At 64.1% G+C, this 442725-nt stretch carries 463 protein-coding genes, 8 tRNA genes and 4 pseudogenes (2 of these 475 cut by a window edge); 237 read left to right on the forward strand and 238 right to left on the reverse strand.

The genetic code is table 11. The features are described 5' to 3' along the window. Together HTIA_RS01985 and HTIA_RS16170 are read left to right on the forward strand one after the other, a co-directional pair. Nucleotides 1-184, forward strand: partial view of an IS4-like element ISHti4 family transposase gene (locus HTIA_RS01985; protein ID WP_020935938.1) — the end only. The gene continues 1241 nt to the left of window position 1, outside the view; only the last 184 of its 1425 coding nucleotides appear in the window; its start codon lies beyond the left edge, outside the window; the stop codon is at nucleotides 182-184. Nucleotides 185-487: 303 nt separating this feature from the next. Then, the gene (locus HTIA_RS16170) at nucleotides 488-1744 is read left to right on the forward strand and encodes an RNA-guided endonuclease InsQ/TnpB family protein (protein WP_020935962.1); all 1257 of its coding nucleotides are present in this window, start codon (nucleotides 488-490) and stop codon (nucleotides 1742-1744) included. Here the strand turns inward: HTIA_RS16170 and fba are convergent. From fba to purB, 4 genes are all read right to left on the reverse strand, one after another. Next, nucleotides 1727-2734 carry a class II fructose-bisphosphate aldolase gene (fba, locus tag HTIA_RS01995; protein WP_008527476.1) on the reverse strand — a complete coding sequence of 336 codons (1008 nt, stop codon included), beginning with the start codon at nucleotides 2732-2734 and terminating at the stop codon, nucleotides 1727-1729. The genes HTIA_RS16170 and fba overlap by 18 nt on opposite strands. A 102-nt stretch (nucleotides 2735-2836) precedes the next feature. Then, nucleotides 2837-3748 (reverse strand): 1-phosphofructokinase, encoded by a 912-nt coding sequence (gene pfkB, locus HTIA_RS02000; protein ID WP_008527475.1) that lies wholly within the window; start codon nucleotides 3746-3748, stop codon nucleotides 2837-2839. A gap of 143 nt (nucleotides 3749-3891) precedes the next feature. Further along, nucleotides 3892-4872, reverse strand: a complete 981-nt coding sequence (locus HTIA_RS02005; RefSeq protein ID WP_008527474.1) for an isocitrate/isopropylmalate dehydrogenase family protein — start codon at nucleotides 4870-4872, stop codon at nucleotides 3892-3894. Nucleotides 4873-4973: 101 nt separating this feature from the next. Further along, on the reverse strand, nucleotides 4974-6356 hold the full coding sequence (gene purB, locus HTIA_RS02010; protein WP_008527473.1) for an adenylosuccinate lyase: 1383 nt from the start codon (nucleotides 6354-6356) through the stop codon (nucleotides 4974-4976). 93 nt (nucleotides 6357-6449) lie between these two features. On the opposite strand from purB, the gene HTIA_RS02015 reads away from it, so the two are divergent. Continuing rightward, a tRNA-Ser gene (locus HTIA_RS02015) sits at nucleotides 6450-6531 on the forward strand. Between the two features lie 311 nt (nucleotides 6532-6842). Beyond that, nucleotides 6843-7877: an FAD-binding oxidoreductase gene (locus HTIA_RS02020; RefSeq protein ID WP_008527467.1), complete on the forward strand. Its 1035-nt coding sequence runs from the start codon at nucleotides 6843-6845 to the stop codon at nucleotides 7875-7877. Between the two features lie 4 nt (nucleotides 7878-7881). Here HTIA_RS02020 and HTIA_RS02025 read toward each other — a convergent pair whose 3' ends face one another. Then, the gene (locus HTIA_RS02025; protein WP_008527465.1) at nucleotides 7882-8112 is read right to left on the reverse strand and encodes a hypothetical protein; all 231 of its coding nucleotides are present in this window, start codon (nucleotides 8110-8112) and stop codon (nucleotides 7882-7884) included. A 177-nt stretch (nucleotides 8113-8289) separates the two neighbouring features. Between HTIA_RS02025 and HTIA_RS02030 the strand changes: the two genes are divergently transcribed. Continuing rightward, nucleotides 8290-8499, forward strand: coding sequence for a ribbon-helix-helix domain-containing protein (locus HTIA_RS02030; protein ID WP_008527463.1), 210 nt, complete (start codon nucleotides 8290-8292; stop codon nucleotides 8497-8499). On the opposite strand, the gene HTIA_RS02035 is transcribed toward HTIA_RS02030, so the two are convergent. The 4 genes from HTIA_RS02035 to HTIA_RS02050 form a co-directional block, all read right to left on the reverse strand. Then, nucleotides 8500-8928, reverse strand: coding sequence for a hypothetical protein (locus HTIA_RS02035; protein WP_008527461.1), 429 nt, complete (start codon nucleotides 8926-8928; stop codon nucleotides 8500-8502). After that, nucleotides 8925-9599: a hypothetical protein gene (locus tag HTIA_RS02040; RefSeq protein ID WP_008527459.1), complete on the reverse strand. Its 675-nt coding sequence runs from the start codon at nucleotides 9597-9599 to the stop codon at nucleotides 8925-8927. The genes HTIA_RS02035 and HTIA_RS02040 overlap by 4 nt, the downstream gene beginning before the upstream one ends. Nucleotides 9600-9689: 90 nt before the next feature. Continuing rightward, a complete protein-coding gene (locus tag HTIA_RS02045) occupies nucleotides 9690-9989 on the reverse strand; it encodes a DUF5779 family protein (RefSeq protein WP_008527457.1) in 300 nt (99 codons plus the stop codon). 99 nt (nucleotides 9990-10088) lie between these two features. Beyond that, a complete protein-coding gene (locus HTIA_RS02050) occupies nucleotides 10089-10883 on the reverse strand; it encodes an aldo/keto reductase (RefSeq protein WP_008527455.1) in 795 nt (264 codons plus the stop codon). Between the two features lie 101 nt (nucleotides 10884-10984). Between HTIA_RS02050 and HTIA_RS02055 the strand changes: the two genes are divergently transcribed. Then, entirely contained in the window at nucleotides 10985-11599 is a 615-nt protein-coding gene (locus tag HTIA_RS02055; protein ID WP_008527454.1) for a class I SAM-dependent methyltransferase, read from the forward strand. Nucleotides 11600-11601: 2 nt separating this feature from the next. Here the strand turns inward: HTIA_RS02055 and HTIA_RS02060 are convergent, their stop codons facing one another. The 3 genes from HTIA_RS02060 to serB form a co-directional block, all read right to left on the reverse strand. Beyond that, entirely contained in the window at nucleotides 11602-12315 is a 714-nt protein-coding gene (locus HTIA_RS02060) for a mechanosensitive ion channel family protein (RefSeq protein WP_008527453.1), read from the reverse strand. 74 nt (nucleotides 12316-12389) lie between these two features. Next, on the reverse strand, nucleotides 12390-13415 hold the full coding sequence (locus HTIA_RS02065) for an alpha/beta hydrolase (RefSeq protein ID WP_008527452.1): 1026 nt from the start codon (nucleotides 13413-13415) through the stop codon (nucleotides 12390-12392). 65 nt (nucleotides 13416-13480) lie between these two features. Beyond that, nucleotides 13481-14113, reverse strand: a complete 633-nt coding sequence (serB, locus tag HTIA_RS02070; RefSeq protein WP_008527451.1) for a phosphoserine phosphatase SerB — start codon at nucleotides 14111-14113, stop codon at nucleotides 13481-13483. A 168-nt stretch (nucleotides 14114-14281) separates the two neighbouring features. Between serB and HTIA_RS16175 the strand changes: the two genes are divergently transcribed. Next, the gene (locus tag HTIA_RS16175) at nucleotides 14282-14425 is read left to right on the forward strand and encodes a hypothetical protein (RefSeq protein WP_008527450.1); all 144 of its coding nucleotides are present in this window, start codon (nucleotides 14282-14284) and stop codon (nucleotides 14423-14425) included. A gap of 27 nt (nucleotides 14426-14452) precedes the next feature. On the opposite strand, the gene HTIA_RS02075 is transcribed toward HTIA_RS16175, so the two are convergent. Beyond that, nucleotides 14453-15151: a type 1 glutamine amidotransferase gene (locus HTIA_RS02075; protein ID WP_008527449.1), complete on the reverse strand. Its 699-nt coding sequence runs from the start codon at nucleotides 15149-15151 to the stop codon at nucleotides 14453-14455. A 119-nt stretch (nucleotides 15152-15270) separates the two neighbouring features. Here HTIA_RS02075 and HTIA_RS02080 point away from each other — a divergent pair, with 119 nt between their 5' ends. Further along, entirely contained in the window at nucleotides 15271-15768 is a 498-nt protein-coding gene (locus HTIA_RS02080) for a LabA-like NYN domain-containing protein (protein ID WP_008527448.1), read from the forward strand. On the opposite strand, the gene HTIA_RS02085 is transcribed toward HTIA_RS02080, so the two are convergent. After that, a complete protein-coding gene (locus HTIA_RS02085; protein ID WP_008527445.1) occupies nucleotides 15765-15944 on the reverse strand; it encodes a hypothetical protein in 180 nt (59 codons plus the stop codon). The two genes, HTIA_RS02080 and HTIA_RS02085, sit on opposite strands and share 4 nt — an antisense overlap. 152 nt (nucleotides 15945-16096) lie before the next feature. Here HTIA_RS02085 and HTIA_RS02090 point away from each other — a divergent pair, with 152 nt between their 5' ends. The 3 genes from HTIA_RS02090 (at nucleotide 16097) to HTIA_RS02100 (ending at nucleotide 17744) form a co-directional block, all read left to right on the forward strand. Continuing rightward, complete coding sequence (locus tag HTIA_RS02090) at nucleotides 16097-16558, forward strand: PUA domain-containing protein (protein WP_008527443.1); 462 nt, start codon at nucleotides 16097-16099, stop codon at nucleotides 16556-16558. Nucleotides 16559-16632: 74 nt separating this feature from the next. Beyond that, complete coding sequence (locus HTIA_RS02095) at nucleotides 16633-17016, forward strand: nascent polypeptide-associated complex protein (RefSeq protein WP_008527442.1); 384 nt, start codon at nucleotides 16633-16635, stop codon at nucleotides 17014-17016. Then, the gene (locus tag HTIA_RS02100) at nucleotides 17013-17744 is read left to right on the forward strand and encodes a methyltransferase domain-containing protein (protein WP_008527440.1); all 732 of its coding nucleotides are present in this window, start codon (nucleotides 17013-17015) and stop codon (nucleotides 17742-17744) included. Before HTIA_RS02095 ends, HTIA_RS02100 begins: the two co-directional genes overlap by 4 nt. Nucleotides 17745-17747: 3 nt before the next feature. Here the strand turns inward: HTIA_RS02100 and HTIA_RS02105 are convergent, their stop codons facing one another. From HTIA_RS02105 to HTIA_RS02120, 4 genes are all read right to left on the reverse strand, one after another. Continuing rightward, nucleotides 17748-18134, reverse strand: a complete 387-nt coding sequence (locus HTIA_RS02105) for a type IV pilin N-terminal domain-containing protein (protein ID WP_008524394.1) — start codon at nucleotides 18132-18134, stop codon at nucleotides 17748-17750. A gap of 66 nt (nucleotides 18135-18200) precedes the next feature. Continuing rightward, nucleotides 18201-18872, reverse strand: coding sequence for a hypothetical protein (locus tag HTIA_RS02110; protein WP_008524393.1), 672 nt, complete (start codon nucleotides 18870-18872; stop codon nucleotides 18201-18203). Between the two features lie 3 nt (nucleotides 18873-18875). Then, nucleotides 18876-19196, reverse strand: coding sequence for a transcription factor S (locus tag HTIA_RS02115; RefSeq protein ID WP_008524390.1), 321 nt, complete (start codon nucleotides 19194-19196; stop codon nucleotides 18876-18878). A 50-nt stretch (nucleotides 19197-19246) separates the two neighbouring features. After that, complete coding sequence (locus HTIA_RS02120) at nucleotides 19247-20110, reverse strand: DUF7139 domain-containing protein (RefSeq protein ID WP_008524389.1); 864 nt, start codon at nucleotides 20108-20110, stop codon at nucleotides 19247-19249. Between the two features lie 175 nt (nucleotides 20111-20285). On the opposite strand from HTIA_RS02120, the gene HTIA_RS02125 reads away from it, so the two are divergent. Further along, complete coding sequence (locus HTIA_RS02125) at nucleotides 20286-20573, forward strand: DUF5789 family protein (protein ID WP_008524387.1); 288 nt, start codon at nucleotides 20286-20288, stop codon at nucleotides 20571-20573. A gap of 423 nt (nucleotides 20574-20996) precedes the next feature. On the opposite strand, the gene HTIA_RS02130 is transcribed toward HTIA_RS02125, so the two are convergent. Both HTIA_RS02130 and HTIA_RS02135 read right to left on the reverse strand, forming a co-directional pair. After that, nucleotides 20997-21071, reverse strand: a tRNA-Thr gene (locus tag HTIA_RS02130). Between the two features lie 99 nt (nucleotides 21072-21170). Continuing rightward, nucleotides 21171-22151: a class I SAM-dependent methyltransferase gene (locus HTIA_RS02135; protein ID WP_008524385.1), complete on the reverse strand. Its 981-nt coding sequence runs from the start codon at nucleotides 22149-22151 to the stop codon at nucleotides 21171-21173. Nucleotides 22152-22259: 108 nt separating this feature from the next. Here HTIA_RS02135 and dph5 point away from each other — a divergent pair, with 108 nt between their 5' ends. Further along, entirely contained in the window at nucleotides 22260-23051 is a 792-nt protein-coding gene (gene dph5 / locus HTIA_RS02140) for a diphthine synthase (RefSeq protein ID WP_008524382.1), read from the forward strand. Between the two features lie 18 nt (nucleotides 23052-23069). On the opposite strand, the gene artA is transcribed toward dph5, so the two are convergent. From artA to HTIA_RS02165, 5 genes are all read right to left on the reverse strand, one after another. Beyond that, nucleotides 23070-24065 carry an archaeosortase A gene (gene artA / locus HTIA_RS02145; protein WP_008524379.1) on the reverse strand — a complete coding sequence of 332 codons (996 nt, stop codon included), beginning with the start codon at nucleotides 24063-24065 and terminating at the stop codon, nucleotides 23070-23072. 70 nt (nucleotides 24066-24135) lie between these two features. Further along, on the reverse strand, nucleotides 24136-24375 hold the full coding sequence (locus tag HTIA_RS02150) for a hypothetical protein (RefSeq protein WP_008524377.1): 240 nt from the start codon (nucleotides 24373-24375) through the stop codon (nucleotides 24136-24138). A 303-nt stretch (nucleotides 24376-24678) separates the two neighbouring features. Next, on the reverse strand, nucleotides 24679-25437 hold the full coding sequence (locus HTIA_RS02155; RefSeq protein WP_008524376.1) for a VOC family protein: 759 nt from the start codon (nucleotides 25435-25437) through the stop codon (nucleotides 24679-24681). A 67-nt stretch (nucleotides 25438-25504) separates the two neighbouring features. Then, nucleotides 25505-25954: a TIGR04206 family protein gene (locus HTIA_RS02160; RefSeq protein ID WP_008524375.1), complete on the reverse strand. Its 450-nt coding sequence runs from the start codon at nucleotides 25952-25954 to the stop codon at nucleotides 25505-25507. Between the two features lie 9 nt (nucleotides 25955-25963). Beyond that, nucleotides 25964-27076 carry an OBG GTPase family GTP-binding protein gene (locus HTIA_RS02165; RefSeq protein WP_008524374.1) on the reverse strand — a complete coding sequence of 371 codons (1113 nt, stop codon included), beginning with the start codon at nucleotides 27074-27076 and terminating at the stop codon, nucleotides 25964-25966. A 121-nt stretch (nucleotides 27077-27197) separates the two neighbouring features. On the opposite strand from HTIA_RS02165, the gene HTIA_RS02170 reads away from it, so the two are divergent. Beyond that, on the forward strand, nucleotides 27198-27398 hold the full coding sequence (locus HTIA_RS02170; protein ID WP_008524373.1) for a VNG_1110C family protein: 201 nt from the start codon (nucleotides 27198-27200) through the stop codon (nucleotides 27396-27398). A gap of 105 nt (nucleotides 27399-27503) precedes the next feature. Further along, nucleotides 27504-27992, forward strand: coding sequence for a 50S ribosomal protein L11 (locus HTIA_RS02175; protein WP_008524371.1), 489 nt, complete (start codon nucleotides 27504-27506; stop codon nucleotides 27990-27992). A 163-nt stretch (nucleotides 27993-28155) separates the two neighbouring features. Here the strand turns inward: HTIA_RS02175 and HTIA_RS02180 are convergent, their stop codons facing one another. Further along, nucleotides 28156-29769 (reverse strand): sensor histidine kinase, encoded by a 1614-nt coding sequence (locus HTIA_RS02180; protein ID WP_020935970.1) that lies wholly within the window; start codon nucleotides 29767-29769, stop codon nucleotides 28156-28158. Nucleotides 29770-30046: 277 nt separating this feature from the next. Here HTIA_RS02180 and HTIA_RS02185 point away from each other — a divergent pair, with 277 nt between their 5' ends. Genes HTIA_RS02185 through rpl12p form a run of 3 tightly spaced genes read left to right on the forward strand, consistent with a single transcriptional unit; the run spans nucleotide 30047 to nucleotide 32100 of the window. Beyond that, on the forward strand, nucleotides 30047-30685 hold the full coding sequence (locus tag HTIA_RS02185; protein WP_008524369.1) for a 50S ribosomal protein L1: 639 nt from the start codon (nucleotides 30047-30049) through the stop codon (nucleotides 30683-30685). Further along, entirely contained in the window at nucleotides 30685-31740 is a 1056-nt protein-coding gene (locus HTIA_RS02190; RefSeq protein ID WP_008524368.1) for a 50S ribosomal protein L10, read from the forward strand. Before HTIA_RS02185 ends, HTIA_RS02190 begins: the two co-directional genes overlap by 1 nt. An 18-nt stretch (nucleotides 31741-31758) precedes the next feature. Continuing rightward, nucleotides 31759-32100, forward strand: a complete 342-nt coding sequence (rpl12p, locus tag HTIA_RS02195) for a 50S ribosomal protein P1 (RefSeq protein WP_008524367.1) — start codon at nucleotides 31759-31761, stop codon at nucleotides 32098-32100. Nucleotides 32101-32158: 58 nt separating this feature from the next. Here the strand turns inward: rpl12p and HTIA_RS02200 are convergent, their stop codons facing one another. Together HTIA_RS02200 and HTIA_RS02205 are read right to left on the reverse strand one after the other, a co-directional pair. After that, complete coding sequence (locus HTIA_RS02200) at nucleotides 32159-33124, reverse strand: nucleoside hydrolase (protein WP_008524366.1); 966 nt, start codon at nucleotides 33122-33124, stop codon at nucleotides 32159-32161. A 55-nt stretch (nucleotides 33125-33179) separates the two neighbouring features. Continuing rightward, a complete protein-coding gene (locus tag HTIA_RS02205; protein WP_008524365.1) occupies nucleotides 33180-34103 on the reverse strand; it encodes a ribokinase in 924 nt (307 codons plus the stop codon). A gap of 389 nt (nucleotides 34104-34492) precedes the next feature. Between HTIA_RS02205 and HTIA_RS02210 the strand changes: the two genes are divergently transcribed. From HTIA_RS02210 to HTIA_RS02225, 4 genes are read left to right on the forward strand one after another with little or no spacing between them, the layout of a single operon-like run. Next, on the forward strand, nucleotides 34493-35686 hold the full coding sequence (locus HTIA_RS02210) for an MBL fold metallo-hydrolase (RefSeq protein WP_008524364.1): 1194 nt from the start codon (nucleotides 34493-34495) through the stop codon (nucleotides 35684-35686). Nucleotides 35687-35695: 9 nt separating this feature from the next. Further along, nucleotides 35696-36187: a YeeE/YedE family protein gene (locus HTIA_RS02215; RefSeq protein WP_008524363.1), complete on the forward strand. Its 492-nt coding sequence runs from the start codon at nucleotides 35696-35698 to the stop codon at nucleotides 36185-36187. Then, entirely contained in the window at nucleotides 36187-36636 is a 450-nt protein-coding gene (locus tag HTIA_RS02220) for a YeeE/YedE family protein (RefSeq protein ID WP_008524360.1), read from the forward strand. The genes HTIA_RS02215 and HTIA_RS02220 overlap by 1 nt, the downstream gene beginning before the upstream one ends. Before the next feature lie 25 nt (nucleotides 36637-36661). Then, on the forward strand, nucleotides 36662-37819 hold the full coding sequence (locus tag HTIA_RS02225; protein ID WP_008527438.1) for an inorganic phosphate transporter: 1158 nt from the start codon (nucleotides 36662-36664) through the stop codon (nucleotides 37817-37819). A gap of 6 nt (nucleotides 37820-37825) precedes the next feature. Here the strand turns inward: HTIA_RS02225 and HTIA_RS02230 are convergent, their stop codons facing one another. Continuing rightward, the gene (locus HTIA_RS02230) at nucleotides 37826-38665 is read right to left on the reverse strand and encodes a universal stress protein (RefSeq protein WP_008527436.1); all 840 of its coding nucleotides are present in this window, start codon (nucleotides 38663-38665) and stop codon (nucleotides 37826-37828) included. A 379-nt stretch (nucleotides 38666-39044) separates the two neighbouring features. Here HTIA_RS02230 and HTIA_RS16775 point away from each other — a divergent pair, with 379 nt between their 5' ends. Further along, nucleotides 39045-39194 (forward strand): DUF7512 family protein, encoded by a 150-nt coding sequence (locus tag HTIA_RS16775; RefSeq protein WP_021029283.1) that lies wholly within the window; start codon nucleotides 39045-39047, stop codon nucleotides 39192-39194. 3 nt (nucleotides 39195-39197) lie between these two features. After that, nucleotides 39198-40235 carry a sulfite exporter TauE/SafE family protein gene (locus HTIA_RS02235; RefSeq protein ID WP_008527432.1) on the forward strand — a complete coding sequence of 346 codons (1038 nt, stop codon included), beginning with the start codon at nucleotides 39198-39200 and terminating at the stop codon, nucleotides 40233-40235. A gap of 63 nt (nucleotides 40236-40298) precedes the next feature. On the opposite strand, the gene HTIA_RS02240 is transcribed toward HTIA_RS02235, so the two are convergent. From HTIA_RS02240 to HTIA_RS02250, 3 genes are all read right to left on the reverse strand, one after another. Next, nucleotides 40299-41831 carry a cryptochrome/photolyase family protein gene (locus HTIA_RS02240; protein WP_008527430.1) on the reverse strand — a complete coding sequence of 511 codons (1533 nt, stop codon included), beginning with the start codon at nucleotides 41829-41831 and terminating at the stop codon, nucleotides 40299-40301. A 290-nt stretch (nucleotides 41832-42121) separates the two neighbouring features. Further along, nucleotides 42122-42194: transfer RNA gene (locus tag HTIA_RS02245), tRNA-Arg, on the reverse strand. Nucleotides 42195-42268: 74 nt separating this feature from the next. Next, on the reverse strand, nucleotides 42269-42547 hold the full coding sequence (locus HTIA_RS02250) for a twin-arginine translocase TatA/TatE family subunit (protein ID WP_008527429.1): 279 nt from the start codon (nucleotides 42545-42547) through the stop codon (nucleotides 42269-42271). 141 nt (nucleotides 42548-42688) lie between these two features. On the opposite strand from HTIA_RS02250, the gene HTIA_RS02255 reads away from it, so the two are divergent. The 3 genes from HTIA_RS02255 (at nucleotide 42689) to HTIA_RS02265 (ending at nucleotide 44286) form a co-directional block, all read left to right on the forward strand. Next, on the forward strand, nucleotides 42689-43165 hold the full coding sequence (locus tag HTIA_RS02255; protein ID WP_008527428.1) for a redoxin domain-containing protein: 477 nt from the start codon (nucleotides 42689-42691) through the stop codon (nucleotides 43163-43165). 45 nt (nucleotides 43166-43210) lie between these two features. Continuing rightward, the gene (locus tag HTIA_RS02260; protein ID WP_008527427.1) at nucleotides 43211-44047 is read left to right on the forward strand and encodes an HD domain-containing protein; all 837 of its coding nucleotides are present in this window, start codon (nucleotides 43211-43213) and stop codon (nucleotides 44045-44047) included. A 65-nt stretch (nucleotides 44048-44112) separates the two neighbouring features. Next, nucleotides 44113-44286 carry a DUF5786 family protein gene (locus tag HTIA_RS02265; RefSeq protein WP_008527426.1) on the forward strand — a complete coding sequence of 58 codons (174 nt, stop codon included), beginning with the start codon at nucleotides 44113-44115 and terminating at the stop codon, nucleotides 44284-44286. 24 nt (nucleotides 44287-44310) lie between these two features. Here the strand turns inward: HTIA_RS02265 and surE are convergent, their stop codons facing one another. The 3 genes from surE to HTIA_RS02280 all read right to left on the reverse strand — a co-directional run bounded on the left by surE (nucleotide 44311) and on the right by HTIA_RS02280 (nucleotide 47348). Then, on the reverse strand, nucleotides 44311-45111 hold the full coding sequence (surE, locus tag HTIA_RS02270; RefSeq protein WP_008527425.1) for a 5'/3'-nucleotidase SurE: 801 nt from the start codon (nucleotides 45109-45111) through the stop codon (nucleotides 44311-44313). Between the two features lie 67 nt (nucleotides 45112-45178). After that, nucleotides 45179-46594 carry a methyltransferase domain-containing protein gene (locus tag HTIA_RS02275; RefSeq protein WP_008527424.1) on the reverse strand — a complete coding sequence of 472 codons (1416 nt, stop codon included), beginning with the start codon at nucleotides 46592-46594 and terminating at the stop codon, nucleotides 45179-45181. Next, nucleotides 46587-47348 (reverse strand): prephenate dehydrogenase/arogenate dehydrogenase family protein, encoded by a 762-nt coding sequence (locus HTIA_RS02280; protein ID WP_008527423.1) that lies wholly within the window; start codon nucleotides 47346-47348, stop codon nucleotides 46587-46589. The genes HTIA_RS02275 and HTIA_RS02280 overlap by 8 nt, the downstream gene beginning before the upstream one ends. 122 nt (nucleotides 47349-47470) lie before the next feature. Between HTIA_RS02280 and HTIA_RS02285 the strand changes: the two genes are divergently transcribed. The 3 genes from HTIA_RS02285 (at nucleotide 47471) to hmgA (ending at nucleotide 50339) form a co-directional block, all read left to right on the forward strand. After that, entirely contained in the window at nucleotides 47471-48247 is a 777-nt protein-coding gene (locus HTIA_RS02285) for a fumarylacetoacetate hydrolase family protein (protein ID WP_008527422.1), read from the forward strand. Between the two features lie 34 nt (nucleotides 48248-48281). Further along, nucleotides 48282-48524, forward strand: coding sequence for a DUF7385 family protein (locus tag HTIA_RS02290; protein ID WP_008527421.1), 243 nt, complete (start codon nucleotides 48282-48284; stop codon nucleotides 48522-48524). A gap of 603 nt (nucleotides 48525-49127) precedes the next feature. Continuing rightward, nucleotides 49128-50339, forward strand: a complete 1212-nt coding sequence (hmgA, locus tag HTIA_RS02295; protein WP_008527419.1) for a hydroxymethylglutaryl-CoA reductase (NADPH) — start codon at nucleotides 49128-49130, stop codon at nucleotides 50337-50339. A gap of 52 nt (nucleotides 50340-50391) precedes the next feature. Here the strand turns inward: hmgA and HTIA_RS02300 are convergent, their stop codons facing one another. The 4 genes from HTIA_RS02300 to icd form a co-directional block, all read right to left on the reverse strand. Then, nucleotides 50392-50799: a hypothetical protein gene (locus tag HTIA_RS02300; protein WP_148290920.1), complete on the reverse strand. Its 408-nt coding sequence runs from the start codon at nucleotides 50797-50799 to the stop codon at nucleotides 50392-50394. 302 nt (nucleotides 50800-51101) lie between these two features. After that, nucleotides 51102-51626 (reverse strand): DUF5817 domain-containing protein, encoded by a 525-nt coding sequence (locus tag HTIA_RS02305; RefSeq protein ID WP_008527416.1) that lies wholly within the window; start codon nucleotides 51624-51626, stop codon nucleotides 51102-51104. A gap of 5 nt (nucleotides 51627-51631) precedes the next feature. After that, nucleotides 51632-52099, reverse strand: a complete 468-nt coding sequence (locus HTIA_RS02310; RefSeq protein ID WP_008527415.1) for a GNAT family N-acetyltransferase — start codon at nucleotides 52097-52099, stop codon at nucleotides 51632-51634. A gap of 140 nt (nucleotides 52100-52239) precedes the next feature. After that, nucleotides 52240-53517 (reverse strand): NADP-dependent isocitrate dehydrogenase, encoded by a 1278-nt coding sequence (icd, locus tag HTIA_RS02315; RefSeq protein WP_008527414.1) that lies wholly within the window; start codon nucleotides 53515-53517, stop codon nucleotides 52240-52242. A gap of 196 nt (nucleotides 53518-53713) precedes the next feature. Between icd and HTIA_RS02320 the strand changes: the two genes are divergently transcribed. The 7 genes from HTIA_RS02320 to dnaJ all read left to right on the forward strand — a co-directional run bounded on the left by HTIA_RS02320 (nucleotide 53714) and on the right by dnaJ (nucleotide 59301). Further along, on the forward strand, nucleotides 53714-54370 hold the full coding sequence (locus HTIA_RS02320) for a DsbA family protein (protein ID WP_008527413.1): 657 nt from the start codon (nucleotides 53714-53716) through the stop codon (nucleotides 54368-54370). A 43-nt stretch (nucleotides 54371-54413) separates the two neighbouring features. Next, nucleotides 54414-54950 (forward strand): tRNA (cytidine(56)-2'-O)-methyltransferase, encoded by a 537-nt coding sequence (locus HTIA_RS02325; protein WP_008527412.1) that lies wholly within the window; start codon nucleotides 54414-54416, stop codon nucleotides 54948-54950. A gap of 150 nt (nucleotides 54951-55100) precedes the next feature. Beyond that, a complete protein-coding gene (gene tfe, locus HTIA_RS02330) occupies nucleotides 55101-55625 on the forward strand; it encodes a transcription factor E (protein ID WP_008527411.1) in 525 nt (174 codons plus the stop codon). After that, nucleotides 55625-56314 (forward strand): DUF2110 family protein, encoded by a 690-nt coding sequence (locus HTIA_RS02335; RefSeq protein WP_008527410.1) that lies wholly within the window; start codon nucleotides 55625-55627, stop codon nucleotides 56312-56314. The genes tfe and HTIA_RS02335 overlap by 1 nt, the downstream gene beginning before the upstream one ends. Then, the gene (locus tag HTIA_RS02340; RefSeq protein ID WP_008527409.1) at nucleotides 56311-57069 is read left to right on the forward strand and encodes a DUF5803 family protein; all 759 of its coding nucleotides are present in this window, start codon (nucleotides 56311-56313) and stop codon (nucleotides 57067-57069) included. The genes HTIA_RS02335 and HTIA_RS02340 overlap by 4 nt, the downstream gene beginning before the upstream one ends. A gap of 98 nt (nucleotides 57070-57167) precedes the next feature. Then, nucleotides 57168-57863, forward strand: a complete 696-nt coding sequence (locus HTIA_RS02345; protein WP_008527408.1) for a competence/damage-inducible protein A — start codon at nucleotides 57168-57170, stop codon at nucleotides 57861-57863. A 274-nt stretch (nucleotides 57864-58137) separates the two neighbouring features. Next, nucleotides 58138-59301: a molecular chaperone DnaJ gene (dnaJ, locus tag HTIA_RS02350; protein WP_008527406.1), complete on the forward strand. Its 1164-nt coding sequence runs from the start codon at nucleotides 58138-58140 to the stop codon at nucleotides 59299-59301. Between the two features lie 28 nt (nucleotides 59302-59329). Here the strand turns inward: dnaJ and HTIA_RS02355 are convergent, their stop codons facing one another. Beyond that, on the reverse strand, nucleotides 59330-59902 hold the full coding sequence (locus HTIA_RS02355; protein ID WP_008527405.1) for a DNA-3-methyladenine glycosylase family protein: 573 nt from the start codon (nucleotides 59900-59902) through the stop codon (nucleotides 59330-59332). A gap of 51 nt (nucleotides 59903-59953) precedes the next feature. After that, nucleotides 59954-60505, reverse strand: coding sequence for a serine O-acetyltransferase (gene cysE, locus HTIA_RS02360; RefSeq protein WP_008527404.1), 552 nt, complete (start codon nucleotides 60503-60505; stop codon nucleotides 59954-59956). A 271-nt stretch (nucleotides 60506-60776) separates the two neighbouring features. Between cysE and HTIA_RS02365 the strand changes: the two are divergent. Both HTIA_RS02365 and nikR read left to right on the forward strand, forming a co-directional pair. Next, a pseudogene (locus tag HTIA_RS02365) lies at nucleotides 60777-62722 on the forward strand (enoyl-CoA hydratase-related protein). A 114-nt stretch (nucleotides 62723-62836) separates the two neighbouring features. After that, nucleotides 62837-63265 carry a nickel-responsive transcriptional regulator NikR gene (nikR, locus tag HTIA_RS02370; protein WP_008527401.1) on the forward strand — a complete coding sequence of 143 codons (429 nt, stop codon included), beginning with the start codon at nucleotides 62837-62839 and terminating at the stop codon, nucleotides 63263-63265. Nucleotides 63266-63296: 31 nt separating this feature from the next. On the opposite strand, the gene HTIA_RS02375 is transcribed toward nikR, so the two are convergent. Next, on the reverse strand, nucleotides 63297-63977 hold the full coding sequence (locus HTIA_RS02375) for a carbonic anhydrase (RefSeq protein WP_008527400.1): 681 nt from the start codon (nucleotides 63975-63977) through the stop codon (nucleotides 63297-63299). A gap of 186 nt (nucleotides 63978-64163) precedes the next feature. Here HTIA_RS02375 and HTIA_RS02380 point away from each other — a divergent pair, with 186 nt between their 5' ends. From HTIA_RS02380 to HTIA_RS02395, 4 genes are all read left to right on the forward strand, one after another. Then, on the forward strand, nucleotides 64164-64649 hold the full coding sequence (locus tag HTIA_RS02380) for an Lrp/AsnC family transcriptional regulator (protein WP_008527399.1): 486 nt from the start codon (nucleotides 64164-64166) through the stop codon (nucleotides 64647-64649). A gap of 323 nt (nucleotides 64650-64972) precedes the next feature. Continuing rightward, nucleotides 64973-66454, forward strand: a complete 1482-nt coding sequence (locus HTIA_RS02385) for a proton-conducting transporter transmembrane domain-containing protein (RefSeq protein ID WP_008527398.1) — start codon at nucleotides 64973-64975, stop codon at nucleotides 66452-66454. Further along, nucleotides 66444-68846, forward strand: a complete 2403-nt coding sequence (locus HTIA_RS02390) for a DUF2309 domain-containing protein (RefSeq protein WP_008527397.1) — start codon at nucleotides 66444-66446, stop codon at nucleotides 68844-68846. Before HTIA_RS02385 ends, HTIA_RS02390 begins: the two co-directional genes overlap by 11 nt. A gap of 67 nt (nucleotides 68847-68913) precedes the next feature. After that, nucleotides 68914-69471 carry an acyltransferase gene (locus tag HTIA_RS02395; protein WP_008527396.1) on the forward strand — a complete coding sequence of 186 codons (558 nt, stop codon included), beginning with the start codon at nucleotides 68914-68916 and terminating at the stop codon, nucleotides 69469-69471. Here the strand turns inward: HTIA_RS02395 and HTIA_RS02400 are convergent. Continuing rightward, nucleotides 69448-70251, reverse strand: coding sequence for a mechanosensitive ion channel domain-containing protein (locus HTIA_RS02400; protein WP_008527395.1), 804 nt, complete (start codon nucleotides 70249-70251; stop codon nucleotides 69448-69450). The genes HTIA_RS02395 and HTIA_RS02400 overlap by 24 nt on opposite strands. Continuing rightward, a complete protein-coding gene (gene dacZ, locus HTIA_RS02405; protein ID WP_008527393.1) occupies nucleotides 70251-71060 on the reverse strand; it encodes a diadenylate cyclase DacZ in 810 nt (269 codons plus the stop codon). Before dacZ ends, HTIA_RS02400 begins: the two co-directional genes overlap by 1 nt. A gap of 291 nt (nucleotides 71061-71351) precedes the next feature. Here dacZ and HTIA_RS02410 point away from each other — a divergent pair, with 291 nt between their 5' ends. Further along, the gene (locus HTIA_RS02410; RefSeq protein WP_008527391.1) at nucleotides 71352-72851 is read left to right on the forward strand and encodes a cellulase family glycosylhydrolase; all 1500 of its coding nucleotides are present in this window, start codon (nucleotides 71352-71354) and stop codon (nucleotides 72849-72851) included. Nucleotides 72852-72958: 107 nt separating this feature from the next. On the opposite strand, the gene HTIA_RS02415 is transcribed toward HTIA_RS02410, so the two are convergent. Beyond that, nucleotides 72959-73810: a cytochrome c oxidase subunit 3 gene (locus HTIA_RS02415; protein WP_008527389.1), complete on the reverse strand. Its 852-nt coding sequence runs from the start codon at nucleotides 73808-73810 to the stop codon at nucleotides 72959-72961. Nucleotides 73811-74008: 198 nt separating this feature from the next. On the opposite strand from HTIA_RS02415, the gene HTIA_RS02420 reads away from it, so the two are divergent. Then, on the forward strand, nucleotides 74009-75391 hold the full coding sequence (locus HTIA_RS02420; RefSeq protein ID WP_148290921.1) for a hypothetical protein: 1383 nt from the start codon (nucleotides 74009-74011) through the stop codon (nucleotides 75389-75391). Nucleotides 75392-75393: 2 nt separating this feature from the next. Continuing rightward, complete coding sequence (locus tag HTIA_RS02425; protein WP_008527385.1) at nucleotides 75394-75672, forward strand: DUF7410 domain-containing protein; 279 nt, start codon at nucleotides 75394-75396, stop codon at nucleotides 75670-75672. A gap of 12 nt (nucleotides 75673-75684) precedes the next feature. On the opposite strand, the gene HTIA_RS02430 is transcribed toward HTIA_RS02425, so the two are convergent. After that, nucleotides 75685-76581 carry an NAD(P)-dependent oxidoreductase gene (locus HTIA_RS02430; RefSeq protein ID WP_008527384.1) on the reverse strand — a complete coding sequence of 299 codons (897 nt, stop codon included), beginning with the start codon at nucleotides 76579-76581 and terminating at the stop codon, nucleotides 75685-75687. 86 nt (nucleotides 76582-76667) lie between these two features. Between HTIA_RS02430 and HTIA_RS02435 the strand changes: the two genes are divergently transcribed. Then, complete coding sequence (locus HTIA_RS02435; protein WP_008527383.1) at nucleotides 76668-77096, forward strand: DUF5799 family protein; 429 nt, start codon at nucleotides 76668-76670, stop codon at nucleotides 77094-77096. 52 nt (nucleotides 77097-77148) lie between these two features. Here the strand turns inward: HTIA_RS02435 and HTIA_RS17500 are convergent. After that, a pseudogene (locus HTIA_RS17500) lies at nucleotides 77149-77235 on the reverse strand (DUF7557 family protein); the annotation flags it as partial. A gap of 64 nt (nucleotides 77236-77299) precedes the next feature. Between HTIA_RS17500 and HTIA_RS02440 the strand changes: the two are divergent. Further along, nucleotides 77300-77950 (forward strand): alpha/beta hydrolase, encoded by a 651-nt coding sequence (locus HTIA_RS02440; RefSeq protein WP_008527381.1) that lies wholly within the window; start codon nucleotides 77300-77302, stop codon nucleotides 77948-77950. Nucleotides 77951-77982: 32 nt separating this feature from the next. Here HTIA_RS02440 and HTIA_RS02445 read toward each other — a convergent pair whose 3' ends face one another. After that, on the reverse strand, nucleotides 77983-78252 hold the full coding sequence (locus tag HTIA_RS02445) for a hypothetical protein (RefSeq protein WP_008527380.1): 270 nt from the start codon (nucleotides 78250-78252) through the stop codon (nucleotides 77983-77985). 129 nt (nucleotides 78253-78381) lie between these two features. Between HTIA_RS02445 and HTIA_RS02450 the strand changes: the two genes are divergently transcribed. The 4 genes from HTIA_RS02450 to HTIA_RS02465 all read left to right on the forward strand — a co-directional run bounded on the left by HTIA_RS02450 (nucleotide 78382) and on the right by HTIA_RS02465 (nucleotide 83214). Then, on the forward strand, nucleotides 78382-78675 hold the full coding sequence (locus HTIA_RS02450) for an EMC6-like membrane protein (RefSeq protein ID WP_008527379.1): 294 nt from the start codon (nucleotides 78382-78384) through the stop codon (nucleotides 78673-78675). A 24-nt stretch (nucleotides 78676-78699) separates the two neighbouring features. Then, nucleotides 78700-80532 (forward strand): ribosome biogenesis/translation initiation ATPase RLI, encoded by a 1833-nt coding sequence (locus tag HTIA_RS02455; RefSeq protein ID WP_008527377.1) that lies wholly within the window; start codon nucleotides 78700-78702, stop codon nucleotides 80530-80532. A 90-nt stretch (nucleotides 80533-80622) separates the two neighbouring features. After that, nucleotides 80623-81387 carry a PHP domain-containing protein gene (locus tag HTIA_RS02460; protein ID WP_008527375.1) on the forward strand — a complete coding sequence of 255 codons (765 nt, stop codon included), beginning with the start codon at nucleotides 80623-80625 and terminating at the stop codon, nucleotides 81385-81387. Between the two features lie 135 nt (nucleotides 81388-81522). Beyond that, nucleotides 81523-83214 carry an L-lactate permease gene (locus tag HTIA_RS02465; protein ID WP_008527373.1) on the forward strand — a complete coding sequence of 564 codons (1692 nt, stop codon included), beginning with the start codon at nucleotides 81523-81525 and terminating at the stop codon, nucleotides 83212-83214. 31 nt (nucleotides 83215-83245) lie between these two features. On the opposite strand, the gene HTIA_RS02470 is transcribed toward HTIA_RS02465, so the two are convergent. Next, nucleotides 83246-83767, reverse strand: a complete 522-nt coding sequence (locus tag HTIA_RS02470; protein WP_008527371.1) for an archaemetzincin family Zn-dependent metalloprotease — start codon at nucleotides 83765-83767, stop codon at nucleotides 83246-83248. Nucleotides 83768-83871: 104 nt separating this feature from the next. On the opposite strand from HTIA_RS02470, the gene HTIA_RS02475 reads away from it, so the two are divergent. Together HTIA_RS02475 and npdG are read left to right on the forward strand one after the other, a co-directional pair. Beyond that, on the forward strand, nucleotides 83872-84738 hold the full coding sequence (locus tag HTIA_RS02475; RefSeq protein WP_008527370.1) for a TIGR01548 family HAD-type hydrolase: 867 nt from the start codon (nucleotides 83872-83874) through the stop codon (nucleotides 84736-84738). 57 nt (nucleotides 84739-84795) lie between these two features. After that, nucleotides 84796-85464 carry an NADPH-dependent F420 reductase gene (npdG, locus tag HTIA_RS02480; protein WP_008527369.1) on the forward strand — a complete coding sequence of 223 codons (669 nt, stop codon included), beginning with the start codon at nucleotides 84796-84798 and terminating at the stop codon, nucleotides 85462-85464. A 33-nt stretch (nucleotides 85465-85497) separates the two neighbouring features. Here the strand turns inward: npdG and HTIA_RS02485 are convergent, their stop codons facing one another. Beyond that, nucleotides 85498-85764 carry a thioredoxin family protein gene (locus HTIA_RS02485; protein WP_008527368.1) on the reverse strand — a complete coding sequence of 89 codons (267 nt, stop codon included), beginning with the start codon at nucleotides 85762-85764 and terminating at the stop codon, nucleotides 85498-85500. Nucleotides 85765-85879: 115 nt separating this feature from the next. Between HTIA_RS02485 and HTIA_RS02490 the strand changes: the two genes are divergently transcribed. Then, nucleotides 85880-86038: a preprotein translocase subunit Sec61beta gene (locus HTIA_RS02490; RefSeq protein WP_008527367.1), complete on the forward strand. Its 159-nt coding sequence runs from the start codon at nucleotides 85880-85882 to the stop codon at nucleotides 86036-86038. Nucleotides 86039-86218: 180 nt separating this feature from the next. Continuing rightward, nucleotides 86219-87613: a DUF402 domain-containing protein gene (locus tag HTIA_RS02495; RefSeq protein ID WP_008527366.1), complete on the forward strand. Its 1395-nt coding sequence runs from the start codon at nucleotides 86219-86221 to the stop codon at nucleotides 87611-87613. 17 nt (nucleotides 87614-87630) lie between these two features. Here the strand turns inward: HTIA_RS02495 and HTIA_RS02500 are convergent, their stop codons facing one another. Beyond that, entirely contained in the window at nucleotides 87631-88338 is a 708-nt protein-coding gene (locus tag HTIA_RS02500; protein ID WP_008527365.1) for a TIGR00266 family protein, read from the reverse strand. A 79-nt stretch (nucleotides 88339-88417) separates the two neighbouring features. Here HTIA_RS02500 and HTIA_RS02505 point away from each other — a divergent pair, with 79 nt between their 5' ends. Further along, nucleotides 88418-89155: an SDR family NAD(P)-dependent oxidoreductase gene (locus HTIA_RS02505; RefSeq protein ID WP_008527364.1), complete on the forward strand. Its 738-nt coding sequence runs from the start codon at nucleotides 88418-88420 to the stop codon at nucleotides 89153-89155. 22 nt (nucleotides 89156-89177) lie between these two features. On the opposite strand, the gene brz is transcribed toward HTIA_RS02505, so the two are convergent. Further along, nucleotides 89178-89360, reverse strand: coding sequence for a transcriptional regulator Brz (gene brz / locus HTIA_RS02510; RefSeq protein ID WP_008527363.1), 183 nt, complete (start codon nucleotides 89358-89360; stop codon nucleotides 89178-89180). 137 nt (nucleotides 89361-89497) lie between these two features. On the opposite strand from brz, the gene HTIA_RS02515 reads away from it, so the two are divergent. The 4 genes from HTIA_RS02515 (at nucleotide 89498) to HTIA_RS02530 (ending at nucleotide 95184) form a co-directional block, all read left to right on the forward strand. Continuing rightward, nucleotides 89498-90574, forward strand: coding sequence for a Brp/Blh family beta-carotene 15,15'-dioxygenase (locus HTIA_RS02515; protein ID WP_008527360.1), 1077 nt, complete (start codon nucleotides 89498-89500; stop codon nucleotides 90572-90574). Continuing rightward, a complete protein-coding gene (locus HTIA_RS02520) occupies nucleotides 90571-92151 on the forward strand; it encodes a phytoene desaturase family protein (protein WP_008527358.1) in 1581 nt (526 codons plus the stop codon). The genes HTIA_RS02515 and HTIA_RS02520 overlap by 4 nt, the downstream gene beginning before the upstream one ends. A 73-nt stretch (nucleotides 92152-92224) precedes the next feature. Next, nucleotides 92225-94258, forward strand: a complete 2034-nt coding sequence (locus HTIA_RS02525) for a bacterio-opsin activator domain-containing protein (RefSeq protein WP_008527357.1) — start codon at nucleotides 92225-92227, stop codon at nucleotides 94256-94258. A 167-nt stretch (nucleotides 94259-94425) separates the two neighbouring features. Further along, complete coding sequence (locus HTIA_RS02530; RefSeq protein ID WP_008527355.1) at nucleotides 94426-95184, forward strand: lycopene cyclase domain-containing protein; 759 nt, start codon at nucleotides 94426-94428, stop codon at nucleotides 95182-95184. Nucleotides 95185-95261: 77 nt separating this feature from the next. On the opposite strand, the gene HTIA_RS02535 is transcribed toward HTIA_RS02530, so the two are convergent. Then, a complete protein-coding gene (locus HTIA_RS02535) occupies nucleotides 95262-96017 on the reverse strand; it encodes a bacteriorhodopsin (RefSeq protein WP_021029282.1) in 756 nt (251 codons plus the stop codon). Nucleotides 96018-96147: 130 nt separating this feature from the next. Here HTIA_RS02535 and uvrA point away from each other — a divergent pair, with 130 nt between their 5' ends. Then, the gene (uvrA, locus tag HTIA_RS02540) at nucleotides 96148-99129 is read left to right on the forward strand and encodes an excinuclease ABC subunit UvrA (RefSeq protein WP_008527351.1); all 2982 of its coding nucleotides are present in this window, start codon (nucleotides 96148-96150) and stop codon (nucleotides 99127-99129) included. Between the two features lie 86 nt (nucleotides 99130-99215). Here uvrA and HTIA_RS02545 read toward each other — a convergent pair whose 3' ends face one another. From HTIA_RS02545 to grpE, 4 genes are all read right to left on the reverse strand, one after another. Next, on the reverse strand, nucleotides 99216-100250 hold the full coding sequence (locus HTIA_RS02545; RefSeq protein WP_008527349.1) for a phosphate uptake regulator PhoU: 1035 nt from the start codon (nucleotides 100248-100250) through the stop codon (nucleotides 99216-99218). 56 nt (nucleotides 100251-100306) lie between these two features. Further along, nucleotides 100307-101110 (reverse strand): aldo/keto reductase, encoded by an 804-nt coding sequence (locus HTIA_RS02550; RefSeq protein WP_008527348.1) that lies wholly within the window; start codon nucleotides 101108-101110, stop codon nucleotides 100307-100309. 291 nt (nucleotides 101111-101401) lie between these two features. Beyond that, nucleotides 101402-103333 (reverse strand): molecular chaperone DnaK, encoded by a 1932-nt coding sequence (gene dnaK, locus HTIA_RS02555; RefSeq protein ID WP_008527347.1) that lies wholly within the window; start codon nucleotides 103331-103333, stop codon nucleotides 101402-101404. A gap of 159 nt (nucleotides 103334-103492) precedes the next feature. Continuing rightward, nucleotides 103493-104200 carry a nucleotide exchange factor GrpE gene (gene grpE / locus HTIA_RS02560; protein ID WP_008527346.1) on the reverse strand — a complete coding sequence of 236 codons (708 nt, stop codon included), beginning with the start codon at nucleotides 104198-104200 and terminating at the stop codon, nucleotides 103493-103495. Nucleotides 104201-104310: 110 nt separating this feature from the next. Here grpE and HTIA_RS02565 point away from each other — a divergent pair, with 110 nt between their 5' ends. From HTIA_RS02565 to HTIA_RS02580, 4 genes are all read left to right on the forward strand, one after another. Further along, complete coding sequence (locus HTIA_RS02565) at nucleotides 104311-105660, forward strand: DEAD/DEAH box helicase (protein WP_008527345.1); 1350 nt, start codon at nucleotides 104311-104313, stop codon at nucleotides 105658-105660. A 77-nt stretch (nucleotides 105661-105737) separates the two neighbouring features. Then, nucleotides 105738-106304 carry a DUF7342 family protein gene (locus HTIA_RS02570; RefSeq protein WP_008527344.1) on the forward strand — a complete coding sequence of 189 codons (567 nt, stop codon included), beginning with the start codon at nucleotides 105738-105740 and terminating at the stop codon, nucleotides 106302-106304. Further along, a complete protein-coding gene (locus HTIA_RS15645) occupies nucleotides 106301-106771 on the forward strand; it encodes a hypothetical protein (protein ID WP_008527343.1) in 471 nt (156 codons plus the stop codon). The genes HTIA_RS02570 and HTIA_RS15645 overlap by 4 nt, the downstream gene beginning before the upstream one ends. 75 nt (nucleotides 106772-106846) lie before the next feature. Continuing rightward, nucleotides 106847-108358: a DUF790 family protein gene (locus tag HTIA_RS02580; RefSeq protein WP_008527342.1), complete on the forward strand. Its 1512-nt coding sequence runs from the start codon at nucleotides 106847-106849 to the stop codon at nucleotides 108356-108358. Nucleotides 108359-108361: 3 nt separating this feature from the next. Here the strand turns inward: HTIA_RS02580 and HTIA_RS02585 are convergent, their stop codons facing one another. Both HTIA_RS02585 and HTIA_RS02590 read right to left on the reverse strand, forming a co-directional pair. Continuing rightward, a complete protein-coding gene (locus HTIA_RS02585; RefSeq protein ID WP_008527340.1) occupies nucleotides 108362-108895 on the reverse strand; it encodes a DUF7122 family protein in 534 nt (177 codons plus the stop codon). Further along, nucleotides 108892-109800 (reverse strand): RsmB/NOP family class I SAM-dependent RNA methyltransferase, encoded by a 909-nt coding sequence (locus HTIA_RS02590; RefSeq protein ID WP_008527339.1) that lies wholly within the window; start codon nucleotides 109798-109800, stop codon nucleotides 108892-108894. Before HTIA_RS02590 ends, HTIA_RS02585 begins: the two co-directional genes overlap by 4 nt. A 205-nt stretch (nucleotides 109801-110005) precedes the next feature. On the opposite strand from HTIA_RS02590, the gene HTIA_RS02595 reads away from it, so the two are divergent. Together HTIA_RS02595 and HTIA_RS02600 are read left to right on the forward strand one after the other, a co-directional pair. Continuing rightward, nucleotides 110006-110743 (forward strand): proteasome assembly chaperone family protein, encoded by a 738-nt coding sequence (locus HTIA_RS02595; RefSeq protein WP_020935983.1) that lies wholly within the window; start codon nucleotides 110006-110008, stop codon nucleotides 110741-110743. 114 nt (nucleotides 110744-110857) lie between these two features. Next, nucleotides 110858-111538, forward strand: a complete 681-nt coding sequence (locus HTIA_RS02600; protein WP_044950882.1) for a LysE family translocator — start codon at nucleotides 110858-110860, stop codon at nucleotides 111536-111538. A 42-nt stretch (nucleotides 111539-111580) separates the two neighbouring features. Here HTIA_RS02600 and HTIA_RS02605 read toward each other — a convergent pair whose 3' ends face one another. Then, nucleotides 111581-112267, reverse strand: a complete 687-nt coding sequence (locus tag HTIA_RS02605) for an HD domain-containing protein (protein ID WP_008527332.1) — start codon at nucleotides 112265-112267, stop codon at nucleotides 111581-111583. A 227-nt stretch (nucleotides 112268-112494) separates the two neighbouring features. Here HTIA_RS02605 and HTIA_RS02610 point away from each other — a divergent pair, with 227 nt between their 5' ends. The 3 genes from HTIA_RS02610 to HTIA_RS16940 all read left to right on the forward strand — a co-directional run bounded on the left by HTIA_RS02610 (nucleotide 112495) and on the right by HTIA_RS16940 (nucleotide 114831). Next, complete coding sequence (locus HTIA_RS02610; RefSeq protein WP_008527329.1) at nucleotides 112495-113250, forward strand: GNAT family N-acetyltransferase; 756 nt, start codon at nucleotides 112495-112497, stop codon at nucleotides 113248-113250. Nucleotides 113251-113343: 93 nt separating this feature from the next. Beyond that, nucleotides 113344-114321, forward strand: coding sequence for a Gfo/Idh/MocA family protein (locus HTIA_RS02615; RefSeq protein ID WP_021029278.1), 978 nt, complete (start codon nucleotides 113344-113346; stop codon nucleotides 114319-114321). Between the two features lie 144 nt (nucleotides 114322-114465). Further along, nucleotides 114466-114831: a hypothetical protein gene (locus HTIA_RS16940; RefSeq protein WP_021029277.1), complete on the forward strand. Its 366-nt coding sequence runs from the start codon at nucleotides 114466-114468 to the stop codon at nucleotides 114829-114831. A 91-nt stretch (nucleotides 114832-114922) separates the two neighbouring features. Here HTIA_RS16940 and HTIA_RS02625 read toward each other — a convergent pair whose 3' ends face one another. From HTIA_RS02625 to HTIA_RS02635, 3 genes are all read right to left on the reverse strand, one after another. After that, entirely contained in the window at nucleotides 114923-115483 is a 561-nt protein-coding gene (locus tag HTIA_RS02625) for a DJ-1/PfpI family protein (RefSeq protein ID WP_008527324.1), read from the reverse strand. An 87-nt stretch (nucleotides 115484-115570) separates the two neighbouring features. Then, the gene (locus HTIA_RS02630) at nucleotides 115571-116944 is read right to left on the reverse strand and encodes a hypothetical protein (RefSeq protein ID WP_008527321.1); all 1374 of its coding nucleotides are present in this window, start codon (nucleotides 116942-116944) and stop codon (nucleotides 115571-115573) included. Further along, the gene (locus HTIA_RS02635) at nucleotides 116941-117735 is read right to left on the reverse strand and encodes an ABC transporter ATP-binding protein (RefSeq protein WP_008527320.1); all 795 of its coding nucleotides are present in this window, start codon (nucleotides 117733-117735) and stop codon (nucleotides 116941-116943) included. The genes HTIA_RS02630 and HTIA_RS02635 overlap by 4 nt, the downstream gene beginning before the upstream one ends. Before the next feature lie 159 nt (nucleotides 117736-117894). Here HTIA_RS02635 and HTIA_RS02640 point away from each other — a divergent pair, with 159 nt between their 5' ends. Further along, the gene (locus HTIA_RS02640) at nucleotides 117895-119523 is read left to right on the forward strand and encodes a potassium channel family protein (RefSeq protein WP_008527319.1); all 1629 of its coding nucleotides are present in this window, start codon (nucleotides 117895-117897) and stop codon (nucleotides 119521-119523) included. Nucleotides 119524-119551: 28 nt separating this feature from the next. On the opposite strand, the gene HTIA_RS02645 is transcribed toward HTIA_RS02640, so the two are convergent. Together HTIA_RS02645 and HTIA_RS02650 are read right to left on the reverse strand one after the other, a co-directional pair. Next, entirely contained in the window at nucleotides 119552-121012 is a 1461-nt protein-coding gene (locus HTIA_RS02645; RefSeq protein ID WP_008527318.1) for a PH domain-containing protein, read from the reverse strand. 2 nt (nucleotides 121013-121014) lie between these two features. Further along, entirely contained in the window at nucleotides 121015-121503 is a 489-nt protein-coding gene (locus HTIA_RS02650; RefSeq protein WP_148290973.1) for a PH domain-containing protein, read from the reverse strand. Between the two features lie 434 nt (nucleotides 121504-121937). On the opposite strand from HTIA_RS02650, the gene HTIA_RS02655 reads away from it, so the two are divergent. Continuing rightward, entirely contained in the window at nucleotides 121938-122495 is a 558-nt protein-coding gene (locus HTIA_RS02655) for an NAD(P)/FAD-dependent oxidoreductase (protein WP_008527315.1), read from the forward strand. Nucleotides 122496-122664: 169 nt separating this feature from the next. On the opposite strand, the gene tpiA is transcribed toward HTIA_RS02655, so the two are convergent. Next, nucleotides 122665-123312 carry a triose-phosphate isomerase gene (tpiA, locus tag HTIA_RS02660; protein ID WP_008527314.1) on the reverse strand — a complete coding sequence of 216 codons (648 nt, stop codon included), beginning with the start codon at nucleotides 123310-123312 and terminating at the stop codon, nucleotides 122665-122667. A gap of 120 nt (nucleotides 123313-123432) precedes the next feature. Here tpiA and HTIA_RS02665 point away from each other — a divergent pair, with 120 nt between their 5' ends. Beyond that, a complete protein-coding gene (locus HTIA_RS02665) occupies nucleotides 123433-123984 on the forward strand; it encodes a response regulator (protein WP_008527312.1) in 552 nt (183 codons plus the stop codon). Between the two features lie 24 nt (nucleotides 123985-124008). Here the strand turns inward: HTIA_RS02665 and HTIA_RS02670 are convergent, their stop codons facing one another. The 5 genes from HTIA_RS02670 to pan1 all read right to left on the reverse strand — a co-directional run bounded on the left by HTIA_RS02670 (nucleotide 124009) and on the right by pan1 (nucleotide 128094). Further along, entirely contained in the window at nucleotides 124009-124548 is a 540-nt protein-coding gene (locus tag HTIA_RS02670) for a multiprotein bridging factor aMBF1 (RefSeq protein WP_008527309.1), read from the reverse strand. Between the two features lie 77 nt (nucleotides 124549-124625). Further along, nucleotides 124626-125234 carry a CDP-alcohol phosphatidyltransferase family protein gene (locus HTIA_RS02675; RefSeq protein WP_008527308.1) on the reverse strand — a complete coding sequence of 203 codons (609 nt, stop codon included), beginning with the start codon at nucleotides 125232-125234 and terminating at the stop codon, nucleotides 124626-124628. Then, complete coding sequence (locus tag HTIA_RS02680) at nucleotides 125231-125737, reverse strand: adenylate kinase family protein (protein ID WP_008527306.1); 507 nt, start codon at nucleotides 125735-125737, stop codon at nucleotides 125231-125233. The genes HTIA_RS02675 and HTIA_RS02680 overlap by 4 nt, the downstream gene beginning before the upstream one ends. Nucleotide 125738: 1 nt before the next feature. Beyond that, nucleotides 125739-126806, reverse strand: coding sequence for a histidinol-phosphate transaminase (hisC, locus tag HTIA_RS02685; protein WP_008527304.1), 1068 nt, complete (start codon nucleotides 126804-126806; stop codon nucleotides 125739-125741). Between the two features lie 76 nt (nucleotides 126807-126882). Continuing rightward, nucleotides 126883-128094, reverse strand: coding sequence for a proteasome-activating nucleotidase Pan1 (gene pan1, locus HTIA_RS02690; protein ID WP_008527302.1), 1212 nt, complete (start codon nucleotides 128092-128094; stop codon nucleotides 126883-126885). 227 nt (nucleotides 128095-128321) lie between these two features. Here pan1 and HTIA_RS02695 point away from each other — a divergent pair, with 227 nt between their 5' ends. The 3 genes from HTIA_RS02695 to rad50 all read left to right on the forward strand — a co-directional run bounded on the left by HTIA_RS02695 (nucleotide 128322) and on the right by rad50 (nucleotide 132737). Further along, a complete protein-coding gene (locus HTIA_RS02695; RefSeq protein WP_008527300.1) occupies nucleotides 128322-128588 on the forward strand; it encodes a winged helix-turn-helix domain-containing protein in 267 nt (88 codons plus the stop codon). An 82-nt stretch (nucleotides 128589-128670) separates the two neighbouring features. Continuing rightward, nucleotides 128671-130068 (forward strand): DNA double-strand break repair protein Mre11, encoded by a 1398-nt coding sequence (gene mre11 / locus HTIA_RS02700; RefSeq protein ID WP_008527299.1) that lies wholly within the window; start codon nucleotides 128671-128673, stop codon nucleotides 130066-130068. Further along, nucleotides 130065-132737, forward strand: coding sequence for a DNA double-strand break repair ATPase Rad50 (gene rad50 / locus HTIA_RS02705; protein ID WP_020935990.1), 2673 nt, complete (start codon nucleotides 130065-130067; stop codon nucleotides 132735-132737). The genes mre11 and rad50 overlap by 4 nt, the downstream gene beginning before the upstream one ends. On the opposite strand, the gene HTIA_RS02710 is transcribed toward rad50, so the two are convergent. Genes HTIA_RS02710 through HTIA_RS02720 form a run of 3 tightly spaced genes read right to left on the reverse strand, consistent with a single transcriptional unit; the run spans nucleotide 132734 to nucleotide 133779 of the window. Beyond that, nucleotides 132734-133159 carry a DUF7346 family protein gene (locus HTIA_RS02710; protein ID WP_008527297.1) on the reverse strand — a complete coding sequence of 142 codons (426 nt, stop codon included), beginning with the start codon at nucleotides 133157-133159 and terminating at the stop codon, nucleotides 132734-132736. The genes rad50 and HTIA_RS02710 overlap by 4 nt on opposite strands. Before the next feature lie 53 nt (nucleotides 133160-133212). Then, nucleotides 133213-133530 (reverse strand): DUF7322 domain-containing protein, encoded by a 318-nt coding sequence (locus HTIA_RS02715; protein ID WP_008527296.1) that lies wholly within the window; start codon nucleotides 133528-133530, stop codon nucleotides 133213-133215. A 39-nt stretch (nucleotides 133531-133569) separates the two neighbouring features. Beyond that, nucleotides 133570-133779 carry a DUF7331 family protein gene (locus tag HTIA_RS02720; protein ID WP_021029274.1) on the reverse strand — a complete coding sequence of 70 codons (210 nt, stop codon included), beginning with the start codon at nucleotides 133777-133779 and terminating at the stop codon, nucleotides 133570-133572. A gap of 70 nt (nucleotides 133780-133849) precedes the next feature. On the opposite strand from HTIA_RS02720, the gene HTIA_RS02725 reads away from it, so the two are divergent. The 12 genes from HTIA_RS02725 (at nucleotide 133850) to HTIA_RS02785 (ending at nucleotide 150389) form a co-directional block, all read left to right on the forward strand. Then, nucleotides 133850-137815: a DNA polymerase domain-containing protein gene (locus tag HTIA_RS02725; protein WP_008527294.1), complete on the forward strand. Its 3966-nt coding sequence runs from the start codon at nucleotides 133850-133852 to the stop codon at nucleotides 137813-137815. Between the two features lie 223 nt (nucleotides 137816-138038). After that, complete coding sequence (locus tag HTIA_RS02730) at nucleotides 138039-138950, forward strand: ABC transporter ATP-binding protein (RefSeq protein WP_008527293.1); 912 nt, start codon at nucleotides 138039-138041, stop codon at nucleotides 138948-138950. Nucleotides 138951-138962: 12 nt separating this feature from the next. Next, complete coding sequence (sufB, locus tag HTIA_RS02735) at nucleotides 138963-140390, forward strand: Fe-S cluster assembly protein SufB (protein ID WP_008527291.1); 1428 nt, start codon at nucleotides 138963-138965, stop codon at nucleotides 140388-140390. Further along, nucleotides 140387-141598 (forward strand): Fe-S cluster assembly protein SufD, encoded by a 1212-nt coding sequence (sufD, locus tag HTIA_RS02740; protein ID WP_008527289.1) that lies wholly within the window; start codon nucleotides 140387-140389, stop codon nucleotides 141596-141598. Before sufB ends, sufD begins: the two co-directional genes overlap by 4 nt. Nucleotides 141599-141698: 100 nt before the next feature. Continuing rightward, nucleotides 141699-142178 carry a hypothetical protein gene (locus tag HTIA_RS02745; protein WP_008527286.1) on the forward strand — a complete coding sequence of 160 codons (480 nt, stop codon included), beginning with the start codon at nucleotides 141699-141701 and terminating at the stop codon, nucleotides 142176-142178. After that, on the forward strand, nucleotides 142175-142606 hold the full coding sequence (locus tag HTIA_RS02750) for a metal-dependent transcriptional regulator (RefSeq protein ID WP_008527285.1): 432 nt from the start codon (nucleotides 142175-142177) through the stop codon (nucleotides 142604-142606). Before HTIA_RS02745 ends, HTIA_RS02750 begins: the two co-directional genes overlap by 4 nt. 56 nt (nucleotides 142607-142662) lie before the next feature. Then, nucleotides 142663-142735, forward strand: a tRNA-Gln gene (locus HTIA_RS02755). A 615-nt stretch (nucleotides 142736-143350) separates the two neighbouring features. After that, complete coding sequence (locus tag HTIA_RS02760) at nucleotides 143351-144913, forward strand: type I restriction-modification system subunit M (protein ID WP_008527284.1); 1563 nt, start codon at nucleotides 143351-143353, stop codon at nucleotides 144911-144913. Next, nucleotides 144910-146175: a restriction endonuclease subunit S gene (locus HTIA_RS15650; RefSeq protein WP_020935991.1), complete on the forward strand. Its 1266-nt coding sequence runs from the start codon at nucleotides 144910-144912 to the stop codon at nucleotides 146173-146175. The genes HTIA_RS02760 and HTIA_RS15650 overlap by 4 nt, the downstream gene beginning before the upstream one ends. A 199-nt stretch (nucleotides 146176-146374) precedes the next feature. Then, complete coding sequence (locus HTIA_RS02775; protein WP_021029273.1) at nucleotides 146375-146629, forward strand: hypothetical protein; 255 nt, start codon at nucleotides 146375-146377, stop codon at nucleotides 146627-146629. Nucleotides 146630-146679: 50 nt separating this feature from the next. Continuing rightward, nucleotides 146680-149649: a type I restriction endonuclease subunit R gene (locus HTIA_RS02780; RefSeq protein WP_008527281.1), complete on the forward strand. Its 2970-nt coding sequence runs from the start codon at nucleotides 146680-146682 to the stop codon at nucleotides 149647-149649. 80 nt (nucleotides 149650-149729) lie between these two features. Then, nucleotides 149730-150389, forward strand: a complete 660-nt coding sequence (locus HTIA_RS02785) for a M48 family metallopeptidase (RefSeq protein WP_020935992.1) — start codon at nucleotides 149730-149732, stop codon at nucleotides 150387-150389. A gap of 61 nt (nucleotides 150390-150450) precedes the next feature. On the opposite strand, the gene HTIA_RS02790 is transcribed toward HTIA_RS02785, so the two are convergent. Beyond that, the gene (locus HTIA_RS02790) at nucleotides 150451-150657 is read right to left on the reverse strand and encodes a cold-shock protein (RefSeq protein ID WP_008527278.1); all 207 of its coding nucleotides are present in this window, start codon (nucleotides 150655-150657) and stop codon (nucleotides 150451-150453) included. A 35-nt stretch (nucleotides 150658-150692) separates the two neighbouring features. Next, nucleotides 150693-152033: an ISH6 family transposase gene (locus HTIA_RS02795; protein ID WP_008524214.1), complete on the reverse strand. Its 1341-nt coding sequence runs from the start codon at nucleotides 152031-152033 to the stop codon at nucleotides 150693-150695. A gap of 402 nt (nucleotides 152034-152435) precedes the next feature. Here HTIA_RS02795 and HTIA_RS02800 point away from each other — a divergent pair, with 402 nt between their 5' ends. The 3 genes from HTIA_RS02800 (at nucleotide 152436) to HTIA_RS02810 (ending at nucleotide 155058) form a co-directional block, all read left to right on the forward strand. After that, the gene (locus HTIA_RS02800; RefSeq protein WP_008528004.1) at nucleotides 152436-153059 is read left to right on the forward strand and encodes an NfeD family protein; all 624 of its coding nucleotides are present in this window, start codon (nucleotides 152436-152438) and stop codon (nucleotides 153057-153059) included. Between the two features lie 124 nt (nucleotides 153060-153183). After that, nucleotides 153184-154311 carry an SPFH domain-containing protein gene (locus HTIA_RS02805; protein ID WP_021029380.1) on the forward strand — a complete coding sequence of 376 codons (1128 nt, stop codon included), beginning with the start codon at nucleotides 153184-153186 and terminating at the stop codon, nucleotides 154309-154311. A gap of 132 nt (nucleotides 154312-154443) precedes the next feature. After that, nucleotides 154444-155058 (forward strand): winged helix-turn-helix transcriptional regulator, encoded by a 615-nt coding sequence (locus HTIA_RS02810; protein ID WP_008528002.1) that lies wholly within the window; start codon nucleotides 154444-154446, stop codon nucleotides 155056-155058. Nucleotides 155059-155066: 8 nt separating this feature from the next. Here the strand turns inward: HTIA_RS02810 and HTIA_RS02815 are convergent, their stop codons facing one another. From HTIA_RS02815 to HTIA_RS02830, 4 genes are all read right to left on the reverse strand, one after another. After that, on the reverse strand, nucleotides 155067-155315 hold the full coding sequence (locus HTIA_RS02815) for a DUF7123 family protein (protein ID WP_008528001.1): 249 nt from the start codon (nucleotides 155313-155315) through the stop codon (nucleotides 155067-155069). 151 nt (nucleotides 155316-155466) lie between these two features. Further along, nucleotides 155467-155865 (reverse strand): TRAM domain-containing protein, encoded by a 399-nt coding sequence (locus HTIA_RS02820; protein WP_008527999.1) that lies wholly within the window; start codon nucleotides 155863-155865, stop codon nucleotides 155467-155469. Nucleotides 155866-155925: 60 nt separating this feature from the next. Continuing rightward, nucleotides 155926-156588, reverse strand: a complete 663-nt coding sequence (locus tag HTIA_RS02825) for a YkgJ family cysteine cluster protein (protein WP_008527997.1) — start codon at nucleotides 156586-156588, stop codon at nucleotides 155926-155928. A 90-nt stretch (nucleotides 156589-156678) separates the two neighbouring features. Then, a complete protein-coding gene (locus HTIA_RS02830) occupies nucleotides 156679-156957 on the reverse strand; it encodes a MarR family transcriptional regulator (protein WP_008527996.1) in 279 nt (92 codons plus the stop codon). 142 nt (nucleotides 156958-157099) lie between these two features. Here HTIA_RS02830 and HTIA_RS02835 point away from each other — a divergent pair, with 142 nt between their 5' ends. Together HTIA_RS02835 and HTIA_RS02840 are read left to right on the forward strand one after the other, a co-directional pair. Beyond that, the gene (locus tag HTIA_RS02835; RefSeq protein ID WP_008527995.1) at nucleotides 157100-157804 is read left to right on the forward strand and encodes a class I SAM-dependent methyltransferase; all 705 of its coding nucleotides are present in this window, start codon (nucleotides 157100-157102) and stop codon (nucleotides 157802-157804) included. Between the two features lie 70 nt (nucleotides 157805-157874). After that, the gene (locus tag HTIA_RS02840) at nucleotides 157875-158777 is read left to right on the forward strand and encodes a glycosyltransferase family 2 protein (RefSeq protein WP_008527994.1); all 903 of its coding nucleotides are present in this window, start codon (nucleotides 157875-157877) and stop codon (nucleotides 158775-158777) included. Here the strand turns inward: HTIA_RS02840 and HTIA_RS02845 are convergent, their stop codons facing one another. Continuing rightward, nucleotides 158778-159587, reverse strand: coding sequence for an amidohydrolase family protein (locus HTIA_RS02845; RefSeq protein ID WP_008527993.1), 810 nt, complete (start codon nucleotides 159585-159587; stop codon nucleotides 158778-158780). Nucleotides 159588-159734: 147 nt separating this feature from the next. On the opposite strand from HTIA_RS02845, the gene thsA reads away from it, so the two are divergent. The 3 genes from thsA (at nucleotide 159735) to HTIA_RS02860 (ending at nucleotide 162408) form a co-directional block, all read left to right on the forward strand. Then, nucleotides 159735-161285, forward strand: coding sequence for a thermosome subunit alpha (gene thsA, locus HTIA_RS02850; RefSeq protein ID WP_008527992.1), 1551 nt, complete (start codon nucleotides 159735-159737; stop codon nucleotides 161283-161285). A gap of 150 nt (nucleotides 161286-161435) precedes the next feature. Next, on the forward strand, nucleotides 161436-161876 hold the full coding sequence (locus HTIA_RS02855) for a hypothetical protein (protein ID WP_020935995.1): 441 nt from the start codon (nucleotides 161436-161438) through the stop codon (nucleotides 161874-161876). A 61-nt stretch (nucleotides 161877-161937) separates the two neighbouring features. After that, entirely contained in the window at nucleotides 161938-162408 is a 471-nt protein-coding gene (locus HTIA_RS02860; RefSeq protein ID WP_008527987.1) for a carotenoid biosynthesis protein, read from the forward strand. A 183-nt stretch (nucleotides 162409-162591) separates the two neighbouring features. On the opposite strand, the gene HTIA_RS15655 is transcribed toward HTIA_RS02860, so the two are convergent. The 3 genes from HTIA_RS15655 to HTIA_RS02880 form a co-directional block, all read right to left on the reverse strand. Next, a complete protein-coding gene (locus HTIA_RS15655; RefSeq protein ID WP_020935996.1) occupies nucleotides 162592-163887 on the reverse strand; it encodes an outer membrane protein assembly factor BamB family protein in 1296 nt (431 codons plus the stop codon). Nucleotides 163888-164056: 169 nt separating this feature from the next. After that, on the reverse strand, nucleotides 164057-164842 hold the full coding sequence (locus HTIA_RS02875; protein WP_008527985.1) for an SAM hydrolase/SAM-dependent halogenase family protein: 786 nt from the start codon (nucleotides 164840-164842) through the stop codon (nucleotides 164057-164059). A 52-nt stretch (nucleotides 164843-164894) separates the two neighbouring features. Further along, nucleotides 164895-165446, reverse strand: coding sequence for a nicotinamide-nucleotide adenylyltransferase (locus HTIA_RS02880; RefSeq protein ID WP_008527984.1), 552 nt, complete (start codon nucleotides 165444-165446; stop codon nucleotides 164895-164897). 170 nt (nucleotides 165447-165616) lie between these two features. Here HTIA_RS02880 and lonB point away from each other — a divergent pair, with 170 nt between their 5' ends. Together lonB and HTIA_RS02890 are read left to right on the forward strand one after the other, a co-directional pair. After that, complete coding sequence (lonB, locus tag HTIA_RS02885; RefSeq protein WP_008527983.1) at nucleotides 165617-167743, forward strand: ATP-dependent protease LonB; 2127 nt, start codon at nucleotides 165617-165619, stop codon at nucleotides 167741-167743. A 2-nt stretch (nucleotides 167744-167745) separates the two neighbouring features. After that, entirely contained in the window at nucleotides 167746-168582 is an 837-nt protein-coding gene (locus HTIA_RS02890) for a CPBP family intramembrane glutamic endopeptidase (RefSeq protein WP_008527982.1), read from the forward strand. 44 nt (nucleotides 168583-168626) lie between these two features. On the opposite strand, the gene HTIA_RS17385 is transcribed toward HTIA_RS02890, so the two are convergent. The 9 genes from HTIA_RS17385 to HTIA_RS02935 form a co-directional block, all read right to left on the reverse strand. Further along, the gene (locus tag HTIA_RS17385; RefSeq protein WP_079980302.1) at nucleotides 168627-169106 is read right to left on the reverse strand and encodes an acyl-CoA thioester hydrolase/BAAT C-terminal domain-containing protein; all 480 of its coding nucleotides are present in this window, start codon (nucleotides 169104-169106) and stop codon (nucleotides 168627-168629) included. 329 nt (nucleotides 169107-169435) lie between these two features. Then, nucleotides 169436-169990, reverse strand: coding sequence for a CBS domain-containing protein (locus tag HTIA_RS02900; protein WP_008527979.1), 555 nt, complete (start codon nucleotides 169988-169990; stop codon nucleotides 169436-169438). 235 nt (nucleotides 169991-170225) lie between these two features. After that, on the reverse strand, nucleotides 170226-170522 hold the full coding sequence (locus HTIA_RS02905; RefSeq protein ID WP_008527978.1) for a DUF5785 family protein: 297 nt from the start codon (nucleotides 170520-170522) through the stop codon (nucleotides 170226-170228). Between the two features lie 490 nt (nucleotides 170523-171012). Next, nucleotides 171013-172440, reverse strand: a complete 1428-nt coding sequence (purF, locus tag HTIA_RS02910) for an amidophosphoribosyltransferase (protein WP_008527973.1) — start codon at nucleotides 172438-172440, stop codon at nucleotides 171013-171015. Nucleotides 172441-172448: 8 nt separating this feature from the next. Further along, entirely contained in the window at nucleotides 172449-172622 is a 174-nt protein-coding gene (locus HTIA_RS02915; RefSeq protein ID WP_008527972.1) for a 50S ribosomal protein L37e, read from the reverse strand. Then, nucleotides 172619-172804, reverse strand: coding sequence for an LSM domain-containing protein (locus tag HTIA_RS02920; protein ID WP_008527969.1), 186 nt, complete (start codon nucleotides 172802-172804; stop codon nucleotides 172619-172621). The genes HTIA_RS02915 and HTIA_RS02920 overlap by 4 nt, the downstream gene beginning before the upstream one ends. Before the next feature lie 84 nt (nucleotides 172805-172888). Beyond that, the gene (locus tag HTIA_RS02925) at nucleotides 172889-173968 is read right to left on the reverse strand and encodes a M20/M25/M40 family metallo-hydrolase (RefSeq protein WP_008527966.1); all 1080 of its coding nucleotides are present in this window, start codon (nucleotides 173966-173968) and stop codon (nucleotides 172889-172891) included. Between the two features lie 72 nt (nucleotides 173969-174040). Continuing rightward, nucleotides 174041-175183 (reverse strand): YeeE/YedE thiosulfate transporter family protein, encoded by a 1143-nt coding sequence (locus HTIA_RS02930; protein WP_008527965.1) that lies wholly within the window; start codon nucleotides 175181-175183, stop codon nucleotides 174041-174043. Continuing rightward, nucleotides 175176-175589: a cupredoxin domain-containing protein gene (locus HTIA_RS02935; RefSeq protein WP_008527963.1), complete on the reverse strand. Its 414-nt coding sequence runs from the start codon at nucleotides 175587-175589 to the stop codon at nucleotides 175176-175178. Before HTIA_RS02935 ends, HTIA_RS02930 begins: the two co-directional genes overlap by 8 nt. Nucleotides 175590-175728: 139 nt before the next feature. On the opposite strand from HTIA_RS02935, the gene HTIA_RS02940 reads away from it, so the two are divergent. Beyond that, nucleotides 175729-176676, forward strand: a complete 948-nt coding sequence (locus HTIA_RS02940) for a zinc-dependent metalloprotease (RefSeq protein ID WP_008527960.1) — start codon at nucleotides 175729-175731, stop codon at nucleotides 176674-176676. Nucleotides 176677-176916: 240 nt separating this feature from the next. On the opposite strand, the gene HTIA_RS02945 is transcribed toward HTIA_RS02940, so the two are convergent. Both HTIA_RS02945 and HTIA_RS02950 read right to left on the reverse strand, forming a co-directional pair. Continuing rightward, entirely contained in the window at nucleotides 176917-177228 is a 312-nt protein-coding gene (locus HTIA_RS02945) for a metal-sulfur cluster assembly factor (RefSeq protein WP_008527958.1), read from the reverse strand. A 143-nt stretch (nucleotides 177229-177371) separates the two neighbouring features. Further along, a complete protein-coding gene (locus HTIA_RS02950) occupies nucleotides 177372-177869 on the reverse strand; it encodes a FlaD/FlaE family flagellar protein (RefSeq protein ID WP_008527956.1) in 498 nt (165 codons plus the stop codon). 202 nt (nucleotides 177870-178071) lie between these two features. On the opposite strand from HTIA_RS02950, the gene HTIA_RS02955 reads away from it, so the two are divergent. Together HTIA_RS02955 and HTIA_RS02960 are read left to right on the forward strand one after the other, a co-directional pair. Beyond that, entirely contained in the window at nucleotides 178072-178983 is a 912-nt protein-coding gene (locus HTIA_RS02955) for a ParA family protein (protein ID WP_008527955.1), read from the forward strand. Continuing rightward, nucleotides 178980-179963, forward strand: coding sequence for a chemotaxis protein CheW (locus HTIA_RS02960; RefSeq protein WP_008527953.1), 984 nt, complete (start codon nucleotides 178980-178982; stop codon nucleotides 179961-179963). Before HTIA_RS02955 ends, HTIA_RS02960 begins: the two co-directional genes overlap by 4 nt. On the opposite strand, the gene HTIA_RS02965 is transcribed toward HTIA_RS02960, so the two are convergent. From HTIA_RS02965 to HTIA_RS03010, 10 genes are all read right to left on the reverse strand, one after another. Then, nucleotides 179947-181110: an NAD(P)/FAD-dependent oxidoreductase gene (locus HTIA_RS02965; protein WP_008527952.1), complete on the reverse strand. Its 1164-nt coding sequence runs from the start codon at nucleotides 181108-181110 to the stop codon at nucleotides 179947-179949. The two genes, HTIA_RS02960 and HTIA_RS02965, sit on opposite strands and share 17 nt — an antisense overlap. Before the next feature lie 51 nt (nucleotides 181111-181161). Next, the gene (gene mvaD / locus HTIA_RS02970) at nucleotides 181162-182133 is read right to left on the reverse strand and encodes a phosphomevalonate decarboxylase MvaD (protein WP_008527951.1); all 972 of its coding nucleotides are present in this window, start codon (nucleotides 182131-182133) and stop codon (nucleotides 181162-181164) included. Between the two features lie 95 nt (nucleotides 182134-182228). Continuing rightward, a complete protein-coding gene (locus HTIA_RS02975) occupies nucleotides 182229-182717 on the reverse strand; it encodes a hypothetical protein (protein ID WP_008527950.1) in 489 nt (162 codons plus the stop codon). Further along, nucleotides 182717-183010, reverse strand: coding sequence for a UPF0175 family protein (locus tag HTIA_RS02980; RefSeq protein WP_008527949.1), 294 nt, complete (start codon nucleotides 183008-183010; stop codon nucleotides 182717-182719). Before HTIA_RS02980 ends, HTIA_RS02975 begins: the two co-directional genes overlap by 1 nt. Nucleotides 183011-183154: 144 nt before the next feature. Then, nucleotides 183155-184645: an NADH-quinone oxidoreductase subunit N gene (locus HTIA_RS02985; protein WP_008527948.1), complete on the reverse strand. Its 1491-nt coding sequence runs from the start codon at nucleotides 184643-184645 to the stop codon at nucleotides 183155-183157. Beyond that, on the reverse strand, nucleotides 184645-186177 hold the full coding sequence (locus HTIA_RS02990; protein WP_008527947.1) for a complex I subunit 4 family protein: 1533 nt from the start codon (nucleotides 186175-186177) through the stop codon (nucleotides 184645-184647). Before HTIA_RS02990 ends, HTIA_RS02985 begins: the two co-directional genes overlap by 1 nt. Next, on the reverse strand, nucleotides 186177-188195 hold the full coding sequence (gene nuoL, locus HTIA_RS02995; RefSeq protein WP_008527945.1) for an NADH-quinone oxidoreductase subunit L: 2019 nt from the start codon (nucleotides 188193-188195) through the stop codon (nucleotides 186177-186179). The genes HTIA_RS02990 and nuoL overlap by 1 nt, the downstream gene beginning before the upstream one ends. Before the next feature lies 1 nt (nucleotide 188196). Continuing rightward, the gene (gene nuoK / locus HTIA_RS03000; RefSeq protein ID WP_008527942.1) at nucleotides 188197-188499 is read right to left on the reverse strand and encodes an NADH-quinone oxidoreductase subunit NuoK; all 303 of its coding nucleotides are present in this window, start codon (nucleotides 188497-188499) and stop codon (nucleotides 188197-188199) included. Next, the gene (locus HTIA_RS03005; RefSeq protein ID WP_008527940.1) at nucleotides 188499-188819 is read right to left on the reverse strand and encodes a hypothetical protein; all 321 of its coding nucleotides are present in this window, start codon (nucleotides 188817-188819) and stop codon (nucleotides 188499-188501) included. Before HTIA_RS03005 ends, nuoK begins: the two co-directional genes overlap by 1 nt. Then, complete coding sequence (locus HTIA_RS03010; protein ID WP_008527938.1) at nucleotides 188816-189088, reverse strand: NADH-quinone oxidoreductase subunit J; 273 nt, start codon at nucleotides 189086-189088, stop codon at nucleotides 188816-188818. Before HTIA_RS03010 ends, HTIA_RS03005 begins: the two co-directional genes overlap by 4 nt. 239 nt (nucleotides 189089-189327) lie before the next feature. Between HTIA_RS03010 and HTIA_RS03015 the strand changes: the two genes are divergently transcribed. From HTIA_RS03015 to HTIA_RS03025, 3 genes are all read left to right on the forward strand, one after another. After that, nucleotides 189328-189813, forward strand: coding sequence for a DUF456 domain-containing protein (locus HTIA_RS03015; protein ID WP_008527937.1), 486 nt, complete (start codon nucleotides 189328-189330; stop codon nucleotides 189811-189813). A 63-nt stretch (nucleotides 189814-189876) separates the two neighbouring features. Next, entirely contained in the window at nucleotides 189877-190146 is a 270-nt protein-coding gene (locus HTIA_RS03020) for an AbrB/MazE/SpoVT family DNA-binding domain-containing protein (protein ID WP_021029382.1), read from the forward strand. Next, the gene (locus HTIA_RS03025) at nucleotides 190146-190574 is read left to right on the forward strand and encodes a type II toxin-antitoxin system VapC family toxin (protein WP_008527935.1); all 429 of its coding nucleotides are present in this window, start codon (nucleotides 190146-190148) and stop codon (nucleotides 190572-190574) included. The genes HTIA_RS03020 and HTIA_RS03025 overlap by 1 nt, the downstream gene beginning before the upstream one ends. A gap of 339 nt (nucleotides 190575-190913) precedes the next feature. Here the strand turns inward: HTIA_RS03025 and HTIA_RS03030 are convergent, their stop codons facing one another. From HTIA_RS03030 to HTIA_RS03065, 8 genes are all read right to left on the reverse strand, one after another. Next, nucleotides 190914-191375, reverse strand: coding sequence for a NuoI/complex I 23 kDa subunit family protein (locus HTIA_RS03030; RefSeq protein ID WP_008527934.1), 462 nt, complete (start codon nucleotides 191373-191375; stop codon nucleotides 190914-190916). A 64-nt stretch (nucleotides 191376-191439) separates the two neighbouring features. Beyond that, nucleotides 191440-192507: a complex I subunit 1/NuoH family protein gene (locus HTIA_RS03035; protein WP_008527933.1), complete on the reverse strand. Its 1068-nt coding sequence runs from the start codon at nucleotides 192505-192507 to the stop codon at nucleotides 191440-191442. Next, on the reverse strand, nucleotides 192507-194174 hold the full coding sequence (locus tag HTIA_RS03040) for an NADH-quinone oxidoreductase subunit D (protein WP_008527932.1): 1668 nt from the start codon (nucleotides 194172-194174) through the stop codon (nucleotides 192507-192509). Before HTIA_RS03040 ends, HTIA_RS03035 begins: the two co-directional genes overlap by 1 nt. Continuing rightward, a complete protein-coding gene (locus HTIA_RS03045; protein WP_008527931.1) occupies nucleotides 194171-194866 on the reverse strand; it encodes an NADH-quinone oxidoreductase subunit B in 696 nt (231 codons plus the stop codon). Before HTIA_RS03045 ends, HTIA_RS03040 begins: the two co-directional genes overlap by 4 nt. Nucleotide 194867: 1 nt before the next feature. Continuing rightward, nucleotides 194868-195275: an NADH-quinone oxidoreductase subunit A gene (locus tag HTIA_RS03050; RefSeq protein ID WP_008527930.1), complete on the reverse strand. Its 408-nt coding sequence runs from the start codon at nucleotides 195273-195275 to the stop codon at nucleotides 194868-194870. Nucleotides 195276-195471: 196 nt separating this feature from the next. After that, entirely contained in the window at nucleotides 195472-196107 is a 636-nt protein-coding gene (purE, locus tag HTIA_RS03055; protein ID WP_008527928.1) for a 5-(carboxyamino)imidazole ribonucleotide mutase, read from the reverse strand. Between the two features lie 66 nt (nucleotides 196108-196173). Then, complete coding sequence (locus tag HTIA_RS03060; protein ID WP_079980303.1) at nucleotides 196174-197391, reverse strand: 5-(carboxyamino)imidazole ribonucleotide synthase; 1218 nt, start codon at nucleotides 197389-197391, stop codon at nucleotides 196174-196176. Nucleotides 197392-197444: 53 nt separating this feature from the next. After that, entirely contained in the window at nucleotides 197445-199316 is a 1872-nt protein-coding gene (locus tag HTIA_RS03065; RefSeq protein WP_008527924.1) for a flippase activity-associated protein Agl23, read from the reverse strand. Between the two features lie 172 nt (nucleotides 199317-199488). Here HTIA_RS03065 and HTIA_RS03070 point away from each other — a divergent pair, with 172 nt between their 5' ends. Beyond that, entirely contained in the window at nucleotides 199489-200637 is a 1149-nt protein-coding gene (locus HTIA_RS03070) for a pyridoxal phosphate-dependent aminotransferase (protein ID WP_008527923.1), read from the forward strand. 27 nt (nucleotides 200638-200664) lie between these two features. Here HTIA_RS03070 and HTIA_RS03075 read toward each other — a convergent pair whose 3' ends face one another. Next, nucleotides 200665-201093 carry an adenylyltransferase/cytidyltransferase family protein gene (locus tag HTIA_RS03075; RefSeq protein ID WP_008527922.1) on the reverse strand — a complete coding sequence of 143 codons (429 nt, stop codon included), beginning with the start codon at nucleotides 201091-201093 and terminating at the stop codon, nucleotides 200665-200667. Next, nucleotides 201094-201603, reverse strand: a complete 510-nt coding sequence (locus HTIA_RS03080) for a Mov34/MPN/PAD-1 family protein (protein WP_008527921.1) — start codon at nucleotides 201601-201603, stop codon at nucleotides 201094-201096. Nucleotides 201604-201742: 139 nt separating this feature from the next. Here HTIA_RS03080 and HTIA_RS03085 point away from each other — a divergent pair, with 139 nt between their 5' ends. Continuing rightward, a complete protein-coding gene (locus tag HTIA_RS03085) occupies nucleotides 201743-203668 on the forward strand; it encodes a DHH family phosphoesterase (RefSeq protein ID WP_008527920.1) in 1926 nt (641 codons plus the stop codon). 42 nt (nucleotides 203669-203710) lie between these two features. Here the strand turns inward: HTIA_RS03085 and HTIA_RS03090 are convergent, their stop codons facing one another. From HTIA_RS03090 to HTIA_RS03100, 3 genes are all read right to left on the reverse strand, one after another. Beyond that, a complete protein-coding gene (locus HTIA_RS03090) occupies nucleotides 203711-205402 on the reverse strand; it encodes a phospholipase D-like domain-containing protein (protein WP_008527918.1) in 1692 nt (563 codons plus the stop codon). Between the two features lie 71 nt (nucleotides 205403-205473). Beyond that, nucleotides 205474-206754 (reverse strand): HEAT repeat domain-containing protein, encoded by a 1281-nt coding sequence (locus HTIA_RS03095; RefSeq protein WP_008527916.1) that lies wholly within the window; start codon nucleotides 206752-206754, stop codon nucleotides 205474-205476. Between the two features lie 107 nt (nucleotides 206755-206861). Continuing rightward, on the reverse strand, nucleotides 206862-207569 hold the full coding sequence (locus HTIA_RS03100) for a protein sorting system archaetidylserine synthase (protein WP_008527915.1): 708 nt from the start codon (nucleotides 207567-207569) through the stop codon (nucleotides 206862-206864). Between the two features lie 129 nt (nucleotides 207570-207698). Here HTIA_RS03100 and HTIA_RS03105 point away from each other — a divergent pair, with 129 nt between their 5' ends. Beyond that, on the forward strand, nucleotides 207699-208145 hold the full coding sequence (locus HTIA_RS03105; RefSeq protein WP_008527914.1) for a plastocyanin/azurin family copper-binding protein: 447 nt from the start codon (nucleotides 207699-207701) through the stop codon (nucleotides 208143-208145). A 40-nt stretch (nucleotides 208146-208185) separates the two neighbouring features. On the opposite strand, the gene HTIA_RS03110 is transcribed toward HTIA_RS03105, so the two are convergent. From HTIA_RS03110 to HTIA_RS03125, 4 genes are read right to left on the reverse strand one after another with little or no spacing between them, the layout of a single operon-like run. Beyond that, on the reverse strand, nucleotides 208186-208806 hold the full coding sequence (locus HTIA_RS03110) for a 30S ribosomal protein S3ae (protein ID WP_008527913.1): 621 nt from the start codon (nucleotides 208804-208806) through the stop codon (nucleotides 208186-208188). Further along, the gene (locus HTIA_RS03115) at nucleotides 208799-209041 is read right to left on the reverse strand and encodes a KEOPS complex subunit Pcc1 (protein ID WP_008527912.1); all 243 of its coding nucleotides are present in this window, start codon (nucleotides 209039-209041) and stop codon (nucleotides 208799-208801) included. The genes HTIA_RS03110 and HTIA_RS03115 overlap by 8 nt, the downstream gene beginning before the upstream one ends. Next, entirely contained in the window at nucleotides 209034-210176 is a 1143-nt protein-coding gene (locus tag HTIA_RS03120) for a hypothetical protein (protein ID WP_008527911.1), read from the reverse strand. Before HTIA_RS03120 ends, HTIA_RS03115 begins: the two co-directional genes overlap by 8 nt. After that, on the reverse strand, nucleotides 210177-210641 hold the full coding sequence (locus HTIA_RS03125; RefSeq protein WP_008527910.1) for a 30S ribosomal protein S15: 465 nt from the start codon (nucleotides 210639-210641) through the stop codon (nucleotides 210177-210179). Between the two features lie 287 nt (nucleotides 210642-210928). Between HTIA_RS03125 and HTIA_RS03130 the strand changes: the two genes are divergently transcribed. Next, a tRNA-Ala gene (locus HTIA_RS03130) sits at nucleotides 210929-211000 on the forward strand. 423 nt (nucleotides 211001-211423) lie between these two features. Here the strand turns inward: HTIA_RS03130 and HTIA_RS03135 are convergent. The 4 genes from HTIA_RS03135 to HTIA_RS03150 all read right to left on the reverse strand — a co-directional run bounded on the left by HTIA_RS03135 (nucleotide 211424) and on the right by HTIA_RS03150 (nucleotide 214718). Beyond that, entirely contained in the window at nucleotides 211424-212530 is a 1107-nt protein-coding gene (locus HTIA_RS03135) for an asparagine synthase C-terminal domain-containing protein (RefSeq protein ID WP_020936008.1), read from the reverse strand. Between the two features lie 2 nt (nucleotides 212531-212532). Further along, the gene (locus tag HTIA_RS03140) at nucleotides 212533-213219 is read right to left on the reverse strand and encodes a PHP domain-containing protein (protein ID WP_008527907.1); all 687 of its coding nucleotides are present in this window, start codon (nucleotides 213217-213219) and stop codon (nucleotides 212533-212535) included. A 75-nt stretch (nucleotides 213220-213294) separates the two neighbouring features. After that, nucleotides 213295-214464: a TIGR04347 family pseudo-SAM/SPASM protein gene (locus HTIA_RS03145; protein ID WP_008527905.1), complete on the reverse strand. Its 1170-nt coding sequence runs from the start codon at nucleotides 214462-214464 to the stop codon at nucleotides 213295-213297. Further along, nucleotides 214461-214718: an Htur_1727 family rSAM-partnered candidate RiPP gene (locus tag HTIA_RS03150; RefSeq protein WP_008527904.1), complete on the reverse strand. Its 258-nt coding sequence runs from the start codon at nucleotides 214716-214718 to the stop codon at nucleotides 214461-214463. Before HTIA_RS03150 ends, HTIA_RS03145 begins: the two co-directional genes overlap by 4 nt. A gap of 412 nt (nucleotides 214719-215130) precedes the next feature. Here HTIA_RS03150 and HTIA_RS03155 point away from each other — a divergent pair, with 412 nt between their 5' ends. The 4 genes from HTIA_RS03155 to HTIA_RS03170 all read left to right on the forward strand — a co-directional run bounded on the left by HTIA_RS03155 (nucleotide 215131) and on the right by HTIA_RS03170 (nucleotide 216717). Beyond that, nucleotides 215131-215508 (forward strand): winged helix-turn-helix domain-containing protein, encoded by a 378-nt coding sequence (locus HTIA_RS03155; RefSeq protein ID WP_008527903.1) that lies wholly within the window; start codon nucleotides 215131-215133, stop codon nucleotides 215506-215508. Next, nucleotides 215505-215786 (forward strand): DUF7521 family protein, encoded by a 282-nt coding sequence (locus HTIA_RS03160; protein WP_008527902.1) that lies wholly within the window; start codon nucleotides 215505-215507, stop codon nucleotides 215784-215786. Before HTIA_RS03155 ends, HTIA_RS03160 begins: the two co-directional genes overlap by 4 nt. Nucleotides 215787-215859: 73 nt before the next feature. Next, nucleotides 215860-216159, forward strand: coding sequence for a DUF7521 family protein (locus HTIA_RS03165; protein WP_021029385.1), 300 nt, complete (start codon nucleotides 215860-215862; stop codon nucleotides 216157-216159). A 78-nt stretch (nucleotides 216160-216237) separates the two neighbouring features. After that, nucleotides 216238-216717: a halocyanin domain-containing protein gene (locus tag HTIA_RS03170; RefSeq protein WP_021029386.1), complete on the forward strand. Its 480-nt coding sequence runs from the start codon at nucleotides 216238-216240 to the stop codon at nucleotides 216715-216717. A gap of 41 nt (nucleotides 216718-216758) precedes the next feature. Here the strand turns inward: HTIA_RS03170 and HTIA_RS03175 are convergent, their stop codons facing one another. After that, nucleotides 216759-217253, reverse strand: a complete 495-nt coding sequence (locus HTIA_RS03175) for a hypothetical protein (protein WP_008527898.1) — start codon at nucleotides 217251-217253, stop codon at nucleotides 216759-216761. 110 nt (nucleotides 217254-217363) lie between these two features. Between HTIA_RS03175 and HTIA_RS03180 the strand changes: the two genes are divergently transcribed. Beyond that, complete coding sequence (locus tag HTIA_RS03180) at nucleotides 217364-218455, forward strand: aminopeptidase (protein WP_008527897.1); 1092 nt, start codon at nucleotides 217364-217366, stop codon at nucleotides 218453-218455. Here the strand turns inward: HTIA_RS03180 and HTIA_RS03185 are convergent. The 4 genes from HTIA_RS03185 to tmcA all read right to left on the reverse strand — a co-directional run bounded on the left by HTIA_RS03185 (nucleotide 218452) and on the right by tmcA (nucleotide 223194). After that, nucleotides 218452-218748 carry a type II toxin-antitoxin system RelE family toxin gene (locus HTIA_RS03185; RefSeq protein WP_008527896.1) on the reverse strand — a complete coding sequence of 99 codons (297 nt, stop codon included), beginning with the start codon at nucleotides 218746-218748 and terminating at the stop codon, nucleotides 218452-218454. The genes HTIA_RS03180 and HTIA_RS03185 overlap by 4 nt on opposite strands. Nucleotides 218749-218755: 7 nt before the next feature. Continuing rightward, nucleotides 218756-219034 (reverse strand): ribbon-helix-helix domain-containing protein, encoded by a 279-nt coding sequence (locus HTIA_RS03190; protein WP_008527895.1) that lies wholly within the window; start codon nucleotides 219032-219034, stop codon nucleotides 218756-218758. A gap of 115 nt (nucleotides 219035-219149) precedes the next feature. Continuing rightward, on the reverse strand, nucleotides 219150-220892 hold the full coding sequence (ilvD, locus tag HTIA_RS03195; protein ID WP_008527894.1) for a dihydroxy-acid dehydratase: 1743 nt from the start codon (nucleotides 220890-220892) through the stop codon (nucleotides 219150-219152). 61 nt (nucleotides 220893-220953) lie between these two features. Beyond that, nucleotides 220954-223194, reverse strand: a complete 2241-nt coding sequence (gene tmcA / locus HTIA_RS03200) for a tRNA(Met) cytidine acetyltransferase TmcA (protein ID WP_020936010.1) — start codon at nucleotides 223192-223194, stop codon at nucleotides 220954-220956. A 278-nt stretch (nucleotides 223195-223472) separates the two neighbouring features. Between tmcA and rpl7ae the strand changes: the two genes are divergently transcribed. From rpl7ae to ndk, 4 genes are read left to right on the forward strand one after another with little or no spacing between them, the layout of a single operon-like run. Beyond that, nucleotides 223473-223835, forward strand: coding sequence for a 50S ribosomal protein L7Ae (gene rpl7ae / locus HTIA_RS03205; RefSeq protein ID WP_008527891.1), 363 nt, complete (start codon nucleotides 223473-223475; stop codon nucleotides 223833-223835). 11 nt (nucleotides 223836-223846) lie between these two features. Continuing rightward, nucleotides 223847-224074, forward strand: coding sequence for a 30S ribosomal protein S28e (locus HTIA_RS03210; protein ID WP_008527889.1), 228 nt, complete (start codon nucleotides 223847-223849; stop codon nucleotides 224072-224074). Beyond that, nucleotides 224074-224523 carry a 50S ribosomal protein L24e gene (locus tag HTIA_RS03215; RefSeq protein WP_008527888.1) on the forward strand — a complete coding sequence of 150 codons (450 nt, stop codon included), beginning with the start codon at nucleotides 224074-224076 and terminating at the stop codon, nucleotides 224521-224523. The genes HTIA_RS03210 and HTIA_RS03215 overlap by 1 nt, the downstream gene beginning before the upstream one ends. Then, nucleotides 224524-225006, forward strand: coding sequence for a nucleoside-diphosphate kinase (gene ndk / locus HTIA_RS03220; RefSeq protein WP_008527887.1), 483 nt, complete (start codon nucleotides 224524-224526; stop codon nucleotides 225004-225006). 106 nt (nucleotides 225007-225112) lie between these two features. Here ndk and HTIA_RS03225 read toward each other — a convergent pair whose 3' ends face one another. The 4 genes from HTIA_RS03225 to HTIA_RS03240 all read right to left on the reverse strand — a co-directional run bounded on the left by HTIA_RS03225 (nucleotide 225113) and on the right by HTIA_RS03240 (nucleotide 228559). Continuing rightward, the gene (locus tag HTIA_RS03225) at nucleotides 225113-225571 is read right to left on the reverse strand and encodes a universal stress protein (RefSeq protein WP_008527886.1); all 459 of its coding nucleotides are present in this window, start codon (nucleotides 225569-225571) and stop codon (nucleotides 225113-225115) included. An 86-nt stretch (nucleotides 225572-225657) separates the two neighbouring features. Further along, entirely contained in the window at nucleotides 225658-226677 is a 1020-nt protein-coding gene (locus HTIA_RS03230; protein ID WP_008527885.1) for an amidohydrolase family protein, read from the reverse strand. A 72-nt stretch (nucleotides 226678-226749) separates the two neighbouring features. After that, nucleotides 226750-227973, reverse strand: coding sequence for an HD domain-containing protein (locus HTIA_RS03235; protein WP_008527884.1), 1224 nt, complete (start codon nucleotides 227971-227973; stop codon nucleotides 226750-226752). Between the two features lie 58 nt (nucleotides 227974-228031). Continuing rightward, nucleotides 228032-228559, reverse strand: coding sequence for a protein-tyrosine phosphatase family protein (locus tag HTIA_RS03240; protein WP_008527883.1), 528 nt, complete (start codon nucleotides 228557-228559; stop codon nucleotides 228032-228034). A gap of 125 nt (nucleotides 228560-228684) precedes the next feature. Here HTIA_RS03240 and cofD point away from each other — a divergent pair, with 125 nt between their 5' ends. The 5 genes from cofD to HTIA_RS03265 are packed head-to-tail and all read left to right on the forward strand — an operon-like array spanning nucleotide 228685 to nucleotide 232110. Continuing rightward, a complete protein-coding gene (gene cofD / locus HTIA_RS03245; RefSeq protein ID WP_008527881.1) occupies nucleotides 228685-229677 on the forward strand; it encodes a 2-phospho-L-lactate transferase in 993 nt (330 codons plus the stop codon). Further along, nucleotides 229674-230462 (forward strand): tRNA-dihydrouridine synthase, encoded by a 789-nt coding sequence (locus HTIA_RS03250; RefSeq protein WP_008527880.1) that lies wholly within the window; start codon nucleotides 229674-229676, stop codon nucleotides 230460-230462. Before cofD ends, HTIA_RS03250 begins: the two co-directional genes overlap by 4 nt. Continuing rightward, nucleotides 230459-231301 (forward strand): triphosphoribosyl-dephospho-CoA synthase, encoded by an 843-nt coding sequence (locus tag HTIA_RS03255; protein WP_020936011.1) that lies wholly within the window; start codon nucleotides 230459-230461, stop codon nucleotides 231299-231301. Before HTIA_RS03250 ends, HTIA_RS03255 begins: the two co-directional genes overlap by 4 nt. Beyond that, nucleotides 231298-231894 carry a DUF447 domain-containing protein gene (locus HTIA_RS03260; protein WP_008527876.1) on the forward strand — a complete coding sequence of 199 codons (597 nt, stop codon included), beginning with the start codon at nucleotides 231298-231300 and terminating at the stop codon, nucleotides 231892-231894. The genes HTIA_RS03255 and HTIA_RS03260 overlap by 4 nt, the downstream gene beginning before the upstream one ends. 24 nt (nucleotides 231895-231918) lie before the next feature. Further along, entirely contained in the window at nucleotides 231919-232110 is a 192-nt protein-coding gene (locus tag HTIA_RS03265; RefSeq protein WP_008527874.1) for a 30S ribosomal protein S17e, read from the forward strand. A gap of 88 nt (nucleotides 232111-232198) precedes the next feature. On the opposite strand, the gene HTIA_RS03270 is transcribed toward HTIA_RS03265, so the two are convergent. Continuing rightward, complete coding sequence (locus tag HTIA_RS03270) at nucleotides 232199-233386, reverse strand: hypothetical protein (protein ID WP_008527873.1); 1188 nt, start codon at nucleotides 233384-233386, stop codon at nucleotides 232199-232201. Nucleotides 233387-233510: 124 nt separating this feature from the next. Between HTIA_RS03270 and asd the strand changes: the two genes are divergently transcribed. Further along, a complete protein-coding gene (gene asd, locus HTIA_RS03275) occupies nucleotides 233511-234548 on the forward strand; it encodes an aspartate-semialdehyde dehydrogenase (RefSeq protein WP_008527871.1) in 1038 nt (345 codons plus the stop codon). A gap of 62 nt (nucleotides 234549-234610) precedes the next feature. Further along, nucleotides 234611-235012 (forward strand): hypothetical protein, encoded by a 402-nt coding sequence (locus HTIA_RS03280; protein WP_008527869.1) that lies wholly within the window; start codon nucleotides 234611-234613, stop codon nucleotides 235010-235012. A gap of 18 nt (nucleotides 235013-235030) precedes the next feature. Here the strand turns inward: HTIA_RS03280 and HTIA_RS03285 are convergent, their stop codons facing one another. Next, nucleotides 235031-236011, reverse strand: coding sequence for a D-2-hydroxyacid dehydrogenase (locus HTIA_RS03285; RefSeq protein WP_008527868.1), 981 nt, complete (start codon nucleotides 236009-236011; stop codon nucleotides 235031-235033). A gap of 193 nt (nucleotides 236012-236204) precedes the next feature. Between HTIA_RS03285 and HTIA_RS03290 the strand changes: the two genes are divergently transcribed. From HTIA_RS03290 to HTIA_RS03305, 4 genes are all read left to right on the forward strand, one after another. Further along, the gene (locus tag HTIA_RS03290; protein ID WP_008527867.1) at nucleotides 236205-236828 is read left to right on the forward strand and encodes a response regulator; all 624 of its coding nucleotides are present in this window, start codon (nucleotides 236205-236207) and stop codon (nucleotides 236826-236828) included. A gap of 62 nt (nucleotides 236829-236890) precedes the next feature. Next, nucleotides 236891-238255 (forward strand): NAD(P)/FAD-dependent oxidoreductase, encoded by a 1365-nt coding sequence (locus HTIA_RS03295; RefSeq protein ID WP_008527866.1) that lies wholly within the window; start codon nucleotides 236891-236893, stop codon nucleotides 238253-238255. 122 nt (nucleotides 238256-238377) lie between these two features. Continuing rightward, nucleotides 238378-238839 carry a GNAT family N-acetyltransferase gene (locus HTIA_RS03300; protein ID WP_008527865.1) on the forward strand — a complete coding sequence of 154 codons (462 nt, stop codon included), beginning with the start codon at nucleotides 238378-238380 and terminating at the stop codon, nucleotides 238837-238839. Nucleotides 238840-238850: 11 nt separating this feature from the next. Then, nucleotides 238851-238924: transfer RNA gene (locus tag HTIA_RS03305), tRNA-Thr, on the forward strand. A 67-nt stretch (nucleotides 238925-238991) separates the two neighbouring features. Here HTIA_RS03305 and HTIA_RS03310 read toward each other — a convergent pair. Continuing rightward, complete coding sequence (locus tag HTIA_RS03310) at nucleotides 238992-239276, reverse strand: translation initiation factor eIF-1A (RefSeq protein WP_008527864.1); 285 nt, start codon at nucleotides 239274-239276, stop codon at nucleotides 238992-238994. A 131-nt stretch (nucleotides 239277-239407) separates the two neighbouring features. Here HTIA_RS03310 and HTIA_RS03315 point away from each other — a divergent pair, with 131 nt between their 5' ends. Beyond that, nucleotides 239408-240421, forward strand: coding sequence for a glycosyltransferase family 4 protein (locus HTIA_RS03315; RefSeq protein WP_008527863.1), 1014 nt, complete (start codon nucleotides 239408-239410; stop codon nucleotides 240419-240421). 90 nt (nucleotides 240422-240511) lie between these two features. Then, nucleotides 240512-241126 (forward strand): translation initiation factor IF-2 subunit beta, encoded by a 615-nt coding sequence (locus tag HTIA_RS03320; RefSeq protein ID WP_008527862.1) that lies wholly within the window; start codon nucleotides 240512-240514, stop codon nucleotides 241124-241126. Between the two features lie 11 nt (nucleotides 241127-241137). Here HTIA_RS03320 and HTIA_RS03325 read toward each other — a convergent pair whose 3' ends face one another. The 7 genes from HTIA_RS03325 to HTIA_RS03355 all read right to left on the reverse strand — a co-directional run bounded on the left by HTIA_RS03325 (nucleotide 241138) and on the right by HTIA_RS03355 (nucleotide 252404). After that, the gene (locus HTIA_RS03325) at nucleotides 241138-242478 is read right to left on the reverse strand and encodes a serpin family protein (protein ID WP_008527861.1); all 1341 of its coding nucleotides are present in this window, start codon (nucleotides 242476-242478) and stop codon (nucleotides 241138-241140) included. 103 nt (nucleotides 242479-242581) lie between these two features. Next, on the reverse strand, nucleotides 242582-243010 hold the full coding sequence (locus tag HTIA_RS03330) for a NusA-like transcription termination signal-binding factor (RefSeq protein WP_008527860.1): 429 nt from the start codon (nucleotides 243008-243010) through the stop codon (nucleotides 242582-242584). Between the two features lie 3 nt (nucleotides 243011-243013). After that, nucleotides 243014-245728, reverse strand: a complete 2715-nt coding sequence (locus HTIA_RS03335; RefSeq protein WP_008527858.1) for a DNA-directed RNA polymerase subunit A'' — start codon at nucleotides 245726-245728, stop codon at nucleotides 243014-243016. Between the two features lie 10 nt (nucleotides 245729-245738). Further along, entirely contained in the window at nucleotides 245739-248780 is a 3042-nt protein-coding gene (locus HTIA_RS03340; protein WP_020936013.1) for a DNA-directed RNA polymerase subunit A', read from the reverse strand. A 1-nt stretch (nucleotide 248781) separates the two neighbouring features. Then, the gene (gene rpoB / locus HTIA_RS03345; RefSeq protein ID WP_008527855.1) at nucleotides 248782-250608 is read right to left on the reverse strand and encodes a DNA-directed RNA polymerase subunit B; all 1827 of its coding nucleotides are present in this window, start codon (nucleotides 250606-250608) and stop codon (nucleotides 248782-248784) included. 1 nt (nucleotide 250609) lies between these two features. Then, on the reverse strand, nucleotides 250610-252175 hold the full coding sequence (locus tag HTIA_RS03350) for a DNA-directed RNA polymerase subunit B'' (RefSeq protein WP_008527854.1): 1566 nt from the start codon (nucleotides 252173-252175) through the stop codon (nucleotides 250610-250612). Between the two features lies 1 nt (nucleotide 252176). Continuing rightward, nucleotides 252177-252404: a DNA-directed RNA polymerase subunit H gene (locus HTIA_RS03355; RefSeq protein ID WP_008527853.1), complete on the reverse strand. Its 228-nt coding sequence runs from the start codon at nucleotides 252402-252404 to the stop codon at nucleotides 252177-252179. 280 nt (nucleotides 252405-252684) lie between these two features. On the opposite strand from HTIA_RS03355, the gene HTIA_RS03360 reads away from it, so the two are divergent. Next, nucleotides 252685-252757: transfer RNA gene (locus tag HTIA_RS03360), tRNA-Asp, on the forward strand. Nucleotides 252758-253103: 346 nt separating this feature from the next. Here the strand turns inward: HTIA_RS03360 and HTIA_RS03365 are convergent. Then, nucleotides 253104-253550, reverse strand: a complete 447-nt coding sequence (locus tag HTIA_RS03365) for a zinc ribbon domain-containing protein (RefSeq protein ID WP_008527852.1) — start codon at nucleotides 253548-253550, stop codon at nucleotides 253104-253106. Between the two features lie 557 nt (nucleotides 253551-254107). Between HTIA_RS03365 and HTIA_RS03370 the strand changes: the two genes are divergently transcribed. Beyond that, complete coding sequence (locus tag HTIA_RS03370) at nucleotides 254108-254767, forward strand: hypothetical protein (RefSeq protein ID WP_008527851.1); 660 nt, start codon at nucleotides 254108-254110, stop codon at nucleotides 254765-254767. A gap of 43 nt (nucleotides 254768-254810) precedes the next feature. On the opposite strand, the gene HTIA_RS03375 is transcribed toward HTIA_RS03370, so the two are convergent. Then, the gene (locus tag HTIA_RS03375; RefSeq protein WP_008527850.1) at nucleotides 254811-255521 is read right to left on the reverse strand and encodes an ABC transporter permease; all 711 of its coding nucleotides are present in this window, start codon (nucleotides 255519-255521) and stop codon (nucleotides 254811-254813) included. Then, complete coding sequence (locus HTIA_RS03380; RefSeq protein WP_008527849.1) at nucleotides 255518-256249, reverse strand: ABC transporter ATP-binding protein; 732 nt, start codon at nucleotides 256247-256249, stop codon at nucleotides 255518-255520. The genes HTIA_RS03375 and HTIA_RS03380 overlap by 4 nt, the downstream gene beginning before the upstream one ends. An 85-nt stretch (nucleotides 256250-256334) precedes the next feature. On the opposite strand from HTIA_RS03380, the gene HTIA_RS03385 reads away from it, so the two are divergent. Further along, a complete protein-coding gene (locus HTIA_RS03385) occupies nucleotides 256335-256982 on the forward strand; it encodes a helix-turn-helix domain-containing protein (RefSeq protein WP_008527846.1) in 648 nt (215 codons plus the stop codon). Nucleotides 256983-257023: 41 nt separating this feature from the next. Here HTIA_RS03385 and HTIA_RS03390 read toward each other — a convergent pair whose 3' ends face one another. The 4 genes from HTIA_RS03390 to tuf all read right to left on the reverse strand — a co-directional run bounded on the left by HTIA_RS03390 (nucleotide 257024) and on the right by tuf (nucleotide 260251). After that, entirely contained in the window at nucleotides 257024-258127 is a 1104-nt protein-coding gene (locus tag HTIA_RS03390; RefSeq protein ID WP_008527844.1) for an aminotransferase class V-fold PLP-dependent enzyme, read from the reverse strand. 348 nt (nucleotides 258128-258475) lie between these two features. Continuing rightward, nucleotides 258476-258547, reverse strand: a tRNA-Ala gene (locus tag HTIA_RS03395). Nucleotides 258548-258671: 124 nt separating this feature from the next. Beyond that, on the reverse strand, nucleotides 258672-258983 hold the full coding sequence (rpsJ, locus tag HTIA_RS03400; RefSeq protein ID WP_198408540.1) for a 30S ribosomal protein S10: 312 nt from the start codon (nucleotides 258981-258983) through the stop codon (nucleotides 258672-258674). Further along, nucleotides 258980-260251 carry a translation elongation factor EF-1 subunit alpha gene (gene tuf, locus HTIA_RS03405; RefSeq protein WP_008527842.1) on the reverse strand — a complete coding sequence of 424 codons (1272 nt, stop codon included), beginning with the start codon at nucleotides 260249-260251 and terminating at the stop codon, nucleotides 258980-258982. Before tuf ends, rpsJ begins: the two co-directional genes overlap by 4 nt. Nucleotides 260252-260528: 277 nt before the next feature. On the opposite strand from tuf, the gene HTIA_RS03410 reads away from it, so the two are divergent. Then, complete coding sequence (locus HTIA_RS03410; RefSeq protein WP_008527841.1) at nucleotides 260529-261017, forward strand: SHOCT domain-containing protein; 489 nt, start codon at nucleotides 260529-260531, stop codon at nucleotides 261015-261017. Between the two features lie 43 nt (nucleotides 261018-261060). Here the strand turns inward: HTIA_RS03410 and HTIA_RS03415 are convergent, their stop codons facing one another. Together HTIA_RS03415 and HTIA_RS03420 are read right to left on the reverse strand one after the other, a co-directional pair. Beyond that, nucleotides 261061-262020, reverse strand: a complete 960-nt coding sequence (locus HTIA_RS03415; protein WP_008527840.1) for a homoserine dehydrogenase — start codon at nucleotides 262018-262020, stop codon at nucleotides 261061-261063. Further along, the gene (locus tag HTIA_RS03420; protein WP_008527839.1) at nucleotides 262020-262550 is read right to left on the reverse strand and encodes an amino acid-binding protein; all 531 of its coding nucleotides are present in this window, start codon (nucleotides 262548-262550) and stop codon (nucleotides 262020-262022) included. The genes HTIA_RS03415 and HTIA_RS03420 overlap by 1 nt, the downstream gene beginning before the upstream one ends. Nucleotides 262551-262735: 185 nt before the next feature. On the opposite strand from HTIA_RS03420, the gene HTIA_RS03425 reads away from it, so the two are divergent. Next, on the forward strand, nucleotides 262736-264091 hold the full coding sequence (locus HTIA_RS03425) for an isochorismate synthase (protein ID WP_008527838.1): 1356 nt from the start codon (nucleotides 262736-262738) through the stop codon (nucleotides 264089-264091). After that, entirely contained in the window at nucleotides 264088-265845 is a 1758-nt protein-coding gene (gene menD / locus HTIA_RS03430; protein ID WP_008527837.1) for a 2-succinyl-5-enolpyruvyl-6-hydroxy-3-cyclohexene-1-carboxylic-acid synthase, read from the forward strand. Before HTIA_RS03425 ends, menD begins: the two co-directional genes overlap by 4 nt. Nucleotides 265846-265872: 27 nt before the next feature. Here the strand turns inward: menD and HTIA_RS03435 are convergent, their stop codons facing one another. After that, nucleotides 265873-266724, reverse strand: a complete 852-nt coding sequence (locus tag HTIA_RS03435) for a J domain-containing protein (RefSeq protein WP_008527836.1) — start codon at nucleotides 266722-266724, stop codon at nucleotides 265873-265875. Between the two features lie 112 nt (nucleotides 266725-266836). Then, entirely contained in the window at nucleotides 266837-267241 is a 405-nt protein-coding gene (locus tag HTIA_RS03440) for a helix-turn-helix domain-containing protein (RefSeq protein ID WP_008527835.1), read from the reverse strand. 245 nt (nucleotides 267242-267486) lie between these two features. Here HTIA_RS03440 and trxA point away from each other — a divergent pair, with 245 nt between their 5' ends. Further along, nucleotides 267487-267897 (forward strand): thioredoxin, encoded by a 411-nt coding sequence (gene trxA, locus HTIA_RS03445; RefSeq protein ID WP_008527834.1) that lies wholly within the window; start codon nucleotides 267487-267489, stop codon nucleotides 267895-267897. An 84-nt stretch (nucleotides 267898-267981) separates the two neighbouring features. Beyond that, nucleotides 267982-268161, forward strand: coding sequence for a DUF7836 family putative zinc-binding protein (locus HTIA_RS03450; RefSeq protein ID WP_008527833.1), 180 nt, complete (start codon nucleotides 267982-267984; stop codon nucleotides 268159-268161). Between the two features lie 32 nt (nucleotides 268162-268193). On the opposite strand, the gene HTIA_RS03455 is transcribed toward HTIA_RS03450, so the two are convergent. After that, entirely contained in the window at nucleotides 268194-268598 is a 405-nt protein-coding gene (locus HTIA_RS03455) for a translation initiation factor IF-2 subunit beta (RefSeq protein ID WP_008527832.1), read from the reverse strand. A 275-nt stretch (nucleotides 268599-268873) separates the two neighbouring features. Between HTIA_RS03455 and HTIA_RS03460 the strand changes: the two genes are divergently transcribed. Then, complete coding sequence (locus HTIA_RS03460; RefSeq protein WP_008527831.1) at nucleotides 268874-269113, forward strand: UPF0058 family protein; 240 nt, start codon at nucleotides 268874-268876, stop codon at nucleotides 269111-269113. A gap of 165 nt (nucleotides 269114-269278) precedes the next feature. Here the strand turns inward: HTIA_RS03460 and HTIA_RS03465 are convergent, their stop codons facing one another. Then, entirely contained in the window at nucleotides 269279-269752 is a 474-nt protein-coding gene (locus HTIA_RS03465) for a DUF555 domain-containing protein (RefSeq protein WP_008527830.1), read from the reverse strand. 84 nt (nucleotides 269753-269836) lie between these two features. Here HTIA_RS03465 and HTIA_RS03470 point away from each other — a divergent pair, with 84 nt between their 5' ends. Next, nucleotides 269837-270763, forward strand: a complete 927-nt coding sequence (locus HTIA_RS03470; protein WP_008527829.1) for a DNA-3-methyladenine glycosylase family protein — start codon at nucleotides 269837-269839, stop codon at nucleotides 270761-270763. 57 nt (nucleotides 270764-270820) lie between these two features. Continuing rightward, a complete protein-coding gene (locus tag HTIA_RS03475; protein WP_008527828.1) occupies nucleotides 270821-271099 on the forward strand; it encodes an acylphosphatase in 279 nt (92 codons plus the stop codon). 26 nt (nucleotides 271100-271125) lie between these two features. Here the strand turns inward: HTIA_RS03475 and HTIA_RS16730 are convergent, their stop codons facing one another. After that, nucleotides 271126-271278 carry a hypothetical protein gene (locus tag HTIA_RS16730; RefSeq protein WP_020936015.1) on the reverse strand — a complete coding sequence of 51 codons (153 nt, stop codon included), beginning with the start codon at nucleotides 271276-271278 and terminating at the stop codon, nucleotides 271126-271128. Between the two features lie 109 nt (nucleotides 271279-271387). Here HTIA_RS16730 and HTIA_RS03480 point away from each other — a divergent pair, with 109 nt between their 5' ends. Next, on the forward strand, nucleotides 271388-272839 hold the full coding sequence (locus HTIA_RS03480; RefSeq protein WP_008527826.1) for a bifunctional ADP-dependent NAD(P)H-hydrate dehydratase/NAD(P)H-hydrate epimerase: 1452 nt from the start codon (nucleotides 271388-271390) through the stop codon (nucleotides 272837-272839). A gap of 6 nt (nucleotides 272840-272845) precedes the next feature. Here the strand turns inward: HTIA_RS03480 and hflX are convergent, their stop codons facing one another. The 3 genes from hflX to HTIA_RS03495 are packed head-to-tail and all read right to left on the reverse strand — an operon-like array spanning nucleotide 272846 to nucleotide 275032. Next, on the reverse strand, nucleotides 272846-274165 hold the full coding sequence (gene hflX, locus HTIA_RS03485) for a GTPase HflX (protein ID WP_008527825.1): 1320 nt from the start codon (nucleotides 274163-274165) through the stop codon (nucleotides 272846-272848). 57 nt (nucleotides 274166-274222) lie between these two features. Then, nucleotides 274223-274684 carry a type II toxin-antitoxin system VapC family toxin gene (locus HTIA_RS03490; protein WP_008527824.1) on the reverse strand — a complete coding sequence of 154 codons (462 nt, stop codon included), beginning with the start codon at nucleotides 274682-274684 and terminating at the stop codon, nucleotides 274223-274225. A gap of 3 nt (nucleotides 274685-274687) precedes the next feature. Then, a complete protein-coding gene (locus tag HTIA_RS03495) occupies nucleotides 274688-275032 on the reverse strand; it encodes a helix-turn-helix domain-containing protein (protein ID WP_008527823.1) in 345 nt (114 codons plus the stop codon). A 227-nt stretch (nucleotides 275033-275259) separates the two neighbouring features. Here HTIA_RS03495 and HTIA_RS03500 point away from each other — a divergent pair, with 227 nt between their 5' ends. Beyond that, entirely contained in the window at nucleotides 275260-275931 is a 672-nt protein-coding gene (locus tag HTIA_RS03500) for a ThuA domain-containing protein (RefSeq protein WP_008527822.1), read from the forward strand. Nucleotides 275932-276567: 636 nt separating this feature from the next. Here the strand turns inward: HTIA_RS03500 and HTIA_RS03505 are convergent. From HTIA_RS03505 to HTIA_RS03520, 4 genes are all read right to left on the reverse strand, one after another. Beyond that, nucleotides 276568-276858 carry a hypothetical protein gene (locus tag HTIA_RS03505; RefSeq protein WP_008527821.1) on the reverse strand — a complete coding sequence of 97 codons (291 nt, stop codon included), beginning with the start codon at nucleotides 276856-276858 and terminating at the stop codon, nucleotides 276568-276570. 484 nt (nucleotides 276859-277342) lie between these two features. Continuing rightward, nucleotides 277343-278503, reverse strand: a complete 1161-nt coding sequence (locus tag HTIA_RS03510) for a hypothetical protein (RefSeq protein WP_008527820.1) — start codon at nucleotides 278501-278503, stop codon at nucleotides 277343-277345. A gap of 139 nt (nucleotides 278504-278642) precedes the next feature. Beyond that, nucleotides 278643-279098, reverse strand: coding sequence for a hypothetical protein (locus HTIA_RS03515; RefSeq protein WP_148290922.1), 456 nt, complete (start codon nucleotides 279096-279098; stop codon nucleotides 278643-278645). A 1-nt stretch (nucleotide 279099) separates the two neighbouring features. Next, complete coding sequence (locus HTIA_RS03520; RefSeq protein ID WP_079980304.1) at nucleotides 279100-283680, reverse strand: VWA domain-containing protein; 4581 nt, start codon at nucleotides 283678-283680, stop codon at nucleotides 279100-279102. 177 nt (nucleotides 283681-283857) lie between these two features. On the opposite strand from HTIA_RS03520, the pseudogene HTIA_RS16945 reads away from it, so the two are divergent. Beyond that, a pseudogene (locus HTIA_RS16945) lies at nucleotides 283858-283974 on the forward strand (dihydropteroate synthase); the annotation flags it as partial. Between the two features lie 66 nt (nucleotides 283975-284040). Then, complete coding sequence (locus HTIA_RS17085) at nucleotides 284041-284250, forward strand: ThuA domain-containing protein (RefSeq protein ID WP_275040310.1); 210 nt, start codon at nucleotides 284041-284043, stop codon at nucleotides 284248-284250. A 10-nt stretch (nucleotides 284251-284260) separates the two neighbouring features. Here the strand turns inward: HTIA_RS17085 and rpiA are convergent, their stop codons facing one another. Next, nucleotides 284261-284947, reverse strand: a complete 687-nt coding sequence (rpiA, locus tag HTIA_RS03530; RefSeq protein WP_008523528.1) for a ribose-5-phosphate isomerase RpiA — start codon at nucleotides 284945-284947, stop codon at nucleotides 284261-284263. 87 nt (nucleotides 284948-285034) lie between these two features. Here rpiA and rpe point away from each other — a divergent pair, with 87 nt between their 5' ends. Then, the gene (gene rpe, locus HTIA_RS03535; protein ID WP_044950904.1) at nucleotides 285035-285679 is read left to right on the forward strand and encodes a ribulose-phosphate 3-epimerase; all 645 of its coding nucleotides are present in this window, start codon (nucleotides 285035-285037) and stop codon (nucleotides 285677-285679) included. A gap of 21 nt (nucleotides 285680-285700) precedes the next feature. Here rpe and prs read toward each other — a convergent pair whose 3' ends face one another. Next, nucleotides 285701-286543, reverse strand: coding sequence for a ribose-phosphate diphosphokinase (gene prs / locus HTIA_RS03540; protein WP_008523525.1), 843 nt, complete (start codon nucleotides 286541-286543; stop codon nucleotides 285701-285703). 260 nt (nucleotides 286544-286803) lie between these two features. On the opposite strand from prs, the gene HTIA_RS03545 reads away from it, so the two are divergent. The 3 genes from HTIA_RS03545 to HTIA_RS03555 all read left to right on the forward strand — a co-directional run bounded on the left by HTIA_RS03545 (nucleotide 286804) and on the right by HTIA_RS03555 (nucleotide 289547). Further along, nucleotides 286804-287556 (forward strand): HFX_2341 family transcriptional regulator domain-containing protein, encoded by a 753-nt coding sequence (locus tag HTIA_RS03545; RefSeq protein WP_044950906.1) that lies wholly within the window; start codon nucleotides 286804-286806, stop codon nucleotides 287554-287556. Nucleotides 287557-287952: 396 nt separating this feature from the next. Then, nucleotides 287953-288639 (forward strand): triose-phosphate isomerase, encoded by a 687-nt coding sequence (locus tag HTIA_RS03550; RefSeq protein ID WP_008523523.1) that lies wholly within the window; start codon nucleotides 287953-287955, stop codon nucleotides 288637-288639. Between the two features lie 68 nt (nucleotides 288640-288707). After that, nucleotides 288708-289547: an aldo/keto reductase gene (locus HTIA_RS03555; RefSeq protein WP_008523522.1), complete on the forward strand. Its 840-nt coding sequence runs from the start codon at nucleotides 288708-288710 to the stop codon at nucleotides 289545-289547. 16 nt (nucleotides 289548-289563) lie between these two features. On the opposite strand, the gene HTIA_RS03560 is transcribed toward HTIA_RS03555, so the two are convergent. From HTIA_RS03560 to HTIA_RS03580, 5 genes are all read right to left on the reverse strand, one after another. Further along, entirely contained in the window at nucleotides 289564-292257 is a 2694-nt protein-coding gene (locus HTIA_RS03560; protein ID WP_008523521.1) for a PAS domain S-box protein, read from the reverse strand. Between the two features lie 118 nt (nucleotides 292258-292375). After that, nucleotides 292376-293032 carry a fructose-6-phosphate aldolase gene (gene fsa / locus HTIA_RS03565; protein ID WP_008523520.1) on the reverse strand — a complete coding sequence of 219 codons (657 nt, stop codon included), beginning with the start codon at nucleotides 293030-293032 and terminating at the stop codon, nucleotides 292376-292378. Between the two features lie 20 nt (nucleotides 293033-293052). After that, nucleotides 293053-293985 (reverse strand): transketolase family protein, encoded by a 933-nt coding sequence (locus HTIA_RS03570; RefSeq protein ID WP_008523519.1) that lies wholly within the window; start codon nucleotides 293983-293985, stop codon nucleotides 293053-293055. Beyond that, a complete protein-coding gene (locus tag HTIA_RS03575) occupies nucleotides 293982-294863 on the reverse strand; it encodes a transketolase (RefSeq protein WP_008523516.1) in 882 nt (293 codons plus the stop codon). Before HTIA_RS03575 ends, HTIA_RS03570 begins: the two co-directional genes overlap by 4 nt. 152 nt (nucleotides 294864-295015) lie before the next feature. Continuing rightward, complete coding sequence (locus HTIA_RS03580; protein ID WP_008523515.1) at nucleotides 295016-296191, reverse strand: ABC transporter substrate-binding protein; 1176 nt, start codon at nucleotides 296189-296191, stop codon at nucleotides 295016-295018. Nucleotides 296192-296400: 209 nt separating this feature from the next. On the opposite strand from HTIA_RS03580, the gene HTIA_RS03585 reads away from it, so the two are divergent. The 3 genes from HTIA_RS03585 (at nucleotide 296401) to HTIA_RS03595 (ending at nucleotide 299134) form a co-directional block, all read left to right on the forward strand. Beyond that, nucleotides 296401-297858: a family 4 glycosyl hydrolase gene (locus HTIA_RS03585; protein ID WP_008523513.1), complete on the forward strand. Its 1458-nt coding sequence runs from the start codon at nucleotides 296401-296403 to the stop codon at nucleotides 297856-297858. 199 nt (nucleotides 297859-298057) lie between these two features. Next, the gene (locus HTIA_RS03590) at nucleotides 298058-298648 is read left to right on the forward strand and encodes a DUF7342 family protein (RefSeq protein WP_008523511.1); all 591 of its coding nucleotides are present in this window, start codon (nucleotides 298058-298060) and stop codon (nucleotides 298646-298648) included. A 3-nt stretch (nucleotides 298649-298651) separates the two neighbouring features. Next, a complete protein-coding gene (locus HTIA_RS03595; RefSeq protein WP_008523510.1) occupies nucleotides 298652-299134 on the forward strand; it encodes a hypothetical protein in 483 nt (160 codons plus the stop codon). 79 nt (nucleotides 299135-299213) lie between these two features. On the opposite strand, the gene HTIA_RS03600 is transcribed toward HTIA_RS03595, so the two are convergent. Together HTIA_RS03600 and HTIA_RS03605 are read right to left on the reverse strand one after the other, a co-directional pair. After that, nucleotides 299214-301565, reverse strand: a complete 2352-nt coding sequence (locus HTIA_RS03600; RefSeq protein ID WP_008523508.1) for a glycoside hydrolase family 3 N-terminal domain-containing protein — start codon at nucleotides 301563-301565, stop codon at nucleotides 299214-299216. A 138-nt stretch (nucleotides 301566-301703) separates the two neighbouring features. Beyond that, nucleotides 301704-302498, reverse strand: coding sequence for an SDR family NAD(P)-dependent oxidoreductase (locus HTIA_RS03605; protein ID WP_008523507.1), 795 nt, complete (start codon nucleotides 302496-302498; stop codon nucleotides 301704-301706). A 154-nt stretch (nucleotides 302499-302652) separates the two neighbouring features. Between HTIA_RS03605 and HTIA_RS03610 the strand changes: the two genes are divergently transcribed. Beyond that, nucleotides 302653-303612: a mannonate dehydratase gene (locus HTIA_RS03610; protein ID WP_008523506.1), complete on the forward strand. Its 960-nt coding sequence runs from the start codon at nucleotides 302653-302655 to the stop codon at nucleotides 303610-303612. Between the two features lie 80 nt (nucleotides 303613-303692). Here the strand turns inward: HTIA_RS03610 and HTIA_RS03615 are convergent, their stop codons facing one another. Beyond that, nucleotides 303693-304280 carry a hypothetical protein gene (locus HTIA_RS03615; protein WP_008523505.1) on the reverse strand — a complete coding sequence of 196 codons (588 nt, stop codon included), beginning with the start codon at nucleotides 304278-304280 and terminating at the stop codon, nucleotides 303693-303695. Nucleotides 304281-304289: 9 nt separating this feature from the next. Beyond that, on the reverse strand, nucleotides 304290-304613 hold the full coding sequence (locus HTIA_RS03620) for a hypothetical protein (protein ID WP_008523504.1): 324 nt from the start codon (nucleotides 304611-304613) through the stop codon (nucleotides 304290-304292). Nucleotides 304614-304951: 338 nt separating this feature from the next. Between HTIA_RS03620 and uxaC the strand changes: the two genes are divergently transcribed. Continuing rightward, nucleotides 304952-306319, forward strand: coding sequence for a glucuronate isomerase (gene uxaC / locus HTIA_RS03625; RefSeq protein ID WP_008523503.1), 1368 nt, complete (start codon nucleotides 304952-304954; stop codon nucleotides 306317-306319). A gap of 594 nt (nucleotides 306320-306913) precedes the next feature. On the opposite strand, the gene HTIA_RS03630 is transcribed toward uxaC, so the two are convergent. Further along, nucleotides 306914-308254, reverse strand: a complete 1341-nt coding sequence (locus HTIA_RS03630) for an ISH6 family transposase (protein WP_008524214.1) — start codon at nucleotides 308252-308254, stop codon at nucleotides 306914-306916. Nucleotides 308255-308486: 232 nt separating this feature from the next. Between HTIA_RS03630 and HTIA_RS03635 the strand changes: the two genes are divergently transcribed. Then, nucleotides 308487-308945: a hypothetical protein gene (locus HTIA_RS03635; protein ID WP_021029621.1), complete on the forward strand. Its 459-nt coding sequence runs from the start codon at nucleotides 308487-308489 to the stop codon at nucleotides 308943-308945. A 168-nt stretch (nucleotides 308946-309113) separates the two neighbouring features. On the opposite strand, the gene HTIA_RS03640 is transcribed toward HTIA_RS03635, so the two are convergent. After that, on the reverse strand, nucleotides 309114-311180 hold the full coding sequence (locus tag HTIA_RS03640; RefSeq protein ID WP_008527207.1) for an alpha-glucuronidase family glycosyl hydrolase: 2067 nt from the start codon (nucleotides 311178-311180) through the stop codon (nucleotides 309114-309116). 134 nt (nucleotides 311181-311314) lie between these two features. Between HTIA_RS03640 and HTIA_RS03645 the strand changes: the two genes are divergently transcribed. Both HTIA_RS03645 and HTIA_RS03650 read left to right on the forward strand, forming a co-directional pair. After that, nucleotides 311315-311764, forward strand: coding sequence for a Mut7-C RNAse domain-containing protein (locus HTIA_RS03645; RefSeq protein WP_008527208.1), 450 nt, complete (start codon nucleotides 311315-311317; stop codon nucleotides 311762-311764). A gap of 76 nt (nucleotides 311765-311840) precedes the next feature. Continuing rightward, nucleotides 311841-312329: a DUF5797 family protein gene (locus HTIA_RS03650; RefSeq protein ID WP_008527209.1), complete on the forward strand. Its 489-nt coding sequence runs from the start codon at nucleotides 311841-311843 to the stop codon at nucleotides 312327-312329. Nucleotides 312330-312350: 21 nt separating this feature from the next. On the opposite strand, the gene HTIA_RS03655 is transcribed toward HTIA_RS03650, so the two are convergent. Next, nucleotides 312351-313397 (reverse strand): DUF5787 family protein, encoded by a 1047-nt coding sequence (locus tag HTIA_RS03655; RefSeq protein WP_020936022.1) that lies wholly within the window; start codon nucleotides 313395-313397, stop codon nucleotides 312351-312353. 65 nt (nucleotides 313398-313462) lie between these two features. Further along, complete coding sequence (locus HTIA_RS03660) at nucleotides 313463-314152, reverse strand: hypothetical protein (protein WP_008527212.1); 690 nt, start codon at nucleotides 314150-314152, stop codon at nucleotides 313463-313465. A 184-nt stretch (nucleotides 314153-314336) separates the two neighbouring features. Between HTIA_RS03660 and HTIA_RS03665 the strand changes: the two genes are divergently transcribed. The 3 genes from HTIA_RS03665 to HTIA_RS03675 all read left to right on the forward strand — a co-directional run bounded on the left by HTIA_RS03665 (nucleotide 314337) and on the right by HTIA_RS03675 (nucleotide 315526). Beyond that, nucleotides 314337-314627 (forward strand): hypothetical protein, encoded by a 291-nt coding sequence (locus HTIA_RS03665; protein ID WP_008527213.1) that lies wholly within the window; start codon nucleotides 314337-314339, stop codon nucleotides 314625-314627. Nucleotides 314628-314810: 183 nt separating this feature from the next. Continuing rightward, nucleotides 314811-315050, forward strand: coding sequence for a hypothetical protein (locus HTIA_RS03670; protein WP_008527215.1), 240 nt, complete (start codon nucleotides 314811-314813; stop codon nucleotides 315048-315050). A gap of 146 nt (nucleotides 315051-315196) precedes the next feature. Further along, entirely contained in the window at nucleotides 315197-315526 is a 330-nt protein-coding gene (locus HTIA_RS03675) for a hypothetical protein (RefSeq protein WP_008527218.1), read from the forward strand. 11 nt (nucleotides 315527-315537) lie between these two features. Here the strand turns inward: HTIA_RS03675 and HTIA_RS03680 are convergent, their stop codons facing one another. Further along, nucleotides 315538-315960 carry a bis(5'-nucleosyl)-tetraphosphatase gene (locus HTIA_RS03680; RefSeq protein ID WP_008527220.1) on the reverse strand — a complete coding sequence of 141 codons (423 nt, stop codon included), beginning with the start codon at nucleotides 315958-315960 and terminating at the stop codon, nucleotides 315538-315540. 161 nt (nucleotides 315961-316121) lie between these two features. On the opposite strand from HTIA_RS03680, the gene HTIA_RS03685 reads away from it, so the two are divergent. Next, entirely contained in the window at nucleotides 316122-316448 is a 327-nt protein-coding gene (locus HTIA_RS03685) for an uS10/mL48 family ribosomal protein (RefSeq protein ID WP_008527223.1), read from the forward strand. Between the two features lie 61 nt (nucleotides 316449-316509). Next, nucleotides 316510-317787, forward strand: a complete 1278-nt coding sequence (locus tag HTIA_RS03690) for an amidohydrolase (protein ID WP_008527224.1) — start codon at nucleotides 316510-316512, stop codon at nucleotides 317785-317787. Nucleotides 317788-317831: 44 nt separating this feature from the next. Here the strand turns inward: HTIA_RS03690 and HTIA_RS03695 are convergent, their stop codons facing one another. Then, nucleotides 317832-319199 carry a geranylgeranyl reductase family protein gene (locus HTIA_RS03695; protein WP_008527226.1) on the reverse strand — a complete coding sequence of 456 codons (1368 nt, stop codon included), beginning with the start codon at nucleotides 319197-319199 and terminating at the stop codon, nucleotides 317832-317834. A gap of 128 nt (nucleotides 319200-319327) precedes the next feature. On the opposite strand from HTIA_RS03695, the gene HTIA_RS03700 reads away from it, so the two are divergent. Further along, nucleotides 319328-319666 carry a 2Fe-2S iron-sulfur cluster-binding protein gene (locus HTIA_RS03700; protein WP_008527228.1) on the forward strand — a complete coding sequence of 113 codons (339 nt, stop codon included), beginning with the start codon at nucleotides 319328-319330 and terminating at the stop codon, nucleotides 319664-319666. A 27-nt stretch (nucleotides 319667-319693) separates the two neighbouring features. Here the strand turns inward: HTIA_RS03700 and HTIA_RS03705 are convergent, their stop codons facing one another. Then, nucleotides 319694-321094: an FAD-dependent oxidoreductase gene (locus HTIA_RS03705; RefSeq protein WP_008527229.1), complete on the reverse strand. Its 1401-nt coding sequence runs from the start codon at nucleotides 321092-321094 to the stop codon at nucleotides 319694-319696. Nucleotides 321095-321327: 233 nt separating this feature from the next. Here HTIA_RS03705 and HTIA_RS03710 point away from each other — a divergent pair, with 233 nt between their 5' ends. After that, on the forward strand, nucleotides 321328-321906 hold the full coding sequence (locus HTIA_RS03710; protein WP_008527230.1) for a DUF7110 family protein: 579 nt from the start codon (nucleotides 321328-321330) through the stop codon (nucleotides 321904-321906). An 84-nt stretch (nucleotides 321907-321990) separates the two neighbouring features. Continuing rightward, complete coding sequence (locus HTIA_RS03715) at nucleotides 321991-322968, forward strand: phosphoadenosine phosphosulfate reductase family protein (RefSeq protein WP_008527231.1); 978 nt, start codon at nucleotides 321991-321993, stop codon at nucleotides 322966-322968. 244 nt (nucleotides 322969-323212) lie between these two features. Here HTIA_RS03715 and HTIA_RS03720 read toward each other — a convergent pair whose 3' ends face one another. From HTIA_RS03720 to HTIA_RS16210, 10 genes are all read right to left on the reverse strand, one after another. Beyond that, the gene (locus tag HTIA_RS03720) at nucleotides 323213-323500 is read right to left on the reverse strand and encodes a winged helix-turn-helix domain-containing protein (protein ID WP_008527232.1); all 288 of its coding nucleotides are present in this window, start codon (nucleotides 323498-323500) and stop codon (nucleotides 323213-323215) included. Nucleotides 323501-323621: 121 nt separating this feature from the next. After that, nucleotides 323622-324458 carry an ABC transporter permease gene (locus HTIA_RS03725; protein ID WP_008527234.1) on the reverse strand — a complete coding sequence of 279 codons (837 nt, stop codon included), beginning with the start codon at nucleotides 324456-324458 and terminating at the stop codon, nucleotides 323622-323624. Further along, nucleotides 324455-325411 carry an ABC transporter ATP-binding protein gene (locus HTIA_RS03730; protein WP_008527235.1) on the reverse strand — a complete coding sequence of 319 codons (957 nt, stop codon included), beginning with the start codon at nucleotides 325409-325411 and terminating at the stop codon, nucleotides 324455-324457. Before HTIA_RS03730 ends, HTIA_RS03725 begins: the two co-directional genes overlap by 4 nt. Before the next feature lie 543 nt (nucleotides 325412-325954). Next, nucleotides 325955-326392: a transcription elongation factor Spt5 gene (locus tag HTIA_RS03735; RefSeq protein ID WP_008527236.1), complete on the reverse strand. Its 438-nt coding sequence runs from the start codon at nucleotides 326390-326392 to the stop codon at nucleotides 325955-325957. Then, nucleotides 326392-326565 (reverse strand): protein translocase SEC61 complex subunit gamma, encoded by a 174-nt coding sequence (locus HTIA_RS03740; protein ID WP_008527237.1) that lies wholly within the window; start codon nucleotides 326563-326565, stop codon nucleotides 326392-326394. Before HTIA_RS03740 ends, HTIA_RS03735 begins: the two co-directional genes overlap by 1 nt. A gap of 106 nt (nucleotides 326566-326671) precedes the next feature. After that, nucleotides 326672-327832, reverse strand: coding sequence for a cell division protein FtsZ (gene ftsZ, locus HTIA_RS03745; RefSeq protein ID WP_008527238.1), 1161 nt, complete (start codon nucleotides 327830-327832; stop codon nucleotides 326672-326674). A gap of 173 nt (nucleotides 327833-328005) precedes the next feature. Further along, entirely contained in the window at nucleotides 328006-328644 is a 639-nt protein-coding gene (locus tag HTIA_RS03750; protein WP_008527240.1) for an FAD-dependent oxidoreductase, read from the reverse strand. 75 nt (nucleotides 328645-328719) lie between these two features. Next, nucleotides 328720-329190 carry a hypothetical protein gene (locus HTIA_RS16200; protein WP_008527241.1) on the reverse strand — a complete coding sequence of 157 codons (471 nt, stop codon included), beginning with the start codon at nucleotides 329188-329190 and terminating at the stop codon, nucleotides 328720-328722. A gap of 22 nt (nucleotides 329191-329212) precedes the next feature. After that, nucleotides 329213-329773 carry a hypothetical protein gene (locus HTIA_RS16205; protein WP_021029620.1) on the reverse strand — a complete coding sequence of 187 codons (561 nt, stop codon included), beginning with the start codon at nucleotides 329771-329773 and terminating at the stop codon, nucleotides 329213-329215. Beyond that, complete coding sequence (locus HTIA_RS16210; protein WP_021029619.1) at nucleotides 329773-330189, reverse strand: hypothetical protein; 417 nt, start codon at nucleotides 330187-330189, stop codon at nucleotides 329773-329775. The genes HTIA_RS16205 and HTIA_RS16210 overlap by 1 nt, the downstream gene beginning before the upstream one ends. A 91-nt stretch (nucleotides 330190-330280) precedes the next feature. Here HTIA_RS16210 and HTIA_RS03760 point away from each other — a divergent pair, with 91 nt between their 5' ends. From HTIA_RS03760 to HTIA_RS03780, 5 genes are all read left to right on the forward strand, one after another. Beyond that, nucleotides 330281-332053: a 2-oxoacid:acceptor oxidoreductase subunit alpha gene (locus tag HTIA_RS03760; protein WP_008527244.1), complete on the forward strand. Its 1773-nt coding sequence runs from the start codon at nucleotides 330281-330283 to the stop codon at nucleotides 332051-332053. Beyond that, complete coding sequence (locus HTIA_RS03765; protein WP_008527245.1) at nucleotides 332050-332913, forward strand: 2-oxoacid:ferredoxin oxidoreductase subunit beta; 864 nt, start codon at nucleotides 332050-332052, stop codon at nucleotides 332911-332913. The genes HTIA_RS03760 and HTIA_RS03765 overlap by 4 nt, the downstream gene beginning before the upstream one ends. A 65-nt stretch (nucleotides 332914-332978) precedes the next feature. Further along, nucleotides 332979-333260, forward strand: coding sequence for a hypothetical protein (locus HTIA_RS03770; protein WP_008527246.1), 282 nt, complete (start codon nucleotides 332979-332981; stop codon nucleotides 333258-333260). Between the two features lie 91 nt (nucleotides 333261-333351). Beyond that, nucleotides 333352-333672 carry a DUF5783 family protein gene (locus HTIA_RS03775; RefSeq protein ID WP_008527247.1) on the forward strand — a complete coding sequence of 107 codons (321 nt, stop codon included), beginning with the start codon at nucleotides 333352-333354 and terminating at the stop codon, nucleotides 333670-333672. Nucleotides 333673-333722: 50 nt separating this feature from the next. Continuing rightward, nucleotides 333723-334085, forward strand: a complete 363-nt coding sequence (locus HTIA_RS03780) for a NifU family protein (protein ID WP_008527248.1) — start codon at nucleotides 333723-333725, stop codon at nucleotides 334083-334085. On the opposite strand, the gene HTIA_RS03785 is transcribed toward HTIA_RS03780, so the two are convergent. Next, entirely contained in the window at nucleotides 334082-334966 is an 885-nt protein-coding gene (locus HTIA_RS03785) for a ketopantoate reductase family protein (protein WP_008527250.1), read from the reverse strand. The two genes, HTIA_RS03780 and HTIA_RS03785, sit on opposite strands and share 4 nt — an antisense overlap. A 100-nt stretch (nucleotides 334967-335066) precedes the next feature. Here HTIA_RS03785 and larC point away from each other — a divergent pair, with 100 nt between their 5' ends. Further along, the gene (gene larC / locus HTIA_RS03790; RefSeq protein ID WP_008527251.1) at nucleotides 335067-336350 is read left to right on the forward strand and encodes a nickel pincer cofactor biosynthesis protein LarC; all 1284 of its coding nucleotides are present in this window, start codon (nucleotides 335067-335069) and stop codon (nucleotides 336348-336350) included. A gap of 12 nt (nucleotides 336351-336362) precedes the next feature. Here the strand turns inward: larC and HTIA_RS03795 are convergent, their stop codons facing one another. Beyond that, nucleotides 336363-337100 carry a hypothetical protein gene (locus tag HTIA_RS03795; protein ID WP_008527253.1) on the reverse strand — a complete coding sequence of 246 codons (738 nt, stop codon included), beginning with the start codon at nucleotides 337098-337100 and terminating at the stop codon, nucleotides 336363-336365. A gap of 264 nt (nucleotides 337101-337364) precedes the next feature. Here HTIA_RS03795 and HTIA_RS03800 point away from each other — a divergent pair, with 264 nt between their 5' ends. Next, nucleotides 337365-338912 carry a dockerin type I domain-containing protein gene (locus tag HTIA_RS03800; protein ID WP_021029618.1) on the forward strand — a complete coding sequence of 516 codons (1548 nt, stop codon included), beginning with the start codon at nucleotides 337365-337367 and terminating at the stop codon, nucleotides 338910-338912. Between the two features lie 125 nt (nucleotides 338913-339037). Further along, nucleotides 339038-339721, forward strand: coding sequence for a DNA repair and recombination protein RadB (radB, locus tag HTIA_RS03805; protein WP_008527258.1), 684 nt, complete (start codon nucleotides 339038-339040; stop codon nucleotides 339719-339721). A gap of 172 nt (nucleotides 339722-339893) precedes the next feature. On the opposite strand, the gene phoU is transcribed toward radB, so the two are convergent. The 5 genes from phoU to HTIA_RS03830 form a co-directional block, all read right to left on the reverse strand. Further along, a complete protein-coding gene (gene phoU / locus HTIA_RS03810; protein ID WP_008527260.1) occupies nucleotides 339894-340574 on the reverse strand; it encodes a phosphate signaling complex protein PhoU in 681 nt (226 codons plus the stop codon). 73 nt (nucleotides 340575-340647) lie between these two features. Then, entirely contained in the window at nucleotides 340648-341571 is a 924-nt protein-coding gene (gene pstB / locus HTIA_RS03815; protein WP_008527261.1) for a phosphate ABC transporter ATP-binding protein PstB, read from the reverse strand. 4 nt (nucleotides 341572-341575) lie between these two features. Further along, the gene (gene pstA, locus HTIA_RS03820; RefSeq protein ID WP_008526377.1) at nucleotides 341576-343237 is read right to left on the reverse strand and encodes a phosphate ABC transporter permease PstA; all 1662 of its coding nucleotides are present in this window, start codon (nucleotides 343235-343237) and stop codon (nucleotides 341576-341578) included. A gap of 37 nt (nucleotides 343238-343274) precedes the next feature. After that, the gene (gene pstC / locus HTIA_RS03825) at nucleotides 343275-344228 is read right to left on the reverse strand and encodes a phosphate ABC transporter permease subunit PstC (RefSeq protein ID WP_008526376.1); all 954 of its coding nucleotides are present in this window, start codon (nucleotides 344226-344228) and stop codon (nucleotides 343275-343277) included. Nucleotides 344229-344265: 37 nt separating this feature from the next. Continuing rightward, complete coding sequence (locus tag HTIA_RS03830; protein WP_008526375.1) at nucleotides 344266-345276, reverse strand: phosphate ABC transporter substrate-binding protein PstS family protein; 1011 nt, start codon at nucleotides 345274-345276, stop codon at nucleotides 344266-344268. A 377-nt stretch (nucleotides 345277-345653) separates the two neighbouring features. Here HTIA_RS03830 and HTIA_RS03835 point away from each other — a divergent pair, with 377 nt between their 5' ends. Then, on the forward strand, nucleotides 345654-346658 hold the full coding sequence (locus HTIA_RS03835; protein ID WP_008526369.1) for a phosphate signaling complex PhoU family protein: 1005 nt from the start codon (nucleotides 345654-345656) through the stop codon (nucleotides 346656-346658). A gap of 12 nt (nucleotides 346659-346670) precedes the next feature. Here HTIA_RS03835 and HTIA_RS03840 read toward each other — a convergent pair whose 3' ends face one another. Next, the gene (locus HTIA_RS03840) at nucleotides 346671-347042 is read right to left on the reverse strand and encodes a 30S ribosomal protein S8e (RefSeq protein ID WP_021029617.1); all 372 of its coding nucleotides are present in this window, start codon (nucleotides 347040-347042) and stop codon (nucleotides 346671-346673) included. Between the two features lie 141 nt (nucleotides 347043-347183). Beyond that, entirely contained in the window at nucleotides 347184-347387 is a 204-nt protein-coding gene (locus HTIA_RS03845) for a ferredoxin (protein WP_008526364.1), read from the reverse strand. A 171-nt stretch (nucleotides 347388-347558) separates the two neighbouring features. Here HTIA_RS03845 and HTIA_RS03850 point away from each other — a divergent pair, with 171 nt between their 5' ends. Together HTIA_RS03850 and HTIA_RS03855 are read left to right on the forward strand one after the other, a co-directional pair. Then, entirely contained in the window at nucleotides 347559-347999 is a 441-nt protein-coding gene (locus HTIA_RS03850; RefSeq protein ID WP_008526363.1) for a DUF2240 family protein, read from the forward strand. Beyond that, nucleotides 347999-348361, forward strand: a complete 363-nt coding sequence (locus HTIA_RS03855; protein WP_008526362.1) for a hypothetical protein — start codon at nucleotides 347999-348001, stop codon at nucleotides 348359-348361. Before HTIA_RS03850 ends, HTIA_RS03855 begins: the two co-directional genes overlap by 1 nt. Before the next feature lie 17 nt (nucleotides 348362-348378). On the opposite strand, the gene HTIA_RS03860 is transcribed toward HTIA_RS03855, so the two are convergent. Then, entirely contained in the window at nucleotides 348379-349038 is a 660-nt protein-coding gene (locus HTIA_RS03860) for an HAD family hydrolase (protein WP_008526361.1), read from the reverse strand. A gap of 150 nt (nucleotides 349039-349188) precedes the next feature. Here HTIA_RS03860 and pyrF point away from each other — a divergent pair, with 150 nt between their 5' ends. Continuing rightward, nucleotides 349189-350037, forward strand: a complete 849-nt coding sequence (gene pyrF / locus HTIA_RS03865; protein WP_008526360.1) for an orotidine-5'-phosphate decarboxylase — start codon at nucleotides 349189-349191, stop codon at nucleotides 350035-350037. Here pyrF and HTIA_RS03870 read toward each other — a convergent pair. Then, nucleotides 350025-350225: a hypothetical protein gene (locus HTIA_RS03870; RefSeq protein WP_008526359.1), complete on the reverse strand. Its 201-nt coding sequence runs from the start codon at nucleotides 350223-350225 to the stop codon at nucleotides 350025-350027. The genes pyrF and HTIA_RS03870 overlap by 13 nt on opposite strands. 120 nt (nucleotides 350226-350345) lie before the next feature. Between HTIA_RS03870 and HTIA_RS03875 the strand changes: the two genes are divergently transcribed. The 3 genes from HTIA_RS03875 (at nucleotide 350346) to HTIA_RS03885 (ending at nucleotide 352849) form a co-directional block, all read left to right on the forward strand. Further along, nucleotides 350346-350891 carry a CDP-2,3-bis-(O-geranylgeranyl)-sn-glycerol synthase gene (locus HTIA_RS03875; protein WP_008526358.1) on the forward strand — a complete coding sequence of 182 codons (546 nt, stop codon included), beginning with the start codon at nucleotides 350346-350348 and terminating at the stop codon, nucleotides 350889-350891. Between the two features lie 74 nt (nucleotides 350892-350965). Continuing rightward, nucleotides 350966-352084: a hydroxymethylbilane synthase gene (gene hemC / locus HTIA_RS03880; protein WP_008526357.1), complete on the forward strand. Its 1119-nt coding sequence runs from the start codon at nucleotides 350966-350968 to the stop codon at nucleotides 352082-352084. Nucleotides 352085-352114: 30 nt separating this feature from the next. Next, complete coding sequence (locus HTIA_RS03885; protein ID WP_008526356.1) at nucleotides 352115-352849, forward strand: uroporphyrinogen-III synthase; 735 nt, start codon at nucleotides 352115-352117, stop codon at nucleotides 352847-352849. Nucleotides 352850-352911: 62 nt separating this feature from the next. Here HTIA_RS03885 and HTIA_RS16590 read toward each other — a convergent pair whose 3' ends face one another. Continuing rightward, complete coding sequence (locus HTIA_RS16590; RefSeq protein ID WP_044950681.1) at nucleotides 352912-353133, reverse strand: hypothetical protein; 222 nt, start codon at nucleotides 353131-353133, stop codon at nucleotides 352912-352914. Nucleotides 353134-353305: 172 nt separating this feature from the next. Here HTIA_RS16590 and HTIA_RS03895 point away from each other — a divergent pair, with 172 nt between their 5' ends. The 5 genes from HTIA_RS03895 (at nucleotide 353306) to HTIA_RS03915 (ending at nucleotide 358583) form a co-directional block, all read left to right on the forward strand. Next, the gene (locus HTIA_RS03895; protein WP_044950684.1) at nucleotides 353306-354298 is read left to right on the forward strand and encodes an IS5-like element ISHti8 family transposase; all 993 of its coding nucleotides are present in this window, start codon (nucleotides 353306-353308) and stop codon (nucleotides 354296-354298) included. 33 nt (nucleotides 354299-354331) lie between these two features. After that, nucleotides 354332-354511, forward strand: coding sequence for a hypothetical protein (locus HTIA_RS03900; protein ID WP_020936034.1), 180 nt, complete (start codon nucleotides 354332-354334; stop codon nucleotides 354509-354511). Nucleotides 354512-354606: 95 nt separating this feature from the next. Further along, entirely contained in the window at nucleotides 354607-356016 is a 1410-nt protein-coding gene (locus tag HTIA_RS03905; RefSeq protein WP_008525617.1) for a DHHA1 domain-containing protein, read from the forward strand. A gap of 402 nt (nucleotides 356017-356418) precedes the next feature. Then, nucleotides 356419-357402 carry a PLP-dependent cysteine synthase family protein gene (locus HTIA_RS03910; RefSeq protein ID WP_008525618.1) on the forward strand — a complete coding sequence of 328 codons (984 nt, stop codon included), beginning with the start codon at nucleotides 356419-356421 and terminating at the stop codon, nucleotides 357400-357402. Next, the gene (locus HTIA_RS03915) at nucleotides 357399-358583 is read left to right on the forward strand and encodes a cystathionine gamma-synthase (protein WP_008525620.1); all 1185 of its coding nucleotides are present in this window, start codon (nucleotides 357399-357401) and stop codon (nucleotides 358581-358583) included. Before HTIA_RS03910 ends, HTIA_RS03915 begins: the two co-directional genes overlap by 4 nt. Before the next feature lie 42 nt (nucleotides 358584-358625). Here HTIA_RS03915 and HTIA_RS03920 read toward each other — a convergent pair whose 3' ends face one another. Beyond that, complete coding sequence (locus HTIA_RS03920; protein ID WP_008525621.1) at nucleotides 358626-359672, reverse strand: phytoene/squalene synthase family protein; 1047 nt, start codon at nucleotides 359670-359672, stop codon at nucleotides 358626-358628. Nucleotides 359673-359771: 99 nt separating this feature from the next. Between HTIA_RS03920 and HTIA_RS03925 the strand changes: the two genes are divergently transcribed. The 4 genes from HTIA_RS03925 (at nucleotide 359772) to HTIA_RS03940 (ending at nucleotide 362396) form a co-directional block, all read left to right on the forward strand. After that, nucleotides 359772-360410, forward strand: a complete 639-nt coding sequence (locus HTIA_RS03925) for a chemotaxis protein CheC (RefSeq protein WP_008525622.1) — start codon at nucleotides 359772-359774, stop codon at nucleotides 360408-360410. Nucleotides 360411-360473: 63 nt separating this feature from the next. Further along, the gene (locus HTIA_RS03930) at nucleotides 360474-360923 is read left to right on the forward strand and encodes a CopD family protein (protein WP_008525623.1); all 450 of its coding nucleotides are present in this window, start codon (nucleotides 360474-360476) and stop codon (nucleotides 360921-360923) included. A gap of 88 nt (nucleotides 360924-361011) precedes the next feature. Next, a complete protein-coding gene (locus tag HTIA_RS03935; protein WP_008525624.1) occupies nucleotides 361012-361404 on the forward strand; it encodes a 30S ribosomal protein S6e in 393 nt (130 codons plus the stop codon). A gap of 116 nt (nucleotides 361405-361520) precedes the next feature. Then, the gene (locus HTIA_RS03940; RefSeq protein ID WP_008525625.1) at nucleotides 361521-362396 is read left to right on the forward strand and encodes a CheF family chemotaxis protein; all 876 of its coding nucleotides are present in this window, start codon (nucleotides 361521-361523) and stop codon (nucleotides 362394-362396) included. A gap of 21 nt (nucleotides 362397-362417) precedes the next feature. On the opposite strand, the gene HTIA_RS03945 is transcribed toward HTIA_RS03940, so the two are convergent. The 5 genes from HTIA_RS03945 to HTIA_RS03965 all read right to left on the reverse strand — a co-directional run bounded on the left by HTIA_RS03945 (nucleotide 362418) and on the right by HTIA_RS03965 (nucleotide 368602). After that, nucleotides 362418-363281 carry a CheF family chemotaxis protein gene (locus HTIA_RS03945; protein WP_008525626.1) on the reverse strand — a complete coding sequence of 288 codons (864 nt, stop codon included), beginning with the start codon at nucleotides 363279-363281 and terminating at the stop codon, nucleotides 362418-362420. A gap of 169 nt (nucleotides 363282-363450) precedes the next feature. Beyond that, a complete protein-coding gene (locus HTIA_RS03950; RefSeq protein ID WP_008525627.1) occupies nucleotides 363451-364677 on the reverse strand; it encodes a HEAT repeat domain-containing protein in 1227 nt (408 codons plus the stop codon). Nucleotide 364678: 1 nt separating this feature from the next. Beyond that, a complete protein-coding gene (locus tag HTIA_RS03955) occupies nucleotides 364679-365494 on the reverse strand; it encodes a CheR family methyltransferase (RefSeq protein WP_008525628.1) in 816 nt (271 codons plus the stop codon). Between the two features lie 37 nt (nucleotides 365495-365531). Next, nucleotides 365532-367535, reverse strand: a complete 2004-nt coding sequence (cheA, locus tag HTIA_RS03960; protein ID WP_008525629.1) for a chemotaxis protein CheA — start codon at nucleotides 367533-367535, stop codon at nucleotides 365532-365534. 5 nt (nucleotides 367536-367540) lie between these two features. Further along, nucleotides 367541-368602, reverse strand: coding sequence for a protein-glutamate methylesterase/protein-glutamine glutaminase (locus HTIA_RS03965; RefSeq protein ID WP_008525630.1), 1062 nt, complete (start codon nucleotides 368600-368602; stop codon nucleotides 367541-367543). 257 nt (nucleotides 368603-368859) lie between these two features. Between HTIA_RS03965 and HTIA_RS03970 the strand changes: the two genes are divergently transcribed. The 18 genes from HTIA_RS03970 (at nucleotide 368860) to HTIA_RS04055 (ending at nucleotide 385063) form a co-directional block, all read left to right on the forward strand. Then, nucleotides 368860-369285, forward strand: a complete 426-nt coding sequence (locus tag HTIA_RS03970) for a chemotaxis protein CheW (protein WP_008525631.1) — start codon at nucleotides 368860-368862, stop codon at nucleotides 369283-369285. Between the two features lie 137 nt (nucleotides 369286-369422). Continuing rightward, the gene (locus HTIA_RS03975; RefSeq protein ID WP_008525634.1) at nucleotides 369423-370148 is read left to right on the forward strand and encodes an RAD55 family ATPase; all 726 of its coding nucleotides are present in this window, start codon (nucleotides 369423-369425) and stop codon (nucleotides 370146-370148) included. Nucleotides 370149-370353: 205 nt separating this feature from the next. After that, nucleotides 370354-370689, forward strand: a complete 336-nt coding sequence (locus HTIA_RS03980) for a winged helix-turn-helix domain-containing protein (RefSeq protein ID WP_008525635.1) — start codon at nucleotides 370354-370356, stop codon at nucleotides 370687-370689. A gap of 128 nt (nucleotides 370690-370817) precedes the next feature. Further along, entirely contained in the window at nucleotides 370818-371102 is a 285-nt protein-coding gene (locus HTIA_RS03985) for a DUF7521 family protein (protein WP_020936037.1), read from the forward strand. A 222-nt stretch (nucleotides 371103-371324) separates the two neighbouring features. Next, the gene (locus tag HTIA_RS03990; RefSeq protein ID WP_008525640.1) at nucleotides 371325-371933 is read left to right on the forward strand and encodes an archaellin/type IV pilin N-terminal domain-containing protein; all 609 of its coding nucleotides are present in this window, start codon (nucleotides 371325-371327) and stop codon (nucleotides 371931-371933) included. A 96-nt stretch (nucleotides 371934-372029) separates the two neighbouring features. After that, nucleotides 372030-372686, forward strand: coding sequence for a DUF7500 family protein (locus HTIA_RS03995; protein WP_008525644.1), 657 nt, complete (start codon nucleotides 372030-372032; stop codon nucleotides 372684-372686). 1 nt (nucleotide 372687) lies between these two features. Continuing rightward, nucleotides 372688-373200 (forward strand): hypothetical protein, encoded by a 513-nt coding sequence (locus HTIA_RS04000; RefSeq protein WP_008525645.1) that lies wholly within the window; start codon nucleotides 372688-372690, stop codon nucleotides 373198-373200. Beyond that, entirely contained in the window at nucleotides 373197-375311 is a 2115-nt protein-coding gene (locus HTIA_RS04005) for a hypothetical protein (RefSeq protein WP_008525646.1), read from the forward strand. Before HTIA_RS04000 ends, HTIA_RS04005 begins: the two co-directional genes overlap by 4 nt. Nucleotides 375312-375417: 106 nt before the next feature. Then, nucleotides 375418-375777: a chemotaxis protein CheY gene (gene cheY / locus HTIA_RS04010; RefSeq protein ID WP_008525647.1), complete on the forward strand. Its 360-nt coding sequence runs from the start codon at nucleotides 375418-375420 to the stop codon at nucleotides 375775-375777. Then, a complete protein-coding gene (locus tag HTIA_RS04015) occupies nucleotides 375778-376992 on the forward strand; it encodes a chemotaxis protein CheC (protein WP_008525648.1) in 1215 nt (404 codons plus the stop codon). Beyond that, nucleotides 376992-377504 (forward strand): chemotaxis protein CheD, encoded by a 513-nt coding sequence (locus HTIA_RS04020; RefSeq protein WP_008525649.1) that lies wholly within the window; start codon nucleotides 376992-376994, stop codon nucleotides 377502-377504. The genes HTIA_RS04015 and HTIA_RS04020 overlap by 1 nt, the downstream gene beginning before the upstream one ends. A gap of 214 nt (nucleotides 377505-377718) precedes the next feature. Beyond that, nucleotides 377719-379461: a FlaD/FlaE family flagellar protein gene (locus tag HTIA_RS04025; RefSeq protein ID WP_008525650.1), complete on the forward strand. Its 1743-nt coding sequence runs from the start codon at nucleotides 377719-377721 to the stop codon at nucleotides 379459-379461. Further along, nucleotides 379445-379900 (forward strand): flagellin, encoded by a 456-nt coding sequence (locus tag HTIA_RS04030; RefSeq protein WP_008525651.1) that lies wholly within the window; start codon nucleotides 379445-379447, stop codon nucleotides 379898-379900. Before HTIA_RS04025 ends, HTIA_RS04030 begins: the two co-directional genes overlap by 17 nt. Further along, nucleotides 379893-380342 carry a flagellin gene (locus tag HTIA_RS04035; protein ID WP_008525652.1) on the forward strand — a complete coding sequence of 150 codons (450 nt, stop codon included), beginning with the start codon at nucleotides 379893-379895 and terminating at the stop codon, nucleotides 380340-380342. The genes HTIA_RS04030 and HTIA_RS04035 overlap by 8 nt, the downstream gene beginning before the upstream one ends. Next, nucleotides 380339-381103 carry an ATPase domain-containing protein gene (locus HTIA_RS04040; protein ID WP_008525653.1) on the forward strand — a complete coding sequence of 255 codons (765 nt, stop codon included), beginning with the start codon at nucleotides 380339-380341 and terminating at the stop codon, nucleotides 381101-381103. Before HTIA_RS04035 ends, HTIA_RS04040 begins: the two co-directional genes overlap by 4 nt. Before the next feature lie 12 nt (nucleotides 381104-381115). Beyond that, nucleotides 381116-382789 carry a type II/IV secretion system ATPase subunit gene (locus HTIA_RS04045; protein ID WP_008525654.1) on the forward strand — a complete coding sequence of 558 codons (1674 nt, stop codon included), beginning with the start codon at nucleotides 381116-381118 and terminating at the stop codon, nucleotides 382787-382789. Beyond that, entirely contained in the window at nucleotides 382789-384534 is a 1746-nt protein-coding gene (flaJ, locus tag HTIA_RS04050; RefSeq protein ID WP_020936038.1) for an archaellar assembly protein FlaJ, read from the forward strand. Before HTIA_RS04045 ends, flaJ begins: the two co-directional genes overlap by 1 nt. 97 nt (nucleotides 384535-384631) lie before the next feature. Beyond that, complete coding sequence (locus HTIA_RS04055) at nucleotides 384632-385063, forward strand: DUF5807 family protein (RefSeq protein WP_008525656.1); 432 nt, start codon at nucleotides 384632-384634, stop codon at nucleotides 385061-385063. Between the two features lie 28 nt (nucleotides 385064-385091). On the opposite strand, the gene HTIA_RS04060 is transcribed toward HTIA_RS04055, so the two are convergent. Next, nucleotides 385092-385340, reverse strand: coding sequence for a hypothetical protein (locus tag HTIA_RS04060; protein ID WP_008525657.1), 249 nt, complete (start codon nucleotides 385338-385340; stop codon nucleotides 385092-385094). 122 nt (nucleotides 385341-385462) lie between these two features. Then, the gene (locus tag HTIA_RS04065; protein WP_008525659.1) at nucleotides 385463-386947 is read right to left on the reverse strand and encodes an MATE family efflux transporter; all 1485 of its coding nucleotides are present in this window, start codon (nucleotides 386945-386947) and stop codon (nucleotides 385463-385465) included. A gap of 403 nt (nucleotides 386948-387350) precedes the next feature. On the opposite strand from HTIA_RS04065, the gene HTIA_RS04070 reads away from it, so the two are divergent. Continuing rightward, complete coding sequence (locus HTIA_RS04070) at nucleotides 387351-387944, forward strand: TetR/AcrR family transcriptional regulator (protein WP_008525661.1); 594 nt, start codon at nucleotides 387351-387353, stop codon at nucleotides 387942-387944. Nucleotides 387945-387951: 7 nt separating this feature from the next. On the opposite strand, the gene HTIA_RS04075 is transcribed toward HTIA_RS04070, so the two are convergent. Then, nucleotides 387952-388374 carry a zinc ribbon domain-containing protein gene (locus HTIA_RS04075; protein WP_008525662.1) on the reverse strand — a complete coding sequence of 141 codons (423 nt, stop codon included), beginning with the start codon at nucleotides 388372-388374 and terminating at the stop codon, nucleotides 387952-387954. A gap of 358 nt (nucleotides 388375-388732) precedes the next feature. Between HTIA_RS04075 and HTIA_RS04080 the strand changes: the two genes are divergently transcribed. From HTIA_RS04080 to HTIA_RS04095, 4 genes are all read left to right on the forward strand, one after another. Then, nucleotides 388733-390181, forward strand: a complete 1449-nt coding sequence (locus HTIA_RS04080) for a sulfatase (protein WP_008525663.1) — start codon at nucleotides 388733-388735, stop codon at nucleotides 390179-390181. Beyond that, nucleotides 390181-390603 carry a GtrA family protein gene (locus HTIA_RS04085; RefSeq protein WP_008525664.1) on the forward strand — a complete coding sequence of 141 codons (423 nt, stop codon included), beginning with the start codon at nucleotides 390181-390183 and terminating at the stop codon, nucleotides 390601-390603. Before HTIA_RS04080 ends, HTIA_RS04085 begins: the two co-directional genes overlap by 1 nt. Nucleotides 390604-390707: 104 nt before the next feature. Beyond that, nucleotides 390708-391223, forward strand: a complete 516-nt coding sequence (locus HTIA_RS04090; RefSeq protein ID WP_008525665.1) for a DUF7437 domain-containing protein — start codon at nucleotides 390708-390710, stop codon at nucleotides 391221-391223. Nucleotides 391224-391391: 168 nt separating this feature from the next. Continuing rightward, nucleotides 391392-391772, forward strand: coding sequence for a hypothetical protein (locus HTIA_RS04095; protein WP_021029566.1), 381 nt, complete (start codon nucleotides 391392-391394; stop codon nucleotides 391770-391772). 42 nt (nucleotides 391773-391814) lie between these two features. Here HTIA_RS04095 and HTIA_RS04100 read toward each other — a convergent pair whose 3' ends face one another. Continuing rightward, nucleotides 391815-392882: a DHH family phosphoesterase gene (locus tag HTIA_RS04100; RefSeq protein WP_008525667.1), complete on the reverse strand. Its 1068-nt coding sequence runs from the start codon at nucleotides 392880-392882 to the stop codon at nucleotides 391815-391817. Between the two features lie 2 nt (nucleotides 392883-392884). Beyond that, entirely contained in the window at nucleotides 392885-393343 is a 459-nt protein-coding gene (locus tag HTIA_RS04105; RefSeq protein ID WP_008525669.1) for a universal stress protein, read from the reverse strand. A gap of 140 nt (nucleotides 393344-393483) precedes the next feature. Between HTIA_RS04105 and HTIA_RS04110 the strand changes: the two genes are divergently transcribed. Then, the gene (locus HTIA_RS04110; protein ID WP_008525671.1) at nucleotides 393484-393936 is read left to right on the forward strand and encodes a universal stress protein; all 453 of its coding nucleotides are present in this window, start codon (nucleotides 393484-393486) and stop codon (nucleotides 393934-393936) included. On the opposite strand, the gene HTIA_RS04115 is transcribed toward HTIA_RS04110, so the two are convergent. Beyond that, on the reverse strand, nucleotides 393933-394520 hold the full coding sequence (locus HTIA_RS04115; RefSeq protein WP_008525673.1) for a GNAT family N-acetyltransferase: 588 nt from the start codon (nucleotides 394518-394520) through the stop codon (nucleotides 393933-393935). The genes HTIA_RS04110 and HTIA_RS04115 overlap by 4 nt on opposite strands. Next, nucleotides 394517-394885, reverse strand: a complete 369-nt coding sequence (locus HTIA_RS04120; RefSeq protein WP_008525675.1) for a universal stress protein — start codon at nucleotides 394883-394885, stop codon at nucleotides 394517-394519. Before HTIA_RS04120 ends, HTIA_RS04115 begins: the two co-directional genes overlap by 4 nt. Before the next feature lie 111 nt (nucleotides 394886-394996). Here HTIA_RS04120 and HTIA_RS04125 point away from each other — a divergent pair, with 111 nt between their 5' ends. Next, nucleotides 394997-395815: a DUF5806 family protein gene (locus tag HTIA_RS04125; RefSeq protein WP_008525678.1), complete on the forward strand. Its 819-nt coding sequence runs from the start codon at nucleotides 394997-394999 to the stop codon at nucleotides 395813-395815. Between the two features lie 7 nt (nucleotides 395816-395822). Here HTIA_RS04125 and HTIA_RS04130 read toward each other — a convergent pair whose 3' ends face one another. Then, nucleotides 395823-397211, reverse strand: coding sequence for a dihydroorotase (locus HTIA_RS04130; protein WP_008525680.1), 1389 nt, complete (start codon nucleotides 397209-397211; stop codon nucleotides 395823-395825). Between the two features lie 111 nt (nucleotides 397212-397322). Here HTIA_RS04130 and HTIA_RS04135 point away from each other — a divergent pair, with 111 nt between their 5' ends. After that, complete coding sequence (locus HTIA_RS04135) at nucleotides 397323-398393, forward strand: DUF4432 family protein (protein ID WP_008525682.1); 1071 nt, start codon at nucleotides 397323-397325, stop codon at nucleotides 398391-398393. 51 nt (nucleotides 398394-398444) lie between these two features. On the opposite strand, the gene HTIA_RS04140 is transcribed toward HTIA_RS04135, so the two are convergent. Beyond that, nucleotides 398445-398927 carry a GNAT family N-acetyltransferase gene (locus HTIA_RS04140; protein WP_008525683.1) on the reverse strand — a complete coding sequence of 161 codons (483 nt, stop codon included), beginning with the start codon at nucleotides 398925-398927 and terminating at the stop codon, nucleotides 398445-398447. Continuing rightward, nucleotides 398927-399499, reverse strand: coding sequence for a cysteine hydrolase family protein (locus HTIA_RS04145; protein WP_008525684.1), 573 nt, complete (start codon nucleotides 399497-399499; stop codon nucleotides 398927-398929). Before HTIA_RS04145 ends, HTIA_RS04140 begins: the two co-directional genes overlap by 1 nt. 104 nt (nucleotides 399500-399603) lie before the next feature. Here HTIA_RS04145 and HTIA_RS04150 point away from each other — a divergent pair, with 104 nt between their 5' ends. After that, the gene (locus HTIA_RS04150; RefSeq protein WP_008525685.1) at nucleotides 399604-401343 is read left to right on the forward strand and encodes an Hvo_1808 family surface protein; all 1740 of its coding nucleotides are present in this window, start codon (nucleotides 399604-399606) and stop codon (nucleotides 401341-401343) included. Nucleotides 401344-401384: 41 nt separating this feature from the next. Here the strand turns inward: HTIA_RS04150 and HTIA_RS04155 are convergent, their stop codons facing one another. Both HTIA_RS04155 and HTIA_RS04160 read right to left on the reverse strand, forming a co-directional pair. After that, nucleotides 401385-401786 (reverse strand): hypothetical protein, encoded by a 402-nt coding sequence (locus tag HTIA_RS04155; protein ID WP_020936040.1) that lies wholly within the window; start codon nucleotides 401784-401786, stop codon nucleotides 401385-401387. Then, the gene (locus tag HTIA_RS04160) at nucleotides 401783-402061 is read right to left on the reverse strand and encodes an AbrB/MazE/SpoVT family DNA-binding domain-containing protein (protein ID WP_008525687.1); all 279 of its coding nucleotides are present in this window, start codon (nucleotides 402059-402061) and stop codon (nucleotides 401783-401785) included. Before HTIA_RS04160 ends, HTIA_RS04155 begins: the two co-directional genes overlap by 4 nt. Before the next feature lie 112 nt (nucleotides 402062-402173). Between HTIA_RS04160 and HTIA_RS04165 the strand changes: the two genes are divergently transcribed. From HTIA_RS04165 to HTIA_RS04185, 4 genes are all read left to right on the forward strand, one after another. Continuing rightward, a complete protein-coding gene (locus HTIA_RS04165) occupies nucleotides 402174-403334 on the forward strand; it encodes a nicotinate phosphoribosyltransferase (RefSeq protein ID WP_008525688.1) in 1161 nt (386 codons plus the stop codon). Between the two features lie 306 nt (nucleotides 403335-403640). Further along, nucleotides 403641-404564: a 4-hydroxy-tetrahydrodipicolinate synthase gene (gene dapA / locus HTIA_RS04175; RefSeq protein ID WP_008525690.1), complete on the forward strand. Its 924-nt coding sequence runs from the start codon at nucleotides 403641-403643 to the stop codon at nucleotides 404562-404564. 31 nt (nucleotides 404565-404595) lie between these two features. Continuing rightward, nucleotides 404596-405360, forward strand: a complete 765-nt coding sequence (dapB, locus tag HTIA_RS04180; protein WP_020936042.1) for a 4-hydroxy-tetrahydrodipicolinate reductase — start codon at nucleotides 404596-404598, stop codon at nucleotides 405358-405360. Nucleotide 405361: 1 nt separating this feature from the next. Further along, complete coding sequence (locus tag HTIA_RS04185; protein ID WP_008525694.1) at nucleotides 405362-406189, forward strand: 2,3,4,5-tetrahydropyridine-2,6-dicarboxylate N-succinyltransferase; 828 nt, start codon at nucleotides 405362-405364, stop codon at nucleotides 406187-406189. A gap of 325 nt (nucleotides 406190-406514) precedes the next feature. On the opposite strand, the gene HTIA_RS04190 is transcribed toward HTIA_RS04185, so the two are convergent. From HTIA_RS04190 to HTIA_RS04205, 4 genes are all read right to left on the reverse strand, one after another. Continuing rightward, nucleotides 406515-406892, reverse strand: a complete 378-nt coding sequence (locus HTIA_RS04190; protein ID WP_008525696.1) for a type II toxin-antitoxin system VapC family toxin — start codon at nucleotides 406890-406892, stop codon at nucleotides 406515-406517. Further along, nucleotides 406889-407149 (reverse strand): AbrB/MazE/SpoVT family DNA-binding domain-containing protein, encoded by a 261-nt coding sequence (locus HTIA_RS04195; protein WP_008525698.1) that lies wholly within the window; start codon nucleotides 407147-407149, stop codon nucleotides 406889-406891. The genes HTIA_RS04190 and HTIA_RS04195 overlap by 4 nt, the downstream gene beginning before the upstream one ends. Nucleotides 407150-407300: 151 nt before the next feature. Then, on the reverse strand, nucleotides 407301-408071 hold the full coding sequence (rnhB, locus tag HTIA_RS04200) for a ribonuclease HII (protein ID WP_008525699.1): 771 nt from the start codon (nucleotides 408069-408071) through the stop codon (nucleotides 407301-407303). Then, nucleotides 408068-409411: a tRNA pseudouridine(54/55) synthase Pus10 gene (locus HTIA_RS04205; RefSeq protein ID WP_008525700.1), complete on the reverse strand. Its 1344-nt coding sequence runs from the start codon at nucleotides 409409-409411 to the stop codon at nucleotides 408068-408070. The genes rnhB and HTIA_RS04205 overlap by 4 nt, the downstream gene beginning before the upstream one ends. Nucleotides 409412-409544: 133 nt before the next feature. Here HTIA_RS04205 and HTIA_RS04210 point away from each other — a divergent pair, with 133 nt between their 5' ends. From HTIA_RS04210 to HTIA_RS04275, 14 genes and pseudogenes are all read left to right on the forward strand, one after another. Beyond that, the gene (locus tag HTIA_RS04210) at nucleotides 409545-410357 is read left to right on the forward strand and encodes an undecaprenyl-diphosphate phosphatase (protein ID WP_008525701.1); all 813 of its coding nucleotides are present in this window, start codon (nucleotides 409545-409547) and stop codon (nucleotides 410355-410357) included. Between the two features lie 44 nt (nucleotides 410358-410401). Beyond that, a pseudogene (locus HTIA_RS17390) lies at nucleotides 410402-410758 on the forward strand (polysaccharide biosynthesis protein); the annotation flags it as partial. A 371-nt stretch (nucleotides 410759-411129) separates the two neighbouring features. Beyond that, the gene (locus HTIA_RS04220) at nucleotides 411130-411984 is read left to right on the forward strand and encodes a CheF family chemotaxis protein (RefSeq protein ID WP_008525703.1); all 855 of its coding nucleotides are present in this window, start codon (nucleotides 411130-411132) and stop codon (nucleotides 411982-411984) included. A 163-nt stretch (nucleotides 411985-412147) separates the two neighbouring features. Beyond that, nucleotides 412148-414421: an endo-1,4-beta-xylanase gene (locus tag HTIA_RS17090; protein ID WP_008528548.1), complete on the forward strand. Its 2274-nt coding sequence runs from the start codon at nucleotides 412148-412150 to the stop codon at nucleotides 414419-414421. 386 nt (nucleotides 414422-414807) lie between these two features. Beyond that, nucleotides 414808-417678, forward strand: a complete 2871-nt coding sequence (locus tag HTIA_RS04230; RefSeq protein WP_008528547.1) for an endo-1,4-beta-xylanase — start codon at nucleotides 414808-414810, stop codon at nucleotides 417676-417678. A 195-nt stretch (nucleotides 417679-417873) separates the two neighbouring features. Beyond that, nucleotides 417874-420597, forward strand: coding sequence for a S8 family serine peptidase (locus HTIA_RS15410; protein WP_008525714.1), 2724 nt, complete (start codon nucleotides 417874-417876; stop codon nucleotides 420595-420597). Nucleotides 420598-420942: 345 nt separating this feature from the next. Continuing rightward, entirely contained in the window at nucleotides 420943-423540 is a 2598-nt protein-coding gene (locus HTIA_RS04240; protein ID WP_021029432.1) for a carboxypeptidase-like regulatory domain-containing protein, read from the forward strand. A 21-nt stretch (nucleotides 423541-423561) separates the two neighbouring features. Then, the gene (locus HTIA_RS04245) at nucleotides 423562-426303 is read left to right on the forward strand and encodes a BGTF surface domain-containing protein (protein ID WP_008525717.1); all 2742 of its coding nucleotides are present in this window, start codon (nucleotides 423562-423564) and stop codon (nucleotides 426301-426303) included. Nucleotides 426304-426475: 172 nt separating this feature from the next. Then, a complete protein-coding gene (locus tag HTIA_RS04250; RefSeq protein WP_008525718.1) occupies nucleotides 426476-427339 on the forward strand; it encodes a CheF family chemotaxis protein in 864 nt (287 codons plus the stop codon). Between the two features lie 97 nt (nucleotides 427340-427436). After that, complete coding sequence (locus tag HTIA_RS04255; RefSeq protein WP_008525719.1) at nucleotides 427437-428630, forward strand: sugar phosphate nucleotidyltransferase; 1194 nt, start codon at nucleotides 427437-427439, stop codon at nucleotides 428628-428630. Next, nucleotides 428630-430435 carry a glutamine--fructose-6-phosphate transaminase (isomerizing) gene (gene glmS / locus HTIA_RS04260; protein WP_008525720.1) on the forward strand — a complete coding sequence of 602 codons (1806 nt, stop codon included), beginning with the start codon at nucleotides 428630-428632 and terminating at the stop codon, nucleotides 430433-430435. The genes HTIA_RS04255 and glmS overlap by 1 nt, the downstream gene beginning before the upstream one ends. Before the next feature lie 60 nt (nucleotides 430436-430495). Then, nucleotides 430496-432826 (forward strand): DUF4330 family protein, encoded by a 2331-nt coding sequence (locus tag HTIA_RS04265; protein ID WP_020936046.1) that lies wholly within the window; start codon nucleotides 430496-430498, stop codon nucleotides 432824-432826. Nucleotides 432827-432867: 41 nt separating this feature from the next. Beyond that, a complete protein-coding gene (locus HTIA_RS04270) occupies nucleotides 432868-433497 on the forward strand; it encodes a hypothetical protein (protein WP_021029429.1) in 630 nt (209 codons plus the stop codon). A gap of 108 nt (nucleotides 433498-433605) precedes the next feature. Then, nucleotides 433606-435060: a sugar transferase gene (locus tag HTIA_RS04275; RefSeq protein WP_008525726.1), complete on the forward strand. Its 1455-nt coding sequence runs from the start codon at nucleotides 433606-433608 to the stop codon at nucleotides 435058-435060. Between the two features lie 3 nt (nucleotides 435061-435063). On the opposite strand, the gene HTIA_RS04280 is transcribed toward HTIA_RS04275, so the two are convergent. The 7 genes from HTIA_RS04280 to mntA form a co-directional block, all read right to left on the reverse strand. After that, nucleotides 435064-435984, reverse strand: coding sequence for an NAD-dependent epimerase/dehydratase family protein (locus tag HTIA_RS04280; RefSeq protein WP_008525728.1), 921 nt, complete (start codon nucleotides 435982-435984; stop codon nucleotides 435064-435066). Nucleotides 435985-436044: 60 nt separating this feature from the next. After that, complete coding sequence (locus tag HTIA_RS04285; RefSeq protein WP_008525730.1) at nucleotides 436045-436710, reverse strand: translation initiation factor IF-6; 666 nt, start codon at nucleotides 436708-436710, stop codon at nucleotides 436045-436047. A gap of 3 nt (nucleotides 436711-436713) precedes the next feature. Then, entirely contained in the window at nucleotides 436714-436992 is a 279-nt protein-coding gene (locus tag HTIA_RS04290; protein ID WP_008525733.1) for a 50S ribosomal protein L31e, read from the reverse strand. After that, nucleotides 436989-437141, reverse strand: coding sequence for a 50S ribosomal protein L39e (locus HTIA_RS04295; RefSeq protein ID WP_008525736.1), 153 nt, complete (start codon nucleotides 437139-437141; stop codon nucleotides 436989-436991). Before HTIA_RS04295 ends, HTIA_RS04290 begins: the two co-directional genes overlap by 4 nt. Before the next feature lie 47 nt (nucleotides 437142-437188). Continuing rightward, nucleotides 437189-437992, reverse strand: coding sequence for a ZIP family metal transporter (locus HTIA_RS04300; protein WP_008525738.1), 804 nt, complete (start codon nucleotides 437990-437992; stop codon nucleotides 437189-437191). 176 nt (nucleotides 437993-438168) lie between these two features. Further along, the gene (gene thpR / locus HTIA_RS04305; protein ID WP_008525740.1) at nucleotides 438169-438726 is read right to left on the reverse strand and encodes an RNA 2',3'-cyclic phosphodiesterase; all 558 of its coding nucleotides are present in this window, start codon (nucleotides 438724-438726) and stop codon (nucleotides 438169-438171) included. Between the two features lie 59 nt (nucleotides 438727-438785). Then, on the reverse strand, nucleotides 438786-439226 hold the full coding sequence (gene mntA, locus HTIA_RS04310; protein ID WP_008525742.1) for a type VII toxin-antitoxin system MntA family adenylyltransferase antitoxin: 441 nt from the start codon (nucleotides 439224-439226) through the stop codon (nucleotides 438786-438788). Nucleotides 439227-439484: 258 nt separating this feature from the next. Here mntA and HTIA_RS04315 point away from each other — a divergent pair, with 258 nt between their 5' ends. Next, nucleotides 439485-440240: a tetratricopeptide repeat protein gene (locus HTIA_RS04315; RefSeq protein WP_008525744.1), complete on the forward strand. Its 756-nt coding sequence runs from the start codon at nucleotides 439485-439487 to the stop codon at nucleotides 440238-440240. 1 nt (nucleotide 440241) lies between these two features. Beyond that, on the forward strand, nucleotides 440242-440574 hold the full coding sequence (locus HTIA_RS04320) for a DUF424 domain-containing protein (protein WP_008525745.1): 333 nt from the start codon (nucleotides 440242-440244) through the stop codon (nucleotides 440572-440574). Nucleotides 440575-440619: 45 nt separating this feature from the next. On the opposite strand, the gene HTIA_RS04325 is transcribed toward HTIA_RS04320, so the two are convergent. From HTIA_RS04325 to HTIA_RS04335, 3 genes are all read right to left on the reverse strand, one after another. Continuing rightward, entirely contained in the window at nucleotides 440620-441636 is a 1017-nt protein-coding gene (locus HTIA_RS04325) for an SGNH/GDSL hydrolase family protein (protein WP_008525746.1), read from the reverse strand. A gap of 68 nt (nucleotides 441637-441704) precedes the next feature. Continuing rightward, a complete protein-coding gene (locus tag HTIA_RS04330) occupies nucleotides 441705-442232 on the reverse strand; it encodes a hypothetical protein (protein ID WP_008525747.1) in 528 nt (175 codons plus the stop codon). Then, on the reverse strand, nucleotides 442229-442725 hold the 3' portion of the coding sequence (locus HTIA_RS04335; RefSeq protein WP_021029428.1) for a DUF7437 domain-containing protein. The gene runs 40 nt beyond the window's last position; the window shows 497 of its 537 coding nt (coding positions 41-537); its start codon lies off the right edge, out of view; its stop codon occupies nucleotides 442229-442231. Before HTIA_RS04335 ends, HTIA_RS04330 begins: the two co-directional genes overlap by 4 nt.

The raw sequence follows: 442725 nt of genomic DNA on the forward strand, positions 1-442725 counted from the left end.
AATTCTGGAAACGAAATTTCCAGAATTGAGCGACCAAGATGGAAAATCATACGCAGTGAGCGTCGCTAAACTCGGCGGTTATCTTGATCGTGGTTCAGATCCGCCACCAGGGTGGGAGACGATGTGGAAAGGACTCCAGAAGCTACGCATGTGGGCTGAAGGATACGAACTCGGTGCTGAATGAGCGCGCTTCGCGGCTCATTCAGCGGAACCCGTCGAAATAACGAGTTCAACTGAGCTTTTCACGCGGCTTCATCGAGACCTCTCTAATCTTGGGCAGATACTGATAGAGATTTGATTGATTTCTTCTTCTCATGCCTGATCTGGTTGAACTTACGCTATAGTATCGAGTTATGGGTAAGAGACAGCCGTTCACGGGTGGGAGGAAGCGCGTAAGCTCCGTGGGGCAAACCACCGACGATGGCAGGGCGGACTCCCCAACGCTGACACAGAATATATAAACAAGGCGTCCGTATGTGAGAGTGTGATGGAAGTCAAACGCACCGTTCCCGTCAAACTCGATGTGCCCGAGGAGCGGCGCGACGACCTCCAGCAGACCATCCAGCAGTTCAACACCGCCGCCAACTACACTATCGACCACGGTAAAGGCGACGACGGCGACCTGATTCTCAACAAGTCCACCATCCACGACGAAGTGTACCACGACCTCCGGGACGAAACCGACCTCCCCGCAAACCTCGTGGTGCGGGCCTACTCGAAGGCCGTCGAAGCGATGAAAAGCACCGTCACGGAGTGGGAGAAGGGCAACAGCCGCCCACTCCCCTCGTTCGATGAACCATCCGCAGTCTACGACAAGCGCACGCTAACCATCAAAGACGAGTACGCCACGCTCTCGACGGTCAACGGGCGCGTCGAAGCCGCCTTCGTGCTTGGCGAGTACCAGCGGTCGTACCTCGAAGACGACGACTACGAGAAGCGGATGGGGACGCTCCACTACCGTCCCGACGAGGATACGTTCTACCTCCACATCGTCATTCAGAAGGAGGTAGACCAGCGTGATGGCGACCGTGTGCTTGGTGTGGACTTGAACCTGAAGAACGTCGCCGTGACCAGCACGGGACAGTTCTTCGACGGTGGCGAACTGCTGTGGGGACAGAACCACTATTTCCGCGTGAGACGGAGCCTTCAGGACAAAGGCACCCGTTCCGCTCGGCAGGCGTTACGGCGACTGTCGGGACGGGAAAACCGCTTCGTCCTGAACCGCCTGCACAATATCTCGCGTGGAATCGTGGAGGAAGCCCTGCGCCACGACTGTTCGTACATCACCGTCGAAGACTTGACCCACATCCGCGAGCGAATGGACGCCCACAACGAGCGCCTGAAGCGGCAGATGCACAACTGGGCGTTCCGCGAACTTCAAGAGCAAATTGCGTACAAGGCCGCCGAGTACGGTATCCGCGTTGAGTCGGTCAACCCTGCCTTTTCTTCGCAGACCTGCTCGAAGTGCGGCCACCAGTCCAGTACGAACCGCGACGGCGCAACGGGCTGGTTCGCGTGCAACGAGTGTGGGTACGAAGTAGACGGCGACTACAACGCGGCGAAAAACGTCGGCCTCCGTCTGTTAGCTTTACCATCGGGCAAACGTCCCGGTGGGTTGGGCAACGGTCAGCTTGCCCTGAAGTCGGGGACATTGAACGTGAGCGACGTGTCCAACGTCCACTCCAGCTTGGAGTTTGAACGGGAGTCCACCGACAAGCCCACCGCTTCAGCGGTGGGTAGCTGACTTGTACAGGCTCTGGCCAGCGCTGCCCGAGACTTCCGCGAGGCCGGCGTAGACCTCGGCGATACGCTCGCGCACGTTTCGGCCACCGACGCGCGGGTCGAAGCGGTCCTTGTTGGGCGACCACTCGACGTCGTTGAAGAAGGCGTCGCGCTCGTCTTCGACGCCTTCCGGCGGGACGATGTCGTTCGGCTCCTCCCGATAGAGGTCAAAGAGCGTCCGCGAATACTCGTACTGGTAGCGGGTGTCCTTGTTAACTTTGCAGATCCCTCGGTTCATGAAGTCCGACAGCTGGTCGGGCTGTAGCCCGGAGGACCCATGCAGGACCAGCGGCGTGTCCAGCCCATGATCCGAGAGCGCCTCGTGGATCTCGGTCGCGAGGTCGGGCTTGAGGTCGAGGTCTTTCCCCTTGGCGACGCCGTGCTGGGTGCCCACCGAGATCGCCAGCAGGTCGGCACCCGTCCGCTCGACGAATTCGACGGCCTGTTCGGGGTCCGTATAGAAGGCCTCCTCGGCGACGATCTCGTCTTCGACGCCCTTGATCTGGCCGAGTTCGGCCTCGACGAGGATCTCCTCGTCGGCCTGTTCGGTCTTCTCGACGACCTTCTTCGAGCGAGCGACGTTCTCCTCGAAGTCCTCGTGTGAGGCGTCGATCATGATCGAGGAGGGGATACCGGACTCGACCTGCATGTCGATGAAGTCCATGTCCGTCTGGTGGTCCATGTTGAGGAACACGCCGATGTCGTACTGGTCGGCGATCTCCTCGATGTAGGTCCCCATCGCGCGCAGGCCGGCTTCGGGGTCGCCGTTCCCGGCGAAGCTCGCGGCTCCGCCGCTCATCTGGATGAGGAGGTCCGAATCGGCCTGGTCAGCCCCTTCGATGAGACCCATCATCACGTTGGGCTCGGCGACGTTGCTTGCCACGAGGCCGAACCCCTCGTCGAGCGCCTTGTCGTACACCGTTGCGAGTTCGTCTCCGCCGTAGAACGGCATCAGTAAGTCACCGACTGGACGTTTCGGTGCCGTCGTAATAACGTATGCGGAATATACTGCCGACGGTTTCTCACGCCGCTTGCCCGCGTCCGTCGGTGCCTGTCACTCCCGCATCGACCAGACCCGAACCTGGTCCATGGTCGCCTCGGGATCGAGGTCGTGGACACTCGGTCCCTTGACGCTAACAAGATGGGCCGAGGTCGCGACGCCGGCCCGCAGCGCCGTCTCGTCGTCCCAGCCCTGCTCGTAAGCCCACAGCACGGCGGCGAACATCGAGTCACCGGCACCGATCGTGTCGACCACGTCGACGTCGAGCGGCGGTGCGTACAGCGTCTCATCGGGTGTGACTAAGACCGCTCCGTCCCCGCCCATCGATGCGATCACGCGCTCGTATCCCATCTCCTGGAGTTGGCGGGCCGCCTCGGCGCAATCGTCGATCGTTTCGACCTCGATGCCGGTCGCTGCTGTGAGTTCCTCGCGGTTGGGTTTGCAGTATTCGTATTGCCCGTCGAGTTCGACCATCAGTTCGCCGTGGACGTCGAGGGCCGTGTCCCACTCGCCGGCCGACGCGATCCGGTCGACGTCGGCTGCGTCCATACCCGGCGGCAGGCTTCCGCCGATGTTGATCACCGACGGTTCGTGATCCTGCAGCGTCTCGATCAGTTCGTCGACGGCGTCTCGGTCAGCCGACGGGCCGGACTGATTGATGTGGTATTCGCTCTCGGGCGTCAGTAGCGTCGTGTTGATCCGGGTTTCGCCCTCGACCTCGATGAAGTCGGTCGGGACATCGTAGTCGACGAGATCCTGTTCGATGAAGTAGCCGGTGAACCCGCCGATGAACCCCGTCGCGACGGTCTCCTCGCCGAGTGCGCGGACGAACTGCGAGACGTTGATGCCGTTGCCGCCGGAGTTGAACTGTGCGTCCGTACTCCGCTGGACGGCGTCGGCCTCGATCTCTTCGTCCATCTCGATCGTCTGATCGACTGCCGGATTCGGTGTGACTGTCAGTATCATGTTCGAGCTCCTCCGGGCCGTCGGCGTGCCGACAGTCCCGTTTTCCCTCTGAGGGTGGCACTACACCGTCTTAAGAAGGTCGGTCTCGACGTATCGATAGCAATTGCTGGCCCTCAAGCCGCCAGGAAGGCAGGATCAACCGTTCAGAGCTCTTCGAGAACGGCGTCCGTGAATTCTTCGGTCGAGGCGTCCCCGCCGAGGTCGGGCGTGCGCGGCCCGTCTTCGAGCACAGTCTCGACGGCGTTCCGGACGCGCTGGCCGTCCTCGTCGTCGCCGAAGTATTCCAGCATCATCGCAGCCGAGAGGATCATCGCCGACGGGTTGGCGATCCCCTCGCCGGCGATGTCGGGAGCCGAGCCGTGGACGGGTTCGAACAGCGCGTTGTCGTCGCCGACGTTGGCGCTGGGCAACATGCCGAGTCCGCCGACGAGACCCGCCGCCAGGTCCGAGAGGACGTCGCCGGCGAGGTTCGGCGTGACGATCACGTCGTAGTCTTCGGGGTGCATCACGAGGTGCATCGCGAGCGCGTCGATGAGTGCCTCGTCGTACTCGACGTCCATCTCCTCGGCCACCTCGGCGGCGGTGTCGACGAACAACCCGTCGGTCGTTCGCATCACGTTGGCCTTGTGGGCGACAGTGATCCGGTCGGCGTCGTGTTCGTCGGCGTACTCGAAGCCGTATTCGGCGATCTTTCGGGAGGCCTCGCCGGTGATGAGTCGCGTCAGCGTCGCGACGTCGTCGGTGAGGTCGGACTCGATGCCGGCGTAGACGCCCTGGGTGTTCTCCCGGACGAACACCAGATCGGTCTCGGGCTTGACGCCGTCGACGCCGGGGTAGGCCCGGGCCGGCCTGACGTTGGCGAAGGCCTCGACGTCCTGGCGCAGCGGGAGGATGATGTCGGCCGCGAGCTCCCCCGCGGCACCGAACAGCGTCGCGTCCGCCTCGCGTGCGAGTTCGCGGGTCTCCTCGGGAAGGGGTGTCCCTTCGCGCTCGTAGACGGCGTTGCCCGCGCGTCCCTCGACGAACTCGAAGTCCCGATCGAGCGCTTCGAGGACGTCGATGGCTGCAGGGAGCACTTCCTGACCGATGCCGTCGCCCGGAATGGCGGCGATCTCTTTCGTCATGTCGATAGCTCCCACAGGCGGGGAAAAGAGGGTATCGATATGCCTGAGCGATAGGTCGAAGGCGGTCGCCGGATCGAGAGCTGTCGCTCGTCGGCTCTCGGCTACTGAACGTCGGCCAACTCCTCGGCGATACCAGTATAGGACGCCGGAGTAAGTGCTTCGAGTTCGTCCCTGACAGCCGGATCGACGTCGAGATCCGCAAACAGCGCCTCGAAGTCGGCCATCGTGACCGTTTCACCGCGCGTGTGTTTCTTGACGCGCTCGTAGGCGTCGGTGTAGCCCTCCCGACGCAGGATGGTCTGGACGGCCTCGCCGATGACGGCGGGGGTGTCCTCCAGATCCTCACGCATGACTGTCTCGTTGGGAACGACCTTTCCAAGGCCCGTCTGGAGCTTTTCGTAGCCGATCAGACAGTGGGCCAGGGCCGCGCCGATGTTGCGCTTGACCGTCGAATCCGAGAGGTCACGCTGGAGTCGGGAGTTGGTGACGTATCCCGCCAGAAAGTCCAGGTCGCTGTTGGCCTTCGAGAGGTTGCCCTCGCTGTTCTCGAAGTCGATCGGGTTGACCTTGTGTGGCATCGTCGAGGAACCGGTCTCGCCGTCGACGGTGCGCTGGCCGAGGTAGCGATCGGAGACGTACAGCCAGGCGTCGAGATCGAGGTCCAGCAGGATCCGATTGGCTCCCTGGAGCGCGCCGAACAGCGTCGCGAGGTCGTCACACGGGTTGACCTGCGTGGTGAGTGGTTCGTGGTCGAGGCCGAGCGAGTCGACGAACCCCAGCGCGAAGGTCGGCCAGTCGACGTCGGGGTAGGCCGCGTGATGGGCGGCGTAGGTTCCCGACGCCCCGGCGAGTTTCCCGGAGAGCCCGTCTGTCGCCCACTGAATTCGGCCGAGCGCGCGGCCGAGTCGCGAGGCGTAGACGGCCATCTCCTTGCCGAAGGTCGTCGGTGTGGCCGGCTGGCCGTGGGTCCGGGCGAGCATCGGGGTATCGCGATACGTGTGGGCGAGTTCGACCAGGGCGTCCCGGACGTCCCGGAGGGCGGGGAGGAGGACATCCTCGACGGCGGGTTTGACCAGCAGCCGCTGGGCGAGGTTGTTGACGTCTTCGCTGGTGAGCGCGAAGTGGAGCCACTGTTCGGCCTCGAGACCGGCAGGGAGTCGCTCTCGGAGGAAGTACTCGACGGCCTTGACGTCGTGGTTGGTCGCGTCGTACGTCTCGGTGCCCTCAGTCTCGATCTGCTTGACCAGGGCGGCGTCCTCGTCGTCGAAGTCCTCGTAGACAGCGCGGAGTTTCTCGCGCTTGTCGTCGTCGATCTCGAGGGGCGTCGCGTCGAGGTCGGCGAGCGCGAGCAGGTATTCGACTTCGACGCGGACGCGGGCGCGAATCAACGCCGATTCGCTGGCGTACGGAACGAGTGGCTCCGTATAGCGGGCATACCGGCCGTCGAGCGGCGAGACAGCCGACAGCGGATCGCGATCAGTCATGGTGGTGGCTCAGACCAGACGGCGAAAAAACTTGCCGATCGGTCGGGGGCGACCGACAGGATTTAGAACGCCGGCCGGAAATTACCGGGTGCTGGTGGGGTGGCAGAGCGGCCTATTGCGCCGGTCTTGAAAACCGGTGGCGCAAGCCTCCTGGGTTCAAATCCCAGCCCCACCGCCTTCTGCGCGAACGAACGTGAGCGCTGAGCGGTGCAACTGGGATTTGAATCACGGCAGACGCGCGCAGCGAAGCGAGCACGTCTGGCATCGGGTTCAAACACCGCGGGACAAAGTCCCGCGAGGCTCGCAAACGCTTCGCGTTTGCTCACTCCCGATCGACTCGCTTCGCTCGCCGATCGACGTTTGCCTCGCGATGCTCGGCAAACTCCCAGCCCCACCGTCGGACTCTGTTCGTCATCCGATGAGCCCTCTGCACACTCCGATTGACGTGGTCGGTACGCATTTCCATCGGTGTCACGTGGGTCCGGTATGGATGCACAGGTCAGGGACCACGCATCCCAGCACGACGCCATCGCCGACCTGCCGTTGATCACGGAATCCGCTCGCGTGCGACGGGTCACCAAGATGGATCAGGACCGGCGGCCGGAAGTCACCCGGGCGATCAATCGCTGGGTCGCCGAGGTTACCCCGGCGTACACCCCGATCGAGGGGCCGGCCGACTGGGACGGCTTGCGGGAACGGCTTCTCGCCGACGGGCACCCGGACGTGGCCCGACGCGTCGCGACGCTGGCTCAACGATACGACCGGCCCAAGCCAATGCTCGCCCGCGTCGAGTTGAACACCGAGTCCGCGGTCGATTTCGTCGCCGGCCAGTACATCGGGTTGCGTTACGATGGGACGTCACGGGCGTATTCGCTCGCGAGTTCACCGACTCGTGACACCCTCGAAATCTGCGTGCGGCGGGTGCCGGGCGGGCGACTGTCGCCCCGGATCTGTGACGACCTCGCCGTCGGCGACGAGGTGACTGTCCGCGGACCCTACGGGGAACTCGTCCTGCAAGATTCCTCGCCACGGGACGTCGTCTTTCTCGCGACGGGGACCGGCGTCGCGCCACTGAAGAGCATGATCGACTACCTGTTCGAGACCGGTCGCGACGAGTACCAGGGCGAGAAACGCGACGTCTGGTTGTTCCTCGGCGCGGCGTGGGCTGATGACCTGCCGTACCGGACGGCGTTCCGACGGCTGGCCCGCGAGCGCGACAATTTCCACTTCGTGCCCTGTCTCAGCCGGGAGCCGTACCTGAGCGACTGGGACGGCGAGACGGCGTACGTCCAGCACGCCTTGCTGAAGCATATCGACGAAACAGCGGTATCGACGCCGATGGGGACACTGATCGACGACCGGCTCGAAGACGAGCCAGCATCGGACGAGTCCCCGTCGATCGACCCCGGCAACGTGGACGTCTACGCCTGTGGGATCAACGCGATGGTGTACAGTCTGGTCGCAGCAGTCGAACGACTCGGCGTCCCGGCGAACCGGATCGAATCCGAAGGGTTCGGGTGAATTGTCACTCGCCGGCGAGACCCGTCATCGGCGACGCGCCGGCGACGATCGCCCCTGCCGAGAGGATCGCAGCAGAGAGCGTCACGAAGTCTGCACTCGGATTATCAACTGCCAGATTCGCCCCGACGTCCACGATGAACACCGTGACGAAGAAACTCAGGATCGCGAACACCAGCATTACCAGTGCCGCGATCAGGCCCGCTACCAGTCCACCGAACGAATCGAGTATTGCCATTGTTGGTATCTCAGTCAATTGTTCACAAGGGAAACATAAATAGAACGGGGGTATTTCGGACTGACCGTCGAAAAGGTGACTGCCAGTTCGTCCCCGCGTGTTGGTGGCTTCACTCAGCGAGGACATCGACGCGGACACGACACAACGCCTAACCCGGACCCATCCCTCTCCGTGGACATGACCGAGTACACCACCGTCTCGATCCCGAAGGAACTCGCCGAGCGCGTCGAGACCACGATCGAGGGGACGAGTTTCTCCTCGACGAGCGACCTCGTCCGGTTTCTGCTCCGGAGCATCGTGATCCAGCACCAGCGGTCGGGCGAACTCACCGAGGCCGAATTCGAGGAGATCACCACCCAGCTACAGGACCTGGGGTACCTCGAGTAGTCACTCCAGGCGCTCTTCGGGCGGTTCGACGTCGAGGAGGTGGAGATCCCGTGGCGTGCTATCGCGGTCAAACACGGCGATCGAATCCCGGTCCCACGGCGGCACCGCCACGAACAGTACTGCGTGGAAGTCGTCGGACTGGGCCGGTTCGAGTCGCCCGTCGGGATGCGAGACGAACCGCCCCTGGGTCTGGCCCGCGGGCGTCCCCAGATCGACGCCGAAAACGAAGTTCAGGGAACTGCCGGCGTCCGGGAGATACAGGTGGGTGAACACCGGCGTCTCGTCGGGCAGATCGAGCGCCGAGAAATCGCCGGCTGGCGTCACCGAGATCGAGACCGTGGCTGGGTCCGGAGCGCGTTCCGCTGCCTGCTCTAAGAGGACGTCGACCAGTCCCTCGGTCGCGTAGATGGGCTCCGGATCGGTCGTCATCCAAAGAGGAAGTCCTTCGCCGCGTCGAAATAGAGTGCTGGCGTCCGACGTCGCGCCCCGTCTAACGCGTCGGCCAGGGCGTCACTCGCCTCTGTCACGACGGGTTCGCCGTGCCCGACGAGAATCCGTTCGGGATCGAACTCAGAGACGCGACGCGGTGGCCTGAGACGGAGCATCGGATGGACACCGAGGCGTTCGCTGCCCGTCCGGAAGTACGACGCCGTCCCGACTGCTTCGGGAATCACGAGCGTCCCCTCGTCTTCGTCGTACAGGGCGGCTTCTTGCCAGAACCGGGAGTTCTTGATCGGATAGACGGTGTAGGTGTCCGCGAGCGTCGTCCCGAAGCGCTCGACCGGTGCGGTCATCTCCTCGGCGACGCCGTCCATCCACTCGGGAATGTACACAGGGACGTCGTGTCGGAGTGCGATAGCGTCGGCGTCGCGCTTGTGGCGATCGAGGAGCACGACGACGCCGGCGACGTCTCCGACGTCTGCGAGATGTTCGTCGAGTCCGTCGGCGTCGACGGGGTCGATCAGCCAGACGTCGCCGTCGGCGACCAGCGCGTGGCTCGCTCGCTGCATCGACTCCTCGGGATGGGCGATCCAGGTCGTCCCGCCCGCCCAGCGGTCGTCTGGATCGAAAGCCGCTTCGCCCGTAGTTTTGAGTGGCATACTCGCCAGTAGGGGCTCTGCAGGTATAAACCGTCAGTCCGCGGACAAACGTGCCGCGCGGGGTTCGGCATGCTGGCCAGTATCGGTCGGTCACTCGAGTCGATCTGTGTCGATCTCGACATAGGGTGGCGTCACAACGAGGAAGCCACGGAAGTGCATCAGGCTCCCGCCTGCATCGCGAACGTCCCGGGCGAAGCCAGCGGCCTGTTCGTTGACGTCGCCGTCGACGTGCAATACCAAGACTGCACCGCTCTCGACGAGTTCGACCCACTCCCCGTCGGGCGTCGTCCCGTCGAGGATGTCGAGCACGACGCGCCCCGCGGGAGACTCACCGTCCTCGTCCGGCAACTCCGATTCGACCGCACCCAGATCTAGATCGAACTCACTCATGTGTCTCAGTGGGTGAGGAGACGGTAAAAATCCACGCGCTCACGACGACTCACTGATTCGGGGTGGCGTCGTCCGCCGAGCAACGCATCTCCCAATCTGTCAGCCGTCGTTCCAGACAGCAAAGTCGGGGTCGACAGTCCGATACCGGTCCTCGACAGCGTCGAGTCGGTCGACGACGGGTGGCGGCAACTCGACGTCGAGTGCTCTGCGGTTGCTCTCGATGTGTGCCGGTGTTGCGCTCCGGGGGGTCGGGACAATGTCCTTTTCGTGTAACCAGGCGAGAACGGTCGTGGCGACGGTCTCGTCGATTTCAGCCGCAATTGCGGTCAATTCTGTGTGATCGAGCAACGCCCCACGACCGAGCGGAGAGTACGCGACGAGTTGCGTGTCGTGATTGGCCGCATCTGCTCGGAGCGCTGCTTGGGGGCAGAGCGGATGACACTCGACCTGGTGGGCCCGGATCGGGTCGTCGAGGATCGTGCGTGCCTCGTCGAGCAACGCCGGCGAGAAGTTCGACACGCCAATGGCGTCGATCAACCCGTCGTCCCGGAGGGTCTCCAGCGCCGGCAGGGTTTGTTCGGGATCGTAGGTGTCCCGAGGCCAGTGGACGTACAACAGGTCCACCCGATCGAGACCCAGGCGATCCAGACTCTCCTCGGTCGTGGTTCGGACGGCGTCCGGGGTGAGGTTCCCAGGAGCGAGTTTCGTCGCGACGACGACGTCCTCGCGTGGGACGTCGCTCTCCGCTAACCCGGCACCGACAGCGCGCTCGTTATCGTACATCTGTGCGGTGTCGAGGAACCGATAGCCGGCGTCGAGTGCCGTCCTGACCGCCCGACGACACGCGTCGGCGTCAGTCGGTGTCCCGAGTCCGATTGCCGGGAGATTTTCCATGGCGTCACTCGGTGGGGCGACGGCATAAGGCGTTCCCCGTGGCGACAGCGCATCTGGACGGCGTTCCCCAGGTCTTTACGTTCCGGTCCCGACCGAGAAGTGTGGACCCTGACACAGTTCGCCACGAGTGGGCCGATCGCTCCGGCGAGTACTCCCCCGAATATTACGCACACTACGGGCCGAACGACACGAGCGAGGCGATCCGGGCGACCGTCGACCGGTATCTGTCCGACGAGGCGGCCGTCCTCGAAATCGGCTGCTCTTCGGGTCGTCACCTCGCACACCTCCTCGAAGGAGGCTACACTAACCTGACTGGGGTCGAGGTCAACGACGACGCCTTCGACGTGATGGCGGAGTCCTACCCTGAACTCGCGAGTCAGGGCACGTTCTATCACGACACCATCGAAGCGGTGGTCGAGGACTTCGCGGACGGACAGTTCGACGCTGTCTTCGCCGTCGAGACGCTCCAGCACATCCACCCGGACTCGACGTGGGTGTTTGACGAACTGGTCCGGATCACCGACGACCTCCTCGTCACTGTCGAAAACGAAGGTGACAGCGACGGGACCGCCGAACCGGACGTGACGTACGTCTCCGAGGACATCCCGCTCTATCACCGCGACTGGCATCGCGTCTTCACCGATCGCGGGCTGGTCGAGGTCGACGCCGTCGTCGGCGAGCGGGATACCCGGCGGACGTTCAGAACTGAAGGGTGATTTTACTCCTCGGCAGTGGCGCGACCGTCCTCGGCGTACTCCTTGGCAGCGTAGCCGACGGCGACGCCGACAGCGAGTGCAATGGCGGCCGTGATGCCGAGGCCGACCGCCGAGGTCACGCCGTCGACGATGAGGTAGACGATCTCGAGATTGATGCCGAGCATGTCGAGTCCGATGACGGCGACGAAGAAGTACAGGATCGCCCTGACGCCGGCCGTGACCCACGCGCCGTAGTCACTGGTCTGGACTGCCTCGGACGCAGCGGTCTGGTCGGCTGCGTACTCCGCGACGACGATGCCGACCAGTATGACGCCCAAGCCGGCGAGTGCCCGCGGGAGATACTCGATCAGCGCGCGCAGCCACTCCTCGAGGATCGCAAAGCCGACGTACCGGACCGCGATGAACGCGGCGAAGACGACGACGTAGTATTTGACGACGACGCCGAGTGCACTCGCCAGCGACCCGTCCTCTCCGAGGAACGATTCGATCGGCGAGTCGACGAAGACGTCGGCCAACCCGACCTGGCGACCGAGTTTTTCGGCCACGCTGCCGAGCACTCCGCCCAGGAACACGCCGACAGCCAGAATGATCACCGCGCCGACGATCCCCGGAAGCTCGGCGATGAGTGCGTTGATCGCCGACTCCCAGGAGGCAACGAAGCGATCGACGAAAAGCGGTACCGTCTCGATACTCTCGAACGCAACACTGGATAGCATACGGACGAGTTGTGCAGAGGGAGAGATATTAAAGTTTTACAATTCAGTGTGTCAGAAGTAAGTCACACCACGAGTCAGGTTCGCTCGTTTCCGATCACCCGGTGCAAAAACTGTCCAATCGCATCGGGCCCGGCCGGTGGAACGCCGTCGAGTCCGCCCGCTCGCTTTCCCGTGCTCTCAGCGACGTGAGCCGTCGATGTGATCGACTGCGAAGGCCGGGGCGTTCCCGTCAGCCGTTCCATCGCCGAGCGCTCGCTGTCCGCGCCGAAGACGTGGCCCATGTCGTGGAGTTCGTAGACGGTCGCGTCGACGTGGGCGTCGGCGAGAGCGTCGGCGAGCAGTTCGGTCTGGTCGACCGGGACGACATCGTCGGCCTGTCCGTGCATCACGAGGAACGGTGGTGTCGTCTCCGAGACGTACGAAATCGGGCTCGCCAGCCGCGCTTTCTCGAGGTTCTCCGAGACGATGCCACCGATCAGGAGCGATTCGAGGCCGTCACCGTCGAGTTCGCGGAGATCACTGACACCGTACCAGTCGACGACGGCCTGGACGCGCCCGGACTGCTCGGGTGCGACGCGCTTTTCGACCGCCTCGGCCGGATAGACGTCACCTGCGAGGTCGGTGACGTCTTCTAGCGCTCCCGCGAGGGCCGCCAGGTGACCGCCGGCGGAGGCTCCCCAGATCGCCACCTCGTCGGCATCGAACCCGTACGTCTCGGCATTGGCGCGCAACCACCTGATGGCGGCCTTCACGTCGAGAATCTGGGCCGGGAAGACGCCTCGCGGCGTCGGGTTGTCGGGGGCGGGATCGAACGGCGAGTCCTCGGGAATCGGGGCCAGCCGGTAGCTCACACTCGCGAATGCGACGCCCCACTCGGCGGCATACCGCTCCAGATCGGGGGTGTTCGCGCGCGTCGCGTAGGCCCACCCGCCGCCGTGGACGTAGACGACCAGCGGCGGGTCGTCGATTTCGGGAACGAACAGATCGAGTTTCATCGCCCCCGCGTCGCGTTCCGCGTAGGTGACGCCCTGGTGTGTTTCGACAGGGTTACTTCCGTTTGTCGGCTCCTCCTCGGTCGGCTCACTGTCGGATCGCGGCATTCGTGACTGACCACGAACACACGAACCTTGTAGTTCGGGGTTCGACTCGGCGGTTCGCTTGTCCGCTACAGCACACCCTCGCTTTCCAGGATATCCCGGAGTTCGGCCATCGACTCGACGACGACGTCACAGGCAGGCTCGACGGCAGGTTTCGGATCGAATCCCACGGCGAGGCCGGCGACTTCGAGCATCGGCAGGTCGTTCGCGCCGTCGCCGACGGCGACCGTTCGGTCCATCGACACGCCGCGCTCGGCCGCGAAGTCCGCGAGGGCGTCGTCTTTCGTCCCTTCGATCAGCGGCCCCTCGACCTCGCCGGTGAGTTTCCCGTCCTCGACCGGCAGGCGATTCGAGACGATCGTGTCGACGGTAACGCCCTCGTGCTCCAGGGCGGCAGCGACGCCCCGCTCGAATCCGCCGGTGAAGATCGCAACCGTGACGCCAGCCGCCCGGAGGGCCTCGATCACGTCGGCCGCCCCGGGGCGGAGATGGACCTGCTCGAAGGCCTCTCGTGCCCGCTCGTCCTCGAGCCCTTCGAGCAGCGCACACCGCTCCCGGAGGCTCTCGGCGTACTCGATCTCGCCGCGCATGGCCCGTTGGGTGATCTCGTCCATGCGCTCGGTGACGCCACACTGCTCGGCGAGGAAGGTCGTCATTTCGTCTGACGACAGCGTCCCGTCGAAGTCGAAGGCAACGATCATGCCCGTCGTTTGGCGAGCCCCGTTTTCAAAGGTCCCGGTTCGGGCTGGCCGACCCGATCGGGGCGAAAACAGCCGCCGCCGCTCTGTGCCACCACGAATCTGCGACGGTCGGAGCATCACGGACAGCTTAGGCACTTCTAGTATTGTATGTCTCAAACACGACTCTGTATGCCAGAACCCGACGAAACCCAGGGCATTCCGTTGATCGGTGACCAGTTCCCGGACCTCGAGGTCGAGACGACTGAGGGGACGATTTCGCTCCCTGACGACTACGAGATGTACGACTGGTGGTTCACGCTGAAAGACGAATAACGACCCCACCGAAGCAGTAACGCGCGCCTATTCGGATTCGGTGACGATCGCCTCGAAGTTCCCGAAGACCTGTCGTGCGTCGGCCGTTCGTGCGTGATTCTCCGGTGTGATCGAAGCCAGCACCGACTCGAGTCGGTCGGCGTCGATCTCGCCCTCCTTGTTCTGTACCACCCAGCGTGCGGTCTCGACGTCGTACTCCGGGTGGAACTGGACACCGTAGGCGTCGCCGACGGCAAACGCCTGGACGCCACGGCCGTTTTCGGCCAGCCGGGTCGCTCCCGCCGGCAGTTCGCTAACAGCGTCGGAGTGACTCTCGAAGGCGACGAAGGATTCCCCGACGCCCTCGAAAAGCGCGCTCACCCGTACGCGTTCGACGGTCGAATACCCGAGTTCGTACGCCCCAGTCGCCTCGACGCGCCCGCCGAGTGCGCTCGCGAGCAACTGGTGGCCCCAGCAGACGCCGAGGACGGGAACGTCCGCCTCGACGGCCTGGTCGATCCACGCCTCGACCGCCTCGATCCAGCGCCGGTCCTCGTAGACGGCGACCTGCGAACCCGAGATCACGACGCCGTCGTGGCCCCTCCCGTCGTCAGCGGGCTCCGGGGGTAACTCGCCCTCGCTGACCTTGTACGTCGAGACCGGGACGTCGAGGACTCGCCGGAAGTTGTCCGCGGCCGGCGTCGACCCGATCGAAGCATCCAGCAGCGCGAGTGACGGCTCGTCCATACTATTGAATGAGTCGTACAATTCCATAGGCGTTGTGCTCGCGGCGACCGCTATCGTGCGCGTGATCGTCCGCTCGCCGGGTCGCAAGGACTTTGCCCGCGCCGGGTGGAGCCTTCGCCATGACCGACGTCCATCCGGACCAGCGCGTCGCGGTCCTGGCCGACTCACAGAACCTCTATCACACTGCTCAGAGCCTCTATCAACAGAATATCGACTACGAGGAACTCCTCGACGCAGCCGTTCGGGACCGAAGGCTCACGCGAGCGATCGCCTACGTCATCCGGGCGGACGCCGACGACGAGGAGCGGTTTTTCGACGCCTTGGAGGACATCGGCTTCGAGACGAAGGAAAAAGACATCAAGACGTTCGCCGACGGCTCGAAGAAGGCCGACTGGGACGTGGGGATGAGCCTCGACGCCGTGACGCTGGCTCCCCACGTCGACACGATCGCGCTGTGTACCGGCGACGGCGACTTCGCCCGACTGGTCACCCACGTCAGACACGAGGGCGTCCGCGTCGAGGTGCTGAGCTTCGGGGAGTCGACGTCGGAGGAGCTCCTCGACGTTGCCGAGGACTACACCGATCTGAGTGAGGATACCGAACGCTTCTTGCTTTAAACAGGACGTTCTTCGCCGGCCGTGCCGACCAATAGTGTCCCGGCCGCCAGCCCGATCGCGGCGATTCCGGCGACGACGGTCGGAATCACGTCCGTGACACCGATTCCGAGGATGATCGCCGCCGAGAGCACGACCAGCACGAATCCACCACGTTCCCTGAGCGCGTTTGCAGTCATTGGCCGGCTATTTCGTCGGGGACGGCTTAAATCGAGCCGTACCCGTGGTCGCTTGCCGTCTCGTTCACCGTTCACAGCGAACGCCTTCGTCCACTGCTATGCTCGCCACCGGATAGGAGGGATTATGGGTGCCTGTGCCCGAGACGGGGCTAATGGACGAGTGGACCCGCTTGCGACAGATCGCGGACTATCAGTTCGGTGCCGGCGCGGGCGAAGCGCTGTTCGGTGAGCCCGCGGCGTTGACGGTCACCAGATCGAAGTCGGGCCGGCCGCGGCAGGTCCAGGCGGCCGATGGGCGTCTGGTCTCGCTGGGACTCGACGGCCGGTTCACACTGGGGCTCGCCGGCGGCCGACGACTCCGAGAAATCCTTGACGCGCCCAGTGGTCGGGTCGTCGTCGGCGAGGAGAGCGACCCGTTCGTTCGCGAGGGTCGAAACGCCTTCGCGAAGTTCGTACTCGATGTCGGTGAATCGATCCGATCCGCCGACGAAGTCCTCGTGGTCCGCGAGGACGACACCCTCCTCGGCGTCGGTCGGGCCGAACTCCCGGCGGCGGCGATGGCCGACCTCGCGAGTGGCGTCGCCGTTTCGGTTCGGGACGGGGCCGGCAAATAGGTCGGTGGACGCGTGAAACAGACTCACGAGGGGACGTCGCCAGGCTTTTGATCGCCCGTCCCGGATCGGGGAGTATGTTTGGCGGAGGCGGCGGGGGTCTCAACCCGCGCAAGATGAAGCAGATGATGGAACAGATGGGGATCGACCTCGAGGACATCGACGCCGAAGAGGTCGTCATCAGGACGCCCGACGAGGAACTCGTCTTTTCGGACGCCGAGGTCCAGCGCATGGACGCTCAGGGTCAACAGACCTACCAGGTCGTCGGCGAACCCGAGTCCCGCGAGCGCGGCGCTGGCGGTGACGCCGCAAGCGCGAGCGAAGACGACGGCGGGGACGCCATCCCCCAGGAGGACGTCGACATCGTCGTCCAGCGGGCAGACGTCGGCGAGGACGCGGCCCGCGAGGCACTCGAGGAGGCCGAGGGCGATCTCGCGGCCGCGATCGCCAGCCTCGAGTGAGCGTTCTACTCGTCGGGGAGGGCCGAGAGTACCTCCGCGAACGCGGCGAGACCTTAGAAACCGACCTCGGCGTCCTTGACGTTCCCGAAGACGCCGAGCCGGGAGACACCCTCGAGACGCATCTCGGGACCGCTTTCGAAGTGCGCGCGCTGCGAGGCCCGGACCTCTTCGAGCACTTCGAGCGGACCGGCGCGCCGATGATGCCCCGGGACGTCGGCCTCATCGTCGGCCACACCGGCGTCGCGGGCGGTGACCGCGTACTCGACGTCGGCACGGGGACGGGCGTCCTCTCCGCATACGTGGGCCGAATGGGGGCGTCAGTGGTGACCTACGAGCAGGACGCCGACTTCGCCGACGTCGCCCGCGAAAACATGGCGCTGGCGGGAGTCGAAGACGCCGTCGACGTCCGGACCGGCGACGCGACCGAACACGTCGACGAACTCCGGGAAGACGCGCCCTTCGACGTTCTCACGCTCGATACGGCCGACGCTCCAGCACTCGTCGAGCACGCGCCCGACCTGCTCGCCGACGGTGGGTTCGTCGCCGTCTACTCGCCGTTCGTCGAAGCCTCCCGGGACGTGGTCGAGACTGCTCGCGAGGTCGGCCTCTCGGAGATCGAGACTCTGGAGACGATCCAGCGGGAGATGGACTTCGACGACCGTGGATCGCGCCCCTCGACGGCCGGCGTTGGGCACACCGGGTATCTGACCTTCGGGCGGCTGGTGTAGACACTACTCGACGTCGTACACTGCGATCACCGCAGCGCCATCGCCATCGGGAGAGTGCCAGACGACCGTGATCTCATCACCACTTTCGAGTCCGGTCACGGTGATCTCCTCGCCAGCATACAGTTCCGGACCGGGCCATTCGCCGACGGTCCCCGGCGTTCGAATCTCGATTTCGGCCCGTTCGAGTGCTTCCCCGCCATCGTGAGTAATTGTCACAGTTCCATCCTCGTCGGCCTCGAACTCCAGGTTCACCGCTGGAGCCTGGGTGGCCGGCTCCTGGGATCCCATACCGATCACGAACGATCCGAGGACTGCACCGAACAACATGAGGAGGGCGAGTATCGAAACGATACCACGGTTTTCCCGCGGAGACGATGTGCTCGAGACCATCTGTCGGTCGCTATTGACAGCAGAACTATTAGTAGTGTCGACTCTTCGTGGCGACGTTGTGGCTCGTCACACGCTGACGTGCTGGAGCAACGTCCGGAGTTCCTCGCGGCTCGTCGCCGGATCGAACTCGACGTCGATCTCCTCGAGCACGTCAGTCAGCCGTGTGGGATGCAACCCGCCGGCGAGCAGTATCGCTTCGTCGTGCCAGATGGCGATCCACCCTTCCATAGGAATCTCGATCTCACCTGCCGGCGTCTCGACGGGGAGTGCCGCCTCGAAGTGCGTGCGTTTCGCCCGCGTGCCGGTGGCGACTTCGATACGGTCGTCGTCACCCGCTTCGACGTCGACGAGGCCCTCGTCGCGGAGTTGATCGGCGAACTCCTCGCGGGCGGCACTCCGGACCTTCGGGAGGGCCATCGCCGGACCGATGCCGGGTGGCAGCGACGGGGAAAACGTCAATCGGGTGGCGTAGAACAGCCGCCAGAGGTGGTCCGGGCCGCCGGCCGATCGAATCTGCTCCCGTAGCTGATCGTCCTCGAAGCGCAACTCGTGAGCGCGGGCGACCACGCCCGCGAGGCGTGCCCGAACCTCGATGCGGGTGTCCCGGAGCGACCAGCCGCCGGATTCGAGCGACTCGAGAGGGACTCTCGGGTACGATCCCTCGTCGGAGTCCCACGGGCGATCCTCGAGCGAGTCGGGATTCGGTCCGCCGTCAGTCGGGTCCGTGTCCCCAGTCACCGTTCAGTGATCGTCCTCGCGCCACTTGTGTCCACACTCGGTACAGGTGAAAAACCGGGTTTCGGACTCGTCGGCGGAGCGGATCTGTTTCATCTCCCAGAACGCGCGGTCGTTGCCACACTCCGGACAGTGGGCTTCGGTCGTCGGGCGGGCGTCTTCCTCGCTCTCGCTCAGGTCGACGATCTCTCCCTCCTGTTGGCCCTCCGTCGTGACCATCCCGCTTTCGCCGTCCGCCTCGCGGGGTTTCTCTGCACCACAGCTCCCACAGACCCACATCTCGCCTTCTGTTTTCATCATCGAACCACACTCGTCGCAGAATTCCATACCCGCGATATACAAGTAGACGAACTTAAGCCCCCGGTTTGCCGTCGCGTTCAAACCAGCCGATCGTCGCTGTTGGACGCCCACTCCTCGCAGGCGTCCATGTCTTCGAGATACCGACCGTGATGGGAACAGTACGGTTCGAGTCCGTCGTCAGTTCGGACGTAGTTGAACTGCTCGCAGTTGCCACAATAGCGGTCCGGTTGCCCGCGTGTCGGGGCCGACTCGACGGACGAGCCGTCAGCAGACGACTCAACTGTCGTCGAACCGCCATCACTGGCGGCCTGGCGCGTGGCACTGAAACTGTCCGAGCGATTGCCCGTCTGCGTCGGCACCTCGCCGTCAGGATCGGTCCCGAACAGGCCGATCCCGCCGACGCCGGAAACGCCCGTCTCGGCGGCCTCGACGAGTTTGACCGTCCCCTCCTCGGTGATCCGCATCTCGGCGGCCCCGCCAGGCGACTTTCTGGTCTTGAACGTCGCGATCGCGACGAACAGACACCACCCAGTCGTGATCGCCCCGACGAAGTACACTGCGAGCGTCATCAGCGAGAGCGCCGGATCGGCGGCCGGCGCACCCGGCCACTGCGTCGGGTAGGCGTAGGTAAACAGCGCGACTGCGAAGACTGTCAGACTCGCGCCGATCGCGATGGTCGCCCGCGTGAGCCGACTCGTCGGCAAAATTGCGAATAGTCCGACGAACGTTGCGGGCAGACCCACTCCAGCGAGAATGCCGGCCCACTCGCGTGCGCCGTAGACGCCGAGTCCGAGTGCCGACCCGATTCCCGTTGTCGCCAGGAGAACACCGACGGCAACCAGGCTCAACCCGACTGCGAACAGCGCCAGACCCGCGAGCACCCGGCGACGGCTCGCGACCGCACCGATCCGCCGCTGGTAGACGTCCGTCAAACTGGCCATGCTGGACGATACCACGTTCTCGTACTAAACAGTGCGTCAGACACCTGTCTTGCGATCGGTGTCAGTTCGGTTCCCGAACGCAGCAGACCGAAACCGTAGCGGGTGTCAGTTCCGAAGCAACTGGCCGGGTGTCGGTTCCGAAAACACTAATCGCCGCCGCGGCCAAGCGCCCGCTATGGCAGACGACACCGACGAAGAGACAGCGGGACCACCGATCGAACTCGGTGACGGCCCGGAGGTCGCCGGCGTGCCCCTCGCCCGCATCTCCTCGCGACTCACGTACGGGATCGAGAAGAGTGCGATCCGCCGCCGCGAGGGCGACACCGAAATCCGAACCCCGGACGGCCCGCAGGCCCTCGGAGACGTACTCGACTCGGTCGACGTCCCGTATTTCGAGCGTCGCCAGGAGTTCGAGACGGCGGTTCGTGAGGAGATCGGGGCGGGGCCGGTTCCGACGGAGTGACGATCGCGACCGGCGCGGGTTTTTGCGGCTACAGTTCAATCGATACGGCATATCTCTACTCGTTCCAGCAGGATCGGCCAATGAGACGCTCCTGATAGAGTTCGCAAGTCGACAGTGGGAGTTCAAAATCCGGAACGTCAATCGAACGTGAACCACCTCGGGATCAAGTCGTTCGAGAATCTCCGATTCTCGTGATCACGGAAATCTCCGATTTCCGGACGACCCCGAGGCACTCGGCCTGTTCCGCCTGTCGAACCAAACAAACGAACTCAACGTTCGAATGGTAAGAGACCAGGCGGTCTATCACTTGCGTGCTTATTCTAAACCGGTGGGGGATTTGAACCACGTTCGTTTCGCACCGCTCACTCTCTGATTCAAACCCACGTCGCTCACACTGGGCTCACGTTCGTTCGCCCGTAGAAGAGCCGGTGGGGGGATTTGAACCCCCGGCCTAATCCTTACGAAGGATTCGCTCTAGCCAGTCTGAGCTACACCGGCATTCACGTCCTGGCGCTACCATCACATGGTCCGCAACGACCAGGTGCGTACTCACACGTAGTGGCGATGACCGCAATAAGGATTGCGAATCGAAGCCCCTTAGCGAGTGATCCGCACGTCGAGGACGACGTTCAACTCGTGGGGAGCGTACGACCGAACCGTGTGGCGGGTCTCTACTGTCACGTCGTATTCCTCGCCTGCAGCCTCGCGGATCGCCCGCTCACCGGGACCGAACGGATCGTCCTCGTGGGCGATGTCGTAGTAGTGAATTACGGCCTCGTCGCTCGCGAGGGCCACGGCCGTCTCTAAGAACTCGTCGGCACTGTGAGGGAGGTTCATCACGATCCGGTCGGCCCAGTCGGTGTATTCCGGGACAGTGTCTCGGACGTCACCTTCGATCGCCGTAATCCGTTCGGCGACATCGTTGTGTCGGGCGTTCTCTCTGAGATACTCGATCGCGTCGGGGTTGACGTCGCACCCGACGCAGGTCGCCCCTCGTTTCGCCATCGGGACGACGAAGGGGCCGACGCCGGCGAACATGTCGAACGCCCGCTCGTCGGGCTCAACCTGCTCGACGACGCGATGGCGCTCGGTCGCCAGCCGGGGCGAGAAGTACACCTCGGCGAGGTCCAAGGCGAATTCACACCCGTACTCGCGGTGGACGGCCTCGGTGCCGTCGCCGGCGAGGACGTCCCACTCGCGGACGCGCTGCTCGCCTTTGACCTTCGAGGCGCGGTTGGCGACCGTCTCGACTGGGAGATCCGAAGCCATGATTGCGTCGGCAATCTCGCGTGCGCGGTCGAGATCGTCCTCGTCGACGATTACGACTTCGCCGAGACGCTCGTAACTCGGCTCGAACCCCAGGACGTCGGCGGGCATCGTCTGGCCCTCGCGGACTGGCGCGTCGTGCTCGACGACAGCGTACTCTTCGGGCACGGCCGCCGGATCGACCACCGGAATGAAGATTGCATCCTCGACGACGTCGATCTCGTGACCGTCGTCGATCAGATCGCGCTCGGCGAGGCGGGCACGCGTCGCCTCGCCGTCCTTGCGGGGAACGCGGACGCAGGGCACAGCCATGTCAAGAACTGAGACCGGTCGAGCGGTAAGCCTGACGTTTCACCGTCGCGATCCCGGCGAGCACACCTGGAACGCTTCGCTTATGCCCACGCCACGCCCAGCAGACCTATGCTCACGTTCGTTGGCCTCGGCCTCTACGACGAGCGCTCGGTCACGCTCGCCGGCCGGGACGCGATCCGCGCGGCCGACCGCGTCTTCGCCGAATTCTACACCAGCCGTCTCGTCGGCGCGTCCGTCGACGACCTCGAAGCCTTCCACGACACCGACATCGAGGTCCGCGACCGGGCAGGCGTCGAACAGGACCCAGAGCCGATCCTCGACGCCGCTCGCGAGGGCGACGTCGTTTTCCTGACCGCAGGGGACACCATGATCTCGACGACCCACGTCGACCTCAGATTGCGCGCCGAGGAGCGGGGGATCGAAACGCGGGTGATCCACGGCACGACCGCCCAGGCCGCCGCGAGTTCGCTCACCGGCCTCCAGAACTACCGCTTCGGCAAGGCCACGACACTCCCGTTCGAGCGCTCACACGGTGGGACGGGAGTCCCAAACAGCGTGATCGAGACGATCGAGGCCAACCGCGAGCGAGGCCTTCACACGCTCGTGTTTCTGGACATCACTGTCGAGAGTGACCACGAGACATATATGCGGGGCGAGCAGGCGGCCTCGCTCCTCGCCGAACACTGGCGAGCGGACGCCCTGGGTGTCGTCGTCGCTCGTGCTGGAAGTCCGGATCCAGTCGTCCGGGCGGGTCGTCTGTCGGCGCTCGCGGAGACGGACTTCGGCGAGCCACTGCATCTGCTGGTCGTTCCCGGTTCGCTCCATTACATCGAGCGGGACGCGCTGGAAGCTATCGGCGAGGCTCCGGCAGAGGTCCTCGAAGAAAACGTGGCGGAGTAGCGCGTTACTTGCGAGCGGTCAGTCGTCCGCCTCGACGGCGAGGGCGTCCTTGAGGTCGTATTCGGTGCCAGTGATGACGTATAGCCCTTCCTCGACGACGGTGAGGACGTCCGGTACCCACCGGAGGACGAGCCAGGTGATGGCGATCAGTGCGAACACCGCGCCGAACTGCGCGAGAATCCGGTCGCCGATGTAATACGAGACCATGTACGGATCACTCGCCGAAAACAGCGACATGATCAGATCGGGGAAGATATGCAGGCGCTGGTTGCCGAGCGTGTGAGCGATGAAGACGTTCCGGACGATGTTGAGCACGTAAATCACGCCGATCGCGACGCCTATCGCCTTGGCCTTCTGGCGGAGCGATCCCCGGACGGCCCCGATCAGCCCGACGAAGATCGACATGCTCCCGATCCCGGTACACGCCAGCCGAATCGTGTAGGTAATCGGGTGTCCGTCCGGCGCATAGAGGAACGTGTTCCGGTACGGGAAGTGTTTCTCGGGCAGTTCACCACGACCCGTCAGCGTAGAGCCGTCCGAGAGTTCGGTCCCGTCGGGGAGATACGGGTACCAGTCGCCGAGGCGGTACTGATCGCCGAGCAGCCCCAGCACGAAGTCCGTATGGTTGGTGACGGTCTCGATGAGTGGCCGGCGGACGAACGGCAGTGCGGACAGCGGGAGAAAGAACAGCAGGGCGAACCCGACCGCTCGCGAGACGACGAACAGCCGCCGGCGGCCGTTAGCGATGAGATAGGCGACGTACAGCGACAGCGGAATCGCGAGGACGACACCGACGCCTTCGGTGATCGACTTCTCGGCGAAGACGAAGTAGTGGACGTAGGAGAGCCAGTAGCCGGCGAGGATAATCCACGCGCCGGCGTAGACGTACTCGGCCCACGCCTCGTCGTAGCGTTCGAGGATCACGCCCGCGAGAAAGGCGAACAGGACGACCCACGCGAGCGTGCCCGCGTACCCGTTCAGCGCCGCCAGCCAGTCGACGACCGTCCCGATCATTCGTTGGTCGTCGTTGGACGATTCCGATTATATGTCTTGCCGTTGGGACGTGCCCGTGTCCGTGCGGTTCTCACCCGGCGTTCGGGCCTGTTTCTTCGACCGTCGACTGGACCACCACGACGATTCCTTCGAGAGCAATGACGACACCGGCGAAGACGAACGCGATCCACGTTGCGAACCCGACAAGCGTCGCATCGAGACCGTGACTTCCCGCTCCGAGGGCCCCAAGTGTCGACCCGATCCAGGCGAGAAGTATCCCCGCCGTGACGTACGCTGCCGCATAGATCCGGATGCCGAGCGTGTCTTCCATAGTTGAATTTCAGACAATGAGAAGATAATGCTTGGGGTGACTCGTCGCGTCACTCTATCTCGCGGCTCACGGCACCTTGCAGTCGCCGTTCGCTCTGTCCGAGGCGCTCACTCCGCTTCCCCGCTCGCTATTACCGAGACTTCGTTCGCTTCGCTCACTCTGTCTCGCGGCTCGCGGGTCGTGCCTCCCCGCTCGCTATTACCGAGACTTCGTTCGCTTCGCTCACTCTGTCTCGCGGCTCGCGGGTCGTGCCTCCCCGCTCGCTATTACCGAGACTTCGTTCGCTTCGCTCACTCTGTCTCGCTACCGCTCGACGATCTCGATCTCGTGGCCGTCCGGGTCCTTCGTGAACGCGTAGTTGTAGTCACAGGACTCCGGATCGCGGTAGTCCTCGGCGTCTCGCTGCATGAGCGTCTCCCAGGCCTCCTCCAGCGTGCCCTCTTCGACGCGGGCCGCCAGGTGGCCCCACGCGTCGCCCAGCTCGTAGGACCGGCCGTCGTAGTTGTAGGTCAACTCGACGGACATCGCCTCTTCGGCGGCGTCTTCGGGTTTGAGGAAGTACAGCCCAAAGGAGTCGTGCTCGCTCCGGCGGAACGTCTCGTACTCGAGGGCGCGCGTGTACCACCCGATCGATCGCTCGATGTCCTCGACGCGGATCATCGTGTGATCGATGCTCCAGCGCGCGCCGTGGTCGCGCTCGACGATCTCGATCTCGTGGCCGTCGGGGTCCTTCACGAAGGCGTAGCCCGGGTTCTCCTCGGGCGGGCGGTAGTCCTCGACGCCCTCGTCCATCAGCTCGTAATAGGCTTCCTCGACGTCCTCGACGCGGACGGCGATGTGGCCCCAGGCGTCACCCATCGTGTACGACCGGCCGTCGTGGTTGTAGGTAAGCTCCAGCGTCGCGCCCTCGTCGTGGACGTCCGCGGGGCCGAGGTGGACGTTGGTGAACGTCTCGGCCTCCCAGCGGCTCTGCTCCTCGTAGTCGAAGTGGGTGGTGTACCACGAAAGCGATTCCTCCAGATCCTCGACGCGCATCATGACGTGATCGAGCGTGCCGTCCATGTTCGAGTGGTCGGGCGGACAGCCGAAAAACGTGCCGGACGCGGTCGGTTCCTCGTGGATCGAAACGCTATCTCGCCGGCGCGACGACTCCGCGCAGGTCGGGCCAGTAGAACCACCACACGAGTGTCCAGGCGACGAGGGTGCCCAGCGGGACGACGACGTAGCTACCGCGGCGGAAGAATCCCCAGGCGACCGTGAGTTGCGTCACGCCGACGAGAACGAGCAGGCCGGCCGTCACCCGCGGATCGCCGCGGTCGAACACTTCCAGGGTGACACTCCCGACCGCGAGGACGTAAATCGCACCACCGAGCGGCCAGGCGGAGAGAAACGGCGGCGGGCCACTGCCGGTGGCCGAGAGGTACTCCGGGAGGAGCGTGACGTAGAACGCGACCGGATCGACCAGTCCCCACGGCATGATCAGCGTCACGTGCCCGCCGCTGAGCAGGACTGTCCAGGGGACGACCAGCAGTCCGAGAACAGCGAGCAGACGCGTCCGGGCCGCATTGTTCGTTGGCATCGCCCGGGATCACCGATCAATGACGAGCCGGAGGACGTCCTCGTCGGCGAGTTCGTGATCGCGACCGACCTGCTGGTCGTCGTGGGCCGCGCTCTCCCCGGAGACACGCGCAAAGCGGAAGCGATCGTCGAAGCGCCCACCGATCTTCTCGCAGGCGTCGCCGACCGTGTCCCCCTCGGTGAGAATGAGCGGTTCGTCGTAATCGACGCCGCGGCCGGGCTTGTCCATGTAGATCCGGATCAGGCCGAGTTCGTCCCAGATACGCTCGGTCAGGCTCTCTAAGCCCTTCTCCTTCTCGGCGCTGATGAAGATGGCGTCGTCGGGATCGACGTCGATGTCACGCAGGTCGCTCTTGACGGTGTCGACGTAGCTTGGATCGATGAGGTCGACCTTGTTGACGGCGACGATCGAGGGCAGGTACTCGCGGTTGTCCATGATCCCGTCGATCAGGCGGTCGATGTCGACCTGTTCGCCGATCGTCACGTCGGCATTGACGAACTCGTGCTCCCGGAGGACGCTCTTGACCGTCTGTTCGTCCAGATCGAGGTCGACGGAGGCGTTGACGGCGATGCCGTCCTTGTGTTTCTTGCGGACGTTGACTCGCGGGGGCTCGACGTCCAGTCGGACTTTGTTCTTATATAGTTCCTCGCGGAGGCGCTCGTACTGCTGGATCTCGAAGGCCGAGAGCACGAAGAGAACGAGATCGGCCGTCCGGACCACCGAGAGGACCGCCTTGCCGTCGCCCCGCCCCCCAGCCGCGCCTTCGATGAGTCCCGGGACGTCGAGCAACTGGATGTTCGCGCCGTTGTACTGGAGCATCCCGGGGTTGACGTCGAGGGTGGTGAAGTCGTAGGAACCGACCTCGCTGTCGGCGTTGGTCAGCGCGTTGATGAGCGTCGATTTACCGACGCTCGGGAACCCGACGAGGGCGACGGTCGCGTCACCGGTCTTCTCGACGGCGTAGCCGTCGCCGCCGCCCGAACTCGACTGGCGCTTCTCGAACTCTTCCTTTTTCTCGGCGAGTTTGGCCTTCAGCCGGCCGATATGCTCCTCGGTGGCCTTGTTGTAGGGCGTGGACGCGATCTCTTCTTCGAGCTCCTCGATCTCCGCTTGCAGCCCCATTACCCGACTCTCGGCCGTCCCGACTCAAAAGCGCTTCCGTCCGCGTCGCGGGGTGTGGTGACGCTCGTGGGCGCGCCGGACTTCGATACACTCATCCGACGGCGGACCGACACAACATGTGATGTCAACCGCGTCTCGCCTCCGGGACAGCACGCAGATCCTGCTCCCGGCCGACGCTATCGACGGCCTCTCAGAGGACCTCACGGATCGGTTCACCGTCACGATCCGTCGCGAACAGTCACGGGTCCGTATCATCGGCAGTCCCGTCGAGATCAAGCAGGCGAGCGCGTTTTTAACCCGGAACGGCGTCGCTGTCGAGTGACCGGTGCCACTGTGGTCTGACCGGCGCGCTGCGGCGAGGTGCGGTCGCCGATCGCGCGCCGGCTCGAAAAACAATTCTTAAATCCACGCCGACGGACATCCGTGTATGGCTGGAACGATTGAAGTACTCGTTGCTGGCGGACAGGTCGACCCTGGTCCACCGCTCGGGCCCGAACTCGGGCCGACTCCTGTCGACGTGCAGGCCGTCGTCGGAGAGATCAACGATCAGACCGAGGCGTTCGATGGCACAGAAGTACCTGTAACTGTCGAGTACGAGGACGACGGCTCGTTCTCTATCGACGTGGGTGTCCCGCCGACCGCGGCGCTCATCAAGGACGAGGCCGGCTTCGAGACCGGCAGTGGCGAGCCCCAGGCGGACTTCGTCGCCGACCTCTCGATGGAGCAGGTCAAGACCATCGCCGAGCAGAAGCATCCCGACCTGCTTTCCTACGAACTCAAGCAGGCCGCAAAGGAGATCATCGGCACCTGCGTCACGCTGGGCGTCACGATCGAGGGCGACGACCCCCGCGAGGTCGCGGCGAAGATCGACGACGGCGAGTACGACGGGATCCTGGCGGACGAAGCGACAGCGTAGTCCGCCAGGGCTCGAGACGCGAGCAGAGCGAGCGTCTCGGTGTTCTCGTCGACGCGGCCGAAGCGTAGCGAGGCCGTCCGCACCGGACGATTTCCACTGGTTTTCGGGGGAGTTCCCGCCCCGTGGTCGATACCGGCGAGGCGAACCTGTACAGCGCGCGAGACTATGGTTCGACGTCGTCCGCACCGTCTGGTATGTCCCCGTCGTCACCAGCGGCCGCCGGTGAATCGGGAGCCGGGACGTGAATCGAGACCGTCGTCCCGCGATCGACGCCGGTCGAGACCGTGACGGTGCCGCCGATCTGGGCGAGCAACCAGTTGACCAGCCAGACGCCGAGGCCGCTGCCGTGGTCGATCGAGGTCTCCTCGAGCTGGTTGGTCAACAGTGCTTCTTCGACCATCGGAATGCCGGGGCCGTTGTCTTCGACGTCGATGCGGACTTCTCCAGTGGTTTCGACCTCTTCGGGCGCAACCTCCTGGCGGGAGACCGACACCGCGACTCGCCGATCCGACTCCGGCAGGTCGTTGTGGAGGAGTGCGTTCCGGACGATTTCCTCGACGACGATCGGCAGCGTCGCCGAGTCAAGCGCCCAGGCCGTCTCTGGCAGGTCAGTTTCGATCGTGGCCGCCGAGAACTGCGAGGTCAGGACGTCGAGGCGACTCTCGACGATCGAGACGACCTCGACTGGTTCGAGCGCCTGTTTCGGCTTCGTGAGTAGATCGTCGTAGAGCGTCCGGGCGTGCTCGCTCGTGTTGATGAGCCGGAGGGCCGTCGAGCGGATCTTCTCGAGGTCGGATTCGACGGCCGGCGAGACGTCCTCCTCGGCCAGCGCCCGCTCGGCGTGGGAGGTGACGACGTTCATGTCGTTGCGGAGGTTGTGCCGGAGGACGCGATTCAGGACCCGAAGCTGGGAATCGCGTTGCTTGAGCATCGTCGAGACCGCGTTGAACCGGTCGCTCATCCGTTGCCACTCGTCGATGATACCCAGATCGAGATCCGTCCGATATTCGCCGGATTCGAGCGCCTTGAGCGCGTCGCTCAGTTCTTGAATCTGTGCGAACGTCGTTCGTGACACCCAGAGGCCGACCACCGCGATCGAGAGCAGCGCGACGATGATGCCGCCGGCCTGCATCATCGTCGCGACCCGCAACTGTCGGGCGATCGACGCGGTCGACCGGGCGACGCTGACGGTCCAATCGGTCCGTGGGACCGTTTCGTTCGCCGTGATCGGATCGCGAACGGTGCCGTGGTCGCTGAACAGCGTCTGGCCGTCGGCTGTAACCGTGACGAACTCGTTCGCGCGACTGACCTCGGTGACGTTACCGAACAACGTTGTCGGGCCGATCTCGAGGTTGCCGGTGAAAACGCCCATGGGAAATCCGTCTGGGCCCAAAATCGGAACCGCGATCCGAATGACGTAGTCGCCATCCAGCGTCTGATCGACGTCACTCACGTACGTCTCCCCGGCGAGCGGTCGCTGCATGAATGTCCGCGAAGAGTAATCGTTATTGACGATGGCGGCCCGTTCCGCCGAGGTGAGGTCCGAGCCAGCGATCGAAACGAGCGCACCCTCGGCGCTGTAGACGCTGGCGCTGTCGAAGGCAGTCCGGTCGAGAAACGTCTCGAGCGATCCCGTCTGCTGGAATGTCCCAGCCGAGACGTCGATCGTCGTCGCCCAGAGTTCGACGGACGTCGTCGTTGTCTCGAGCCAGGTGTCGATTCGATCTGCGACGACAGTGGCGGTCTGTTCGACCGCCTGTTGCTCCTGGGCACGCACGTCGTTTTTGTGTAAGGTAAAACCGACGAATATCGTTCCGGACAGAACCAGCGCAATAACGATCAGGACGCTAGCCAGGGTTGTCCGGAGGCGCATGTAAGGGTATACGCTACGGTGGGCGTGTGACGATGTAAATGTAGCGAGACGTGGATCGACGGGGCCGTTAGATTCGGTTCGACGGGTTTAAGTGTCGCTTCGGCGTCGTATCAGAGGAGACAGGCAAGTGCCTGTTTCACTGACCCGTAGCAGCCCAACGGGCGTACTACGGAGGTGGACAATGGCAGATCAGGACATAGAGAACGCAGTAACTCGTGCACTCAGCGATGCACCCGAGCGGAACTTCCGCGAAACGGTGGATCTCGCTGTCAACTTGCGCGACATCGATCTTGACGACCCGTCGAACCGTATCGACGAGAGTATCGTACTCCCATCCGGGACTGGCCAGGAGACCGCGATCGTGGTCTTCGCAGAGGGCGAGACCGCGATCCGGGCCGAGGAGGTCGCCGACGACGTCCTCGACGGTGACGAACTCGAGGACCTGGGCGACGACGAAGACCAGGCGAAGGATCTCGCCGAGGAGACCGACTTCTTCGTGGCGGAAGCCGCGATGATGCAGGACATCGGTCGCTACCTCGGGACGATCCTCGGGCCGCGCGGGAAGATGCCCGAACCGCTTCAGCCCGACGACGACGTCGTCGAGGTCGTCGAACGGATGAAAAACACCGTCCAGGTGCGGAGTGGCGACCGGCGAACCTTCCACACGCGAGTCGGAGCCCAAGACATGGACGCCGAGGAGATCGCCGACAACGTCGACGTGATCCTCCGTCGACTCCACGCCGACCTGGAGAAGGGGCCGCTGAACCTGGATTCGGTGTACGTGAAAACGACCATGGGGCCGGCCGTGGAGGTGGCCTGATGAGCGCCGAATCCGAACGCAAGACCGAACACATCCCCGAGTGGAAGCGCGAGGAGATCGACGATGTCGTCGAGATGATCGAATCCTACGACAGCGTCGGTGTCGTCGACCTGACGGGCATCCCGAGCCAACAGCTCCAGGACATGCGCCGGAATCTCTACGGCACTGCGGAGCTGCGCGTCAGCCGGAACACGCTCGTCGAGCGTGCCCTGGATGAGGTCGACGAGGGCCTCGAAACGCTCGTCGAGTTCGTCTCGGGCCACGTGGGTCTCATCGGGACCAACGACAACCCCTTCAGCCTCTATCAGCAACTCGAAGCCTCGAAGACGTCGGCCCCGATCAACGCCGGCGAGGTCGCGCCGAACGACATCGTGATCCCCGAGGGCGACACCGGGATCGATCCCGGGCCGTTCGTCGGTGAGCTTCAGAGTGTCGGCGCGAACGCCCGCATCCAGGAAGGCTCGATCCAGGTGCTCGAGGACTCGACAGTGCTCGAGGCTGGCGGGGAAGTCTCGGCCGATCTCTCGAACGTGCTGGCCGAACTCGGCATCGAGCCCAAGGAAGTCGGGCTCGATCTCCGGGCCGTCTACGCCGAGGGCGTCCTCTTCGAACCCGAGGATCTCGAACTCGACATCGAGGCGTACCGCAGCGACGTCCAGGCCGCAGCCGGTCGCGCCCGGAACCTCTCGATCAACGCCGTCTACCCGACGGCCGAGACCGGGCCGGCACTGCTCCAGAAGGCCCGCGGCGAGGCAAAGAGCCTCGGCGTGCAGGCCTCCATCGAGAGCCCGGACCTGGCCGACGACCTCGTGAGCAAGGCCGACGCACAGGTACGCGCACTCGTCGGTCAGATCGACGACGAGGCGGCCCTGCCCGAAGAACTACAGGGCGTCGAGACCGATACTGCGTCCGAGGAAGCCACAGCGGAACAGGCAGACGATCAAGCGGAAGACGACGTCGAGGACACCACTGACGACGCCGACGATGCCGAAGACGGCGACGACGATGAAGACGGCGGCGACGGTGGCGACGCACTCGGCGCGATGTTCGACTAACTAACGGAGGAGACAACTATGGAATACGTTTACGCAGCACTCATCCTGAACGAGACTGGCGAAGAGCTCAACGAAGACAACCTGACGGACGTACTCGAGGCAGCCGGCGTCGACGTCGAGGAGTCCCGCGTGAAGGCCCTCGTGGCCGCACTCGAGGACGTCGACATCGACGAGGCCGTCGAAGAGGCTGCCGCCGTCCCCGCAGCGACGGGCGGCGCGGCCGGCGGCGAAGCCGAAGCCGCTGACGACGAGGATGACGAGGAAGCCGACGAGGAAGAAGCAGCCGACGACGACGAGGACGACGGCGACGACGAGGACGAGGAGGCCAGCGGCGAGGGCCTCGGCGAACTCTTCGGGTAACGACGAGTCCGTCTTTTTCGACGTGTAGGACGCTCCAGCCAGCGGCAGCACGATGTCGTCACTCGAACGACCGGTCCGGATCGCCGGCGACGACTGTGTCGAGCAGTAGTTCCTGGAAGCCGTCCGCGTCGACGGACGTGATTACGTCAGTCCGGGGTTCCCGATCCGTGATCCCGTGTGTGTCGACGATCGTCGAGCCCCGCGTCAATCCCTCGCGTTCGTCCACGTCGACGACAGCGGCCTCGCGCTGCTCGATCAGTTCCGGGAAGACAGCGACGGCACTCGCGAGCGCGTCCGGTTGGGCTGTCCCCGCCCAGTAGGCGTCGTCTCCGGCCCCTTCGGCGTCCGGCCGGAAGACCGTCTCGTAGAACGCGGCAAACTCGGAGTCCCCAGCAGCGTCGGTGATACGCGCCTCCGCACTCCCATCGAGTGTGCCGTCCCGCAGGGTAAGCCCCCAGTCGACCAGCGTGACCGCGAGTTCGTCGAGCACGATCTTCGCGGCGTCGGGGTCGGCCCAGACGTTGAACTCAGCGGCCGGCGTGACGTTGCCCGCGGAGTGGACGTTCCCGCCCATCACGACGACGTCCGCGAGAAGTTCGCCCAACTTCGGCTCGCGTTCTAGCGCGAGCGCGACGTTGGTGAGCGGGGCCAGACAGACGAGCGTGATCTCGCCCGGGTGTTCGCGGGCCGCCTCGACGATGTACTCCGGGCCGAACCCCGCGGCCGATGGGACGTCCGTCTCGGGGACGAGATCCGGGCCGAGCCCGCCCTCGCCGTGGACGTCGGTCGCGTGATCGTGGTCCTTGACCAGCGGCGATCGTGCGCCCTCGTAGACGGGAATCTCTCCGGCGACGTCGGCGAGATCCAGCGTGTACTTCGCGTTCTCGACCTGGCGATCGAAGGCGACGTTGCCGGCGGCGATCGTGAGTGCCTCGACGTCGACGCGGTCCGAGAGCACGGCGAGCAGGATGGCGAGCGTGTCGTCGGTTGCGGTGTCGGTGTCGATGATGACGCGATCTGCCATGGTCGAGATTTCGAGGCGCGACGTAGGTGTCTTTCGTCACGGGGCCGGACGGCTGTCACTCGTCCGCTCGGAGATCTTCGATCGCCGCCCGCGTGGGTAGCGACGGTGCTGCGCCGGTCTGTGTCGTCGCGAGCGCCCCGGCAGCGGCCCCGACGTCCAGCGCGTCTCGAAGCCGGAGGCCGTCACCGAGTGCCGTGGCGAACGCGCCGACGAACGCGTCCCCGGCCCCGGTCGTGTCGACAGGATCGACCGCGTAGGCGTCGAGTTCGATCGTCTCCGATGGCGTACTCGCGAAGACACCCGCCTCGCCGAGCGTGACGACGACCACCTGCTCGTCGTGTGTGCGCAGGGCCGCGGCCGTCTCGACGAGTTCGTCCTGCGAGAGTTGTCCCTTCGAATCCCCGTCGGCATAGAACAGCGCCTCCGTTTCGTTCACGACGAGAAAGTCGACGCGTTCGAGCAGGTCCTCCCGGACGGTCTCAGCGGGTGCCGGGTTCAGGACCGTCCTCGCGCCCTGCGCGTGTGCCTGCTCGAAGAACGTCCGGATCGTCGGCTGGGGAATCTCGAATTGCGAGAGCACGACCGCGTCGTCTTCCATCCCGACGTCACCGACGTCTGCGGGGGCGAGCGCCGCGTTAGCCCCGGGCACGGCGACGATGGCGTTCTCCGAATCGGCGTCGACAGTGATGAGGGCGACCCCGGTCGAGGTGTTCGAGGCACGGTGGACGCCAGCTGTCGAGAGCCCGTCTTCGGTGTCGAGATCAGCCAGCAGCTCCTCGCCGAAACGGTCGTCGCCGACGGCCCCGATCAACTCGACGGCCGCGCCCGATCGCGCGGCTGCGATCGCCTGATTGGCACCTTTCCCGCCCAGGCCAAACGAGGCGGACTCGCCGGGTACTGTCTCGCCAGGCTGTGGCCGCCGTTCGAGTCGGACCGCGATGTCCTGATTGATGCTTCCAGCGACGTAGACGTTGCCCATACCCCGACTTTGCCCGGAGTGCCGAAGAATGCTTGCCTCTCGATTACAGGACTATCGACGGACGGCGTACCCGTCGCAGTCCCGTCGCTGCCGCGGCCTGCGTGAGTGATCGCATCGCGTTCGACTGGCTGGTGCGTCGGCACAGTACCGATCCCTTCGACTGCGATAATATTGTCTATACTATACAATACGACCCTATTCATGAATCGTACATATGAGTACGTACTACTTAAAAGACCCTGATTACCGGGGTCGGTTATATCAAAGTAATTCAATGCCCCGTCAATATACACAATGTACAACACTACGGTCCCGGAGGATATTGTGAGTTCTTTCCAATACTATGGGAACACTTATGTGCGAGCGAGCGATACGAACGGGCGACACCAATGGCTGACGTTGACTTCCCCGAACCCGAGCAGTCGGCACCGACGATCGAGCCGAAGGCGCTCAAGCAGCGAATCGACGACGGCGAGTCGGTCACCCTCCTCGACGTGCGTACCGGGAGCGACTACGAGGAGTGGCACATCGATGGCGAGACCGTTGAGACGATCAACGTGCCCTACTACGAGTTCCTCGACGACGACATCGGCGACGGCGTCTTCGAGTCGATTCCGGACGGTGGAACGGTTACCGTTATCTGTGCGAAGGGAGAGGCGAGCGAGTACATCGCCGGCGTGCTGAAGGACCGGGGCTACGACGCCGAAAGCGTCGCGCTCGGCATGAACGGCTGGGCGGAGATCTACGAGGCCGTCGAAGTCTCGGGCTACGACGGCCCGGGCACCGTCGTTCAGTATCAGCGGCCCTCGAGCGGTTGTCTGGGCTACCTCGTCGTCGACGACGGCGAGGCCGCGGTGATCGACCCGCTTCGGGCCTTTACCGACCGCTACCTGGACGACGCCAAAGAGCACGGGGCCGACCTCCGCTACGCACTCGATACACACGTTCACGCCGACCACGTCTCGGGGATTCGCGCACTCGCCGAGGCGAGCGTCGAGGCCGTCCTGCCCGCCGCGGCGATCGACCGCGGCGTCGAAGACGCAGACGACCTGACTGGCGCCGAAGACGGCGACGTCTTCACCGTCGGCGACGTCGAAATCGAGGCGATCCACACCCCCGGCCACACGACCGGCATGACCTCCTATCTCGTCGGCGACGCCCTGCTCGCGACCGGCGACGGGCTGTTCGTCGAGAGCGTCGCCCGGCCGGACCTGGAGGCCGGCGACGCGGGCGCTGAAGACGCGGCCCAGCAGCTCTATGAGACGCTGCAGGAACGCATCCTCACGCTGTCCGACGACGTCCTGATCGCCGGTGGCCACACGAGCGACGCGGCCGAACCCGCCGCCGACGGCACCTACACCGCGACGCTCGGGGATCTCCGGGCGGAGATGGACGCCCTCTCGATGGACGAGGCGGACTTCGTGGAACTGATCCTGGCGGACATGCCACCCCGGCCGGCCAACTACGAGGACATCATCGCGACCAACCTCGGCCAGCACCGGATCGACGACGAGGAGGCCTTCAGCCTCGAACTCGGGCCGAACAACTGCGCGGCCAGCCAGGATTCACTGGCCGGAGACTGATCGGAGAGCATGTTCCCGGACCCTATCGTCCTGTCGCTGTTCGAGACGCTGTTCCCGGAAGGGATCACTCGCTACGCCGTCGGCGGGCTGTTCGTCGGCCTCGGAACCGCCATCATCTACGCGGCCACCGCCATCGCTCCCGGCGCGAGTTCCTTCCTCGAGTCGACGCTGACGTACGTCTCGGATCGCTCGCGCTTTCAGCAGTACCGCGCCTCGCGTGACTGGCGGATCGTCTTCACCGTCGGGATCGTCCTCGGGGCGGCCGTCTACGCCCTCATATGGCAGGGCGAAGCCTGGACGACCGACGTCCAGCCCTGGCGACTCCTGGCCGGCGGGATCCTCGTCGGGATCGGCACCAGACTCGGCAAAGGCTGTACGTCCGGGCACGGCGTCTGCGGGATCGGGTCGCGCTCGAAGACGTCGCTGGTCGGCGTGATCACCTTCCTGGGCGTCGCCATCGCGACGGCCCAGGTCGTCATGGCACTGGGGGTGAGTCCCTGATGGCGGGCGCGAACGACCCCGACAGCGGGCGGCACCCGCTGTTCATGCCGGTGATCCTCCTCGGCGGACTCGTCTTCGGCTTTGGCCTCGCCGCGAGTCACATGGCACGCCCGGAAGTCGTGCTGGACTTCCTCCAGCTCACCGATCTCGGCCTGCTGTTCGTGATGTTCGGCGCGGCAGTCGTTTCGGGGCTGGCCTTCGTGGTGATGCCACGCCTTCGCGAGCGTGCGCCGCTGACCGGCGACACCTACGGCCGCCGGCTGAAGTCCTTCGATCGGAACGTCCTGATCGGCGGGGCGATCTTCGGCCTCGGCTGGGGGATCTCCGGTGTCTGTCCGGGGTCGGGCTACGCGAGCCTGGGGATCGGCAACTGGCCGATCCTGCTCGCCATCGCCGGGATGTTCATCGGCGCGTACCTCCAGGGCGTCTGGCGCGAACGAACGAACTAAGCGCGTTCTCTATTTGCTGCATTCTATGGATCCAGCCACGATTGCACTGTTCGTCGTCGCAAGCCTCGCGAGCCTGTTCATGGCGTGGGTCATCGGGGCGGGATCGAGCGGCGCGACACCGTTTGCCCCTGCCGTCGGGGCCAACGCTATCTCGACGCTCCGGGCGGCCTTCGTCGTCGGTGTCCTGGGCTTTCTCGGCGCGGTAACCCAGGGTGGGAACGTCTCGGAAGCTGTCGGGAACGGCCTCGTCGAGGGAGTGACACTCCCGGCGACGGGCGTCATCGCCGTCCTGTTGATCGGCGCGGGGCTGATGGCGATCGGGATCAAGACCGGCTACCCGATCGCGACGGCCTTCACGGTGACCGGCGCAGTGATCGGCGTCGGCCTCGCGATGGGCGGCGATCCGGCGTGGGCGAAGTATCAGGAAGTCGGCGCGCTGTGGGTCCTGACGCCGATCGGCGGCGGCGCGGTCGCGTTCGCGATCGCTCGAACGCTCCCCCGCCCGGACGTGCCCGAGGACGTGAGCGTGCCCATCCTGGCCGCGATCGTCGGCGCAGTGGTCGTCAACCTGGAGTTCGCGTTCCTCGGGAGCGTCGGCGGGACGATCGCGACTGCGGGCGGGCGCGTGGTGCCAGCGGGTGGCCGTTTTTCGGTGCCGCTGGTTACCGGCCTCGCCGCCGTCGCGAGTGCACTCGTCGTCCGGTGGGACGTGGGCCGCGATCTGACTGGTGGACTTCGGCGTTTCCTGCTCGCGCTCGGCTCGCTCGTGGCGTTCTCGGCCGGCGCGAGTCAGGTCGGGCTCGCCGTCGGTCCGTTGCTCCCGCTCTTCGAGGGGCAGTCGATGGTCCCCACGTTCGCGATCCTGCTCGGCGGCGGGCTTGGCATCCTGGTGGGCTCCTGGACCGGTGCACCGCGGATGATCACGGCCCTCTCCCAGGAGTATGCTTCGCTGGGCCCGCGGCGCTCGATCGCGACGCTCGTCCCGTCGTTTCTGATTGCCCAACTCGCGGTCTTGCTCGGCGTCCCGGTCTCGTTCAACGAGATCATCGTCAGCGGGATGGCGGTGGGCGGAGCCGACGTCAGCGGACGAAAGCTGACGATAACTGTTCTCGCGTGGGTCGGCTCGCTCGCGCTGTCGCTGGGGCTCGGCTATGGCGCTGTCACTGTCCTGCGAATCGGTTAAGAAGATTCAGGCGACGCGCTTCGGTGGGACGAGCATCACGTTGCCGTCGGCCTTCGCGACGACGTCCTCGGAGACACTGCCCAGCAGGAGTCGACGGAGTCGACTGTGGCCTCGCGAACCGACCAGCGTCGTCGTCGGATCGTGGTCGTCCTCGGCAGCGAGGATCTCCTCGACGGGATCGCCCTGGCGGACATCCAGGCGCGTCTCGATGTCCCAGTCCTCGAGTCTCCCGGCCAGTTCGTCGAGCCGATCGCGAGGGTCGTCATCCGGCTCCGGGTCGGCGGGCGTCTGGACGTGAACCAGCGTCGCTTCCTCGGCCGCGTGCCGGAGATAGGAGAACGCCTCGAAGGCCTCCTGGGCGTTCTCCGAGAAGTCAGTCGCGTACAGCATCCGCTGGAAGAGGTGTTCTTCCAGGACGGCAGGATCGTCCGTCGCCCGCTGGATCCGATTGACGAGCAGCGGCGTCACCGACGTCCGCGCGAGGTTCCGGGCTGTCGAACCGATGAAGCGATTCTCCAGTGGACTCGATCCGCGCGAGCCGACGATCGTGAGACTCGCACCGACCGACTCCGCGAGCCCGTTGATCCGGCGATGGGGTGTCCCGCGTACGACGTGGGTTTCGACGTCGAACCCGGCATCTTCGAACGTTTCCCGGTAGCGATCGAGTGCTGTCTGGCGTCGTTTCTCGAAGTTCATCCCGGGCATCCCGGCGTGGACGTTCGACGGGACGACTGTCACGAGGTGGAACGCCTCGACGCCGATCCGCCCGAGACACTCCAGACACGTCTCGTTGGCGATCGCTGCTTCACTTGCCTCTGAGAGGTCCGTTGCGTATACGGCCTTCATACAGACCGCTTGGAGACGCGACTATAATATTGCTTTGATTGTTCAAGACTATTCGGTCGAGGATGGCGGCCACCCTTCATGACCCTGGTGGCCGACGACGCCAACGACGCGGCGACCAGCCACGAACCACAGCATCCGGAAACCGGACTAAATCGCCGGTAATTCCAGTTTCAGCCGAGCTAACGCGAAGCCAGAAACGCGCACTGTGCGTCGATGTACTATATCTGAATAAGTTATGAAAATATTCTAGTCGGTTACGTAGCAGATACGTGTTTGTAATATTGTGCAGACTGTTCAAAAGCGTTTTACCCACCCGTAGAATATGGGGTATTGAAGGGATGATCCAAATACATACACGATCGACTGCGAGGGGAGAGCGATGCTAGGGTTGGGATCGGGAGCCCAAATACTGCAGGCAGGGACGCTCGTGGGGGCAGTGTTGCTCGAGGCAGCCGTCCTCTATCTGGGGTACGGCGCGCTCTCGAGTGTCCTCGCCGAACCGCTCGTCGAACGCATTCGTACACTCTAACCCATGGAACTGTTCGGACTCGCCGCGAGCATGCTACTGCTGTTCGTCGGCTTTGGCTTCATGGTCGGCGTACTGTTCGGCTTCTTCGGAATGGGCGGATCCTTCCTCGTGACGCCGGCGCTGATGATCATGGGCTTCGAGACGACCACGGCCGTCGGGAGCGGGATGGCCTTCGTCTTCGGGACGGCCGTCATCGCGACGCTCAAACACCGTGATCTCGGCCAGGTCGACTACAAGCTCGGCGGCCTCATGATCGTCGGGACGACGGCCGGCATCGAGGTCGGGCGGATCGGACTGTACTTCCTGCAAGATCGGGGACTTGCGGGCCTGATCGTCGGCGTCACGTACGTCGTCCTGCTTGGCGGCGTCGGCCTGTTCGTCACGCGGAACGCGCTCCGCAACGATGGCGACGAATCGATCGAGGAGCAACACGACGCCGACGCTGAGATCGAGCCGGACGACATTCCGGACATCGCCAAGAAGATCCAGTCTTACACCGTCCCGCCGATGATGACGATCGGTGGCGGGATCAAGGTCTCGCTGTGGATGGTGCTCGGCGTCGCCTTCGCGACCGGGCTCCTCTCCGGATTCCTGGGCGTCGGCGGCGGCTTCATCCGGATGCCCGCGATGTTCTACCTGATCGGGGTACCCGTCCCGATCGCCGTCGGAACCGACCTCTTCGAGATCGTCTTCTCGGGCGGCCTCGGGTCGTTCCTCTACGGACTCGAAGGCGGCGTCGATCTCTCGATCGTCGCGCCGCTTTTGGCGGGGAGCGCACTCGGCGCTCGAATCGGGTCGACAGCCACCAGCCTGGTCGACGAAAGCGAGATCAAGATCTACTTCGGGCTGATGCTCGTCGGCGGCTCGATCGCCGTCGCGCTCCGTCAACTCGGCAACGCCTTCGGGAGCGACGCCCTACAGGTCGTGAGTTTCGGCCTGATCATGCTCTCGGCCCTCGCAGTGGGAAGTGCCGTCATCTACAGTGCAGTCAGTGCGATCAGAGCGGACACGCAGACGGCAGACGTCACTCCGGCTGACTGATCACCAACCCGAGTTCGTACGCGCCAGTCGAGTCGACGCGCCCGCCGTCGGATCGTCGACTCGTTACAATTCGTTCTTACGCGCCGCTCGCCGGATCGCCGTCGCGCGGTCGCGGATCGCGTCGCGTTCGCGCTCGTCCTTGTCGTCCCAGTGGCTGTAAACCAGTCCCATCCGGTGGTTCGACCGGAGGCGGTCCTCGTTGCGCCCCAGAAAGTCCCAGTACAGCGCGTTGAACGGACACGCGTTCTCGCCAGTCGTTTTCGTCTTGTAATACGGACAGGTACCGCAGTAATCGCTCATCCGATCGACGTAGTTGCTTGTAGCCGTATACGGTTTCGTCGAGAGGACGTCGCTGGCGAACGTGCCCATCCCGACGACGTTGGGCGTCGTCACCCAGTGAAAGGCATCGACGTAGGCGGCGTGAAACCAGCGATTGAGTACCTGTGGATCGACGCCGAACGTGGTCGCGACGTTCGAAAGCACCATCAGTCGTTCGATGTGATGGGAGTACCCGCGACGGCGAACCCCGTCGATCACGTCCGCGAGACAGGCCATGTCGGTCTCGCCAGTCCAGAAGAAGTCGGGTAGTGGCTCGGTCGCGTCGAGTTGATTGGCCCCGGCGAGCCGGTCCTGCTCTCGGCGGTAGACGTGCCGCATAAATTCCCGCCACCCGAGCACCTGACGAACGAACCCTTCGACGCTGTTGAGCGGTGCACTCTCACGCTCGTATGCCTCGATCGCCCGCTCGATCACCTCACTGGGATGGAGCAATCCGAGGTTGAGACTCGTCGAGAGCAGGGAGTGACTCATCGCCCAGGCGTCCCGGCGCATGGCGTCCTGATACGGGCCGAAATCTGTCAGTCGATTCTGACAGAAGTCCTCGAGCACGTCGAGGGCTTGCTCCCGCGTCACTGGCCACCGAAACGGCTCTGGGTCGGCCCAGGATCCGCCGTATGGGGCCTCGTCGTATCCACCGTCGAAGCGGTCGGTCACCCACTCGCCCACCTCGCGCGTGGTCTCGTCAGGTTCGAACGCGGGTGGCTCCGGTGGGGACCACTCGGCGGGCGGGGTCTCGCGGTTGTCCTCGTCGTAGTTCCACTCGCCACCGACCGGTTCGCCGTCGTCCATCAGATAGCCGGTCTCCCGGCGCATGTACCGGTAGAAGTCCTCGTGGCGGTAACCGTCGGCGTCCCTGTCGGCATCCCACTCATCGAACTGCGCCTGCGAGCACCGAAAGCGGTCGTTCTCGACGACGTTCAGGTGGCCGCCGGCGTCGGCGACGAGTTTTTGCAGTCGTTCGGATCCACCGCCAGCCGGACGCATGAGTGTGAGGTCGTCGTGCGGGTACTCCTCGAAATAGGCTGTCAGTCCGTCCTCGAATGTCTCCACCTGATAGTACCGTACTTCCCGCCCGCCCTCACGAAGTTCGTCCCGGAAGTGTCGCATCGCGCTGAAAACCAGCACGAGCTTGTGCGGATGATAGGGCAGGCGCTCGGCGAACGATCGCGCTTCGATCAGCAGCACTGGTTCGTCGGATCGCTCGGCAACGGGGCCGCGCTCGCCCGAGAGCTGATCACCAAGGACCCAGACGGTCATCGAAGACCTCTCCCGCGGTGCATACGCGTCTGTTCGGAATCGAGATGGGTAAAGGCACGCCCGCAGTGGTTGTGGTTACTGGTTCGATGGGAGATCGACTCCCCGGGTTCGAATCCCTTGGTCCTCCGCTCCTCCCTTCGGTCGTCGCTACGGACGCGGCGGGAGTTCGCCGAGTGAAACGAGGCGAACGTCGATAGACTCGCTTCGCTCGTCTATCGGGACTGAGCGAACGCGGCGCGTTCGCGAAGGTCGCCGCGGCCGCTGAGTGACGAACGAAGTGAGGAACGAAGCGGACGCGGCGGGATTCGAACCCGCGATCGAGAGGTTAGGAACCTCTCGCCCTATCCCCTAGGCCACGCGTCCTGGCTGGGAATGGGGAGAGGTCGAAGAAAAACTGTTGGGTTTGATGGCGCTCGACCCACCGGACGCCAACTCGCTCAGTTATCTTCCGTGTTGGTCTCGGTCATCGTTTCCCGCTCGGTATCCGCCGCGCCGAACTCGTCTTCGGTGCCCTCGTCCGAACCGCCGCCCTGAATCTCTTCGAGTTCCTGTTCGACCTGTTCGCGCCCCTTCTGGAACTCGCCGATGGCCTGACCGCTCGAGCGAGCGAGTTTCGGAATCTTGTTCGCCCCGAACAGGAGGACGGCAAGCAACAGGAGGAGGAGTACCTCCGGCCCGCCGGGGATACCCAGTTGCAGGATGGTTGTTTCGATCATCGCTATCTGATTCTTACCTACTGTCTATTATAGTCTTTTTGCTAGTCGCCGCGTTGTCGGGGTGGTCGCTCGTCCACGACTGCGGACACAGTTGTCGAGAGCGGTACACCTTTCGGTGGCTCATCCGTATGCTGACACGCAATGGTATCCGAAGGCGACACTGCCCCTGACTTCACCGCACCACTCGCGAACGGCGACATCGGCTCCGTTACCCTCTCGGAGCATCTCGACGACGCGCCGCTCGTGCTGGCGTTCTTCCCGGGCGCGTTCACGAGCGTCTGCAGCCACGAGATGGCCGCGTTCCGCGATCGCATCGCGGAGGTCGAGGACGCCGGCGCGACGCTGTACGGCATCAGCGTCGACTCGCCGTTCGCGCTCAACGAGTTCCGCGAGAAGCTCGAACTCCCGTTCGACCTCATCAGCGACGCCGAAAAGGAGATCGTCGACGCCTACGACCTCACGATGGACTTCGACGACCTGGGCGTCTACGACGTCGCCAAACGCTCGGTGTTCGTCATCGACAAGGACGGCGAGGTCACCTACGCGTGGGTCAGCGACGATCCCGGTGTCGAGCCGGACTACGACGAAGTGATCGAAGCCGCAGCCGACGCAGCCTGATCGCGTAGCCGACCGATTTTTCTCGACCGCGCCGTTTGGGTCCGTATGAGCGACGCGACAGACCCCACAGGAGACAACGACGATACCGAGGGCCGGATTTACGATTCAGCGAGCGACCACGCGTTTCCGGACGAGCGGCTCAACGAGGTCTTGACGTACATCAACGGTGACGCCGAAATCCAGGCGTATCTCTCCGCACAGAACGTCAATCCCGTCGCGCGCAAACAGTACAACGACCACGGCGAGAAACACATCGAGATCGTCCGCAACCGCGCGCTGTGTCTGTACGACCTGCTCAAAGAGGGTGGCGTGACGTTCAACGGCGCACGGCAGCAGGGACTCGACGAGGCTGACGAACCGGTCATCGTCGCTCTGGCGGCGACGCTACACGATATCGGTCACGTCGTCCATCGGGACGATCATCCCTACTACTCGATCCCACTCGCGGCGGACTTGCTGGATCGGGTCCTCCCGGAGTTGCCCTTCTACGACGTGGCCGAGGCGGTTCGGCTCAAGGGCGAAGTCCTCCACGCAATCCTGGGTCACGACACGGCAGAGGAACCACTGACGCTCGAGGCCGGCGTCGTCCGCGTGGCCGACGCGCTCGATATGGAGAGCGGGCGCTCGCGATTCCCCTACGAACAGGGTGGACGTGGGATCAACACGGTCTCCAGCCAGGCCATCGAGGCAGTCAACCTCCGGCCCGGCGATAGCGTGCCGGTCCTCGTCGAGATCGAGATGACCAACGCCGCAGGCGTCTACCAGGTCGACAACCTCCTGAAGGCGAAACTCCGGGACTCGGGACTCGAGGAGTTCCTCCGGATCGTCGCCGTCAACACCCGCCAGGACACCGAGCGGATCGTCGAGCGGATCGAACTGTGACCGACTCTCACAACGAATCCAACACCGGACGGTTTTAGAGTGGCGCGCCCCTATTTCCTATTGTTATGGGCTTCGGAAGCTACGATGAAACCGAGCAGGAGAATCAGGCCAGTGGATCGGACATCGACGACAGCGAGAGCGTCGACGTCGATGCGACCGACCACGACGGGGACGTGAGCTTCGAAGCGGACGCCTCACAGGACGAACTCCTGGACAAACTCCAGGACATGAAAGACTGAATCGGCTGTCGGCGGATGCTTTCTCTACTCGCTTCTCTCGTACTCCTCGGCCAGTTCGTCGAGTGCCTCGTGGCGCTCCGTCGTGTGGGGGGCAGTCAGCGGCGAGACGCTGATCCGGTCCTCGACGACGGCTCGGCGATCGGTCCCGTCGGGATCGGGAATGGTCCCCTCTGCCATCCACTCCCAGATACGATCGTGGAGTTCGATCTCATCGCCGTTTTTGAGGGCCCCCATCTCGTAGACCCGTGACGGCGTCGTAATCTCCATCGGTGCAGTCGCCGCTCCGTCGACGGCCAGCGGTGCGTTGACGTTGAGGTAGTCAGCGTGCTCGAAGACGCCCGACTCCAGCGCCTGTTCGACGAGATACCGCGTGGCGCGTGTCGCGTTCGCGTAGGACTCGGGGGCTTCCGTGAGTGGCTCCCACTTGTCGTCGTCCCGGACGGGGACGTACATCGAGACGGCGATCGCCGGCACGTCGAAGAACGTCGCTTCGACGGCTGCACTCACCGTCCCGGATCGGCCCAGGACGTACGCCCCCAGGTTCGCGCCGTCGTTACAGCCAGCGACGACGAGGTCGACGTCGTCGAGGAGAACCTCCATCCCGGCGACGACACAATCCGTCGGCGTCCCGTCGATGGCGTACCCGAGTTCGTGTTCGGTCACGCCGACGTTTGTCGATATCGACCGACCGACGGCGCTCCGGTCGTCAGCCGGCGCGACAGCTGTGACCTCACCGACAGGAGAGAGCGCGTCGTAAAGCGCCCGAATCCCGACGCTGTCGATGCCGTCGTCGTTCGTCAGCAAGATCGTGGGCTCGTCGGTCATGGACTCGTTCTGGCCGGCGGGCGCAAAAGTCTTCCTCGCCGGGTACCCGGCGTTGACCCTCTCCCGCTCAGGGGACTGCCACGCTGTCGACAACCGTCTCGGCGTCGACGACCAGGTTGTACGCCTCCTCGTCGTCGTTCCACAGCGCCAGGACGTTCTCGAAGGAGAGCAAGTCGCCGTACTGACTCGCGACCAGATCACGATTGAGTGTCGATTCCCGCGTCAACACGGCGAAGTGGTCTGTCCGCTCGCTACCGTCACTCACCAGAAAGAGCGGGTTCGCGTCGGGGCCCGACCGCAGGTCCGGACTGAGTTTGATCCCGACGACGTCGATCCGGTCGGTGACGTAGCCGTCTGCGTCAGCCATCTTCGAGACACGTGAGCCGTCCGGCGTGTACTCGATCGCCGTCGCGCCGTCCGACCGGAGGATCGAATAGGCGTACTGGACGTCGGCGTTCTCGAACTCGCCGTCGTCGTGGTCCGCATCGTCACAAGCGTCGTCGAGTCGTTCCTGGAACGGTGGCATTGCCAGATCGGGTCGGCGGTCGAACGACCAGCACGCTCCGGCAGGGGTCTCGCCGGGCCAGAGACGCACGGTCGGCGCGTAGATCGTGTAGGTGTCCTCGACGGCGCGTTCGGTCGTCCTGAGGCCGGTCGCCGTTCGCTTGTCGGCTGGCGAAAGTGCCAGAATTGACCCATCAGGTTCGAGCGCGTCAGCGTACTTGCGGAGGACGGTCGCGGGCGAATCGAGTTCGTCGAGGACGTTCGAGAAGACGATGAGGTCGAAGGTGTCGTCCGGCTCGAAGTCTTGGGCTCGCTCGCGATGGACGGTCGTGTGTGCGTTTCGCCCCGTTTCGTCCAGGACCTCCGAGAGAACGTCGGCGGCGTCGCTGGGCTCGACGGCGTGGTAGTCGACGATGCCGCCGGCTTCACACACGAGATCGAGCAGTCCCAGTGCCGGGCCGCCGACGCCGGCCCCGACATCGAGTACCCGGAGCTGTGCCGGCAGTCGATCGTCGGCCAGGAGTGGCTCCAGCGCGTATTGCCCGACGGCGTAGTAGTCCGGGAGGTGATAGACGGCGTAGGCGAGCGCAGTCTCCCGGTCGTAGGTGACGTCGGCCCCTTCGAGGTAGGATTCCTTGACTGATCGGATGCGCGAGCGGAGTCGCTTACCTGACTCTCCCTCGGGCCAGCCAGCCCCGAACTCCCCGACGAGCAGATCCTCCAGAATACGGGCGTAGCGTTCCGGGAACGCCGCGACCTGTTCGACAATTGCGTCGAGCGGTCCCTCGGGGGCCGGCACGAACCGGCCGTCCTCGCGCTCCTTGAGTCCGAGTTCGACGGCCGACTCCCGGATCGTCTGGGTGACGACGCCCGGATGGGGCCGATCCGGCACGTACTCCCTGATCTCGTCTGGATCGATCGGTCTGACATTCCGGAGGTACCGAACGCTGTCGAGGATTGCGTCGCGCTCGTCACTCATCGGTCGGTTCCCCCGGGCGGGCGCTCCGGTAGAGCTCCTCGAACGTTTCGTCGTCGGCCTCGGCGAGTCGCTCGGCAGCCGTCGCCACGTCCTCGGCCCCGTCGAAGGCGGCCTGGATGTCGGCGTAGACGCGCGGTTCGCCGGCGGTGACGGTTTCGAGCAGGTCCAACAGCCCGGCAGAGATCGGCGTCTGGAACCGTTCGGGAACGGACTCGGCGGCCAGGCCGAACGCCAGGATCGCGGCGTGTGTCCGGGCCTGGACGGTCTCCATCGCCGCGTCGTGCTCGGCTGGCGTCGTCTCGAAGAGGTCGTTGCCGGCGGCTGTCAGCGCCGCACGAACCTGATTCGTGACGGGTCCCGGTTCTTCAGCCACCAGCGGCACGTTACCGGGCGCGTTCGATGGTGCAAAGAGCGGGTGAAAGCTGACTCGTTCACAGTCGGGCGCGTGCTCGGCCATCGCTGCGACGGGGTCGGCCATGATCCCCGCGAGGTCACAGATTGCCCGGTCGGCGTTCGCGGCGTACGTTTCGATCGCGTCGACAGTCACTGGCATCGGAACGGCGACGCAGACGAGATCGAAGTGCTCGGTCGTCTCAGGCGAGACGGTTCGGCCGCCGACGGTGTCGCCAGCGGTCCGAGCTACTGTCGAATCGGTGTCGAGAAACGCGAGATCCGGTGGGTCAGCGGCGTGTGCGTCGAGGGCTCGGGCGAACCACTGGCCCATGTCCCCCGCCCCGACGACGAGTACGTCCATGCTGATTCGGTACTCCGGGGCGATTCAAAAGGAGTTCGCCTCGCCACTCCGCGATAGCAGCGAACGGTACCGGTAAATTATGGGTCGAAAGCGCTAACACCCCCGAATGGATAACCCGGTCCATGAAGCGCGTCCGCTTTCGTGACCCGGCAGGAACGATTCGGGGGGGCCGATGGATCACCGAGGACGAGACAGCGTACGTCACGACTGCGCTCGGTGAGCCCGACTCCGTGGCGGCGGACGAACACACCTATCCGGCCGACGACGTCGACGTCCTCTCGCCCGCCCAACCGACGAAGACCGTCTGTATCGGGCGCAACTACGTCGATCACGCCGACGAGCAGGACGCCGACGTGCCCGATCGCCCGCTACTCTTCTTGAAGCCGCCGAACACCGTCGCGAGCCACGGCTCGACGGTCTCGCTTTTGGCCGGCAAGGAACGCATCGACCACGAGGCCGAACTCGCCGTCGTCATCGGCGAGACCTGCCACGACGTGAGCGAGAGCGACGCCGAAGACGTCATCGCGGGCTACACCTGCTTCAACGACCTCTCGAATCGCGACGACCAACGCCGCGAGACCAACTGGGTCCGGGGGAAGGCCTTCGACAACGCCGCACCGATGGGGCCAGTGCTGGCTACTCCCGAAGAAGTTCCGGCGGACGCGAGCATCGAACTCCGGGTCAACGGCGAACAGCGGCAGTCGGGAAGCCGCGAGGACATGGTGTTCTCCGTGCCCGAGTTGATCGCCGAGATCACCGACTACATGACCCTCGAGCCCGGCGACGTGATCGCGACGGGAACTCCCGCCGGGGTCGGGCCGCTCGAAGACGGCGACACCGTCGAGATCGAGATCGAGGGGATCGGGACGCTTCGCCACGGCGTTCACATCCCCGAGTAAACCACCCGCCAACCGACGCTACCGCCACTGAGCTATGGAACAACTCGACGTCGAGGACGGGTTCGATTTTCACGAGTACCGCCACGGACTCAAGTTACTCACAGACGATCGGGAGACGACCCACCTCGAAAACCGCGAGGGGTTCGCCTGTCCGGCCTGCGGTCGCCCGTTCGAGCGTCTGCTGGTGTCCGAAAAGCGGCTGCACACGTTCAACTCGCCACCGGGCCCGTTCTGTCTGGTTCGGACGGACGAGCAGTTGCTGGTGCTGACGCATTGACTTGCCGGTGGCGACCGATCGAAGGTGAGCCCCAGAAGCCGGACGTCACGGATTGAGCCTGGACGGGAGACGTTGTCCCCGGCCGGTCGGCCGGCGACGGCGTTACCCGGATTTCGACCGGGTCTTGCCAGCCAAGGGCGTTGCCCGGATTCCCACCGGGTGTTCCCTTCGCGAAGCGAAGGGGTGTAGCCGGAACGGCCGGCTGTGCCCGCATCAGCTGACGTGAGCCGGATTTTCGCCGGCGTTGCCGTCCGTGTTCCCGAAGCCCGTTTGCACGTGCTCCGGTAGTTGGCCTTCGTTTTCGACCGCCATGGCGGTCGACGGTCAGGCCGGTTCGGTCCTCCTTCGAGACCTGTGTCCTTGCCGCCTTTTTACGGGCGTTTCGGTTGTGGCCCCTACCTCGCTCCGTCTCGTCGCTTCGATCCGGAGCGTCGGCGTCCAGTGTGCCCCCGCGACTTCCGTGGGGGACGTTACAATACGACGTGGTACTTATTAACACTTTCTGATGGCGGCTGACGTATCACCATATTGATTTGATCGGCAGACCGTGTCAGTCTGCCCGGAAGGCAAACTGTTAGGGGCCGGGCTGTCGAGTGTACGGGCATGGCAGCGGTAACTGACCTGGTCGAGCGCCTCCGCAGCGGGGAGCTTCGGCTATACGAACTCGAGGACATCGCCGATCCGGACGACGCGACGGCTGCACGTCGTGCGTACGTCGAAGAAGAGACCGACGCCGACCTGGAGAAAGTTGGCTCGTATACGATCGACGCCGCCGACGCCGAGCCGAACATCGAGAACATGATCGGGGCGGTCCAGATCCCGATGGGTGTCACGGGGCCTCTGCCCGTCGACGGCGAGGCGGCCGACGGCGAGTACCACGTCCCGCTGGCGACGACTGAAGGTGCCCTGGTCGCGAGCGTCAACCGTGGCGTCACGGCGATCCGGGACGCCGGCGGGTCGACCGCCCGCATCATGAAGTCGGGAATCACCCGCGCGCCGGTGTTCAGCGTCGAGGACGTCGGCGAGGCCAAGGCCGTCGCCGACTGGGTTCGCGAGAACGAGGCCGAACTCGCCGCCGTCGCCGAGGACACCGACCCGCACATCGCCTTCGAGGACGTCACGCCGTACGTCGTCGGCGATTCGGTGTTCCTCCGGTTCCGCTATGACACCGGCGACGCCATGGGGATGAACATGGTCACCATCGCCAGCGAGGCGGCCGCCGAGTTCGTCGAAGAAGAGACGCCTGCCGAACTCGTCGCGCTCTCGGGGAACCTCTGTTCCGACAAGAAGCCGGCCGCGATCAACGCCGTCGAGGGACGGGGGTATACAGTCGCTGCCGACGTCTTCATCCCCGACGAACTCGTCGAGGACACCTTCCACGCGACCAGTGAAGACATCGCCGCCGTCAACACCCGCAAGAACCTCGTCGGGAGTGCGAAGGCGGGGAGTCTCGGGTTCAACGCCCACGTCGCCAACATCGTCGGCGCGGCCTTCCTCGCACTGGGCCAGGACGAGGCCCAGGTCGTCGAGGGGTCCAACGCGATCACGAGTCTCGAAGCCCGCGAAGACGGCCTCTACGCCAGCGTGACGCTCGCATCACTCGAAGTGGGAACCGTCGGCGGCGGGACCGCATTGCCGACGCAGTCCGAAGCACTGTCGGTCCTCGGCCTCGCCGGCGGCGGCGATCCGGTCGGCTCGAACGCCGAAGCACTCGCGGAAATCATCGCGACAGCCGCACTCGCCGGCGAGCTCTCGCTGCTGGGCGCGCTGGCGTCGCGCCACCTTTCCAGCGCCCACGAACAGCTCGGTCGGTGATCGGCTGCCGAGCGGCTCGGTCGACACCCCCACCGCTTTTCCGGGCTGTCGATCACTCGTCGTCGGCCGGCGCTTGTGCCGTGTCGTCGACGACGACGGCGTAGCCGAACCCGGTCGCGATCAGGAACAGACCACTGAGGACCAGAAAGAGGCCGCCGACGGCGGCGAACAGGACGGCAGACCGCGCGAGTGGGGCGAGAAAGACGAGCGTGAAGCCGGCCGCCCCCGAGAGTGAGCCGACGCCAGTCCGGTATCGGCCCTCAGTCGCCGCGTATAGCCCCCACGTCCCCAGGCCGATCGCGGCGGCGGCAGCCACGACGCTGAGTAACTCGTAGCCACCGATTCGAATGGTCGCGCCCACGGCGTGGACGCTTGCGGCGACGATGCCAGCGAAGACGAGGGCGATCCCGCCGATCACCGGTTCGGCGGCCATCCAATCGTCTGACTCACGAGTAGTCACGTCTCCGTGTACACGGCCGCCCCTCTTGAAACTGTGCGATCCCGGAGTGGGTCGCTGGGACTCCGAACACCTTCACTTTCACCGGGCGCGGACGGCTGAGCGGTTTATGTCCCGTCCGCGAAGGAACACTCGGCGGCCGTCGGCGAGCACCGACGGGCGTCTCCAGGAGTGAAAGACATGGCCACAGACGACGATTCGATCCCCGGACGCGTCCAGCCCTGGCTCGGCATGATCAAGCGGGCGTTGACGATCCTGCTGCTCGCTTGCGGCGTGCTCCGAGCACTCGGAATCGCATAGCGCAGTCAAACGAGTCGATACGTTCCGCGACTTTCGCTGACGTCACCGGCCTGGACCAGCGACTGGAGCGCTCGCTGGGTGTAGCCCTCGGGAACCCCACGCTCGGCGGCGTATTCGACAATCGAGTCCTCGTCCGGATCGTCGAGTTCAGCGAGTGCTTCACGGACGATCTCCTCGCGACTGGTCGATCCGCCGGTCCCTTCCGTGGCGCGTCGTCCAGCCTCGAACGCGGCGTCGCTGTCGACGCCCTTCGATTCGAGATATTCGTCGTCGCCGATCACCGCCTCGGACACCTCCGCCTCCATCTCGGCGTAGGAATCTAACCCATCGAACGCCTCGCCCAGATCCTGGCGTTCGGCAAGCATCGCGGCGCGGGCTTGCCGTGCGGCGTCGGCAGTTTCGGTCTGTGCGAACTTCCGCAGGAGGTCGAACTGCCGACGTTTGCCACATCGTGGACACTGCGAGGTTTCGGGTCGCCCTTCGATCACCCACAGCGCGCTGCACTCCGTACAGCCGACCACCGAGTACATGCTCGTCACGTCCGACCGGGGGCGCTTGAATCCTCCGCTCGGTCGATCGATTTGGCCATTTTCACATGTGTGATACCAGCTTCCTCGAACTCGTCGCTTTCCTGTTCGTAGCCCAGGTGTTCGTAGAACTCGACGACGCGAACCTGGCCGTGGAGGGTGAGTCGCTCCAGGCCCTCCCGCCTGGCCTCGGCCTCGACGGCGTCCATGAGTTGTCGGCCGAGTCCCTGGCCGCGGTGAAACCCGAGAACAGCCAGGCGTTCGACCTTGCCGATGCCGTCTTCTGGTTCACGCAATCGTGTGGCACCGACCGGTTCGTCGTCGGCGTAGGCGACGAAGTGCGTAGCTGTATCCTCGTGCTCGTCGATCTCGATAGCAGGATCGACGCCCTGTTCCTCGACGAAAACGGCAAAGCGGACGTCGTAGGCGTCCTCACGGTCGCCGTCGACTTCGATCCGATAATCGGTATTGTCCATCGTTGTGAGTGACGGAGGTACTCCACCGAAGCCAAAGGGCGTTGCGTTCGAACGAGTGCGAGAAGGGTCGCTGGAACGGCCGTCTTACGCCATCTCTTCGATGTTCTGGCGGCTACGCCGCCAGAGCCCGAGAGACTGGTTTACGCCAGTCTCTCGATGTTCGCGACGATCTCCTCGGCGTACTCCTCGGTACCGAGCTTCTCGGCGTCGTCGAGCTGGCGTTCGAGGTCGTAGGTGACCTTCCCCGACGAGATGGTCTCCTCGACGGCGTCACGCACGAGGTCGGCGGCCTCGTCCCAGCCCATGTAATCGAACATGAGCCGCCCGGAGAGGATCATCGCGGTCGGGTTGGCCATGTTCTGGCCGGCGCGTTTCGGCGCACTGCCGTGGACCGGCTCGGCCAGGACGCGGGCGTCGCCGAAGTTCGCTCCGGGTGCGATCCCGAGGCCGCCGATCTGCGCACCGGCAGCGTCGCTCAAGTAGTCGCCGTTGAGGTTCGGCATCGCCAAAACGTCGAACTCGTCGGTCCGGAGCTGCATCCACTGGAGCATGGCGTCGGCGAGGCGCTCCTCGACCATGACGGCATCCTCGGGGATGTCGACCTCGTCCTGGGTCTCCCACAGGGAGTCGGGCGCGGCGAAGACCTCCTCGTCGGGGTACTCCTCCTCGGCGACCTCCATCCCCCAGTCGCCGAACTGCCCCTCGGTGAACTTCATGATGTTGCCCTTGTGGACGAGCGTGACCGTGTCCCGGTCGTGCTCGATAGCGTAGTCGATGGCCTTTCGGACGAGCCGTTTCGAGCCGAACTCGGTGATCGGCTTGATGCCGATCCCGATCGGGCCGTCGTGCATCGTCTCGTCGAAGCCCATCTCGTCCTCGACGAACTCCCGGACCTGCTCGACCTCGTCGGTGCCGGCCTCCCACTCGATGCCGGCGTAGACGTCCTCGGTGTTCTCTCGGAAAGTCACCATGTCCATCTCCTCGGGGGCTTTCATCGGCGAGGGGACGCCGTCGAGATAGTACGTCGGCCGGACGTTCGCATAGAAGTCAAGCGTCTGGCGGAGCGCGACGTTCAGCGATCGGAAGCCAGCGCCGACGGGCGTCGTCAGCGGCCCTTTGATCGCGACGCGGAACTCGTCGATCGCGTTGACGGTGTCGTCGGGCAGGTTCTCGTCGTAGCGCTCGCGGCCGGACTCGCCGGCGTAGACGCGCATCCAGGCGATCTCGCGGCCGGTCGCCTCGGCGGCGGCGTTGAGCACTTTCTGGGCGGCCGGGCCGACGTCCGTGCCAATCCCGTCGCCGTGGATGATCGGCACGATCGGGTTCTCGGGGATGTCGAGAATGTCTTCGTCCTCGTCGATGACCTCGATGGGCTGTCCCTCGCTGGGCACAGAGACCTGGTCGTATTCGTTTACCATATCCCGATCCTCGCCCGTGGTCCACAAAGGCCTGCCGCTTTCCGCGAGAATCACGCTTCCGGCACGCCTTTCCGCGATTCCGTCTTCGGCTGTGACTTCCCGGACGACGGCGACGGACTCCTCAGCCGACAGATTTTCGATCAGAAGGGGCCGCGAACGACAGACATTTCATCCGTGGCTGTCCGAACAGTGACACATGCCTGACGACAACGCTGCTCGGTCGACACGCCGGGCGTTTATCGGGGGGCTTGCGATCGCGGGGACGGCTGGCCTCGCCGGCTGTTCGGCCCTGTCCGGCGACGACGACGGTATACCGACGATCACCGTCGACCCGGAGACCGAGACCCTCCCGACGCCCGTTCGCGGTGATCCGGACGCCGACGTGACGGTCGCTGCCTTCGAGGACTACGCCTGTGGCCACTGTGCGACCTACGTCCTCGAGCACCTCCCCTCCATCGTGAACGACTACGTCGAACCGGGCGTGATCCGCTACGAGCATTACGACTTCCCGCTGCCGCTCTCTCAGGAGTCCCTGCGGGCCCCCAGCGCTGCTCGGGCCGTTCAGGATACGGTCGGACTCGACGCCTACTGGGAGTTCTCTCATGCCCTGTTCGAGAACCAGGGCCGACTCGGTCTCTCGCTGTACGAGGAACTGGCGAGTGAGGTCGGCGCGGATCCAGCGGTCGTTCGGGCGGCGGCCGAAGAACGGCGCTACGACCCGACGGTCGCCGAGAGCAGACAGTACGGACTGCAGCGGGGGGTCGAGGCGACGCCGACGGTGATCGTCAACGGTACCGTACTCGACAGTTACGCCGCCGACGTGATTGCCCAGGCGATCGAGGCCGAGCGCTGAGCGTTCCGAAACCGGCTAACCGCTCGGTCGCATTTCTCCGGACATGCAAGACGAACCCGCGGTCGTCGTGCTCCGACTGGGCCACCGACCCGGCCGAGACGAGCGAATGACGACCCACGTCGGACTCACGGCGCGCGCCCTCGGTGCTGACCGCCTGCTTCTCGAGTCTGTGGCCGAAGGCCGCCGGGAGACGATCGACGATATCACCGACCGCTTTGGCGGCCCCTTCGAGGTCGAGATCACCGACTCGCCGCTCGGTCGGCTCCGATCCTGGAAGGGGCCGATCGTCCATCTCACGATGTATGGCCAACCGGTCCAGCGCGTCGAAGACGAAATTCGGGCGAGCCATCGCGAGGAGCCGCTGTTAGTCGTCGTTGGCGCGGAGAAAGTCCCCTTCGAGGTGTACGATCGCGCCGACTGGAACCTCGGCGTGACCAACCAGCCCCACTCCGAGATCGCCGCCCTCGCCGTCTTTCTCGATCACCTGTTCGACGGGCGCGAACTCGATAGAGAGTGGACGGACGCAGAGAAGCGCGTCATTCCGAAGGAGACCGGCAAACGCGTCGAGGACGTCGAATAGTGGACGACGTGGCGAGCGCTGGGCCCCCTCAACTGGCGTGACACGCTCGCGCCCTCAACTGGCGTGACACGCTCGCGCCCTCAACTGGCGTGACACGCTCGCGCCCATCGTTCGGTGAATTTAAACGAGTCACCGCCCCATGGATACGTAATGGCTTTTGAGGAATACCTCGAGGACCCCGTCATACAGAAGTACCTCCACGAACTCGTGGGACCGACGGGCATGCCGGTCGCGGCCGCACCGCCCGACGGCGAAGTCACCGACGAGGAACTCGCCGAGGAACTCGGGCTGGAACTCAACGATGTCCGCCGGGCGCTGTTCATTCTCTACGAGAACGACCTGGCGAGTTACCGCCGGCTCAGAGACGAGGACTCGGGGTGGTTGACGTATCTCTGGACTTTCGAGTACGACAACATCCCCGAACAACTCGAATCGGAGATGTACGACCTCCACGCGGCCTTAGACGAGCGTCGGGAGTACGAACTCGACCACGAGTTCTACCTGTGTGAGAACTGTGGCATCCGCTTCGAGTTCGGCGACGCGATGGACTACGGCTTCGAGTGTCCGGACTGTGGCTCGTCGCTCGAAGCGATGGAGAACACCGCGCTCATCGACTCGATGGACGAACGCATCGACGAACTCGAGAGCGAACTCAACCTGGACATCGAAACCTGATGGTCGTCCTCGCAACCAAGTGCTACGTCGACGGCGACGCACGCGACCGAGCACTCGACTCGCTGGGCTCGCTACTTGCGAACGACCTCGGCGAACTCGACGTCGAATACGAGCTCGGGCTCCGTGAGGACGACTTCCCGTCGGTGACCGTCACCGGACCTGACGCCGCGGTGGCCCGAAACCTCCTGCGGGAGGCGTACGGCGAGATCACCCCGCATCTCACCCCCGAAGAGACGTACGTCGGGACGCTCGAATCCTGGGACGACGACGGGTTCGTCCTCGACGCCGGCCGGCCCGTCCGGATCCCGGCCGACGAGATCGGGCTGGGACCGGGAACGCCAGAACAAATCCGGACGCGTTTCGGTCTCGTCCAGCACCTGCCGCTCCGGTTCGTCTGTCTCGCCGACGGCGACGGTGAGACGCCGCCGACGGGCCGACTGGCCGACGACGAGCGCGACCGCCTCTACGAGTGGACCCGGCGAGAAGGACGACTCAACGTCAACAGCGCAACCCGCGCGGAGGTGCGGGCGACGCTCAACCGCGCCGGCCACGCACAGGATATCGTCACCGTCGAGCGCCTCGGGTTGCTCGAACAGAGCGTCGTCTGCCGGGAGGGAACCGATCCGCCCGGCCTACTCGCCAGCGTGGGTGAGTACCTCCCCGCCGAACTGCTCGCTGTCGTGCCATGAACGCTCGAACGCGTCTCTTGCTGGGAATCGTCGGTCTCGTCGGCTTGCTCGCGTTAGCGGGCTGTCTCTCGCCGGTCAGCGACGCCGACCTCGCCGAGAACGCCACCTACGACTGGGAGGCAGACGCGAACGCGTCCTACCGGCTCTACGCCGGCAACTACACGGCTGTCGTCGATATCCAGGACCGCGAGTCTCTCGAACTGTTCCTGCCGGACGGACTCGGCTCGCGACAGGCGATCCCGATTTCGGGACTCAAGTTCCGGTATCCCAACGGGACGGTGGCGAACGACTCGGTGTACGAGGTGTCGACGGGGCGCTCGGAAGTCGTGCTCGAACCGCCCGTCTCGAACGGGACGGTCGCGTTCACGGCCCGGCGGTCCGGTTCTGACTTCCGGACGCGAGTCCTCGTCGAGGGGACCCACGAGGTGGCGTTGCCGCCGAACAAGCGCGTCGGCCTGCCGGTCTTCTCGCGAGTCGTGCCCGGCGACTACGAGACCGGACGGGTCGGGGATCGCACGATAATCTCCTGGAACTCGATCGACCGAGACCTGATCACGATTCAGACGTACCTCGAGCGCGACCTCCTGCTGTTCGGCGGGATCGTCGTGATCGCGCTGGTCGTCGGCGCGTTCGGACTGGTGTATTACCGCCGGGAGATCGCCAAACTCCGTACGGAACGCGAGGAACTTGGTTTGGACGTCGACCAGGACGAAGACGACCCGCGGGACCGCGGTCCACCGCCAGGGATGCGGTAGGCCAGCGCGCTACTGAAATCGAGACGATGGCGCGGCCGTCTCCCTGAAACGAACCGAACAGGCGTCACCTCTTTGGTCGCCGGGTGCCCAATCGCAGTATGCGCGTGGCGTTGCTCACTGTCGGTGACGAAATTCTCGCGGGGGACACCGTCAATACAAACGCGGCCTGGCTCGCCGAACAGGTGACCGACCGCGGTGTCGACGTCGAGCGGATCACGGTCGTACCCGACCGAACAGCCGACATCGCCGAGGCGATCGAGGCGTTCCGGACGCGATACGACGCGGTGATCGTGACGGGTGGGATCGGTCCGACGCACGACGACGTGACGATGGACGCCGTCGCCGCCGCCTTCGACGTCGCCCTCGTCGAAGACCAGGCCGCGCTCGACTGGCTCGCCGAACACCGGGAGTACGCTCGCGAGGATCTCGCCGATGGGACGGCCGCGATTCCAGCCGGTGCCCGGATGATTCCCAATCGCGAAGGGGTCGCACCGGGATGCGTGCTCGCGAACGTCTACGTCTTCCCGGGCGTCCCTGCTGAGATGAAAGCGATGTTCGAGGCGGTCGCCGACGATTTCTCGGGTGCGGATCGACACGTCGAGGTCGTCCACGTCGACGAACCCGAGAGCGCCCTGCTTGATCGGATCGAGACGCTCGACGAGCGCTTCGAGGTGACGGTCGGCAGCTATCCCGGCGAGACAGTGCGGATCAAACTCTCGGGCCGGGATCAGGACGCAGTCGAACGCGCGACAGCGTGGCTCCGCGAGCGGGTCGAGCTGGCGGACTCGGTGTGAGTGTCACCGGGCGAGATACCGCCACCACGAAAGCGCGAGGACGATACTGCCGAGTCCGACGACTGCGCCGGCGACGTTGATCAGCGTCGTATCGACTGCCCCGGAAAGCGGCGTGAGCATGACGCGATCTACCACCCCGCGGCACTTAAAAGGAAGCGCTGCTACAGCACGTGCCGGAACTCACTGTCCGGCACAGTCGGCTTCGCGACCGGTTCCCGCGATATCCCCAACCCGGTCTTTTGAAGTGTCTCAATCGCCTATCCACGGCTAACGAATGAGCGAGGACTTCTACGACGTACTCGGTGTCTCCCGGGATGCGAGTGAGGAGGAGATCCAGGAGGCCTACCGTGAGAAGGCACGCCAGTACCACCCGGACGTCAGCGACGACCCCGACGCAGAAGAGAAGTTCAAGCAGGCCAAGAAGGCAAAGGAAGTCCTGACCGACGACGAGAAACGGCAGGCCTACGACCGGATGGGCCACGAGCGCTTCGAACAGGCAGAAAAGCGCGGTGGCTTCGACGACCGCGGCGGGAGAGGCGGTGCCGGCGGTCGACGCGCCGGTGGCGATCCCTTCGGCGGCGGGGGCTTCGGGAGCGTCGAGGACATCTTCGACCAGTTCTTCGGCGGTGGTGGCGGTGGCCGACGCCGGGATCGACCGCGGCAGGGCCAGGATCTCAAGACGCGCCTCTCGATCGACCTCGAAGAGGCCTACGACGGTGTCGAGAAGCAGTTCACCGTCACCCGGCCCGAGTCCTGTCCCGACTGCGACGGCGAGGGACATCCGCCAGACGCCGACTCGCGGACCTGCCCCGAGTGTGAGGGTCGCGGCCAGGTCACGCGCGTCCAGCGGACGCCGATGGGCCGCGTCCAGCAGACGACGACCTGCTCGCGGTGTGAGGGAGAGGGAACCCTCTACGAGGAGACGTGTTCGACCTGCGGCGGCGACGGCGTGGTGCGAAACGAGGCGACCCTCAGCGTCGACGTCCCGGCGGGCATCCGTGACGGCCAGACTCTCCGGATGGAACGCGAGGGCGCGCCCGGCGAGAACGGCGGGCCGAACGGCGACCTCCTCATCGAGGTCGAGATCGAGGATCACGACGACTTTGCGCGCGACGGCGACGACCTCCGCTACACCGCGCCGATCACGTTCCCGCAGGCTGCGCTCGGCGATACGATCGAGATCCCGACCTTCGACGGTGCTGTGGAGTTCGACGTCCCGGCCGGTACCCAGAGCGGCGAGACCTTCCGCCTCGAAAGCAAGGGGATGCCTCGCCTGCGCCGGCGCGGGCAGGGCGACTTGCTGGTGACGGTCCAGGTCTATACGCCCGAATCCCTCAACGAGGACCAGCGCGAGGCGCTCGAGGACTTCGCGGAGGCCAGCGGCGAGGAGATCGACGTCGAACAGGGCTTTTTCGACCGGCTGAAGCGTTCGTTGTGACGGTGACGCGGTGGCGCGGCGGTCCGCGTCAATCGACGACGCGCCAGAGATACAGCGACGCGATCGACCGGTAGGGTCGCCACCGTTCGGCCCGTTCGACCATCGCGGCCCGGTCCATCTCGTCGTCGAAAACGGCCCACATCCCCTTTCGGATCCCCAGATCCTCGACCGGGAAGACGTCTTCGCGTCCCAGCCCGTAGACCAGAAACATCTTCGCCGTCCAGGGCCCGATTCCGGTGATCTCGGTCAGTTCGGCGACGACCTCGCCGTCTGTGTGCTCGGCGAAATAATCCCGAGAGTAGCCGCGTTTCTCGAAGGCGACGGCGACGTTGCGGATCGTCTCGGCCTTCCGTTCTGAGAGCCCGACGTCGGCCAGTGCGTCGATCGAGGGAGCCCGTAGCGAGGATGGCTCGACGGTGAAGCGCTCGAACAATCGCTCCCGGATGGCGTCGGCTGACGCGATCGAGAGCTGCTGGCGAACGATCGAGACGACGAGTCGCTCGAAGGGGTCCCGAGCGGGCTCGAGCGTGAGTTCGCCGTGCTCGGCGACCAGTGGCTTTATGCCAGGGTCGTCCCGGAGGATATCGTGGGGGTCGCTCACGGTCGAGGGAAGCCAGGGCGCAGAGAAATTGGTTGCGAAACGTGACGCCGATCAGTCCTGGGGCGGCGAGACACACCGTTCGACGGCGACTTCGTCGTCGATCGGTTCGGCGGGGACGCCGGCGACAGTCACGCCTGGGGGGACGTCCTCTAAGACGGTCGCGCCGGCCCCGACGGTCGCCTCCTCGCCGATCGTGATGTCGCCGATGAGCGAGGCCCGGACGCCGATGGTCGCGCCGTCCTCGACGGTCGGGTGGCGCTTCTTCCGGCGCATGGAGTTCCCGCCGAGCGTGACGCCGTGGTACATGAGCACGTCGTCGCCGATCTCGGCGGTCTCGCCGATCACGACGCCCATGCCGTGATCGATGAACAGCCGATCGCCGATGTCGGCCGCCGGATGGATCTCGACGCCCGTCAGAAACCGAGCGAACTGCGAGACGACGCGTGCTATCAGGTGGAGATCCCGCTCCCAGAGCACGTGCGCGAGTCGGTACAGCCAGACAGCGTGCAGTCCGGAGTAGGTCAACAGGACTTCGGCGGTGCTTTCGGCCGCCGGGTCCTTCGCTTTGGCCGTGCGAACGTCGTCGAGTATTGCCTGGAGCATACCTATCAGAGAGTGACCGGCATACGGGTTTCAGCCCGCCCGGGCCGCGGACGAGTCAGCTGTCCCTTTTGGTCCAGTCACAGTTGAGACAGCTAGTGCGCCAACCGGCTTAAATCTATCAGAACAGGTGAGTATCTACCGGACCTCTTCGACCGCTCTACAGCCAGACACAGCCACTGGATCGGCACTGAACGGCACGACAATCAATCGAACGTGAATAATCATCTATAATTAAATTTATCCCTCCCTCAGTCCTACTATTGATCGACAAATGACCGCAGATATTGACACGATCGCCGTACTCGGTGCGGGAACGATGGGACACGGGATCGCCGAAGTGGCGGCACTCGCAGAATACGAAGTCAGGCTCCGGGACATCAACGAGGAACTGGTCCAGAATGGATACGACCAGATCGACTGGAGCCTCGAGAAGATGGCCGACCGGGAGTACATCACCGAGGCGGAGGCCGACGCCGCCCGCGAGCGAGTCACACCGGTCGTCCCGGTCGAGGACGCCGTCGCGGACGCCGACGTCGTGATCGAAGCCGTCCCGGAAGACATGGACATCAAGGCCGAGGTTTACGCCGAAGTCGACGCGTACGCCCCCGACCACGCGATCTACGGGAGTAACACTTCCAGCCTCTCGATCACGGACCTCTCAGAGCTTACCGACCGTCCGAACCGGTTCTGTGGGATGCACTTTTTCAACCCGCCGGTCCGGATGGACCTGGTCGAGGTCATCCGGGGGGCACACACCGACGACGAGATCCTGGAGACGATCGAGACACTCGCCGAAGACCTCGGGAAGACGCCGGTCCGCGTCCGCAAGGACAGACCAGGGTTCATCGTCAACCGGATTCTCATCCCGATGCTCAACGAAGCCGCCTGGCTCGTCGAGGACAACCTCGCGACCGTCGAGGAAGTCGACGCGACCGCGACCGAGTCGCTGGGACTGCCGATGGGTGCCTTCGAGTTGAGCGATCAGATCGGCAACGACGTCACGTTGCACATCCTCGAGCACTTCCAGGATGTCGTGGGCGACGCCTACGATCCCGCACCGCTACTCGAGCGAGCTGTCGCGGAGGAGCGCCTCGGCCGCAAGACCGACGAAGGGTTCTACGACTACGACGACGGCGGTGTGGACTACGAGGCTGTCGACCCACGTACGGACGTCGAACACCGACTGCTCGCGGCCATGGCGAACGAAGTAGCCACGCTCCTGGCGGAGGACGTGGCGACGAATGAGGCCATCGACCAGGCGATGGGGCTCGGCGCTGGCTTCTCCGAGGGGCCCGTCGCCCTCTTCGAGGCAGCCGGACTGGAGACGCTGGTCGAGACGCTGGACGCAGCCCACGAGGACACGGGTGCAGAGCGATACGTCGCCGCCGAATCTCTCCGCACGGCGGCCGAAACGGGAGGGTTCGGCGCATGAGCGACGCCGACTACGAGACGCTGCTGGTCGATGTCGAGGACAGCGTCGGCCGCGTCACGATCGACCGGCCCGAACGGATGAACGCGATCAGCCCTACGCTGCTCGAGGAACTGGCCGACGCGATCGAAGGGCTCGAAGCGAACGACGACGTGCGAGCGGTCGTCCTCGCCGGCGCGGGCGACCGGGCGTTCTCGGCAGGTGCTGACCTCTCGGCGATCACCGAGGGCGATGCCGTCGACGTCGCCGAACTCTCCCAGCGGGGTCAGGAGACCTTCGCGGCCGTCAAGGAGTGTTCGATGCCGGTCCTGGCCGCGATCGACGGGTTCTGTCTCGGTGGCGGGATGGAGTTGGCGACCCATGCAGACCTCCGGATCGCGACCGAGGACGCCGTCTTCGGCCAGACTGAGCACAACCTCGGCCTGATGCCCGGCTGGGGCGGCACCCAGCGCCTCCAGCGGATCGTCGGCGAAGGGCGCGCGAAGGAGGTCATCTTCACCGCCGATCACTTCGACGCGGCCACGATGGCCGAGTACGGCTTCCTCAACGAGGTGCTCCCGGAGAGCGAGTTCGAGGATCGCGTCGACGAACTCGCTGCCGATCTCGCTGCTGGCCCGCCGATCGCCCAGAACCTGACCAAGCGCGCGATGCACAGGGGCCAGGACGACATCGAGGCCGGTCTGGAGATCGAATCACGGGCCTTCGGGTTGTTACGAGACACTGCTGACCTGCTGGAGGGGATCGACGCCTTCCAGGAGGACCGCGATCCGGAATTCAGCGGCGAGTGACCGTCTCGTCCCCGAGCTATCCCCAGCATTGGGCACTGTCTGTCGCCGTAGCTGACCGCCAGCCACGTCGACTGGGTTGCCAATCCTTATTATTCGACCGGCCGCAGTTAACATATGGCCGTCGTCAGCGTCTCGATGCCCGACGAGTTGCTCGATCGCATCGACGAGTTCGCGTCCGAACACGGGTACACTGGCCGCAGCGAGGTCGTCCGCGAGGCTGCCCGGAACCTGATGGGCGAGTTCGAAGACCAGCGTCTCGAGGGGCGCGACCTGATCGCACTCGTGACCGTGGTGTTCAACTACGAGACGACCAGCGTCGAGCAGCGCCTGATGGCGTTGCGTCACAGCCACGACTCGCTGGTGACCGCGAACCTCCACAGTCACGTCAGCGACGCCTACTGTATGGAAGTGTTCGTTCTGGAAGGCGAACTCACAGACATCTCCGAGTTCGTCGGCCAGATCCGGGCGATCCAGGACACGCTCACGGTCGACTACTCGGTCACGCCCGTTGACAGTATCGAGCACATGATCGAGTCGGCCTGACGCGGCGACGACGTATCGAAGAGCACAGCACTCAGTACACCCAAAGACGCTCGATCCGATCGCTGATAGCAGGGTACTCCGCCTTCAGCACCTCGGGATCGGTCTCGCCGTCGACGTTGACGACGTGGACTTCCCCACGTCGGCCGTCGTAGCGGTCCTGGAAGTCGTAGACGACACCGACGACGTCGACGGACTCGGGGATGTCCGGACTATTCTGGAGGAACTCGACCTGTCGGTCGACGTTGTACTCGACGAGGTGGTCGATTGCCCGTTCGCGCTCCAGCTCCTCGGGGAGCGCCTCGACGCCCGCCCGGAGGTGAGGCACGAGCAGCCCGACGGAGTATTCGATGCCCGGCGGTTCGGAGAGGCCGTCAGTCAGGGCGTCGTAGGTCGCGGTGACCGCGCCACAGCCGGTGTGGCCCACGATGACGGCCGTTTCGGTGCCAGTATGTTCGATCGGATAGAGGACGTCACCCGAGACGACGGCCTCGCCGTCGACGTGCTGGATGACGCGGTTACCGATGTTGCTGACAGTAAAGAGGTGGCCCGGCCGAGCGTTCCCCCAGGCGTGATCGGCGAGGACGCGCGAGTCCGAACAGGTCACGGTGACGGCGTCCGGCCGCTGGCCGTCCTGGACGGCGTCGAACTGATCGTCGAATGCGCGCGCGTGGTCGTCGTTGCCGGCGAGCATGGACACGAAGACGTCCCGCATACGCAGCCAGAACCCTGCCGATGATTTAGGCGTTGAGATTTTCCGATCGGTTCGACCGGGCCGATTCAGAATCGCTGTCCTGGGATCGAATTGGCGTGCCCGTGGGCAATCTCAGGTCGACGAGTGCCTGCGTTCGAGCAGCGATCAACGCACAAAGGTAAGTAGCTTCCTCGTGGAAACGTCCGTATGGTCGAACGGGAAATCGACGACGTGGACACGGCGATTCTGTACGCGCTCCAGGAGGACGCCCGGAACCTGTCTTCGGGGGACATCGCGGAGCGAACCGGGACTTCCGACAGCACCGTTCGCAAGCGAATCCAGCGCCTCGAATCCGAGGACGTGATCAAGGATTACAGCGCACGCGTCGATTACCAGAAGTCGGGCTACCCCCTCCGGATGTTGCTCTACTGTACCGCCTCGATCCCCGAACGCGGCGAACTCATTTCGGACATCCTGGCCATCGACGGTGTCGTCTCCGTCCAGGAACTCGTCACCGGCGAACAGAACTTACTCGTTACCGTGGTCGGCGAGTCCGACAGCGACATCACGCCCGTCGCCCAGGAATTGCTCGACATGGGGCTCACCGTCGCCGACGAGGTACTCGTTCGAACCCACGAAACCACCCCTTTTGGCCGGTTCGACCCTGAAACGTCGACCGGGGACGACGCCTGAACGACGTCTTCGACGTCCGACTCTCGACCCCAGTCGCCCCAAAGCCCTGCTCTTGATACTGCCGGCTGTACGTTCGTACAGATATGCATCACACCGGGTGGCGAATTCCGTCAGTCTGTTACAGCCGGCAGTATGAGTCGCCTGTCATCAGTTCCCGCTCGTGCGTTCACACTATAATCATAATGTTCTATAGTTTTAAACCCGGAGAACAGATTGTGACTATAACAAGATTTAATATTCAATCTGTTCTCGTAGGGTTGTAGATGCGACCGTATCCGGACGGTGGCTGCGTTCAGTCGCCCGGGCGGTCGTGAGGGACAACGATGGCAGGACGCACTTCGAAACCGACGGTCGGAGCGCTCCCGGACGCGACGGTGAAGTCTCCCGTCGTCTCCGTCGTACTGACGTGGCTCGCGTGGGCGTTGTTCGCCGCCAGCGTCGCTGCGCTGGTCACACGAGTGCGATTCGGGATAACGGGGGAGATTCCGGGCGTGGTCGCGGTCGACGGGTTGACCGTTCTACTCTGGGTAGTCGTGTCGTTCTTCAGCGGGATCGTCCACAGTTACTCGCGTCGCTACATGGCGGGTAGCGCTCACGAAGAGCGGTTTTTCGCCGGCGTGTTCGGATTCACGGTGATCGTGATGGCGCTGGTCGCCGCCGACCACCTCGCGCTGTTCTGGGTGCTCTGGCTCGCGATGGGGCTGGTCATGGCAGCCCTCGTCGGTATCGTCGAGGGGTGGCACCAGGCACGGGCGGCCGCCAGCGTCGCCCGCCGGTACTTCCTCGCAAGCAGCGCGTTCCTCGGAATCGGGTTCGTGACGCTGTGGTGGGCGACCGGTGCCCAGACAGTCTCGGGCGTCGCCGCGGCTGCCGACGGGCTGGCCGGTCCAGTCTGGCTTGTGAGTGCTGGAGCCGTCGTCCTCGCGGCGATGATCCAGTCCGCCCTGCTCCCGTTTCACACCTGGCTGCTGGCCTCGATGACTGCGCCCACGCCGGCATCGGCGCTGATGCACGCCGGGTTCGTCAACGCCGGCGGCATCCTCCTGACTCGATTCGCGCCGGTCGTCACTGGTGATCCGACGCTCATGCTCGTGATCGTCGTTCTGGGGGCGATCAGCGCGCTCGGCGGGAAGTTCCTCAAAGCCGTCCAGCCGGACGTCAAGAGCAGGCTGGCCTGTTCGACGGTCGGGCAGATGGGCTTCATGATCATGCAGGCCGGCCTCGGTTTCTTCGGGGCCGCGATCACCCACCTCGTCCTCCACGGGTTCTACAAGGCCCATCACTTCCTGAGTGCGGGCGAAGAAGTCGAACACACCGCTCCGGGCGGCGAGTCTCGTGACCTGGGCGTCGTCGGATTCGGCATCACGCTCCTAACCGGACTCGCCGGCGGCGCGGTGTTCGCGGTTCTGACGGGCAAAGGGCTCCATTTCGACAGCGGGCTCGTGCTCGCGCTGATCGTGACCCTCACGACACTCCAGGCGGCCCGCAGCGTCGTCGCGCGGATGTCGCTGCCGGCAGTCCTCCGGTACGGGGCGATTCCGGTCGTCTTTCTGCCGGCGATCGCTGGCTACGCCCTCGTCTACTCGGTCGTCTCGACGCTCCTCGGCGACCTTCCTGTCCTCGCGGCACCGACTGAATTGACCGTCGTCCACGGCGTCGTCGTCGCCGGATTCCTCCTCGCGTACGCTGGCGTGGAGACTGGCGTTTACAAGCGCAGCGCGCGCCTCTACGTCGCGCTCGTGAACGCGAGTCAGCCGCCGACCGACACCCTCCTGACCGACAGAGGTGACTACAATGAGCAGTGATACCACGATCGAAGACAGCATCGACAAGGCCGCGAGTACCGTGGCTGGCGCGTGGCCGATCCACTCGTTCGTGACGGCCAACCCCCTCTCGGGATTCGAGGACGCGCCCTTCGAGGAGGCCGTCCGACAGGCAAGCGACCTGCTGGGTGGGCGCGGGTACCCGTCCCCGGAGACGTTCCGGTCGGCGCTTGCAGACGGGCGGATCGACCGCGAGGTCCTCGCCGCGGAACTCGCGGCGCGTGGTTACGACGCCGAGCCCGAAACGCTGCTTGCACAGATGGACGACGATAGCGACCAGGACGGGACCGGCGCTGCCACAGCGCGTGTCGATCACGTCCTGACGAAGTGGCTGTCGGCGTTTCTCGATACGGGGCAGGCGACGTGGCCGATGCCCAACCGCGAGGACGGATTCTACGCCGCCTTCCGTCAGATGGCCGACCACGACGGACAGATCCCCGAACGCGGCATTCTCACCGATCTTCCATCGGATCCGGTTGCAACTATCGAGACCGTTCTGGAGTCGTCGCCGGAGAGCCAGTGGGTGCCGATCCTCGAGGAACAACTGGCTGCCCTGCCCGGCTGGACCGCCCTTCTCAAGCAACGTGCCAGCGACGGGAGCGCCTGGCAGTCGAAAGCCCCGATCACGCTGACCGGCTATCTGGCGGCCCGTTTCGCACTGCTCGAGGCGTTCGACGTCGACATCCGCCCCCAGAACTCGGCCACTACGAGGACCGAGACGGCTACGGATATCGCCCCGGCGTTCCTGACCGCGTGGGAGCGCAGTTACCGGAACGAGCTCCTCGACAGTGTCGCCGCCGAAAGCGAGTCCCTCGCGGAATCCGAGCCCGCGGGTCGCCCGGACGCCCAACTGGTGTTCTGTATCGACACGCGGTCGGAGGTGATCCGCCGCCACGTCGAGGCGACCGGGGACTACGAGACCCACGGCTACGCCGGTTTCTTCGGCGTCCCGATGGAGTATCAGGCCTACGACGCCGACGTGTCGGTCGACGCCGCTCCGCCAATCGTCGATCCGGCACACCGGATCACCGAGATGCCGACCGAGGACGACGCCAGAACGAGTCACGACCGCTGGTCGGCGATCCGTGAAGCTGCCGGTGAGGCGATCGAAACGTTGACAGCGAACCCGACGACGGCCTTCGGGTTCGTCGAGCAATCGGGCAGCGGGTACGGACTGTCGCTTGCGGCCCGGACGCTGCTCCCTCGTCGTGTTCGGGAGCTGTTGGACGCCGCAGGTGACGTGGCCCCCGAGACTCACGAGTTCAGCGAGCCACTCCTCGACCACCAGCACACCTACGCCGGCGACCTCCCGGTCGGGTTGACCCACGAGGAGAAAGTCGAGTACGCCGAGACCGCCTTCGAACTGATGGGTATCGAGGCGTTCGGCCGCCTCGTCGTCTTCGTCGGGCACGCGAGCGAGACGACGAACAACCCCTTCGATTCGAGCCTGGATTGTGGGGCCTGTGCCGGCAATCCCGGTGGCCCGAACGCGCGCGTCCTCGCGGCCATCTGCAACGACCCAGCAGTCCAGACGGCGCTGGCCGACCGCGGTATCGACGTCCCCGGCGACACCGTCTTCCTCGCCGGCGAACACAACACGACGACTGACGAGGTCGAACTCTTCGACGACGAGGTTCCCGAGAGTCACGCCGAGGACCTCGAGAAGCTCCGTGCGGACCTCTCGGTGGCTCGGGAGAACGCCGCTGGCGAACGTGCCGCGGCGATGAAGACAGACGACTCGGCAGGCGTCCGGGAGATCGAACGTCGCGCTGGCGACTGGGCCGAGACGCGCCCGGAGTGGGGGCTGGCCGGTAACGCCGGGTTCGTGATCGGGCCTCGTGAGTTGACGAGCGATCTCGATCTCGATGGACGCGCGTTCCTCCACTCCTACGACCACACGACCGACCCCGACGGCGACGCGCTGGCGGCGATCTTCACGGGCCCGCTGGTCGTCACACAGTGGATCAACGCCCAGTACTACTTCTCGACGGTCGACACCGCTGTCTACGGCAGTGGGTCGAAGATCACACAGAATCCGGTCGGCAACGTCGGCGTCTACCAGGGCAACGGTGGCGACCTGATGACCGGGCTCCCGTTGCAGTCGCTGAAAGCGAGCGTCGACCGGCCCCACCACCAGCCGCTGCGGCTCTCGGTCGCCGTTCACGCGCCCGTCGAGCGTGTCACCGACGTGCTGGCCGAGAACCCGGCGGTGACCGAACTGCTCGACAACGATTGGCTCTCGCTGTCGGTCGTCGACCCCACGCAGGACCATCGCCGCTTCCACTACGAGGAGCACCGCGAGTGGAGCGCGGTCCCGGAGCGTGCCGAAGCGACTGCCGGCGCTCCCAACGCGCCCGCCGTCGCGGACGACTGAGAGCCGGCCCCCTGCTGCTCGCGGTCGGGGCGCGCCTTTCAATACCAGTGGCCACCAAGCCGACGACGTGAGCGACGACGCCACCTCGCGACACGACCGCCTCGACCGCCACGACACTCCCGGGTCGCGCAACTCGCTGCGTCACTGGATTTGGACCCGGAACCCGGTGTGGATGCTCGTCGTGCCGGCGATCATCTGGGCGCTCCAGTTGGTCCCGAGTGTCCGGCTGAAGAACGTCGTGTTGCGGTTGCTCGGGGCCGAAGTCGACGAAGGTGTCGCGCTGGCGTTCGGGGCGACGCCCGACATGCTCTGGCCGGACCTGCTGGAACTCCGTGCGGACGCCATCGTCGGGTACGACGCGACGCTGCTGTGTCACGAGTACCTCCAGGACGAGTACCGCACGGGGACGGTCGTCGTCGGCGAGCGCGCCATGATCGGGGCTGGCGCAGTCGTCCTGCCGGGCGTCCACATCGGGGCGGACGCCCAGGTGGCGGCCAACTCGCTGGTCACCGAGGACGTCCCGCCGGGTGCGACGGTGGTTGGCGTCCCGGCTGAGGTTGTCCGCCGACCGGAGCGGTCGGTGCCCGACGACGGCGTACAGTCACCGGAATCGGGTGATGCCTGACTGGAAGACCCGCTGATTGGGGACGATAAATTCAGCCTCGTCGTTCTCGATGTGGGTGACGAAGACGTCGATCTCCTGGACGACGCCGCGTCGGTCGCCGATCTCGACTTCGTCGCCGATACAGTACGGTTCCGAGAGCAGAAGATAGAAGCCTGCCGCACCCGCTGCGAGTAAGTGTTTGAAGGCCAGTCCACCCAAGAACAGCACGCCGAAGACGTAGACGCCAAGGAGGACGAGCAACGCCGTCGTCGCCACGCCGAGTTGTCCCAGTGCGACGAGGGCAGCCACGTAGAAAATGCTATATTTCACGAGCGGGGCCAGCACCGACACCTGGGGGAGCTTGATCCCTCGAAGTCGCTCGCTGACGGCCAGCGCCGCCTTGTCGCCGACGATCAACCCGACGATGATGGCGAGAGCGGCGACGAATAGCTGGGAGAGATACGTACTGAATCCCGTCCAGAATTGGGTCGGATCGATGACCTGTGCCGTCTGGAGTGCGATGAAGATCGCCAGCGCGTAGACGAATATCGCCGCGAGTAAAGCGACCAGTCCGACTGTCGAGAAGCCGATATTTTGCAGTGAACGCTCGAAGACCGTCCCCTCGACGGCCGCTGGGACGCCCGCCTGCTCGAGCATCGAGCGTGTCATTCGCCAGACGAGATAGCCGAGCACAGTCCCGACGAACAGAACGAGAATCGCCACAGCGACCGCGGTCTCTTCGGAAAACAGTGTCCGCACGAGCTCGGGGACGTTAAGCAGCGGTCGAAGCGCCAGCGCCATCAGTATTCCTCCGGATCGAGTTCGAGGATCAACTCACCGCCTTTGAACGCCCGTACCAGCCCGTCGCTCTCGGAGAGCACGATCGCCGTCGCGTTCGTGTCGCGGGTGACTGCACCCGCTGCCATGTGTCGGGCACCGAGTCCCTTCGGGATGTCGACGCCCTCGGCCGAGGGTTCGAGGTAGCGGTAGGCGGAGACGATCTTCCCCGAATCGGAGATGACGAACGCGCCGTCGAGCCGCGAGAACTCCTTGAGCATGACGTTCACGATCGGATCGCCGACGTGGACGTGTGACTTCTCGAAGGGGTTGTAACTCAGCGGGCGGGACTTGTTCATCACCTTGCCGGCGTCGCCGACGACGAACAGCGCGCCGACCGGTTTGCCCTTCTGGCCTTTCTTCCCGAGCTCGACGGCGACCTCCAGCACGTTCCGGATGACGCCGGGCTCGGCCCGGGAGTTGACGAACAGATCGTAGACGCCAGATTCGGTGAACTCACCGGCGCGGACACGGACGGCGGTGTCGAGGTCGTCGGCGTACGTTTTTCCCAGACAGAGCACGTCGTCGGTCTCTGTGACGAACTCGTTTTCGAGTGCGCCTTCGATGCCGAATCGAATACGGTCGTCGATCGCCGTGAAGTCGAGCGGCAACTCCACGAACCGCTCCGCGCCAGGGCCGTTCTCGGCCCCGACCACGACGACCGCCTCAACCTCTTCGGAAAGTTGTTCATAGAGGGCATCGCTCGGCGCGAACAGAAATACGGCGTCGATATCGGCCGACAGCGTCCCCAGCACGTCGTCGATCTGACTCATTGTGCTAATTTCACTCGGACACGAAAAAAGGGTTGCGGGCGTCCGACCCGACGTGGATAGTGATGGATCGCTTGCGATCGCGACGACGGGGCAAGGCTGTGTCTGGTCCAGTCGTGAGACTTGCCCGGTGGGGCCTCCGTATCGAGGTACATCGCCTGTGCCAAGCGTGGAGCGCTGGACGGGACGTCTTCCACATCGATGGTCGCCCACCCACCAATTATTAAGTATAATCGAATGAAACAATCAGATCGGACAGGGCAGCAATCGTCGAAACACAAACATGGACTTCCAATGAACGAACAACCCCAATCGATCCACGAGCGCGACAGCGAAACCGAACGTACCCGACCGACGACGTCACGGCGTCGGTTCTTGCAGGCAGCGGCCGGAGCCGGTATCGTCGTCGCGAGCGGAGGCGTCGTCGGGCACGCAGCGGCCGATTCTCACACGAACACGCTCCCGTCGCTTCGACGGAACGGTAATCTGATTGAGACGCCTGACGGCGAGACTGTCGAACTCCACGGCGTCAACATCGCCGATCCGAAGCGAGTCGACGTGACTGCCTCGGTACGCGGGAAAGACGCCGTCCAGACCATCGACCTTGCGACGGACGGCAGCCGGGGCTGGCACGCTGACGTCGTCCGACTGCCGGTCCAGCCGGTCGACATCGGCGAACACGAGGCGGGCACGGGACCGGAGCCACCGGCCTTCGACGAATCGCAGTTACAGAGCTACCTCGAGGACCACCTCGATCCGGCCGTCGAGCGCTGTGGCGAAAACGGTGCCTACGCTATCATCGACTATCATCGCCACCGGGACATCCCCTGGACGAATGCGGCACTTGGGGAGGAAGTCCAGCTGTTCTGGGATATCGTCGCGGCGCGGTACGGCGAGATGAACCACGTTATCTTCGAAGTGTACAACGAACCACAGGGCAACCCAAACTACGGTGTCTCGGGCCAAGAGTTGGTGGACTTCTGGAGTGAGTGGAAGTCGACGGCCCAGCCGTGGGTCGACACCATTCGGGAGTACTCAAAGAATCTGGTGCTCGTCGGGTCGCCGCGATGGTCACAGATGACCTTCGGTGCGGTGATCGAGGAGTTCGACGGGGACAATCTCGGCTATACACTCCACCTCTATCCGGCACACGGACCGACGACACCGGCGGACTACGACGACTTCGTCACGCCGCCCAACGACGGCGGTGGGGCGGTTCCCTACGACGACGAGACGCCTGCCTGGGAGGTCACACCGGTCTTCATGACCGAGTGGGGGTTCGATTACGACGCGGGACCGGCCGCGGGCGGCGGCGTCAACGAGGAAACGGCAGCGGGCGCGGATTGGGCGGAATACGATCCAGATTACGGCCATCACGTGACAGAGTGGCTCTCGACGCGCCCGGTACACTCGACCGCATGGGAGTTCGACGTGCTCTGGGACCCCAGTATGTTCACGCGTGGGTTCGACGTCCCCGACGACGAAAGCTGGTCGCCGTACACAGACGGCTCGATCCCGGAGTACGTCACCGATCGACCCGCCGAGTGGGAGCTCCAGACCGGTGGCGGCTACATGGGCGACACGGTGAAGCAGTTCCTGCGGCGAGACCCCGACAACGACGGCCGGATCGAGGATGTGACTGGCGACGGTGAAACCACCATCGGGGACGTGCGGAGACTCCTGAACAACCGCGACAGCGAGGGGGTCCAGACGCACGCACACGCCTACGATTTCAACGGCGACGGGACCGTCAACGCCGGCGACGTTCTCGCGCTATTCAGAGAGATATATTGAGCGTGGCGCTGTCGGTGGTTCTCCGCCGCTCCCGTTTGTCCGGTTCGAAATGAGCTCGTTCGAGAAACGACGTGAACGACGGACGACGACGTGAACGCGTCAGAGAGTCAGGCTGCCGCCCCGACGTACAGCACGGCGACGAGGAACACCCAGACCGCGTCGACGAAGTGCCAGTACATCGAGACGGTGCTGACCGAGGTGTGGCGATGCTCCGAGTACTGGCCGGCGAGCCCGCGCACGAAGACGATGCCGAGCAAGATTGCTCCAAGTGAGACGTGCGCCCCGTGGAGGCCAGTCAGGCCGTAGAAGGCGCTCCCGAAGGTGCCGGTCGACAGCGAGAAGCCGTCGACGACGATGAACTGGTAGTACTCGTAGGCCTGGCCGGCGATGAAGACGACGCCAAGCGCGAGGGTGACACCGAGCCACTGGAGGAACCGACGACGGTTCCCGCGCCGGAGCGCGAGGTGAGCGACGTGCAGCGTCACGCTCGAAGCGATCAGGATGGCGGTGTTGACGACGACGAGGCTCCCCAGCAGGTGGGGAAGGTGATCGGGCGGCCACGCGCCGGCCCGGATGAAGAAGTAGTAGACGAACCCGGCACCGAAGGTCGCGATCTCGGAGCCGAGGAAAAGCAACATCCCCAGCCGGAGGCCGCTGCCCCCACCTGCATCGACTCCGCGATGCCAGAAGTCCACGACGAAGGCGTGATACAGCCACCCGTACAACCCAACCAGAAACAGGAAGACGCTGGCGACGATGGCTGCCGGACCGGCCGTGGGGCCGATCAGCGGATCTTCGCCGCTTCCGAGCAGCCAGAGTGCGGCCCCGGCATAGATCCCCGCCGCGCCGATGGCCGTGATGAACGGCCACCAGCTCGCCTCCCCGAACCCGCGCGGCCAGTCCTCCTCGGCGGGCAGGTGATGTCCCTCGCCCGCATCCGAGTCTTCGACGATGCTCATAGCGCTGGGTTCCCAGCCAGCGGGCAAAAAGGCACCTTCGGGGGAGTCTTTTGCCGCCGTTGGTCGGCCCCAGGGGCGGCTGGCCCGCCAGATCACGAACTCGTTGCCCGAGTCGGAACCTACACGGACCGGACCCGCGAAGGGGGCACGATGACGTCGCCAGCGAACCGACGACTCGTGCGTCGAGTGGTCGCGATTGTGGCTCTCGGAGCAGCCGGCCTCGCGGCTCCGACAGTCGCCGCCCACGGCGGGAGCCTCGGGGCGAGTGCCCGCGAGAGCGTCACCGTCCCGACCTGGCTGTTCTTGCTGACCGGCGGAGCCGTCGTGGGCGCGTCGTTCCTGCTTGCGAGTTTCGTCACCGATCGCCGGCTCGTCGAGGAGATCCACGGCTGGCGGGCGTCGCTACCGTTTCCCGGACGGCGGACGCTGGCGTCGATCGCGCGCGTCGGGGGTGTCCTCGGGGTGGCTTGCGTCGTCGCGATCGGGTACGTCGGCCCGCAGAACGGGTTGAGCAACCTCGCGATCCTGGTCGTCTGGGTCGGGTGGTGGGCCGGTTACACCATGAGCGCGTACCTGCTCGGCGAGACGTGGTCGACGGTCAACCCCTGGCGGACGCTCGCCGAAGTGCTCCCCTCACTGGATCGCTCGCTCCCGTCGGTCGGTGCCTGGCCGGCCGTCGTCGGGTTGCTCACGCTCATCTGGATCGAGGTCGTCAGCCCGCTCGCCGACGATCCCGCCCTGCTGTCGACGGTCGTGGTCGGCTACTCCGTGGTGACACTCGCGGGCGCAATCGTCTACGGTCCCGATCACTGGTTCGATCGTGTCGACCCGATCGCGGCCGTTTTCAGCTACTACGGCCACGTCGCACCAGTCGTCACCGCCAAGAGTGGCGATGCCCGGCGCGACAGCGAGCACCCAGAAGACGCGAACTCCGTGGCCCTTCGACTGCCGGGTGTCGGACTGACTCGCGCCGATCTCGTGACGGATTCGAGTGAGGTCGCGTTCGTCGTCGCGCTGCTGTGGTCGACGACCTACGACGGGTTCGTGGCGACGCCTGCCTGGGAGTCACTGATTGCCCCGCTCGTCGAGATGGGGGTGCCGGCCCACCTCATCTATCCGTCCGCACTCGCCGCCGGGTTCGTCGTCTTTCTCGGCGTCTACCGACTCGCCGCCCGAGTCGCTCGCTCGACCGGCGAGACCTACCTCGCAGCCGACGCACTCGCCCGGCGATTCGCGCCGCCGCTGATTGCGATCGCCGCGGGGTATCACCTGGCCCACTATCTGGCGTACTTCCTCTCACTCGCGCCCGTGCTGGCGACGGTCCTGCCGTCGCCGTTGTCGCCGCCCGCGGTCGTGCCCGTGTACTCGCTGCCGGGGTGGTTCGGGGCGATCCCGGTCGCGAGCGTGCTGGCCGGCCACCTGCTGGCGATCTGGATCGCCCACGCGGCCGCCTTCGATCTGTTTCCCGGCCGCCTCCAGGCCATCCGGAGCCAGTATCCCGTTACCCTGGTGATGGTCGCCTACACGATGACGAGCCTCTGGATCGTGACCCAACCGACGGTTCAGCCACCCTTCCTCTGAACATGACTGAAACACAATCGTCCGACCCAACGACGTACGACGTTCCCGACGACGCCGAATCCGAGCGCTGTCCCGAGTGTGGCCGGCCGTTCGTCCGCGAGGAACTCCTGGCGCTCCATCGCGGAGGGGTCCACGCCGAAACGCTCGGTGCGGACGAGATCGAAACGTTCGAGGAGGCCTACGAGGACGAATCCGAACGACTCCGACTGTTCCGACTCAAGGCGCTGATCGCGCTGGTGGTGCTTTACTTCGGCCTCCTGATGACCTACGCGTTGGTTTGAGCCTCGACCCGCTCAGGACTCCCGCTCGCCGACCGACAGCCCGGCGACGTTCTCGAAGAACTTCACGACTGCAGCCATGTCTTCCTCGCCGTGGCCCAGCCCACTCGTGGCGCTGAACGTCTCGCGTGCGGCGGCGGTCTGGGGGAGCGGGACGCCCGCGTCGTTGGCCTCATCGACGGCGTACCGGAGGTCCTTGAACTGCAGGTCGACGGGGAAGCGTGGCTCGAAGTCCCCGTCGGCGATGTTCTCGCCCTTGATCGAGTACAGCGGCGAGTCCACCGCGCCGGCCTCGACGACGGCCAGCATGTCGTCGTAGGAAAGGCCCTGGGACGTGCCGAAAGCGAGCGCCTCGGCGAACGCGCCCATCATGTCCCCGAGTAGCAGGTTGACGAACAGTTTCATGCGCGCGCCGTCACCGACCGCGCCGCAGTCGACGATCGGCTCGCCGATAGCCGCGAGGATCCCCTCGACGGAGTCGAGCAACGCCTCTGGACCCGCCGCGAGCACCGTGAGCGTTCCCTCCTCGGCGGGGCCGACCGTTCCCGAGACCGGGGCGTCGACGTAGCGCCCACCGGCGTCCCGGACTGCTTCGGCCGCGGCTTCGGTGGCCGCGGGCGTGACGGTGCTCATCTGGATGACCGTCGTGTCCGACGTGAGGCCAGCGAGCAGGCCGTCATCGCCGTCGAGCACCCCCTCGAGTGCCTCGTCGTCAGTGACCATCACGACCACGCTATCGGCGCGTTCGGCAACTTCGGCGGGAGAATCCGCGACTGTCTCGCCCCGTTCGGCGAACGGTTCGGTTCGGGATCGCGTCCGGTTGTAGACGACGAGTGGGTAGCCGGCGTCGGCGACGTTTTCGGCCATCGGCGCGCCCATCGCGCCGAGTCCGATGAATCCGACTGTTTGCATGGTACCGAATCGTTCGGTCGCCAGGGAAAGAAACGTTGCGAACGCGGGCGAAAACGCTCATGGGTCCGGGGGGCCAACGCGGAGATATGACCGACGGATCGTGGACCGAACGGATCGCCGCAGAACGCATGCAGACCGACCAGGAGTTCACCGACCGCGTCGCGGCCTCGCCGCTATCCAGCCAGCAGTGGGGCCTGGTCATGACTGCTGTCGAGTTCGACATCGACGGCCCCGAAGACCCCGAGACCGCAGAACTGGTCGTCGACGCGAGCAAACTCACCAGCGTCATGGACGAGATCCGGCGCATCGGCGACCGCCAACCCGGTGCCGCAGCGTCGTCCGACAGCGGCGGCGGGATCCTCGACAGCGTGAAGGGCGCACTCGGCGTCGGCGAGAACGACGACGAACTCCGTGAGACGGCCGAGGAACTCGCCGAGGAGTACGCCACGGAGCTACAGGCACGCCTCGAAGAGCGCCGCCGCTGGGCGGAGGTCTGTGAACTCGCCCGATCGTGACTCGGCTCTCGTCGCTTCTGCAGTCGTGATCAGCGTTCGTCGCCACTAACTCGGTCACGATCCCGTCGGAGGATTCGTCGTCGACTCGAAGACAGTCGAGTCGCTCGATCGTTTCGGCTTCGAGTTCGACTGTCGGCAGACGCCAAAACTTCCGTTGGCAACGCCCTTAAGCGCCGTGGCGGCGTGCTCGGACGTGAGTAGCAGTGACCGGACCACATCAGGACCAACCACTCGTCACCGCTGGTGCACCGCTGGAAGACGCCGACGCGGCTGCCGTCCTCGTCCACGGCCGCGGCGCAACCGCCCAAAGCATCATCCAGATGGCCGAGGGGTTCCCCGGCGAGGGAGTGGCGTCTCTCGCGCCCCAGGCCGCCCGGAACACGTGGTATCCCAACCCGTTTACCGCCCCCGTCGAGTCGAACGAACCGGGACGGTCGTCGGGGCTGGCGGCGATCGACGACGCCGTCGAGGCGGCCGTCGACGCCGGCATTCCGACCGATCGCGTGCTGGTCCTGGGGTTCTCCCAGGGGGCGTGTCTCGCCAGCGAGTACGTCGCGCGAAATCCCCAGCGCTACGGCGGCCTCGCGGTGCTGAGCGGTGGACTCATCGGCGAAGCGATCGACGTCGAGGAGTACGACGGCGACCTCGAAGACACGCCGGTCTTTCTGGGCTGTAGCGACGTCGACCCACACATCGCGGCCGAGCGCGTCGAGGAGACCGCAGATGTCTTCGAGCAGTTGAACGCCGACGTGACGAAGCGGCTCTACGAGGGGATGGGCCACGGCGTCAACGACGACGAACGCGCGTTCGTCCGGGAGATGATCGAAGACCTGCTCGCTGACGCGATGTCGTGACGGTAGAGGAAAAACAGCCGGAGAACGTCGACTCAGTCCGAGACAGCCTGATCCTGCTGGTCGGGCGCGTCGTCGGTCGTGAGTTCGTAGAGATTCTGGCGGGCGTCGGCGAAGTAAACGTCCTCGGAGACGACATCGACTTCCTCGAGTCGTTCGAGGGCGTACCTGACTGTTCGCGCCGAGAGCATCGATTCCTCGACGATTCCCTTCTGTGTCAGCGGCCCCTTGTATTCGAGAACCTTGTAGACGAGTTTGGCACTCGGCGGGAGGTCCGTGATGTCTTCCTCGTCGGATTCAGCCATTGCCCGGACCAACGGTCGCCGCCCGTATAAATATTGAGGAGTTGGACTCAGCGTTTCCACGCCGGGGACCCGCCGAACGCTGTTCGATCGAACGAACGGCTTTTTAGCCCCCGTGGCCGACCATGCGGTATGGCTACCGAAACGTCACGCACACTGACCGGCCACGCGAGAAGCGTCACGGTCACTGCCCTCTCGACGATCGGCGGGGTGATCGCCGGTGTCGCCTCCGACGCGCTGTTTACGGTCGGGGATTCCCAGTCGGCGCTCGGTCTCGTCATCGCCGCGGCAGTCCTCCAGTTCCCGGTCTTCTATGCCGTCGGTGTCGACGTCGGTGACTTCTCCGCGAAGGACTACCTCTACGTCGGCTTCATGACGTTCTCACTCTGGTTTGTCACCTGGAGTATCCTGCTGACCACGGCATAACGAGGACCGAGGAGGATTCAATACATGGCAGACGATTCTATCGCCGTCGTCGACCTCGACCGATGCCAGCCCGACCGCTGTAACTACGAGTGTTCGAACTTCTGTCCGCCCAACCGGACGGGCAAGGAGTGTATCGTCACTCGCGAAGACCACTACGACGACGGGGAACCCTTCGAAGGTGCTCCGGACCAGGTCTGGATCAGCGAGGAGATCTGTCTGGGCGAAACCTGTGGGATCTGCGTCGAGAAGTGTCCCTTCGATGCGATCCAGATCATCAATCTTCCCCAGGAACTCGAGGACAACCCGGTCCACCGCTACGGCGACAACGCCTTCTCGCTGTACGGTCTGCCGGCCCCCGGAGAGGGGCGCGTAACGGGTATTCTCGGGCCGAACGGGATCGGGAAGACCACGGCCGTCCACATCCTCGCGGACGAACTCACGCCGAACCTTGGAGACAGCGCCACGGGCGGAGACTGGGAGTCCGTCCTCGAGGAGTATCGCGGTACCGCACTCCAGGACTACCTCGAATCGCTGCTGGACGGTGACGTGACCGTCGCCCGCAAGCCCCAGTACGTCGACGAGATCCCCGATCAGTTCGACGGCACGACCCGCGCACTGCTGGAAGGCACCGACGAGCGCGGCGTCCTCGACGAGTTGATCGAGCGCGTCGGCATCGAACCGGTCGTCGACCAGGACATCGATACGCTCTCGGGCGGGGAACTCCAGCGGGTTGCGCTCGTGGCCGCCCTCGCGCGGGACGCGGACTTCTACTTCCTCGACGAGGTCTCGCCGTATCTGGACATCGGCCAGCGGATGACCGCAGCACGGCTCATCCAGGAGATGGCCGAAGAGGAGGATCGTTCGATGCTGGTCGTCGAACACGACCTGGCTATTCTGGATCTCCTCGCCGACGTGATCCACGTCGGGTACGGTGAGCCCGGCGCGTTCGGGGTCATCACGGACCCCAAGTCCGTCAAGAACGGGATCAACGAGTACCTCTCGGGGTATCTCGAGAACGAGAACATGCGGATCCGCCAGAACGCCATCGAGTTCGAGGAGCACGCTCCCCGATCGGTCTCGACGGGCGACGTCGTGATCGAGTATCCCGGTCTGGAGAAGAGTTACGGCGAAGGTGAGTTCTCGCTGTCAGTCGAGTCGGGGACGATCCGCGAGAGCGAAGTTCTGGGCGTCGTCGGGCCCAACGGGATCGGGAAGTCGACGTTCGCGAAGTTGCTGGCCGACCGGCTCGAACCCGATACGGGCGAACTCGACGCGAGCGTCGACATCTCCTATAAGCCCCAGTACGTCGAGGTCGACCAGCCGATGCGCGTCGACGCCTTCCTCGGGTCGATCGCCGAGGACTTCGGCACCTCCTACTGGAACACGGAGATCGCCCAGCCGCTCCAGCTCGACCGGATCATGGACCAACAGCTCACGGACCTCTCGGGTGGCGAACGCCAGCGCGTCGCGATCGCGGCGTGTCTCTCCCGGGACGCCGATCTCTACCTGCTCGACGAGCCCAGCGCCCACCTCGACGTCGAACAGCGCGTCCTGGCGACGTCAGCCATCCGCCGGTACGCCGAGAACCACGACGCGACGGCGATGGTCATCGACCACGACATCTACATGATCGACCTGCTCGCCGACCGACTGCTGGTCTTCGACGGCGAACCCGCCGTCGCCGGTCACGCCAGCACCCCCCAGTCGATGCGCTCGGGCATGAACGACTTCCTGAGTAACCTCGATATCACCTTCCGGCGTGACGAACGCACGGGTCGCCCGCGGATCAACAAGCCCGAGAGTCGCCTCGACCGCGAGCAGAAACAGGCCGGCGAGTACTACTACGCGCCCGAGTGAGCGCGGCCAATCTTCCGCCGTCCTGGGGTGACGGCTCGTTCGCCGTCACGAGCGAAACCCGTATTCCCCTCCGAGCGGAAACCGGGACAGATGTACGATTATCACGTCCACACGACCTACTCCGACGGTTCGTTTCTGCCACAGATGATCGACGCCGCCGAGGAGGCCGGCCTCGAGGGCGTCGGCTTCGCCGACCATTCCAACGTCTTCGACGCCGATCGGTCCTACCGAGAGACGATGGGCTTCAACCTCGACCTCACCTACGAGCGCCGACGACGGGCGATCGATCGTGCGCGCGAGCGGACAGATCTCCGGCTGTTCGACGCCGTCGAGATGGACTACCACGCCGACCGCGAGGGAGCGATCGAATCGTTCCTCGAAGACGCCGACTTCGAGTACGCAATCGGCAGCGTCCACGCCGTCGACGGGGTGAACGTCCACAACGAGCCGTATTTCGCCGACCTGTCTCAGGCAGACCGGGAGGCCGCCGTCGAGACGTACGTCGAGCACCTGGTTTCGCTGGTCGACTCGGAACTGTTCGAGATCGCCGCCCACATTGATCTCGTCGAACGGAACGAGGCCCTCCGCGGCTTGCTGACCGACGACCACTACCGACAGATCGCCGACGCGTTCGCCGACTCCCGGACCGTCCCGGAGATCAATGCCGGCCGCGTGCTCGATTCCTACGGAAAGTTTCATCCACGGGAGCCCCTCGCGGAGACGCTTCTCGACGCCGGCGTGTCGTTTACGATCGGCTCTGACGCCCATGCCCCGGACTCGCTGGTCGAGTGCAGCGAGGAACTTCAGGCGGTTCGCGCGGAGTGGGATGTGCCAATCGTTGAATTGGACGTCTAGCGGACGTCCAGCCGGAGGGGGACGGCTGGCCGGTGAACAGTCCCGACCGCCGTCGATGACGAACCCGATCGATCGTGGCAAATAGCGGAGAGAACCGTGTGACTATTTACAGGGGACCGTGACAGTGAAGTCACCATGGCGAACGTTGTGCTGCTGGCGCTCGCAGCGAGCCTGCCGATCGCGGTCTCGTTCGTGTTGCTGGCCGGGTTGCGCTGGTCGGCTGCCCGATCGATGGCCGTCGGCTGGGTGATCGCGGCGGCGCTCGGAGTGGGCGTGTGGGGAATGGAGAGTACGTGGTTCGCGGCGGCCGCCCTGAAGGGCGTCTTGGGGGCCGTCGACATCATCCTGATCGTCTTTGGCGCGATCTTGCTGATGAACTACCTCGAAGTCGGTGGCGCGATCAGTACGATCCGGTGGTTCTTCCGGCAGATCGAGAGTGATCGTCGCGTCCAGTTGCTGTTGATCGGGCTGGGCTTCGAGACGATCATCGAAGGCGTGGCTGGGTTCGGGACGCCCGGCGCGCTCGCCGCACCGCTTTTCATCGGCCTGGGCTTCCCGCCGCTGGCCGCCGCAGTCTTCGGACTCTTCTTCAACGCCCCCAACCCGCAGTTCGGGGCCGCCGGGACGCCGATCATCGGCGGCGTCGATCAGGGGATGAGTCCCGAACTGATCGGGATTGGCACGGAAGAATTCAAGATGCTGGTCGGGCAGTGGACCGGCGTGATGACCGGGCTTACGTTCGTCTTCTGGGGGGTTCTGGGCGTCTTCCTGCTCATCTACTGGTTCGGCGACGACGACGACGAGCGAACGCTTCGCGGGGCGGCCCGCTCGACGGCACCCATCGTCCCGTTCGCGCTAGTTCTGGGTGTGATCACTGGCCTGGTCCAGTGGGGCGTCGCGTGGTTCGTCGGCTACTCGCTGCCCGACATCGCGGCCGGGTTCGTCGTGATCGGCGTCGGCATCGTGATGGCCAACGCCGGCGTACTCGTCCCCGACCGGACGTGGTCGTTCCCGGATCGCGAGGGATGGTCGGACCTGTGGCTCGGCGGCCTCGACCTGGCCTCGATCAGCGACGACGAACCGACCAAGGAGATGCCAGTCTTGCTGGCCTGGACGCCGTATCTGCTGGTCGCGGGCTTCCTGCTGGTGACGCGCTGGCCCGGCCTCGGCATCGAGAGCCAGCTCCAGGAGTTCACGGTCGGCTTCGCCAGTCTGCTCGGGACCGAGCTGGGCTGGGAACTGCAGTACCTCTACCTGCCGGGGACGATGCCCTTCATCCCGATCGCGCTGGGAACAGGGCTGCTCTACCGCCTCGACGTCGAGGGCACTGTCGAAGCCTGGCGCGAATCGGTCCGGCAGGTCGCGCCGGCCGCGATGACGCTGGTGATCGTCGTCTCGCTCACCCAGATCATGCGCCGGTCGGCCGAGAATCCCGAAAACATCGCAGGCATGATGCAGGTGCTCTCTGAGGTGCTCGCGAATGCAGCCGGCGGTGCGCTGCCGATGGTCGTCCCGTGGATCGGCGCGCTGGGGACGTTCGTGACTGGGTCGAACACCGTCTCTGACATCCTGTTCAACGCCTTGCAGTACAACGCGGCCGAGAACGTCGGCCTCTCGCGGGGCATGATCGTCGCGATCCAGAACGTCGGCGGCGGCGTCGGCAACATGATCTCGGTCCAGAACATCGCGGCGATCTGTGGCGTCGTCGGGATCGCCGGCCGAGAGGGCGATATCCTCCGGAAAGTCGCCGTCCCGACGGTCATCTTCGCGCTGTTCGCCGGCGGGGTCGGGACGCTACTAGTGTACGTCGTCCCCGGTGTGTTCTGAGGGGAAGAAACGAATCTCAGAAGTTCCTGCTTCAGAGGACGCGACGTTGACAGCTGCCACACAGCGTCTGCTCTTTGACGTCGACTTCCCGGACGGTCGGTGAAAAGTTCATGACACAGCGCTTGTTGTCACAGTGTTCGAGTCCGAGCGTGTGACCGATCTCGTGGACGATCTCCTTGCGGACGCGCTCGGCGAAGACCTCGGAGGCGGATTTGTTCGAAATGCCGCCGTCGGACGTCATCTGGAGGCGATGGGTCGAGATGACGCTGCCGTTGCCATCGAGATACGCAAGCCCGAAGACGTAGTTGCGACGGCGATAGAACAGGTCCCGGTCGGTGATGGCGATGTTCTTCTCGCCAGTCCCCTCTCGCTTGGCGAGATCGATGAACTCCTCGGCGCGGTACTGGTCGCGGTCGGGATCGTAGGACCCAGCGGGGATCGACTGGGTGTCGTGAACGCTGACGTCACAGTCATAGACGGACCGGAGACCGGCAGAGGCTTCGCGTTTGACCATCGCAGGGAGGTCACCGACCGGCACGATGTCGACGTGCATGTACCTCTGTATGAACGGGGGGCGCTTAAAAACCTCGCCAATATGAGTGGCGTACTCGACAGCCGGAAACTGCTTTAACCCGGAGCCTCTGTGCGGACATACCTATGCAGTCAGACGCGGTCGTACTCGACGTGGACGGCGTGCTGGTTGACGTCGCCGACTCCTATCGGCGAGCCGTGGTCGACACCGTGGCGCGCGTCCACGGCGAAACGATCTCGCGATCGACGCTGCAGGCGTTCAAAGACGCGGGCGGGTTCAACAACGACTGGGAGCTCACCGACGCGCTCGCACTGTACGTCCTCGCCCGCAGCGAGGGATTCGACCTGTGTGTCGAAGAGTTCACGGGTCAGATTGCGGCCTCTGGCGGCGGGTTCTCCGGGGCGCGCTCGGTCGTCGACGACGAGATGGACGCCGCGGCTCGCGAACGCATCTACGCGGCCCTCGACCGGGACCAGCTCCGGGAGGTGTTCCAGCAACTCTACCTCGGGAGCGACAAATATCGGGAGATCGAGGGCGCTGAGCCGACCCTAGACGAGAACGGATACATCCACGACGAGACGGTTCTGGTAGAGCGGTCCACGCTCGACACGCTGCAATCGCGCTTCGAAGTCGGCGTCTTGACGGGACGGCCAGCGGCGGAGGCCGATATCGCGCTCGAACGCGTCGGCCTGGACATCCCCGCGGACCATCGGTTCACCATGGACGACTGGGCGGCTGGCAAGCCGGACCCGAACGCGCTCGTGACGCTGGCCGAGCGGTTCGACGCCGACGCCGTCGCTTTCGCCGGCGACACCCTCGACGACGTTCGCACCGTCGTCAACGCGGCGGAGCACGATCTCGGCCGGATCTACTACGGGATCGGTGTCCTCACTGGCGGGCTGACCGGGCAATCGGGCCGCGAGAAGTTCGAGGACGCAGGAGCCGATGCCGTCGTCGAGTCGGTCAACAATCTACCGGAACTGCTCGAATGAGGCGAATACCGTGCCGGATCGCAGGGGGCTTAACGGACCCGGTTGCTACCACTAGCCATGCGAGTAGCGATCCTCGGCGGCACGGGCGACATCGGCGAAGGACTGGCGCTGCGGTGGGCGTATCACACGTCACACGACGTCGTGATCGGGTCGCGTGACGCTCAGCGCGCACGCTCGAAAGCCGACGAGTACGAGACCGAACTGGCGAGTCGCGGTGACGAGACAGCGATCGAGGGCGCGGAAAACCCCGAGGCGGCCGCCGAAGCCGACGTCGTCGTGGCCGCCGTCCCGGCCTATCACCTCGTGGATACGATCGAGGCGGTCGCGAAGGGTCTCGACGCCGAGACGGTTCTGGTGAGCCCGGCCGTCGGGATGCAACGCGACGAGAGCGGGATGCACTACAATCGGCCGGGTGCCGGGAGCGTCACCGCGCTGGCCGCCGAGGCGGCACCCGACGAGGTTCCGGTCGTCGGCGCGTTCCACAACCTCGCGGCCGACGAACTCGCGAACTTAGACGTCGAACTGTCGCTCGACGCACTACTCGTCGGTGACGACGAGGACGCCGTCGAACGAGTCGAAGTCCTCGCGGAGGGGATCGATGGCGTCCGGGCGCTCCGGGCAGGCTCTATCGATAACGCTGCGGAGGCCGAATCACTGACGCCGCTTTTGATCAACCTGGCGATGCACAACGACGACCTCCAGGACGTCGGCGTCCGGTTCGTCTGAGAAATCCGTCTGAGTACCTCGGCCGAAAAGAGTCTACGCGGAGGCTTCTTCGAGGGCGGTCTCGATGTCGTCACCCTGCGTGACGCCGATGAAACGCTCGACGACGCCGTCGTCGTTCTCGATGATTAGCGTCGGCAGCGAACGCACCTGATACTCGTTGGCGATATCCTGTTTCTCCTCGACGTCGATGCGCTCGAAGTCGACCTCGGGCCAGTCGTCTTCGAGTTCCTCGAGAATGGGCTCTTGAGTCTTACACGGGCCACACCAGTCGGCCTGAAAATCCATCAGCGTAACCGTCATGCTATCTACAGCACATTGCCGAGGCGTGGAAATAAGCGTTTCCACTGCGTCGATTTCGGCAGCGAACTCGGACGAGGCCGAAAGGCTTAGGCGCACAGCCCTCAGACCGTTCCCTATGAGCAGCAACGACGGCAGCGGACTGATGTCGAGTGCCGGTCTCGTCCGGTACTTCGACGCCGAGGACCGCAACGCGATCCGGATCGACCCGAAGACGATCGTCGCCTTCGGCGCGCTCTTTGGCGTGTTGATTCTGGTCTTGAACCTGGTCGCGTGATCGGCGGTCGGCGGCGTACCGCGACGCTTTCAAACGAGACAGTCATTTTGCCGCGTATGGATTCGAATCGATCCCGACGAGCGTCCCGGGTCGGGACACCGACAGGTGGCGTCACACCCCCGGAATCGACGCCACACAGTGTGACCGATCACGACCCGTCGGCCGGAGCGTCTCGATAGCATGACCGACCGAGAGCTACTCACCGTACGAATACGGGGCATCTACGCGACGGCACTGACCGAACGCCTGCGTGAGGCGGAAGGCGTCACCGTCGTCCAGGCATCGCCGCCGATCCGGCGACGCTTCGAGACGACCTTCGGCGACGGGCCGGCCGACGTCACGATCGAAACCGACGACCGGCGACTGGGTGTCGGTCTCGTCGGATCCCGGGATGGTGTCGATCGCGTCCGCGACGCGCTCGACGTCGGGATCGACACGCTCGGGTGGGACGATCCGACGCCACAGGGTGCGATCTTCGACGGCGTCGTCACCGAAACGCTTGGCAGTGGGGCCGTCGTCGATCTGGGCGAGAGTGAGGGGTTTCTGCCCTTCCACGCGACCAGCGCCCACGTCGAGACCGACGACCGACTCCGCGTGCAGGTCACAGAGCCGCCAGCCCCCTGGAACGACGACCGTCCGGCACTCGATACGACGCTGTCGGTGCGTGGTGACATGGCGACGCTCGTCCGCGAGGAGTCGACGAGTGCGGCTGGCCCGGATCTGCTCGACGTGCTCTCGGTCGACGTGCCCGACGGCTGGCGTGTCTTATGGGACCGGGACGCCGACGATGCCGACTTCGACGTCCTCGAGGCGAGTCTCGACGGACTGCTCGACCGGGCCGCCCGGATCGACGACGCGCTTTCGACCCACGACGAGGATACGACGACCGACCGGATCGTCGACAGTCGCGCCACGCAGTGGGTACTCTTTGGCCGCGAATCTCGCTTCGCACTCGACGAGGACCGCCGGGCGGTGACGCCGACGATGCCGGGTCACCACCGGATCAAGGCGGGCGACGAGGCCGCGAGCGCCGCCGTCGATTTCGTCGAGGATCTCGCGCCGGACCTCGATGGGGAGTTCCCGTTCGACGTCGTGACGCGGCAGTTCGGCCCGCAGGAGGGGGATCGCGTCGCCATTGCTCACGGCAAACCCGACGGCCGGACGATCAGCCTCGGCCGCGGCGACGTCACCGAGCGGAACCCGGCAGGGACCATCCGGGTCGAGCGCGAGATGTCGCCCGGCGGGACCTACGACGCGCTGGGCACGAAGCGCCGGGCGGGCGACGTCGCGGTCACGAAGTTCACCGAGGGCAAGTGGTGGTATCCGACCGTCTACCGCGGCGAGGACGGCGACAGGCGCGGGACCTACGTCAACGTCTGCACGCCCGTGGAGGTGTTCCCGGACGAGGTCCGGTACGTCGATCTACACGTCGACGTGGTCAAACACGCTGACGGGACAGTCGAGCGGGTCGACGACGACGAACTCGACGCGGCTGTCGAGGCAGGGAACGTCCCCGAGGAACTCGCCGAGAAAGCCCGCGATGTAGCGAGTGCGGTCGAGAACGCGCTGTCGTGATTCGGTGAAGGCGTCGACTAGAAGTCGATGCTGAACCCGCCGCTGTCGTCACCGCCGTTGCCAGTCGGCAGGTTCGGGATCAGCCACGACAGGAAGGCGTCGGTACTTCTGGTCTGAAGCCAGACCGATCCCTCGCCGGAGAATTCACAGACGAGTCCTTCGCCGCTGAACAGCGTCGACTTGAGCCCGCCGACTTTCTTGACGTCGAAATTCGTCGACCCCTCGAAGGCGACGATGTGGCCGGTGTCGACCGTGTAGGTCTCGCCGGGGTCGAGGTCGACCCGTTCGATCGCGCCGTAACTCGAGAGGAACGTGCGACCGGTGCCGGACAGTTCCAGCAGGAACAGCCCCTCGCCGCCGAAGAAGGTCCGCCCGCCGCCGAACTTCGTGTCGATGTCGATCCCGGCGTCGGCGGCCAGGAACGACCCCGACTGGACCAGCAGGCGCTCGTCTCTGAGTTCCTTGCTGATCACGTCGCCGGGCAGGGGTGGGGCGAGCGTGACGTGGCCCGGCCGATCGGCGCTGAAGGTGTTCATGAAGAAGGACTCCCCGCCGAAGGCCGTCCGTTTCAGCGAGTCGACGATGCCGCCCTGAGCTTTCGTGTCGATGGTGATCCCGTCGGTGTGGCTCACCATCGCGCCGGCTTCCGCCTGTAACTCCTCGCTCTGATCGAGGTCGACCGAGAGCAACGCGTAGGAGGGTCTGTGTTCGATGTCGTAGTCCATGCCCGGGGCGTCTCTCGCGCGTTCTATAAATCTACCCCGCCGTCCGGGCGGTTTTGTGCCCTGCCCGCCAACTGGGCATATGCTTTCGCCGACACTCGATGGACGGACCGCACTCGTGACCGGGAGTGCTCGCGGCGTCGGGCGCGAACTCCTGGTGGCGCTAGCCGATTGTGGGGCCGACGTGGCGGTACAGTACCGAACCAGCGCCGAGGAAGCCGAAACGGTGGCTGAGGTCGCCAGAGAAGCGGGCGTCGAGGCGGTGACCGTACAGGCCGACGTAACCGACCCGGACAGCGTCGACGCGCTGTTCGAGGCCGTCGAGGCAGAACTCGGAAGCGTCGACGTCCTCGTAAACAACGTCGGCGCGTTCGCCCCGGAGCGCTGGGACGAACTCGACTACGACACCTGGCAGACCGTCATGCAGACGAACCTCGACGCGACGTACCTGTGCTCGAAACGCGCGCTCCCGGCGATGCGGGAAGCGGGCGACGGGCGGATCGTCAACGTTGGCTACGCCTCGAGCGAGAAGGGGCTGGTCAGCCCGAAGAACTTCCCGTATTTCGTGGCGAAGGCGGGCGTGTTGATGTTCACGCGGATGCTCGCGGCCGACACCAGCGACGACGGAATCACCGTCAACGCGGTCTCGCCGTACGTCGTCGAGAACTCCGCGGAGTTCCCGGCTGAACTCCCGCGTGGCCGCCCCGCAGCCTTCGAGGATCTGATCCAGGCCGTGCTGTTCTTCCTCGACCCCGACAGCGACTACATCTCCGGGGCGAACGTCGAGGTCTCTGGCGGGTGGCTGCCGGAGACGGTCTGAGCGGCGCGGCGATCGAGACAGCCTAGAACCGGAACATGACGTAGCACTCGTGACCGTTCGGGCACGCGTTGGGCCGAACCTTCACCCGGTCGTCGTCGGGTTCCTCGCGGGCCTCCGTGGTGACGGACTGGACAGTCGCACTCCGTGGCAGTCCCATCTCGAAGGTCGCCCCGCAGGTCGGACACGACAACTGTTCGATCCCCATCGGTGGGACCGTCGTTCCCAGCCGGGATAAACGTACGCCACTTGCCCGCGAGAATCGCGACAATCGGCCACCGGACCGCACGGCTACCGAACAGATTGGGGTGATATTTGACCCTTCCCGACCTGCTTCGTTCGAGCATGTCTCTGGGGAACTACCAGTGGTCGGTTCTCGACGTCCGATCGGGCTGGCCGGGGAATCGACCGATCGAAGCGTCACGGACGGCGCTCGTGGCGATTGCGATCGGTTTCCTCGCGCTCCGGGCGTTCGGGGTCGAACTCGGCCTGACGCTACAGGCAGCGATCTACCTGTTCGGCATGGTCGCTCTGAACCTCCCACACGGCGGGTACGAACACTTCAACAACATCCGCCAGCGCGGGCTGACCTTCCAGTGGCGCTACGTCGTCGGGTACCTCGCACTCGTCGCGGGATTCGTCGGTCTGTTCGCGCTCGCGCCGGTGGCCGGTCTCGCGCTCGCGATTCTCGTGGCCGTTCTCAAAGGCGGCTACGGGGGCGTCCACGTCATGGACGCCGAGACCGGGAGCGGGCACCTGCGAACACCCATTCAGCGCCACCTCGCGGCGTTCGTCCGCGGCGGTGTCGTCATGGCCGTCCCGATCGTCGCCTGGCCGGGGACCTTCGAAACGTTCAGCGCTTATATGGTGAACATCTTCCAGCCTGGTGGCCTCGAAGCGGTTGGCCGGTACTTCGCGATCACTCGCCCGCTGATCGGGCTCGGGTTCGCGACACTCGCCATCGCACACGTCGGGCTCGGATACGTCCGCCGGGACGGCACCAGATCGTGGCTCGTCGATGCGGGGGAAACGGCACTCCTGATCGTCTTCTTCGCCGTCGTCCCCGTGGTCGTCGCCGTCGGGCTGTACTTCCCGCTGTGGTACTCCATGCGCCAGGTCGGGCGACACGTCGCGATCGAGGACGACGTCCCCGAGCAAGGTGGCGTCCTCACGCCGTTCCTCGAGAGTGACGACCCGCGTGTGATCGCCCTGACGGCCTGGGGCGTGCTCATCGCCGGGTCGATCGCGACGGTCGGCGTCGTCGGCACGATCTTCCTCGTGGCGAACGATCCCCTGGGCGGCGCACCCCTGCTCCCGGGCGCGGTGGCCTTCTGGAGTATCTCGATCAGCATCATCGCCCTCCCGCACGTGGTCGTCGGTTCATTTATGGACCGCGAGCGCGGCATCTGGTACGTGCCATGACAGGAACTCCAGTCGGGTCACTCGCCGGTCGGACCGTCGACGTCATCGGTGGCGGGATCGGCGGTCTCTCCACCGCTGCGTTTCTCGCCGACGCCGGCGCGGACGTGACCGTCCTCGAACAGCAGTCCCGCCTCGGCGGGGCCGCGAACGTCATCGAAACCGATGGCTTTCGCTTCGACACCGGCCCGTCGTGGTACCTGATGCCCGACGTCTTCGAGCGCTTCTTCGACCAGTTCGACCGCGACCCCGAGGAGTACTACGAACTAACGAAGCTCGATCCCCAGTATCGGGTGTTCTTCCGTGACAGCGACCCTGTCCCAGGAGTGGGGACGCCATACGACGAGGACGTCGACGCGCCCTGTGACTGGGTGACGATCACGCCCGACCGCGACCAGACCAAGCGGGTCTTCGCGGCCTACGAGGCAGGCGGCGGCGAGGCATTCGAAGAGTACCTCGCCGAAGCCGAACACACCTACGACGTGGGGATGGAACACTTCGTCTACGAGGACCGATCCCGGTTTCGCGACCTGCTGGACCCCGACGTCCTCCGGGCCGGCCCCGGCCTCACGATGCTCGGGTCGATGCAGGACCACGTCGAGGAGTACTTCGAGAATCCGAAACTCCAGCAGTTGCTGCAGTACACGCTTGTCTTTCTCGGCGGGTCCCCCCACAACACCCCGGCGCTGTACAACCTCATGTCTCACGTCGATTACAACATGGGCGTGTTCTACCCCGAAGGCGGGATGTACGGCCTCGTCGAGGGACTGGTCGACCTCGGCGAGGAACTGGGCGTCGCCTACCGGACCGGCGTCGAGGTGACGGACCTCCAGGAGACGACGACGGGCATCGCGATGCAGACGACCGAGGGCCGCCGGCGCGCCGACCGGGTCGTCGCCAACGCCCCGCCGGCCCACGTCGAGCGCGAGTTGCTCTCGCCGGGCAAGCGCGATCACGACCTGGATCACTGGGACGACCAGACCTACGCGCCCTCGGCGCTGCTGTGGTACTTCGGCGTCGAGGGCGACGTCGGCCCGCTCGAACATCACTCGCTGGTGTTTCCCGACGACTGGGATCCACACTTCGCGTCGATCTTCGAGGACCCGGCCTGGCCGGACGATCCGGCGTACTACCTGGCGGTCCCATCGCTCACCGACGACACGGTTGCGCCCGAGAACCACCACACAGTGGTCGTCCTGATCCCGATCGCCACAGCACTGGAAGACACCGACGCGCGACGCGAGGAGTACCGGGACTGGGTGCTCGAGGATCTCGCCACGAACGTCGGTGTCGACCTCCGGGATCGCGTCGTCACCGAGGAGTCGATGTGTGTCGAGGACTTCGCCGAGCGCCTCAACTACCCCGAAGGGACCGCCCTCGGCCTCGCCCACACGCTGTTTCAGACCGGGCCGATGCGTCCCTCACATCGCGCCAGGCGCGTCGACGGGCTCTATTACGTCGGCGGGTTCACCTCGCCAGGAATCGGCGTCCCGATGACGATCATCAGCGGCGAACACGCCGCCCAGGCGGTCATCGAGGACGAACACGACCGCGGTGTCCTCGGTCGGCTTCGCGGGTGAGCCCACCCGATCGATTGCCGTTCGGTCGATTCGGGCCCACCATTTACGGTGATCGTCTGCCAATCGGGGTGGCATGAGCAACGCAGGGGACGCCCGGCGGATCCTCCGGGTCGGGGATCGACCGGAACGAGGACTAATCTCGGCGGACGCGCTCGGCGAATCGCTCGACGCAGTCGTCGTCGAGTCGGCCACGGACTTCCTCGCGGCTGTCGAGCGCGTCGAGACCGACGAGATCGACTGTGTCGTGACGGACCACGCGCCCGCAGGATTCGACGGGCTGGCACTCTTAGAGTCGATCCGCCGGAGCCGACCCCAGCTCCCGGTCGTCGTCGTCCCGGACGTCTCGGACGGAGCGATCGCCCGCCGGGCGGTGGCGGCGGACGCGACGGCCTACGTCCCGGCGGCGAGCGAAGATACGCTCGAACTCGTCGTGGACGCCATCGAGGACGCGGTCCCCGAACCGGTCGAGGCCGACGGGCAGGTCCGGATGCCGATCAACGACCGGACTGCGACCGAGGAACAGCGCCTGAAGGAGCGCGCACTCGACGAGGCCCCTGTCGGGATCACGATCGGCGATGCGACGGTCCCCGATAAACCCCTGATCTACGTCAACGACTCGTTCGTCGAGATGACGGGCTACGACAAGGAGGAGGCGATCGGCGTCAACTGCCGGTTTCTCCAGGGCGAGGAGACCGACGCGGAGACGACGCTGCAACTCCGGGAAGCCGTCCGAGACCAGGAGTCGGCCGCCCTCGAGTTGTTGAACTACCGGGCCGACGGGTCGACCTTCTGGAACAACCTCGAGATCTCGCCGATCCGCGACGAGGACGGCAACGTGACCAACTTCGTGGGTTTCCAGCAGGACATCACCGAGCGCAAGGAAGCCGAAGCAGCGATCAGACGCGAACGCGAGACCTTGCGCCGACTCCTGGACCGCGTCGAGGGACTCGTCAGCGACGTGACCGAGATCCTCGTCAGAGCCGACTCGCGGGCCGATATCGACCGGATGACCGTCGAGCGGATCGGCGACGGCGCGGAGTTCGACCGGGCGTGGATCGGGCGATACGATTCGCCCGCAGGAACGATAACGATTACCAGGGACAGTGCCGGCGGGATCGACCCGGAGACGGTCGATCTCACGGACGCCGACGCCCCGGCAGGGAGTGACGCCGTCGCGGAGGCACTGGATCGCGGCGAGGTACGACGATTCGAGGACAGTACGGCGATTGCCCCGCTCGCCGACGCCAGCGGCACGTCCGGGGCCGACGGACCGCTTGCGGGCGTCGTGATCCCGCTGGTGTACCGCGGGACGACCTACGGCGCACTCGCCGTCTACGACCGCGATTCGGAGGCCTTCGACGAGACCGAACGCACGATACTGGCCGCCCTCGGCCGGGCGATCGGCGCAGCGGTCAACGCCGTCGTGAGCAAGCGAACGGTGACGACCGATACCGCCTTCGAGATCGAAGTCGCCCTGGAAGGGCCGACGCTGGTGCTGTCGGCACTCGCCGAGCGCCTCTCCGGGACGCTGGCCTATCGGAGTGCTCGTGCGACCGACGATGGCAGCGTCCGATTCCTGTTTCGCATCGACGCGGCCGACGAGGACGCGGTCCAGGCGGCGGCCGATCGCTTCGACGCCGTCACCGACGTCCGGATCCTCTCTCGAACCGACGAGGACTGTGCCGTCGAAATCGTCATGGAGGATTCGCCCTTCGTCACGATCCTGTCTGGCTACGGCGGGGACCTTCAGGACGTCTCGATTGACGCCGACGGCGTCGATCTCTCGTTCCGTGTCGCGACCGAGCAGAACGGCCGGGCCATCGTCGACGATCTCGAGGACGCCTACGCCACAGTCACACTGATCTCATATCGCGAGGGAGAGCGCACAGACGAGAGTCCCCACGCCTTCCGGCGCGCCGTCGAAGACGACCTCACCGACCGCCAGCTCACGGCGCTCCAGAAGGCCTACGTCAGCGGCTTCTTCGAGTGGCCACGCGAGAGCGACGGCGACGAACTCGCCGATTCGATGGACGTCGTCCCGTCGACGTACTACCAGCACCTCCGAACAGCCGAGAAGAAACTCGCGAGAGCGTTCTTCGATGCCTGACTGCGTCGACGGGCGTGGCAGTCCCCAACAGAATAGGTACGGATTTGAGTCGGCTCGCCTCCGTAGTGATACGGAATGACAGTCGGAACTGGCGAGAGCAGGCTACAGTCGAGTGACCGTCCAGAGCGGACGGACGGGCGCGAGCGTGGACGGTCCGGAGGGACGAGATGGCCCCGATAACCTACCTGTCGTTCGTGGTCGTCGTCGTTGTCCTCCCAGTCACGGTCCTCTCGGTGGCACTCGCAGTTACTCGTCGATTTCACCCGGCTCAGTTGTCCGGAACTGCGTTGCTCGCGGGCGTCGCGCTGGTCTATACGATTCCGTGGGACGGCCAGTTGATCCGGGTCGGCGTCTGGACCTACGGATCGACGCTGGTCGGCCGCCTCGGCGTCGTCCCCTACGAGGAGTTGCTGTTTATCGTCACCCAGTCGATCCTCACAGGGCTGTGGACCGCACTCGTCGACCGGCCCGATGGAAGCGGGGCAGTCACCCGACGACAGCGGGCTCTCGGCGTCCTGGCTGGAGGAGTGGTCGGCATCGCCGGCCTCACAGCTCTCTCGTTCCCGTCCGGAACGTACCTGGGCGCGATTCTGGTGTGGGCGGCCCCCGTCTTCGGGCTCCAGTGGGCGTTCGGCTGGCCGATCCTCGTCCACCGGCGTCGGACCGTTGGGCTGGCGCTTGCCGTCCCGACGGCGTCCCTCTGGGCCGTCGACCGACTGGCGATCGGGCTGGGACTCTGGACGTTCTCTCCGACGCACACGACCGGAATCGCGCTCCTCGGATTACCGCTCGAAGAGGCACTGTTCTTCCTCGTGACGAACGCCTTTCTCGTCCAGGGACTGGTTCTCCTCGGGTGGGTCGTCGAACGTGAGGCGATTCCCACCGTGGCGGAGGTCGTCGATCGGACCGTCGATCGGGCGAAGTGAGTAATTTCGAACGCAGACGCTGTGCGACGCGTTCGTCACTCTCGAAAAAGTCGGTGAGTGGTCTGTGGCTATCCGGTTCAACTCGCCGAGGGTGCGGCCTCGTCGAGGACGTCGTGACTCCGCAGCAGGATGATCCCGAAGATCACCTTCGCAGTCACGTCGAGTACCGCGAAGCCGGCCGTCTCCGGACCGATGCCGATGACGCCCAGCCCTTCGGTGCCGGCGATCCACCAGACCGGGTAGACCAGCCACAGCACCGCGATCATGTTCCGGAGGAGTTTGAACGTACTCTGGGTGCCCGAGGACAACTCCGCTGCTCTCGCCGTCAGCGACGAGAACAGGAAGTAAAGCAACACCAGCAGGAAGCCCGTAGAGACGCCCCACCAGAGGATGCGGACGCCTTCGACTTCCAACCCGGCTCCGCCGGTGAACGAAAGCGTCGCCACGACGCCCGTGAGGATCATCAAGACGTCCAGACCGACGAGCGTCCCGATCGTGTTGCGATCAGCACCCGCGAGCAACGCGATGTCGTACAGCAACAGCGGCGTCGTCAGGATCCAGTCGGTGTATCGCGGCCAGTAGATCTCCTCGGGGACGCCGCTGCCCAAGTCCGTGCCGAGGATGTTCTCGATGACCTCGATCGGCAGCCGACCGAAGCCTGTCGCCATCGCCAGGTAATTGACGAAGGCGATCGCCGCGATGAACGTCGTCACGACGTAGAACTTCTTTCGCCGGGAATCCCGTACGTTCCATCCGGTCGCGATGAAGTACAGCATTCCCAGGAACATTCCTGCCGTGCCTGCCCACAGGGATATCGTGGTTAGGTCTGCCATGCTACACCAATTCGCTTGGTCTGGGGCGTGGGTAACAATCGTACCAAACTGATTCGGTAAGAACTGCCGGGACCGCCGTACTCGGGCGTACCGACAGGGTTTCACGGATCCAACCCCTGGAGTCTACCGAATGAGCAAGGACGTCATCGAGGTCCGCGGGGCCGAACAACACAACCTCACGGACGTCGACGTCGAGATTCCGCGCGAGGAGCTGACGGTCGTCACCGGCCTCTCGGGGTCGGGGAAATCCTCACTGGCCTTCGATACGATCTACGCCGAAGGCCAACGCCGCTACATCGAGTCGCTGTCGGCCTACGCGCGGAACTTCCTCGGACAGATGGACAAGCCACAGGTCGAATCGGTCGAGGGACTCTCCCCGGCGATCTCGATCGACCAGAAGAACGCCGCCAACAACCCCCGATCGACCGTGGGGACGGTCACGGAACTTCACGACTATCTCCGGCTTCTCTATGCCCGGGTCGGAACACCACATTGTCCCGAGTGTGGCCGCGAGGTGGGCGAGCAGAGCGCCGAAAACATGGTTTCCCGGATCCTCGAACTCCCAGAAGGGACAAAGCTCAAGATCGCCGCACCGATCGTCCGCGACCAGAAGGGGGCCTTCGAGGATCGCTTCGACGAACTCGTCGGCGAGGGCTACAGCCGCGTCGAGGTCGACGGCGAGGAATACGATCTGACCCTGGATCGCCCGGATCTCGACGAGAACTACGACCACACGATCGACGTGATCGTCGATCGCGTCCAGGTCGGCCCCGACGCTCGCTCCCGGATCACCGATTCCGTCGAGACAGCCCTCGAAGAAGCTCACGGGATCCTGAAAGTTATCGTCCCCGATCCACCCGAGGGTGTCGAACTGGGCGGCGCGAGCGCTCGTTCGACGGGTGATCTGGCCGACGAGACAGACTCCGACGAGGACGACGAAATCACTGGCGAGGATCGGCTCGTCGTCGAGTTCTCCGAGGACCTCGCCTGTACGCACTGCGGCATCGACATCAGCGAGATCGAGACCCGAAGTTTCTCGTTCAACTCGCCCCACGGAGCCTGTCCGGAGTGTGAAGGGCTCGGCGAGACAAAGGAAGTCAGCGAGGATCTGGTGATCACCGATCCCGAAAAGCCCCTCAAGCACGTCTTCGAACCCTGGAGCTACAATCGGACGTACTACTCCCGACAGCTCGACAACGTCGCCGAACACTTCGGGGTCGACCTGGAGACGCCCTTCGAGGAGCTCGATTCGGAGATCCAGCGCCAGTTCCTCTACGGGACCGACGACGTCGTCCACTTCCAGTGGCAGACCAAGAACGGCACCCGCGAGAAGACCGAGCGCTTCGAGGGCGTCATCCCGAACCTCAAGCGTCGACACGTCGAGACCGACTCCGACCGCGCTCGCGAGCACATCGAGGAGTTCATGGCGACGACGACGTGTCCGAACTGCGAGGGTACGCGCCTGAAGGCTGAATCGCGGGCCGTTCTGGTCGACGGCACGTCGATCACCGAGGTCAACGAGCTGTCGATCGGCGACGCCCTCGAGCACTTCGAGGGGATGGAAGAAGGGATGAGCGAACGGGACGCGAAGATAGCTACGGAGATTTTAAAGGAAATCCGGGCCAGGCTCGGGTTCATGCAGGAAGTCGGCCTGACGTATCTCACTCTCGATCGGGAAGCCTCGACGCTCTCGGGTGGTGAGAGTCAACGCATCCGATTGGCAACCCAGATCGGCAGCGGCCTCGTCGGCGTGCTGTACGTACTGGACGAACCCTCGATCGGCCTCCACCAGCGGGACAACGATCGACTCTTGAACACCCTAGAGGAACTGCGCGACCTCGGGAATACACTGCTCGTCGTCGAGCACGACACCGCGACGATGCGCCGGGCGGACAACATCGTCGATATGGGGCCTGGTCCGGGCAAGCAGGGCGGCGAGATCGTCGTCAACGGGCCACTCGCGGACGTCCTCGAGACCGACGAGTCCGTCACCGGCGAGTACCTGTCTGGTGACCGGGCGATTCCCGTTCCGGACGAGCGCCGCGATCCCGATGGGTCGCTGACTATCCGCGGTGCCCGCCAGCACAACCTCGACGACCTGGACGTCGAGATTCCGCTGGGCACGTTCACCGCGATTACGGGCGTCTCGGGATCTGGCAAGTCGACGCTGATGCACGACGTCCTTTATAAGGGACTCGCCCGCGAGATGAACGACAACACGAGCGTCAACCCGGGCGAGCACGACGCGATCGACGGGATCGACGGGATCGAGACGGTTCGACTCATCGACCAGTCGCCGATCGGTCGCACTCCCCGATCGAACCCGGCCACCTACACCGACGTCTTCGATCACATCCGGGAACTGTTCGCCGAGACGAAACTCGCTAAACAGCGTGGGTACGAGAAGGGGCGCTTCTCGTTCAACGTCAAAGGTGGGCGATGTGAAGCCTGTGGCGGCCAGGGGACCGTCACCATCGACATGAACTTCCTCAGCAACGTCGAAGTGCCCTGCGAGGAGTGTGGTGGTGACCGGTACAACGCCGAGACGCTGGATGTTACCTACAAGGGAAAAAATATTGCTGACGTCCTCGAGATGACCATCGCCGAGGCACACGACTTCTTCGAGGGCCACCCCGGGATCCGCCGCCGCCTCGAACTGCTCGAAGACGTCGGCCTGGGTTACATGAAACTCGGCCAGCCGTCGACGACGCTCTCGGGCGGCGAAGCCCAGCGCGTGAAACTCGCCGAGGAACTCGGCAAGAAGGACTCGGGTGAGACGCTGTATCTCCTCGACGAACCGACCACCGGGCTCCACCCCGAAGACGAGCGCAAGCTGATCGACGTCCTCCATCGCCTCACCGAGGACGGCAACACGGTCGTGGTCATCGAGCACGAACTCGACCTCGTGAAGAACGCCGACCGACTCGTCGACCTGGGTCCGGAGGGCGGCGAGAACGGTGGCGAGATTGTCGCGACTGGCACACCGGAGGAAGTGGCACAGACGGACGGCTCCTACACCGGCCAGTACCTGCGTGATCTACTTCCGGCAATCGACCTCGACGGGCCCCGTTCCGATCGCGAACAGGCCGCCCCGCCCGCTGCTGACGACTGATCGTCCGTCGCGTATACGAAAACAGACATCGTATCACACGGGACAGATTCCTCAGAATCCGTATCGATCCTCCCCCGCAGATCGCCTCACCGAAGCGTGATGTGTTCGGATTCCTCGTTGAGCGCGAGGTTCGTCGCGATCTCGGCGTTGCGGACCGAATACTGGGCTGTATCCTGCAGGCCGACCAGCACCTCCCGGACCGCCAGCACCTTTTCGTTGGGCATCTCCTCGAGGCCATCGAGGATAGCGGCCCCCTGCTCGTCGATCTCCCGGAATTGTGAGCGCGCCTCGTTGGCAGCAGTGTAATCCCGTTCGACCGCCGCGCGGACGGCCTGGGCTGACATCTCGTCGACCTTCTCGACCATGTCGCGGATCCGTTCCATCGTCCCCGTGTCGACGTCGAGGCGGTGACCCTCGGCTTCGAGCGCGATTTCGGCGATATCCTCGGCGTTGTCGGCCGCCAGCTCGAGGTTCTTCGCGACAGACCGGTAGCCGATCAGCGGGAACGCATCTTCGAGTCCGATCCCGCGGGCGACGTTGGGGTTCTGGTGAGCAGTAAAGATGAGCCGCAACAGCAACACGAAGATCTTGTTGGCCTGGCGCTCCCGGTTCAGGGCTCGCTGGGCGAGGTCCGGGTTGCCGTGATCGAGTGCACGGATCGCCTCGTTTCGCATCGTCGATCCGGTACTCTCCAGTCGCTCGAGCAGATTGTGCAACGAGAAGTCGCCGGGATCGACCGAACACCGGACGGTGATGCGCTCGGGTGTCTCCTCGATCACGCCAAGCCCCATCAACTGCGTCTCGGCGTTGTAGACGGCGTTGATGTGCGCACTCTCGAGGGTCTCCCCTTCGTCGGCCTCGACGTGGATGACCTGCCGGCCCAGAACGTACTGGGCGACGATCGCCCGCTCGACCGCGTCGGCGTCGAGCCCGGAAGCGTGGATCGTCGCCTCGGTGTCTCCCGACTGGACGGACTCGGGGAGGACCGTCAACGTCCCGTTCTCGCCGACCCGGATCGAGACCTCGTCGCCCTTCTCGACGTCGGTCTCGGTCGTCCACTCCGCGGGCAGCGTCATCGCGAGCGTCGAGGGTCCGAGTTGCTGGACCTTTCTCGTATCCATATGTGTCCTAGGATCGCTCGCTCCCTTAAGATTGTGAGTATGAGAACGACGACCGTCTACTGATGCCAGGGGGCGGCCTGGTAGTCGATGTGGCGGGTCTCGCGGTCGATCGCGTCGATCGTTGCGACGTCTTCGTCCTCGAGTTCGAGATCGAGACTCTCGAAGTTGTCCCGAATGTGTGCCTCGCTGGTGGCCTTCGGGATCGGATAGGCCCCCTTCTCGCGCACCCAGGCTAAGCTGACCTGGGCCTCGCTGACGCCGTACTTCTCGGCGATCTCCGTGATCTCGGGGATGTCGAAGACGTCGCCTCGGGAGAGTGGCGAGTACGCGACGAGGTGATAGTCGTGTTCTTCGGCGTGCGCGAGGAGTTCCTCCTGCTGGAGAAGGGGATGCATCTCGACCTGATTGGCGAACAACGGCGCATCGAGGACTTCAAGCGCGCGTTCGACGGTCGAGGGCTCGAAGTTCGAGACGCCGATGCGCTCGGTGACGCCCTCCGCGCGGAGTTCCTCGAAGGCCGACAGCGTCTCCTCGGGGTCGTAATCGCCGGTCGGCCAGTGGACGTACAGCAGATCGACGGATTCGACACCGAGCCGGTCGAGGCTGTTGTGGGCCGTCTCGATCACGCCGTCGTAGCTGAGGCTGGTCGACTCGCCGTGGACCTTCGTCGCGAGGAAGATGTCGTCTCGAGGAACGTCGGCCTTCGCCAGCCCGTCGCCGACGCTCTCCTCGTTACCGTATATCTCTGCCGTGTCGATATGCCGATACCCCATTTCCAGGGCCGTAGCGACACTGTCGGCACACTGCTCGGGGTCCTCGTTTTGCCAGGTGCCGAGTCCGATGTCGGGTAGATCCGTCATGGAAATTCCTTCGAGACCGGGACGTATGGGGATTACTGTTCTGGCTGAGAAATCACGTCATCCCTCGGAGAATACAACCCGTTCCGTCGGAGAAAAACTGCCGCGCCCGCTACTCGTCGTCGCCGTCCTCGTCGCTTTCGTCTATCGAAGTCCTCACGACGCTCGGACTTCGAGACACCGATAGACTCGCTTCGCTCACGGGTCACTTCGTTCCCCGTTCGCATCGAAGTCTTCCTCCGGTCGACCTCGCCTCGCTCGTCTCTCGAGCCGACGAAAGCGCCTCGACTCGTGTTACTCGTCCTCGTCGCTTTCGTCGACTTCCTCGAAGTCGGCGTCGACATACTCCTCGCCGGCGTCGTCGCCAGCGCCGCCCGGACCACCGGCGGGGCCGCCAGCACCTGCAGGTCCAGCGCCGCCCATGCCACCCATGCCGCCAGCACCCGCGCCGGCCGCGCCAGCGCCGGCAGCACCCTCAGCGGCCCCCTGGTCGTACATCTGCTTGCCGATCTCCTGGAGGGCCTCGGTCAGGCTCTCGGTCGCTTCTTCGTAGTCCTCCGTGGTCGCATCGTCGTCGTCGAGGACTTCCTCGACGGCCTCGATCTCGGATTCGATGTCCTCCCGGAGGTCGTCGTCGACGGCGTCCTCGTTCTCCTCCAGCAGCGTCTCGGCGCGCTGAATGGTGCTCTCGGCCTCGTTTCGGGCCTCGATACGCTCGCGGCGCTGCTGGTCCTCCTCGGCGTGTTCCTCGGCTTCCTCTTGCATCTGCTCGATCTCTTCGTCGCTCAGGCCGACGCCACCCTCGATGGTGATCTCCTCGGAGTTGCCCGAGCCCTGGTCCTCGGCGCTGACGTTGACGATGCCGTTCTCGTCGATCGAGAAGGTGACCTCGATCTGGGGCGTCCCGGCCGGTGCCGGCGGGATGCCCTGCAGCATGAAGGCCCCCAGAAGTTCGTTCTCCTCGGCGATCTCGCGTTCGCCTTGGAAAACACGGATCTGGACCGAGGTCTGATTGGCCGCCGCCGTGGTGAAGATCTTCGACTCCTCGGTCGGGATCGTGGTGTTCTTCTCGATGAGTCGCTCGAAGAGGCCACCTTTGACCTCGACGCCGAGACTGAGCGGCGTCACGTCGAGCAGCACGATGTCGTCGACGTCGCCCGAGAGGACGCCACCCTGGATCGCCGCGCCGAGCGCGACGGCCTCGTCGGGGTTGACGTTCTTCTTCGGTTCCTGGCCGGTGAGGTCCTCGACTTTCTCCTGGACCTGGGGCATCCGGGTCGACCCACCGACGAGCAACACCTCGTCGATGTCCGACTTCGAGTAGTCGGCGTCCTCGAGCGCCTGCTCGGTCGGTTCGACGGTACGTTCGATCAGGTCACTCGTCAGGCTCTCGAACTTCGCGCGGGTGATGTCCGTCTCCAGGTGGACCGGGCCGTCGTCAGTAGAGGTGATAAATGGCAGGTTGATCTCGGTCTCCTTACGGGAGGAGAGTTCGACCTTGGCTTCCTCGGCCGCGTCCTTGAGCCGCTGGAGGGCCTGGCGATCCTCCCGGAGATCGATGCCGTGCTCTTCTTCGAAGTCCTCGGCCAGCCAGTCGATGATCGCGCGGTCCCAGTCGTCGCCACCGAGGTCGTTGTCGCCGTTGGTCGCGACGACCTCGTAGACGCCGCCACCGAGGTCGAGAATCGAGACGTCGAACGTCCCGCCACCGAGGTCATAGACGAGGACCGTCTGGTCGGACTCGTCGTCGAGGCCGTAGGCCATCGAGGCCGCCGTCGGCTCGTTGACGATGCGCTCGACCTCGAAGCCGGCGATCTCGCCGGCGTCCTTCGTGGCCTGGCGCTGGCGGTCGTTGAAGTACGCCGGGACGGTGATCACGGCCTTCTCGATCTCGTCGCCGAGGTACTCCTCGGCGTCGCGTTTGATCTTCTGGAGGATCATCGCCGAGACCTGCTCGGGCGTGTACTCCTCGCCGTCTAGCTCGACGGTGTAGTCCTCCTCGCCCATGTGGCGCTTGATCGACTGGATCGTGTGATCCGGGTTCTTGACGGCCTGATTCTTCGCCGGCTTGCCGACGAGTTGCTCGCCGTCGTCGAACGCCACGACCGAGGGCGTCGTCCGTTCGCCCTCGCTGTTGACGATGATCTCCGGGTCGCCACCTTCCATGACCGCGAACGCCGAGTTGGTCGTTCCGAGGTCGATACCGAGAATCTTGTTACTCGCCATGTTGTGCTCACGTACCGGCTTGTCCCGGTTAAACATTACTAGATAGCGCGAACGAGCGGTTCAGACGATACGGCTCACGTATTGCGGTTTTTCGATCAACAGCCGGACGTAGTCGGGGGCTTTATAATGAAGTAGCGATCCACAGGTCGTGATCGGCAGTCACTCCTCGGTCGATTCAGTCTCGTCCGCTTCGTCCGCCCCGGTTCGCTCGTCCTCGTCCGCTGGCGAGCCGTCACTGACCGCGACCTGTGCCGTCCGGATCACCTTGCCGGCCATCTCGTAGCCTGCGCGGTGAACTTCGGCGATCGTGCCCTCGGGCTGGGCGCTGTCCATCCGCACCAGCACCTCGTGGCGCTCGGGGTCGACCTCGTCGCCGGGTTCGGGTTCGATCGGCGTGACGTTCTCGCGGTCGAGTTCGGTCTCGAACTGCCGAAGGGTAGACTCGACGCCGTCCCGGAGGTCGGCGACGTCGTCCTGGTCGAGTGCGCGCTTGAGGTTGTCCCGGACGTCGAGCAGGCGTTCGACCAGATCCTCGGTCGCGCGTTGTTTCTCGTCCTCGCGCTTTTCCTTCATTCGCTTCTTGTAGTTCTGGAAGTCAGCCTGCTTGCGCTTGAGACGGCTCGTCAGGTCGTCGATCTCCGCGTCTTTCTCGTCGAGTTTCTCTTCGAGATCGGCGAGTGCTGCCTCGAGTTGTTCGATTTCGAGTCGCTGAGCTGCGAGTTCGTCGGCGAGTTCCTCGGCGTCGGTCTCCCGGACAGTTTCGAGCTGGGCTTCGCGGAGGGCTGCGATCTGCTCGTCGGTCCGCTCGCCGTCCGCGTCAGCTCCGGCCGCGCCGGATCCATCCTCGTCCTGCGTGGTCTCGGTCATATCCGATAGATGCTCGTTCGTGGATAAAAGGGTTGAGAAAGCCGGGAGACGAGGCCGGAACTCCCACATTGGGAAGTAAGCTTTAGACCGTCGCGGGCTGATCTCGGATCGTGGAACGCGTCACGCTGCGCTACGAGGACGGGACCATCCGGATCGACGGGCTGGACGCGGAGACGGCCGAGTCTCTCTCGAACGCCGAGCGCGACGAGCGTTCGAAGACCTGGCGAGCTCCAGGATTTCGATACTCGGCGGTCCGTGACGCCATCGAGGCGACGGGCGCGGCCATCGACGACGAGATACTCGACCTCTCCACGCTCGACCTCGATTCGGCCTACGAACTCAGATCATACCAGCAGGAGGCACTCGACGCCTGGCGAGAGGCAGGCGATCGTGGCGTCCTCGAACTCCCGACCGGGAGCGGCAAGACCGTCATCGGCATCGCGGCGATCGAAGCGCTCGGCACGCCGACGCTCGTGGTCGTCCCGACGATCGACTTACTGGAACAGTGGCGTGGGGAGTTACAGCGGGAGTTCGACGTGCCGATCGGCCAACTCGGCGGCGGAACCCAGCGGCTCGAAGCCGTGACCGTCGCCACGTATAAATCGGCGTATCTCCGCGCTGGGGAGATCGGCGATCGTTTCGGCCTCGTCATTTTCGACGAGGTGCATCATCTCGGTGGCGAGGGATACCGCGACATTGCCAGACTGCTCGTCGCACCCGCTCGTCTGGGACTAACCGCGACCTTCGAGCGACCGGACGGCGCGCACGAAATCGTGGCGGACCTGATCGGCGAGGTCGTCTATCGCCTCGACCCCGAGGAACTGGCCGGCGAGCACCTCGCGCCGTACGACGTCAAACGCCTCGAAGTCCCGCTCACCGACGACGAGCGGGCCGCTTACGAACGCGATCAGGAAACCTTCACCGACTACCTCGCCCGATCTGACATCGACATGCAAAGCGGCGCGGACTACCGCCAACTCGTCATCCGCTCGGGGACGGACCCGGCGGCCCGGGAGGCACTCCTCGCCAAGCAACGCGCCCGATCGATCGTCCGGACAGCCGAGCGCAAGGTCGACGTCCTCGCAGAATTGCTCGATCGTCACGCCGACGATCGGGTGCTCGTGTTCACCGCCTCGACCGACTTCGTCTATCGCCTCTCCGAGCGGTTCCTCCGGCCGGCGATCACTCACGAGACGGCGACCGACGAACGCACGGAGATCCTGCGTGGCTTTCGGACCGGGGCCTACTCGACGGTCATCACGGCGAACGTCCTCGACGAGGGGATCGACGTGCCCGACGCGAACGTGGCGATTCTGCTCGCAGGCAGCGGCAGCCAGCGGGAGTTCACCCAGCGGCTGGGCCGGATTCTCCGACCCACTGAGGACGGCGGCCGCGCGCTGCTGTACGAGGTCGTCTGTGCCGATACCGCCGAGGAGCGCGTCGCGAGCCGTCGGCGTTGATCGTCGCTGTGGCCACGTAGAGATCAATAATTTAAGTTAGGAATACAATTATATAGCTATCGGCCCAATGGACTCACATGGTGCCGATCGACCGGGACAACACGAAAGACGACGCTGACGAGAACAGTGAGTCCCCCGGTGACGCCGCCTGGAAAGCACACACGAGTGCGTTCGACCGTGTTCGCTCCGTTGCCCTCTCGATATCCGAACCGCGGCCTGCGGCCTGGATCGCTGAGGACGCACTCGTCGCCGAGAATACCGCCCGTCGACACCTGGAACGCCTCGCAGATCTCCATATCCTCAGTACGGACACGACTGGCGATGCAGTCACGTATTTTCCGGACCCGGTGTACGTCCGCACGCGTGATCTGCGCGAGCTCGTCACCGAATACGATAGAGACGAGCTTGCGGGACTTGCTGGTGATCTCAAAGCAGACGTCGAATCCTGGCGGGACGAATACGACGTGGCTTCCCCGGATGAACTCCGTAGCACGGCGGCTACGGGCGGAACGAGTGCTGCGGAAGCACACGAACGCCGGCGTATCGCGAGTGACTGGGAACTTACGGCGTACCGTCTCTCACTGATCGAAGACGCCCTTTCACGGTACGACGAGTACAGTGAGACGCGGACAGCGACAGTATGAGTTCGCCGCGACGACCGGTTCAGGTTCGCGAATCACTCATCGTCACCGACGGTGGTAACTCAGACGATCTCGGTCAGCAGCGCCACCGCATTCTTCGGGAGCTCCGACGCGAACTCGAACGCCATCCGGCAGTACAGCGAGTCAATGGTAGTCCAGCGGATAGCGTCAGCGAACTCCGTGCAACCCTTGATCCGGGAATCCTCGGTGCCGATGCCGAAGAAGCCACACTCCGGGTCACGTGGTGGCCAATGCCGGACGATCCGGGATACGTGTTCCATTACAGCGACGACACCGGATTCGATTGTGGCTGGCATCGTGAGCCGAATCCACACGTCGACGGGAAGCTACACTATCAGGAACGCTCGTCTGCGGAATCATATCAATACGAATCGGTGTCGTTCTCGGCGGAGACACCCCCTCGAATTCTCTGGACCGTCCTGGATAGGCTTACGGACCGTCTCAGCTGAACATTGCTCCCGTAGCTGAAACGGATCGTCGTCACCACCGGTGGCTTTTCGTCTCCCACCGACGAAGTTTCCTCCGTGCTGAGCAAGGACCTGCTGCGCGTCTCCCGGGCTGGCGGCGGCTACCAGCCTCAGTTCGTCGGCGATGACCAGCGGGACCTCGCAGCGCGGGTAATCGGCGTCTTTCAGGGTCACGTCGGCGAGCGGCGCGAGGACCTCACCGCAGCGTTGACCGACGTAGAACGGGCGGCCGACGACTTCAAACTCGTCCGCGGCTTCGCCAAACTCCTCGAACGCGACGCCACCTTCGAGACGCGAGCCCCACTCCCGCCAGCGCGGACACGCCGGGCGGCCTTCGAGGCCGCCGAATCTGTGGGCGTCGTCACCGAAGACGAACGCAAGCAGGCACTCGGGCAGGCCGCCGATCGCCTGGGGAGCGACCGCGCCGCCGTCGAGTCGTCGCTGTACGCCGATCTCGAGGCGCGACAGATTCTCGCGGAAATCGACCGGGGGTGGACGCCGACAACACTCCTCGAACAGTACAACCTGTCGCTGGCGGGGACGGCGCTGTTCGACGCGACGGCCGTCCGGATCCGCTCGTCTGACCCGAAGGCGCTCGTCAGCGCCGTCAAGCGGTTCGGCTTGTTGTATGAGGTCGACCGGACGGACGACGGGACGCGAGAGCTCCACGTGACCGGGCCAGACGCGCTGTTCGAATCGACGCGCCGATACGGAACTCAGTTCGCCCGACTCCTTCGTAGCGTGGCGAAAACTGCGGAGTGGCGGCTCGAAGCGACCATCGACGACGACGGACGAGAGCGGACGATGACGCTCACTGACGCCGACGTCTCGGTCCCCGACATCGACCCGGTCGTCGAGCCGACCTACGACAGTGACGTCGAGGCCGACTTCGCCACCCGGTTTGGGTCGCTCGATCTGCCCTGGGAACTGCTCCGCGAACCCGAGGCGCTCGAAGCCGGCGCGAGCGTCGCCATCCCCGACTTCGCGTTCGAGTACCGCCACGGTGACTTTCGCGTGTTCTTCGAGATCATGGGCTTTTGGACGCCGGAATACGTCGAGAAGAAACTCGCCCAGTTCGACGCGATCGAAGACGTCGAATTGCTCGTCGCCTACGACGAGAGCCTCGGCGTCGGCGAGGCGATCGAAGCCCGAGACCACCGCGCGATCCCCTACACTGGTTCAGTCCGGGTGAAGGATGTCCGGGACGCGCTCCGGCGCTACGAGACCGATCTCGTTGCCGCGAACGTCGCCGACCTGCCGGCGGAACTCGAACCCGAGGCCGACGTACGCACGCTCGCGGAACTGGCCGAGACTCACGGCGTGAGTCAGGACGCCGTCGAGACGGTCAACTTTCCCGCCCACGAGCGGGTCGGCCGGACGCTGGTTCGACCGTCTGTTCTCGAGGATCTGGCGGGCGAGATTGAAGCGGGGATGACACTTGACGGGGCCGAGACAGTTCTCGACGCGTACGGAATCGACGACGCCAGTGCGGTGCTCTCGTGGCTGGGCTATCGCGTCGAGTGGGAGGGCCTCGGCGGCGGCGTGATCCGCGAGCAGAACTCCGATTGATTGTTACAGCTCGCGTCGCCGGCCTTTCGGCACCTGCGACCGCAACTCGCCGTGGACGTACAGCCCGACGCCGAGGGGTTCGACTTCGCCGGCGAGGTCGTGGGTGACGATCAGGTAGCCCCAGTCGCCGTCCCATTCGAGATCCTGATCCTCACCGGCGACGAACGTCCGGGCCTGCTCGCGGGAGAGGTGGAGCACGTTCGACTCGGCGTGGTCACCGAAGCGCTGGACCGCCTCAAGCGTCGGCTTCCAGTGTTCCTGGCGGGTCCGGAGGAACGTCATCCCCAGTGCTTCGACGTGGACCGGTGACGGAAGGTCACCGTAGAACACCCAGATCTTGCCCGATCCGCGCTCCCAGAACGAATGACTTTCGAAGGTCTCCGGCGAAACGCCAAAGCGCTCCTGCCAGTAGTCGAGGACGTCCTGTCGAGTGGGACGGCCGGCGACTTCTCGTTCGTCGGCCGTCGCCGGCAAGCGGTCGAAGCGGTCGCCGTCGTTCTCACCGAGTTCGGGGCCACCCTCGCTCCCGTCGGTCATGCTGTCACCTCCAACTTCGCGACGAAGAACCCGCCCGTGTCGTTGAGGTGGGGATAGACCCGGTGAGCCTTCTCGACGCTCGAATCGAAGGTCTCGCCGTCCCACGCCGTGACGCCGGGCCGACTTTCGAGCGGGAGATCGACCGAGACGAGCCGGGCTGATGTCTCTTCGAGGGCGAAATCGAGGACGGCCTCGTTCTCCTCGGGGGCGAACGTACACGTCGAGTAGACGACGGTCCCGCCGGGCTCGGTGACCTCGATCGCCCGCCGGAGGATCCCCTTCTGTGCGCTGGCGATGCCGGCGACGTGATCCAGCGACCACTCATCGAGGGTGTCGGGGTTCTTCCGGATCGTCCCCTCACACGAACAGGGAACGTCGACGAGGGCGTGATCGTATTGTGCGCCGTCGAAGGGTTTCAACGAGTGATTCCGGGCGTCCTCGTTGGTGACCGCGAGGTTCGTGACGCCGAGGCGCTCGGCGTTCGACCGGAGCGCCGAGAGCCGGCCGAGGTTGTTGTCCGTCGCCACGATCGTCCCCTCGTCGTGCATCAGCGCGGCGAGCTGGGTCGTCTTGCTTCCCGGGGCAGCCGTAGCGTCCCAGACGCGGTCGCCCGGGCTGGGGTCCAACACGACTGGCGGCAACGCCGAGACTTCCTCCTGGCCGTGGAGCCAGCCCTGGACGTACGGCCAGTTCGATCCGGGGCTATCGTCGGGCAAACGCAGCAGTCCGTCGTGCCACTCGACTGCCTCGTAGGCGATCCCCTCGGTCTCCAGGGCTGCTTTCGCCCGTTCGACGGTCGTCTTGAGCGTGTTGACTCGGACGACCGACGGCAGCGGCCGACGGCAGGCTGACCGGAACGCGGCGGGGTCCTCGAGGAGCGACTCGTAACGCGCCAGTACGTCCATGGGCGGCGTTGGTCGTGGGCTCGTTAGTCGGTTTCGACCGTGGTTTCGACGGCGGCCCTTCGGCGGCGATCCGTCGGCGGCTGGAGGGCGACCTGTCGGCGACCGGGGACCGACCCGTCGGAGACCGGGGACCGACCCGTCGGAGACCGGGACCGACCCGTCGGCTGGCCACTACGTTTTTGCCCCGAAAGAGTGAATAGGTACCATGGCACAGATATCGGTCCACGAACCGGACGTCGCACTCTCCGACCCGACGCTCGTCGAGGGGCTCCCGGGCGTCGGCCTGGTCGGGAAGATCACTGCCGATCACCTCGTCGAAACCTTCGAGATGACCCACTACGCGACCTGTCACTGCGAGGGGCTCCCCGACATCGCAATCTACCACGAGAACGACCCAGATATCACCGGGGCAGTCCGGCTGTACGCCGACTCGGACCGCGATCTCCTCGTCCTCCAGAGCGATGTCCCGGTCTCGCCGAACGCCGCCGAGGAGTTCGCGGGGTGTCTCACCGGCTGGATCCGCGAGCACGATGCCCTACCGCTCTATCTCAGCGGCCGACCCACCGACCCTGACGACGACCGGGCGACCTACGGCGTCGCGACGGGTGAGGCCGGTGATATCCTGGCTGCCCACGACATCGCTCCGCCGGACGAACGAGGCGCGATCAGCGGCCCGACCGGCGCGTTGCTCTACGAGGCGAGCCGACAGGACGTCGACGCGCTCGGCGTGATCGTCGAGGCGTCGGGGCGGTTCCCCGACCCCGCCGCCGCAAAGACGCTCATCGAGACGGCGATCGAGCCGATCACCGGCCTCACGGTCGAGACCGACACGTTGCTCGAACAGGCCGAGGAGATCCGGGCGACCCGCCAGCAACTCGCCCGCCGGATGCAACAGGCCCAGGAAGAGAGTTCGAAGGCCGAACCCGTCGGGATGTATCAGTAGCGCGTTCCCAGCGACTGGGGCCGACGCCAGCGGTCTCGAAGCGTTTTTCGGCGACTGGTCCGAACCTGGTCGAACACTGTGATCGACGCACTACTGACGGGACTGGTGGGGTCGCTGTTCGGGCTGGCGCTGGCCGCGCCACCCGGACCGATGAACGCCGTCATCGCAGAAGAGAGCGTCGTGGGCGGGTTCCGGGCCGGCGTCACCGCCGGTCTGGGAGCGATGATCGCCGACGCGACCTTCTTCGTCCTCTCGGTGCTCGGTGTCGTCGCTATCGTCCAGGAAGCGACGCTCCTCCAGGGGACGATGGTGGGGATCGGTGGTGTCTTGATGCTGTATTTCGCCGCCGATGCCGTCCGGGAGATCGATCAGACGTTCATCGCGTTCGACGAGGGGACGCCGAGTGCCGACGACAGCGGCGATCGACCGCGCACACGCGGCTTCCGGCGGGCGTTCGTGCTCGCGCTCACGAACCCCTATCAGATCATCTTCTGGCTGACTGTCGGCGTCGGCCTGCTCACGCCGGGGACGGTCGACGTCCTCGCCCAGACGCCCTACGTCGGCGACCAGCTCGCGGGCCTGGTCGTCGTCCGAACGGGCGAGCCGATCCTGCTGGTCGGCCTCTTTGCGGGCATCGCTGTCTGGATCGTCGGGTTCCCGGCGACACTCGTGGGTGCGGGTCGACGGATCGATCGCTTCGCGCCGGTCGTGGCCGGACTCAGTGCGCTCTTCCTGGCTGGGTTCGGCGTGTTTTTCCTCTACGACGCACTGTCGACGCTCGGCCTGGTCGGCTAACTCACCGCCAGACGCTCCCAGATTGTGACAGCGAACTGCTGTTCAGGTTTCGCTTTCGGCGTCGACCACTGCGAGTTCCTCTTCGAGCCACTCCCTGAACCACCGGGCACGCTTGAGCCGGCGGTGGAGGTACGCCTCGGCGGTGTCACTTTCGATGCGCTCGCGGGCGTCCTGACCCCGCTCGGTGACGCGCTCGACCATCTCGGGGGCGTCGACGTGCGACCGCGACTCGTAGCCCATGCGCAGGAGGAGGAGTGCCGTCCCGTTGGCCCCGACTTTGTCGAGGACGTCGGCCTCGATGAGACACCGGGTCTCTAAAGGCAGGTCGGTGAGGTCGCCCTGATATGAGTGGTCCTCGATCGCGGCGACGACCTGTTCGACGAACGACGGCGGGTAGTCGCTGTGCGTGTCGAGGAACTCCTTGGCGATGCGTGCCCCGGCCGCGGCGTGTTCGTCCTGCTCGGCTTCGAGTTTCGCCACGTCGTGAAAGAGTGCAGCGACGCGCGTGACTTCGACGTCAGCCCCCTCCTCACGAGCGATGTCCGTCGCGAGGTCGACCACGTTGAGGATGTGGTTGAACCGGTACTCCGCCGAGTGCCAGGGGTACCACCGCATCCGGCCGCCGGCCTGTTCGTTCTCGACGCTGGCCTCGAGATAGTCGTGGACGAACCGCTTCATCTCCTCGAACTCCGCCGTAGACACTGGCGACTCCCGGATTTCAACACCCACAGAACCACCCCCAAATGTCGCGTGTTTCGGTCATCTTGCATAAAAAGAAGCGGCTGTGACTCTTTAGCGTTACGACACCGACAGGACTGCGTCGCCGCGCCATCACGGCCGTCCACCACCAGTCTTGTCAACAGGAGAGACAGACGTGTTCTGAAGGTGTGTCGGTCCGGCGAGTAACTGTTGCAGACGCCGGTTGGCTTAAGTTGACACGCGAGAGATTGCGTAGCATGAACGTTCGGACTGCGACTCCAGCCGATACACCGTCGATCCGCGACGTCGCCAGACGGTCGCTCCAGGCGTCTTACACGCTCAGCCCCCAGACGATCACGACCGGGATCGAGGAATGGTACGGCGAGGCACAACTCGAGAAGAGCCTCGACTCGGACGATCGACTCTTGCTGGTCGTGGAGGTCGACGACCAGGTCGTGGCGTTCTCGGAGAGCACGCTGACGGCCGGTCGCCCGTGGGTCGTCGACGAGAGCGACCGCGGGCGGGACGCGATGTTGCTGTGGCTCCACGTCGATCCGGACTACCGTGGAGAGGGGGTCGCGGGCACGTTGTTCGAGGAGACCATGGATCGACTCCGGGAGGCGGGTGCGTCGGCGATTCAAGGGCGCGTACTGGCGAACAATCAGGACGGCACCGGTTTCTTCGAGTCGAAGGGCTTCGAGCGAGTCGGTCGCACCGAGATCGAGATCGGCGGGCGCAACCAGATCGAATACCGCTACATCGCCGAACAGACCGGCCTCGAACCCCTAGAATCCAGTGGGGAGACGGTCTACGTCGACCACGACGAGTCCGAACGTGGGTCGACAGCGCCGTTTCACATCGTCTATACCGACGACGGACGGGAGAACCGCTACGGCTACTACTGTGACAACTGCGGGGAACTCGCCAACGCCATGGACGCGATGGGCCGCATCGAGTGTGACTCCTGTGGCAACCGACGCAAGCCGACCCGGTGGGACGCTGCCTACATGTGAGCAGGACGGCGTAGTCCGATCGTTCGTCGGTGTGGGACGGCGGCGGCCATGCCGACCCCCAGGTTAATGACCGTTCCAGACGGAGGATCGGACATGCGATTTGGTATCCTGAGTACGGCCGGCATTGCACGTAACGCCGTGATCCCGGCGATCGAACGAAGCGAACACGAGGTGACGGCTATCGCCTCGCGAGATGCAGACCGTGCAGAGACCGTGGCCTCGGAGCTGGGGATTCCCAACGCCTACGGGAGCTACGACGAGATGCTCGCGGACGCGCCGATCGACGCCGTCTACAACCCGCTCCCGAACGCCTTGCACGCCGAGTGGACGATACGCGCGGCCGACGCCGGCCACGACGTCCTGTGTGAGAAGCCGATCGGCGTCGACGCCGAGCAAGCCCGGGAGATGTACGACTACTGCGACCGCCACGACGTGACGCTGATGGAGGCGTTCATGTATCGGTTCCATCCCCGGACCGAGCGGGCCGCCGAAGTCGTCGCCGAGAACCTGGAGAACGTCCGTGCCGGGTCGGCGACGTTCACGTTCTCCCTCCGGGGGAACCCCGACGACATCAGACTCGATCCGGACCTCGCCGGCGGGTCGCTGATGGATCTGGGGTGTTATGCGGTGAGTGCGATGCGGCTGTTCCTGGGCGAGCCCGAGCGTGTGTACGCAAAGAGTGTGGATACCCGCGACGCCGGCGTCGACAGTCAGTTGACCGGTATCCTGGAGTTCGAGTCGGGTGCGACCGCCCGGATTCAGTCCGGTTTCGATACGCCCTTCGCCGAGTCCTACCGCGTCGAAGCCGAGAACGGGTGGTTGGAAGCCGAGAACGTCTTCGGGGCCGACCCGGACCAGCCCGTCGAAATCGAGTACGAGGTCGGCGGGCGACACGTGACCGAGGCGTTCGATCCCGTCGACCCCTACCAGCGCGAGGTCGAACACTTCGCCGACGCCGTCGAATCGGGGTCGACGCCCCGGATCGACGGGACGGAGTCGGCCCACAACATGGCCGTCATCGACGCGCTATATGAGAGTGCCAAGCGGGGAGAGCCGGTATCACTCTCCTAGCGGTCGAGTTGTCGGTACCGGTGTCGGCCTGTCGCTGTCGAGGGACGCTCCATTGCCGAGTCAGCCCCTTCTACGGTTATACATCATGACCATAATAATTATATACGAATGTTTTTATCCAACAGTCACCAACGGAGAATTACGATGAGTCGAGACACCGGGCCGGCCAGGGAGAACGTCACGGGTCGGAAGTCAGTGCTTCACTGTGGAAACTGTGAGCACGACAGCCACGTGAATGGCGACTGGGTCCTCCACGAGCGCCGCGGATCAGGGTCAGTATGGTACCAGTGCCCCGATTGCGGGCACGCTGTCTCGGTCCGGCCGATGGACACCCTCGAGAAATCGCGCTTTCCCGCGCCGCTGTCGACGACGACGTCACGAAGGGCGTTGACCGACGCGGCCAAGACGAATCAATCGGCCCTCTGGGGGGACGTCTGGCAGAATTATCGGGACGTCGCGACCACGTGGCTGTCACCGTGGAGCGACGACTACGAAGCCAAAGCTGACTGACAGCGACCGGTGGAGACCACGGTTGTCAGGGTGACACGACGACCGGGATCGCCACGCGGTTACTGCTTTCGACACCTGCGAGGCGGGCCAGTCATCGTTCCTCGAGGAGCGCGAGGAACTCGGCGATCCACTCGGGATGATCGGGCCAGGCCTGTGCAGTTACCAGATTGTCGTCCCGGACAACCCCGTCGACCCACGAACATCCCGCGGCTTCGACCTCGGCGCGGACGGCTGGATAGGCCGTCATCTCGTAGCCCTCGAGGACGCCGGCTGCCGCGAGGATCTGGGGGCCGTGACAGATCGAGGCCACCGGCTTCCCGGCCTCGAAGAAGTGCCGGACTGCCTCGATCACTTCGTCGTAGCCACGGAGGTACTCGGGAGCCCGGCCACCGGGAACCACCAGTCCGTCGTACTCGGTCGGGTCGACGTCGGCCATCGTCGCTGTCAACTCGAAGTCGTGACCGCGCTCCTCCAGATAAGTCTGGTCGCCGCGGAAATCGTGGATCGCGGTCTTGATCGTTTCACCGGTCTCTTTCTCCGGGCAGACGGCGTCGACCTCGTGGCCCATGGCCTGCAAGGTCTGAAACGGGACCATGATCTCGTAGTCCTCTCCGAAGTCACCGACGATCATCAGGAGTCGCTTGCCTGTCATTGTATATCAGTCTCGGTTGCGCAGTATTGATGACGATTGTTGGTTAAATAAAACTTCGGCGTGCGATCGGGAAGACGCGACTGCAGGTCACCGGCGACGTCGGTCCCAACGCGATCCGGCGATCTCGGTGAGCAGGATGCCCACAACGCCGGCGACTGCGGCGATACCCACCGCGAGAGCGGGCGCGAGCGTCGGATACCGGCTGGCGACCAGTGCGAGAACCACGAGCGGGACCGCGACCAGCGCGATCGCCGCGCCGAAGACGGCGAATCGAGCCACGTCGAACAGCAGTGCCGTCGCCGACAGGCCAGCCACCGTCGCCGAAACACCGAAGACGTAGACCGCGACCGCCGGCAAGAGGAAGACCCCGATAGCTAACTCGCCCACGGGGAACCAGACGGCCGCAACGGCGAGGACGACGAGTCCGCCGGGGATCCCAAGCGCGAGGAAGGCCAGCAACTTCCCCCGGAAGAGTCGACGGGGCGCGAGCGGATAGCGGTCGAACTCCGCGGCGTCGTCGAACTGGGTGACCCAGGCGTACGTCGTGAACGTCCCCAGGCCGAGCAACGACCCGAACGCGATCCCGGGCGCGAGTTCGAGCCTCCCTGCGTCGGCGACCGCCACCAGAAGCCAGCCGGTGATTGTGCCGAACAGCGACAGCGAGAACAGCACCTTCCAGACCGACCCACTCGAGCGAGCTACCTCCCGGAGCGTTCGTCCGGCGACGCCAAATCCGACTGGCAACGGCGGAATTCGGGACGCCGTCTCGCTCGTCTCGATCGGCTCGAAGACGGCCAGCGCGATCACCCCGGCGAGGACGATCACCACGAGCACACCCAGGAGGCTCGTGACGGTCGGATCGCCGTAGAGGCCCGCCGGCGTGAACGTGATCGGATCGACGTTCGCGAAAACGACGACGGCGGCGAGGCCAGCCACACCGCCGAGCAGGGCGATCACTGATCTCGTAGCCACGGCGATCACCGCCAGACTGACCGTCACGCCCATCGCGAACGCGAGAACGAGCGTCACCCAGAGCAGTCCGACGTCGAGAAGGCTTCCGCCCCGAAAGAGGGCTCGCGCGGCGTCAGCGAGCGCGATTGGGGCGAGGATCAGGCCGGCGTAGTACAGCAGGTCTTTCAGGAGGAACGTCGCGAGGACGCGTCGCCAGGAGACCGGTAGCGACCGGGCGCTCCCGACGAGCAGCGAGACGTCCCCGAGGACGTTGCGCATCGCGTCCCGGCCGACCAGCCCGATCGTCCCGACCTGCAGGCCCAGGAAGGCGACCACCGCATGTAATCCGCCGACGACGGTCCCGCGGGCGACGCCGAGTTCGGCGAGCAGCGTCAGGCCAGCGGCTCCGAGGACGAACATGACAGCCGGGAACGCCGCGAAGCGCCGGCCGCCGAACAGCCGGGCGTGTAGCCGCCACTCCTCTCTGAGCATCGCGGCGAGCAGGTTCACGGGTCGGGCTCCCCCTCCGGGGCCGCTTCCGGCCCGATCGCCGCCGTTGGGCCGTCCGCACCGTCGCCCACGCCCGTGGCCACGTCGCCCCCATCGACGGTGTCTAAGAAGTACGACAGGAGGTCCTCGTCGTCGAACGCGCCCGTCGCCTGCGTCCCGCGAAGGTGACCGTCGTCCAGGATGGCGACCCGGTCACAGAGGTCCGCGGCGACGTCGACGAAGTGCGTCGACAGAAAGAGGGTGTTGCCCTCCTCGCAGTACGCCCTGAGTTCGCGTTTGACCCGCTCCTGGAGGATCGGATCGAGATTCACGAGCGGTTCGTCGATGAACACCAGGTCGGGATCGTGGACGAACGTCGCCCCGAGCATCACGCGCTGGCGCTGGCCCTCAGAGAGGTCCGCCGAGACGGTGTCGAGCGTCTCGGTAAACTCGAGACGGTCGGCCCACCGCTCGATCCGTTCCGTGACGTCCTCGAGGTCGCGCACCTCGCCGACAAACTGGAGATACTCCCGCGGCGTGAGAAAGCTCGGCGGGTCTTCCCGTTCGGGGAGAATTCCGACGGCAGCCCGAACTTCGCGCGGGTTTGCGACGGGATCGATCCCGAGGACGCGCGCGGACCCGGAGTCGGGTGTTCGCTGGCCGGTCAACAGTTCGATCGTCGTGGTCTTGCCCGACCCGTTCGGCCCGAGCAACCCGAAGAGCGACCCCGACTCGACCGTGAGCGAGAGGTCGTCGAGTGCGGTGAGCTCGCCGTACCGTTTGGTAAGCCCGGCTGTCTCGATCGCCGTCACGGCAGGCGCGCCCCCTCGGTGGTGATGTCCGTCCAGCCGGCGAACCGATCCGTCTCCGAGCCGCCACTGTCGTGCATAGTGCCCGTGGGAGGGCCAAATCCCTTAGCTGTTTGGCTACGGGACCGAACTGTTTTCCCCCACCCGGGACGAGAGACGGTTATGAGTCGGTTACGGCGTGTCCATTATTATCTCGGTGCCTTCGCCGCCGTGACGGTCCTCTATACGATCGCCTACGGGGCCGGGATGGCGGTATTCGAGGGTGCCTCCCGGACACTCACCGAGTCCCTGCTGGTCGTCGTCCAGTCGTTCACGACCACGGGCTACGGCGAGGACGCCACCGCCTGGACCACGCCCCAGATGCGGCTCCTCGCGATCGCGATGCAGGTGACGGGTGTCTTCTTCGTGTTCATGGCCCTGCCGCTGTTTATCGCGCCCTGGATCGAACAGCGACTGACGACGACTGTTCCGTCCTCGGTCGACGAGATCGACGATCACGTCGTCATCTGTGGGTACACGCCGCGGACGGAGATGCTGATCGACGAGTTGCGGATGCTCGAGGCGGCCTACGTCGTGATCGAACCGGATCGAGATGCGGCGACCGATTACTACGAAGAAGGCATTACCGTCGTCCACGGCGATCCCGAGTCGACGGACTCGCTGGCCGCGGCCGGCATCGAGAGCGCGCGTGCACTCGTCGCCGACGTCGACGACGAGATCAACGCGTCGATCGCGCTCGCGGTCGGCCAACTCGCCCCAGAGACGCGGACGATCACGTTCGTCGAAGACGCGACGCTGGCCGATTATCACCGGTACGCCGGGGCCGATCAGGTCTTCACCCCACGCCACCTGATCGGCGAGAGTCTCGCCCAGAAGGCCACGACGACCGTCACCGACGACGTCACCGACGCCGTCGAGATCGGTGACGACCTCGAGATCGTCGAGATCCCGATCGAAGCGGGTAGCGACCTCGTCGGGACCACTATCCGGGAGAGCCACATTCGCGAGCGAACCGGGGCCAACGTCATCGGCGCGTGGTTCCGCGGCCAGTTCGTGAGTTCGCCCTCACCCGACGATCGCATCGACGCCAGGACAGTCCTGCTGGTCGCCGGCCGTGAGGCACAACTCCACCGCTTTCAGGAACTCGCCCGCGCGGAGGCACGCCGACAGCGGCGTGGCCCCGTCCTCATCTGCGGGTACGGCGAAGTGGGATCGACAGTCAAACAGCAGGTCGTCAAAGCGGGGTTGCCGGTGACGGTCATCGACCTCGTCGAGAAGCCAGGGGTCGACGTCGTCGGCGATGCGACCGACCCCGAGACGTTAAAAGAGGCCAACATCGACGAGGCGAGTTCGGTCGTCCTGGCGCTGCCCGAGGACACCACGGCGGTGTTCGCGTCGCTGGTCGTCCGCCAGCTCCAGCCCGACGTCGAAGTGATCGTCCGGGCCAACGAGACGGGCAACGTCCAGAAGCTCTATCGCGCCGGGGCCGATTACGTCCTCGCGCTGGCGACCGTCAGCGGCCGGATGCTCGCCGCGACGATCTTCGGCGAGGACGTCATCACCTTCGATCAGGGCGTCGAAGTCGTCCGACTCCCTGTCGGGGCCCTCGCCGGCCGGACGATCGCCTCGGCGGACGTCAGAGCCAAAACCGGGTGTACGGTCATCGCGATCCAGCGAGACGGCGAACTGATCGTCGACTTCGATCCGACATTTTCCTTCCAGTCGGGCGACGAAGTGATCGTGACCGGACCGGACGACCGCGTCAACGCGTTCGCGGCGTTACTCGAGTGAGACTCGTCTGCAAACGTCTTCGCGACGGTCACTCCGGGGTTTCCCGGTGCCCGATCGCCAACTGCAGGCGCTTGGCGACAGCATCCCTGAGTCGATCGGCCCGGTCGGCGTCGATGTCGGCCGCTACGGCGTCCTCGCCCACGAGACTGCTCGATCCCGCCGTATCGATCACGACTGACGCCAGTTTCCGGCGTCGCTGGAAGACCGTCCGTGAAGAGAGAACAGTCTGGACGCGGTAGGTCGGGACGACCGTGATCCGGCGCGACCAGAACCCGTTCCGGGTCAGGACGTACTCCTCGCCCAGATAATAGCCGCGATGACGCCACTTGAGGTGGGCTGCGACGGGCGCAAACGGGAGGATAGCCGCTGTCAGGTACCACGGCCCCGAGACGTCGGGGTGGAACGTGACTGCGAACGTGCCCGCGATCACGACGAGGGCGACCAGGAGATACCTGACGGCGTAGCGCTCACGCGCCCGTTTCGGCGGTCGCTCGAAGGTCACGTCGCCGAACGGTTCGATCGACTGGGCGAGTTCGAACACGCGGTCGCGCTCGGCGATCGGAACGGCCGACTGGGAGCGAGCGCCAGAGCCCTGGCCCGGCGCGTAGCCCGCCGTCTCGATCGTCAGACTCGCGTACCCGAGCAGCCGAGCCAGCACGTTCTCGCGGATCGAAACCGTCTGGACCTTCTCGATCGGGATCGACCCGCTGTATCGCTGGAGCAGGCCACGTTCGTAGCGGTACTCGTCGCCGTAGGCACCCAACTGGAAATCGTAGTACTGCAACATCGAGACGACGCCGCTGACGATCGCCAGGGCGACGATCGTTCCGAGTCCGACGAGCGGCCCGATCAGAAAGAACGACCCGACGTCAGGGAGCGTGCTGGCGATCGCCGTCGGCCCGAAGACTGACAACCCAACCAGGACGAGCGGGACGAGTCGGAAGTCCATCGACACGATCCCGAGGATCCCGAGTTCGCGGGGAGAGATCGCAAACAGGGATTCGGACTCCCGCTCGGTGGTGGTCGCCTCCTCGCCCGCGTCCGTGCGCTTTCGCCGTCCGACTTCCGCCTGTAGTCGCTCGGCTTCCGTCCGGTTTACGTACTTCAGTTGGGCCTCCGTCTGGCCGCCGCCGGCGGTCTCGAGGCGGACCTCGGCGATACCGAGCAGTCGCTGGATCACGTTCTGTCTCACGTCGACGTTCTGGATCCGTCGATAGGGGATCTCCCGATCGCGACGCGAGAAGACCCCTGACTCGATGTCGAAGGTATCCTCGGTGAGTTCGTAGGTGAATCGTCGAAAGTAGGCGACGTTCCAGCCGGCGACCAGCGCGATCCCGAGGACCGCGATGGCGAGGAAGATCCCGGCTCCTTGCAGCAAATTCCCGCCGGAACCGCCGGAGCCGGCGACACCAGCGACGACGATAGCACCCCCGATCTGGGTGCTGTTCTCGGCGATCCGATAGGGGATCGAGAGTGGGTCGAGTCGCATGGTCAGACGGCGTCGTCCCCGGTCGATTCCTTCGCGAGCAGTTTCAGACGATCCTGGAGGTCCTCGGCGTCGTCGGGTGTCAACCCGGCGATCGTGACGTCTGCCCCCCGGGACCCGGCGGTGTAGACCACCAGCGACGAGAGGCCGAGCAGTCGGTCGATCGGCCCGCGATTCGTGTCGATATGCTGCACCCGGACGAACGGGACGACGGTCTTGACGTGGGTGATCACGCCACGCTCGAGGGAGAGGGCGTCCTCGCGTACTTCGTAGCGCCAGGAACGATACAGCAACAGGACGTGCCCGATCCCCAGTATCGCGACGAGGAGGCCGACGCCGACGCCGGGGAGCGGCCCCCACTCGAGGACGAACACGCTGATCGCGCCCACGACGGCACCGACGACAGCCGCTACCGCCAGCACTCGGAATGCCCATTTCCACCGGATCGTCGCCTCGATCGTTCGGGGCTCGGTCAGGAGCGCTTCGCTGTCCATCTCGCGGTGTGTCGGGGATCCACTCTCGTCGCCGGAATGGCTCGCCTGTCGGTCGCCGCCGGTCACCGCCTCGCCCGGATCGCCCTCCGGTTCGGACGGTGCCAGCGAGTCTCGGGATGGCGAATCGTCGTCGGTCATGACACCACCGTCCGACGGGGAGCGGCTTAACGGTACTGTTGGACTCCGGGTGTGTCGTCCCAGGTCACTGTGTCGAGGCGGCCGTAGTGACAGTCACCGATGAAGACAGGACAGTTAGGGCGACATCGCCGATCAATCCACCGACGTGCTGGTCAACGCCGCCGGCACCGGTCTGTGGAGTGGGTCGGACGTGGCTGGCGCGCTCCGTCGGGCCGCCGAAGACATCAACGCGAACGGATGAGGTGGTCGTCACCGGCGAACCAACCCTTATTGGGGCGGCGACCGACGTATTGAACATGGCAGATGTCATCGTCGCCGGCGGCGGTCCCGCCGGCCTGAGTGCCGCACTGTTCACCGCGAAAAACGACCTCGAGACGCTCGTCTTCGACACCGACGAGACCTGGATGCACAAGGCCCACCTGTTCAACTACCTGGGCATCGACTCGATGGACGGCAGCGAGTTCATGGACGTCTCCCGCGAGCAAGTCGAGGCGTTCGGCGTCGATCTCAGTCAGGGAGAGGAGGTCACCGCCGTCGAAGAGACCGGCGATGGATTCACCGTCGAGACCGACGACGGCGAGTACGCCGCCGACTACGTCGTCCTGGCGACCGGGGCCGACCGCTCGCTCGCGACGGAACTCGGGTGTGCGACCACCGAGGAGGGTATCGTCGACGTCGGCGTCGACATGGAGACCAGCGTCGAAGACGCCTACGCGACCGGGGCGATGGTCCGGGCCGAGGAGTGGCAGGCAGTCATCGCCGCCGGCGACGGCGCGGCGGCCGCACTCAACATCCTCTCGAAGGAGAAAGGCGAGCACTACCACGACTTCGACGTGCCCGCTGACGCGGAGTAATCGAGTCCTCGAATTGACTGACGACACCGACTACTCGATCTGATCGACCACATCGACTGCTCCATCTGATCGACCGCGGAGGTCGATCGGATTTTTCGTCTTCGACCGCTACAGCCACGGCTGTCCCGACGAACGGTCAGGAAAACGGCCAGACAGTGCGGCGAGTGGCTCAGGCGAGCGGCTCGACGAGGTCTTCGAGGGCGGCACGCGGATCGTCGGCCTTGGCGACGCCGCTCGCGAGGAGGACGCCCGTCGCGCCGAGTTCGCCCGCGGACTCGACGTCGTCGCCGGTCGAGATGCCGGCTCCACAGTATACTTCGACGTCTTCGTCGACGGCCTCGGCGGCCTCGACGGCGTCGGTCACGATGTCGGGGTCGCCCGTCGCGACGGAGACGTCGCCGCCGATGAGTTCCGGCGGTTCGACGGCGACCGAGTCAGGGCCCAGCGCCGTCACGGCCCCGATCTGTGCGGGGTTGTTCGCACACACGCAGGTTTCGAGGTCGGCGCGTTCGGCGGCCTGGACCGAGCCGTCGATGTCTGCGAGTTTGAGCCGGTTCTCGGAGTGGTTGATCAGCGTTCCCTCCGCCCCGGCCTCGGCGACCGTCTCGGCGAGCGTGTGGCCGGTGTTCGACCCGTACTCGATGGGGTCGACGTGCTGGGCCCACGTCTCGACGCCGGTCTCGGCGACGCGAGCGAGGTCTGCGTCCTGGGCGGCGACACCGATGCGGACGCCGGACTCCTCGCTGACTTCCTTTGCGGCCTGGGCGACCTCGACAGGGTCACACGGGTACGTCTTGAGATTGACGAGAACGAACATTGCATCTATGAGTTCTCAGACCGGATGAAAATAGGTTTCGAAGCCACTCGCCTGTGGCCGCGTCCGGTCTCGAACCAGTGGGGATTAAGACACTCCTGAGTGAAGTTGACCGCAACTACCGTGACTGACGAATCTGAACGGACGACGGTACTCGTCGTCGAGGACGAACAGCACCTCGCCGACCTCTACGGCGAATACCTTCCCGACCGCTACGACGTCCGGACGGCCTACAACGGGGCTGACGCGCTCGAGGTACTCGACCAGTCGGTCGACGTCGTGTTACTGGACCGGCGGATGCCCGTCATGTCCGGCAACGAAGTCCTCGCCGCCATCGAGAATCGCGACGTCGAGGTTCGGGTCGCGATGGTGACGGCCGTCGACCCCGACTTCGACATCATCGACCTCGGCGTCGACGACTACGTCGTCAAACCGGTCAGCAAGGACACCCTCGTCGGCGTCGTCGAACGCCTCGAGACAGTCGCCGAATACAACGACCAACAGAAACGACTCACGGCGAAGAAACTCAAACGAAACGTCCTCGAAGTCGAGAAACCCCAGCCGGAACTCGAGGCCAGCAAACGCTTCAGCGAACTCCAGGCGGAGATCGACTCGCTCGAATCCGAAGTACAGGCCCTCGAAACGGAGATCACGGAATCGCGGATCGAACGGTGATCGGCGGTCGCGACGACGGCCCGCTCAGGAGTCTTTCCGTTCGACGACGTCTCCGAGCGTGTACTCGCCGACTGCCGAACCGCCCTCCCAGTCGGCGTCCTCGTCCGCGCCGCTGCTCTCGGTGAGGGTAATGTCGAGCGCCCGTTCGAGTTTCGTCTGGACGTCGTCACTCGGGAGGTGGTCGCCGTGTTCGAGTTTTCTGATGAGACTGGCCTTCTCGTTGAGTTGATCGGCGAGGTCTTCCTGACTCATGTCGGCCGCCTCACGCGCCGAACGAATCCGCTGATCGAAGTCCGGAACGAGTTCGTCCATCTCGTCGAACATGTCTCGGCGACTGCCACCCGAAGAACCCCCCGCGCCACCGGAGCTGGTCGACCCGGAACTGCTCGAACCGCTCGAACCGCCCGAATCCGTCGAGTACTTCGTGGACGTGCTCGACTGCTCTTGGGTCCGAACCTTCGTGCCGAACTCGGCACACTCATCACAGACCTGCAACTCTGCACCCTCCACTTTGACGGTGTTGGGTGCGCTCGTCTCGGCCCCGCACATCTCACATTGAACCATGTGAGTCCCTTACCCGCCCCACGGCATAAATCGCACGCCAGTCGCTCGTCGTCCTCTCTGAAAAACGCCAGAGCCCCTCAGGACAGATCGCCCATCGCGTAGTAAAACCGCTGGAGAGCGGTGAAGTGTCCGACGACGGCGAAGACGACGAGCACCCAGCCAACGACGGAGAGTCCGTAGATCGAGTCTGGATAGAACGCGGCGATGCCACCGACGACGCCCATGAGTGCCAGTCGGTCGGCCCGGCCCAGCAGGCCGCCGTAGACGCGATCGAGCCCGACGGCCTGGGCCTGGGTTCCGAGGTAGGACGTCATCAACACGCCAGTGACGGCTGCGATGCCGAGATCCCAGCGGCCGATCCCCGCAGCCAGCCCGATCACCAGCAGGAGATCGGCGTAGCGGTCGAAGACGTGATCCAGCAGGTCGCCGGCGGCCGAATCGGTCGCGAGTTCCCGGGCGAGCGCGCCGTCGAGGAGGTCGAGCCAGCCGTTGACGAACACGAGGAGCGCGCCGACGAGGTACCAGCGGGAGTTCGAATCGCCGACCGCAAACGCGCCCGCTGCGCCGCCGGCCACGACCAGCGCGACGACGCTGACGGCGTTGGGCGTCAGTCCCAGCCGTCGCGCGCCCGTCACGAACGGCGTGATGAGCCGATCGGTCACCGGACGAAGTTGATCCAGTGTCATAGGTACTCGACGTAGGAAACCGTTCCCGCGCTCGGGTCACGGTCGCCGGCGATCACTGCCTCGATCTCCTCGGCGACCGCCCCGGGCGACCGGTCGGTCGTCTCGATCTCGTAGACGCTGTCGATCCCCTGTCGATCGACGGCCTCGGTGAGGATCACGTCCAGCACCTCGCTTTCGGCGTTCTCTCGGGCGCTCTCGGGAGATTCGCCGCGCTCCGTGAGTCGCTGCTCGATCGTCTCGGGGTGACACCGCAGGACGATCACCCGATCTACGGGGACGTGGTGGGCAAGGTGACTCTCGACGAGGACGTCCTCGCGACCGTCGAGCCATCGTTCGACGGCGTCGAGGTCCGCGATCGTCGAGCCGCGCTCGTCGTCGACGCCCTGGGTGAACCCCTCGCGTTCGATCACTTCGTTGAGGTGGATGACGCCGAGGTCAGTCTCGACGTGCTCGCTCGCAGTCGTCTTGCCCGTCCCTGGCGTCCCGGTCACGGCGACGCGCACGTTAGCACACCTCGTTGATCGTCTCGACGGCCCGTTTCGTCTCCTCGCGGGTGCCACAGGTAACTCTGATGTGTTCGGGCAGGCCGAAACTCGAGCAGTCCCGGACGATCACGCCGCGTTCCTTGCTCTCCTGGGCGACCCGGCTGGCGTCGCCGACCGCCACGAGGACGAAGTTCCCGCCACTCTCGTAGGTCTTCGCGTCGAGTTCGTCGTGATAGTACTCGCGACTCCACTCGACGAGGTCGGTGATCGCCTCGACGTGCTCGTCGTCCTCCAGGGCGGCGAGGCCGGCCCGGCAAGCGATCTCACTCGCCGCGAAGGGCGTGTTGATCCGGTCGTAGGCGTCGGCCCACGCACGCGGCGTGATGGCGTATCCAAGCCGGAGGCCGGCCAGCCCATAGGCCTTCGAAAACGTCCGGACGACGGCGACGTCGTCACGGTTCTCGAGGAGTTCGACGGCGCTCGGCGCGTCGTTGAACTCGCCGTAGGCCTCGTCGACGACCACCAGCGTCTCCTCGCCGGTTCGCTCGGCGATCGCCTCGATTTCGTCGAGCGAGACCGTCGATCCAGTCGGATTGTGTGGGCTGGTAAGATAGACCATGCGCTCGCCGTCGTAGGCTGCCAGAACGCGATCCGGGGACTGGGCGAACCCGTCGTCCTCGGCGAGCGGGTAGGTGTGGACTTCGCCGTGGTGATATCGGACGCTCATGGCGTGATACGTGAAGTCCGGATCGGGAACCAGGACCGCGTCACCGGGTTCGAGCATGGCGCGGGCGAGGTAATCCATCGCGCCGTCGCCGCCGTTGGCGAGCCAGATCTGGGCGGGATCGACGTCCCACCGCTCGGCGAGCGCGTCGCCGAGGTCTGCGTGGGAGGCTTTGGGATAGGAGTGAAGCGTTTCGGCGTGCTCGCGGATCGCGTCGACGGCCTTCGGACTCGGGCCGAGGGCGTTCTCGTTCGAGGAGAGTTTGATCAACTCGGCTGGGTCGACGCCGAGTTCGCGGGCCGTCTCTTCGATCCCCCGACCCGCTCGATAGATCGTCTGTCCCGACAGGTCCCGTGTGTCCATACCGGTGGCAAGCAGGCGGGCGGTCTTAAGCCTGCATACATCGGGGAGGGTCAGCAGTCTGCGAGAGACGGATTCCTCAGGCGAACGTCTTCGAGACTTCGTCGTCGCTCTCCTCGGCCTGGATCTTCTCCCAGGCGTCCCGGAAGTCGGCCTCGGTGACTTCCGTCCGATCGTCCCGAATCGCGAACATCCCGGCCTCCGTACAGATGGCCTTGATTTCGGCTCCGCTGGCGTCAGTCGCCTCGGCGGCGAGCGATTTGAAGTCGACCGTCTCGGCGAGGTTCATGCCGCGGGTGTGGATCTTGAAGATCTGCTCGCGACCCGTCTCGTCGGGCTTGGGGACTTCGATGAGACGATCGAAGCGGCCGGGCCGGAGGATGGCGCGGTCGAGCATGTCGAAGCGGTTGGTGGCGGCGATGATCCGGATCTCGCCGCGCTCGTCGAAGCCGTCCATCTCGCTCAACAGTTGCATCATCGTCCGCTGGACCTCGGCGTCGCCGGAGGTCTTGCTGTCGGTCCGCTTGGCCGCGATCGCGTCGATCTCGTCGATGAAAAGCACCGAGGGCTCGTGCTGGCGAGCGAGTTCGAAGAGATCCCGAACCAGCTTCGCGCCCTCGCCGATGAACTTGTGGACGAGTTCCGAGCCGGCCATCTTAATGAACGTGGCGTCGGTCTGGTTGGCGACCGCCTTAGCCAGCATCGTCTTGCCCGTCCCCGGCGGGCCATGCAGGAGAACACCGCTCGGCGGGTCGATCCCGACCTCGTCGAACATCTCGGGGCTCTTCAGGGGCATCTCGACAGTCTCGCGGACTTCCGAGACCTGGTCGTCGAGGCCGCCGATGTCCTGATAGCTGACGTCGGGGCTCTGGTCGACCTGCATCACGCGGGCGCGGACGTCCGTCTCGTCTTCCAGCGTCTTGACGATCGAGAGGGAGTTGTTGACGGCGACCCGGTCGTCGGGTTCGATCTCCTCGCGCATCTCCTCGGTGACCTCGGTCAGGGCCTCCTGGTTGTTGCCGTGCTGTTTGATCACGACGCCGTCCTCGGTGAGTTCCTGGACCGTTGCCACGAACAGCGGCGACTGCTTGAGTTTCTTGTTCTCGTGGGTCAGGCGTTCGAGTTTCTGCTTGTACTTGTTGTTCTCGGCGTTGGCGTCGAGTAGCTCGTCGCGCATCTCCTCGTTCTGGGACTCTAGCACTTCGAGCTGTTCCTCTAACGTCTCGATCTTCTCCTGCTTGGAGACGTCGTCGTCGTACGGCTGGTCGACGTCGTCCACCGTGTCTGTCATTGGCCCTTCTAGCGCTTCGGCCGGTAAGAGACTTCGGGTCGGCACAACCACTGGTGGTAGAGAGTGTCTTATACGGCCCGAGACGACGGCTCCCCGGCCACGACAGGAGTTCGAACCGCGCGCAAGAACTGTGTCGCGAAAGAGTGATCGGCCACCCACGGTATTACTTCAGAGCATATTTAGGAATAACAAATATTATTACCCTGTATGTAGAATCGCTGGGTACGATGAGCATCACGGAACCCACACAGGTCGAGACGGCAGACGAACCAGGCTGGGATGCGGTCGCGGATCTCCCGCCCAGCGCGAAACTCGTCGCGAAGTCCCTCGAATATCAGGGGAGTCAGACTCAGAGTCAACTCGCCGAGGAGACGTTGCTGCCGGCCAGAACCGTGCGGTACGCGCTGAGTCGCCTCGAGGACGTCGGCGTCGTCGACTCGCGTTTTTCGTTCGCTGACGCCCGCAAGCGCGTGTACACGCTCGTCATCGAGTGACGGTCGACGGTCACTGACCACCTCGTCCACTTTCACCCCGCTCGCGCAATCCCTTTAGGACCCCGTGGAGTACGTAGGTCCAATGACGCAGGTGCTCCATACGGGCGACACACATCTGGGCTACCGGCAGTATCACTCGCCGGAGCGCCAGCAGGACTTTCTGTCGGCGTTCGAGCGGGTGATCGAAGATGCGATCGACGCGGACGTCGACGCCGTGGTCCACGCTGGCGACCTCTTTCACGACCGACGCCCTCGGCTGCAAGACATTCTGGGCGCGCTGGGGACACTTCGAGAACTCGACGCAGCGGCCATTCCGTTTCTGGCGATCGTCGGCAACCACGAGGGCAAACGCGACGCCCAGTGGCTCGATCTCTTCGAATCGCTCGACCTGGCGATCCGACTCGACGAGGAGCCGACCGTGATCGGCAACACCGCCTTCTACGGGCTGGACTTCGTTGCCCGCGCCGCCCGTGACGATCTGGAATACGAGTTCGCGCCCCACGACGCTCCCCACGCCGCGCTGGTGTCTCACGGCCTCTTTCAGCCGTTCTCTCACGGCGACTGGGACGCCGAGGAGATCCTCGCCGAGTCCACCGTCGACTTCGACGCGATGTTGCTCGGCGACGATCACACGCCCGCCAGGCGGGAGGTCGACGGTACCTGGTTGACGTACTGTGGCTCGACCGAGCGGGCGAGCGCCAGCGAGCGCGAGGCACGCGGGTACAACCTCGTGACCTTCGACGACGGCGTCGACATCCGCCGGCGCTCCGTCGAGACCCGCGAGTTCGTCTTCGTCGACCTGGAACTCGCCGAGGGTGAAGGGACCGAGCGCGTCCACAATAGAGTCGGCCAGCACGACCTCGCGGACGCCGTCGTGATCGTCACTATCGAGGGCGAGGGCGAGCGCGTCCCGCCGGCCACGATCGAGGAGTTCGCCCGCGAGAAGGGTGCACTCGTCGCCCGCGTCAACGACCGCCGCGAGATCGAGGAGGAAGCGGCCTACGAGGTAAACTTCGCCGACCCCGACGACGCCGTCCGCGAGCGGATCGACCAGCTCGGGCTCAGCCCCGCCGCGTCGGAACTCGACGAGGTCGTCCGGGCCAGCAAGGTCGCCGACTCGAACGTCGACGACGCGGTCGAATCCCGTGCCCGGGAACTCATCGAGGAGGGAGACGCCGAACAGTTCGAGCCGGCCCCGGTCGAAAACGACGACCGCGCCGAAACCGAATCGGAACCGGCCAGTGAGGGTGAACAGCCCGACGACGAGAGCCGGTCCGACGGCGGCGGCGGACAGACCGATTACGACGAGGGCCGGTCCGACGACGGCGGCGAACAGACCGACGGCGGCGGACAGACCGATAACGACGAGAGCCGGTCCGACGACGGCGGCGAACAGACCGACGGCGGCGGCGAACAGACCGACGGCGGCGGCGGACAGACCGACGACGACGGCCAGGCAACCATGGGTGAGTACCTGTGAGATTCGAGCGCGTCCGCGTGGAGAACTTCAAGTGCTACGCCGACGCGGACCTGCGTCTGGAGCGTGGCGTCACCGTCATCCACGGCGTCAACGGCAGCGGGAAGTCCTCGTTGCTCGAAGCCTGCTTTTTCGCTCTCTATGGCGCTCGCGCGCTCGATCGAACCCTCGACGAACTCGTCACGATCGGTGCCGAGGAGGCGACCGTCGAACTCTGGTTCGCCCACGGCGGCGAGTCCTATCACATCAAGCGCCGCGTTCGGGTCCGGGACGACCGGGCGACGACCGTCGAGTGCGTCCTCGACGAATCCGACGGCGTGGTCGAGGGGGCCAGAGACGTCCGCGAGCGCGTCGCGTCGCTGCTCCGGATGGACCACGAGGCCTTCGTCAACTGCGCGTACGTCCGCCAGGGCGAGGTCAACAAGCTCATCAACGCCTCGCCGGGCGAACGCCAGGACATGATCGACGACCTCCTCCAGCTCGGCCGCCTCGAGGAGTATCGAAAGCGCGCCAGCGACGCCCGCGTCGGCGTCGGTCGCGTCCTCGAAGGCAAGCGCGAGTCCCTCTCTCAACTCGAAGAACAGATCGAATCCAAAGAAGAGAGGGACCTCCACGACCAGCTCAACGCCGCCGAGAGCGAACTCGCCAGCGTTCGTGCGGAACTCGACAATTACGACGAACAACGTGAGGCCGCCCGCGAGACGCTCGAGGACGCGAAATCGACCCTCGAGGAGTACGAGCAGCGCCGTGAAGAACTCGAGGAAGTCGAAAGCGAAGTCGAGGAGTTGACCGAGACGATCGAGGCGACCGAACGCGAACGTGAGGCACTCGGAGACGAGATTGGCGAGCGCCGTGAGCGCCGCGAGGAAGTCCGCGACCGGATCGACTCCGAACTCGGGGAGACCGAGCTATCGACGGACGCCGACCGGGAGGCTGTCGCGGCGCTGATCGAGGACCTCGAAGGTCGCGACGAGGAGATTCGCGACGAGATCGAGCAACACCGTCTGGACCTCCAGCGCCACCGCGAGGACGCCGAGGGCCTGCGTGAGGACGCCAGCGACGCCGAGGAGCGCGCCGCCGAGAAACGCGAGCAGGCCGACGAACTCGAAGCAGACCTCGAGAAGACCCGCGAAGACCTCGAGGAGCGCCGAGACAGGCTCGCCGAGTTGGACGAGGAAATCGAAGCCATCGAAGAAACGTTCGCGGACGCGCCCGTCGAACTCGGCGAGGCGGAACCCCGCCGAGAGGCAGTCGCCGACGAACTCGAAACAGTTACAAGCGATCTGGCCAGTCTCGAAGCCACGATCGAGTCCCTCGAAGCCGACATCGAGGAAGCCGAGGAGCTGCTCGAGGCGGGGAAGTGTCCTGAGTGTGGCCAGGCCGTCGAGGCGGCTCCGCGAGTCGAGTCACTCGACGACGATCGCGAGCGATTGGCCGACCTGCGGGACGAGCACGAGGAACTGCGAGAACAGCGCGAGGATGTCCGGGAGCGCCTCGACCGTGCCGAGACGTTGGTCGATCGCGAGGACGAACACGAACGAATCCAGGAGAAACGCGAGACGCTCGCCGAATTGATCGGCGAACGAGCGTCCACGGTCGAAGAGACCGAACGGCGAATCGACTCGTTGCGCGAGGACGCAGCCGAACTCGAAGCGGAGGCCGAAAAGCACCGCGAATCAGCCGAGGAAGCCGGGGAAGCCGCCGAAGAGTGCCGAGAGGCCATCGCCGAGTGCAACGAACGCCGCGGGACTCTCGCCGACCGGATCGACCGACTCGACTCCGTCGTCGAGGACTTCGACCGGCTCTCGGACCTCGAAGACGCGATCGAGAACCGAAAGGAGCGCCGCGAGCGACTCGCAGAGATGAACGACGAGCGCCGGGATCGCCTCGGGACGCTTCGAGAGCGGCGTTCGGAACTCGCCGAGGCCATCGACGAGGACCGACTGGCCGAGGCCCGCGACGACAAAGACCGCGCCGAGACGTATCTCGACGAAGTGGTCGCAGAGATCGAGACTCGCGAGAAGCAACGGGACGAACTCCAGGCCCGGATCGGTGCTATCGAAAACGAGATCGAGGAGCTCGAATCCCTGCGCGAGCGCCGCGATGATCTCGAAGCGACGGTCGAACGGCTCGATTCGCTCTATGCGGAGGCCGAACAGCTCCAGGAGATGTACGGTCAGCTCCGGGCAGAGCTGCGCCAGCGCAACGTCGAGACCTTAGAGCGGATGCTCAACGACACGTTCGATCTCGTCTACCGCAACGACTCCTACGACCGGATCGAACTCGAGACGGACTACCACCTCACGATCTACCAGAAGGACGGCGAGCCCCTCGACCCCGATCAGCTCTCGGGCGGCGAACGCGCACTGTTCAACCTCAGCCTCCGGGCGGCGATCTATCGGCTACTCGCCGAAGGAATCGAGGGGACCGCACCCACGCCGCCGCTGATCCTCGACGAGCCGACGGTCTTTCTCGATTCGGGCCACGTCTCCCAGTTGCTCGAGTTGATCGAGTACATGCGAAGTGAGATCGGCGTCGAGCAGATCGTGGTCGTCAGTCACGACGACGAGCTGGTCGATGCGGCCGACGACCTGGTCCACGTCGCGAAGGACGCGACGACCAACCGCTCGCGCGTCGAGCGCCGCGACGCCCCGGAGCTGCCGGCGGATTAATCGTCGGTCAGGGTCGCGACCGCCTCGCTGGCGACCTCAGTCGCCGCGTATCCTCGCTCCCCGGCGACCCGTCGCTCTTCGATGAGACCGGCCGCGCGGAACTCCGCGAGGTGGCCGTGGAGGTCACTCTCGCAGAACTCGAAGCGGTCGAGCAGCGCACGGACGGAGAGTGGTCCGTGCCGGTCGAGTGCAACGAGCAGGCCCAACGACTGCTCAGTCCGGACGGCAGTCAGTACGGCTCGGACCGATTCCGGGACGGCGGTAGCGGTTACCGCAAGCGGTGAACGCTCCTCGAGGAGTTCGAAGTCGGTCGCCGGTCGATACGTCTCCTGTCCGGTGTCCGGATCCCGGACGAGCCACTCCTCGCCCGAGCGCTTGACGAGCAGATAGGGCGTCCCGGACCCGTCTTTGACTGTGCGCATGGACGGACTATCGACGCTGGACAGATAGCGATAGTGGTCGCCACAATGACGGCTTACTCACCAGTCTCCTCGCGATCACGGGCGAACTGCCAGTAGCGGAGCAGTCCATAGCTCCCAGCGAGCACCCCGACGACGAGGAGAGCCCCGCCAGTCCAGACATCACCTTCGAAGTACAGGAACATCGGGCCGACGGCAACGCCGAAGAGGGCCACGTTGAACACGACGACGAGGCGCACGAAGAGTTTGACGGCGTCCGAATCCAGATTCCCCTCGGACGGATCGGGTTCGGGGATGTCGACCGCCGGGATCAGGTCGTCGTTCTCGCCGGCGTCTTCCTCGAAAATCCCGTCGAACGGATCGCTGGCGGACACGGTAGTCGGTCACAGCGTCGTGGGGAAATCAGCTTCGGCTTACCGCTGTCCGGGAAGGTCGACGGCGTCGTCGCTGTAGATCCACGCCATCGGATTCGCCGCGTCGTAGATGACTGTCCCGTCCTCGGTCTGGTATCGCTCGATCGTGTCTGCCGTCGCCGGTTGCTCCGGCGACCGGTCGGTCGTCGCACGCTCGCTCCGACTGCCGTTGGCGGGATTCGACATTGCTACCGTGAATTGGTATGTCATGGCGTGTCATAAACTTTCTGACCCCGGGCAACCGGGGGGTTTTAGGGTGCCGACGGCTACCACCAGACCAATGACTGACTCCGGGGAGCAACGCGGACTCGGCGAGTTCGCCGACGGCGATCGGCCGGCGGCAGAGGCGCGGGCGGTTGCAGGCAACGGCGGACACGAGGCGAGCGTCGTCGACGCGGAGGAGTGGCGCTATCCCGAAGCCGAGGGGACCGTCGAATTCGAAGTGACGCAGGTCGACTACACGATCGAGGGTGGCGGGAGCGACGAATATCCCGTCCTGCACGTCTTCGGACGGACTGACGACCGAGCACTCGTCCACGTACAGGTCTACGAGTTTCGGCCGTACTTCTATGCGCCAGCCGGGAACGTCGACCAAGAGCGACTCGCAAGCTACGACAGCGTCACCGGCTGGGAACGAACCGGGAAAGACGGTGAGCCATACGAATCCATTCGGGGAGAACATCTCGTCAGGATCTTCGGCCGGACGCCGCGAGACGTCGGGCAGATCCGCGACGACTTCGACCACTACGAGGCGGACATCCTCTTCCCGAATCGGCTGCTCATCGACAAGGACATCACCAGCGGCGTCAGGGTTCCTGAACGGCGTACCGAAAACGGAACCATCCGGATTCCCCACGACGAGATCGAAGCCATCGACTACGACGCCGAGGCGCGAGTCAACACCTTCGACATCGAGGTCGAGGACCGCTCGGGTTTCCCCGAGGACGGCGAAGAGCCCATCATCTGTCTCACCAGCCACGACTCCTACCGCGACGAGTACGTCGTCTGGCTGTACGACTCACCCGTCGGGATCGACCCGCCGGAGGCCCTCGATCGCTACGAACCGCTGGAGGACGACTTCGAGGCCGACGTGCGCGTCTTCGACGAGGAGGAGGCGATGCTCGAAGCGTTTCTGGACTACATCGAAGAGACGGACGTAGACATCATGACGGGGTGGAATTTCTCGGATTTCGACGCCCCGTACTTCATCGACCGATTACAGGAACTCGACCCGGGAACCGATCGGAACCTCGACATGAACCGGCTCTCCCGGGTCAACGAGGTCTGGGAGAGCGACTGGCAGGGACCGGACATCAAGGGTCGCGTCGTCTTCGACCTCCTGCGGGCGTACAAGCGGACGCAGTTCACCGAACTCGACTCCTACCGCCTGGAAGACGTCGGCCAGGCGGAACTGGGGGCGGGCAAGGAGACGTATACGGGTGACATCGGGACGCTGTGGGAAGACGATCCCGAGCGCCTCCTGGAGTACAATCTCCGTGACGTCGAGTTGTGCGTCGAACTCGACCGCAAACAGGACATCATCGCCTTCTTCGAGGAGGTCGCCTCCTTCGTCGGGAGCAAACTCGAGGATGCGCCGACGCCCGGCGACGCCGTCGACATGTACGTCCTCCACAAGGCCTTCGGGAACTTCGTCCTGCCCTCGAAGGGCACCGTCGAGTCCGGCGAGGAGTTCGAGGGCGGGGCGGTCTTCGAGCCGATCAGCGGGATCAAGGAGATGGTCAGCGTCCACGACTTGAAATCTCTATATCCGATGTGCATGGTAACGATCAACGCATCCCCGGAGACGAAAGTCGATCCCGAGACGTACGACGGGGAGACGTTCCGTGCACCCGATCCCAGCGGCCAGCACTTCCGGACGGAACCCGATGGGATCGTCCGGGAAATGGTCGAGGAATTACTGTCAGAACGAGAAGAAAAGAAGGCCCTCCGAAACGATCACGACCCCGGAACCGAGGCGTACGAGCTCTATGACCGGCAGCAAGGAGCTGTCAAGGTTATCATGAACTGTTTCACGCCGGATACTGAAGTGCTGACTCCGGCAGGTGTTCAGAACATCCGAGACCTCAATGTCGGCGATGACGTCTACTCGATCGATCCGGACACGCTGGAAGTGCAAGTCAAGCCGGTCACTGAAACGTGGGAGTACCCCGAGTACGATGGGGAACTTGTTGACATCGGAACAAGCAAGATCGACTTCAGCGTGACGCCGAACCACCGGATGCTCGTTCGAAAGAACGAGACCAACGGCATCTCGTGGGACGAGGATGACTACCGGTTCGTCGAGGCGGGCGACCTCGACGACGCGACGAACTACCAACTGCCACACGACTGGTCGATGAACCATGGCGACCCGATCGACGACGTTGACCTCACCGAGTGGATCGACGGCGACTACGAGGTCTGGGTGCGGCCGAGCGTGCACGGTCATACATTCACCGCAGAGCTCGGATGGACGCCACGTCGCGTGCCGAAAGCAGACGCTGGCGAAGTTGGGTACGTTTTCACTGCGGAAGAATTCGAAGAGCACCGCGAATATATCGAATCAGTCTGTGAGTACAACTTCATCCACCGCGAGTCCGGTCGGAAATGGATTCCGCGAATGTACGACGGCGACGATTTCCTCGAATTGCTCGCCTGGTATATTACGGAAGGAAACGTCTACACGTCAGAGGAGAAGGATTTCGGTGCAAATCATCGGGGAAGTGCAACGACCGTCAAGATCGCCCAGCAGACAGAGACGGTTACAGACGGCGGGAGTCCGGACGACACTGACCACGCGGAGATCGGTCAACTACTCGACCGGATGGATTTCGACTACTATGTCGACGACCGCGCCTACCAATTCACGTCGGCGTTGCTCGGGGACCTTTTGAGAGATGTCGCTGGCGAAGGGAGTGCCGAGAAGCACATCCCCGAGTTCGTCTTTGATCTCGACGAGAGCCAAAAGAGACGATTCCTGAAGACGCTGATCAGCGGCGACGGCGACCGCCAGACAGGTTCGTGGCGATATACGACGTCGAGCGAGCGATTGCGGGACGATATCCTCCGTCTGTGTACCCATCTCGGCTACACCGCCAACTACAACCGCGACAGCGGTTCCTGGCGAATCTATGTCACTGAGGATTCGAAAAACACGCTCCGGATGCATCGGAGCGCCGAGCGTTCGCGGGCCGACAACGGCGTCTACTCCATCACCGTGGCGGACAACCATACCGTCCTTGCGGGCCGGAACGGCAAGTTCCAGTGGGTCGGCCAGTCGCTGTACGGCGTTTCGGGATGGGATCGGTTCCGGCTCTACGACAAGGACAACGCGGCGGCCGTGACCGCAACAGGGCGCTCGGTCATCGAGTACACTGAATCGGCCGTCAACGACCTCGGATACGACGTGACATACGGGGATACTGACAGTGTTATGATAAGTATGGGGACGGACATGTCCGTCGAGGATGCCATCGACCGTTCCTTCGAGATCGAGGAGGCGATCAACGCCTCCTACGACGAGTTCGCCAGAGAGACGCTGCAGGCCGAGGAACATCGCTTCCAGATCGAGTTCGAGAAACTCTACCGGCGCTTTTTCCAGGCGGGCAAGAAGAAGCGCTACGCGGGCCACATCGTCTGGAAGGAGGGCAAAGACGTCGACGACATCGATATCACCGGGTTCGAGTACCAGCGCTCTGACATCGCGCCGATCACCAAGCGCGTCCAGAAGGAAGTCCTGGACCTGATCGTGACCGAGGGCGACGTCGAGGCCGTCACGGAGTACCTCCACGACGTGATCGAGGACTTCCAGGCCGGCAACGTCGACGTCGAGGACGTCGGTATCCCCGGCGGGATCGGCAAGCGCCTGAACAATTACGACACGGACACCGCCCACGTCCGGGGCGCGAAGTACGCCAACCTCCTGTTGGGGACCAACTTCCAGCGCGGCAGCAAGCCAAAGCGTTTGTATCTGAAGAAGGTCCATCCCGATTACTACGAGCGGATCGAAGCCGAACGGGATCTCGATCCGTCACGGGACGCCCTCTACGGCGAGTTCAAGCGCGACCCGGACGTGATCTGCTTCGAGGTCGCCGAGCAACTCCCCGCGGAGTTCGAGGTCGACTGGGAGAAGATGTTAGAGAAGACCTTGCGCGGCCCGATCGCCCGCGTCATCGAGGCGCTTGGCGTCTCCTGGCAGGAAGTCAAGAGCGGCCAGGAACAGACCGGGCTCGGCCAGTACATGTGAGCGGCCATCGCGACTGTCCCGTCTCGATTCCGAGCGGTCGCGACTCGAATCCAGCCCGCCACGCTCGGCGGCCCCATCAATCCGCTTCCGGCCCGCACATGTGCGGGCAACCGCCCACTGTCTTCGTCTTTCGTTAAAAATACTTCCAAGCGAGCCAAAGCAAATATGTTGTGATACGAAAGCATTATGGGTCCGTCTCCCCCACTTTCGGTTGACCTAGAACATGGCAACTCTCGAAATCAACAATCTCCACGCGAAAGTCGCCGAGGACGGTGGCGAACAGATCCTCGAAGGGGTGGATCTGACCGTCGAGTCCGGCGAGATCCACGCGCTCATGGGACCGAACGGCAGCGGGAAGTCGACGACGGCGAAGGTCATCGCCGGTCATCCCGCCTACGAGGTGACCGAGGGCGAGGTTCTCATCCACCTCGACGGTGACGAGTTCGACCAGGAGATCCCCGACGACAAGCGGACCTGGAACCTGCTCGAACTCGAGCCGAACGAACGCGCCGCGCTCGGCATCTTCCTCGGGTTCCAGTATCCCGCGGAGATCGAGGGCGTGACGATGGTGAACTTCCTCCGGACGGCCTTGAACGCCAAGCTTGAGGAGCGCGAAGAGCTCTTCGAGGACGAGGAGGAAGCCGAGGCTGACGACGGAGACGAGGACGACGGCTACGACACCTCGCCGATGGAAGGCCCCGCCGACGAGGGCGAGGTCAGCGTCGCGGAGTTCCAGACGCTTCTCAAGGAGAAGATGGAACAACTCGACATGGACGAGTCCTTCGCCGAGCGGTATCTCAACGCCGGGTTCTCTGGCGGCGAGAAGAAACAGAACGAGGTCCTCCAGGCAGCGATTCTCGAACCCGACATCGCGGTGCTCGACGAGATCGACTCGGGACTGGACATCGACCGGCTCCAGGACGTCGCCAACGGGATCAACTCTCTCCGTGACGACCAGGGGACCGGTGTCCTCCAGATCACCCACTACCAGCGCATCCTCGATTACGTCGAACCCGATCACGTCCACGTGATGCTCGATGGGGAAATCGTCGAGAGCGGCGGGCCGGAACTCGCCGAGCAACTCGAGGACGAGGGCTACGACTGGGTTCGCGAGCAGGTCTACGAGGCGGCCTGAGGTGACCATCACATGAGTTCAGATAACGACCTCGAATCGACCGACACGGAGGCTCGATTCGAATTCAAGAAAGAGCAGAAGTCGGCCTACGAAGCTGAGGTGGGCCTCACAGAGGAAACGGTCCGGAAGATCAGCGAGGACAAAGACGAGCCCGAGTGGATGCTCGACCGCCGGCTCCGTGCCTTAGAGCACTACAAGCAGATGCCGATGCCGACCGACTGGCCCGGCCAGCCGGATCTCTCGGAAGTCAACGTCGAGGATATCATTCCGTACATCCGCCCGGACATCGAGACCCGCGGCGGCGAGGACTCCTGGGACGACCTCCCCGACGAGATCCAGGACACCTTCGACAAACTGGGCATCCCGGAAGCCGAACAGCAGGCGCTCTCGGGGGTCGGTGCGCAGTACGAGTCCGAGATCGTCTACCAGAACATGCAGGAGCAGTGGGAGGAGAAGGGCGTCGTGTTCATGGACATGGACAAGGCCGTCCAGGAACACCCCGAGCTCGTCCGGGAGTACTTTATGACGAAGTCCGTCCCGCCGAGCGACAACAAGTTCGCCGCGCTCCACGGCGCAGTCTGGTCGGGCGGCAGCTTCGTCTACATCCCCGAGGGCGTCACCGTCCAGATGCCAATCCAGGCGTACTTCCGAATGAACTCGGAGGGCATGGGCCAGTTCGAGCACACGCTCATCATCGCCGAGGAAGACTCGGAAGTCCACTACATCGAGGGCTGTTCGGCCCCCCAGTACGCCCGCCATAACCTCCACAGTGGTGGCGTCGAAGTCTTCGTCAAGGAGGGTGCCCACGTCCAGTACTCGACGGTCCAGAACTGGTCGAAGAACACCTACAACCTCAACACGAAACGCGCCATCGTCGAGGCTGACGGGACGATGGAGTGGATCTCCGGGTCGATGGGGTCGAAGGCGACGATGCTGTATCCCGCCACGATCCTCAAGGGCCCGGGGGCGACTGACAACCACATCACGATCGCCTTCGCCGGCGAGGGTCAGAACATCGACACCGGGGCGAAGGTCTATCACAACGCGCCGGACACCAAATCGACGATCGAATCGAAGTCGATCTCGAAGGACGGCGGTCGCACCAACTACCGCGGCCTCGTCCACATCTCCGACGGCGCGGAAAACTCCTCGACGAACGTCGAGTGTGACGCGCTGATGTTCGACAACGAGAGCACGTCGGACACGATGCCGTACATGGAGATTCAGGAGAGCAAGGTCGACGTCGCCCACGAGGCGACGGTCGGCAAGATCGGCGACGAGGACGTCTTCTACCTCCAGAGCCGTGGCCTGGACGACGACGACGCAAAGCAGATGATCGTCGCCGGGTTCATCGAGCCGATCACCGAGGAACTGCCCATCGAGTACGCCGTCGAACTCAACCGTCTCATCGAACTCGAGATGGAGGGGAGTCTGGGATGAGCACGCAGGTACGCGCGACCGTCACCGCCGACCAGGTCGAACAGATCTCTGCCGAGCTGGGCGAACCCGAGTGGCTGACCGAGACGCGACTCGAGGCCTTCGAAGCGCTCGAGGACCTCGACATGCCGTCGGTCATCCGGACGCCCGGACGGGACTGGACGAACCTCGACGCGCTCGATTACGAGACGCTCGTCGATCCGCTCGCCTTCGAGGAAGAGAAAGACCGCATCGACGCCGAGGGCGTCGACGTCCTCCCGTGGGCCGAGGCTCTCGAGGCGCACGGCGACCTGATCGAGGACCACTTCGGCAGCGTCGTCGATCCCCAGCGGGACTATCTGACGGCGCTCTCGACCGCGCTGTTCAGTGCCGGGACGGTCGTCTACGTCCCCGAGGGCGTCGCCGCCGAGGACGTCAAGATCCGGACGCGGATGCACTCCCGGTCGCTGTTCAACTACACGCTCGTCGTCACCGAGGAATCGGCCTCGGTGACGATTCTGGAGCGCCAGGAGACGGGCGAGGAGCTTCCCGGTGAGCAGTACTACTCCGGCGTCGTCGAGGTCGCCGCCGGCGCGAATAGCCACGTCCAGTACGGCTCGCTCCAGAACCTGAGCGAGGAGACGTACAACTATTCGGTCAAGCGCGGTCACGCCGCGCGTGACGCCACGGTCGACTGGATCGAGGGCAACATCGGGTCGCGACTGACCAAGACCAACGTCGAGACCCGCCTGCGCGGCGACGGTTCGGAGTCCCAGATCGTCGGGGCCTTCTTCGGTCACGAAGACCAGCACCTCGACCTCGCCTCGCGGGTCTGGCACGAGGCCGAACACACGACGGCCGATCTCGTGACTCGCGGCGTGCTGGACGACGAGGCGCGCTCGGTCTACGAAGGCGTCCAGGACGTCGGCACGGACGCGTGGGACACCAACTCCTACCAGCGCGAGAATACGCTGATGTTGAGCGACGACAGCGAGGCCGACGCCTCCCCGAAGCTCATCATCAACAACCACGACACCGAGGCCAGCCACTCCGCGACGGTCGGCCAGGTCGACCAGGAGGACCTCTTCTACATGGTCTCCCGTGGCGTCGACGCGGAGCGGGCGACGAACATGCTCGTCGAGGGCTTCTTCGTGCCCGTCCTCGAGGAAGTCGCGGTCGACGAGTTGCGAGAGGACTTAGACGAACTGGTCCTCGACCGGCTCGCGGCCTGAGTCACCGCCCAGGCTTCGCCGACAGGAACGAGTTTAAGAACCCACCACACCGATGGTTTCGCATGCCTCTCTCTGTCCGTCCCGAACCGGTGGTGGTGACATGACGCTCCAGCGTCCGGTGACGTCGGACCATCAACTCGGTCGCCTTCTCCAGATCGGCGTCGTCTTAGAGGAAGTCGTCGAAGCGCGAGCGAGAAAACACCTCGAAACGAGTGACGATCTCGATGCGGAATTAGAGACGCTCCTCGAAGACGCCGCCGCTCAGGCGAACCAGCATCGAGGACGCTTGGAGACGCTGATCGCCGATCTCGAGGCCGAGAGCGTCGACTACGAGGACATCGAGCCGCTCGTCGAGGCCCAGTACCAGGCCGATCAGGACTTCGACGACATCATCTACGATCAACTCTGCAACGCAGAGACGGCCTACAAGTTCCTCGACGACCTGCTCGGGGCGCTGGAGGCGAGTGACACCGAGTTTAGCGTCGATCGCGAGGAGTTGGTCTCCATGCTGGAAGTCTTGCGGGAGGCCGAAGCACGTGGTGTCGAGACGGTCACCGATCTCATGGAGGGCGACCGATGAACACCGCCGAACAGTATCTCAAGGCGATCTACCTGGTCCAACAACAGGAGGACGGCCCGGCCGCGACGGGTCGGATCGCCGACCGCCTCGGTGTGAGTCCCGCCAGCGCCAACGAGATGATCGGCAAACTCGAAGATCGCGATCTCGTCGATCACGAGAAGTACACAGGTGTGACGCTGACTGACGACGGAATCGCCCGGGCGCGAGACGCCCTGCAGACGTACTGTATCATCGAGCGCTTCCTCGTCGAAGTGCTCGACGTCGAGGACTTTCGTGCTGAGGCCAAGCAACTCGAGAGCGTCATCGACGAGACGGTCGCCGATCGACTCGATACGATCATCGACCGGCCGGGTGAGTGTCCGGATTGCTTCGACGCCGATGGAGACGTGTGTGGTCGACTCGACGTCGAGGCCGAGGCGTCGGATTGACGAGCGTCGGTCGCAAGGATAACGCTATTAACGATTCATCGAGTACAGTCGAGTGCAGTCCCGTGGTGTAGTGGCCAATCATAGAGGCCTTTGGAGCCTCTGACGGCGGTTCGAATCCGCCCGGGACTATTTTGCCGCGAGCAAGTTCGCGAGCGGCAAATACGTCCAGCGGATTCGAAGCTGGGAACGAAACGAGCGATAGCGAGTGGAGTGACGGCGGTTCGAATCCGCCCGGGACTATCGTTACCACCTTTTTACTGCAGAGGGGTGCCAGTCGGCACCCCTCCTTGCAAAAAGCTGGACCAAAAATGACCTCAACCTCGCTGCTCACGGCTCCCGTTGGTCGCCGTTCGCAATTCCGAGGCCCTCACTTCGTTCGAGCCTCGCTCCGCTCGGTCGAGTAAAACGGCCCGCTTCGCTCGCCGTATGCCAGCCGTATCTCAAATCGGTCCGGCAGTTCTGAACCAGGAAACGACGCAAGCGAAGCGAGCAAAGTGACCGCGGTTCGAATCCGCTGAGAGAAAACCGCTCTCTCAAGCCGTGCTTCACGTTGTTCAGCACGACGCCGGAAGACTCGCTTTGCTCGTCTTCCGAGCCTTCGTTCACTTCGTTCACGAGGACGCCCGGGGCCGTGACTTGAGGGGTCAATCCTTGCGTCCAAATGTTTCCGTGGCGTCGCTGTCGGCTCAGATCTCACGTCCGTTTGACGTTGGTGTTATTACGTCGGCGTGTCTCTGCTGGCGTATGTCTGATAGCGACCAGGCGACGCTGCCTGGAACGGAATCGGATCTACTCACACTCGATACACTCGAGAACCATCTGTGGGCTGCTGCGGACAAGCTTCGCGGGAGCATCGACTCCGCGGACTACAAGAACTACATCTTCGGGCTCCTCTTCCTCAAGCGCGCGAACGACCGCTTCGAAGAGGAAACTGAAGAGGTCGCCGAGGAACTCGGAATCGAACAAGAGACTGCCCGAGAGGATCGCGACCTCCACGAGGAGTTCTGGATTCCCGAACGTGCCCGCTGGGATCACATCAAAGCCAAGGAGACCGATGTCGGTGCGGCGCTGAACAAAGCGCTCGCGGCCATCGAAGACGAGAACGACCCGATCGCGGACCGCGTGCTCACGACGGTCGATTTCAACGACACGGAGCGACTGCCCGACGCGCTCCTCGCCGATCTCGTCTCGCACTTCACGAAGCATCGCTACCGGAACGTCGATCTCAAGGACCCCGACATCTTTGGGCGGGCTTACGAGTACCTCATCCGCGAGTTTGCCGACGACGCCGGGAAGAAAGGCGGCGAGTTCTACACGCCCCGCGAAGTCGTCCGCCTCATCGTCAAGTGTGTCAACCCCGAACCGGGCCATCGTGTCTATGACCCCTGTTGTGGCTCCGGCGGCATGTTGATCTACTCCGCCGAGCACATCCGCGAGTCCGGCGGCGACATGGCGGACATCTCGCTGTACGGCCAGGAGAAGAACCTGAACACGTGGGCGATCGGCCAGATGAACGTCCTGTTGCACGAACTCTACGACGCCAACATCGAGAAAGGCGACACCATCACCGATCCCCAGCGCGTCACCCCACACGACGAACTCGAAGTGTTCGACCGGGTCATCGCGAACCCGATGTGGAACCAGAAGGAGTGGAACAAGGACTGGGTCGAGGAGAACGAGCCGTACAACCGCTTCCCCTACGGCCTGCCGCCGTCGAATCGCGGGGACTGGGCGTGGATACAGTTGATGATCGCGTCGCTCAACGAAACGGGGAAGGCGGGCGTCGTCATGGACAACGGCGTCCTCTTCCGGTCGCGCTCGGAGAAGAAGATCCGCAAGCCCGTCCTGGAGGACGACCTCGTCGAGGCCGTGATCGCCCTGCCGGAGAACCTGTTTTACAACACCTCCTCGCCGGGGTGTATCCTCATCCTGAACAAGGACAAGCCCGAAGAGCGCGAGGGCAAGGTCCAGTTCATCTACGCCGAGGACCAGACGCTTCGGGAATCGGACGTGCAGGTGTTCGAAGAGCTATCGAACCAGAACCAGTTGACTGACGAGGGCGTCGAGTACCTCGCCGAGACGTTCCAGACGGGCCGCGAGGAGGACCACCACAGCCGGCTGGTCGATCTGGACGAGATCGAGGAAAACGACTGGAACCTGAACGTGCCCCGCTACGTCGATACCACGGAGCCGGAGGAACCCATCGACGTGAGCGAGAAACTTGAGGAGTTGGACCGACTGGCCGAACAGCGCCGGAAGACCGACGAGGAACTGCAGCAGTACATGGAGGAGTTGGACTATCGATGAGTGAGGCAGTTGCCGAAGACGAAAAGAGGGATGGGTACATGCGGGTACAGTTAGGGCCGACAGAATGGATAATTCCAGAAGAATGGGAAATTACATCAATTGAAGATTGTGCGGACTACATCGCGGGTACTACTTTTCCAAAAGAATATCAAGGTAACTCAAGTGGAGAGTTGCCGTTCTACAAAGTTAGCGACATGAGTGAGTGTAGGTGGAAGATGGATAGAGCGAATAATTACATCTCTAAAGACAAGGCAGAGGAACTGAATGCGACTATTGCCTCGTCGGAGACGACCATATTCCCGAAGCTTGGACAGGCTTTGTTGACTAACAAACGCCGAATCCTTACACAACCTTCTGTATTTGATAATAATGTCGCTGGGTTGGTTGGAAAAGATATCTTAGATCGTTACCTGTTCTACTTTCTCAACTTCACAGATTTTAGCCCGTATGCTAATTCTGGAACAGTCCCCTCTCTGAGTAAGGGAGATATACAATCTATAAAACTCCCTCTCCCCCCACAACACGAACAGCGCCGCATCGCCGACATCCTCTCGACGGTCGACAAGCAGATTCAGCAGACAGACGAGATTATTGGAAATATCGAAGATCTCCGATTCGGACTTATGAGTGAGTTCTTTCATACTGGCTATTTCGAGCATTCGCTAACCGAGAAACCAACGTTCGGCCAGGTCCCCGAAGACTGGGAGATTCATGAGTTATCCCAGGTCGCTGATGTCGAGATGGGATCCTCACCCAAATCTGAGTATTACAACGAGACGGGTGAGGGACTCCCATTCTACCAGGCTAATAACGAATTTGGATATCGAAACCCCACTCATGATCGCTGGTGTTCAAATCCAAATAAAACTGCAGATGAAGGAGATACACTCGTCACAATCCGTGGAACTTACGTTGGGCAGGTCAATGTAGCTAAAGAACGGTGCAGCATAGGCAGAGGGCTTGCTGCAGTGAGTGCAAAGGATGTTGATCAAGAGTATATTTATCATCACTTAGCACACCGTGAGCGGTATGTGAAATCTATCGCTTCAGGAAGTACATTCGATTCAATTAACAGTAATGAGTTAGAAAGTCTATCGGTATTGGTGCCTCCTCCTGATGAGCAACAGAAAATCGCTTCTTGTCTTAAAAGCCTGCAAAAGAAGTATCTTGCTGAACGGAAGTACAAACAGAAACTCCAAGAACTCAAACGCGGTCTCATGCAGGACCTGCTCACTGGCACGGTCCGCGTCGATCCAGACTGATTCGATTGCCCGCTGGCCGGTATTCTTCGCTTCGCCAGTCAAACTACCACCGCGAATGACGACAACGGCGTCGCTTGAACCGATCTAATTTTATTTCGGTCCTCTTCTCTACAATCGGACAACCTATTCGGCCCTGCAATTCAAATTCTCGCCAAATTTTGAAATTGCCCGCCCCCGAATCGAGCGCGAGTCCACTAGGATGGTGCTTATGCAGGACTGCCACGAACAACTGCTCGAACACGGGCGCACCACTGAAGGCGTCTATCAGACCGCGAACAACGCCGTCGAGCGCCTCGAAGCGGATGGCGTCGTCACTGAAATGACAAGGAACAAACAGAATCGGGTGTTCCGCGCGGAAGAGATCATGGAGATCGTCGAGCGACCGGTCAGAGAGCTTCCTGACCCAGGTGCACTCGTCGATGTCGAGCAGGCGTGGAACCTTCCGGAGCGTTGACGAGAACAGTGAATAGTTTGATACAGCCTCGCGGAAAATTGGCGTGATAGATGCCCGACGAGTACGCCGAATCCGAACGCCCGGCTCTGGAAGCCCTCCAGCGGCTTGGCTGGGATGTCCGCGACCAGCAACAGGCCAACTGGGCCGACCCACGCGAGACCCAATCCTCGGCCGTCCTCGAACCGCGACTACGCGACGCCGTGAAGCGGCTGAACCCCTGGCTCAACGAGAACAACCTGAACAAGGCTGTGCGGGAGATTCAGCAGGTCGCCGGGACGAACACGATGGACGAGAACGAGCAGATCCACGAAAAGCTCGTCCGTCACACGACCGTCGAGCAGGACCGCGGCAATGGCAAACAACACTACACGGTCCAGTACATCGACTACGAGAACCCCGAAACCAACGACTTCTTCGCACTCAATCAGTTCCGCGTCGCGGGGCCTGTCGAGGTCATCAAACCCGACGTCGTGCTGTTCGTCAACGGCATCCCGCTCGGCGTCGTCGAGTGCAAGAGCCCACAGATCCCCGAACCGAAGTCCGAAGCGCTCGACCAACTCACCCGCTACCAGAACGAACGCGAGGGTGAGGCCGAGGGTGCGGAAGAACTCTTCCGGTACAACCAGTTCTCCGTCGCCACCTGGATGGAAGGCGCGGTGATGGGCACCTACCGGACGCCGAAAGACCAGTACAAGCCCTGGCGCGACGCCTATCCCTTGGAGGACGACGAACTCATCGACCGGTTCGACCTCGAGGGCTACCTGCCCGACCAGTACCGGATGCTCTACGCGCTGTTCGAACCCGAGCGCTTACTCGACCAACTCCGACACTACACGGTGTTCGAAGAGAGTCAGAGCAGGACGATCAAGATGGTCGCTCGCTATCAGCAGTACCGGGCCGTCCGGAAGGCCCTCGAACGGATCGACAAGCGCGGCCAGCGCGAGGCCAACGGCGGCGTCGTCTGGCACACCCAGGGCTCGGGCAAGTCGCTCACGATGCTTTTCCTCGCCTTGAAGCTCCGCCGCCTCGAGGACGACCCGACGCTCGTACTCGTCACCGATCGGCGGGCACTCAACGACCAGATTCACGCGACGTTCGAGCGCTGTGGCTTCCCCAATCCGAAGAAATCCCAGAGCATCGAGGACCTTCGCGAGCGCCTCCAGTACGATGCCGGCGAGACGATCACGACGCTCATCCACAAGTTCCAGACGACCGACAACGAGGACGATGACGACGAGTTTCCAGTGCTCTCTCGGAACGAGAATATTTATGTGATGGCCGACGAGGCCCACCGAACCCAGGACAAGAACCTCGCGAACAACATGCGAACGGCGCTTCCGAACGCCTTCTACGTCGGCTTCACCGGGACGCCCATCGAGAAGGACGAGGTCAACACCCGCCGAACCTTCGGCAACTACATCGACACGTACACGATCGACCAGTCGCTGGAGGACGGCGCGACGGTCGAGATCCTGTATCAGGGCCGGCTCGCCGACATCCATCTCGAAGGCGAAACGCTGGATCGACTGTTCGATCGTATCTTCTCGGACAAGACGGAGGAGGAGAAAGCAGCGATTCAGAAACGCTACGCCCGCACGCAGGACCTCGCCGAGGCACAGCCTCGCATTGATCGGGTCGCACTGGACATCGTCGAACACTTCGAGGAAGACGTCCCCCAGCCGTTCAAGGGGATGGTCGTCACCACGAGCAAGGAAGCGGCGGTCCGCTACAAGGAGACCCTCGACGATCTGAACGGGCCGGAATCGCGCGTCGTCATCTCTGAAGGGCATAACGACCCCGAGCACATCAAGCAGTGGACGCCCAGCAAGTCTGAGAAAAGCCGGTACAAGGAGTCGTTCGTCGATCCGAACGGCGAGGTCGAGTTACTCATCGTCTGCGATATGCTCCTGACGGGCTTCGACGCGCCGGTAGCCCAGGTGATGTACCTCGACAAGCCACTCCGGGAGCACAGCCTCTTGCAGGCGATCGCTCGTGTAAACCGGCCCTTCGAAGAGAAGACTCATGGGCTCATCATCGACTACTACGGCGTCTCGGACGAACTGAAGGAGGCGCTTGCGATGTTCAGTTCGAGGGACGTCGAGCGGGCGATGGTGCCGGTCAAAGACAAACAAGAAGATCTCGAAGCGGCCCACAATAGGGCAGTGTCGTTCTTTGACGATCTCGATGCAGTGGAGAAGTGTGTGCAGTCGCTCGAACCGGACGACCGCCGCATCGAGTTCAAGAACGCGTTCAAACGCTTCTCGAAACTGATGGACATTGTCCTCCCGGACCCGATGGCCAACCCCTATCGGGACGACTTAGAGCAGCTCAGCACGATCTACGGGAAAGCGAAGGAGCGCTATCGTGACGAGACGATGAACCTCGAAGGCGCGGGGGCCAAGGTCCGAGAGCTCATTCAGGACCACATCACTTCCCAGGGGATCGAGATCTTGAACGATGAACCGGTATCCATCATGGACGAGGTCGAATTTGATGCGAGACTTGATGACCTAGAGAGCGACGAAGCCCGTGCGAGTGAGATGCAGAATGCGATCAAACACGAGATCAACGTTCGCTTCGACGAGGACCCAGTGCAATACGGGTCTCTCAAAGAGCGGCTTGAGGAACTCATCGAAAAGTACCGGGAAGGACGGCGTAGCGAACAGGGGACTATCGAAGAGCTGCGGACTCTGATGGATGAGATCCGGTCACGCGACAAGGCTGCCCGTAGCAAAGGACTCCGGGGCGAAACAGACCTATCATTCTACCACGCGGTCGAAGACGTGCTGGATGAGCGCGATTTCGGAGAGGAGGAGTTCGTCGAACTCACGGCCGACTTGGTCGGGACTGTCGAGAAGTTCGTCACAAAGGTAGAGTGGAAGGAGCGAACTCACCTGCAGAATACGATGCGAAAAGAAGTGACGGGTCAACTGTATCGGTCTGAAATCGATCTCTCGGCAGAGGAACGGCGTGAACTTACCAACCGCGTCATCGAATTGGCGCGGGCTCACTACCAATGAGCGAGCGTTTGCAACGTCACTACCACATTGGCCAGACCGTCGTTCCATATTCAATCGACTGGTCAGAAAAGCGGGAGACGATGAGCCTCTCGATCGACGAATCACTGGAGCTGACCGTTACAGCGCCGATGAGCGCAACAACGGCCGACGTTGAGTCGGTACTCGACTCCCGACAAGAGTGGATTCTGGAGAAACTATACGGCCTGAAAGCTCAAGAGGGGCCACCCTATCCGAAGGAATACCTCAGCGGCGAGAAGCTTCAATATCGAGGACGCCACTATCCGCTCGAAGTCGTTGAAGCGGATGTCCCCCAGCCCGAATTGTCGTTTGACGACCAGACGTTTTGGCTGCGTGTCCACCGTTTTGATGCAGATGGCGACAAGATCAGCGTTCGCCGGAAGCGCCAGACAATTGTTGACTGGTTCGTCAAACGCGCTGAAGCGGAACTTCCAGAACGCGCGTCCCGCTTCGAAGCGAGGCTGGGACTCGAAGAAACCGACATCGAAGTTGGGGAGCTCGATGGCCGGTGGGGCGAGTACAGTAGTGGAACAGTTCGACTCCATTGGCGGTTGGTCCTCGCACCCGTCCGCATTCAGGACTACGTCGCGGTCCACGAGTTGTCGCATGGGGTCCATGCAGACCATACCGACGCGTTCTGGAATACTGTCGGAAGTCTCATTCCGGACTATGAGAGCCGCCGTGAGTGGCTCAGATTGAACGGGAAGACGCTACAGATCTAAGACGCAACTCTCAAAAATCGAAGTAGTTGGGTCGTCGCTGTGAGCGACGAGTAGTACAGAATTACTGACGAACGAGATTCGCCGCGCGAGGTCCTTTCGGTGAGGACTCGATATCGAACTCAACCTCAGTTCCTTCGGTCAGATCCTCACCGCCGACATCCTCCATGTGGAAGAAGACATCTTCGTCTTCGTCGAGGTCGCCGTCATCAGTCGAAATGAAACCGTAGCCGCCTGTGTCGTTGAAGAAATCAACTTTGCCGTTTGCCATTGCAAACAAATGTAATGGTCGTGTCGCAAAGCGGTCTAGAGTTTGCCTCTGGTACTCTCAATTGAGAGGTCACAGCTCATTGCTGTTTTGGTCGATCGCTGGAGCAGTTCATCAAGGAACGCCTGGTAGTGCTCTGGATCAGCGTACTTCACCAGCCGAAGCTGGAGTATCGCCTCTAATCCCTCCGTTGTCCAGCGCATCCACTGGTTCTTGCATCGCTTGCTGACTTCGCCCATCAGCCGTTCGACGGGGTTCGAGGTCCACGGCACCTCGAACCCCTCGACAGCCTGCTCGGCAAACGTCACGATCGACGGCACCCACCGCCGAAGATACCCCGCAGCCTTCTCTGACCCGTACTGATCCAACTGCCACGCTGTCTTCTCGATACGCTCGGTCGTTCGCGCGATCCGCTCGCGGATCGCCGCGAACTCCTCTTCCGGCCGGTGCTTGGCGACCGAATTCTTCAGATGGAACACCTCGTCGATCACCTCCGAGACGATCTCGTTTCGTCGATCCAAGGAGAACACGCCGTCGTCCCAGAGGTTGTAGTCCAGTGTTCGGCCGACGTGGACGAGATCAAGTTGGTGATTGCGATTTTCGTCGGTAAAGGCCGTGACCATACCCTCCTCAGCGTCACTGACGACCGTCGCGTCGTCAGTGACTGCGTCGATGTCGTCGAGGTCGGCGGCTGTCTCGTCCCAGTCAGCGTTGACCGAGAGATCCAGCAGGGAGCGGGACTCCTCGGCAGTATCTTTGCCGAGCGTGGCTTGGACGGAGTGGTACGAGCGGTCGTCGTCTTGACTGTGACACTTCGTGGCGTCAGGAATAACCGCATCAGCGTCTGTGTCAGCGACACAGTCTGGAAGGAACTGTTTGAGCTTGCTGCCGTATTCTCTGGCGCGGCGGTTGATCGTGGTCGGCGACGGCATCTCCGAGAGGATGCCGTCGCCGTGGTCAGCGGCGTCACGATAGCTGAGCGAGGTAGCGAGATCGACGCTCTTGGCCGCAATGTCCTGCTGATAACGGTTTTCTCCGTCGAAGCTAAGAACATCTTCGACGGGGCGGAAGTAGCTGGGTTCGTCGTGGTCAGCGGCGGTATCTTCGACGTAGTGAAGGTCGAATTCGTGCTCACCGGCGGTTGTGACGGCCGTGCGGGTATCGGTACCGGCGCGTTGGTAGCGCTGGTCACCGTTGCCGTGGGCGTGTTTTTCACCACAGAGCGCCTCGACGCGAGCCGCGTCGAGGCTCTCGACGAGTCCTTCGAGAAGAACTGATTCGATGTTCTGATCGGTGATGAACTCGGCAAGCGTGGCCAGCGGTATCGTTTTGTCGTCGTCGATGCTAACGGTCAACCGCACGTCGATTGTGGCGTGCATGGGGCACCTCTCGGAGTGGACACCAGAGGCGTCCCCTTCCTCAGGGGAGTCAGTTACTGAACTCTAGAGGACTTTGCGACACGACCAATGTAATGCCGTTTGCCGGATAACCCTTCCGAGAGTCACGGTACCATGACCCGGCGACACCAGGGAGACTTGAGTACCAGAGGCCGATACCGACTGTCTTCACTCTCAAGAGACACCACATTGGCAGATACAACAACAGATACGCGAACGACAGGCCCAGACGACGCTGTCCAGTTGGCGACAACCAGAGGGCGAAAACGAAGAGGTCCAGAACAGCACGGAGAGTGGCTAAAGCCCCATATCTAGTCAAACCAGTCCACGTCTCGACTGGTCGGTGACCGAACTGTTAACCGGGTTCAGGTACAACCCACGTCCATGGTATCCGTCCTGGGTGCTGACCTCTCGCTGTTGTTGCTGTTAGTGGGGGCGTTGTTAGTCATCGGCGAAGCGTTCGTCCCGGGTGCACACTTCATCGTCCTCGGGATCGCGCTGTTGGTCGCTGGACTCGTCGGGTTGGCCCTTCCCCAGTCGCTGGGCATCTTTGCGGTCGTGATCATGGCCGGGCTCGTACTCGGCGTCGGGAGCGTCGCACTGTACGCCTACCGTCAGTTCGACTTCTACGGCGGAAAGGGGGCCGGGCAGACGAGCGACTCGGACTCGTTGAAGGGCAAGACCGGCCGCGTCACCGAACGTGTGACCGGAACGGACGGCGAAGTCAAACTCGACGGCGGCGGGTTCAATCCCTACTATCAGGCCCGAGCGTTCGACAGGGAGATCCCCGAGGGCGAGGAGATCATCGTGGTCGATCCGGGCGGCGGGAACGTCATCACCGTCGAGTCGATGGCGACGCTGAGTGCTGACGACATCGACGCGGAGCTACAACGTGGCGTGGAGGACGAGCAGTCACAAGTCGAGGAGAACGGGTCCTCGACACGAGAGACGGCAGACGAGACACTGAGCGACCCGGGGGAACCCGACCGCGAGACTGAATCCGCCTAGGACTGCCCGGGCTGGCACTGCCCGTCTGGCACTGACCGATCTGGGACTGCCCGGGCTGGCTGTTCTGGAGTGGTTCCACACCGAGCCCAACACTTTTGTTGCCATCCTGCCAATTCAGGGTTGTATGCTATCGAGTATCCCGCTGCAACTGGGGGGTGCGGAGCTATTCCCCATTGTCGCCCTCGTATTGCTGGCGATTGCCGTGGTGACCGTCTGGCAGATGGTGGTCATCACCGACGCCACGGAAAAGAAAGCCCTCACGGTCCTCGGAGAGTACCGGAAGCTACTGGAACCGGGGATCGCGTTCGTCCCGCCGTTCGTCTCCGCGACGCACACGTTCGACATGCGGACACAGACGTTAGACGTGCCACGTCAGGAGGCGATCACCCGTGACAACTCGCCGGTGACTGCCGACGCCGTCGTCTACATCAAGGTGATGGACGCAAAGAAGGCGTTCCTCGAGGTCGACAACTACAAACGAGCGGTCTCGAACCTCGCCCAGACGACGCTACGGGCCGTCCTGGGCGACATGGAACTCGACGACACACTCAACAAACGCCAGGAGATCAACGCCAAGATCCGCAAGGAACTCGACGAGCCGACCGACGAGTGGGGCATTCGCGTCGAGAGTGTCGAGGTTCGAGAGGTCAACCCGAGCAAGGACGTCCAGCAGGCAATGGAGCAACAGACCTCCGCGGAGCGTCGCCGCCGTGCGATGATCCTCGAAGCGCAGGGTGAACGCCGCTCCGCCGTCGAGGAGGCCCAGGGTGAGAAGCAATCGAACATCATCCGCGCTCAGGGTGAAAAGCAGAGCCAGATCCTCGAGGCCCAGGGTGACGCCATCTCGACTGTCCTCCGTGCGAAGTCTGCCGAAGCGATGGGCGAACGCGCGGTCATCGAGCGTGGCATGGAAACCCTCGAGTCGATCGGCGAGGGCGAGTCGACGAAGTTCGTCCTCCCCCAGGAACTCACGTCACTCGTCGGCCGGTACGGCAAGCACCTCACAGGGTCGGACACCCGGACCGAGGGCGAGATCCTGGAGGGGCTGGACTTCGACGACGAGACCCGCGAGATGCTCGGCCTGGACGACATCGAGGAGATCCTCGGCCAGATAGACCAGGAGGCCGAGGTCGACGTCGAAGAGATGGAAGAGCAAGCGCAGGCGGTCAAATCCGGCAAGGAGACGGCCGACATCAAAGACCCCGACGAGGTCATCGAGGAGATGGACAACGAATTCAACACCGACGAGTAGTCAGCAGACGACACGACAGCCAGCCGATCGTTCCACTATCCTCCGAGGCTGGCCAAGTAACGCGATTCAGTGGTTGGGGTGGTGTCGAATCGAGCGAAGGCGTTTTGTGACTCGAACCCGTCAACTGACCTAATGGAAGGGGACGGTGTCGACGAGAGCAAGCGCGCGACGCTCCGTCGGTTCGCCGCACTGGGGGCTGCGAGTCCACTCGTTCGACTCGCAGATTCGGGCAGCGACAGCACTGCACCGGGGGCGATCGTCGGGTATCTCTCGACGACGCCCGGGGCACACTTCTCGAAACTACGGGACGACCTTCAGTTGGGAACTGGCGAGACCCAGCATCACCTTCGAACGCTGTTACAGGACGACGCGATCGAAAGCCAGCGCGACGGCGAGTATCGGCGCTTTTTCCCGGCCGACCGGTTCAGCGACTTTGAGCGGACTGCGCTGGGATACCTCCGGCGGGAGACGCCACGTGGGATGATCGTCGAACTCCTCGGGGATCCGAGTGTCACCGCGAACGGGCTGGCCGAACGCCTCGACGTCTCGAGTCCAACCGTCAGCAAGTACGCGGCACAGCTAGAGGAGGCCGGCCTGCTCACCCGAGAAGACGGATACGCACTCAGACAGCCAGAGACACTGTTAATGTTGGTCGTGAGATACGCCGAATCCTTCGGCGAGGACGCGATCGCCTTCGCCGCCGAGGCCGACGACCACGTCGCCTACGACGGCGAAACTGACGAATAGCGGACCGCTCAGGCGTCGACCATCCACGTGGTCGACGAGGAGTAGCCCCACTTCTCGACGGTCAGTTCGTACTCGCCCTCCTGAAGGGCCGCCATGTTCGTCCCGACTTCCTTCGCCGAGAGACCGAGTTCCTCGCCGATGAGCCGGGATTTGAAGTACGTCTGGTCGTCGGCGTTGGCTCGCAGGTACTCGAGGATCCGACGCTGTTTGTCCGAGAGCGGACCGTCGTCGTGGGTCGTTGCCGCACTCGTGCTCATGTATCGAGGTAGCGAAGAGACAGGTATAGGTCGTTTGGTATAGTCGGCTAATCGACTCACGTCTTGCGATTAGTCGGGTAGAAAGTCCGCTGTGGCCGCCGGGAGCCTCCCGAGCGGCCGGGACGTGGTACGACCAGGAAACGGGGTCGTGTTAGATGTCCTCTTCGATGATCTCGCCGACAGCGAAGTTCGACTTCACCTCGGAGATTTCGACTTTGACGCGGTCGTTGATCTCCGCGCCGGGGACGATGATGACGTAACCCCGCTCGACGCGGGCGATGCCATCGCCTTGCTTGCCGATGTCTTCAATCTCGACGTAGCGGATCTCGCCGGTTTCGACTGGCGGTTGCGGCTCGCTCGGTGCCGTGTCGGTACTCGGCTGTTCGTCAGTCGATTCCTCCTCGCCGGAGATGACTGCAATTCGATAGGTTTCGCCGGCTTCGATCGAGCCAGTGTCGACCTCCCGGCGTGGTACCTCGACGACGTATCGGTCGTCTTCGGCAGTGACCTCAGCACTGAACAGACAGAGGAGTTGCTCTGAGATTTCCAAGGTTGAACCTCCGTTCCCGGCGTCGGAGCCATCCCTAAAGAACTTGTCGACCGCTGACGGTCACGAGTGCTCACTGCCGATCGGACTGCCGTCCGGTCGCTTGGCCCCCTCGGAGTCGTGAACTACAACGCCGTCGACGTCCGTGGGTTGGTAGTTGTCCCGCACGCCGATGGCTTCCTCACGCTCCCGAATGGCGCGTTCTTTGAGCGTCCCAGCCAGCTCCTCGGCGTCCGCTCGCGAGACGTCACGCCCGAGTCCCTCACATTCGTGGGCGCGAACCGGCCCCTCGCGATCGACGACGCTGTCCATCGAGCCAGCTTCGGCCTCCCCGTCTCCGATCGAGAGACTGAACGGGTAGGTCCGACAGAGCAGTGGGCGGCGATCGTAAATCGAGCACTTCTCTCCGTCGGCGTCGTAGAACGTACAGTCCCCACACGCCCCGGTCTGGAGTGCCCACTCGAAGGTCTCACCGGTCGTGGTCCCGTCGTCGGCTTCCGTGAGGCCAAAGGGCATCGGTCGTGCAATCGCGGACCATTCGGGGTCGCCGTCACGCTGGATCTCCCGTATCTCCTCAGGGAAGATCGTGGCCGTGTGGTCCTCGCCATCGAGCCCGCGACAGCACTTCCCACAGCGGGTACATTCGAAGCCGATCGACTCGATCGCGTCCGCGATGACGTCGACGTCGAGTCCGCGAGCGACTGCGAGGTCGGCTTCGAGGTCCATGTGCAGGATATCGTAGCGAGACGAAAAAGGGCGTCGAGACAACGGACAATCGACGTAACTGACCGAACTGCACAGACGACGAGTGCCGAGTCACTCGGTCGTGCGGTAGTAGACCTGCTTGCGGGCGTCGCGGTAGCTGTACCGTGAGGAGACGAGATCGGCGTCTTCGAGCCGGTTGAGCGCGTATCGGACGGTCCGATCCGGGAGCAGCGATTCCGTGGCGAGTTCGCCCTGCGAGAGGGGCTGGTCGGTCTCGAGTACCTTCGCGATCAACTTTGCGCTCGGGGGCAACTCGCGGAGCCGTTCACGGAACTCCCCCTCCGTGAGGACGATCTCCGTCCGCGAACCGTCTTTCACAGTCGTGCTCATACGCGAAGCCAGTCGGAACCGACACATAAGTATTGCCTATATGGAGAACATAAGACCTTATATGGAAGGGGATGCCCTTGTATTTTGGCGGACAGACGGATCCAATACCGTTTTAATCACCCCGTGGTGAACATTCCATAGCGTGAAAGGACAGGAGTGGTACCAGGCCGACGAAATCGCCGAGGCCTACGAGGAAAAGCGGTTCTCGGGTGGGGGTCGTCTCATCGACCGGCGGGAGAAGCAGGCCGTCCTCGATGCTATCGGGCCGGTCGAGGACAAGCGCGTCCTCGAGATCGCTTGCGGGACCGGCCGGTTTACCGTAATGTTAGCCGAACGTGGGGCAGACATCGTCGGCCTGGATATCTCCGCGGCGATGTTACAGCAAGGCCGGGAGAAGGCGCGGGCGGCAGCAGTCGAATCACATCTCGACTTTATGCGGGGCGATGCCGGACGACTCCCGTTCCCCGACGATCACTTCGACGCGGTCATCGCGATGCGGTTTTTCCACCTCGCGGACACGCCGGCGTCGTATCTCAGCGAGATGCGGCGAGTCTCGAAGGAGGTGGTCTTCTTCGATACCTTCAAGCGCTTCAGCACCCGGTCGATCTACAACTGGGCGCTACCGATGGGATCGCGGCTGTACTCACAGTGGGAGATCGACCGACTCCTCGGAGAAGCCGACCTCGAATTGATCAGGTCGACCCACGACTTCATCTTCCCGTACGGACTGTACCGTGCGATCCCTGACAGTCTCGCGTCGCCCATCCGAACGGTCGATCGGGCAATCGGGGGACTTCCGGGCGGAAAACGACTCTCGTCGGTCTCCTACTGGCACTGTCAGGTCTAACCTGACGTCGTATTGTCACAGGCAGTCGATCTCGCGACGTTTTTAGTCATCCGGACTCCTATGGTGACGTATGGACCTCTCGGTAGTCGTCCCGACGCTCAACGGACGGGAGCAACTCGCGCGGACGCTCGACTCCGTGAGCGAACACGTTTCCGGGGCGGCGGTGATCGTCGTAAACGGCCCTTCGGCGGACGGGACGACCGGGATGGTCCGCGATCGCGAGGACGTCGACGTCCTCGTCGAGATCGCCGACCGATCGACCAACGCCGCACGCAACGCGGGCATCGATCACGCGACCGGGGACGCGATCGCGTTCGTCAATCAGGGAGTTTCCGTGACCGACGAATGGGAAAGGGCGATCCGTGAAGGACTCAGAGAGGCTCCCGTCGTCACTGGACCGACACACCAGCGCGTGCGAGCCGGGAAGACGACCGAACGAGCCGAGACTGGTTCTGTGGCCGGCCGATCAGTGACGTTCGTCAACGCCGACAACGTCGCCTTGACGCGGAACGTCCTGGCCGATCTCGACGGCTTCGACGAACACGTGCCCGTCGCGGACGCACGGGACCTCTCACACCGGGCGGCCGGTCTGAGCCGGGACGTCGCCTGGCAAGCGGGGATGGCCGTCGAGCGGCCGGTCGGAGCCGACGGCGGCACCAGCGAGACGGACTGGGATCGCGAGTACCGGTCGTTCGCGTATCGGCTGGCGAAAAACTACGGGGTGCGCCCGGCTGTCCTTGCACGGATCGGACGCCGTGCGTTCTCGGACGCGGGCAGTCAACTCCGCCGTGTCCTCGCCGGCGAACGATCGGCCTCAGGCTGGTTGCGCGCCGGCAGGGACGTCCTGACAGCGACTCCTGGTGGGTTCAAAGACGGACTCACCGCCAGGGCGCGGGATCGAAGCGACCGCCGGAATCCGCGTGGCCGCTCGACCGGCGAGGACCGGGCGGTAGCCGTCTACGACTCACGCTAATCAGGGAGCGAGTGCGTCGATCACGCGGCCCGGGTTGTTCGAGAACACTTTTCGCATCGCGTCTTCCGGGACGTCGAGTGTGAGGATCTCCATGATCGCCACGTTGGGGTGAACGCTTGGCGCCCCGCTACCGAAGAGGACGCGATCGGGATGTTCACGGAGTGCGCGTTCGATCGGCTCTCGAAATCTGACGAAACTCGTATCGAGATACAGGTCGTCGTGGTCGCCGAGCAACGCGATCGTCCGATCCATCAGGTCTCGGTCGAGCGGGTAGCCGCCGAAGTGGGCGACGATTGTCGGAACGTCGACGGGGAGGATCGTCCGCTCAAGTTCGTCCGGGCCGAACGCCGTTCCGCCACGCACGAGTACCGGCAGACCGGCCGCTTCGAGTGCCTCGAGGACCGCTTCGTCGGGCAACCCGTCGGCGGCGGGATCGAGCATGAACCCCACGAAGCGGTCGTCGTAGGCGAACTGCTCGACATCCGCGGGGGTTGTATGTTCCTCCCCACGTCTGGCAGTCAGGTTCCGAAGCTTCGCGCCCGTTCCGGCGTCGGGATCCCGGGGACCGTTGATCCGGGCCAGCGCGACGAAGGGGCGACCGACGCTCATCCTGGCGATCGCGTTGTTCGCCTTCAGATACGCCCCCTCACGCTCGCCTGGATAGACGAGCGACCGGACGATCCCGGCCTGGTGCATCTCGCGTTCGAGTCGCTCGGGGGTCCCCGGGGCGTCGCCCGACCGCTGGTCGGCGTCGGGTTCGAGCCGGACGTGTGTGTCGACGACCCTGAACCCGTGCTCCAACTCCAGCATCGAGATGGACGTAGAGCGGTCCGGTCATTAAATCATCGTTATCGTGAGGGGATCGGGCCGACGCCCCCGTCTTAGTAACACTTATATAGAACCGCAAACGACGGATAAAGTGAGGCTACACATATGTCACAATCCGGTCAGCAGCGCATGGGTGGCGCACCCATGTTCATTCTCAGCGAAGACTCCCAGCGGACACAGGGAGAGGACGCACAGAGTTCGAACATTTCAGCGGGCAAGGCAATCAGCGAGGCCGTACGAACCACGCTGGGCCCCCGCGGCATGGACAAGATGCTCGTCGCGGACGGCGACGTCGTGATTACTAACGACGGCGCGACCATCCTCGAGGAGATGGAGATCGAGCACCCGGCGGCCGACATGCTCGTCGAGGTCGCCCAGACCCAGGAGGAGGAGGTCGGTGACGGTACGACGACTGCCTCCGTTCTGGCGGGCGAGCTTCTGAGCAAGGCCGAGGAGTTGCTCGACGACGACGTCCACCCGACGACGATCGTCGAGGGGTATCACGAGGCGTCTTCGCTGGCTCGTGAGGCCATCGACGACCTCGTCATCGACGGTGATCTCGACGCAGACGACCTGATCCGGGTCGCCGAGTCGAGCATGACGGGTAAGGGAACGGGCGACGTCGCCGCCGGCCCGCTCGCCGAGACAGTCGTCGACGCCGTCGACCACGTCCGGACGGACGAGGGCGTCGATCGGGACAGCATCACGATCCACGCCCAGGTCGGGTCGAGTTCGAGCGCGACGGACCTGATCGAGGGCGTCATCGTCGACGAGGAGCCCGTCCACGACAACATGCCCCGGACGGTCGAGGACGCCGCCATCGCCGTCGTCGACAGCGACCTCGAACTCAAAGAGAGCAGCATCGACGCCGAGTACAACGTCAACAACGTCGATCAGCTCAACGCAGCCATCGAGTCCGAGGAGGCGGAACTCCGCGAACGCGCCCAGCGTGTCGTCGAGCTCGGGGCTGACGTGCTGTTCGCAAGCGGCGACATCGACGACCGCGTCGCCTCCTACCTCGCGAAGGACGGCGTGCTGGCGGTCGACGACGTCTCCGACCTCGGCGCGATCATCAACGCGACTGGGGCGAGTCGCGCCGCGTCGGTCGAGGACCTCGAAGCCGACGAACTCGGCAACGCCGACTCCATCTCGGTACGGAATTACGGCGACGACGACCTCACCTTCATCGAGGGCGGGGCAGCCGCCAAGGCCGTCACGATCTTCGCCCGCGGCGGCACCGAACACGTCGTCGACGAACTCGAGCGCTCGATTCGTGACGCGCTCGACGTCGTCACGGCCGCACTCGAACGCGGCGGCGTCGTCCCCGGTGCCGGCGCGACCGAGATCGTCATCGCCGACTACGTCCGCGATCACGCCGCCGGCGTCGAAGGCCGCAAGCAACTCGCCGTCGAGGCCTTCGCCGACGCCGTCGACGTCCTCCCGCGCACGCTCGCGAGCAACACCGGCATGGACCCGATCGACGCCCTGGTCGACCTCCGAGCGGCCTACGAGAACGACACGCTCTCGGGTGTCCTCTCTTCGGGCCAGAGCGGCGACATCGCCGATCCCCTCGAGGCAGGCGTCCTCGACCCCGCCGCAGTCAAGCGCGAGGCGGTCGACTCAGCGACGGAAGCCGCGACCATGATCGTCCGCATCGACGACGTCATCTCCGCGAGCTAAGGCGCCATCACGCGGTCGAGTTTGGGTCTCCGCGTCATCGCCGTTCGTTTTTGGATTCCGTGAACGCTTCGAGCAGTGATCAGTCTGTGACTTCGCTGTTGCCCACCACAGCAACGGAGGGTTTTTCGGCATTCACTCGCTGGAGTAGGTATGCGCCGCCGTCAGTTGCTCGCCGCTGCCGGGACTGTCGTTATTGGGGGCTGTGCCGATCTTTCGTCGATCGACGAGTCGACGCCGGCCTCGTCTTTCCCGCCCGCGACGCCCGTCTGGCACGTCACGCCGCCGTACCCGTTTCGCTTCGACGGCGAATTGACTGTCTCACCAGACAATCCTCGGGGGTGGTTACTGGCTGACGTTCAGCCGAAACGCGTCCGCGTCGCCGGCGAGGTGCTCGAGGGCGGCCCGATAAACGCCGCCTTCTCCGAGGAAGAGATCGACCGGGCACGCGTCCCCGCCTCGACGTTCGAAACGTTGTCGGCGGCGTCGACCTTCGAGAAGACTGTCGCGTATCCGGCGGGTGGCGGTTCGTTTTTCTTCCACGCCGACCGTGAGACGACACTCGACCTGCGAGTCGAGATCGAGCGGACGTAGGCCATCCGGCACTCGAGCGCGGAGCAATCGACTCACATAGCTCGGGAGTCTTGGTTGCGTCATGCTCGAAAATCGCTCGTTCGTCGCCGCGACCGTCACGGTCGGGGTCGCCTCCCTGGCTCACGCCGCCCTCACCTGGCCGGCCGCGGCGACGGTCGCACTCTTCGGCGGTGGGGCCGTCGTTGCTTTCGTCGCCGAGGCCATCGTGATCGCTCGCGGGTACCTCGAACACCACGTCACTCCGAAACTGGCTGGCGTACCGGTGTACGTTCTCTTTGGTTGGACTGGTGCCGTCTACGTCGCCTTTCGCGTTGCCCTGCTCGGAGCCGACGGGCCGACGGCGGTCGCCGTTGGCGCCGGACTCGCGACCACCGTCGACCTGCTCACCGATCACAAGGGCGTCGAGGCAGGATTCTGGACGTATACGGACGACCTGCCTGGCCCGCGATTCCGCGGGGTGCCGTGGTGGAATTCCGCCGGCTGGTTCGTCGTCAGCTCGACCACGGCGGCCCTGGGGCTGGCGTTCCTGTGAGAGTTGCCCCTTGGATATTCTATCCGGTGAATCATCGGCACACAACTTGGTCCGCCAGACCAACTAGATGCGAACTTGCCCGTCAGCCCGGCCCCAATTGACCGGGAGTTCGACGTTGCCGTGGCTTCCGCCGGTGACAAGCTGGTTGTCAGCCTGAGCCGCGGTCGTTGAGGACGATACGCATCACGCTGTGCGAAGTGCATACACCGCTCCGTCGTTAGAGCCAGCGTATACAGTTGATCCCACAAGTGCGAGTGATCCGATCAAGCTTGGCGTAGAGAAAGTCCACAGCGTCTCCCCCGATTCGGCGTCAAATGCGCGGATTCGACCACCGTCACCGCTCTGCTGACCAGTATACGCTTCACCGTCAGGGTAGCCCCCGCAAGTAACAACAACACCATTGTCCCCGACGACGACAGATCTTTGAACCCACTCAGTTTCTCGTGTCCACGTAACCGTCCGATCCGGAAGGTCAACAGCCCGAAGTTCACCACTGTTCGGAAGGTAGTAGTCACCGAAATCGTCATACAGAGAGATACTGAGGTACGCCGTGTCGTTCATGACCGCAGGTGCATTCGCCGTGCCGCCGAACGTCGCCGGATCCCAGAGTGCTTCACCCGTCTCAGTGTCGTACCCGTACAGTGTCGGCATTCCCCCTGCTGGGCTCCAGTCGCCGCCGACGATTACTCTCCCAGAATCGACTGCCGGCACAGTCGAGCCTGAATACTGGGCAGCCCACGTTTCCCTGGGGCCACTATGCAAGGATGCACCGATTCCCGTTCGCGGGTGATATCGGACAACACCCGAGTTCCCGCTCACGAAGACCGAGCCATCAGCAAGCGTTGGATAAATCCCCTCGTTCTGCCATCGAATGTCGCCAGATTCAGCGTCAAACGCAACGAGTTGCTTGTCCCGCCCACCGGAGTGGCCGACAAGCACTGTCTCCGTGTTAGCGACCAGACGTGCAGGTCCACGGCTGTCACCCGCCTCGTACGTGCGCCAGATTGCGTGTGTATTCCGCTCGGGAGTGTACTCCCATCCTCGAAGGAACTGGACAAACGACTCGTCTCGAACACCGAGTGGCCCAGCAGCGTACAATCGCTGGCCGCCATCAGCTCCTGGGGCGATCCCAGCGACATACGCAGGAACGAACTCCGAAAGAACTTGCGTGCGATCATCCAGCCGGATGACGACGAGACCCTGCTCACCGTACGCAGTCAGAAGTCCATTGGCAACGACGAGACCATGGGCGGAAACAGGTGTTTCGACCGTCCAGGCCGCTTCGACATCGCTTCTGGGAGGTTTTGCGTTCGGATTGTGTCCAGTGTTTGTACAATCGTAGCGTGCTAGTGGCCACGTGTCCTCGGGTGGAGACCACGTATCCGCCGAAATCGAATTCCCACCAGAACAGCCTGCGAGTGCGGTTGTTGTGCAAGTAGCACCGGCGGCAAGGAGAGTACGTCTACTGAGGGAGGGCATCCCTAGTAGATTACAATTCTACCACATAAAACGTTCTGATGCCTGTGGCAATAGCGAGAACCAATACGAGCCACTTCTGGGCAGCGCGTCGTTGATAGCACGATTTCCCGTGCTTCGGATATGTGCCAGCCGAGCACTGATCGGATATATGATTTGCTCAGGGCGACGGTCACGTCCACCGAAGCCGGACCCGCGACCCCGGCGAGACGCTGAATCGCTCCTCGCCCCGGCCCCGATTGACGGCGAGTTCGACGTTGCCGTGGCTCCCGACAGTGACAAGCCGGTTGTCGGCCTCGACCGTCGCGTAGGTTCGTCTCGCGGGTGCCCAGACGCCGTTGACGGTCACTGCCTCGCCGAAACGGTCTGTCAGAACCTCGCCCGGGACGTTCGTGATCGCGTTGCCGAAGTCATCGACCACCAGCACTTCGCCGTCGACACCGTCGTCCCGGGTCGTGGGTTCGGGGAACGCCAGGTCCTCGCATGCCTCGACGCAGCCGAACCGGTCGCCGGACTCGAAGGCCCCCAGGCCGGCCTCGTGGACGGTTGCCGCCATCGGCGCGAAGACGTCCCGACCGTGGAACGTGACGCTTTCGGGGTCGTCGTAGCGATACTCGAAGACCTCGATCCCGTCGGCCTCGGCAGGTTCGTCCGCGCCGTCGGCGAGTTCCCGAGCGGCTGGAATCAAGACGCCGTTATCAGGGCCAACGAGGACGTGCTCGCCAGCCCGAACTGCCAGGGCCGCCCGGTCGGTCCCGACGCCGGGGTCGACCACGACGAGGTGAACGGCAGGTGGGAACGACGGCAGGATTTCACGCAGCCAGAACGCGGCCGCCTGGACGTCCTGCCGGGGGAAGTCATGGGAGACGTCGATCAGCCGGGCGTCAGTCCGAGTCGTGAGAACGCCCTTCATCGCCGCCGGATACGGAGCACCGAAGTCGGAACTGAGCGTGATCATCGTGACTCCTACGCGAGCCAGGACAAAAGGCACTGGGTCGAGACAGGTCTCGTCACTCGCAGCCGCCGTTTGTGGCCTCCCAGCGTTCGACGATGTCCGACTGGGAGATCGTCCGGAGGCGCTCGACGCCGTTGCACTCCTCGATGACCTCGACGACGACGTCCGGCACGCGGTCGCGCCACTGCTCGCCCTCGATGATCCGCTCGCGGATCTCACTACCCTCTAGGCGCTCACGGTCGAACATCCGCGACTGGCGGACCTCGATGCCGGCCTCCTCGAACAGTTGAATCACCAGCGGGTTGTTCGAGTACGCCAGATCGAACCCCGGACTCATGCTCTGGACGTGGCTGACCCACACCGAGTGGCGATCGAGGTCCTCGATGGGAACGACGTACGTCGGGAGGTCGAACTCGGCGACGGCGTTGGTCACCATCATGATGCGCTCGCCAGCGGTGAAGGGATCGTGCACGGTGTGGGAGTTCCCGGCGCTCCCGATCCCGAGGACGAGTTCGTCGACTTCCCCGTCGGCCGCGATGCGCTCGACCATCGTGTGATGGCCGTTGTGATAGGGCTGAAAGCGGCCGATGTAGAATCCGCGTGTCATATACCCGGTCACAGGACGTGAGCTTTCATAAACCCGGCGAGTCAGCGCTCGCCCGGAGAGTCGATCGACCCGGGCGCAGTCTTTCGGTTTTCGGGTGACCGGCAATCCCGGTCGTGAGGAGAAAGTATATCAATCGACAGTCCCTGGATTATCGTACTTGACCCGTTAGAATGAGCGAAAACAAGGATACAGCCGACGATGCGCCGCCCGAGCGCGAGGAGGACACCGTCGTCGAAGACGGCCGGACGGACGGGTCCGACGCGTCGACGGTCGGCTCTTCGCCCGACGCGACGGGAGTCGAGCAACCGGAGGGTCAGGCCGACGATACCGACGCCGACGAGTCGGAGCCGGAAGACGGCGTGTCCGATCTCGGTAGCGACGTCACCCTCGAAGAGGAAGCGATGCCCGTTACCGGCGACGAGGACGACGTGCTGGGCGGACTGGACATCGAATCGACGGCGGACATCGAGGTGCCCGATCGGTTGGTCGATCAGGTCATCGGACAGAGTCACGCCCGTGACATCGTCCTGAAGGCGGCCAAACAGCGTCGCCACGTCATGATGATCGGCTCGCCCGGGACCGGCAAGTCCATGCTCGCGAAAGCGATGAGTCAGCTCCTCCCCAAGGAGGACCTCCAGGACGTGCTGGTCTATCACAACCCGGACGACGGCAACGAGCCGAAGGTCCGGACGGTCCCTGCCGGCAAGGGCGAACAGATCGTCGACGCCCACAAGGAGGAAGCCAACAAGCGCAACCAGATGCGGTCGTTCCTGATGTGGATCATCATCGCGGTCGTGGTCGGGTACTCGCTGTTCGTCGGGAACCCGTTGCTCGGCGTGCTCGCCGCGGGCGTCATCTATCTCGCGTTCCGCTACGGTGCACGTGGGAGCGACTCGATGATCCCGAACCTCCTCATCAACAACGCCGAGAAGCAGACCGCGCCCTTCGAGGAGGCGACCGGGGCCCACGCCGGTGCACTGCTCGGCGACGTCCGTCACGACCCCTTCCAGTCGGGCGGCATGGAGACGCCGAGTCACGACCGCGTCGAGGCGGGCGCGATCCACAAGGCCAACAAGGGCGTGCTGTTCGTCGACGAGATCAACACGCTCGACATCCGCTCCCAGCAGAAGCTGATGACCGCGATCCAGGAGGGCGCGTTCTCGATTACCGGCCAGAGCGAGCGGTCCTCCGGCGCGATGGTCCAGACCGAGCCCGTCCCGACGGACTTCATCATGGTCGCGGCAGGCAACTTAGACGCCATGGAGAACATGCACCCGGCCCTGCGCGACCGGATCAAGGGCTACGGGTACGAGGTCTACATGGACGACACCATCGAGGACGACCCCGAGATGCGCCGGAAGTACGCCCGCTTCGTCGCCCAGGAAGTCGAGAAGGACGGCCGCCTCCCGCACTTCACTGCGGAGGGCGTCGAAGAGGTTATCCTGGAAGCGCGCCGTCGGGCCGGCCGCAAAGAGCATCTCTCCCTGAAACTCCGAAATCTCGGTGGACTCGTTCGGGTCGCCGGAGACATCGCCCGCGCCGCGGACAAGGAGTTCACCGAACGCGAGGACGTCCTCCAGGCCAAGGACCGCTCGCGCTCGATCGAACAGCAACTCGCGGACAACTACATCGAGCGCCGCAAGGACTACAAGATGACCGTCAACGAGGGCAGCGCCGTCGGCCGCGTCAACGGCCTGGCCGTCATGGGCGAGGACAGCGGCATCGTCATGCCCGTCATGGCCGAGGTCGCCCCCTCCCAGGGTCCCGGCGAGGTCATCGCGACCGGGAAACTCCAGGAGATCGCGATGGAGGCCGTCCAGAACGTCTCCGCGATCATCAAGAAGTTCTCCGACGAGGACATCTCTGAGAAGGACATCCACATCCAGTTCGTCCAGTCCTACGAGGGCGTCGAGGGTGACTCAGCGTCGGTGACGGTCGCGACGGCCGTCATCTCCGCGCTGGAGAACATCCCCGTCGAGCAGAACCTCGCGATGACCGGTTCGCTGTCGGTCCGCGGCGACGTCCTGCCCGTCGGCGGCGTCACCCACAAGATCGAAGCCGCCGCCAAGACCGGCCTCGATACGGTGATCATCCCGAAGGCCAACGAGCAGGACGTGATGATCGAAGACGAGTACGAGGACCAGATCGAGATCGTCCCCGTTTCGCATCTCTCTGAAGTGCTGGAAGTCGCGCTGGCTGGCGAACCCGAGAAGGACAGTCTGGTCGACCGGCTGAAGTCGATCACCGGCCAGGCCCTCGAACGCAAGGTCGGGCCGACCAACCCCAGCCCGCAGTAGCCGTGCCGAACTGGGCCGCCTTCGTCGGCCTCACCGGCGTGATCGTTTCATTCGTTGTCCTGCTCGCGCACCTCTCCCAGCGACTGCTCGACGCGGAGCCGGCTGACCGCCGTCCGACCGTCCGGCTGCAGCCGACGGGACTGGACCCCGGCGTCGCTGGGTCGAGATGGATACGCGTTCGGCCGGCCGATCGCTCGGCGACAGCTGAACATGCCGTGACGAATCCCGACTCCCCGTCGTCTATGCCGACCCTCGCTCTGCTCGCCAACGTCGTGCTCACGCAGGGGTTCTTCGGCGGCGTGCTCCTGGTCGGCGCGCTCGTCTTTTCGATCCCGCTCTCGGCCTTTGGCGTCGGTCCCGAGCCACTCAGTACCGGCGTCCCGGCGGTCGGTCTCGGGATCGCTCTGGGCATCGGGCTCTGGATCGGGAGTGAGCTTGCGGTCGCCGTCGCCGACGCAGCGGGGATCGGCTACGACCAGCAGGTTCGATCGATGCTGACGCCGACGACGATGGGCGAGTGGGTTCTGCTGCTCGCCGTCGTGTTGCCGATCGTCGCCGCGAGTGAGGAGTTCGTCTTCCGGGCGGCTGCCATCGGCGTCCCGGCGACTGGACTCGACGCGTCGCCGTGGGCACTCGCGGTCGTCTCCTCACTCGCCTTCGGCGTGGCTCACGGCGCGCAAGGTCGGGCTGGTGTGGTCGTGACTGGTGCTCTGGGCCTTGGTTTGGCAAGCGTCTACATCGCCACGGGGAGTCTCCTGGTGGTGATCGTCGCCCACTACGTGCTCAACGCGACGGAGTTCCTCGTTCACGAGCGGAGGAGCGTCGATTCGATAGAGTAGTGACCGCGTTGGCAGTCGCTCGCCCCCCGCTGGGAGCACCTTCGTCATCGCAATCCCTGGTCGAAATAATCGAGGGTGCGGGGCCACGCGGTTATCGCGGCACGGTTGTTGGCCGTCGGTGTCCCGCCGAACCGATCGTCCGACAGTGACTCGTACGGCCAGTATGGAAGCGTGATGATGTGTCCGGCACCGGAATACACGTGGTGGGCGTAGTCGTTCTCGAAGTCGGCAGCGTCCAGCCGGGTAACTCGCAGGTCACCCGTACGACGGAGCGAGCGCTGCAAACGGTCGTAGTGTACGCCCGGAACACTATCGGCCGAACTTCTACTAGTAGGCTCATGGGATTTGTAATCGGGCGTCCGGCGACCGAGCGGCTCGGAGAGCCCGGTAGGTCGCCGGTTCACTCGCCGAAGGCGAGGCCAAGGAAGGGGCGAAGCCCCTGACGCAGGCTTTTGGCCGAGCTTTTGCAAGCGAGCGACGCAGTCGCTCGCGTAGTAAAAGGTCGTAGTGTACGCCCGGAACACTAACGACCGACCTCATTCCTGGCGGCGTGCCGGGTTGGTCGGGAAACCCTCGTGCCGGGCGGGTGGCGCGTCAGCGCCACCGAATGCCGAAGCGGCGCAAGCCGCTGAGGCGGGAGACGCCGTCAGGCGTCTCCGGATGCACGAGCGGCGGATGCCGCAAGTGCGGGTGGCGCGTCAGCGCCACCGAAGACAGAGGCGGTGTCAACCGCCTGTCAATGTCACGTGCCCGGGTTCGCCGCGCTGTCATCGCACCCCTGTGGGTGAACTCGGGCGGGGACTAAGGCACGTACCTAAAAGGTACCGCTGGACGGAGTAAAGCCCTTCGCGCTTTAGACGTCGCGGCAGTCACTACAGAGCAACTGGCCGTTGAACGAGACGAGGTCGCTCGTCAACGCGCCGCAGCGCTCACAGATCCCCTGATTCGAGTACCCGGCGTCGGATTCGGCTGTTCCTTCGGTCCTCGCCGGTTCGAGATTCTCGGTTTCGGCCGTCGATTCCCTGCTGAGCGCGACCGAGCGCACGAGATCACTCTCGGTGACGACCCCTGCGACGTCGCCACTCCCATCGAAGACGACCAGCAGGGGAACGGAACTCGAAAGCAACTGATCGGCGGCCGATTCGACGTGGTCGTCGACGTCGATCTGCGGGACCGTCGACTCCATCGCCTCGCTAACCGTGTCGTCCTCGTGCGCATCGGCATCTAGCAGTTGATCGAGCACGTTTCCGACTGAGATGGTTCCGACCGGGTCGTTCCCCCGAAGCACGACGGCCCCGTCGGCGCGCTCCGCTCGCAGCAAGCGACCAGTCTCGGCGAGTCCGTCAGCTTCACTGACACCGACGAACTCGCGTGTCATCACCTCCCGCACACTGTTCGATTCGTTCATACTCAGTACTTTACTACGTTGGCTCTAAAAGATACCTGCGCCACGTTTAAGGCCGGAGAACTCGTATTTGTGTGGCTATCACTCATACACTGGTTGGAGAATGAGAGGCGAACATAAACAGAGGACACGTTCACTAGTTTCGATCACGTACCGGAACAGTCCACACAGGGCTGCACTATCGGACGGCTCGTCGACGAGAGCCAAACGAGGCTGAGAAAATCCCTTGGTCCGAAACTCAGGCGTGATCGCGTTCCAGTGGCCAGTAGCCCCCCTCGCGCATCGCCTCGCCGACGGCCGTGTGGAACGCGGGGAAGTCCTCGAACTCAGTGGCCTCGACGTGTTCGAAGATGTCAGCGACGCTGACGACCTGTTCGTGGTCGATTCGAACTGGATCGTCGCCGTACTCAGCGAGGAACGCCTCGGTGGCGACAGGAAAGTCCTCGGCGTCGAGTTTCTTCGCGACGATCGCCTGCCCGTACTTGCGACGCCCCTCACTTCCTGCTTCGCCGTCGGGATCGTGTGGCCAGTCCATAGGTATCACTCGACCGGTTGAGACAAAAGAATTGGGTCGATCACACGCCGTGGCAACGGCGATAGTTTTTTGGTATCGTATTCAGAGGTGTAGGTGTGCAGCGTCGAACGAACGAGAAACAGGGGACATGCGGGAACAAATGGGGGATACTTGAATGGAGTCACCGGGAAACTCGTCTGGGACGGATCGACCACGAATCGACGCCGAGCATACGGACGATCAGCTGTATATCATCTACGACCGGGTGAACTTTGACGCCTGGATCCAGTCTGATTACCACGTCGATCGGACCGGGTGGCGGTGAGCCGGTCCGCGTTCCACGATCGTAACGATCATTGGGGGGCCGTCGCCGAATACGACCATCCGCGCGTCGTCCGGATTGCCGCGACACTTTGGGCAGTGTCTTTCACGCTCGGATTGGTGGTCTACGCAGCGCTGTACGTCGTTCCGTGGTGAGCACGGTACTTGGCGACGCCAGACAGCGGCCAATTCAGTCGTCGGCCACGTCCGGCCCGTCGATGACGGGGCGTGCGATTTCACGGTCTGTGGCCTCGCCGTCGATATCGTAGGGGTACTCGCCGGTGACACAGCCGAGACAGAGATCCTCGCGGGCAGTCCCGAGCGTCTCGGAGATGGCGTCGATCGAGAGGTACGACAGGCTGTCGGCCCCGATCGTCTCGCGGATCTCCTCGATCGAGCGGTCGCCGGCGATGAGTTCGTCACGAGACGCCATGTCGATCCCCATGTAACACGGAGCGACGATCGGCGGCGAGCCGATCCGGAGGTGAATCTCCTCGGCTCCGGCGTCCCGGAGGAGATCGAGCAGTTGCGTCGAAGTCGTCCCGCGGACGATCGAGTCGTCGATCAGCGTGACGCTTTTGCCCTCGATCGTGTTCTTGATCGGGTTGAGTTTCAGTCGGACGGCCCGTTCACGCTCGTCCTGGGTCGGCATGATGAACGTCCGGCCGACGTATCGGTTCTTCATCAGGCCCTCGGCGAACTCGACGTCCTCGGCAGCGGCCGCATACCCGGAGGCGAAGGCCCGCCCCGAGTCAGGGACCGGAAGGACGACGTCGGTGTCGATGCCGGACTCCTCGTAGAGCTTCCGCCCGAGTTCTCGTCGGGTGTCGTAGACGAGTTTCCCGTCGATCTCGGAGTCGGGACGGGCAAAGTAGACGTGCTCGAAAAAGCAGTGGGCCGTCCGGTCGTTCTCGACGAGTTGATAGGAGTCGTACCCGGCTCCGTCCGGTTGGAGAACGATGAGTTCGCCCGGTCGAACGTCCCGGATCACTTCGCCATCGAGGGTATCGACCGCGGACGATTCCGATGCGATGACGTACCCGTCCTCGACTTTGCCGAGACACAGCGGCCGATTGCCTTCCGGATCACGAAGGCCGAGGACGGTGTCGTCGTGGGTGATCGTCAGCGAATACGAGCCGTGGATGCGTTGCATCGTCCGCTTGACCGCCCGGACCAGATCCGCCTCGAGGAGGTTGCGCGCGAGGTCGTGGGCGATGACCTCCGTGTCACCGTCCGAGGTGAACGCGTGGCCGAGTTCCGCGAGCTCGTCGCGAACGTCGTCGGCGTTGACGAGGTTGCCGTTGTGACTCAGCGCGAGCGAGCCACTCTTAAACGAGACAGTGAATGGCTGGGCACAGCTCGAATCGACACTCCCGGCGGTCGGATACCGAACGTGGCCGATCCCGACCGATCCGTTGAGCGCGTCGATGTCGTCGGGACCGAAGACGTCACCCACCAGTCCCATCCCGATGTGGCTGTACTGCTGGAAGCCGTCGTGGGTCACGATCCCGGCCGATTCCTGGCCGCGATGCTGAAGCGCGTAGAGAGAATAGTAAATCGGGCGTGCGGCCTCACGGTTCTGCAAGGAAATGCCGACTACGCCGCACTTCTCGTCCATCGATCGGGTTATTCGCCGGCCTTCTCTTGCCAGGCGTAGTCGCGGCGCTTGGCGGACTTCCCGAAGCCACACGACGCACAGACGCCTTTCGTGACGTGATAGGACTTCTCGCCACACCGTCGGCACTTGACGTGGGTCGTCTTGTTCTTCTTGCCCTGGCTCGCAGTTCCTTTCCCAGTCATAGGTGTATCGAGACGACGTTGTCGCCGCGTATAATCGTTGTGTCTTCGTCCGCCGACAGCACCAGATTCAGATGCTGGTCGTACCCGGAGAGTTCGCCCTCGAGAACCTCGCCGTCCTTCAAATCGACCGCGACTACCGACCCGATCGCGTCCTCGAGCACGTCATGCGGTTGATCACTCATACGGAAATGAGACGGCGATGGCCTGATAAACGTATCGACTCCCCGGAATGGTCGTCAGTGGTACGCTGTCGTCCTGCACCGCGATTACGCCCCGTCGCCCGCCTCGAAGTCCACGCCGAAGGGCGCAAATGACTCGGCGGTGACGGCGAACGCACCGAGTAGCGCCGCGGCATCCGTCAGATCCTCGGTGTCGATCACTTCGACGGGGGTGTGCATGTAACGGTTTGGGAGCCCGAGATTGACCGACGGGATCCCGCCACGCTGGGTGTAGAACGCGTCGGCGTCGGTCCCGGTCTGGATGCCAGTCGCTTCGAGTTGGACGTCGAGACCCTCCTCGTCGGCGACCGAGCGGAGTGACTCGACGAGTCGCGGGTGGTTCACACTGCCGCGCGCGACGACCGGCCCGCCGCCGAGTTCGACGTCGCTGGATCGCTTGCCCGGCACGTCGGGTGTGTCGGTCGCGTGCGTGACGTCGACCGCAACGACGGCGTCGGGATCGAGGTCGAACCCGACCATCTTCGCACCCTGGAGACCGAGTTCTTCCTGGACGGTGCTCACAGCGTAGACCGTCGCCGCCGCGTCGGCCTCGCTGGCTCGACGCAGCGCCTCGGCGGCCGTCCAGATCCCGACGCTGTTGTCCATCCCACGGGCCGACAGGCGCGTCCCCGCGAGCGAGTGCAGCCCCGAGGTGAACGTCACCGAATCGCCGATCTCGACGCGGTCGCGTGCGGCTTCTCCGTCTGAAACACCGATGTCGACGTGCTGTTCGGCGACGTCCGCAACCGCGTCCTCGTCGCGATCACGCAGGTGGATCGCCGTCTGGCCGACGACACCGGAGACGGGGCCGTCGTCGGTGTGAACGGTAACGTGTTGGCCGCGAGTGACCGTCCGATCGGACCCGCCGATACGCGACAGTCGGAGATAGCCGTCCTCGGTAATGTCACGGACCATGAAGCCGATCTCGTCGCCGTGGCCGGCGATCGCGATCTCGCACTCGCCGTCGCCCTCGTGGACCGCGACGGCGTTGCCGTAGTCGTCGGTACGGATCTCGTCGGCGAACTGCGAGACATACTCGATCCAGACCTGCTGGCTCGAGCGTTCGAACCCCGACGGGCTCGCGGTATCGAGCAACGACTCCAGAAAGTCTCGTCGTGTGTCGTCCATGTATCCCCTCGAGTCGGTGTCGCCAAAACCGTCACGTCTGGTCGGCGAGACGCGGGGTCGTGACTGACGGCCTCACCCGCGAGTGCGAAAGAGCAGGCGCGTCCCGGCGTACGCACCCAGGACGATCCCCGCGCTGGCGAGGAGTCCGTGGGCGCTCAACGAGGCGACGCCAGTGTAGAGGTTCGTCACGTTACACCCAGGTGCGAGATTTGCGCCGACACCCATCAGGACGCCGCCGGCGACGGGCGCGACGCCGGCCGAGCGTGTCGGCGGCGTGAGTTCGAAGTCACCACTCACGAGTGCCGCGAGGGCGGCTCCGAGGAGAAAGCCCACGAGCACGCCCATCCCCGGTGAGACGTGCCCGAGAAAGGCAGCTTCGAAACCGGGCACGGCAGCCAGCAGCACAGGACTCGCGGTGCCGACCCCGAAGGCGATCCAGTCCTCCAGCGGGCCGGAGACGGTCCAGACGCCCGAGACGCCGATCCAGAACGTCGCCGTGAGCGCGATTCCGATTCCACAGGTCCGGGGATCCCACGGCCGACGGAGCGCACGGCCGACGTCGATCCCTGATCGGCGAGCGCCGAGGTACTGCCGCGAGCCCTCGAAGAGCCCTCGCAAGCCGACGCGGAGAGATTCCAACAGTCCAGCGATGGGTCCCTCGTCCTCGTCGACCGAGCCGTCGAATTGGCGCTTCGTGGATCCAGCGAGGAACGCATACGCGACTGCGACGACGGCGACGAAGACCACAGCCACGGCAGGGGCGGGGACGGGAAGTGCGAACGCCGTGGTGCCAGTCCCGAGCCACAGCGGCGTGAAGTACAGCTCCCCGAGCCAGGGGTGAGCCAGGCCGGTGAGGAGAACGCCCACGACGACGCCACCCAGGACGAGGCCGTACTGGCCGCTCCCGCTGGCGACCCGCCAGAGCGTGCTTGTCAGGCAGGCTCCCGCCAGAATCATCCCGACGCCGAAGATCGCACCGCCGATCAACCCGTAGAGTCCCCAGGGAGGCAGCCAAAAGCCCGCCTCGCCACCGACGAGGTACGCCCCGCTCCAGGAGAGTGTGGTGAGTAGCGTGGCGAGGACGATGCCGCCGCCGACCCGCGAGGATCGAAACAGGAAGAAGTCCGACAGGGCGCTCGCATAGCAGATCCGCCCCTTCTGGAAGAAGACGCCGAACCCGACGCCGGCCACCACTGCGAGGCCAATCTCACTCATCGGCGAGGCTACAGCCGCCCATCACGTTCTCGGGGACGGCCTCGACGTCGAGTACGCCCTCGCCGTCACACTCGACCGTGTACGTGTCCGGCTTCTCGGGCATCGTCACCGTCCGGGAGGCCGTCTCGCCCGCCGGAACGCGGACCTCGAAGTCGGCGAAGTCCCCTCGCACGACGTGTTCCCGGTCGTCCGCATTTTCGAAGACGAGTGTGGCCTCCTGGCCCGTCGCGGCGTCCAGCGAGTCCGGGGTGAACTCGCCCTCGCGAATCGAGACGGTCGCCAGCCGATCCGCGTCGGTAGTGGTCGCCTCACTCCCGTCGGACGCGCCGAGGCAGCCACCGACTGCCGAACAGAGCCCGATCCCCACAACGCCGAGAAATCGCCGTCGATACAGTGACGCCGGCATAACGGGAGAATATTGCCGTGACTCGACTATAATCGTTACGACGAGCGCGTGAGCCGGGGACGAAGAGACACCAAATACGCGAACGAGCGTCGACGTCCCCGAGGGGAAACCCTATCTTCGGCGGTCGGTTACGGGCGGTATGAACCTCTTCGACGGGGTCCAGGCAATCACGAACGCCTCGGGAACGGGGCCGATCGACTGGGACGCGGCCGCCGAGGCGGCGACCGCCGCGACTGACCCCGGGTCACTCACACTCTCTGCGGAGGAACGCGAGGCCTACGCCGCGGACGTCCGGGCAGCCAGGGAGGCGGTCGGGACGGCCGCGGCGGTCGACGTCGAGCTTCCGGATTCGGTCCGGATCTTCGACCGCCATCACTGGATCGAGGCCAACGTCGGGACGTTCGAGCGCGTGATGGGGCCGGTCGAGACCCGCACGGACACGATTCCGGGGATCGCTCGCACGCTGAACACCGGGACGATGGCCGTGACGCTCGGCTTCCTCGGCCGGAACGTCCTCGGCCAGTACGATCCCGTCTTGCTCGCAGAGGATCCCCACGAGCTGTACTTCGTCCATCCGAACATCGTCGCCGTCGCCGACGAACTCGGCGTCCCCCTGGCGCGGTTCCGGCGCTGGATCGCCTTTCACGAGGTGACCCACGCCGCGGAGTTCGGTGCCGCCCCCTGGTTGCCCGAGTACCTCGAATCGAGGCTGGAGGGGGCCGTCGCCAACCTCGCCGACGGAACACTGGATCAGGAGGCCTTCCGGGACCTCGACGCCGCGATGACCGCAGTCGAGGGGTACGCCGAACTCCTGATGGACGAAGCCTTCGACCGTCCGTACGCGGACCTCCGGGACGCCCTCGATCGCCGACGACAGAATCGCGGCCCGATCGCCGACGCGATCGGTCGGTTGCTCGGCCTGGGACTGAAACGCCGCCAGTACGAGCGTGGAAAGGCCTTCTTCGAGGCCGTCGCCGCTGAGCGGGGGATCGAGGGGGCCGGCGCTGTCTGGGAAGCGCCGACGAACCTCCCCACCGGCGACGAACTCGACACGCCGACGGAGTGGCTCGATCGGGTCGATCCGTAAGGCGATGACCGGCGGGGCGACCACTCAATAGAGGTCCTCGCCGATCCCGCCCGCGCGGTCGCCGCCGACGGCGCGCCAGTCCGGGTCACGGTCGTTCTCGACGACGCCCCCCAGAATGTCCTGCCAGTCTCGAACGCGCATACCGTTCGTTGGATCGGAGTCAGAAGCAACGTGACGATCTGAACCGTCCGAACGCGCTCGTGAACCGCCCGCAACGACACAGGTCGAGAGACGTCGACCTCAAAACGAGATTCCCATCGCGCGAAGTTTCTGTTGGCCGGCGTCGGTCGCCTCCTCGGGCGACCACGGCGGGTCCCAGGTCGGATTGACCTGGACTTTCTCGACACCGTCGACGCCCGCGATGGTGTCGGTGACTTTCTCGAAGATCTGATCGGCGATCGGACACCCCATGCTGGTGAGCGTCATCTCGACTTCGACGTGTCCGTCGTCGATCGAGACGTCATAGACCAACCCCAGGTCGACGACGTTGACCGGGATCTCCGGATCGTAGACGTCGCGCAATGCGTCTCTGACGTCCGCTTCGGTGACCATCTCGAAGACCCTAGGCGACTATCGCCGAAAAATATTGCGACAACGAAACCCGCCAGAAGACGTCGATCTCGCCCGGGGAAATATCGCCTCGAAGATCCGAGACCAGCCACCCAGTGACGCGACAGAGAACAACCGACCCGTCGTCACTGCATCGAGGCGAGCTTGCCGATGTGGACGAGACTCAACAGGTGATCGTCGATGGTGAGGTCGCCGTCGGCGGACCGCTCCTCGAGCCCGAGCAGGTAGTCCTCGAGGTCGTCGCCGACCGCCTCGGTGATCCACTCGACCTCGACGTAGTAGTCGATGGCCTCGTTCGCGCCCCGAAAGCCAGCCTTCTCGAGGAGATACGACAGCCACTCGAAGACGATGAGTTCGCCCGCGTACGTCTCTGGCAGTCCCTCGAGGTACGGTTTCTCGGGGTCGCCACCGGCCATGCTTTCGAGGGGCAACAACTGGCGATACAGCTGTGAACGGTACGCGTCGTCACCGAGGACGTCACCGCTCAGGCCCCCAGCGTCGAAGTCAGGGGCCGACGGCGAGTCCTCGTCGTCCTCGTCACCGACTGGAATCGTGGCTCCGCCGCGTTCACGGGCCATCTTCCGGAGTTCGTCGAGGTCGTAATCCCGGGGGTTGATCGACATAGGTTCTGATACTCCTACGTTCACACTACTCTATGTTAAATCTTGCAGTGCGGTCGGACACACGTCAGACGGCCCGAGCGCCCACAGAACCGACGACAGCACGAGCTGAGAACCAGGCGACAGCGCTGCCGCTGATTTCAGCATTTGATACCCGCGAGCGTATTTTTATTAGCTGTCGAACCCGACCGTATGGCAACTGACGATGAGCAGCGACACAGCGGCCCGGCCGGCCACCCTTTGCGTCACCAACGCGAAAGGCGGGACGGGCAAGACGACGATCGCGATCAACGTCGCCGGGGCACTCAACGAGCGGGGCCAGGACGTCCTGTTCGTGGACATGGATCCCCAGGGCAACGCCACCGAAGGACTCGGACTCCTCGACGCCTACGACGCCGAGCCGCCGACCCTGTTCGACGTCCTGACCGACCGCGACCAGCGGGGCGCGATCGACGACCTGATCGTCTCCCACGAGGAGATGGATATCGTCCCGAGCAGCGTCGACCTCCTGCAGGCCGAACACGAACTCACGATCGCCGACCTCATGGCGTGGGCGAAAACTGATCCCAGCGTCGATATCGATCCGGCAGCACTCTCGTCGCTCGCGATCAACGTCACGCCAGAGACCGTTACCGGCGATCACGCCATGGACTTGCTCGATCGGGCGCTTGCGGAACTCGAGGGTGAGTACGACGTCGTCATCATCGATTCACCACCCTTCTACGGGAAACTGACCGACACAGCGATTTACGCGGCCAGAAGCGTCCTCGTGCCGGCCCTGACCGAGGCGAGTTCCGAGCGAGCCATCGAGTTGCTCGTCGACCAGATCGCCGCACTAGAGTCACAGGTCGACATCGAAGTGGATACGGTCGGCGTCGTCGCCAACCGCGTCGAGCAGACCAACGAGGACGCGGCCATGCTCGAGTGGCTTGGGACGGTCTTCGACGAGTATCCGGTCTGGGAAGTCCGCAAGCGGGTCGCCCTCCAGCGAGCCTTCTCGGCCGGCACATCTATTTTCGCCGCCGAGCAACCAGTAGACATGGAATCGGTCTTTCTCGACATCGCCGAAGAAATCGAAACGCAGTTCGGCGTCCAACACACCGAGGTGACAGCATGAGCGACGACGAGCGAATGGACAGAGCCGAACGCATCAGACAACTCCGCCAGGGTCGTCGTGGCGGAGAGTCCGAGGACGGGCCCGACGACGCGAACCGGTCGTCGTCCACGGAGCAGGCCGACGACGGGACCGCCAAAGCGGTCGACGGCGAACAGCCGGAACCAGACTCGACAACAAACGACGAGGAATCGTCAGCCGACGAAACCGACCCCGAAGCGTCGGCCACTGCGAGCGACGGAACCGACGGCGCGACGCCCAAAGCGTCGACGCCTGAGGACGACGTATCGACGGATACCGGAGACGAGAGCGAGGGAAGCGCCCTGAGCGACGGTGACGATACCGAGACAGCCGAAGGCAGCGACGGCGAACCGCGCGAGGACGACGAGGCACTCTCAGCGGCCCAGGCAGCGGCTCAGGCGGCCGCCGAATTCGAGGGAGAGAACGTCGCCGAGATAGATTCGGGCGAGAACGGCGAAACGGACGCGGAAACAACCGGGGAAACGGCCGCACCAGCGGGCGCGACGATCGCCGGGGCCGAGGTCGAGGAGACGACGGACGAAGAAACCCGCGTCCTGGAATTCCGACTGGGCGAGGAGCGCTACTGTCTCGACATCGAGTACGTGGAGGAGATCGTCCGCGAGGAGACCGTCACGCGTGTTCCAAATACGCCCGAGTACGTCGAGGGAGTCGTCGACCTTCGCGGACAGATCACGACGATCCTCGATCCGAAAATCGCCGCTGACATCGAAGCCGAAAACGGCGACCGGCTCATCGTGGTTTTCGATTCCGAGACGTTCGAGGACTACGGCGAGATCGGGTGGTCCGTCGACGCCGTCGATCAGGTGTCGTTGATCGCCGAGGCCGACGTCAAGGAACCGCCGATGGACGAATCGTACATCAACGGCGTCATCGAACGCGGCGAGGACTTCGTCATCTGGACGACGCCCGATCTGGCGCTTGACGTCACCGAGGAGGAGTAACGTCGACCGCATCGGGCGTGACCGTGTCTCGAACGTGAGCGACAGCGTCTTCGACGGCACCGACACTGGTCAAATAGCCGACTCCGACAGCCGTTTTGGCTGCCATCGCCGCCCCGCCACGCAGGATTTTCGGGCCGACCCGGGCGACGGCGTCGTCGCCGACGCTGACGAGCCAGCCAGTCTCGTCGTGACGGTAGCGGTCGAGTCGCGGTTCGAAGCCGCCGTTTTCCCGACGATGTTCGACCACGCGAGTGACGTTCGTCGCTGTGACACCGGCCTGGCGGATCGCTGCGTGGGCCGTCGGCGGGACTCGCGTGCCGTTTTCGTCGACGATCCGAACAGTGTCACCCAGCGCAAACGCGTTCGCATCCAGTCGAAGCGTCGCCGGCACCGTGGGTCGGTCGCCACCCTGGGCCGCTGGCCCTCGAATCCCACCAGCCCAGACGAGCTGGTCGTAGGGAATTGGTTCGCCGTCTGTCACGGTGACGGTGTCCTGGCTCGCGCCGGTGATCGTCGTCGACGTCCGAACGTCGACGTCGGCTGCCTCGAGCGCGTCGGCGACGGCGTGCTGTAAGCGCTCGTCGTACCCCGGCGGGACGGCGTCGGCCTGTTCGAGAAGCGTCACGTCGACGGACTCACTCGCGTCACGCTCGCGGGCGAGCGCGGCAAGTTCGCCCGCCGTCTGGATGCCAGTGAGTCCAGCGCCACCGACGACGACGCGACCACCGTCTTCCAGCATGTCCTCGAACGCGGCCCGAATCGTCGCGACGTCGGCCGGTCGATGAAGCGGGGTGGCGTGTTCGGCCACACCCTCGAGGTCGTAGAACTCGGGGTCAGCCCCGAGTGTGACGACGCCGATGTCATACGAGAGCGACTCACCGTCGGCGAGCGTGGCGATAGCTCGCTCGTGATCGAGAGTTTCGACGCGGGCCTCCCGAATCGTCGCCCGATCGAGGAGCAATCCGAGCGGCAAGCGGACGTGATCGAGTTCGTCCGGAAAGCGGATCCCCCGGTGGAGGAGGTGCCGGACGACGTGTTCGCCCGACTCGTCGACGACGACCAACTCGACGTCGTCGGGAAGCGATCGTTCGAGCCGTCGGGCGACACCCAGACCGGCGTATCCCGCACCGAAGATGGCAACGCGCATACGATCCGTTAGTGCGCCAACAGCCTAAAGGCACGGACGGGCCGAAAATGGCTAGAACAGGGCTTCGTCGGACTCCAGGACGCGGGCAGGCCCACCGACCTGCCAGGTGAGCGTCTCGATTCCGAGTGCTTCGATCGCCGACTCGACGCGGTCGACGTACTCCGCCGTCGTATTGACGTAGATGCTCGCGCCGGTATCGCCGGAGAAATACACGGGAACGCCATCCGCCCGGAGATCCCGCACGGTCTCGAAGACCTCGAGGCTCTCGGGTTGCCAGTAGACCCACCCGCTGGGCCCGGTCATCGTCGTCGCCGCCAGCGAGAGCGTGTCGTGTTCGGCGATCTCGAACGTCCGCTCGAAGTCGCCGCGGCCGAGCGCGTCGCGCATGTCCGCGAGTTGCTCGTGGACGTGGGCGAGTCGTCCCTCGAACATGTGGCTGTCTTCGGCCTCCGCGTGGGCCGCCTCGGTCTCCTTGTAGGCGGGGATGACCGCGCCGACGATCCGAACGTCGTCCTCGAAGTCGACGTCGAGTCGCCGAGAACGGCAGTCCCGATCGTTGCTGCCCGCCCGCAGATCCGAAAAGCCGCCCGTGACCGCCCGCGCCGCCGAGGTCGAACCACGGCGAGCGATCGTCGATATTTCCGGACGAGAGAGGTCCAACCCGGCAGCCTCGGCCAGTGCCATCGCCAGCGCCGCGAATCCAGACGCCGAGGAGCCAAACCCGACGTTCGTCGGGAAGTTGTTCTCGCTCTCGACTCGGACTCGATCCTCGATCCCGGCCCGCTCGCGGACGTGGTCGACGACGGTCCGGATGCGCTCGGCCCCGCGCCCGTCGACGCGATCGCCGTCGATTTGGTAGACGTCCTCGTCACGGTCGGGTTCGAAGGCGACGGTCGTCGTGGAGTTACTCGGCGCGGTGCAGAGGCTGATCGAGTCGTGATACGGCGTCCGGAGGTCGGGGTCGCGTATCCCGTGGTACTTCACCAGCCCCTGGATCGGGTGGGCCGTCGCTGTCGCTTGCATACCTGGTGGTACAGTGGGTCGCACTTAGATGCCGCGTAATCGGAAACCCCGTCCAGCGCTACGGCTCGATGTATACAGGACCGATCATGTCTCGTTCAATCACCAAGTTCCTGTAATTTCCGCTGGACCTGCGCGTAGACGTTCGGATCGAGGTTCATCCCTGCGTCGACGAGATCGTACAGGATATCGACCGCTTCTGTGGCGGACAGCGCCCCCGATTTCGCACCGTGGAGCAACAACGTTGTCACCCACCAGCACTCGACGCCGTGACTCCTGGCCACCTCGATCAGCGCCATATCGTTCCCAAGAAGGATCGCCTCGTCGTCTGCAGCCATCAGTATCACCGAGGCGTCCGCGACAGCGATCCCTTCGAGCGTCGCCACCTCCTCGGATTGGGGCGGTGTCTCGACGACTTCGACCCCTTTGAGAAAATGCTGAAGCGATGCCGTCCCGGGTTTTCCCTCGACAAGTACCTCGTCTCTCACTGCGTCTGTCGTCCGGACTGTCTCGAAGGTCGTCTCGACGAGGCCGAGTCTCCCAACCCACGAGAGCGGAATCAGAGCGGAAGAATCGACAACGACCATCAGATTCTCCCGAGGTCTCGTTCGAGGTCATCGGTCGAATAGCCCACGTCGATCCCCTCTTCGGCGGCGAGGGTCACCATTTCGACGTACGGGACGTCCGCAATTTCAGCCGCCCGACGGATCGTCAACTCGTGGTTTCGTAGTCCGTCGAGTGCTTTCTCCCGTCGCCACTCGTCGAGTCCGTCCCTGATGAGCCGCCGAAGCACCTCCGATCTGTCGGCGGTCAGTTCCGCCTCAAGTTCTGCGAGCAACTCCTCGTCGTCTTCGGGAATACGCGTCGTGACGGTCTTCATCGTTACAAAAACATACGTTACGATACGATATAATCGTAACGGACATCGGGTAGACGACGGCTCATGTCGAGACGGGAGCCTCCGAGAGTTGGGGGGAGATGTCCGAACAAGAGCCAGACAGTCAGCCAGAGAACAGATGGCGTGCTACACCAGCGCGCCGGCGGCAGCGATCGCTTCCTCGCTCGCGAACCCGAAGGCCGGAAGGAGCAACACCGTCACGACCGCCGCGACGATGATGGCGGTGTACAGCCCGATCGGGTAGGATTCGATCTCGAAGTCCTGGGTCGGCTCCTCGAACCACAGCGCCTTGACGACCCGCGAATAGTAGAACAGGCTCAGGGCACTGGCGATCGCACCGACCGCAGCCAGCCACCACAGGCCCGCGCCGACGGCCGCGCCGAAGAGGACGTACTTCGAGAGGAAGCCCGCCCCGACGGGGAGGCCGGCGAGGCTGAACAGGAAGACGGTCATCGCCACGGCGGCGACCGGCGCTTCCCGTGCCAGCCCGTTGTAGTCCTCGAACGTCCGGCCGACGTCCCAGTACTCCGCGAGGCCGACGAACAGGAACGCGCCGGTGTTCATGAACCCGTAGACCAGCAGGTGGAGCATGCCGGCCCCGAGCACCAGGCTGTCGTCACCGTGACCGGTCAGTGCCGCGAGCGCGATCAGGACGTACCCGGCGTGGCCGATCGACGAATAGGCGAGCATCCGCTTGACATTGTTCTGGGTCGCAGCGGCGAAGTTCCCCAGCACCATCGTGGCGACCGCCAGGATCTGAAAGAGGAGCAGCCAGTCGATGGTGCCGCTGATCAGGTCATGGGGGAACGCCGTCGTGAAGAGCCGGAAGGCGAGCACGAATCCAGCGGCCTTCGACGCCGAGGAGAGGAACGCCGAGATCGGCGTCGGCGCGCCCTCGTAGGCCTCGGGTGCCCAGAAGTGGAAGGGGACGCTCGCGGTCTTGAAGGCGACGCCGCCGGCGACCATCACGACGCCGACGCCCAGAATGCCGGCCGGGGCATCGGACACCGCCGCGGCGACCTCGGTGAACGCGAGGTGGCCCGTCGCGACGTAGACCAGGCTGATCCCGTAGACGAAGATCGCCGAGGACAGCGCACCGACGAGGAAGTACTTCAGCCCGCCCTCGACGCTGCCCTTGTTGTCCTTCAGCGAGGCCACCAGCGCGTAGGAGGGGAGACTCGCCAGCTCCAGCGCGAGCAGTGCCGTCGCGAAGCTGTTGACCGCGCCCAAAAGCGTCATCCCAGTCGCTGCGAGAAAGACCAGCGAGAAGTACTCCGCCCGGTAGGGCACGTCGGTGAAGTAGTCGTAACTCCCGAGGACGACCAGTGCGAGGACGCTGGCGACGATCGTCCCGAAGACGAGCGTCATCCCGTCGACGAGCAACTGGTCGCCGAACAGTTCGATCGCGGCTGGCTGACCAGTCCCGGCCGCCAGATACCAGACGTTGAACGCCAGCGCGGCGAGCGCGCCGGCCAGTCCAACGCCGGTGAGGAGACCGGTGTTCGTCGTGTCGGGTTCCGGTTCGATGCTGTCGATAATGAACAGGACCAGCGCTGTCAGCCCGAGCACCAGCGCGGGTGCGAGCGCGGCCCACTGTGGAAGTTCTATGGCTGCCATCAGACACCACCTCCGAGTTCGACGATGGGCGCAACCGCGTCCTGGATCATCCCGTAGAACAGGTCAGGGTGGATCCCGAGGACGATCACCGCGGCAAGCAAGACGAGCAACGGCGCGACGTCCTGGACCGGCGCGCGGGAGAGTTCGTAGTCGGTCGCGAGGTCGAACGGCCCGAACAGCGTGCGCTGCATCGCCCACAGCAGGTAGCCGGCGACGATCACGATCCCGAACATGGCAAGCGCGGTAAACACCGGCGCGCCCGGGAGTACGCTCGATGGGAACGCGCCGATGAAGATCAGCGCCTCCCCGATGAACCCGCTCATCAGCGGCAGGCCCATGTAGCCGAAGGCCGCGGCGACGAAGATTCCCGAAGTCACCGGCAGTCGATCCGCCAGGCCGGACATGTCGCCGACCATCCGGGTGTGCGTCTGGTTGTAGACCACGCCGACGACCATGAACATCAGCCCCGAGATGAACCCGTGGCTGATCATCTGGAAGGTCGCCCCGCCCACGCCGTGGACGGTGTAGGCGATCAACCCGAGCAGGACGTACCCCATCGACGAGATGGAGGAGTACGCGACGATCCGCTTTAAGTCCCGCTGGGCGAGCGCGAGCATCGCGCCGTAGATGACGCTCACCACGGCGAAGATCCCGATGATCGTCGCGTTGGCCGCCGCGACATCGGGTAACATTGTGAAGTTGAACCGCAGCAGGGCGTAGGTCCCCATCTTCAGGAGCACGCCCGCGAGCAGCACCGACACCGGCGTTGGCGCTTCGACGTGGGCGTCCGGCAGCCAGGTGTGTACCGGGACGATCGGAACCTTGACCGCGAACCCGGCGAACATCGCGAGGAAGGCCGTCGTCTTGAGCGCCTCCGGCCCCAGGCCGGCGAGTCCGTCCAGGGCACCCGGCTCCTGGAGCGCCTGGGCAACCGCCGGCAGGTCGAGGCTGGCGACACTGTCGCCCAGCCCGAACACCAGCGCGATGAAGCCGATGAACATCACCAGGCTCGCGACGTTGGTGTAGACGAAGAACTTGATCGCGGCGTACTTCCGGCGCGGGCCACCCCAGATCCCGATCAGGAAGTACATCGGGACCAGGACGACTTCCCAGAAGACGAACCACAGGAAGAAATCGAGCGCCGCGAAGACGCCCAGCAGTCCCGCCTCAAGCAGCAGGACCAGCGCGTAGAACTGCGACTCGCGCTCGTCGATCGGCGTCCAGGCCGAGACGATCGCAGCCGTCGTGAGAATCGTCGTCAGCACGAGCAGCGGCAGACTCACGCCGTCGAGGCCGACGTGCCACTGGAGGGCGTAGGGCCCCAGATCGAACCAGGCGAGCTGAGTCTCGAAGGCGGGATTGTTCCCGAGCAGGGCGTTGCTCGCGCCGTCGAAGGCTGACCACAGGTAGAGGCTCCCGCCGAGCGGCACGAGGCTGAGGACGGCGGCGAGTTTGCCGGCGTAGCGATTCGGTGCCAGCGCGACGACGCCGGCACCGACCAGCACGCTCACGAGGAGGGCTTCGAGTAGCATTAGAGCCACCCCCCGAGCAGTGCGAAGACGACTAGCAGTGCAACGAGACCAAGCGTGACCAGCGTCGCGTAGTTGGTCACGACGCCGGACTGGATCCGGCGGACGCGCTCGCTGCCGAACAGGCTCACGCTACTGGTTGCGTTGACGATGCCGTCGACGACGCTCTGATCGAATGTGTCGGCCGCGCGGGCGATCGGTACCGTCACGCCCCGGGCCAGCCAGACCTGGTACTCGTCCTGGTAGTAGTTGTTCATGAGCAGCGTCTTGAGACCGCCGAGCCGGTCGGTGTGTTCCTCGGGATCGGCCACGGCGTAGAGTCGATAGGCGATCCCGGCACCCAGCAGGGCGAGGCCGAGCGAGACGGCCGCGCCGGCGAGGACGGTCCCGGTCTCACCCAGCGGGTTCTCGGCCGTGTAGTGAGCGTAGTCGTGGAGCAGCGTCTCGTAGTGTTCGACCGAGAGTAACTCCGTAGCGCCCCCGAGCCAGTCGTGGAGGAAGGTCAGGTGAACGCCAGTGACCTTCTCGACCGGCGCGAGATTGATCACACCGCCGACGGCCGCGAGGATTCCGAGGACGGCCAGCGGCAGTTTGACGTTCCACCGGACGCTGTGGGGATCCTCGGCCTGTTCAGTCCGGGCGTCGCCGTGGAAGGTCAACAGGACCATCCGGAAGGTGTAGAAGCCGGTGAACGCGACGGCGAGTAGCCCCATCGCGTAGCCAGCGAGCAGGAGCGGCGAACCGCCCAGCCCGTGGATCAGCGTCTCGTAGAGCACCTCGTCCTTCGACCAGAAGCCGGCGAAGGGGAAGATGCCCGCCAGCGCGAGCGACCCCGAGAGGAACGCGTAGTAAGTCACGGGCATCTTCTCCTTCAGGCCGCCCATGTCCCACATGTTCTCGTTGTGGTGCATCGCGATGATGACTGAACCGGCACCGAGGAACAGCAGCGCCTTGAAGATCGCGTGGGTGGTGAGGTGGAAGACCGCAGCGACGTACCCGCCGCCACCCAGCGCGAGCATCATGTACCCGTACTGGGAGATCGTCGAATAGGCGAGCACCTGCTTGAGTTCCTGTTTGACCAGCGCCATCGAGGCCGCAAAGAGGGCGGTGAAGCCACCGACGAGGGCGATTACGCCCAGCGCGGTCGGACTCAGCAGGTAGAAGCCGTACATCCGCGCGACGAGGTAGACACCGGCGGCTACCATCGTCGCCGCGTGGATGAGCGCCGAAACGGGGGTCGGACCCTCCATCGCGTCGGGGAGCCACGTGTGTAAGGGGAACTGGGCGGACTTGCCGATCACGCCGCCCAGCACCAGCAGGCCGGCGAGCGTGATCGCCGTCTCCGCGCCCAGGCCGTAGAACGTCTGGCCGGACTCGATGGCCTGGCGGGCCAGTTCCGGGAAGCCCTCCTCGCCGACGAACAGCCCGGTGCCGAACATCGAGAGGACCGCCACGGTCCCGACGAGGAAGAAGTAGTCCCCGAAACGGGTCACGAGGAAGGCCTTCTTCGCCGCGCTGGCCGGGCCCGGCTCACGGAACCAGAAGCCGATCAGCAGGTACGAACACAGCCCGACGAGTTCGAAGAACATGAACGCCATCAGGAGGTTGTCCGCGAAGACAAAGGCGAGCATGCTGAAGGCGAACAGCGAGAGTTCGGCGTAGTACCGCCGGAGGCCGCCCTCGCCCTCGTCGTTCATATACCCGAGCGAGAAGACGAACACCAGCAGGGCGATCAGCGAAACGAGCGTGAGCATCAGCGCCGAGAGCGGATCGATCAGAATGCCGAAGTGGAGACTGATCGCCCCATCGCCAGTGAGGAAGGTATAGAGTTCCGCGTGATAGGGGTCGCCGTTGGCCACGGCCACCAGCGAGAGGGCCGAGAGGACGAGCGAGCCAGCCAGCGCGGCGATGCCGGCCAGCGCGCCGCGTTTCGGCAGGTAGTTGCCGCCAAGCAACACGAGAACGAAGGCGGCCAGCGGGAGCAGTGCGATCGCCGGAGCGAAGTCGAGTATTCCTGTCATGTTACCACCGCATCGTCGTCGGGACGGTCACGTCGATCTCACCGAAGTTGCGATACAGGACGAGGATGATACCGATGCCGACCGCGACCTCGGCGGCAGCCAGCGCCATCACGAACAGTGCGAACACCTGTCCCGTCAGGTTGCCGTAGTGCAGCGAGAACGCGACGAAGTTGACGTTCGCTGCGTTGAGCATCAACTCGACAGACATGAGGAAGAGCAGGGCGTTCCGGCGCGTCAACACGCCGAAGACGCCGATGGCGAAAATCGCCGCCGACAGCAGGAGATACGGGAAGACACCGACCATCACTCAGCACCTCCGTCGTTCGTCGAGAGCACAGACCCGTCTTCGTCACGGGCAAGCAAGATTGCCCCGTCCAGTGCCGCATCGAGGACGACGGCGATCAGGACGAACGACACCAGAAAGCCCTCGGTGACGAGTCCGGACTGGCCGGCCATGTCGAACAGCGCGTAACCGATCCCGTCCATGACGCTGAGGCCCGACTCGAAGCCGGTCGGTTCGGGAAAGTCGGCAGTGACAAACACCGCGGCGAGGACACCAAACAGCGCGATCGCAGCTACGCCGTGGCTCGCCCGCAGGTCCGTCGCGAGACGTGGTCGGCTCACTGTGTCACCCCGCCAGAGCCCGGATCACTTCGACGCGTCAACATGACGGCGAAGCTAATCAGGATGAGGACGCCGCCGACGTACACCAGAATTTGCATTGCGGCGACGAACGGTGCCTGGACCATGACGTAGTGGACGGCGACGCTGAGCAAGGCCACGCCGAGCAACAGCGCCGCGTGCCAGACGTCACGTACCACCACGACGCCCAGGCTGGCACCGACTGTCGTCAGTGCGAACAGCCCAAAAGCGATCAGTTCGAGTACTCCCATGCTACTACCCCAATGCGCCCGCACGCCCTTTGAAGATTACCTTATCGTTCAAAGATTCCGGCAATTCCAACCGGTATCGCCACCACTGGTCCGTCGCCCGCCGGAAATCAGGCGGTGTAGACTGGACAACGTTTCGACACGACTGTCTATTTTGCGGAAAACCTCAGGACACAGGGGCGTCTCTCCGAGAGCGATTACTATACCGGAGCGAACTTCAAAACAAGCATCGACGGTAGGCCATGGAGATCACCGTGTTCGTCCTCCTCGCCCTGGCGTTGCTGGTCGGCGGCGTCCTCGGGAGTTTCGTGCCGATGGTCCCCGCGGGCCTGCTCTCGATCGGCGGGATCGTGGTCTACTGGTGGAGTACGGGCTACGCCACGCCCGGACCGATCGTCCTCGCTGGGTTCCTCACCGTCGGGGTACTCGTGGTCGCCGTCGACTACCTGGCGGGCGCGATCGCCGCGAAAGCCGGTGGTGCCTCGACGCTCAGTAGCGTCGCCGGCGCGCTCGTCGGGTTCGCGCTCTTCTTTGTGCTCGGCCCGGTCGGCATCCTCCTCGGCATCACGGCCACCGTCTTCGCCCTCGAACTCTACCGGGGGCGAGCGCGGGACGAGAGTCTCAAGGCCGCCGGCTACGCCCTGGTCGGCACGCTCGGCTCGAGCGTGATGCAGTTCGTTCTGACGCTGTCGATGCTGGTGGCGTTTCTCGTCGTTCTCGTCGTCTGAGGGCGCGGGAAGACACGCACATGGGGCGCAACATGTATGGCGAGAGAGCCTGTAACATCGCGTATGGCAACTGACGAGGCTCCCATGGAAACGACGGTCAGCGACCGGGGGATGGTCACGATCCCCGCGGAGCTTCGCCGGCGCCTCGACATCGAACCGGGCGACAAACTCCGGTGGGAGACCGACGAAGAGGGAACGCTTTCGGTCGAAGTCCTAAAACAGCGCTACGGCGCTTTCGACGATTTCGAGCCGATACCAATGGGTGGAGGCGGGTCCGAATCGCACGACATTGCCGGTCACGAAGACGATCCCGCACTGTCGGAGACGAGCTGATGGCAGTCGCAGTTGTCGATACGGGTGTTCTCGTCGGGATGGCAGACGCTGACGACGAACACCACGACGTTGCCATGGAGATCGTTCGTGACATGGATCATGGCGACCTCCCAACCGGCCGGGTGACAAACTACGTTGCGCTTGAAACACAGAACTGGATACAGTCCCGGAAACGTCATGAAAAGGCCGTGGAGACGTACAGACGTTTGAATCAGTCAGCTGGATTCGAGGTGCTCCACGCTGCACAAAAGGACTTTACCAACGCTATCAAGCTGTTCGAAACTCACACAGGACTGTCGTTCGGTGATGCGACGATTGCCGCGTACATGCACCGAGCGGGGATCGAATACCTGTACTCGTTCGACGACGATTTCGACGCTATCGAGCACATCACGCGGCTGGAAACAGCGGACGACCCGTTCGAGTGATCGCCCACCACCTTTTTCCCGCTCGGGTTCGCACAGAGCGCGAACCTCTCGCGGCAAAAACGTGGGCGAAAAATCGGGACCTCGCTTCGCTCGGTCCCGCGAAACGCGGCCTTCGACCGCGTATGCTTCTACTGATAATCGACTTCGCCTTCGCCTTCCCCGACCCAACTCCCCCGATCGGGTTCCCGCGACTCCAGTGGGTCGACGATCCTCCACCTTTTTACTGCGGCGGGTCGCTCGCTCCGCTCGCGACCCCTCCTCGAAAAAGCTGGACCAAAAACACCGGGACCTCGCTTCGCTCGGTCCCGCGAAACGCGGCCTCCGGCCGCGTACGTTTCTCTACTGGTAGTCGACTTCGCCTTCGCCTTCGCCGACCCAACTGCCACGGTCCGGCTCCCGGGACTCCAGCGGGTCGATATCCTTGTACCATGGGACGTTCTTGAGTTCCTCCTTGTTGTAGGCGAGGTCGTCTTTCGTATCGCCGACGAACTCGAAGTTCTGGGTCAGCACGATGGCATCGGTCGGACAGACCTCCTCACAGAGCCGACAGTAGATACACTGGCCGACGTGGAGGTTGTACTGTTCGCCGTTGCGCTGGTCGTCCTGAACGATCTGGATGGTGTCGTTCGGACAGACGTTCTCACACTGTCGACACCAGATGCAGCGCTCCTGGCTGTACTTGTGGACGCCCCGGAACCGCGGGCTGACCTCGGGTGCGGTCTCGGGGTACTCGACGGTGAACGTCTTGCCGTCGAGGGCGTGTTTCATCGTCGTTGCCATACCTTTGAGGATGCCGATCATGTGGAGTCACCTCTGAGTTGTGGGTCGGGAATCGGACGCGCGCCGGCCATCGGACGGGACACCATCAGGCCATCACCCCGACGACTGCCGCCGTCACGAGAAGATTCACCAGCGCGAGCACGAGCAGGACTTTCCAGCCGATCTCGATCAACTGGTCGATCCGGACGCGGGGGACTGCCGAACGTGCCCACTGGGTGAACAGGAACACGCCCCAGATCTTGATGAGGAACCAGACGATTCCCGGCAGGAAGGGGCCAGCTGGGCCACCGAGGAACAGCGTCGCGATGATCGCCCCACCGAGGAAGATGTGGATGAACTCCCCGAGGTAAAACAGGACGAAGTAGACACTCGAGTACTCGGTCTGGTAGCCCGCGACGAGTTCGGTCGGCGCTTCGGGAATGTCGAAGGGGTTGCGGCCGACCTCTGCCAGGTTCGCGATCATGAACAGCGCGAACGCGAAGGGGTTGATGAACGCGAACCAGTTCGGAATCGCGACCGGCCCGAGCTGGAGGAACACCCCCTGCTGGGCGGCGACGATCTCGCTGAGTCGCAACGAGCCCGCAAAGAGCACGACCGACGCACCGGTCAACACGAGCGGGATCTCGTAGGCGAGGTTCTGGGCGACCGCGCGCAGCCCACCGAGGAACGAGTACTTGTTGTTCGAGGCGTACCCCGCCATCAACAGGCCGAGCGACGCGATCGACGAGACGGCGAAGACGTACGCCAGCCCGATCTCGGGGTCAGCAACCTGAATGCCGTTACCCATCGGGATCACGGCGAACCCGATGAGTGCGGAAGACGCGAGAATGAGCGGCGCGAGGTCGTAGGCCGGTCGATCGGCTTTTTCGGGGATGATCAGCTCCTTCGAGAGGAGCCGAACGGAGTCGACGACGATCGTCCCGATCCCCATCGGTCCGACGCGATTGACCGCGATCCGGTCGGTGAACGCCGCCGTGATCTTCCGTTTCGCCCACGGGCCCGCAAGTGCCGCATTGAGCAGGACGATGACCGCGACGACCGCCGCCGCGAGTAGTCCGGCCAGAAAGACCACGAGCGGGTTCGCCGCGTCCAGCCCGACCGAACCGAGCAGATCGACGATGGTATCGGTCAGCGTCGTCGCCTGGAGGTACATCACCGATCCACCTCCCCGAGCACGATGTCGAGACTGCCCAGCGAGGCCACCATATCAGGGATGTACTCGCCCTCGGACATCACCGGCAGCGTCTGAAGGTTCGAGAAACACGGACTCCGGATCTTGAACCGCGCGGGCTTGTCCGTGCCGTCGCTGCGGATGTAGATCCCGAGTTCGCCCTTCGCGCCCTCGACCGCCCGGTAGATCTCCTTGTCGGGTTCGGGCTTGAGCGTCCGAGGGACGTTCGACTGGATCTCCCGGTCGTCCTCGGGCCAGTCCTCGAGGATATCGGCGCACTGGCGGACGATCTTCGCGGACTCCTCGACCTCCCGGAGGCGAACGAGCAGCCTGGCGTAGTTGTCCATCCCGTCTTCGGTCACGACGTCCCAGTCGAGTTCGTCGTAGTAACCGTAGGGATCGTCCCGTCGAAGGTCGTAATCGACGCCCGATCCGCGGGCGACGGGGCCGGTCGCGCCGTAGGACTTGGCGACCTCCGGTGGGAGGACACCGGTGTCGATCGTTCGCATCTGGAAGATCTCGTTGCCGGAGATGAGGTCGTGGTACTCCTCGAGTCGCTCGGGCACCTCCTCGGTGAACTCCCGGACCTTCTCGAGGTACTCCTCACGGGGTTCGGGCAAGTCCCAGGCGACCCCGCCGAGCCGGAAGTAGTTGAACATGAGCCGCTGGCCAGTGAGGTCCTCGAGCAGGTTCTGGACGACTTCCCGGTCCCGAATGGCGTACATGAAGATGACCGTGAAGTCACCGTATAGATCCAGCCCGAAGGTCCCGACCGCGAGCATGTGGGCTGCGATCCGCGTGAGTTCCGCGCCCATCGTCCGGAGGACCTGCGCGTACTCCGGAACGTCGATATCCGCCAAGTCCTCGGCGGCACGGGCGTAGGCCCACTCGTTGAGCAACCCGCCGGGGGTGTAGTCCCACCGGTCGGGGTAGGGCATGATCTGGTGGCGATAAGTACCCTGCTCGCACATCTGCTCTTCGCTGCGGTGGAGATACCCGATGTCCGGGTCGATGTCGACGATCTGCTCGCCGTCGAGCACTGTCTTGACGTGGAGAACCCCGTGAGTCGCCGGGTGATGTGGCCCGATGTTGACGAACATCGTGTCGGGGTCTTGCGGGCTCTGTTTGTCCTCCTGGAGCGGATTGGCGTGCTCACGAAGGGGGACGACCTGCGGCTGAGTCTGGTTGTAGCCATTCGAGAGTGGATGACCTTGCCACGTCTCGGGCAAGAGAATGCGCCGCAGATCCGGGTGCTCGTCGTACTCGATACCGACGAGGTCGTAGGCTTCCCGTTCGTGCCAGTCGGCGGTGTCGAACACCGATGCGCCCGACTGACTCACCGGCTCGTCGGAGCTGGTGGGGACCACGATCGACAGTTCCTGTGTCGGGTCGTCGTACTTCTTGAGGTGGTAGATCGACTCGTAGCGGTCGTCGTACTCCTGGGCGGTGACCGCCGAGAGGTGATCGAAGCCCGCTCGGTCTTTCAGCGTCGAGAGGACGTCTTCGACCTCGTCCGGCCGAATCACGAACCCCTCGGCGTTGACGTGCTCCTCGCGGTCGAGGACGTGCTCACCGAGCAAGTCGGCGAGTGCGTCGTAGTCCAGTCCGTCCTCGGTCACGCCGACGTCACGTTCTTGTTGTAAGCTCATGGCGAATCAGCCCAGTTGTACCGCATGACGAGATCGTCCTCGTCGATCTGGTCGGCGAGTTTCTCGACGATTTCGTCCTGTTCGAGCTCGCCGAACTCCTCGAGTTCGTAGGGCTTGACGACCACAGGCGAGGACTCGCCGTTGGCGATGCGCTCCTGGAGTTTGGCGACGCCGTAGATCAGCGCCTCGGGCCGGGGCGGGCACCCCGGGATCTGGATGTCGATCGGGATGACCTCTTCGGCCCCTTTGACGACGTTGTACCCCTCCTGGAAGGGGCCGCCGGAGATCGTACACGACCCCATCCCGATGGTGAACTTCGGCTCCGGGACCTGATCGTAGACGCGCTTCATCCGGGGGGCGAACTTCGAGACGATGGTCCCGGGGACGATCATCACGTCCGCCTGCCGTGGCGAGGCACGGGGAACGCCGGCGTGGAAGCGATCGAGGTCGTGTTTCACCGAGTAGGTGTGCATCATCTCGATCGAGCAACAGGCGATCCCGAACTGGAGCATGAACATCGACGAGCCCCGGGCCCAGTTCATGAACTGGTCGAACTTCGTGAGGATGAACGGCGTCGAGCCCAGCGCCTCACGCAGCCGGGAGTTGAACCGGTCGTCGACGCCCTCGCCCATCCGGGCCTCGCGTGTGGATTTCGTGCCGGTGCTCTCTGTCGGTTGTGTGTTCTGACTCATGCTATGATTCGATCCGTTGTCGGCGTGCGCGCTTGCTGGTCACCCATCGGACGGCCCCATTGCGCCACGCCCAGCCGAGGCCGACCGCGAGAATACCGACGAACACGACCATCGGCGCGAGCGCACGCCAGAGGCCGACGGCCTCGACGGCGTCGTTGTAGATGACCGTCCAGGGGAAGATGAGGACGGTCTCGATATCGAAGACGACGAACAGTAACGCGACCATGTAGTATTGAATGTTGAACTGGATGCGGGTGTCGCCGGTCGGCACCTCGCCGCTCTCGTAGGTGGCGCGCTTGCTTCGTTCGGGCACACTCGGCCGGAGTAACGCCGAGATCGCCAACATCGACAGGAGGATGATTAGCCCGACGAGCGCCAGCGCCCCGATTGCGATCCATGGATTGCTCATGTGGCCACTCTGGCCGTGGTTGGGTGCGGTCCCACATAAGGGTTCAGTGTTTCGGCCCGCGATACGGGCGATAGCGGCCATTTTTGCCCCGTCCTCCCAGGAGTTCGATCACGATCGACTCGCTACAGTCGCCGGTCACGCTGGACGGCAACCGGATCGGTGAGACGCCGAATCGACTGGCAGTCAGTGTTGTGCGCTACTCACGGAAGCGCGGCGTTCCGCGTTCGTGCAGCGCCCGCGAGACCTCGCCGACGTCCTGTTGTAACCCGTCGTGGTACTGGAGAAGCCGTTCCCGGAGGTCGGAGTGCTGACGGGCGAGGATCTGGACCGCCGAGAGCGCGGCGTTGAAGGACTTTCCGGCGTCGACAGCGACGATGGGCGCACCCTGTGGCATCCCGATCACCGAGGGCAGAGACTTCTCCTGGACGGGAACGCCGATGACCGGCAACGGATACGCGATCGAAGCCGTCATGTTCGGCAGGTCGGCGCTCTTCCCGCCCGCACCGGCGATGATGACGTCGATCCCACGATCCTCGGCGGTCTCGGCGTAGGCGTACATCAACTCGGGCGTCCGATGTGCGGAGACGACGAACGTCTCGAAGGTAAAGCGCGCCTCGGGCGCGGTCTCGTAGTCGGTCTGTTCGACGAAGTCGAGTTCCTCAGTCAAGACGTCGTAGGCCCCAGGCCGGCCGGATTCGGAGCCGGCCATCACGTCGAGATCCGAGTCCGAACCCATGATGATCCCGATATCCGGGGTTTCCTCGGCTGGACGGTCCATCTCGGCCTCTGCTTCAAGCTGGTCGATCAGTGACTGGACGCTCTCGCTCGTCATGGGCGAGTGTGCTCGCGGGGGTGGCCTAAGCGTGTCGGGATCGAATCAGCCGCGATCCAGTCCGTCTCAACTCGACCGGAACGTCAGCTCGTCGCGAACGTCACGCGTCCGTTCGAGTAGCTCGCCCGGATCGGCGTCGTCGTCCCCGACCTGGGTCACGTGGCCCATCTTCCGCAGGCGATAGACCTCGTCCTTCCCGTAGTAATGCATCGACGCGCCGTCGGCTTCGAGCGCATGATCGACGTTCCGAAGTGTGGCGTCCTGTCGCTCGTCGACGTCGCCGAGGACGTTCGCCGTCACCGTCGGCGAGCGGCGATCGGTCGCCCCGAGCGGCCACCCGACGACAGCCCGGAGGTGCTGTTCGAACTGTGAAGTGAGCGCACCCTCGATGGTCCAGTGGCCGGAGTTGTGCGGGCGGGGAGCGATCTCGTTGAGGAAGATCTCGTCGTCAGGCCCCTGGAAGAGTTCGATCCCGAAGACACCACGCCCCGCCATCACGTCCAATACGTCCAGAGCGACCTCGCGGGCACGCTCGCGTACGGCCGGATCAGCACGCGGTGGCGAGACCGTCTCCCGCAGGATCTCCTCGCGGTGGATCGTCTCGGTCACGGGGAAGGTGTCGCGCTCGCCGTCGCCACGGACGCCCATGACGGCGAGTTCGCGCTCGAAGTCGACGAAGGCTTCGACCATCGCCGCCCCGGACGGGTCCTCGGGTGTCGCGCCGGGCGCGGCGTCGACGATGGTCGCGAAGGCCGATTCGACATCGTCGGGCGATTCGATCGGGACGTTCCCGCGGCCGTCGTAGCCACCCTCCCGGGCTTTCAGCATGGCCGGATAGCCCAGTTCGTCGAGTGCAGCCCGGAGATCGTCGACCGAATCCACGCCGCGGAACGGGGGGACGGGTACGCCGGCGTCTTCGAGGCGGCGCTTCTGGACGAGTTTGTCCTCGATGAGCGAGAGCGTCTCGGGCTTGGGGTGGACTGGTGTCCCCGTCTCCTGGCTTACTGTCTCCAGAACCCCCGTCCCGGCGAGTTCGATCTCGTAGGTAAGGTAGTCGGCGCGTTCTGCGAGTTCAGCAAGTGCGTCGGGGTCGTCGAAGTCGGCGACGATCTGGTCGGCGACAACCGGCGAGGCGGGCGCGTCGGGTGTCGGATCCACGACGATCACCTCGATCCCGAGCGGCGCGGCGGCCTCGCCGAGCATCCGGCCGAGTTGGCCGCCGCCGACGACGCCGACGGTGGGGCCTGGCAGCGTAGTTGTCACGGTTGGCTCGCGGTTCCACAGGCGCGGCCAAAAGGGTTGCCTTGCGACACGAACGATCGTCGCACAATCCGCGGTCAGTCCTCGTTGACGCTCTCGTGGACGTAGATCGTCGCTTCCGAGCCGTAGGTCCGGAGCCGATAGGTACGTGGCTGGTAGTCGGTTTCGAGCGCATCCTCGGGCACGGTAGCGTCGCTGTCTCGCGTAATCACGATCGGGGGTGGATCGTCACCCTCGGTGCGATCGACGAGCGCATCGCTGTCGCCCTCGCACTCGGAATCGGCGTCGTAGGCGGCGAGATACCAGTTCATCGGGAGCAGGTTCGTCCACTGCGTGCAAGTGGGCCGGAAGTCCTTGCTGACACTGCCCGGATCGCTTCTGACATACGCGTTGTCCCCAGTCGAGCCGTCGTAGACGACGACGTCCGTCCCGGCGTTCGTCGCGGCGACTGCCTGCAACTGGTCGAGCGCGCGGAGGTCGTCTGCGGGTTGGCCGTACTGCACGAGCATGTTGTCTTCCGACCGATCGGCCGGTGGATACGCGCCGGAGACGGCCACGGAAGCCACCAGTAGCGCGACGATGACGATGACGACTGCTGACAGCCCGAGATCGAACCGATCGTTCCGCCGGTAGGCGACCGTCGCCCACCGGCCGACGATGCCGAGACCGACGGCCGCGGGGACCGCCAGCGGGACGACGACGTGGGTCATGTTCCACTTCCAGCCCGCGTCGATCGAGAGCGTCAGCGGGTACCCGATCACCGAGAACACCGCCGCAAAGAACATGAACAGCACCAGCGTCCGACTGCGCTCGGCGAGATACCGTTCGTAGAGGACGCCGACGAGCCCGAAACCGACGACGGCTGGGGCTTTCGAAAGAAGGCCACCGCCCATCGCGAACAGCCGCGACAGGTAAGGGACAGCTTCGGGATCGGTGCTCGACGCCGTCGCTTCGACGACCGGCGACCCGGGGAGATCCAGGATGACGGCGTCCATATCGCCGAACGCGAAGTACTCGCCAGTCGGATAGACAACGTACGTGAGAGTATCCCAGACCAGGTGAGGGATCTTGAGAGGACTACCGAGCGCCGCCCAGAGGCTGAGTCCCTCCGGCGGGTGATAGATTCCGTCGACGCCACCACCCCGTGGCGCGAACAGGACGGTGAACAGCGCCAGGGCCACGACAGCGATCCCGATAGCGTGGCCGACGTAGAACCGAGGGTGCTGGCGGACGGCCCCCAGACGGCTTCGGAAGTGAGCGAACTTCGTCGCCACCAGATCGAGGCCACCGCGATAGTTTCGGGGGCGATAGAGCGCGACGTCGAGGATGATCGCACCGGCCCCGAGCCAGGTGAGCACGTACAGCGGCGCGTTCTCCTTGGATCCGACAGCCAGCACGATGCAGACAGTCGCCGCGTAGAGATACCGAATGCGGCGGGTGTCATAGAAGCGAACGAAGAGGCCGAAGGCGGTGAACATGAACGTCGCGACCAGCAGATCGCTGCGCATGAACCGCGAGTAGTACAGCAGGACGGCGTTGGCCGAGAGCAACCCAGAGAGGACGATGACTTCAACGTCCCGGAGGTGCTCGCGATAGAGGAGGGCTGAAAGCGGGAGGAGGCCGCCGATGATCGCGACGGGAATCCGGATCGTCGTGTCGCTGGGCCCGAGAATTCCAAAGAGATACCGCGAGAGGTGCTGGATCACCGGGCCGTGGGTGTGGGAGTTGTATGCGAAGCGGCCCGTCTCGAACGTGTAGTCGACCCAGTAGGCGACGCGGGCCTCGTCCCAGTGGGCGGGCCGCAATCCGAGGAGGATGAAGCGGGCGAGCAGCCCGACGGCCGTGAACGCCAGCACGGCGGCGACCATTGGATGCTCGGCGATAGCGGCCCGAATTCGGGTGCTGCTGTCGCGGGAGGGCGGGTCAGCGGCGTCGGCGACCTCAGCCATGTTGGCTTGCTGTGTCCCCGGGGGTTAGAATCCTTCCGATTAGACGAATATCCCGGACCGTCGAGAGTCGAGCGGTACACCTTTACCCGCCGGGCGGTCATCACCCACCACGAAACGCGGGAGCCGGTTCGTGACGAACCCGGGCCGGCGGCCCGTACGGAGAGCACTACACATGGACTTCGCCGAACGCATCACGCGAGTCGAACCGAGCGCGACCATCGCGATCAGCAACCTCGCCGCCGAACTCGAGGCCGACGGCGTCGACGTCGTCGACCTGAGCGTCGGCGAACCGGACTTCGATACGCCGGAGAACATTAAGGACGCCGCCAAAGCGGCCATGGACGCGGGCAACACGGGCTATACGCCCTCGGACGGGATTCCCGAGCTCAAAGACGCCATCGTCGAGAAGCTCCACGACGACGGACTCACCCAGTACGGGAGCGAGAACGTCATCGTCACGCCAGGTGGCAAGCAAGCCCTCTACGAGGTTTTCCAGTCGCTGATCGACGACGGGGACGAGGTCTGCCTCCTCGATCCCGCGTGGGTCTCCTACGAGGCGATGGTCAAGCTTGCCGGCGGGAGTCTGGCGCGCGTCGACACCGCCGCCCACGACTTCGACCTCGAGCCCGCACTGGACGATCTCGCGGCGACGGTCTCCGACGAGACGGAGCTGCTCGTGATCAACTCGCCGGGCAACCCCCACGGCTCGATCTACTCCGACGCCGCACTCGAGGGCGTCCGCGACCTGGCCGTCGAGCACGACATCACCGTGATCTCCGACGAGATCTACAAGGAGATCACCTACGACGGCCGGGAGGCGACGAGTCTGGGGGCGCTCGACGGCATGGAAGATCGGACGATCACGCTCAACGGCTTCTCGAAGGCCTACGCGATGACCGGCTGGCGGCTTGGCTATTTCGCCGGCCCCGAAGAGCTGGTCGAGCAGGCGGGGAAACTCCACTCCCATTCGGTGACCTGCGCGGTCAACTTCGTCCAACACGCCGGCGTCGAAGCCCTGCGAAACGTCGACGAGAGTATCGAGGAGATGCGGGCAGCCTTCGAGCAGCGGCGGGACATGTTGGTGGATCTGTTCGCCGAGTACGGCAAAGAGATTCCCGAACCGGAAGGTGCGTTCTACGTGATGCTTCCCGTGGATGGAGACGACCAGGCCTGGGCCGAGGAAGCCGTCGAGGAGGCCCATGTCGCGACTGTACCGGGGAGTCCGTTCGGCACGCCGGGGTACGTCCGGCTCTCGTACGCCGCGAGTCGAGAACGACTCCGAGAGGGTGTCGAGCGGCTGGCCGAGGCAGACTTGTTGTGAACCGCTAAAGCGGAGTGGAGTGAACTGTTACTGACGCTGATCGAGAATCCGCTCGACGATGCGACCCGTCGAGAGTACCGCCCCCTCGTAGTCGGGTTCGTACTGGCTGGCTCGCTTGACCACGCAGTCGATCCCGCGTTCGGCGAGCGCGTCGGCGATGTCGCCCCGGTCGTGGTGCTGATCGTAACCCAGTACCAGGACATCGGGATCGATCCGCTCGACCGGGACGAAAATGTCGTCGTCGTGGCCGACGACCGCCGCTTCCACCGGGTCGAGAGCGGCGACCATCTCACGGCGCTGTTCGTTCGGCAGGATCGGTGGGTCCTTGTGGGTGACGTTCTCCCGCCGGGCGACGATGACGTGGAGTTCCTCGCCCATTTCGGCGGCCTCGCGGAGATAGTGGAGATGCCCCGGATGAAGCAAATCGAAGGTTCCCTGGGCGACGACGGTGGTCATTCAGTGACGCCCCTCCCACTCGTCACTCTCCTCGCGGAGTTCGCGGTCGATGTCTGCCTGCGTGAAGTCGAAAAACGACTCCTCGGGCGGTTCGACGTCGAAGACCGGCAACTCGATGGGCTCGCCGTCGCTGTCGAAGGCCTGCCAGTCACCGCGTTCGTACGGTGCGCCGACGATGATATGGACGTCGCCACGCTGGAAGGAGGCCAGGTCGGCGTCGCTCGGCCTGAGGACGCCGTTGGGGTGGGAGTGAACCGACCCGACGCTCTGGACGTCGTTTGGAATCATACTCGTCTTGACGGTCGCACTCACCGAATTCGATTCAGTCCCGGGAATTACCAGCACGTCCGTGATGACTGTTCCGTCCCGATCGAGGCCGAGCGAGCGCGCGTCCTCGCCCCGGAGCATCCCCATGTACTCGTGGGGATGGCTGTCACGACTGGCAGCCAGCGCGAACGACAGCGCCGCCTCGGCGATGCCGACGACACCCGCGGAGCGAAACAGCCGCATAGCAATTCGTCCGGTCGGGTTCCTTCTAAGGGTTCCGATGCGTACGATGCTGTGCTGGTTTCGAGGCGTGAGCGCGTCGCACAGTCGGTGGCGCTTATCAACAGGTTAAAACGGCGACGACGCCGAACGCACATACACAATGCCGATTTCGTCAGATTCGACCGCCGGCGATGCCGATCCGGATTCCTCGGACGGCGATCGGCCGGTCGTCTACGATCTCGACCCTCGCTGCCCGTTCGACGATGTCGACGAAGGCGAGTTGTATCACGCGACAGTCAACGGCGTCGTCGAGTACGGCGTCTTCGTCGATCTCTCCGAAGAAGTCTCGGGACTGGTCCACGAGTCGAATCTCCAGGGAAGCTACGATCGCGGGGACAAGCTCATCGTCGCCCTCGAAAACGTCCGGGAGAACGGCGACCTCGCGTTCGCCGAGCGTCGACCGACCGACTACCGCACCGTCGCCGTCGAAGCCGACGCGGACGGCGAACGCCCGGACCTCGCCGACAACGTCGGCGAGTCGGTCCGACTGGAAGGTGAAGTCGTCCAGATCAAACAGACCGGTGGGCCGACTATTTTCCAGGTCCGAGACGGCGAGTCCGTCGTCCCGTGTGCTGCCTTCGAGGACGCGGGCGTCAGGGCCTACCCCGACGTCGACATCGAGGACCTGGTCCAGATCCGCGGGCGCGTCGAAGAACGTGACGGGGGCATCCAGATCGAGGTCGAATCACTGGAGCCGGTGACGGACGAGGCCGCGGCTGACCTCCGAACGCGACTCGAAGAGTCGACCCAGGAAGCCGCAGCCCCCCACGACGTCGATCCGCTCGTCGAGTGGGACGCACTCGACCCACTGCTCGAGGACCTCGAGTCCGTCGCCCGCCGACTCCGTCGCGCCGTCCTCGAGGGACGACCGATTCGAATGCGTCACCACGCCGACGGCGACGGAATCGCCGGGAGCGTCCCGCTCGCGGTCGCCCTCGAGAACTTCATCGAGGAGGTTCACGCAGACGGCGACGCCGCCCGACACCTGCTCAAGCGTCTGCCGAGTCGTGCGCCGTACTACGAGATGGAGGACGTCACCCGCGACCTCAATCACGCCTTAGAGAGTCGCGAACGCCACGGTCAGAAGCTTCCCCTCCTGATGATGCTGGACAACGGCTCGACCGAGGAGGACGTCCCGGCCTACCAGAATCTGGCCCACTACGACGTCCCGATCGTCGTGATCGACCACCACCACCCTGATCCCGAAGCGGTCGAGGGACTCGTCGACGACCACGTCAATCCCTACCTCCACGACGAGGACTACCGGATCACGACGGGCATGCTCTGTGTCGAACTCGCGCGCATGATCGATCCCGATCTGACCGAGGACCTCACGCACGTCCCGGCGGTCGCCGGGCTCGCCGATCGCTCGGAAGCCGAGGCGATGTCGGACTATCTCGGCCTGGCCGAGGGTGCCGGCTACGAGCAGGCGGACCTCCGGGACATCGGTGAGGCGCTCGATTTCGCCACCCACTGGCTTCGCTACGACGACGGCGGCCCGCTGATCACCGACGTCCTCAACGTCGCGTGTGACGATCGCGACCGCCACGAGGAGATCGTCGAGTTCCTCTCGACGCGGGCCGAGCGTGACGTCTCCGAACAACTCGACGCGGCGATGGACCACGTCGAGCACGAGCAACTCGACAACGGGGCGCACCTCTACCGCCTCGACGTCGAGAACGCGGCCCGGCGATTCACGTACCCCGCCCCCGGCAAGACGACGGGAACGATCCACGATCGGAAGGTCGCAGAGACCGGTGATCCCGTCATCACGATCGGCTACGGACCCGACTTCGCCGTCCTCCGAAGCGACGGCGTCCGGCTGGACATCCCCACGATGGTGACCGAACTCCGTGAGGAGATCCCGAGCGGCGGCGTCAGCGGCGGCGGCCACCTCGTCGTCGGGTCGATCAAGTTCGTCGAGGGCCGACGCGAGGACGTCGTCGACGCTCTCGTCGAGAAGATGGCCGACGCCGAGATCGACGAGGCCCTCCAGAGTTCCGCGTCGCTTCCCGAGGACGTCTGAAGCGCGCGAAAGCGAACTTCTGGCTGGTGATTCCCGACATCTTCAGGACTCTTGATCCGGGATATCGCCGAAATCCTCCGCGAGGAGTCGCTCCTCGCCAGGAGATCCCCCGGCGTCGGCGAATTCGATGCGTCGGCCGACGAGGACCGCCACGAGTGCAGCCACGGCCACGAGAACCGCGAGTCCAACCGAGAGTCGCCAGACGGCCGCCGCCCAGTCGTCGGCGAAGACGCGTCCGAAGTATCCGGCCGGTCCCTCCCCCGCCAGCGCGACGACGACCTCCCGGTTCTCCCGCGCGGAGTGATCGTTCCAGTTGAGACTCCCCACCAGGGCCGTCTCGCCGTCGACGACGACGCCCTTGGCGTGGATCTTTCCGAACCGATCGCGGGGCCGAGCCAGTCGGACTGATAGCGGTGCGTCCACTTTTTGTGCCCACTGTTCGAGCCGATCGGTGACTGCTCGATTCTCTTCGGCGGCGTACCACGCCCGGGAGAGCAGCAAGCGAACCTCGACTCCCCGTTCGGCGGCGCGTTTCAGCGCCCGGACGAACGACTGGTTGGCCCCGCCAACACTGGCCTGGACGACGTCGATCGACGTCTCGGCGGCGTCGAGACGCTCGATGACTGCCTCCTCGGCGTTGTCGGGAGCCACCAGCAGGGAGACACTCTTCGCGTCGTGGCGCTGCGGGGCGTGGCGGGTTGGGTAGCTGCCGTTGGAGGGCGTGGGATCACTGAACTCCCGTCCCGACCGGAACTCACGCCACGGGATCGCATCGCGCCACCCGGCGTCCGCCCGGAAGGTATCCACGAGGGACTCGACGATCCCCGAATCCGAGAGCACCACGCCCCAGCCACGGCTCGACCGGCCGCCCATCCCGGCGGGTTTCCAGTTTTCGGTCAGCACCATCGCCCGGTCGTCGACGACGGCGTACTTCGCGTGGTGGTGATCGACGCGGGCGGCGTCGCCGCCGACGGCGTTCACCCGGACGCCACTGTCGGAGAGTCGATCGAGGAGGCGCGCCTGCCGTCGACTCATGCCGCCGACCGGCCCACCCTCGACGAGAAGGCGAACGTCGACGCCCCGCTCACTCGCGGCGAGGAGGGCCTCGGTCGCGTCCCGGGACGTGAACGTATACGCCGCCACCATGATTCGATCGTCCGCGCTCGAAAGAACCTCGACCGGCAGGCCGCCCGCGTCCGGGAGGACGAACGTCCGCACCGCCCCACCGTTGCCCCGCCGGACGTCGAAATCCGTCTTTCCGAGTGGTTCCCAGGCGATCGACCCGTTCTCGACACGGCCGAGTTCACCCTCGGGGGCGTTCTCGTAGCCGACGCTGTCGACGATCTGTTGACCGTCCTGGAGCGTCAGGTTCTCGCCACCGTTGGCCAGCGGAACGTGACCATCGAGTGCGGAAACTGGCGAGTCCGTGAGAGTAGCCACCCGCGCCGGATCGGTCGAGAGCGCGATCCGACCCGAGACGGTCGCGTTCGGAAGCCGCGCTGTCGAGTGATCGTCTGCGAGCGTCCAGCCAGTCAGATTTGTCTCAGCGGGGGCCGAGAGGACGACGTATTCGCCGGCGTCTCCCTCGGTGACCGGGTTGGGATAGATCGCCGCGATTGAGACGTTCGGGCCGGTCGCCTCGGGCGCGTTCGAGTCGTGCTCTGCGACGACGACGCCGGCTCCGAACGTTCCGGCCAGCACGACGACCACCAGACAGGCGAGCGCACGACGCACGGCGAGTGCTGGGTCGGTTCTGGTATATAAAATCGCGGCGCGCGATGAAAGCCGTCTCCGGCCGCGCCAGCTCAGACGTTCGCGGCCTTCTCGGCTTCAGTCTGGACGACGTATGCCCGATCGTCGGCGTACTCGGCGGCGATCTCGATGGCACGTTCGGTCCCGATCTGGTTGAGCGCCCACGCCGCGCTGGCCCGGGCGTCGTCGGCGTCGTCCTCGGCGAGGACGTCCGCCAGGGGTTCGATCGCGCGGGTGTCGCCGAGCAGGCCGAGCGCGCGAGCAGCCGAACTCCGGACGCTGTCGTTCTCGTCGTCGAGAGAGTTCGCGACCGCCTGGGTCGCCTCCTGACTGCCGATCTCGCCGAGGGCGCGCAACGTCACGCGCTGGAGGGCGGGGTCGCCGTCGAGGAAGTCGACCAGTGTCTCGACCGCCCGGTCGTCACCGATCTTCCCGAGGACGCGGATCGCCTGCTTGTCACGCCGCTGGGCGCGCTGGTGGACCGGCTCGAACGCCTCCGGCGGCGCGACGCGTTCGAGGGTCTCAAGGACGTTCTCCTCCATGAAATCCGAGTCCATAAGATCGAGCACGCGAAGAATCTGCTCGACGTCTTCGGGATCACGCGATTCCTTGTAGCGTTTCTCCCAGGAGAGGACAGCGTTGAGTTCCGGCGGGTAGTCCTTGCGATGTTCGCCCTCGATGACCTCGTAGAACCCGTCGTAGCGGAGTTGCTCCCGGACGGAAAGGTCCCCAAAGGCCTCGGCTGCCTCGACGTCGTCGGCGAGTGTTTCGGCCGCGTCGAGGAGCGAGGCGATCGCCACGCTGTCGTCGTCGGGGTCCAGATCGAGTCCTTCGACGGCGTCACTGGCTTCAGAGAGTGCGTCACCGGCGGTATCGATACTGTCTGGCTCAGTCACGTCGACGTGCTCGGCGACGGCGTCGCCGAAGGATTCGACGGCAGTGAGGACCTCCTCCGCGCCGTCCTCGGTCCAGCGCGTTTCTCCGACCGTCCCGGCGACGGCCTCGATGTCCTCGGCGGCGTCTTCGACGTACGGACCGCGCTGTTCGTCGACGCCGTCCCGAAGGTCGCTCAGTCGATCCGCCAGTGCGTCCTGTGGATCCTCTTCGTCCTCGTCCTCGTCGGGTTCGGGCAACTCGGCGTCCGCCAGGTCGTCCTCGATGGCAGACAGCGTCTCCTCGACGTCGTCGAGGTCGGCTTCCGTCTCTGCGGCGTCGAGTGTCTCTTCGGCGTCGTCGAGACGTGCTTCGAGGTCCTCGACCCCGAGGTCGGCGTTCTCCTCTCCGGACGCCCCGTCAGTCTCGTCCGGCTCGGCGTCGTCGTCACCGTTGGTCATGGGACAGACTGGGGCTGTCCCGGCCAAGAGCGTTTCCCTTCCCGCTATGGCTGGCCGGAATCGCAGTGTCTGAGCGGGCCGTGAGAAGTGGCGACGTGAAATCCGGATCACGTCTCGACGCGCGGGTAGAACCGCGGGGCGAGCAGGAAATACGCCAGCGCAACCGTCAGCAGAAGACGTGGGAACACCCTGGAAGCGAAGCCGGGAGCCAGGACGGCACCGGCCTGCACGACGCCCATCGTGAGCGCGTCGCGGGTCCGGAGATCGGGATAGGGAATCCGCGTGATCATCAGGTACGCGAGGAGGCCGACCGCACCGACCAGCCAGCCCACCGGGAGGTCCACAGCCAGGATCGCCGCTGACAGCACCGTCGCCGCGAGCGTCGACTGGACGCCCTCCGTGACGCGCTCCTCGATGTCGTAGGCGGTGTACATCGCGAGCCGGATCACCGCGGCAGTCACGAACAGTGCCGGAACGCCGACGACCAGTGCGGCCTCGATGGAACCGAGCAGGCTCGAAACGCTGTCGAGGTGGACGGTCTCATCGGCCAGACTCACGACCACGGCAGCCGGGGCGACGCCGAAGGAGACGGTGTCCGCGAGCGAGTCGACGAACTCGCCGACGGGCGTCGAACCGTAGGTGCGGGCGATCAGCCCGTCGAGGCCGTCGGCGATCGCCGCGAGGAGGATTAGCCGGGCCGCGATCGCGGGATCCAGTGGCGCGACGATGATCGCGACGAACCCGACGACGATGTTGGCGACGGTGACGATGTCGGCGACGCCGAGTCGCCCCAGGAATCGTGGCCGGAGTTGCATATCCTGGCGTTGGCGAGGCGCGCCTTAGTCGGTTCGATCCGCTCCGAGAGACTGGCTAGCGATGCTCTCTGTCCCGGCATGGGCGGCAGGAACCGCGAAGTCTTTGTCGGACTCGCTCCAAGCGGAACTATGGTCGATCGGCGGACGTTCCTCGCGACGACGGGTGCCCTTGCAGGCGGCCTCACGGCGGGGCTCGCCGGCTGTCTCGGACGTGGCGCGGGCGATGCGGACCACGATATCGGGATGTCCAGCAGCGCCTTCCTCCCCGCGGAGTATCGGGTCGAACCTGGAACGACAGTGATCTGGAAGAACACGAGTACCCACGCCCACACCGTGACCGCCTACGAAAATACGCTCCCGGAGGGCACGGCGTACTTCGCCTCCGGCGATTACGAGACCGAACAGCAGGCCCGCGACGCGTGGTACGAGCACGGCGGCGGCGCGATCTACGCCGGCAAGACGTTCGCTCACACCTTCGAGCAGCCCGGTCGCTACCCCTACGTCTGTATCCCCCACGAGTCGAGCAACATGGCCGGCGTGATCCTCGTCGGCGATGTCGAAGAAGCGGACGGCTGATCACCGGAGCTTGCGCGCGAAAAACGAAGCGAAAACGGCGTTACTCTTCGACGTCGACGCTCGTCTCTTCCTCTTCGGCGACTTCCTCGGGATGCGCTTCGAGGGTCGTCTTCTGGATCTCGACGCGGCGAAGCGGGTAGATCGTCTTCGCCTCGTTGTAGATCGCACTCGAGAGTCGGCCCTCGACGACGCTGTCGATCAGGTCGTCGAAGGTCCGCTCCTCGGCCGCCTCCTCGATCATCTCGACCATCTGTTCGCGGATGGCCTGCTCCTGGCTCGCGTCAGCCTTCTTGGTCGTCAGCGCGACCGGCTGAATCTGGACGCGGTAGTCGTCCGTCGTCAGCACGGTGACGTAGGCCTCGACCTTCGAGGAGCCACGCCGCACGAGACTCCGCAGGTAGTCCCGCGTGAGTTCGTGACGGATGAACTCCGTGTAGGCCGTGTCGCTGCCGATATCGCGGATCTTGAAGGTCAGCTTCGTGTTGTTCTCGCCGGCGTCGTTCCGGAGGTCACCGAGGGTCGTCTCGATGGTCCGGCCGAGCACCTGCTCCGGTTCGTCTGCAGGGGTGGTGCCGAGTTCCTCGCGGCCGAACTCCTCGGGCGCAAGCACGGTGTACCACCGCTTTTCCTGTGTCTGTCGTGATACTGATCGTTCACTCATGGTTGTGTGTCTTCTCGGTCGAAAGCGCTACGGCGACGGAGAGGTTCACGACGTAGTCATCGACCGTCGCGGCGAGTCCACCGGTCGTCTCCCGGTCGATCGTCGTCTCGACGGTCGCCGCCTCGACTGTCGTCGTCATCTCCGTGGTGTTGTCCGGTGCCAGCGCCGCGGCGATCCGCGTCGCGGTCTCTTCGTCCTCGTGAGTCGTCCTGATCGTCGCTCGGCGCTCACTCATCGGCGATCACCTCGCGAACGGCTGCGACGAGCGTCTCCGTTGGGCCGGAGACGGCCAAGTGCGCCCAGTCGGCGTCACCGGTGACGGTCTCAGCGTGGTCGATCGTCGCGGCTGCCGATTCGAGGATCGCGCGTGCGTCGTGGTCGGCGGTCGCCGCCAGCGTGGCGCGCTCGCCATCGGCGACGAGCGCGAGCGGTTCCGGCGAGCGGAAGTCCCGCAAGAGTCCAGCGACGGTACCGGTCGGCCCCGCCTCTGCGACGACGAGCCCCGCGTGTCGCCGAACGGTCGCGTCCCGAACGGCGTCGTGGGCTCGTCCGGCGTGCGTTCGCCAGGCCGACAGCGCGGGCTCGATCGCGTCGTCGTGGCCGAGTGCGAGGCCAATCGCGACGCCGGGTTGCTCGCGAACGGCGGCCTCGAGGACGTCCGCGTACCCGCCGATGGTCGACAGCGGGCCGCCAGCGTAGGGCCGAAGGACGTCTTCGACGGCCGTTGCGGCCCGGGTGTCAGGGTTCGCCCCGTCGACAGCCGTCAGTGCCACGACCGACGCCACGCGACGACGCGCTTCGTCGTCCGTTGGGTCGGTAGCGTCACGCTCGTCGAGCATCGCTCTGGCCGCCTCGGGATCACCCGAAAACGGCGCGTGGACGAGCGTCGAGTGAGCGAGTCCGTCGGCGAGGTCGTCCGTCGGGACAGCCACGCCGGGTCGGCGTTCGATACCAGCATCGACGAGCGCGTCGGCGATCGCGCCAGACGGCTCCTCGCCGGCTGCGACGACACCCGCCGCAGCGACTGCGGCGACGTCGGTCGACTGTGCTGACGGCGCATCGAGCGACCGGGCGACGTCGAAGGCCGCCACGCTGGCCGGTCGATCCGAGCCAAGCGTCCGGTCCGCATCCGGACTTACGCGGCCGAGTGCGACGGTTCGATCCGCCTCGGTCGCGCGAGCGGCGTCTGCTGGCTGGCACACGACGCTGATCTGGAACGGGACGTCGATCGCATCGAGTGCGCGGGCGAGAACGCCCGTCGCGGCGATGGCGTCACCGGTCGCTGCGGGGGCGAGGTGGACGAGTCCAGCCTCGCGGAGGCGACTGGCGGCGTCGCGGGCGTCTCCCGACTGGCGACCGGTGGTGGACATCTATTCGAGGAGGGAAACGGCGACGTCGTAGCTGTAGGTGAAGTCTTCCTCGAGCTTGTCGCCCCGGTAGTAGTCGACGAGGCGGCGGATCTTCGACTCCGTGTTCTGGAGCGCGCGCTTGTTCTGGGCGTCGCCGGGGTTGTCGTTCATGTGCTCCCGGAGACGCACGGCTCGCTCCATCAGGTTCCGGAGGTCCTCCGGAATCTCGGGGTCGGCGTCGTTGTCCTCGAGGATCTCGGTCACCTTCTTGCCGGTGGCCAGCGAGACGTCCGGGACGGGCGTGCCCTGGACGCCTTCATCGCGCAGCTTGACGCCGATCTCGCTCGGGCTGTGGCCCTGTTCGGCGAGTTCGACGACGCGCTCCTCGACCGCGTCTTCGTCTACGTCACTCCACTCCGGTGGGTCGTCTGCCACTGGCTTGTCCGAATCGGACGAGCCGCGGCGGCGTGTATGCATTCGTGCCATGGTCTAAATTGGAACACCACAGACCGCCACGTGTGGCACGGATCGAGCGACGCGACCCACTGGTCGGGCCGACGATCCCTGCCGGACACGTCCGCAATCCCAAGTCGCGCACGGCGAAAGAGGCCGAAAGTGTCTGTGACACCTGCGCGACGCGTCAGATTTGCGGTCGTGTGTTCCCAGTCGGTATCTCGAGGGTCGGCCATTAAACGGTTTCTACTCTGGCCGGCGTGGACGCCGGGCTTCGATGGGTTTAAGAAAACTCACCGGAAAGGTAGCGATGTCGTTGCGGGCTCGTAGATCAGCGGTAGATCATCCCCCTGGCACGGGGAAGGCCGCGGGTTCAAATCCCGCCGAGTCCACTTCTTTCGCTTCGTTTCACTCCGCTCAGTCAGAGGACTCGGCGAACATCGCAAACCCTTTGGGTTTGCTCAATCCCGCCGAGTCCACTCGACTCACTTCGTTCGTCTCGTTCCCTCGGCGACCCTCGCGGCGACAATGTCGCCGCTCAATCACGCTGTCCGCGTGCGTAGCAAAGGAGCTTGCTCCCTCGGACTGTTCGGCCAGCAAGGGTGTGGAAAACGAACGAGACTCGATGGATACGTCGTGAGTGAATGCTCATTCACATTCGGGAATATATACCAAAGATTTACAAGTAACCTCCTACATGTGCTAATCGGATCGGACGATTGCCCCCGGCGATACGCCGCGTAACTGCCACGTGATGTATCGGGCTTTCTCCCCCGATGGCCCGATACCCCCCGATTCGTCCGGTCCGCCGTTCTCTATCCTCGTAACGATTCGACGTACTGCGTGACGTGATCGTCCATTCGGCGTTTGAACCCCGCCTGGCGGGCCAGCCGGTCGAGTTCGCGCGCGACGAGACTCCCGTACTGGAGGGCCTTCTTTTCGCGGAACGCCACAGAGTCAGGGAGCCACTCGCGGCTGGCAAGCCGAAGCGCGAACTTCCGATCGCCTCGTGAAGAGATCAAAAGCGAGTCGGGAAGCGAGAGCGCAGCCTCGACGACCCGGTCGTCGAGCAGCGGCGCGACGGGTTCGACACCACCCGCGCGGATCGCGAGTGCGTCCCGCTCGAGTTGGTCCGGCAACGTCTGGAGTACCTCGTCGCGCGCGCCACGGACAGTCTCGGCCGAAAGACGCGGGTCCTCCGAGGCGTTGGCGACCTTGGCGTAGCCGGAGAAGAGTTCGTCGGCACCCTGCCCGACGGCCAGGCGATCGAATCCGTCGGCGGCCGCCGCCGAGGCGACCAGAAACAGCGGTAGCGCAATTTCGACGTCCATCGCGTTAGTCCGGGTCGTCGCCGCGACGACGTCCGGCACGTGTGCTTCGAGCGCTCCATGATCGAGTTCGACGACGCGGAGGTCCGCATCGAGAAATCCAGCGGCGTCCCGAGCGGCCGCGACGTCGTGACTCCCCGGAAAGCCGGCGACGTACAGTGGCGCGTCGAGTCGAGCCGCGACCAGCGCCGAGTCGATGCCGCCCGAGAACGCGATGGCGAGCCCGTCCGTCTCGACAGCCTCGAGTGAGGCTTCGAGTGCCGACTGGAGGGCGTCGATAGCACGAGAACCACCGGATGGCGACGGACTCGGGAGCGACCAGCGTCGCCTGAATCCGTCCTCGGTCTGGACGTGGCCGGCAGGGACAGCGACCGGGTCGACGAGTTGGACCGGCTCGAACGCCCACGAGGTCAAGTCGTCTCCGTCGACGAACAGCGGGTACCGACCGAGCACGTCCCGAAGAAGTCGACCGTCGAGACGACCGGCAAACCCACGAGTGCCGGGAAGTGGATCACCCGTCTCGACCGCCCGCCGGACAGTGGCCGGGTCGGCACCTTGAACTTGTGGCCGACCGTCCGGCGAGCCGCTACCCATGATCACTCAAACAGCGAGGCGATCCGCTCGCGAGCCTTGCGTTTCGCGCCGCCAGCAGCCTGGCGGAAGCTGATGTGCCAGGGCGTCCGACGGCCCTCGATGTGGGTCCGCCCGTCGCGGATCGCATCGAGGATCGCCGGCACGGACCGCTCGTCGGTCTCGACGAGTGTGACAGCACGACCGACCATCTCACTGATGTGGGCATCGCTGCCGGCAGTCTGTGGAACGCCGTGTTCGCGGGCGAACGTCCGGGCCTGTCGGTTGGCACGCCCCGTCAGGAGTCGAGAGTTATAGACCTCGATGGCGTCGGCCCGTGCCAACTCGGCCCGCGAGACCGTCGCCATGACGCCGCTGCGAGACTCCTGGAAGGGATGGGGAACGACTGCGACGCCGCCCTGGTCGTGGATCCGGTCAAGCGTCGTTTCGAACGGCAGGCCCGCCGGGACCGCCTCCTCGACCCCGAGTGCGAGAACGTGACCGGCGATGCTGGTCACTTCCATCCCGGGAATCCCGAGCAGGTCGTACTCGGGAGCCAACTCACAGGCCCTGAGACTCGCTGCGAGTTCGTCGTGATCAGTGACGGCGAGGGCGTCGAGTCCTGCGTCTGCGGCCCTGGCAAGCAGCTTCTCGACGGCGTCACGCCCGTCGTAGGACAGCGAGGAGTGGGCGTGCAACTCGACGGAAAGCACACTGACGGCTACAGGTGGGAGTACAAAAAGCGCCCCGATTCCGGGCGGCTCTCGCCGGAAGGACAGCAGGGGCGATCAGTCGGCGGAAGCGTCGACGTCCAGGCCGATCTCGTCGTCAGTAAGATAACACTGCGGGTCGCGCGCCCAGACGTCGCCTTCGGCCGCCAGGGCACGGTGACGCGAGCCGCCGCGACACATCGCGTAGTACTCGCAGTTCGGACACCGGTCCGGGAGGTGGTCCTCACGGTCACGTAGTTTCGCGAGCAAGGGGTTGGACTCGTCCTCCCAGATCGCGCTGAACGGCCGGTCGCGGACGTTGCCGAGCGAGTACGCCTGCCAGTAGGGCGTGAGATGGACGTTACCCTGGTAGTCGATGTCGGCGATGCGCTCGGCGACGGGATCGCCGCCCTCGGTCTCGAGGCGCTCGCGGATCGCCGCGGCGCGGCCTTCGTCCAGTTCCTCGCGGGCGTACTGATAGACGTAGCCCGTGTCGGCCCGATTGCCTTCGAGTAGCGTCTCGACGTCGTGGCCGCGATCGTGCGCGTCGAGCGTGATGTCACAGACCCGCCGGACGGCGCGTCGCTGGGCCTCGTGATCGACGTCTAGGTCCATGATCTCGTCGTCAGCACTGTATTCGAGGTGGTGAAACCGGAAGCGCGAGACACCCTGGAGGGCGAGCAGATCGACCAGTTCCTCCATGTCGGCGGCGTTGGCTTCGGTGAGTGTAAACCGGACGCCGGGGTCGAGATCCGCGTGCTGGGCCGCCTCGATGCCGTCGAGGGCGTCGTCGAAGGCCCCCTCCCGGCCGTAAATGTCGTCGTGATGCTCGGGCAAGCCGTCGATCGCGACGTCGACGTCGTCGAGCCCGGCCGCACGGAGCGACTCGGCCCGTTCGTCGGTGAGAAGCGTCCCATTGGTCGACAGTTCCGTCCGGAGACCGGTGTCGCTGGCGCGTTCGACCAGCGTCTCGAGGTCGTCGCGCAACAGTGGCTCCCCGCCAGAGAACCGGATCGCTGCGACGCCGTAGGCGGCGATATCGTCGATGACGTCCGTCGCCTCGGCGGTCGTCAACTCGCCGTCGCCGTGGCCCGGCCCGGCAGTCTCGTACCCATACGCGGGATCGAGGTTGTTTGCCCCCGTGACGTGCCAGACGACGACGGGATGCTGTCGGTCCGCGGCCGGACGCGATTCGTCGCTGTCCGCCGATTTCGCAGTCCCGACGAGCAGATCACTGACCGGAATCATGCACGCTCACCCGGGACGAGCGCCGATTCGGTATATCGGTTGACCGCACTGTCAGGACAGAGCCAGATGGCGGCGACGTCCGAGAAGAGCGTCTCGGCCTGCTCGTGAGCACGCTCTTCGTCGGATGCCGTGACGCTACCGACGTGTGTCAGCGGTTCGTCGCCCGTCTCACGGACGAACACTTCCCACTCCCGGTCGTCTCGGCCGCGGGGCTGGTCGACCGCCTCGTGGCGACGGTCAGCATTCGCTGTCATTACCAGTACCTTTCTGCGAAGCTACAAACCACTCGTGTCAATTCCCAACCGATGAGAATGCGGCGCATCCCTTTATTCCTGTCGCGAGGGAGCCCCTACTGTAGAAACAGCACCCAACAACCAGCAATATTTTCCCCATCATCGGCAATTTTGGTCACAAAACAGAGATATTCTAAACGGGGAGGCGACCGAACGCGATTCCGACCGGTTCCGGACGACAGATAGTGGCGTTTCTAACCGTCTGAGTCGCGATATCCGACGATTATCCGACGCACGATAACGAGGAGACGAACCGAAACCTAAATTCCCGTCAAGCGCCGAACCGAAGACATGCATCGGTCTCGACGAACGTGCGACGCCCCCATCCATTCCGGACGCAGGCTCCCGAGCGGACGGGGAAGGTCGGACTGAGATGGTCCGGGATCCGTTCGCAGCCGAGGAGTCTCCCGATCTACAGGCCATCCTCGACGCACTCGACGACCCGGAGTGTCGCAAGATCGTCGAGGAACTCGACGAGCCGATGACGGCCTCGGAGATCTCTGAGACGAGCGACATCCCGCTATCGACGACCTACCGGAAACTCGACCTGCTAACAGAGGCGTCGCTGTTGACCGAAGGCGTCGAGATCCGGCCGGACGGCCAGCACGCGAGTACCTACGAGATCGCTTTCGAGGAAGTCATCATCGGGCTCTCGGAGGACCGCGAGTGTGAGGTCCAGATCGCGCGTCGGGCCCAGACGGCCGACGAACGTCTAGAAACCCTATGGTCGGAGGTTCGCAAGGAAACATGACTCCACACGTCTCGATAACTGTCATTGCACTGAAAACTCTCACCCTGCTTTTGGGTGGGCTGATAACGTTTCTCGCCTATCGTGCCTATCGACGGACGCGGGCCCAGTCGCTGGGGGCACTGGCGCTTGGCTTCGGCGTGATCACGCTCGGCGCGTTTCTGGCCGGAGCCGGAAATCTAATTTTCTCCTTTGGATTAGAGCAGAGTCTCCTGCTCGAATCCGGGCTGACCGCCGGCGGGTTCATCGTCATCGTCTACTCGCTGTACGCGACTAAGTGAGACGTTCCCAAGAGGTGGAAATGGACTGCGGTTTATATCCGGTCAGCGACCCGAGTAGTTGTAGGGGACGATAATGCAAAGCAGTGTGGCGATCGTGACCGTGGCCGAGGTGATCATTCTGGGATGTTCGGGTATCCTCACGTATCTCGCTTACCGGGCCTATCGACGCACGGGGTCACCCTCGCTGCGGACGCTCACGTTTGGTTTCGGCCTCGTCGCGGCCGGGACGCTCGCCGGGGGACTTCTCCATCAGTTCGGCGTCATCGGCTTCGACGTCTGTATCGGCGTCGAGAGCAGTCTCTCCGCGACCGGATTTCTCGTCGTGCTCTACGCGCTGTACGTCGGTGATGCCGACAACGGCGTCACGCCGTGAGCCGAAACGACAGACCGTTCCCAGTGGTTTTTGTGGGGGTCGACGTGGTTTTGAGTCCGAGTGCCCTACGTTCGTCCAATGATACGACGACGAGCGGTGCTGACGACGATCGGCGGTCTCACGGTCGGATCGCTGGCCGGCTGTTCGAGCGACGGCGGCGAAACCACCGAGAACGACTATCCGGAATACACGGACGTCCCCCAATCAGCCGAGGAGTACCTCTCGAGTACGAGCAACTTCGACGGTACCGGCGTGGATCGGACTGACGCCGAGGAAGTCTCGGTCACCGTCGGTGCCCGCGGCAACGGCAGCTACTGGGCGTTCGACCCCGCTGTCGTCGCGATCAGCCCGGGAACGACGGTCGTCTGGGAGTGGAGCGGGCGCGGGAGCGCACACAATGTGGCGTCGCCCGGCGACCGTGAGCCGCTGTACAGCGGTCCGGCCGTCACCAGTGACAACGAGACCTACGCCTACACCTTCGAGAGTTCAGGAACCTATCGATACGTCTGTGAACCCCACGAGATCCAGGGGATGAAAGGCGCGATCGTCGTCGTCTAACCGCCGGACTGGTGTCGGATTCCCGACGACAACGTACCGCCCTACTTCGTCCCCGTAGCTGATGAGTCTGTATCCTCTCTGGCCGGATGTCCGTCAGTATCGAGGCGGTTGTCGAGTTCAGCCTCGACCTCGTCGGCGACTCGCTCCTCGACTTCGTCAGCGACCTGTTGCTTGACTTCATCGGAGACCTGTTCTTCCACCTCGTCAGAGACCTGTGCATCGAGCTCCGTCTCTACCTCCGCCGGAACCTGCTCCCGTAGTTCCGTCTGAACCTCCTCGGGGACCTGCTCGTCGAGTTCGGCTTCGACCTGTGACTCCGCAGCCGCCGAGACGCTCTCTTCGAGAATTCGTTCGTAAATCGACATCTTCTCCCAGATACGGAAGATGTAGCCGATCACGAGTCCCCCTTCGAAGGCCGCGACGCGCGGGTCAAACTGGAACATCAGCAACGTGAACCCGGCGATGAACAGGAACCCGTAGAGGAACTCGATGTAGAACTGTGTCTGTCGGCCCTGTAGACGACTTCGCAGCGTCATGGCTCGCTCGCATATAGGCGATTCGAGCAAAAAAGCGTAACTCGCGAGTGGAGCACACCGAAATCGATCGCCTCCGCTGGCGTTTTAGTGCCGTCACGCTTTCGACCGTCATGGACGATCGCATCCACGAACACGCCGAGACACTCGTCGACTGGAGTGGGCGCATCGAGTCGGGCGACGACGTCGTCCTCTCGGTCGACGAAGGGGCGCACGACCTGGCCGTCGCGGTCGCCGAAGTCCTTGGCGAGCGCGGCGCGAACCTGCTGAGCGTTTACCGTTCCGACGAGATCCAGCGCGCGTACCTCCGGGCACACGACGACGACTTCGACGCCGACCCCGAATTCGAGCGGGCGCTCTATGCGAACGCCGACAGCGTCCTGCTCCTGGGCGGGACGCGCAACACGGCCGGAAGGGGCGACGTGCCCGACGATCGCCAGCAGGCGTTCGCCCGCGCCAGGGAAGACATTCGGGAAGCGCGTCTGGCGACCGACTGGGTCTCGACACTCCATCCGACGCGCGCGCTCGCCCAGCAAGCCGGGATGGCGTTCGAAGCGTATCGCGATTTCGTCTACGACGCCACGCTGCGGGACTGGGAGTCACTCGCCGCGGAGATGGACCGCCTCAAGACGATCCTCGATTCGGGCACCGAGGTCCACATCGACGCTCCCGGCACTGACCTCACGCTCTCGATCGAGGGACGGACGGCAGTCAACAGCGCCGCCTCCGTGGCCTACGATTCGCACAACCTCCCCAGCGGCGAGGTCTTCACTGCACCCGCCGACGCCGAGGGCGAAGTCACCTTCGACGTGCCGATGACGGTCCGGGGCAAGACACTACGGGACGTTCACCTCGTCTTCGAGGACGGCGAAGTGGTCGATTACTCGGCTACTGCTGGAGAAGAGACGCTGGCTGCCCTGCTCGATACTGACGACGGTGCTCGTCGGCTGGGCGAACTCGGTGTCGGCATGAATCGGGGGATCGACCGCTACACCGACAACATCCTCTTCGACGAGAAGATGGCCGAAACGTTTCACCTGGCGCTCGGTCGGGCCTACGACGCTTGCCTGCCAGCGGACGAGGCCGGCAACGACAGCGCGATCCACGTCGATCTGATCGCCGACACGAGCGAGGACGCGACGCTGTCGGTCGACGGCGAAGTCATCCAGCGAAACGGCGTCTTCCGGTGGGAAGACGAGTTCTAGTCGTCGGCGGTGTACGCGCCGCTTCGATGTTCGATCCGATGTTCGATCCGATGGACTTCAAGGACGGACGATTCCCGGTCGAGGACACAGGCGAGACGGTACTGGCCGACGCGGAGTTTCGAGAACGGCCCGCCGGTCAGCGGTTCGAGGAATTCGTCTGGACTACGCCACTCCGAGTCGACGACTTCGTCGAGTTTCGAGACGATTCGATCCTGCACGTGTGCATCGAGGTTGTCGAACTGATCGGCGGCTTGGGATGTGAACGCCCAGGTCCAGTCACCGTCACTCGGCATCGGCTTCCTACCCCATCATCTCCAACACCTCGTCACGTGAGACGAGTTCCGCGTCATCGGATCGCAGCTCGTGTTCGCTCGCCGCGATCTGTTTCCACCCCTCCCGGGAGAACGCCGGATGCTTCACCGCGTCGCGAGCGGCGTACCGGAGAAACTCGCTACGGGAGTTGAACCCCTGCTCCTTCCAGGTCGCGTCGATATCCTCGAGAAACGCCTCGCTGAGCCGGAGGTTGATCTGTACCGTCTCCGGTTCGTCGTCGCCGGCCGCGGCACTCGCGTTGGACATGTACGTATGCTTTACGCTGGCGTATAGTAAGTCTTCGGCACATTGCGAAACTGATGCCAAATGTAGAATACAGAGAGATCCAGCGAAACGGCGTCTTCCGGTGGGAAGACGAGTTCTAGTCGTCGGCGCTGGTCGGGTCCGACCCGGCATCGGGCACCTGGATCGACGGCGTCGGCAGGTCCGGCACTTCCAGCACGCCGCCGGTCGCCGCACTCGTCGCCAGCGCGGCGAAGCGTTCGAGATTTCCCGTCGCGTCGATTTCCGGCGGTTCCCACTCGGCCGCTCGCTCACGTAGTTCTTCGTCCGAGACATCGAGTTCGAGCACGCCTTCGTCGACGTCGATCCGGATGGTGTCACCCGCCTCGACCAGGGCGATCGGGCCGCCCGACGCCGCCTCCGGGCTGACGTGACCGATGGCCGCACCGCGGGTTCCGCCGGAGAAGCGGCCGTCAGTCAGCAGCGCGACTTCGCCCGAGAGGCGTGGCGAACCGCTGATCTTCGAGGTGGGTTCGAGCATCTCGGGCATGCCGGGCCCGCCCTTCGGCCCCTCGTAGCGGATGACGAGGAAGTCGCCGGGCTCGATATCGCCATCGTCGTAGGCCTCGAGCATCGCCTGCTGGGACTCGAAGACCCGCGCCCGGCCTTCGAATTGATGCATGTCCTCGTCCATCGCGCCGGACTTGACGACTGCGCCCTCGGGCGCGAGATTCCCGCGCAGGACGGACAATCCCCCTTCCTCGTGAACCGGATCGTCGCGGGGCTGAATGACCTCGCCAGGGTCGTCGCCTTCCTCCAGGCGCTCGCCGATCGTCTTTTCGTCAATCGTGGGCCGATCGAGATGCAGCAAGTCGTCGATCCGCTGGTACAGCGCGGGCAAGCCGCCGTCCTCCCGGAGGTGTTCCATTCGCCAGGGACCGGCAGGGCTCATGTGGGCGAGGTGGGGGGTACGTGCGGCGATCTCCTCGAAGTCCGTGAGCGTGATGTCCAGGCCAGCCTCCTGAGCGATAGCGGGAATGTGCAGCATGGTGTTGGTCGACCCGCCGAGGGCCAGATCGACGGCGACGGCGTTCTCGAAGGCCTCCCGCGTCAGGAAATCGGAGGGGCGAACGTCCTTCTGGACGAGATCGAGGATCTGCTCGCCGGACTTGCGGGCGATCTCGAACTTGCGCTCGTCGGTCGCACCGTGGGTGGCACACTCCGTCCAGGAGAGCCCGAGCGTCTCCGTGACGCAGGCCATCGTGTTCGCGGTGAACATCCCCGCACACGAGCCTTCTCCCGGGCAGGCGTTGCACTCGAGTTCGTACAACTCGTCGTCGGTCATCTCGCCCTCCTCGTACTGGCTGACGCCCTCGAAGACGGTGACGAGGTCGGCAGGTTCGTCGTCGTACTCGCCGGCGGCCATGTGCCCGCCGGTGACGACGATCGCCGGGATGTCCAGCCGAGCAATCGCCATCAGCATGCCGGGGACGATCTTGTCACAGGACGCCAGCGCGACGATGCCGTCGAACTGGTGGGCGTTGGCCATGAGTTCGACCGAATCGGCGATGACCTCCCGGGAGGGCAGCGAGGAGCGCATCCCCTCGTGACCCATCGCGATGCCGTCGTCGACGGCGATGGTGTTGAACTCCAGGGGAGTGCCGCCAGCCTCGCGGACGCCCTCCTTGACGTGTTCGGCGAGTTCGTCTAAGTGGACGTGCCCGGGCACGATCTCGTTCCAGGAGTTGGCGATCCCGATGTGGGGATTGTGGATCTCCTCGTCGCTCAGTCCAGCCGCACGGAACAGCGATCGATGGGGCGCGCGGTCGGCCCCTTCGGTGACCTCCGCGCTCCGGAGGCCTTCCTTTGGTGAGTCGGCCATTCTACTGGAGTATCCGTGGTCGTTCAGGGTGTAGGTTTCGGTTCGCCAGTGGCTCGCACGCTCACTCGAAGCGCTCGCGCTCAGTGCGTGCCGTCACAGACCCGTATACATCGAGGAGCGCCGCTGTCACCTCACCCAATGCCCGCATGCATTCCCGACGGGAGTGGTAGTCTAGGTCTTTGGTCACAGACGCCCAGGACTGTCGCTGGAGCGTCTTCGTGACCAGCAACCGCTCCTGGCGGGCCGACAGTAGCGACGTATCGGCGGGGCCGACCAAGTGCCTGAGCGCCAGCCGGGCAAACGCGTCTGGGGCAGTGTCGTACAGTCCAGCCCCGTGGGGCGAGCCGGCGAGTACGCGCCACTCGAAATCGGAGAGATCGAGCGCGGGCGTGGCGTCGACCGTCCGGAGCACGGCCCTGGCGACGTCGGGATCGAGGGCGGAGAGCGGATCGGCCAACATCCCCTCGATCCGGTCCAGGAACCACCCGGTGTGGCGATCGAGCAGTGCCTCGCCGGCGTCCGAGGTCGGCCTGAGCATGATCGCCGAGTGCTCGCCGCTGCGCTCGTTTCGCGAGGTCGAGAGGTGGACCGACCGGTAGCCGTTCTGCGCCCAGAAGTCGACGAGACCCGGCGTCGCGCCGTAGCCAGTTCCCAACCAGTCCACGTCGTCGGCGAACTCACTCTCGATCTCGGCGAGCAGGTGTGAACCCAGTCCTCGCCCTCGGACGGCGTCGTGCGTGGCGATTCGCATGACGCGCTGGCCGACGGGAGCGCCGGCCGCCTCGTCCCGAAGCTGGCTCGTCAGGACGTCGGGGATCATGTTGCCCGCGACGCGGGCACCCTCGTACATCTCGGCCCGGCGCTCGGCCGGTAGGGCTCCCTCGCGGGCCAGCAACGCGACCGAGACGACGTGGCCGTCGTGGGTGAGCGCCCGCACGGTGACGTTCGGTGCGTCGAGCAGCCTGGCGAGGTCGGCGGGCTCCGTCCGGTAATGGGCGACGACGAGCAGGCCAAAGACTTCCCGGAGCAGGTGCTCGTCACCGATCAGATCGCCGGCTTCGAGTCGTGCGTACTCGACAGATTCGGGCGTCGCGTCGGCGATCAACTGCTCGACTGGTGGGCGCGCGTCGAGCAACAGCGCACGGAACGCCCAGACTTCGATCGGATCGCCCGCGGCGTACCGGATCGGTTCGTTCATCGTCCGCTCGGTCACCGCGAACTCGGAGTCTTCGAGGCGGTCACGGAACCGGACGTCGAACCCCCGGCCCGCCCCCTCGTAGCCCCGGACTGTGCTCGTGAAGGCCACTGCGGGCGCGTCGAGATACCGCGAGAGGAGGTCGACCGGCAGACTCGCGGCCTCGTCGACGAAGACGACGTCCGCCGACGCCGCCCGCTCCGCCGCGGCGACGGGTTCGAGGAACCGAACTCGTCCCGCATCGACTCGAAGTTCACGTGGCCGGTCGTCGCTGTCGGTCTCGACAGTCGTTCCGCGGTCCTCGAACAGCTCCCTGGCGCGGGCAAACACCTCCGCAGCATTGCGATACGCCGAAGCCGTGACGAGCACATCTTTGCCAGCGAGCGCGAGACTGCCGGCAGCCAGCCCGGCCGCACTCGATTTCCCGCGGCCCCGGTCGGCCTCGACGACGACCGCCTGCTGGGAATTGCGGAGGCGTTCGAACGTCCGGACGACCGCCATCTGATCGCCTGTCAGACAGGCCTCAAAGGCTGCTGCCGGGAACGGACGCTCGGCCGGGACCGACGGAGCCCGACGCTCGATCCGGGGTGGAGGATCCGTCAACCCGTCGCGTTCGACCGTCCCGCTGTCGACGTCGACGATCGCGCTGCCGGAGTGAGCGCGGAGGGTCTCGACGAGTCGTCGCCGGAAGTGCCCGGTCACGTCCGCGACGTCGAACGGTGGGACGGCCAGTGTCGCGTCGAAGTCGTCCCGGCTGTCGGGCCAGGTCGCGAGCGGCGGCGCGAGTATCACGAGCAGGCCACCGCCGTCGACAGCACCGACGACCTGTCCGAGCGCGTTGGGATCACAGCGTTCGTGGCAGTCGAGGACGATTACGTCACGCGTTTGGCCGAGCAGGCGGTCGGCGTGGACGGTTTCGACGTGCTCGCCAGGGAGGGACGCGTCGGGGCCGACGACCGTGACTGCCGAGTTCTCGACGTCGAGGGCCTCGATCGCGGCGACGGCCGCATCCCGGGTCCGCGTCTCGTCCCCACTCAGGACGAGCAGTCGTCGTTCGTCGACGGCCGTCGCCTCGGCGCGCAGCGACGTGACCAGCCCATCGATCATACCAGTGGGCACGACGGGGGCCCAAAAGGATGCACCGGTCCGGGGGAGAGCAAGGCACTTTCGCCGCGTGTGGGCCGGTCCCACGGCCAGGAGCCTTCGAAAGCGCTTTTAGGGCTGCCGGACCACGTTCGGGTACAGCCTGCACGGGGTTGATGATGCTCCTAGCCATCTAGGACTTTCGCGGCGCTTCGATTGCGGGGCGTCGCCGGGTCGGCCTGTCTGAGGCCGGTCTCGCACGGCGGGGGAGCGCGAGCCCACGTGCAGGAGGTGATCCAATCATGCCAGTATACGTCGATTTCGATGTTCCCGCGGATCTCGAAGACGACGCCCTCGAGGCGCTCGAGATTGCGCGAGACACAGGCGGAGTAAAGAAAGGAACCAACGAGACGACCAAGGCGATCGAGCGCGGCAACGCCGAGCTCGTCGTCGTCGCCGAGGACGTTCAGCCGGAGGAGATCGTGATGCACATTCCGGAACTCGCAGACGAGAAGGACGTCCCCTATCTCTTCGTCGGCGCCCAGGACGATCTCGGTCACGCGGCCGGCCTCGAAGTCGGCTCCGCGGCGGCCGCGATCGTCGATGCGGGCGACGCCGACGGCGACGTCGAGGACATCGCCGGGAAGGTCGAGGACCTTCGCTGAGGTGATCAGTCATGAGTGCTGAGGAGACCGAAGACGACGGATCCACGCCCGCGGAGGTCATCGAGGTCGTGGGCCGGACGGGGATGCACGGCGAGGCCATGCAGGTCAAGTGCCGCATCCGCGAGGGCGAGAACAAGGGCCGAATCATCACCCGCAACGTGCTCGGTGGCGTGCGCGAGGGGGACGTCCTCCAGCTGCGCGAGACCGCACGTGAGGCGGACGCCATCGGAGGCCAATAATGCCACAGACACGCGAATGTGACTACTGCGGCGCGGACATCGAGCCCGGCACCGGGACGATGTTCGTCCGGAAGAACGGCACTACGATCCACTTCTGCTCGTCGAAGTGCGAGAAGAACGCCGACCTCGGCCGCGAGGCCCGTGACCTCTCCTGGACGGAGGCCGGTCGCGGAACGGGCGGCGACGCAGTCGAAGCCGAACCGGCCGAACCTCCGGAAGACGAACCGGAAGCGACGGAACCGGACGACGAAGCGGAATCCGTCGACGAGGACACCGACGCCGAGGGAGGTGCGGACGACGAATCCGCTGCCGAAGACGAGGCCGAAGACGAAGACGAGGCCGACGACGAATCCGCTGCCGACGACAAAGCCGAAGACGAGTCTGGAGCCGAAGCTGACGCGGACGACGAGGAGACCGACGCCGAAGAGCCGACGGAGGCTGATGCCTGAATGAGCCATCACGACGAGCGCACGTTCGTGATGGCCAAGCCCGACGCCGTCCAGCGCGGGCTCGTCGGCGAAATCGTCTCCCGACTCGAAGATCGCGGCCTGAAACTCGTCGGTGCGAAGTTCATGCAGATCGACGAGGACCTCGCTCACGAGCATTACGGTGAACACGAGGGCAAACCCTTCTTCGACGGACTCGTCGAGTTCATCACCTCCGGACCGGTCATGGCGATGGTCTGGGAAGGTGCCGACGCGACCCGACAGGTCCGTCAGATGATGGGCGCGACCGATCCCGCCGAGGCCGCTCCCGGCACGATCCGGGGCGACTACGGCCTCGACCTGGGCCACAACGTCATCCACGGCTCGGACAACGAGGACCCCGGGGCCAACGAGCGCGAGATCGAGCTGTTCTTCGACGACGAGGAACTGGTCGAGTACGACCGCGCCGACGCCGAGTGGGTCTACGAAGACACCGGCGACCACTGATCGCCGATCCGCGGTCGGCTTTTCAGGAGTAACGCAGCGAGTCAGTCGCGTCACTCTACAGTGAACTCACGAGTTGCGTCACTCTACAGTGAGCTCGCGAGTCGCGTCACTCCTCAGGGCTGCGTACTTCCGGCGGTTCTCCGACCCGGTAGGTCAACACCGGGACTGGCGCAGATCGGATGACGCGCTCGGCCACGCTTCCCAGCAGGAGTCGATTGATCCCGCCCCGTCCGTGCGTGCCCATGACGATCAGGTCGACGTCGGCGTCGGCAGCACGGGCGACGATCTCCCGACTCGGTGCCCCCTCTCGCATCTCCGTCTCGACAGTCACCGTGTCGCCGGCCATCTCCTCGACCTCGCCAAGGGCGCGGTCAGCTTCCTCACGGAGCATGTCGGAGACGGCCTCCCAGGACGTGTCCATCGGCATCCGGCTCATCGTCGCCGTGTCCAGGACGTACAGCGCGTGGACGGTCGCGTTGTGAACCCGTGCCAGCTCCAGGGCGTGTTCGATCACGGCGTCGATGCCGTCTGACCCATCGGTCGGAACGAGAATTCTATCATACATGATTGTATGTTAACGTACGACGGCATCTGGCTTAATAGCCAATGTCAGTATTCTGTCTTTGTCTCGACAGCCAGCAGTGCCGCAGGTCAGTCTCCGAGAACGACGTCAGTCACGTCGTCGACGCCGGCCCGGCGGACGACGGCGCGGACGACGTCTTCCGCGCCGGCGAGATTGTCGGAGTCGCCGTCGAGAGCGAGCAGTCGAGCGTCCCGGCCCGTTTCGACAACGCCCGCGTTCAGGCCCGCGATTTCGGCCCCGGCGACCGTCGCCATCCCCAGGACTTCGCGGGCAGAGACATCGTAGAGTTTCGCGGCGAACGCCATCTCGCGGAACATCGACGGGCTGTTGAGCATGACGTTGTCGGTGCCGAGTGCAACTGTCGTGCGGTCGAGGAGTTCGCGGGCGGGCGCGACCCCGGCGTCGGTCACGAGGTTCGAGCGCGGACAGAGGACGACGGGCGTCTCTTCGTCGTCGAGTCGTTCGTAGTGGAGAGCTTCGAGGTGGACCATGTGGACGAGGAAGTCCGGATCCAGGTCGAGCGCGGGGTTGACGTCGTCGCTGTCGCGTTCGCCTGCGTGGATGCCAAAGAGTTTGCCGGCCTCGCGTGTCGCCGTGCGCTCGGCCCCGAACTCCCCGTCGCGTGCGCCGCTCGCGCCGAAGCCATCTGCGACTTCCATCGCCGCGAGTGTCTCCCGGCCGAGCACGACGTCCTCGATCGCGAGCCCGTCGAGTGCCGCCTCGATCGCTTCGACGCCGGAGACACCGCCCTCCCGGAACTCGATGAACGCCCCAGTTCCAGCACGTTCCATGAACGACAGCGAGCGCCGCATGGCGGCGATGAGTTCGTCCTGGCTCGCCGCCCGGAGCAAGCGGTGTTTCAACCCGTCCGGCGGTGCGACGAGCTCGTCGAGGCTGAGGCCGGCACCGGCCTCTTTCGCGATCGAATCCCCGATATGCGTGTGGGCGTTGACGAACGCCGGGAGGATGATTCGGTCACTGTGGACCCCAGCCTCCTCGACAGCCACGATCTCGCCGTCCTCGACGACGACTCGCCCCTCGATCGGCTCGAAATCACGACCGCGGAGAATGGTTCCTTCGAGTTGCATGTGGTGATCGTTGGGGTGAGTGTGGTTTGACGGTTTCGAGAGTGCCAGTCTCGTGGTCCGGCTACCGGACCGTCACTCGAATTCGTCGAGCGTTGTGTGGATGCCGCGGGGCGTGTCGCTGACACGCGCGCCCTCGATGTCGAGGTCGAGCGTCCGGACGGCGGCGTCGCCGACACGCTCACGAACGTCAGCCGGGGCGTAGACGCCGAGACGCCACCGGTCGCGCTGTGCCGCCTGTAGCGCACGCACGAGCGTCGACTGTTCCTCCAGTCGCCTCACGGTCCCGTTGACGAGCACGCGCGAGCTCGACTCGGCCATCGACGGCTCCGGTGGCACGTCGAGGATGACTGCGGCGGGATCGACACCCGCCGCTTCGGCGATCTCCCGCTCGCGCTCGCGGATCGCCGTCTGCTCCATCTCCAAGACCTCCGCTGGGACGGCCGCGCGTTCGGCCCACACGGCGCGCTTATAGAGATCACGATAGGTCAGTCGCCGCCCGATCTCGGCTGTTTCATCGGTCGAGCGGAGCGCGACGAGCAGTTCGGCGTCGTCCATCCGCCGGAACGTCTCCGGATCGGTGTCCGTCGCCTCGAGCAGGCGGGCGCTCGCGCGCCGGAGCATGGCCTTGGCGATCCTGGCGACGTGGTGGCTGTAGACCGTCGGCGTCATCAGCGCGCGGGCGAGCAGGAGGCTCTCGGCGGTCTGGACGTTGCCCTCCGCGAGGACGAGTTCGCCGTCCCGAAAACGGAGCTCCCGGACCAGTCGTCCGTGGTCGATGGTTCCGTACGGAACGCCGGTGTGGTGGGCGTCACGGACGAGGTAGTCCATCCGATCGACGTCGAGTTCGCCCGATACCAGCTGGCCGAGTTCCCCGTCGCCAGCGATCAGGTCGGCGACGGCGTCTGGGTTCAGACCGTGCTCGGTCAGCACGCGTGCGACCGCGCCCTCACCGATCAGGTCGTGGACGTCGTCGTGGTACTTGCCCGTGTGGCGATGGATCAGCCCCTCGACGTTGTGGCTGTAGGGCCCGTGACCGACGTCGTGCAACAGGGCGGCGGCCCGGACGCGTTCGGCCTGCTGGCCCTCGATGCCGAGGTGAGAGAGCGCCTGGTCGGCGAGGTGATAGACGCCGAGGCTATGCTCGAAGCGGGTGTGGTTGGCGGAGGGATAGACGAGCGTGACCGTGCCGAGCTGGCTGACGTGTCGCAGCCGCTGGAGGGGCGGCGTATCCAGCAGCGACAGCGCCACGCCCTCGACCTCGATGTAGTCGTGGACGCTGTCCTTGATCGTCTTCATCGTCCCCTCGTTCGGACGGCCGCCTCAAAACAGTGGGTGTCCACAGCCGGACGAGACATTACCCGACAGTCGCGAGATGGTCGAGCAGTTCTTCCTCGGTCGCGTCGCCGGACTCGATGGGCTCCGCCGGAAACCGTCCCATGTCCTCGACCGTCGCGACTGCTGGTTCGGGCCGATACCCGCGGCCGTGGACAAGCCAGGCGGCCAGTGTCTGCCCGGTCCGTCCAAGCCCTGAAAGTCCGTGGACGACGACTGGCGACTCCCGGCGAACAGATTCTTCGAGAAACGGGAGGATCGACTCCTCGAGGACCGTGCTGTCTCCGAGCCGCCGGTCCAACAGTGGCGCGTGAACGACGTTCTGCTCGCCGAACGCGGCCACGTAGCGATCCAGATTGTACTGGAAGCCGTCAGTTTCCGCACCGGGGACCAGACAGCAGACTCGCTGGATTCCACGGTCGCGCATGAACTCGATCCAGGCTGAAACGGCCGTCTCGTGATCGACCGCCGAGTGCCAGCCCGGCGCGGCCGCCCCGTAGACGTACTCCTCTTCGGGGGCAGCCGGCGCGAACCGATACGCGTCGTCCATGTTTCTTCCAGTGAAACCCATAGCCTTGAGTGTATACCTCCGATTCTCAGGATTGAAAGCCGAAACGTAGCTGCCGACCCCGCGGTGAGGACACGCTTAAGCGTTCCCTGGCCACAACTGGCAGTATGGTCACGTTTCTGGCCGGCGGGACGGGGACACCGAAACTCCTCGCCGGCACCGACGATGTCTTCACGCCCGCCGAGACGACCGTCGTCGCGAACACCGGCGACGACGTCGAACTCGGTGGGTTGCTGGTCTGTCCCGACGTCGATACGTGTCTCTTTCAGGCGGGCGGAATACTTGATACGGACACCTGGTGGGGGATCGCCGAGGACTCGGCAGAGACCCACGAGTACGTTCGAACGCTGAGTGAGCGGGCAGGACTTGACGGGGGTCCGCGATATCTCCCCGACGATCGACAGACTGCCGGCCGTGAACTCGCACGCTGGCGACGGTTCTCCGCGGTCGGTGAGTTCATGCACATCGGCGACCGCGACCGGGCAATCCACGTCACGCGGACGAGCTTACTCGACGAGGGCCATTCGTTGACCGACGTGACCCGCATTCTCGGCGACGCCCTCGGGGCCGACCGCGAGATCCTGCCGATGAGCGACGACCCAGTGGCCTCGATCGTCCACACGCCTGACGGGCCGATGCACTTCCAGGAGTTCTGGGTCGCCCACGACGGCGAGCCCCCTGTCGAATCCGTCGCGTTCCGGGGCGCGGAAGACGCGACGGCAACGGATGCGGTGCTCGATGCCCTTTCCGACCCGGTCGTGATCGGCCCGTCGAACCCGATCACGAGCATCGGGCCGATGACGGCCATCGACGGGATCGCCACAGCGCTCCGGAAAACTCCCGTCGTCGCGGTCTCCCCGTTCGTCGAGGATCAGGTCTTCTCCGGCCCGGCGGCGAAACTGATGGCCGCAGAAGGGTTCGAAGCCTCGACAGCCGGGGTCGCCGAAGCCTACCCGTTCGTGGACGCGTTCGTTCTCGATGAGGCCGATCGAACCGACCTCGAGCGACCCACGATCCGGACGGAGACGACGCTCGACACCGAGGAAGACGCCGCCCGGGTCGCCCGTGCCGTTCGGGAAGCGCTGGAGGTGGTCACGTGACGGGAGACGGACTGTTCCCGTTCGAACTGCGAGTTGCCGCCGCCAGCCTCAGTGGGGAGTCGGACGCCGAGTGGGCGAACGTAGCTGCCCCCTACGTCGGCGCAGCGTTTCTCGGCGGGCTCGCGATCGACGAGCCGACCCGAACGGCGGCCCGCGAGATGGTCGACGAACGCGATCGCGAGGAGTTTCTGCCCGCGGATCCACTCGCCTTCGCAGACGAACAGCTGGAAGCGCTGGCGGACGCGCCGCTCGTTGCCGGATTGAACGTCCGGGCCGCGTCGCCAGCGCCGATCCGAGACCTCGCGGGGGTCTGTGCCGATCACGACGCTATCTGTGAGATCAACGCTCACTGCCGACAGGACGAACTGTGCGAGACGGGGGCCGGGCAAGCGTTGTTGTGCGAGCCGGACCGGCTGGCTGGCCAGGTCGAAGCTGCGGCGACGACCGGCGCGTCCGTCAGCGTGAAAGTCCGGACGGAAGTGGCCGGCGTCGATCTCCCGGCTGTCGCCCGGCGGATCGAGACGGCCGGGGCGGATGTGATCCACGTCGATGCGATGGACAGCGAAGGCGTCGTCGCCGACATCGTCGCGGCGACGGACCTGTTCGTCATCGCCAACAACGGCGTCCGCGACCGGGAGACGGTTCGGGAGTATCTGGCGTACGGCGCGGACGCCGTCAGCGTCGGCCGACCGAGTGATCGTCCTGCCGTTCTTGAACGAGTCAAGGCGGCGACTGAGGCGTGGTTCGAGTCGGACGGGACAGCCACGACGGGGGCCACGCGATGACGCGAACGATCGCCCAGCAGGCCGAACTCGCGTTGCTGCTGGAGGTCGCGACGACGCCCAAGCCGGGCAACGTCGACCGCCACCGCGATCACGACGACCTCCGGTTCGAGCACTTCCTCGCGGGGGCCGTGGGCGCGAGCGAGGGGCTCGAAGACCTGGCCGACCCCGACGGGCCGCCGATCGGGACGGCCTTCGAGCGGGCAGTCGAAGGCATGAACGGGCAGTCCGGCGGCAACACCCAGTTCGGCGGCCTCCTGTTGCTCGCGCCGCTGGTCCGGGCCGCCGCGCTGGGAAAAGTGACACCGGAGCGGGCTACAGCTGTCGCCGAGGGGACTGGCGTCGAGGACGCTGCCGGGTTCTATCGCGCGTTCGAGCACGTCGACGTCGCCGTCGCCGACCCGCCCGACGACATGGACGCCCTGGACGTTCGTCGTGGGAGCGATGCCGTGCCCGATATTCGCGAGCGCAATCTTTCGCTGTTCGACATACTGGCCCGCTCGGCTGACCACGACGGCATCGCCCGCGAGTGGACGAACGGGTTCGCGCGGACCTTCGACGCCGCGGAGCGGCTCGTGAATCGCGACGGACCGCTCCTCGATCGTGCCGCCGCCGTGTTCCTCGATCTGCTCGCCGCGGAGCCAGACACCTTCGTCGCGATCAACCATGGAGCGGAGACGGCCGAAGACGTCCGCGAGCGGGCCGAGGCCGCCCGAGACGGCGACACCGATCCCGAGACGCTCGCCGAGGAACTACTCGCCGAGGGGATCAACCCGGGGACGACAGCCGACATTCTCGCCGGCGGGCTGTTCGTCGCTCTCGAACGGGGGACGGAGGTATGAGCGATCCCTGGCCGGTTGAACTGCGGGGAATCACCGAGTCAGTCGTGACGACGCTCGGCCCCGACGGATCGTATAACGTCGCCGCGCTGGGGCTGTCGGCCGGCGATCCAGTCACAGCGACGACCTGGGGCCAGACGCGAACCCGCCGGAACTTCGAACGGGAAGGTGAGGGATACGTCCAGTTCACGCGCGACCCGGTGGATTTCGTCGAAGCGGCGTTGACCGTCTGGGAGGCGGACGAACCGATCCTCCCGACAGCCGACGCCTGGGCGAAGGTGGCGGTTGAGCACCGCGAGGCCGACACGGAAGACGGGACGGAGTGGGTGGAGTGGACACTCGAACCGATCGAGTCGGCAGTCGAACGCGAGACGGTACCCACGACGAACCGAGGGTACGCCGCCGTGATCGAGGCGACAGTCGCGGCGTCACGACTCGACGTCCCGGCCTACGACGACGATCGCCTCGCGGCGCGGCTCGCCTATTTCGCGGCCGTCATCGAGCGGTGTGGCGGCGAGCGCGAGCAGGTCGCGTGGGAGCGCCTGGAGACGACTGTCGACCTCCCGGCGGTAGCCCGGCAATTCGAATCCTTTTAGGCCCCGAGTCGGCAACGGACCTGTATGGCTATCAAACCCGCCTACGTCAAGAAGACCGGGACGATCCTGCTGGAGCGGTATCCGCGGGCGTTCTCGGCGGACTTCGAGCACAACAAGGACGTCGTCGAGGAACTCACCAACATCGAATCGAAAGGCGTACGCAACCGCATCGCCGGCTACGTAACTCACAAGCAGGGCTCGGCCGTCGAAGCCTGAAGCGGGGCTCGGACTCTCCTGGTCGAGTCGCTCGCGTGGACGTATATTTTCTCCCGGATATGTATCCAGCGCCGTACTGGCGTGTCTGTCAGTACATCGCCGCGAGCAGCGGCCGAGTAAGTGCCGAATTGACGAGCAAGAGATACGCACCGAACGCGAGTGCTGGTACCCAGACCGATCGCGTTCGCTCGTACCCGATCGACGCGGCAGCCGCGACGGCCATGATGCCCACTATCCGCGAGACGGCAACAATCGAGTAGCCCCGAACGACGCCGACGAGTACGAACGCAACCGAGACGATCATCGCCGCGGCCACGCCCGCATGGACCGTCGTCACTGTGTCGTCCAGTCGCGACTGGAGCGTTCCAATCCCACGCGCGAACAGCCAGGCGGCAGCGACACCGACGACGACCGCTCCGATAACCCGGCCATTCGATCCCACGAACGGAATCGAGGCCATCGGCCCCTGTCGGAAGACGGTGATCGAATAGAGTTCGATGCTGGCCCAGGCCCGGACGGGGAAGAGTACCGTCACCGCCGCCACCGCCTGGGCAGGCCCTGAAATCAGGCCCAACCGCCCCTGGATCGCAGCGTTGTAGAGGAGTGCGTACCCGACGCCGCCGAGTATCCCGGTGATGACGACGCTATGGAGGACACTGGCCGGCCCGATCCGCGACTGGAAAACCGACTCGAACACGTCGGTGTAGACAGTCCCGAGACCGATCAGGACAGCCCCGCCAGCCAAGACGGCGAGAAGAGTAACACCGAAGACGCTCGCCAGCGCGTCGCCGTCAGGCATCGACACCCCGATGGGTACGTCGCGATACTGGATGTATCCGAGTGCGAAGGCGACCATCGTGACGGGGCCTGCGAGGTCGACGGCGATTGGCGCGACCGAGCGTTGGATCGGGTCGATTGCGACGTATGCGAGGACGAATACGGCCGCAACAATCGTCCCGGTGATCGTGAACAGATCGGGTGCGTCTATCCGGTCGAGCCGATCGACCCTGCCGCGCGCCAGGGCGTAGCCGACACCGAGCGCTCCCAGCACGAGGACGGCGTAGACGAACGAAAGGAGGATGCGGCCGGTGAACGCACTCGCGACACCGATGACAGGCTCGGCGGTCGGCGGTACCCGAGCGAGGTGCTCAAGGACGCGCCGCAATGCCGTCCCGAGAACGACGACGGCACCCAGCAGGACTACCACGCCACCGTACTCGACGAGCGACGAACGGGCGTCGATCGAACGCGATCGCTGGAGGGGACGATCGGTCATACGGGGACAAATCACGGGATCGTGCAAATGCATTTATGTTCGGGCTGAGGGCTGCGACGGGCAGTCGCGACCGCCCACCGGCGATCCAAACAGTTTTGACCCGTCCTCGCCCAATCCTCCAGTCATGCCAGTAAACGTCGGAATTCTGGGTGCGACCGGGGCCGTGGGCCAGCGACTCGTCCAGCTGCTCGACCCGCATCCGGACTTCGAGATCGCCGCGCTGACTGCAAGTGAGGACAGCGCCGGCACGTCGTATCGCGAGGCAGCCAAGTGGCGCATCGACACGCCGATCCCCGGCCACGTCGCCGAGATGACTGTCGGGGCGACCGAGCCCGAGGCCGTTCCCGACGACATCGATCTGCTGTTCTCCTCGTTGCCCTCCTCGGTCGGCGAGGCCGTCGAACCCGACTTCGCCGAGGCGGGCTACGTCGTCTCCTCGAACTCCTCGAACTTCCGGACGGACCCGGACGTCCCGCTCACTATCCCCGAAGTCAATCCGGACCACGTCGACTTGATCGACGTCCAGCGTGAGCAGCGCGGGTGGGACGGCGCACTCCTGAAGAACCCCAACTGCTCGACGATCACGATGGTCCCGCCGCTGGCCGCCCTCGAGGAGGCCTTCGGCGTCGAGCGCGTCGACGTCTCGACGCTGCAGGCCGTCTCCGGAGCGGGCTACTCGGGCGTCACCTCGATGGAGATCATCGACAACGCCATCCCCCACATCGGCGGCGAGGAGGCAAAGATGGAGACCGAATCCCGCAAGCTCTTAGGCGAGTTCGACGGGACCGAGGTGGAGTGGCTCGAGGCCGACGTCGCCGCCTCGTGCAACCGGATTCCGACGCTCGACGGCCATCTCGAGAACGTCTGGGCAGATCTCGCAATGGACGTCAGCGCCGAGGAGGCCGCCGAAGCGATGGCGACCTATCCCTCCGCGGACCTCCACAGCTCGCCAGACCCGCTGATCAAGGTCTTCGAGGAACCCGACCGACCCCAGCCCCGACTCGATCGCAACCGCGAGGACGGGATGCAGATCAGCGTCGGCGGGATCCAGGAAACCGAGACCGGGATCCAGTTCAACACCCTCGCACACAACACCCTCCGTGGGGCGGCCGGTGCGAGCATCCTCAACGGCGAGTTGCTCCTCGAGAAGGGCTACATCTGACGGCGGTTCACTCGGCGACGCCTGATCACAACTACTTCGTAGACGCCACCCGCAGTTGAGATATGGCCGATCGAAAACGCGTCCGGTTCGTCATCGGCGCGATCGCGACCGCCGGACTCGTCGGCGTCTCGCTGTTCACTGACCTCGACGACCCCGTCATCCTTGGGGCCGTCGTGCTCGCGTACTTCGGCGTGATCTACGGCGGGACGAACCTGTATCTGTACCTTCGCGACGAGCAGGCGATGGCGATGAGCGGACGAGTCCGGTTCTTGGCGGCCCTCCTCGCACTCCTGGCGCTGGGCGCGATCAGCGAGTTCGGTCCAGCGGGAGAAATAGCCGGATTCGACGTCGACGCCGTCCTCGCCTGGTTCGGGCTCGCGATCCTCGTCGTCTTCGGCGCATTGACCGTCCGTGATCGGTATCTGGCCGGGCGACGCACCGAGTTTCGGGAGGAGCGGCCCTAGAAAACAGCGATCTGACGTTCAGGCGACTCTGTTTTCGAGTTCGTCGCGATCACCGTCCGCGAGGATCTGCTCGACGTTCGGCGCGACGATGTCGGCCAGTCGCTCGTAGTACTCGGGCGTGTGCCCGGAGACGTGGGGCGTGATGAGGACGTTCTCGAAGTCCCACAGCGGGTGGTCGTTGGGGAGCGGTTCGGGGTCGGTCACGTCCAGGGCCGCCCCGCGGAGGTGGTTCTGACGGAGCGCGGCGAGGAGAGCGTCCGTATCCACGATCGGTCCGCGGGCGACGTTGACGAGCACCGCCGAGGGCGGCAGCGTCTTGAGTTCGTCGGCACCGATCAGCCCGCGCGTCTCCTCGGTGAGCGGGCTGGCGACGGCGACGTACTCCGCGCCGACGAGTGCCTCGTGGATCTCGTCGAGTCCATAGACCTCGTCGGTCGGTCCCCCCTTTTCAGGGGTGTAGCGGACGCCGACGGTCGTCACGTCGAACCCTTCCAGGCGTTCGACGATCGTCTGTCCGATCGCGCCCATCCCCACGATCACGACCCGGCTCCCGGTGAGTTCCGACGACTGGAAGTGTCGCCACTCGTGGCGGTCCTGCTGGCGACGGGCGCGCCCGAAGTTTCGGGCGATCGAGAGGAACGCACCGACGACGTGCTCGGCGATGTTCGGACCGTGGACGCCCGCGGCGTTGGTGACGGCGATGCCCCGATCGGCGAACGTCTCAAGCGGGAGGTGTTCGTAGCCCGCGTACATGCAGGCGAACAGTTCGAGCGCCTCGGCACGGTCGAGTAGCTCCTGCCGGAAGTGCCCGCCCGAGACGACCGGCGCGTCGGTCACCATCGCCCGCTCCTCGGCCGGCGTCTGGGCCGTCCGGACGGTCACTTCGTCGGGCAGGCGATCCCGGAGCGCGTCGGCGTAGGCAGCCCCTGGAATCCCGTGCGGTTTTTGGCGTAACACGAGAACGTCGGGGCGCTCGGGACTCACGTCTCTGTCCTCCATCGGGCACTCTCGGTAGCTTCGCGCATGATTCAGTGATCGGACGGCGACGGCAAAAAGGGTAGCGCGTGCGGACCGGGCGGGCGTCGAACGGTCGTGACCCGCCGTTCGTGAGAATAGTACAGAGCGACACTCAAACCCGAGAATAAACGATCGTGAACGGTTCGAACGGACGGTCACCTATAGGACGATCCCGGTGGGAAGTGAGACTGACATGGGTGTCTCAGTATCGATTCTCGTCGTCGAAGACGACCCGGATCTGCGGAGCCTCCACCGTCTCTGGCTTGCCGAGGACTACGACGTCCAGGCAGTCGCCGACGGCGAGTCCGCCCTCGAGCACGCAGACGGGACCGTCGACGTCGTGTTGCTGGACCGAGACCTGCCTGGCATAGACGGAGATACCGTCGCTCGCAGACTCGACAGCAACGGATTCCGGGGTTCGATCGCCATGGTGACCGGCCAGGCACCCGATCCGTCCGTCGCGACCCTCCCGATCGAGGACTACGTCACGAAACCGGTCGACGCGGGCGAACTTGGTGCAGTCGTCGACCGGTTGATCGCTCGTCGTGCGGTACCGCCATCAGTACAGACCCTGTTCGGGTTGCTCACGCGACGCGCTCGCCTGGAAGCCAGTCTCGATCCGGGCCACCTTGCGGACAGCGACTCCGTCGAGGAACTCACCCAGCGAATCGACGGCGAGTGGGAGACCGTGAGAGCGGAAACACCGGCGGCGCAAGTGCTGTCTATGGCCGAAGAGTGTCTGCCGCCAGTCGTCGACTGGGGGCGGCCAGCCGAAGTCGTGAGTCGGATCGAGCAGTAAACGCGACAGTTGACCCGGATCGAGGACAGGACTTTTAAGAGTACCCGGGTCAGGATTGGGGTATGGAGCGGACAGACGTCGCAGTCGTCGGCGGCGGGCCCGGTGGGGCCGCGGCTGCCCGCACGGCGGCAATAGCTGGCGCTGACGTCACACTCTTCGAAAAGGGGATCCCGCGGGCCGACCGGGACGGACTCGGCCCGGACTCGACAGATGCCGCAGGTATTCTCGACTACTGGGTCGACATCATGGACGAGGATCCGGCCGAGATTCCGGACGGCGTCGTACTCAGAGAACTCGACGGCGCGACCTTCCACGGCCCCAGCGAGTCGATGACGATCACGGATACCGGTCTCGACGGATCTTACGACGGCTTTGGCTTTACGGTCCATCGCGCCCGGTTCGACGACTGGCTTCGCCAACGGGCCGAAGCTGCCGGTGCCGACTACCGCGTCGGGACGAGCGTGACTGACGTCGAGACGGACCTCACTGGGTCGTCCCCGACGCACACGCTGTCGCTCGCCGGCGGGGGAGCGATAGAGGCTGACGCGCTGGTACTCGCGGACGGCCCCCAGCGGACCGTGACCCTCGACGCTCTCGACCAGTTCCTCCCCGACGACGAGAGCGCGGGGGAGTACCTCTCGCCGGACCGAGCGAATCACATCGCCTATCAAGAGCACCGTCGCATGCCGGCGGAACTGTTCAATCCCGATCACATCGAGTTCTGGTGGGGCGTCATGCCCGGCCACACGGCCTACCCCTGGATCTTCCCGAACGACGGGCGCGTCGCCCGGATCGGCCTCACGATGCCGATCGGGATGGACATCGACGACGTCGCCGACCGCGAGGACTACGCGCTGCTCGATCCCGACGACGACTCTATTCCGCCCGGTCGCGTCTACATTCGGCGGCTCCTCCAGCGTGAGTTCCCGGGGTACGACCTCGAGGACTTCCCGATCGTCGAAGACCGGGGCAAGCAATCCGGCACCGAGGCCTACCCGATCTCCTCGACCCGGCCCGTCGAGTCGCCCACGGGCGCGAACGTGGCGGTCGTCGGCGGCGCGATGGGCGGGACGTCCGCGTTCCACGAGGGCGGCGATCACGTCGCCATTCGGACGGGAAAGATCGCGGGGGAGCTCGCAGCCACGGACAAAATGGAGCGCTACAACGCGGCGTGGAAGGAAGCGCTGGGCCCCGAGATCCGTCGAAGCGTCACGTTTGCCGACCTGGTTCGTGACATGAAACCGGCGGACTGGGACCGGAACTTCCAGACGGTTCGGCGGATGCTCGAGAGCAAGGGGTCGCGCAAGCGACAGGCGATCGCGGCGGGACGTAGCGGAATCAGCGTCTATCTTCGCTACCGACGCAAGCGATGGTCCTATCGCCGTGACCGGTACGTCCAACTACCGGAATCGAGATACACAGTCTGAAACTGGTCTTCGATACGAGGAGCGCCTCGGTGTCACGAGATCGGCGGCCACTGTAGCCGTTCCAGCGCAACATCCATGTCCGGCTGGGCCTGTGTCAGAGTGTGAATATCGAAGCCCCGTCGATGAGCGACGTCGACATACTCGCGGATCTCTGGGTCGACCTCGCCGACGGACAGCGTGCGTTCGGAACGCATCTCGCCGCGAGCGCGAACAGATCACCGGTTCGCGAGTCGATCAGTCGCCACGTGGTGACGGGCCGAATTCGAGTCGCCCGTGCGGACGACCGTATCGTCGGCTTCGTGATGTTTACCCTCGAGTCGGACACGCTCGACCGGACTGTCCCGCGCGGGATCGTCGAGAACCTCTACGTCGTTCCCGACCGGCGTGAAGAAGGCATCGGGACGGAGCTCCTCGAGATCGCCGAGGCAGAGCTACGGGACGAAGGGGCGACCGTCGTCGCCCTCGACGTCCTGGCCGACAACGAGGCTGCCCGGGCATTCTACCGATCCCACGGGTACGACCCCCACCGCCTGACCGTCGAGAAGTCGATCGAAAGCGATACCTCTTCAAAGGGCCAGCGGTAACTACCGACTGCGCCAGGGGAGCTTGGGTGGTTCAAGCACTCGACTTGTAATCGAGAATGCGTGGGTTCAAATCCCACCCCTGGCTTTTTCGTCAATTTGAACCGCGTGAAAACCACCGAAGAGAGTCAACACCGACAGTTAAGAGACAGCGGTCACTCGATGTGGCCTTCGCGCCGGAGCTGGTCTGCGTCCTGGCTGTCGTATCGCCATTCGATCGTCGCCTTCTCGTCCTGCCAGTCCCACGGCTCGGCGATGACAACGTCGTCCTCTTCGATCCAGACGCGGTACTTCATGCGGCCAGGGATCCGACCCATGCGAGTCTCGCCGTCCGCACACCGCAACCGGACGTGGTTCCCGCCGAGGTGTTCTGTGACGACCGCGAACACTTCGTCGCTGTTGGGCATGCGGAGGTTCCGCCGGCCCGATTCTTCACTCATACTGGCCCCTACGAGCGGGGCACGATTAAGTCATCCGCGATTCCCGGTATCGTGTGACACGCACTCGACGGTGCTGGCTGTCGGTCGATTCCGGAAACTACTGAACGATCGAGCGCGAGCAACCGGTACGCGTGCTCATCAGCCACTACTTCGAGTGGGAGGGCGTCATCACCGGCGGCCACGCCCAGTCGGTGGCGAACCAGCGGAAGATGCTCGACGCCCGCAACGTCGAGTACACGACCGAACCCGTCCTGGACGCCGACATCCTCCATCTCAACAACATGGGCCCACGATCGATTTACTACGCGAAGCGGGCCAAACGCGCTGACGTCCCGGTCGTCGTGCATACCCATCAGACCGCCGAAGACTTCCGAGAGAGTTTTGCGTTTTCGAACACGCTGGCCCGCCCGATGCGGCCGTACCTCGAATATGCGTACTCGCTTGCGGACCACCTGATCTGTCCGTCCGAACACAACCGCGAGGTGATCGATGGATACGCCGACGCACCGAAGACAGTCCTCTCGAACGGTTTCGATCCAGACCGACTGACTGGCTTCGAGTCGCTCCGCGAAGAATACCTCAAGCGGTACGACCTCGATCCACCGGTGGTCTTCACGGTGGGTCACGTCATCCCCCGGAAGGGACTGGAAGCGTTTGTCGAGACGGCCCGCGCCATGCCGGACCTCGACTTCGTCTGGTTCGGCTATTTAAATCCGACCGGCGGCGGACCTGTCGATCGACTCCTTCGATCCAGTGAGACCACCCAACTCGTCGAGAACGCGCCCGAGAACTGCACCTTCACCGGCTACGTCGAGGCCATTCGAGGGGCCTTCGCGGCCGGCGACGTCTTCTTTTTCCCGACGAAAAACGAAAACGAAGGGATGGCGCTACTGGAGGCAATGGCCTGTCGTCGCCCGCCGGTCGTCCGGGACATCCCAACTTTCGAGTGGCTCGAAGACGGCGAGGACAGTCTGAAAGCCACCGAGGACTTCACGGAACCACTCGATCGACTGCGCGATCCGGACCTGCGTGAACGCCTCGGCGAGCGGGCTGCCAAGCGGAGCGAAGCCTTCACGCTCGAGGCCATCGGTGACGATCTGGTCGATCTCTATCGGCGCGTCCTGGACGAATCTATCGAAGAATGACAGTTTCGGAGACGAATGGAGCGCCAGCGGCGTGTCGGAGTGTATCACGTCTCACAGAGTTGGCTTACGTCTGGAAAACGTAGGACGGATATGAACTACGATCAGGCACTCGACCGCGCGTACGACTCGCTTCCTGAGCGGCCCTCAGATGGCGACGAGCGACTTTCCGTCCCCGATCCGGAGGCCCAGACCGACGGCGCGTTCACGCGACTCACCAACCTGCGGGAGATCGCCGAGGCCCTCTCGCGAGAGGCCGAGCACCTCCATCGCTCGATCCAGCGCGACCTCGGCACGAGCGGGCAGTTCGACGGGGATCGCGCCCGGTACAACGGCTCGTTCGACGCCGACGATTTCAGCGCCGCGATCGACCGCTACGTCACGGAGTTCGTCACCTGTTCGGAGTGTGGACTGCCGGACACCGTGTTGACGACCGAGGACGGCATCGAGATGCTTCGCTGCCAGGCCTGTGGGGCCTTCCGACCGGTCGAGACGGGCACCACGTCGAGCAGCACGCAGGCCGACCGGCCAACCGTCGAGGAGGGCAAGACCTACGAGGTCGAGATCGTCGGCACCGGCCGGAAGGGTGACGGCGTCGCCGAGAAAGGCAACTACACTATCTTCGTCCCCGGCGCACAGGAGGGCGACGTCGTCTCCGCGTACATCGAGTCGATCAACGGCCACCTCGCGTTCGCACAGCTAGCCTGACCGGTTCGCCGTCATTGGGTTTCTTGGGCGCCACCGGCGTCGATGACACGGCCAAGAAACAGCAAAGCGTCGGTCGGCCGGTCGCGGATACAGAAGAGGAACGGCCGATCGAGACGCAGTTCACCCCACTCCGGCGGGGCCGATTCGTCCATCACCACGGCGGTCGCGGCGGCGGCTTCAGTCCCGTCCTCGTCGATGGTGAGGAAGGCATCGTGGTACACGTCGTCGATGAATGGGCCATCCCCGTTCTCGACCATCCCGCCGAAATCCGCATCGCTTCTAAAGGGCAAGGGCATCCCGAGTGCAGCCAGTGCGTCGCGCAACTGCACCTCGGTCTCGAACGCGAATTTCGGCACGGCGAGGTCGCCGGCCGCGTCACTCAATTCCGCAAAGATCCCGAACAGTCGATCGGCGTCCAGCGTTTGCTCGAAGGCCGCGAACTCCCCCTCGTCGGGCAGGAGGAACACCATCGAGACGTCCTGACCAACGTACGGGAGTTCGATGGCTTCGGCCCCGTCGACTGCGGCGTAGTTCGTCCGAAGGTGCTGGTGCATGAACGGGACGGTCGAGTCGGTGCCGTCCAACGCCGTGAACGTGTCGTCTTCAGTATCCGCCGGATCGAACTGCTGGTACCAACTCGCCATGAAGTAGATGGCGTTGGTGAGTACCAGCACCGTTTGGGTAGCAATGGAACCCCCTGGCAGCAACTCGTCGATGCGGCCCTCGGTCGCCTCGGCCACCCACTCGTTGATACGCTCGCGTTCGCCGTCGGGATCACCGGCAAAGTCAGCCCGTCGGAGGCCGGCGTCGTAGTGCGTGTCGAGGAAGTCGAGGTACCCCTCGGCGAACGCGTAGTCCTCCCGACCCCACAGCGCGTTGGCAATGTCGAGCTGGAAGGCGTCGACTGTCTCGTCACTCCGAGGATCGACCGTCGTTTCGCGTGCGGCGAGCGCCGCTCGAAGGTCGCCGAAGCCGGAGTGGACTTCGCCGCCGAGTGTATACTTGAGTGTCGCTCCCATCTGCTCGCGCGTCTCGCCGCGAGCCCCCGCGTACGTCATCGCCAGCGCCGCGGAGATGCTGTACGGCGAAATGAACAGGTTGCCCCTTTCTTGCCCAGCCAGGTGCGCGTGCAGGTCGAGTGCGAACGCAGCGTTGCCGGCCGCCAGTTCGGCGAGGCGTTCCTCGTCGATAGTCGACGGGTCCGACTGTGTCTCCGTCCCTGTCACGGTCGGTGTGTCCGATCCGCCCGCGTCCGACGTCGTCGGCGTCCCGCCATCGTCGAGACACCCTGCGAGGGCGGCCGTGGCGAGTGCCCCCGAGCGTGCTAAAAGGTCTCGTCTGTTCGTCTGCATACGTCATCTACTGATCAGACGACAATAAGACTGCCGTAGCCACAAACACCCGGTTGATTCAGATACGCAAACGTGGACAAAGCAACGGAAACAGCGGCCGGCGTCACGCGAGTTGCACGTCGTCGATCTCGAAGTGCCGGGCCGCGAGTCGGCGGGCGAGTTCGATCGTCCGTCCGTCTGCACCGATCGCCGCGCCGGTATCGGCCTCGTCGACGTCAGCGAAGGCGACGCGTTCCTCGTCGCGGTCCTCGATCGTAACGTCGTAGACCGCGGCCGGCGCGAGTGCGTTGGCGACGAACCCTTCTGGAGTTGGCGCGTCTTCGACGAGCGTGACGTCCCGACCGAGGCGATCCTCGATCCGGGAGACCGTCTCGCCGTCCCGGCCGATCGCCTTCCCGACTTCACCGGCCTTGACGACGAAGGCGATCCGGTCGTGATCGTCGTCGATGAGACAGTCCTTGATGGTGACCTCGGCGATCTCTTCGGCGACGACGATCGCCCGTCGCTCGTCGTCCGAAAGCGAGATCGTCACGGATCAGTCGGCTGCGCCGCCACCGGTGTGGCTGCCCATCCGGAGGTTGACGTCGCCGGTGCCGAGTTTGATCGGCTTGCCGACGATGACGTTCTCCGTGACGCCGTCGAGGGCATCGATCTCGCCGTGGATGGCAGCGTCGAGGAGGTGTGAGACGGTGACCTCGAAGGCCGCCCGGGCAAGGACGGAGTCCTTGCTGCCGGAGATGCCGTGACGCCCGATCGACTCGATGACTCCGTTGTTGGTCATGATGTCGGCGACCAACATGAGATGCCGGACGTTCACGTCGTCCAACCCCTGCTCTTCGAGCGTGTTCATCGTCTCGTCGATGATGGCCTCGCGGGCGGCCTCGACGCCCAGATTGCTGTAGATCTCGTGGATGTTGTTACAGGTCGTCCGGGAGGCGTCGACGCCCTCGATGGAAAGCACGTCACCGAAAGCCGACCCCTCGGTGTAGAGGATGAACTCCTCCTCGCCGTCGTCCATCTCCTCTTTGCGGATGACGACCCGGGAGACTTCCTCGATGCCCTTGAAGACGATCTCGCGTAACTCCTCGACGAGCTGGAGGAGATCCCGGTAGGACGGCTCCTCGGGCCCGAACTGGATGACGGTCTCCGTGCGCTGGGTTTCGACGCCGAGCTGGGATTCGATGGTGTTGGCGATCTCTTCGGCGACCGCGTCGACGCTGTCGGCGGTCGGCCAGCGTTCCTCGAGGGTGTCGGGGTTGAGGTTGATCTGGACAGCCATGTCCGCGACGTTCGTCGAAATGTCTCCCAGCGCGAGGATGCGCGTCGCCTCGATCTTCCAGACGACCTCGTGGGCGCGCTCGCGCTCGGTGGCGTACTCGCCGTCCAGATGAACGGTCATCATCGGCGTGTCGGGCTCCTTGCGGGCGTCGACCAGCTCGATGAGTCGGGGCAGCCCCTGGGTGACGTCGATCTCGGCGACACCCGCATAGTGGAAGGTGTTCATCGTGTTGTGAGTCACGACACCCTGTGCGGTGGTGAACGTCTCCAGACCGGCCACCGAGAAGTCGTATACGTACTCGCCCTCGGGTTCGACGGTCTGGATGGATTCGATCCGTTCCCAGACGACATCGCCGTCGACTGCCCGTTCGAGTGCATCCAGTTGCGGGGGACGCTCCTCGGCCGCTTGGTCGATCTGCTCGACGAGCGAAACGAGACGGTTGCGACCGACTCGCTGGCGCTTGTGAGCGCTATTGACCTGGCGTGATGGGATGCCCGCCGCTTCGGCCGCCTGTTTAAGCGAATCTCCGAAGTTCGGGAGCTGATCCGTCGTATCCGGGCCGTCGGTGTCGACGTCGGCCGCCAGATCCTCGAGTTCGTTGCCGCGCTCACCGACCATCCCAATGCGATCCGCGAACGCCGGAACGAACTTCTTGGGTACCCGAAGCGTCTTAGAGTCCTCTTGCGTGCCGAACGTCGCGTAAATATCGAACCGTGCCAGCAGAAGCGTGACACCGTCGATCAGTTCATCGGACGTCGAGCTGGCGCGGACGGCGTTTTTGCCAACGTTTCCGTCCCCGCTGAAGTATGCTGAGAGGAGCCCCCGGACAAAGGAGGACGTTGCACCGAACGCGAAGTCCGGGACAGCCTTCTCGCCGTCCACGGTGCAGACTTCTCGCAGGAAGTCAGCGAGAACGGTACCATTGACGCGAACGTCGTAACCAGTGGCGAATCCGCTGTCGTTCTCGTATTCGTTGACGGAGAGATCGAAGCGCTCCGCGAACGCACGGACCCGATTCTGGAACGTCTCGTCGACGTTCGAGATGGAAACGTAGTGATCCGTCAGGTTCCCCTCGGCGAGGAACGCCCCGACGAAGAATCCGGTTTCCTCGTCGAGCGGGAACTGTTCGGGCAGCCCGACCGTTCCCTGGACGGGGTAGACAGCGTGTTCCTCGATCTCGCCGGCTTCGAGCGCCTGGCGTTTGTTCCGGATCTGGTCTTCACCGCCGGGGAGCGTCGCGGTCCCACCATCGGTCAGGGTCGACGTGTACCAGTAGTCACTCGCAGGGAGATACTCGCGAAGGTCCACGGAATCCTGTTCGTCACCGTCGAGCGAACGGACGACGGGTAACCAGTCGCCATCGTCGAGATTACTCCCTTCGACAGGGATGATCTCGTTGTCCTCTCGCGTGACAAACGAGTGTGCTTTCGTCGCCCGGATCGTCCGGCCGGATTCGAGTTCGAACCGGAGGAGTTCGTCGGGCGCTTCGTGACGACTTACCTGTTCGAGTGGCTTCCACTCGACACGCTCGTCTGCCCGGAGAGACGGGACTTCCATCCCTTCGGGCGCGGAGATGACCTCGTGGCCTTCGACAGTCGTCGTTTCTCGCACGGAAGTGAGACCGTCAACGAGCGAGCCGATCTCGGTCACGTCGGTCTCGCCGTCCCGGCGGACGATAACCCTCTCGTCACCAGGAATCGACATCTGCGTGCCGGGTTCCCCGATCGACTGTGCGCTCACAGTCCCGACGGGGTCGAGCGGATCGACGCGGGTGTCGAGATATCGCGACTCGACCGCTTTGGCGATGTCGTCGGCCTGCTCGATCGTGACGCCGTCGCGGTCCTCGATGGCCTCGTAGACGCGAGTTTTGAGGCGGCGTGGGAGGTCCGTGTCCTCGACGACGGCCGCGATGTCCGTGTCGACGGTCCCGTAGCGGTTCATCGGATCGTATTCGGTTGGAGTATCCGTCATGGTAACCACCTCAGTCTCCGGCCTCCGCGTGCCACCACTCGTCGGCGTGTTCGGAGAGGTTCGTCGGCCGTTCCTCCCGGCCGAGGAACTCCGCTTTCTCCGTGTCGTTCTCGAATTCGGCTTCGACGATACGATCGGCGATCGACTCGACGTCGACATCGTGATCCTCGCTGGATGAGACCCGAACGGGGGAGGTCCCGTCTTCACCGAACTCGAACTGAATGACAGTGTCGCTGGAATCCCGGACCGTCCCGTCGTACTGGGTCTCGAGCTCGTGGAGGGCGTTGATCAGCCGACGCTGGAGGTATCCGGACTTGGAGGTCCGGACTGCCGTGTCGACCAGCCCCTCGCGGCCACCCATCGCGTGGAAGAAGAACTCCTTCGGACCGAGGCCCTCGCGGTAGGAGTGCTCGACGAACCCGTGGGCCTCCGCCGAGAGGTCGTTGGCCTCGAAGTGGCTGAGCGTCCGGTCCTCGTAGCCACGGTTGATCCGCTCGCCCCGGACTGCCTGCTGGCCGACTGCCCCGGCCATCTGGGTCAGGTTGAGCATCGACCCACGCGCCCCGGAGTCGGCCATCACGACTGCCGGGTTGTCCGACGCGAAGTGATCCTCGGCGATGTCACCCGCGCTGTCACGCGCCTGGCCGAGGGTCTGCATGATCTTCATCTCTAAGGTCTCGTCGACCGTCCGACCGGGGAGCGATTCGAGTTCGCCGGCCTCGTAGGTCTCGATGAGTTCCTGGACGCGGTCGTACGCACTCTCGATGGCTTCGTCGACCTGCTCGACAGCCGCCGGTGGGATCGACTCGTCGTCGATCCCGATCGAGAACCCGAAGTGCATGATCGTCCGGACCGCGAGCGTCGAGACTTCGTTGATGAAGATCCGCGCTCGCGTCTTGTCGTAGACCTTCGCGATCGTGTCGACGATCTCGCCGCCGAAGGCCCCGACTGCGCTGTCGTCGATCGTCCCATCGAGCAACTGACCGTCTTCGATGACGACGTCGTCGCCCGCTTCGCTCGTGAACTCCAGATCCAGATCGTCGGGCAGGAGTTCGGAGAAGATCGACCGTCCTGTCCAGTAAGCCCGGCCGTCTTCTTCTCCATCGGGTTCAGGCAACTCGTCGACGTTCGTCGCCCGCAGGAGGTCGAGCGCTTGGGTCTCGTTGAACGTCGGGTTCTGGTTGGTCAACAGGTAGACCGCGGTGATGTGGTCCTGGATCGCGCCGATGATGTTCTCACCGAAGCGTGGGGATAACAACTGTTCTTGAACCCGCATCAAGACGCGTGCCTCCGCACGGGCCTCCTCGTTCTGGAGGGCGTGCATGTTCATCTCGTCGCCGTCGAAGTCCGCGTTGTACGGCGGACAGACGACCGTGTTCAGCCGGAACGTCTTGTAGGGCATCACCACGACCTCGTGGGCCATGATGGACATCCGGTGGAGGCTCGGCTGGCGATTGAAGATCACGATGTCGCCGTCGAGCAGATGGCGGGCGACTTCCCAGCCCGGCTCGACTTTCTCTGCGAGTTCCTCGCAGTTCTTCTCGGTCACCTTGAGTCGCCGACCGTCCGGCCGGCGGACGTAGTTCGCCCCCGGATGGGACTCCGGTCCGTTGGCGACGTACTGGCGGGCCTCCGCGAGATTGCGCTCGTTGACGTTCATCGTCTGGGTCATCTCGCTGGCGACCCGGTCGGGCACCCCGACCTCGTTGAGCGAGAGGGTGGGGTCCGGTGAGATGACTGTCCGCGCGGAGAAGTTCACCCGCTTCCCGGAGAGGCTCCCCCGGAAGCGTCCCTCCTTACCCTTCAGGCGCTGGGAGAGGGTCTTCAGCGGTCGCCCGGAACGGTGGCGGGCCGGCGGCGTCCCCGAAATCTCGTTGTCCATGAACGTTGTGACGTGGTACTGCAGCAGTTCCCAGAGGTCCTCGATGATCAGCTGGGGCGCGCCGGCCTCACGGTTCTCCATGAAGCGCTGGTTGATCCGGATGATGTCCACCAGCTTGTGGGTGAGGTCGTCCTCTGACCGCTGGCCGTTGTCCAGCGTGATCGAGGGACGGGCCGTCACCGGCGGCACCGGCAGGACGGTGAGGACCATCCACTCCGGCCGGGAGGTCTCGGGGTTGACTCCGATGGCTTCGAGGTCGTCGTCCGGGATCTCCTCGAACCAGTCCCGAATGTCTGAGGGCATCAGCTTGTCCATGTCCTCCTCGAGGAGGTACGACGAGGGACTCTCGATTTCGAGTTCGTCGCCGAGATGCTCTTCGAGATCGTTGAAGCGATGGAGCGCGCTGCCGATCTCCTGGAGCGCGGGGATGTCGTTGCGGTCCGGGCGGTAGGTATCCGAGAGGAGTTCCCGGATCCGACCCGCATCGAACGCGCCGTCCGTCGCCTCTTCGAGTTCGTCCGGCGTGACTGGCTCGCCCTCCGGCGGATCCATCGCCATACTGAGGCGCTCGGCGAGTTCGGCGTGGGGGACCTCGATGATCTCGTAGTAGGTAGTGGGCTTCTCGTGTTTGACGTCGAACTGCTTTTCCCCGCAGTGGGGACACCGGCTGGCCGAACGGGCCTGCCGGATCGCCGACTTGAGGACGTCCGAGGGGTCGTTGCTGAGTTCGCGTGCCCGCCGGAGTTCCTCTTTGAACTCGCGTTTCTTGTCCTCGGCGGCGGCCGAGGCGGCCTCCAGGTCGACGTTCCCGTCACCGTCGGTGTACTTCGAGCCGTCGACCGCGGTCAGGCGCGAACACTCTCGACACGTTCCGCGAAGGAGCCGTCGGATGAGTTTCGAAAAGCCGACGTGGATGACGGGCGCGGCGAGTTCGATGTGGCCGAAGTGGCCGTTACAGGACCCGCTGTGCTTGCCACAGGTCTTACACTCCAAACCGGGGTCGATCACGCCCAGCCGGGGGTCCATCAGCCCCATGTCGATAGGGAACCCGTCGTCGTCGTAGGTGTCGGCCGTGATGACCTTCGTGGCACTCATGTCGCGGTACTCCTCGGGGTTCATCAGCCCGAAGCTGAGACGCCCGATCGACTTGGGTGATTGTCCTGTAGACATGTTAGACTGCGTCCTCCAGTTCGATCCGCGGGGCAATACCCAGGGCCTTCATCTCGTCTAAGAGGAGTTTGAACGCGTAACTCATTTCGACTTCGTGGACGTCGGTCTCCTCGCCGCAGTTGGGACAGTAGACGCGGCGCTGATCGACGTTCTCGACGGCGGTCATGCCACACTGCCCACAGACGTTGATCCACTCCTGATCTGACTCGTCGAGCAGGCGCTCCTTGAGGGTCAGAGCGGCACCGTGCCCGATGAAGACGTCCCGTTCCATCTCGCCGATCCGGAGGCCACCCTCGCGGGCACGCCCCTCGGTCGGCTGGCGGGTCAGCACCTGGACCGGGCCACGCGAGCGGGCGTGAATCTTGTTCGAGACCATGTGGTAGAGCTTCTGGTAGAAGATGGTCCCGACGAAGATCTCGGCCTCGACCTTCTCGCCCGTGATGCCCGAGTACATGACCTCCTTGCCCGAGGAGTCGAATCCGTGGTCCTCCAGGGAGTCCCGGAGGTCTTCTTCGTCCTCGCCGGTGAAGGCCGTCCCGTCGACGCGTCGGCCTTCGAGCGCGCCGACCTTGCCGCCGATCATCTCCAGAATGTGACCGACGGTCATCCGCGAGGGCAAGGCGTGGGGATTGATGATGAGGTCCGGCACCACGCCCTGCTCGGTGAAGGGCATGTCCTGCTGGGGGGCGATGTGGCCGACGATCCCCTTCTGGCCGTGCCGGGAGGCGAACTTGTCGCCGAGTTCCGGGATCCGCTCGTCGCGGACCTTGACCTTCGAGAGCTTCGAGCCGTCCTCACCCTCCATCAGGGTGACCGTGTCGACCACGCCGCTCTCACCGGAGCGCATGGTGACGCTCGTCTCGCGGCGCTTCTGGGGGGAGAGGCCACCCATGTCGTCCGGCTCTTCGAGGAACCGCGGCGGCGAGGTCTTCCCGAGCAGGACGGCGTTCTCGCCGACCTTCGTCTCGGGGTTGACCAGGCCGTCCTCGTCGAGATGCGTGTAGGCGTCCTCGCCGCGTGCGCCCCGAACCTCGTCGTCCGGGATCTCGAAGCGATCCTCCTGGCCACCGGGGTAGCGGCGCTCCTCGCCTTCGTAGGTCCGGAAGAAGTGCGAGCGAGCGAGTGCACGCTCGACCGACCCCTTGTTCATGACGAGGGCGTCCTCGATGTTGAACCCCTCGTAGGACATGACCGCGACCGTGAAGTTCTGAGCGGCTGGGCGGTCGTCGTAGCCGATCTGCTCGGTGGTCTGGGTCTTGACCATCGACAGCTGGGGGTAATGCAACAGGTGCTGGCGCGTGTCCGGGCGAACCCGGTAGTTCGCGCTGGGTAGCCCCAGAGACTGCTTGATCATCCCCGACCCCATCGTAATCCGCGGGCTGGCGTTGTGCTCGGGGTAGGGGATCATCCCCGCACCGATCCCGAAGATGAGCTGTGGGTCGACTTCGAGGTGGGTATGATTCTCCGTGAGTTCGTCCGTGTCGACGGCGACGAGGATGTCCTCTTCCTCCTCGGCGTCGATGAACTCGACGAACCCGCGATCGACGAGGTCCTCGAAAGTGAGTTCATCGTTCTCGATGGCGGCGTACTCCTCGTCGGAGATCAGCGGCTCGCCGTCCTCGACGACCAGGAGTGGGCGGCGCGCCCGGCCGGCGTCGGCGTTGATGATGACTTCGCCGGTGCGGGGTTTCACCGAGACGTTGACCATCTCGCTGATCTCGCCGCGGCGGCGCGCGCGTCGCACCTGGTCGGCGAGCTGGTTCGGTTCGGGATGGGTCCCGACGAGACTTCCGTTGACGTAGACTTTGGCGTCGCGTCCCTGACTCATGTTAATCGTCCGCGGGCTGTTGTGCAGCTGTCTCGATGGCGGGGATGCCCTGGACCCCCATCTCAGCGAGCGTCTGTTTGAGTTCCCGTTCGTCCTCGACGTGCTGGGAGAGTTCCATCGCCTGCGCGAAGTTCTTCACCAGCCCACAATTGGGACCCTCGGGCGTCTCCGAGGGACAGATCCGGCCCCACTGCGTGGCGTGGAGGTCACGCGCTTCGAAGTGTGGCTGTGACCGACTCAGCGGCGACCGCAGCCGACGGAGGTGGGAAAGCACGCCCATGAAGTCGGTCCGGTCGACCAGCTGGCTCACGCCGGAGCGCCCGCCGACCCAGTTGCCGGTCGCGATCGGGTGCTCGAGACGTTCGGTGAGCACGTCAGATCGGACGACCGTCGAGACCGACAACTGGCGGTTGCGCATGTTTGCGCGTTCGAGCTGGTACTTCACGTCGCGTGCCAGCTTGTTCAGCGCCGTCCGGAAGAGGTCCCGCATGAGGTCCCCGGAGACTTTCAGGCGCTTGTTGGCGTAGTGGTCCTTGTCGTCGCTCTCCCGGCGGTCCAAGGCGAGTTCGAAACACGCCTCGGCCATCCGACAGAGGTAGTAGGCCTTGTTGATCCGGACCTCCTCCTCGTCGATGCCCTCCTCGTGGAGGTGCGGCAGGAGATACCGGTCGATGACGTAGTTGGCCCGCTTGAGCTGGTAGTTCTTGCCCTGCCCGGAGGCGACCCGCTGACCCAGCGTCTCGATGGCTTCCTCCTGAGTCTGGACTTCGGCAGCCTCCAGATTCTCGAGCATGAACTTCACGATCTCGGGATCGTCGCTAACCTGATGGACGATCTCCTCGTCGCTTTCGAGGCCAAGTGCGCGCACGAGCGTGACGAAGTTGACCGAGCCCGAGACGCTCGGGAACGACACTTCGAGCAGGCCGTCCCGCGTCCGCTCGGTCAGCACCAGTGCCCGGTAGCCACGGCGCTGGGAGAAGGTCTTTGCGACCTGGATCTCGTCACCGTACTTGGTGTCGTATTCGGCGAGGATCTTGTTCGGCGCGAGGTCCTCGCTGGTCATCAGGACGCGTTCGGAGCCGTTGACGATGAAGTACCCACCGGGGTCGGCGGGGTCCTCGCCGATGTCGATGAGTTCCTCGTCGGTGAAGCCGGCAATGTTACACTTCTGTGAGCCGACCATGATCGGCATCCGACCGACCTTCGTCTCGGTCTGGTCGACGACCCGCTCTTCCTCTTCCTCGCCGCCCTTGACGATCGCCATTTCCATGAAGACCGGCGCGGCGTAGGTGATGTTCCGGAGGCGGGCCTCCTGGGGGTACAGCAGTTCCTCGCTGCCGTCGGCCTCCCGGACCCGCGGGGTGACGATCCGGACGTCACCGAGTTCGACCCACACCGGTTCCTCGCCCTCCTTGTCGCCGATGTCGGTCTCGATGGTCGCCTTTTCGTCGACGACCTCCTGCATGCCCCGGTCGAGGAACGCGTTGAACGACCGGAAGTGATGTTCGGCGAGTCGATCCCTCGAGAAGTACTCCCGTGATATGGTGCGTCGGTGTTCCGTGTCCATGTTATTCCACGACGAGTCGATAGACGACCGCGGTGTCAGTTGTTCGTGAGTCCCGGGCGATCTCGATGACGTCCCCGACCTCTGCCTCGTCAGGCAGCGCCGGATCCGCGCGTTTGATCTTCGGGAGGTCTGTCCGTTTGATGTCGTATTCCCCGAGCACGTCCTCGAGTTTCTCGTCGTCGAGGACGGTGTGCTCCGGGACGAGTTCGTGTTGGCTTACATCTACCATGTGTGGGGTGGCTGTATCGACTGGAGAAGGCTGTTCGAGATACTACAGGCGTCTACAGGCGGGAGGCATTTAACGCTTGTCAATAACGCCGGCATCGGCTATCGACGTGGGGGCGATCAGTACCCATGTGTAAGTCAACCATGGATAAAGGTGTTCTGGTCGGAGTGGAAGTGGTCACGGGACGTGAGACCACGACAGATCGCCCCACGGCATCCGTCCGCAGTCCGGATCTGTTTGGAAAGCCTTAATATGGGCACCCCGATACGGAGTAGTGTAGCAGGCCCGGATGGTGTAGTGGCCCATCATACGACCCTGTCACGGTCGTGACGCGGGTTCAAATCCCGCTCCGGGCGCTTCTCTGAATTCAACTCCGTGAGCGATCGCGTTAGCGTGTCGCGAACAGCCGAATGCTGTGTGCGACCAAGAGAGATTTGAACCCTGCCAGTCGCGCGCAACGAAGTGAGCACGTCTGGCTTCGGTTCACAATCCCGCTCCGGGCGTACTTTTGCGGCGAGCAAACTCGCGAGCCGCAAATACCCAAAAAGGGATTTGAACCCTGGAAGACGAGCGGTAGCGAGTCTTCATCCGGTTCAAATCCCGCTCCGGGCGTCTTCTCAAATTCAAATCCTGGAGGAAGACGGCAGTGCCGAGCAACCTGGGCCGGGGAACACCGGAACAGAGAGGAGCGTCCAGTCGCGTCTACTCGTCCATGCTGGCCGCCTGGGCGCGGATCTCGTCGAGCGTGGTCCCGTCGTAGGAGTTCTCGAGCAACGCGACGAGCGCAGCGACGCCAAGTGCCTGCCTGACGTCGGGTTCCAGGTCGGTGTCTGGATCCGGAGCGTCCCCGAGGTCCGCGAGCGTGTCGTCGTCGATGTCCAGGACTTCGTGGAGATCCAGTTCCTCGACGGCGGTGAGATGTGAGAAGTCAGCGAGGCCGGCACGCACGTCCGCCAGCAGCTGGTCGTGATAGGCAACCTCGGGGTCGAGTGGTCGTGCGCCGTGACGAACGCCCTGGAGGTACTGGATCGACGAGCGGTGTAAGAATCCGTCACGCGGCTCCGTAGCACCGCTGAGCCGTTCCCCACACCGGTCACAGTACCGCGCGTCGTCCTCGGCGTCGGCACCACAGTACGGACACTCGATCATGGGGACTGGTTCGACCCTCCCCATCAATTGCCTTTCGCCGATATGGAGTTCAGTATTCGTCTAGTGTGGTGACGTCAGCTCTTCTTTCAACAGCAAGAAAGCCCCAGCCGGCTACGCTCCCAGGCCTCGCTGCGCTCCTCGGTCGCTTCGCTCCCTGTGGTGCTTACGTCGGCCGGGTTCGCGTAGCCGGCTGCCCCTTTCAGTCCCGCCCAATTTGGTTTGCCACGCCGGGTGGGACTGAAAGGGGCGTGTAGTTCGACGAGCGAGACGATGTAAGTAGCGAGGGACCGCAGGTTCCTCGGACCATGCGAACGGCGGCTTCGCCGCCGTGAGCAGAGACCGCAACGAACGTAGTGAGTGAGGTCCACAGCGAGTCGCAGCCAGTGCGGGACCGAGGTCCCGCTTGAAGTCGGCGCTACGCGCCGACGACGTCGAACGACACGGGGCTTTCTTGCTGTTCTCATTCTACTTCCCAGCAACTCCTGGGAGGCTTACAGGATTGGATACAGACAATGCTAGGCGAGAAGGGTTTTGTATTGCGACCCGAAACGGCGAGCATGGACCAGCCGGACGAACCCAGCGGCGAACTCCCGGGCATGCTCGCCGAGGAGTATCTACAGCGCGAGGCAGGGGTGCGGGCGCTACTCGACGATCTCGATCGCCAGGCGCTCGAGGGTGACCACGAAGGGGTGCGCGAACGGATCCGGTCACTCGCCGAGACCGACCAGGGCGTCTTCTTCACGATCGCGTTGAGCCTGACCGGCTCGGCGCAGTTCTTCGGCGACGTCGAAGCCCAACTCGACGTGTCTGCCGCCGATCGACTTCGGGATCTCGCCGAGACGTATCCCGCCTTAGAGCAGCCATTCAACGTCGTCAGGCGCGAGCAGGCCCACGATCGGCGGAATCCAGTGACTGGCCTCCAGACGACGACCAGCTATCACGCCGAGGAAGAGCTACCCCTGATCCGCTATACGGTTTCGTCCGGGTCGGTCGACCTCTACGAGGGGTGTGAATCGCCCGAGGAGATCCTCGGTGTGGCGACGCAGTTCGTCCAGTCGACGACCGATTCTCTGGACGCCGCACTCGACGAGGAGTTCTCCGTGAACACCGAAGAGTTGAGCAACCTCATCGATCGCCGGGAGGAACTCGAATCCGAACTCGACCGGCTGCGCGACCAGATCGACGAACTCCGTCGTCGGCCGATCGGCGACGAGTGAACACGTTCGGCGTTCCGACGGGGAGTACCGTTGGTTGTGGAGTTCAGCGTATCGTCAGCGTCGCCAGACCGATCGTCGCTATCGACATGAGTGCGAGCACGCCCAGTGCCGTGACGAAGTCCGTCTGACTCCCCCCATCCAGGATGACGTATTCCATCGCGTCGATGAGGTACGTTATCGGCATCGCTCTGGCCGGCCACTCGAGATACACCGGCAACGTCTCGACCGGCGTGAAGGTGCCACCGAGGATGACCTGCGGGGAGATGACCAGGGGGATGAACTGGATCGCCTGGAACTCGGTGCGGGCGAACAGCGACAACACCACGCCGATCCCGAGCGCCGAGAACGCCCCCAGCAACTCGACGAGTACGAACAGCGCGAGGCCGTTCGCAAAACTCGTCTCCAGGAAGACGATCGCCGAGGTCAACAGAATCACGGACTGGATCGCGGCGAGGACGCCGTAGCCGAGGACGTACCCCAGGACGAACCCGCTGCGAGAGATCGGCGAAACAAGCACCCGTTCGAGCGTCCCGGCCGTTCGCTCCCGAAGGAACCCGATCGCCGTCAGAATGTACGTCAGGAAGAACACGAACACACCCAACAGGATCGGCGTGACAGGTTCGGGACGGGCGAAGACTTCACTGAAGAGATAGATGATGAACACGGGGACGACCACGACGAGTCCGAGCGTCCGCCGATCACCCCGTAACCCGCGGAGGATACGGATCGCGACCGGGAGGGTTCCGCGGATCATAACTCCGCCTCGAGCAAGGCGAGAAACGCCGCTTCCATCGAATTTGTGCCGGTGCGCTCGCGGTGGGACTCGGGGTCGTCGAACGCGAGTACGCGACCGTCCCGCAGAAAGAGCACCTGATCACACTGGGAGGCCTCCGCGAGGTAATGCGTCGAAACCAGGATCGTCGCCCCACCGTCGCGTCGATCACGGAACGCGTCCCACATCGATGCCCGGAGTTCCGGATCGAGGCCGACAGTCGGTTCGTCGAGGACGAGGAGTGCAGGATCGTGGACGAAGGCACACGCGAGGCTCGCGCGTCTGATCATCCCGCCCGAGAGGGACGCGATCCGGCTTTCGGCCCGCTCGGCCAGCGACACCGTCGAGAGTGCACGCTCGATGGCATCCGCACGGTTCTCGACGCCGTACAGTCGCGCGAAAAACGCCAGGTTCTCTCGCACGGTGAGGTCCTCGTAGAGTGCCCGGTGCTGTGGCATGTACCCGATCCGAGCGCGATCGGCCGCGCCGAGCGTTCGGGCCGCCGTTCCGTCGATCCGTGCCTCGCCGGCCGTCGGCGTTTCCACCCCGAGCAGACAGCGAAGGAGTGTCGTCTTTCCCGACCCGTTCGGGCCGGCGATTCCCACGATCGACGGCTCGGCGAGTTCGAGATCGATACCCCGGAGCGCCGTTGTATCCCCGAAGGTCTTTTCCAGACCATCGAGGATGACCTCTGAATCAACCCGTGACATGACTGGAACGTCGGCGGGAACTGCGGTAGGGATTCTGCCGGCTATAGCAGGCTGATTTAAGTTTCAGAGGGGAATCGGTGCGCCTATGAAGCACGCCCAGGTGCGAACGTCTCCGGATCCGGACCGCACGCCGCCGATCTTCCAGTTGATCGCCGAGGCACCGTTCGTCACGGAGACGCGGCTGGTCGAGTGGAGTCTGACCGAGCGGCCGACGGCGCTGTTCGTCGTCGAGGGAAATCGGGAGCGGCTTCGGACCGAACTCGAGACGCTATCGGGGGTGACCTGGGACCTCGCCCCGATCGAGCCCGGACGGACGTATCTCCGGGCCGGTATCGACCCTGGACCGCTCCTCGCGTCGGTCCTGTCCGCGATTCGGACGGCGGGAGTCATCGTCGTCAAACCGATCGTCTACCGGGACGGTTACGTGTCCGTCCGACTCGTCGGCGACGCGGAGCAACTCCAGAGCCTGCTGGACGCGATGCCCGACGGTGCCGAGGTCACACTCGAAGGGATCAGATCCGGCGCGCCGACGCGTCCCGAACCCGCGACGGTACTCAGCGATCGCCAGCGGGAGGCAGTCCGGACGGCACTCGATCTTGGCTACTACGACCAGCCACGTGGCGCAACACACGCCGACGTGGCCGAGGCACTGGGCTGTTCGTCGAGTACCGCGAGCGAGCACCTCCAGAAGGGCGAAGCGGCACTCATCCGTTCGCGCTTCGAAACGGCCTGACCAGGGCGTCCCAAAATCCCACCAGGCCGGCGGCCGTCTGCTCACAGACCGTCGAGTAGCCGGTCAATATCCGCCGCGGTGTTGAACCCGTGAACCGAAGCTCGGACTGCCTCCGGAAACGGGAGTGAGCGAACGACAACACCAGCGTCTGCCAGTCGCTCGACCGTCGCCTCGGGATCGTCGGCCGCGAACGTGACCAGGCCCGACTCGTACTCTCGGGGACTCATGAGCCGATCGCCGAGGCCGTCTTTCAGCCGGTCGGTCAGTCGTTCGATCCGGGTTTGCACAGTTTCCATCCCGATCGACTCCAGCAGGTCGATCGCCGCGGCGAGGCCGACGTGCGGGGCGGGCGAGGCCGTCCCGAGTTCGAACCGGGCGGCCCCAGGCTTGTACTCGAACGGAGACGCTGACGGATCCTCGACGCTCCGGTAGCCGATCTGTCGCGGGGTGAGTGCGTCGATCGCATCCGGCGCGACATAGAGGAAGCCAGCGCCCCAGGGCCCCAGCAGCCACTTGTGGCCAGAGCCGGCGACGAAGTCCGCGCCCCACGACTCGAAGTCGACGGGTCGCTGCCCCGGCGACTGGACAGCGTCGATCAGGACGCGCGCGCCTGCGTCGTGGGCGATGTCGACCGCTTCCTCGACCGGCAACCGGGTGCCGTGACTCCAGGTGACGGAACTCATCGCGAGCAGTCGAGCGTCCTCGACGGCCGTCCGGAGTTCGTCGAGGTCGATCCGACCGTCGGTAGTTTCGAGCGTGCGGACGTCGATCCCGTGGAGGTCAGCCATGCGGTCGAACGGGAGGGTGCCCGCTGGGTGTTCGAGGTCGGTCCGGACGACGACGTCGCCGGGTTGCCAGTCGATCGACGAGACGATCAAGTTGATGCCGTGGACGGTGCTGCCGGTGAGGGCGATGGTTTCCGGCGGGACACCCAGAAACGGGGCGATGGTCTCGCGGGCCGCCTCGTAGCTGTCCCAGGCGTGCGGGTAGATCCCCTCGTCAGTCGGGGCCTCGAAGTTGTGATATTCGATCCAGTCCGTCGTCGCTTCGACGACCGACCGTGGGGCGGGGCTGCTCGCACCGGTGTTCAGGTACGCGACCTCATCAAGGACGGGAATGTCGTCGCGAAGCGCGTCGAGGTCCATATCGGACGGAGGGGCGGACGGTACGTGAATCCACGGAACGAGTTCGTCCGGTGTTTGTGGTGTGACCTGCCGGAACGCAATTCAGGTGGTAGGTGACCGACCCAAACGATGCGTTCGTGAGTCCGTTCTTCGTACTCCCGAGTGGCGTTCAGGCGAAGCTCTTCGAGCTCGTCCTGTTCGGCATCGACTTTTCGGCGTCGGTCATGGTCATCGGCAAGAAGCCGGGCGGGAGCAAGAGTGGACTCGCGGGGGTCACGCGAGGTGCGAGACGTGAGCACCGCGAACGTCTCGCAGCGAGTGTGACCACGCGAGGGAACGAGTGTGTTCGCGCAACGCGCGAACCACGAGTGGACTCGCGGGGATTTGAACCCCGGGCCTCTTCCTTGCGAAGGAAGCGATCTGCCACTGATCTACGAGCCCGCATGGGAAGATCCGGGATGCGGATAGTTGAATCCGACGATTCGACCTGCGCGTGAGGGCGCACGGGGATCGTCGATCGATCGACAGTCAGTCGTCGGGTTCGCGACCCGAAACCGCCGACCGCTCAGTCCTCGAGGACGATCTCGATCGAGACGTCGTTCGGAACCTGGATGCGCATCAGCTGGCGGAGCGCACGTTCGTCGGCGTCGATGTCGATCAGACGCTTGTGGACGCGCATCTCCCAGTGCTCCCACGTGGCGGTCCCCTCACCGTCCGGGGACTTTCGGGCGGGAACTTCGAGCGTCTTCGTCGGGAGCGGCACCGGACCGGACAGCTCGACACCGGTCTTGTTCGCGATCTCCTGGACGTCGTCGCAGATGTCGTCCAGGTCTGCGGGGCTCGTCCCGGCGAGACGGACGCGTGCTTGCTGCATTATTCGCGCTCGTCGACGCTGAGGACCTGTCCGGCCGCGATGGTCTGGCCCATGTCACGGATGGCAAAGCTCCCGAGTTCGGGGATGTCGCCAGCCGCCTCGATGCTGAGGGGCTTTTGCGGTCGGATGGTCACCTTCGCGGCGTCGCCCGACTCGATGAAGTCAGGGTTCTCCTCGGCGACCTCGCCGGAGGAGGGGTCGATCTTCGCGTCGAGTGACTCGATCGTACAGGCGACCTGTGCCGTGTGGGCGTGGAAGACCGGCGTGTAACCGGCCGTAATTACGCTCGGGTGCTGCATGACGACGATCTGGGCCTGGAAGGTCTCGGCGACCGTCGGCGGGTCGTCGGCCGGACCACAGACGTCACCGCGACGGATGTCGTCCTTGCCGATGCCACGGACGTTGAACCCGACGTTGTCGCCGGGGCCCGCGCTGTCGACTTCCTCGTGGTGCATCTCGACGGTCTTGACCTCGCCGCCGACGTCGCTGGGCTGGAAGCTCACGTCGTCACCGGGGAACATCTGGCCAGTCTCGATCCGGCCGACCGGGACGGTCCCGATACCGGAGATGGTGTAGACGTCCTGAATCGGCAGCCGGAGCGGGGCGTCCGTCGGCGGTTCGGGCTCCGGCAGGTCGTTGAGTGCCTCGAGGATGGTCGGCCCATCGTACCACGGCATGTTGTCGCTTGCGTGCTCGACGTTGTCACCCTCGAACGCCGAGGAGGGGATGAAGCTCGCGTCCTCGGTGTTGAACTGGACCTGCTTGAGCAGATCCTTGACTTCCTCGACGACCTCGTCGTAGCGGTTCTGCTCGTAGTCGACGAGGTCCATCTTGTTGACCGCGACGATGAGCTCGTCGATACCCAGGGTGCGGGCCAGGAAGACGTGCTCCTGGGTCTGGGGCTGGACGCCGTCGTCGGCGGCGACCACGAGGACGGCGTTGTCGGCCTGGGACGCGCCCGTGATCATGTTCTTCACGAAGTCACGGTGGCCCGGACAGTCGACGATGGTGAAGTTGTACTCCTCCGTGTCGAACTCCTGGTGGGCGATGTCGATGGTGACACCACGCTCGCGCTCCTCGGCGAGGTTGTCCATGACGTAGGCGAACTCGAAGCCGCCCTTGCCCTTCTCTTCGGCTTCCTCTCGGTGCTGCTCGATGACGTGCTCCGGAACGCTGCCAGTCTCGAACAGCAGTCGACCGACGAGAGTGGACTTCCCGTGGTCGACGTGTCCGATGATGGCGAGGTTCTGGTGTGCTGTATCCTCACTCATTTGAATCTCACGCGCAGAGGCGCTGTATCGGAATCGTTCGGCTGTTGGTGTTAAAACCATTTCGATAGCGAGCGTAAATCACGACGGCGCTGTCTTGCGATTTGGGAACCGCTGTCACGGGCCCCCAGTCGGGTTGTGGCCACTCGATTCGAGCGGGAGCGGGCCACCAACGGTCGATGAGTGGACAGAACGGTCGACAGGGAATCACGAGGGGCCGATCCGGCCGCCGGGCATCTCCGACAATACAGTTATGCCACAGGCAGACCCAGCGCCACGCATGAGTGGACTGCATCGCGTCTTCGAAGGACTCACAGCCGTCTTCGCGGTCGCAACGCTGCCGGCGGGACTGCTCGCCGGGATGTTTGTGGGCGGGGGAGCGGCGGCGATCGTCTTCATCGTCGGTTGGTTCCTGCTGGTTCCCGTCGCCGGCATTCTCGCCGGGAGTCTGAGTGACCCGGCCGAAGAGATCGAGCGAGCGACGGAGATACGGGACCTGGCAGCGGGGATCGGCGACGGCGAGACCAACAGCGAGGACGGGAACGCGGACGACCCGCTGGACGCACTCCGACGTCGATACGCGGAGGGAGAGATCGACGAAGAAGCACTCGAACGGGGGCTCGAAGCATTGCTGGAGACTGAAGACGCACAGGCGACGGACACAGATTCGATCAGAAACGCCCTCGACAGATTGGACGAAGGGGAAACCGCGACGTCCCGTCGACCGGAAGGGACCGAACGCCAGGAGCCGGCGCTCGACGTCGAATGAATCGTTTCGGATGACGTAGCGGACCGCGGAAGAGTAACTGCGATCAGCGGTCGGGGAGCCGATTGACGTCCGCGAGAATCGCCGTCGCGGTCTCGGGGCCGCCCGCGCCCCGGCCCGAGAGATTGAGCCGCCCCGCATTTTCGGTTTCGAGTTGGACGATATTGGTCGTCCCGCTGACGGCGAGTTCGCTGTGCTCGGGGACGAGTCGCGGACTCACCCGGATCTCGTCGCCGGTGACCTCGCCGATCAGCCGGATCGTCCGACCGTCCTCGCGGGCGAGTTCGAGCGCGGTGCCGGGGATATCCTTGATCCCCTCGACGGTCGCGTCCGCGAGGGAGAACTCGCGGTCGCCCTCAGCGAGGACGTTCGCCAGGATGACGCACTTCAGGGCGGCGTCGGTCCCTTCGACGTCGAAGGCCGGATCGGCCTCGGCGACACCCAGGTCCTGGGCCTCCGCGAGGACGTGCTCGTAGCCCAGTCCTTCGGCGGCCATTCGCGTGAGGATGAAGTTCGCCGTCCCGTTGAACACGCCCCGGACGGCAGTCATCGTCCCGGGGCCGTAGTCTTCGATGGTCGAGAGCACGGGGATCGCACCCGCGACGGTGGCCTCGAAGCGGACTTCACCCGTGCTTTCGGCTTCGAGAGCGCGGACGTCGGCGTAGCGTTCGGCCATCGGCCCCTTGTTCGCGAGCACGACGTGTTTGTCGCGTTCGAGGGCGGCCTCGACGTGGCTGAAGCCCGGTTCGGCGTCACCCAGCGTGACGGGCGTCACCTCGACGAGGGCGTCGTACTCGGCAGCCAGGACATCGTCGGGATCGGCGTCGCCCAGGTGGGCTTGGCCCTCGGATTGCTGGCGTTGCAGTGCTGCCGCCGTGTCGATGCCGTCGGGGTCGATCGCCGCGGCGTCGACGTTGGCCATCGCGGTGACCGTGTGTCCGTACTCGCCGGCGAGTTCTGCGACGGAACTCCCGACCGTCCCCGTCCCCATGATCGCGAGGTCCATCAGGCCTCACCCCCCGGTGCGAGCGGCGCGACGACGCGGAGGTCTTTCTGGTCGGCCACAGATCGGACCGCTTCGAGCGTGTCGTCGACTGCTCCCTGCTCGGTCCGGAGTCGGAGGCGCGCACTCGAGACCTCGTCTGCGCCCTCTGGGGCGGTGAGTGAAATATCAGTCACCGCACCGTTCTCCGCCCGGAGTTGCGAGAGCGTATCCGAGAGGTCCGTATCCACGAGGTGGCCGACGAGGACGACAGTGAGCTCCTCGCTGTAGCGTTCCTTGCCGGCCTGGATGACGTTGACGCCCGCGTCTCTGAGCGCGTCGACGATCCCGTCGAAGCGCTCGGGCGACGCTTCGAGATCGACCTCGACGGGGATGTGACCCCGGGGAGTCATGTTCCCGCGTTCGTGGTAGATACTCAGGAGGTTGCCGCCATTGTCGGCGATCGGTTCCAGCGCCCGGAGGAGTTCTCCCGGTTCGTCGACGAGTTCGAGCCGAACTGTGTACGCCCGGACTTCGTCCTGCGGATCGCTCATCGCACGTTCACCTCGGCTATCGAAGACGCGTGTCTGGGCGCGTACATCGTGTTCCATCCACAGGGAGGGAGGTATAAGAATCTGCTTGAACTGGCCCACGCACGGAGCGGCGAGTCGGCCCCCACGAACGCCCGCCAGTGAGGGTATCGTCAGCCCTTAATGGATTGTTCCCCTAGACGACCCAGATGGAGTCAGTGCGTGCCGACACTGTTGGAACTGCCCACGACGGCGACGCTCTCGCCGTGCGTGGCTGCCAGCTCGAAGACGTCGCGCCAGCCGCCGTTCTCGACGCGGCCGTCCGCGACCGACCCTGGACGGCCTGGGCCGGCCCCGAAGAGACAGTCGCGGCGACGGGTGCCGCGGCGACGATCACCGCGACGGACGGCGATCGGTTCGAACGCGTTCGCCGGCAGGCGGCGGCCCTCTTCGCAGACCGGGACGTCCAGTCGTCCCTCCCGACGTTCGCTCGCCCGCGGCTGTTCGGTGGGTTCGCGTTCCACGACGGAGACGGGGGCCACCATCCGGAGGCCGACTGGACGGGCTTTCCGGACGCGAACTTTCACCTGCCGGCGGTCTCGGTCGTCGAACGCGACGGCCGGACCTGGCTGACGACGGCTGCCGTCGGCCCGGACGCCGAGAGCACCGCCGAGACAGCCCTCGATCGCTGGCGAGAGAAGTTGGCCGACGCCAGCCCACCGACCACGTCGCCGCCGGGGATCAGGATCCGGTCAGAAATCCCCGATCGCGACGCCTGGATCGCGCAGGTCGAGGCTGCCGTCGACCGGATCGACCGTGGCGACCTCCTGAAAGTCGTCCTGGCCGGCGCACAGACCGTCGACCTCGCGGGATCGCTGTCCGCGCCCGCCGCTCTCGGCCGACTCGGGGAGACCTACCCGGACTGCTATCGCTTCGGGTTCGCGCCCGGGAACACAGACGCGGGGACGTTCTTCGGGGCGACACCCGAGCGTCTACTACGGCGGGACGGTCGCCGAGTGCAGACGGCGGCACTGGCCGGGTCGACCGGGCGCGGCGACACCCAGGCCGAAGACGAGTGGCTCGCCGAGGAACTCGCCGAGAGTCGAAAGGACACCCACGAACACGCGCTCGTCGTCGATGCCATCCGGGAGCAACTCGACGACTTCGCCGAGAGCGTCGAGACCGGCGAGCGCACCGTCAGACAGCTCGCGACCGTCCAGCACCTCCAGACGCCGATCGAGGCGACCCTCGCGACGGACGTCCACGTCCTCTCGCTGGTGGAGGCGCTCCACCCGACGCCGGCGGTCGGGGGACTGCCACCGGACGAGGCGCTGGCGGCGATCCGTGATGCGGAAGCCTTCGACCGCGGGTGGTACGCCGCCCCTGTCGGGTGGTTCGACGCGGCCGGCGACGGCGAGTTCGCGGTCGGCATTCGGTCGGCGCTGGCCCGCGATCGGGCGGCCACACTGTTTGCGGGGGCCGGCATCGTCGCCGACAGCGACCCCGACGCCGAGTGGGACGAGATACAGCTCAAGTACCGGCCGGTCCTCGACGCCCTCCGATGACGGCCCCTAACCGCAACACGCTGTGGGCGGAGACGCTCGTCGACGAACTCGCCGCCGCCGGCGTCGAGTACGCCTGTCTCGCGCCGGGGAGCCGCTCGACACCCCTGACGACTGCCTTCGCAGCCCACGACGACGTCGAGGCAGTCTCGCTGCTCGACGAACGCTCGGCCGCCTTCTTCGCGCTCGGCCGGGGTCGCCAGACCGGCGCGCCGACGGCCGTCGTCACGACCTCGGGGACGGCGACGGCGAACCTCCACCCCGCCGTGATGGAAGCGAGCGAGGGCAGGGTGCCGCTTGTCGTTCTGACTGCCGATCGGCCACCGGAACTCCAGGACAGCGGCGCGAACCAGACCGTCGACCAGACGAAACTCTACGGGTCGGCCGTCCGGACGTACAAGACGCTGCCCGAGCCAGCGCCGCGACCGCGGGCGCTCCGCTCGCTTCGAGTGACGGCGGCCCGCGCTGTCGCCGACGCGACCGGGACGCCCGCGGGTCCCGTCCACCTCGACGTCCCCTTCCGGAAGCCACTCGAACCAATCCACGTCGAGGGTGACGTCCCGGAGGACCTCGGCGATCGCGCGCCGCTGGCAGTCGAGGGGCGCGACGGGCCGTTCGTCGACGTCACCCGGGGGACGCCGACGCTCGCTTCCGGGGAACGCGATCGCGTCGTCGACGCCCTCGAGGGGGCCGATCGCGGACTCGTCGTCGCTGGCCCGGCGAGTCAGCCCACGCCGAGCAGGGACACGCTGGCCGCGCTCGCCCGCGCGAGTGGTTTCCCCGTTCTTGCCGATCCACTCTCGGGCCACCGGTTTGGACACGCCGAAGACGTCCCGATCTGTGGCGGGTACGACTCGTATCTCGACGCGAGCGAGGCGTGGGACTGGCCCGACCCCGACATCGTCGTTCGGTTCGGGGCCTCTCCCACCTCGAAGGTTCTCAGACACTATCTCCGGGATGGAGACGCCCGCCAGTTCGTGGTCGATCCGGCCGGCGAGTGGCGCGAGGCCGAGTTCACGGCGAGTGACTTGCTTGTCGCCGATCCCACACGACTCGCTGGGGCGCTGGCCGAGCGAATCGAGCCCGGCGGGAGTGCGGCGTGGCGCGAACGCTTCGAACGCGCCGAGGACGACTACTGGTCGCTGGTCGCAGAACGAACGGCCGACGCTCACTTCGAAGGCGGCGCGCTCTCGACCGTCGCGGCGAATCTCCCGACGGGATCGACCCTTGTCGTCGGCAACAGCATGCCCGTCCGTGAGCTCGACCGGTTCGGCCAGCCGGGATCGACGCCCGTCCGGGTCCTGGGCAATCGCGGCGTGAGCGGGATCGACGGCGTCACCAGTACGGCGCTGGGAGCCGCGAGCGCGGCCGACGGCCCGGTCGTCGCCGTCCTCGGCGATGTGTCGTTCTATCACGACATGAACGGGCTGCTCGCCCTACAGCGAGCAGACGTCGACGCGACGATCGTCGTGCTCAACAACGACGGCGGCGGCATCTTCCACATGCTCCCGATCGAGAACTTCGACCCACCGTTCGGCGAGTTCTTCAAGACACCACACGGCCTGGATTTCTCGCCCGTCGGCGAACTCTACGACGCCGAATTCGTCCGAGCGGGGTCGCTCGACGCATTCGAATCGCTCTATCGAGAGTCCCTTGGTGCGTCCGGCACACAGATCATCGAAGTCGGCTTCGACGCGGCGGAGAGCCACCGCACCCGGGAAGCGATCCACGAGGCAGTCCAGGCTACGCTGTCCTGACGTACTCCCTGTGGGCTGACCTTCTCTTCAGTATCTGACGAGTCGAAATACGACGACCGACAGCCCGAACGGGATCCAGGTAGCTGTCATCGCGAGGACACCGGGGAGCGTGAGGACGCCGAGGGAACCACTCACCATCGCGCCGGCCGTGACGAGTCCCCAGAACCCGAAGACGACCACGCCGACCTCCGGCAGGGAGACCAGATAGCCGGCGAGCACGAGCGTACACGCCGCGACGATGAGGTTGAAGACAGTCGGAAATGGCGGATAGACGCTAAAGAGGACGAACGGCGGATAGCAGACGAACGCCGCGAGCAAGAGCACGACCGACTGGCCCGTCGGGAACAGCCGACTCCACCGGACTGCGTTCGGGTCCGACGGCTGGGCGACCGTCCCACCAGCGCCGTTCGCCCAGGCGTGGCCGGCGTCCGCGCCACCGGCCGATTGCCGTCGATCGGCGTCTCGTGGCCTCTCAGACGGGGGAGAACCAGGCGTCCGCTCGCGGCCTGTGTGTGCTGTCTGTCGGCGTCGGCCCGACTCGCCACCACTCGTCGAGGTACGCTCGGACTGTCCGAAATCAGTGTCGTCAGATCGCGTTCGGCTTGCCGTCGGACCTGTCGAGTCGCTGGATTTCGAGACGCTCCGCGTCGGATCGCCCGATACGTAGGCTTCGTGGCCCAGCCGATCGTAGCGGGCGCGCTCGGCTTCGTCGGTCAGGACGTCTCGGGCGTCGATGACTACCTGGACGGCGTCGGTCGCGTCCGGGTCGTCGGTAACGTCGGGATGGGTCTCCTTGAGCCGGTCGCGGTAGGCCGTTTCGATCTCGGCCGTCGAGGCCGACTCCTCGACGCCGAGGACGTCGTAGTACGTTCGGACCATCCAACGGGGAACTTGCTCGTGTCCACGAGCGCGGGGCTACTAACATCCGTCGGTCGAACGAAACGTCCGCCGCTCGGCAAAAGTCGAACGAAACGTCCGCCGCTTGGCAAAATTAGCCGTCGGTCGGCGAGTCGACGATGGCCTCTGGGTCGTACTTCTCGCGGAACTCGCCGATGAGCTGGCCCATCTTGGCGTACCAGTCGTTGAGCGTCCGCTGCATCTGGTCGGCGATCTGGTCCGGGTCCGTCGGATGATAGACGTGGTAGTACCCGCCCTGGTCGTAGTTGACCTGTTCCTTCTGGATGAATCCCGACTGGAGGAGTCGCTGGACCGCCCGATACGCAGTCGAACGTTCCCGGTCGACGGCCTCGGCGATCTCGTCGATCGTCATCGGCTCGGCGCGTCCGGTCAAGGTCACGAACACCTCCCGGTCGAGTTCCTTGAGTCCGTGGATACACTCGAGTAACCCCTCACATTCCATGTCCTGTTGGAGGTACTCGTTGATCGACTCTGACATTCTACGGCGTTCTACGGGGGTCGTGTTCAAAAGTGTTGTGAGTGGTGTGCATCACTCTAAGACGATCAAGGGCCGTCACGAGGCCACACTCGACTGCCGATCCACCGAGTCGATCCGGGCGGAACCGGCGCATTTGGCCACCCAAATTCGTCACGATCGTCCGTTGTATATCGGCCCATCTCGAATCGGTCTTGTATGATACATTCACAACACTTAAACAGGCCTGTGACGTACGTGAAACCGCTATGAGCGGCGGAGACGATATCGACGCGATCAAACAACGCAAGAAAGAGCAACTCATGCAACAGGACACCACGGAGACGACGCAAGCACCGGACGAACCGATTCACGTCGAGGGAACCGATCACTTCAGTGAGGTCGTCGACGCCCACGACGTCGTCATGGTCGACTTCTACGCGGACTGGTGTGGTCCGTGCAAGATGCTGGAGCCGATCGTCGAGGAACTCGCCGCCGACACCGACGCGGCGATGGCCAAGGTCGACGTCGACGCCCACCAGCAACTCGCGAGCCAGTACCAGGTCCGAGGCGTCCCGACCGTGATCGTCTTCGCAGACGGCGAGGTCGCCGAACAGATCGTCGGCGTCCGCGACGAGAGTCACTATCGGGACCTGATCGAACGCCACTCGACGGCCTGATCAGTTGCTGACTGCGCCGCGACAGTGACGGACCCCGTCACTGGACAAACCTTATTTCCGTGGGTGTGCCATACACACTCATCGATGGAGGAAGCGTACGTCAGACTCGTCTGTCCCGAGTGTCGCAAAGAGTGGCAATCGACGCCGAGTGACCTTCCTGCGCCCGAAAACCGCTATACGTGTCCCGACTGTGGGGAACAGCGCCGCCTCGCGGAATTCATGCGGACCGACCGCGACCTCGAAACGTTACGGGAGTTGCACTAACGCCGGGTCGACGGTTCCGCAGAAAATCTGCACTATCCGCTGGTGGCCGAGCGCGCGCCACAGGCCTCACACCGGAGCAAGATCGCGCCCTGCTCACGGATGAGCCGTGTATCCGGGAGGCCACACTCCGAGCAGATGACGAACTCCTCGGTGTACGCGTCGATGGCCTCGCTGATACGGCGCTGCCCGAATTCGCCGGTGAGTCGGGCGCGACCGCTCTCGTCGATGTGGCCGCTGGTGCCGAGTTCGTCCTGGAGGAACTTCATGACGTGTTCCTCCTCGCGGTCGAGCCGGCGCACGGTCGCCTGGAAGTTCTCGTAAACCGTCATGTTGCCCTCCTGGCGGACGTCCGGAGCGGGCACGTCGAAGCGGTCGGTCCCCGACTCGATGTCCGGTGTGTCCTCGATCGCCCGATCGAGCATGTCGTCGTAGTCCATGGCCGTACGTCGGCCATGGCCGGATAAAAATCTTTCAAACCGGCGAGAACGGGCCTCCAGGAGGAAATGTAATCAGAACAGAAAGAGGGTGGCCCGGCTGGAACCGATCCCGGATTATCTATCATGTTTGATATGTCTCGGATCGGCGATCGGTAGCCAGAACTCGTTTCGGAACCATCGATATCAACCGTTAGGAACGCCCTCGCTTCCGAAGAAGTGTGGTAACAGTACTCAGGATACTACTATAACCCTCCAGTCGTTACGAATGAGTGACCATGAAAAAGCAGGAGCTCATCCATCTCCATGGGCTGCTGGCGCAGGTACGAGATCACTACGAACAGACACTCGACACCGACGTCGAGCACACGCGATACACGGAACTCGGCGTGAAGCCGACGTCGATTCACAAGTCCAAGACGGACCACAAGGCCGCCGTGTTCGCACTCGCCGAGGGCATCACCGGGGAAATGGAGTCCACGACGGACACCGAACGCGTCTCCGCGACTGCTGACTAATCCTGCTGGGAACCATCCCGACAGTTTTCGGCGTTTCACTTCCGACAGCGACAGCGCCGGTGGGGCGAAATACGTCTCGGCAAGGGAACGGCGGGTCTCTAAAGGAAGTTCCAGTCGAGTCGTCAAACGACAGGCATGCAGACGGACGTCGGGCGGTCGCCGGGTTTACTCGTCGATCAGTTCCTCGAACTCCGGCAGTACGTCGCCGTCTTCCCGATCGGTCGGTTCGGCGACAGGCTCGGAGTCGGCCGCCTCCTCGACCGGTTCGTCGTCAGTCTCGTCACTGTCACCCCCGTCTTCGTCCTCGATCTCTTCGATTTCGAGGACCTCGAGCGGGATGTTCTCGAGGCGCTGGCCGATCTCTTTGCGGGCGATCCGGGCGGCGTGCTCGTCACGCTCGACGTTGAAGACCGTCATCTCGAGTTCGAGGGCGACGAGGCTCTCGTCGGCGGCCAGAAACGCCGGGTCGAGTTCCTCGCCACAGTGGGGACACTGGCGCTCGCCCATGTTGATCTCGACGTAGTTGAGATCGGGGTTGAGCATCTCCCCGGTCTTCGAGATGGCGATGCGGACGGCCTCGTCTGCGGTCTCGACGTCGTAGACTGGCACGGCCGCTTCGACGACAACTCGACAGTTCATGGGAGACACTTTGCTCGCCTCTGATATGAAGGTTAGCCCGGTCGAACGCGAAACCGACTAACGTGGGTGGTCCGGAGGGGAGGCATGCATCGCGGGACGCTGTCGCTGTCGTCGATCGGCCCGTTCGACCTCCAGTCGACGGTAGAGAGCGGGCAGACCTTCCGCTGGACCCGCGAAGACGGCCGAAGCTACGAGGAGAGCGACGCTTACGGCGGGGACGCGTGGTACGCGACGGTCGTCGTCGGCGACGGGCCAGCTTCGGATGAACGTGACCTCGATGTCGTCCGGGTCCGGCAGACCGACGACCGACTGGAGTGGGAGGCGAGTTTCGACGCCGAGGCGACGCTCCGGCGACGCCTCCGGCTGGACGACGACCTGCCCGCGATCAGGGACGCGACGCCATCGGATCCGCTGCTCGAGACAGCCTTCGATCGCTACTGGGGGCTGCGTCTCGTCCGGGACCCCCCATTTGCCACGCTGATCGCGTTCATCTGCTCGGCCCAGATGCGAGTCGAGCGAATCCACGAGATGCAGCGCGCCCTAGAGGAGCGTTTCGGCGAATCGATCACCTTCGACGGGGAGGAGTACTATGCCTTTCCGACGCCCGAACGACTCGCCGAGGCGACGGAAGCGGAACTCCGGGACCTCGGGCTGGGCTATCGCGCTCCGTACGTTCAGCGGACGGCCGAGATGGTTGCCGAGGGGACGGCCCACCCCCAGGAAGCGACGGACCTGGCATACGAAGACGCCCGGGAGTATCTCGCCCAGTTCGTCGGCGTCGGCGAGAAAGTGGCCGATTGCGTGCTGTTGTTCTCGCTGGGATTCATCGAGGCGGTCCCGCTTGACACCTGGATCCGGTCGACGATCGAGGAGTATTACCCTGAATGTGACCGGGGCTCCTACGCCGAGACCTCCCGGGCGATTCGGGAGCGCTTCGGCGGGGAGTACGCCGGCTACACCCAGACGTACGTTTTCCATCACCTCCGCAACGGCGGCGGGTCGAGCGAGTGAGGACGACAAGTGACACCCGGGAGTAGCATTTTTGCCTCGGCGTCCGAACTGCAGCACATGAGTGATCAAGTTCGCGCACACGTCCACGTCTCCGGCAACGTACAGGGCGTTTTCTTCCGGGCGACGACCCGCGACACAGCCGAGGAGCACGGCGTCGACGGCTGGGTGAAGAACCTGCCCGACGGCCGCGTCGAGGCAGTCTTCGAGGGGAGCGAGTCGGCAGTCGACGCGATGGTCGAGTTCTGTCACGAGGGCAGTCCGGCAGCCCGGGTGGACGATGTCGAGGTGACGTCCGAGGAGCCCCAGGGACTGGACGGCTTCGAGATCAGGCGGTGACAGTCGAATGGCGGCCCGGCGGCCGATCAAATCTCGGCGATCGAATCGTACTCCTCCCAGCACGCACAGTCGAGGTCGTCCATGGAGGTGACCTCGTCCGGCAGATCCGAGACAGGCATCCAGCCGCTCTCTTGCTTCTCGCAGTCGTCGTCGTGGATGGAGAAGTCGTCATCTGACATCAGCGGCATGCACGGAATAGTTGCTCATCGACGCCGAAAAGCACCCGGATCCACCTTCAATCGCTGATAATGCTGAACTGTTAACCGCCGAGCGTTCGAACCCCCGGCCATGACCTTCGGGAGCGAACTCACTGGCCGGGAGATCGCCATCGTCGACGCAAATGCCGCCGCGCTAGGTGTAACCCGGAAACAACTCATGGAATCGGCCGGCAACGCCGCCGCTGGAGTGATCCGCGATGTCGCCGACGCCGACGATCGGATCGAGATCGTGGCCGGCCGTGGCAACAACGGCGGGGACGCGCTCGTCGCGGCGCGGTTCCTCGGCGCGTACGACTGTCGCATCACACTCCTGGGCGATCCCGACGACATCGGGACCGACATTGCCCGCGAGAACTGGGACGCTCTCGAGCGCTCGACCGTGGAAACCCGGACGATCGGCGACTCGACGGCGTTCGACCTCTCGGATCCGGACGTGGTCGTCGACGCGATGCTTGGAACGGGGATCTCGGGTGCGCTCCGGGAGCCGGTCGCCACCGCCGCCGACACGATCAACGCCGCCGACGCGACGGTCGTAAGTCTCGACGTGCCTTCGGGACTCGACGCCGCCGCGGGAACCCTGGCTGAGGGGGCCGTCCGTCCCGACCGTGTCGTCACCTTCCACAAACCCAAGCCGGGCCTTTCCGATCTCGACGCCCCGATCGAGGTAGCGGACATCGGTGTTCCGCCTGGCGCGGAGTACTTCGTCGAACGCGGCGACCTCCTACGACTCGACCGGCCGGCCGACAGCCACAAGGGCGACTTCGGCGAGGTGCTGGTGATCGGCGGCGGGCCCTACACCGGCGCGCCGGCGCTCGCGGCCCAGTCGGCGCTTCGAGCGGGGGCTGACCTCGTCCGGGTGGCCGTCCCGGCGGCGATCGCCGACGAGGTGCAGGGATTCAGCGAGAACCTGATCGTCCGGCCCTTCGACGGCACCCAGCTTACAGCACCGGCCGTCGACCCACTGCTCGATCTGGCGGCCGACCACGACAGCGTGGTCCTCGGCCCCGGGCTGGGTGACGCCGAAGCGACGCGCTCGGCCGTCGAGGACCTCCTCGCGGACTTCGAGGGGACGGCCGTCGTCGACGCCGACGCGCTTCGGGTCGTCCCCGACGTGGAGACCGACGCCTCCCTGATCTGTACGCCCCACCGTGGCGAGTTCGAGCGCATGGGCGGCCGCGACGCGACCGACTGGGAGACGCGAGCCGAGCACGTGGCGGACCTTGCAGCCGAACTCGGTGCCACGCTGCTCGTGAAAGGGCCGGCAGATATCATCTCGGACGGCGAGTCGACCCGCGTCAGCCGGACTGGCAACCCGGGGATGACTGTCGGCGGGACTGGGGACGTGCTCGCGGGCGTCACGGGCGCGCTCGCGGCGACGCTCGACCCCCTCCCGGCGGCGTCACTCGGCGCGTACGTGACCGGGCGGGCCGGCGATCTCGTGGTCGAGGAGAACGGATACGGGCTCGTGGCGACGGACCTGCTGGATCGCGTGCCGACCGCGATGTGGAGCGAGCGACCCTGAATTCGGTCAGGACGCCGACTCTGCAGGAACCAGATCACTCGCCTTCGCCCGTGATTGCTCGATGACGGCAGGACGGCCCTCGAACTCGACGACGACCTGCTCGCCGTAATCGACGGTCTCGACGTTGGCGTGATCGTGGATCCAGGAGACGACGCTCATCGCGTCGTCGGTCATCGGGAGGACGAGCCGTTCGCGTTCGAGTTCCGGCAGTGACTCGTCGATCCGCTCGCGGAGCGCGTCGACGTTCTCGCCGGTTTTTGCGCTGACAGCGACGGGATTCGGCGCGAGCGCCGAGAGGGCCTCGCGCTTGCGGTCGAGTTCCGCCGCCTCGACGGTGTCTATCTTGTTGAGGACGGTCAGGATCGGGGCCTCGTTGCGCTCATAGAGCGTGTCGTGGGCGGTGACGAGTTTCTCGCGGATCGACTCGACGGACTCGCCCACGTCGACGACCAGCAGGACGAGGTCGGCCTGATAGACCGAGCCGAGCGTGGACTTGAAGGACTCGACCAGCCAGTGTGGGAGATCTGAGATGAACCCGACCGTGTCGGTCACGAGGACGTCCCGGCGGTCGAAATCGGCCCGGCGAGTCGTGGTCCCGAGCGTCGTGAACAGCCGGTCCTCGGACGCGGCCGTCTCGTCGAGATCGGGGTGGATATCCTCGTTCTCGTCGACGTCCAGATCCTCCGCCAGCCGACGAAGGAGCGTCGACTTCCCGGCGTTGGTGTACCCCGCCAGCGCCACCAGATCGAAGCCCGACTCCCGACGCTGTTCGCGACGGTGTTCGTCGGTCCGCTCGATCTTCTCGAGTTCGTCGCGGATCCGGGCGATCCGGTTTTTGATGTCCTGCTCGCGGCTCTCGTCGTACTCGCCCAGCCCCATGAACCCCGGGTGCTCCTCGCGCCGGGCGAGGCTGGCCTTGGCTTCGGCTCGCGGGAGTTCGTACCGGAGTTCCGCGAGTTCGACCTGGAGCTGGGCTTTTCGCGTCTGGGCGCGCTGGCCGAAGATTTCGAGGATCAGCCGGAACCGATCCAGTAGTCGCACGCCCTCGGGGAACTCGGTGCCGAGGTTGTACGTCTGGTAGGGCCCAAGCTGGTTGTCGAAGATGACGACTGCTGCGTCGCGAGCGCGGAGCTGGTCGGCGATCTCGGCGGCCTTGCCCTCGCCCACGTGGTAGGCTGGGTCCTCGGTTCGGGTCTGGGTGAGCGTCGCCAGGACGTCGTAGCCCGCGGCGTCGGCGAGTCGTTCGATCTCGGTCGTGTCGGCGGAGCCCGCCTCTACCCGCTTGACGACGAGCGCCCCGTCGGTGGGTCGGTCTGTTCCGGTCACTCACTCCGTGCTACGGCCTACCGATATTTAAGTTTGCGTCGATTTTTGGTGGGTGGTTCAAACTCCCTCGCCGGTGTCGTCGGGAACGGCCGTGAACTCAAGCGTTCGGAAGTGATCAGGATCGAACGTGAACACGTGCTCGATATCTCGGTCGGCAGCCAGCACACCGCTCATGTGGTCCGTGAGTGAGATCTCGTGATCGTCGTAGCGCGCAAACGCCTCGCATGTCCGATCGAAGTCCGCCCGGTCCGGCTGGATGACAGTCGTCGGTGACTCACGAACTCGCTCGAGCGCGGCCGTCGCAGCGTCGTGATCCCGATGGCTGAGGATGAGTGTCGCCAGTTCGTCGAGAACGTAGGTCGAAGTATACAGCGGACGATACGCAACCTCCCCGGTGCCGATCGCTTCGAACACCGCCGTGGCGCGGTCGTGGCGCTGTGCCGTCCCCACGAATCGAGCGTAGAACGCACCAGTGTCGATGAATAGCGGCGTTGCGCCGGGATCAACAGTCCGCGACACGTCTCAGCCCTCACTGTAGAGAACGTCGTCGATCTCGGTCTCGTCGACCGGGTCGTCCGGAGATAGCAATGGCTCGCCGCTGAAGAGTGGGTCGTCCGTTGGGAAATCGTGTGCGGACGCGTTGTCGTCCGGGACCCACCACACACGGCTCCGCCCGCCAACCTTTTTGCTCGTGAGGTGGCCACGCTCCGCCAGTTCGTGGAGCCGGTCGAGTACTGTCCGGCGCGAGCAGTTGAGATCGTCCGCGATCTCCGGTGCGGTGAGCGGCTCGCTATCGTCAGCACGATCGCGGAAGACGTCGAGTACGTCCTCGGCGACGACCTCCGGATTCGGTCCTGGTTTCCCCATATCTAACCCTACGCACGTAGGAATCAAAAATCTTTCTCGGCCGGATTGATGCCATGAATTACCGGCAAAGCGGTTTACAGCTGAGCACTATCAATATACACGTGGGTACAGTTAGAATGCAATACTTTCGATAAACACGACTCTCACACGACCGGCGCTCCTTTGTGCGTGCCGACCGACAACTATCGACGAACGATGACTGCACACGATCACGCGGGGGCAGACCGATGACGCAAGACCTCCAGGCGCTCCTGCTCGGCGGGACGGCGTTCCCGTTCCACGATATCGAAGAACTCGGCCCGCACATCGAGGCCGCGCTTTCGGCCGAAGGCATCGACGCCGAGATCACGACCGATCGCGAAGAACTCGCGGTGCTGCCCGACAGCGAATACGACGTCTGCATCGACTACACGACCGACAGCGAGATGACCGACGCCCAGCTGTCGGGGCTACTCGAGTTCGTCGAGCGCGGCGGTGGCTATGCGGGCGTCCACGGCGCGGCGGCGCTCGAGACTACAGTTCCCTCGGACCCCGACGATGTCGTCGGGGAGCGTGAGGAGCCAAACCCCGAACTCGAGGAACTCATCGGCGGGCGATTTATTCGCCATCCCGATCCAGCCGCCTTCGACGTCCGGATCGTCGATTCCCACCACCCGATCACGATCAACCGCGCGGACTTCCAGGCCTACGATGAACCCTACGAGGTCGTCACCGACGACGTCCACGTCCTCGCGCGGATGGACCACCCAGACCTGGGGGACATGCCGGTCGCCTGGGTGAAACCCTACGGCGATGGTCGGTCCTTCTATACCGCGCTCGGACACTTTCGGTCGGCTTTTGAAGGAGAGGCGCGGGCGCTGCTCGGGGCCGGCGTGCGGTGGGCTGGCGGTCGGGCGTGAATCCTAAAGTGTGTCATAGAAACGTTCACAGCTGATTCACTGCGATGCAATCCAGTTCGTAAATGTTGAGATACACAGGGTTACGGAAGACAGTGCAAGATACAGCAGCTTTGTGCAGCACTGTTAGTCATCAGTACTTGAGTGTCATTCAATAGTCTATTTGGTGGCAATTCTCCATCACATTGTCGTTCGTGTTTCACCATCCAGTTTGAATCGATACCGTCTGTACCTAATTCCTCACCTTGGTAAACCGTGATACTCAATTCTGTATCCTCATCACACGGTGATTCTTCGGCCTTGAATGTCAGTAAATGGGGAAATCCTTCGCAGGAAATTCGGTATGGGCCATAATCTCTATTTTCTTCGACAGTCCCTATCTGTTTTCTACATACTTCCGTTCCTGCACGCGAAAACCCTACAATATGAACAGCGTGGAACGTATTCCATTGATCAGACTCACCAGTAGCGCTCATATATATAGTTATTTCTAGTTGATAGCTGTCATCAGTATGCTCTTTCAACTCTGTGGCCCGGAATCCCAACTTACGCTTCCGTGGATAATCTCCTGGACATCCGCTGAGTAAACCCATTCCGCTAACAGCGAATGCTCCCAATATATTCCGGCGGGATATTTGCTTAGTCATCGATTGATGGAACGTCTTTGAGATCTACCGTAGTCAACTCTTCAATACTATATGCTAACCGTCTTCCCATCATCGCTGCACTATACCCATCTGTCATTATACTCCATTCTGGCTCGTCAAACCCAGATATGTATTCCGGCGTCTCGTCTTCTCCTCCACCGACGAGTTTGACACCAGCGATCGACCCATTGACACAGTCACTCCCGCTGTAACACTCGGCAATGTGCCCGTCGCCTTTGTCGTGGAGCCAGCCGATACTTAGAGCGTGCCCCAACTCGTGCATTACCTCGGATTGCATGACGTGGAAATGCTGATTTTCTCACTCACATCCCATGTCTACTATTGTCCAATTCGATTTATTATCGTTTTCACCTTGATACTGAAGGATTTCAATAACAGTATCATCTTCACATATATTTTCACCCACATTGAAAGTGATACTGTCTGGCCAGCTTTCACACCGTAATATCGAAGTGAACTCTTGACTTTCAGTCAACGTTCCGAGAGACTGCGAACACAATTTTGTCTGGTCCTCTGTTCGTCCAACGAGAGAAACCCCTGTGAATTGAGCCCAACTCTCCGCGCCTTGAAGACTGACCGATATTTCTACCTCGAATCTGTGCCCTCCATTTGAATATGAGTGATTGATACGATTGAACCCGAGATATCTATCACATGTCCCGGTATCATCAACCGATATACAACCGGACATATTCAAAAGGCCCAGTGTCGTCCCTGTCACGATAAATCTCCGTCTCGATATCCCGTCAGTCATCTGTTGATGGGATATCATCTGTATCGATTGAAATTAATTCTTCCAAGCTATAGACCAGTCGATTGTTGCTGTACTCATTTGCTCGATATCCTCGTGTCATTATACTCCACCGAATATCGCCAATTCCAATCTCTTCCGGCGTCTCGTCTTCTCCTCCACCGACGAGTTTGACGCCAGCGATCGACCCTTTGACACAGTCACTCCCGCTGTAACACTCGGCGATATGTCCGTCACCTTTGTCGTCGAGCCAACCGATAGATAGCGCATGTCCAAGTTCATGCATGAGTAATTTTTTCGCCTCGCTGAATGATGAAGTCTCGTTATCGAAAACGACCGTCCCGTATGGAACACGGCCCGTCGTTTCCAGCGCGGCCACCTGGCCAGGCGAGCCAGTATGTCCTTCTAACCCAATTACGTTGCCAGGGATGAATTTATCGTGAGGGAGATATTCCGGCTCGTCAGACCCATATTCGTTAGCGTAGAGCAGGTGTAGCTTGCTATCATCGTCGTGATATTCGTTCTCGATTACCGAAAGTTCCTTCACGTTCAAACTATCCGGTGTGACGTAGATCGGAACTGGAACCGTTATTGTACTCCCTGGGAATAGCAGTTTCCGTTCATGGCCTTTGACGAGGTCTTGAAGGTCACTCTTTTCGATCGAGTCGCTATTGCTCTCATCGAACGTCACATTGATTCCATACAGGGCTAGATTCTTTTTTGTCGAAGAGAGTACCGTTTCGCCGCCACGGCGAATTTGGGACGGGTTGTGGCCTGTTAGCCAATCGACTTCGATTTCGAGCGACGTTTTCTCGTCCAATTGTTCCGGATTAGGGTCAGTTGGATCCGAATCCCAGTGTAGCTCTCCGAGATGAACGTTCGAATGCCGCTTTACGGAAGAGCCGGGAGAATTGTCGAGATACGCTCCGGGGTCCTCGGGGTGAACTACGTGCACACCAACCTGCTCGTCGACGCGTTCGTCAGCACCGCTAACGCCATTGCCTGACTGCAAATTCTCTCGGTAGAGGATCACGTTGTCCGAATACCCGACACCGTGAACACCGATCCAGCCGTCCCAGTAGCCGTCGCCGTCCGTATCTAGGTTCAGCGGATCGATCTGTTTCGACACCTTCTCATCTACAGATACGGTTGTCATCTGAAGTTCGGGAACCGGGTAATATGCCGGAGTTCCTGACCGTCGGTCAGGCAGTCGTCATATATAGATTCAGGCCAGTCCCTTCCGAGAGGTCTCCTCTTTTGATGCCCATGTATGGTTCTTAAATATGAGACGGAAATCAGCACTCTTTGTGAATTTGAACAAATGGTTCGTAGCTTCCGTTTGCCCGTTGAAGGCCTTTTATCCAGTATTCCGCATCGGGATTCTCTTCTTCGAGGGTTCCAATCTCGAGACGAATACGCTCAGGAATATTGTTAAGTTGGATAGTTCTTGTTTCATTCCAATTTCCAGAGAACGTCCCCAGATGAGTCCGTCGAAAAACGGTTCCGTTTATGTCTTCGTATTCGATTACAACGTTATGGAACGTTGCTACGGAGTGGCCAGAGCTAACAACCTCGATCTCTAGTTCGACACCTCCATCCTGGAGAGCGGTTTCTTCATACACCCAAGCCTCCAGCTCCCACGATGCTTGGCTGAGTCCTATCGGACACATAGAGACGGAAGATAGTAACGTCAATCCCCCTATTAACAGGATGATGATCACCACTAGCACGAGGAGGATCTTCTTTACCATGTTACTCATTCTGGCTATCGATATTCTCGAATTCGATTGTAAATAGCTCTTCAATGCTGAAAGCAATATAATCTCCGTTCATCGGTCGATTGGTGACTGGCCGATTCCAGCCACTGCTCATCACGCTCCACTCATACTGGTTTGGCCCAGAAAAGCCGACATCTTCTTTCGTCTGATCATCATCGTTCCCACTGTAGACTTCGTCAGGTACGACGCCAGTTCCATAGCGTGAGCTGTCGTCGTTTCTACCGGCACCGATCAGGTGGCCGATTTCGTGAACGATCGTCTTTTGATACGCAATGGGCTTTGGGTCGTTTTGATGGTCCTTCGTGAACACGAGCGTGCCGAATCCAAACCCGTGAACGTGGCCCAGTACCCAGTCCGATCCGTCCGAGGAAGCAACGCCGTCGACACCGTCCCAGCTTGGCAGGACGTTGTAATGATTGTCAGCACCTTTTGTCGTAATGAACATGTACGCACGCGATTCGTTATCGTGGTGCTCTTGCTCGATCCATTTTGCTTCTGGGTAGGTCGTTGGTGGAGTAAACTCGTCTTCGGTCTCTACGCAGACTTCGGGGCCGTGTTTTTGATAGCATTTTGTCTTTTTCTCGGTCAAATCACTATCATTGAGGGGGTCCCCGTCCAAATGCAAATTTGCGTTTATGCCGTATAGTGCATAGTTCTGTTCCACGCCACTATGTGCTTGGAGGGCTCTGGAATCAGCGTTGGCGTATCGATCCACCTCAACATCGAGTGATGGATCCGGTTTCACAGAGTCGTCATTCGGGTCTGCGGTCTGACTCGGATCGAAGCTATCCCAGTGTAGCTCTCCGAGATGAACGTTCGAATGCCGCTTTACGGAAGAGCCGGGAGAATTGTCGAGATACGCTCCGGGGTCCTCGGGGTGAACTACGTGCACACCAACCTGCTCGTCGACGCGTTCGTCAGCACCGCTAACGCCATTGCCTGACTGCAAATTCTCCCGGTAGAGGATGACGTTATCCGAATAGTCGACATCGTAGACGCCGATCCAGCCGTCCCAGTAGCCGTCGCCGTCTGTGTCTGGATTCAGTGGAACAGTCGGTTCTTCTAGTATGTTCGCCTCTCTAACGTTGAAATATGTGAACGATGCTATACCACCGGTAGTCCCTTGGGTGGCTTTCGTGATCCCTTTCAGTTCTTGTCCATCGGTCAACCCATCGTCGTCAAAGTCGGGATCCCATGGGTCCGTTCCCTCCTCCAATTCACGAGTGTTTGACAGCCAGGTGTCCGTCCGCTTGGTTCCATCCAGAGCAGTGAACGTGATCCGATTGAACAGTTCGCGACTACGCGAAGCGTAGTTCCAGTCAAGCGAGTCGTCAGTGACGAAATCAAAATCACTCGTCGCATCGTTCAACCCGCTTGGCCCGACCGTAATTTCTTCTGTCGCTAATTGTTCTGGAATGCCGAGAGCGTCTGCACCGAATCGGAATCGAAAAACCTCTCCATCTGCTTCGATCAGTTCGATCATTTCGGCTTGCTCTGCAGTAATCCCGTACGTCACGGGCTCGCGCGGATCCGTATGCGTGTATTCCTTCTCCTCGGTATCATTCAGTCCGTCGCCGTCCGTATCTTTCAGCATGGGGTTGGACGTGACGGTGATATTGGCGTCCGGATTCTCATCGACACTGCCAGCCCACCGGTAGGGCTGGCCGCTCTCGTTGATCACCGAGATGTTCCAGCCGTCGGCCTTCGAGTTGTTCTCCAGAGAGACTTCCTCGTGATCTTCGAGGCCATCACCGTCCGAATCGGCGCGCGTCGGATTGGATCGCAGTTCGAAGTACGAGACGATGTACTCGTGCTCGAGGTCGTTGACGACGAAGTCGATCGGGTACTCTCGGTATTCCTTGGCCTCTTCGCCGTCCGTGAGCTCGTCGCCATCAGTGTGCTTGTCGGTTGCGTTGGTCGGAAGCCGGCGGAGGTCCGAGCCAGTGTGACCAATCGGCAGTCCGTTTTCTTCGAGGACGTCCGGCAGTCCGTCGCCGTCGGTGTCTTTCGGTTCGACCTCTTCGGCGACACGCGAGAAGACGTTCGGCAAGTCCGAGGCGTCCTCGACGTAATTGTACGTCCCATTGGTGATCGATGCGATATCCGAGAGTTTGTTTCCATCCGCTCCCCCGAACCCGATCGTGTGGATCGTGATATTCCGGTCGGCGGCTGTCCGTGCCTGAGCCCGGCCGCCCGAGCCCTGGCCGTCAGTCAATAGGATCGCAACCTTTGCGCGAGAGTTGTTGCTCGCACTCGCGAAGTGCTGGTTTGCCCGCGCGACACCGCTGCCGATGTCCGTCCCGCCACTCGCGTCCAGACTCTCGATCGTGACGTTGACCGCGCCGAAGTCCGTCGTCAACTCCTGAGCGACGTGGGCAGTGTGATCGAAGTCCACCACGCCCGCCCGGTCGCCCGGAATGAGCGCGCCGACGAACTCTTTGGCTGCTTGCTTCCGGAATTCCTGAGGATCGTTTCCGCCCATCGAGCCCGAGGAGTCGATGATGAACTGGACGTCCACGGACTGGATCGAATCGTCCCCGCTCGATCCGTCTGACCCGTTCGACGGCACCTCGGCGGTGACATCATCTGCCCAGTTCGAAATCGAGAAGACGGCGAACGTCGAGAAGTGTTCGGTCTGGGCTGTCACCGTGTTGTTCTCGGCGTCGATCGTCGAGTTGATCGGGACGTAGAGTTGCTTCTCGGGGTCGTAGGTGACGACTGCCAGATCTGACTCGTTGCTCGCAGCGGGAAGAGAATCGTCGTATGAGATGGTGACGTTCGCCGACTCGAACTCGCGCGTGGATTCGATCTCGACGATCTCCGAGACGCTTATGTTCGCAACGCGATCGCCTTCGGCGAAGCGTTCAGTATCCTCGCCAACAGTCACGCCACCAGCTACGTTCCCCTGACCAGTCAACTCGATGTCGACGCCCAGACTCTCGTTGCCTGTCGTCGTCGTGTAGGTCTCGTTGCCATCCTCTACGCCGTCATCGTCGGTATCGGGATCGAGCGGGTCCGTGTTGAACGGGTCGGTCGGTTCGACGCCATCGTCGAGGCCGTCGTCGTCAGTGTCGGCCTGCCACGGATCCGTCCCGTTAGCGAGTTCCTGGGGATCGGTCAGCCCGTCACCGTCGATGTCGGCATACTGTGGCGAAGTCTCCGCTTCGTACTCCTCTGCGTTGGTTAACCCGTCTCCGTCGAGGTCTTCCGCACCATCGGATGTACCGTCATCGTCTGTGTCGGCGTCGAGTGGGTCCGTCCCGATCACGAACTCCTCGAAGCCATCAGGTAGATCGTCACCGTCTGTATCAGCTTCGAGTGGATCCGTCCCGAGTTCCCGTTCTCGGATCGTCGACAACCCATCACCGTCGAAGTCCTCGTGGCCGTCGATCGTGCCGTTGTCGGCCTCGTTCACCTCGGTCGACGGTGCGTCACTGTCAGGATCCAGCGGATCAGTGCCCGTCACATTCTCCTCGTAGGTATCGGGCAGGCCATCACCGTCCAGGCGAAGCACCACCGTGCTCGTCTGGCTCTGCCCGGATGAGACGCCACCGTTGCCGTTGTTGCCCTTCTTTTTGCCCTTCTGCTTGGATTTCTGCTTGCCGTTGTTCGACTGTTGGTTGTCAGTACTCTCGACGACCGCAATTTCGATCGTATTCACACGCTCGGTGAGATTGATCGTTTTCACGAACGTGCCGTTGGCGTAGCCACGGCGAAGCGGAAGGTCGACTGTCCGATCATCGTTGATCGTCGCAGTGACGTTCACCGCGTCCAATCCGGTGGGATCCGAAACGTGCCCCACAAGCGTATAGCCAGCTCGTTCGCTCCCGTTACGGATCGGATCCGTCCGCCGTGTCAACGACACCTCCGGGCCGACCTCGCCATCGATCATTCGCAAGGCAGTGTGAGCCTGGTTGACCGCCGAGCCGTACGTTCGGACGGCCCGTGCCGTTGTACGAATCGACTGCGCTCCCGATTGCTCGCCAGCGCGATCGCGGATCCGCTCGGCGCGGGCGAGTTGCCACCGAGCATTGTCGATGTGCGCCTCAGCACTATGTTTCATTCCCGAGCCGAGGTCCGCCTCAGTCGCCGTGAATGCAGATTCAGCATCACGGATGACTTGTCTGGAAGACTGGTTATCCGCCCGCGTCACCAACTCGACGATCTGGTCGAGTCGCTTGCTCTGATTCGTCCCGGCGAAGTCAGTCAGCGCGCGGAGTACTTCCGCATCGCGAATGAACGCGTGCTGGTCGTCGACGCGTATCGGATCCTGGTAATACGAAAAGGAATCGTTCAGTCGCGAGCGAGCCCGTTCCTTAGCCGACTCGAGTTGGTTCGACGAGGCCGAGAAGTTCTCGATTCGCTCCATGGCCTGGGCTTTCAGTATCACCGGCGGCCCGTCCATGGATACTTCAGAAACCGGATCAGCCGCCGCTGTATTCCCCGCGGTTTCGGAAACCGTCTCGGCAGACACCGTTCCCGCCGGCAACATCGAGACAATCATAAGAACCGATGCGATCACCGCGAACAATCTCCGCCGCCCACTTGCGGACATGTTTTCCGCAATTACGTACCAATTTAATATACGTTTCGGTAGTAAACTACACCGATATAACAGGAGTGAATTTCAATTGAAATTGAGTAGATTGGTCGGTATTCAACGACACCCTCCGATCAAACCGCCTTCGCCGGGGACCAACCGTTTTTGCCCGTCCCGGTCGTCGCTCTCACTATGCACAACGTGGACGCCGCAGGGCTCGGGATCGGCGACGATCACCCGCCCCGGATCATGGGCGTGCTCAACGTGAGTCGTGAGTCGCCGTACGATCCCAGCGTCTTCGCCGACCCCGACAACATCGTCGGGGAGCGCAAGGAGCCAAGCCCCGAACTCGAGGAACTCATCGGCGGGCGATTTATCCAGCATCCCGAGCCGGAGGTCTTCAACGTCCGCGTCCTCGCGCGGATGGACCACCCAGACCTGGGGGACATGCCGGTCGCCTGGGTGAAACCCTACGGCGATGGTCGGTCCTTCTATACCGCGCTCGGACACTTTCGGTCGGCTTTTGAAGGAGAGGCGCGGGCGCTGCTCGGGGCTGGTGTGCGGTGGGCTGGCGGTCGGGCGTGAATCAATCAGTTCAGTACTCGAAGACGGTCACGCCGTCTTCAGTCCCCATGTGAACGGCGTCAGCGTAGCCGGGGAAGATCCCGTGTTCGACCACGCTGGGGATCGTCGCGATCTCCGTCGCGAGGGCTTCGGGATCGTCAATCGCGCCAAAGTCGGCATCGAAGAGGAGATTCCCGTTGTCGGTGACGACCGGGCCGCTCTTGCGCTGTGCCCACCGGAGTTCGGGCTCGCCGCCCATCTCGCGGATCGCGTTGGCGACCGTCGTCCGGGCGTCGGGGAGGACTTCCACGGGAACCACAGTGTCCAGCACGTCGGTTTCCTTGGTCGGATCGGCGACGATCTGGAGGCTGTCGGTCGCACTGGCGACGATCTTCTCGCGGGCGTGGGCCGCGCCGCCGCCCTTGATCAGATCCGGGCCGGCGAACTGGTCCGCGCCGTCGATCGTGACGTCGATGTGGCCGTCGGTCTCGTCCAGCGTCGTGAGGTCGATCCCCTTCTCGATGGCGATCTCCCGGGCCTGAAAGGAGGTCGTCACGCCGACGATATCGAGCCCCTCCTCGACCCGATCGCCGAGGATGCGGATGGCGTGCTCGGCTGTGGAACCGCTGCCGAGGCCGACGACGTCGCCGTCGGAGACGGCTTCGACCGCACTCTCGCTCGCCCGCCGCTTCGCCGCGTCGCGCGTTTGCTCGTCCATGTCCCACGGATCGCCGCCGGGGAGGAAATACCCTGCCCTTCGTCGGCGGTAGACACCGTTATGGGACTCGGTCCGAAACCGGAAAACATGGCGCGCATCGCACCGTCGATCCTCGCGGCGGACTTCGCGGATCTCTACGGCGATGTCCGAGAAGTCGAGTCGGCCGAGATCCTCCATCTCGACGTCATGGACGGCCACTTCGTGCCGAACATCTCCTTTGGCCCGCCGGTGATCGACTCCCTCCGGGACCGGACCGATCTCTACTTCGATACGCACCTGATGATCGAACACCCGGGCGAGTACGTCGGGGCGTTTCAGGACGCCGGCGCGGATCGACTCACCGTCCACGTCGAAAGCGAGGACGATCCGGGAGACGTCATTGAAGCTATCCACGACCACGGCATGGACGCCGGGATCGCTCTCAATCCAGACACCGACGTCGAGGCGGTCGAGCGGTATCTCGACGACGTCGAGGTCGTCCTCGTGATGAGCGTCCAACCGGGCTTCGGCGGCCAGTCGTTCATGCCGAAGACGCTCGACCGAATCGAAAAGCTCGACGCGATGGGAGCCGCCGAGATCGAAGTCGACGGCGGCGTGAACAGTGAGACAGGGGCCAAGTGTGTCGAGCGCGGGGCGGAGACACTCGTCATCGGGTCGTCGCTGTTCGGCCAGCCGGACGTGGCACGGGCGCTCGCGGATCTCCGAGAGAGTATCGGTATCAAGGACGAGTAGCGATCGGAGAATCAGCGACGGCTACAGCACGTCGGCGATCGGCGGCGCGGCGCTGACGCGGCTGATCGACCGGTCGATCGTGTCGGTCGCGTACAGCGACTTCACGCCGGCCCGGGAGAGTTTGCTCAGGGCGTTGTCGACCAACAGCGGGTGGACGCAGGAGACGTAGACGCGGTCGGTGTCCTGCTTGCTGATGAGGCGGACGGCCTCGCTCATCGTCCCGCCCGTCGCGATCATGTCGTCGACGAGAACGACGTCGCGGCCGGTGAAGTCCTTGTCGTCGGCACGCATCTCCACCTCGGTCGCGGAGTGACGGATCTTCTCGAAGTTGTCCACGACTCCCTCGCCGTAGGTCTCCTGGACGGACTCGGCGAGCCACACCGCGTCCTCGTCGGGGCCGAGGAAGACGGGATCGGAGAGGTCATCGGGCAACGGCTCGGCGAGTTGGGGGGCCGCGTCGATCGGTTCGGCGGGGACGTCGAAGTAATCAAGCACCGACACGTTGTGCGGGTTGACCGAGTAGACGCGGTCTGTGCTCGGGCTGAGTGCCTTCGCGATCGCCCGCACCGAGACGGCTTCCCCGGGGTTGAACAGTTTATCCTGGCGGGAGTACCCCATGTAGCCGATGACCGTGACGATGTCGTCGGGGTCGCGCTGGACGGCCCGCTCCTGAAGTTCCAGGAGTTCGAGGTGGGCCTGACTCGACGTCGTCGAGCCGACGATGACGACCCGTTCGTCCGCACCGACGGTGACGTCTTCGGCCGCCTCGACGCTCCCGTCGTAGGCCAGATCGACCAGTGGCTCTCCCAGAATGTTCGAGACTTCCATCGCGATAGGCTGGGCAGTCGACGTCCCCGTGATCATGTATGCCTCCCTTCGACGGAGGTGAATAAGACACTTCGGTCTTCGCCCGCGTGAGAGATCCCGGTGTCCAGTCGGGAGAGCAACGAGCCCTGGCCACACAGTTTGGCCAGCGCGATCAGTTTCCCCGCACACGTGGTCAGGCAACAGTCGAAAGACTCGCTTGACCTCTCTGAGCATGCACATCACCAGGACGGACGCCAATGAGAGAGCGGTCGCCGACGACCGAAACGTTCCTGACAGTTGGCGTTGGGGTCTACGACATGCAACCCATCGATGAAGTCCACGTCGTGCCGCTGGGGTACGAGCACGACCGGATCCTCTCGCCGATTCGCAAACACGACGCCGACGTCGTCTATCTGCTCACAGAACAGACTCACGACCGGAACCTGACGCCCTATCAGGAAGTGCTCGTCGAGGAACTCGAATCCGACAGTCGCACCGTCGGGTTTCGAGAGGTCGACCTCGGCGACATCTACGACGTCCTCGCGGTCGTGACGACCCTCGCCGCCGAACACGCCGAGGATGTCGTCCGCGTCAACGTCTCCAGCGGTGGGAAACTCGCCGCCATCGGGGGTGCGATCGCCTGCATGGCGACTGATGCGACCGCCTATTACGTCCACGTCGAGGAACACGTACCGGACCTCGAATCCAACCCACGAACGCGAGGGTTCGAGGAGGCCGAGGTCCTCCCGTCGTATCCGATCGAAGCCGTCTCCTACGATCAGGTCGCGATCCTCGATTACCTGGCCGAGACGAACACCGACGCCTACACGGCGAAGAAGTCGGACCTGATCGAATTCGCCGAAACCGCCGAGCTATCCTTTATGACCGAAGCCGATCCGGCCAACGACAAGGCCAAGTTCGCGCTGTTGAACGCCAACGTCGTCGATCCGCTCGAATCTGACGGCTACATCGCGGTCGAGACAGTCGGCCGCCAGAAACAGATCGAACTCACGGAAACCGGCTGGAACGTCCTCCACGCCTTTCGGCACAAATTGCAGGACGGTCGCTGACTGCGCCGAGAGCAACGCTGTCTCGACGCCGTCGATAGTCTCGGTAGCAAAGAGACCACGAAATACTAAATTAGGAAAGATAGTAACGGTACTATTGATAGTAACGATAGTACGTCGACAGAATATACCAGCGTCCCAGGTATAGCCAGAGTTGCGCAGGATGGCGGGGTGTGGAAAGCCCTGACGCGTTCCGCCCCTCCCCTGCCCACTTCGGCCCTCCCGAGCCCGTCCCGCCACCCTGTGCATCGAGACGATCCCTTTCGATGGCCGCATACGTCGACAGCGAATCCGTACACGAAGGCCGAACGGTTTCGTCGTGAGCCGTGCATCGCAACCGCTAGGTGGAACAGATCATCAGCACGGCCTTTTTGTCCGGAAGCCGAGTAGTCCCCGCCAATGAGTCTGTCGTATCCACACTTCCAGATCAATTTCAAGATCTACCCGGAGACGTGGGGCGAGGGCGGACTCGCGCTCGCGGAGACGATCGAACGCGTGGGCCAAGAGACCGGCGCGAACTTCGTCGTGACGCCCCAGATCCCCGACGTGCGATTGATCGCCCGTGAGACCGACCTGCCAGTCTTCGCGCCGGCCGTCGATCCGGTCGAGCCGGGTCGCGGAATGGGCACACTCCTTCCGGAAGCACTCACAGCAGCCGGGGCGGTTGGCGCAATCATCAACCACGCCGAGAATCGTGATACCCTGGCCGACATCGAAACCAAAATCGACCGGTGTGAGGGGGTCGGGCTGGAGTCGGTCGTCTGCGTCGATAGCGTCGAGATGGGACGAGCCGTCGCAGCGTTCGAACCCGACCAGTTGCTCTTCGAACGCCCGGGCGACATCGCAACCGACCGGGCGATCAGTCGAAGCCACCCTGATCGTATCGAGGCGTTCCTCGAGATGCGTGACGCGGTGGCTCCGGAGACAAAGGTCCGCGTCGGCGGCGGCGTCTCGACCGCCGAGGACGTCCGGCTGGCCTTCGAACTCGGCGTGGCCGCGACCGGTGCTGCGTCGGCGATCGCGACAGCGAAAGACCCCGAAGGCCGGCTCCGGGCGATCGGCGAGGTGCTCGCCGACCGCGACTGACGGGCGCGGTCGCGGGACGCGTCGAGCGAGGAGGTTAAAACTCGGGACGCCGAATATCTACATGAATCATGACTGTCCCAACAACGCGACTCCCGAGTGGCGACGAACTTCCCGTCGTCGGGAAAGGAACCTACGAACTCGAAGGCGAGACCGTCCAGGAGCCAGTCGAGACGGCGCTGGACGTCGGATACACCCACGTCGACACCGCCGAGGGGTACATGAACGAGCCGGCCCTCGGCGAAGTGTTGGCCGAGCACGACCGCGAGGAGGTGTTCCTGACCTCGAAGGTACTCGCAAAGCACCTCAATTACGAGTCGGTGATCGAGAGCGCAAAGCAGACGCTTTCCGACCTCGGGACCGACTATCTCGACCTCTATCTGATCCACTGGCCCAATCCCGCGATCTCGGTGCGTGAGACGATGGACGCGATGGCGACGCTCAAAGAACAGGGACTCGTCCGGAACGTCGGCGTCTCGAACTTCGACACCTACCAGCTGAGTGCGGCGATGCACGTCAGCGACGTCGCGATCGCCGTCAACCAGATCGAGTTCCACCCCTATCTCCAGCGACCGGACCTGCTCGAGTACTGCCGGGAACACGACATCACCGTCGAGGCCGCCGCGCCGCTGGCCCGGACCAAAGTCCTCGACGACCCTGTCATCGAGGAACTCGCCGAGAAATACGACCGCACGCCCGCCCAGATCGTCCTCCGGTGGGCCACCGAGAAGGACGTCGTCGTGCTGCCGCGCTCGACGTCCCGGGAGCACATCGAACAGAACGTCGATCTGTTCGAGTTCGAACTCGACGAGCCAGACCACGCCCGCATCGACGACCTCGACCGCGACGAGGCCGTCTACGACACCCGGACGCGCGAGTGGGACGACGACGTCTGGGGCATGGCCGAATAGACGCGCCGACCGCCACTTACGCCTCGAGTACGTCGACGCCGGTGAATTCGAATCGCGCGCCGCCCGCCTCACGGTCCGTGACAGTGACTGTCCAGCCGTGGGCATGGGCGATCGCTTCGACGATTGCGAGCCCGAACCCAGTCCCGTCCGCCTCCGTCGAGTGGCCGGCTTCGAAGACCGTTTCGACCGCGTCGGGCGGGATGCCCGGCCCGTCGTCAGCGACGAAAAAGCCGTTCTCGAGGGGACCCACCGTGACGGCGACGTCCGCGCCGGCGTGAGCCACGGCGTTCGAGAAGAGGTTCTCCAGCAACTGTCGTAACCGCCCCGGATCGGCGCTGATCGTTCGCTCGGCCTCGACGGTGAGAGACGCCTCGGCCGTCACCACCGTCTCCCAGCTGTCGTGGGCCACCCGGGCGAGATCGACCGGCTCAGTCTCGCATGCCGCCACACCCTCGGCGGCGAGTGCCCGGAGGTCGGCGACCAGCGAGAGCGCGCGTTCGACGGCTGTCGCCACGTGTTCGAGGTGGTCGCTGTCACACTCCTCGGCGGCGAGTTCGAGCCGACTGCTCGCGACGTTCAGTGGGTTTCGGAGATCGTGGCTGACGACGTCGGCGAACTGATCGAGACGCTCGTTTTGCTGTTTCAGGCGCTGGCGGTCGCGTGTCCGCTCAGTGACGTCCCGGTAGAGCCAGAGGTTGGCTTCCCCGTCGGGCAACGTGTAGGGCACGTAGTCGCGTTCGAGAACGCGTCCATCGGCGAGTTCGAGACGCTCGCCGGTGACAGGGTCGCGCGCGTCGATCCGGTCGTCGATGCCGTCGAGAAAGCCCCGGGGATCGGCAAAGCGGTCCATGAGCGCCTCGGCGGCGCGCGTACAGTCCTGGCCGATCAGCTCCTCGGCATCGGCAGGCACGTCGAGAAGCGACGTCAGCCGGTCGTTGACCATCAGGACGTCGCGGTCGGCGTCCTCGACGAGGACACCCATCGGCAGGTTCTCGACGATCGTCCGCAAGACAGTGTTGGTCGTCTCGAGTTCGCGCTGGCGGTGCTCGCGCTCGGTGACGTCGGTGTTGATCGCGACGAAGCGCTCGATCTCGCCTGCGTCGTCGGTGACGGGCGTGATCGTCTGTTCGACGACGTACCGCTCGCCGTCGGCGTCCTCGTTGACGAGTTCGCCCTCCCACGTCTCGCCGTCGAGGATCGTCTCCCAGAGGGCGTCATAGAACGCCTCGTCGTGCTCGCCCGAGCTGAGAAGTGACGCATTCTCGCCGATCGCGTCCTCGGCGACGTAACCGGTCTGGGCCTCGAAGGCCGGGTTGACGTACTCGATGGACCCCTCGGGATCCGTCCAGTAGACCGCGTGACCAGTGTGCTCGACTGCCTGGCGGAACGCCCGGAGTTCCCGTTCGCGTTCGCTCCAGTCGGAGACGTCCGTATACCACACGTAGTTGCCGTCGGGAGCGTCGTCAAGTCCGAACGGGATGACGTGCATGAGGAACTCCCGAGTGCCCTCACGTGTGCACCGCTCGACGCGTTTCGTGATAGCCTCTCCGTCGGCGGATCGTTGGCGGAACTCGACGTGTTCGTCGTGGTGTTCCTCGGGAACGAGCACGTCAGAGACCTCCTCGCCGACGAGGGTCTCGCGATCGAACCCGAAGACGTCCTCGAAGGCGTCGTTGATGTCGGTGACGTACTGCTCGTTGCCCGCGCCGAGCGGGCGGGACGCGGCTACCGGTGTCGGCGCGTTCGCAAACAGCGCCTCCCGACGGTCACGCTCTTCGCGGCGCTGTTCGTCGATGGCGAAGGAGTCCAACGCGTGGGCGATGTCGTCCCCGAGTTCCCCTAGCAGGTCACGCTCGTCCGCGTCGAAGGGCTGTGGTTCGTCGGCATACAGCGTGAGGACGCCGTACAGCGTCTCATCGTGGGCGAGCGGGACGGCCGCAATCGACTCGAACCCGTAGGCGGTCGCGACGTCCGCCCACCGATCGAGTTCGGGATCGGCCGCGATGTTCTCCGTGACGGCGACGCGGCGCTCGCGGGCCGCCGTCCCCGCCGGCCCCTGTCCTGTCGGGCTGTCGTCGGCCGTGATCGTGATCTCCTCGAGGTAGCCATCGGCCTCGCCAGCCCTCACCCGCGGCTCGAGTCGACCCGTCTCGGCGTCGACGTCCCCGATCCACGCGAACGTGTACCGATCGGTGTCGACGATCCGCTCGCAGACGCGGGATTCGACCGCCTCGCGGGACTCCGCTCGCACGAGAATCTGATTGAGGTCACTCATGAGCGACCGGATGCGATCGAATTTCGCCGCCCGCTGCTGAGAGCGATACTGGGAAACCGCGTTGTATATCCGATTTGCGAGCAGGTCGTACTGTTCGGTCCCGCCACCTTTCTGAAGGTAATCTGTGGCCCCGGCGGTGATAGCCTCGCTCGCGACCTCCTCGCTGCCCTTGCCAGTATAGAGGATGAACGGGAGATCAGGGGACTCCACTCTGACAGCCTCGAGGAACTCGATGCCGTCCATCCCCGGCATCGCGTAATCCGAGACCAGACAGTCGAAGTGCCCCTCCGCGAGCAAATCGAGTCCCTCGCTCGCGCTCGTGGCCGTCTCGACAGTGATCTGGCCGTCGCGTTCGAGCATTTCAGCCGTCAACGCCGCCAAATCTGGCTCGTCGTCGACGTGAAGGACGGTGATCGCCGTCGAGTCTCCCGTCATTGAAGTCACCACACACTAAAATGGGCTCCCTCAAAAGACTGTGGTGATAGTTCGCAAGTGACGAGGTGGGCGGCGTTCGAGAAGCGAAGACGGCACAGACGGCGGATCGCAGGTTCCGTTACTTCAGCGCGGGACTCTCGCGGTCGCCCCAGTCGTCGAGGAAGGACTCGAGCCCGCTGTCGGTGCGGGGGTGATCGAGCATCTTCTCGGCAGTCGAGGGCGGCAGCGTCGCGATGTCCGCGCCCGCCTTGGCGACTTCCTGGACGTGGTAGGGATGGCGGATCGACGCCGCGAGGATGTCCGTCTCGAAGTCGTAGTTGTCGTAGACCTCGCGGATGTCCTCGATGAGGCCGACGCCGTCGTGGCCGTTGTCGTCGAGCCGACCGATGAACGGCGAGACCATCGTCGCGCCGTTCTTGGCGGCGACGAGGGCCTGGTTGACCGAGAACACCAGCGTGATGTTGGTCTGGACGCCCTCCGCGGTGAGCGTCTGGAGGGCTCGCATCCCGTCGCGGGTCATCGGGAGTTTGACGGCGATGTTGTCGCCCCAGGTATCGTACTCGCGGGCCTCCTCGAGCATCTCCTCGTAGTCGGTCGCGATGACCTCGACGCTGATCGGGCCGTCGACGAACTCCGTCAGTTCGTCGATGATGTCGCGATACTCCCGGTCGGTCGAGGAGACCAGCGACGGGTTCGTCGTGACCCCGTCGACCAGTCCAAGTTCGTCGGCCTTCCGTACCTCGTCGACGAAGGCTGAATCGATGTATGTACGCATAGTCAATTGTGTTAGTGGAGTTAGGCAATTAGCCCTTTCGCTGCCTCGGCGATCTCCTCGCCGGTGAAGCCGTAGTACTCGTAGAGGTCCAGCCCGTTGCCGGAGGTGCCGAACTCGTCCTCGACACCGATCCGCTTCATCGGCGTCGGGTGCTGTTCGGACAGTACCTCGGCGACGGCGCTGCCCAGGCCACCGTAGATGTTGTGGTCCTCGGCGGTGAGTATCGCACCGGTCTTTTCGGCGGATTCGACGACCAGCTCCTCGTCGAGGGGCTTGATCGTCGACATGTTGATCACGCGGGCGTCGATCCCATCGTCGGCGAGGACCTCGGCGGCCTCCTGGACGACGTGGACCATCGCGCCGTGAGCGATCAGCGTGACGTCCTCGCCCTCGCGAAGGATCTCGCCTTTGCCGATCTCGGGTTCGTACTCGTCTTCGTCGTGGATGACGGGGACGGACTCACGGATGAGTCGAAGGTAGGCGGGATCGTCGTCGTCCGCCAGGGCCGTGACGAGTGCGTTGGCCTCGACGGCGTCGGCCGGCGAGATGACGCGCAGGTTCGGCAGGCCCCGATAGGCGGAGATGTCCTCGATGGTCTGGGCGCTCGGGCCGTCCTCGCCCGTGATGACGCCGGCGTGGCTGCCGACGACGGTCACGTTGCGCTTCGGGCGGGCGATCTGCTGGCGCACCTGTTCGAAGCCGCGCTCGGAGAAGATGGCGAAGGTGTTCGCAAAGACCGGGCGGCCAGTCTCGGCGATACCGGCCGCCGTGGCGAAGAGGTCCTGCTCTGAGATACCCGTGTTAATCCAGCGTTCGGGGTACTCGTCGCGGAACCAGCCACCCCGGGTAGATTTGGCCAGGTCGGCGTCCATGACGATGAAGTCCTCGCGCTCCTCAGCCTCGCGCAGCAGGCCGTTCCCGAAGCCGTTCCGGGTCGAAATCTTCTCGCTCATTTGGTGGTCACCTCCACGGTCGCGGGGTCGAAGCCAAGTTCTTCCAAGGCCGTCTCGAACTCGTCGTCAGTCAACGCGCCGGCGTGGTAGCCGTTGGGCTGGGCCTCCATGAAGTCGATCGGGTGGCCCTTGACGGTATTTGCGATCAGGAGGCGTGGGCCGTCGGTCTCGTTGATCTCCTCGAAGGCCGCGGCGATCGACTCGAAGTCGTGGCCGTCGACCTCCCAGACGTCCCAGCCGAAGGCCTCGAACTTCTCGTCGAGCGGGTCGATTTCCATCGTCTCGGCGACGGGGAGATCGTTCTGTTTCTTGTTGCGGTCGACGATGGCGACGACGTCGAGTCCTTTCTCGCCCGCGGACATCGCCGCTTCCCAGATGTTGCCTTCCTGGGTCTCGCCGTCGCCCAGAATGGCGTAGACGTCGTAATCACGGTCGTCGAAGTCGGCACCCATCGACTGGCCGTTGGCGTAGGACAGCCCCTGGCCGAGCGATCCCGACGGGAATTCCACGCCCGGGACCTTCGGCGAGGAGTGGCCGGGCAGGGCCCCACCCAGCCGGCGGAACTCCTCGTTGGGGTCGACGTCGACGAAGTCGTAGCGATCCAGGAGCGCGTACAGAACCGGACACGCGTGACCTTTGCTGTAGACGAGACGGTCACGGTCCGGATCGTCCGGGTTCTCGGGATCGACGTTCAGTTCCTCGTTGTACAGCCAGAGCAGATACTCGACGGCCGAAAGCGAACCGCCTGGATGCCCTGACTGGGCCGCATAGACCATCTCGACGATGTCCCTGCGGACCTCCGTTGCTGTCTGGCGATACTGTTCGATGCGCTCGTCCAGATCGCCGTCTGACGTACTGATTCCAGGCAAACTTTTCACCCGCTGAGAGTTTCCCATTTCGGCAGTAAAAAGCTTCCCATTGGGCATAGAGACCGGCGAGAGAGACGGATCGTGTCCGTTTCCAAATGGCTTTTCGCAACCACGTGAACTCGTCGAATTTTCCCGGTTCGGGACGGCCGACCGTGGGGCGTTCAAGCGAGAATCTCGACGAGGCGGTCGGCGGTACTCGCGGGGTCAGGATCGGAAACGAACTCCGCCATGGTCGACTTGACCTCGATGAACTGTTCGGGATGGACCGCAAGCCCGTGGGCGATCGACGGGGGCTGTGAGGTGGCAGCATCGAAGTCGGCTCGCTGATCCTGGAGGAACGGGGTGAACTCCGAGGGATCGGTATCAGTTCGGGGCGGCATCGACCCCTTGTGACGGTTGAAGGCCGTTTGAGCCTCCCGAGAGCCGGCGTAGGCCAGGAACTCGTCGATAGCAGTCGTATCCGCCTCGGAACTCGAGGGAATGAGTGCGTCCATATTGAGCGGGTAGTCGCCGTCGGTCCCCGGAAACGGGATGGCGTCCCAGGTCTCGCCGTAGGCGTCCTGGTCGTAGGCGCTGGCCGCCCAGTCGCCCATCAGGAACAGCGCGCCCTCGTCGTCGACGAAGTGTGCGTTGGCGTCGGGCAGCGACGAGAACAGCGCGTCGTCGTTGGCGTACTCGAGATACTGAGTCAGGACGTCGAGGGTCGTCTCGATCGCGTCACGATGGCGGCCCGGATTCCCGTCGACGACCTCGCGGTACGTCCGCGCGTCGGTCTCCCCGAGAAGGATCGTCTCCCAGACGTGAATCGTTCCCCACGGATTGCGGAGTGCCATCAGGAACGGCGCAACGTCGAGCACATCGTCGAGCTGTTCGAGGACGTCGACAAACGCCCTGGGAGAAGCGGCGTCGATATCGACGCCAGCGCGTTCAACCATCTCGACGTTGTAGAACAGATTGTTGATCCGGTGGATGTTCAACGGGATCGCGTGATACGTGCCGTCGAAGCGAACCTGTTCTTTGGCACCCTCTGTAAAGACGTCCGTGAGACCGTTGTCCTCCCAGACATGAGTGATGTCCCGAAGGGCACCGGTATCGATGTACGGCTGGACGTGTTGGCCGGGCCACTCGATCCAGGCGTCCGGCGCCCGTTCCTGGAGAATCCGGATCTTGACCCGGATAGAGAGATCGTCGGCCGAGGTCGTCGTCTCCTCGACAGTGTAGGACGTTCGCCGCTCGTAGCCGTCGACGAGCGCGTTCAGCGCCGCGCCGCCCCACTCAGCCCCCACTAGTTGGTGTAAGAGTTCAAACCGCGTCTGGGCCGGTTCGGTCTGTGCCATACGCCGGACGTATATCCCCGACCCCCTTAAGGGTATGTCCATCAACGGCCGATCCATGACGGTCGCGACGGTCAATTACGTGGTATCGCGCCACAGAGCCCGTCCGCTGTCCGTCGGTTGTGTAACCATTACGAACAATCCTTTCCGATTTTCGAAAACACTAAGAGAGCGGATAGTCACCAGCTATCCGGAGTCCCAGGCAACACACAATGACGGAATCAGTACACGGCGTACAGGCGGAGGGTATCGACACCGACGACGTGACGATCGCCTACATCGGCGGCGGGAGCCGCGAGTGGGCACCGAAGCTGTTCCGGGACCTCGCACTCTCGGACCTCTCGGGGGAGGTGCGGCTACACGACATCGACCACGAGAGCGCCGAGCGCAACGCCGAGTTCGGCAACTGGGTCCAGAATCGCGACGAAGTCCAAGCCGACTGGGAGTACGAGGCTGTCGCGGACCGCGACGAGGCACTTGCGGGCGCTGACGTCGTGATCCTCTCGACGCAGTACAACCCGGCCGAAACCTTCGTCCACGACCTCGACATCCCGAAGGACCACGGCATCTACGGCGCAGTCGCCGCCACCATCGGCCCGGGCGGGATCTTCCGGGCGATGCGGACGATCCCGGTCTACCGTGAGTTCGCCGCCTCGATCCGCGAGCAGTGTCCCGACGCCTGGGTGTTCAACTTCACCAATCCGGTCCACTTCGTCACCCGCGCACTGTACGACGAGTACCCCGACATCAACGCGGTCGGCTTCTGTCACGAGGTGCTGTGGACTCGCCATCACCTCACGAAGATCGTCGAGGAAGAACTCGGCGAGGAGGCCGAGCGGTCGGACATCTCTGTCAACGTCAAGGGCATCAATCACTTCACGTGGATCGAGGAGGCCCGGTACAAGGGCCGGGACCTCTGGCCGCTGCTCGAAGACCTGGTCGACACCGACCGCGCCAACCGCGAGTTCACGCCCGAAGATCTCGAAGACGACTCGCCGTTCACCGACAAACAGCAGGTCACCTGGGAACTGTTCCGACGCTTTGGTGTCCTTCCCGCGGCGGGCGACCGCCACATCGTCGAGTACGCGACATCCTTCCTCGTTGGCGGCAAGGAGGGACTCAACCGCTGGGGCGTCAAGCGGACCACCAGCGACTACCGCGCGAAACACTGGAACCCCGCCGAGTCGGACCAGACCACCAACGTCGAGGCCTGGATGGACGGCGACCGGGAGTTCGAACTCTACCACTCGAACGAGATCTTCGACGACATGGTCGCGGCACTCGGCGGCGAGGACACGATGGTCGCGAACGTCAACATGCCCAACGAGGGCCAGGTCACTGACATCGAGGACGGAGCCGTCGTCGAAACGAACGCAGTCATCCGCGAGGGCGAGATCAAGCCGACCACCGCCGGCGGGTTCCCCCGCCCGGTCCGGTCGATGATAAACGGCCACGTCGACACGATCGAGGCGATCATCGAAGCCTCCCGCACCGGCGACGTCGATGAAGCCTTCGCCGGCTTCCTGCTCGACCAGCAGGTCCGGACGCTCCAGACCGAGGAGGCCCACGAGATGTTCGCCGAACTCGTCGCCGCCGAAGAAGAGTATCTCCAGGACTGGGATCTCGAAGGATCCAGCGTGCTGGCGGAAGCCGACGCCTACGACGGGTAACGAGCGCTCGCTTCGGTTTCAAGCGACGCCCCCGATCGAAGACTGGACGGCCCCCAGCGGGTCACCACGATTTATGCCGTCAGTCCGTGATGATTCGAAACCCCGTATGAATCTCGAGGTGAGGAATGGCAGAACGAGAGGCGAGTAGAGTATAGAACTTCACCAAAGTATTATTTTACCCCAGACAGTAGCTGGTCGCATGAACGATCAAAATCAGCCGGACGAATTTGCGGACGTCAACGAGGTGGTCGAAGACGAGTGGGAGGCCGAGACGACTCCCTACGAACGCATCCGGCACGTCGTCGCCCACGCGTACTCCCCTGTCTCGGCTGATGCAGTCGCCGAAGACGCGCTAACAACCCCGAAGACGGCGCGAAAACACCTGGATGCGCTCGCCGAGGAGGGGTTCGTCGAGACGTCGCCCGGCGAGCATGGCGGAACGTTGTATCGCCGGTCCCCGGAATCACTCGTCGTCGAACAGGCCGCGGACATCCTCGAGCACAGTAGGACTGACGAACTCGCCACGCGGGTCACTGAGATGCGCGAGCGACTCAACGAGTACCGCACCGAGTACGGCGTCGATTCCCCGGAAGAACTCGCTGTCGAGCGGACGAATCAAACGCTTACCGAGTCTGATTCCCCCCAGGAGGAGGTCGATCCGGAAACAGTCCGTGACTGGAAAACCCTCCGTCGAAACCTCGCGTTCGCGAACGCTGCCCTCTCGATCGGGACCGCCGAGCGCTTCGTCGGCGAGGACGACCACACGACTGACGAGAGCAGTCCCGCCTGAGAGATGGCTGACCCAACCGATCAGGCGGAACACCATCGCCTTCGCGGAGCGATTGATCGCCCGGCACTGCTCACCATCCGGGATATCGTCGAGGAGATGGAACCGCTCGCGACGGCCCGACTCGACGACTACCTCGATCCAGCAGTCCTTGAAGTCACTCTCGACGACGGACTCTGTAAGGCAGACAGTGCACGGATCGATATCCGATGGACGACACGGGGAGACTATGCATTCCACTATACGGACACGGAAGGGGTGAACCTCCGCTGGGGGAAGCACCCCCACGGGGGCGAATACAGACGTGTCGATGGACTCGAACACCATCACCCACCGCCGGATGCGAGTTCCGATCCTGACGAGGTCCAGGACTCCTGCATCACACAGTCTTCGGAGGCACTCGTCACCCGTGCCGTCCTCAAACTCTGGCGGGTGGCCTACCACACCGACGCATACAAACCTCTCAACGCGGGGAGCAACCCGCCATAGGACAGTACGCAGATATCCGTCTCGTTCTTCCCCGTTAAACCAAAACGTAGAGTCGGCTTCAAGACCCGCCGAAGGCGATCTATTCCACCGTATCGACGCTCGTCTCCGTAAGATACGTCCGAGCGGACCGCGGGACGACCTTCGTGTCCGTGACCTCGAAATCAGCAGTGTCGACGATCTCGGCGGCGGATTTCCCGACGCGGAGTTCGTAGGGGCCTTCCTCGACGGCGAGGTTCATATCGAGATCGTGGTACGCGAGCTGGGTCGCGTCGAAGGAGAACGTGACGCGCTTGGTTTCGCCGGGTTCGAGGTGGACACGTTCGAAGCCGAGCAGTTCCTGGACGGGACGGGCCTGGCTCGGGTTCTCGGCGTGCTGGTAGAGCTGGACGACGTCGTCACCGGCGACGTCACCTGCATTGGTCACCGTGACGCTCGCGGTGAGCGTCCCCATCGGCGCGACCGTCTCGGCGTCGACTTCGAGATCGCCGTACTCAAAGTCGGTGTAGGAGAGCCCATAGCCGAAGGAGTACAGCGGTTCGCCGTCCATGTAGACGTGCTCCTCGTTGGCAGAGTTGGGCTTGCGGCTGTAGTAGACCGGCTGCTGGCCGACGGATTTGGGAACCGACACCGGCAGGTGCCCGCTCGGGTTGTACTCGCCGAAGAGCACGTCCGCGATGGCGGTGCCGCCTTCCTGACCCGGCAGCCAGGCGTGCAGCAAGGCCGGGACGCTCTCGGCTATCTCCGGGATCGCGTGGGGTTTACCGCTGACCTGGACGACGATGAGTGGCGTGTCAGTCTCGGCGAGACGGTCGACCAGCGCTTCCTGAACGCCCGGTAGCTCGAGGTCCGTGACGTCACAGTTCTCGCCGCTGGTCGGGACATCGGGCAGTTCGGCCGGGTTCTCACGGTCCGCGAAGTCGATGTCCGAGCGCGCGCCGACGCAGGCGACGGCCAGGTCCGCGTCGGCGACGGTCTCCTCGGCAGCATCGAACCCGTCAGTCGAGGGGCCGGTCATCGTCGCACCCTCGACGTACTCGACGTCGAAGCCGGCCGTCTCGCCCCTTGCCTCGAGCGCATCCCGTGGCGTGACAGACTCGAAGTCACCGGCTTCCTCGGTGTCGAAGCGGGCAGCGTGGGTGTAATCGCCGACCTGTGCCCGGCCGTCGTCGGCCTGCGGGCCGACGAGCGCGACCGAGTCCAACTCCCCACCTGCCAGCGGCAGGAGGCCATCGTTCTCCAGCAGCGTGATCGACTCGCGAGCGGCCCGAGCGGCGAGTTCGGTTTGCTCGTCAGTGTCGAAGGGCTCGGTGGCAGCATCGGGGTCGACGTAGGGGTCGTCGAACACGCCGGACTCGATCTTCGCCCGGAGCACTCGACGGACAGCGGTGTCGACCGTCGCCTCGCTTAACTCGCCGTCCTCGACGGCCTTGCGGAGGTTCTCGTCATAACAGTCGGTCGCCGGGAGTTCGACGTCCAGACCCGCCTCCAGGGCGGCGACGCCGGCCTCGCGCTGGGTGTCGGCGATGCCGTGCTCTTCCTTGAGCAAGTCGACGCTGAAGTAGTCCGCGACGACGTGGCCGTCGAAGCCCCACTCGCCACGGAGGACGTCCGTCAGCAGCCACTCGGAACTCGCACACGGCACGCCGTCGATGTCGTGATAGGCGTTCATCACGGCCCTGGCGTCGGCTTCCTGAATCGCGACCTCGAAGGGGTAGAGGTGGACCTCCCGGAGTTCGCGCTCGCCGATCTGGACCGACGAGCGGTTCTTGCCACCCTCGCCGCTGCCGTGGGCCGCGAAGTGCTTCAGCGTCGCGTCGATCCCCTCGCCATCACTCTGGAGTCCGGCGACGTAGGCGGCACCCAGCGCCCCGACGAGCTGTGGGTCCTCGCCGTAGGTCTCCTCGACGCGGCCCCACCGCATGTCCCGGGAGACATCGAGCACGGGCGAGAGGGCTTGCACCGTTCCCACGGCATCGAGTCGGGTCCGGATCGAGTCCGTGATCGATTCGACGAGCGCCGGCGACCAGGTGCTCGCCAGCCCGATCGACTGCGGGAATATGGTGCCACCCGGGCCCCGATAGCCGGTCAGACACTCCTCGTGTTCGATCGCTGGGATCCCCAGGCGCGTCTCCTCGACGAGGTATCGCTGGAGTTCGTTGATCGTCTCGGCCGCGTCTTCGGGGTCGAGAAGGCCCTGACTGGCGACCTGGGTCAGATGGCCGATCCCATCGCCGAGGTACTCCTCGACGACGTCCTCGACGAGTTCGCCGTCGTCGTCGAGCATCTCCTTCTCGGGAATCGTCCCGATCTGTCGTGGGGTGACCGAGCCGAGCTGGGCGGCTTTCTCCTCGAGGGTCATCTCCGCGAGCAACGCGTCGATCCGGCGCTCGGTCGGTGCCGTCGAGTCCTGAAGAATGTCAGAATCAGTCATCGGAATACCGTCCAGTAGTGCTCGGGTGGAGCCATTCAACGTTTCGGAACGTACACACCCACAATCACAAGCAGCACACAGAAATCGAACAGATGTCGACGCGAAGCAGTCCGTCCGACGGGGTACTCGAACAGGTTCTCAGGGCTCGCGGTACCCCCAGCCGTCGGCGCTCCAGCCGCCGTCGGCGTGGAGGACTTCGCCAGTGACGAAGTGATCGTCGCGGGCAAGGAAGAGAATGTTCTCGGCCATCTCCTCGGGCGTCCCGTAGCGACCGACCGGCGTCCGTCGGCGGATGTCCTCGTTGGAGTAGTCGGCGGAGTCCTGGGTCTGTTCGGTGATGTCGGTGTAGATATATCCCGGGGCCAGCGCGTTCACGTAGATGTCCTCGCTGGCCCACTCGATCGCGAGCGTCCGCGTGAGGTTGATGACGCCGCCCTTCGAGGCGTTGTACGGCGAGCGCTTCTGGAGGCCCATCTGGCCCATCATCGACGCCATGTTGACGATCGAGCCGCCCTCCTCCTGTTCGAGCATCTGCTGACCCGCGATCTTCGAGCCGATGAACACGCCCGTGAGGTTGACGTCGATAACCCACCGCCAGTCGTCGATGTCCATCTCCTCGGCGGGGGCGATCTTGGTCACGCCCGCGTTGTTGACCATCACGTCCAGCGAGCCGTACTCGGAGACAGTGGCGTCGACGGCGACCTGAACGTCCTCGACCTCGGAGACGTCGGTCTCGACGTACTTGGCCTCGCCGTCGTGGTCAGCCGCGTTGATGACCTCGTGGGTCGGCGTCCCGCCGGTCTGTGGTTCCTCCTGAATGTCGGCGACGGTGACGTTCGCGCCCGCTTCCCCGAAGCGTTTCGCGATCGCGCGTCCGATTCCCGACGACGCCCCGGTGACAACGACTGCGCTGTCTGCAAACTGGTCTGTCATGGTTTTCCTCGTCTAATGGCAAACCAGAAGCTCACTTCAAGCCGTCGATGCGGCCTCCGTGATGGTGTTTCGGTCGTCCCGAAAACCGGATCTCGGTGGCTGCATCGGCGGGTATAGCGAAAGATAAAATTGTCCACGTTCGAAAGTCGCGGTCATGGACACCGCACTAATGCTTCCCCCGCGTCCCGACGAGCGCTGGACTTTCGCCAAGCAGCTCGGCGTCGACACCGCAGTCGTGCGCTTCTGGGGCGTCGAGGGCGAGTGGTGGGACTACGACACCTTGATGCAGACCAAGAGTCGCTTCGAGGACCACGGCTTCGACCTCGACGTCGTCGAGGACCGCCCGCCGATGGAGAAGACAGTGCTGGGTAAGGAGGGCCGCGACGAGGAGATCGAGGCCGTCAAGCAACTCCTCCGAAACATGGGCCGGCTCGACATCGACGTCTACAGCTGGGTGTGGACGGAACTCCCCCTTGGCGTCATCCGGACCTCGGACTCGCTGCCCGGTCGCGGCGGCTCCAAGCGGATCGGCTACGATCACAAGTGGATGGAGCAGGCTGAGGATCACCCCGAGGCCGGCATCACCGAGGAAGAGCTTTGGGACAACCTGGAATACTTCCTGAACGAAGTCGTGCCCGTCGCCGAGGAAGCCGGCGTCAAGATGGCGCTGCATCCCGACGACCCGCCGCTGTCACCGATCCGCGGCGTCCCGCGAATCGTCACCTCTCTCGAAGATTACGAGCGGATTTTGGACCTCTATGACAGCCCGAACCACGGCGTCAACTTCTGTCAGGGGAACTTCGGGGCGATGGAAGTCGATACCGACGAAGCCATCGAGGCCCTCGGCGAGAAGATCCACTTCGTTCACTTCCGGGACGTCGAGGGGACGCCCGACTCCTTCGCTGAGACCTGGCACGACGACGGGCCGACGGACATGCTCTCGACGATGCAGACCTACGCTGACGTCGGCTTTGATGGGCCGGTCCGGCCGGATCACGTCCCGCGGATGGTCGGCGAGGAGGACCGCGAGGAGACGATGGCCGGCTACACCGACATGGGCCGGCTGTTCGCCGTCGGCTACATGAAGGGGCTGCTCGAAGCCGTCGAGGAGTGAGGAAATGCGGTTCCACGAAAGTGCGGTGCAATGAGAGTAGCGGAGATCTGAAAAGCGAAGGACACCGCTGACTGGTCACGCTACAGCAGGACTGCTGAAACGCTGATAATCGACAAAATAAATCCAAAAATAACGGCGATATTCAACAATACGGACTTTTTGCTCGGTGTTCCCCGCCCCATCTTCTTCGCGTGTTCGTATGCAGTCCGGAAGTGTTTGATGCTGTCTTCGAGCGAATTCGCCTTTGTCTCTCTCCCACGGCTCATTCGATTCGATATTTTGTCCTCCCTCTCGTTGAACTCCTCGTCGCTCATGTGCTCCAGCAGAGCAATCCTATATACGCTCTCGGGTAACCTGCTGCTGTACGTCTCTTCGAGTTCCTTTTCAGTAGCAGATTGTGCGCTGTCATATGCTGCCCGTTTGATGTGGGCCTCCATCTCCCCCAAGTTCTCCCGTGCTTTCGGTATGTCCCCGTCATCAATATTCTGAAAGATTTTGCTCATATGATCTAGCGCATCCCGGAAGTTAGTCATAGCTAACCAGTTGTGTTCGCCACGAACCTCCTCAGCCCATATGTGAGTCTTTTTCGCCTGTGTGTACGGTTCGTCTAAGATACGTTGAACTTCAGATAGTACCTCCTCTTCGTCTTCGGGCGGATCTGCAGACATACAATTGAATTATAAGCCGAGTTTTTCTTCGACGACTCGCTTCCGGTGTTGCAGCTCTTCCCTACTGACTGTTTTGAGACGGTCAGAGTCTCGATACCCCTCACGTGCACCGCGTGGATGGTACGGTTTGTGAATCTCAGTGCCGAGCTGCTCGTCGATCTCGCCCATACTCATCTCTTCCAGTTCCGCTACAGAAACATTCAATTCCGATGCGGTCTCTCGGACGAGGTCGTCGAAGAACTCCTCGGAACTCATAGAATCGAAATCAATGTCCTCTGCCACCGTCTTCTCGCTGTTTTCTTCATCGGTGGCATCATCAAAGAGTAACGTCATTGTGTGAATTAAGTGGACAATAGTTTTGTATGCCTTTCGGTATCCTCCGACGCCGAGTTGCCCCTCCCTACACCCATCTTTGGGCCAAAATCCGGGGTTTCCGCACAATTCATATACTCACGGGCACACGGCGATGACACTTAAAAATTTCCCGGGAATCGACGCGTGAGCCCTGCTGCAAGGGGACGAGCGGAGTGCAGTACGTTCACAGCATGAGACGTTCCCGTCACTCACACTGCCAAGAGATTCCCCCGGCTTGCGTCCATTCGATCTGCGACCGCCTCGTAAGGCAATGCAGTCTCGTAACTACTTACTTCGGGGGCATCCGAAGTGACGACATGGCGTTCCTCGAGGACGACTACTTACTGGAGACTGACGCGGCACTCGAACTGTACGACCACATCGCCGATCGACCGATCGTCGATCCCCACAACCACATCGATCTGGCGGAGATCCTCACAAACGACACCTGGGACGACATCTGGGCGGTCGAGGGCGCGACCGACCACTACGTCTGGCAACTCATGCGCAAGCGCGGCGTCCCCGAGGCGAAGATCACCGGCGACGCCGCCAACCGCGAGAAGTGGGACGCCCTGGCCGAGACGCTGCCGATGATGGCCGGCAACCCGACCTACGAGTGGCTCCACCTCGACCTCAAGCGCCGCTTTGGCATCGACAAGGAGGTCACGCCGGAGACCGCCGACGAAATCTGGGAAGAAACGAAGGCCCAACTCCAGACCGACGAGATGCGCCCCCAGGCAGTCCTCCGGGAGATGGACGTCGAGATCATCTGCTCGACCGACGATCCGACCTCCCGACTTGAGGCCCACGAGCGATTCGCCGAGGAGGTCGACGGCGTCGAACTCCATCCCACGTTCCGGCCCGACCGGGGGATGAAGATCGACAACGCGGAGTGGGCGACCTTCGTCGAGGAGCTGGACGCGGTCACCGAGGCCGACGTTTCCACCTTCGATGGCTTTCTCTCCGCATTCGAGGAACAACACCACTACTTCCGCGAACACGGCTGCAAAGCCTGTGACATCGGGACGGGGACGAACCCCCATTCGAAGCCCGTCAGCCAGGAACGGGCGGCGGAGATCTACGACGCCGCCCGCCGCGGTGAGAACCTCGATCCGGCGGCCGTCGAGGACTTCTGGGCGTTCATGCTCGAGTTCATCGGCGAGTTGAACGCCGAGGCGGGGTGGGTCACCCAGCTCCACGTCGGGGCCGTCCGGGACTACCGCGAGTCGCTGTTCGAGGACGTCGGCATCAACGCCGGCGGCGATGTCGCGACCCAGGACGTCGACATCGTCGCGGACCTCGATCACTTCCTCGATGCCTTCGACGGCGAGATGGAGATCGTCCTCTACACGCTCGATCCGACCCACTACCCGAGCGCGACCGTCGTCGCCCGGGCGTACCCGAACCTCTCGATCGGCCCGGCCTGGTGGTTCCACGACTCGCCGATGGGCATCGAAGAACAACTCGAAGAAGTCGCCTCGATCGACCTGCTGGCCAACCACGCCGGGATGGTCAGCGACTCCCGGAAGCTGGTCTCCTACGGCTCCCGCTTTGAGGTGTTCCGCCGCTCGCTCGCGAACGTCGTCGGGCGGATGGTCGACCGCGGCCAGCTGTCGATGGAACGCGGCAAGGACCTCGTCGATCACCTGGCGTACGATCGGCCGAAGGAGCTCTACGGGTTCTGAAGAGATTATCCGCAGAGACTCCGAGTAGTTGTAACGATGCAATCAGTCACTGGGCTGTTTTGATTTAGGACGAAAAATACCAATAGTGGCTGGGATATTTGAGGTGATTCCGCTGGCGGCTCCTGTTTTTCTATTTCGAATACAGTACGGGTCTTTAGGCGCCTGATTTCGGAACGTAAACGATCGCTACCGCGAAGCGGTGAAAGCCCTCACCCGCTCGTGGCCGCTGCGTGACATATTCTCGCTCGCTCCGCTCACTCGAATAGAGGTCACGCAGCGGCCACGAGACGGATTCGCCCTTTCATTCCACCAAGCAGACTATAGCCGCAGACCGGCTATGCAACCGAATTCCTGGTGGAATGAAAGGGCGAGGATCGGTCGCGAGCCGAAACGACGCAAGCACCGGAGCGACCGAACGAAGTGAGAGAGTGAGGAGCGCAGCGAGCGCGTGGCCGAGCGTAGCGAGGCCACGGTTGCTCGAACGGTGAGCGAAGCGAGCCGTGAGAGTTGCAGGCCGCGAGCGGTCCGAGGGCTTTCGACGATTTTTGAATAAAGTCACTATACCGCCACAAATTGGTCGTGTCGCAAAGCGGTCTAGAGTTTGCCTCTGGTACTCTCAATTGAGAGGTCACAGCTCATTGCTGTTTTGGTCGATCGCTGGAGCAGTTCATCAAGGAACGCCTGGTAGTGCTCTGGATCAGCGTACTTCACCAGCCGAAGCTGGAGTATCGCCTCTAATCCCTCCGTTGTCCAGCGCATCCACTGGTTCTTGCATCGCTTGCTGACTTCGCCCATCAGCCGTTCGACGGGGTTCGAGGTCCACGGCACCTCGAACCCCTCGACAGCCTGCTCGGCAAACGTCACGATCGACGGCACCCACCGCCGAAGATACCCCGCAGCCTTCTCTGACCCGTACTGATCCAACTGCCACGCTGTCTTCTCGATACGCTCGGTCGTTCGCGCGATCCGCTCGCGGATCGCCGCGAACTCCTCTTCCGGCCGGTGCTTGGCGACCGAATTCTTCAGATGGAACACCTCGTCGATCACCTCCGAGACGATCTCGTTTCGTCGATCCAAGGAGAACACGCCGTCGTCCCAGAGGTTGTAGTCCAGTGTTCGGCCGACGTGGACGAGATCAAGTTGGTGATTGCGATTTTCGTCGGTAAAGGCCGTGACCATACCCTCCTCAGCGTCACTGACGACCGTCGCGTCGTCAGTGACTGCGTCGATGTCGTCGAGGTCGGCGGCTGTCTCGTCCCAGTCAGCGTTGACCGAGAGATCCAGCAGGGAGCGGGACTCCTCGGCAGTATCTTTGCCGAGCGTGGCTTGGACGGAGTGGTACGAGCGGTCGTCGTCTTGACTGTGACACTTCGTGGCGTCAGGAATAACCGCATCAGCGTCTGTGTCAGCGACACAGTCTGGAAGGAACTGTTTGAGCTTGCTGCCGTATTCTCTGGCGCGGCGGTTGATCGTGGTCGGCGACGGCATCTCCGAGAGGATGCCGTCGCCGTGGTCAGCGGCGTCACGATAGCTGAGCGAGGTAGCGAGATCGACGCTCTTGGCCGCAATGTCCTGCTGATAACGGTTTTCTCCGTCGAAGCTAAGAACATCTTCGACGGGGCGGAAGTAGCTGGGTTCGTCGTGGTCAGCGGCGGTATCTTCGACGTAGTGAAGGTCGAATTCGTGCTCACCGGCGGTTGTGACGGCCGTGCGGGTATCGGTACCGGCGCGTTGGTAGCGCTGGTCACCGTTGCCGTGGGCGTGTTTTTCACCACAGAGCGCCTCGACGCGAGCCGCGTCGAGGCTCTCGACGAGTCCTTCGAGAAGAACTGATTCGATGTTCTGATCGGTGATGAACTCGGCAAGCGTGGCCAGCGGTATCGTTTTGTCGTCGTCGATGCTAACGGTCAACCGCACGTCGATTGTGGCGTGCATGGGGCACCTCTCGGAGTGGACACCAGAGGCGTCCCCTTCCTCAGGGGAGTCAGTTACTGAACTCTAGAGGACTTTGCGACACGACCCACAAATTGAGCGTCTAAACAAGGCTCAGACCGAATCGCCTCATTGATTGCTCCGGTAACTGGCTGCCGTCCACGACCGTCTTGAGTTGATCTATAGCATCGATTCAACCGAATAAATTATGAGTCCGGTCTGATATTTCACTCCCATGAATCTTCCAACCAGGCGTCGTTTCTTGGCGCTCAGTACTGGTTCTATCGGGGCCCTCTCCGGGTGTTCGTTACCCACTGGCGGCCCTCCTGACGTCACGCTTGGTGGCGTCTCCCTGGTGAACACGACGTCAACAGCGGTCGCGTTCGATGTGATCGTCGAATCCGATGGCGAGATGGTATACTGGGAATCACACAAGATCGAGCCAGCACCGGACAACGGTCAAACGAACACTGAAACCATCGTGCCCGATCTCCCCGAGGAGTCCGAGACCATAGTCGTTCACAGTCGTGTAGACGGCCAACGGAGAACAATCGACCTTGGAAGAGACGACTTCGATGGAGAGTGTGTCCTTCCATCGTTCATCTGGCAGAAATCCGAAGACGTGTTCGGAACGACAGTGAACCTCGTTGCAGATCTTTCCGATCCACCCGAGGCAATCAGCTGTCAGAATTGATTCGGGACAGTACTCACTCGGCTTAGTCGTGATCAAAAGCGCACTGAAGCAGGCGTTTCGCGGCAGTGCGACAGGAAGAGACCCCTCACTCATGATCCATGTACACTAATCGAGCGCACTGTAGGTCAACCGTCGTGCTGTCGGTGAATCACTGACTGGCAGCAGCCCTCAGGGAACCCGACCCTTCTCGCCCTCGATCTCCGCGAAGTCGTAGAAGTACCCCGTGATGACGTCACGCCACTTCTCGGCCTGATGGACCTGCTCGTCGAAGCGCGTCGCGACGTGCTCGAATCGCCGGTCGTCGATCTTGCCTTCGAGGGTCATCCATAGATCACGCAGGCGCTCGGCCTCCTCGACGCCGTCGTAGAAGTTGTCGTAGAGGCGCTGGATGACCGTGGTCCCGTCTTCCAGTTCGTGGTCCCACGGCAGGTGATGGAAGAACAGGAGATGCTTCTCGGGGCAGGTCTCGACGTCCTCGAAGCGCGAGGCGACGGGGTCGCGGAATTGCTGGGCGTAGCCGCTGCCGGTCGCGGTCCGATCGTAGCCGATGCCCTCCTCGGTGGCCCCGTGATAGCCCGGCCACTCCTCGGGGGCGGGGTAGTAGTGATTTTCGAGGTACTCCTGACCGTTGTGCATCATGTGGATCAGGCCGAGGCCACCGGTCTCGTAGTCGATGCAGGCCTCCCAGGAGTCCAGCAGGATCTCCCGGACGGTGTCGAGGACTGCCTCGTCGGCCCCGAACGTCTGGGTGATCCACTCGTCGGTGATCGTCTCCGCGTCGAGGTCGGGATCCCAGATCAGCCGCCCGAACGCGTAGAGGTTCGATTGCATGAGATAGTGGCCCGTCCAGGTGTGATCCTCGCCGATGGAGGTGACGCCGACGACGCCCTCGCCGTCGCCCCGGAAGAAGTCCTGGACGCGGGATCCATCCCGGTCCGCATGGGTGTCGAACTCGAAGATCTCCTTCCACATCGGGAGGTGGGAGGTCGCGTGGACGCCCTGGCCGGTGTACTCGCCGGTGATCTGGAGTTCCAGCCCGAGGTCAGTCTCGGGCATTGCGCCGAACAGCGTCGAGACGGGCTCGCGGGGCTGGAAGTCGATCGGCCCGTTCTTGATCTGGACGGTGACGTTCTCGGCGAAGTCGCCGTCCAGCGGTTCGAAGGTGTCGTAGGCCTGGATAGCACGATCCTCGTGGGAACCGTAGACGAACGCCCGCCACCAGACGCGCCCGCCGTGCGGTTCCAAGGCCTGCGCCAGCGCGTTGGCCCCCTCGACGTGGTCGCGGTCGTAGTTGTACGGCCCGTCCTGGCCCTCGGAATCGGCCTTCACCAGGAAGCCGCCGAAGTCCGGGATGAGGTCGTAGATCTCGTCGGCCTTCTCGCGCCACCACTGCCGGACGTCTTCGTCGAGGGGATCGAAGGTGTCGAGGTCGCCGATGCGTTTGGGTGCACCGAAGTTCACCGAGAGATAGATCTGGATGCCGTAGCGCCGGAACACCGACGCGAGGCTGGTGAGGTCCTCGAGTCGACGCGATTCCAGCAGTCGCCAGCCGTCGAACTGTTGGGAGGCCTCGTTCGTGCTACCTCGCGGATAATACTCGGTGTTGACGTTGTTGAGGACGACGCCGTTGATCCCCAGGGAGGCCAGCAGGCGGGCGTAGTCCTCGTAGCGGTCACGGAGATCGGGCAGGCGGTCGAAGTCGAAGATCGACTCGCCGGCGTAGCCGCGTTCGACCGTCCGGCGGAACGGGTTGTCCCAGTGGTTGATCACCCGGTTGGCGTAGGCCGGTTCCTCGCGAACGTCGATCTCGTCGATCGGTTCGCCCATGTTGAGCAGGCGAAGCAGGTGAAAGGTTCCATAGACCAGCCCCTGGTCGGCCCCGCTCGTGACGACCAGGCAGTCCTGGCCCTCGTACTCGACGGAGCGAATCAGATAGCCGTCGTCGTCGAGGTCGTCGACCGCCCCGTCGGGGATCGATTCTTTGATCACTTCCATGTCGCCGGGCGTCCCGATCGCGAGGAACCCATCGACCGTCTCCGGGCGGTGTTGCCAGAGGTGGACGTCCTCGCCGAGCAGCCCGGGGATCGCCTCCCGGAGCTCGTCCCGGACAGCGCTGCATTCGGGTGATTCCTCGGCGACGTAGGCGTGCTTGATCCGTCGTCGATACGACTCGCGCCGGTCGTCGCTGACGCGGTCGTATCGGAGCCAGCAGTCGTCGTATTGATTGCGCGGCATATGCTCGTGAAGTCAGTTCCCGCCCACAAAACTGTACTGATCAGGGGAGTACGCGGCGATGGGTTCGGACGACTGTACGCGATGGGGCGACAGCCGCGGGTCTTTTTGAGGCCGGTTTCGTAGTCACTGACGACATGGCCGACCGGCTGTTGCTGGACGCGATGCTGGGGAAACTCGCGACGTACCTGCGGATGTGCGGATACGACGCGGCCTACGCTCTCGATCGCGGCGTCGAAGCTGACGATCGGCTCCTGGCGATCGCCGACGGGGAAGATCGCGTCCTGCTGACTCGCGATCGACAGCTCGCAGCGCAGGCGACAGCAAGCCTGTTGCTCGAATCGCGAGACGTCCGCGATCAGTTACGCGAACTCCAGACAGCAGGGTACGACCTGACGCTCGCCAGGGAACCCGTACGCTGCGGGCAGTGCAACGGTCGCCTCAACGCGGTCGATCCCGACGATCCGACACCACCGTCGGTTCCCGACCCGGACGCCGAGTCGGTCTGGAAGTGTCGGGACTGCGGCCAGTACTTCTGGCGGGGCAGCCACTGGGACGACGTGAGGGCGACGCTCGGCGAGTTGTGAGTGGCGACGAAACGGCGTCAGCCCCCGAGGGATCGAATCCAGAAGGCTGTAGTACCACGTAGGCGAACCTCCGACGATGACGCTCTCCGACGAGGCTCTCGAGCGCCTGGCTGACGTGGTCGTCCTGCAGCCGACGAAGAACGCCGAGCTGCAGGACCAGTGGGACCTCGAGAGCGGCAGCGAGGTCCACCAGGTACTCGAATCCGACCTCGGTGAGTACTACTACCGTGACGAGGACAGTCTGATCCGGGCGACGCCGGAGGCCGCCGAACTCGTCGAGCGCGAGGGGCTGGTCGAAGGAGGGACCGACGAGCAGACCGTTCACGTCTCGACGTTGCAGTGCCGTGTGCTTGACGTGATCGCCAGCCCAGATGAAGAGCCCCAGAGTGTCGTTTCGGTGCTGCAGGACGTTCGGGAGACGGGGGAAGACCCCCCTGTCGACGAGGTCCGAAGCGCGCTCGGCAGCCTGACCGACAAGGGCATCCTCGAACGCGTCCGCACGACGGTCCCGACCTACCGACTGGCGGTCGAGCGCGAGGAACTCACGGTCCAGGAGCACGAGTGACGTCCGTTCTGCACCCCTGACTCACTCCAGGCCGGGCCGCTGTCGTCGACGTCGCCGGGCCAGCAGCCGCTTGATCGCCCCACCGGGCCCACCCTCGATCGGCCAGTCGTTCGTGCGCCAGACTGGCGGTTCGGGTTCGAACTCGCCACACGACCCGCGACACTCCGCGGCAGTCTGCTGTCGGTCTTTGGCGACACAGAACGGGAGCGGTCCGGACGCCTCCCAGCGTAACTCGAAGTGCCGACAGTCGGGCCGCATCGAGTCGACGTAGCTGCGCCACCCACGTTCGTAGGCCCGCTCGGCGATCTCGCGGCGTTTACTGGCCTTCCACGCCCGATCGACGTACTCGAAGCGGGCGGCCGAGGCGTCGTGGTCGCCACCCGACGGCCGGTCGAGAATCCGTATACCGGGTGTCGACGGGTCGAGCGTCCGGGGATGCCAGGCCACCTCGGCGTCGCCTGCAAGGTCGACGACCAGAATTCCGGCCTCGACCGGGACGTTCTCGAGTAACGCGGGTTCGATCCGCTCGCCCGTCTCGGCCGTGGCGACCCACACTTCGTCGGCCAGCCCCATCGCGACGTCGCGTTCGATCTGAGGGGCGAGGTGGCGCGCCGCGCTCGCGTCCAGATCGGGCTTGTTCTCGATGGCAACCACGCGCTCGACCCAGTCAGGGTAGACAGCCGTCCGGCGGATCTCGATCTTCCCGCCGTTCTTTCGGACGTCTAAAATGTCGCGGTCGGCCGCCCGGTGGATCGCCTCCCGGACGTACCGCCAGGGATAGCCGGGGTCGGGGAGGGCATCGCGGTAGTAGGTCCACTCGGCGGGCGCATGCGGGATGACGTCGAGTAGATCCGAGTCGAGGGCGCGTTCGCCGAACTCGGCACGCTGACGGAGGCCGTCAGGATCACATTCGAAGACGATCGTGTCCCAGCGGCGGCGTTTCGTGCCGAGTTGCCGGGCGACGAGAATCGGGTTCTCGCGGTCGCCGCCCGGCGGCCAGGCGCGCTCGGCCCACTGACAGACCCGCAGTTCGAAGTCGAACTCGGCGTGATAGTCCTGGCCGCTCACGGATCGAGCGAGGAACGGCGTTGTCGAAGGCGTTTCGATGCCCACTGGACAAGAGAGGTCCCAAGTCACGCAACCTGTCGGCGTTTATAAATGTAGAGTCCGCCGATCAGGTACGGGCCGACCAACAGGACCGTCGTGAACAGCACGGACATGAAGTACGTGATCGGGTTCGGTTGCCAGTCGGTTCTCGCGTTGACGCGTTTGGCATCGTGATACACAGCCAACGCCAGTGGTGGACCCAACCCCAGCAACACGAGTGTCGCCGTGACGTCCAGGCCACCGATCCCGAAGCCGACCAGCGCCAAAAACCCCCCACTGACACAGAACATGACGATCGGGAACCAGAGCCGGGACGATGAATTCGGCGGGAGATACTCGTAGCGCTTCCGGAGGTACGGCAGGACGACGAGCGCCGAAAGGGCAAGTCCGCCGGCGGCATAGAGGATTGGAAACGGATACCAGTCGAGTTCGGCTGCATGGAGTTTGCTGGCGTCGGCGTACAACCCGACCGCGGCGATCATGTGATACAGCACGCCGTACAGCGGCAAGGCGATCAACAGCCAGCCACTGATCGAGGCGATCGGTTCGGGAAACACGGACGTGTTGATCGTGCCGAATCCACTCGCCGCCGTGGAGGTCATCGAAACGTAGCTGAAAATGCCACCGGCGGCGATCGTCAGCACCCACAGCAGGAAAAACCCGTATTCGAGCACCCGACACCACCGATCAGACAGTTCGTCCCCCTCCCCCGTCATACAGATCGAATTTTATTAATGGCTGATAAAAATATCGGATTTTCGGATGGGGGGTCACTCGAATCGAAGAAAGAAAGAAAGAAAGCCGCTGAACCGCGCGTCCCGTCGAGAAATACCAGGAACGGATCCAAAAACGAACCCGCCCCAGCACAACGTATTTGATTGGACGAGTAAAGCTATCAATATGAACGACAAGCAGCGATTGATTGTCGGGTTCAGTGGGATCGCGCTCGGGAACACCCTGCTGGCTCTCGGCTCCTGGCTACGGGCGGACTCAACCATCTTGACCGCCGGTCAACTCGTGGTCGCCCTCAGCATGGCCATAGTGGCAGCCGGGTATCTGTTTGATTTCAGTCAGTACGAGCCGCCCAACGACAACCGAATGTGGGAATTGTTCCCAACAACTGTCGTCCTCCTCGGGACCACCATTACGGCCATGGGTGCTGTCCTCGTCATCCTGGCGCTGATCAACTGATCGGTCGATGTCAGCCCTATGTCACCAACCGCTTGCATTCATCGTCGGGGACCCAAGCGCGATTGACTCAGAGACAGACCAAATCCCGAGGACGAACCCGCGGTCGTCCTCGCCCGGCGGGACGGTTCCGGCGGACAGAGCCAGACCGCCACAGTTTTGTCAACTGACAAGATTTTCTGGAATATGGTCCCTGACGACCGAGATGCCGTCCACCGGGAGTTGCGATCGATCAAACGATGGCTCGTCGTCGTTGCGATCCTGCTGGCCGGCGTGACCCTGGGCACGCTGTCCGATCTCAATGCAGCACCCACGTGGCTGGGCGCACCGCTGCTGGTGACCGTCTTCGGGACGCTGTTGGGCGGCCCGATCTATCTCATCGTGTCGTTGTTCCGGGAGCCACCAGATACTGAAGTGTCCCCCTGATCGGGGGCGGGTTGGGCTGTCCTGATCAGTGCAGTCGCCGCAAAGAAATCGTGAACTGTTCCCCTGCAATCACGAGCAGTCCGACAGCGAGTTGCCGTAAATAGCATATCGTTGTTCATAAAACCGAACCAGTCGAGCGGAGACATATGCCCGCTGATATCGAAGTGCTTGCCCGACACGTCCGTGGAGTCAAGCGCTGGCTCGCCATCATCGCGACAGTCCTGGCTGCCACCGTGCTACAGGTGGATGCAATGTTTTACGAGTTCACTCTGGACCCGACGCCGGCGTTGCTACTGTTGGTGATTATGCTCGTCGGCCTGGGCTATGTCGCGATCTCGCTGCTGCTCGAACCGTTCCGTCGCCTTGAGAGCGAAGTGGACGACGATCCCACCAAGGATGATGCCGATGAGATCGAGAGCCGGCAGCTACCGACGCGACGTCGCTCGCGGACGAGGTCGCCCCGCTTCCGGGGGTGACGCCGGCCGCTTCAGACGTCTTTCTCGTCGATGAAGTCGTGGGCCTCCTCGAAGATCTCCCGGGGGCCATCCTGGGTGATGGTGTTTTTCGCCTGTTCGTAGTCGCGCCACTGGTGGTCGTGGTGCTCCGTGGAGAGTTCGGCACTCGCCTCGAAGGATTTGGCGATGAACAGGTGAACGGTCTTGTGAATGGTGTTGCCGTTCGCCTCGAACACGTAGTCGTACTCCTCACGGAAGCCGTCGATGAGCCGGAAGTCGTCGATTCCGGCCTCCTCTTTCACTTCGCGGATGGCGGTTTGCTGGAGTTCCTCCTCGCCCTCGACGCCGCCTTTGGGAAACTCCCAGTCCCCCGGGCGGCTCTTGAGCAGCAGGTACTCCCGCTGGCCACGCGTATCGCGAAAGAGGATGGCTCCCGCGCTCGTGGCCTCGATCATTACCGACATCTAGTCATGCGGAACTTAAGAGCATATCGGAGCGCGGGACGGAGCGACGTGGCGACGGGTGCCACCACCGAGAGGTGGTTTGGCAGTGGTCGATCGACGTGGACACCAAAAGAACGCCTTTTTCCCCCTCGACCGCGGATCCAGAAGACGAGATGCCGTTCGCCATGACGTTGACGGTCGAAAGTGGGGATCGCTACGTTCTCGAGGACGTGGTGACCGAGATCAAGGAGGCCGCCGAACAGAAAGGTGTCCAATTGAAGGGTCCGCATCCCCAGGCCCCCCAAGAGCTTCGCGTCCCGCAGTCGGCCGACCTCAGTGCGGACGGCGACCGACTCGATCCCTGGCACTACACGGTGTTCACTCGAACGATCGAGATCATCGGCCACGACGAGTTCGCCCGGGATGTCACCGAATGGGACTTCCCCGAGCGTGTCCACATCGGCGTGTCCGTCGAGCAACGCCGCGGTGCCGGTCGCTGAGCCGGCGGTTCCAGAGCCCTCGCGCGAGTGATTTACATACCGCCGACCGTTCTGCGGGCGTATGACCGAACCGCCCGAACATCTCAGGCAACTCCGACGAGAGTTGCATCGCCATCCCGAGCCCGGCTGGCGGGAGTTCTACACGACCGCCCGGATTCTCGAAGCGATCGAACGGATCGGCGTCGACGACATTTTCGTCGGTTCCGACGCCCTCGCGAGTGATGCCAGAATCGGTATTCCGGACGACGAGGAACTCGCTCGGTGGCGCGAACGCGCAAGCGAGGCCGGCGTTGCGAAGGCGACCCTCGAGCAACTCGACGGTGGACACACCGGGGCGATCGCGGTCCTCCGGCGCGGCGAGGGGCCGACCGTCGGTCTCCGGGTGGACATCGACGCACTGCCCCGACGGGAATCCACTGCCCCGGACCACCGGCCCGTCGCCGAAGGGTTCCGTCCCGATCACGACGACGCGATGCACGCCTGCGGACACGACGCCCACGCGACCATCGGCGTCGGCGTCCTCGAAGCGATCGGCGACAGCGACTTCGAGGGGACGCTGAAGGTCATCTTCCAGCCCGCCGAGGAGGTCATCGGCGGCGGGCGCGCCATCGCCGAGAGCGGTCACCTCGACGACGTGGACGCGCTGCTCGCGATCCACATCGGTCTCGATCATCCGACGGGCGAGGTCGTCGCCGGGATCGAGGGGATGTTCGCGGTCGCGAACTTCCGGGCGGAGTTCGCGGGGGCGTCGGCCCACGCCGGCGGCCACCCGGATCACGGCGCCAACGCCGTCCAGGCCATGACAACGGCCGTCCAGAATCTCTACGCGATCCCGCGACACACCGACGGCGCGACGCGAGTCAACGCGGGGAGCGTCGGCGGCGGGTCGGCCTCGAACGTGATCCCGGAGTCGGCGTACATCGAGGGCGAAGTTCGCGGCGGAACGACCGACCTGAGGGAGTACATGCGCGAACGCGCCGAGACGGTCATCCAATCGGCCGCGGAGATGCATGACTGCGAAGTGAGCGTAGAATGGGGGGCACAAGCGCCGAGCGCCGATCCCGACCCGGAACTTCGACGTCTCGTCTACGACGTCGCCGGTGGTGTCGACGGCGTGGACTCCCGACTCGAGCGCGCCCAACTCGGCGGTAGCGAGGACGCCACCTTCCTGATGCGCCGCGTCCAGGAGGCGGGCGGGCAGGCGACGTTCGTCGGAATCGGGACGGACCATCCCGGCGGCCACCATACGGCGACGTTCGACGTCGACGAGACGTCGATCGGGATCGGCGTCGACGTACTGACGGAGGCGATCCTGGCGATCAGCGAGCAGGAGTTCTGAAGCGGGGAAGAACGGTAGCAGTCGAAACGAAACGCCTCCCTCTATCAGTACTTCGCCTCGGCCCCGGTCGTCTCGTAGACGCCTTCGAGGAGTTCGTCTCGACGACGTTGCCAGGTCTCGAAGCCGGCCGGCGATTCCGGATAGGCCTCGTAGTGCTCGAGGAGTTCGTCGGCGTGGCGTTTGGTCCGATAGAGATCCAGAATCGTCCCCCAGTGGCCCCGGCTCTTCAGCGCCGTTTTGAGTTTCAGCGACCAGCTCAGATCGGCCGAGCCGGAGTACAGCGCCTCGGAGAGTTTGGTCATCGGGAGGCTGGCGAGCATGCCCGTCAGGTCGTCGATCTCGTAGGCCGTCGTGAAGATGTTGTAGACGTCCAGGGCGGCGTAGCGCCCGCCGAAGTGCTCCATGACGCGTTCGTTGTATCGCCAGAGTGTTGCTTCCGATGGGTCGCCGTCCTCGACGGCCTCGATCGCCTGCTCGGCGGCGTACTTCCCGGCGTAGGCCGCGCCGGCGATCCCGCCACCCGTGGTCGGATTGACGTGGGCCGCGGCGTCCCCGATCGCCATGAACCCGGGGGCCGTCGCGGAGTCGTAGGGCCGACGGGTCGGGATCGCCGCGCCGAGTTTGTCCTTCACGGTCGCGTTTTTGAACTCCGCGCGGTTCTCGATGTCCCGCCGGAGTGCGTCGACGAGTTGCATCGGTTCCTCGCCCATCTGAAAGCCCAGCCCGACGTTGATCTCCGTCTCCGTCCGCGGGAAGTACCACAGATAGCCCGCCGATCGCTCGGTGGGTTTGAGCACCAGGGCGTCGTGCCACTCGACGGGTTCCTCGACCTCGATGATCTCCCGGTAGCCCGAGGAGAACTGCGAGTAGGTGACGTTGGTGTCGAAGGTCGCCCCGGAGAGATCGGCCTCGTCCTGGAGGATCGACAGCGCACCGGCGGCGTCGATCACGATCGGCGCTTCGTAGGTGATCGGGTCGCCGTCGCTAATCGCCTCGATCCCGGTGACGCGCGCGCCGTCCTGGAGGACGCTGTTGACGACAGTGTCGTAGTGGAAGGTTACGCCCGCGTCTTCTGCCCCTTCGATGAGTAACTTGCCGAATTGCAGGCGGTCGATGACGGCGAGTTCACCCGGGACGGGGATGTCGACGGCAGTGCCCTCACTCGGAAGTTCGAAGTGGCCGTGATCGACGACCGAGTTGGTGATCGACGGTTCGATCTGTGATCGGGGGATCGCCTCGGGGAAGTTGCTCGCGCCTTTGAGTGCGTCGCCGCAGGCGATGTGTCCGGCCTCCGATTCGGATTTGCGCTCGACGATCACCACGTCGAGGCCCTCCTGAGCGATCGTCGCCGCCGCGTAGCAACCGGATACGCCGGCTCCCACGACGACGACGTCGTACTCGGCGGTGGTCATGAACTCCGGTCAACACTGAACGGGGTTAACTCTTTGCGCTTGGGCAGCCGATCTCGCAGAGTCAACAACGGGTAGCGGTGCAAGCGAGCAGATAAAGAGTTTTGTCGGGGACTTGCGTACGCCATTCCATGACTGCATACACCGTCGAGTTCGTCGGCACCGGCGAAACTATCGAAGTCGAAGACACCGAGACAGTCCTGAGCCGCGCGATCGAAGAGGGGATCGCCCAGGAGTACTCCTGCCGCGTGGGGATGTGTCTGGCCTGCTCGGCGAAGATCGTCGAGGGCGACGTCACCCAGCCGGCTGCCCGTGGATTGACCGACGAGGAGAAAGAGAACTACGCGCTGACCTGCATGGCCCGCCCGCAGTCGGATCTCAAACTCGACCGTGGGAAGTATCCCCCAAGCATCGAAAAGGAGGCCGCCGTCGAAGCGGGCGCGGGTGACGAAGCCACCGCGGACGACTGAACGAGCGAGAGAGAGGAACCAGCCGACTTACTCGAGTTTTGCTGCCGTATCACCGATGAGTCCGTCGAGAACTTCGGGCGTCGTGGGATGGTACGCCCGATCGGGGATTTCCCGGACGTCGAGTTCCATCTCGACGGCGAGTTGCATCGTCTTGGCCATCACGTCGGCGTGGTAGTGCAGCCCCTGATATCCCAGGACCGTCCCGTCGGTGCCGACGACCAGCCGGGCAAGTCCGTCGGCGACGTCTTTGGTCTTGAAGACGCCGTCCGAGGAAGCGTCGCGAGTCGCCGTCACGAACTCCAGGCCGGCCGCCTCGGCAGACTCGACCGAGTGGCCGACGCGGGCATAGGGGAGGACGCCGAGTCCGGAGAAGATAACGTGGTGGTGAACGTTCTCGTACTCCTCGAGGGAGTCGCCATCCCGGAGACGGCGGACGTTCTCGGCGGCAGTGAACCCTTCCTCCTTGGCGACGTGGAGGATCGGTTCGCGGCCGTTGACGTCGCCGACGACGAAGACCCGATCGTCGCCCGCGGCTTGCATCGTGTCGGAAACCCAGTCCTCGCCTGGCGAGAGTGACGTGTTCTCGATGCCGAGGCGGTCGAGCGCCGGCTCGCGGCCGGTGAAGGCGAACAGTTCGTCGGCTTCAATGGTGCGTGTGTCGCCACCGACGTCGACGGTCATCCGGACGCCACCGTCGTCGGTCTGCTCGACGGACGTTCCCTCGGCGTCGAGCAGGACGTCGACGTCGAAGTGCTCGCGGTAGTACGCGAGTAGTTCCTCGCCGAAGGGTTCGTCGGCCTCTTCGAGGACCTCGGGGAGTGCCTCGACGACGGTGAGATCCACGTCGGCGGCCTCGGTCAGGTACGGGACGAGTTCAAGCCCGATGTATCCGAGCCCCAGCGCGATCGCCGAGTCGCCGAACTCGGTCCGGTCGAGGACGTCGGCGCTCGTCTGGACGGGCACGTCCTCGATGCCGGGGATCGGCGGGATCGCGACGTTCGAGCCCGTCGCGATGACGACGTAATCGGGTTCGATCCGGCGACCGTCGACTTCGAGGACGCGGTCGTCGACGAACCGGGCGGTGTCGTGGATGAACTCGACGTTTTCCTGCTCGGCGAGTTCGGCGATGGCGTCGCGGCGATGTTGGGCGAACCCCGAGGTGTGGTCGTTCTTGCGCTCGACGACGGCTTCGATATCGACGTCCGGAACCTCACCGACGAGTCGCTCGTCCTTTCGGGCCCCAAATCGGTGCTCGGCAGCCGAGAGTACTTCCTTCGAAGGCATACACCCGCGGAGAATACACAGGCCACCGCCGGGGTCGCCGTCGTCTATCAGTGTGAGTTCGATGTCGGGATCGTCGGCGAGATCACCGGCGACTGCCGCGCCGGCACTCCCGTATGCGCCAACGACTGCGACGTGCGTGCTCATACGAAATAACCGGCTCGGGCGAGTAAAAGCCGTTTGGAAACGGCACGCTGTTGGATCGAGGCGACTGATTCTGCTGGCCGGAGAGAGGGTCGGCCGTCACAATAGTCCGAGCCTGGGCGAATGTTCCCCAGTATCCTGAAGGACAGGCCATATATGCTCGGGTCACGTATAGTCATACGAATATCGGTGTCACGAGATCGTCGCGCGAGACGGCCATATTCCCTGTTCAAACCATGACGAGCCGCGTATACAGACTTCACTCGACGCTCGAACTGCCCCTCGAAGACGTCCACGATCACTTCGACGACCCGGACTTGCCCGAAGTGATCGACGATGTCGAAATAACACGCCGGAACAATACGCTTATCTTGAGCGCGATATCCGACGACGAGTCGATCAGCAAGTACACGCCGACGGCCCAGCTCAAGGCCAGCGTCACGGAAAACCGCGTCTACGAGGAAGAACCCGAACCGCCGCGAGGGACCGGTGGTGGCGGTCAGTGGGGTGCACTCGAAGAGGAAGAGGAGGAGATCGAATCCGAACTCGTCGAGTACGCCTGCTTCAAGGGCGATCGCGAGACGGTCCTCCAGAACACGACCCTGCAGTTCCCGATGTTCGAAGTCCTCTGTGACATCGCGGAGATCGCCGAGAAGGGGACCCTCACCGCGATCATCGCCGTCGACGGCGAGCTACAAGCCGTCCAGATCGTCGACGGCGAGCGAACGCCCGCCTCGATCACCGTCACCGAAGACCCTGCCGACGATCCGGGAGAGGACGGAGTCGACTGGCGCGACAACGAGTTTATCCACTGACCTCGCCCCGGTTGACGTGAAAGCCCCAACGAGTCGTTCGATTCGAAAGACTCATGCGATGGGTAATTATATCTAATTACACGCATGCCCAGCGAAGCTGACTTCCCCGTATACGTCGACGTGGACTACACCGACGGCGACGGCGAGAACCCCGCCGATTACCCGAGTACCGAGCACAAAATCGAGAAAGCAATCGAGGTCACGAGAGAAGGTCTCGAACAGTACGACAACCCAGTCGTGATGTGGACCGGGGGCAAGGACTCGACGCTGACGCTTTACTTCGTCAAGCAAGTCGCCGACCGCTTCGACCTCGAGGTTCCGCCGGTCGTGTTCATCGACCACTACCAGCACTTCGACGAACTCATGGACTTCGTCGAGCACTGGGCCGACGAGTGGGATCTCGACGTCATCTGGGCCCGGAACACCGACGTCGGCGAGTACGTCGACGAGCACGGCCTCGAACCTGGCGACGATATCCCGATCGAGGACCTCTCGGAGCACAACCAGCATCACGTCCGGAACATCCTCGAGTACGAGGAGGACACCTTCCCGTTCCTGCTTGACACCTACGTCGGCAATCACCTGCTGAAGACCGTCGCACTCAACGACGCCATCGAGGAGTACGACGTCGACGGCATTCTCTCCGGTGTGCGCTGGGACGAGCAGGAGGCCCGCGCCGACGAGACGTTCTTCAGCCCCCGCCACGACCCGGACATCTACCCGCCCCACGACCGGATCCAGCCGATCCTTCAGTTCGCCGAACCCGACGTCTGGGAGACCTTCTGGCACTTCGTGGTGCCGGACACGGTGGAGGAATTCCCCGAAGAGGGCTACGTCCCGCAGGGCCAGGACGACCTGCCCGAGGGCGTCCAGAAAGAGGACGTCCCGGTCAGTCCCAAGTACTTCGCCGGCTTCCGATCGCTCGGTAGCCAGGTCAGCACTGACAAGGCCGCCGAAGAGCCCGCCTGGCTCCAGGACATGGCCAACACGACCGAACGCGCCGGCCGCGCCCAGGACAAAGAAGACCTGATGGAACGGCTGCGCGATCTCGGCTACATGTAGAAGCGACCTTTTTACTTCAGGGGGTGTCCTCGCTCCGCTGCGGGCACCCGCTCTGCTCACGGACGCGGAGCGTCCGTTCGCACGGTCAGCGGGACCTTCGGTCCCGCTCGACTCGCAAAAAGCTCGGCCAAAAAGGCCGGACGCTCCCTTCGGTCGCGTCCGGTGCGTCGGGCTCACTGGCTCGCGGCTAAGTGATCACTGGAGCTTTTGCCAGCCTTCGCCTGAAACGTGAGCGAGCAGTCGTTTATTCGTCCAAACTCTCGATCAGCGCCTCTAGCTGGCCAACGTGGTCCTCGAACGTCTCGCGGCCGTGATCGGTGAGTCGGTAGGTCGTCTGTGGGGAATCGTCGACGAACTGTTTTTCGACGTCGACGCAGTCGGCCTCCGCAAGTTTGTTCATGTGGCTGGCGAGGTTTCCCTCCGTCAGATCGAGTTCGTCGACGATCTCCGAGAAGGCCGCCTCGTCGTGGCGGTAGAGGTAGGCGAAGATTTGCAGGCGGGTCGGCTGGTGGACGAGTGTGTCGAAGTCCATGAATCACCGTCTCAGGTAGGCGTACGCGACGACGTGCTCGGCGAGCCCCATCGCGCCCTTGCTGTCGTCGAGTTGTCGCCGGAGATCCGCCGGATCGATGTCTTCCGCAGTCATGGAACGATCACCCCAGTTGCGCACCCCGGAAGCGCCAGTAGCCGACGGCCAGGGGGACGACGGCCCATGCCAGCAATATCACGACGCTGAACCAGGGGTCGAGATAGACGGGCTGGCCGGCGTCCTGGGGCGGGAGTTGCGGGTACTTGCTGGGATCGAAGATGAAGTACATCGTGTTCAAGTGCGATCCCGCCGGCGTGAGGTTGAACACGAAGCTGTAGAAGTGCTCGCCGAGTTCGAGGCCGAGCGTCTCCGCGAAGAGGAACCGTAACGCGCCGACGAGCGAGAAGTCCCCGAAGACGATCAGGACGTCCGTGAGCACGTAGAACCCGGCCGCGCCGGCGATCGCCCGCGATCGGGTGTCCGTCGCTGCGGAGATGGCGATCGAGGGGCCGACGTACGCGCCGACGAAGACGATCGACAGGACGACGAACGCCCCCGAGACGCCGGGTTCGAGGCTGGGGTACATCACGACCGCGATGGCCCCGCCGACGACGAACGCGACGAGCAGCGACCCGACGATCAGCAGGGTCCGGGAGAGGAACTTCCCCGCCACCACCGCCGCGCGCGAAGTCGGCTGGCTCAACAGAAACGCGACCGTATTGGACTCGCGCTCGCCCGCGATAGCCAGGTAACTCCCGGCGATGGCGATCAGCGGGAGGAGCAGCGTCGTCAGGAAGAACTGGTTGAACACCGCGGTTGCGAGGTCGGGTTCGGCGGCCGTCCCCTCCGCGTAGAGGATCAGCGCCGTGAACGCGACGTAGATCCCCATCACGCCCCACAGCAGTTTCGAGCGCCGAACGTCACGGAAATCGTTCCGGGCGACGGTGAGCGTCTGGCTCATGCTGTCACCTCCGCGGACGACCCGTCCGAGTCATCTCCCGTCCGCGTCAGTGACTCCCCGTTGGCGTAGCGATCGAACAGCGCCTCGAGGGAGGCCGGCTCGGAGATGACATCCCGGATTTCGGCGACCTGATCGACGCGGCGAATGACCTCGATCTTCGCGCCGGCATCAGTGACCAGCGTGGAGAGCGTGTTGTCCTCGACAGTCACTGACGCGACGCCGTCGAGATCACTGAGGTCGAGATTCTCCGGCACCTCGTCGACCCGGATCGAGAGCGGCGAATGCGTCTCGGTCCCGTCTCTGAGTTCGTCGATCGTCCCCTCGGCAACCAAGGCACCATCGACCAAAATCCCGATCCGATCACAGACGGCCTCGACCTCCGAGAGGATGTGACTCGAGAAGAACACGGTCGTCCCGTCAGCGGATTCCTCGCGAATGAGATCGCGTAATTCGGCCATCCCGCGCGGATCGAGTCCCGAGGAGGGTTCGTCGAGGATCAGTAGTTCGGGATCGCCGACCAGCGCACAGGCCAGCGCGAGGCGTTGCTCCATCCCGGTCGAGAAGCCACCGGCCGGTCGGTCCCAGGCATCCCGAGTGAGTCCCACTCTGTCGAGGAGCGCGTCCGGGTCGACCTGGACGTCCTTGAGGTCGGCCGCGTACCGGACGTGCTCGCGGGCAGTGAGCCGCTCGTACGGCGAAAACGCCTCCGGAAGGACGCCGATCCGTCGACGGAGCGCCTGCGATTCGGTCACGATGTCGTGACCCAGCACCGTCGCTGAACCCGACGAGGGGTCGAGGAAGCCAAGCAGGAGGTTGATCGTCGTGGACTTCCCGGCCCCGTTCGGGCCGAGAAAGCCGTAGACCTCGCCGGACTCGACAGTGAGATCCAGCCCGTCGAGGGCTGTCAAATCACCGTAGTTCTTGTGCAAGCCGTCGATCTCGATGGCAGTCATCCACGGACACCTCCCGAGAGCGGCCGGCTCGAGTCTCGCCTCGATGCGACTCGACGCTCGCGACCAGCAGTACCACGTCGACTCGTGGGAAGGGCCGTCACGACAGGGGGGTTCATGCGTGCGATTCCGTTATCTGGCCGCCGTTGAATATACTTTGGGCTGCAAATCGACTTTTCAATGCAAAGTTTGCCGGATCGAGACAGCTCGAGCTGTGTCAGTGTGCTGTGGCTCGACAAAAGTAGCAGGACACACGCAAATGTCGAAGTCGTGCCGGCTCACATCACGCAGAAACACGGAAAGGAACTTCAAACCCCTGCGTGGGGGTAATAACCGCGCTTCAGTAGCACACGGCTCGCTTCACTCGCCGTTCGATCTCTTCGAGGAATGCTGAACGAAGTGAAGCGTTCCTCCTATCCGTTCACGCGCGCAGAGCGCCCGTTCACGTGGTCCGAGGAGCGCTTCCCTGCGGTCAGCGCTCCTCGCTGTCCGCTCGCGGGTCGTTTCACTCCCCGCTCGCACTTTTCGAGGAACGGTTCGCTACGCTCACCGTTCCTCGCTATCCAGTACCCGAATCTGGTCCCCACGAACCGTCACGGGAATCGGAACCGTCGCCTCGTAGAGTTCGACAGTGACCTGGTCTTTGCCCTCGTCGATGCGCTGGACCTGGGCCTTCTCGCCCTTGAACGGGCCGGCGATGAGCTCGACGATGTCACCCTCGGCGATCCCCTCGACGTCCGGCGTCGGCGAGAGGAAGTGCTCGACCTCCTTGATCGAGGACTTGCCCTGGACGACGCCGTTGGCGTGGGGGATCTCGTCGAGAATGCGTTCGAACACCGAGGCGTCGTCGGCCTCGACCATGACGTAGGAGGTGAGGCTGTCCGGCGCGAGTGCCGCGTGAACCGAATCCTCCTCGCGGTTCATGATCATGTCGGCGACGGTGCGCTCCTGGCTGGCCGTGGTCTTGACGGCGAAGATACCCATCACAGACCACCTGTGATCGGGGTCATGAGGACGAAGATCACGAACCCGAGCAATCCAACCAGGAGGATGCCCGCGCCCGCGATCTTCGCGATCTGGGAGAACTCCTGCCAGGAGGGGGTACTCGCGAGCTTGAGTACCCGCACGTATGACGTGAGATCGTACGGAACGTCCATACCGGAGGGTTGCAACTCGGGGCTTTTCTATCTATTGATGCCTCTCGGCAGTGAGAACGGGCAATCGAGCAACCAGCGGGCAAGGAACCAACGAACGAGGGGAGCGCTACTCGACGTAGTCGATGTCGTCACCCATGCGCTGGGCGGCCTTCTCGCGTTCGGCCTCGCTCTTGCCGTAGATCTGTGGACTCTCGACGCCCGTGACGACGATCATTGTCTCCATCTGTCCGTCGTGTTCGTGGTTGACCGACGCGCCCCAGATGATCCGGGCGTCGGGATCGATCCGATCGTAGATCTCCTCGACGACGCCCTCTGCCTCCTCGATGGACATGTCCGGCCCACCGACGACGTTGACCAGCGCGGAGTTCGCACCGTCGAACTCCACGTCCAGCAGCGGCGAACGCAGGGCCGAGCGAATCGAGTCCTGGGCCTTGTTCTCCGAATCGGATTCGCCGAGACCGATCATCGCGACGCCACCGTTCTCCATGATGGTGCGAACGTCGGCGAAGTCGACGTTGACCAGACCGGGCTTGGTGATGAGTTCCGTCATGCCCTTGACCGAGCGCATGAGCACGCGGTCACAGATCTTGAAGGCGTCCTGTAGCGGCATCGACGGCGCGTAATCGAGCAGTCGATCGTTCGGCACGACGATCACGGTATCGCTGACGGCCCGAAGCCGCTCGAGACCGGCGTCGGCGTTCGCCCGACGGCGCTCACCCTCCGCAGTGAAGGGGATCGTGACGATCGAGATCGTCAGTGCCCCGGCGTCCTGGGCCGCCTGGGCGATGACCGGCGCCGAGCCGGTCCCGGTCCCGCCGCCGAGTCCGGCGGTGACGAACACCATGTCCGAGCCGTCGATGGACTGCTGGATGTCCTCGATGTTCTCCTGGGCGGCCTCCTCGCCGATCTTCGGCACCGACCCGGCTCCGCGGCCGCCGGTGCGCTTCTTGCCGATCAGGATCTTCGTGTCGGCCTTGACCTCGTCGGCGAGGTGCTGGGCGTCGGTGTTGGCCGCGACGAGTTTCGCGCCGTGGATCCCCTCTTCCATCATGCGCGTGACGGTGTTGCCCCCGGCCCCGCCGGCCCCCACGACCGTGATCTTGGTCTCTAAGTCCTCGACGACGTCGGCGAGTTCCTCGTCGGTCATCTGGCCGGACGTCGCAGGCTCTTCGGTCGCGGTGTCTGTCGGTTCGTCGTGCTCCTCGACCGACGGCTCCTCGGGGTCGTCGTCGGTCTCCTCCATGGCGTCGTCGATGATAGAGTCCATATTTAAATGATTCGTAGCGGGTCAGGACTAATTATCTTTCCCCTCCGGTCCGACGCACGTCAGACAGCCACACGGTTGGTTCGGCACCCAAGCGTGTCGAAATGGGGAGTTCCGTGCTGTCGGTCGCCCGCCGTTGACCGGCGATGTACACCGCAGTGATCGGGTCGAACTCCCTAGCCGAAGTTCTCGACTTTGGCCGCCTCGGCGTCGCCACCGGCCGTTTCGATCGCGTCGGTCGCCACGTCCAGGAAGTCCGCGAAACCGTAGACGAACACTTGCTCTGCTGGATCGCCCGTGATCGACTCACGGGCCGCATCGGCGACAGCCCCGTCGGTTTCGATGACCCGGACGAACGCCCCCCTGTCGGCGAGGGCGTCCAGCCGTTCGCGGTGGATCGGCTCGTCGTCGCGGTAGACCAGTGCGGCCCCGCCGCCGTCATCGAGTGCTCGTTCGGCGATCCCGATCGCGGGGCCGACACCGGGGCCGCCCGCGAGGACGACCACGCGGTCCTCGCCCTCGTAGTAGGCGCTCCCGAACGGCCCCGATATCGCCACTTCATCACCGGGTGAGAGGTCGGCGATGTGGGGACCGAGTTCACCGTCAGGATCGATCCCGACGGTGATTTCGAAGGTCGCCTCGACGTCGGGTGAGGAGACGGTGTAAAAGCGGGATTCGTCGCTCACTGCGGGCAGCGAGAACGTCACGAACTGGCCGGGGGCAGCGTCGAAGTCCGTCGGCGTCTCCAGGTCGATCGCCACCGCGTCGGAGCCGACCGAGCGAACGGCGCTGACGGTCGTGGTTGTTCGGTCCATGTGGGAGCTACGGCCGGAGTTGCCAATGCCGTTTGGTTGCGATACAGCCTCCGATTCGAGTCGGCCCACGATTCATCACTCCGCGGAAGAGCTTGCACACCCGTAGAACAGTCGGAGGTCCCCCCTGCCTTGGGCAGCGTTGTCGAGTTCTCTGTCCGGCGTCGGCCCACCGACTTCGATTCGCAGACTCACATTGTTCGGTTCGCTACAACCGTCGGGATATTCGGAGGGGAATGCAGACTGTACTGGAGCCCACTCAAACTGTTTCGTCGCTCCGTCTTCGGTCGTAATGCCGATGTTTGCAGGGGATCCCGATATCCGTCTGTTCTCGTCTGCAGTGTTCGACGTAAGCTGATACTCACGATCGAAAATAGTCTCACCTTGTGAATTCTTGACGACAATGGAAATCTCTCGTGTGGTATTGGAGAGATTCAGCACGCTGATCGAGTGGCCCTCCCGCTCAGACGCATTCAGACAGCCGGTGAATCCACTAAGAACAGCCGAGATACCACCGATTATCAGAGTCCTGCGTGCTACGTCAACCATGGTAGGTTATGATCGGTTGCCACTATCTCCCGTATCCGTCATCCACATCACCTTCCGTCAACTTCATAATTGTGTCCCCATCTCCTTCTGTGCTGGTCATCTCTTTTTTTGTTTCTGTTTCCCCATCATACACGATAGAGATCCCACTGGGTCCAACTCCGATTGAATAATCGACATCAGAGTCATTCCAGGTGTGAATGTATTCCCCTCTGACCCATCTTTCGTCAGGATCGTAATCACCGACTGGTTCTACGCGTACCGATGCACTGCAGTAATCGTTTCCTGGCTGGTGATCATTGACGCTGAATCCCACACCGTGAGATAGATCATCGTCCTCGGCAGTGACATTGCCAGTAGTCGAAGTAGTCTCAGATAGACTGTTTGAATAGAAGTCCCACTTATTTGGATTATAATAAATGCCAGCAACGTCTTCTGGTTCGTACCCATTACTGTCAAACCATGCATCACCATCATATGTCCACTCCATATTTATTTGATAACTTCCATCGATAAGCCTCCATAGATAGAAGGACAAACAGATATCGCAGTCTTCTTCAGTTCCATCAACATTGTCAAACCCCATTATTTCCCCCCTCCCATCTCGTCATCATCAAATTTAAATCCGTACGTATTACCTGCAAAGCTAATCTGCTTGTTTTTGAGGAAATTGTGAACCGCCTTTTCACCAGCATTCCGACGGATTTTCTTCGCTTGCTCCAATGTTTTTTTACCCTTCTTGTTATTTTTTTCTTTTGCCTGGGTGCTCTTTACAGCGGACACAGCAACTGGGACCCCTGCTCCGACAGTTGTGACTGACTGTAGGAATCTTCGACGATTCGTCAAAATGTCTTTTCCAGCCGCATTCCCTGATTGCATTTTTCCATCGGACATCTTAACCACATATTCGTATGAGTACCACAGGTAATTATATTTTTTGGTATCATATACAACCCAATGTAGTAGTGAATAGTTTACGCAAGGATTGCCGAGGAGTGACATAACATGAAATGATGTACTCCAGTCCCGATACGCCACCTGTCCTGCAGGTTGCAGAAGGCTTTTTCTCGGTGGCGGGATAGTTCGGACCTACATGGTAAACGATCTCAATTGGGCCATCGGCGGGGAGGCGGGCGACGGGATCGACTCGACGGGCAAGATCTTCGCCCGGGCGCTCTCACGAGCGGGTCGCCACGTCTTCACCTCCAAGGACTTCGCCTCGCGCATCCGGGGCGGATACACCGCGTATAAAGTCCGGACGGCCGTCGAGCGCGTCGAGAGCGTCGTCGATCGCCTCGACGTCCTGATCGCGCTCACCGAGCGGACCATCGACGAGAACCTCGACGAGCTCCAGGAGGGCAGCGTCATCATCTACGACGGCGAGCAGACGACGATGGCCGACGTCGAGGTTCCCGAGGGCATGATCGGCCTGGAGATCCCCCTCAACAGTCTCGCCGAGGAGGCCGGCGGGGCGATCATGCGCAACGTCGTCGCGCTGGGAGCCGCAAGCGAGGTCGCCGGGTTCCCCGTCGAATTCCTCGATGAAGCCCTCGTCAAGCGCTTCGGCGAGAAGGGCGAAGCCATCGTCGCCAACAACCGCGAGGCCGCCCGCCTGGGCCGTGATTTCGTCCGCGAGGAGACCGATTACAGCGACGAGTTCACCCTGGAGACAACCGACGAAGACTACGTCCTGCTCAACGGCGACGAGGCCATCGGCATGGCCGCTATCGCCGCCGGGTGTCGCTTCTACGCGGGCTATCCGATCACGCCCGCGACGGACATCATGGAGTACCTCACCGGTCGGATCGAGGCCTTCGGCGGCGCGGTCGTCCAGGCCGAAGACGAGCTCTCGGCGATCAACATGGCACTCGGTGCGGCCCGGGCCGGTGCGCGGGCGATGACCGGCACCTCCGGGCCGGGGATCGACCTGATGAGCGAGACCTTCGGCCTCGTCGCCACCAGCGAGACGCCGCTGGTCATCGCCAACGTGATGCGCTCGGGTCCCTCGACGGGGATGCCGACAAAGCAGGAGCAGGGCGACCTGAACGCGATGCTCTACGGCGGGCACGGCGAGATCCCGCGGTTCGTCCTCGCGCCGACGACGATCGGGGAATGTTTCGACAAGACCGTCGAGGCGTTCAACCTCGCCGAAAAGTACCAGCTCCCGGTCTACCTGACTGCAGACCTCGCACTGGCAGTCACCGAACAGACCTACTCGCCCGAACGCTTCGACATGGACGCGGTTGAAATCGACCGTGGGAACGTCGTCGACCCCGACGCGGTCGAGGAGTGGCTCGACGAAAAGGGACGCTTCCGGGCCCACGCCGCGACCGAGGACGGCATCAGCCCCCGGGCACTGCCGGGAACGCCCGACGCCGCACACATGACGACTGGCCTCGAGCACGACGAACTGGGCCGCCGGACCGAGGAGGAGGATATCCGCGTCGAGCAAGTAAAGAAGCGCCAGCGGAAGGTCGAGACGGCCCGCGAACGAGAGGGCTTCGAGTATCGGGAATTCGGTGATCCCGACGCCGACACGCTCGTGATCTCCTGGGGTTCGAACGAGGGCGCGATGCGCGAGGCGCTGGGGATGCTCGACGATCGAGACGTCGACGTCCGGTTCCTCTCGGTGCCATATATCTATCCGCGGCCTGACCTGACCGACGAGGTCGAATCGGCCGAGGACGTCATCGTCGTCGAGTGCAACGCGACGGGGCAGTTCGCGGACCTGATCGAGCACGACACGCTGACGCGCGTCCAGCGCGTCACGAAGTACACGGGCGTCCGGTTCAAGGCCGACGAACTCGCCGACGAGATCGAGGCGGCGGTCGCTGGCGAACGCGCCCCACAGGAGGTACGACGATGAGTTCTGACACGCACTTCACGGACTTCAAATCCGACAAGCAACCGACCTGGTGTCCCGGCTGCGGTGACTTCGGGACGATGAACGGCATGATGAAAGCCCTCGCGGAGACCGGCAACGACCCCGACAACACGTTCCTCGTCGCCGGGATCGGCTGTTCGGGCAAGATCGGGACGTACATGCACAGCTACGCGCTGCACGGCGTCCACGGCCGCGCCCTGCCGGTCGGGACGGGCGTGAAACTCGCCAACCCCGACCTGGAAGTGATGGTCGCCGGCGGCGACGGCGACGGCTACTCGATCGGCGTCGGCCACTTCATCCACGCCGTCCGGCGGAACATCGACATCACCTACGTCGTGATGGACAACCGGATCTACGGCCTGACGAAGGGCCAGGCCTCGCCCACCTCGCGCCAGGGCTTCGAGACCGCGACGTCGCCGGAGGGCACCGTCGAGCCGCCGGTCAACCCGCAGGCGCTCGCACTCGCCGCCGGCGGAACCTTTATCGCCCAGTCCTTTTCCTCGGACTCCCAGCGCCACGCCGAACTGGTACAGCAAGCCATCGAACACGACGGCTTTGGCTTCGTGAACGTCTATTCGCCCTGCGTGACGTTCAACGACGTCGACACCTACGACTACTTCCGGGATGCGATCGTCGACCTCGAGGAGACCGATCACGACCCCGGCAACTACGAGGCTGCCAAGGACCGCATCATGGACCCGGGGACCGAACACATCGGCATCCTCTATCAGAACGAGGACAGCGTCCCCTTCAGCGAGCGCGAGGGGATCGACCGGAACATGGCGGACATCCCCGACGGCGCGCCAGAGCGCGCCGATCGGCTGGTTCGGGAGTTCTACTGAACGCGCGGTGTCGTCAGTGATCGCCCCAAGGTTATAAACGAGCGGCCGAAGTACCGGACGAACTGATGACAGCGGACACCACACCCCCGATCACCGACGACGACCGACTCCTGCTTGGCGCGGGATTTGCCTTCGGGGTGATGACGACGCTCATCGTCCTGGTACTCGTTCTCGTGATGGACGGAACGCTCGCCACCGGCGAGCTCGTGACGACGCCTGAGGGGCTCATCGCGATCGCGGGGATCGTCTTCGCGGGGATCCTCGGGATCGCACTGTACGTCCTCGCGTTCCCCGACAACCGCGCCAACATTCCGATCGCAGCCGACGACGAACGGCCGCGGGAGTGACGCCTGCCCGGTCGAGCGACCACGGACGCGAACTCGACGAGTAGGCTGCCGGCGACGCCGGGTTTTTGCCCGGCTTCGAGAAACACCATGCATGACCGACTTCGACCCGGACCGCTTTACCGACAAGTACGAGCACTACTTCACCGAGCTCCAGCAGGCCTACCGTCAGGCGTTCGAGGCGATGTCCGAACGCCACGACTCGGATCTGATCCACGGGATCGACCAGCGGATCCTCGCCGAGAGCGAACCCTTTTATGAGGAAGACGGTCGTTTTCGGATCGAACTACCCGAGGATGCCACCGACCGACTCCCCGACGTGGACGCCGACCGGCTCGAGACGGTCCTCGGAGAGTACACCGACGAACTCGCCACCCAGCTACAGGCTGTCTTCGACGTCGAGGACAACCGGTAATTGTCACAGTCCAAAGGCCTAAACCCACAGCTAGGCAACCCAAAGATACAATGAGTACAGAGTCACAGGAAGGGTCGTCCGATCTCGAACAGCGCGTCGTCAACTTCCTGCGGCGCAACTTCCCCCAGATCCAGATGCACGGTGGGAGTGCAGCCGTCCAGGATCTCGACGCGGAGGCCGGCGAGGTGACGATCATGCTCGGCGGGGCCTGCAGCGGGTGTGGCATCTCGCCGATGACGGTCCAGGCGATCAAGTCCCGCATGACCAAGGAGATCCCGGAGATCGACACCGTCCACGCCAACACCGGCATGGGCGGTGGCGGCATGGGCGGGATGGAAGAACCGTCCAGCCCCGGCGACTCCCGCGGCGGGAGTCTGGACGGCGACGACGAAGGCCCGAGCGCGCCGTTCTAATCCCGCAGATTTCTCTCCCGTTCCCAGCCACCCAGGAGCGCCGCCAGCATGTCGTTGACCGGCGTGTCGACGTCGCTGTCGGCCACATACCCGTTGATCGCGTCGACCTCCGTCCGGCGTCCGGCCTGGACGTCCCGGTACATCGACGACTCGTTGTCTGCAGTCGCCTCGACGACGGATTCGAGTGCTGCGATCGCGTCGTCCTCACTGAGATCGACGCCGCGCTCTCTCGCGACGCGGGCGGTCTCGCGGGCGGCCCGCCGCGCCACCTCCGCGAGTGGGGGGTCCGCCAGCGCACCGTTGGGCACGCGAGCCAGCGCCGTCGTCGCGTTGATCCCGGCGTTGACGGCGAGTTTCTCCCAGAGCCGTCGCGGCATGTCGGCAGCGACAGTCGTCTCGATCCCGGCTTCCCGAAAGGCGTCGCCGATCCGATCTGCCAGCGCGCTCTGCCCATCGTCTGGCGGACCCAGAACGACCTCGCCGCGGCCGGTACATCGGACACCCCCCGGTTCGGCCTGGATCGCGCCGTAGGTCGCCGTGCCGGCGAGGATGTCAGTATCGAGCGCCGCCAGCCGTTCCTCATTGCCCATCCCGTTTTGCAGCGAGAGGACGCCATCGCAATCACAGCCGGAAAGTGCCTCGACAGCCGCGGGCGTGTCGTATGCCTTGACAGTCACGATCGCCAGGTCGGTGGCATCGGGGACCGTCGTCGAGGCCTGGGGACGGACCACGTCATCGATCTCGCCAGTAATCCGCAGGCCGTCTTCGCGCACTGCCCGGACGTGCTCCTCGCGGCCGACCAACGTGACAGCGTGTTCGCGAGCGAGCAGCCCACCCAGGAGACTCCCGAGGCTGCCCGCGCCGAAGACGACGACGTCCATTGGTGGCGCTCGGGCCGGCGAGGACAAGTCAGTACCGACCCGGGCAACAGCCCGAGCGAACAAACCAGCGCTTTTTGTCGCGCGTCGCCTCCGATCGGACATGCACACGCTCGCGTTCGACGGCCGAATGGGTGCCAGCGGCGACATGATTCTGGGGGCGCTGCTCGACGCCGGCGCGGACCCGGACGTCCTCACACCCGTCGAGGACGCCCTCGGGGTCGAGTACGTCGTCGAACGGACCACGACGGAAAGTATCGACGCGGCGAGTGTCGACGTGCGCTATTCGGCTGATGCTGACGTTCAGAGCCACGGTCACGAGCATGAGGGCGAACACGGCCATGACCACGGCCAGAGCGATCACGCCACCCAGGCACACGAACCCACCGCCGAGGGACACGGCCCGACGCGGAGCTACGAGGAGGTCCGCAACGTCGTCGAAGGGATGGGACTGCCGGACGCCGTCGAGAACCGTGCACTGGCGATCTTCGAGCGCCTGGGCGAAGCCGAGTCGGCCGTCCACGGCACCGATCTCGACGCGACGCACTTCCACGAGGTCGGGGCGGACGACGCCATCGCCGACGTCGTCGGCGCGAGTCTGTTGCTCGCGGACCTCGATCCCGAGAAGGTCGTCACAACGCCACTTTCGGCCGGTGACGGCGAAGTTCGGATGGCTCACGGAACGACGACCGTTCCCGCACCGGCCGTCGTCGAGATCGCCGCCGACGCGGAGTACTCGATCAACGGTGGCCCCCTCGAGCGCGAACTCCTGACGCCGACTGGCGCGGCGATCCTCGCGGAAGTCGCCGAGGGCGTCGAGACGCTCCCCGCCATGGACGTGACGACGGTTGGCTACGGCGCGGGCGACCACGACACGGGCGAGCGGGCAAATGCACTTCGAGTGCTCGTCGGCGAGACGACCGGTGAGCTTCGGCGAGAGGAAATCGCCGTGCTGGAGACGAACGTCGACGACGCCAGCCCGGAGATGCTCGGCGCGCTCCAGGAGACGCTAACTGCGGTCGGGGCCCGCGACGTCTCGATTCTCCCGGCGACGATGAAGAAGTCCCGACCCGGCCATCTGATCAAGGTGGTCGTCAAACCGGCGGACGCCGACCGCGTGGCCCGACGGCTCGCAGAGGAGACCGGCACGCTCGGGATTCGTGAGCACGGGGCCGGTCACCGCTGGGTCGCCGAGCGAGAGACGCGGACGGTCGATCTGGTGATCGACGGCGAAACCTACGCGGTCGACGTGAAGATCGCCAGCGACCGTGAGGGGGTGTGGCTCGATGCGAGCGCGGAGTACGAGGACGCACTGGCAGTCGCCCGTGAGACGGATCGGCCAGTCAGGGAGATCATGGCCCGGGCCGAGCGGGCGCTCGACAGCTAGGCCCCGAAACGGTCACTTCTCGTCGGAGCGATGCTCCGCGAGCGCTTCCTCGATGGTCAACTCGCCGGCGGCGACCCGGCGAGCCAGCCGTTCGTCGATCGCCCGGTTGTCCGCGCCGGCCTCCCGCGAGCGCTCTTTGATCCGCTGGAGTTCCCCCGCGGTCGGCTCGATATCGATCGAATCGACGCGCTCGCCCTCGATCCGGGCGATGTTGACGGCCGCGAGTACGTCGCCCATGCCCCGTGTGCCAGTGCCGAGGTAGGGCGTCGTTCCAGTCTCGTCGACCACCTCGACGGGGACGTCGGCGAGGTCGTCGACGATGCGGGAACCGATCAGTCGAGCACCGTCGCCGATCCGAACCAGCGGGTCAGTTGCCTCCTCGACTTCCCGGCGAACCACCTCGCCGACCTGATCGGCCGGAACCTGGAAGGCCCCGATCACCACCTCGCCAGCGAGGACGGCAATCCCCGGTTTCTCGCCGGGGTCGACCCCGACCACGATCCGCCCGGCTTCGCCACGCATGATCGCCAGGAGATCCTCGACGGCCCGCCGCGGTTCGGCGGGATTGGCTTCGACGACTGCGACGGCGTCGGGCACCGTAACCGCGTCGTTGGGGCCGACGACGACAGCCTCGGTCCGATCGGGGAGACTCTCGTCTGGTTCGATGGTGGTGAACGTCACGCCGCGGTCGCGCAGCTCCGTGACCACGCCGTGGTAGAGTTCGAAGTCCGCGGTAGCGACGACGATCACTGACGATCCGTTTGATGCCAGGGGAAATAAAGCCGCCGAGGTCGGAAACCGTGGCTACGAGGTATCGATCCGCGGGGTTTTGGCCCCTGACCGCCAGACGAGGACCACCCAGTATGTGATCGGTCTCAACCGGCCCTGACGCCGTCGGTCGACCGTCGGCCCGCATGTTGTGGGCTGCCCTCAGAGTGCCGAGAGACAAAGCAGCCGGAAGATTCGGAACGAGATCCCATTACAATTAAGGGAATGCGTTCTGAATAGCACGTCATGCCAACACGACGGGGCGTGCTCACGGGCCTGGCGGGGGCCGGGGCGATCGGGATCTGTGGGACGACGATATCGACGGCACGGGCAGCCGAGTCGGCAGGACTCCATCAACAAGCCAAGCTCGCCGCTCACGACGTCGATCCGGCCGACAGGTTCGGCGATTCAGTCGCCGTGTCGGACAATGGAACCACCGTACTCGTCGGTGTCTCGGAGGACGAGGATCCGAACGGGGAACGAGCGGGGTCGGCATACGTCTTCGAACGATCGAACGAGACGTGGAGGCCCCAGGCGAAACTCACCGCCGAGGACGGTGACACACGCGATTACTTCGGCGATGCAGTTGCCGTATCGAGCGATGGCACGACGGCCCTGGTCGGTGCGGCGACTGACGAGGACCCGAACGGGGAGCGAGCGGGGTCGGCATACGTCTTCGAGCGATCGAATGGCGAATGGCATCAACGGGCAAAATTCATCCCGGACGATGGAGATGGAGACGATTACTTCGGCGTCTCGGTGGCGGTTTCGGGTGACGGGACGACCGCTCTCGTCGGTGCCCAAAGTGACGAAGATCCAAATGGCGACTATGCAGGCTCAGCGTACGTTTTTCGACGGGCAAACGACGAGTGGAGCCAGCAGACGAAACTGACCGCCGAGGACGGTGAACCGTTTGCCTTCTTCGGTATCTCGGTCGCGATATCGAGCGACGGCACGACAGTACTCGTTGGTGGGCCGAATGGCAGAAATTCGAACGATGATAACGGAGGCGCAACGTACGTATTCGATCGGTCAGATGAGAAGTGGAATCAGCGAGCGAAGCTCACCGCTGGGGACGGCAATTTGGGCGACAGCTTTGGCGATGCAGTGGCGGTTTCGGGCGATGGCACGACCGCCATCGTTGGTGGGCGAGGAGACGAGAACCCGAGCGGCACGGAGTCCGGTTCGGTCTACGCCTTCGAGCGATCGAGCGACGAGTGGAGCCAGCGGACGAAATTCACTGCCGAGGACGGTGATTCACCCGATTTCTTCGGTAATGCAGTCGCCGTGTCGAGCGACGGGACGACCGCCCTCGTCGGTGCTATCGGAGACGATGATCCGAATGGCGAAAACGCAGGCTCGGTGTACGCCTTCAGGCGATCGAACGACGAGTGGAGCCAACAGACGAAACTCACTGCCGAGGACGGCGATGCAAACGATTCCTTCGGCGATGCAGTCGCCGTGTCGAGCGACGGGACGACCGCCCTCGTCGGTGCCATCGGAGACGAGAATCCAAACGGCGAGGAGGCCGGCTCAGCCTACGTCTTCGAGTCGGGACTATCCTCGCCGGGGACACCAGCCGTGACTGGAGAAACGCCGGCAACTGATCCCAACGACGACGGGCGATACGAGGACGTCAACGGTGACGGGGCGTTCGACATCGCCGACGTGAGCGCGCTGTTCCGGAACTACCGGAGCGAAGCGGTCCAGAACCGCCCGGAACGGTTCGACTTCAACGGCGACGAAACCAGCGACATCGTCGACGTCATCGCACTGTTGGCCAGGTTACTGTAGCACATCCAGCCGGCGGTGGCTCTCGTGGTCGAAGTCGGCCACCTCGCCCGATCCACTCAGACTGTTCGTGGCTCGGCGCTGTCGATCCGCGGGGTTTTTCCACCGACCACCAGTACCACTGCGCAGTGAGCGAGCCAATTTCGACCGGCTGTGACGCCGTCGACGACCTGCTCGGCGGGGGCCTCGAACGCGGTGCCGTCACGCAGATCTACGGCCAGCCGGCGGCGGGGAAGACCAACCTCGCGCTGGGGGCGGCCGTCGAAGTCGCTGCAGGGGGTGACTCGGCGCTCTATCTCGACACAGAGGGCGTCTCGATCGACCGCATGGAGCAACTCGCCGACGCCCGAGGGGACGTCGACAAACTGGCCTCGCGGATCATCCTCACCGAAGCCCACACGTTCGCGGAACAACAGGAAGCGGTCAGGGACGCCGAGGAGTTCGGCAGTCAGGTCGACCTGATCGTCCTCGATAGCGCGACGGGGTTCTATCGGCTGGAACGCACCGAACAGGAAGACGGCGAGGCGTTACGGGCTGTTGCCCGCCAGATCACCCACCTCCTGAGCCTGGCTCGGAAGCACGACCTCGCCGTCGCGTTCACCAATCAGGTGTTCAGCGATCCCGACGGCGATCGCGCACGCCCGCTCGGCGGCCACACGCTCAACCACTGGTCGTCGATCGTCCTCCGGCTGGACCGGTTTCGTGGGGGCAAGCGACGGGCCACGCTGGAGAAACACCACGCGAAAGCCACCGGCGATACCGCCCGCTTCCAGATCACGGACGCGGGGATGAGCGCCGTCGAAGACATTTAGCGAAGAAAGGAGCGACTGACAGTGGACAGCTGTCGGCGTTACAGAGAGCATACGGCGGCCGCAGGTCGCCGTTTCACTGCTGGCGAAGCCGTAGGCTGAGCCAGCAGGAGTTTTTGGTCCAGCTTTTTGCGAGACGGGTTCGCTTGCGAACCCGTCGAAGTAAAAAGGTGGGTTAGTAGATCAGGGCGTCGTCGTTGTCGACCATGTACAGCGTGCGGGCGGCGATGTTGACAGCGTGGTCGCCGACGCGTTCGAGGTCACGAATCGTCAACAGGAGCCGGGAGACATCGCGCATGAGACTCTCGATCTCTTCTTCGGACGTCTCCTCGTCGATCTCGCGTTCGATCAGCCCGCGCATGACCGTATCGGAGGCGTCCTGACACATCGCGTCGACCTCGTCGTCACGGTCGCCGATTGCATAACAGAGGTCGCCGTCCCTCTCAGTATAGGCCGTCATGGCCTGTTCGTTCATCTCGACGACTGCCTCCCCGATCGCCTGGACGTCGACGTCGAGAGCGAGTTCCTGTTCGGCCTCGATAGCGTACTCGCCGAGGTTGACCGCGAGATCGGCCACCCGTTCGAGGTCAGTGATGATCTTGAAGCTCGCGGCGATAAACCGGAGGTCGCCGGCGACCGGCTGCTGGAGCGCCAACAGATTGACGCATTCGCGTTCGAGATCGAGATAGAGCTGGTTGATTTCGTCGTCACCCTCGATGACCTCACGGGCGAGTTCGTCGTCTTTCTTCTCTAAGGCGTCCAGTCCAGTCCGGAGGCGGTCGAAGACCACCTCACTCATGTAGAGGACGTCCTCCTGGAGTTCGTCGAGTTTCTCCTGATATCCTTCACGTGGCATGTTTCCTCCTGGGTGAGTCGGTCCTAAATATGTTGTTCTTTTTTAAACGATTCGAGGGTGTGTCGCGAACGCGTCATCCGAACTTCCCGGTGATGTAGTCCTCGACGCGCTGGCTGTCGGGATTCTCGAAGATCTTCTCAGTGTCGTCGTACTCGACGAGTTCGCCGCCGGTGAGGAATACCGCCGTCTTATCCGAGATCCGGGCCGCCTGTTGCATATTGTGGGTGACGATGACGACCGTGTACTCCTCGGCCAACTCCTCGATGAGATCTTCGATCTTCGAGGTCGCGATCGGGTCGAGCGCACTCGCGGGTTCGTCCATCAGGATGACCTCCGGGTCGACGGCGATGGCGCGAGCGATACAGAGTCGCTGTTGCTGGCCGCCCGAGAGGTCCAGGGCCGATTCGTCGAGTTGGTCCTCGACCTCCTCGAACAGCGCCGCCCGTTTCAGCGCGGTCTCGACCTTCTCGTCCAGGTTCTCGGTCTCGTCCTGGATGCGCAGGCCGTAGGCGACGTTGTCGTAGATGCTCTTCGGGAAGGGGTTGGGATGCTGGAACACCATCCCGATTTTCCGGCGCAGCGCGACCGGATCGACGTCGTCGTCGTAGACGTTCTTGCCGCGGAATCTCAGTTCACCCTCGATGCGGGCAGCGTCGATGAGGTCGTTCATGCGGTTGATCGACCGGAGGAACGTCGACTTGCCACACCCGGACGGACCGATCAATGCCGTCACACGGTTCTTCGGGATCTCCAGGGAGATGTCCTGGAGAGCCTGGACGTCGTTGTAGTAGACGTCGAGGTTTCGCGATTCGAGAACGGTCTCGGCCGCGCCGTCGCGTGTCGTCGTGCCCTCGCGCGTGATCGAGCGAGAGAGGTGACTGTCGCTGGTCGGGTCGGCTGTATCACGCCCGGTGGAATCGTCGGTTCCGTCGCCGGAACCCACGATCGTCGATTGATCGGTACGATCGTCCGGATCGGTTGCGTTGTCCTGTGTCATGCGTTTAGGCTCGCTCGAACTTGTTTCGGAGGATGATTGCGGTTCCGTTCAGTACCAGCAATACCACCAGCAGCGTCACGACGCCGGCGGCCACCACGCCGTAGCGGAACTCGGCGGCCGGCTCGAACGCCCAGGTGTAAATCTGTCGGGGCATGGCGCTTCCCAGATCGAAGAGGCTGTTCGGGGCCAGCCGGACGGAGGCGGCGATCCCCACCAGCAACAGTGGGGCGGTCTCGCCGATCGCCCGGCCGAGGGCCAGGATCGTCCCCGTGAGGATGCCGGGGATCGCTTCGGGCAAGACGACATTGCGGACCGTCTGCCAGCGGGTCGATCCCATCCCGTAGGCGGCCTGGCGCTGAGAGTCCGGGACGGCCTCGATAGCCTCCTGGGCGGAGATGATCACGATCGGGAGGATCAACAGCCCGACCGTCAGCCCGCCGACCACGATCGACCCGTTGGGGAAATGCATGTACCGGACGAACACGGCCAACCCGAGCAGACCATAGACGACCGAGGGGACGCCCGCAAGGTTCGAGATGTTGATCTCGATCACCGTGACGATCTTCCCCATCAGTCCGCTCGAGGGGGCGTACTCCTCTAAGTAGATCGCTGCGCCGACACCGATCGGGAACGTCGCGACCACGACGACGATCAGCAGCATGACCGACCCGACCAACGCCGGGTAGATCCCGGCCGCGGCGGGATCTGTGTCCGGTACGCTGGTGAGGTACGCCCAGTCGAGCCAGGTCTCCGGTCCGGCAAATCCCAGCGCGTCGGTCAGGACGACGCCGAGGAGTCCGCCGACGACCAGGACGATCGGGAACGCAAGGCCGGCGATCCCGTCCCGTCGGCGGTAGATCCCCTCGACGTAGACCGCGATCGGGACCGCCGTCGTCGTATAGACGATGGCCCAGGTCGTCGCGGCGATCCCGGTAAGGGGTTCGAGCACGAGCGTCCCAAGCCCACCCGCGAGAACCAATCCCGCAGCGACCAGGCCGTCTCGCCGGCTCTCGCGGCGGCGACCGACGAACCAACCCGCCAGGGCCGCGACAGGCAACGTCAGCGTCGAAAGCAACTGCAGCGACGGCAGCGGGAGGAGTGGCGACTTCAGGATCAACTCGGGAAGACTGACTACTCGCCGGGAGAGGCCAAGAAGCCGTGCGATCTGCGTCGGTGGCGTCCCGAACAGGGCGACGACCGCGAGCAGCGGCGCGAGCAGGAGGCGCTCGAGTGCGGCGGTGGACCGCAGCCTGGCGTGAGTGACCAGCCCGCCAACCAGCACGGCGACGCCGATCGCGAGCGCGAAGAATTCCCTGATCGCCAGCAACTCGGCGAAAACGACGCCCAGCCCGCCGGCGAGCAGCAGTCCGACGATCGGGAGTCCGGTCGTCGTGTAGGCGACCTCGCCCGCCGGGCCGTCGGCCCGGAAATAATAGTACGCCCCGAGGACGACGGCCGGGAGGCCGACCGTCCCGAGGAAGACGAGATGCCAGCCCGGATCGGCCGAAAGCGGCTTGAACGCGTCGTTTGCGACGTACAACAGGAGGACGAACACCGACAGGAGCCCGATCGAGGTGGCCACCAGACACAGCGCCTCGAAAAGCCGGCCGCGAGTCTGGCTCACCGCACTGTCTTCACCGTACCAGCCGGCGTCGGTCGTCCCCATCAGGCAGTCACCTCCACGATGGTGTCTCGATAGTCCATCATTCGTATTCCTCCCTGTAGCGTGCGGCGATGCGATCGCTCACGAGGTTCATCGCAAACGTGACGACGAACAGCGTCAGGCCGATGGCGAACATACTTCGGTAGACCGGCCCGGCGGCGTTCTCGGCATTGACCAACTGAATCATCGCGGAAGTCATCGGCTGGTTCGACTCGAAAAGGTTCGCAAGCGGATCGAAGAATTCGACGAGTTGGGGGCTCTGACCCATCGCGACCGCGACGATCATCGTCTCGCCGATGGCCCGCGAGAGCGCGAGAATGAACGACGAGAAGATACCGGAGATCGCTGCCGGGATAACGATCCCCGTCGAGACTTCGTACTTGGTGGCTCCCAGTCCATAGCCGGCCTCTCGCAGCGAGTCCGGGACAGCACTCATCGCGTCCTCGCTCAGACTCGAGACCATCGGGACGATCATGATCCCGACCATGATCGACGCGCTGAGGACGTTGAACGTTCCAAGCGGGAGGCCGAGCGTGATCAGGAACGGCGTGATGTATACCAGCGCAAAATACCCGTAGACGACCGTCGGGATGCCGGCCAGGATCTCCAGAGCAGGCTTGAGAATGGAGCGCATCCGCGGGCTCGCGTACTCGCTGAGATACGTCGCCGCGGCCAGACCGATCGGGATCGCGACCATCGCCGAGAGGACGGTGACCAGGATCGTCCCACTGAGCAGGGGGAGCACCCCGAGCTGTCCCTGACTGATGACCCATTCCGTCCCGAGAAAGAACGCGACGGGGTCGTAGCTGGCGAAAAACGAGAGGGCACCTTCCGTCAGCACGACGACGATGCCGACCGTGACGAGAATCGAGACCGACGCACAACCAAAGAGGAGATACCGGTAAAGCCGCTCGCGACCTGCCTCATCGGGAGCGGACGTGATCGCCGTGGCAGTGTCCGCAGTCGCACTCCCTGTTGTGACGTCCGTGCTCATCGATCCCGACCCCCCGAAGGAACGCGGTAGACGCCGATCATGGTGTTTCGAGCAGGAGTTTCGCGAGGTTGTCGTCCCTGGTCTCCTCGTCGATGGGCACGTACCCGACTTCGCTCACGAGATCGGTCCCAGCCTGCTCCAGGTAAAAAGAGGTGAAATCGAAGACGGGGTCGCGAGTGAGCGACTGCCGGTTGACGTAGATGAAAAGCGGCCGAGTCATCGGGTACGAGCCGTCCGTCGCGTTCTCGATCGTCGGTGGGACACAGCCGCCGCCCGATCCGCCGTCGACTGGAACCGCCTTCACGCGATCGCTGTTCTCGGTGTAGTAGGCGAACCCGAGATAGCCCATCGCGTATTGATCGCCCGCGACACCCCTGATGATGATGTTGTCCTTTTCGTTCGGTTCGTGGTCGGTCGTGTGATCGTACTCCTCGCCGATGACGTTCCCGTGGAACCAGTCGTAGGTCCCGGAGGTCGAGGCTGGCCCGAACAGCTTGATCGGTTCGTCGGGCCACTCGTCACGAATGTCAGACCACTGTTTGGCACCACCCTCGTCGCGCCAGATCAGCGAGAGTTCCTCGTAGGTTAGACAGTCCACCCAGTCGGCGTCGTTGTTGACTATGACAGTCAAAGCGTCCCTGCCGACCTGAAATTCGACCGGTTCGACGTCGTTATCCCGACAGGAGGCCAGCTCCTCGTCAGTGATCGGTCGTGAGGCGCCGTTGATGTCCGAGGCACCGGGACAGAAGTGGTTTTTGAATCCGCCGCCGGTCCCCGTCGAGTCGACGGTGACGTTGACGTTGTTTTCCGTCGCGACCGTCGAGTCGGCGGTGGCGTTCTCGTCGTCTACCCCCATGAATTGCTGAGCAATCCGGTCCGAGATCAGATAGACCGTAGACGAGCCCTTGACGATTACCTGTCCATCGTCACCGCCGCCGGGGTTCGAGCGGACGTTCTCGACGCAGCCGCTCACTGCGGCCGTTCCGACCGCCCCGGCACCGAGGAGAAAGTCCCGCCGTGAAACGTCACGTACGGTCTTGCGTGCCATTGTTCGACCAAGTTGCTGAGACGGATAAGTACCCTACTATTAGCAGTATATAGACTATATAGTCATATTTACTCGGATACGAAGCGCGCCTCCAGCAGCCGACTGAACCCACGAAACCGCCAGAGAAAGTGGCATGATCTGGGTTACCGCCGTGATGAGATACCTGTAGGACCGACAGAAGGATGACGTTCAGCAGGCTCCTAGCTCCTGGCTCCTGGCGACAACAAAGAGAAGAGGACGTGGACGACGCGAGAAGTCCCAAGTTCCGGTCGCACACAGTCCGAGACGCAGGACGTTCCACTCGGCGGGACCGGTGGTTGCGGATATTATATATAGATTCGAAAGCGTTTATTGTGATACGGTCAGTATCGGATACTATGGAGACCCGGAAGGTCCAGGTAACCGGTGGCTCGACGTATACAGTCTCGTTGCCCAAGGAGTGGGCGACTGAAAACGAAGTCAGTGCAGGCAGCGTCGTGGAGTTCCACTCCGAGGAAGACATGTTGTTGCTCTCGCCCCAGGACGACCGTGAGCGGGCCGAAGGCAGCCTCGACGTGAGCGGGTTGACCGACGAGACGGAGTTGACGCGGGCCGTGATGACGATGTACGTCAGCGGCTTCGACATCATCCGGCTCGAAGCGCCACGGATCACCGCAACACAGCGCCGGCACATCAGGAACGCCACCCAGGGGCTGGTCGGCCTGGAAGTCATCGAAGAGACCGGCGAGCGCGTCGTCCTCCAGGACCTGCTTGACTCCTCGGAGCTGTCGGTCCACAACGCCATCACCCGGATGCGGCTGGTCTCGCTGACGATGTCGGCCGACGCGGTGACTGCCCTGATCGAGGACGACGACGAACTCGCCGCCGACGTCATGGAGCGCGACGACGACGTCGACCGTCTGTGGTACATGGTCTCGCGGGTCTTCCGAACGGTACTTCGAAACCCGACCGCGGCCAACGACATGGGGTTTCCACGCGAAACGGTCTTCGATTACCAGTCGGGTGCGCGCCAGCTCGAACGCATCGCCGACCACGCCAACAAGATCGCCAATATCGCGACCAACATCGACGACGTCCCCGGGGAGGAAGCCGATGCGCTCGATGAACTCTGTGAGATCGCCATCTCGGTCCCCGAGACGGCGATGGACGCGCTCCTGGCAGACGAACCCGACGAGGCCGTCTCGCTGGCCAACGAGGCGCGGGCGCGTATCCCGGAAGTCGACAAAAAAGCTCGGGAGGTCGACAGTCTGATCCGGGAGTTCGACGACCCACAGCGAGCCCACCGGCTCGGTCTCGTGGTCGACTCGTTAAGTCGGACCGCCGACTACGGGAGCAACATCGCCGAGAGTGCCTTACAGAAAGCGGTTCCTCAGCCGTCCTGACGGCCCAGACAGTTACTCGAGCAGCGCGGCGTTGACCTGGCCGTCCTGGCCGGGTCGGGAGGTCACACGCGCTTCGCCCTCGCTGGTCGCGACGACCGCGCCCTTGGTGATGATGTTCCGCCGGACGTAGTTGGGGTTTGCGGGATTCTCGACGACGTTCTCGATCTCGGCAGCGACGGTTCCGTCGTCAGTGGCCACGCTGGCGATGTCGGTCGCGACGGCACGGATCTTTTCGGTCCCGCCGCGGGCATCGACGAACTTGAGTTTCTGCTCGCCGACTTCCGTCTCGGTCGGTTCGTCGCCGAGTTCGTGACGGCGCTTGTTTCGTGCGTGACGGCGTCGCCCGCCGGTTCGCTTTCGCGTCGAACGGCCCTGGAATTTCATGTCTGAGAGAAGTGTCACCGCGCACTTGAACCTCTCGAATCGCGATTGGATGTTTCCCGCGCTCCGGTCGACACTGCGGACGACAGGGGTGGACCGACGACTCATCGACGAGAGTGCCCGAAAAGACGGATTGGGCGGCCGTTATTCCTCGACGATGATCGCGTCGACGGGGCAGGCGTCCGCAGCGTCCTTCGCGGCCGCGATGAGATCGTCGTCGTCGATCTCTTCCATCCCATCGACGACGTACGCGAGGCCGTCGTCACGCATTTCGTAGATCTCCGGTTCCATCGACGCGCAAATCTGATCGCCGACACACAGGTCCTGATCGACTTCGACTGTAGCCATTATTGTAACCTCCGGCGGTACTTGCCGACTCAGACTCATAAAGGACACTGTGTTTCTCCGGACCCTGGAATCCTCACGGTGAATCGTTCGCTTCCCGTGGCTACCGAGGACTCCCCGCGCTCGCCCCATGATCGCCAGCTTTAGGCGTCTCTATCGCCCTCCTTTCGGACGATGAGTCTCCGGACAGCCGTGGCCGCCCCGTTCGTCCAGGCCGGGAGCGAAACACTTCCGCGGAGCGACTTCGTCGTCGATCTCAGCCTCGATCGCGACTGGTTCTCGCCGGAACAGGCAAAGCGACTGATCGACGTCGCCGAAGGGGAGGGACTGGTGACCGCGAGCGGCGACAGCCTCGAACTCACCTTCGACCCGGCGTCCGTGACCGTCCCCGATGGATACCAACCCGACGAGTCGATCCTGCGCGAGCGCTCGACCTTCGAGCGCGTTCTCGACGCTGTCGTGGCCGAGGGGACGGACAAACAACAAGCGGTCGCGGCGATCAACGGCCTCCAGTCCGAGCTGGGCGTCACCCTCGAGACGGCGGCGATCCTCTACGCGCGCCGGCAGGGAGTCGAGGTCGCCGACGCGATCGACCGCACGCTGGAGGCCCTGTAATGGTCGAAAACCGTGTCACGGACGGCGAGCGCATCGCGACGCTCCTGCGGGCGGAGATCGACGGCCGCGAGACGGCGGGACTAGATCGGCTTTCGATCTTGGAGGGCGCAGATCGAGCCGAGCTTTCGGTGGACGAGGATTCGGCTGTCGTCGACGACGATGGCCGCGTTCTCGCCACGCTGGAGCCGACATCCGACGGACTTTTCCTTCACGTGCGGGCCAGCGAATCGGCTGTGCAAGGGCACGCAGACGATGAATTTTTGAAAGTCGAGGAAGCAGATGATCAGTTTCTGGTCACTGTCCCGACCGCCGCCGCGGTCAAGCGGGCCGTCGATTTGCTCGCTGCCGCCAGTGAAAACTGAGAGTCGCCCCCGCCCGCTCACAACTCTTCGAGAACGTCGAGCAGATCCGTCCGAAGCTTGTCCCGGTCGATCGCGGCGTCGGCCCGTGGGTGCAGTTCGGGACCACCGGGATACAGCACCTGCACCGCGGCCATCCCGGCGTCTTTTGCCCCCGCAACGTCGACCTCCGGCTTGTCGCCGACGTAGACCGCCTCCGACGGCCCCACCCCGAGGTCGTCGAGGATCGCCTCGAACGCGATCGGGTCGGGCTTTCGCGTCTCCAGTGCGCCAGTCACGACGCTGGCGTCGAGATACTCCTCCCACCCCAGTTTGTCGAGTTTACTCCGCTGGGCGCGGACCGGCCCGTCGGTCAACACGCCGACGCGATAGCCAGCGCCGTTGGTGAGATGGGCGAGCAGGTCGGTCGCGCCCTCGACCGGGACGAGGGCGTCGTTGACCGCCTGGCGGTACGTGTCGGCCACCGCGCCAGGATCGACCGTCTCGTCGTCGATGACGGCCGCGAAAATGGGTGCCCGTGTCTCGCTCGTTACCGTCTCGTGATGGGTGTCCTGATACGTCGCGTACTCGATCGGGTCGCCGCCGGCCACGGCGGTCGCCTCCGCGATCAATGTGCCCCGATCGCGCGTGGTCACGGCCAGCGTCTCATCTAGGTCGAAGACCACCGCGTTGACGGTCATCGGGTGGGGATACACTGGAGGTGCAATTGAGTGTTCCGTTCGACGCAACGTCTGGGTCGCGTTGACAGACCGAGCGCAAGGGGCGCGCGATGGCCGGGGAAGCGACAGTCGGATGGAAATACTTGAGTCGTGGGGATCCGGAGGGTGGATATGACCTTCTTCGAGCGGCTGGCCGACCGAATCGGCCAGGTCGACAGCGTCGTCTCGGTGGGCTTAGATCCGGACCCCGATCGCCTTCCCGAGCACCTCGCCGACCGGGAGTTGCCACGGTGGGCGTTCAACCGCCGGGTCATCGACGCGACCCACGAACATGCCGCCGCGTACAAACCCAACGCCGCGTTCTACGAGGACCCCGACGGCTGGCGCGCACTGGCTGAAACCATCGCCTACGCCCACGGCAAGGGCGTCCCGGTCCTGCTCGACGCCAAACGGGGCGACATCGGCAACACGGCCCGCCAGTACGCCGAGGTACTCGACGGGGACGGCCTCGACGCCGACGCGATCACCGTCAACCCCTACATGGGCCGGGATTCTCTGGAGCCATTCCTCGCTCGCGAAGAGGCCGGCGTGTTCGTTCTCACGCGAACGTCGAACCCGGGTGGGGCGGACCTTCAGGATCTCGAACTCGCCGACGGCGAGGCGCTCTACGAACGCGTCGCGGCGCTGGCGGACCTCTGGAACCGTAACGACAATGTCGGGCTGGTCGTCGGCGCGACCGCCCCCGAAGAACTCGAATCCCTGCGCGAGCAGGTTCCGGATCTCCCCTTCCTCGTCCCGGGCGTCGGCGCGCAGGGTGGGGACGCCGAGACCGCCGTCGAGCACGGCCTGGCTGACGTGCCGGGGGTCGATCCCAGGGTCGGCCTCGTGAACTCCTCGCGGGGGATCATCTTCGCCGGCGAGGAGGCGGGCGGCCCGGGCGACGCTGCTCCCGACGCCTACTATCGGGCGGCCGGCGAAGCCGCAAAGCGACTCAAGCGCCGGCTGAATCAGTACCGGTAGGTGTCAGCGTCGTCGGGCCGGTCGTCCCCACTCCCACTGGGGCCGCCACCGCCGACCTCGCCGGCGCACTCGACGCAGAGCCCGACCGACGCCTCGTAATGACGGCCACAGACGAGCGCGCCACATCGATCGCAGGTATGCTGGGCACCCGCGCGGCCACAGATGCCACAGAGACCGGAACTGCTCATACTCGCGGTTGGCCGGCGAGAACCTTCAGTACTGGGCTCGACTCGCCGCCGACCGGGACCGAATCGACGACGCACGGAATCACGTATCTTTAACTGGCGGCCGTCGTATCGCCGGGAAAGATGTCGTGGCTCTCGGTCGTAGTCGTGGCGTTCTGGGCGATGTTACCCGCCTACCTCCCGAACAACGTCGCCGTCCTCGCCGGCGGCGGCCGACCGATCGACGGCGGGCGAACCTGGCGCGGCGGCCGCCTGCTCGGCGACGGCAAGACCTGGCGCGGCACGATCGCTGGCACCGCGGCGGGGGCCGCCCTGGCGCTCGCGCTCGACGCCGTCGCCCCCGGTGTCGGTGACGCAATCGGGGTCGACCTGCCGGGATTCCCGATCGCGGCCGCAATCGCGCTGGCGCTGGGCGCGATGGTCGGTGACATCGCCGCCTCGTTCATCAAACGCCGCCTCGACCGCCAGCGCGGCGCGCCCGTCCCCGGCCTCGATCAGCTCGACTTCGTACTCGGCGCACTGGCCCTGGCGGCACTCGCCGCGCCGACCTGGTTCGGCGAGACGTTCACGCCGGCTGTCCTCGTGGTTGTCGTCGTCCTGACTCCCATCCTGCACGTCACGACGAACGCAATCGCGTACGTCCTCGGGCTGAAGGACGAGCCGTACTGAGAGACGCGGTTCTGGAGTCACGCCGCCAACGTCGAGCGGTGAGGTTATCCCGCTCGGCCGTGGACACACGGCTAATGAGCAGCCGTGCCACGACGTTCCGGTTGGCCACGCGCGGGTCGGACCTCGCGCTCCGCCAGACCGGCGCGATACGCGACGCCCTGGAGAGTCGCCGTCACGAGGTCGAACTCCTCGAAGTCGAGACGACGGGCGACGAGCTTCGCGACGAACTCATCCATCGCCTCGGCAAGACGGGCGCGTTCGTCCACAGCCTCGACGAGCGCGTCCGGGCGGGCGAAGCCGACGCCGCCGTCCACTCGCTGAAGGACGTCCCGACGGAGGATCGCGAGGGGCTGACCGTCGCCGCGGTGCCCGAGCGCGCGCCGGCGAACGACGTCCTGGTCACACCCGACGGGACCGAACTCGACGACCTTCCGGAAGGCGCGACGGTCGGGACCTCCAGCCTTCGCAGGCGCGCCCAACTGCTCGCCGAACGCCCGGATCTCGACGTCCAGCCGCTGCGGGGTAACGTCGACACCCGCGTCGAGAAACTCCTCGCACCCACGCTGACGGCCGAGTACACAGCACGGCTGGAGGCCAAAGAGAGCGAGGACACCGCCGAAGACGGAGACGACGAGACGAAATCGACGGGCCGGACGTTCGAGCAGTCCTTCGAGGAGTGGTTCAACGGCCTCGCCGAGATCGAACGGTCGGCCACCGAACGCGACGTCGAGACCGAATACGACGCGATCGTCCTCGCCGAAGCCGGACTGGATCGGCTGGGACTGACCCATCACCTCGACTACCAGGCACTCCCCGACGAGCAGTTCGTTCCCGCGCCCGGGCAGGGCGTCGTCGCCGTCGTCACCGAGGAGGGCGAGACGGCAGAAACGATCCGTGATCTCGTCGACGACGCACGCACGCGCGTCGAAGCGACTGTCGAGCGCACGATCCTCGAAACGCTCGGCGGCGGATGTGTGGCCCCGATAGGCGTCCGCGCGCAATTCAGGGGTCGTGTCGTCACGACGACGGCTCGGGTCCTCGCACCCGACGGAACAGAAGAGATCACGGACCGGCGATCACTCCCCGTCGAGAGCCATCCCGAAGCCGCCCGCGAGATGGGTGAAGACCTCGCTGAGGAGGGAGCAGCTGAACTGATCGAACGCGCCCGCGAGGTCGCGGAGGACGACGAATGAGACCGAGCGTTCGGTGGTCGAGGAGGACCGATGACTGAGGACAGACCGACCGCCGCCGTCTTTCGCCCGGACGACGAGCGACTCGCGAGAGCGGTCGAATCACTCGAATCGCTCGGCGTGAAGCCGATCGCCGACCCGATGCTCGCCGTCGAGCCGACCGGGAACCTCCCCCGAACGGACGCCGACGCCGTCGTCTTCACGAGCAAGACCGGGGCCGAACTGGTCGCCGGCGAGTGGACCCCCGGCGACGCGACGGTGTGTGCGATCGGTGAGCCGACGGCAGACGCACTTCGAGCGAACGGCACCGAAGTCGACGTCGTCCCCGAGACGTACTCCTCGACGGGACTGGTCGAAACCCTCGGCGAGCGAGTCGACGGGTCGCGAGTCGAGGTCGCACGCAGCGACCACGGCAGCGACGTGTTGCTCGACGGGCTGGAGTCGGCCGGCGCGTACGTCCACGAGACGGTGCTCTATCGACTCGTCCGACCCGAAAGAGCGGGCGAGTCCGTCGAACTCGCTGCCGATGGCGGCCTCGACGCCGCGCTGTTCACATCGTCGTTAACTGTCGAACACTTCCTGGCGATCGCGACGGAACGGGGCCACCGGGAGAGAGTGCTCGACGGACTGGCCGACGCCGTCGTCGGTGCGATCGGCGAACCGACGCGGGAGACCGCCAGCGACCACGGAATAGAGGTCGACGTCGTCCCCGAGACGGCCGACTTCGAGTCACTGGCCGCGGCAGTCGTCGAACGGCTCGATCGGTAGGTTCCCGAACTATCGCGAAGCCGTGGGAACAGGGCCGACCCCAACATTCATGTCTCGCGTGGCTACACGACCGGAAGTATACCAACGTCGTCATCGAGGTCGCAAACGAGTGTGACATCAACTACGACCACGACATCCTCCAGCCAGAGCGCATCACTGAACTGATCGATCGCGTCCGGGAGACCGACCGCGACGGCCACCGCTACCCCGTCGGGACGAGTTTCTCGGGTGGCGTGGTCCCGACGGACGACGTGATCGACGCGTCGGATCTCGTGCTCCTCCACGGCAACAGCGTCGACGATCCCGAGCGAATCCGGGGGATGGTCGCCGAAGTTAGGTCGTCACCGGCCTACGAACCGATGCCGATCGTCTTCAACGAGGACGATCACTTCCGTTTTGGCTCCGAGGAGCGTGTCATAGAAATATTCTCAGGGAAGGCAGCAGGGTGTTGGAACTGTGTCTACGAGCGCCAGCACCCTGCAAGACGTAACTTCGGTAGACGACTTCTTGAATGCGGCGGCTACCGAGACAGTACCGCTGTTCGAGCATCTTGAGTTCGAGTTTCTGCTGGAGTATGACGTGTTCGCCCCCTCGAAGCGGGGGCGAACACGAGTGCATCAGCCACCAGACCTCTTTCGCGGCTTTCTGCACTGCTACTACAAGGATGTCTACGGGACACGCCCGGTTGCACGAGAACTTCAGCACGGCCTCGTCTGGTACTATTGCGGACTCGACAAACCGCCATCAAGAGACACGGTTGATCGCTTTCTCACTGATCTCGAACACGTTATCGACGATGTCTTCGACAGTCTCGTCGAGCAGGCCGCCGCCCGCGGCCTGCTCGACTCCACGTACTCTATCGATTCGACACACGTTGAAGCGATTCAATACAACGATGCAGCGTCATGGAACTACGATCCAACGGCTGAGGAGTACTACTACGGCTTCGGCTGTACGATCGTCTCGACCGGCGCAAAGATCCCGATAGCAGCGGAGTTCACACAGGCCAAACAAGCAAACAAAGAGACGGCGATGCGCGTCACCCGTGACGCGCTCGCCGTCGATACACCGATCTGGATGCTTGGAGACAGCGCCTACGACATCCTCGATTGGCACGACCTCCTGCTGGCCGCAGGGGTCGTGCCAATCGCTCCGTACAATCCGCGAAACACCGACGACCCGAAAGACATCAAGTACAGAGTCGAAGACCGCATCAAGAAACATAGCGAGGACATCCGGCTGAAACAGTCCATCCTAGATGAGACGTACAACGACCGGACAGGAGTCGAACGAACCAACGATGCAGTCAAGGACTGCGGCCTCGGGCACGTCTGCGCCCGAGGCCGCGTCCACGCACGAACAGAAGTATTTCTTGCGCTGTGTCTCCGGATCGTCGTCGCCATCACCAACTACGAGCGAGGAAACGGACCGGGCTGTGAGAAGTTATGAGATGGATTCTATGACACGCTCTCCGAGAGCAACATGGTGGCCGCCCTCGAATCGGGGGCCTCCTGGGGGTACTTCGACCCCGGCGAGAACGACTACTGGCACGGCTACCAGTCACCGCCGGTCCGGTGGGACCCCAACACCGCCCGCAAGCGCGCCTTCTTCGCGTATCTCGACGGCGTGACCGACCCCGAGGGAGGGTATCCCCACGACTGACGACGCTGCCACGGCCAGCCACAATCACTATAGCGAAATACAGTTTATTCGTCCGATCCGGACGTTTTTATCGCTGTCCGAACCAAGCAATAGCGATGGCACCCGTGCCGAAACTCGCCGATCGAGCCGCGGAGTGTGCCGAGCGCCTTCGAGCGGCCGAGGAGGTGCTCCTGGCCTCGCACATCGACGCCGACGGGTTGACGAGTGCCGGGATCGCCGCGACGGCCCTCGAACGCGCGGGGATTCCGACGACGACCGTCTTCAAGAACCAGCTCGACGACGAGGAGATCGCCTCGATCGCGGCGCGAGACGTCCAGACCGTGTTGTTCACCGACTTCGGCAGTGGCCAACTCGACGCGATCACGAAGCACGAACAGCGGGGTGACTTCGAGCCGATCGTGGTGGATCACCACCAGCCGGCCGACGCCGAGACGCGCTATCACCTCAATCCGCTACTCGAAGGGATCGACGGCGCGTCCGAGCTCTCGGGGGCTGGGGCTAGTTATCTACTCGCACGCGCGTTGGAAGGTGACGAACAGGACAATCGGGACCTCGCGGCGCTCGCCGTGGTCGGTGCCGTCGGGGACATGCAGGCAGTCGGCGGTGAACTCGTCGGCGCGAACCGGGCGATAGTCGCGGACGGCATGGACGCGGGCGTGCTCGAAGAGGCGACCGACCTTGCCCTGTACGGCAAACAGACCCGGCCGCTGCCGAAACTCCTCGAATACGCGGATCAACCCCAGATTCCCGGGGTTTCAGGCGACGAAGCCGGCGCGATCGACTTCCTGGAATCGCTCGGGATCGAACTCGAAACGGAAGGCGAGTGGCGTCGATGGGTCGATCTCGCCGCCGCAGAGCGCCAGACAGTCGTCAGCGGGCTCGTCCAGCGCGGTGTCGAACGTGGCGTCCCGGCCGACCGGATCGAGTCGCTCGTCGGCACGACCTACACACTCTCAGCAGAGACGCAGGGCACGGAACTCCGGGACGCGAGCGAGTTCTCGACGCTGCTCAACGCGACAGCGCGGTACGAACGGGCCGACGTGGGTCTCGCCGTCTGTCTCGGCGATCGCGAGGAGGCCTTAGAACGCGCCCGTCGATTGCTCGCGAACCACCGACGGAATCTTTCGGAGGGCCTCGAATATGTCCGGGAAAATGGCGTCGAGTCGGGCGAGCACGTCCAGTGGTTCGATGCCGACGACGCCATCCGGGAGACGATCGTCGGGATCGTGGCCGGGATGGCGCTCGGCCTCCCCGGGGTTGAGCGCGACCGACCGATCGTCGCCTTCGCCCGGAAGTCCGAGGACGAGCGAAAGGTCTCAGCTCGTGGGACCGCCACGCTCGTCCGCCAGGGGCTGGATCTCTCGAGTGCGATCCACGCGGCCAGTGTCGCTGTCGGTGGTGACGGCGGCGGCCACGATATCGCTGCGGGCGCGACGATCCCGACGGATCGCCGAGAGGAGTTCATCGACCGGCTCGAGAGCGCTATCACCGAGCAACTGACCTGAGATCCTTGGACAGCGATGGATAATCCGCCAGTGAGCTGTCTGTCTGCCACAACATAAATCACATTACGCTATATCAAATACTGTGAGTCCCTGGCGCTGCGAACGGGGTAGCTGCGGACAAAGCAACGCTGTGAGTGTGGTTCGGCGATTCCGAAAGGAAAGCGGCATAAATGGCTGACTCGTTTCTACCAGTATGGGTCGAACCCATCCGATCCCCCACGCGAGACGAGCACAGCGTGGACGGGATCAAACGACGCCACCCCGCCGAAAGCGGCGGGCTCGACAGGCACGGGTTCACGATCGACGCTCCTTCTCACCGTCTCTCGGCTGTTGTCGCTGTTGGTGAGTCCGATCCGCGGCGGTTCGCACCGGTGACGAACGATTCGAACACAGCCCAGAGACATGACGACACATCACGAACCTGCGACGTCCGTACTCGAAACGATCGGCCGAACACCCCTCGTCGAACTCGATCGCGTCGACGGGGTGGAGCGATACGCGAAGTTGGAGACGTTCAACCCCGGCGGCAGCGTCAAAGATCGGATCGGCAAGCACATCGTCGAACAGTTGCTGGAACGCGGGTCGGTGCCGCCCGGCGGGACGATCGTCGAGCCGACGGCCGGCAACACCGGCATCGGCATGGCGATCGCGGCCAGCCAGTACGACCTAGATGCGATCTTCGTCGTTCCGGCGGGATTCAGTCCGGAGAAGGAACGACTGATGTCGGCCCTCGGCGGCGAGATCGTGCACGTCCCTGGCGAGGACGGGATGGACGGCGCGATCGAGCGCGCACACGAGATCGCAGCAGAAGACGAGGACGCCATCGTCCCCCAGCAGTTTGCGACGCCGCTGAACGTCGAAGCACACTATCGAACGACCGGGCCGGAAATCGTCGAGGCCCTCGACGGGGAGATTGGAGCAATCGTCGTCGGCGTCGGCTCCGGCGGAACGCTGACGGGGATCACCCGGACGGTCCGCGAGGCGGTCCCGGGTGTCCACGTCGTCGCCGTTGAACCGGAAGGGTCGACGTTCGGGACGCTGCTCGGAAAGTCGCGTGAAGAGGGGCCCTACAAGACGGAAGGGATCGGCACCCACGACCCCGAAGTCACGGAGTTGCTGGAACCCGCCGAGATCGACGACTTCGTGACGGTCAGCGACCGTGAGACCCACGCCGAAGTACAACGTCTCGCCGCCGAAGAGGGTCATCTCGTCGGGTCGAGTTCCGGCGCAGCGAGTGTGGCTACCCGACGGGTAGCCGCGGAGATCGCTCGCGACGAACGCGACGCGCCCCACGACACCGTCGTGACGGTGTTCCCAGACGGGAGCGAACGGTATCTCTCGAAGAACATCTACGGCGCGTTCGACGAGTGGGAGGGAAAGAAATGAACGACGAGCGTGACGGCGAAGCCGACAGTGGCACCTTCGAGACGCGGGCGATCCACGCCGGCTGGGAGCCAGATGCGGAGACCGGGGCCATCATGCCGCCGATCTACGCCTCCTCGACGTTCGCCCAGGACGCCCCCGGCGAGCACCGCGGCTACGAGTACTCCCGGACGGGTAATCCGACCCGGACAGCACTCGAGGATAACCTCGCCAACCTCGAAGGTGGGTCTCACGGGCGGGCCTTCGCTAGCGGGATGGCTGCGATCAACACCGTCCTGAACCTGCTTTCAGCCGGCGATCACGTCGTCGTGGGCCAGGACGTCTACGGCGGGACCCACCGACTGTTTACCCAGGTCTACGAGGACTACGATCTCCGGTTCTCGTTCGTCGACGCGACCGACCCCGACGAGTTGCAGACGGCGATGACACCCCGGACTGCGCTCGTCTGGATCGAGACCCCGACGAACCCCCTCATGCGGGTGCTAGACATCGAGTCTGTCGCGCGCGTCGCTCACGACCACGACGCGCTGCTTTCCGTCGACAACACGTTCGCGACGCCGTATCTCCAGCGCCCGATCGAGTACGGGGCCGACATCGTGGCCCACTCGCTGACGAAGTATCTCGGCGGTCACTCCGACGTCGTCGGCGGGGCCCTGGTCACGGACGATCCCGACCTGGACGAGCGACTGGGCTTCTATCAGAACAGCGTCGGGGCGACGCCCGATCCCTTCGCGTGTTTCCTCGTCCTGCGGGGCATCAAGACACTCCCGGTCAGGATGGACCGTCACTCCGCGACCGCCCGTGAATTGGCGTCCTGGCTTGCCGATCATCCGGCCGTCGAGACGGTTCACTATCCCGGTCTGTCGTCACATCCACACCACGACGTGGCGACCCGGCAGATGGACGACTACGGCGGCATGGTGAGTTTCGAGCTCGACGCCTCGCTGGAAGCGGTCGAGACGTTCGTCTCGAAGACGGATGTATTCACGCTAGCCGAGAGTCTGGGCGGGGTCGAAAGCCTGCTCGAACACCCGGCGTCGATGACCCACGCTGCGGTGCCCGCCGACGAACGACGCGAGAACGGCATCACGGACGGCCTCGTTCGACTCAGCGTCGGTCTGGAAGGTGTCGAGGACCTCCGAAACGATCTGGCGCAGGCACTCTCGGTCGCGATCGATCGATAGCGCACGCAGGATCAAAGTCCGTGGGCGGACGACCGGCCGTCTTCACTCGACTACCAGGGAGTACGGTTTCCGGGCGATCGTCGCCCGGAGATCGCCCAGTGCGTCGACGCCAGTATCGCCGGCCGCGGTCATCACCGCAAAGACCTCCTCGCGATCCACTTTGACCCCTGATTCAGTGAGCGCGTCTCGGGGTCGATTGTCGAGTTCACGGAGCGTCCCGACGCTCAACAGATACGGCACCGACCAGGCCGAAAGCGTATTTCCGTGAGAGAGCGGCATCGTTTCGAGATACGACTGGGCGTCGTCGAGAAACGATCGGGCTCGCGTGGCCGTGCGCTGGACGACCCAGGCGACCGATTCGCGGTTGCGCTCGGCCAGGACGTGTTCCTGCTCGACGCCCGCCTCGGCCAGCCAGGTCGCCGGCAGATAGACGTTGTTCTCCTCGTGGTAGTCGGCGTGGACGTCCTTGGCGATGTTGACGAGCTGTAGAAGTCGGGCAAACGAGCCAGCCGTGTCGTAGAGTTCCTCGGTCCGGTCGGGGGAGACCCCATTGGGGGTGAGTAGATTCGTAATCAGCGTTCCGACCGTTCCGGCGGCGTAGTGACAGTACTCCTCGAGTTCCGGGTAGTCCTCGATCCGGAGGCCACCGGCCTTGGCGTGTCGTGAGAGGAAGTCGGCCATCCCATCGACCATCTCACGGACGGGTGGAACGATCGCCGCCCTGGCGTCCGCCGGTTGTTCGGCGAACGTGGCCCAGACGGTCGGCGCACGCGCGACAACCGTCCAGTCGTCCGAGCGCGGAGGGGCCGGAAGCCACGGATCGACTGCGGCACGGAAGTCCCGCATCGTCGTCGGACTGTCAGGGTCGACCGCGGCGTCGTAGGTGATCAGCAACGAGACCTGCTCGTCCGGTGGAATGTGGCTGGCGTCCTCGACGGTGTCTGCGATCCGACAGAGAAGATAGCCCAACCCGATCTGGGACGCCATCGGTTCCTCGAGGGCCTCGACGGTCAGGGCGAACGTACGCGATACCCCCTGGACGGCCTCGTAACACCACTCGGCGTCGGGGGGCGGGCGTCCGGAATCCATTGAGATCAACGATTTCGCGTAGGTCCCCCGGGGGCAAAAATCCGTGCCCCGCGAGACACAATCACTAAGTGTTCGATTGGAGTGGGTAGGACCGACCAGATGCCCCTGCTCATCGACATCAGGAAGTTGCGGGTCATCAACCAGCTCATCAAGGCCGGCGCGGGCAACGCCGCCACCTCTCTGGGAGAACTCGCCGGCGTCGAATCGACCGTCGAGATCAAGAGCCTGGCGTTCGTCGAACCGCCGGACATCGCCCGTGAGATCGGCACGGACCCGATCTACAGCGCGAGTATAAGGCTCAACGAGCCCCCCTACGGCGTGTTTTTGCTCACGTTCTACGAGGAGACCGCCCGCGAGATGGCCGAGTTGCTGACCGGGACGACGGTCGAGTCGGAGTTCAACCAGCTCCAGAAGAGCGCGCTCCAGGAGGTCTGTAACATCCTCACCTCCGGGTTCATCGACGGGATCGCCAACACGCTCGGAACGACTATCGACATGGGGACGCCGACGCTCCGATTCGCCGACGGCGAGGAGATCGCCGAAGATGCCCTCTCACACGTCCGGGTGGACTCGCTGTCGATCGTCCTCGACAGTCTCGTGGACGTGACCGATCGGGACGCGGCGTTCAAGGTCCGACTGTTCTTGATCCCTGACCCAGGATCGTTCGTCAACCTGCTGGACCAGCTCGACCTCGGCGAGATCGACGAGTCGGATACCGAAGCGGACCCTGTGTTTTGATCGGAGTCGAGTGCCGCTACCGCTTCCCGTGTTTTGATGAGGATCGGAACCATTGGCCCGGCTATGACACTCGCAGACGTGGTCGTGGCCGGATTGCACCTGCTGTTCGCCGCCGTGTGGGGCGGAAGCGTCGTCTTCATGGCGATTGCCGTCCTGCCGGCAGCCAGAGAGGGGCTCCTCGACAGCGAACCGCTCGCCGAGTTGACGAAACAGTTCAAGCGCATCGCCCGCGCGGGCGCAGTGGTGACCCTGTTGACCGGTGGTCACCAGGCGGCCAACGGCTACATGGACTCCCTGTTCAGTTCCACGCGGGGCCACCTCGTCCTGGGGATGGTCGCGCTGTGGCTCGCACTCGCAGCCCTCTCTGAGATCGGTGCGGCACGGCTGACCGACGGGACGAACGAGCGGAAGGTCCGGACGCCTGCTGCCGACGCGCGGCCGTTCTTCCTGGCGGCGTCGGTGGTCGCAGTGGCACTGTTCGTCGACGCTGGCGCGCTGGCAGCCCCCTGGTAGCTGGCTTCCAGCGAGATCCGACGAGGCGAACGCCCGAAAACCGCGGCGTTCCGACGGGCTTTTTTAGCACGGCCGGTTTGACTTGAGTATGGTAGACTTCACTGTCGCTCTAGCCGATCCGGACACAGGCGAAACCCATCAGGTCGATATCGACGGACAGGACGCGAACCGATTCATGGGCCGAGAACTCGGTGACGAGGTCGACGGGAGTGCGGTCGGCCTCGACGGGTTCACGCTGGAACTGGCGGGCGGGTCCGACGACGCCGGTCGCCCGCTCCGTGAAGACGTCCGCGGAGCGGCTCTCAAGTCGATCCTGCTCGAAGGCGGGGTCGGTTTCAAACCCGAGCGCGACGGCGAACGCAAGCGCGTGACTGTCCGGGGTCGGGAGATCAGCGACGCAGTCAGACAGCTCAACGCGAAGATCGTCGACGCGGGCGACGGTGATGTCGCCGAACTGCTCGGTGAGGAGTCCGAGGACTGACGACAGATCGCTTCCTCGCAGTGCTGGAGGGCGGGAGACGCGTTCTCTCGATTGATATTCGCGCGTAACGCTCAATAGACGGGCGATCCTATCGCGGCGTAGACAGACGGCCATCCATGTCGGAATCAGTCATCGCGGATTTCGTCGCGACGTTCAACTCCGAGCGGTCGACCCGGGCCGAGCCGGTCAAAGGCCGAGTACTTCTCAGCCAGAAGCGGCTTGTACTCGCAGCCGACAACTCGAAGACGACGATCCCGCTTTCGACGATCTTCGACGTGGCCGTCGGGCACGTCCCGCCTGACCTCGGTGACTTCTTCGACTCGACGGTAACGGTGGCCTTCGAGAAGGGCGACGACCGGTTCGTCGCCGTCGTCGAGGCCGGCGACGAGACGATCGAGAAGTTCTCGACGGTGCTGTTCAAGGCCTTGCTCAACGGCACCGATGCGACAGTCCAGCACCCGGCCGAGATCGGCGGGCGAGTGACCGACGCCGAGTACGTCCCCGCGAAGCTGTTTCTCGAGCCCCAGGGCGTCAGGTTCAAACGCCAGAGTGGCTCCTTTACCGTGACGCTCGCACAGGTCACGAAGTTCGAGCGCTCGAAACGGGAGATATCCGGGTCCGAGCGGGCCGTCCTGGCCGTCCGGCACATGCCCGATGGCCAGGCGATCACGACCGTCGCAGCGATCCCCTCGGCCCGGAAGCTCAGCCTCCTGGGTCGGTATCTCCGGCTGGAGTACTCCGATCTGATGGGCGAACTCAAAGACATCGAGCTCACAGATCCCGAGATCGAACTCCTCGTGGCCGTCTACTCGACCGGCGACATGGAGGGGATCCCGCTCGCCAACGTCCTCGACCGGGAGGCAAGCGAGGTCACGATGCTGGTCAACGATCTCGAGGGGAAAGACTTGCTCACGGCCGGCGAGGAGGGGCCGACACTCACGCCGAAAGGACGTGTCGTCGTCAACCGACACCTCGAGGACGTCAACGAGTAACCGGCCGTTTCTGAACCGGTCTCACTGGTCGGCGATGACCTCGCTAGCGATCGACCGCCCGCGAGGTTTGAGTCCGACTTCCCGTCGGGTGCGCTTTTTGCGTACCACGCCCTGCTCGGCGAGTGCCTCGAAGATGTCCTCGACGTCCTCGACGTCGAGTCCGACGAAATCCGGAATCTCGAAGGGCGAGACACCAGAGTACAGTGCCATCAAGACTTCGAGTTCGTCGTCGCTCAACTCGACATCCGATTCGACGTGCTGATCGCCGGAGCGAAGCAGTGACGCGAGGATCGCGCAGTCGCTCGCCGACCCCGAGAGGTAGGTCTTGACGCTCGTCCCGTCGATGGCGTGTTCGACCTCGAGGACGCTGCGCTCTTTCTCGAAGACGGAACGTTCGGTCTCCGCGATGGTCCCGACGTCGTCGAGGTGGATCTCGACGAACTGGCCGCTGGAGATAGCGAGTTCGACGGAGTCCTCGCCGACTTTGATCCGGGCTTTCTCCCAGGCAGCGTCCTGGACGACGCCACCCTTGACTGCAGGGTGTTTCGCGAGGACGACCTGCTGGTCCAGGCGGGCGCTGTAAATCTCGGCGGCAAATCCCTCGACGTCGGCCGGCGAGAGCAACAGGACGTCACGGCCAGTCTGGATCGAGACGTATCCCGAGACGTTGGCGATGGCCTCGTTGACGTTCTGTCGGGTCTTGACGCTCCGGACGTCTGCGAGTGAGATCGTCTTCTTGCCCTCGTTGCTCGCCAGTACCAGCCGTTTGTTCGAGAGCAGAATCCGGCCGGGGATCCACTCGACGTCGTTGAGTTTGCGTCCATTCTCGACTACCTGGACGAATTTGCCCCGGCTGTCGGCGAGTTTCCGTTCGCCCTCGCTCATCGATGTGCCAGCCCTGTATCGGGTAGTTGGAAGCCACTCGTATTAACGTCTCGGCCATCGGACCGCCGTTCGGCCACAGTCGCCCAAGTTGCGAGAGAGTCGATCACAGTCGCCCCCCGAGTTGCGAGAGAATCGATCACAGTCGCCCCCCGAGTTGCGAGAGAATCGATCACAGTCGCCCCCCGAGTTTCGAGATGGCCGAGAACGCGCGTTTGCGAACTTCCTCGTCGTCAGTCTCGTCGAGCAGGCCGTCGAGCGTCTCGCGCGCCCGCTCGCCGCCGACCTTCCCGAGCGCAAAGATCGCTTGCGTCCGGGCCTGGGTCGGCTGGTCAGTGTCAGTCGCGACGTCGAGCAGTCGCTCCTCGAGGCGGTCGGCCTCGAGTTCCGTCAGGCTCGTGGCGGCGAACTGAGAGGTCATCTGGTCGTCGTCGGCGAGCGCCGAGACCAGCGCGTCGATCACCCGTTCGTCCGGTTCGGTCACGACGCGACCGAGTAGCCACGCCGTGTTCCGGCGCTGGGCGACCTGCGTTCCCTCTTCTAAGATCTCGACCAGCGGCGCGACGACGCTGTCGTCGTCGGTCTCGCTCAACCGGTCGACGATCGTCTCGCGGATCTCGTGGCTCTTCTGAGTCGGGACGTTCGCGAGCAACTGGATGATCGAGTAGACGGCCGTCCGCCGGACGGTCGCCGCGTCGTCGCCCAGTGCTGCGACGAGCGCGTCGACGGGTGCGGCGTTGTCGAAGTTCCCGAAGGCGTTGACCGCGATCCGCCGTACGCGCTCGGACGAGTCGTCGTAGAGATCGAGCAGGGCCTGTAAGGCCTGGCGGTTGCCGATCTGGCCGAGCGCCTCGGCGGCCTCCCGTCGCACGACGACCGCGTCGTCAGTGAGCAGCGATTCGAGCGGGTCAGTCGCCCGGGGATCGCCGATCGACCCGCAAGCCCGGCCAGCACGGGCACGCACCCGCGGGTCGGGATCGCTGAACCGCCCGACCAGCGGTTCGATCGCGTCACTGTCGCCGAACTGTCCGAGGCCGTTGGCGGCGGCCATCCGCAACTCGGGGATGTCAGCGTCCAGTGCGTTGACGAAAGCCTTCGCACGGACCCAGTCGGCCTCTCCCCCCTCGAAGTCGACGCCGGCCATCGACTCGATGAGCGATTCGATGGCGTCCTGACCGAGTTCGTCGAGGGAGTCGACAGCCGCTGCCGTGACTGCGCCCGAGTCGTCAGTCTCGGCGGCCTGGACGAGCGCGCTCACGACGTCACGCCGGTCGGCGTGGTCGTCGAACTCCCCGAGCATCGACGCCGTGCGCGTCCGAACGTCCTCGTTGTCACTCTCCCGGAGGAGCCGAATGAGTTCCTGAACGTCGCCCTCGCGCTGGAGTTCGAACAGCGACATGCTACACCCTGGTGTAGATCCGACGCTGTTTGTCGACCGAGTCGAACGTCATTCGGCACTGACTCGGAATCGTCTCGGTCATCCCGATCATGAGGGAGCCGCCGGACCGCAGGGAGTCGCTGATGGTCTCGAAGATCGGTTCCTTGTACGACGAGTCGATATAGATGAGGAAGTTCCGACACAACATGAGGTCGAACTCGCCTTTCGGATCCCCGCGAATGAGATCGTGTTGCTCGAAGGTGACCATCTCCCGGATCGACTCTCTGACGGTGAACGTATCGCCGTCGCGATCGATGTACGGCGAGACAGAATCGAGGGGTTCGAGTTCGGCCTCGATGTCCGTCGTCTGGGAGGTCTCGTAGACGCCCGCGCGAGCTTCGGCCAGAATGTCGGGGTTGATGTCGGTCGCGAGAATATCGAGCCGTCGCTCGTCGATCTCGGGGTCGTCCCTCGCCAACATTGCCAGGGAGTACGGTTCCCGACCGTCGGCACACGGCGCGCTCCAGACGCGAACCGTCCGGCGTTGCTCGGTCAGCTCACGAAGGACGGGGCGGAGTCGCTCCCAGGCCTCCGGATTCCGGAAGAACCCGGTGACGTTGATCGACAGCGAGTCTAGGAGCGCGTCCTGTTCAGTGGCGTCACGTCGCAACAGCCGTTCGTAGGCGCGGTAGTCTTCGCTGTCGGTTCGACGGATCCGGGCCGTGATGCGACGGTCGAGATACGCATCGTTGTAGAAGTCCGACTCGAAGTCGAGTTCCGAGCCGATGTACTCGAGCAGCGAGGTGAACCCACGCTGTGATCCTGATCGGCGACTCATACTCGTCCTAGCAGTAGTTTGGGGTGCATCATTGTTCTCAAAGCGTCACAACATCGAGGATGTGGACGATGTTCCCGTCGCCGATGACGGCCGTTCCCGAGAGGCCGGGCGTCCCCGAGAGCAACCCCTCGAGCGGTTTGACGACGACTTCCTCCTGGCTGTTGACCTCGTCACAGTGGAGGGCGACCTTGCGTTCGGACTCCCGGACGCGGATCAACATGCCCTCGCCGTTTTTCGTCTCGCCGGGGACGTCGAAGGCCTCGTCGAGGTGGATGACAGGATAGATCTCGTCGTTGTGCTTGATGACCTCGTCGCCGTTGATCTCGCGGGCCTCGGTCGCGGCGGTGATCTCGTCGACGTTCTTGATCGGGATGCCGTACTGCTCGTCGCCGACCTGGATGAACAGGACCTTCACGATCGCCATCGTCACCGGGAGGCGAAGCGAGACCGTCGTCCCCTCGCCCGGCGTCGACTCGACGTTGACCGAGCCGTCGAGCTGGGAGACCGTCTCGTGGACGACGTCCATCCCGACGCCACGACCGCTCGTGTCCGTGACCTCCTCGGCGGTCGAGAAGCCGGGGTGGAAGGTGAGATCGTAGATCGCCGAGTCGTCCATCCGGTCGAGTTCCTCGGCCGAGCGGATGTCCTGCTCTAAGGCCTGCTCGCGGATGGCCTCGACGTCTAGCCCCGCGCCGTCGTCTTCGACGGCGATGACGACGTGATCACGCTCGCGGCGGGCTCGCAACTCGATCGAGCCCTCGCGAGGTTTGCCCTTGCGCTCGCGTTCCTCCGGGGGTTCGATCCCGTGGTCGACCGCGTTGCGAAGGATGTGCATCAACGGGTCCGAGATTTCCGTGAGGATCGTCCGGTCGAGTTCGATGTCCTCGCCCTCGATAGTGAAGTCGATCTCCTTGCCAAGATCCCGCGAGAGGTCACGTACGAGTCGGGGGAACTTCCCGACGACCTTCCGCAGCGGGATCAACCGCATGTCCATGACGGTGTTCTGGAGGCTGGCCGTGATCTTGTCGAGTTCGTTGAGCGTCTCGCCGGTCGAGTCGACGTTTTCCTGTTCTGCGGCCCGGCGAAGTTTGATCCGGCTGGTGACAAGCTGTTCGACCAGCCCGTGGAGGTCGTCGAGTTGGTCGACGTCGACCCGGACGGACTTGATCTCGTCGACGGACGTCTCGGCGGCACTCGACGTCGACGAGCCGTTGTCGGCCGACGCGTCCGCTGTATCCGTCGATTCCGCCGCCGCAACGGCTGCCGTGACGTCCTGGACGGTCGAGGATTCGACAGGCCCGACGTCGTCGAGTGCCGGCGTGACAGTCGATTCGTCGGCCGCGGCGAACACCGCAAACGTGTCCTCGAACTCGCCGTCCTCTATCTCCGCGGGCGTCGGATCAGTCGCCACGACATCGAGTGTGTCCTCGATGGCATCGAGGGCGAGCATCGCGTCGACGCCCTGCATGTTGCCGTCGCCGATGTCGATTTCGGACAGCGTGACCGATCCCTCCGCCGGGGATGGCACGTCGACGCGGTCGAGGATCGGTTCGACGTCGATCGACCCCGAGTCGGTCGAGTCATCGCCAGGGCCGTCCGAATCGGCGTCAGCGGCCGATCCGGACGACCCGTTTTCGGCGGCCGATCCACTGGCCCCGTCGGGACCGTCTTCCATGACGGCGCGGATCTCCTCGACCCGCTCGGTCGTGTCAGCGGTCGATTCGCCGTGCGCTTCGACCTCGGAGACGATCGCTTCGATCTCGTCGACGCCGGCGAAGACGAGGTCCATGATCTCCGGGGTGACCTCCATCTCGCCCTGGCGGATAGCGTCGAGTAAGTCCTCGATCGCGTGGGCGAGGTCGCTTGCGTCGTCGAAGCCCATCGCGCCGAAGTTGCCCTTCAGCGTGTGAGCGGTCCGGAAGATCGAATCCATCGCCCCCTGGTTGCTGGGGTCCGATTCGAGTTCGAGCAACGAGTTGTTCAACTCCGTGATCGCCTCCTCGCTCTCGCGGATGAAGGCGTCGAGATATTGATCGTCCATTTGCGTTAGTGCACCTCCGCGTTGATCGCGTCGAGAATCCGGTCTGAAAGCTCATCGAGCGGGCAAACCGTGTCGACTGCACCGGTCTCGACAGCCCGCTTTGGCATCCCGTAGACCGCCGAGGACGCCTCGTCCTGTGCAAGTGTCGTCCCACTGGCGGCCTTTATGGCCTGGATACCGCGAGCCCCGTCGGTCCCCATCCCGGTGAGGATGACACCGACCAGCGGGTCGTCGATGACCTCGGCGGCGCTCTCCATGGTAACGTCGACCGACGGCCGGACGCTATTGACCGGGTCGTCCTCGGTCAGAGCCACCCGGAGTCGACCGCTGCGGTAGTTCGAGACCTCCATGTGAGACCCGCCGGCGGCGACCAGCGCCTCGCCGCCGCCGATTCGGTCGCCGTCGCCGGCTTCCCGGACAGCGTACTCGCTGCGCTTGTTGAGTCGGGTCGCAAACCGGCCGGTGAAATCCGTCGGCATGTGCTGGACGACGAGGATCCGCAGGTCCGCGCCAACCGGGAGTTCCGAGAGGATCTGTTCGACGACCGTCGGCCCACCCGTCGAGGAGCCGATCACCAGCGTCGCGTTCTTGACGACGCTGTCCGGCGTGATCGACGGCTCGGAACGGCCGGGCTGGTGTCCCCCGCCGTCTCCCGTGACGTCGACCTCGGCGACCGACCGAACCATGTCGACGAGTTGGTCCTTCAGCCGGGACATCTCCATCGACACCTCGCCGCCGGGCTTCGTAAAGAAGTCGACGGCTCCCTTCTCTAAGGCCTCGAAGGTGACGTCGGCGTTCTCGTCGGTGTGAGCGCTGAGCATCAACACCGGCGTCGGCCGGGCGGTCATGATCTCCTCGACCGCCTCGATGCCGTTCATCTCGGGCATCTCGACGTCCATCGTCACGACATCCGGTTCGGACTCCATGACGGCCTCGACCGCCTCCCGGCCATCTCTCGCCGTGGTGACGACGTCGATTCCGCCGTCCTCGAGAATATCGGAGATAACGCTCCGCATGAAGTGCGAGTCGTCCGCGACGACGGCCCGAGGCGTTGATCGTGAGGACATGTTCGGTGTGGCGACTTTCGTGGCGGCAGGGTTAAATGTGACCGGACGGCGCGCGATCGTCACCGTGCCGGGGGGTTGTGCTTCCGGTGGAACTTTGCCAAACCGGGCAAATAAAGACACCGCCGTCGTAATCAACGTTGATAACCCGGTGGACACACTTAAGGGTATTTTGCCGAAAGCTCAGGTAGCAAACGCCGGCGACGCGTCGAGGCCCGGTCACCGGACGGCCCCGTCGCCGCCGTGGGAGAGACAGACAGATGTCAGATACGCTGGGCCAGGTACTCGAGTTCAAGCTCGGATCGGAAACGTACTGTGTGAGCATCGACCACGTCACCGAGATCGTCGACGTCGGCGACGTCACGAGCGTCCCGAACGCGCCGCGACACGTTCAGGGCGTGATGGACCTCCGGGGGCGGACGACCTCGATCGTCGATCCGAAAGTGGTGTTCGGGATCGGCGACGAGGGAACCGAGCGGCGGATCATCGTCTTCGATCCCGAGGTTATCGCCGACCAGGAGGCCGCCGGGTGGTTGGTCGACGAAGTCCATCAGGTCAGACAGATCGAGGCGGGGGACGTCGACGAGTCGCCCGCCGGTTCGGATTCGGCGTCGATCAAGGGCGTCGTCAAGCGCGAAGACGGATTCGTCATCTGGGTGGATCCGGTAGCCGTTCACGCCGAGTAGCTGGTGGCTTGCCGAGCCACGGCCGTGAGGACACACCCGGCGGCGTAAAGTAGTTACTTGAATGAGACGATCTGGAAGCCTTTTTTACGGGCGACAAACAACGTTGCATAGATGAGACCACGTACGGGGTATCCACGATGGTAGAACTCACCGAGACTGGGATCGACGGGCTCGACTCGATTCTCAACGGCGGAATCGTGCGAAACTCCACGACGCTAGTCGTCGGCACGCCGGGAGCTGGCAAGAGTATCCTCGGGCTCCAGTTCATCTACAACGGGGTCAAAGAGTTCGACGAGCGCGGGATCTTCCTGTCCTTCGAGGAGAACCGCGAAGATCTGACGGCCGCCGCCGAGTCGATCGGCTTCGACCAGTGGTCGGAGTTCGAAGACAACGGCGACATCAAGGTCTACGACAAACGCCGCCTGCTCCAGGAGAACAGCTTCACCGACACGCTCGATGTCCTCTTAGAGGACATCCAGGACGGCGAGTACGACCGACTGGTACTCGACTCCCTGGCGATGTTCGAGTTGTTCTTCGACGACGACGCCGAGCGCCGGACGTATCTCCTGAAGTTCACGGACATCCTGAAGCAGAACGGCCTGACCAGCCTGCTGACCAACGAGCAAGCCACCGTGTTTCCCGACAACGACATCGGCCTCGAGAACTTCCTGACGGACGGGAATATCTATCTGATCCAGACGCCGACCGAGTCGGGCGTCAATCGCTACGTCTGGGTCGCGAAGATGCGCAAGCAGGCCATCGAGACGGACATCTTCCCGATGGAGATTACCCACGGCGGCATTCAAGTCCACGACAACGCGAGCGCGTTCTCGATGATGAACGACTCCGAGTCGCCGCTGTGAGAGTGACGAACGACGCCACGTGAAAGCTACCGAGGCGTCGGACCAATTCACTGTCTGATACCCCGTTTTAAGGAGTGAAAACGAGAGATAGAAGCTCCGAAACACAGAATATCGAGACACGTGCACGAACGGAAGACGGGACGGGTTTCAGCACAGTTTCATCGTCGATACTTTTATTTTCGGCTGTATTCATTATTTGATAACGATGGCATCGGTCGAGTTACTCCGGACCCTCGGAAACAAGTACAGCGCCGAGATCTTGGACGCGACCGACGAACCGAAGTCGGCCCAGGACTTGAGTGACGAACTCGACATCCCGATCGCGACCTGTTATCGCCGGATCGACGAACTCACCGACCACGATCTACTCGAGCTACACGACAACATTCTCTCGGACGATCGCCGCCGGATCAAAGTATACCGTCGGAACGTCGACGCGATCGAAGTCGGCTTCGACGAATCCCTCGTCGTGGACGTAGAGGAGCGCTCGGAAGTGACGAACAAACTCGACGAAGCCTGGCGAACACTCTCGGAATCGTAAGATATACCGACGGTCCGGAACTCGAAACCACGCCTGTTGGGCGGTTGTACCGGGCCGCTATCCGCCGATTATCAAAGCAGATATTTTAGAGGAATGATTTAATATGGGTGCTCGGAAACTCACTGACAGTGCCAGTACTCGAACTCCTCTATGCGATTTTGACCCTCGTCTTCGTGGTCGCGGGACTCACGATGGTCGGGATGGCAGTTCGCGCGTACGCCCAGACGTCGCGCCGGGCGATGTTGCACCTCTCGCTGGGATTCGCCCTGGCGGTGGCCGGCGCGGCGGCCACGATGATCAGCGCCTTCGTGACCGGCTTCGAGGGCACGCGCGGGCTCCTGTTGGTCAACAGCGGCCTGACGACCTTCGGCTACCTGTTCGTGATGTACAGTCTCGTGACCTACGAGGCGTGAGTCAGACCAGGGAAGTGCACAGCCCCACACGAGAGGCCACCTGGGCGACCCCTCCGAGAAATTCGCCGTTTTGATCCTCCTGCCGTAGATTTTCATCAGTTGAACCAGTCGCTTTCGGGTGGCGATTCTGGTTTTCACAAGCGATAATTTGGAAGTTATTCTTAAGGGGGTGTACGAAAACGTTTCAGGTAGAGTCTGGGAGCAACCCAGGCGGAGCACACAATGTTCGAACGCAACAGCGACAAACCGAACGAGCGAGCCCAGGTCGGGATCGGCACACTCATCGTCTTCATCGCGATGGTGCTGGTCGCCGCGATCGCCGCGGGCGTGCTGATCAACACGGCCGGGTTCCTCCAGAGTAGTGCAGAAGAGAGTGGCGAACAGGCAGCCGAGCAGGTCACCAACCGGCTGGTAGAAGTGAACACTGTTGGGAGCGTCGGAAGTAGCCAGATAGAAAACGTCGACATGACGGTCCGGCTTGCCCCCGGGTCGAACGACGTTGACCTCGACGGCGTAACGATGCAGTGGGTCCAGGCCGGCGGGAGTTACAACCTGGTTTCAGACTCAATCACAAGTTCAGGAAACGAGGATGGGACGTTCAGCTACACTGAGCTCCGAGACGACGATAGCTCGGTGAGTTCCGACAGTACGCTGAACAACCGCGTTGACCGGGCGATCCTCAGCGTCGACCTGACGCAAAGTGGTGTCAGCAGCCCCATGGATGCCGGGGAAAGCGCAACGCTGACCATCAGTACGCAGTCCGGTGGCGAAACCACCATCACGCTGGTCGTGCCGGATTCGCTGACTGAGAAGTCCTCCGTCAACCTGTAGATCCGCCTTTCCTCTTTCGTTTTTTGGAACGGCGATGCGAACCCGATAGAGTCATCCGGCGACGGAATTATACCACGGCACAACGAACGATAACACATGCCACCAGGGGACGACAACGACGAAGACGACGGTCGCGTGCTCGCCCCCGAGGAGCTCGACATCTCCGAGGACGAACACGTCGCGGAGATCGAGGACGGCCGGTACGTCGTCTCCCCGAACGATCCGATCGGCGACGTCGACGGGATCGAGACGAACGAGACGACCACCGAATCGTCCCCCAGCCAGCCGGCAGGCGACGTCGACGAGGAACCCGAGCGGCAGTCGCCACCACCGTCGCACGAAGCCAGTGACACCTCGCAATCGGCGGGCGAGCCCTGGCAGGACGACGCCAGCGAGACGGCCGAACTGACCGAAGCCGACATCGAGGCGTGGCTCCGGGAGTCCTTCGAGACGGCTGATTCCCGATACGGGTTTCACGTGACCGCGACCTTCGACGGCCGGGTCAGTCAGCGCCGGATGATGTCCAACGACGTGGTGACGATCTTCGAGAGCCTGATCCTGTGGTACGCCCAACACATCGACAGCGAGACGCCCGTCGAGGAGATCCTCGGCATCCTCCTGACCGAGTCGAACGTCCCGATCAGCTACCCCACCGAGAGTCTCTCGGCGGCGATCAAATCCCGGGGGCTCGGCCCGGACGATTCGATCGGGGAGCTCATGGACGCCATCGGCGAGGACGGCTTCGAGCTCTAAGATGGGCCGAGCGTACGACCCGTTCGTCGGCGATCCGGTCGGGCTGAGCCAGCAATTGCTGCTCGGCGTCGTGATCGTGACGCTCCTGTTCTCCGGCCCGCTCGTCCCCGGGCTGTCCTTCGGCGGGGCCGGCCCGCCGGCGACGCTTGGGGACGGCAACGCGACGGTTGCAACCGTCGACGTCGATACCGACGCCGTTGGGATCACGCCGGGTCGCTTCGGAACCGACGTCTCCTACCTCCGGATCCCGGACGCAAAGCTGTCCATCGACGGTGTCGAGGGCGAGCCGCGACTCGTCTACCGCCTGGTCGTTCCGGAACTCGACGTCGACCACGCGGAGACGCGACTTCTGGCCGGCCCCGGCACGGTCACCGTCCGGCTGAGTGACGTGGCCTTCGTCCCCGGACAACTGTCGGCCCAGCGCTACGACGGGACGTTGCGCGTGCGCGTCCAGTCGCTATCGACCGATCGAACCGTGTTCAACGAGTCCGTCACGATCGAGGTGAGACAGTGAATCGGAAACCGATAGCCGGACTCCGCGGGTGGCTATCCGAACGTGGAGCGACGATCCGTCGCCGTGCTGTCCCTGTCCTGTTCGGCGATCGCGTCGGCTTAACACTGTTCCTGGGTGTCCTCGTCGTGTTGGCGGCCCTCTGGCGGGTCGGGTTTTTCATCACCGATACGTACGCCGTCGCGAACACTGTCATCAACCTCGCCGAGGGACGACTCAACATCGCCCGTATCGAGTATTCGCTGACGCTTGGCTCCCAGCCGGGGCTGTACGAACACGGCGGTCAGGTCTTCGGGCGTAACTACGGCCAGGCGGCGCTCGCAGTGCCGCTCTACTGGGTGCTCGAGGGGGCCGCCGCAGTCGCCGAGTTGCGGCTGGTCCTGGCAGGGGCATGGAGTCTGCTCCTGGCTGGGTTCGCCTCTCAGCTCGGGCGCGTGCTGGATCGGTCCCGCGTGACGCTCGCGGGAACGGTGCTCGCGGTGGCGCTCTTCGTGGCGAACGTCACGCTGTCGACGCCGCTGGATCCGCGATTGAACGGGCTGCTCGCGTTGCAGTTGGTCTCGCTCGTCGCGGCCGGGGTCGTCGCCGTCGCGCTGTACCGGCTCGGGACTGAGTTCCACGAGCAGCGAGTCGGCCTCGCCGGAGGACTGCTTGGCGCGCTCGCCCTGCCGATCGCGTTCTGGGCGACGATCCCCAAACGCCACGTCATGTCGGCTGCGCTGATCGCGGTCGTCGTCTTCGCGTTCGCTCGAAGCCGGAACGCCGAGGCGGATCGGCCGATCCGGTCGCGGGCGCTGGCCTACCTCGCGGTGGGCATGCTCGCCTGGTTGCACGCCGCCGAGGCGCTGGTCGTACTGGTAGTACTGGTCCCGTTCGATCTCGCGACGGCCCGGGACAACGGTCTCAGAGAGCTGGTCGTCATCGGCGTCGTATTCGTCCTCTCGCTGGTACCCTTTGCGGTGACGAACGTCCTCATCACCGGCTCACCGCTGACCGCGCCCCGGATGCTGTCGAGTCTCGGCGGGTTAGCGGAACTCGGCCCCGGCGGAGACGTCGTTGTCGACGGCGGTGGCGACCCAACCCCGACGCCGGACGGGCCGACCACGCCGGAACAGCCAACAACGCCGGGAGAACCGACGACACCAGGCGAACCCACGTCGCCGAGCGGGCCGACCGTTCCGGAAGGCCCGGACGGCTCCAGCGAGCCCGGACCGGGATTGTGGTCCCGGATAACGGGCCTTCTCGGCGGCGTCGTGGGACTGATCACCGGCGCGATCGACGGCACGATCGGGTTTCTGGCCGGGCTCGTGACCGCGGTGATCGTCGGCGTGAAAGTGACGGCGGCGCGACTCGGCGAGTTGTGGAGCTACGTCTCCCGGGGGATCGACATCGTCGTCGGCGACCTCGAGCGGTTCGGGTACGTCCTCGTCCGGAGTGGCCGCACACCCGGCGTCAACTACGCGATCAACGACCAGGAAGCGGTCGAGTTGGCTGTCCTCGAAGTCGCGCCCGTCCTCGGGACGCTGCTCGCGATCCCGATCGTCCTGGCGAAACGCGGGGTCAGAAATGGGGCGAGGCGACTCCGTCGGTTGCCGGGTGCGATACGGACGACGCCGCGATACCAGACGGACCTCTTCGTGGGAACGCTGGTGATCGCGTTTACGCTGCTGTACCTGCCGAGACTCCCGCTTTACTCCCAGATCACGATGCGGTATCTGGTCCCGAGTATGCCCGTCGCGGTCTACGGCGTGATGCGACTGCCGGCCGTCCGACGCGGTCTCACGGCTGATTTCCGGCCGTTCCTCGGGGCGTATCTGGGCAGTTCGGTGGTCGGGATCGTCGGCGTCAGCCTGACGTTCGTCGCGATCGACCCGGCGATCGGCGAGGCGATGCAGTTTCACGCGCTGGTGAACCTGGCGGTCGCGGGGGTCGCGACGCTCGTGATCGTCGTCGATACCGTCTTGGATCGCGACCTGCCAGTCGCGACGGCGGTCGGGGCCGTCGGCGGGGTCGGGACGACGCTGTACGTCCTCGCCGGGGTCGAGTACTTCACGTACGGCCAGTTCGTGCTTCCGGTCGCCGAGTGGCTCTCGACCGTACTACCGCTTTTTTAAGGGCTCTATCGCCAGATAGACCGAACGCTCGCCAGTTTGCTATCAAACGCGATAATGGTACGGAAGCATTTATTGGGGCAATTCGCCAATCTGCGAGGTAGAACCCATGCCAGAAGTATTGATCGCGGACGACTCGGAGTTCATGCGGAACCTGCTGCGGGAAATTTTAGAGGAAGACCACCAGATCGTCGGCGAGGTCGAGAACGGCGTCGAGGCCGTCGAGGCTTACAAGGAGAACGAACCCGACCTCGTGATGATGGACATCGTGATGCCGATTCGGGACGGCATCGAGGCGACCGACGAGATCAAGTCCGCGAACCCCAACGCGAACGTCATCATGTGCACGAGTGTCGGCCAGGAGGAGAAGATGAAAGAGGCCGTCAAGGCGGGGGCCGACGGGTACATCACCAAGCCCTTCCAGAAGCCAAGTGTGATGGAAGCTATCGAAGACGTCGTCCCCGCATAGATGCACGTCGACATCCAGTCGCTGGGGACGTTCAATCAACTCGCCCACGAGGGGGCGACCCAGGCGACGGCGTCGATGTCCCAGATGACGGGGATCGACGCCGACGTCGACGTGACCCAGATCACGCTCATGGACCGGGCCGACGTCGGCGAGGCGCTGGCCGAGCAGGCCTTCGTCGGCGTCGAGTTCGACTTCGAGGGGGCGCTGTCGGGTCAGACAGCACTGGTGCTCGATCGGGCGTGCAGTGAGACGTTGACGGATGCGCTGTTGCCCGGTGACGGCGGCGAGGAGATGGCACAGAGTGGCGTCGAGGAGATCGGCAACATCATGATGAGTGGCTTCATCGACGGGTGGGCCGACTATCTCGAGACCACGATCGAACACTCTCCGCCGAAATACGTCGAGGGGGTCGGCCGGGAGATCCTCCCGACGTCGGAGGACGCCGCGGCCGACGATCAAGTGTTCGTCTTCAAAAGCGAGATCGAGTGGGTCGAGGAGTCCGTCGACTTCTACATCTACATGTTGCCCGACCAGGACTCGCTGACGGAACTGATGGCGGACCATGCAGACAACGAGGGCGACGCCATCCCGGTCGACAAACTCCACGTGTTCAACCGGATGACCAAGGAGGGCACGAGACAGGCCGCCGAGAACGTCTCGATGATGACCGGCATCGACGTACAAGCGGAAGTCTCCCAGATCAACTTCGCCCGGGTTGAGGACGTCCCGAAGCAGGTCGGGACCGATCGGTACGTCGGGACAGCCGTCGAGTTTACCGGTCTCCCGAGTGGCTTTTTGCTCGTCCTCTTCGACGAGACGTCGGCGAAGAACGCGGCCGAGGCGCTGATGCCGACCGCCGTCGAGGGCGAGGGACTCACCGACCAGCACACGGCGGCCATCGAGGAGCTTGGCAACATCATGACCAGCGGGTTCGTCGACGGCTGGGCGAACGTCCTCCAGACGTCCGTCGATCACACGCCACCGCGACTGGTCCAGGACATGGGGCGGGCGATCATCGATCCGCTGGCGGCACAGGTCGGCCAGCACCAGGATCACGCCTTCGTCATCGACTCCCGGATGCGAACGGAGGACGTCGAGTTCGAGAGCGAGATCTACGCGTTGCCAAACGACGAAGAACTCCGGGAAGCGCTCGAGACGCTGGCGGTCGAACGGGCCGATGAAACCGACGCGGATCCCGAGGAACTCTTCCAGTGATGAAGGTCTACGACGGATCGGAGGGCCAGGAGAGTACGCCAGAGCGTATCAAGGTCGGGATCGCCGAGTACGACGTCTCGACGAACGGCGCGACACTGTCGACCAGCGGGCTCGGTTCCTGCATCGGGGTTGCGCTCCACGACGAGGAGTCGAGCGTCTCGGGACTGGTCCACGTGATGCTCCCGGCTGCCGAGGAAGTCGACGGCGGCAACCCCGCGAAGTTCGCCGACACCGGCGTCGAGACGCTGGTCGAGGAACTCGAGGCCCACGGAGCCGATCGGTCGACCATGGAAGCGAAGATCGCCGGCGGGAGCGACATGCTCGACTTCTCGAAGAACGGGTCGGGCATCGGCCTCCGGAACGCGAACGTCGTCGAAGAAACCCTCTCTGCCCTCGACATCCCGATCGTCGGCGAGGATGTCGGCGGTGATCACGGCCGCTCGATCAAACTCGAGGGCGATACCGGCGACCTGATCGTCACGAGTGCAAACCGCGAGTCGAAACGGCTCTGAGACAGGTCCGAAACTCGTCAGGATATCCGGTCGAAGCGTCAACCACGTGTCCGTTCCAAGTTTCGATACCAGGAGATCCCTGGTCGGGTCTGACCGAAATCCACGAGGCGTCAGACGCTATTTTCCGATGGACTGGCGTGAATGAAACAGTCAATTATCATATATGATACTCTTAACGGTACATTGAAGGGCGCGTGCGCGGATATTACTCGTAATGAATGCGCTCTCGTTGCTCCAGTCGGGGACGGCTCTCGAGGGGGTAAGCCGGACTCTGCTGGACGCTACGGGCGGCGGGGTCGTCGAGTCGGTCGGGTCGCTGCCGGCCGAGCCGCTCGTCGTCGCCGTCCTGACCACGAGCGTCGTCGGAATGAGTATTCGGTCGGTTTTCGACTCGATCCTCTCGGAAGACGAAGACGAGAGCGGGGCTATCGACGATGGCGACGACGACGGGCTGATGCCCGAGGAGGGTGGCGACGACCTCGACGACCTGGGCGGGGGCTTCGGCGGTGGCGGCGAGGAGTTCGGCGACTTCGAGGACGACGAGTTCGGCGATATGGACGCCGGCGCGGACAACGACGAACTCGAACACCGGCTCGACGAACTCGAAACCGAAGTCGGCAGTCTCTCCTCGACGGTCAACACGGTCCGTAACGAGAACGAGCAGATCTCCGAGACGGTCGACGACGTCGAGGAGAACGTCCGCAAACTGCTCGACATCTACGAGATGGTGACTCGCGGGGTCAACCCCTTCGCCGACGACATCGACGCCGGCGGCTTCGGTGGGCCTGGCGAGGACTCCTTTGGCCTGTTCGACGACGGCGGCGACCAGTCCGAAGAGGGCGACCTCGACGAGGACATCGCTAACGCCGACGCAGAGGGCTTCTTCGACGAGGACCTCGTCGAGGACGACGACGATCTCGAAGCAGACGCCGACGTCGGCGACGTCCTCGGGACGGACGAGGACGACGGCGGCGTCGAAGACGCTTTCGAGGACGATTTCGACGACGACTTCGGCGAGAGCGAGGATGACTTCGGGATGGACGACGGCGGATTCGACGAGGACTTCGAGACAGACGACGAGACTGCAGGCGAAGACGACGGCGGCGAGGGCGGAAAGTCCTTTGCGGAACTCAAAGACGAGTACGAGTCGGGCGACGCCGACTGGGCAGAAGGGGAAGACGGCGAGGAGCCGGACGACGCCCTCGACGGCGAGAGCTTCGACGAGGAGACGGAAGACGACCCGCTTGCGGAAGAAGACGACTTCGAGATGGCCACGGACGATGCTGACGAATCGGGCGACGGACTCGCCGACGACGAACTGTTCGATACCGTCATCGAGGACGAAGCGAGCGACGGGAGCGTCGACGAGACCGCCGAGGAGACAGACGCGGGTGAGGAGGCGACCACCGACGAAGAGGCGACTACCGACGAAGAGGCGACTACCGACGAAGAGGCGACCACGATGGCGGAAGCCACTGTCGAGGAGGAACCGGGCACGGACGATGCCGAGTCCGAACAGGAAGCCCTCACGGCGACGGCCGATGCAGACGCCACGGCCGAACCGGAAACGACCGAGGCGGCAGAGGCCGAAACAGCAGAGGCGGGAGAGACGGACGACGGAAAACCGTACCTCACAGATCTCCCGGACGGGTTCATCGCCGACCTGATCGTCGTCGAGTGGCTCGAGTTCCTGGTTGAGGACGTCGGCGTGCGGGCGACCGCGGAGGCCATCGACTACTACGAGCGCATCGACTGGATCGACGGGGAAGTCGCCGATCAGTTACAGGCCTACCTCAAGGGCTTCGAGGAGGGTGGCGAGTCCGCGAGCCTGACGATCGACCACCACACCAGAAGTCTGCGGTACGTGAGCCAGCTCGACGGCGGCGGTGCGGAATCCGTCGCGCTGCAGCAGTTGCCACGCCAGACCGGAGGTGGTCCGGATGGGATTCAGCGTTAGCGGCTCGGCCGCGATCCTTCTGGTGGCGTTTTTCGTCGCCTTCGGGACGTTCTACAGTGCCGCATCGAACTCGATGGAGACGGTCAACGAGGCACGCTCGGCGGCCCAGGACGACCTGCTGACCCAACAGAACACGGCGATCAACCTGACAGACGTGACAGTGGCGTTTAACGTCTCCGGGAACCAGCGGTACTACGTGAACGCGACCGTCGAGAACACCGGGGCGACGGGGTTAGACGTCGAGGACACCGACTTCCTCCTCGACGGACGCTTACAGACGTCGTTTCTGGATCGAGCGGTCGACGGCGACAGCTCGACTGACGTCTGGGCGACGGGCCAACGACTGACCGCGAACATGACCACCGATACCCAGCCCGACCGACTCAAGGTCGTTAGCGGGCCAGGTGTCGCCGACGCGGAGGTGGGTCTGAGTGGCTAGCGTCTCGGCCTCCCATCTGATCATCTTCATCGCGAGCATCCTCGTCGCGGCCAGCGTCGCGGGGACGATCACGAGCACGGTCGGCCAACTCAGCGGCGCGGTCGACGATCTCGGGGTGGACGCCAGCCAGGAGGTCCGGACCGAGGTCGAGATCATCAGCGACAGCGGTGCGGGAGTCTACGACGTCGACGGCAACGGCAACATCACGTTGTACGTCAAAAACACCGGCTCCCAGCGGCTGCCGGCCGACAAGGTGGGAATAGACGTGCTGGTCGACGGTCGCTACTGGACCGACGTGAGCATGACCGTCGTCGACAGTGACAGCTGGCGGCCAGGGACCGTTGTCCGGATGGAAATCGCGGCCCCGGACCTCGCCAGTGGCGATCACCGCGTCCAGGTGACGATCAACGGCGACAGGGAGGTGTTCGAGTTCAACACATGAGCATCGCAACCACGGACCTGTACTCGCTCGGACTCGACGAACGCGACAGGTTGAACAAGGAACTCGGTGGCGGCATCCCACCCGGCAGCATCGTCCTCGTCGAAGGGGACTACGGGGCCGGGAAATCAGCCATGAGCCAGCGGTTTAGCTACGGCCTCTGTGAAGAAGGCCAGACGGTCACGATGCTCTCGACGGAACTGACAGTCGGGAGTTTCCTCGATCAGATGCACAGTTTAGACTACGGGATGGTCGAACACATCCTCGACGAGAACCTGCTGTTCCTCCACGCCGACATCGGCGACTCGAACACCTTCCGGGGCGGTGATGACGACGAGAGCGACCGGATGGACCTGCTCAAACGCCTGATGGAGGCCGAAGTGATGTGGGAGACCGACGTCATCATCATCGACACCTTCGACGCCATCCTCCGGAACGATCCGAAGTTCGAGGCCCTGGTGCGCCAGAACGAGGAACGCCAGGCAGCCCTGGAGATCATCAGCTTCTTCCGGGACGTCATCGCCGAGGGGAAGGTCATCATGCTCACGGTCGACCCCTCGACGCTGGACGAGGACGCGATCGGCCCGTTCCGGGCGATCGCCGACGTCTTCCTCGAACTCGAGATGGTCGAGGTCGGCAACGACGTCCGCCGACAGATCTCGGTGAAACGCTTCGCCGGCATGGGCGAACAGGTCGGGGACACGATCGGCTACTCCGTCCGTTCGGGGACGGGCATCGTCATCGAATCACGCAGCGTCGCCTAACGAGGACTACACATGACAGATCACGGCAGACCCAAACCGTCGGACGAACTCCGCCAGCACGCCGCCAGACGGCCGCACCTCCGTGATCACCTCCAGAAGTTCAAGCAGATCACCGGCGAGTTCCCGATGTTCGTCGAGGAGGCCGACGGGGAGTACGAGACCAATCGGCCGAACATACTCTATCCCGTCGGCGGCCCGATCTACACCCACATCTACGGCGACATCGGCCAGGATATCAAGTACTACGCGATCGAACCCGAACTCGCCGACGACGAGCGGACGGTCTTCGAGAAGGTCCGCAACCGGCTGCTCGAACGCAGCGTGATGAAGCCCGCGCCGAGCGAGGAAGCCGAGTACGACGACCGGATCGAGGAACTCCTCCAGGAGACGACCCGGGTCAAGAACCGCGAGAGCGGCAACGGCGTCATGAGCCGGCTCGGCGACATCACCAACCTCGGGAAGGTCGACGTCACCGAGGAGACCTACGAGAACATCCGCTACCGGCTGAATCGGGACATCGTCGGGCTGGGACCCCTGGAGCCGGTGATGCGCGATCCGGCCAACGAGGACATCCACGTCATCGGTCCCCACGAGTGTTACGTCGATCACTCCGTCTACAGCCTCATCAAGACGACCGTAGACTTCGGCGAGGACGGCCAGTACGAGCAGTGGCTGCGCAACATGGGCGAGCGGATCGGCGACCCCGTCTCCGACAGCGATCCGATCATCGACTCGACGCTGCCAGACGGCTCGCGTATCAACATCATCTACTCCGACGACGTCTCGCTGAAGGGACCCTCCCTGACCATCCGCCAGGGCGACGAGGTGCCCCTCTCGATCTTCCAGATCACGAAGTGGGGCACACTTTCCCCCGAGCTCGCTGCCTATCTCTGGCTCGCTCTCGAAAACGAGCAGACGGTGTTCGTCGTCGGGGAGACGGCGTCGGGGAAGACGACGACGTTGAACTCCATCATGTCGTTCATCCCGCGTGACTCTAAAATCTACACCGCCGAGGACACCTCCGAAGTCCTGCCGCCACACGACACCTGGCAGCAACTCCTGACCCGCGAGGGCGACGACGAAGGGACCGACGTCGACATGTTCGACCTCGTCGCGGCCGCCCTCCGATCGCGGCCAGACTACATCATCGTGGGCGAGGTTCGTGGCGAGGAGGGCCGGATGGCCTTCCAGGCCGCCCAGACGGGTCACCCGGTCATGCTGACGTTCCACGCCAGCGACATCGTCTCGATGATCCAGCGCTTCACGGGCGACCCGATCAACGTCCCCGAGACGTTCATGGACAACGCCGACATCGCACTGTTCCAGAACCGGGTCAAGCAGGGCGACGACGTCCTCCGTCGGGTGACTTCCGTCCAGGAGATCGAGGGCTACTCCAAGGAGATGGACGGCGTCGTCACCCGCCAGAGCTTCTACTGGGACCCCGTCGAGGACGAGATCGTCTTCCAGGGGATGAACAACTCCTTCGTCCTCGAAGAGCAGATCGCGACGCTGCTTGGCTACGAGGACACGCGTGACATCTACGACGACCTGCAGTTCCGGGCGAACATCATCAAGCGGGCGATCCAGGAGAACGTCCTGGGCTACCACGAGGTCAACGAGTTGATCGAGAACTTCCAACGGGACGGCGTCGAGGGACTGCCCTTCGACATCCACCGCCAAGACTGATGGCCTCCGAAGAAGCCACGCTCGATCTGACGATTTCGGGCACGATCGCGTCGTTGCTCGAGTCCTACCGCCGGATGGGGATCCCGATCCAGCGATACCTGCTCGGGATCCTCCTGCCGGCGGTGGCCTTCTTCCTGGCGACGGTCGGGGTGGCACTGCTAGTGAACCTGCCGCTGGCGATCAAAGTGCCCTTCCCGCTGCTCGGGTTGCTCCTGCTCGGGGCTGCGGTCTTCTATCCCAAGGTGCGACTCTCCCAGCGCAAGCAGGCGCTGAACAACCGGTTTCACCTCATGGTCACCCATATGACGGTGCTGTCGACGACCAAGATCGACCGCATGGAGGTCTTCCGGGCGCTCGCCGAGGAGGAGGAGTACGGCGAACTCGCCACGGAGATGGGGCGGGTCGTCGAACTGGTCGACACCTGGAACCTGAGCCTCGACGACGCGTGTCGGCGGCGGGCGAAGGAAGTCCCCAGCGATGCGCTCTCGGATTTCTTCGATCGGCTCGCCTACACGATGGGGGCGGGCCAGCGCCTCGACGACTACCTGCTCTCCGAGCAGGACATGATCATCGAGAACTACAAGACCGTCTACGAGGGGACACTCGGCAACCTCGCGGTGATGAAAGACCTCTACCTGTCGATGATCCTCTCGATGACGTTCGCGCTGGTGTTCGCCGTCGTCCTCCCGATCCTGACCGGAACGAACCCGATGATGACCGTCAGCGCCGTCATCGTCCTCTTTATTTTCGTCCAGACTGGCTTCTTCGTCGCGATCCGGTCGCTGGCCCCCTACGACCCGGTCTGGTACCATCCCGAGGAGATTACCTCGCCGATGGACCGCCGGATCAACGTCAGCTTTGCCGTCGGCGTCGTCCTCACGCTCGTCTTCGGGTTCATCAGCTTCGGCGGGTTCGCCGGGGTCAGCCCGATCACGCTCAACATGATATTCTTCTTCTGGGATCCGGTTCCACTGTCGATTTACGCGGTCTTCCCGATCACGCCGCTGCTCATCCCCGGGCTCGTGATCCGCCAGGAGGAACAGAAGATCAAGGCCCGCGACCAGGAGTTCCCAAGTTTCATCCGTGCGCTGGGCTCGACAGAGGGGGCCAAACAATCGACGACGGGCGCGGTCCTCGAATCCCTTCGGGAGAAGGAGTTCGGGCCACTGTCGGAGAACATCGACAACCTCTATAAGCGCCTCAACATGCGGATCGAGCCAGAGAAAGCCTGGCGACACTTCACCGCCGAGTCCCGATCGTATTTGATCCAGACGTTCAGCGAGATGTACCTCATCGGCCGGAAGATGGGCGGTAGTCCCAAACAGCTCGGCGAACTCATCAGCGAGAACATGAACGAGGTCCTGCAGTTGCGCCAGCAGCGCGACCAGGAGACGACGACTCTAATCGGCGTGCTCTATGGCATCTCCGCGGCCGCGACGTTCGCCTTCTTCATCGGCCTGCAGGTCGTCAACATCCTCTCACAGATGAGCCTCGACCTCCAGACGGGCTCGACCAACTTCGAGGTCGGGTCGCTCATCCACACCTCGGTCTATGAGATCCCGGTCATCGAGTTCCTACTCATCACCGTCGTGATCTTCAACGCCCTGCTGTCCGCCCTGATGATCCGGACGACCGACGGCGGACACAAGCTCAACAGCTACATGCACTTCGTCGCGCTGTCGTGGATCGGGGCGCTGGTCGCGATATTCACGAAGTTCGTCGTCTCCAGCGTCATCAGCATTTGATCGCGCCAGTCGGACACTATCGCGCTGGATTGACCCCGGACTTTCCCGTGAGCGCCCGGATCACGTTCCTTTTGGCCCTCGACGACCTCCATGAGGTATGACCGATCGTACGGAGTTCCTTGCGGGCGAGCGCCCCGAGGACGTCGCCTTCTTTCTCCACGCGGACAGCGTCTCGAACCCCGACGCACTCGACGAGCACGCAGAGACCGTCGACAACGGCGTCGTCCTCGTCCTCCCGGGCGAGAAAGGGAGAAGCGCGTTCCAGTCAGTCGTGGGGATGGACCCGATGGGGCTGGCCCAGCAGGCGATGGACACGCCGGGCGAGATCGAGGACGACCTGACCGGCGGCGTCTGTCCGGCCGCGGAGGACGATCCCGAAGCCGACCACACCGTCCAGTTCGTCTTCGCGTTCGCCGAATCACAGAACGAGGACGTCGGTGGGCTCTACGCCGAGGGTGACGTGATCCACGCCTACGCCGTCTGTTCCTGCGGGGAGACCTACAGCGAGAAGTGGGTCGCTGCGGAGTGACGGCCTGGAGACGCTTCGAGACCAGCGGTCACACCGCCGCGAGGTAGGCGAGCCAGTAGAGGACGCCGGTCGCGCCGGCCCCGGCGATGACGACCGCCGGGACAGTCCGTCCTTCTTCGGCGTGAAGCTGATAGCCCCAGTAAACTGCGAGCAACCCGACGATCGGCAGGACAAAGAGCGAGATCGCGGCTGCGACGATTCCGCCCCAGAAGTACAGCCGCCCGTCCTCGTTCGCGTCCCTGAACCACGACCGTCCCGATTCAGTAGTTTCGTCCATCGAACAAGCGCTGGAACAACTAACCGGTGAGTAAATATAAATCTGCTGTGGCCCCGGAAGCACCTTGGCGGGGTAGCGGTGGGAGAGACCACCTCGCGGGGTAGCGGTGGGAGAGACCCGGATCAGTCGTCCGTCGGGGTCGGCTCGGTCGCGATCCCGTCGGTACTGATCGTCGCCTCCGTGAGAGAGCCGTCACGCCAGGTCCCGCGTCGATACCACAGGTGGGCGATGACCGCGCCGGCGACGTTCGAGACGGCAAAGGAGAGCCAGATCCCGGGTTCGCCGACCTCGCTAGCTCCGACCCAGGCGACCGGGAACCGGATCACCCCGAGCGTCACGACGGAGATCGCCGCGGCTGTCAGCGTCTCGCCAGCCCCGCGGAAACTCCCCGTGTATGCCCGCAAGATACCGATGAACCCGAACGTCAGCGCGACATACCGCAGGAATTCGGTCCCGGTGGCGATCACCGCGTCGGCGTTGTCCTGGCCGGCCCCGACGAACACGGAGACGATCGGTTCGGGCATGACGAAGACGACGAGTCCGACGACCGAGAGGACGCCGAACAGGACCGTCGCGGCGAGTCTAGTCGCCCGCTGGGCGCGCGCCGGCTTGTTCGCGCCGATGTTCTGGCCGGTCATCGTCTCGACGCCGCGGGCCACGGCGGTCGCCGGCAGGAACACGACCGAGAAGACACGCGTCCCGATCCCGTAGGCCGCGACCACCGGGTCCGAGAACGTCGCGACGACGAACAGAAGCAGGTTCATCGACAGCGCACGACCGGTCCCCTCGATCGACGCGGGCAGTCCGATCCGAACGAGTCGGCGGACGTAGGTGAGGTCAGGTACCATATCCCGGAGGTGGATTTCGAGCCCGCGCGTCCCCCGAAACATGATCGCGAGGCCGACGACGAGCGCGAGCGATCGGGAGAACACCGTCGCGACGGCCGCCCCTTGAATGCCGAGTTCCGGGAACGAGACCGTCCCGACGAGGGGGGCGTTCTCGACGACGGTCCACCCGAAGATCAGGAACGGGTCGATGACGATGTTGACGACGACCGATCCGAACATGACGACCATCGGCGTGATCGTGTCGCCGTACCCGCGCATGAGGGAGATGAAGACCGTAAAGCCGAACATGAACACCAGCCCCAGCGAGATGACCTCCATGTAGCTGGTCGCCCGCGGCAGTACGGACGCCGAGGCCCCCATGATCGCGAGGAACTCGTCGACGAAGAGATACCCGGCCCCACCCAGCAGGAGTGAGGCGAGGACGGCGAAGGTGACCGTCTGGGAGGCCGCGTACTCGGCCTCGCGGGGTTTGCCCGCACCGGTGTACTGGGCGACGAGGATGCTCCCGGCGACAGAGATGCCCATCCCCAGGGAGATGACCAGAAAGACCATCGGGAACGCGAAACTGATCGCCGCCAGCGCGTCGGTACTGTACTGGCCCAGCCAGAACGTGTCCGCGAGGTTGTAGGCCGTCTGGAAGAGGTTCGTGACGACAATCGGCAACGACAGGAGGAACAGCGGCTTGCCGATGGATCCCGCGGTGAGGTCGAACTCCTCGGGGCCTTTGAAGAGCGCGCCCAACCGGCTGCGAACGCCCATTATCGTCCCCCAGCGGACAGCCCGGTTCGTCGGTCCCGGCCAGCCCGTCGAGCACTGAACCCGTCAGGAGTTACCTCCGCCAGCCACCTCAACGAGGTGTCCCGGGAACCCGCCGGGAGAGCTGCGAGGGGGACGGCGTCCGTGGGCGGGCCGGGGAAGCCAACGGAACGAGCGTCGTCGACTCGGCGATACGTCGTGTCAAAATGATATTGGATGAAGTCAGCTACGATCACGGTAGATACCGAACTTACTGACTAGTTAGTCAAAAACCTTTGGAAGTGAGCGAAAATTTACAGGGCAAAACAGATACCGCGGGAGAGAACTATTCTCGGTGAAATATAGGTGGGCCGGCGCTGATGTTCGAGTCAAAAGTATTAATTGCGACCCGACGAAGATACGGACGATGGTCGACCCGCTCGAACGGTCGTTCTCGGAGACAGACGAGGAGATCATGCGCGGGACCTATCGGGCGTTGCGCGAACACGGGTACGCGGACCTGACGATCGAGCAGATCGCCGACGAGTACGGCAAGTCGACGGCCGCGATTCACTACCACTACGACACGAAAGACGACCTGCTCGCGGCGTTTTTGGACTACGTGATCGACCAGTTCGTCAGCACGATCCACGAGGTCGAGACGACAGACCCCGCGGAACGACTGGACCTGTTGCTCGACAAACTGCTGGTCGACCCGGAAGACCACCAGGACTTCCTGATCGCGCTACTGGAGATGCGAAGCCAGGCCCCCTACAAGGAAGCCTTCGGGGAGCGATTTCGACAGAACGACGAGTACGTCCGGTACCTCTTAGAGACGGTAATCGACCACGGTGCCAAGAAGGGCGTCTTCGCCGACGTCGACTCCGAACACGTGGCGCGGGCGATCATGACGATCGTCGACGGGGCCCGAACCCGAGCCGTCATCCACGACGAGACCGAGGCGCTCGCGACGGCGCGCCGGGCGGTCGAGGAATACGTCGACGCGGTGCTGTTCGAGTGAGACCCGATCAGGGCTCTTTCGCCGGTTGGTCGGCCGGAGTAGGGCGATCGAGTTCAGCCGAACACCACGGACAGAACGAGAGTGTCTCGTCGAGTTCTTTCCCACAACTCGGACAGCGAGTCAGGGGTTCGTCCGGCTCGGCAGCCTGTGCGTCGAGAATGTTCTCCGCCCGCGCCAGGACGTACGCGTCGAGGACAGAAAGCAGACTCACGACGAAGACCGGCCAGGCAGCCAGGGGATTCGAAAGTGTACCGGCCGCGAGGGACTCGGCCACAGCCGGATCCACGAAGAACAGCCCGACGCCGATTGCGACGGCGAGCCAGCCCACCGCCCGACGGAAACGCCGTAAGTAGAGGTGGCCGAGCCCAGTGACGAACGCCGAGAGGACGGCCGCCAGCCAGGGACGCTTTCGGTCGATCGACTGTCGCATAGTAGTTACTGAACGGTTAGTCAGCCATAAATCTTCTTCTCAGCAGGCCGCAGCGTTCGGTTCGAAAGCTGACAACACGCCAGAGAGACGGCGACTGCCTGGCTACGCGAGAGGAGTGTTTCGAACCGTGTGAGAGACATACGCGCACGGTCAGTGTGAGACCATCACGCGCAAGAAGTGGCCATAGCAGGTATCATAAGCCTAAAGAAGACGACTGACCGTTGAATATATACTGTGGAAATGGCGTCCACGCGCCGACACCGATGCGGCTCACGGGGGACTCAAGTGGGTTCGCTGGCGTGCCGATCGTCGTGGCGAGAAGAGACTCGGTTGGGAATACGGGGGCGACGATAGACAGATGGAAGCCGAACGCGCCCCGTCGAACGTCGTGTTGGTCACGATCGACTCGCTGCGGGCGGACGCGATCGGCGCGTACGACGACGACCGGCACACGCCAGTGATGGACGGGATCGCCGAGCGTGGAACTGTCTTCGAGCACGCCTTCGCGAACGGGAACTGGACGCCGTTCTCGTTCCCGTCGATGCTCGCCTCCCGGCCTGTCTTCGCCGATTCGGATCGAGTCGGGATCACCGACTCGCCGTCGCTCGCGTCGGTACTTTCCGAGGCGGGCGTCGCGACGGCCGGGTTCAACGCCGCGAACGGGTTTCTGACGTCCCAGTGGGGCTACGACGAGGGCTTCGAGGCGTTCGAGCCGTTCGTCGCCAGCGTCGGTTCGAGCATCTACAGCCGGTACCTGGCGACCCACCCGACGGTCGAGGCGTGGCTCCAGCTCGCGGCCTCGCCGTTCCGGCGCGTCGGGTCCTGGCTCCGGCGGGAGACCGACGACCGACCGTTCCTGGACACCTCCCGGATGTTCGACGTCGAACACGCCGCCAAGTCGTTCATCGAGGACACAGAAGAGCCGTTCTTCCTCTGGATCCACTACATGGACGCCCACACGCCGTACGTCCCGGCACCGCGGTACATCCGTGAGGTATCCAGCGACCTGTTCGGGACCCACCGGATGTTCCAGGCCCACGTCCGGACCGGACTCGGCTGGGAGGTCGGCGACCGGACCCTGAACGACCTCCGGACGCTGTATCAGGCAGCCGTCCGGCAGATCGACGCCAGCGTGGGTCGGCTCCTGGAGACGCTATCGGCGACTGGTCTCGACGACGAGACGGCCGTCGTCGTCGCTGGCGATCACGGCGAGGAGTTCCAGGAACACGGTCACCTCGCCCACTACCCGAAGCTCTACGACGAGTTGATCCACGTCCCGCTGCTCGTCGACGCCCCGGACGCGCCGGCCCACCGTATCGATCGGCAGGTTGGCCTCGACGCGATCCCGCCGACGGTGACCGATCTCCTCTCGGTGGACGCTCATCCGGCGTGGGAAGGGCAGTCGCTCGTTCCGACGGTCCTCGACGGCGAGCCGCCAGCAGACGAACCGATCGTCTCGATCACTGTCCGCGGCGAAGAGGTAACGAGCCAGCCGATCCCGCGATCGCTGTCGGACGGCGACTTACTCGTCAGCGTCCGGGACCGGGAGTGGACGTACATCGAGAACGTCGATACGGGGGGGACGGAGCTGTATCACCGCCCGTCAGATCCGGGCCAGCAGGACGATCGATCGGCCGATCTCGGTGAGGAGGGCAGAGAGGTCGTCGAGCGCTTCGCCGGCATCGTCGACGACCACGCGAGGAGGATTCGCGAGCCCACGGCGGAGACGGGCGAATCGGACGAAAGCGAAGACGCGGACGTCGACGAAGACCTACAGACGCGCCTGGAAGCGCTGGGTTATCGGTGATGCTCCGGTCGACGCTCAGGGCACTCTACAGCGGCCCATACGCGAAACTCCTCCGGCGGTTCTTCGTCGTCGGGTCGTTCGCGGCCGGCGTCCAGATGGTGTTGCTCTGGCTGTTCGTCGAAATCGGGAATCTGAACTACCTGCTGGGAGCCGTGATTGCTATCGAACTCACGATCGTCCTGTCGTACGTCCTCAACAACGCCTGGACGTTTCAGACGATGCAAAACACCGGCGGCGTCGAGTACCTCCAGGGCCTTCTCAAGACGAACGTCGTCCGCGGGACAGCGATCCCGATCCAGCTCGGCGTGCTCTTCGTCCTGGTGGAGTGGGTCACCGTTCCGTACCTGCTCGCCAACGCCGTCGCCATCGGGATCAGCGGGCTCTACCGGTTCGCGCTCGACACCCATTGGACGTGGGGCTGATCAGGACTGTCCGCGCCAACGCGGACGAGTAGATGACTCTAGTCGTTGGACGGCTAATGACCCATCCACAACGCTTATTGCAAATTGTCTACAACTAGCAGATAATGGCGACAACGGAGACTGACTGGAATAGGCCGCTCGATACTGGCGGAGCGGCGTTCGATCTACTCAGAAACGCCCGGAAAGCGTGGATCTATACATATATTCGCCATCACTCGGAGACGACGATCGACGAAATCGTCGACCCGATAGGGGTTCCACAGCGGACAGTCTACGACTACGTCAACGATCTCGAAACTGCGGGATTTATCGACCAATCGAACGACGGACGACCGGCGACCTACGTCGCCCGTGAGATTGATATCCAATTAGTGGAAGGCGATGCCGAGCGGGAGATCACCGCCGAGTTGATCGAAGCTATCGCACGTCGCGAAAAAGACGAAGACATCGATACGTACATCGAACGCCATGGTCTCGACGGGCTCGCAGTCGCTCTCGAATACGCCCGCGAATACGTCGACGGATCACTCACACATCGAATCATGGCCCGAGAACAGGACATCTCGCCGTTAGAGGCCGGAATCATTCTAGATGCCCTTCGAGATATCGTTCAGGACTGATCGGGGATGGGTGACGAAGAACGGGTATTCGTCGACGCCTCAGTGCTCATCAGTTGTGGTCGACGCGAAAGTAGACGGTTTCAAGCACTTGCTCGTGAGGCACGTCGGCGCGATGCTGCCTTCGAAATCCCGCCACAAGTGTATGCTGAAGTAACGGGAGATATATCAATGGAAGGATACGATACGAGCGGGCACGCTGTCGACGAAGCGCTTCAAGAAGGGTGGATGAGGGTGACGGAAAGCCCATCCTATACGGAATCAGACATTTCGAACGTTATGGATCAGGCACGGCGCTTCATTGCGACAACCAGTGACCGATCAGAGGATGTCGTCGAAAAGGCAGATACCGAAATAATCGGTACAGCTCTCGAAACGCTCATCGGAGAGTCAGTAGAGAAAGTGGTCATCGCCACGAACGATATTCCACTGGGTGAAGCAGCAGAGTCATTGATTCCGCAGTATGGATTTGACGAAAATCAAGTCACCTGGCTAACCGGTGGCGATCTCGTTGCTGAACTCGATGAGGATTACGTCCCGGAATTCGAATAGTCAACTCGTCTCGGCCAGTCGCGTCTCGCTTCACTCGCGGTACTACGCCTCAACCTCTAGCCGCCTGAACGCATCTACAATGGCCTGTTTGGCCACCGCACCCCGCGTCGTCCAGTGATGGGCGTAATCCAGCATGTCGTCGTAGACGTCGGGCTTGCAGCCCGCGGCCTTCGGGTGGCCGCCGCCATTGACCTGGGCGGCGACCTCGTGAGCGCGTTCGAAGTTCTCGGTCCCCCGGATCGACGCCGAGCCGGCGGGTTTGACGATCACCGCGGCGTCGGCCCCCTGTTCGCGGAGTGCCTCGGCGACCTCGTTCTGTGAGCACCGGCCGTAGGTCACGCCGACGGTCCAGGGGCCGATCTCCCGGAGCTGGGCTCGCTCGACGGCTTTCTCGATCAGGGCCTCCTTCTCGATGCGGCGTTCGGCGAGGAGTTCCTCGGCCTCGGTCGGGAGGTCGGCCCCGTGCTCGCGGACGATCTCGATGTATTCCTCGGGTTCGATCCAGTGGGCGAGGTCGGCCAGGTCGTCGCTGCGGGGATCGTCGCGGATCCAGAGGTCGTGATCGCGAGTCACGGCCGTCAGGTCGACCAGATACTCGGCGAAGTCGGTCGCGAGTTCAGCCATCGCGACGTCGGCGGTACACTCCTCGTCGGACTCGCCGACAGTGAGATCCACGCCGGCGTCTTCGACCGCCGCGGCGAGGGCGTCGTCCCACTGGTGGTGGTCGAACCACCGAACAGACCCGGCGCGGGCGACGATGTCGTCGAGGCCGGCGAGGTCCGCGACCTCGTCGGGGCAGAGATCACAGACGAAGACATCCGCGCCGGGTTCGAGGTACTCGCCGGTCCACTCGAAGGCGCGATCGAGGTTGTGCGGACTCGCTTCGAGGAGGGCGGCCTCGCCGAACACTTCCCGGACCAGTGCGACGCAGGCGAGACCGTCGGCGTCGGGATCGGCGATCACGACGGTCTCGGCGTCGGTGAGCGTCTCGGCAGCCTCGCGTTCGCGTTCGACTTCCTCGACAGTGTCGGGGTGGAAAAATCCCTCTCCAGGGAGGATCGACTTGCGTTCGATCGAGAGACGGTCGTCGTCGATAAGCCAGTCGTCCACGCTTAGACCTCCTGTGGCGTCACAGTCGTTGATTCGTCGGCGTCGAGTTGCCGAACGGTCAGGACGGGCACGGGCGAGCGTCGCACCACGGCCTCGGCGACACTCCCCAGGAGGAAAGCGTGTTCGCCGTGGCGGCCACGCGTTCCGGTCACGACGACGTCAGCGCCGACGTCCTCGGCGTAGGCACAGATCTCCGCGGCCGGTCGCCCTTCCCGGACGGCGGTGACGACCGATTGGTCAGTCTGTCCCGACAGTTGTTCGAGGGCGGTCTCGCCGTGTTCTTCGAGGGCGTTCGAGAGATCGTCGCGAACTGCCGCCGGAGAGGCATCGACCTCGCCTGTATCAGTCACGTACAGCGCGTGGACCGTCGCATCGAACCGACGGGCCAGGTCGAGCCCGACCGTCACCGCGCGGTCGGCACTCGCCGAGCCGTCAGTCGAGAGTACTACTGTATCGTACATAGACGGACTCTCGGCCGGTTCGTATAAAGGTGCAGCGACCGTTCGGCGCGACTGCTTCGACTCGCTCGAAGCCGACAGAAGCGCGAGCAGGATGGGATACCCGGTGGGTTTTTTGATGGTTCCTCTCACAGAGTGGGGTAATGGCCGTCGAAATCGACACGGTACTCGTCCCGGTCGACGGGACCGACCGATCCGAAGGGGCGATCGCTCACGCGCTGGCGATCGCCGATCGCTACGGGGCCGAGGTACACGTCCTGCACGTGATCGACGAGGCGATCGCCGCAGGGCTCGAACAGGGGAACATCCGGGCCGACAGCGTCGCCGACGAGCATCGAGCGTTCATGGAGGCCGTCCGAAAGCAGGTCCGGGCAGACGGCCACAACGTCGCGCTCACCCAGTCGACCGCCTTTGGCTACTCCGCGAGTTCGCTGCGTCGCCATCCCGTCAGCGTCGTCCTGGACGCCGCCGAGGACATCGCGGCGGACTTCATCGTCATCCCCCGCCAGTCCGTGATGGACGAGCCCGGCGCGATGCTCGGCAAAGTCGCCGAGTACGTCCTCTCGTATGCCAGCCAGCCCGTCCTGTCGGTCTAGTTTTCGTCGGCCGAATCATCCTCAGCCGTGGACACGTCGTCGGCCTCGTCACCGGAGTCGGCGATCCGAATCGCCATCTCGAGTTCGAAGCTCTCGGTGTTGCGGATCTCGAAGCCGACCTTCTGGTAGAGCCCGATCGCGGGTTCGTTCCAGCGTTCGACCGTCAGCCAGACGCGCTCGATCCCCTCACGCTTGCCATAGCCCAGCAGCGTCTGGAGCAACTCGGTACCGATGCCGGCCGACTGGTGGCTTCCGAGGACGAATATCGCGAGTTCGTGTGCCCCCTCCTCGTCCGGGACCAGCATGGCGTGGCCGACCGGATCGTCGTCGTGCCAGGCGATCGTGTTGAGGCAGTCGGATTCGAAGACGCGTTCGAGCCACCGCCGAATCGAATCCTCACCGACCGGCGGGATTCCCTGGGCCCGGTCTTCCGAATCGAACGCTTCGTACATCTCGACCAGGGCCTCGCGGTCGTCGTCGGCGACGCGGACGACGATCTCCCTGCTGTCTTCGTCGTCGAACCGATGGGGCGGCGTCGGGAACGGCCCGGACACCGCCGCCGGGTAGGAGCGATCGCCGTTCATCGGACGAGTGTCACCGGGATTTCCGCGTTGAGTATGACGAACTCGGCGATCCGCCCGAGCTGAATCTTCCCGAGCGGGCTGCGCGTGCCGCCGCCGATGACCAGCCTGTCGAAGTCCTCCTCCTCGGCAAGCCCGACGAGATCGCCGCCGGGATGGCCAGAGAGACGACGGATCTCCGCCTCGACGCCGGCGTCTTCGAGGACCGCCTGCACGTCGGCCTCGATCTCGGTCGTCGTCGCGTCGACAGTCTCGGCGTCGAATATCGCGACCGTCAACTCGTCGCCGGTGTCCTGTACCCGCTCGACGGTGTCCTCGAGCGCTTGTCGGGAGCGTTCACTCCCGCCGACTCCCAACAGGATTTTCATACGTTTCCCATTGTGGTGGGGCCTAAAAAGTCTCTGTTCCTCGCCACGCGTGCGACGGGTAGTGAGGCGCAGCGACGATATGTTTTTGCCGGCGGGTCCGAACGTCACCCTATGGACGACCGCTCATCGCCCGCGGACGGGAAAGAAAAGCAAGACGTCTCCTCGACAGCAACGGACGGCGACGTCGATTCGGCGGCGAGCGCAGACGAGGCTGGATCCGACCGACACGATTCGGCCGGCACCGCGCCCGACCGACACGATTCGGCCGGCACCGCGCCCGACCGACACGATTCGGCCGAGGAGACCGTCGGCAAATCGGACGGAGCCGTCGACGATTCGGCCGAAGAGACGGATCGAGCCGACAGTTCGGACACCGTCACAGACGACCAAGACGACGTCCCCGCGGACGTCCGCAACTACGAACGCTTCCAGAAGATCGACGGCGGCACTTACGAGCGGGCCAACGATTTCCTCCGGGAGCGGACCTATATCACCGCCCGCGAGTGGGCCATCGCCCGTCTCTGTGCGGACTTCCGGACCGAAACCGGCGTCGAGATGACCAAGATCGGCGAGAACCTGCCCGAGCTCGTCCCCTTCATGACCGATACGTACTCGCCCCAGGCCGTCAACCAGGCCCGGGCCTCATTCGAGGAGAAGGTCCGGATGGCCGGCGCGACCTTCCTCTATGGCGCGATGAGCGACTTCTTCACCGCCGACGAACTCGACGATCTGATGTACGAGGCCACCGAGGTCGCGAAGTTCCTCCTGGAGGTCGAAGGCGTCGAGTTGAGCGTCGGCGAGGAACTCGAAGCCGAAGACCGTATCTCGGAGGTCATGCGCGAGGTCCGCGAGCAAAGTGTCGCCCTGCGCCACGACGAGGCCGAGTGTCCCGAGTGTGGACATACCTTCGAAGTCGCTGTCGACGAGTGACGCAGGTCTATGCGTCCTCGTCGTTGGACTCCGCGACAGCGTCGTCAGTCCCGGAACCGCCGCTTGGCTGCTCGGGGGAAGCATCCACTTGCGTCTCGTCCGCGGGATCGGCGACCGGAACGCGAACGTTCCGACCCCGGTGGTCGGCGAACGGTTCGTCCTCAGTCGCCCGATCGTAGACGACAGTCCCCCGGACGATCGTCCGCTCCGGAAAGACGGCCTGCCACCCCTCGAAGGGCGTCCAGTCGCACTTCGTGTGGAGGTCGGCGGCCCGGATCTCACGCGTGGCCTCGGGATCGACGAGGACGAGGTCGGCGTCGTAGCCGGGCGCGATCCGGCCTTTCTTCGGCAGGTCGAACAGTGCCGCGGGGTTGGCGGCCGTCAGGTCCCGAACGCGTTCGTACGTGAGATGACCGCGACGGGCCTCTTCGAGCAGGAGTGGAAGCACAGTCTCGACGCCGGGGACGCCGCTCGGCGCGTCCCAAATGCCGGCGTCTTTCTCCTCGCTGGTATGGGGGGCGTGGTCGGTCGCGACGATGTCGACTTGCCCGTTCCGGACGCGCTCGTAGACGCGCTCGCGACGCTTCTCGCGACGAAGTGGAGGGTTCATCCGACCGTGGGTCCCCAGATCGTCGAGGTTCGACCGGGAGAGCAAGAGGTGGTGGGGCGTGACCTCGCAACTCACGCCGGCCTCGCCGGCGGCGTCGATCGCCTCCGGGGTGCTCGCGTGGGCGATGTGAACGTCGACATCGTACTCGCTGGCGAGCGCACAGACCCGCTCGACGGCGTCGATCTCGGCTCGCGCCGGCCGGTAGGCCGACCACGCGTCGGCGTCGGTCCGGTCGCGCGCTCCAAGGTTGAACCGACTCGCGTCCTCGGCGTGGACCGTGACGGTCACGTCCGCCTCGGCGGCGGCCGCAAGCGCGTCCCGGAAGCGACGCTCGTCGATCCCCATGTCGCCGGTCGAGTCGGCCAGAAACACCTCGCCGAGGGCGAAGAGTGGCCGGTCGAGCAGCGAATCGGGATCCCACCTCGGCGAGACGCCGCCGTTGAGGCCGAAGTCGACGATCGAATCGGCCGCGAGGTCCGCCTTCTCGTCGAAAGTCTCGGCGTCGACCGTCGGCGGGTCGGTGTTGGGCTGGTCGACGACGGTCGTCGCGCCGCCGGCCGCAGCACTCTTCGAGCCGGTCGTCCAGGTCTCCTTGTGCGAATAGCCGGGTTGCCGAAAGTGGACGTGAGCGTCGATCATGCCGGGCAACAGGCGCTTGCCCGTCGCGTCGATCTCGCGCTCGTCGTCTGGCCCCGAGAGTTCCTCCTCGACGGCCGCGATCCGTTCACCCTCGATGCGAACGTCGCGAGAACGGCCGTCGGGGAGCGTCGCGTTCCGAATGAGCATATCCTCCGATCGATGCCCCCGACCCTAAGTGTCCCGGAGTGAGACAGCCGGGAACGCAGAGACCCCGGGCACGTTCGCAGGTTCTTAGCCGGTGGCACCCGAGGTCCCGGCATGGACGACTGGAACAGGCGACCGCGGATCTCGACGAAGTACGCCTACCGGGGGATCGACGCGTCGGTCCTCGAGAACCGTCACCTGCGCGTGATGGTTTTACAGGGCAAGGGCGGGGACATCCTGGAGTTCAGGGACAAACGGACCGACGTCGACGTGCTCTGGCACGCCGATCACGAGTGGTCACCGCCCCCGAGCGTCCTCCAGGGGGCCGAACCGTCGTGGGACGAACACTACCCGGGCGGGTGGCAAGTCAACCTCCCTGTCGCGGCCGGGCCGCTCGAGTTCCCGGGCGGCACCTACGAGCACCACGGCGAGACCGCACTCGTGCCCTGGGAGGCGTCGATCGCCCGCGACGACGAGACGGCCGTGACCCTCGAACTCACGACAGCTCTCCGGCAGTATCCCTTCTCGATCACCCGCGAGTTGACGCTGCCGGCCGACGCCGCCCGTCTCGAAATTCAGGAGTCGGTCACCAACGAGGGCGCGTTCGAACTCGAGTACGCCTGGCAGCAACACCTCACGCTGGGGCAACCACTGGTCGGCCCACAGGCCCACCTCGACGTCCCGGCCGAAGAGGGGTACGTCGAGGACTACGACCCCGGCAACGAGTACAACCGACTCGAGAGCGGTGCCGAGTTCACGTGGCCCGAGGCACCGGGTGCTGACGGGGGGACGGTCGACTTAGAGACGTTCCCGTCGACGGACGCCCGGCACAACGACATGGCGTACCTGCGCGGGTTCGAGGAGGGATGGTACGCCGTCACCAATCCGGAGCTCGATCTGGGCTTTGGCGTCCACTGGCCGGCCGACGTCTTCGAGTCGCTGTGGTACTGGCAACCCTTCGGCGGCCTGGAGGCCGCGCCCTTCTGGGGGCGCAACTACACGGCCGGTCTCGAACCGACGACGTCCCATCCCGGTCACTCCTATCCGGACGCCCAGCGCGAGAACGGCACGATGAAGTCACTCGGGCCGGGCGAGACCGTCGAGGCATCGTTCGTCGCGACGACCTTCGGCGGCGAGGACCGCGTCGATCGTGTCGGTCCGGACGGGACGGTCGAGACTCGATAATCGCGCGGTTCTCGTCTGCTCGGCCTGCTCGCGCATCCCGACCGTCACCGTTCAGACAGCGTCCAGCGACTTCTCGAAGGCGATGAGTTCGTAGCTCCCAACCTGGCGGGTGTCCCGTCGCTCGTACCCGCGATCGGCGTAGAACTGCTTCGCCGCGGCCTGTCGGTCGGCGGTCGTCAGGACGACCCGATCACAGCCACGCTCGGCAGCGGTCGCCTCCAGTCCGTCGAGGATCGCCGTCCCGTACCCCGATCGCTGGTGGGCGGGATCGACGGCGATCCGCACGAGTTCGGCCGTCTCGCCCGCGATGAGGAGGCCGCCGCAGGCGACGATCCGGCCGTCGCGCTCGGCGACCAGGAATTCCCCGTCCCCTCGGAGATACGTCTCTTCGATCCACCGGAGGTCGGCGTTACCCGGCACGTCGTCGGGATCGGTCCCCGCCGCCCGGAGCGCCACCCGGTGGACGCGCCGGACATCGGGGCTATCGTCGAGCTGAAACCGCCGGACAGTCGAATCGCTGGAACGGCCGGTCATCACGCGAACGCGATCGACTCGCGATCCATTACCTCGCCGAACAGCCAGTCGGCGTGCTCTAGGGCGTACTCTCGATGGTCTTCCTCGAGATAGCCCACGGCGTCCTCGACGAGGAGCGGGCGGTAGTCCCGGAGGCCGGCGCTGCCGGCAGTATGGAGGACACAGACGTTCGCGAGCGTCCCACAGATGAGCAGGTCGTCGATCCCGTGGGCCGTGAGCCACCCGTCGAGTTGGGTCTCGTGGAAGGCGTCGTAGGTGTGTTTCTCGACGATCAGATCGGCGTCGCGGGACTTGAGCTTCGCGACGAGTTCGGCGTCCCAGGTGCCTTCAAGGACGTGTTCGCCCCAGCGGTCGAACTCGTCGTAGTAGTGGGCGTCTTCGAACTGTTCGTCGGTGTGGACGTCGCGGGTGTAGACGACTGACGCGCCCATCTCACCGGCGCGGTCGATCAGTTCGACGCAGGGGTCGATCGCGTCCTCGCTGGCCGGGGCGTAGAGGCTCCCCTCCTGGTGACAGAAGCCGTTTTGCATGTCCACGACGACGACGGCAGTCGTGTCTGGATCGAACTCCATGGTAGCCACCGGTACGAGCGGCTGGGAAATAGTGGTTCGGGAGCCTGGCGGAGGGGCTGACCGATACCGGGGGTTTTGTATTCCAGCCCACACATAGAGCGTGTATGACCGCCCGCAATCGCGGCCTCGTCGTGGTCCTCGCCGTCGCACTGGCACTCCAGCCGGCGTTCGCAATCACGACAGTCGCTGCCCCTGCCCAAGCAGTCGAATCGCCCGTCGCCGACCAGCATCCGCCGGATCCCGACGCGGACGTCCTCGGGTGGGAGAACGACTACTGGTACAACGAGTCGGTCGCCGTCACGCCCGACGACGGCCTGAACGACTCCGAACTCGAAGCGGTCGTCGCCCGCGGGATGGCCCGCGTCGAGGAGATCCGTCGCCTGGAGTTCGAGGAGACACCGCCCGTGGAAGTCATCAGCCGGGAGAACTACACCGAACGCGTCGAAAACCGGACGGCGAACGTGACCACCGCCCAGCGCCGCCACCAGAACGTCAAGTACGAGGCACTGTTGATGGTCAACGAGTCGTCCGACGCGATCACGACCCAGGAGCGCAACCAGGCCGGTGGTGTGGGCGGGTTCTACGAACCCTCGACCGGCGAGATCAAGATCGTCTCGGAGAACACCTCGACGCCGAGGATGAACGAGATTACCCTCTCACAGGAACTGTTCCACGCCCTCCAGGACCAGCGGTTCAACATCTCGTCGTACAACCAGTCGACCCAGGAGCTGCACAACGCCAAAGACGGCATCATCGAGGGCGACGGCAACTACGTCGATCACCTCTACCAGGAGCGCTGTGAGGGCGAATGGGAGGGAGAGTGCATCATGCCAGAGGAGTCACAGACCCCGACCGACTTCAGTCCGCACATCGGGCTCTACCAGATCACGCTCCAGCCCTACAGCGACGGGCCGGCGTTCGTTCGAGATATCCACGAATCGGAGGGGTGGGACGCCGTGAACGCAATCTACGAGAACCCGCCGAACTCGACCGAGCAGACGATCCACACGGAGAAGTACGGTGAAGACGAGCCGACGCCGGTCTCGATCGAGGACAGTAGCGACGACCGCTGGCGACCGCTCGAGATGAACGGGAGCATCGACCACGCGTCCTTCGGCGAGGCAGGCCTGTTCGTATCCCTGTGGTATCCGGGCTACGAGAGCCAGCTCTCGACACAGATCATCCCCTACCGAGAACACTTGAATCTCGTGGGGGGCAACATTGCCGAGTTCGACCCCTACAACTACAATCACACCGACACCAACGGCTGGGACGGCGACAAACTCCTGCCGTACGTGACCGACGAGTCGAGTGCGACCAACGAGACGGGCTACGTCTACCGGACGGTCTGGGACTCGCCAACTGACGCCAAAGAGTTCAAGAATGGCTACGAACAACTCCTTGCCTTCCACGGCGCTGAATCCGTCGACAGTCACGAGAACGTCTACCGGATTCCCGGCAGCCAGGAGTTCAACGACGCCTTCTATCTGAATCAGGACGGCGAGACGTTCACGATCGTCAACGCCCCGAGCGTAGCGGAACTGTCGGGCGTCGACGACTCGGCCCCGGCGATCGAGGAGTCCACAGAGACGACACCCGACGACGGAACGACGACGACGGAGGCGGACGGCGAAACGACGACCGAGGACGACAGCGAGACCGAGACCACGGAATCTGACGGCGGCGCGACCACAGAGGAGACCGACGACAGCGAGACCACGGCCAACCCGGCCGAGACCGACGACCCCGCCGAGACGACCACGACGAGCGGCCCCGGATTCGTGGCGACGGGCGCACTGATCGGCCTGCTTGCCGTCGCACTCATCGCGCTCCGACGGCACTAGTCGATCGCGACCTCGTCCCCGTCATTTGACCGGGCGAGCCGTCACTCCCAGACAGTATCGTCGGCGGCGAACGCTTTGTCGTTGGTGAGAATCGCCTGGGTGCCCCGAACCCGATGGTTCGCGATCACCAGCGCGTCGTGGAGGGTATGGTGATCGATCAAACTCCCATAGACAGCAAGGTCCTGCTCGTCGGCAGGCGCTACCTGTACCGGGCCGTCGTTTACGAGCCCGCGTAATACCGCGTTCGGTGTCGTCTCGACGTCGACACCGGCGATCGTTCCCTTCTTGGCCGCCGTCCAGATCGCCTCACTGACGGCCACCGTCGGCGCTTCGATCACGTCGATACCTTGCTCGGCCCGCTCGAAGACGTCGTCCGCGGCCGGCGGCAGGCGATCCACGAGGTACCGAGCCATCGCGACGCCGTCGACGGTGTAGCGGGTCACGGCTGCCACTCCGAACGGCGCTTTTCGCGTATCTCAGCCGCCATCGCTTCGGCCATCGCTTCTCGCTTTGCTTCGGAGATGTCCTCGTCGACGAGCATCCCGCGACCCGCCGACTGCGTCGCCTTGCGCACTCTGATGCCGTCCTCGGCCTTCTCCCAGCGAACCTCGTCGCCCTCCTCGAGGCCGAACTCATCGCGGAACTCCTTCGGGATCGTGACCTGTCCCTTCCGAGTGATCCGCGTGGTCTCGCTCTCGGTGTCGTTGTCAGTGCTCATATGAGGTACTACCACCTGTAGTACCTAAGGATTTGGTATCACCGCGGTGTCAGTTCTTGACCAACACGGCGACCGGGGGGTTTTTTGTACGGGATGAGAACCAACGGGCAAGATGACTGAGGAAACGCCCTTCGATATCGTCGGTCCCGACGCGATCAGCGCGGGACGGGCGACCGACGCGTACTTCGACCGGACGATGGAAGCGCTCGAACACGCCGGCAAGAACCCGAACGTGGTCGCGGAGGTGTCGGCCGACCAGTTCCCGACCGGCGAGTTCGCCGTCCTCGCCGGGCTGAAAGACGCCGCCCACTTGCTGGAGGGTCACCCCGTCGACGTCGACGCCCTCCCCGAGGGCCAGCTGTTCGATCACGGGCCAGTAATGCGGATCGAGGGGCGCTATCGCGAGTTCGCGCGGCTCGAGACCGCCGTACTTGGCTTTCTCTCACATCCGACCGGGATCGCGACGAACGCGCTCAGAGCCCGCCGGGCCGCCCCTGATTCGACGGTGCTGAGCTTCGGCTCGCGGCACGTCCACCCGTCGCTGGGGGCAGTGGTCGAACGGAGCGCACTGATCGGTGGGCTCGACGGCATCTCGAACGTGGCCGCCGGCGAGGTGATCGGCCGGGAGGCCGGCGGAACGATGCCCCACGCGCTCGTGATCTGCTTCGGGCGGGGCAACCAGGAAGACGCATGGCAAGCCTTCGACGAGGCCGTCGGCCCGGACGTCCCGCGGGTCGCGCTGTGTGACACCTACAGCGACGAGGTCGAGGAGGCGATCCGGGCCGTCGAGGCCGTTCCCGACCTCGACAGCATCCGGCTGGACACCACGAGTTCACGCCGCGGGGACTTCCGGCGGATCGTCCAGGAAGTCCGGTGGGAACTCGACGCCCGCGGCTACGACGACGTCGGTATCTTCCTCAGCGGGGGACTCGATCCCACGACCCTCCGAGAACTCCGGGACGTCGCCGACGGGTTCGGCGTGGGTGGGTACGTCTCCAACGCCGACCCGAAGGACTTCGCCGTCGACATCGTCGAAATCGACGGCGAACCGGTCGCCAAGCGCGGGAAACTCTCGGGTAAAAAGGCCGTCTACCGGACCGCGGCGGGCGGCCACGAGGTCGGACTCGCCGATCGACCGGGACCGACCGACGCCGAATCGCTGTTCGAACCCCTGCTTCGCGACGGCGAGATCGTCCGGGAGTTCGATCTCGACGACGCGACGCGACGGGCACGCGAGGACGCCGACGCGGTGGGTTTCGGGGAGGACGACTGACGCGGCTCCCGGGCGGTAACTCGCGTCCGGCACCGATGGCGAACGGACCGGTCGGAGATCAGTCACGAGCGGAACCACTAAGTCATCAGCTGCCGACAGTGCGCGTATGACGGGTCACGTCCGAACGCACGCTGTCCGCCGACAGCCGCGTCGCGAGGTGACTCTTGCTCGGTCTCCTGCAGTCGGTCCCCGGCTTCCGGTTCCCAAACTGAAGCGCGCCTGAGTGACTCGTGGCGGACGTAGCGAATCCGTTTCGGGTCGGTTTTTTGGTGTCGCCCGTCAATCACCAACCAGTCAACCAGATCCATGCCACCACAACCACTGTTCGAGGGCGTCTATCCCGCGATGACGACGCCCTTCGAAGAAGACGAACGCATCGATTTCGACCAACTCCGGGCGAACGCCCGACGACTCGAAGCCGCCGGCGTCGACGGGGTCGTCCCCGTCGGCTCGACCGGCGAGAGTGCGACGCTCTCACACGACGAGCACGTCGAGGTGATCGAAGCGGTCGCCGACGCGGTCGTGGACGTCCCCGTTATCGCGGGCAGCGGAAGCAACAACACCCGCGAGGCGCTCTCGCTGTCCCGCCGCGCCAGTGACGCCGGAGCCGACGCCCTGTTGCTCATCTCGCCGTACTACAACAAGCCCGAACAGCGCGGCCTCCGCGAGCATTACCTCACCATCGCCGACGAGATCGACCTGCCACAGATCGTCTACAACGTTCCCTCCCGAACCGGTCGGAACATCGATCCCGACACGGCCGTCGAACTGGCCGACCACGAGAACATCCGGGCCTTTAAGGCTGCCTCGGGCGACCTCGGCCAGATTTCGGAGATCGTCGAGCGGACGCGCGAGTACGACTTCACTGTCCTCTCGGGCGACGACGCGCTGACGCTGCCGATGTTGTCGATCGGCGCAAGCGGAGCGATCAGCGTCGTCGCCAACGTCGAACCGGTCCGCACCTGCGCGATGGTCGGGGCGGCACTCGCGGGTGACTTCGAGCGCGCTCGCGAGTTGCACCACGAACTCGGCCCGCTGGCCCGGGCGCTGTTCGTCGAGACGAACCCAATCCCGGTCAAGGAGGCGATGGCGATTCGCGGGCACGGCTCGCCGGAACTCCGCTCGCCGCTGACGCGACTCTCCGAAGAGCACCGAACACACCTCCGGGACGTGCTGGACGACCTCGATCCGATCGACGTCGAGACGCCCGTCGAGACGACGGATCGATAACCATTCCGGGGCCGAGGTTTGAGCGAGTAGTATGAGACGAATTGGCGTCACCGGGGCTGCGGGCCGCATGGGACGGACAGTCATCGAGACGGCGGGCGATCGCGAGGACGTGGCAGTCGTCTTCGCCGTCGACGCCACGGACGAAGAGAAAGTCGCCGACAAGCCGATCCACGAGCCGGACGACGTCGCCGCGTTGCTGGCGACCCACGAGCCGGACGCGATCGTCGACTTCTCGGTCCCCGAGGCGACCGTCGCGTTCGCCGACGCCTGCGCGGAGGCAGGCGTTGCCCTCGTGACCGGCACGACTGGATTCGAGGACGATCAACTCGACAGCCTGAAGAGCGCGAGCGAGGACGTGGCCGTCCTGAAGGCCGCGAACTTCGCCCGCGGGATCCAGGCACTGTTGGCGACCGTCCGGGCGGCCGCCGGGGCGCTGCCGGGCTACGACGTCGAACTCACCGAGACCCATCACAACAAGAAACAGGACGCCCCGAGCGGCACGGCGAAGACGCTGCTCGAAGCACTTGCCGAGGAACGCGAGGAGGACTTCGAGGAGGTCTACGGCCGCGAAGGCATCGACCCGCGCGAAGCGGGAGAAATCGGCGTCCACGTCCGGCGGGCCGGGGATGTCCGTGGTGAGCACGAACTCATGTTCGCCGGCAACGACGAGGTCCTGACGCTTTCCCATCGCGCCGAGGATCGCGGAGTCTTCGCGGCTGGCGCACTCGACGCCGCCGTCTGGCTCGCTGACCGGGATCCGGGACTGTATACCTTCGGGGACGTAATCGAGGGCTAACATGAGTCTGGAACGCGACATCGAGACGCTCTGGGAGCGATCAGACGACCTGACACCCGACGACCTCTCCGAGGACCAGCAGGCCACCCTGGATCGGTTCCTCGAAGCACTGGAAGCCGGCGAGGTACGGGCCGCCGAGAAGCGAGACGGTGCCTGGGAAGCCAACGCCTGGGTCAAGCAGGGCATCCTGCTGAACTTCACCCTGCGGGAGACCCAGGCTCGCGAGCACGGCGACGTCACGTATCACGACGTGCTCCCCCTCCGGGAGACGGCCGATCTGAACGACCGCGGCACGCGGAACACGCCCGACGGGACGGTCATCCGTCGCGGCGCGTACGTGGGCAGCGACGCGATCCTGATGAGTCCCTCCTTCGTGAACATCGGGGCGCACGTCGGCGACGGCACGCTCGTGGACTCGAACGACGTCGTCGGGTCGTGTGCCCAGATTGGTGACGACGTGAAACTCGGCGCGAACACCGTCATCGGCGGCGTGCTCGAACCCGTCGAGGACGCGCCGGTGATCGTCGAGGACGGCGTGGCGCTGGGAGCCGGCAGTCGCGTCACCTCCGGGTTCGTCGTCGGCGAGAACTCGGTGGTCGGTGAGGACACGCTACTCTCTCCCCGAATTCCGGTCTACGACCTCGTCGAGGAGGAGATTCTCTACGGCGAGTTGCCGCCCGAGCGACGTGCGTTCCAGCGGTTCGTCGAGTCTTCCGTCGGCGAGCACGACCTCTTCGACGGCGGGGCGTTCAAGCCGGCGGTGGTTGCGACCCACGTCGAGGCGGAGACATTAGAAGGGGCAGAGCGAGAGGACGCGTTGCGGGAGTAAAGAAGTCCGCGGGCCGTCGGCACGCGGTTCACGCGAGCGACCGAAGGGAGTGAGCGCCTTTTTGGTCCACCGGGAGAGCAAGCTCTCCCGAGCCTTGACTCGCTTCGCTCGTCAAGACAGGTTTTTCGAGAAGAGGTTGCGAGTGAAACGAGCAACCCGACGATGAAAAAGGTGGGAGCGAGACGTTGGAAGGAGCAGAGCGAGAGGACGCGTTGCGGGAGGAGGAGAGAAGACCCGCTGCGGGAATAGGAGCGAGAAGAGGCTCTTCGAGAGTAAAAGAGAAGACGCGTTGCGGGAAGAGCATCCGCGTGCCGCAGGCACGCAATTACTGGGATTTCGCTTCGATCGGAATACGGTCGTTGGTGAGGTCGTCAAACGCTTTGTCCGAGGAGACGATGGGATCGGCGTCAGCATAGGCGACGTGGTAGGCGTCGAATGCCGTAAGGTCGTACTGCTCCATGTAATCCGCCGCCTGAAAGAGGACGGATTCGTTCTCGGGAACGTCTGCGATTTCGAGAACGTAGCTGAGAGCCTCGAAGCGATCGAACTCGAATCGGTCGGAGATCAGCAGTAACTCGAGCAGCGTTGCCCGCGACGTGTAGATCTGTCCATCGTTTTCCCGGGCGATCGAACTAGCACGCTCCTGGAGCCAGTCGTCGTCTTTGACCAGCGCGATGAAAAAGTCGGTATCGGCGTAGATCATGGCGACGAGTCCGAACGATCCTCGACCGCTGCTTCCCTGGCGGCCGTCCGTGCCTGCTGTTTGATCTCTGCGATCGATTTGCCGTCGAACGCATCGCCCACGGCATCTCGAAGCCCTTCGATCGGTTCAGAGTTGATCGGAATGAGTTCTACGCGATCATCGAGTTCGACGACCCGATACCGATCGCCGTGCTTCTCTCGGATTTCATGCGGAATGACGATCCGCCCTCGATCGTCGGCCTCGGCGGTTTTGCTCATGTGAGTATGACTAGTTGGGGAGTGAGTAAAAATCTTCCCACGAGATCATGGCGGTTCCCAAGTCAGAATCTATTCTAAACAGGGATATCGGCGCAAAAGTCTACGACTGTCGCCGTGGGAGAAGGTATCCGGGGATTCATATCATATCATATCAATCAAAATCATCGAGGGCGGCTTGCCCGGCCGCGTTGCGAACGTCGCGGCTCGTCTGCCAGGATTCCCGGGCGCACGCCGGGAGTTCGCCGTGTTCCTCGATGTAGCGCTCCAGAAACGCACGGGTCGTCGAATCGCCCGGGTAGCCACTGCCGAGGTCGCCGTACTCGGCAGCGAGGGCCGCGACGTGGGCGTCGCGTTCGACCTTGGCGACGATGCTCGCCGCCCCGACGATCGGATAGGCGGCGTCAGCGCCGTGTTCGGCCCGGAGATCGAGGTCGGCCTCGACTCGGTCGGCGACGCGGCGCTCGAAGCGGACGGCGTTCGTGTCGCCGGCGTCGAGGTAGGTCGCGAGTCCGTCGCTGGCGACTGGTTCGAGCGCCTCGGCGTGGGCCGCGACAGTGAGCGTGTTCATATCGGTCTCGGGGTCGTCGATCCGCGCGACCGGAATTTCGCTGACGGCGACGGCGTCCGCCCGATCGCGGATGACGACGGCGAGTTCCTCGCGACGCTCGGGGGCGAGGTCCTTCGAGTCGTCGACGTCGTCGGGCAGATCGGCGGGGTCGGCGACGATGCAGGCAGCGAACATCGATCCCAGGACCGGGCCTTTCCCGGCCTCGTCGACGCCAGCCCGGAGACCGCCCCCGTCGTCGGTCCAGTCGTCGAGACGCGTCCGCTCGCCGGGCGGTCGTTCGTCGCCGGCGACCGCTTGCTGGTCTCCGCCGGCTGCATCGTCCCCGCCCGCGTCGCCGTCGCCACTCCCCGTCATTCCTCGCGGAAGAACTCTTCATGAGCGAACGGTTCGTCCTCGCCCTCGACGCGGAGGACGTCGAGCGCCGTCACCTCGGCAGGAACGTCGAGCAGGCCGGCGAGGCTCGGCTCCGTCCGACCCTCGTCGCCGGAGACGAGTTCCTTCACGTAGAGCCCGCCCTCGCCGTGGACCTCGATCGTGGCGTGGCGGGCCGTGGCTGGGCCGGCGTTGTCGTCGGCCCTCTCTCCGACAGGCACGTCCATCCCGTCGCCGTCCGGGTCGAGCGCGCCGTCGATGTCGTAGACTGTGCGCGTCCGGACGATGTCGCCGCGGCGATGGGCGACGCGGTTGGGCGTCCGTTGCTCGATCGTCTCCCCTTCGAGGGACTCGAGGGCCGCGTGGAAGTCCGCCGCGTCGACAGGCTCATCGAACGCGACGGTCATCCGGTAGGTCTTGCTCGCGTCGTGTTCCTTGACGCGCTCGACCATATCGTGAGTCGCGAGCGCGAGCTCCTCGACCTCGACCTTCCCGTCGGCGAAGTCGTTGATGTCGTCCTGAAGATCCTCGACATCTACGTCGCGGGTTCGGGGTTCCTTGACCTCGATCACGAACGGGCGACCGGTGCCGAGCATCCGCGCGTCGACGTCCTCGCGGCCCGCCCCGTGGAAGACAGCCCTGGAGCCGTCCATCGCCTCGCGGACGACCGGCGCGGTGAGTTCCTCGACGCTCTCGTCGTAGCGATAGCCCGTCCCGTCACAGCCGTCACAGGGGTCGCCGTCGACGGTACCGGTGGCGTTGCAGTCGTTGCAGGGCCACTCCGTCTGTGGGATGTCGCGTTTGATCTTTCGGTAGCGACCGTAGACGAACGCGGAGTTGACCTGCACCTCGACGGTGTCGGCTTCGAGGTCGAGCAGGAGTTGGACGTCCGGCCGCTCGAAGTCGACCTCGGCGTCGATCTGCCCGCCCAGACGCTTGCCGACCTCGCGGTTGAACTCCCCCTTGAGCGGTTCGCCCGCGTCGGCGTCGAGGCCGGCGTCCTCCCGGAGCAGGCGTTCGTTCTCCTCGACCAGCGCGGGGACGCGCGTCCCGACCTGGTAGGTGTCGAAGTCGTACTCCGAGACGGCGTCGGCGGCGCGGTCGGCCCATTCGTCGAAGCGCTCGCAGGCACCCTCACACACCCAGCACTCGTCGGGAGAGTCAATCGGTTCGTCGTCGTCCAGGGCGAGCGTCGTCCGCAGCGCGCGGCCGCGCTCGGCGTTCGTGAGGCCGAAGCTCCGGTCGGCGACCGGCCGGCCGAGACACGGGTCACAGACCGGACCGGTCGCGCGGGCCGCGCGGGCGAATTCGAGGAGATCCATACGGGGAGTGTATCGGCAGGGGCGTAATTCGCTTTCGAGTCACGCTCGGGCCCGGCCGTGGCCGCTCGACAATCCCGAACCGTCCACGCCACGAACCGAACGGACTTTGTGTCGGCTGTCCGGCGAAACAGACATGGACGAAACGCTACTCGCGGCACTGCTGGGTGCGCTCCAGGGAGCCCTGGAGTGGCTCCCGGTGTCGAGCGAGGGCGCGCTGGCGCTGGCCCGGACGGCGGTCGGCGACACCGCCCTGGAGGCGACGCAGTTCGCACTGTTCTTGCACGTCGGGACGGCCATGGCGGCGACAGTCTACTACCGGGCGGACATCCGGGCGCTCCTCGGCGACGTCCGCGAATGGCGACCCGAGGCGGCCTTCGCGCCGGCCGGTGCCGACCTCTCCTTCGTCGTGCTCGCGATGGCGACCTCGTTCGCGGCAGGCGGGATCGCCTATCTCAGTCTGGAAGAGCTCGTCTCGGCACTGTCGGGCGGCGCGTTCGTCGCGCTCATCGGTGCGTTGCTGGTCGTGACGGGACTGATCCAGTACGTCGCCGAGGGATCGGGCGGCCGTCGCGATGACCCCGACGCCGTCGACGCCGTCCTCGTCGGCGCGCTCCAGGGCCTCGCCATTCTGCCGGGAGTCTCCCGGTCCGGGACGACCGTGAGCGCGCTGTTGCTCCGGGGCCACGACGGCGAGGGATCGCTCCGGCTGTCCTTTCTGCTGTCGATCCCCGCCGCCCTGGCGGCCGGCGTGCTGGTGCTCGTCGAGACCGGGCTGCCCGGGATCGAACCAGTCGCGGCGGTCGTCGCACTCGCGGTCAGCGCGATCGTGGGATACCTGACCGTCGGGACGCTGGTCGCGCTGGTTCGCCGGCTCGCGTTCTGGGCCGTCTGTACGGCGTTCGGGCTGCTGGCGGTCGCCAGCGGACTCGCGATCGGGTTGCTGTAGCCGCGAGGTGAGACGCGTTTCGAATCGTTTACTTGCGGGAGTGGATTCCCCAGAATTGGAATCGAGTTGTGAGTGAATCTGACCCCGAGATCCCCGACGACGAGCGTGAGGCGCTGGTGACGATCGTCCACGGGGCGGTCGTCACGTCGGGCGGCGTCTCGATCCAGCGGGCGCTCTCGACGGGCACGGAGTTCGTTCTCGCGCGCGGACTCGACCCTGTCGTCTACGGCGTCTACGCGCTGGCGTGGCGGATCGCGGGGTTGCTCGTGCGGCTGGTCACTTTCGGGAGTGTGCCCACGCTACAGCGGTACCTCCCGTCCTCGGCTGACCAGCCGGCCACCCAGTCGCGAGTGACGGGCCTGGCCTACGCCACGACGGCGGGCTTCGGGCTGGCGATCGCCGTCCAGAACGGGCTCCAGGTCCTGTTGCTCAGGCGCTTCGAAGGGTTGTGGCCCTTCGACGCCACGTTTCTTCCCCCGCTCGTGGCTGGCGGTGTGTCGCTGACGGTCATGGTCGGCGTCCGAACGCTCGGCGACGGACTGGCCGTGGCAGCGCTCGGTAGCCTCCTCGGGATCGGTGCCTACGTCGGAGCGCTGGCCGGTCTGGGGGTCGACCCACGAGACCGACTCGTCGCGTCCGAACTCGCCGGCCGATACCGCGAAGCCCTCGGAGAGCGACTTTCGCGGTGACGCCACCGACGACGGACGACATCGGCGGCGGTGAGAACTTATATGCCCCTGAGTAGCTAACTCACGGGTACGCACGCGGGCCCATGAGCGAAGAGGAACAAAAACTGCTGGACGTCGCCGGGGATTACCGGACGGTCCGCCAGGACGGCGACCCGGTCGCCGATCCCGCGTGGAGTTCCTCCCGGATCGTCCTGACGGACAAACGGCTCGTCCTGGCCGGCAACGGGTCGAACCGGACGATTCCACACGGGCGCGTGACGATCCCAGACGACGTCGACGGGGTCGAAATCGCCACCGACGCGCTCGCGCTGGCAGTCGGCTCAACCGTGATCGAGGTATCGACGGGGACGGCGGACTTTCCGGACACGTACTGTCGGGCCAACCTCGCCGGCGAGGTCGTCCTGGTCACCCATCCGGCGGTCGTCGGGGGGGTCGTCCAGGACGACGCAGCCTGGGAGAAAGCGAAGTTCTCGGCGACCGAAGACGGGTTTTCGCTGGTGTTTCCCGGCGGCGACCGCGTCAGCAGTGACTTCGCCGACGTCGGGACCGTCGAGACGGCGACGCGGTCGGTCATGGGCGAGACTCGTGACGTCGTCGAGATCGAACACACCGACGACGAGGGCCGCAGCGTCGAGACCCACCTCTCGGGGACACAGCGACACACGTCGGTCCTCCGGGCCCTTTTCGAGGAGCGTGTCGCCGAGCGCGAGGAGGACTACGAACTCACCGAGACCGAGAGCCAGGTACTGATGGCGCTTTATTCAGGCGTCTCACCCTTCGAGATGGCTGACTTCGTCGGCCTCAGCGTCGACGAAGTCGAGGAGATCTATCAGAAACTCCTCGAGGTCGGTGCGGTCGACGAGGTTCGAACCCGCACGGAAGTCTCGCTCAACGCGCAGGGCCGGAACATGGCCAGCGAGGCGATGAGCGAGCAGTGACCAGGCGAGGCGAGAGGCGAGCAGTATCTCGGCAGGGCAGATGTCTTCTGTGGCGACAGTAGCCTCGATCCGCCCAGTCGTTGGGGCGGTCGTGTCAGCGAAGAGAGTCAGTGAGCATTGTTGATAACGTTTAACTATCGGTGAGTGAAACCGAGGCACGGAGATGACAGACGACTCACGGCTCAGTGGCAATCGACGCACGTTTCTGAAATGGCTCGGCGCGACGGGGGTTGCGGCGGGGAGTGGGACGGCGGCGCTCGGTCCGGCCGCCGCCGACGACCACGTCGGCGAGTACCGACAGACGTTGCTCGCCGACCTCGAGTCGGCTCGGGGCCTCCCTGCCGGTTCGTTCGTCTACGGGACGAGCGAGCAGGCAGCCCTCGACGCGTTCACCTTCGAGGACGCGGGGGCAGGCACGTCTTCGACCTTCGAGGTGGACGCCGACGTGCCGATCACGCAGGGCGTCACGCTCACGGTGAACGAGGAGCCCTCGAACGCCTACGACTACACGTATCAAGGATTCATTTCGGACACGTCGTTTAGCGCGGGCGATCCGCTGCTCGCGGTCGCGTACGTCCGCAGCGACACCGAGGAGGCCCAGATCCAGGCTGGGTTCAAATACCAATATACGGACCCCAACGGAGAGACGAGTTACAGTTCCAACACGGTTCAGGAGTCGGCCTCGGTCACACCTAGTGCGGAGTGGACCCGGTATTACTTCCCGATCGAAGTCGCCGAGAAACCCGACGGCTCGGAGCACACGCCGTATCTAGAGTTCTGGACGGGCTACGCCGAGCAGACCGTCGAGATGGGCGGCGTCGCGCTACTCGATTACGGCGACGCCGACGTCGCCGTCGGTGACCTCCCGGCCGGCCCGGCAGGAGCTCAAGAAGGGGACAGCCCCACGAATCCACTCGTCAATTACGAGGGGCGAGAGGAGGGTGCACAGTGGCGTGAAGACGCCCGCGATCGGATCGAGGAGGTCCGCAAGACGGACTTCGAGGTCGAAGTCCTCGACGAGGCCGGCAACGCCGTCGAGGGTGCCGACGTCGAGGTCGCGATGCAGGATCACGCCTTCGACTTCGGGAGTGCCGTGTCGGTCACGCACATCACGGGTGACAGCGAGGACGACCAGCGGTACCGCGAGGTGTTCCTCGAGCACTTCAACAAGGCGGTCATCGAGAACGGACTGAAGTATCCGTCTTTCACTGGTGCCTGGGGCGACAGCAAGGCGGGGGCGATAGACACACTGGAGTGGCTCGACGACAAGAACATCCCCGCACGCGGGCACTACCTCCTCTGGGAGGAATATAATACGGACGGCGGCGGCGGGATGGGCATCGACAACCCGGACGCGCTGTCGGCCAGCGAGACCGTCGAGCGTGTCGACCAGCGGATCGAGAACCAGGCCACCGACGTCGGTGACCTCGTCACCGAGTGGGACATGCACAACCACCCGATCTGGCAGCCGAACTTCCGGAGCGACGACGCCATCGGCTTCGAGGCTGTCGAGCAGTGGTGGGGGACCGCCGACGCGGCGACCGACGCCGAACTCTACACCAACGAGATGGGCAACGTCGCCGGCGGGTTCTTCCGCGATCAACACGACGAGTTCGTCGGTCAGTTGATCGAGAACGACCTGCCGATCGACGGGGTCGGGTTCATGGGCCACGTCCAGTTGCCCGAAGGCAACGTGACGCCACCGGCAGAGATCCTCGAAACCTACGACCAGTTCGCCGAACACGACCTCCCGATCCTCATCACCGAGTTCGACATCCAGATCAACGACCGGGGCAACGACGAGGAGGTCGCCTTCCAGGAGGATCTCACGCGCGACTTCCTGATTGCGTCCTTCAGCCACGAGGCCGTCGAGGGCGTGATGTCCTGGGGCTTCTGGGCCGGCGATCACTGGCGACCCACCGGTGCCTACTACGACGAGGACTGGACGTTGCGTCCCAACGGCCAGCAGTTCATGGACCTGGTCTTCGACGAATGGTGGACCGAAGAATCCAGCAGTACGGACGCCGACGGCGTCTACGCCACGACCGGCTTCAAGGGTACCTACCAGATCACCGCAAGCGACGGCGAAGCGAGCACCGAGCGGCAGGTCCAGATCAGCGACGACACCGACGCCGTAACCGTTACGCTCAGCGAGAGTGACGCTGGAGAAGGCGAAGACGATGGAGCGGACGGCGGCGAGGAGACGCCGGAAGGGACGTTACCCGGCGGTCAGGGACCGCCCCAGGACCTCGACGGCGACGGCCACTTCGAGGACGTCAACGGCGACGGCAAGCGGAACATCGCGGACGTCCGGTCGCTGTTGAACAACCGCAACGGTGACACGGTCCAGGCCAACGCCGGTGCGTACGACTTCGACGGCGACGGCAGCGTCGACGCCGGCGACGTGCTCGCGCTGTTCCGGAAACTCTACAGATAAGCAAGGCGAGTGCCTCGGGGTCGTACGGAAATCCGATTTCCGGATGCGCGTGGGACGAAGTCCCACGAACCTGCGAACGGCGCAAGCGCCGTGAGCAGATGACGAGACGCTTCCGGCGTCTCGAACCACGTGACCCCGAGGCGGTTCACCAGTAGCGCCGCAGCTCTCACGCAGTTCGGGGATCTGAATTCTCGACCTCACGAAGATCTGGAAGGTGCGAAAACCCAGCAGCGAGGCGAATGTCATTTCCCCATATAATATTTTTATTTGACGTAATGCGTGCGGTGCCCAGTTGCAGGACAGCAGTCCCACGGCCTGTGACCGGTTGAACGTTCACCCAAAACACTAAGGTAAATCATGTCGAACTGTTCACGTGCTACGCACAGATGACAGACGATAGATTACACATTCACGGCGACAGGCGGACCTTCCTGAAGTCCGTCGGGGCACTGGGGGCGGCAACTGCAGTCGGGTCGGGGACGATTGGGTCGGTGGCAGCCGACAACCACCTCGACGAGTATCACCAGACACTGCAAAGTGAACTCCAGGAGCAGTATAACTTGCCGGCTGGCTCGTTCCTCTTCGGGGCGACCGAGCAAGCAACGGTCGACAGTTTCGAATTCCAGTCGGGGGACAGCGGGAATCTCTCGGAGATCTCGATCGACAACGACAGCGTCCCGATCACACAGGGCGTCCAAATCGAGGTAAACGAAGAAGGAGCAGATTCCTGGACGTACTCATACCAGCGGTTCCTCGAAGAGCAGTCCTTCGAGGAGGGAGACGTCCTCCTCGGGGTCGCGTACCTCCGCAGTGAGACCGACGGCGCACAGACGGAGGCGTACTTCAAATACCGGTACAAGGACGCCGAGGGCGACGACTGGAGCTATCAGAACGCGAACTACATCACGGACAACGCGGCCGTCCAACCGGGCGAGGAATGGACCAGATATTACTTCCCGATCGAAGTCGGATCCCGTCCGGGTTCGATCCGGGACGCGTACGTCGAGTTCTGGCTCGGGATGGCCCAGCAGACCATGGAATTCGGCGGGATGGCGCTAATCGATTACAGTGACGCCGATGTCGGGATCGGCAACCTCCCGAGCGGGGAGGCAGTGCCGCCCGAGGAGAGCAGTGGCTATCAGATATGGACGGACACCGACGGTCCGTATTACTCGGGACTCGTCAGTGACCTCAAAGGGTTCAACCTGGGTGGCGCGGGCAAGTTCGCGTACGGGACGACTGAAGCCGCGACGTTCGACACCTACGAGGTCGCCGGTGGCAGCTCCGACCTTGCCAATCGGGAATCACTCGACGTCGGCGACGACGTCCCGTTCTCGGAGGCGGCCCGGATCGAAGTGACCGAACAGGCCGAGGAGGACTGGCAGGTCAACTTCAAAGCGTACGGCGATCGGGCACTCGAAAGCGGCGACGTGTTGCTCGGCGTCGCGTACATGCGCGCTCCCGAAGGCGAAACGTCGATCACCTACAAGATGACCTCCTCGGGCGACGAGTCGGCCAACTACGTCACCAAACCGCGCCCGCCGCTTACCAGCGAGTGGAAGCGGTTCTACTTCCCGATCGAAGCCGGAAGCGCCGCCGCATCCGGCGAGTGGTGGACCGAGATCTGGCTCGGCGCACAGGCCCAGACCGTCGACATCGGCGGTCTGGCGGTGATCGACTTCGCCAAGGGCGTCTCGGTCGGTGACCTGCCTGCCTGGGAACAAGAGATCAACGAGGAATGGGAAGACGAAGCGGATGCCCGGATCGAAGAGCACCGCAAGACCGACTTCGCGGTCGAAGTCGTCGACGGCGACGGCAGCGCGGTCGAGGGTGCCGATGTCGAGGTCGCAATGCAGGAACACGACTTCAGCTTCGGCACGGAGGTCACGGCCGACCATCTGATTCCGAACACCGAGCCAGGTGATCAATACCGAGAAGTCATCACGGAGAACTTCAACACCGCCGTCCTGGGCAACCACCACAAGTGGCGCTTCTTCGAGGAGGCACAGGACATCGCCGACGCGGCCACCGAGTGGCTCGTCGAGCAGGATATGACGATCCGCGGGCACGTCTGTCTGTGGGCGGCCGTCGACTCCTACGCCGTGCCCGAAGACGTCGTCGCGGCGATGGGCGTCGACTGGTCGGAGGTCGAGAACCCGGAACTCGATCCGGAGTACGTCCGCGATCGGACGATGTCTCACATCGAGGAGATCATCAACCACTACGCCGACTTCAAGGACTACGGTAGCGTCATCGACGAGTGGGAAGTCCACAACGAGACGACCCACGTGCCCGGATTCATCAAGGCAGTCCGGGGTGTCGGTCCCGACGAGGAACTCGACATCAATGCCGTCGAAGCACCGGTTCTCGCGGAGTGGCACAACCACGCCGAGGATGTCGCCCCCGACGATGTCGGGGTCGCGATCAACGACTACAACACCATCGAGGGGCCGTATCAGTCGACGCGTGACAACCACAAGCGAATGGCCGAGTTCCTGATCGAGAACGACGTCGATCTCGACGGGATCGGCCTCCAATCACACTTCAGCCAATCGTCGGCACTCACGCCGTCCGAGATCTGGGAGGCCCTGGAGTTCTACAGCGGCCTCGGTGCCGGCATCCGGATCACCGAGTTCGACATGTCCGACGACACCTGGATGGAAGCCGACAAGGCCACCTTCTTCAAGCAGTTCCTGAAGATAACCTTCAGCCATCCGAACGCGGAGACGTTCATGGTGTGGGGCTTCCAGGACTCCCTCCACTGGCGGGACGACGCACCGTTCTTCGACTCCCAGTGGAACCCCAAACCGGCACTGGACGTCTGGCAGAACCTGCTGTTCGACGAATGGTGGACAGAGAAGTCGGGCAGCACGGACGCCGACGGGATGTTCTCGACGGACGGGTTCAAAGGCGAGTATCGGATCACGGCGACCGACGGCGAGATGGCCGGCGAAACTACGGTTTCGATCGACGACGACACCGACGCCGTGACGGTCACGCTCGGCGAGACCGGCGACGGTGAGGACGAACCGGTCACGCTCCCCGGTGCGGACGGACCGTCCCAGGACCACGACGGCGACGGGCTCTATGAGGACGTCGACGGCGACGGCAAGCGGAGCATCGCGGACGTCCGGTCGCTGTTGAACAACCGCAACGGTGACACGGTCCAGGCCAACGCTGAGGCCTACGACTTCACCGGCGACGGCAGCGTCGACGCCGGCGACGTGCTCGCGCTGTTCCGGAAGTTCTACCGGTAACTCCTCGACGCTCGTTTTTCGGTTCTCTCGTTTCCGTCCGAACAGCGATTGGTACGGGGGTCGAGGTGGGTTTCTCGTGGCCAATCGAACTGCTCGTTGGGCCCCAGAGCAAACCATCCGGCCGACGATCAAGACTCGTACGGTGGAATGAAAGCTAGCCAGAACGGTTATTCCCGTCAGCGGCATATCGCTTGCATGGGCAAGCGTCTGATCGGAATTCTCGTCGTCTTCATCGCACTCGGGATCGGTATTCCCGCGGTCGGTGGCGTCCAGCTGGGTGACGTCGATCACGGTGGGACGGTCGACGTGTCCGCGGCCTCCCCACCAGCCACGAACGGAACAACGCCGGTCGATCCCGAATCCGAGCGCGTGTCGGTCCTGATAGTCTTCGAGAACGGGACTGCGCGTGAAGCGGCAACGTTCCCGGACCGGGACGTATCCGTCACCGGTGGGCACGACGTCGATTTCATGCCGGTGCTATACGCGAACGTCCCCACCGAGGCGATCGAGGCCATCGAGCGACGACCGGACGTCCAGGCTGTCTATCAGGACAGCAAGGTGTCGAACCCGGACGACGCCGTCGCCAGCGAGACGACCCTGCGATCACAATCTGGCGGCCAGGTCACGCCGTGGGGGGTCGATCGCATCGACGCGCCCGAAGCGAACGGGGTCCTCGACGATGCCGCGAAGGCGAACGTCACCGTCGCCGTCCTCGATACGGGGATCGATTACACGCACGCGGATCTCAATGCGTCGGTCTCGTGGGGCGCGAACTTCACGGACGGTGTCGACGAAGTCGGCCTCCCGACAGCGATGGACGACAACGGCCATGGGACTGCGGCTGCGGGCGTCATCGCAGCCGCTGACGACGATCACGGCGTCGTCGGCGTGGCACCCGGCGTCGAATTGTACGCGATGAAGGTCGTGAACAAGAATGGGAGGGGGCGTATGAGTTGGCTGATCTCCGGGATCGAGGCCGCGATCGACGGCGAGGACGGCGAACTCGCCACCGCGGACGACGCGGACGTCCTCTCGATGAGTCTGGGTGGTCCCGTAGGGAACGACGGATTGGCGGACGTGATTGACTACGCAAGCGATCACGCAGTCGTCGTCAGTTCGGCCGGCAACGGCGGGGACGGAGCGACAGACACGAACGACGTCACGTATCCGGCCAAATACCCAGGAGCCATCGCAGTCGCGGCGACGAACCAGTCGGATCAAACGACCACTTGGAGTGCAGAAGGAAACGAAGTCGAACTTGCAGCACCTGGTCACGCGATCAGGACGACCTGGCCGGACGGCGAGATAGTGATCTCGGGCACGTCGTTTGCAGCCCCGCACGTCTCGGGCGTGGCGGCGCTCGTCATCGCCCAGGATGTCGCCGACGGAACCCGTGATCTCTCGGAGATGGCCGTCAGGAACCGGCTCCAGAACGCGACGCTGGACATCGAATCGAGCGGAATCGACCTGCGGAGCGGCCACGGACTGCTCCTCGCCGACGACGCGGTCGGCGTCGACTCGGTATCCGTGACGAACTTCTCGGTGGTGAACCTCTCTCCGGGTGAGAAAGCCGTCACGACGGGCGAGACGGTCGACGTCTCCGCGACGGTCGTGAACGTGGGCGACGCGGCAGGATCACAGACGGTCTCGCTCACACGCAACGGGTCGATCGTGGACGAGACGACGGCGACGCTTTCGGCCGGGGAGACGACGACCGTCACCTTCGCCGGTGTCTTCGGCGGCCTCGGCCCTGGGACGTACGCCTACGGCGTACAGACCGCCAACGATAGCCAGACGGCGACGCTCAGTGTGGGGTCACCGCCGAACTTCACCGTGACCGCGCTGTCGCCGGAATCGATCTCACTGGCAGGTGGCGAATCGTTCGACGTCTCCGCAACGATCGAAAACACGGGCGAGCAGGAAGGGACGCAGTCGGTCGCGTTGACAGTCGATGGACGGGAGACCAGCAGCCGAACCGTAAGTCTTGAGCCGGGAGAGACCCGGACGGTGACGTTTGCTGACGTGAGTACAGCGGACTTCGAGCAGGGAGAGTACGCCTATCGCGTGGGGACGGCAAACGATAGTCGGACCGGGGCACTGACGATAGCGGACCGCTGGTTCCGGGCTTCCGTTCCGGATCGCGTCGTCCCCGGAGAGAATGCGACGATACCGTATACGCTCACGAACGCCGGGGACAGCGCTGTCGGCGACGCGTCGTTCGTGGTTGCCGCGGAGCAGAACGGGACGGACGTCAGTCCGTCAGTCGGGTGGAAATCGGACGGACTGGCAGCGGGTGCGTCCTGGACCACGAACGTCACACTGGCAGTGGATCGTGATTTCGACGGTGAGGTCGTCCACGTCAACGCGACCGGACAGCTCGGGGGCGAGCGAACGAGCGTGAACGCGACGATCCCGGTGACGGAGACCGACGTCGAACTGCACGCTCCCGAGCGGATCACCACGACACCCGGCTCATCGATGAACGTCAGCTACACGCTCGAAAACACCGGGACTACCAAGCCCTCCGCCGGTGGGATATTCGTCGCCTCGACGACCGGGCCGCTGTCGGTCAACGGATCCAAGGCCCGCTTCCTCGGGTTCCAGGCACCGGTCCCGGCCACCGGGGAGTCGGTCGGCCACAGCTTCACGATCGACGTCCCGGAGTCAACACCACCCGGAACCTACCGGATCGCTGGACAGGGTGTCCTCGGGACGGAGATCGACGACTGGGCGAACACGACCGTCGTCGTCACGGAGGGGCTCGATCGCTTCGATCAGAACGAGCCGGCCGGTGAGATCGGATTCCAGGACGTCCTGGACGCGATCGGGGCGTACAACGAGGGTGAGACGGTCGGTGGAAGCCCGGTCACGTTCCAGGACGTGCTCGACGTCATCGGGGCGTACAACAGCGGTTCGTGACGATCCAGCGAGAGGTTTGGTCGAGCCGGCAAAGGGATACTTAAAATCTTTCTGGTAGTGGGAAAATTCTGCCCCCCTCAAACGGCCGAAATCACGAACTACGAGGCCCACGGATCGATTTGCAGCGTGTTGTCAAACCCGGGGTGAACCAGAAAGCATTTACCACATTCGGGAGATGGATACGAACGTGAACCGTCAGTACCCAGTCTCTGTACGCGGACTCGTCGTGACCGAGCGACGGGGACTGAGGGACCTGACGGTCCAAAACATGGATAGACGCTATTCACTCCACACCGACTACGGGTCGTATCGTGCGATAAACGGCGACCACGAAACAATCAACACATGACAGGAAATTCAACACCACAGGAGAAGGTAAGGGCCGTATTCCTTGCCACGCTCATGGTGCTGTCCGTCTTCGCCATGTCCGCGGCATTCGCGGGCGCGGCAGCGGCAGGGAACTCCGGCGGAGATTGGGGAACCACCCTGCCAGCAGTCGGCGGCACCGACTATACAGATACGGGTAGTACAACAACCGAGGCCGTCTCGGAAATCGCAAACGTAACCTTCAGCTCGGAAGGTGACATCAACAACGTCACCGTTAACGCAACGGGCGGCAACGAAGGGAACGTTCCGGCCAGCGCGATCGACGAGGTGACGGTTTCCCTCAACACCACTGACGGTGTTGTCACCGACTCGGAGATCTACGACAGCCACGATACGCTTGTCGATTTCGCCGATGTCGATGGAAACGTCACGAACGTGTCTGACCTCATCGTCAAGGCACAGATAGCTCAGAATGCCGCCAACAATTCCGTCATCGACGCGAACCTGACGGTCAAGACGAACCCGTCGGGTTGGTACGATACGGACGGTACTCAGACAATCCTCAACGACAACATAGGGTACTTCTCGGGCCTTATCACGGACCAGAATAACAACCCCATCCCTGCAGAAGTCATCGTCGAAGGCGATGATAGTACCACTAGCGGGATCTACAAAACAACGACCGCCAACGATAACGGCCAGTACACGATTGGCGTTCCTGAGGGGAACTATACAGTGACTGCTAATCTGGAAGGGTACAATTCTGCATCCCCGAAGGACAGTGAGGTGACTGCGGGCGAGACGACGTCCGCGAATTTCGTCCTCGAACAGATCATCAACGCTGGCGAGATCGACGTAACCCCGTCGACCGATAGCGCTGAGGCTGACGGCTCGACGGAAGTCGAATACGAGATCGAACTGTTCGACGACGATGACGGATCGCCGTACGAGGACGACGTTGAGGTTACGGTCGACGCACCCGACGAGGGGGCGATTACCCTCAGTGATACAACAGTTACTACCACTGACGGTAACGCCACCGTGACCGCAACGTCCTCCGAAATCCAGGCTGCAGAGTTCACGTTCACTGCGCAGTCGAACGAATCGGTCTCCGAGACCGTGACTACCCAGTTCGTGGCCGCGGACGGTAACCTTGCCCTTTACGGCGATGTCCAAGAATGGGCCACCAACGCTGACGTCGAGGGCGCAACCGTCTGGGCTGCGTACCCCGGCGTGAACCAGACACAGGCCTTCGCTGAGGAGGAGACGAACCTCTCCACGATGACCGCAGCGAGCGGTGAATACCAGATCAGCGGTATCAACGAGAACCGCCTTGGTGCGAACAACGCGCTCAACGTCTACGTTGCTGCGAGCGGGTACAACAGTATCAACGGGACTGCTGCGGACGGTAACGTTACTGGCTTCGGAAATGTCAGCCAGTACTACGCAACCAACGCGCAGGTCTCGATGAACCCTGCCGGAAGCGACGTGGACAACACAACGAGCAAGGACTTCACCGTTTCGCCGGTCGAGATCACGCCGGTCTACGACGTCACGGTCGACGTGACCCAGGATGGCGACTCGATCGCCCGAATGCCGACGCAGGATGTCGCTGACGTCGAGTACGAGGTCCTGGTCAAAGCCGACACCGACCCGGACAGCGAGTTCGAACCGGTCTCGGAAAGCGACCTTGTGACCCCGAGTGAGGTCGACGTGGTGTTCAACATCACGACTAACACCTCATCCGGTAACCTGCTCCCGGCTGATGCGAACGATCAGGTTGTCACCTACGGTGACGACGTCCAGTTCGAGACCACTCGAACACCGTCCCCGGACAACGTGACGATCAACGCGTCCGTCGTGAACGAGAACGACCAGGAATTCAACGACAGCACTGGCGTTGAAGTCTACGGCGTCGGTGAGATCACCGGCGACGTTGTCAACGACGACTCACCGGCAGACAACCTGCCCGGTGCGAGCGTTACGCTGATCAAAGAACCCGACACGGCGAACGAGGAAATCGTGGCGAACACGACTACTGGACCGGAAGGGTCCTACTCGTTCACTGAAGTCGAGACTGGCTTCGACTACCGCATCGACGCGGAATTCGAAGGCGAGACCGGGTTCAACGACATCACCAAGAACACCGCCGGCACGACGAACGCGGACGTCGTGATCGTCGGTGTGGAAGCCCCCAAAGGCTTCACCGTCGTTGACATCAACCCTGCCAACGTGACCGTCACACAGGGCGATGTTATCGACGTCACGGCGACGATCAACAACGACGCCCCCGACGAGGACACGCGTGACGTCGAGTTCCGCGTGACCGACTCGAACGGCAGCGAAGTCGTGTCCATCACGGAAAGCGTCACTCTCCAGCCTGGAGAGAACACGTACACCTTCAGTGGCATCGACACGTCCGCTCTGGCTGCCGGTAACTACACGCACGGCGTGTACACCGACACGAACAGCCAGACGGCAACGCTGACCGTCGAGAGTAGTAGTGGCGGAGACGTCACCTTCCAGGATGTCCTGGGTGTCATCACCGACTACAACAACGATGACGCATCGTTCCAGGATGTCCTCGATGTGATTACCGCGTATAACAACAGCTAACGATAGGGTGAAAAAATGAATATGAAATCACACAAGGCGATCGTACTGACAGCACTGATGGTGTTGTCGGTCTTCGCCATGCCGATGTCGGCAGCAGCACAGACCGTCGACTCGGCTGACCGTACTGTGGATACCACAGAGGTTCAGCCGGGCGACGTAGTTACTGTGACGGTTGACGTCACAGCCACAGAGACCGGAAACATATCCGTTACAGAAGAGTTCAGTCCCGCGTTCGCGGACGTGAGCCTCACAGACCTGCACGGGACCATTCCCGCAGCGCAGGCAGCGGGCAATGAAGGAGTAACACTCGCCTACCAAGGTGAAGACTCAGTGAGTGTCACTTACGAAGTGACGATCCCGGACGACGCTGAAGCTGGAGACACCTTCACGATCGAAGGATCCGCATCGGTTGACGGCAACGCCGCCGACACTGGCACGACCACGCTTACCGTGCCGACCGATGGAGGGAACGGCGAGGAGCCGCCCGCCGAACCGAGCGCACCCGCACCCTCGGACGTCGACACCATCTACCAGGGTGAGGAACTGACCGTCGACGTGAGCGGCACGTCCGTCGGGTCCGGCGACATCCTCCAGATCCGTCAGGGTCTAATCGGTGAGGATGGCGATACGCTCGCCGCGACAGCGACCGTCGACGAAAACGGTATGGCCACGTTCAGCGGTGACGACACGGCTGAACTGGCCGCGGAAGGCGTCGATCGATACCACTTCTTCCAATCGAGTGGTGCGGAGATTGACGGGTCCCAGTTCGAAGTCGTCAAACAGGACCTCACTGCGGAAAGCTACGGGGACGTCTACTACGACAACGAGGCCCCGAGCGACAACGGCGTGACGATCTCCTCGGACAACATCGACCTTGCCGGTGGATCGTTCAACGTCACCATCGCCTCCGATGACCTCGATCAGGACGAACTGAACGAGGTCTTCGGCGGTGCGGCGTCCGCCCACGGTGACGAGAAGATCATGCTGACGGTCGACAGCGCGGAGAAAGACTTCGATGTGGACTTCTCCGGCTACGACTACGGCACGTACAACTTCACGGTCGAATCGCTGACCTCGAACGCCGAGGACACATTCGACATCGAATACGCTGAAGCCGGCGAAGTCTCTGCGTCGTTCGCAGATACCGTCTTCAGTCAGGAGCGCGGTGACTACGCGGAGTTCACCGTCGACCTCCAGAACACCGAATCGGCCACCGTCCACATCACGGATGGTTCCGGTGAATACGAATCGGAACTCACCGTCACGGACAGTAACGACGGCGAGGACGCTGACGACGGACAGGTCACTGTCCAGATGAACACGTTCCTCGCTGGCGGTCACGGTGACGCCTACAGCCCGGCAGACGGCGCTGACTCCGTCACCGTCGACAGCGACAGCGAGAGTAGCATCGGTGACTACCGTCTCGCTGCGGGTTCGTACGACCTGACGGTCACGGCCGGCGGCGAGGAGCAGGACGTCGCCACGCTCTCCCTCGAAGAACGGTCGACGACCGGAATCAGTTCGATCGTCGCACCCAGCAGCGCTGACTTCGGTAGCGCCGACGCCATCACGAACGGCTCCGAGCTCTCGGAGGTCGCCTTCGGTGACCACCTCGCGCTCGAAGTCGAAGCGTCCGGCGTCTTCACCTACCTCAACGACGACGTCAACGCGCAAGGGATGAGCATCACCTTCTCGCAGGAGAACTTCGAAGGCCAGTACGGGAACGCCCCGACCTTCGACGTCAGCGGTAGTGCGTTCGACCTCGTCGAGGACGCGGACAACAACCGCTTCTTCGTCACGGTCGACACGGACGCGCTCGACAACGTCGATGCCGGTGACGAGTACTCTGTCACCTTCGAAATCAACGGCACCAACAACCCGTACGTCGCCGACGGTGAGACTGAGTCCGTGAGCACGACCGTCACGTTCCTCGAACGGACGAGTTCCTTCGGCGTCGTCGAAGCACCGTACCAGGTGCTCGCTACTGACGACACCGAAGTTCGCGGTACCAGCAATCTCGCACCCGGTAGCGAGATTACTGTCCAGGCACTGAAGTCCGGTGACTTCCTCCGCCAGGACACCAGCGTCGAAGTCATGGAAGACGGCACGTGGACAGCGACGTTCGACTTCGCCGACCGTCAGGTCGGTGAAGAGTTCGACCTCTCGCTCAAGCGGGCTGGCAACACTGACGCCGTCGACGCTGTCTTCTCGGACACCGCCGAGTGGGAGACCTCCGGTGCGTCCGAAGAACTCCAGCAACGCGTTAACGAGCTCGAGACGCTCCTGAGCGAGACGATGGACGAACTCGAGCAGAAGAACGCCACGATCGAAGAGCTGCGCACGCAGCTCAACGAGAGTGGCGGCGCAAGCCAGGAACTCCTCGACCAGAAGAACGCCACGATCGAGGATCTCAACCAGCAGCTCGCACAGGCTGAGAGCGACCTGCTCAACTCGACCACCACGATCGCCGATCTCAACAGCGAGATCGAAGCGCTGAACCTCTCGGTCCGCACGCTGGAAGCGGATAACGCTGATCTCGAGAGTCAGCTCGAGAGCCTCCAGAGCACGCTCGACGAGAAGAACTCGACGATCGAGGACCAGCAGTCCACGATCGACGAGCAGAAGTCCACGATCAGTGACCTCCAGAGCCAGCTCGAAGAGGCACAGCAGACGACGACCACTAGCGGACCCGGCTTCACCGCCGTGCTCGCGCTGGTCGCGCTGATGGGCGCCGCACTGCTCGCCGTCCGCCGCAAGCAGTAAGGCCGCCATCCGAACCACGACTGACCGCCGAAAGCGGTTCTGACGCACGCGGCTTTCATTTTTTAGCGCGCTACCCTCGAACAGCGACAGGGCTGTGCGTGAACCCAAGCCGGACGGCCGAAACGCCTAATCGCCCGGGCGCTGTAGCCACAGGATAGCGAGACCACGAACGATGAGCGAGGGCGAACGCAAGTTGATGGACGACCGGGGGCAGTACCTCCAGGCAGTCACAGAGGGGAGAGACGTCCAGGACGCCGATTGGACGCAGTGTCGAATCCTCCTCACCACCGAGCGGGTCGCCCTCGTCGCCGACGAGAAACGGGTCATTCCCCTCTCGGAAATCGACAACGTCGGCGGTCGCTACGACGTCAACCAGAACGCCGCGGGCGTGGCGAGTTACGTCACGCTTCACATTGGGGACGACGTCGTGCTCTTGCGGGCCCCGGAACAGGACGCCTTCGAGACGGACCTCTACCGGGCGTTTCTCGACAACACCATCGTCTACGTGAAACACCCGGCCGTGAAGGGCGGCGTCGTCCAGGGGGCGGAGTGGCAGCGCGCGAAGATCAAGCTGACCGACGAGGCGGTCAAACTTGCCGTCGAAGACGGCCAGTACGTCACTATCGGTCGGGACGACATCGGCGACGTCGAGACCGACGACCGGACCGTCGACGGGACCGAACGGCGAGTCTTCGAGGTCGAACATACTGATAGCGAGGACCGGAGCGTCGAGACGCACCTCACGGGCGAGGGCCAGCAGATCACGATTCTCGAGGCGATCTTCGAGGAGGGCGTCGAGCGCAATCGCGCGAACCTCGACCTCTCACCGACCGAACAGCAGATCGTGATGGCGCTGCATTCGGGCGTCTCGCCGTTCGACGTACCGGAGTTCGTCGACGAAGACGTCGAGGACATCGAGGAGATTTTCGACCGGTTGATCGAACTCGACGTGATCGAGACCATCCGCGAGCGGACAGAGGTCGAGATCACGTCCCGGGGTCGACAGGTCGCCAGCGAGGAGATGGGATCGCAGTAGCGAGCCCGGACCCGTGGAGGACCGGCCGAACCTACGACGCCAGCGCACGTTTTGTAGAACCCATTAGCTTCAAACCCGATCCCCGCCTGGACATAGTATGAGCAGCCATACGGCAGTCGTCCTCGCGGCCGGCGAAGGGACGAGACTCCGCCCGCTGACCCGGAACCGACCCAAGCCGATGCTCCCGGCTGGCAACCGGCCGATTCTGGAGTACGTCCTCGACGCGCTCGTCGAGGCTGGGATCGAGGAACTCGTCCTCGTCGTCGGCTACGAACGCGATCGCGTCCAGAATCACGTCGGCCCGACCTACCGGGGACGTCCTGTCACGTACGTCCACCAGGAGAAGCAACTCGGCACTGGCCACGCCTTACGTGAGGCCCGCGACGTCGTCGAAGGGCCACTGGCCGTCGTCAACGGCGATACGCTGATCGACCCGACGATCGTCGCGGACGTTCTCGAACGCTTCGAGACGAGCGAGGACGAGGCGACGCTCGCGGTCCTCGACGGGCCGGATCCCGCGGACTACGGGGCCGTCCTCCTCGAAAACGGAACAGTCACGGACCTGGTCGAAAAGCCCGACGCCGGCGAGTATCGCTACATCAACGCGGGCGTCTACGCGTTCGCGCCGTCGATCTTCGAGGCGATCGAGGCGACGCCACGCGAGGACGGCGAACTCTCGCTGACTGATGCTTTGGAGGACGCGATCGAGGACGGCTACGTCGGGGCAGTCGAGACCGACGGAATCTGGGTCGACGCGACCTATCCGTGGGACCTCCTCGAACTGGCGCGAGAAGTCCTCGCTGATGGCCGACTCGACCCTCCGGAATCGAGCGAGCAGGTCTGGATCGACGCGAGCGCGTCCGTCCACGACGCGGCGACGATCCAGCCGCCGGCAGTCGTCGGTCCGGACTGTGAGGTCGGGGCTGGCGCAGTGATCGGGCCGAACGTCGCACTCGGCCGGAACGTGACCGTCGGTGCGAACGCGACGCTCTCGAGGGCTGTCGTCGACGACGACAGCCGAATCGGCCCCGGGTCGACGCTGCTCGACGCCGTCGTCGGGCAGGCGGCCACCCTCGGACCGAACGCGGTCGTCTCGGGCGGGCCGGGAGACGTTCGCGTCGGGACAGAGATCTTCGAGGACGCACCGCTGGGCGCACTGCTGGCCGACCGAGTCGAGGCCGACGGCGACGTCAGCTTCGCGCCGGGGACACTGGTCGGGCCGAACGCCCACCTGGCGACCGGGGTCACCGTCGACGGCTACGTGGCCGAAGGCGCGGAGGTGCGGCGCTGATGTGTGGGATCATCGGCTGTGTGGGCCGAGGAACAGAGACGACAGACGTCCTCGTCGACGGCCTCTCGACCCTGGAGTACCGCGGGTACGACTCGGCGGGCGTCGCGCTGGCCGACGGCGACATCGAGGTCACCAAGCGCTCGGGGACGATCGACGACCTCAGAGAGGCGGTTGCCGCCGAGGGGCCGGCGGGAGAGTTCGGCATCGGCCACACCCGCTGGAGCACGCACGGGCCGCCGACCGACGAGAATGCCCATCCCCACACCGACTGTACCGGCGACGTCGCCGTCGTCCACAACGGCATCATCGAGAACTATCAGGAACTCAGAGACGAACTCGGAGCGGATCACGAGTTCAAGAGCGAGACGGACACCGAAGTCGTCCCACACCTGATCGAGGAGGCCCTCGAGGCGGGAGCCGATCCCGAGACCGCCGTGCGCGAAGCTGTTTCCCGGCTCGAGGGGAGCTTCGCCGTCGCCGTCGTGATCGCCGGCACGGAGTCGGTCTTTGCGGCCAGACACGACTCGCCACTCGTGCTCGGACTCGGGAGCGACGGCGAGGGACCGACCGATGCCTACTATCTCGCGAGTGACGTCCCGGCGTTTCGGGCGTACACCGACCGGGTCGTCTACCTCGAGGACGGCGAGTTCGCCCGGCTCTCGCCCGACGGCTGGACGGTCACGACCATCGACGGCGAGCCAGTCGAGAAGACGGTCGACGTCGTCGAGTGGGACCCCGAGGAGACGGGCAAGGCTGGCTACGACCACTTCATGCAGAAGGAGATCAACGAACAGCCCCGGTCACTGCGCCAGGGACTCTCCGAGCGGGTCGACGAACTCGCCGGCGAGGTCGACATCGGCGACCTGGCGTACCTCAACCCCCGTGGCGTCCAGCTTGTCGCTTGCGGGACGAGCTATCACGCGGCACTGTACGGCGCAGCGCTGTTTCGAGAGGCCGGCGTCCCGGCCCAGGCGTTCCTGGCCCACGAGTACGCGAGTGCGCCGCCGCCGGTCGGTGACGACCTCGTGATCGGCGTGACCCAGAGCGGCGAGACGGCCGATACGCTCTCGGCGCTCCGGGCGGCCCGCTCGAAGGGCGCGACGACGCTCGCGGTCACCAACGTCGTCGGCTCGACGGCGGCCCGCGAGTGCGATCACGTCTTCTACATCAAGGCCGGCCCGGAGATCGGCGTCGCCGCCACCAAGACCTTCGCCTCGCAGTTGACGGCGCTCAACCTGCTGGCGACCGGCATGGTCCCGACCAAGGACGACCGCGAGTCGATTGCCGCACTCAGGGATCTCCCCGCCGACGTCCAGGAAGTCCTCGACGACTCGTCGGCCGAGGCCGTCGCCGAAGAATACCTCGACAGCGACGCCTACTTCTTCCTGGGCCGGGGGCTCCAGTACCCCGTCGCCCTGGAGGGCGCACTCAAGATGAAGGAGATCACGTACAAACACGCCGAGGGCTTCGCCGCCGGCGAGTTGAAACACGGCCCGCTCGCGCTCGTGACGGCGAACACCCCCGTCTTCGCGTTGGTGACCGGCGACGGCGAACAGGCCCGCAAGACCATCGGCAACGTCAAGGAAGTCGAGGCGCGTGACGCGCCGGTCGTCGCCGTCACCGACGGCCAGAGCGACGTCGAACGCTACGCCGATCACGTCCTCACGGTCCCGGAAAGTTCGCCCCGGACGGCCGCGGTGCTGAGCAACGTCCAGTTGCAACTCGCGGCCTACCACACCGCCGCGAAACTCGGGCGGTCGATCGACAAGCCCCGGAACCTGGCGAAAAGCGTGACCGTGGAGTGAGCGTCGGCCGGGTGGCCAAGCGAAACCACTTTACACGCCGTGTTCGACCGGTGACATAGCATGGAGATCATCGACAAGCAGGGCCGGTTGTTCGGGACGGTGAACGTCGTCGATGCTCTCGTCGTCCTCCTGGTTCTCGCGGTCGGTGTCGCCGGAATCGCATTACTCTTCGGTGGTGATGGTGGTGGTGGGCCGACGGGACCGACCGAAACCCGATACGTCACACTCGACGCCGGCGTCCAGCCGGAGTACGTCGTCGGGGCGGTCGAATCCGGTGACAACGTCACGCTCGATGGCGCATACGAGGGCGCGAACGTCACAGACACCTACTTCACGTCGGCCGGGAACGGGACCAGCGCAGTGCTCCGAGTGGAAATCACTCACGCTGCGAACACGACGGCCACGGTCGACGGCGAGCCGCTTCGGATCGGCCGCCGACTCGGGGTCGAAAACGACGCGTACATCTTGAACGGGACGATTCGTGGTGTCAGCACCGAGCCGGACCTCCCGACGGCGGACCGGCGAGTCGTCCTCCGTGGGACGACCGCCGACGGCATCGCGAGCGAGATCACCGCCGGCGAGGAGATCGAGGTCGCTGGTAGCCGGGTCGCGACCGTCGAAGACGTGGCGGTGTACGACGCCCAGCAGCCCGGACGGCGAACGCTCTATCTCGACGCCAGCCTCCGAACGTACGTCACCAGCGATGGGGTCAGATTCGGCAATACCCGGGTCGAGACCGACCGGACGCTGTCGCTGCCGATTGCGGGCGTCCAGTTCAGCGGGACGATCGACCGCGTCGGCGGCGGCCTCGAACGGACCACCGAATCAGTACTCACGACGAGCGTCGTTGACGCCGACGTCGCCCGGCAGATCGAGACCGGCGACACCTACGAGGTGGCGGGCCACCCGATCGCGACAGTCGAGAACGTCACCGCCTACGACACCGGGAATCCAGACCGCAAACGCGTCTACCTCGGCATGTCCGTCGAGACCCTCGGGTACACCGACGGGCACCAGTTCGGGTCCCAGACACTCAGGCGAGGCGCGACGTTACCGTTCCGAACAGACAGCTATGAGTTCACCAGTGAGATTCGTCAGCTTGGAACAGCAGACTTAGCGAGGACGGGCGAATCCGTGATCGTTCGCAACGTCGTCTCGGCGGAGACGGCCAGGCAAATCGAGACCGGAGATACCTACGAAGTGGCGGGCCATTCGATTGCCACTGTCGAGGACGTCATCGCCTACGAGACGAACGATCCGGATCGTAAACGCGTCCACGTCGGACTCTCCGTCGAGACACTCGGCTACGGCGAGCGAACCCAGTTCGGAACACAGCCGATCGAAGACGGAGTGACGCTCCCATTCAGGACGGACCAGTACGACTTCAGCGGCGAAGTCACCCGCGTCGGGACCGCAGACCTGCAGGTGACCACTGAAGCGGTGCTGGTCACCGACGTAGTCGACGCCGAAGACGCACGGGCGATGCAGGAAGGTGACACCTACGACGTTGCTGGCCACTCGATTGCCACCGTCGAGGACGTCATCGCCTACGACACCGGGAACCCCGACCGCAAACGCGTCTACGTCGGCCTCTCGGTCGAGACACTCGGCTATGGAGAGGAGCCGCGTTTCGATACGCGGACCGTTCAACCGGGCACGACACTCCCCTTCCGGATGGAACGCTACGACTTCAGCGGCGAAGTAACCCGTGTCGGGACCGCAGACCTTCAGGTGACGTCCCAGGACGTGCTCGTGACGGACGTGGTCGAGACGTCCACCGCAGCGGCGGTGAGCGAGGGTGACGCGTATCGCGTCAGCGATCGGACGGTCGCAACCGTCGAGAACGTCGCCGTCTACGGGACGAGTAACCCGGACCGCAAACGCGTCTACGTCGGCCTCTCGGTCGAGGCGCTCGGGTACGGAGAACGCCCGCAGTTCGGGGCGAACAACCCACTGGAAGAAGGAGTGACACTACCGTTCCGCACGCTCACCTACGAACTGAACGGCCAGATCGTCCGACTCGACGCGCTCGAGCAGCGCGGGCAGGCGACGACCCGCACGGTCACACTCGAGATGGAGAATGTGGTCCCCAGCCGAGCAGACAGCGTCGAGGCTGGCCAGACCGAGACGAACGCCGGACAGACGATCGCCCAGGTCAACGACGTGACGGTCCAGCCGGCCGTGATTACGCTCACAAGCGAGGACGGGAACATCTACGAGCGCGAACACCCGGTGAACAAGGACGTCACGCTCACCGCCGCGTTGCAGGTCCGAGAGGACGATCGGACGACCCGATTCAAAGGCCGAGCCGTGCAGGAAGGCGATAGCATTACCCTCGACCTTGGGGTGACGACCATCCGGGCGACAATCGTCGACCTCGACGCCGCGTGAGCCTGCCGCAATACCGACCCGACCACCACCCAGATTGACCAATGCGCCTGAATACTCGAGGATCCCGGACTGCAACCGCGGTGACCGAGGGGGCGAAACGCCTCAGAAGTGCGCTATCCGGTGCCAGCGTCACGGCGGCCGCCCGTCGGACTTTCGCGGTAGCCAGTGGTGCGTTCGCCGACAGCAAAGCCGGACGATTCGTCCACGGAGCCAAACGAACCGTCCGCACGTCCTGGCTCTACCGGTGGCTCACCGCCGAGCCGGAGCCCGACGTTATCGTGATCGACCTTCGAGAGACGGCGATCGTCGGCCCGCTGTTAGGCGTCCTGGACTGGTTTCTCGTCAGAGTACTCACGTACGGGGAGGAGTCGGTGGCGTCGGTTGCAGGAAAGCGCGGTGTCGACATCCTCCGTGCTCGACCGATCCAGGCAATGAGTACGGTCGTCCTCGCGGCGGTCGCCGCGAGCCTGGCGGTAGTGATCGCCGGCGGAACGCCGACGGCGGGTGCGATCGGCCTTCGGCTCCTCGCGTTGAGTCTCGCGCTCGCGGGAACCCGTCTCAGGTACTCGGCCGAGGACCTCGCCGAGACGCGTGTCTACAGCGTGCTCGTGGCGTTGCTGGAACCGCCAGAGCCACCAGAGAGTCCCAGGGAACGCCGGGACGATCCCTGAGCGATCGCCGGCCGGGATCACCGAGACCACGCCGACGAACTCCCGTTTTCGTCCCGTCGTGTGTACCGGTCATAGCCTTTATCCCCGTCGCCGTCACACGCCAGGGTGATGAAAGGTCACTGGCGGTATCGGGGAGCGAGCGTCCTCGGAACCGCCGTGCTCTCCTTTCTTGCCGTCGTCGTCGTCAATGGCCCCCTGGTACGAACACTACTGGATGCTGTTCCGGTAATCCAAACGCTCGCTACCGCGCCGGCGACGGGCTCGGAACTCCTCTTCGAGGCGTCGACGACGACCGCTGTCATCCTCGCGGCGATGGTCCCGCTGTACAAGCCACGTCCGCGCCGAATCCTCGACACCTGGATGGCAGCGGCTCGTCGGACGACCCTCGCATTCCTCTCGCTTGCGACGATCGGCTACTTCGATTACACCTATCGCCTCCCGCGGGCGACGCTACTGGTTTCTGGGGGGCTTCTCCTCGTGGTGCTTCCGCTCTGGTTCGTCGCCATTCGTCGTCGACCGGCGAGAACCGGTGAACGGACGATCATCATCGGGGACGATCCCGAGACGATCCGGGATATCCTGGCCGCAGTGGACGGAGCCGTGATCGGCTACGTCTCACCTCCCACGGCGTACGCGACGGGTGATCAGCCCACAACGGTCCGACCGCGTGAGACAGACGGGGGGACAGTCACCGACGAGATCGGCGAACTTTCCTATCTCGGCGGCCTCTCCCGTCTCGGGGAGGTCCTGGTCGACTACGACGTCGATACGGCCGTCCTCGCGTTCGACCGGCCGGACCGCGCGGAGTTCTTCGGGGCGCTTGACACCTGCTACGAGCACGGCGTCGCCGCGAAGGTCCATCGCGATCACGCCGACGTGGTGCTGACCGACGGGACGGCCGGCGGTGAGCTCGTCGACGTCGATCTCGAACCGTGGGACTGGCAGGACCACCTCGTCAAACGCGTCTTCGATCTCGCGTTCGCGGCGATCGGACTTGCCGTTCTCTCACCGGCGATCGCCGTCATCGCCGTGGCGATCAAACTCGAAGATAGCGGCCCGATCTTCTACAGTCAGGACCGGACAGCCACGTTCGGCGATACCTTTACCATTTATAAGTTCCGGAGCATGGTACCGAATGCCGAGAAACAGAGCGGCGTGAAACTCAGCGAAGAAGACAAAGGGGAACGCGATCCACGGGTGACCAGACTAGGACGAGTTCTCCGGCAGACACATCTCGACGAGGTCCCACAGCTGTGGTCGATACTGGTTGGAGACATGAGCGTCGTCGGTCCACGTCCGGAACGGCCGAAACTGGACGACGACATCGAAAATAGTGTCTCGGAATGGCGACGACGGTGGTTTGTCAAACCGGGGTTAACGGGATTAGCCCAGATCAACGACTTGACGGGACACGAGCCGGGCCAGAAGTTCCGTTACGACATGGCGTACATCCGCAAACAATCGTTCTGGTTCGACATCCAGATAGTCATCAGACAAATCTGGAAAGTGCTTTCGGACGTTTCCGAGACCGCAACCGGAAGCAACGACCCCAGCGAAAAATGACCGTCACTCGTCGAACAGCGTCGCCAATCCGTCCGCGAGAGAGACGTCCGACTCGTATCCCAGCCGCTGGCGTGCCTTCGTGACGTCGGCACGACTCCGTTCGATGTCGCCCGGCCGTGGGTCACCATGGACGATCGACGACCCGGTGTCGACCGTCTCCTGAATCGTTTCGGCGAGCGCCTGGATCGACGTCTCGTCGCCGGTGCCGACATTGTACGCAGCGCCGACGTGCTCGGTCGTCGCCGCTCGCAGGTTCGCCTGGACGACGTCGCGCACGTGGACGAAATCTCGCGTCTGTGTCCCGTCGCCGTCGACAGTGATCGGATCGCCGGCCTGGGCCTGTTCACGGAAGATGCTGATCACGCCGCTGTAATCACTCGCCGTCTGGCGCGGGCCGTAGACGTTGAAATACCGGAGTGCGACCGTCTCGAGGTCGTAGAGATCGTGATACGTCCGGACGTACTGATCGGCGCCACACTTATCGATCCCGTAGGGGGACTGGGGATCCGCCGGCTCGGATTCGGTGATCGGGAGGGTAGTGGGGTCGCCATAGATCGCGGCACTCGATGCAAAGACGAGACGGGCGTCCTGTCGTCTCGCCGCCTCGAGGAGCCGGAGCGTGCCGTCGAAATTGACGTCGTGACAGAATTCGGGCTCCTCGATCGACTGTTCGACGCTGACGACGGCGGCCTCGTGAAAGACGAGATCGACACCGTCGGTGACGTCGGCGACGATGTCCTCGTCACGGACGTCGCCCTCGACGAACGTCGCTCCGTCCGGGACGTTCTCGCGTGATCCACTCGAGAGGTCGTCGAGGACGATCACGTCGTTGTCAGCGACGAGGGCGTCGGCGAGGTGGCTGCCGATGAATCCGGCACCGCCAGTAATCAGGACAGTCTGTCCGGAGACCGAGGGCTGGCTCATAATGACAGGAAAGCACCAGCGCGGCCAATAAGGTACTGATCTCAGTCGATGTACCTGATCTCAGTCGATGTACCCGAGCGCGCTCTCGATGCGGCCGAGTTCCGGACCCGTAGTGTCCTGGCCGACGACGTAGCCGTTCCCGTTGGCGAGAAGGCCGGAACCGACCAGCGGCCCGCCGTAGTTGATCGTCCCGACGTCCGTCGGGACGTCGAGGACGTCGGCTACCCGGTCGAGTTCGGCGTCGCTCGCCTGGGGATGACAGAGCGCACCGCGGTTGGTGGCGACGGCGGCTGTGCCGACCGTCTGCACACCGGCGAGGTCGCCACGTTCGACGGGGACGTCGAGCGCGTCTTTGACCGCCTTGACAGCGTCTCGTGAGAGGTCGGGGTGGACGAACGCGCCGTTGTCGTTGGCGAGGACGACGTTGCCGGCGGCGTTGATCCGCCCCGGGAGGGCAACGACAGGGCGGTCGATCACGTCCTCGATCCGGTCGCGCTCGGCGTCGGTGACGCGACTCGTGACGAGCAGGCCGTTCTCGTTGCCAGTGGCGAGTGCGCCGACCGTACTCGCCCCGCCGATGGTCGTTTCGACGACGGGGACAGACAACTCGGAGCCAACGGCCTCGATGACGTCGTCCTCGGCGTCGGGACGAATCAGGAGATACTCGTCAGTAGCGCGTGCATAGACGCCGACGTACGCCGATCCGGCGAAGGCCGTGCGGAGCAAAGTTTACTCTGCGGGTTCGGCCTCGACGACGCTCTCGCCGTCCTCCTCGAAGCGGGCGGCCCGGACCCGGATCGAACGCGGCGGGTTCGAGCGGCCGTCCGCCCAGACCGTCTCGTTGATCGACGGGTCGAGGCGAACGTCCTCGTCCGCGACCGAGAAGTGCTGGGCGAGGTGCTCGCGGATGAGGCTCATCGCCTTGCCGGCTCGTTCGCCGTTCGGTACCGCCTGGACGTCACGGAGCGGGACGGAAACGACCCGCTCTTCGAATTCTTCGGCGCTCATTCGTCAGTATCGTTGCGTCGCCAGTGGCGTCGTTTCGGGTTGCGCTGTACGTCCTGGTCGGTCTTCATCACGACCCACGCAGGGACGCGACTGTTCTGGCGTTCGAGTTTCGCCAGCCGCTTCTTCTTGGCCTTCGATTTCTTACCCATTGTAGGCCGACGTTCGCTGTCGTCGTTTATAGTTGTGTTCTTTCGACTCAGACTAGCGCGAGTGGAATCATGATCGCTACCCCAACCACCACGCCGGCGATCAGTTCGGGTCGGCCCCGCGAGGGCAGGTTCGCGCCCGTCTCTAAGGCCTCCGGAATGAACTCCGTCAGGACGAGGTAGATCATCGCCCCAGCGGCGAAGCCAAAGCCGTAGGGCAGGAAGTCCCGAGCAATTCGGACGAACGCGAACGCGAGGACGGCCCCGATGGGCTGGGGCAGACTCGAGAACACCGCCCACCAGACCATCCGCCACTCGCCGACGTCGAGCGATCGGAGTGGAATGGCGATCGCCGTCCCCTCCGGGATGTTGTGGATCGAGATGGCGATCGTCATGAACACCGCCAGGATCGGGACCGTCACGCCGAAGACCATCGGCCCTTGCGCACCTTCGAGACCCAGTTCGGCGAAGGAGACGCCAACGGCGACGCCTTCCGGGAAGCTGTGGACGGTCAGGATGCCGAGAATGAGCACGAGCTTCTTGTAGTCGGCTTCCCTGTACTTCTTGGGATCGATCTCCGCGCCGTCGAGGACGCGATGGGCGAGGACAACCAGCACGACACCCGCAGCCATTCCAATCGCGATTTCGATCGCCGTCCCGGCGGCGAGCCCCTCGAATATCAGCCCGAACACCGACGCGGCCACCATGATCCCCGAGGCGAGTCCCCAGAGCCCGACGTACCACCGGTCGCTGATGTCTTCGACCAGGAAAAAGGGCAGCGCGCCCAGCCCGGTCGCCAGCGCGGTGAGCAAACCCGCGACGAACACCAGCGTCAGATTTGCCAGTAAACTCATTGGATCACCGTTGGGCCGGGGCGCACTTAAGAATTATCAATACTCCAACTAATTTTGGTGCGCCTAAGTCGTTTGTCCGGCCTAAATCGTGGTGTCAGCCCGTGTAAAAGCGGTAATAGATGTCTCATCTATGCAACAGAACAAGTCAAGACACGTATGTTACAGCAGTACGACTCTCACAGTTCGAACGACTCGAGTGTCGAATATTCGGGGCCCTCGTCGGTGAGAACGCTCTCGGTCAGACGGACGTCAGTGACGTCGAGGGGTCCGACGGAGGGGTCGGCCTCGCGAAGGACGGTCTGAACCTGTTCTTTCCCGCCGGCGTGGTCCATCCGAGCGACGGTGACGTGGGGTGTAAAGTCGTGGTCCGCCGGGTCGAAGCCCATCGCGACGGTCCGATCCTCGATGGCATCGTGGAGGTCGATCATCGCCGCGCCGCCCTCACGGACGCCGACCCAGACGACCGTGATGTACTCCTCGCTCGGGAACGCGCCGAGACCACCAAATCGGGCCTCGAAGGGAGCGACGCCGCTCTCTTCGACTGCCACGGTGAGTTCATCGGTGAGTTCCGGCAGTCGGTCCGGATCGGTGTCACCGAGGAACTTCAGCGTGACGTGGGCCTGTTCGGGATCGACGACGTTCAGCCCCGAAGCACCCTCGAAGCGATCCTGGACGGCCGCGATCGCCTCTGCGAGCCCGTCGAGGTCGATGCTGACGAACAGTCGCTTGCTCATAGGAGACAGTCAGTTGCCGTCGAGTTCAACTTGGTCACGACAATCTCCTCATCAACCATTTATAGCTCTCCTTTGGCAAGCCGATCGATGAACTCCTGACGTTCACGTTTCCGCGCGGCTGCGGACGTCTCGTATTCGGCTTCGATCCGCTCGCAATACGCGTCGATGGCCTGCTGATCACCGACAAGTCGAATTCCGTCTCGAAGTGCGCGACGGACGACGGGCAGCGGGAGGTCCTCGATATCGCTCACATCGATGAACTGCTCGGCATACGCCTGCAGTTCGGCATCGATCCGGTTTCGCCGATGGAATCGCTCTTTCGGCGTCATCGCCGCTGGAAATTGAACGGCAACGTCGACGTCCGAAGAATCATGAGAAGTGCCGGTGGCATACGACCCAAACAGCACTGCGAAGGCCACGTCCGTCCCCGCGAGATACCGTCGGAGTCCCTCGATGTCCACGGAATCCTCGACTGAGGGGTCCGCACGGTCGTTCGTCATAGTTCAAAGTACGTCCCGGCGTACAAAATAATTCGGGCGTGATTCCCAACTGCTCATTGTATTATCGACGCGAGATAATCCTCGCAAACGAGATCGATGACAGTCGGAGTCCACTTGCGTAACTGGCCGTCAGTCGTGTTTCCGAACCGGACTGATTTTACTCGGACAGACACGTGATTAGCACACCCACCGGTTCCGTGGTCGTTCGCCCGTCTCGCGGACGTAGCCCTTAACCATTCGACTGGCGTAGATGACGATATGACTGAGGAACCCGAAGACCACGAGTTCTCGGAGGGGCAGGGCTTTTCAGAGCCCTACGAGGGGTTCGACCTCGAACCGCCGGAACTCAACGTCGACCCCGACAGCGTCGACCCCGTCGACTCCCGCGTCGTGAGCGACCTCCTCGACGAGCGATCGATCGGCGACGACGAGGTCGACGCCGAGGAGTTGCTCGACGTCGGGATCAGCTACACCCGGATCCAGCGCTTCGAGGAGGCGACCGAGACGCTCGAACGCGCCGCCCGCTACGCCGAGGACGAGTCGGTCGAACAGGAGGCCAGGGCGAACAAGGGAGCGGCCCACGCCGAACTCGAGGAGTACGACGCCGCGATCGGGGCCTACCGCGAGGCGATTTCGATCGATCCCGACTCCGAACACGCCGCGACGGCCGAGACCAACCTCGCGTACGCGCTCTGGGAGTCCGGCCGGTCGGAGCAGGCGCTCGAACACGCCGAACGCGCCGTCGAGATCGACCCCCGGTTCCCCCAGGCGTGGTACAACCGCGGCTTCTTCCTGCTCGAACGCGGCCTCGCCGAGGAGGCGATCGACGCCTTCGACAACGCGATCCGGCTCGGCTTTCGCAACGCGACGCTCTTAGAGGAGAAGGCCCGCGCCCACGAGGAAGTCGGCGAGGACGAACGCGCCGAGGAACTCGTCGAGGAGGCCGAGGAGATGCGCCAGGAGACCGAAGAAGAGCTTATCGACGACGGTGCCCAGACGGAACTCTACGAGTGAGATGACCGACGACGAGGGAACGGACGCGCCGGCGGATTCGGGACTTCTGCTCACCGAGCGCGAGACCGAGGAGGGCCTGCTCGTCTCTGTGTGTGACGAAAACGTTCTGGGCGAGACCTTCGAAGACGGCGAGCTCTCGCTTGCGGTGACCGAGGAGTTCTACGGCGGTGATCCGGCAAGCGCCGAGACGGTCGTGGCGAGTCTGGCCCGCTGTGATACGGCGAATCTCGTCGGCTCGACGGCCGTCGAGATCGCCATCGACCAGGGATTCGTCGACGAGGCGAACGTCCTCGACATCGACGGGACGCGTCACGCACAGTTGCTGTGGATGTGAGTGCCAGGGCCGGCCGTGAACTGACGCAAATGGGCCGCGCCGTTCTCACTCCACCAGCGGCGCGAGTTCGTCGGCGAGGTTGTGCCCGATCTCGACCATGCCGGCGTCGCCGGGGTGGAGGATGTCGTCCATCAGCCCGGGCACGGAGAGCAGCTTCGAGCCGTCGATGAACGAAAGGTTCCTATGCGGCGATTCAGTGACGAGCGTTTCGAGCGTCTCGCGGTAGGCCGCCGCGCGCTCAGGGTCGTCGCCCGCAACGACGTCGGCATGGTACGGGAACAGTGAGATGGCAGCGATCGGCTTCTCGGGGTGTGCGCCGGCGACGGTATCGAGCAACTGATCGGCGCGTTCGCGGAACTGCGCGACGGTAAATCCCCGGTTGGACATATTGACCGAGATGGCGATCGTCGCGACGTCCCAGTCGTCGCGACCCGCGATGTGTTCGGCGATGGCCGGTTCGCAGTACGCCGAGCCGGCCATCCCGAGGTTGATCGGATCGACGCCGAGCTGTCGGGCCGCCGTGGCGACGTACGCCAGATGTGGGTTCGAGAGCGCGCCCTCGGTGATGGAGGTCCCGTAGGCGAGGTACCGGGTGGCCGGAAGCTCGTCGGCTTCCGGCGGCCGGGCGTCGCCGGCGACGTCGTGAAGCGCGACCCGAGACCACGCGTCGAAGCGGAGCCGACAGACTCGCGAATCGTAGACGGCGTCTTCGGCAGCCGCCGGATCGAGGTTCCGGACGCGGTCCGGGACGGAGAAAGTGTGCGTCGAGGGGTCCGGGCCGATCTCGAACGGTTCGGCCCCCTGAAAGGGACCCCAGAACGGCTGGACGGTCGTCTCGCCGGCAGCCGAAAGCGTGATCTCGACAGTCGCCTCGTCGCCGTCGGGGACGAATCGGATCTCACTGCCCGTCGGGCTCTGGACGCGGTCGCGGGCCATGACGTTGAGGTTCGCGGCCACCGAACGCGGGACGCGATGGAGGTGGCCGCCGCCGTCGGTCCAGTCGGCCGGGGCGAGTTCAGCCACATTGTGCAGCGACACGGACGGAAAGGCCTCGAGTTGCATGCGGACGCCATTGGTTGTCGCCGTCGCAGGAAAATAACTCCGATATGCCGCCTTCGGAATTCGGAATTTCAGCGAAATTCGTCGGCAGTGATCGTCTCCAGAACTGCTTCGCTAACGTATCGGAAGTCGAGACAGTCCTCGAAGCCGTGGTTTGGAAGCAACGTCACGGCCGCTCGTCCCGCCGGTTTGTCCGTCGTCAACAACACAACACGGTCCGCCTCGCCGGCATCCAAAAGTTGTCCAGCAAGCCCAACGAGCGCCGTGTCCGCCTTCTCGATACGATCCTCGTCGCGGTCGGTCTCGCTGGCGATGAATCTGCGTGTCTCGTCCATCACCGTCGAAACCAACGGATTGGTGTAGTCGAGTTCGTCGGCGACGACGATCCAGCCCGATCGGATTCCAGCCGAATACGGCACGTCTCCCGAAGGATATTCCTCCGCAGCAGTATCGCCACCGAGTTCCTCGTAGACGCGTTGTGGAATTCGCAGGGAGATACCTGCCTGTCGAACAGCCCGGCGAAGCCGCTGGAATTTGTCTTTCTCAGGCCCGCCACAGCGAACGAAAACACCAGTATCAGCGACGTAGACAGTCGTCATCTGCGATCGTCAGTGTACTCGGTAGCGACTGGTTCGAGCGCCTGTAAGATGATCTCGGCCTCGAGAGGTGAGAGGTCGAGTTCCCTGGCCGCAATGCGGTGGTTGACCGTGCCCTCGACGTACTCGAAGGCATACTCGAGTGCGACAGCGAGGCCGTCGAGACCGTGTCGATCGATGTACACGTCGATGTCCTCGTCTACTTCGCGGCGGGCAACGGCTGCGATCAGTGCCGGCGTGATCGTGGCCGTCTCCTCGGCAGCCGAGAGCGTGAGGGCGATCGGTTCGGCGTCGTATTCGTACGGACGCCGGTCTCGAGTTTTCTCGAGCAATCCGGCCGTTTCGAGCTTCTGGACGTAATCGTAGGCGGTCCCCTGCGGGATGTCGAGTGCGTCGACGATATCGGACACAGTGACCGGACCGTCCCGTAAAACCCGGGCGTAAACCCGGGCGAGTGCCGGCGTTTCGAGGAGGTCGGCAACTGTCTGTAACTGCC

The sequence above is a fragment of the Halorhabdus tiamatea SARL4B genome, assembly GCF_000470655.1.
GTDB classification, from domain to species: domain Archaea; phylum Halobacteriota; class Halobacteria; order Halobacteriales; family Haloarculaceae; genus Halorhabdus; species Halorhabdus tiamatea.

Excerpts from the sequence above, each read along its gene's own strand:
- tpiA (WP_008527314.1), bottom strand. The coding sequence starts at position 123,312 with ATGTTCGTTCTCGTCAATCTCAAGACGTACCCGTGTGACCCTGTCGAG.
- HTIA_RS04090 (WP_008525665.1), top strand. The coding sequence starts at position 390,708 with ATGGCGACAACGGAGACTGACTGGAATAGGCCGCTCGATACTGGCGGA.
- HTIA_RS04270 (WP_021029429.1), top strand. The coding sequence starts at position 432,868 with ATGCGCCTGAATACTCGAGGATCCCGGACTGCAACCGCGGTGACCGAG.
- HTIA_RS02325 (WP_008527412.1), top strand. The coding sequence starts at position 54,414 with ATGCAAGACGAACCCGCGGTCGTCGTGCTCCGACTGGGCCACCGACCC.
- HTIA_RS03610 (WP_008523506.1), top strand. The coding sequence starts at position 302,653 with ATGGACACCGCACTAATGCTTCCCCCGCGTCCCGACGAGCGCTGGACT.
- artA (WP_008524379.1), bottom strand. The coding sequence starts at position 24,065 with ATGATCGGGACGGTCGTCGACTGGCTGGCGGCGCTGAACGGGTACGCG.
- prs (WP_008523525.1), bottom strand. The coding sequence starts at position 286,543 with ATGATCACGGGGACGTCGACTGCCCAGCCTATCGCGATGGAAGTCTCG.
- HTIA_RS03440 (WP_008527835.1), bottom strand. The coding sequence starts at position 267,241 with ATGTCAGAGTCGATCAACGAGTACCTCCAACAGGACATGGAATGTGAG.
- HTIA_RS02205 (WP_008524365.1), bottom strand. The coding sequence starts at position 34,103 with ATGGGCAACGTCTACGTCGCTGGAAGCATCAATCAGGACATCGCGGTC.
- HTIA_RS03800 (WP_021029618.1), top strand. The coding sequence starts at position 337,365 with ATGCCAACACGACGGGGCGTGCTCACGGGCCTGGCGGGGGCCGGGGCG.
- HTIA_RS03840 (WP_021029617.1), bottom strand. The coding sequence starts at position 347,042 with ATGAAATTCCAGGGCCGTTCGACGCGAAAGCGAACCGGCGGGCGACGC.
- HTIA_RS03675 (WP_008527218.1), top strand. The coding sequence starts at position 315,197 with ATGCCCGCTGATATCGAAGTGCTTGCCCGACACGTCCGTGGAGTCAAG.
- HTIA_RS02285 (WP_008527422.1), top strand. The coding sequence starts at position 47,471 with ATGAAGCGCGTCCGCTTTCGTGACCCGGCAGGAACGATTCGGGGGGGC.
- HTIA_RS03845 (WP_008526364.1), bottom strand. The coding sequence starts at position 347,387 with ATGGCTACAGTCGAAGTCGATCAGGACCTGTGTGTCGGCGATCAGATT.
- HTIA_RS02050 (WP_008527455.1), bottom strand. The coding sequence starts at position 10,883 with ATGGAAAATCTCCCGGCAATCGGACTCGGGACACCGACTGACGCCGAC.
- HTIA_RS03760 (WP_008527244.1), top strand. The coding sequence starts at position 330,281 with ATGGTAAACGATCTCAATTGGGCCATCGGCGGGGAGGCGGGCGACGGG.
- HTIA_RS03260 (WP_008527876.1), top strand. The coding sequence starts at position 231,298 with ATGAGCGATCCCTGGCCGGTTGAACTGCGGGGAATCACCGAGTCAGTC.
- HTIA_RS04040 (WP_008525653.1), top strand. The coding sequence starts at position 380,339 with ATGAGCATCGCAACCACGGACCTGTACTCGCTCGGACTCGACGAACGC.
- HTIA_RS03630 (WP_008524214.1), bottom strand. The coding sequence starts at position 308,254 with ATGCACGCCACAATCGACGTGCGGTTGACCGTTAGCATCGACGACGAC.
- HTIA_RS02815 (WP_008528001.1), bottom strand. The coding sequence starts at position 155,315 with ATGAGCACGAGTGCGGCAACGACCCACGACGACGGTCCGCTCTCGGAC.
- HTIA_RS04000 (WP_008525645.1), top strand. The coding sequence starts at position 372,688 with ATGGGCCGAGCGTACGACCCGTTCGTCGGCGATCCGGTCGGGCTGAGC.
- tfe (WP_008527411.1), top strand. The coding sequence starts at position 55,101 with ATGGCTTTTGAGGAATACCTCGAGGACCCCGTCATACAGAAGTACCTC.
- HTIA_RS03855 (WP_008526362.1), top strand. The coding sequence starts at position 347,999 with ATGGTCGAAAACCGTGTCACGGACGGCGAGCGCATCGCGACGCTCCTG.
- HTIA_RS04265 (WP_020936046.1), top strand. The coding sequence starts at position 430,496 with ATGGAGATCATCGACAAGCAGGGCCGGTTGTTCGGGACGGTGAACGTC.
- brz (WP_008527363.1), bottom strand. The coding sequence starts at position 89,360 with ATGGGGATCGAACAGTTGTCGTGTCCGACCTGCGGGGCGACCTTCGAG.
- HTIA_RS02165 (WP_008524374.1), bottom strand. The coding sequence starts at position 27,076 with ATGGGGCTGCAAGCGGAGATCGAGGAGCTCGAAGAAGAGATCGCGTCC.
- cheA (WP_008525629.1), bottom strand. The coding sequence starts at position 367,535 with ATGGACGATCAATATCTCGACGCCTTCATCCGCGAGAGCGAGGAGGCG.
- HTIA_RS02460 (WP_008527375.1), top strand. The coding sequence starts at position 80,623 with ATGTACGATTATCACGTCCACACGACCTACTCCGACGGTTCGTTTCTG.
- HTIA_RS16175 (WP_008527450.1), top strand. The coding sequence starts at position 14,282 with ATGCCAGAACCCGACGAAACCCAGGGCATTCCGTTGATCGGTGACCAG.
- HTIA_RS02855 (WP_020935995.1), top strand. The coding sequence starts at position 161,436 with ATGCGCCGCCGTCAGTTGCTCGCCGCTGCCGGGACTGTCGTTATTGGG.
- HTIA_RS03690 (WP_008527224.1), top strand. The coding sequence starts at position 316,510 with ATGACCGAACCGCCCGAACATCTCAGGCAACTCCGACGAGAGTTGCAT.
- HTIA_RS03680 (WP_008527220.1), bottom strand. The coding sequence starts at position 315,960 with ATGATCGAGGCCACGAGCGCGGGAGCCATCCTCTTTCGCGATACGCGT.
- HTIA_RS03775 (WP_008527247.1), top strand. The coding sequence starts at position 333,352 with ATGACCGACTTCGACCCGGACCGCTTTACCGACAAGTACGAGCACTAC.
- HTIA_RS02830 (WP_008527996.1), bottom strand. The coding sequence starts at position 156,957 with ATGAGCACGACTGTGAAAGACGGTTCGCGGACGGAGATCGTCCTCACG.
- HTIA_RS03265 (WP_008527874.1), top strand. The coding sequence starts at position 231,919 with ATGGCTATCAAACCCGCCTACGTCAAGAAGACCGGGACGATCCTGCTG.
- cheY (WP_008525647.1), top strand. The coding sequence starts at position 375,418 with ATGCCAGAAGTATTGATCGCGGACGACTCGGAGTTCATGCGGAACCTG.
- HTIA_RS02500 (WP_008527365.1), bottom strand. The coding sequence starts at position 88,338 with ATGGACTACGACATCGAACACAGACCCTCCTACGCGTTGCTCTCGGTC.
- HTIA_RS04190 (WP_008525696.1), bottom strand. The coding sequence starts at position 406,892 with ATGATCTACGCCGATACCGACTTTTTCATCGCGCTGGTCAAAGACGAC.
- HTIA_RS03920 (WP_008525621.1), bottom strand. The coding sequence starts at position 359,672 with ATGGATTCCGGACGCCCGCCCCCCGACGCCGAGTGGTGTTACGAGGCC.
- HTIA_RS03135 (WP_020936008.1), bottom strand. The coding sequence starts at position 212,530 with ATGGGTAGCGGCTCGCCGGACGGTCGGCCACAAGTTCAAGGTGCCGAC.
- HTIA_RS02390 (WP_008527397.1), top strand. The coding sequence starts at position 66,444 with ATGAGCAGTGATACCACGATCGAAGACAGCATCGACAAGGCCGCGAGT.
- HTIA_RS03420 (WP_008527839.1), bottom strand. The coding sequence starts at position 262,550 with ATGAGCGATCCGCAGGACGAAGTCCGGGCGTACACAGTTCGGCTCGAA.
- HTIA_RS04020 (WP_008525649.1), top strand. The coding sequence starts at position 376,992 with ATGAAGGTCTACGACGGATCGGAGGGCCAGGAGAGTACGCCAGAGCGT.
- HTIA_RS02150 (WP_008524377.1), bottom strand. The coding sequence starts at position 24,375 with ATGGAAGACACGCTCGGCATCCGGATCTATGCGGCAGCGTACGTCACG.
- HTIA_RS03270 (WP_008527873.1), bottom strand. The coding sequence starts at position 233,386 with ATGACCGATCGTCCCCTCCAGCGATCGCGTTCGATCGACGCCCGTTCG.
- nuoK (WP_008527942.1), bottom strand. The coding sequence starts at position 188,499 with ATGGTCGGTGTCTTCCCGTATCTCCTGCTGTCGGCGGCGATTTTCGCC.
- HTIA_RS03580 (WP_008523515.1), bottom strand. The coding sequence starts at position 296,191 with ATGGCACAGACCGAACCGGCCCAGACGCGGTTTGAACTCTTACACCAA.
- lonB (WP_008527983.1), top strand. The coding sequence starts at position 165,617 with ATGAGCGAAAACAAGGATACAGCCGACGATGCGCCGCCCGAGCGCGAG.
- pan1 (WP_008527302.1), bottom strand. The coding sequence starts at position 128,094 with ATGACAGACACGGTGGACGACGTCGACCAGCCGTACGACGACGACGTC.
- HTIA_RS02320 (WP_008527413.1), top strand. The coding sequence starts at position 53,714 with ATGCCTGACGACAACGCTGCTCGGTCGACACGCCGGGCGTTTATCGGG.
- HTIA_RS04070 (WP_008525661.1), top strand. The coding sequence starts at position 387,351 with ATGGTCGACCCGCTCGAACGGTCGTTCTCGGAGACAGACGAGGAGATC.
- HTIA_RS03850 (WP_008526363.1), top strand. The coding sequence starts at position 347,559 with ATGAGTCTCCGGACAGCCGTGGCCGCCCCGTTCGTCCAGGCCGGGAGC.
- HTIA_RS02275 (WP_008527424.1), bottom strand. The coding sequence starts at position 46,594 with ATGAGTGACGAGCGCGACGCAATCCTCGACAGCGTTCGGTACCTCCGG.
- purB (WP_008527473.1), bottom strand. The coding sequence starts at position 6,356 with ATGACTGATCGCGATCCGCTGTCGGCTGTCTCGCCGCTCGACGGCCGG.
- HTIA_RS03475 (WP_008527828.1), top strand. The coding sequence starts at position 270,821 with ATGAGTGATCAAGTTCGCGCACACGTCCACGTCTCCGGCAACGTACAG.
- HTIA_RS03160 (WP_008527902.1), top strand. The coding sequence starts at position 215,505 with ATGACTCCACACGTCTCGATAACTGTCATTGCACTGAAAACTCTCACC.
- mntA (WP_008525742.1), bottom strand. The coding sequence starts at position 439,226 with ATGACGAACGACCGTGCGGACCCCTCAGTCGAGGATTCCGTGGACATC.
- HTIA_RS02650 (WP_148290973.1), bottom strand. The coding sequence starts at position 121,503 with ATGGACAGCGAAGCGCTCCTGACCGAGCCCCGAACGATCGAGGCGACG.
- mvaD (WP_008527951.1), bottom strand. The coding sequence starts at position 182,133 with ATGCAAGCGACAGCGACGGCCCACCCGATCCAGGGGCTGGTGAAGTAC.
- HTIA_RS03180 (WP_008527897.1), top strand. The coding sequence starts at position 217,364 with ATGGACGATCGCATCCACGAACACGCCGAGACACTCGTCGACTGGAGT.
- HTIA_RS02240 (WP_008527430.1), bottom strand. The coding sequence starts at position 41,831 with ATGACCGTCTGGGTCCTTGGTGATCAGCTCTCGGGCGAGCGCGGCCCC.
- HTIA_RS03470 (WP_008527829.1), top strand. The coding sequence starts at position 269,837 with ATGCATCGCGGGACGCTGTCGCTGTCGTCGATCGGCCCGTTCGACCTC.
- HTIA_RS03685 (WP_008527223.1), top strand. The coding sequence starts at position 316,122 with ATGCCGTTCGCCATGACGTTGACGGTCGAAAGTGGGGATCGCTACGTT.
- HTIA_RS03770 (WP_008527246.1), top strand. The coding sequence starts at position 332,979 with ATGACAGCGGACACCACACCCCCGATCACCGACGACGACCGACTCCTG.
- HTIA_RS02530 (WP_008527355.1), top strand. The coding sequence starts at position 94,426 with ATGGCCCCGATAACCTACCTGTCGTTCGTGGTCGTCGTCGTTGTCCTC.
- HTIA_RS02450 (WP_008527379.1), top strand. The coding sequence starts at position 78,382 with ATGGCTACCGAAACGTCACGCACACTGACCGGCCACGCGAGAAGCGTC.
- HTIA_RS03285 (WP_008527868.1), bottom strand. The coding sequence starts at position 236,011 with ATGGAGGACAGAGACGTGAGTCCCGAGCGCCCCGACGTTCTCGTGTTA.
- HTIA_RS03115 (WP_008527912.1), bottom strand. The coding sequence starts at position 209,041 with ATGAGTGAGCGCCGAGCGACGATCAGGACGACTCACGAGGACGAAGAG.
- HTIA_RS04120 (WP_008525675.1), bottom strand. The coding sequence starts at position 394,885 with ATGAAAATCCTGTTGGGAGTCGGCGGGAGTGAACGCTCCCGACAAGCG.
- ftsZ (WP_008527238.1), bottom strand. The coding sequence starts at position 327,832 with ATGGACTCTATCATCGACGACGCCATGGAGGAGACCGACGACGACCCC.
- HTIA_RS02105 (WP_008524394.1), bottom strand. The coding sequence starts at position 18,134 with ATGGTCTCGAGCACATCGTCTCCGCGGGAAAACCGTGGTATCGTTTCG.
- HTIA_RS02435 (WP_008527383.1), top strand. The coding sequence starts at position 76,668 with ATGACCGACGGATCGTGGACCGAACGGATCGCCGCAGAACGCATGCAG.
- HTIA_RS04055 (WP_008525656.1), top strand. The coding sequence starts at position 384,632 with ATGACCGATCGTACGGAGTTCCTTGCGGGCGAGCGCCCCGAGGACGTC.
- icd (WP_008527414.1), bottom strand. The coding sequence starts at position 53,517 with ATGGTAAACGAATACGACCAGGTCTCTGTGCCCAGCGAGGGACAGCCC.
- HTIA_RS02455 (WP_008527377.1), top strand. The coding sequence starts at position 78,700 with ATGGCAGACGATTCTATCGCCGTCGTCGACCTCGACCGATGCCAGCCC.
- HTIA_RS02230 (WP_008527436.1), bottom strand. The coding sequence starts at position 38,665 with ATGAAGGCCGTATACGCAACGGACCTCTCAGAGGCAAGTGAAGCAGCG.
- HTIA_RS02905 (WP_008527978.1), bottom strand. The coding sequence starts at position 170,522 with ATGGACTGGCCACACGATCCCGACGGCGAAGCAGGAAGTGAGGGGCGT.
- HTIA_RS04110 (WP_008525671.1), top strand. The coding sequence starts at position 393,484 with ATGGCCGTCGAAATCGACACGGTACTCGTCCCGGTCGACGGGACCGAC.
- HTIA_RS03975 (WP_008525634.1), top strand. The coding sequence starts at position 369,423 with ATGGTAGAACTCACCGAGACTGGGATCGACGGGCTCGACTCGATTCTC.
- HTIA_RS03785 (WP_008527250.1), bottom strand. The coding sequence starts at position 334,966 with ATGGACGTCGTCGTCTTCGGCGCGGGCAGCCTCGGGAGTCTCCTGGGT.
- HTIA_RS04295 (WP_008525736.1), bottom strand. The coding sequence starts at position 437,141 with ATGGGTAAGAAATCGAAGGCCAAGAAGAAGCGGCTGGCGAAACTCGAA.
- glmS (WP_008525720.1), top strand. The coding sequence starts at position 428,630 with ATGTGTGGGATCATCGGCTGTGTGGGCCGAGGAACAGAGACGACAGAC.
- HTIA_RS03940 (WP_008525625.1), top strand. The coding sequence starts at position 361,521 with ATGTCGGAATCAGTCATCGCGGATTTCGTCGCGACGTTCAACTCCGAG.
- HTIA_RS02090 (WP_008527443.1), top strand. The coding sequence starts at position 16,097 with ATGGACGAGTGGACCCGCTTGCGACAGATCGCGGACTATCAGTTCGGT.
- HTIA_RS04290 (WP_008525733.1), bottom strand. The coding sequence starts at position 436,992 with ATGAGCGCCGAAGAATTCGAAGAGCGGGTCGTTTCCGTCCCGCTCCGT.
- HTIA_RS03600 (WP_008523508.1), bottom strand. The coding sequence starts at position 301,565 with ATGACTGATTCTGACATTCTTCAGGACTCGACGGCACCGACCGAGCGC.
- ndk (WP_008527887.1), top strand. The coding sequence starts at position 224,524 with ATGAGCCATCACGACGAGCGCACGTTCGTGATGGCCAAGCCCGACGCC.
- HTIA_RS02810 (WP_008528002.1), top strand. The coding sequence starts at position 154,444 with ATGGAAGGGGACGGTGTCGACGAGAGCAAGCGCGCGACGCTCCGTCGG.
- HTIA_RS02220 (WP_008524360.1), top strand. The coding sequence starts at position 36,187 with ATGGCGGGCGCGAACGACCCCGACAGCGGGCGGCACCCGCTGTTCATG.
- HTIA_RS03875 (WP_008526358.1), top strand. The coding sequence starts at position 350,346 with ATGTCGTGGCTCTCGGTCGTAGTCGTGGCGTTCTGGGCGATGTTACCC.
- tmcA (WP_020936010.1), bottom strand. The coding sequence starts at position 223,194 with ATGATCGATGGGCTGGTCACGTCGCTGCGCGCCGAGGCGACGGCCGTC.
- HTIA_RS03740 (WP_008527237.1), bottom strand. The coding sequence starts at position 326,565 with ATGGACGTTCCGTACGATCTCACGTCATACGTGCGGGTACTCAAGCTC.
- HTIA_RS04195 (WP_008525698.1), bottom strand. The coding sequence starts at position 407,149 with ATGAGCAAAACCGCCGAGGCCGACGATCGAGGGCGGATCGTCATTCCG.
- HTIA_RS03120 (WP_008527911.1), bottom strand. The coding sequence starts at position 210,176 with ATGTCCACCACCGGTCGCCAGTCGGGAGACGCCCGCGACGCCGCCAGT.
- HTIA_RS02595 (WP_020935983.1), top strand. The coding sequence starts at position 110,006 with ATGGCACAGATATCGGTCCACGAACCGGACGTCGCACTCTCCGACCCG.
- HTIA_RS03025 (WP_008527935.1), top strand. The coding sequence starts at position 190,146 with ATGGCAGTCGCAGTTGTCGATACGGGTGTTCTCGTCGGGATGGCAGAC.
- HTIA_RS02345 (WP_008527408.1), top strand. The coding sequence starts at position 57,168 with ATGCGCGTGGCGTTGCTCACTGTCGGTGACGAAATTCTCGCGGGGGAC.
- menD (WP_008527837.1), top strand. The coding sequence starts at position 264,088 with ATGACGGCCCCTAACCGCAACACGCTGTGGGCGGAGACGCTCGTCGAC.
- phoU (WP_008527260.1), bottom strand. The coding sequence starts at position 340,574 with ATGCCACGTGAAGGATATCAGGAGAAACTCGACGAACTCCAGGAGGAC.
- thpR (WP_008525740.1), bottom strand. The coding sequence starts at position 438,726 with ATGAGCAAGCGACTGTTCGTCAGCATCGACCTCGACGGGCTCGCAGAG.
- HTIA_RS03385 (WP_008527846.1), top strand. The coding sequence starts at position 256,335 with ATGAAGCACGCCCAGGTGCGAACGTCTCCGGATCCGGACCGCACGCCG.
- HTIA_RS16730 (WP_020936015.1), bottom strand. The coding sequence starts at position 271,278 with ATGTCAGATGACGACTTCTCCATCCACGACGACGACTGCGAGAAGCAA.
- HTIA_RS02080 (WP_008527448.1), top strand. The coding sequence starts at position 15,271 with ATGACCGACGTCCATCCGGACCAGCGCGTCGCGGTCCTGGCCGACTCA.
- HTIA_RS02860 (WP_008527987.1), top strand. The coding sequence starts at position 161,938 with ATGCTCGAAAATCGCTCGTTCGTCGCCGCGACCGTCACGGTCGGGGTC.
- HTIA_RS03065 (WP_008527924.1), bottom strand. The coding sequence starts at position 199,316 with ATGGCTGAGGTCGCCGACGCCGCTGACCCGCCCTCCCGCGACAGCAGC.
- HTIA_RS04130 (WP_008525680.1), bottom strand. The coding sequence starts at position 397,211 with ATGCTCATTCGGAACGCGACGCTCCCCGACGGCCGTTCTCGCGACGTT.
- HTIA_RS02980 (WP_008527949.1), bottom strand. The coding sequence starts at position 183,010 with ATGAAGACCGTCACGACGCGTATTCCCGAAGACGACGAGGAGTTGCTC.
- HTIA_RS02825 (WP_008527997.1), bottom strand. The coding sequence starts at position 156,588 with ATGGACCTCGAAGCCGACCTCGCAGTCGCTCGCGGACTCGACGTCGAC.
- HTIA_RS03015 (WP_008527937.1), top strand. The coding sequence starts at position 189,328 with ATGGAGATCACCGTGTTCGTCCTCCTCGCCCTGGCGTTGCTGGTCGGC.
- HTIA_RS04115 (WP_008525673.1), bottom strand. The coding sequence starts at position 394,520 with ATGAACGGCGATCGCTCCTACCCGGCGGCGGTGTCCGGGCCGTTCCCG.
- pyrF (WP_008526360.1), top strand. The coding sequence starts at position 349,189 with ATGACCTTCTTCGAGCGGCTGGCCGACCGAATCGGCCAGGTCGACAGC.
- HTIA_RS02305 (WP_008527416.1), bottom strand. The coding sequence starts at position 51,626 with ATGTACTCGGTGGTCGGCTGTACGGAGTGCAGCGCGCTGTGGGTGATC.
- HTIA_RS04095 (WP_021029566.1), top strand. The coding sequence starts at position 391,392 with ATGGAAGGATACGATACGAGCGGGCACGCTGTCGACGAAGCGCTTCAA.
- HTIA_RS04135 (WP_008525682.1), top strand. The coding sequence starts at position 397,323 with ATGGACGACTGGAACAGGCGACCGCGGATCTCGACGAAGTACGCCTAC.
- fba (WP_008527476.1), bottom strand. The coding sequence starts at position 2,734 with ATGCCGTTCTACGGCGGAGACGAACTCGCAACGGTGTACGACAAGGCG.
- HTIA_RS03695 (WP_008527226.1), bottom strand. The coding sequence starts at position 319,199 with ATGACCACCGCCGAGTACGACGTCGTCGTCGTGGGAGCCGGCGTATCC.
- HTIA_RS03935 (WP_008525624.1), top strand. The coding sequence starts at position 361,012 with ATGGTAGACTTCACTGTCGCTCTAGCCGATCCGGACACAGGCGAAACC.
- HTIA_RS02045 (WP_008527457.1), bottom strand. The coding sequence starts at position 9,989 with ATGAGTGAGTTCGATCTAGATCTGGGTGCGGTCGAATCGGAGTTGCCG.
- HTIA_RS02790 (WP_008527278.1), bottom strand. The coding sequence starts at position 150,657 with ATGGCAAACGGCAAAGTTGATTTCTTCAACGACACAGGCGGCTACGGT.
- HTIA_RS04145 (WP_008525684.1), bottom strand. The coding sequence starts at position 399,499 with ATGGAGTTCGATCCAGACACGACTGCCGTCGTCGTCGTGGACATGCAA.
- HTIA_RS04080 (WP_008525663.1), top strand. The coding sequence starts at position 388,733 with ATGGAAGCCGAACGCGCCCCGTCGAACGTCGTGTTGGTCACGATCGAC.
- HTIA_RS03670 (WP_008527215.1), top strand. The coding sequence starts at position 314,811 with ATGGTCCCTGACGACCGAGATGCCGTCCACCGGGAGTTGCGATCGATC.
- HTIA_RS03235 (WP_008527884.1), bottom strand. The coding sequence starts at position 227,973 with ATGAAGACGATCAAGGACAGCGTCCACGACTACATCGAGGTCGAGGGC.
- HTIA_RS03605 (WP_008523507.1), bottom strand. The coding sequence starts at position 302,498 with ATGACAGACCAGTTTGCAGACAGCGCAGTCGTTGTCACCGGGGCGTCG.
- serB (WP_008527451.1), bottom strand. The coding sequence starts at position 14,113 with ATGATCGTTGCCTTCGACTTCGACGGGACGCTGTCGTCAGACGAAATG.
- HTIA_RS02655 (WP_008527315.1), top strand. The coding sequence starts at position 121,938 with ATGGCAGATGTCATCGTCGCCGGCGGCGGTCCCGCCGGCCTGAGTGCC.
- HTIA_RS03995 (WP_008525644.1), top strand. The coding sequence starts at position 372,030 with ATGCCACCAGGGGACGACAACGACGAAGACGACGGTCGCGTGCTCGCC.
- HTIA_RS03700 (WP_008527228.1), top strand. The coding sequence starts at position 319,328 with ATGACTGCATACACCGTCGAGTTCGTCGGCACCGGCGAAACTATCGAA.
- HTIA_RS03510 (WP_008527820.1), bottom strand. The coding sequence starts at position 278,503 with ATGACAACCGTATCTGTAGATGAGAAGGTGTCGAAACAGATCGATCCG.
- dapB (WP_020936042.1), top strand. The coding sequence starts at position 404,596 with ATGAGACGAATTGGCGTCACCGGGGCTGCGGGCCGCATGGGACGGACA.
- HTIA_RS03560 (WP_008523521.1), bottom strand. The coding sequence starts at position 292,257 with ATGACGGGAGACTCGACGGCGATCACCGTCCTTCACGTCGACGACGAG.
- HTIA_RS02065 (WP_008527452.1), bottom strand. The coding sequence starts at position 13,415 with ATGCCGCGATCCGACAGTGAGCCGACCGAGGAGGAGCCGACAAACGGA.
- HTIA_RS16170 (WP_020935962.1), top strand. The coding sequence starts at position 488 with ATGGAAGTCAAACGCACCGTTCCCGTCAAACTCGATGTGCCCGAGGAG.
- uxaC (WP_008523503.1), top strand. The coding sequence starts at position 304,952 with ATGGCGTTCCTCGAGGACGACTACTTACTGGAGACTGACGCGGCACTC.
- HTIA_RS16940 (WP_021029277.1), top strand. The coding sequence starts at position 114,466 with ATGAGTCGAGACACCGGGCCGGCCAGGGAGAACGTCACGGGTCGGAAG.
- HTIA_RS03380 (WP_008527849.1), bottom strand. The coding sequence starts at position 256,249 with ATGTCACGGGTTGATTCAGAGGTCATCCTCGATGGTCTGGAAAAGACC.
- sufD (WP_008527289.1), top strand. The coding sequence starts at position 140,387 with ATGAGCACGCAGGTACGCGCGACCGTCACCGCCGACCAGGTCGAACAG.
- rpl7ae (WP_008527891.1), top strand. The coding sequence starts at position 223,473 with ATGCCAGTATACGTCGATTTCGATGTTCCCGCGGATCTCGAAGACGAC.
- sufB (WP_008527291.1), top strand. The coding sequence starts at position 138,963 with ATGAGTTCAGATAACGACCTCGAATCGACCGACACGGAGGCTCGATTC.
- dnaJ (WP_008527406.1), top strand. The coding sequence starts at position 58,138 with ATGAGCGAGGACTTCTACGACGTACTCGGTGTCTCCCGGGATGCGAGT.
- HTIA_RS03325 (WP_008527861.1), bottom strand. The coding sequence starts at position 242,478 with ATGCAGACGAACAGACGAGACCTTTTAGCACGCTCGGGGGCACTCGCC.
- HTIA_RS03125 (WP_008527910.1), bottom strand. The coding sequence starts at position 210,641 with ATGGCACGAATGCATACACGCCGCCGCGGCTCGTCCGATTCGGACAAG.
- HTIA_RS04025 (WP_008525650.1), top strand. The coding sequence starts at position 377,719 with ATGAATGCGCTCTCGTTGCTCCAGTCGGGGACGGCTCTCGAGGGGGTA.
- HTIA_RS03635 (WP_021029621.1), top strand. The coding sequence starts at position 308,487 with ATGAATCTTCCAACCAGGCGTCGTTTCTTGGCGCTCAGTACTGGTTCT.
- HTIA_RS04320 (WP_008525745.1), top strand. The coding sequence starts at position 440,242 with ATGACCGACGACGAGGGAACGGACGCGCCGGCGGATTCGGGACTTCTG.
- HTIA_RS04255 (WP_008525719.1), top strand. The coding sequence starts at position 427,437 with ATGAGCAGCCATACGGCAGTCGTCCTCGCGGCCGGCGAAGGGACGAGA.
- purE (WP_008527928.1), bottom strand. The coding sequence starts at position 196,107 with ATGACGAGCGAGAGCGTCCAGTCACTGATCGACCAGCTTGAAGCAGAG.
- HTIA_RS03280 (WP_008527869.1), top strand. The coding sequence starts at position 234,611 with ATGGCCGATCGAAAACGCGTCCGGTTCGTCATCGGCGCGATCGCGACC.
- HTIA_RS02750 (WP_008527285.1), top strand. The coding sequence starts at position 142,175 with ATGAACACCGCCGAACAGTATCTCAAGGCGATCTACCTGGTCCAACAA.
- HTIA_RS02290 (WP_008527421.1), top strand. The coding sequence starts at position 48,282 with ATGGAACAACTCGACGTCGAGGACGGGTTCGATTTTCACGAGTACCGC.
- HTIA_RS04205 (WP_008525700.1), bottom strand. The coding sequence starts at position 409,411 with ATGGATCTCCTCGAATTCGCCCGCGCGGCCCGCGCGACCGGTCCGGTC.
- HTIA_RS02020 (WP_008527467.1), top strand. The coding sequence starts at position 6,843 with ATGGATGCACAGGTCAGGGACCACGCATCCCAGCACGACGCCATCGCC.
- HTIA_RS02135 (WP_008524385.1), bottom strand. The coding sequence starts at position 22,151 with ATGGCTGTGCCCTGCGTCCGCGTTCCCCGCAAGGACGGCGAGGCGACG.
- HTIA_RS15645 (WP_008527343.1), top strand. The coding sequence starts at position 106,301 with ATGAGTTCGCCGCGACGACCGGTTCAGGTTCGCGAATCACTCATCGTC.
- HTIA_RS02990 (WP_008527947.1), bottom strand. The coding sequence starts at position 186,177 with ATGCTACTCGAAGCCCTCCTCGTGAGCGTGCTGGTCGGTGCCGGCGTC.
- HTIA_RS16205 (WP_021029620.1), bottom strand. The coding sequence starts at position 329,773 with ATGGGGTTTGACAATGTTGATGGAACTGAAGAAGACTGCGATATCTGT.
- HTIA_RS02975 (WP_008527950.1), bottom strand. The coding sequence starts at position 182,717 with ATGGTCGTTGTCGATTCTTCCGCTCTGATTCCGCTCTCGTGGGTTGGG.
- HTIA_RS03570 (WP_008523519.1), bottom strand. The coding sequence starts at position 293,985 with ATGAGCGAGAAGATTTCGACCCGGAACGGCTTCGGGAACGGCCTGCTG.
- HTIA_RS02125 (WP_008524387.1), top strand. The coding sequence starts at position 20,286 with ATGGCAGACGACACCGACGAAGAGACAGCGGGACCACCGATCGAACTC.
- HTIA_RS03650 (WP_008527209.1), top strand. The coding sequence starts at position 311,841 with ATGACGCTCTCCGACGAGGCTCTCGAGCGCCTGGCTGACGTGGTCGTC.
- rpl12p (WP_008524367.1), top strand. The coding sequence starts at position 31,759 with ATGGAATACGTTTACGCAGCACTCATCCTGAACGAGACTGGCGAAGAG.
- HTIA_RS04275 (WP_008525726.1), top strand. The coding sequence starts at position 433,606 with ATGAAAGGTCACTGGCGGTATCGGGGAGCGAGCGTCCTCGGAACCGCC.
- fsa (WP_008523520.1), bottom strand. The coding sequence starts at position 293,032 with ATGCGTACATACATCGATTCAGCCTTCGTCGACGAGGTACGGAAGGCC.
- HTIA_RS04045 (WP_008525654.1), top strand. The coding sequence starts at position 381,116 with ATGACAGATCACGGCAGACCCAAACCGTCGGACGAACTCCGCCAGCAC.
- nuoL (WP_008527945.1), bottom strand. The coding sequence starts at position 188,195 with ATGACAGGAATACTCGACTTCGCTCCGGCGATCGCACTGCTCCCGCTG.
- HTIA_RS03170 (WP_021029386.1), top strand. The coding sequence starts at position 216,238 with ATGATACGACGACGAGCGGTGCTGACGACGATCGGCGGTCTCACGGTC.
- HTIA_RS03175 (WP_008527898.1), bottom strand. The coding sequence starts at position 217,253 with ATGACGCTGCGAAGTCGTCTACAGGGCCGACAGACACAGTTCTACATC.
- HTIA_RS03505 (WP_008527821.1), bottom strand. The coding sequence starts at position 276,858 with ATGCACGAGTTGGGGCACGCTCTAAGTATCGGCTGGCTCCACGACAAA.
- hemC (WP_008526357.1), top strand. The coding sequence starts at position 350,966 with ATGAGCAGCCGTGCCACGACGTTCCGGTTGGCCACGCGCGGGTCGGAC.
- HTIA_RS02415 (WP_008527389.1), bottom strand. The coding sequence starts at position 73,810 with ATGAGCATCGTCGAAGACTCGGATGCGGGCGAGGGACATCACCTGCCC.
- HTIA_RS02935 (WP_008527963.1), bottom strand. The coding sequence starts at position 175,589 with ATGCCGGCGTCACTGTATCGACGGCGATTTCTCGGCGTTGTGGGGATC.
- hisC (WP_008527304.1), bottom strand. The coding sequence starts at position 126,806 with ATGGACACACGGGACCTGTCGGGACAGACGATCTATCGAGCGGGTCGG.
- HTIA_RS02675 (WP_008527308.1), bottom strand. The coding sequence starts at position 125,234 with ATGACACTGGATCAACTTCGTCCGGTGACCGATCGGCTCATCACGCCG.
- HTIA_RS03925 (WP_008525622.1), top strand. The coding sequence starts at position 359,772 with ATGCCCCTGCTCATCGACATCAGGAAGTTGCGGGTCATCAACCAGCTC.
- HTIA_RS02960 (WP_008527953.1), top strand. The coding sequence starts at position 178,980 with ATGAGCGACGACGAGCGAATGGACAGAGCCGAACGCATCAGACAACTC.
- dph5 (WP_008524382.1), top strand. The coding sequence starts at position 22,260 with ATGCTCACGTTCGTTGGCCTCGGCCTCTACGACGAGCGCTCGGTCACG.
- HTIA_RS02930 (WP_008527965.1), bottom strand. The coding sequence starts at position 175,183 with ATGAGTGAGATTGGCCTCGCAGTGGTGGCCGGCGTCGGGTTCGGCGTC.
- HTIA_RS02625 (WP_008527324.1), bottom strand. The coding sequence starts at position 115,483 with ATGACAGGCAAGCGACTCCTGATGATCGTCGGTGACTTCGGAGAGGAC.
- HTIA_RS15655 (WP_020935996.1), bottom strand. The coding sequence starts at position 163,887 with ATGCCCTCCCTCAGTAGACGTACTCTCCTTGCCGCCGGTGCTACTTGC.
- HTIA_RS02035 (WP_008527461.1), bottom strand. The coding sequence starts at position 8,928 with ATGACGACCGATCCGGAGCCCATCTACGCGACCGAGGGACTGGTCGAC.
- HTIA_RS03255 (WP_020936011.1), top strand. The coding sequence starts at position 230,459 with ATGACGCGAACGATCGCCCAGCAGGCCGAACTCGCGTTGCTGCTGGAG.
- HTIA_RS02725 (WP_008527294.1), top strand. The coding sequence starts at position 133,850 with ATGACTGACTCCGGGGAGCAACGCGGACTCGGCGAGTTCGCCGACGGC.
- HTIA_RS03720 (WP_008527232.1), bottom strand. The coding sequence starts at position 323,500 with ATGGACTTCGACACACTCGTCCACCAGCCGACCCGCCTGCAAATCTTC.
- HTIA_RS15410 (WP_008525714.1), top strand. The coding sequence starts at position 417,874 with ATGGGCAAGCGTCTGATCGGAATTCTCGTCGTCTTCATCGCACTCGGG.
- HTIA_RS03705 (WP_008527229.1), bottom strand. The coding sequence starts at position 321,094 with ATGAGCACGCACGTCGCAGTCGTTGGCGCATACGGGAGTGCCGGCGCG.
- dapA (WP_008525690.1), top strand. The coding sequence starts at position 403,641 with ATGCCACCACAACCACTGTTCGAGGGCGTCTATCCCGCGATGACGACG.
- HTIA_RS03830 (WP_008526375.1), bottom strand. The coding sequence starts at position 345,276 with ATGGCACGCAAGACCGTACGTGACGTTTCACGGCGGGACTTTCTCCTC.
- HTIA_RS02095 (WP_008527442.1), top strand. The coding sequence starts at position 16,633 with ATGTTTGGCGGAGGCGGCGGGGGTCTCAACCCGCGCAAGATGAAGCAG.
- HTIA_RS02550 (WP_008527348.1), bottom strand. The coding sequence starts at position 101,110 with ATGACGGATCTACCCGACATCGGACTCGGCACCTGGCAAAACGAGGAC.
- HTIA_RS02670 (WP_008527309.1), bottom strand. The coding sequence starts at position 124,548 with ATGGTTCAATGTGAGATGTGCGGGGCCGAGACGAGCGCACCCAACACC.
- HTIA_RS04210 (WP_008525701.1), top strand. The coding sequence starts at position 409,545 with ATGGACGAAACGCTACTCGCGGCACTGCTGGGTGCGCTCCAGGGAGCC.
- HTIA_RS02340 (WP_008527409.1), top strand. The coding sequence starts at position 56,311 with ATGAACGCTCGAACGCGTCTCTTGCTGGGAATCGTCGGTCTCGTCGGC.
- nikR (WP_008527401.1), top strand. The coding sequence starts at position 62,837 with ATGGCCGTCGTCAGCGTCTCGATGCCCGACGAGTTGCTCGATCGCATC.
- HTIA_RS02120 (WP_008524389.1), bottom strand. The coding sequence starts at position 20,110 with ATGGCCAGTTTGACGGACGTCTACCAGCGGCGGATCGGTGCGGTCGCG.
- HTIA_RS02775 (WP_021029273.1), top strand. The coding sequence starts at position 146,375 with ATGGTGCTTATGCAGGACTGCCACGAACAACTGCTCGAACACGGGCGC.
- HTIA_RS02385 (WP_008527398.1), top strand. The coding sequence starts at position 64,973 with ATGGCAGGACGCACTTCGAAACCGACGGTCGGAGCGCTCCCGGACGCG.
- HTIA_RS02940 (WP_008527960.1), top strand. The coding sequence starts at position 175,729 with ATGAACCTCTTCGACGGGGTCCAGGCAATCACGAACGCCTCGGGAACG.
- HTIA_RS03035 (WP_008527933.1), bottom strand. The coding sequence starts at position 192,507 with ATGTACCTCCAGGCGACGACGCTGACCGATACCATCGTCGATCTGCTC.
- HTIA_RS02335 (WP_008527410.1), top strand. The coding sequence starts at position 55,625 with ATGGTCGTCCTCGCAACCAAGTGCTACGTCGACGGCGACGCACGCGAC.
- mre11 (WP_008527299.1), top strand. The coding sequence starts at position 128,671 with ATGACGCAGGTGCTCCATACGGGCGACACACATCTGGGCTACCGGCAG.
- tuf (WP_008527842.1), bottom strand. The coding sequence starts at position 260,251 with ATGAGTGAGGATACAGCACACCAGAACCTCGCCATCATCGGACACGTC.
- HTIA_RS04240 (WP_021029432.1), top strand. The coding sequence starts at position 420,943 with ATGACAGGAAATTCAACACCACAGGAGAAGGTAAGGGCCGTATTCCTT.
- HTIA_RS02445 (WP_008527380.1), bottom strand. The coding sequence starts at position 78,252 with ATGGCTGAATCCGACGAGGAAGACATCACGGACCTCCCGCCGAGTGCC.
- HTIA_RS02485 (WP_008527368.1), bottom strand. The coding sequence starts at position 85,764 with ATGACGGTTACGCTGATGGATTTTCAGGCCGACTGGTGTGGCCCGTGT.
- HTIA_RS02235 (WP_008527432.1), top strand. The coding sequence starts at position 39,198 with ATGGAACTGTTCGGACTCGCCGCGAGCATGCTACTGCTGTTCGTCGGC.
- HTIA_RS02075 (WP_008527449.1), bottom strand. The coding sequence starts at position 15,151 with ATGGACGAGCCGTCACTCGCGCTGCTGGATGCTTCGATCGGGTCGACG.
- HTIA_RS02845 (WP_008527993.1), bottom strand. The coding sequence starts at position 159,587 with ATGCTGGAGTTGGAGCACGGGTTCAGGGTCGTCGACACACACGTCCGG.
- HTIA_RS02590 (WP_008527339.1), bottom strand. The coding sequence starts at position 109,800 with ATGGACGTACTGGCGCGTTACGAGTCGCTCCTCGAGGACCCCGCCGCG.
- HTIA_RS02805 (WP_021029380.1), top strand. The coding sequence starts at position 153,184 with ATGCTATCGAGTATCCCGCTGCAACTGGGGGGTGCGGAGCTATTCCCC.
- dacZ (WP_008527393.1), bottom strand. The coding sequence starts at position 71,060 with ATGAGTCAGATCGACGACGTGCTGGGGACGCTGTCGGCCGATATCGAC.
- HTIA_RS02695 (WP_008527300.1), top strand. The coding sequence starts at position 128,322 with ATGAGCATCACGGAACCCACACAGGTCGAGACGGCAGACGAACCAGGC.
- HTIA_RS02945 (WP_008527958.1), bottom strand. The coding sequence starts at position 177,228 with ATGGTCACCGAAGCGGACGTCAGAGACGCATTGCGCGACGTCTACGAT.
- HTIA_RS03555 (WP_008523522.1), top strand. The coding sequence starts at position 288,708 with ATGACTGTCCCAACAACGCGACTCCCGAGTGGCGACGAACTTCCCGTC.
- HTIA_RS03885 (WP_008526356.1), top strand. The coding sequence starts at position 352,115 with ATGACTGAGGACAGACCGACCGCCGCCGTCTTTCGCCCGGACGACGAG.
- HTIA_RS04060 (WP_008525657.1), bottom strand. The coding sequence starts at position 385,340 with ATGGACGAAACTACTGAATCGGGACGGTCGTGGTTCAGGGACGCGAAC.
- HTIA_RS03415 (WP_008527840.1), bottom strand. The coding sequence starts at position 262,020 with ATGGACCTCGCGATCATGGGGACGGGGACGGTCGGGAGTTCCGTCGCA.
- HTIA_RS17090 (WP_008528548.1), top strand. The coding sequence starts at position 412,148 with ATGACAGACGACTCACGGCTCAGTGGCAATCGACGCACGTTTCTGAAA.
- HTIA_RS03520 (WP_079980304.1), bottom strand. The coding sequence starts at position 283,680 with ATGTCCGCAAGTGGGCGGCGGAGATTGTTCGCGGTGATCGCATCGGTT.
- HTIA_RS03045 (WP_008527931.1), bottom strand. The coding sequence starts at position 194,866 with ATGAGTCAGAACACACAACCGACAGAGAGCACCGGCACGAAATCCACA.
- pstC (WP_008526376.1), bottom strand. The coding sequence starts at position 344,228 with ATGAGCACGGACGTCACAACAGGGAGTGCGACTGCGGACACTGCCACG.
- HTIA_RS02900 (WP_008527979.1), bottom strand. The coding sequence starts at position 169,990 with ATGAACGAATCGAACAGTGTGCGGGAGGTGATGACACGCGAGTTCGTC.
- trxA (WP_008527834.1), top strand. The coding sequence starts at position 267,487 with ATGAGCGGCGGAGACGATATCGACGCGATCAAACAACGCAAGAAAGAG.
- HTIA_RS02720 (WP_021029274.1), bottom strand. The coding sequence starts at position 133,779 with ATGACATACCAATTCACGGTAGCAATGTCGAATCCCGCCAACGGCAGT.
- HTIA_RS03230 (WP_008527885.1), bottom strand. The coding sequence starts at position 226,677 with ATGCAACTCGAAGGAACCATTCTCCGCGGTCGTGATTTCGAGCCGATC.
- HTIA_RS02400 (WP_008527395.1), bottom strand. The coding sequence starts at position 70,251 with ATGGCGCTGGCGCTTCGACCGCTGCTTAACGTCCCCGAGCTCGTGCGG.
- HTIA_RS02505 (WP_008527364.1), top strand. The coding sequence starts at position 88,418 with ATGCTTTCGCCGACACTCGATGGACGGACCGCACTCGTGACCGGGAGT.
- pstB (WP_008527261.1), bottom strand. The coding sequence starts at position 341,571 with ATGACACAGGACAACGCAACCGATCCGGACGATCGTACCGATCAATCG.
- HTIA_RS02920 (WP_008527969.1), bottom strand. The coding sequence starts at position 172,804 with ATGAGTGATCAACCGCATGACGTGCTCGAGGACGCGATCGGGTCGGTA.
- HTIA_RS02190 (WP_008524368.1), top strand. The coding sequence starts at position 30,685 with ATGAGCGCCGAATCCGAACGCAAGACCGAACACATCCCCGAGTGGAAG.
- HTIA_RS02310 (WP_008527415.1), bottom strand. The coding sequence starts at position 52,099 with ATGGACAATACCGATTATCGGATCGAAGTCGACGGCGACCGTGAGGAC.
- HTIA_RS03495 (WP_008527823.1), bottom strand. The coding sequence starts at position 275,032 with ATGGGGAAACCAGGACCGAATCCGGAGGTCGTCGCCGAGGACGTACTC.
- HTIA_RS03950 (WP_008525627.1), bottom strand. The coding sequence starts at position 364,677 with ATGTCGCTGTTCGAACTCCAGCGCGAGGGCGACGTTCAGGAACTCATT.
- HTIA_RS03980 (WP_008525635.1), top strand. The coding sequence starts at position 370,354 with ATGGCATCGGTCGAGTTACTCCGGACCCTCGGAAACAAGTACAGCGCC.
- HTIA_RS02610 (WP_008527329.1), top strand. The coding sequence starts at position 112,495 with ATGAACGTTCGGACTGCGACTCCAGCCGATACACCGTCGATCCGCGAC.
- HTIA_RS02730 (WP_008527293.1), top strand. The coding sequence starts at position 138,039 with ATGGCAACTCTCGAAATCAACAATCTCCACGCGAAAGTCGCCGAGGAC.
- HTIA_RS02155 (WP_008524376.1), bottom strand. The coding sequence starts at position 25,437 with ATGGACGGCACGCTCGATCACGTCATGATGCGCGTCGAGGATCTGGAG.
- HTIA_RS03050 (WP_008527930.1), bottom strand. The coding sequence starts at position 195,275 with ATGAGCAATCCATGGATCGCAATCGGGGCGCTGGCGCTCGTCGGGCTA.
- HTIA_RS04065 (WP_008525659.1), bottom strand. The coding sequence starts at position 386,947 with ATGGGCGTTCGCAGCCGGTTGGGCGCGCTCTTCAAAGGCCCCGAGGAG.
- HTIA_RS04330 (WP_008525747.1), bottom strand. The coding sequence starts at position 442,232 with ATGACGACTGTCTACGTCGCTGATACTGGTGTTTTCGTTCGCTGTGGC.
- HTIA_RS03370 (WP_008527851.1), top strand. The coding sequence starts at position 254,108 with ATGGACCAGCCGGACGAACCCAGCGGCGAACTCCCGGGCATGCTCGCC.
- HTIA_RS03945 (WP_008525626.1), bottom strand. The coding sequence starts at position 363,281 with ATGAGCGAGGGCGAACGGAAACTCGCCGACAGCCGGGGCAAATTCGTC.
- HTIA_RS02410 (WP_008527391.1), top strand. The coding sequence starts at position 71,352 with ATGAACGAACAACCCCAATCGATCCACGAGCGCGACAGCGAAACCGAA.
- HTIA_RS02520 (WP_008527358.1), top strand. The coding sequence starts at position 90,571 with ATGACAGGAACTCCAGTCGGGTCACTCGCCGGTCGGACCGTCGACGTC.
- HTIA_RS03040 (WP_008527932.1), bottom strand. The coding sequence starts at position 194,174 with ATGAGCTTACAACAAGAACGTGACGTCGGCGTGACCGAGGACGGACTG.
- HTIA_RS04315 (WP_008525744.1), top strand. The coding sequence starts at position 439,485 with ATGACTGAGGAACCCGAAGACCACGAGTTCTCGGAGGGGCAGGGCTTT.
- HTIA_RS03465 (WP_008527830.1), bottom strand. The coding sequence starts at position 269,752 with ATGAACTGTCGAGTTGTCGTCGAAGCGGCCGTGCCAGTCTACGACGTC.
- HTIA_RS04325 (WP_008525746.1), bottom strand. The coding sequence starts at position 441,636 with ATGCAACTCGAGGCCTTTCCGTCCGTGTCGCTGCACAATGTGGCTGAA.
- HTIA_RS02225 (WP_008527438.1), top strand. The coding sequence starts at position 36,662 with ATGGATCCAGCCACGATTGCACTGTTCGTCGTCGCAAGCCTCGCGAGC.
- HTIA_RS03735 (WP_008527236.1), bottom strand. The coding sequence starts at position 326,392 with ATGGGTATCTTCGCCGTCAAGACCACGGCCAGCCAGGAGCGCACCGTC.
- HTIA_RS02250 (WP_008527429.1), bottom strand. The coding sequence starts at position 42,547 with ATGATCGAAACAACCATCCTGCAACTGGGTATCCCCGGCGGGCCGGAG.
- larC (WP_008527251.1), top strand. The coding sequence starts at position 335,067 with ATGCACACGCTCGCGTTCGACGGCCGAATGGGTGCCAGCGGCGACATG.
- HTIA_RS03375 (WP_008527850.1), bottom strand. The coding sequence starts at position 255,521 with ATGATCCGCGGAACCCTCCCGGTCGCGATCCGTATCCTCCGCGGGTTA.
- HTIA_RS02170 (WP_008524373.1), top strand. The coding sequence starts at position 27,198 with ATGTCAACCGCGTCTCGCCTCCGGGACAGCACGCAGATCCTGCTCCCG.
- HTIA_RS03010 (WP_008527938.1), bottom strand. The coding sequence starts at position 189,088 with ATGGGAGTACTCGAACTGATCGCTTTTGGGCTGTTCGCACTGACGACA.
- rpiA (WP_008523528.1), bottom strand. The coding sequence starts at position 284,947 with ATGGACGAGCAAACGCGCGACGCGGCGAAGCGGCGGGCGAGCGAGAGT.
- HTIA_RS03295 (WP_008527866.1), top strand. The coding sequence starts at position 236,891 with ATGGAGCGGACAGACGTCGCAGTCGTCGGCGGCGGGCCCGGTGGGGCC.
- HTIA_RS03905 (WP_008525617.1), top strand. The coding sequence starts at position 354,607 with ATGGCACCCGTGCCGAAACTCGCCGATCGAGCCGCGGAGTGTGCCGAG.
- HTIA_RS03190 (WP_008527895.1), bottom strand. The coding sequence starts at position 219,034 with ATGTCCAACGCGAGTGCCGCGGCCGGCGACGACGAACCGGAGACGGTA.
- HTIA_RS02710 (WP_008527297.1), bottom strand. The coding sequence starts at position 133,159 with ATGCGCACAGTCAAAGACGGGTCCGGGACGCCCTATCTGCTCGTCAAG.
- HTIA_RS03350 (WP_008527854.1), bottom strand. The coding sequence starts at position 252,175 with ATGGACACGGAACACCGACGCACCATATCACGGGAGTACTTCTCGAGG.
- HTIA_RS03150 (WP_008527904.1), bottom strand. The coding sequence starts at position 214,718 with ATGACAGCGAATGCTGACCGTCGCCACGAGGCGGTCGACCAGCCCCGC.
- HTIA_RS03425 (WP_008527838.1), top strand. The coding sequence starts at position 262,736 with ATGGAGTCAGTGCGTGCCGACACTGTTGGAACTGCCCACGACGGCGAC.
- HTIA_RS03340 (WP_020936013.1), bottom strand. The coding sequence starts at position 248,780 with ATGTCTACAGGACAATCACCCAAGTCGATCGGGCGTCTCAGCTTCGGG.
- HTIA_RS04250 (WP_008525718.1), top strand. The coding sequence starts at position 426,476 with ATGAGCGAGGGCGAACGCAAGTTGATGGACGACCGGGGGCAGTACCTC.
- HTIA_RS03105 (WP_008527914.1), top strand. The coding sequence starts at position 207,699 with ATGGTCGATCGGCGGACGTTCCTCGCGACGACGGGTGCCCTTGCAGGC.
- HTIA_RS02535 (WP_021029282.1), bottom strand. The coding sequence starts at position 96,017 with ATGGCAGACCTAACCACGATATCCCTGTGGGCAGGCACGGCAGGAATG.
- cofD (WP_008527881.1), top strand. The coding sequence starts at position 228,685 with ATGGTCACGTTTCTGGCCGGCGGGACGGGGACACCGAAACTCCTCGCC.
- surE (WP_008527425.1), bottom strand. The coding sequence starts at position 45,111 with ATGACCGACGAGCCCACGATCTTGCTGACGAACGACGACGGCATCGAC.
- HTIA_RS03210 (WP_008527889.1), top strand. The coding sequence starts at position 223,847 with ATGAGTGCTGAGGAGACCGAAGACGACGGATCCACGCCCGCGGAGGTC.
- HTIA_RS03835 (WP_008526369.1), top strand. The coding sequence starts at position 345,654 with ATGGAGACCCGGAAGGTCCAGGTAACCGGTGGCTCGACGTATACAGTC.
- HTIA_RS02160 (WP_008524375.1), bottom strand. The coding sequence starts at position 25,954 with ATGCCAACGAACAATGCGGCCCGGACGCGTCTGCTCGCTGTTCTCGGA.
- HTIA_RS04140 (WP_008525683.1), bottom strand. The coding sequence starts at position 398,927 with ATGACCGGCCGTTCCAGCGATTCGACTGTCCGGCGGTTTCAGCTCGAC.
- HTIA_RS03545 (WP_044950906.1), top strand. The coding sequence starts at position 286,804 with ATGCAACCCATCGATGAAGTCCACGTCGTGCCGCTGGGGTACGAGCAC.
- HTIA_RS03730 (WP_008527235.1), bottom strand. The coding sequence starts at position 325,411 with ATGACTGCCATCGAGATCGACGGCTTGCACAAGAACTACGGTGATTTG.
- HTIA_RS03075 (WP_008527922.1), bottom strand. The coding sequence starts at position 201,093 with ATGACCACCGTCGTCGCCCAGGGAACCTTCGATTTGCTTCATCCGGGG.
- HTIA_RS03765 (WP_008527245.1), top strand. The coding sequence starts at position 332,050 with ATGAGTTCTGACACGCACTTCACGGACTTCAAATCCGACAAGCAACCG.
- HTIA_RS02030 (WP_008527463.1), top strand. The coding sequence starts at position 8,290 with ATGACCGAGTACACCACCGTCTCGATCCCGAAGGAACTCGCCGAGCGC.
- HTIA_RS16775 (WP_021029283.1), top strand. The coding sequence starts at position 39,045 with ATGCTAGGGTTGGGATCGGGAGCCCAAATACTGCAGGCAGGGACGCTC.
- HTIA_RS03450 (WP_008527833.1), top strand. The coding sequence starts at position 267,982 with ATGGAGGAAGCGTACGTCAGACTCGTCTGTCCCGAGTGTCGCAAAGAG.
- HTIA_RS03165 (WP_021029385.1), top strand. The coding sequence starts at position 215,860 with ATGCAAAGCAGTGTGGCGATCGTGACCGTGGCCGAGGTGATCATTCTG.
- HTIA_RS03300 (WP_008527865.1), top strand. The coding sequence starts at position 238,378 with ATGAGCGACGTCGACATACTCGCGGATCTCTGGGTCGACCTCGCCGAC.
- HTIA_RS02915 (WP_008527972.1), bottom strand. The coding sequence starts at position 172,622 with ATGACTGGGAAAGGAACTGCGAGCCAGGGCAAGAAGAACAAGACGACC.
- purF (WP_008527973.1), bottom strand. The coding sequence starts at position 172,440 with ATGGACGAGAAGTGCGGCGTAGTCGGCATTTCCTTGCAGAACCGTGAG.
- HTIA_RS02640 (WP_008527319.1), top strand. The coding sequence starts at position 117,895 with ATGAGTCGGTTACGGCGTGTCCATTATTATCTCGGTGCCTTCGCCGCC.
- HTIA_RS03410 (WP_008527841.1), top strand. The coding sequence starts at position 260,529 with ATGAGTGGACTGCATCGCGTCTTCGAAGGACTCACAGCCGTCTTCGCG.
- HTIA_RS02645 (WP_008527318.1), bottom strand. The coding sequence starts at position 121,012 with ATGCGACTCGACCCACTCTCGATCCCCTATCGGATCGCCGAGAACAGC.
- HTIA_RS03030 (WP_008527934.1), bottom strand. The coding sequence starts at position 191,375 with ATGATCGGCATCCTCAAAGGTATGGCAACGACGATGAAACACGCCCTC.
- npdG (WP_008527369.1), top strand. The coding sequence starts at position 84,796 with ATGCGAGTAGCGATCCTCGGCGGCACGGGCGACATCGGCGAAGGACTG.
- HTIA_RS03710 (WP_008527230.1), top strand. The coding sequence starts at position 321,328 with ATGACGAGCCGCGTATACAGACTTCACTCGACGCTCGAACTGCCCCTC.
- HTIA_RS02115 (WP_008524390.1), bottom strand. The coding sequence starts at position 19,196 with ATGGAATTCTGCGACGAGTGTGGTTCGATGATGAAAACAGAAGGCGAG.
- HTIA_RS02515 (WP_008527360.1), top strand. The coding sequence starts at position 89,498 with ATGTCTCTGGGGAACTACCAGTGGTCGGTTCTCGACGTCCGATCGGGC.
- HTIA_RS04075 (WP_008525662.1), bottom strand. The coding sequence starts at position 388,374 with ATGCGACAGTCGATCGACCGAAAGCGTCCCTGGCTGGCGGCCGTCCTC.
- HTIA_RS04030 (WP_008525651.1), top strand. The coding sequence starts at position 379,445 with ATGGGATTCAGCGTTAGCGGCTCGGCCGCGATCCTTCTGGTGGCGTTT.
- HTIA_RS02025 (WP_008527465.1), bottom strand. The coding sequence starts at position 8,112 with ATGGCAATACTCGATTCGTTCGGTGGACTGGTAGCGGGCCTGATCGCG.
- HTIA_RS03355 (WP_008527853.1), bottom strand. The coding sequence starts at position 252,404 with ATGGTAGATGTAAGCCAACACGAACTCGTCCCGGAGCACACCGTCCTC.
- HTIA_RS03335 (WP_008527858.1), bottom strand. The coding sequence starts at position 245,728 with ATGACGGATACTCCAACCGAATACGATCCGATGAACCGCTACGGGACC.
- HTIA_RS02255 (WP_008527428.1), top strand. The coding sequence starts at position 42,689 with ATGGTATCCGAAGGCGACACTGCCCCTGACTTCACCGCACCACTCGCG.
- HTIA_RS04125 (WP_008525678.1), top strand. The coding sequence starts at position 394,997 with ATGGACGACCGCTCATCGCCCGCGGACGGGAAAGAAAAGCAAGACGTC.
- HTIA_RS03460 (WP_008527831.1), top strand. The coding sequence starts at position 268,874 with ATGAAAAAGCAGGAGCTCATCCATCTCCATGGGCTGCTGGCGCAGGTA.
- dnaK (WP_008527347.1), bottom strand. The coding sequence starts at position 103,333 with ATGGCGAGTAACAAGATTCTCGGTATCGACCTCGGAACGACCAACTCG.
- HTIA_RS04230 (WP_008528547.1), top strand. The coding sequence starts at position 414,808 with ATGACAGACGATAGATTACACATTCACGGCGACAGGCGGACCTTCCTG.
- uvrA (WP_008527351.1), top strand. The coding sequence starts at position 96,148 with ATGAGCAAGGACGTCATCGAGGTCCGCGGGGCCGAACAACACAACCTC.
- cysE (WP_008527404.1), bottom strand. The coding sequence starts at position 60,505 with ATGCTCCAGGCAATACTCGACGACGTTCGCACGGCCAAAGCGAAGGAC.
- HTIA_RS02425 (WP_008527385.1), top strand. The coding sequence starts at position 75,394 with ATGACTGAAACACAATCGTCCGACCCAACGACGTACGACGTTCCCGAC.
- HTIA_RS02200 (WP_008524366.1), bottom strand. The coding sequence starts at position 33,124 with ATGGCAGATCGCGTCATCATCGACACCGACACCGCAACCGACGACACG.
- rpoB (WP_008527855.1), bottom strand. The coding sequence starts at position 250,608 with ATGAGTCAGGGACGCGACGCCAAAGTCTACGTCAACGGAAGTCTCGTC.
- HTIA_RS03550 (WP_008523523.1), top strand. The coding sequence starts at position 287,953 with ATGAGTCTGTCGTATCCACACTTCCAGATCAATTTCAAGATCTACCCG.
- HTIA_RS03780 (WP_008527248.1), top strand. The coding sequence starts at position 333,723 with ATGAGTACAGAGTCACAGGAAGGGTCGTCCGATCTCGAACAGCGCGTC.
- HTIA_RS02840 (WP_008527994.1), top strand. The coding sequence starts at position 157,875 with ATGGACCTCTCGGTAGTCGTCCCGACGCTCAACGGACGGGAGCAACTC.
- HTIA_RS02780 (WP_008527281.1), top strand. The coding sequence starts at position 146,680 with ATGCCCGACGAGTACGCCGAATCCGAACGCCCGGCTCTGGAAGCCCTC.
- HTIA_RS02955 (WP_008527955.1), top strand. The coding sequence starts at position 178,072 with ATGAGCAGCGACACAGCGGCCCGGCCGGCCACCCTTTGCGTCACCAAC.
- HTIA_RS03365 (WP_008527852.1), bottom strand. The coding sequence starts at position 253,550 with ATGATCGAGTGTCCGTACTGTGGTGCCGACGCCGAGGACGACGCGCGG.
- HTIA_RS03225 (WP_008527886.1), bottom strand. The coding sequence starts at position 225,571 with ATGTATGATAGAATTCTCGTTCCGACCGATGGGTCAGACGGCATCGAC.
- HTIA_RS15650 (WP_020935991.1), top strand. The coding sequence starts at position 144,910 with ATGAGTGAGGCAGTTGCCGAAGACGAAAAGAGGGATGGGTACATGCGG.
- flaJ (WP_020936038.1), top strand. The coding sequence starts at position 382,789 with ATGGCCTCCGAAGAAGCCACGCTCGATCTGACGATTTCGGGCACGATC.
- HTIA_RS03095 (WP_008527916.1), bottom strand. The coding sequence starts at position 206,754 with ATGACCAACGGTGACGACGACGCCGAGCCGGACGAGACTGACGGGGCG.
- HTIA_RS02470 (WP_008527371.1), bottom strand. The coding sequence starts at position 83,767 with ATGCACGTCGACATCGTGCCGGTCGGTGACCTCCCTGCGATGGTCAAA.
- HTIA_RS16210 (WP_021029619.1), bottom strand. The coding sequence starts at position 330,189 with ATGTCACTCCTCGGCAATCCTTGCGTAAACTATTCACTACTACATTGG.
- HTIA_RS03435 (WP_008527836.1), bottom strand. The coding sequence starts at position 266,724 with ATGGTCCGAACGTACTACGACGTCCTCGGCGTCGAGGAGTCGGCCTCG.
- asd (WP_008527871.1), top strand. The coding sequence starts at position 233,511 with ATGCCAGTAAACGTCGGAATTCTGGGTGCGACCGGGGCCGTGGGCCAG.
- HTIA_RS02280 (WP_008527423.1), bottom strand. The coding sequence starts at position 47,348 with ATGGACGTACTCGTCGTCGGGGCGGGGGACATGGGCCAGTGGTTCGCC.
- HTIA_RS02570 (WP_008527344.1), top strand. The coding sequence starts at position 105,738 with ATGGTGCCGATCGACCGGGACAACACGAAAGACGACGCTGACGAGAAC.
- HTIA_RS03110 (WP_008527913.1), bottom strand. The coding sequence starts at position 208,806 with ATGAGTGAACGATCAGTATCACGACAGACACAGGAAAAGCGGTGGTAC.
- HTIA_RS03240 (WP_008527883.1), bottom strand. The coding sequence starts at position 228,559 with ATGGACGACGCGTATCGGTTCGCGCCGGCTGCCCCCGAAGAGGAGTAC.
- HTIA_RS02475 (WP_008527370.1), top strand. The coding sequence starts at position 83,872 with ATGCAGTCAGACGCGGTCGTACTCGACGTGGACGGCGTGCTGGTTGAC.
- hmgA (WP_008527419.1), top strand. The coding sequence starts at position 49,128 with ATGGCAGCGGTAACTGACCTGGTCGAGCGCCTCCGCAGCGGGGAGCTT.
- HTIA_RS04300 (WP_008525738.1), bottom strand. The coding sequence starts at position 437,992 with ATGAGTTTACTGGCAAATCTGACGCTGGTGTTCGTCGCGGGTTTGCTC.
- HTIA_RS04015 (WP_008525648.1), top strand. The coding sequence starts at position 375,778 with ATGCACGTCGACATCCAGTCGCTGGGGACGTTCAATCAACTCGCCCAC.
- HTIA_RS02375 (WP_008527400.1), bottom strand. The coding sequence starts at position 63,977 with ATGCGGGACGTCTTCGTGTCCATGCTCGCCGGCAACGACGACCACGCG.
- HTIA_RS03990 (WP_008525640.1), top strand. The coding sequence starts at position 371,325 with ATGTTCGAACGCAACAGCGACAAACCGAACGAGCGAGCCCAGGTCGGG.
- HTIA_RS03100 (WP_008527915.1), bottom strand. The coding sequence starts at position 207,569 with ATGCAACTCCGGCCACGATTCCTGGGGCGACTCGGCGTCGCCGACATC.
- HTIA_RS03145 (WP_008527905.1), bottom strand. The coding sequence starts at position 214,464 with ATGATTCCGGTCAGTGATCTGCTCGTCGGGACTGCGAAATCGGCGGAC.
- HTIA_RS02785 (WP_020935992.1), top strand. The coding sequence starts at position 149,730 with ATGAGCCTCTCGATCGACGAATCACTGGAGCTGACCGTTACAGCGCCG.
- HTIA_RS02215 (WP_008524363.1), top strand. The coding sequence starts at position 35,696 with ATGTTCCCGGACCCTATCGTCCTGTCGCTGTTCGAGACGCTGTTCCCG.
- HTIA_RS04280 (WP_008525728.1), bottom strand. The coding sequence starts at position 435,984 with ATGAGCCAGCCCTCGGTCTCCGGACAGACTGTCCTGATTACTGGCGGT.
- HTIA_RS03750 (WP_008527240.1), bottom strand. The coding sequence starts at position 328,644 with ATGGACCGAACAACCACGACCGTCAGCGCCGTTCGCTCGGTCGGCTCC.
- HTIA_RS04185 (WP_008525694.1), top strand. The coding sequence starts at position 405,362 with ATGAGTCTGGAACGCGACATCGAGACGCTCTGGGAGCGATCAGACGAC.
- HTIA_RS03645 (WP_008527208.1), top strand. The coding sequence starts at position 311,315 with ATGGCCGACCGGCTGTTGCTGGACGCGATGCTGGGGAAACTCGCGACG.
- HTIA_RS03930 (WP_008525623.1), top strand. The coding sequence starts at position 360,474 with ATGACACTCGCAGACGTGGTCGTGGCCGGATTGCACCTGCTGTTCGCC.
- HTIA_RS04220 (WP_008525703.1), top strand. The coding sequence starts at position 411,130 with ATGAGCGAAGAGGAACAAAAACTGCTGGACGTCGCCGGGGATTACCGG.
- HTIA_RS04105 (WP_008525669.1), bottom strand. The coding sequence starts at position 393,343 with ATGTACGATACAGTAGTACTCTCGACTGACGGCTCGGCGAGTGCCGAC.
- HTIA_RS04085 (WP_008525664.1), top strand. The coding sequence starts at position 390,181 with ATGCTCCGGTCGACGCTCAGGGCACTCTACAGCGGCCCATACGCGAAA.
- HTIA_RS03310 (WP_008527864.1), bottom strand. The coding sequence starts at position 239,276 with ATGAGTGAAGAATCGGGCCGGCGGAACCTCCGCATGCCCAACAGCGAC.
- HTIA_RS02260 (WP_008527427.1), top strand. The coding sequence starts at position 43,211 with ATGAGCGACGCGACAGACCCCACAGGAGACAACGACGATACCGAGGGC.
- HTIA_RS02965 (WP_008527952.1), bottom strand. The coding sequence starts at position 181,110 with ATGCGCGTTGCCATCTTCGGTGCGGGATACGCCGGTCTGGGTGTCGCC.
- HTIA_RS03585 (WP_008523513.1), top strand. The coding sequence starts at position 296,401 with ATGACGGAATCAGTACACGGCGTACAGGCGGAGGGTATCGACACCGAC.
- HTIA_RS04150 (WP_008525685.1), top strand. The coding sequence starts at position 399,604 with ATGACCGCCCGCAATCGCGGCCTCGTCGTGGTCCTCGCCGTCGCACTG.
- grpE (WP_008527346.1), bottom strand. The coding sequence starts at position 104,200 with ATGACCGAGACCACGCAGGACGAGGATGGATCCGGCGCGGCCGGAGCT.
- HTIA_RS02925 (WP_008527966.1), bottom strand. The coding sequence starts at position 173,968 with ATGGACGACACACGACGAGACTTTCTGGAGTCGTTGCTCGATACCGCG.
- ilvD (WP_008527894.1), bottom strand. The coding sequence starts at position 220,892 with ATGGCCGACTCACCAAAGGAAGGCCTCCGGAGCGCGGAGGTCACCGAA.
- HTIA_RS03665 (WP_008527213.1), top strand. The coding sequence starts at position 314,337 with ATGAACGACAAGCAGCGATTGATTGTCGGGTTCAGTGGGATCGCGCTC.
- HTIA_RS02800 (WP_008528004.1), top strand. The coding sequence starts at position 152,436 with ATGGTATCCGTCCTGGGTGCTGACCTCTCGCTGTTGTTGCTGTTAGTG.
- HTIA_RS03455 (WP_008527832.1), bottom strand. The coding sequence starts at position 268,598 with ATGGACTACGACGACATGCTCGATCGGGCGATCGAGGACACACCGGAC.
- HTIA_RS02265 (WP_008527426.1), top strand. The coding sequence starts at position 44,113 with ATGGGCTTCGGAAGCTACGATGAAACCGAGCAGGAGAATCAGGCCAGT.
- HTIA_RS03660 (WP_008527212.1), bottom strand. The coding sequence starts at position 314,152 with ATGACGGGGGAGGGGGACGAACTGTCTGATCGGTGGTGTCGGGTGCTC.
- HTIA_RS03595 (WP_008523510.1), top strand. The coding sequence starts at position 298,652 with ATGGCTGACCCAACCGATCAGGCGGAACACCATCGCCTTCGCGGAGCG.
- HTIA_RS02525 (WP_008527357.1), top strand. The coding sequence starts at position 92,225 with ATGAGCAACGCAGGGGACGCCCGGCGGATCCTCCGGGTCGGGGATCGA.
- HTIA_RS03725 (WP_008527234.1), bottom strand. The coding sequence starts at position 324,458 with ATGAGCCAGACGCTCACCGTCGCCCGGAACGATTTCCGTGACGTTCGG.
- HTIA_RS03390 (WP_008527844.1), bottom strand. The coding sequence starts at position 258,127 with ATGGACCTCGACGCGCTTCGCGACGACATTCCCGTCCTTGATGAGGTC.
- HTIA_RS03500 (WP_008527822.1), top strand. The coding sequence starts at position 275,260 with ATGACGCAAGACCTCCAGGCGCTCCTGCTCGGCGGGACGGCGTTCCCG.
- HTIA_RS02545 (WP_008527349.1), bottom strand. The coding sequence starts at position 100,250 with ATGGATACGAGAAAGGTCCAGCAACTCGGACCCTCGACGCTCGCGATG.
- HTIA_RS02985 (WP_008527948.1), bottom strand. The coding sequence starts at position 184,645 with ATGGCAGCCATAGAACTTCCACAGTGGGCCGCGCTCGCACCCGCGCTG.
- HTIA_RS04165 (WP_008525688.1), top strand. The coding sequence starts at position 402,174 with ATGACTGAGGAAACGCCCTTCGATATCGTCGGTCCCGACGCGATCAGC.
- HTIA_RS03185 (WP_008527896.1), bottom strand. The coding sequence starts at position 218,748 with ATGCCGAGTGACGGTGACTGGACCTGGGCGTTCACATCCCAAGCCGCC.
- HTIA_RS02795 (WP_008524214.1), bottom strand. The coding sequence starts at position 152,033 with ATGCACGCCACAATCGACGTGCGGTTGACCGTTAGCATCGACGACGAC.
- HTIA_RS02495 (WP_008527366.1), top strand. The coding sequence starts at position 86,219 with ATGACCGACCGAGAGCTACTCACCGTACGAATACGGGGCATCTACGCG.
- HTIA_RS02585 (WP_008527340.1), bottom strand. The coding sequence starts at position 108,895 with ATGACCGACGGGAGCGAGGGTGGCCCCGAACTCGGTGAGAACGACGGC.
- HTIA_RS02060 (WP_008527453.1), bottom strand. The coding sequence starts at position 12,315 with ATGCTATCCAGTGTTGCGTTCGAGAGTATCGAGACGGTACCGCTTTTC.
- HTIA_RS03215 (WP_008527888.1), top strand. The coding sequence starts at position 224,074 with ATGCCACAGACACGCGAATGTGACTACTGCGGCGCGGACATCGAGCCC.
- thsA (WP_008527992.1), top strand. The coding sequence starts at position 159,735 with ATGGGTGGCGCACCCATGTTCATTCTCAGCGAAGACTCCCAGCGGACA.
- HTIA_RS03590 (WP_008523511.1), top strand. The coding sequence starts at position 298,058 with ATGAACGATCAAAATCAGCCGGACGAATTTGCGGACGTCAACGAGGTG.
- HTIA_RS03515 (WP_148290922.1), bottom strand. The coding sequence starts at position 279,098 with ATGGTAAAGAAGATCCTCCTCGTGCTAGTGGTGATCATCATCCTGTTA.
- HTIA_RS03910 (WP_008525618.1), top strand. The coding sequence starts at position 356,419 with ATGACGACACATCACGAACCTGCGACGTCCGTACTCGAAACGATCGGC.
- HTIA_RS03900 (WP_020936034.1), top strand. The coding sequence starts at position 354,332 with ATGGTGGCCGCCCTCGAATCGGGGGCCTCCTGGGGGTACTTCGACCCC.
- HTIA_RS16200 (WP_008527241.1), bottom strand. The coding sequence starts at position 329,190 with ATGGTTGACGTAGCACGCAGGACTCTGATAATCGGTGGTATCTCGGCT.
- pfkB (WP_008527475.1), bottom strand. The coding sequence starts at position 3,748 with ATGATACTGACAGTCACACCGAATCCGGCAGTCGATCAGACGATCGAG.
- HTIA_RS02085 (WP_008527445.1), bottom strand. The coding sequence starts at position 15,944 with ATGACTGCAAACGCGCTCAGGGAACGTGGTGGATTCGTGCTGGTCGTG.
- HTIA_RS03080 (WP_008527921.1), bottom strand. The coding sequence starts at position 201,603 with ATGCGGCTGTTTCGCTCCGCGGGTGTCGTCGGCATCGCCGAGGCGGCG.
- HTIA_RS02380 (WP_008527399.1), top strand. The coding sequence starts at position 64,164 with ATGGTCGAACGGGAAATCGACGACGTGGACACGGCGATTCTGTACGCG.
- HTIA_RS02745 (WP_008527286.1), top strand. The coding sequence starts at position 141,699 with ATGACGCTCCAGCGTCCGGTGACGTCGGACCATCAACTCGGTCGCCTT.
- rnhB (WP_008525699.1), bottom strand. The coding sequence starts at position 408,071 with ATGACGGGGAGTGGCGACGGCGACGCGGGCGGGGACGATGCAGCCGGC.
- HTIA_RS03860 (WP_008526361.1), bottom strand. The coding sequence starts at position 349,038 with ATGACCGTCAACGCGGTGGTCTTCGACCTAGATGAGACGCTGGCCGTG.
- pstA (WP_008526377.1), bottom strand. The coding sequence starts at position 343,237 with ATGGGGACGACCGACGCCGGCTGGTACGGTGAAGACAGTGCGGTGAGC.
- rpe (WP_044950904.1), top strand. The coding sequence starts at position 285,035 with ATGGCGCGCATCGCACCGTCGATCCTCGCGGCGGACTTCGCGGATCTC.
- HTIA_RS03320 (WP_008527862.1), top strand. The coding sequence starts at position 240,512 with ATGAACTACGATCAGGCACTCGACCGCGCGTACGACTCGCTTCCTGAG.
- HTIA_RS03870 (WP_008526359.1), bottom strand. The coding sequence starts at position 350,225 with ATGAGCAGTTCCGGTCTCTGTGGCATCTGTGGCCGCGCGGGTGCCCAG.
- HTIA_RS04245 (WP_008525717.1), top strand. The coding sequence starts at position 423,562 with ATGAAATCACACAAGGCGATCGTACTGACAGCACTGATGGTGTTGTCG.
- HTIA_RS03070 (WP_008527923.1), top strand. The coding sequence starts at position 199,489 with ATGGACTTCGCCGAACGCATCACGCGAGTCGAACCGAGCGCGACCATC.
- HTIA_RS03155 (WP_008527903.1), top strand. The coding sequence starts at position 215,131 with ATGGTCCGGGATCCGTTCGCAGCCGAGGAGTCTCCCGATCTACAGGCC.
- HTIA_RS02490 (WP_008527367.1), top strand. The coding sequence starts at position 85,880 with ATGAGCAGCAACGACGGCAGCGGACTGATGTCGAGTGCCGGTCTCGTC.
- HTIA_RS03640 (WP_008527207.1), bottom strand. The coding sequence starts at position 311,180 with ATGCCGCGCAATCAATACGACGACTGCTGGCTCCGATACGACCGCGTC.
- HTIA_RS02875 (WP_008527985.1), bottom strand. The coding sequence starts at position 164,842 with ATGATCACGCTCAGTTCCGACTTCGGTGCTCCGTATCCGGCGGCGATG.
- HTIA_RS02210 (WP_008524364.1), top strand. The coding sequence starts at position 34,493 with ATGGCTGACGTTGACTTCCCCGAACCCGAGCAGTCGGCACCGACGATC.
- HTIA_RS04160 (WP_008525687.1), bottom strand. The coding sequence starts at position 402,061 with ATGAGCACTGACAACGACACCGAGAGCGAGACCACGCGGATCACTCGG.
- HTIA_RS02465 (WP_008527373.1), top strand. The coding sequence starts at position 81,523 with ATGGCGAACGTTGTGCTGCTGGCGCTCGCAGCGAGCCTGCCGATCGCG.
- HTIA_RS03615 (WP_008523505.1), bottom strand. The coding sequence starts at position 304,280 with ATGTCTGCAGATCCGCCCGAAGACGAAGAGGAGGTACTATCTGAAGTT.
- HTIA_RS02880 (WP_008527984.1), bottom strand. The coding sequence starts at position 165,446 with ATGACACGCGGATTCTACATCGGCCGCTTTCAGCCCTATCACAACGGC.
- HTIA_RS03915 (WP_008525620.1), top strand. The coding sequence starts at position 357,399 with ATGAACGACGAGCGTGACGGCGAAGCCGACAGTGGCACCTTCGAGACG.
- HTIA_RS03020 (WP_021029382.1), top strand. The coding sequence starts at position 189,877 with ATGGCAACTGACGAGGCTCCCATGGAAACGACGGTCAGCGACCGGGGG.
- HTIA_RS03480 (WP_008527826.1), top strand. The coding sequence starts at position 271,388 with ATGACCTTCGGGAGCGAACTCACTGGCCGGGAGATCGCCATCGTCGAC.
- HTIA_RS02185 (WP_008524369.1), top strand. The coding sequence starts at position 30,047 with ATGGCAGATCAGGACATAGAGAACGCAGTAACTCGTGCACTCAGCGAT.
- HTIA_RS03085 (WP_008527920.1), top strand. The coding sequence starts at position 201,743 with ATGCCGATTTCGTCAGATTCGACCGCCGGCGATGCCGATCCGGATTCC.
- HTIA_RS02430 (WP_008527384.1), bottom strand. The coding sequence starts at position 76,581 with ATGCAAACAGTCGGATTCATCGGACTCGGCGCGATGGGCGCGCCGATG.
- HTIA_RS03715 (WP_008527231.1), top strand. The coding sequence starts at position 321,991 with ATGCCCAGCGAAGCTGACTTCCCCGTATACGTCGACGTGGACTACACC.
- HTIA_RS02175 (WP_008524371.1), top strand. The coding sequence starts at position 27,504 with ATGGCTGGAACGATTGAAGTACTCGTTGCTGGCGGACAGGTCGACCCT.
- HTIA_RS02760 (WP_008527284.1), top strand. The coding sequence starts at position 143,351 with ATGTCTGATAGCGACCAGGCGACGCTGCCTGGAACGGAATCGGATCTA.
- HTIA_RS02950 (WP_008527956.1), bottom strand. The coding sequence starts at position 177,869 with ATGTCGATCAACCCCCGGGATTACGACCTCGACGAACTCCGGAAGATG.
- HTIA_RS03955 (WP_008525628.1), bottom strand. The coding sequence starts at position 365,494 with ATGAGTCGCCGATCAGGATCACAGCGTGGGTTCACCTCGCTGCTCGAG.
- HTIA_RS02005 (WP_008527474.1), bottom strand. The coding sequence starts at position 4,872 with ATGACGAAAGAGATCGCCGCCATTCCGGGCGACGGCATCGGTCAGGAA.
- HTIA_RS03620 (WP_008523504.1), bottom strand. The coding sequence starts at position 304,613 with ATGACGTTACTCTTTGATGATGCCACCGATGAAGAAAACAGCGAGAAG.
- HTIA_RS03965 (WP_008525630.1), bottom strand. The coding sequence starts at position 368,602 with ATGTCCTCACGATCAACGCCTCGGGCCGTCGTCGCGGACGACTCGCAC.
- HTIA_RS03970 (WP_008525631.1), top strand. The coding sequence starts at position 368,860 with ATGTCAGATACGCTGGGCCAGGTACTCGAGTTCAAGCTCGGATCGGAA.
- HTIA_RS02615 (WP_021029278.1), top strand. The coding sequence starts at position 113,344 with ATGCGATTTGGTATCCTGAGTACGGCCGGCATTGCACGTAACGCCGTG.
- HTIA_RS02040 (WP_008527459.1), bottom strand. The coding sequence starts at position 9,599 with ATGCCACTCAAAACTACGGGCGAAGCGGCTTTCGATCCAGACGACCGC.